Below are 448,305 nucleotides of genomic sequence, written 5' to 3'. Positions count from 1 at the left end.
CGGTGCTGGAGTTCTCCCGCCCGCATGTGATCTATGCAGGCGGATTGGAACTGGCCGCAGCCGCCGCGCCGCAGGAAAACCTGCGCCCGGCGGCCTGAGCCCTAAAGTCCCAGTTTGCGGAATACGGCGGGGATCTGCTCTGGCAGGTCCTCGGCGATCAGGCCGGGGCCAAATTCCAGCGCGCATTCGACGTGGATATAGGCGGCGGTCTCTGCTGCCTGCATCGGACCGAAACCGCGCGCCATCAGCCCGGTGATGAAGCCTGCCAGCACGTCGCCTGAACCAGCGGTGGCGAGCCAGGGCGCGGAGCGCTCGTAATGAGCGGAATTGACAGAACAGCGCCCGTCCGGCCCTGCGATCACTGTATCCGGCCCCTTGAACAGCACCACGCAGCCTGCGCGTTTGGCGGCCTCACGGGTGGCGTCGACCTTGGAATAGGCGGGGCCGGTGGTTGCGGGCGCGTTCAGTTTTTCTGCCAGATCCGGGAACAGCTTGGCAAATTCGCCGCCGTGCGGGGTGAGCACGCAGTTCTCGTGCAGCAGATCAAACAGCGCTTCCGGCTTCAGCTCAAACCTTGTGAGAGCGTCGGCATCCAGCACGGTGGCGCGTTTTTCCTTCAGGACCGCCATCACCACCGCCTGGGTGTCGGCGCCGCGCCCCAGGCCGGGGCCGAGGCAGACCGCGTTGAAACGCCTGTCTTCCAGCAATTCACTGACCCCATGCGCCCCGTCGATCTGCTGCAGCATGATCGCGGTCAGATTGGCGGCATTCTCAAACATCGCTGAGCGCGGCGAGCCGACGGTGACCAGCCCTGCCCCGATCCGCAACGCACCGCGGGCTGCTAGACGCGCCGCGCCGGTTTTGCCGTGGCCGCCGGAGAGGACGAGAGCGTGGCCTTCGTTGTACTTGTGCCCTGCGCCTGATTTCTCGAGCATAGGGTGAGGAAATCCCGGCGTTTTCAAAGGACGCCAGCAAAACCGGGGTTCAATCAACCGGACTCGTTCAACATCCGCGTCCTGCGCACAGGCCACGGTTCTTTCCATGGCGTCGCCTCGGAGCCCTATGTCAACGACTTTGACACTAGCTCCATTGCAGAATGGATTTCCGGAATAGTGGCCAATTTTCGGACTGTGAAACGTCACTGTGAGTTCAGTTTCCAAGACGAAAGACGCCCATGAAACCCACGTGCTGCCAGCAGTCTTCTCGTTCTCGACCCTTTCTTGAGACAGAAGCGCCAAACCGGAATCGGAACACAGACCAGAAGGCAAATCTACCGAAACTCTTCTGAGTTTCACCCCACCTCTCTCGCCGTTCACTTCGGGTTTCCACCCACACCGCCAATCATAGAGACCGCTAACAACGCTGCGTACCAATTCTGGAAGCGGCCTAGAAAGGCCGGTACCGAACAATGCGTCTACCAGAAGAACCGGCTGACGTACCGAGGATCGAAAATCTTCAGATAGCGGCTTTGCCTCACCCAACTCACCCCACCGCTCATAATTCACCTTCGCATCCGGCGGCAGCTTGTCCGGGTCTCCATACAGAAACACCTCCACCTCCCAGCCGCGCGCCTTCAAGAGCCGCGCCACCACAAAGCCGTCGCCGCCGTTGTTACCCGGCCCGCACAGCACCACCGCACGGCGCGCTCCTTCATCTTGCTCCAAATACTCCGGGGAGCGCGAGGAGCTGGCCCCTCGCCCAGCTTCAACAGGCTCCGCTAATTCCGGCCACTCTTCGAAGATGGCCTCGACCACCCCCTGCCCGGCTCGCTCCATCAGCTCCAGCCCGGTCACCTCGCCGGACGCGATGGCGGCCTGCTCAATCGCCCGCATCTGGGCTGCGGTCAGCAGTTCGGTCATATTTTGCCCTTCCCCGATTCAATTCTGCGCATTTTTCGGGCGCAGTGCTTAATTTTTAGGCAGACCCGATCAAATCCTGCCCGCAATTGCCGCAGCCGCAGCCTCCTGCATTGCTGCCTTCATTTAGAAGTGAAATGACACCCCCAACAAGCTTGCGAGGAGCCCAGGCATGAAAAAGATCGAAGCCATCATCAAGCCTTTTAAACTGGATGAGGTGAAGGAAGCGTTGCAGGACGTCGGCGTCCAGGGTCTTTCCGTTATCGAGGTCAAGGGCTTCGGCCGCCAGAAGGGCCATACCGAGCTCTACCGCGGCGCCGAATATGTGGTCGACTTCCTGCCCAAGGTGAAGGTCGAGGTGGTGCTGGACGACGATCAGGTCGACCAGGCAATCGAGGCCATTGTCGATGCCGCCAAGACCGACAAGATCGGCGACGGCAAGATCTTTGTCTCGCCCGTCGAGCAAGCGATCCGCATCCGTACCGGCGAGACCGGCCCGGACGCGCTGTAAACGAATTCAACGAATATCCTGACATCTAAATCAGAAGGACCGAGGGAATGAGCGCAGACGCAGTTCTCAAGCAACTCAAAGACGAAGACATCGCCTATGTCGACATCCGTTTCACCGACGTGCGCGGCAAGCTGCAACACGTGACCGTGGACGTGGACCTGGTGGACGAAGACTTCCTGGAAGAAGGCTTCATGTTCGACGGCTCCTCGATCGCCGGCTGGAAGTCGATCGAAAACTCCGACATGAAACTGATGCCGGACACCACCTCGGCCTACATCGATCCGTTCTACGCCGAGAAGACCCTCTGCATCCATTGCTCCATCGTTGAGCCCGACACCGGCGAGAGCTACGAGCGCGATCCGCGCGGCACCGCCCAGAAGGCGGAAGCCTATCTGAAGTCCTCCGGCATCGGCGATGTGGCCTACATGGGTCCGGAAGCGGAATTCTTCCTGTTCGACGACGTGCGCTACTCCAACACCATCAACAAGGTGTCCTACGAGGTTGACGCAACCGACGGCTCCTGGAACACCGACGCTGAGTTCGAAATGGGCAACATGGGCCACCGCCCGGGCCTGAAGGGCGGCTACTTCCCGGTGAACCCGACCGACGAAGCGCAGGACCTGCGTTCCGAGATGCTGTCGACCATGAAGCGTCTGGGCATGAAGGTCGACAAGCACCACCACGAAGTGGCGTCCTGCCAGCACGAGCTGGGCCTGATCTTTGACTCCCTGACCAAACAGGCGGACGAGCTGCAGAAGTACAAATACGTGATCCACAACGTGGCGCACGCCTATGGCAAGTCGGCAACCTTCATGCCGAAGCCGATCTATGGCGACAACGGCTCCGGCATGCACGTCAACATGTCGATCTGGAAAGACGGCAAGCCTCTGTTTGCAGGCGACAAATACGCCGACCTGTCCCAGGAAGCCCTGTATTTCATCGGCGGCATCCTGAAGCATTCCAAGACCCTGAATGCCTTCACCAACCCGTCCACCAACTCCTACAAGCGCCTGATCCCGGGCTTTGAAGCACCGGTTCTGCGCGCTTACTCCGCCCGCAACCGTTCGGGCTGCGTGCGTATTCCGTGGACCGAAAGCCCGAAAGCCAAGCGCGTCGAGGCCCGCTTCCCCGATCCGGCGGCGAACCCCTACCTGTGCTTTGCCGCGCTGCTGATGGCCGGCCTGGACGGCATCAAGAACAAGATCGATCCGGGCGAAGCCATGGACAAGAACCTGTACGATCTGCCGGCCGAAGAGCTGGAAGGCATCCCGACCGTCTGCGGCTCCCTGCGTGAAGCCATGGACGCGCTGGCGGCCGACCACGACTTCCTGCTGCAGGGCGACGTGTTCACCAAGGACCAGATCGACGGTTACATCGAGCTGAAGATGGAAGAGGTCCACAAGTACGAGCACACCCCGCACCCGGTGGAGTTCGGCATGTACTACAGCTGCTAAGCTGCTGCAGACCAGACACGGAAAGGGCGTCCCTCAGGGGCGCCCTTTTCAATTGCCGGCCTTGCTCTTGGGGCAGGCATTCCCTATCCAGCGCGGCTCAGCTTGGCAGACAGGAGCCTTCACATGACCGCCCCGAACACCCTTGGCATCGACTTTGGCACCTCCAATTCCGCCGCCGGCATTGCGGTTGCGGGCCGCCCCTGGCTGGTGGAGATGGAGCCGGGCGAGCAGACGCTGCCCACCGCGGTGTTCTTTGAGGAGGGCAGCCGCACTATGCGGATCGGCCACAGCGCCACGCGGGCGCTGATCAATGGCGACGAGGGCCGCTTCATGCGGGCGCTGAAAAGCCTGCTGGGCACGCCGCTGCTGCAAGAAGAGCGGCGGCTGGGCGGCGAGCGGCTGAGCTTTGCCACCCTGATCGCGCGGTTTCTGGCGGAGATGAAGCGGCGGGCCGAAGCAGCAACGCATATGGAGTTCACCCACGCGCTGTCGGGGCGGCCGGTGCGGTTTCATTCCAAGGATGAAGACCGCAACGTGCAGGCAGAAAAGGACCTGCGCGCCTGCTATCTGGCAGCCGGATTTCAGGATGTTCTGTTCATGCATGAGCCCGAGGCAGCGCTGCGCGCCGCTGCACCGGCGCCGGGTCTGGGGCTGATTGTTGATATCGGTGGCGGCACCTCCGACTTCACCGCGTTTGAACAGGGGAAAGATGGGGCAACCCGCATCCTCGCCTCGCACGGGGTCCGGCTGGGGGGCACAGATTTCGACCGGCAGCTGAGCATTCGCCATGTGATGCCTCTGCTGGGCCGGGGCAGCCAGATCCGCAATGCATTCGGCGGCGGTACATTGCCCGCGCCGAACCGGCTGTTCAACGATCTGGCGACCTGGCAAATGATCCCCTTTCTCTATGCTCCGGAGAGCCGCCGCGCAGCAAAGGATCTGGCCGCCAATGCGGTGGAGCCGGAGAAACTGGCACGGCTGGTGGACGTTCTGGAGGATGAGCTGGGCCACGAGCTGGCCTTTGCCGTTGAGCACGGCAAGATCCGGGCCAATGGCACTGATGCGGCGGCCCATATTGACCTGAAGCTGCTGGAGCGCGGGTTGTCTGTGCCGCTGGATGCCGCTGGAATGACCCAGACGCTGATGGAACAGACCGCCGCCATTGGCATCTGCGCGGCTGAGACCCTGGCACAGGCCGAGATTGAAGCGAAGAACGTGGAGCGGATTGTTCTGGTCGGCGGCTCTTCGCTGTTGGCCGCGGTGCAGGCGGAAATGCGCGGGCTATGCCCAAATGCCCGGCTGGAAACGGGAAATGCGATGACCGCGGTTGCGGACGGGCTGGCTCTGGCCGCGGGAACGGCCTTTGCCTAGGCAACTGGGAAGCAATCACGGCTTTTCCCGTTAGACATGCGCTGCCGGCGCGTTAGGCTGCAAGTCACGAGTCACATTTCGAGAGATTACTTCATGCGCCGTCTGCTGGCCCCTGCCCTGATTTCCGTCCTGCTTGCTTCCCCTGCTATTGCCGCCACCTGCGGCAATACCTCTGCCGGGTTTGATGCCTGGAAACAGGCGTTCAGCGCCGAGGCCCAGCGGGCGGGCGTGCGCAAGGCGGGACTGCAGGCGCTAGCCAATGCGCAATATGCGCGACGCACCATTTCGGCTGACCGCAATCAAAAGAGCTTCAAATACTCGCTGGAAAAATTCATGCAGATCCGCGGCTCCGCCACCATCGTGGCGCAGGGCCGCAAGCGCAAGGCGCGCAATCGGGATTTCTATGCCGCGCTTGAACGCAAATACGGTGTGCCGGCAGGTGTGCTGATTGCCATCCACGGAATGGAAACCGCCTTTGGCAATTACATGGGTGACAGCCAGGTGGTGTCCGCCATCGTCACGCTGACCTATGACTGCCGCCGCTCCGATTTCTTCCGCCCGCACGCATTGGGGGCGCTGAAGCTGGTGGATCAGGGTGCCATCACGCCGGGCACGCTGGGCGCCAAACACGGCGAACTGGGCCATACACAGTTCCTGCCCGGCAATGCGCTGCAGTATGGGGTCGACTGGGACGGCAACGGCAGGGTCGATTTCTACAACATGGGCGACGCGCTGGCCTCCACCGCCAACTACCTGCGCCAGAAGGGCTGGAAACCCGGCAAGGGCTACCAGCAGGGCGAGCCGAACTACCGGGTACTGAAGGAGTGGAATGCCGCCACCGTGTACCAGCAGTCGCTGGCGATCATGGGGCGCCAGATCGACGGCTGAGCACACCTGGCCAGCAACGGTTGTAAGTTTCAGCGCCCGCCCTCTGGCGGGCGCTGGGCGTTTCCGTCCCAAGGGTGAAAAACAGTCGGTGCGATTCCCGCGTCATTGTAGGCCTTGGGGCATCAATGTGACCGCAAGCCGCCACAGTTGAGCCGCAATCCAGCCACCGGACACGGGGAATTTCCAAATTATTTGTTTAAATTCAGCGCGATACATCCTGCCGCAATTCAACGCGGTCCGGCGCGCCCGGGCTCAGAATATTGTCCAGGCCCGCCCCACTTTTAACTAGTTCAAATTTTATTGTTTCTCTGACGGCACCCTGAATGGAGGATCCGGACAGTGGCAGAGAATGTGCAATATACAGGACGGCTTGGGCTGGAAAGCCGCGACAGCAAAACCCTTTCGGATGCGGTGACAGCAGTTGTCGACACGCTGGATGACTTCGGCCACCCGGCAGAAACGATTGAGGCCCGTGCGGAAAACACCGCGAGGCTGCAAAGCGATCACTACCTGGTGACCGTGCGCCTGCGCCGGGTGCCCCTGCGCCGGACAGCCAAGCTGCCAGGCAGCGTCATGCAACCCTCGGCGCTGCTGGAATTGTCGCTGTCCCCGGTTTACCCCGGCTACTGCGATCAGGAGATTTCTGAACTGCTCTTGGCAGAAACATTGCGGCGCCTCCTGGATAGGGTAGAGGCTGCTTTTGTCGAATGGCTCGACACCGAAGTTGCCCTGACCTGCGAACAGTTTCTGAGCGCCTTTGATCCCCAATCCCGCAGCGCTGAGCAGCCTGTTGCCGCGGTGCCGGCTGCCGCGTCCGATGCAGCTGCGTCGGTTCCGCAGATGGCCCGGAGCGTGCAGCCCCGGCCCCGCGGCAGAGACTGCTTTACCCCGGTGGACCAGACAGCGCGCGCGCTGGATGCCCATTGCGACCTTGCCTTTCAGGAAGCGAGAATGCGCAAGGCAGCTCATGCTGTTGCGGCGGCATCCGGCAAGTCCTGGGCAGGTTTGCGCGCCTCTGTTTCGGCCTCGGGCCTGCGCAGCAACTGGGGGCGCCAGCTGCAGGCCTCGGCCTTGGCAGCGCTGTCGCTGACCGGCCCGCGCCGCCTGCGTTTCATCAGCCACCTGCTGCTTCTGACCGCCCTGTTCCTGTTCTTGGAGAGCGCCGGAATGGTGCAGGCCGCCCGGCCGCTGGTGCCGTAGGACCTGAGCAGCCGCTTAGCTGACAAAGGCCCGTTGCGGTCCGCGTCCCCCCTTGTTTGGTCAGAAACGACGGTTGAATCCGTCGCTTTCAGCGGCGAATCCGCCCTGCCCCTTGCTGCACATTGTACAGGACTGTGCAGCAAGGACTTCCCGGCATGAACGAGCATTACCGCGACATCCGCAAGATCGACCCGACCCGCGGCGCCAAATTGGGCGACAACACCCCGAACGACAATGACCGGGTGGAGATCGGCCCGACTCAGCTGGCTTTTGGCGAATGGGCCGAAGCCGGGCTGCAGCTGCCCGACCTGCAGGCGCTGCGCAGTTTCCGCTGGGAGCGGCTGACGCGTTTCATCAATGACCGCGGCTATGGCGGCCTCCTGGTGTTCGATCCACTGAACATCCGCTACGCCACAGACAGCACCAACATGCAGCTGTGGAACACCCACAACCCGTTCCGGGCTCTCCTGATCTGCGCTGACGGCTATATGGTGCTGTGGGATTACAAGCAGTCGCCGTTCCTCAGCGAGTTCAACCCGCTGGTGCGCGAACAGCGTGCGGGCGCCGATCTGTTCTACTTCGACCGCGGCGACAAGATCGACGTGGCCGCCGACAAGTTCTCCAACGAAGTGCGCATCCTGATAGAAGAGCACAGCGGCAGCAACAAGCGGCTGGCGGTGGACAAGGTGATGCTGCACGGACTGCGCGCACTTGAGGCGCAGGGCCTGGAGATCTTCCCCGGCGAGGAGCTGACTGAGAAATGCCGCGCGGTGAAAGGCCCGGACGAGATCCTGGCGATGCGCTGCGCCCATCACGCCTGCGAAACCGCGGTGGCCGCAATGGAAAAATTCGCGCGTGAACAAGTGCCTGGCGGCAATATCTCAGAGGATGACGTCTGGGCGGTGCTGCACGCGGAAAACATCCGCCGCGGCGGTGAATGGATTGAGACCCGGCTGCTGGCATCCGGCCCGCGCACCAACCCGTGGTTCCAGGAATGCGGCCCCCGCATCATCCAGAACAACGAGATGATCAGCTTTGACACCGATCTGGTCGGCTCTTACGGCATCTGTATCGACATCTCCCGCAGCTGGTGGATTGGTGATGAAAAGCCGCGGCCCGACATGATCTATGCCATGCAGCACGGGCTGGAGCATATCCGCCACAACATGGAGATGCTGAAGCCCGGTGTGAACATTCAGGAGCTGTCGCGCGGCTGCCACCCCTTGGACGACCAGTTCCAGAAGCAGAAATACGGCTGCATGATGCACGGCGTCGGCCTGTGCGATGAATGGCCTCTGGTGGCCTATCCGGACCAGATGGTCGAGGGCGCCTTTGACTATGAGCTGGAACCGGGCATGGTGCTGTGTGTCGAGGCGCTGGTCTCGCCTGAGGGCGGCGATTTCTCCATCAAACTGGAAGACCAGGTTCTGATCACCGAAGACGGCTATGAGAACCTGACCAGCTATCCCTTCGACAAGGCGCTGCTGGGGGAGGTTTGAACAAAACAGCCGGTCCCTCCCGCAAGGAGGGGCCGGGACAGCCTGCGGCGCCGTCAGGCGCCTCCTTTCAGCAGTACGCGGAGAGGAAAGGCTCCAGCTTGTCCCGCAGCACCAGAACGCCGGGCGAATCTGTGACTTCTTCCAGCTGGCTGAGCGGCACCCAGGCCAGAGCGTGGGATTCTCCGCTGGCTGCAATCTCTCCCGCCTCAGCGTGAAACAGGTAACGCACATCGTAGTGCAAATGCGCGCATTCATTTGCGTTCTGAGGGATTTCGTGAATATCGACGTCGAACACCTGCGCCGATAGCGGCCTGATGCGCACAAGCCCGCTTTCCTCATAAGCTTCCTTCAGCGCTACAAACGGCACGTCGGCGATGCCGTCGCAATGGCCGCCCAGCTGGAACCATCGGTTGAGCTTCCTGTGATGGGTCAGAAGTACGCTGCTTCTGTCCGCTGACAGCACAAAGGCCGAACCGGTCACGTGCCCGGTTTCCGGATTGCGGTCAAAGGCTTGCGGCTCGCCCGTGCAGAAATCCGTCAGGCGCTGCCACATGCTGCGGTCGCGCGCGGTTTGCGGGCTGTAACATCCGATACCTGAGAGGACGCTGCTGCTCATCTGCCTTCACCTTCCCGTGACGTTCCGGCCTGTCGCCTTGTTAGTGGCCATCCAAGCGCTCAATCTATGCGGAACACCTAACAAAGGCCACGCCCATGCCCACGGAACGGATCACCTTCACCGGCCACGCCGGAAACACCCTTACTGCCCGCCTCGACCTGCCTGAGGGGCCGGTGCTGGCGACTGCGCTCTTTGCCCATTGCTTCACCTGTTCCAAGGACATTCCGGCAGCGCGGCGCATTGCCGGACGGCTGGCGGCGATGGGGATTGCGGTCTTGCGGTTTGATTTCACCGGGCTGGGGCATTCCGAGGGCGAGTTTGAAAACACCACCTTCAGCTCCAACGTGGCGGACCTGATCAAGGCGGCGCAGTACCTGGCCGCGCGCAGCATGGCGCCGGCGCTGCTGATCGGCCATTCGCTGGGCGGTGCTGCAGTGCTGCGGGCGCGGGCAGGCATCCCCTCGGTCAAGGGGGTGGTAACGCTGGGGGCGCCGTTTGATCCGGGCCATGTCTCGCACCATTTCGATGCCGCCCTGCCGGAAATCGAGGCCAAGGGCCGCGCCGAGGTCTGCCTGGGCGGGCGGCCGTTTGTGATCGGCAAGGAGTTTGTCGACGATATCCACGCTGAGGCGCTGGCGCCTGCAATTGCGGAGCTGAAGGCCGCGCTGCTGGTTCTGCATGCGCCGCGGGATGAGACCGTAAGCATCGACAATGCCGCATCGATCTTCACCGCCGCGAAACATCCCAAGAGTTTTGTCACCCTGGATGACGCCGACCACTTGATCTCCCGCGCGGCGGACGCCGAATACGCCGCCGAAGTCATTGCTGCCTGGGCCGGGCGCTATGTCAAAATGGCGCCGCCCGCGCCGCCGCCCGGTGCGCCGGAGGGCATCCTGAGGGTGACAGAGGCGGACCCGGAGGGTTTCCTGCAGGATGTGCAATCCGGCCCCTACCACCATGCCTTCGCCGATGAGCCGCTGGCCTATGGCGGCACCAACCGCGGCATGTCTCCGTACGGGTTTGTCGCTGCGGGCCTGGGCGCCTGCACCTCGATGACCCTTCGCATGTATGCCCGCCGCAAGGGCTGGCCGCTGGAAGGGATCAGCGTCGATGTGAGCCATGACAAGGTGCATGCTCAGGACGCGCTGCCTTCGGGGCCTGCCAAGATCGACCAGTTCACCCGGGTGGTGCGCCTTTGCGGCCCTCTAAGCGACGACCAGCGCGCGCGGCTGCTGGAAATCGCCGACAAATGCCCTGTGCACCGGACGCTGGAAAGCGGCGCCAAGGTGGTGACACGGCTAGAGGCCGCAGAGCAGCCCGCGATCTGACATACCGGACCGCCGGCGGGCCTCCCGCGCCCGAACGGTGCAGGAAACCTGCCCCATCAGCGGCCTTGGGCCCGGCACCGCGCCATGCGCGGTGCCGGGCCCAACTGCGGCAGCTCTTCGCACGAAGACCGCAGCGCAGGCGGGAGAGCCTCGCTGCTTCTGAATTTGCGCCACATCAAAGTTCCGCCCCGCGTTCCCCTTCATGCTGTGTCCACCCTGGCCGCTGCCGGGCATGGGAGGAGATACATGGGACTTTTTGCAAAACTCGGGCGCAGCAGTGATCTGGTGCAGGGCATGGCCAGCCGGCTGGGCATCGACTACGGTGAAATGGTTGCTGGCGATCCGCAGGTGCAAGGCCAAAAATACATGCGCGCGGTCCTGCGCTGCAGCACCTGCCGCAATCAGGACGGCTGCAGTGACTTGCAGCGGGAGACAACAGAGCTGGCGGAGGCGCCATCCTACTGCCGCAACGCGCAGTTGCTGGCGCATTTACGGGGCAGCTAATCCCTTCTATACGGCTGCTCGCATCCGCTGTGTACTATCCGGTTTGCAGCGTGCGGATCAGCGCGCTGGCTCACTCTGCAGTCTCAGCGTACCGTCCGGTGGTGATGTCACCGCCTTCCCCAACAAACCGAATGGCCTCGCCGTCACTTTCCAGCGCATAACAGGCCCACAGGTCCGAGGGCGGCCAGGTGGAGCAGTATTTGCCGTCCCGCACACCCCAGTAGCCCCAGCTGTCATGGCCCGCATTATAAAGCGTCCGGCCCGAGACGTGGAATTCCTGCCAGGCGCCGCTGCCATAGACCAGCCTGCGGCCTTCCAGCGCCGCCTGCACCTCCGCCCCGTTCAGCACCCGCCATTCTCCGCCCCAAACCGGCGAAACCGCAGATGATAACGCAATCATCAGGGCAATCTGCCTCATGTCCCTCTCCCAGCCTTGCTGTCCTGCCTTTGCTGATCTAAGAGGCCGGGCATCTGCTGCGCAATCACATAAAGGTGCCTCCGCCCATGATCCCCCGCTATTCCCGCCCCGAGATGGTCGCAATCTGGTCGCCCGAGACCAAATTCAAGATCTGGTACGAGATCGAGGCGCATGCCTGCGAAGCCATGGCCAACCTTGGCGTGATCCCGCGCGAGAACGCCGACGCGGTGTGGAAAGCCAAGGACGTGGAATTCGACGTCGCCCGCATCGACGAGATCGAGGCCGTCACCAAGCATGACGTCATCGCCTTCCTGACCCATCTGGCGGAGCATGTCGGTTCTGAGGAAGCGCGCTTCGTGCACCAGGGCATGACGTCGTCGGACGTTCTGGACACCTGCCTGAACGTGCAGCTGGTGCGCGCCGCCGATATTCTGCTGGAGGGCATGGACAAGGTGCTGGCGGCGCTGAAAAAACGCGCGCTGGAGCACAAGAACACCGTGCGTGTTGGCCGCAGCCACGGCATTCACGCAGAGCCGACCACCATGGGCCTGACCTTTGCCCGCTTCTATGCGGAAATGGACCGCAACAAGAACCGCCTGGAAAAGGCCCGCTGGGAAGTTGCCACCGGCGCGATCTCCGGCGCGGTGGGCACCTTCGCCAACATCGACCCGGCGGTTGAAGAGCACGTCTGCGAGCAGCTGGGCCTGCGCCCTGAGCCGATTTCCACCCAGGTGATCCCGCGCGACCGCCACGCGATGTTCTTTGCCACCCTCGGCGTGATTGCCTCCTCGATCGAGAACGTCGCTGTTGAAATCCGCCACATGCAGCGCACCGAGGTGCTGGAAGGCGCGGAATTCTTCTCGATGGGCCAGAAGGGCTCCTCGGCGATGCCGCACAAGAAGAACCCGGTACTGACCGAGAACCTGACCGGCCTTGCGCGTCTGGTGCGCATGGCGGTGATCCCGGCGATGGAGAACGTGGCGCTGTGGCATGAGCGCGATATCTCGCACTCCTCCGTCGAGCGCGGCATCGGTCCGGATGCAACCATCACCCTCGACTTCGCCCTGCACCGTCTGGCCGGTGTTGTCGACAAGATGCTGGTGTTCCCGGAGAACATGCTGGACAACATGAACAAATTCCCGGGCCTGGTGATGTCGCAGCGGGTGCTGCTGGCGCTGACCCAAGCCGGCGTCAGCCGCGAGGATGCCTATGCCATGGTGCAGCGCAACGCCCTGAAGGTCTGGGAAGAGCGCGTCGACTTCCGCGAGCTGCTGCTGGCAGACGCCGATGTGGTTGCGGCGCTTGGCGAAGAGGCGATCAACGAGAAATTCGACATGGGCTATCACACCAAACATGTCGACACGATCTTCAAGCGCGTCTTCGGCGAATAAGACGTTTTGACCTGAAAACTCCAGACGCCCCGCCTTTCCGGCGGGGCGTTTTTGTTCCGCGGACACAAACGCCTTTGTGAACAAAAATACAGATCCAAACCCGGGTTCTGCGGCTAAACTGGGCCAAACTTTGCATTTGGAGCACGAGACATGCGTATTTTCGCCCTGGCCGCCGCCCTGACCCTGCCGGTTGCAGCCCTTGCCGCCAGCGGCAACGACTGGAACCCTCCGAAACCTTCCGAGACCACCAAGACCTGCAAGGGCAAACGCGTCTGGGATGAGGAGAAGAAACGCTGTGTACGGCCGCGGAAGTCGTCGCTGAACCAGGAAGGGCTGCTGGGTGCGGCGCGCGAGCTTGCCTATGCCGGCCGTCAGGAAGATGCCCAGGCAGTGCTGAGCGCGATGGCCGATCAGACCGACAGCATGGTGCTGACCTACTGGGGCTTCACCCACCGCAAACTTGGCAACCTGGATCTGGCGCAGGCCTATTATGATCAGGCCTTGGCGCAGGACCCGGACAATATCCTGGCACGTTCCTACATGGGCCAAGGCTTTGTCGTACAGGGAAAATACGGCGCAGCTCTTGCACAGTGGAAGGAAATCCGCGCCCGCGGCGGTGACGGCAGCTGGGCTGAGGCCTCCTTGCGCAGCGCGCTGGAGACGGGCACCTCTTACAGCTACTAGGCTTCAGTCTTTCTTTACGGCTTGCGGCCTATCCTGCCCACAACGATTGAGAAGAATCTTTTGTTAGGGTGCGAGAATGCCTCAAGACGATATGCTGGCGCTTCCGATGGATCTGGGCGGGGGCGACATGGGCGGAATGGGCGGCCTGGACATGGGCGATTTCGCCGCGCCCGCCCCGATGGGCGGCCTGGATGCAGGCGGCCTCAGCGGCGGCATGGGTGGTGGAATGGGCGGCGGCGCGGTCGCAAACCCGGCCGCGGCTGCCAGCCTCAGCGGCAAGGCCAAGGCTGCCATCATCGTCCGGCTGCTGCTGAATGAAGGCGCCGAGATCCCGCTGGAAGAACTGCCCGACGACCTGCAGCTGGAGCTGACCCAACAGATGGGCCGGATGCGTATTGTCGACCGCGAAACGCTGAATGCGGTGGCGGGCGAGTTTGCCGATCTGCTGGACAATGTCGGCCTGCATTTCCCCAACGGCCTGGCTGGCGCATTGAACGCGATGGAAGGCAAGATCAGCCGCCACACCCACAGCCGCCTGCGCCGCGAAGCCGGGGTGCGCCAGTTCGGCGACCCCTGGGAGCGGCTGAAACAGCTGCCGCCCGAAGATCTGGCCGGGCTGGCAGAGGCCGAAAGCACCGAGGTGGCTGCAGTTCTGCTGTCCAAACTCGACACTGCCAAGGCCGCGCAGATGCTGATCCACCTGCCCGGACCGGTGGCCCGCCGCATCACCTATGCGGTCAGCCAAACCGCCAATGTAACGCCGGACACCGTGGACCGCATCGGCCTGTCGCTGGCCGCCCAGGTCGAGGCACGGCCTGATCTCGCCTTTGACCAAACCCCTGGCCAGCGCCTGGGCGCTGTCCTGACCGAAGCCGCCGCCGCCAAGCGCGACGAGGTGCTGACCGCGCTGGACGAAGAGGACGAGGATTTCGCTGTCTCGGTGCGCAAGGCTATCTTTACCTATGCGCTGATTGCCGAACGGATGAAGCCGCTGGACGTGCCAAAGCTGATCCGGGTGCTGTCGCAGCCCGATCTGGTGACCGCAATCGCCTTTGCTACCGACGAGGAAGACGTGGCCACCTCGGAATTCCTGCTCAAGAACATGTCGAGCAGGATGGCAGACAACATCCGCGAGGAAGTTGCAGAGCGCGGCAGGGTCAAGCGCAGCGACGGCGAAGCCGCCTTCAGCCTGATAATCGGTGCCATGCGCGATCTGGTCGCGACGGGAGAGATCGAGCTGAAATCGGTGGAAGAAGACGAGGAAGACAACGGCTGACACCTCGCACAGCTACAGCTTTGCAAGCCGGCCTTGGCAGTTGCGCAGCCTTTCAGCCCGCTGGAGCTGCTTGTGCCTGCCGGCGCCACTGCGTATGATGCAGGCTTCCAGGCGCAGTTCCGCGCCGCAGCCATCCAGACGCCATGCCCGCAGATCCTTCCGAGCTCTCCACCTGGAGCCATGTCAAATATTTTGGCAGCAACCTGTTTCTGCGCGGCCTTCTGCTGGGCGCCGGGCTGGTGCCCTACCGGTTTCGGGTGCCGATGATGGGCCGGCTGGTCACCGCCATGGGGCGTGCCGCCGGATTTCACAAAAGGGTGCGCGACAATCTGAAACTGGTCAGCCCGGAACTGTCAGAACTGGACGCAGACCAGTTGTACAGGGACGTCAGCAACAATGCCGGGCGCATGATTGCAGAGCTTTACGCTGGCAAGGAATTCTTTGAGCGTGCCCGCAAGGCGCCGATCACCGGGCCGGGCCTGAAGGCGCTGGAAGACGCCCGCGCAGCAGGCCGCCCGGTGCTGCTGGCGACCGCTCATTTCGGCAATTACGATGCCGCCCGCGCGGCCCTGGTCGCCCGCGGCCACGAGATGGGGTCGCTTTACCGGCGCATGGCCAACCCCTATTTCAACGAACATTATGTCGAAGCCATGAAGGCCAATCACGACCTGATGTTCGAACAGGGCAAGCGCGGCATGGTGGAGCTGGTCCGGCATCTGAAGAAGGGCGGCATTGCCGCCATCGTCACCGACCTGCACGCCCAGGGCGGCGAACTGATCGACTTTTTCGGCAAGCCTGCCGTCACCTCCACCGTGCCTGCGGAACTGGCACTGAAATTCGGCGCGGCGCTGATCCCGGTCTATGCGGTGCGGCAGGAAAACGGTCTGGACTTCGAGATCGTGATGAATGCCGAAGTGCCGCCTTCTGACCCGCTGACGATGAGCAAGGCGCTGAGCGCGGATCTGGAAGCGATTGTGCGCAAGCATACCGGCCAGTGGTTCTGGATCCACCGCCGCTGGAAACCTTATGTGCCTGTAGGTAAAGCCGCCAGGCAGACCGGCTCTGCTGCGGACTGACGCGGAACGTCAGTCCACTCGCGCCGCCGCGATGACCGGGCCAAACGGAGCAGCCTGCACCAGAACCGCAGCTGGCTTGCCGACGGGCGCAGGGACCGCGACCTCAAGGCCGCCTGCCCCGTCCCACTCTGCCACGACCTGCCAGTCTTCGACCACATTGGCATAGCTGAGCGTCCGCCCGGCCAGCTCTCCACGCTTGATGCTGACGGTCCGCTTCGGTGTGTAGCGCACCAGTTGCACCAGCAGGCGGCCTTCGGGCATCTGCACCTTTGGCTGCAGCCTGATCACCACGTCCCCGCCGCTGCGGGCCACAGTCAGCGCAACGGGCCGCGGCTGTTTCTGGTGGCGGGTGATTGCATCCTCCACCTTCATCGCGTCGGCGCCGACCACATCGTCCTGCCCCATGATGATCATCTGGGGCGTATAGATCATCCGGCGGCCGCCCTGGTGGGCATAGCCTTTCTGCCGTTTTGTGTGGGAGGGTTTTGCGAATTCGTCCTTCCAGCCGATGTAATCCCAGTAATCCACATGCAGCGCCAGCGGCAGCACATCTTCGCGTGCGGCAAGCTCATGCAGCAGCGCATCGGCGGGCGGGCAGGAAGAACAGCCTTGCGAGGTGTACAGCTCAACCACCACAGGCTCATCTGCGGATTGGCCGTAAACGGGCAAGGCAAGTGCAACTACAGCCGCGATCGGCGCCAGGAATCTCATGAATCGCTTTCTCTGTTTGGTAGGCTTCAGGTCTAAAGATGTGCCGGCAAACAGGCCAATCAATCATTTTTGAGCGTGGCGCGAGGCAGCTTAAATCAAAAAATGTGTACTATTGCATACAAAAGTGCCACCTGCGGCGTTTGGGCTATTGAATGCTTCACCTTCCTCATGCATTTAGCAGGCAGCGAATTCCCCGGTTACAAATTCTTGAGGGAGGCCAATCATGCCTATCACCGTCGGACAGGACAATGCCAAGGCGCGCAAAACGCTCAGCGTCAATGGCAAGTCGATCTCCTATTACTCCATTCCCGCCGCCACCGAGGCCGGCTTTGGCGACTTTTCCAAGCTGCCTGCCGCGCTGAAAGTGGTGCTGGAAAACATGCTGCGGTTCGAGGACGGCGGTTTCTCCGTCTCCACCGACGACATCAAGGCCTTTGCCGAATGGGGCGCCAACGGCGGCAAGAACCCGCGTGAGATCGCCTACCGCCCTGCCCGCGTGCTGATGCAGGATTTCACCGGCGTTCCCGCCGTTGTCGACCTGGCCGCCATGCGCGACGGCATCGTCGGCCTGAAGGGCTCTGCCGCCAAGATCAACCCGCTGGTCCCGGTTGACCTGGTCATCGACCATTCGGTGATGATCGACGAGTTTGGCAACCCGCGCGCGTTCCAGATGAACGTGGACCGCGAGTATGAGCGCAACATGGAGCGTTACCAGTTCCTGAAGTGGGGCCAGAACGCGTTCAACAACTTCCGCGTTGTGCCGCCGGGCACCGGCATCTGCCACCAGGTGAACCTGGAATACCTGGCGCAGACCGTCTGGACCGACGTGGACCAGAACGGTGAAGAAGTCGCCTATCCGGATACCCTGGTCGGCACCGACAGCCACACCACCATGGTCAACGGCGCTGCGGTTCTGGGCTGGGGCGTTGGCGGCATCGAGGCCGAAGCGGCCATGCTGGGCCAGCCGATCTCCATGCTGATCCCCGAGGTCATCGGCTTTGAGCTGACCGGCCAGATGGTCGAAGGTACCACCGGCACCGACCTGGTTCTGAAGGTCGTCGAAATGCTGCGCGCCAAGGGCGTGGTCGGTAAATTCGTCGAATTCTACGGCGAGGGCCTGGACCGTCTGCCGCTGGCAGACCGTGCGACCATCGCCAACATGGCGCCGGAATACGGCGCCACCTGCGGCTTCTTCCCGATCGACGACGAAACCCTGCGCTACCTGCGCAACACCGGCCGCGACGAAGACCGCATCGCACTGGTCGAAGCCTACGCCAAGGAAAACGGTTTCTGGCGCGGCGCCGATTATGCGCCGGTCTACACCGACACCCTGTCGCTGGACATGAGCAGCATCGTTCCGGCCATCTCCGGCCCGAAACGCCCTCAGGACTATGTGCCGCTGACCAACGCCAAGGCCGCTTTCCGCCAGGAGATGGAAGAGACCTTCAAGCGTCCGATGGGCAAGGAAGTCGCCGTCAAGGGCGAAGACTACACCATGGAATCGGGCAAGGTCGTGATCGCCTCGATCACCTCCTGCACCAACACCTCCAACCCCTATGTGATGATCGGCGCCGGACTGGTCGCGCGCAAAGCGGCCGCCCTGGGCCTCGACCGCAAGCCCTGGGTCAAGACCTCGCTGGCACCGGGTTCGCAGGTGGTGTCCGCCTATCTGGAGGCCGCAGGCCTGCAGGAGGATCTGGACAAGGTCGGCTTCAACCTGGTGGGCTACGGCTGCACCACTTGTATCGGCAACTCCGGCCCGATCCAGCAGGAGATTTCCGAGGCGATTGCCGAGGGTGATCTGGTGGCGACCTCTGTGCTGTCGGGCAACCGCAACTTCGAAGGCCGCATTTCGCCGGACGTCCGCGCCAACTACCTGGCCTCGCCGCCGCTGGTGGTCGCTTATGCGCTTGCCGGCACCATGGACATCGACCTGGCAACCGACGTGATCGCACAGGACAAGGACGGCAACGATGTCTACCTGAAAGACATCTGGCCCTCGACCCAGGAAGTTGCGGATCTGGTGGCCTCCACCGTCACCCGCGAGGCGTTCCAGTCGAAATACGCCGACGTCTTCAAGGGCGACGAGAAGTGGCAGGCGGTTGAGACCACCGACGCGGAAACCTATGACTGGCCCGCGACCTCGACCTACATTCAGAACCCGCCCTACTTCCAGGGCATGGGGCATGAACCGGGCACTATCTCGAACATCGAGAACGCCAAGGTTCTGGCGGTTCTGGGCGACATGGTCACCACCGACCACATTTCCCCCGCCGGCTCCTTTGCCACCACCACGCCTGCAGGCCAGTACCTGCTGGAGCGCCAGGTGCAGCCGCGTGAGTTCAACTCTTACGGCTCCCGCCGCGGCAACCACGAGATCATGATGCGCGGCACCTTCGCCAACATCCGCATCAAGAACGAGATGCTGGACGGCGTCGAGGGCGGCTACACCAAAGGCCCAGACGGCGAGCAGACCTCGATCTACGAAGCCTCGATGGCGCATCAGGCCAACGGCACCCCGCTGGTGGTGTTCGGCGGCGAACAGTATGGCGCGGGCTCCTCGCGCGACTGGGCGGCCAAGGGCACCGCGCTGCTGGGCGTCAAGGCGGTGATCGCCGAGTCGTTTGAACGTATCCACCGCTCCAACCTGGTTGGCATGGGTGTAATCCCGTTCGAGTTCACCGCAGGCGATACCCGCAAGTCGCTGGGTCTGACCGGCGAGGAAACTGTTTCGATCAGCGGCCTGGACACCATCCAGCCGCTGCAGGAAGTGCCTTGCTCGATCACCTTTGCCGACGGCTCGGTGAAGGAGATCACCCTGAAGTGCCGCATCGATACCGCTCCGGAGATCGAATACATCGAACACGGCGGCGTTCTGCACTACGTGCTGCGCAATCTGGCCAAGTCGTAAGACCTGCCAGACCCGAGCTTTTGAACATGCACCCCGCGGGGTGCATGTTTTTTTGTGCCATAGACTGCCGGAAAACTCGTTTGCGATGACAGGTTTCCGGCTTGCGGAATCCAGTATCCCGGATACAATCTTAACGTGAGATCAGCAGGATCTTTACTGGTTGTGTGGCCGTGCTTGCTTGTGCAAACCTATATTTTAAATACATGTTTAAACAAAACGCAGGCGAGGAAAGGCTGATGCCCCGAGAATGAAAGAGGCCGCTTTCCTAGTCGTCTATCCGGACATAGACACTTTTGATGACCATGCAGCAGCTGTCCTGGCAATGCTGCCGGGCACCCGGGAATATCCCGGCTGCATAGAAGCCTATGCCGGCATCAACCGGGACCGCTTCGAAATCGCGGTGTTCCATTTATGGGAAACATCGGAGCATCTGGAGCGTTACCTCAACTGGCGCGCCGAGCGGGGTGATTTGGACGCTCGCAGCGCCACCATGCGCCGGGAACAGGACTTCCGCACCTACTCTGTTCCATAGCTGACTGCTGCACAGACATTGTTCGGATACACCGCATTGCCAGCGGTGCAAATCACTGGAAAATTGCAGCTATGAAACAGACAAACAGCATCACTGGTTACCACGCCCACATCTATTTTGACGCTGCCACAGTGGATCAGGCCCGCCGCCTGTGCCAGCAAGCTGAAGACGAGTTTGGCGTGCAAATGGGCCGCGTGCATGAGAAGACCGTTGGCCCGCATCCGATGTGGTCCTGCCAGCTGGCGGCAACGCCGGAGCAATTCAGCGTGTTGCTGCCGTGGCTGGCGCTGAACCGGGATGGGCTGATCGTCTTTGCCCACCCGGAAACCGGCGACGACCTGGCCGATCACCGCGATCACGGCATATGGCTGGGCACTGGATTGGACCTGAATTTCAGCATCTTCGCCTGAGCTGATTCCGTAAATTTACCAAAAATTTCCAAGTTGCTGGGACCATTCCGGCACTCACAAACACCGGAGGCTTCAATGACTGAAGCGGTAATCATTGGATTGCACCCCCGGTCCGGTAAATTCGAAGAGCTGGCTGCGCTTGTTCAACAGATGGTGGAACAAGTCCGCAGGCACGCGGGATGCTTGCAGGCCGAGATCCTGCTGGCTCAGGACCGGAACGAAATCGCAATCTTCCAAAAATGGAAAGATAACGACTCTTTCAGCGACTACCTGATTTGGCGGTCCAAGCAGGAGCAGCTGGATCGGGTCTATGAAATGTGCGCCATTGAGCCTGAACTGAGCAGTTTCACCTTGGCCGCCCCTGTTGAAAGCCCGCAGACCGCTTACTGAGCTGCGGCCTTCTCCATCGCGGGGCGCAGGGTGCTGTCGATCACCCGCTGGGTGATCGGGCCTGCAAAGCGCAAGACGATCTTGCCGTTGCCGTCCACCACATAGGTCTCCGGCACGCCGTAGAGGCCCCAGTCAATTGCCATCCGGCCCTTTTCGTCCCGGCCGATCGCGGTGTAGGGGTCGCCCAGTTCGTTCAGGAAAGCCTCGGCATTGGCCAGCTGGTCCTTGTAGTTGATGCCGTAGACCGGGATGCCCTCCTTGGACAGTGCTTCGAGGTTAGGATGCTCTGCCCGGCAGGGTGCACACCAGCTGGCCCAGTAGTTCACCAGTTTCACGGTGCCGTCGCGCAGGGTTTCGTCGCTGAACATTTCCTTGCCGGGAAATTCGTCCAGCACCACCGGTGGCGCGGGCTGGCCTTCGCGGGCAGACGGCAGGCTGTTCGGATCCTCGCGGAACATGCCCACCAGTGCCAGGCCGACGAAACCTGCAAACACCACTCCGGGAACCGCCATCAGCGGTGAAATCTTAGCCATTGCGCTTCATCCGGGTTTCCAGGTTTTCCATCTCCCGGCGGACCTTGCGGCCGCGCAGGATCGTCAGCACCACCAGCGCCGCCAGCAGCACCAGCGAGGCGCCATAGGCCGATAGCACCGTGTCGGCGTATTTTCCAAGATCAGGCATCACGCCTCCAGCCGTTCGCGCGCCATCAAAGCCTTGATGCGGCGGGCGCGGATTTCAGTTCCGGTGCGGTAAAGCACCAGCGCAAGGAACAAGAGCACAAAGCCCGCCATGCAGACATAGAGCGGCGAGGAGAAGGCATCATGCACATTCTCTTTTTCATCAAGCGACAGCGACGCGCCCTGATGCAGCCCCTGGTTCCAGAAGTTCACCGCATAGCGGCTGAGCACGGCAAAGACCGAGCCCACCAGGCACAGGATCGAGGTCAAATCCGCGGCGGTGTCCGGGTTGTCGATCGCCTCCCACAGGGCGATATAGCCGAGGTAGAACAGGAACAGCACCAGGAAGGAAGTCAGCCGCGGGTCCCAGGCCCACCAGGTGCCCCACATCGGCTGCCCCCAGATTGCGCCGGTGATCAGTGCAATCACGGTCATTACCACGCCAATGGGGGCTGCCGCGCGGGCAGCCAATGCGCTGACATGGTGCCGGCGGATCACCCAGACCAGCGAAGCGACCAGCATCATGAACCAGGCATTGATCGCCATCAGCGCCGAGGGCACATGCAGGAAGATGATCTTGACGGTGGAGCCCTGCCGGTAGTCATCCGGCGTAAAGAAGAAACCCCAGACAAGGCCAACGGTGATCAGCACCGCTGAGCTGACCCAGAGGGCCGGCATCACCTTCTCGGAGGTGGCCAGAAACTTCTTCGGGTTGGCGTATTCCCAGATCGACATGGTGGCTATTTAGCTCTTGTTCTCGGGTTTCTCAATTCACGGGTCCGGCAAATGTCCTAGCGCAAATTGACGCGCAGGACAGCAGCGCTGGCAAAGGGCAGCAGGGCGATGGAGGCGGCGGAGATGCCGGCCAGAAGCAACAGCGGCGTCTGCACTGCCATGCCCTCCGCACCGCGGCGGGCGACCTCGGAGCCGAAGATCAGCGTCGGCACGTAGAGCGGCATCACCAGCAAGGACATCAGCAGGCCGCCGCGCTTCAGCCCCACGGTCAGTGCGGCGCCAAAGGTGCCGATAACAGAAAGCGCAGGCGTACCCAGCAGCAGGGAGATCACCAGCCACTGGAAGCCCTGCACCGGCAGGTTCAGCAGCACGCCAAGCACAGGTGCGGCCAGCACCAGCGGCAGGCCGGTGGTGATCCAATGGGCCAGAGCCTTGATGGTGACGGTGCTTTCCAGCGGCAGCGGCGCGGTGGCCAGCAGGTCGAGCGAGCCGTCCTCCCAATCCAGCGCCAGCAGGCGGTCGAGCGACAGAAGGCAGGCCAGCAGCGCGCCCAGCCACAAAACGCCGGGGGCGATGCGGGCCAGCAGCTCTGATTGCGGCCCGACAGAGAACGGCACCATCACGGTCACGATCAGAAAGAACGCAAGGCCAAGGCCAAAACCGCCGCCCGCCCGGAAGGCGAGCTTAAGATCCCGCAGGAGAAGCGCAATCACAGGAAGCCTCCGTCAAAATCGTCAATCTCAGGCGGCTTGGCCTTGTAGGGGCCAACGTCCAGCACCTCTGCCTCCAGCCCAAGGTCGATATGGGTGGCAATCAGGGCCGACCCTCCCTGCCCCAGATGCGCCCGCACGGCGTCTGCGAACATGGCAACGGAGTTTACATCAAGGCTCACTGTCGGCTCATCCATGATCCAGATGGGGCGGCCGGTGACCAGCATCCGGCTGAGGCCGAGACGGCGTTTTTGGCCGGCAGACAGCGCCCCAGCCTGCCGGTCGCGCAAGCCTTGCAGATCAAACCCGTCCAGCGCCTGTTCTATACCATTGCGGCCAAAGACGCTGGCCCAGAAGGTCAGGTTTTCTGCCACACTCAGCGTTGGTTTCAGCCCGTCGGAATGGGCGGCATAGGCAATCTGGTCCTCAGCCCCCTCAACCCGGCCCTTCAGCGGCGGCTGCAGGCCTGCGACGGTGCGCAGCAGCGTGGTCTTGCCGATGCCATTGGGTCCGCGCAGGATCAGCGCCTTGCCGGGCTCCAGCGCAAAGCTCAGGCCCTCCAGCACCGGGATGCCGCCGCGGGCCACGCCCAGATCCGTCACAGTCAATGTCATGAAGTTCGCTTATCCCATTGCTCCGGCGCATGAAAAGACTATTCAGCAAATGCCCGCTTTGCGGCAGGTCAAATACATCGGAAATTCATCTTCAGACCGGCAATGCGGCCAAGGCAATCCTCCGCCCCTCGGATAACAGCACATTGTAGGTGCGGCAGGCGGCCGGTGAATTCATTGCTTCAACGCCCAGCCCTGCATCCTCCAGCGCCTTGCGCAGGTCTGCAGGGATATGGGCGATCTCAGGCCCGGTGCCGATGAACAGCACATCAATTTCTCCGGCAAGCGCCAGCAGAGGCGCAGCGTCCCCCATGCCGTCCCAGCCCGCAGTACCAGCAGCCGAAGTCAGCACGCCGCCCTGATGCACCTTGCCGCCGATGCGGAAGAACCCCTCGCCATAGCCGTCTATGGGCTGCGCATCGGAATAGCTCACTTCATTCAGGCGCATGGGCGGTCCTTTCAGTCAAATACCGGGAGGCTGGATAACACGGCCAGCGCGATCACGGAATAGGAGGCAAAGCGGTAGAGCTTCTCGAGCTTGGGATCAAACAGCGCTTTACCGGTCAGCGTGGTGACTATGTAGGGGATGCCGAGAAGGCAGGCCAGAATGACGGCCTTGAGGCTGGCCATGCCACCGAAGATCAGGTTGGCCGCGATCACCACATCCAGTGCAGCTAGGAACACGATGGTGTTGGCCCGGACCCGCGCGACATCACGCACGTTGGCGAGGTAGAAAACGATGACCACCGGCCCGGTGAGGCCGGTCATGCCGCCCACGATACCAGCCGCCCCGCCGATGGCGAACCGCCCCGGCCAGCCAAGTTTGCCCTGCCAGCGCCAGCCGGAGACCACAGCGGCCAGTGTCACTCCGATCACCCCGGCGGCCACCCAGCGCAGCGTCAGCGGGTCCATCTGCGACATGATCCACAGGCCCGCAGGCACGGTTACCGCAGCGGCCATGGACAGGGCCCCGACCTCTGCCCTGTCCGCCTTGCTCCAGGCCTGCGGAAACAGGGTGATGGTGGAAAACACCCCCATCAGCACCATCAGGAACACAACATCCGCCGAGGGCAGGAATTGCGCCCCGACGGGAACGAAGATCATCGCGGTGCCAAAACCAGTGAAGCCGCGGACAAGACCCGCGGCTCCAATGGTTATCAGCAGCCAGACCAGCCCCGGCGTCTGCAGGGCTGCCTGAAACGCCTCAGGCATCGATGTTGCCGAACTGGTTGCCGGTGGTGTTGGCCTGCTTCGACCAGTCGCGCTTCACCCCCAGTTTCAACAGGATGGTGGAGGCGACGAAGACCGAGGAGTAGGTCCCGACAATAACGCCCCAGATCATCGCAAACACGAAGCCGCGGATCACGTCGCCGCCCAGTACATAGAGCGAGATCAGCGCCAGAAGCGTGGTGACGGAGGTCATCATCGTCCGGCTCAGCGTCTCGTTGATCGAGATGTTCAGAACCTCAGAGAGGTCCTTCTTCTTGTAACGGCGCAGGTTCTCCCGCACCCGGTCGAAAACAACCACGGTATCGTTCAGCGAGTAGCCGACGATGGTCAGCAGCGCTGCAATGATCGCCAGGTCGAACCGGATCTGCAATTCCGAGAACACACCGATGGTCAGCACCACGTCATGCACCAGCGCCGCCACCGCGCCGAGGGCGAACTGCCATTCGAACCGCAGCCAGATGTAAACCAGAACCGCGGCAATCGCCAAGGCGACCGCAATAATGGCGGTGGTGATCAGCTCGCCCGAGACCTTGGGGCCAACGGACTCGACCGAGACGAATTTGATGCCCGGCGCCACCGCGTCCAGGGAGGCCTTCAGCGTCTCGATCATCTCACCGGAGATCGCCTCGCCGTCGTCCTGTGCCTGAATGCGGATCATGGCGACGTGCTGGTCTTCTTCGAAGGCCGGATCGAACACCTCGGTGATCGACACGTCACCCAGGCCGTGCACCGCCAGTGCATCGCGGTATGCGCCAACGTCCACAGTCTCCGACGCTTCGGTGCGGATGGTGGTGCCGCCGCGGAAGTCGATGCCGAAGTTCAGCCCCTGAAACAGGAAGGAGGCAAAGCCCACCACCATCATCAAGGCTGAGATGCCCAGCCACAGCTTGGCGCGTTTGAAGAAATCGAATGAGGTTTCCTGGGGAACAAGTCTCAGCCGCATATCACACCTCAATCGTTTTCGGACGGCGCCGTTCAAACCACATGACGATCATCAGGCGGGTCACAAAGATCGCGGTAAACACCGAGGTCAGAATGCCCAAGCCCAGGGTAATCGCGAAGCCGCGCACCGGGCCGGAGCCCATGGCGAACAGGATCACCGCAGTGATGAAGGTGGTGATATTGGCGTCGAGAATGGCGCTGAGCGCCTTGGAGTAGCCTTCGTCGATGGCCTTGGCCGGGCCGCGGCCCGCCTTCAGCTCTTCCCGGATACGCTCAAAGATCAGCACATTGGCGTCCACCGCCATACCAACCGTCAGAACGATACCGGCAATGCCCGGCAGGGTCAGCGTGCCGCCAATCAGGCTCAGCATGCCGAAGATCAGCGCTATGTTCAGGATCAGCGCCACGTTGGCGAAAAGACCGAACAAGCCATAGCTGAGGCCCATGAACACCAGCACCGCGACAAAGGCCACGATGGTGGCAATCTTGCCCGCGTCGATGCTGTCCTGGCCCAATTCGGGGCCGATGGTCCGCTCTTCCAGGAAGTCCAGCCCGGCAGGCAGCGCGCCAGCGCGCAGCAGCACGGCAAGGTTGGTGCTTTCCTCAACGGTGAAGTTGCCGGTGATGATGCCGGAGCCGCCCGGGATGTGCGACTGGATCACCGGAGCGGAGACCACCTCGTCATCCAGCACGATGGCGAAGGGCGAGCCGATGTTTTCGGCCGTGTAGTCGCCGAACCGGCGTGCGCCGGAGGTGTTGAAGCGGAAGGTCACAGCCGGTCGGCCGTTCTGGTCGAACGACGGCTGCGCATCCACCAGGTCCTCGCCGGTGACAACCGCGGCGGCCTCGATGGTGTAATAGAATCCCTCTTCGTCCAGCGACGGCACAACCTTGTTGCCGATGCCCGGTGCTGCGTCCGCGTCGCTGCCGCGGCCCACTACCGGGTTGAAGGTCAGCTGTGCGGTGGTGCCGATGATCGCCTTCAGTTCAGAAGCGGAACCGATGCCCGGCACCTGGATCAGGATCCGGTCGGCCCCCTGGCGCTGGATGGTCGGCTCACGGGTGCCGACCTCGTCGATCCGGCGGCGCACGATTTCCAGCGACTGGCGCACGGTCCGGTCGTCAGAGGCCAGCTTTTCCGCCTCGCTCAGCTGCACCACAAGGATGTCGCCTTCGGCAGCAACCTCAATGTCAGTTGCTCCGGCGCCGGTCAGGCTGGTGACCGGGCTAGCCAGGCCGCGCACCACTTCCAGCGCGCGGGCCATGCCGTCCGGTTTGGAAATCTTCAGGCGAATCTGATCCACCGGGCCAGGCTGGCGCCGGAAGGTGCCGACAGTGGAGCGCTCGGGCCGCAGTGCATCGCGCACCTCCGGCCACAGCGCATCCATCCGCGCCTCATAGACATCCTCGACCTGCACTTCGGCCAGCAGATGCGCGCCGCCCCGCAGATCGAGGCCAAGGTTCACCAGACCCGACGGCAGGAAAGACGGCCACTGGCCTGCTGTTTCCAGCCGTTCCGGCGTTTCACCCTTGGCGATGATATCGGCGGCCGCGTCGTTGGCCTGTTCGACGCGGGTATAAAAACCGTTTGGCAGGGCAAGCATGATGCCAGCTGCACAAACCAGCCAGATCAGCACCCTCTTCCAGAGATCAATTTGCAGCATTGCCCTGCCTTTTCAGATGGTTGCGAAGGGTGCTTAAGCTGCCGGCTCGGTTTTGCTCAGAACCTGGGCAATGGTCGCCTTGACCACGCGCACCTTGACGCCATCCGCGATCTCGACCTCGATCTCGCCGTCTTCCTTGACCTTGGCCACCTTGCCGATCACACCGCCCTGTGTGACTACTTGGTCACCGCGGCGCAGGCCGTCCACCATCGCCTGATGCTGTTTCATCTTCTTCTGCTGCGGGCGGATCAGCAGGAAGTACATGATCGCGAAGATCAGGATAAGCGGGAGAAATTGGCCGATTGCGCCAGCGTCCATGGGATATTCCTTCTGTCAAAGCGGCATGGTTTTCATGCCGGAAATTTGCAGCGGAACCTATGCGCTGGACAGGGGGTTTGCAAGGGAACCCTGCAGTCCCAAAGGGGCGGATTTCAGGCCGTAGCCAGTTGCCAGGCAGCCAGCAGTGAAAGAAAGTGCAAACACGACCTGCAGGCGTGCGGAAACTGATTGCAAAACAGTGCGATTCGGCGCTTTGCTTTCCCTTGCGCAAGCCGCCAGGCGCGGGGCCTTTGCCCCCTCTTTCCGGTCCGGATGGCGGCCCGGCCATTCCTGAAAGAAGGAACAGGCGCATGATGATGGTGCGCTGCTATCTCGCCCCCTCGGCTATCGAAGGGCTGGGCGTTTTTTGCCACGACAACATCACCAAAGGCGACATTGTCTGGCGCTATGACAGAATGCTCGACACCACCTTCCCGGAGAGCAAGCTGGACAATGTTGAACCCCACATGAAGGAGTTTCTGGAGCGCTACAGCTTTCCGGATCCCTGCCGCCCAGGCTACATGATCCTGCAATGCGACGAAGGGCGGTTTCTGAACCACTCCATGTATCCGAACCTCGATTTTTCCGACGGGGCCTGGGGCCGGGCGTTGACCAGCATACCGGCAGGCACGGAGCTCACCTTTGACTATGCCGACTTCCTGACCGGCGAGATCCGCATGCAGCCACCGCGGCATCAGGTGCACATAATGTCAATGGCCGCGGAATGAACCAAAACAGGCCGGGCGCAACACCCGGCCTATTTCTTTTCACACTGTCAGGCGCTGAGGTGCCCGCCCCCTTCCCCTTTGTTCACCCTTGCGTCATAGGATGGGCCTACTGATTCAAACACCATTCAACGCTAGGAGAGACTCTCATGCATGACATCCGCGCTATCCGCGAAAACCCTGCCGCATTCGACGCCGCTGTGGCGCGGCGCGGGGATGCGGGCGTGTCATCCGAGATCCTGGCACTGGATGAGGCACGCCGGGCCAAGATCCTGGCGGCCGAAACCGCTCAGGCTGAGCAGAACAAGGCCTCCAAGGAAGTTGGCGCCGCCAAGGGCCGCGGCGATGAGGCCGAGTTTGAGCGCCTGCGCGCGCTGGTGGCCGAGAAGAAGGCTGAAGTGGCGGCAATGAATGCCGAGGCCAAGGAACTGGACCAGCAGCTGACCGACATGCTGATGTCGATCGACAATCTGCCGTTTGACGATGTTCCCGATGGCGAGGATGAGGACGACAACGTCGAAATCCGCCGCTGGGGTGAGCCGAAGACGCTCGATTTCGAAGCCAAGGAGCATTTCGAGATCCAAGGTGTGAAGCCCGGCATGGATTTCGAGACCGCAGCCAAGCTCTCGGGCAGCCGCTTTGTGGTGCTGTCCGGTGCGGTTGCCCGCATCCACCGGGCGCTGGCGCAGTTCATGATCAACACCCATGTGGACGAGAACGGCCTCACGGAAACCTGGACCCCGGTGCTGGTGCGCGAAGAGATGATGTATGGCACCGGCAACCTGCCCAAGTTCGGCGAGGACAGCTATAAAACCACCAACGGCTGGTGGCTGGTGCCAACAGCTGAGGTGACGCTGACCAATATCGTCAATGGCATGACGGTTGAGGAAGGCTACCTGCCGCGCCGCTATGTGGCGCACACCCAGTGCTTCCGCTCGGAGGCCGGCAGCGCGGGCAAGGACACCGCCGGCATGCTGCGCCAGCACCAGTTCGAAAAGGTCGAGATGGTCTCGGTTACCCATCCGGACAAAAGCCTGGACGAGCATGAGCGCATGACCCGCTGCGCGGAGGACATCCTGGAGCGTCTGGGCCTGCCCTACCGCACCATCGTGCTGTGCACCGGCGACATGGGCTTTGGCGCCCGCAAGACCCACGACATCGAGGTCTGGGTGCCCGGCCAGAAGACATACCGCGAGATTTCCTCGGTCTCGGTCTGCGGCGATTTCCAGGCCCGCCGGATGAACGCGCGGTTCAAGCCTGCTGACGGCGGCAAACCGCAGTTCGTGCACACGCTGAACGGCTCCGGCCTGGCGGTGGGCCGCTGCCTGATTGCGGTCCTGGAAAACGGCCAGCAGGCGGATGGCTCGGTTAAGCTGCCCGAGGTGCTTGCCCCTTATCTGGGCGGCAAACTGACCCTGACAGCAGAGGGTGAGCTGGTCTGATCCAGACCGCGTCCCGAAGACAGAAATCGGCGCCCTTGGCGCCGGTTTTCTTTTGAAGCAATGGCTTGAAGCTATTTCTTCGACTTCTTCTTTTTCTTCTCTGTGACGTTGCCTTCCAGAATGGCCTTGGCCTTGGCCTTTTCCTTCTCGATGGCCTTTTTTGCCTTGGCCTTCACTTTCTTGGCCTTCTTCTTGGCCTTTTCCTTGGCCTCGGCAAATTCCTCCATCAATTGCGCAGCTTGACGTTTGGCCTTCTTTGCCTTGGCCTGAGCCTTGGCGGCCTTCTCCTCAGCCGCCTGAAGCGCAGATTCCGCGGCGGCCAGCCGGGTGCTCAGATCCGCGCCGTCCACCTCTGCGGCCCCATTGTGCGCCCGGGCGGCATCCTGCAGTAGGCCCGCCCGGCTGGCGCCAATCCCGGGAATGCTGCGCAGCTGCTGCTCCTCCATCCCGGCCAGCGCCTCGACGGACTTAATCCCGTTTTCCTGAAGGATCCGTTCCAGTGCCGGACCCACACCTTTTAGTTCTGAAATCGACGTCATGCCGCTGTCAGCCTCCCCCTCTAATTCACTAGGCTCCCCGGCAACCTTCGCAGGAAATGCTCACTCAGGAAAGGGCACCAGGCATTTCTTCTCTTCATCCCAAAGCTTTAGCGTCAGCGCCCGGACCGCTTCCGGGAACTTGATCCGGCGCAGCCCCAGTTCAGGCGGCAGGCTGTAATGGCACTGGCGCAGCCGGTAGGAGGGGATCCGGGCGTTGTAGTGGTGGATGTCATGCAGGGTGATATTTGCCACTGCCATGTCGAAGAACCAGCCGAAATCCAGGCAAGACGATCCCTGCAACGCCGCCACCTGCGGGTTCAGGTCCGGGCGGCGGTCCCAGTAGGTGTCCTCGAAATTATGCTGCAGATAGACCAGAAACACGCCGATCATGCCGCCGAGGAAAGAGAACGCCAGCCAGATCAGAATGCCGGTCACCCCTGCAACCCAATAGAGCAGTCCCAGCATGGCTACGATCACCAGATTGTGCAGGATCACCCCGGCAGCGCCGAACCGCGCCGTGTTCTTGGGCCAGCGGTAGCGGATGAAATAAGTGAAGGCCGAACCCAGCGGCACCAGCACAAACGGATTGCGGTAGAGCCGGTAGCCCAGCCGCTCCCAGAAACCGGCCGCTTTCCATTCCCGCAGAGTCATGGTGTGGATCTCTCCGGTCTCGCGGTGCTCTAGATTGCCGATATTGGAATGATGCAGGTTGTGGTTCTGCTTCATCACCTCAAAGGGCGCAAAGGTGAAGGGCGACAGCACATGGCCCGCGATCTCGTTCTGCAGGCGGGTCTCGAACAGCGAATGGTGGCCGGTGTCATGCTGCAGCACGTAGAGGCGTACCGCAGCAAAGGAAAAGACCACCCCTGCGGGCAGCATCACATACCAGCGGTCGGCATGGGTGATGGCCAGATAGAGCGACAGGAAATAGAACGCAAATGTCCCGAAATAGCTGAGCGATGCCAGCCGGTTATCCTTTTCTGTGAACTTGCGCGTGTGTGCCCTCAGATCCATGAATTCTTCCATAAATGCGCGATGTGACAGGCATGCGAAATGGGCGCAGCCCGCCCAAGATAAACCTCAGATAATTCCAGCTTTGCCAAAGGCAAGTCGGCTGAGGCAAAGCGCCTCAACCCAAGGGATATCACCGCGCCACTCTGGATGGAATAGCCGGGTGCTGGCCAAGTCAGTACGGCGGATGCCTGCCGAAGGTACAACAGACCTCCGTTGCAGAACGCGAAAACGCCGCCCCGTGGGGCGGCGCCGGGCCAAACGGGCCAAGGTATTCTTTGAATGCCGCGAAGCCGGGCGGGAGCGCTCGCCGCCGGAGATCAGCTGCCGCGTTTCTTCAGGTGCTTTTCCAGCGCGCCTGCGTTCTTTGCCCGCTTGCCTCTATAGGGGTTCTTGTCGCCCTGCCCGCGCATATACAGGCGGATCGGGGTGCCGGGCATGTCGAAATCCTCGCGCAACCCGTTCACCAGATAGCGGGTATAGCTTTCCGGTAGCTTGTCAGGGTGCGAGCACATCACCACGAACCCCGGCGGGCGGCTCTTGGCCTGGGTCATGTAGCGCAGCTTGATCCGCTTGCCCTGCGGCGCGGGCGGCGGGTGCTGCTCCAGCATGCCGACCAGCCAGCGGTTCAGCGCTGCGGTCGGCACCCGCCGGTTCCAGGTGCCATAGGCCCGCATGATCGCCTCATGCAGCCGGTCCAGCCCCTTGCCGGTCTTGGCCGAAACGGTGACCAGCGGCGCGCCGCGCAGTTGCGGCAGCAACCGCCCGAAGGCTTCCTTGAGGTCGCGCAGCTTTTCTTGCTTGTGCTCTTCGGCGTCCCATTTGTTGACCGCAACCACAACCGCACGCCCCTCGCGCTCGGCCAGGTCAGCAATCCGCAGGTCCTGCTGCTCAAACGGGATGCTGGCGTCCAGCAGCACCACCACAACCTCGGCAAATTTCACCGCGCGCAGGCCGTCGGAGACCGAAAGCTTCTCCAGCTTCTCCTGCACCTTTGCCTTTTTGCGCATGCCGGCGGTGTCAAACACCCGCATAGGCGTGTCTTTCCAGTTGATCTTGAGCGAGATCGCATCGCGGGTGATCCCGGCCTCGGGCCCTGTCAGCAGCCGGTCCTCGCCCAGGATCTTGTTGATCAGTGTCGACTTGCCCGCATTGGGACGGCCCACCACGGCAACCTGCAGGGGCTTGGCGTCGGTCGGAACCGGGATGACCTCTTCTTCGTCCTCGCCGATCTCTTCATAAAGTTCGACATCGGTGACCGGGGCATGCTCTTCGGCCTGGGCCTCGAACTTCTCGGCCAGCGGCTGCAGGATGCCGTAAAGGTCCGGCATCCCTTCGCCATGCTCGCCCGACAGCCGCAGCGGCTCACCTAGGCCTAGGCCGTAGGCTTCCAGCACACCGGCCTCGGCGGCATTGCCCTCAGCCTTGTTGGCGGCGAGGATCACATGCGCGGACCTTCGGCGCAGGATATCGGCAAAGATCTCGTCGGTCGGGGTAACGCCGGTGCGGGCGTCGATCATGAACAGGCAGATGTCGGCCATGTCCACCGCCCGCTCGGTCAGCCGGCGCATTCGGCCTTCCAGCGAGTTGTCGGTGGCGTCTTCCAGACCCGCAGTGTCAATCACCGTGAAGCGCAGGTCGCCCAGCCGTGCCGCGCCTTCGCGCAGGTCACGCGTCACGCCCGGCTGGTCGTCGACCAAGGCCAGCTTCTTGCCCACAAGGCGGTTGAACAGGGTGGACTTGCCCACATTGGGACGGCCCACGATGGCGAGGGTAAAGGACATCAGACCAGCTTTCTGCGATTCAGACGCGGCTCATAGCGCATCCGCGCGGCTTGTGCCACCCGGAAACACTGTCAGCGGTATGCCAGCAAATCGCCCTTGGTGGAAACTACATACAGCGTGCGCCCGGCGACAACCGGTGCCGTGGTGGCGCCGCCAGGCACTTCCGCGGTGCGAGACAAGCTGCCGTCGACGGGGTTGAAGAAACGAAGCAACCCGTCGTTGGAGGCAAGAACCACCTGACCGCCCGCCACAACGGGGCCGTGATGCACATGGATCTGGCCCCGCTTGCGCGGCTTGTCTTTCAGGTATCCGGGCAGGTCCACGGCCCAGATCACTTCGCCGCTGCTTGCATCCAGCCGCAGCAGCTGGTTCAGGTCGCTGACCTGGAACAGGCTACCGCCCGCAGGCCAGGCGGTGCCGGATGCGCCTTCACGCGCAGTCCAAAGACGGTCGCCGGTTTCGAGATCGATGGCCACGGTCCGGCCGGAGTTGTTACCGGCATAAAGACGGTTGCCGGACACCACCGGCGCGCCGGTCACATCGCTGATCCGCGACAAGGTCTGGCCGGTGCGCTTGCCCGCAACGGAGGCGCTCCAGCGGCGCAGACCACCGCGGCGGAAGGTTGCAATCAGATCGCCGGAGCCGAAGGCAAATACTGCAAGGTCATTTGTTACAACCGGCGCCGGGGCGCCCAGGACATTTGCCGGAGACGGCGCAGCATCAATTTGCCAGGCGATGCGGCCGTCCTTGGTGTTCACAGCCCAGCCGGTGTCGTCGCCTGCCACCAGATAGACCAGCCCGCCGCTGACCCGCGGCTGGCCGGACCCTGTGGCATCCAATTCCTGCCGCCAGATCAGGTTGCCGTCCGCTGCGTTCAGTGCGGTCAGCACACCAAAGCCGGAGGACACATACAGCACGCCATCAGCAAAGGCCAAACCGCCGCCTGTGGCCTGACCCTCGTCATCGGCGGCCGGAATCAGTTCGCTTTGCCAAAGGAGCTGGCCTTGCGGAGATACCGCAGAGACCCGCGCGGCGCTGTCCAGGGTGTAGATACGGCCGCCGCCCACAACCGGGGTTGCGGTGATGCGCTGGCGGCGGCTGTCGCCGGAGCCGATCGAGGCGGACCAGATGCGCTGCGGCGCGGCAGCAAGTGCCGGATGCGCGGTGCGCCCGGCCTCAGCGCCGTGGCCCTGTTCCCAGCTGGCATTGGCCGCCTGCTGCGGAAGGGAAATGGCGCGGGACTGATTGATGATCTCTACTGCGGCATCGGGGCGGATGTCCTCGCGCTCGCCGCGCAGGATAACCTCTTCCTCCGAGCAGGCCGCCAGAAGAGCCGCAACAGCGGTTGTGCAAAGAAGAACCCGTGCCCGGGAGATTGATTTGATTATTGCCATTGCCCTGCCCTGTCTGCCGTTCTTGTTCCGCAAGTTCCGATCCGCGGAGCGCCTTACCCCTCAGGCGCGGCGTCCCCGTTGACCGAGCCGCCAAGCGCCACAATCACCTGAGACGCGCGGTCTTTCAAGTCTGCAGTGACAGTCGCATCCACAACAATTTCCCGCAGGCGGCTGATGGCAGCCTCTGTATTGCCTTCCTCCACATCCAGCAGAGCCAGCTGTTCTGCCGCCAGCAATGCCAGCGGCGCGCCGGGCTGGGCCAGCGCCTCGTATTGCACACGGCGGTCCGCGGCGCTCAACGTTCCGGCCTGCAGCGCCAGCGCCTTGAAGCTGGCGACGTGCCGGTAGATCAGCGGCAGATCGCCATCCACGGCCACCGCCTCAAGCTGCGCCACTGCTTCGGCAGTCTTGCCGGCCTCTGACAGCGCCGCAGCTTCAAGCATGTTCAGAATGGCTGCACCGCCGGCGCTCTCTGCCGGCACGGCAGCCAATGCCTCTGCCTGTTTTTCACTGCCGTCGATTTTCAGCGCCGCGGTAATATCGTCCCCCAGCGTTTCAGCTGCTGCCTGTTCCTTGGCCTTGTTGTATTCGCGGAACGCGGCACCGCCGACGATCAGCACCACGGCTGCGCCGCCGATCCAGCCATAGCGTTTCAGCATCAGGAAAAGCCGGTCACGGCGGACCTCTTCTGTCACTTCGTCGATAAAGCTGTCGGTGTCGCTCATGAAAAGCCCCTGATATGCGCGGCCCGGGCTGGCGCCCGCACCTGTATTGAATGCGTTGCGCCCCTCTTACCCCGGCTCAAAGGCCAAGCCAAGTGGCCCGTTTGCACCAGAAACTTCGGCAAATGGGCCAGAAAAGCAAGAAATGTGAACTAAACCACTTAGTTTAGAATGGACATCTCCTATATCAGCCCTATCACATACGCGCGACTCCCCTGTGAACCGGCCCTGCCGTCCGACGGACATAGGTAAGGTGCACGTGGAAGAAGACAGAGAATAGGAAAGGCCCGACATGCGCATTGTACCGATACTGACTGCAGTGGCGGTATCCGCCAGCCTCTATCTGGTGGTTTTCGAGCGTGACGATCTGATGGCCTTTGCCCGCGGGGAAGACGCAAATGAGGCGGCCGGGGCCGAAACTGCCGCCGAAGGCCAGAAGCTGACGGAGGCGGAAGATTCGCGCGTCGGCGTTGTCGCCATCCAAAGCAAAGCACGGACCATTGGCAACGCAGTGATCCTGCGCGGCCAGACCCAGGCTATCCGCCAGGTGGAAGTTCGGGCCGAAACCACCTCCACCGTGATTTCTGAGCCGCTGCGCAAGGGCGCCCATGTCAAGAAGGGCGATCTGTTGTGCGAGCTGGATCCCGGCACACGGCCCGCATCGCTGCTGCAGGCGCAGGCGCAGCTAAAGGAAGCCAAGATTAACCTGACCGCCGCCGCCAAACTGTCAGAGGGCGGCTATGCCTCTGAAACCCGTCTGGCCTCAGCTGAGGCTGCGGAGCGGTCCGCGCAGGCCGCAGTGGCCGCGGCAGAGCGGGAAATCGGTCACCTGACCATCACCGCGCCCTTTGACGGCCTGCTCGAAAGCGACACCGCGGAACTGGGCAGCCTGCTGCAACCCGGCAGCCTGTGCAGCACGGTGATCCAGCTCGATACCATCAAACTGGTTGGCTATGTGCCGGAAGCGGAAGTCAACAAAGTGGAACTGGGCGCCATTGCGGGCGCGGAACTCTCCACCGGCCAGCAGGTCCAGGGCGAGGTCACCTTCCTCAGCCGCTCTGCCGATCCGACCACCCGCACCTTTGAGGTCGAGATTACGGTGCCGAACCCGGACTTGAGCATCCGTGACGGCCAGACCGCAGATATCGCAATTTCCTCAGCCGGCTCGCTGGCGCACAAGCTGCCGCAATCGGCACTGACGCTGAACAACGAAGGCCAGCTGGGTGTGCGCGTTGTCGGACCCGACAGCACCGTGGTATTCTACCCCGTGCAGCTTCTGCGGGATGAGGCGGATGGCGTCTGGCTTGGCGGCCTGCCTGAGAACGCGGATGTGATCGTTGTGGGACAGGATTTCGTAACCGAAGGCGTCGCAGTGGCGGCCACCTACCGGGAGACTGAACAGTGATTGGCATCGTCGATTGGGCCGCCGGCCGCGCCCGGATGGTCCTAGCGTTCATCGCAATCTCTCTGCTTGTCGGCGGATTTGCCTATTCGATGCTGCCCAAGGAGGGCGAGCCGGACATCGAAATTCCGGCACTGTTCATCTCCGTCCCCTTCCCCGGCATCTCTGCCGAGGACGCCGAATCCCTGATGGTCAAGGTGATGGAGACCGAGCTTGCCGACCTTGACGGGCTCGACAAGATGACCTCCACCGCGGCCGAGGGCTATGCCGGGGTGGCGCTGGAGTTCGAATTCGGCTGGGACAAGACCGCCATCATGGCCGACGTCCGCGACGCAATGGACAAGGCCGAGGCGGAATTCCCGGAAGGCGCCGAGAAATACTCGATCACAGAGATCAACTTCTCCGAATTCCCGATTGTCATCGTGAACCTGACCGGCGCGGTGCCGGAACGCACGATGGCGCGTATCGCCAAAGACTTGCAGGACGACCTTGAGGCACTGGATGCGGTGCTGGAGGCCGGGATCGCCGGCAACCGCGACGAGATGGTCGAGGTACTGATCGACCCGCTGCGGCTGGAAGCCTATAACGTCACCGCGCTGGAGCTGATCAATGTTGTGCAAAACAACAACCAGCTGATTGCGGCCGGTGAGGTCGAAACCAGCCAGGGCGCGTTCTCAGTCAAAATCCCCTCTTCCTTTGACGATGTGAAGGACATCTATCAGCTGCCGGTCAAGACCAACGGCGACCGGGTGGTCAAGCTGGGCGAGCTGGCGCAGATCAACTTCACCTTCGAGGACCGCGAAGGCACCGCCCGCTTCAACGGCGAGGACACGGTTGCCCTCCAGGTGGTTAAGCGCAAGGGCTACAACCTGATCGACACCGTGAACCTGGTGAAGGAAACCATTGAGGTCTCCAAATCCAAATGGCCGCCGGAACTGCAGGCCGCAGTTGAGGTCGGCACCTCCAACGACCAGAGCCGCGTGGTCGGCTCCATGGTCAGCCAGCTGGAAGGCTCGGTGCTGACCGCCATCGCGCTTGTGATGATCGTGGTGCTGTCGGCGCTTGGCAGCCGGGCCGCGCTGCTCGTTGGTTTTGCGATCCCGACATCCTTCCTCTTGTGCTTTGCGCTGCTGGCGCTGATGGGCATCTCTATCTCCAATATCGTGATGTTCGGCCTGATCCTCGCCGTGGGGATGCTGGTTGATGGCGCCATCGTGGTGGTGGAATACGCCGACAAGCGGATCAAGGAAGGCACCGGCCCGATGCACGCCTATGTCGAGGCGGCACAGCGGATGTTCTGGCCGATCGTGTCCTCCACCGCGACCACGCTTTGCGCCTTCCTGCCGATGCTGTTCTGGCCTGGCGTGCCGGGGGAGTTCATGGGCATGCTTCCGGTTACCCTGATCTTCGTTCTGTCTGCCTCGCTGGTGGTGGCACTGATCTACCTGCCCGTCATGGGCGGCGTCACCGGCCGCATCAGCCGCACGTTTGAGGGCGCTTCGCGCGCGCTGCGGATGGTTGCGCCCTGGTGGCTGCGTGCGGTGCTGGTGCCGGTCGCCATGTGGGGCATGTTTGCGGGCGCCATGCAGATGCTGAACCCCTCCTACCTGCTGGGTGAGGACACCGGACCGATGGCCGGCGTCCTGTTCGGCGGGCTGGTTTTCACCCTTGCATCTTTTGCGGCCTCGATCACGCTTAGCTCAGTCAAGGTAGAGCGCGAGGAGCAGGAAGTTGCCCCTGGCTACCATCACACCCCCTTCGGCCATGTGATCAAATTCATAGCGGGCAACCCGGTGATGCCGGTGGTGACCATCGCCGCCGTGGGCTTTGCCATCATGACCGTCTTCTCAACCTTCAGCGAGAACAATTACGGCGTTGAATTCTTCGTTGACTCGGAACCGGAACAGGCCACCGCCTATATCCGCGCCCGCGGCAACATCTCTCTGCATGAAAAGGACGAGATGGTGCGCGCGGCCGAGGAGGTCATTCTGGACCACCACGCAGTGATCAACGTGTTCTCCTTTGCTGGCGACGGCGGCCTCAACACCGACAGTTCCGGCGCCCAGCTGCCGCCGGACACGATCGGCCAGGTTCAGTTTGAGATCATCCCCTGGGAGGAACGCCCCACCGAGAGCGAGCCGCTGGACGGCTGGTTCGGCGGACTGCTGAGCAAATACCTGGGCTTTGAGAAAAAGGTGATCGCCGAGGAATACGACGGCAACACCGTGATCGACGAGCTGAATGCCATTCTCGGCAAACTGCCCGGCTTTGAGGTGGAAGTCCGCGCACTAGCGCAGGGCCCCGCCTCCGGCAAGCCGGTGCATCTGCGCCTGCGCGGCGATGGCTGGGAAGACCTGACCGCAGCAGCGTTGACCGCACGGGAGCAGTTCGAGAACACCCCCGGCCTGATCCTGATCGAGGACAGCCTGCCCCTGCCCGGCATCGACTGGCAGATCGACGTGGACGTCGAGAAGGCCGGCCGCTACGGCGCCGATGTGGCGACCGTGGGCGCGATGGTGCAGCTGGTCACCCGCGGCATCCTGCTGGATACCATGCGGGTCGACAGCTCCGACGAGGAGATCGAGATCCGCGTCCGTCTGCCGGAACAGGACCGGGTGCTGTCAACGCTCGACAACCTCAAGGTCCGCACCTCGGACGGGCTGGTGCCGCTGTCGAACTTCGTGACCCGCCAACCTGTGCCGAAGCTCGCCCAGATCAACCGCATCGGCCAGGAACGGTTCTATGACGTCAAGGCAGACGTGGAACCGGGACTGAACAAGGTGGTAATCGAGGATGCGGGCAGCGGTGAACTGACTCGCCTGGCAGTCCTGAAGGAACTGCCGGAAGGTGCCGCCGCAACTGGTGAAACGTTGATTGCGCCCAATGGCAAGACCATGCAGCTGCTGCAGCTGACGGGTGCTGAGAGCTTTGACGCGGTGCTGGCTGCGCTGGACGACGGCGCCAAGATCAGCCCGGTGAACCCGAACGAGCGGATCGCCATCCTCACCGAATGGCTGGAAAGTGACCCGCTGCCGCGCAGCATCGGCTGGGAGTGGACCGGCGACCAGGAGGAGCAGGAGGAATCCGGTGCCTTCCTGTCCAAGGCCTTTGCCGGCGCGCTGGCGCTGATGTTCGTGATCCTGCTGGCCCAGTTCAACAGCTTCTACAACTCGGTGCTGGTGCTGCTGGCCGTCGTGCTGTCCACCACCGGCGTGCTGATCGGCATGATGGTGATGCAGCAGCCGTTCTCGATCATCATGACCGGCACCGGCATCGTCGCTTTGGCGGGCATCGTGGTGAACAACAACATCGTGCTGATCGACACTTATCAGGAGTTCAGCCAGCAGATGCCGCGGATCGAGGCGATCATCCGCACCGCCGAGGCGCGCATCCGTCCGGTTCTCTTGACCACCATCACCACGATGGCCGGCCTTACCCCGATGATGTTCGGCGTCAGCCTGGACTTCATCAACGGCGGCTACTCCATCGACAGCCCCACCGCCCTGTGGTGGAAGCAGCTGGCAACCGCCGTGGTCTTTGGCCTGGGCATCGCCACCGTGCTGACCCTGGTGGTCACGCCGTCACTGCTGTCGATCCGGGTGTGGTTCTCCACCTATATGCATGCGCTTGGCCGGATGCTGTCGCGGATCACCCGCGGCCGCTCCAGCCGCATCGCGCAGGACTCCAAGCTGTTCAAGAAGGCGCGTCAGCTGCCGACCACCGAGATCCAATGGGTGGAAGATGCAGCGCCTGAGACAAGCGAAGGCCAAGCGGATACCGAAGAGGACGAACCGCAGCCGCCTGCCCCGCGCGGCCGCCTGCGCGCAGCGGAATAACAAGACAAACAAAAAGCCCCGCTCCGGCGGGGCTTTTCAATTCTGCGTGCCGCCGTTTCAGACGCTCCGCAAGGATCAGTCGGTAAAGGTGTACTCACCCAGATCACACAGATCGAGGCCATAATCCTCTGCCTCGGAGCCATCAGCGAAACTGCCGCGGATGTCGTAGACGCAGGTGGTTGCGCCATCGGCAATCAGCACGCCGATCTCATAGCCCGGCGCCAGATAGCCGCCTTCCATCAGGTTGCCTTCCCAATCGTCGGAAGACGCGGGCGACACATTGAACTCCACCAGATCAGCACTGCTGTCGTTTACCAGCAGGAACTCAAGGTCTTCAGCATGGGCGGGCGCCTGAAAGGCAAGCAGGGCAGCCGCGGAGGCTGCGGTCAGAAAGGTCTTCATCTACATGTCCTTGTATGCGGGCAGGCAGTCGTTGGTGCTGCCTCAGCCCGAAGTGCGCGAACATTAAGCCAGCAGTAACATCGGTCAACGGGAAATGAGTCACAACGCTCCCCTTCGGGGCCTCAGTTGCGGGCGTTTCAGTCAACTGCTTTGCAGGGTTCATTGCAAAAGCAAGAAAACCCTCTGGGGCAGACGGCCAGTAAGATTGAATTTTAGATAGTCTTACGCGGCGGCAATGCAGCAATGGAAAATCATCGCAAATTATTGTTATTGCTACATTTTTCACACGGCAACTTGATTATTTCCAATCAAAATCATGCATAGAAGGCGCATATTTTTGGGCAAATGCGTCACGAGCAGCCGGACCTTGCCGCATGTAGCGGATGGCTCGGCCGCCCGGTCAAATTTTCTCAAGACTGTCCATTTGTTCCATTCACAAACCGTTATTCTTTACATGCTTATCAGCAATAGCAACGGGACTTTTCCCGCTTAGCGTGTTTTTTGTTTAAGGAAGAAGACGATGTCACTACGCGCGCAAATCCTGGCGCTGATCACGGTCCCCTTCATCGCCCTGGCAGCGATTGGCGGACTAAAGGCTGCCGCAGACTGGGAGCGCTTTCAAAACGCGCGGGCAACGCAGGCCGAAACCCGAAGCTCTGTCGCGCTGATGGAAGCTATCCACCATCTGCAGGTTGAACGAGGCCTGTCAGCTGCCTTCCTGTCCTCCGGCGGCAATTCCGCCGCTGCCGGGCTGAACGAAACCCGGATCAAAGTGGACGCCGCCATGCAGAGGGTACCGGACACTGCGGGCGCCTCACTGCAGCATCTGTCCGAGCTGACCAGCCTTCGGCAGGCAGTCAGCGATCTGGCTCTCGAACCCGGCCAGATGGGCGCGCGCTACTCCGCAATGATCGGCGCTTTGCTAAAGGACGCCAGCCGGCAGTTGCTGCACCAGAAGGATGCCCGCCTTGCACAGCTCGGCGCCGGGCTTGTCAGTCTTGCCTACGCCAAGGAGGCCGCAGGCCAGCAGCGGGCGGCAGGCGCAGCCGGGTTCGGCCTGGGCAGCTTCAACCTGACCCTCTACCGCTGGTTCACCCGTACCGGCGCAGTGGAACACCAGTTGCTGGATATTGCGGGCCTTGCCTTACGAGAAGTGCTGGCTGGCCAGGACCTGCGCGCCGGGCTCGCGCCTGCGGGTCTGCCCGGCATACGCGACGAGGTGCTGGAAGCGGGCCCAGGCGCACTGGCGCCGGGCTATGCCGCCAAGGAGTGGTTTGACCGGGCAACCCAATGGGTCGGTTCGCTTCGCGACTCGGAAATGACCGTAACGGATCAAATGATTGCAATCTCCGCGTTTGAGGCCGCCCAATCCCGGCAGGCCCTTATTGTGACGCTGGCAGCGGTCGCCGCTTCGCTGATTGTCAGCGGTGCCATCGGCCTGCGCCTGATCACCGCCTTCACCCGCCAGTTCGGCGCGCTGCAGACGGACCTGGACCGGCTGGCCCGCAAGGAATTCGATTTCGAACCGGCACATCTGGAGGCGAAAACGGAAATCGGCAAGCTCAGCCGCGCGATGGAGAAAACCCGCACCGCTCTGGCAGCCGCTGACGAGAAGCTCGCGAATATCGAGGCGAGCCGGATCGCCGACCGCGGAGCGGTTGTAGGCAAGCTGGACGACCACCTCGCCCGACTGTCCGGCCGCGATCTGGAATGCACCATTGATGAGGCCTTTCCGGAGGAATACGAGCAGCTCCGGCAAAGCTTCAACACCACGGTGGCAACCCTGAAGGAAACCATTGAACAGGTGATTTCCGCGGCCAGCAGCATCCACAACGGCGCAACCGAAATCAGCACCGCCTCCGACGACCTGTCGAGCCGAACCGAAAGCCAGGCTGCCACCCTTGAGGAGACCGCCGCTGCGCTTGAGCAGCTGACGGCATCAGTCAAATCTTCTGCAGACGGCGCCCGCGGTGTGGAGCAGACGATGCAGGAAGCCCGCAGCGAGGCCGAGGCCAGCGGCGAGGTTGTCCGCAAAGCGGTGACCGCGATGAATGAGATTGAGCAATCTTCGGTCAGGATCTCGCAGATCATCTCCGTGATTGACGACATCGCCTTTCAGACCAACCTGCTGGCGCTCAACGCCGGAGTGGAAGCTGCGCGGGCCGGAGAAGCCGGCAAGGGATTCGCCGTGGTTGCCAGCGAAGTGCGGGCGCTGGCGCAGCGTTCTGCCGACGCCGCAACCGAGATCAAGGCGCTGATTGGCGACAGCTCCAAACATGTGAAGCAGGGTGTCGATCTGGTCGGTGAAACAGGCGAGGCGCTGACCAGTATCGTCGGCAGGGTCAACGACATCTCGCAGCTGGTTTCCAGCATCGCCGAAGGCGCCGCGGAGCAGTCCACCGGCCTGACCGAGATCAATACCGGTGTCGGCCAGCTGGATCAGGTCACCCAGCAAAACGCTGCCATGGTGGAGGAAGCCACAGCCGCAGGCCACATGCTGCACAGCGATGCAGGCAAACTGGCAGAGCTGATGGCCAAATTCAAAATCTCAGGTTCCGCCGGGAGCGCCGTCCCCAGCAAACCTGCGGCGGCCGCTGCACCGGCCTCTGCCACCGCCCACAGCGTTGACATAGACTTTGGCGACGTGGTTCCGGTTCCTGCCAAAGCGGCCAACGGTGGGTGGGAAAACTTCTGAAGCCGCACCCTTTTACAATTGGAAAAGGCCAGTTCTACGAACTGGCCTTTTCTGCTGGGAAGCCCGCCGCAACCTTGGCGTCTGCTGTCAGGCTGCGTCCTGATCCGCCTGCTGGCGTTGCCACAACCGGGCGTAACGGCCATCCTGCGCCAGCAGATCCTCATGGGTGCCGGTCTCCGCAATCTCACCCTGCTCCAGCACCACGATCCTGTCAGCCTCGGCGATGGTCGACAGACGGTGGGCAATGGTGATCACCGTGCGCCCCTGCCCGGCCCGTGCCAGCGCCTCTTTGATCTCCTGCTCGGTGTCAGTGTCCAGCGCCGAAGTTGCCTCATCCAGCAAGAGCACCGGCGGGTTCTTCAACAGTGTCCGCGCAATCCCCACCCGCTGCTTTTCACCGCCCGACAGCTTCAGCCCGCGCTCGCCGACCTGGGTGTCATAGCCCTCCGGCAGCGCCATGATGAAGTCGTGGATCTGTGCGTCCCGCGCCGCCTGTTCGACATCCTCCTGGGTGGCCCCGTCGCGGCCATAGGCGATGTTGTAGCGGATGGTGTCGTTGAACAGCACAGTGTCCTGCGGCACTACGCCGATGGCGTGATGCAGACTTTGCTGAGTCACCTCCCGCACGTCCTGACCGTCGATCTTCAGCGCTCCGCCGGTCACATCATAAAAACGAAACAGCAGCCGGCCGATGGTCGATTTCCCCGAGCCGGTGGAGCCGACAATCGCCACGGTCTGGCCCGGCTCCGCCTCCAGCGAGATGCCCTTCAGGATCTCGCGCCCGGCATCGTATGAAAACTGCACATTCTCGAGCGTGATGCGCCCGCCATTGACCTTCAGCTCGCCGGCGCCCGGCCTGTCGCTCACATCAGCGGGCTGTTCGAGAAGGTCGAACATCTCTCCCATGTCCACCAGGCTCTGGCGGATTTCTCGGTAGACGGTGCCAAGGAAGTTCAACGGCACAGTGATCTGAATCATGTAAGCGTTGACCATGACAAAATCGCCCACGGTTAGGTTGCCCTGCTCCACCCCGATGGCGGCCATCACCATCACCCCGACCAGACCTGCGGTGATGATCACGCTCTGGCCGAAATTCAGCGCCGCCAGCGAATAGGCCGTCTTGAGCGCCGCCTGGGCATACCCCCGCATGGCGCCGTCATAACGTTCTGCCTCGCGTTCCTCGGCAACGAAATACTTGACGGTTTCAAAGTTCAGCAGGCTGTCAATGGCCTTCTGGTTGGCGTCGGTGTCCTGCTTGTTCATCTCCCGGCGCAGCTTCACCCGCCATTCTGTGACTGCGAAGGTGAACCAGACATAAAGCCCGATGGTGACGGCCACGACGACCAGGTACCAGGCGTCGAACAGCACCGTCAGGATCACCGCGACCAGGGTCAGCTCCAGGATCAGCGGGCCGATGGAAAACAGCATGAAGCGCAAGAGGAACTCGACGCCCTTCACCCCGCGCTCGATGATCCGGCTGAGGCCGCCGGTCTTGCGGGTGATGTGATAGCGCATCGACAGGCGGTGAATGTGGGTGAAAGTCTCCAGCGCCAGCCGCCGCAGGGCGCGTTGCCCCACAGGCGCAAAGACCGCATCCCGCAGCTGCTGGAAGCCGATGGTCAGGATCCGCGCCATACCATAGGCCACCGTCAGTCCCACAGCCCCAAGCGCCAGCGGCGGCACGCCTTCGCCCGCCAGGCTGTCCACCGCGCCCTTGTAGAGCATCGGGGTATAGACCGCGATAAATTTGGCCAAAACCAGAACTGCCAGAGCCAGCACCACCCGCACTTTCACCGCGCGATTGCCCTCGGGCCACAGATACGGGCCCACCTTGCGCAAAGTGCGCAGGCCGGAGCGGCGTTCGTCCTGTGCGATGTCTGCTTGTGGCGGCGCGGCGGCCTGATCAGTCTGGGTCATGGCTGTTCCTGGCTAGACACCTCCAGATATTCACCTGTTCACGGTTTTGCGAGAGGCGTGCTGAAAAAACGCGCCGCAAGGGCGCGTTTCCCAGGGTTATTCGGGGATGGTGAAGACTTGCCCCGGGTAGATCAGATCCGGGTTGCGGATCGCGTCCTTGTTGGCCTCGAAAAGCCTCACATAGAGGAAACCACTGCCATATTTCTCTTGCGAGATGGCCCAAAGCGTATCGCCCTTCTGGATCGTCACTGCGCGCACAAGCGGCGCTGGCAGGTCCGGGTCCGCATCGCGCTCCGGCTGCGGCAGCACCTCCGGCGATTCCCGTTTGAAGGGGGTTTCCAGACGGCTCATGACCTTGCCTGAGGAGGTTTCGATCTCATCCAGGCGCAGGGTGTAGACACCCGGTGCCACATCCGCCAGCCGACCGTTCCAGCGGCCGTCCTGGGCTGCATCCAGTTCCGCGACCACCTGATTGTCCACATAAACCCTGACCCGCGACTTCGGGCGCGCGCGCCCGGACAGTTCAACCCCGCCAGTGCCATTGTAGCTGATGGCGTCCAGCGCCACTTCCTTGTTCAGGTCCGGATCGGCGGGAACTGCGGGCTGCACCACTTCTACCCCGTCCTGATCGGCACGCAGCACGGCCACAGCCTGCCCTTGCGGCTGAGGCGGCTCGGGTTCGGCCGCAGGAACTGTCTCTGCCGGAACAGGTTCCGCTGCCGCGGTCTCAACAGTGTTTTGACCACCTTGCCCGGTTGCCGCAGTGCTTTCCGCGTCCTGGCCGCCCTGCTCAACCGCTGCCGGCTCAGCCGCGGCCTCAGTTTCATCTGCTTGTCCAGTCAGCTGCTCGTCTGCAGCCGGTTCGTCTGGAACCAGTGACGCTACCTGCTCTTCAGTTTGCTCAACCGCACGCTCCGTTGCAGTTTCCGCAGGGGCGACTGGCGCCAGAATAAAGGACGCGCCAGAGGCGCTTTGCGCGCCCTCATGTTCTGCCAACAACGACACAACTCGGGCCTCCGAACTCGACGCAATGGAGGTTAGTGCAACAAACTCGCCACCCGCCGGCACCTCCAGCTGTTCCAGCACCACGCCGTCCAGCAGCACCGAAACCTGCACGCCTTCCTGTGCCCGGCCGGCAATCACCGCGGCCCCGTCGCTATCCACACGCACCAGATCCAGCTCCGGCGCCTGCAGGACAAAGACATCTTCTTTGGATGTTTCGGGTGCCGGTTGGGATTGCTCCGCAATCCCCTCAGGCTCGGACAGCGCTGCCAATTCGGTGGTCTGATCTGATGCTTCCTCTGCACCTTCACCGGTGCCAGTCTCCGCAACGGCGGCTGCCTCTACAGAAGTTTCTGTATCAGGCGCGCCAGTTGCGGCTGCAACCTGATCTGAAACCTCCGGTTCCGCACCGCTGGCATCTTCCGCAATCAAGTCCTCCGGCTGCTGAACACCGTCAACAGCTTCAACCGCTTCAACCTGATTGCCCGCAGCCTCCTCAATGGCCCGGTTCTGCAGCGGCTGTCCCGATTCCTGACCCTCGCCGGAAAACGCGCCGCCGCCGTCAGCAGCCTGCCCGGCCGCCTGTTCGCTCACCACCGCGCCATCGGGCGCAACCGTGCCAAACATCCCAAGCTGGTACAGCACCACGCCGCCTACGACCACAACCGTGCCGGCAATACCGCCAAGTGTGAGGGCCCCCAGACCCCCGCTTCCAGATGCATCCGCCATGTCTTTCCCTTCGGCAATTGCGGAATGTGACCTTCCGCTTAGTTGAGGGAATCTAACAACCCCGCTATCACGGGTCAAAACACCAATTGGTTTTCACCTTGATATTCCACGGAAAGGCTGGCCGATGAGCATCAAATCCGTCTGTGTCTACTGCGGATCGCGCGCGGGTGTTCTGCCCGCCTACGCCGAGGCTGCCCGCGCATTCGGCACCGCGCTGGCCGATAACGGCATGCGGCTGGTCTATGGCGCCGGCGATGTCGGCCTGATGGGCGAAGTGGCGCGCGCAGCGCAAAAGGCCGGCGGCAAAACCTTCGGGGTTATCCCCGGCCACCTGGAACGGCGCGAGGTGGGGAAATCAGACCTCACAACCTATGTTGTCACCGAGACCATGCACGAGCGCAAAAAGGTGATGCTGTGGAACGCCGATGCGGTGGTTGTGCTGCCCGGCGGAGCGGGATCGCTTGACGAACTTTTCGAAGCCCTCACCTGGCGCCAGCTGGGCCTGCATTCCAAGCCGATTGTGATCCTCAATACCGAAGGCTACTGGGACAAGCTGCGCGATCTGCTGGAGCAAGTGGTCAGCCAGGGATTTGCCGGTCGGGAAACCGCAGATCACCTGATTTGGGCCGACACCCCGGTGGCTGCAATCGCCGCCCTGCGCGACGCCCGTTCCTGACGCAGCGCCGAGACCGAAAACACCGCCACCGCGCTCCAGATCAGCGCAAAGGCGGTGCCATGCCAGGGGGTGAACGGCTCGGCAAAGACCAGCACCGCGACCAGGAATTGCAGCGTCGGGTTCAGGTATTGCAGTACCCCGACTGTTCCCAGCCGCACCCGGCGGGCCGCATAGGCAAACAGGATCAGCGGCAGCCCGGTCAGGATGCCGGAGAACATCAGCATCAGCGCATCCTGGAACCCTCCCAGAAAACCAGCCCCACCGGTCATCCAGATGATCGCCAACGCAACCGGCAACAGCAGAGCAACTTCCGCAGTGACAGATACCACCGGCCCCAATGGCAGTTGTTTCTTAACAACACCATACAGGGCAAAGCTGAAGCTCAGCGCCAGCGGAATCCAGGGCGCGGCCCCCAGCCCGAACGACAGCACCGCCACAGCCAGCGCCGCCAGCCCTACCGCGGCGCCTTGGGCCCGCGTCAGCTGCTCACCGAAGGCAAGCCTCCCCAGCAGAACGCTCAGCAGCGGAAAAATGTAATAGCCAAGGCTCGCTTCGGTCGCATAGCCCACCTGCACCGCAGTGATGAAGATAAACCAATTCAATGAAATCATTGCCGAGGCAAACACCAGCAGCAAGGCACTACGGCGGGTGGACAACGCCGTCCCCAGCGCGCTGATACGCCCCTGACACAGCAGCACGATGGCAAAAAACACAAACGACCACAGCGCCCGGTGCGACAGCACCTGCTCCGGCGGCACATGCGACAATGCCTTGTAGTAAATACCGGAAAGCCCCCAAACGGTGCAGGAGGCACAGAGTGCCAGAACCCCTTTTTGTGCCTCTCCCATGACATGCTCCCGCCCGGCTGCCGTTTCACAGACACCGGGCAGAAGCGCGGGTCAACCCTGCTCAGCTGTTACGCAGCGCATCTTTCACCAATTCTTCGATCCTGGTGATCTCATGTCCGGTCAGGTTCTTGCTGATCTCCCCGATCACGCGGTCGGAAACTTCCTTGTGCAGGGTCTTGCGCAGTTCGCCCAGGACTTCCGGTGCGGCGACCAGAACCAGCTTCGCGAATTCACCGCGGTGGGCCATCTCATACAGCTTGTCCGACAGATCCTTTGCAAACCGCTCCTTGGCCAATTGGTGCCAATCGGTGTCGTCCACGGCAGAGCGGTGGACGCTAGGGCCGTCGTTGAACCGTCCCGGACGGTTGGCGGATTGCTCCCGGTCCGGCGGGTTTTCCTGCTCATCCTTGCGGCGCACCTGCAGGAAGGGGTCGTCACCATCGACGGTGTTTTCCAGGAACAGCGCCTTCTCACTGTCAGCCACCAGGACATAGGTGCCGTAGGAAAGCCGGGTCATTACTTCTCCTCCTGCTCATTGGACTTACGCACCCGTGTCGCCCCTGCCGGACGCTCCTTGGCGCGCTTTTCCTCGTCTTCGCTGCCAATTTCCCGGGCCAGCCGCCCGCCGGTGCGCCCGCCATGAGAGACGCTGCCCTTTTCGCCCAGTATGCCTTTGGTTTCCTGGTGTCCGTCCATGGACCTCTTGCGTTCAGCCATAATGGTCCTCCTTTCGTACACCGGACCAACGCACGAAACCCCGCCCGCGTTCCGGGCAAAAAACGCGTCGAAGCCACACGAAAAAGCCCGCCGGAGATCTCCGGCGGGCCTGAATAAGCCAATATGCGGCATGTGCCTTACATGCGCGAGGCGACGTTTTCCCAGTTCACCAGGTTGTCGAGGAAGTTCGACAGATAAGCCGGGCGCTTGTTGCGGAAATCGATGTAGTAGGAGTGCTCCCACACATCGCAGCCCAGCAGCGCGGTCTGGTTGAAGCACAGCGGGTTGACGCCGTTTTCGGTCTTGGTCACCGCCAGCGAGCCGTCAGCGTTCTTGACCAGCCAGGCCCAGCCGGAGCCGAACTGGCCCGCGCCAGCGGCGGAGAACTGCGATTTGAACTCATCGACCGAGCCGAAGGATTCAACCAAAGCTTTCTCCAGTTCACCCGGCATTTTGCTTTCACCCGGGCCCATCATTTCCCAGAACTGGTTGTGGTTCCACAGCTGGGAGATGTTGTTGAAGATGCCGTTCTGGGCAACCGCGCCGGCGTCATAAGTGCCTTTGATGATCTCTTCCATCGACTTGCCGTCCCACTCAGTGCCGGCAATCAGCTTGTTGCCGTTGTCGACATAGGCCTTGTGGTGCAGATCGTGGTGGTATTCCAGGGTTTCCGCCGACATGCCTTTGGCGGCCAGGGCGTCGTGTGCATAAGGAAGATCGGGAAGTTCAAAAGCCATTTTGGCCCCCTGTGAAATAAGTTTGCGTTCCTGCGCAGATACATGCTGTGTGCGCGCTATCAGGTCAAGGGGCCTAGGCGTGAAAACACCGCAGGACCCATGTGCAAAAAACTAGTGGTTACCAAGAATTCCAGGTCTCAATGCTGAACAGTCTTCAAGCAGCAACAGACCTTGTTAGCGCGCATATTGTCCACCAAAGGATGAGCTCGCATTGCCGTGCGACATTATCCGCGGACCTTGCAACTCTGGTTCCGAACTGTTTAGCCCTTCTTGACCTTGCACTTACCCCGCCCGCGCGGCAGGTTTTCGTAGCCGGTGATCACGCCACGGATCGACAGGGTGTTCTGCTTCATATTGAGAACCCCGGTGTACAAACCATCCACTTTGGTTCTGGCGTTGCCGACCGGGATATCATTTACACGCCAGTCCAAGTTGTAGGAAATCTCATTGCGCCGTTCAACGCGTGCCTCAAGAGGCTCACCAACAAGTTCGTGAATGAAACCATCATAAATCTTTGCCGACTCATCCTCATCGTTCCACATCACGATGACCCTAGGTGCAATCCAGCCATTGTTGGTGAAGGCTTTGATCTCACAATCATAAACCGTCTCGGCAAAGGCCACCTGCCCCGCGAAGCTGACGGAAGCTGCTATCCCGGAAAGTGCAAAACGTAGCATCTGTTTTTCTCCAAATTCATCCCGGGGTTGTTTGCAGCCGAAGAAAAGAAAGGCAAGCAAATTCCAACGTCAAAAGAACACGTTTTCTACTACTGCGATTTCAATGCGACGCAATACATGCGTGCCAGCTAAGCCAGCAGGTCAGCCTTCGTTCTGAGCCAGCAAAGACAGGCTGCGGAGCATTTCGCAATGACCCTGTCCACGTGGCAGTACCCCATCCTGACCGCTGCGCTCTGCCTTGATGCTCATTTTGTGGTTCGCAGTGTTCAAAATCGCCCGGAATCGAGGCTTGGGCCGTCCAGCGTCTCCACCGACAGCCAGTTTCGGCAACGCCCAATTCAGCATATAAGAGGTTTCACTGTGCTGCATCACCCTGGCATTGACCGTCACGCCAAAGACCATATCGGTGATCACAGCGCCGCTGAAGTCATCCGCGAACTTCAGGCTGAAACGGCTGGGAATCCACTCTGTTCCGGAAATCGGTTTCAGGCTGCAGCGAAAGCCGGGCCCCGCGATAGCCGCGGCACCTCCAAGCGTTAGTACAAGTGCAAAGAACCCGCAAAACCGCAGACCCATGGGCAGCCCCCCGAAACATCGTCACGCAGCCACCTCCCCCCAAGGAAACAGCCAGAATTCAACCGCTTGCAAAATGCGCAAATGGAAACCTTCCGGGAACGGGCACAAAAAAGGTGCCCTGGAAAGTCTCCAGGGCACCGTAAATGACGCGCAAAGGCGTCACAAGCAGAAAGCGAGTGATAATTTTAGTAAACACCCACTTTACTTTGCGGATGCGCCCCTGCGCTCAGCAGTTTGAACACATATTCACCAACCGAGCGGAAGCAGACGATGTAGAAGCTGCCGTCGTCGTTCAACCAGAAGGCGCCAGCCACCTGAGCCAGGCGCGAGCGGCGGAACTGGCCGGGCTTGAAGGCCGCAGCGTCAAAGTCCACCGGGCTCACCTTGCCCAGAACCTCGCGCGCACCCTCGCCCGACAGGCGGAAGAAGGCACGGGCGTCGGAGACGTTTACAGCCAGAGCATGCTCGCCTTTCAGCGCCTCGGCCACTTCCGCGGTCTTGGCAACTGCATCCTCGTAAGGCACCAGCAGCAGCAGCTCGTCCGGGGACATCCACGCAGCGGCGCCGTTTTCGGCAACCGAGATGGAGCCCTGCGCCGGAACCTCGGCGCCGGTGGCGGCTTTGACAGCCGCCTTCAGCGCCTTGGATCCCAGATCGCCGCGCAGGGTGATCATACCCTGCAGACCGGCATCCTCGACGGTGGCCAGACCCGAGAAACGGGCGCCGCTCAGTACGGAAACAGCCTTAGACATTCTGCTTCTCTCCATCCTTATCGTAGAAGACCGGATCAACGATCTTGGCTTTGTAGGTCTTGCCGTCAGTGCCGGGGAACTCGATTACTTCGCCCATCCGCTTGGGACCATGCTTGACCAGGCCCATGGCGATGCCGCGGCCCAGGGTCGCGGAGTGATAGGTCGAGGTGACCCGGCCGATCATGTTACGCTGGCCGTTGGCGTTGACGCCTTCACCCAGGGCATAGGCGCCGTCAGGCAGCACCGAACCGTCGACGGTTTCCAGGCCAACCAGCTGCCAGCGGTCCGGATCAACCATGTGCGAACGCTGCTGCGCGCGTTTGCCCAGGTAGTCTTCCTTCTTCTTCGACAGCGCCCAGTGCAGCCCCAGATCCTGAGGGATCACGGTGCCATCGGTCTCGTCGCCGATCATGATGAAGCCTTTTTCGGCACGCAGGATGTGCAGGGTCTCGGTGCCATAAGGCATGACGCCGAATTCCTTGCCCGCTTCCATCAGCGCATCCCAGAACGCCTGGCCTTCGGAGGCTGCAACCGCGATCTCATAGGACAGTTCGCCCGAGAAGGAGATCCGGTAAGCACGGGCGTCGAACTCGCCGATCTTGCCGTCACGCCATTCCATGAACGGCAGCGCCTCTTTCGAGACATCCATGCCGCCGCCCGCTGCCGCATTCAGCTTCTCCAGCACCTTGCGGGCGTTGGGGCCGACCACAGCGATCTGGGCGTACTGTTCGGTCACGTTGGCGACATAGACCTTCATGTCCCACCATTCGGTCTGCAGCCACTCTTCCATCCAGCCGTGGATGCGCTCGGCGCCGCCGGTGGTGGTGTGGCACAGGAAGGTGTCCTCGTCGATGCGGGCAACCACACCGTCGTCCATCAGGAAACCGTTTTCGGTGCACATCAGGCCATAGCGGCATTTGCCCGGCTTCAGCGTCGACATCATGTTGGTGTACAGCATGTCCAGAAACTTGCCTGCGTCGGGGCCTTTGACCACCAGCTTGCCCAGCGTCGAGGCGTCCAGCAGGCCGAGGTTCTCGCGGGTGTTCTTCACCTCGCGGTTCACCGCTGCATGACGGTCCTCGCCCGGCTTGTTGATGGAGAACGGGCGGCGCCACTGGCCAACCGGTTCCCAATCCGCGCCGTTCTTGTCGAACCAGTCGTAGATCGGCGTCTTGCGCACCGGCTGGAAGATCTCGGCCCGTGCTTCACCCGCAATCGCACCCAAAGAGATCGGGTGGTACGGCGGACGGAAGGTGGTGGTGCCCACCTGCGGGATTTCCGAGTTCAGGCTGTCGGCCAGAATGGCCAGGCCGTTGATGTTGGACAGTTTGCCCTGATCGGTTGCCATGCCCAGCGTGGTGTAACGCTTGGTGTGCTCGACGCTCTCATAGCCTTCGCGGGCCGCCAGCTGCACGTCCGACACTTTCACGTCGTTCTGATAGTCCAGCCAGGATTTCATGCGCAGCTTGATGTCTGCCTTGGCAGGCATCAGCCACACTGCTTCCATCTGCGCTTCCGCTTCGGACTCGCCCTTGGCAGCCGCCACGGATTTCGCCGGGAATCCGGCCGCTTCAGCTGCTTTCGCGCCAGCCGCAGCTGCATCTTCCAGCAGCGCGCCCAGGCCGAACTCGCCGTTTGCGGCACCAGCAGGCACCACAAAGCCGTTGCCGTCGTGGCCCAGCGGCGGACGGGAGGCATCGGGGCGGAAATTGGCGTTCACCTCGTCCCAGATTAGCTTGCCGCCGCAATGGGACCACAGGTGGACCACCGGCGACCAGCCACCGGACATGGCAACTGCATCGGCTTGCACGGTCTCGCGCGCGCCGCCTTCGCCGTTCTGGGCGCAGATGGCGACCTCAGTCACGCATTTGCCGTCCTTCACCTTGGCGATGGCACGGCCCAGTTCGACCCGGATGCCCTTTTCGCGGACAGCTTCCATCAGCGCGCCGCCGCCGGTTTCGCGGGTGTCGACCACGCGGACCACTTCGACGCCGGCGTCATGCAGCACCAGCGCGGTGCGGTAGGCGTCGTCGTTGTTGGTGGCAACCACCACCTTCTGGCCCGGGTTGATGCCCCAGTTCACCACATAGTCGCGCATTGAGGCCGCCAGCATCACGCCGGGAACATCGTTGCCGGCAAAGGACAGCGGACGCTCGATCGCACCGGTTGCGGTGACGATCTGAGAGGCGCGGATCCGCCACAGACGGTGGCGCGGGCCGCCCTGGCCCGGTGCGTGGTCGGTCAGGCGCTCATAGCCCAGGGCATAGCCGTGGTCATAGACGCCGGAACCCATGCAGCGGTCGCGGAGCGTAACGTTGTCCATGCCGCGCAGCTCTTCCAGGGTCTTTTCGATCCAGACCTCGGGCGCTTCGCCGTCGATGGTGCCGCCGTCAACCGGCGCACGGCCGCCCCAGTAGCTGTTCTGCTCCAGCACCAGAACCTTGGCGCCGGAGGCCGCAGCCGCCTTGGCCGCCTGCAGGCCGGCAACGCCGCCGCCGATGACCAGCACATCTGCAAAGAAGTAGAAGTGCTCGTAAGTGTCGGCGTCTTTCAGTTCCTTGTCTGGGGCTGCGCCCAGGCCTGCGGACTTGCGGATGATCGGCTCATAGACGTGTTTCCACAGCGGACGCGGATGGATGAACATCTTGTAGTAGAAGCCGGCGGTCAGGAAACGTGACAGCTTGTTGTTCACCGCCAGAACGTCGAACTCCAGGCTCGGCCAGTGGTTCTGCGACTGCGCGGTCAGGCCCGAGAACAGCTCGGTGGTGGTGGCGCGCTGGTTCGGCTCGTAACGGTCGCCCACACCCAGCTGCATCAGCGCATTGGGCTCTTCCGAGCCGGATGCGACAACGCCGCGCGGGCGGTGGTATTTGAACGAGCGGCCCATCATCACCTGGCCGTTGGCCAGCAGTGCGGACGCCAGGGTATCGCCGGCAAAACCCTGCATGGATTTGCCGTTGAAGGTGAAGGCGATCTGTTTGGAGCGGTCGATCAGCCGGCCGTGTTTGGCAAGACGCGTGCTCATGGGCGCAGACCTTTCAAGAGAAAAGCGGGTGTTTCAATCAGGCGGAGGTTCATTTCTTGCCGTCCGCAAATTCGCGCCAGGTCCAGCCCGGGCGTTTGGCAGCGATCTTGTCCAGGATCTCCTGCGTCGGAACGCTGGTCTGTGCGGTATAGGTGCCAAAGACCTCCAGCGTCATGGTGCAGCGGGCGGCGTGAAACCACTTGCCGCAGCCGTTGGCATGGCGCCAGCGTTCAAAATGAACGCCTTTGGGGTTTTCGCGCATGAACAGGTAGTCATGGAACTCATCATCCGAGGAACCGGGGCCAAAGCGCTTCAGGTGCGCTTCGCCGCCCGCGGCCAGTTCGGTTTCTTCGGCTTTGACGCCGCAATAGGGGCATTCAAGGATCAGCATTGTGCTTGCTCCACAGTATTGAATTTTGCGGCGTTAGTGCGCCACACCGGCGGCGACGCTCTCGTCGATGAACTTGCCTTCTTTGAAGCGGTTGATCGAGAACTCCTCGGTCAGCGGCGAGTGGCCGGTGGCCATCAGCTCTGCCATCGCCCAGCCCGAGCCCGGGATCGACTTAAAGCCGCCGGTGCCCCAGCCGCAGTTGATGAAGCAGTTCTGAACCGGGGTCTTGGAGATGATCGGCGAGCGGTCGCCGGTCACATCCACGATGCCGCCCCACTGGCGCAGCATCTTCAGGCGGCTGACCATCGGGAAGGTTTCGACCAGGGCGCGCACGGTTTCCTCGATATGGTGGAACGAACCGCGCTGGGTGTAGTTGTTGAACCCGTCGGTGCCGCCGCCGATGACCATCTCGCCCTTGTCGGACTGGGACATGTAGCCGTGCACGGTGTTGGCCATCACAACCACGTCCATGCAGGGTTTGATCGGCTCGGACACCATCGCCTGCAGGGCCACGGATTCCATCGGCAGACGGAAGCCCGCCATTTCCGACAGAACAGAGGCGTTGCCGGCAACGATCATGCCGATCTTGTCGCAGTCGATCGGGCCTTTGGTTGTATCGACACCCACGGTACGGCCATTTTCAACGCGCACGCCGGTGACTTCACACTTCTGGATGATATCCATGCCCATGTCGGAGCACGCACGCGCATAACCCCAGGCCACAGCGTCGTGGCGGGCGGTGCCGCCGCGTTCCTGATAGAGACCGCCCAGCACGGGGTAACGGGGCCCATGCAGGTTGATGATCGGCACGATCTCCTTGACGCGTTCGGGGCTGATCCACTCGGTCTGCACACCCTGCTGCTGGTTGGCATGCGCGGTACGCTTGTAGCCGCGGATCTCATGCTCGGTCTGGGCAAGCATGATCACGCCGCGCGGGCTGAACATCACGTTGTAGTTCAGGTCCTGCGACATGGTCTCATACAGGCTGCGCGCCTTTTCATAGATCGCAGCCGAGGGATCCTGCAGGTAGTTCGAGCGGATGATGGTGGTGTTCCGGCCCGTATTGCCGCCACCCAGCCAGCCTTTCTCGATGATTGCGACATTGGTAATGCCGAAGTTTTTACCCAGGTAGTAGGCAGTGGCGAGGCCATGCCCGCCCGCGCCCACGATGACGACATCGTAGTGGCGTTTGGGTTCCGGCGAGCGCCAGGCGCGCTCCCATCCGGTGTGATAGCGCAGGGCTTCCCGCGCAACAGCAAAGACTGAATAGCGTTTCATGAGCGAATCCGATGGTTCGTGTCTGATAGCGGGTATGCCCGAAACGCATGGCTGACCAGTGCCGTTTATCGCCCTGTTTCTGCGTTATTGCGACATATCGAAATGACGCATTGCAGCATCCCGCGGCAGATTGGCTCTTTTGTTCGCCCCGCCCCGCATATAGATGAAAACCAAACTTCGGAGACGGCATGATTTTCTGGACAGTCACCGCCCTCATCGCCTTTGCGGCCGCGCTGCTGCTGGCAATGATCATCATTCGCGCCCGTGAGCAAGGCGAACCTGCCGCGGCTTACGACCTGCGTGTCTACCGCCAGCAATTGCGCGAGGTTGACAAGGATCTGGCCCGCGGCGTCATCGCCGAAAGCGACGCAGAGCGCATCCGCACCGAGATATCGCGCCGCATTCTGGCCGCTGACACGCAGCTGCAAAAGCGCAAGTCCGGCCCCGCCCAGCCCCGCGCCCTGTCGCTGGGCTTTGCCATCGCCACAGCACTGCTGATCACCGGCGGCACCCTGGGCCTTTACTGGCAGCTGGGCGCGCCGGGCTACGCTGACCTCGGCCTGCAGGACCGTATCCGTCTGGCAGGCGAGCGCGCCGAAAACCGCCCCTCGCAGGCTGAGGCGGAGGCCGATGTGCCGGCAATCGAGCGCCCTGAAGTGGAAGAGGGTTACCTCAAGCTGGTCGAACAGCTGCGCAAAACCGCAGGCGAGCGCGAAGATGACGCCCGCGGCCAGGCCCTGCTGGCCCAGCACGAGGCCAACCTCGGCAACTTCAAGGCTGCTTACGAGGCCAAGACCAACTATATCCGCCTGGCCGAAGGCAAGGTAAACGCCCGCGACTTCACCGAGCTAGCCGAATTGAAGATCATGGCGGCCGGCGGCTACGTCTCGCCCGAGGCGCAGACCGACCTGCAAAAAGCCCGCGCCATCGACCCAAGCCACGGCCCGGCCCGCTACTACTGGGGCCTGATGCTGGGCCAGATCGGCCGCCCGGACCTTGCCTACCGCGAATGGGCCGCAACCCTGCGCGACGGACCTGCAGATGCCCTGTGGGTCAAGGGCATTCAGGGCCAGATCGAGGAAATGGCCTTCCGCGCCGGTGTCGAATACCGGCCCATCACCCCCGGCGGCGGCACCGCCCCTGCCCTGCCCGGCCCCAGCGCTGAGGACATGGCTGGCGCCAGCGAACTTTCTGCCGAAGAACAGCAGGAAATGATCCGCGGCATGGTCACCCGCCTGTCGGACCGGCTGGCAACCGAAGGCGGCAGTGCCGAGGAATGGGCCCGCCTGATCGGCGCCCTGTCGGTGCTGGGCGAAACCGAGCGCGCCCGCACCGTCTATGACGAGGCCCGCGGCGCCTTTGAGGCCGACGCAGAGGCGCTGGCGCTCTTGGAAACCATCGCCGCCCAGGCAGGACTGACAGAATGATCCACGACGCCTTTGAAGATTTTGCCGCCGCCCTGCCGCCGATGCACGCGCTGATGGGGCTTGATCTGGGCACCAAGACCATCGGCGTCGCGGTCTCCGACCGCATCGGCGCGGTGGCAACACCTTTGGAAACCGTGAAGCGCAAGAAGTTCTCAACAGACGCTGCCCGCCTGCTGGAAATCATCAAAGAACGCGACATCAGCGGCATCCTTTTGGGCTTGCCCCGCAACATGGACGGGTCTGAGGGCCCCCGCTGCCAATCCACCCGCGCCTTTGCCCGCAATCTGGGCCAACTCACCGATCTGCCAATCTCCTTCTGGGATGAGCGCCTCAGCACCGTAGCAGCAGAAAAAGCGCTTCTTGAAGCAGATACGACACGCAAACGCCGCGCAGAGGTTATCGACCACGTCGCGGCCTCCTATATCCTGCAAGGCGCATTGGACCGGATGCGGCATTTGAAGAACGGGTGAACTGATGACTGACGACGTTTGGAAACGGGACGAGATCCAAAGCCCCTGCATCAAGATCTGCGTCGTCCACCCGGAGGCGCGCATTTGCACCGGCTGCTACCGCTCCATCGACGAAATCCGCGACTGGTCAAAAATGACCAACGAGGAGCGCGCCGGCATCATGAACGACCTCCCCGCCCGCGCCAGCAAACTGGTCAAGCGCCGTGGCGGCCGTGGCGCGAGGTTAAAGCGCAGCTAACGCGGCGCGCGGTGAGGTAACCGCTTGTCAATCATGCGGAATAAGCACTGACCCAATGTTTCGCGCGCGAAACATTTAGGCAGAACTGCTGACCTTTCTTTCAAAGATGCACTTCTCAACGTTTGGCAACTTCTGTGGAAGGACCTGCAAAAGGCTCCTATCCAATCAAGCAGCCTGCATAATCAAAGAAAAACATAACGCCGGCTTCCTTCGCAAAATTCAATTGGGGTTTCACAAACACTCTTAGTGCCAACGCAAACTCATCAGGTGCCCCAGACCGGTACGGAGGCTGTCGATTGTCTTCGTATTCCCAGCCCCTCGCTTTAGAAGCCTCGACCAAGGCATCCTTAGTAAGGCAACTGAGAACCGACGCGTCCTTCAACAGACCACTGTAAGAACTATGAAAATTTCGGACGTTTCGAACATCCCACGCTATCAAAGATTGGTATGCGAGGAGCACAACAGCCACAAAAAACAAGAATGGAAGAACTACCCTCTTCATTCGAAATGCATTCCTTAGAATTGACGTTTAACACATTGAAAAGACCAGCTACCCCTCCGCCAGCCACCCCTTGGTCCAATCCGCCAGCTCCGGGCGGAAATAGGCGATCATCCGGCCTTCTTCCGGCGCGCTTGCCCCCTCGCTCCAGGGCGCAACCCCATGCAGACACAGCCGATGCATCAGATAGGACTCGCCGGGCTTGGCGTGCACAGTGATCCGCGGGCAGGTCTCGAACACTTCGGCGCGGGCGGCCGTGTAGGCATCGGTCACATCCACCTCCGCCCAATCCTGCGGCGGCACGCCTTCAAACGCGGCAGCAAAGGCGCGGCGCATGATCCTATGGCTGCCTTCCCAGATCACCAGCGGCGAAGCATCGGGGCTGCTTTCGTTCAGCGGAATGCCCAGCACCCAGGCATGCGGCTCCTCCACCTTGCGGCGGCGGTGCTCGCCATACATCTTCACCCCGTCCACATGCGCCGCATCGCGTTTGACGCGGTAGCGGAAGGCGGCCTCGCCCTCACCGGGGCGCGGGCGCGGATAACCGGGAAAGACCGAGGACACCTGCGCCCGGTGCAACTCGGGGATCGGGCCAAGGTTCTGCGTGATGAACTCCACCGGCGCCCCCGCCAGCGGCGGCCCGTCCGGCAAACGCCCGGCGGCATTATTGGGCAGCGCATCGACGCCGATGAACCAAGTGCGCTCGCACTGAAACCACTCGGCGCAGGCCGGGTCATCCAGAGACCGGATGCCGTGACGCAACGCATCCGCCGCCCACGCGGCGACCTGCGAGTCATGGGAAAAGCGCACCCAGCCCTTGTCCTGAAACTGTTCGAACTGCTCATTCATTGTCTTAGTACCCGAAAGCCTTGCGCAGCATGTTCAGTGCCACCAGCACCAGAAACGCCCCGAACACCCGCTTCAGCGGCTTGGGGTCCATCGCATGGGCCAGTTTCACGCCCCACGGCGCTGTAATCAGCGTCATGGCGATAACGATGAAGAACGCCACCAGATTGACCGCGCCGATGGTGAAGGGCGGCTTGGTTGCAGGGTCGACGTTCAGCAGCAGAAAGCCCGCCACAGAAGGTACCGCGATGATCACGCCAAAGCCGGCGGCGGTCGCCACCGCCCGGTGCACGGCAACCCCGTGCAGGGTCATCAGCGGCACCCCGAAGCTGCCGCCGCCAATCCCCATCAGCACCGAAAGGAACCCGACCGCAGGAGATAGCGCCGCGCGCTTGCCGCCCTTTGGCATGGCTTCGGCCAGTCTCCATTCCGAACGCCCCAGGCCAAGGTAGCAGCCAATCACCAGCGCCAGCCCACCGAACACGCCTTGCAGCACCGTGGAGCGCAGCGCGGAAGCAGCCAGCACCCCCACAACAGCGCCCAGAGCAATGCCAATCCCCCAAGTGCGCAGGATCTCCCAATCCACCGCGCCCTTCTTGTTGTGGCTCATGACAGAGCGCAGTGAGGTCACGATGATGGTCGCCAGCGAGGTCGCCAGGCAAATCTGCATCAGCTGGTCGCCGCCATAACCAAGGGTCTGGAAGGCATAGAAAAACGCAGGCACCAGCACGATGCCGCCGCCAACCCCCAGAAGGCCAGCCAGCACGCCCGCAAAGGCGCCAATCACCACCAGAAGCCCTGCCATTTGCATCAGCAGCGCAGGCTCCGCCAGCAAGGCAGCGGTCACGGCAGGATCGTTCATCTGGGGCACCTCGGGCTTTTGCGTCTGCGGCAAAGGGTTAGCCGCCGCAGCCCGCTTGCACAAGACACTCGCGCATGAGGCGCCGCGTCACGCCGCCGCGCGGTTCTCCACCTGCGCCAGCGCGTCCAGGACCAGTTCCGGCCCGGCACCCGCCCGGCAGGCGCCCTCGGACAGCATCCGCCGCCACTGCCGTGCCCCGGGCTTGCCAGCAAACAGCCCCAGCATGTGCCGGGTGATCTGGTTCAGCTTGGCGCCTTCACTCAGCCGCGCCTCGATATAGGGCGGCATCTGCCGCACCGCCGCTCCCGGATCGCTTACTGCACCGGTGCCGTAAATCTCAGGATCCGCCGCGCACAATACATCCGCAGGCTGGTGATAGGCCGCCCGGCCCACCATCACCCCGTCAAGCCCGCGCTCCAAATGCGTCTTAGCCTCCGCCAGCGTGGCAATGCCGCCGTTGATCGAGACATGCAGGTCCGGAAACGCCGCCTTCATCCGGTGGACCAGATCATAATCGAGCGGCGGGATGTCCCGGTTCTCCTTGGGCGACAGCCCCTGCAACCAGGCCTTGCGGGCATGGATGGTGACCCGCTTGCAGCCAGCCGCGCGGATCTTCTCCAGGAAATCCGGCAGCACCTGTTCCGGCTCCTGCTCATCCACGCCAATACGGCATTTGACGGTGACTTCCACATCCACCGCTTCGCGCATGGCAGCCACACAATCGGCCACCAGTTCCGGCGTCTGCATCAGCACCGCACCAAAGGCCCCGGATTGCACCCGGTCGCTAGGGCAGCCGCAGTTGAGGTTGATTTCGTCATACCCCGCATCAGCCCCCAGCCGCGCCGCCTCTGCCAGTTCCTGCGGATCGGAGCCGCCCAGCTGCAGCGCCACAGGATGCTCCTCAGCGTTGAACTCCAGCAAATGCAGCGCCTGGCCCCGGACCAGCGCCGGCGCCGTAACCATCTCGGTATACAGCAGCGTCTCCCGGCTCAGCAGCCGGTGCAGATAACGACAGTGCCGGTCGGTCCAGTCCATCATGGGTGCCACGCTCAAACGCGCTGCTTTTTGTGCGTTATTTTTCAACACGTTAACTCCATATGACCTTTTTTTGGCCCCGTAGCACTATTCCCCCGATTTCGCCGGTTTTCCGCGAATTTTCGGGAGTTCTCGATTCGAGCGTGCTACGGTGTAGCACATCCGAGGCTTACAAACAGCGGCGCCAATGCAGCTGGTTCCTGGCCCGGGCACCTCCGGTTCCATCTTCCGTGTTTCCTTCGGAATTCGGCTATCAAACCCCAAAAACTTTTCGTGCGCGCGAACCGAATTCCTTATCATCGAAATCAAGATGGGATGAATTCCATGACCAGTAACAAGAACAGCTCGATGGATGTGCTCGCCTTTGTTGCAGAACTTGCCCAATGGCAGGAGCTATAAGATAAGGACGGACAACCCGTACAACACCGGTCTGCCCCCCCCGCAAACTATCAGCCGCTGACGCCGCTGACCTTCCTGGAATGCGCCGCCAGCGCCTTTCCGGACCGCACGGCGATTGTGCATGAGTCCCTGCGGCGCAGCTACGCGGAGTTTTTTGCGCGGTCGCGGCGGCTGGCCTCGGCCTTGGCCAAGAACGGCATCCGCCGCGGCGAAACCGTGTCGGCGGTGCTACCTAATACCCCGGCGATGCTTGAGTGCCATTACGGCGTGCCTATGTGCGGCGCGGTGCTGCATTCGATCAACACAAGGCTGGATGCAGCGGTGATTGCGTTCCAGCTCGACCACGCGATGTCGAAATTGGTAATCGTGGACCGGGAATTCATGCCGCTGATGCAAGAGGCGCTGGCGCTTGCCACAGTCTCGCCGGTTCTGATCCAGTATGATGACCCAGAGTATGACGGTGTGCCGGCAGATTCGGAGGCCGCCGACTACGAGGTGTTTCTGACCCGCGGCAACCCGGAATTCGCCTGGCTGATGCCGGAGGACAAATGGGATGCGATCTCGATCAACTACACCTCCGGCACCACCGGCGACCCCAAGGGCGTGGTTTCGCACCACCGGGGCGCCTATCTGCTGGCGCAGGGCAACGCGCTGACCACGTCGATGCAGAAACACGCGGTCTATCTCTGGACCCTGCCGATGTTCCACTGCAACGGCTGGTGCTTCCCATGGACACTGTCCGCCATCGCAGGCCCCCATGTGTGCTTGCGGCAGGTGCGGGCCGAACCGATCTGGAACGCCCTGGCGGACGAGGGCGTGACCCACCTGTGCGGCGCCCCCATCGTGATGTCGCTGCTGATCTCGGCACCCGCAGAAGCCAAGCGTGAACTTTCCCAGCCGGTGCAGTTCTTTACCGCCGCCGCGCCGCCGCCGGAAAGCCTGCTGGCGGACATGAAGGCCGCAGGCTTTGAGGTGACCCACCTTTATGGCCGACGGAAACCTACGGTCCTGCGGTGGTCAATGACTGGCACCACAGCTGGTCGGACCTGCCGCCTGCCGAACAGGCCGCGCTGAAAGCGCGCCAGGGCGTGCGCTACCTGCCGCTGGAGCAGCTGGACGTGCTGGACCCGGAGACCATGCAGCCGGTGCCGCGCGACGGCCAGACCATGGGTGAGGTCATGTTCCGCGGCAACGTCGTGATGAAGGGCTATTTCCGCAACCCCAAGGCCACCGAGGAAGCCTTTGCCGGCGGCTGGTTCCACTCCGGCGATCTGGGTGTCATGCACCCTGACGGCTACATCCAGCTCAAGGATAGGTCGAAAGACATCATTATCTCGGGTGGTGAGAACATCTCCTCGATCGAGGTCGAAGAGGCGCTTTACCGCCACCCGGCTGTTGTGGAGGCTGCCGTGGTGGCAATGCCGCACAAAAAATGGGGCGAAACTCCCTGCGCCTTTGTCGAACTGGTTCAGGGCCAGGAGGCCGACGCGGAGGTCCCGCGCAGCTGGTGCCGCGGCCGTCTGGCCCCCTACAAGGTTCCGGGAAGGTTCGTGTTCATGGATATTCCAAGAACCTCGACCGGCAAGATCCAGAAATTTGCGCTGCGCGAGCAGGCAAGGGAAATCACGACCTGACCACTCAAGCACGGGGCGTCTGCATTCGATACGCTACAGAGGTGCGGCTTCCACTTACGCCGCCTTCTTGCTCCACATTTCGGTTCAGGGATCGATGCAGCTTCCGTCCCAAGCGAAGCAGTGTCCGCTCTGCGATGGCGTCAGAGTCTGGACTACAGCCATCATCCGGGAAACCGAGTATTGCGGTGAAAAGCGCTTGTCCGGGGCAACGTTGCGCAGAAACGGCTGGGACAGGCCGCTTTCCACCGTGCCGGGATGCAGCCCGACGGCAATGGCCTCTGGATTGCGGCGGCGGATTTCTATCGCGGCATTGCGGATGAACATGTTCAGGGCCGCCTTGGACGCCCGGTAGGAATACCAGCCGCCCAGATGATTGTCGGAGATGCTGCCGACGCGGGCGGACAGAGCGGCAAAGACCCCGCGCCTGTCACGCGGCAGCAAGGGCAGAAAGTGCTTTGCGGTCAGGGCCGGGGCCACCGTGTTGGCCGAGAAGAGCTCCAGGAGTTTCTCGGCGCTCAGCTCTCTCAGGGATTTCTCCGGCGTGATATCCCCTTGGTGCAGGATCCCGCCGGCCAAGATTATCAGGTCAACTGCGCCTTTCCCCGCGGCCTGCCCCGCTGCGGCTTGCAGGCTGTCTTCATCCAGGTAGTCCACCTGCAAAGTCTGCACGCCGGGCGGCGCTGAGGCTTTCGGGCGACGGGACAGGCTGTGAATGCTGGCCTGCGGGTATTTCCGGGCCAGTTCGTTGAGGAAGGCCGACCCGATCGCTCCGGACCCGCCGCTGACAACTACATTGCGCATCGCTGAACACTTTCTTGCAGAAGGTTTCATGTGTTACGCCGCGCAGCCGGAGGCGGATCAGGTCTTGGTGCCCTGGCCGCCCATCGGGGTTTCCGGGCGTGCAAAAATTGCGGCGGCCCATGATCCAACTTCCACACCAGTCCGTATCCGGACTATGCTGACACTAAACTTGGACAGGCCGCCCGATAATTTCACCGTGCTTCGGGCTTCCCCTGAGGGCAAAGCAGTAGTGTCAAACGAGCAAACCTATTCGCAGCTCACCGTCTGGCTGCTGGCGGTGCGTGATCACCGTGACCGCGCGGCGTTCGGTGACATGTTTGACTACCTGGCACCGCGCCTGAAAGGCTTCGTCATCCGCTGCGGCGCGCGGCCGGCGCTGGCTGAAGAGATTGTTCAGGACGTCATGCTGACGATCTGGCGCAAGGCGGGGATGTTCGATCCGCACAAAGCGCAGGCGTCGGCCTGGATTTACCAGATCGCCCGCAACCGCCATATCGATATCGTCCGCAAGGAAAACCGGCCCGTCCCCGATGAATTGGGCGAGGACCCCGGAACGGAACCCGATGCCAGCCAGATCCTGGCCCTGGAGCAGGAAACCCTGCAATTGAAACAGGCCATCGAGCAACTGCACCCCGATCAGAAAGAAATGATCGAGAAGGCCTATATCGGGGATTTGACCCATCAAGAGATCAGCACCCAGACAGGCTTGCCGCTGGGTACAGTAAAGTCACGTATCCGCCTTGGCCTCGGGCGGCTGCGCAAGGAACTAAAAGGATTGCGTTGAATGCCTGCAATCACACATCACATCCCCGCCCCGATGATCGCGGCCTATGCCTCGGGCAGCCTGCCGCACGCCTTTTCCATGGTTGTTGCAAGCCACCTGTCGCTGTGCCACGACTGCCAGGCAGCGCTTGGCGCGCATCAAGCCGTCGGCGGTGCGCTTCTGGAAGAGGCTGCTTGCGTGGCGGTGTCGCAGGACGCGAAATCAAACCTCATGGCGCAGCTGGATGAGCCTGCCGCGCCGGAGCCGCTCTATGACGCCAAGGGGATCTACCCGGGGCCGGTGATGCAGTCCCTGAAGGGGCAGCCGCTACGCTGGAAAACGCTGGGCATGGGGGTCAAGCAGAACATTCTGTTCGAGGGTCAGGGCGGATCTGCCCGGCTGCTGTATATCCCTGCGGGCCAGGCGGTGCCGGATCACAGCCACAACGGGCTGGAGCTGACGCTGGTGCTGCAGGGCAGTTTCAGCGACGAGACCGGGCGGTTTGGTGTCGGGGATGTCGAAATCGGCGATGAAACCCTGGAGCACACGCCAGTTGCGGATGCCGGCGATCCCTGCATTTGCCTGGCCGCCACCGATGCGCCGCTGCGTTTCAAGGCGTTCATGCCGCGTCTGCTGCAGCCCTTGTTCCGGATTTGAAGCATGCGGCCGAGGGCTGCCAGCCTCACTTGCCGCGGTAAACCAGCCAGTCGGGCAAAAGGTTGAACGCCTTGATTGCGTAAGAAAAAGGCCGGGGGAAGTCCGTTCTGAACCGGCGCGATTGCATGGCGGCCACCACATGTCCGGCGGCGTCCTCCGGTTCCATCAGCTGCGGCATCTTGAAACTGTTCTTGTCCGTCAGCCGGGTTTTGATGAAACCCGGGTTGACCACGCGCACGGTGACGCCGCTGTCCTTCAGATCATGCCGCATGGTTTCCGCAAGGCTGATCAGCGCAGATTTGCTGGCGCCATAGCCGATGGAGGCGGGCAGCCCCCGGTATCCGGCCAAGGAGCCGACCAGCGTGATATCGCCCCAGCCCGCCTTCACAAATTCAGGCACCACTTGTCCCAGAACCCGCAGCGCGCCTGTGAAATTCACATCGCTCATCCCCAGCACAGCCTCGCTATCCCAGTCCTGAGTGCGCATCGGCTCATAGGCGCCTGCGTTGTAGATGACGCCATCCAGCGGCGCGGCAAGACGGGCAGCCTTTCTGACCGAGTGCATATCGGTCACATCCACAGGCACCGGCTTTGCCCGGCACAGCTCATGTGCCAGCGTCTCCAGCGCATCCTCTGACCGCGCCGAAAGGATCAGCCGGGCGCCGGCCCGGTCCAGTTGCCGGGCAATCTCGCGCCCCAGCCCGTGGCTCGCCCCGACCAGCCAGAAGGTCTTGCCTTCAAACTGCGTCACGCCTTGCCGCCCGAGAAGGTCGAGCTGTCGGAGATCAGCGGCTCCGGCGGCTCCGGCTTCTTCAGAAACGGCGCGCGCTTTACCCAAAGCTTAAGCGCCTGCCAGTAGATCAACGCCACCACACGGGCAGCTCCCAGCGGCCTGCGCAGGGCGGCGCGCAGCAGCCCGCCGGTGGTCACCGGACGGCGCAGGCCATTCAGCGTCGCCAGCACGCCCTCGCGTCCATTGGTGTAGGAAATCCGGATGTTGAACGCCCGCTCCGTCATCTCGAAATTGAACCGGTAGCGCCCCGCCACCTGTTGAAACGGCGAGACATGCATCAGCTTCTCCGCTTCGATCACCTCGCTGCGCTGGATCGGACGGAAATCAGGATGGGCCGCAAAATAACAATGGCGGTCGCCGAAGGTGTTGTTCACCTCGGCAATAAAGGCCCGCGGGCTGCCATCCTTGACCGCGATCCAGAAGCTGACAGGGTTGAAATGAAACCACAGGAAACTCGGCTGGGTCAGCAGCAGCAGCTGAGCGCCTTGCAAGGGAAACCCGCGCCGCTCCAGCTCCTCTCGGAACCAGGCGGCGCCGCGCCCGTTGCCGAGGGGGCCGCCGTGGCGGCGGTCGTGGATCGAGAACAGGTTGAAGCAGTTGCGCGACAGCAGCGGCGGCGCGCCATCAGTCATGTCGGTCAGAATGAAGTCCACGCCGTAGCGGAAGGCATTCTTCAAGCGGCCCCGGCGCGCATGAAAGGTCTGTGCTGCAACATGTTCGATCATGCAGTGGTTACGCAGCCGCTGCCGCCCCGGATCACCCGCAAGCACAGTTTTATCGGGAAAGAAGTGATCCGCATTCTTGCTCCCGGCGTATCAGGTCCAAACATCAGCAAGGGAAAACCGACGCATGCTGGATCAAACTCAGGGACCGCGCCGCAAGATCGCCATCGTGGGAGGCGGTATTTCCGGGCTGTCCGCGGCGTATTACCTGTCTGAAAGACATGACGTTACCTTGTTTGAGGCCGCCCCCCGACTGGGCGGCCACGCGCGCACCGTGCTGGCGGGCAAGAATGGCGATCAGCCGGTGGATACCGGCTTCATCGTGTTCAACTATGCCACCTACCCCTACCTGACCCGGCTGTTCCGCGAGCTGGATGTGCCGGTGATCAAAAGCGAGATGAGCTTTTGCGCCAGCATCGACGACGGCCGTCTGGAATACGGGCTGAACAATCTGCGGATGCTGGCGGCACAGAAACGCAATCTGGTGCGGCCGCAGTTTCACAAGATGGTCGCCGATATCGTGCGCTTCGGCAAACGGGCCGAGGCCGCCGCCACCGACGACAACAAGACCATCGGCGAGCTGGTGGAGGAGCTGGGTCTGGGCAGTTGGTTCCGCAACCATTACCTGATGCCAATGTGCGGCGCGATCTGGTCGACCCCGGTCACCGACGTCGACGCTTTTCCGGCCAAATCGCTGGTCCGCTTCTTCCGCAACCACGCACTGCTGGCCGGGACGGGCAAACACCAGTGGTGGACCGTCAAGGGCGGCAGCATCGAATATGTCCGCCGCCTGGAAGCCGCTCTGGTTGCGCGGGGCTGTGAGATCCGCACCGGCAGTCCGGTCGAGCAAGTCACCCGTCAGGCGGGCAGTGTTTCGGTGCAGGCGCAGGGCGCGGACCCGCGCCTGTTCGATGACATCATCCTTGCCTGCCATTCCGATCAGGCGCTTGCCATCCTGGGGGCTGATGCCACCCCGGCCGAGGCCGCGGCGCTTGGGGCAATCCGCTATCAGCCCAACACCGCGGTTCTGCATTGCGACAGCGGGCAGATGCCCAAGCGGCGCAGCTGCTGGTCCAGCTGGGCCTACCGCAGCCAGGACGGCGGCGTCGGCGTTACTTACTGGATGAACCGCCTGCAAAGCATTCCGGAAAGCGATCCGCTGTTCGTGACCCTGAACCCCACCCGGCCTATTCCTGTGGGTAAGGTTTATGACACGGTGGAATTCTCCCACCCCGTTTTCGACAAGGCAGCCCTGCGCGCCCAGCGACAGATCCGGACGATACAGGGGCAGAACAACACCTGGTTTGCAGGCGCCTACAACCGCCACGGCTTTCACGAAGATGGCATCGCCAGCGCCATGCGGATTGTCCGCATAATGAATTCTCTCACCCCTTACCTGGCCAAAGGAACAGATCATGGCATTCACGGACAAAGCCCTTCAGTCGGAATTTCTGACGGTCTGCGCGCGACTGCGTGAGGGCCGGCTGACGCTGCGCACCCCGGATGGCGCGCGCTATGAATTCGGCGACCGCGGCCCCGAGGCGGAAATGCAGATCAATGACTGGGCCGCGGTTTCCGCGATGGCGGCGCACGGCCAGGTCGGGCTGGGCGAGGCCTATGTGCAGGGCCTGTGGGACACGCCGTCAGTGGACGGCCTTATGCAGCTGGCAATGCGCAACCGCGAGCATCTGGGCAGCTACGATCAGGCCAGCCCCCTGAATCGCGCCAAGTTCCGCGTTGTCGACACCCTGCTGCGGGCGAATTCCAAACGCGGAGCGCGCAAAAACATCCGCGCCCATTACGATGTAGGCAATGAGTTCTACCAGCTGTGGCTGGATGACGGCATGACCTATTCCTCCGGGTTGTTCGAGGCGGAGGGCGATGATCTGGCGCAGGCGCAGACCCGCAAGAACGCCCGCATCCTTTCGCGGCTGGGCGGTGGCGAACGGGTGCTGGAGATCGGTTGCGGCTGGGGCGGCTTCGCCGAACAGGCCAGTGCCGCGGGCCGCGACGTGACCGGTGTCACCATCTCGCGCAACCAGCACAGCTATGCCGAAAGCCGCCTGGACGGGCGCGCCGACATCCAGCTGCGCGACTACCGCGATATCGAGGGCAAGTTCTCCAGCATCGTCTCCATCGAGATGATCGAGGCCGTGGGCGAGCGGTATTGGCCCAGCTACTTCGCCAAGCTCAAAAGCAGCCTTGCCGAAGGCGGACGGGTGCTGCTGCAGGCGATCACGGTGCGGGATGACTTCTTCCCGACCTACCGGACCTCCTCCGACTACATACGCCAATATGTCTTTCCCGGCGGTATGCTGCTGTCTGACCAGGTGATTGCGCAGCAGGCAAAATCGGCCGGTCTGCAGGTCGCGGACAGTTTCGCTTTCGGCCAGGATTATTCCCGCACCTGCCGGATCTGGGCGCGTCGTCTGGCCGCGCAAAAGCGCCGGATCATGGATCTGGGATACGGCGAGGGCTTCTTCCGCAACTGGCAGTATTACCTGGAGATCTGCGCCGCCTCCTTTGCCATCGGCCACACCAATGTTGTGCAGGTGGAGCTCGCCCATGCGTAAGCTGCTCCTGACCCTCTGCCTGCTAGCGGTCCCAGCGGTCGGCTTTGCCTCTCCGGTTCAATCCCTGCTGCCGGGGGCCGAACAGCGTGGCGCGGCGACGTTCCGGCTGCTTGGCCTGCCAGTTTACCAGGCCCGGCTCTTCACCAAGCGTGCCGCGCCTTTGGACTGGTCGCAGGATTTCGGAATCGAACTGACCTATCAGCGAAAACTGAGCCAGGATGACTTGGTCGACGCAACGCTGCGCGAGATGCGGCGCCTTGGGTATTCCGCGCCCGGCCGCACCCGGTTCGAGGCCTGTTTCAAAGGCGTCTCCCCCGGCGACCGTTATCTGGCCGTGAGCCAGGGTCCGGACCGGGTCAGGTTTCTGCGCAATGGACGCACCGCCTGCACGCTGAACCAAGCGGGTATCAAACGCAGCTTCATGTCGATTTTTGTGGGCGAAAACACCCGCTCCGCCCGATTCACCCGCGCGCTTCTGGGCTAATGATGCTGTATCCCCGGGTCAGCCTCTATGCGATGATGCTCGCCTCTGCGGGGATCCCTCTCTACATCCACCTGCCGCAGTTTGCGTCGGTGAACCTGGAGATCGGCCTGGGGGCGCTTGGCGGCATCCTGTTGGGGATCCGCCTGTTTGATCTTGTCCAGGACCCGCTGATCGGCTGGGCCATCGACCGATGGCCGCAGGCGCAGCTATTGTTTGCGCTTCTGGCAGCCGGAGGTCTGGCACTCGGATTCCCTCTGCTGTTCAGCCTGGCGGCAGGTCCCCAGGTGGTGCCTAAGCTGGTGCTGGTCCTGCTGATGCTGTTCTCTGCCTACAGCCTGGGCATGATCCTGCTCTATGGCCGCAGCGCCACCTTGGCCAAACAATCCACCCCGCGCGAACTGATGACGCTGGCCGCCTTCCGCGAGGCGGGCATGCTGAGCGGTGTGATCTTTGCCGCCATCGCACCGGCGGTTCTGGTGGCCCTTGGGGCTGCGGGCCAGGGCTATGCCGCCTTTGGCCTGGTCCTGGGGGGCTTTGCCCTGCTGACCGCGGCGGCCACCTTTCGGCTGTGGAGGCGCCCGGCGGTCACCGGACAGCCGCTGTCGGCGATGGCCCTGGCGCAGGCCGGCGCGGTGCGCCTGCTGGCGCTGGCGGTGCTCAACAGCCTGCCGGTGGCGCTGACCTCCACCCTGTTCCTGTTCTTTGTCGAAGACCGGCTGAACCTGCCCGCGTATGCAGGGCCGCTGCTGGTGCTGTTCTTCCTCTGCGCCGGGCTCAGCGTGCCGCTGTGGGCGCGCCTCAGCCAGCGGATCGGAGCGAAACAGACGCTGCTGATCGCCATGCCACTGGCCATCGCCAGCTTTGCGGGCGCTGCTGTCCTGGGGCCGGGCAGCCTGCTGGGCTTTGCGGTGATCTGCGCGGTGTCGGGCGTCACGCTGGGCGCAGACATGGTTCTGCTGCCCGCCATGTTCAGCATCGCGCTGACCCGCGCGGGCCTCAACGCCTCTGCGGCCTTTGGCATCTGGTCCTTTGCCGGCAAGCTGGCGCTGGCCCTGGCCGCCGCCCTGGCGCTGCCGCTGCTGGAGCAGCAGGGCTTCCGGCCCGGAACGGACAACAGCCCGCAAGCGCTTAGCGCCCTTGCTGTGTCCTATGCAGTCCTGCCCTGCGTCCTGAAAACCGCCGCCTTCGCCTTTGCCCTGACCCTGCCATCAGAAAGAGCAACAGCATGAAACTCCTGACCCTCTGCCTCGCGATCGCTCTTCTTGCGATGATCGCGAAAACCTACCTGTTCAGCTTTCGGTTCCAGTCGCCGCCGGATTATGCGGACACAGGCCCGCACTTCATCCTGACCGAACACCTGTCCGGTGAAATCCTGTCTGAAGGGGTGATCTTTGGCCCCACCGGTAAGATGGCCAACAGCTTTACCGCCAAAATGGTTGGCGAATGGGACGGCAGAACCGGCACGCTGAGCGAAGAGTTCACTTATTCCAACGGCGTCACCCAAAGCCGCAAGTGGTTCCTGACCCTTGGCCCCGGCAACACCTTCACCGCCACAGCCGATGACTTGGTGGGAGAGGCTCAGGGCATCGTGTCCGGCTCAACGGTGCAGCTCCAATATGAAATCACCCTGCCCGAAAGCGCCGGCGGGTACACCCTGAAAGCCACCGATTGGCTGTACCTGACCGCTGACGGGGTGATCATGAACCGGGCCGAGATGCGCAAGTTCGGCGTCAAGGTTGCCGAGCTGGTTGCCACCATGCGGCCCGCACCATGACCCGTCCTGGCGGCGCGGCATGACCGCAGAACGCGATCCGGCTGCAGCTGGAAATCTCATACTCATTCTAGGCGATCAGCTCAGCCGCAGCCTTTCCTCGCTGCGGGACGCGGACCCGTCCCGCGACATCCTGCTGATGGCGGAGGTTGCAGAAGAGGCGTCCTATGTCCGGCACCACAAGAAGAAAATCGCCTTTGTGTTTTCGGCCATGCGCCACTTCGCCAAGGAGCTGGAGGCCGACGGCTGGCAGCTGCGCTTTGTGCGGCTGGACGATCCCGAGAACACTGGCAGTCTGACGGGCGAGATCGACCGGCTGCGCGCGGACCATCCGGAGGCGCGGGTGGTGGTCACGGAGCCCGGAGAATACAGGCTGAAGTCCGCGCTGCTGGACTGGGCTGAACAGGCGGGCTCCGCCTTGGACATGCGGCAGGACAGCCGCTTTCTCTGCTCCCATCAGCGGTTCCGCAAATGGGCCGAGGGGCGCAAGCAGCTGCGGATGGAGTATTTCTACCGCGACATGCGCCGCGATACCGGGCTGCTGATGGACGGCGATAAGCCGGAGGGCGGCAAGTGGAATTTCGACCACGAGAACCGCAAACCCGCCGGGGGCGGATTGTTCCTGCCACGCCCGCCGCAAACCCCGCCCGACGGTATCACGGAGGATGTTCTGGACCTGGTCGACGCCCGGTTCGGCGGCCATTTCGGTTCTCTGCGCCCGTTCTGGTTTGCGGTCACCCGGGACGGCGCGCTGGAGGCGCTTGAAAGCTTCGTTGAACAGGCGCTGCCGGATTTCGGCGACTATCAGGACGCCATGCTGGAGGGGGAGCGGTTCCTCTACCATTCGGTCCTGTCGCATTACATCAATGCGGGCCTTCTGGAACCGCTTGAGGTCTGCCGCCGGGTCGAGCGCGCCTATTACGAGGGCCTCGCGCCGCTAAACGCGGCCGAGGGGTTCATCCGCCAGATCATCGGCTGGCGCGAATACATGCGCGGAATCTACTGGCTCAACATGCCAGGCTATACAGAGCGGAATTTTCTGGAGGCCACCCGCCCCCTGCCCGGCTTCTACTGGACAGGCGAGACAGACATGGCCTGCCTGTCTGCCGCCATCACCCAGACCCGCGACGAAGCCTATGCGCATCACATTCAGCGGCTGATGGTAACGGGGAATTTCACCATGCTGGCGGGCGTTGACCCGCATCAGGTACACGAATGGTACCTTGCGGTTTACGCCGACGCCTATGAATGGGTCGAGGCGCCGAATGTGATCGGCATGAGCCAGTTTGCCGACGGCGGCCTGCTGGGATCAAAACCCTATGCCGCCAGCGGCAACTACATCAACAAGATGTCGGACCACTGCTCCAGCTGCCGTTACGATGTGAAGCACAAGTCCGGCGCGGGGGCCTGTCCGTTCAACCCGCTCTACTGGGACTTCCTTTCGCGCAATGCGGACAAACTGCGCGGTAACCCCCGCCTGCGTCAGGTCTACAGCATCTGGGACAGGATGAGTGCCGGACAGCAAGACGAATATCTGGAAACTGCCCGGCAGGTACTGGAGCGGTATTGTGACGAATAACCTTGCCTTATGTAATTTTGCCTGTCCGTCCACAAGCGCCGGATCGCGTTCCTATCGACAACTCAGAAAGTACTGGGGAATTCACCTTGTAGCTTGCATGCCATTAGTCGAAATATCCGCGTCTTGGATGCTGACACATACGAGGGTGGTTTTATTACCTGATCTACTCGTCACTTCGCACTCGCAAGGAACGGCTTTTCTATGTTGTTGCACCGCGGCATCCAGCCAAGAAAACGAATGCCCGAATTGGGCCGAGGCTGTGTTGAAACTCCCAGAGACTGCAAACTGCAGACGGGCATCGGCAAGTATTCTTGGCATATTTGATTGAGGGCGTGAACTGGATGACATACCACCAGAAAAACGGGCCCGCTGCTCAGCTTGCCTCAAACTAAGACAAGAAAAGACAGAGCTGCTGGCAAACGGAAGAAATTTAGCGCCGATCACATCACCACTCTCCTTCATGTAACGTTGCGGACCCAGCTTGGAAATCCCATGCGGTCAAGGGCAGTCACTTCATCAAAGTCATCCTAAGACAACGTTGATTGCCAGGCTCACATTGCACCCCCATTGAACAATTTTCCTGAGCTTGCGGTCGCAGGTGTTTTTCGAGATTTCGGTATTAACCCCAAAAAACGCCCTATCCCGGAATGAACTGAGAGAAAGCAGCCTCTCAAAACGAAAACCGCGCAGTCGAAAGGAAAAACAGCCGCTCTTGAGGCCGTCAGCAACCCCGCCGCGGCGCTGCACAGGAGAACACCATGTTCGACCTTAGTCATGACACATTGAAAGAGCAGCGTGATTTCATGTCCTCACACGACGAGGCGCTTCAAAATGCGTCCGTCCTCCTAGGTGGCCAACCCGCTCTGCGCCGGACCCAGGCGCTTCTCGACGAAATCAAGTTGGCCCAAAGGCTAACACGAAGATTGAACGCACCGTTCACAAGATGACGGTGGAAGCGATCATCTTGGGCCGGTTGCTCGCAGAAGAATGGCTCGAAGGAAGTCTGGTTACAAAAGGATCGACCCGGCTGATCATCTTGGAAGCCTTACGGTCTCGCCGGGAGCGTGGGGGCCTCGTGTGCATCGACCAAGATCTGATCGAGCTCATGGGAGAGCAAATCCGCTATACGCAGAATGAAATCCGCTACGGCAAAGGCGATGCCGCGATTTCGCAAGATGTGGATGTGGATTGGGAACAGGATCAAAAGGTCATCGACTACGTGAACTGGCCTACCGCTGGAAACAATTCAAAGCCGCCAAGATCGCACTGGATGACAAACTGGCCGCCATCCGCGACGCAGATGTCCTTCTGGCCAAGATCCTGTGAGATGTCAGCGGAATGGCCAGGACATTTCGCGCTGTCCTGGCACATTCATTTGGAGACCAAACAGAAAGGATGCATCCTCGAACAAATAAGGCCCGGCTTCACGATCAGGAAGGGACGGCTGCTACGTATGTGCTACACGCAAAATTCAGAACTGAAAAACCACGCAAAATCAAACCACTACGCTCAGTCGCACAAATCCGTCATCGGCGCCACGCTCAAACGCGCGGCCTGGTGCAGGGGGGGGAAAATCTCTGATGCCGCACCATATAGGCCCTGCACCGCCCGCTGCCAAGCCGCAGCGCAAAGCTCCCCGCTGCTAGCCCGCCAGGGACGGAAGGTAGAGAACAATCCCGGGGAAGGCGACCAGCAAGGCAATCGTCACTGCATCGGCGATGAAGAACGGCGTGACGCCGCGGAACACATCCTGCACGCTCAGATCCTCGCGCACGCCGGCCACCACGAAACAGTTCAACCCGATGGGCGGGGTGATCAGGCAGAACTCGGCCATCTTCACCACCAGAATGCCGAACCAGATCGCGCACATGGTGCCGCTCATGCCGAATGCGCTGTCTGCCGCGGCGACGCTTTCGCCGCCATTCAGCGCCATCACTGCCGGGTAGACCACCGGCAGGGTCAACAAGAGCATCCCGATAGCATCCATGAACATCCCCAGCACCGCGTAGGCCAAGAGGATGCAGATCAGGATCAGCATCGGCGACATCTCCAGCGAGGTGATCCAGTCTGAGAACGCCCCCGGCAGATCCGCAAAGCCGAGGAACCTCACATAAATCAGGACACCCCAGATGATGGTGAAGATCATCACTGTCAGCTTGGCGGTCTCCAAAAGCGCCGACTTCAGCTCCGCCCATTTCATGCCCTCCTTCAACGCATAGAGGAAGACGATGAAGGCCCCGATGGCGCCGCCTTCGGTTGGGGTGCCCCAGGCATCGCCGCCAAAGGGGTTGTAGACAAAGCAGATGATGATCACGACCACCAGCACGATCGGCAGCGCGCCCGGCAGCGCTGCGAACCGCTGGCCCCAGGTGAAACCCTTGACCGGTGGGCCGACGGTCTTGAAGACCACTGCAATGCCCACAATCAACAGGCCATAAATCACTGCGGAAAAGGCCCCCGGAATGAACCCTGCCAGCAGCAGCTTGCCCACATCCTGCTCGACGATGATTGCGTAAATGACCAGAATGGCGGAGGGCGGGATCAGCGAGGCCAGGGTGCCGCCCGCTGCCACCACACCGGCGGCAAAGCGTTTGTCATAGCCGATTGCCAGCATCTCCGGGATGGCGATGCGGGCAAAGACGGCGGAGGTCGCCACGGAGGCGCCCGACACGGCAGCAAACCCAGCTGTGGCAAAGACGGTGGAGACCGCCAGCCCGCCCGGCAGCCAGGCGATCCAGCGTTTGGCGGCCACAAACAGCGCGCGGGTCAGACCTGCGTAATACGCGAGATATCCGATCAGGATGAAGGTCGGAATAAGGCTCAGTGCCTGGCTGGACACCTTGGAGTGCGGCACCTGACCTGCGGTCTTGACCGCGATGGTCAGCGCTTTGCCAAAGCGCGCCGGGTCATAGCCGAACTTGGCCCAGAAGATCCAGATGAGACCCGCAAGCCCCGCCATGCCGGCAGCAAAGGCCACCCGCATCCCCAAAACCACCATGGCCAGCAGGCCGCCCGTGACCCACAGGCCGATTTCAATCGGTTCCATCTGCCTTACCCCTGCCCGCTGCCATTTGTGTCATGGCCCTGCATCTGGTCTGCTTCAGCCGCCGCCTGCTCTGCCGCGGTCTGGATCAGCGGCACCGCCACCGGCGCCTCCAGCCCCAGCACCAGCGCCCGCCCGTAGCCCCAGACCTGCAGCAGCAGCCGCAGGGCCAGCACCCCAAAGGCCACCGGCGCCAGCAGCTTAGCGGGCCAGATTGGCAACCCGATGTCGATGGAACTGTCGCGGCTCCACAGCGGCGCGGCGAAATCGAAGGAGCGCAGGAAATGCGACCAGCTGCCCCAGACCAGCGCCAGGATCAGCAGCAGGATCAGCACAACCGAGACCAGCTCGAACAGCCACAGTGCACGTCCCCTCAGTGCGCCGATAAAGATATCCATGCGGATGTGGCCGCCCTGACGCTGCACATAGGCAATGCCCATGAATGCAATCAGCGGCATGATCTGCTCGATCCAGTCGACATAGCCGGGCAGCGGCGCATTGGCCGCGTTGCGCCCGCCGACCGAAACCACCGCCAGGATCATCAGGGAGAACACCGCCAAGCCGCTCAGCAGTGCCAGCAACTGCTCTGCTTTCAGCAATCTTCGGTCCAGCCTGCTGATCAGGCTGCCATCCTCCAGCACCGCCGCGCTGCCTGCCATGCCCTGCCCCCATCATTTCCGTAGTATCAAAGACAAAGGGGCCGGTGCTGTCCTGCCCGGCCCCTTTTTATTGCGTCAGGCTTAGCTGCCCGAGCGCACGTCGCTCAAGGTTTTCTGCACCAGGTCATAGAGCTCCTGCGCCGGCAGGCCTTGCGCGCTCATATCCTCGATCCACTTGGCACGGATCGGGTCGGCGGCCACCTTGCGGAACTCGGCCAGTTGATCATCAGAGATCATCACCTTCTCGACGCCCTTCTCTTCCAGAACGCCGTCCCACTTGGTCAGCAGCGCGCCGTAGTTTTCCAGGTAGTGGGCAATCGCCTCCTCCACTGAACTGTCCAGTGCCTCGCGTTCGGCGTCGCTCAGGGCGTCATAGGCATCGGTGTTCACCACCACCGGGCAGTTCACGGTGCCAGGGTTCAGGTTTGCGGTCCACCAGTCGGCCTTGTTGATGGTGCCAAAGCTGAGATGCGCGTGCTGGGCAAAGGCGACAGTGTCGACAACGCCGGATTCCATGGCGTTATAGGCTTCCGTTGCGGTCACCGAAGTGGGAACCGCACCCACGGCAGAGAACGCCTGGCCGATACCGCCGGTGGCGCGCACCCGCATGTCCTTGAACTCTGCCAGCTCGTCGCGCGGTTCTCCGGTGCCGACGATGTTGTACTGCGGCATCGGCGAGGTCATCAGCAGCTTGGCGTTCCAGCGCGCCAGATCGGCCTGCACCGCCGGGTGGCCATAGACCGCGTGGCTGACAGCGACCTCTTCTTCCAGCGTGTTCACGCCCAGGAACGGCAGTTCCAGCACGGTGATGGTCGGGTTCTTGTCGCGGTGGTATCCGGCGCAGAACTGCGCCATCTCAAAGGCGCCAATGGAGATGCCGTCGAGGTTTTCCTTGTTCTTGGACAGCCCGCCATAGCTGATATTCAGGGTGAACTCGCCGCCGGTTTTCTCGGAGACCAGCTCCGCCAGCTTCTCCACATGTTCAGTGAAGGCGCGGCGCTTGCCCCACAGGGACACGTTCCACTCGGTGGCCGCGGCCTCGCCAGCGATGGCAAAACCCGCAGCAGCCGCCACGGCGGCAGTCAGAAATCTGTTCATGATGTAACTCTCCCGAATTGCGCCCTTGTGACTGCCGGCAAAAGGAAATCCGGCCTGGACGCTTGGCTGTCAGGCTAGCGGCAGGGATGCGCCCTGCCAAGCCCCCCGGCGGCAAAGGTGACGCAGCGACTCGCGCCGGGCATCTGGCGCCCGTTCCGCCCCGCCGGCACAATTTGCCGCAGGCTTCAGGCCGTCCCAGCCTGCGGCAGGACGCCGCTGCCGGGGCAATAGCGGCCCCGCAGGCAACTATCAGCGTGCCCAGGACTTTACAGAAAAGGCCTTTAAAACAAGCGCTGGTATGCGCCGGCATGCAAATTACTTTTCAAACCCATCCTAAACCTTGAAATTCGTTTACAGATAAATCCTTTGATACCGGCATTTTATTCACAAATTTTCAGACTGCGGTATTATCTGGCCTCAGGAGGAAACGGTTTGACAGCCACGGCACAGCGTTGTCGTTTGTCTTGCCAATAAAATTCTGGGAGGAAACCGAATGAACGCGCTGCACGCAGACGCTGTCTATCCGCCGTCCGACGAAACCGTTGCCCGCGCGCATGTGAATGCCGCCAAGTATCAGGAGATGTATGAAGCCTCGCTGTCCGATCCCGAAGGGTTCTGGGGCGAACAGGGCAAGCGCATCGACTGGATCAAGCCCTTCACCCAGGTGAAGGACGTGAACTACAACTTCGGCAATGTCTCGATCAACTGGTATGCCGACGGCACCCTGAACGTCTCCGCCAACTGCATCGACCGCCACCTGGCGGCCCGCGGCGATCAGACCGCGATCATCTGGGAACCGGACAGCCCCGAAGAAGACGCACAGCACATTACCTACAGCGAACTGCACCGCCGCACTTGCCGGATGGCCAACATCCTGGAGTCGATGGGCGTGCGCAAAGGCGACCGGGTGGTAATCTACCTGCCGATGATCCCCGAAGCGGCCTATGCCATGCTGGCCTGCGCCCGCATCGGCGCCATTCATTCCATCGTCTTTGCCGGCTTCTCCCCCGACGCACTGGCCGCCCGCATCAACGGCTGCGACGCCAAGGTGATCATCACCGCCGACGAAGCGCCCCGCGGCGGCCGCAAGACCCCGCTCAAGTCGAACGCCGATGCCGCCCTGCTGCATACCAAGGACAGCGTGAAATGCCTGGTGGTCAAGCGCACCGGCGGCCAGACCACCTGGGTTGACGGCCGCGACTACGACTACAACGAGATGGCGCTGGAAGCGGATGACTACTGCGCGCCCGCCGAGATGAACGCCGAAGACCCGCTGTTCATCCTTTACACCTCCGGCTCCACCGGCCAGCCCAAGGGCGTTGTGCACACCTCCGGCGGCTACCTCACCTATGCCGCGATGACCCACGAGATCACCTTTGATTACCACGACGGCGACATCTACTGGTGCACCGCGGACGTGGGCTGGGTCACCGGCCACAGCTATATCGTCTATGGCCCGCTGGCCAATGGCGCCACCACCCTGATGTTCGAAGGCGTGCCGACCTACCCCGATGCCTCCCGCTTCTGGCAGGTCTGCGAAAAACACAAGGTGAACCAGTTCTACACCGCCCCCACCGCCCTGCGGGCGCTGATGGGCCAGGGCAACGAATGGGTCGAAAGATGCGACCTGAGCGACCTCAAGGTGCTGGGCACCGTAGGTGAGCCGATCAACCCGGAAGCCTGGAACTGGTACAATGAGGTTGTCGGCAAGGGCAAATGCCCGATCGTCGACACCTGGTGGCAGACCGAGACCGGCGGCCACCTGATGACCCCGCTGCCGGGTGCCCATGCGATGAAGCCGGGCGCAGCGATGAAACCTTTCTTCGGCATTCAGCCGGTGGTCCTGGACCCGCAGTCCGGCGCCGAGATCGAAGGCAATGGCGTCGAAGGCGTGCTGTGCATCAAGGACAGCTGGCCGGGCCAGATGCGCACCGTCTGGGGTGATCATGAGCGCTTCGAGAAGACTTATTTCTCCGACTACAAGGGCTATTACTTCACCGGCGACGGCTGCCGCCGCGACGAGGATGGCGATTACTGGATCACCGGCCGCGTCGATGATGTGATCAACGTCTCCGGCCACCGCATGGGCACCGCCGAGGTCGAAAGCGCGCTGGTGGCCCATGCTGCCGTGGCTGAGGCCGCCGTGGTCGGCTACCCGCATGAGATCAAGGGCCAGGGCATCTACTGCTACGTGACCCTGATGAACGACCGCGAGCCGTCGGATGAGCTGCTGAAGGAGCTGCGCACCTGGGTTCGCACCGAGATCGGCCCGATCGCCTCTCCGGATGTAATCCAATGGGCGCCGGGCCTGCCGAAAACCCGCTCCGGCAAGATCATGCGCCGCATCCTGCGCAAGATCGCCGAGAACGACTTCGGCTCCCTCGGCGACACTTCGACCCTCGCCGATCCTTCGGTGGTCGAAGACCTGATCGAAAACCGTGCGAACAAGGGGTGATTGAACAATGAATATGGCAGTCATGACCCGTCCCGCCGTTCTGATCCTGCTGGGGCCTCCGGGCGCCGGCAAGGGCACCCAGGCGCGGATGCTTGAGGAAAAATTCGGCTATGTGCAGCTGTCGACCGGCGACCTCCTGCGCGAGGCGGTTGCCGCCGGCACGCCCGCCGGCCTTGCCGCCAAGGCGGTGATGGAGGCAGGCCAGCTGGTCAGCGACGAGATCGTGATCAACATCCTGCGCGACCGTCTGGCAGAGCCCGATTGCACCAAGGGCGTGATCCTCGACGGCTTTCCCCGCACCACCGTTCAGGCCGAGGCGCTGGACGGTCTGCTGGCGGAAACGAACCAGAAGATCAACGCCGCGATCAGCCTGGAGGTGGACGACGCCGCCATGGTCGAGCGGATTTCAGGCCGCTACACCTGCGGAGGCTGCGGCGAAGGCTATCACGACAGCTTCAAACAGCCCGCGGAAGCCGGCAAATGCGACAAATGCGGCGGCACCGAGATGAAGCGCCGCGCCGATGACAATGCAGAAACCGTTGCCAGCCGGCTGGAGGCCTATCACGCGCAGACCGCGCCGCTGATCGCCTACTACGGCGGAAAGGATGTTCTGAAAACCACAGATGCCATGGGCGGTATCGACGACATCGCCCAGGACATGGCGGCCATCGTGACCAAGGCCACCAGCTAACAACCAAGAAACGGGGCCTGCCCTGACCCGGCAGGACCCCGTCCCCGGACATTGGAATACCCGTCGGACCCGCCTTGGCGGACCGGAGGAGTCATGTCTGCGCGCCCGTGAATCCGGCGGCAGGCAAACAGAGGAGGTCTGCCCTGCGCTCCCGCACGGCAGGCATGGAGGAAGAAGGAGGAGCCGCCATGGCGGATCAAACCACAAACGCGGACAAAGCCGCCGAAGCCGACAAGGGCTATTGGGCGGCAAATGTGCGCATCATCATCGTCAGCCTGATCATCTGGGCTGTTGTTTCATTCGGCTTCGGCATTCTGCTGCGCCCGATGCTTGCGGGCATCAAGGTCGGCGGCAGCGATCTGGGCTTCTGGTTCGCCCAGCAAGGCTCGATCCTGGTGTTCCTCGGGCTGATCTTTTTCTACGCGTTCCGGATGAACAAGCTGGACCGCGAATACGGCGTGGAGGAAGAATAAGATGGACCAGTTTACCATCAACCTGCTGTTTGTGGGCGCTTCTTTCGCGCTCTACATCGGCATCGCGATCTGGGCCCGTGCGGGCTCCACATCTGAATTCTATGCCGCCGGCCGGGGTGTGCACCCCGTCACCAACGGCATGGCCACTGCGGCCGACTGGATGTCGGCGGCGTCATTTATCTCGATGGCGGGCCTCATTGCCTTTACCGGCTATGACAACTCCACCTTCCTGATGGGCTGGACCGGCGGCTACGTTCTGCTGGCACTGCTGCTGGCGCCCTACCTGCGCAAGTTCGGCAAATTCACCGTCTCCGAATTCATCGGCGACCGGTTCTATTCGCCCACCGCGCGTGTGGTGGCGGTGATCTGCCTGATCGTTGCCTCGACCACTTACGTGATCGGCCAGATGACCGGCGTCGGCGTGGCCTTCGGCCGCTTCCTGGAGGTTTCCAACACCGCAGGCCTGCTGATTGGCGCCTGTGTGGTCTTCGCCTACGCCGTGTTCGGCGGCATGAAGGGCGTGACCTACACCCAGGTGGCCCAGTACTGCGTCCTGATCATGGCCTACACCATCCCGGCCATCTTCATCTCGCTGCAGCTGACCGGCAACCCGATCCCGGCGCTCGGCCTGTTCGGCGATCACGCCGCAAGCGGCGAGCCGCTGCTGTCCAAACTGGACGCCATCGTGACCGAGCTTGGCTTCAACGAGTACACCGCGCATCACGCCGACACCTTCAACATGGTGCTCTTCACCCTGTCGCTGATGATCGGCACCGCGGGCCTGCCCCACGTGATCATGCGCTTCTTCACTGTGCCGAAAGTAGCTGATGCCCGCTGGTCGGCCGGCTGGGCGCTGGTGTTCATCGCGCTCCTGTACCTGACCGCTCCGGCAGTCGGCGCCATGGCCCGCCTGAACATCACTGAGATGATGTGGCCGAACGGCGGCATCGAAGGCGGCGCCGTCACCGTGCAGCAGATCGAAGAAGATCCCAAGTACGACTGGATGGCGACCTGGCAGCAAACCGGCCTCCTGGGCTGGGAAGACAAGAACGGCGACGGTGCGATCCAGTACTACAACGACAAGAACGCCGATCTGCAGGCCACTGCCGAAGCCAACGGCTGGGCCGGCAATGAGCTGACCAACTTCAACCGCGACATCCTGGTTCTGGCCAATCCTGAGATTGCCAACCTGCCGGGCTGGGTGATCGGTCTGGTGGCCGCAGGCGGCCTGGCGGCTGCTCTTTCCACCGCTGCGGGCCTCTTGCTGGCGATCTCTTCGGCAGTCTCCCACGACCTGATCAAGGGCTCAATCAATCCGAACATCTCGGAAAAAGGCGAGCTGCTGTCGGCCCGTATCGCCATGGCCGTAGCCATTGCTGTGGCGACCTACCTGGGTCTGAACCCGCCGGGCTTTGCCGCACAGACCGTGGCGCTGGCTTTCGGCCTGGCCGCCGCCTCGATCTTCCCTGCGCTGATGATGGGCATCTTCACCAAGGTGAACAACAAGGGCGCCGTGGCCGGCATGCTGGCAGGCCTGATCGTGACCCTGGTCTACATCTTCCTGCACAAGGGCTGGCTGTTCATCCCGGACACCAACTCCTTCACCGATGCAGATCCGCTGCTGGGCACCATCAAATCCACCTCCTTCGGTGCGGTTGGCGCAATGGTGAACTTCGCGGTGGCCTTCATCGTCTCCAAATCGACCGAGGCCATCCCGGCCGAGATCGAAGAGCTGGTGGAAAGCGTCCGCATCCCGCGCGGCGCAGGCGCTGCACAGGACCACTGACCTCCCCTGGGCGGGCTGACCTCCCGGCGGCCCGCCTCTTCCCTCATGGTCCCGTCCGGTGTTTCACTGGCGGGGCCATTTTTTCCTGAAGACGCCCAGGTATTCCCATGCCCTTATCTGACGCTGCCCTGCTCCGCTTCCTGTCCTCGGTCCACCCCTACGACAGCCTGGAACCCGCACTGCTGCAGGACCTGGCACCCAAGTTCCGCCAGATCGAAGCAAGCGCAGGCAGCCCCGTCTATGCCCTGAACGAAGATCTGGACGGCCTCTACCTGGTCCACACCGGCGAGGTGGAAGTGACCGACGAAAACGGCATCCCCGTCTCCATCCTCGGTCCCCGCAATTCCTTTGGCGAACGCGGCCTGACCCGCACTGGACGCGCAGTAACCTCGGCCCGAACCACCACGGACACAATCCTGCTGCTGCTGCCCAAGGCGGACTTCCACGCCCTGATGGCAAGCCAGCCCAAAGTGGCCAAGTTCTTCGACCGCCGCCGCCCCGGAAGCCGGGACAGCACCAGCCTTGCCACCACCCGCGTGGCAACCATCATGGCGCGCGACCCGGTCACCTGCTCCAGCGGCCTCACCTGCCAGGGTGCGGCGCAACTGATGCGCGACCGCCGCATCTCCTCCATCTGCGTAACCGACGGGGACAGACTGCAAGGCATCCTCACCACCCGCGACCTCACGGCAAAAATCCTCGCCGCCGGCAAACCCATCTCGACCCCGGTCAGCACGGTAATGACCCCGGATCCGCTGACCCTGGCGCCTTCCGCCATCGGGTCGGACGTGCTGCACATGATGATGGAGCATGGCATCGGCCACATCCCGGTGGTTGAGGCAGGCAGGCTCGCGGGCATCGTGACCCAAACCGACCTCACCCGGTTCCAGGCCGTCAGCTCAGGCGAGATGGTCTCCAGCATCACCCGCGCAGGTTCCGCTGAGGAGATGGCCAAGGTCACCGCTGAAATTCCCCGTCTGCTGGTGCAACTGGTAGCTGGAGGCAACCGGCATGAGGTTGTGACACGGCTGATCACCGACATCGCCGACACCGCCACCCGCCGCCTGCTGGCGCTGGCCGAGGAGCAACTGGGCGCCCCGCCGGTGCCCTACCTGTGGCTGGCCTGCGGCTCGCAAGGCAGGCGCGAGCAAACCGGCGTCTCCGACCAGGACAACTGCCTGATCCTGTCCGATGACCTGAAGCCGGAAGACAACGCCTATTTCGAACAGCTTGCCAAGTTTGTCTGCGACGGGCTGGATACCTGCGGCTACGTCTATTGCCCCGGCGACATGATGGCCTCCAACCCGCGCTGGCGGCAGCCGCTGCACGTCTGGCGCGACTATTTCCGCGGCTGGATCGCCAAGCCGAATCCTGAGGCGCAGATGCTGGCCTCGGTGATGTTCGACCTGCGCCCGATCGGCGGCGACGCCGCGCTGTTTGCGGATCTGCACCACGAAACCCTGAAGGCCGCCAGCGCCAATTCGATCTTCACCGCCCATATGACCGCCAACTCGCTGAAGCACACGCCGCCCTTGGGCCTGTTGCGCGGGCTGGCCACCATCCGTTCGGGCGAGCACCGCAACACGCTGGACATGAAGCACAACGGGGTGGTGCCGGTCGTGGACCTGGGCCGCATCTACGCGCTGCAGGGCCAGCTGGCCGAGGTGAACACCCGCGCCCGGCTGGAGACGGCGGAGGCCGCGGGTGTGCTCAGCCCTTCGGGCGCGCGCGACCTCATGGACGCCTACGACCTGATCGCCCAGACCCGGCTGGAGCATCAGGCCGCACAAATCCGCAGCAGCCAGGCGCCCGACAACTATCTGGCGCCTTCGGATCTGTCGGATTTTGAGCGAAGTCATCTGCGCGACGCATTTGTTGTCGTAAAGACAATGCAATCGGCAGCCGGGCACGGCAAAGGCATGTTAAGCTGACAGCAGCGCCAGCCGGCAGTGCGGGAGCCTCCGGCGGGAGTATTTTGAGAAAAATGAAAAGGCCTGGGGCCTACGGGGAGATCGGATGTTTCTGGAACTGATTGCGGTGATCTTTGCGGGCGTTGCCGCCGCGGGTGTGGTGATGCTCCTGAACCGGACGCTCAAGGGCCGGCTTCCGCGCTGGATGGCGCCGGTGGCGGCGGGGCTGGCGATGATCGGGGTGACCGTCGCGTCCGAGTACGGCTGGTACAGCCGCACCAAAGCCGCCCTGCCCGAAGGGCTGGCGGTGGCGGAAACCATCGAGAACCGCAGCCTCTACCGCCCCTGGACGCAGGTGGTGCCGTATGTGGACCGCTTCGCCGCGGTGGATACCGCCACGATGAAAAGCCACGCCGCGCACCCGCAGGTTTTCCTGGCGGATCTCTATTTCTTCGGCCGCTGGGCGCCGGTCAGCAAGCAGGCCGCGGTGCTGGACTGCGGTAAGTGGCAGCGTGCGCTGGCCGGTGGCACAGTGGCCTTTTCCGGCGACGGGCTGCCCAAGGGGCTGGACTGGATCGCAGCCGAGGCCGATGATGCCATTCTGACGACTGCCTGCGGAGGGTAGCCATGCACAAACGCCTGTCACTTCGGCTGCGGATTTTCCTGTTCTTCTGCCTGCTGGCATTTGGCGGCATCGCCGTCACCACAGGCGCGCTTTGGGCCGGCTACAGCCGGACAGAGCAGCCAGAGCTGTCAGATGCCTTCATTTTCTCCGGCCTTCTCAGCACCTTTGCCATTCTCGGCCTCTGCGCCGGGGTCTGGCTGCTGTTCGATGAAAACGTCGCCAAGCCGATCGAACGCCTGGCTGCGGGTATGCGCGCCCGCGCCCATGCGGGCGTTAGCAAAGAGCTGGATACCCACGGCGCCCGCTACCTGGGCGATCTTGCCGCAGCGGCCCAGGGGCTGGCGGGCCAGCTCGGCGCCTCTGCCATGAACGCCGCTGAGGCCATCGCCCGAGAAACGGAGCATCTGGAAGCCGAGAAAACCCGGCTGGCCGCGCTCCTGACCGACATTCCCATCGCCACCGTGATGGCCAGCCCCGCCCATCAGATCGTGCTCTACGACGGCCAGGCCGCGGCGGTGCTGGCGGAGGAGGCGCCACCGCGCCTGAATGCACCGCTGTCCGATTACCTGGACCTCACCGGGCTGGAGGCGGCCTATGGCCGGCTGGTGCGCAGCGGCATGGAGGTTCAGGCAGAAGTCAAAAGCGCCAGCGGCGCTCAGGTGTTCGACCTGCGCCTGAAACCGCTGGGCGGCGCGCCGGGCTATATCATCCTGTTTGAGGGCGCCCATGCGGGCCTTGCGCCAGAAGACTCCCGCCCGCTGGTTTATGACTTTGGTCTGCTGGAGAGCGAGCATGCGGAATTGAACGGGCGCAAGCTCAGCAACCTGAGCTATGTGGTGTTCGACACCGAGACCACCGGCCTCTTGCCCCACAAGGATGAGATCGTGCAGATCGGCGCCCTGCGGGTGGTGCGCGGGCGGATCATCGAAAGCGAAGCCTTTGAAACCCTGGTGAACCCGGGCTGCCCCATTCCGGCCTCCTCAACCAAGGTGCATGGCATCACCGATACCATGGTTCGGGGGCGGCCCGGCATCGCCAGCGCCGCGCGGCATTTCCACCGCTTTGCCTCTGACGCGGTGATTATCGCCCACAATGCGCCCTTCGACATGGCCTTCCTGCACCGCCATGCCAAACGCACCGGTGTCACATGGGACCAGCCGGTGCTGGACACGGTGCTGCTGAGCGCGGTCCTGTTCGGTGCCTCCCAGAACCACACGCTCGACGCCTTGTGCGACCGGCTTGATGTCACCATCCCATCTGCCCTGCGCCACACCGCCATGGGGGACGCCCGCGCCACAGCTGAGGTCTTCTGCAAGATGCTGCCGATGCTGGAGGCGCGCGGGCTCATGACCTTTGGCGCCATTTTGGAGGAGACCCGCAAACACGGCCGCCTCATTGAGGACTTGAACTAGGTAGACAATCCGGGCCATGCGTGGCAGGTCACTGCCCGGAACGAACAAAAGGCGCGCGAGATGGCCGACACCAGCTTTATTCCCGGGCCGGAAACCGCCCGGGCCTACCGCGATGCGCTCGGCTGCTTTGGCACCGGGGTGACGGTTGTCACCACCCAGACGCCCCGCGGCCCGCTGGCCATTACCGTCAACAGCTTCACTTCAGTCTCGCTGGAGCCGCCGCTGATGCTATGGTGCCCGGCCAAGGCCTCCTTGCGCCACGATGCCTTTGTCGCGGCTGAGAACTTTGCGATTCACGTGATGGCAGAGGACCAGCTGCCGCTGGCCAAGCATTTCGCCGCTTTCGGCGAGGATTTCAGCGCCGCAGCCTGGCAGCCCAACGATCTGGGCGCGCCGGCGCTGGAGGGGGTGATCGCCCGTTTCGACTGCCGCCGCTATGCCGCCCATCCGGCAGGCGACCACACCATTGTCATCGGTGAAGTGGCCCGCGTCACCACCCGCCCGGGCAAGGGTCTGATCTTCAAGCGCGGTCTGTATGGCGGGTTTCTGGAACAGGGATAACCGGCAGCTCCGCAACAGGCAGATCCGTCCCGGCTTCATGGCGGGCTACAGGGGTGGATGCTCCAGCGGCCTTCCCCTCCGCCTCCGTCAGCAAATGCGGCAGCACCGCATAGGCGGTCAGATCCATACCCGGTGTCATGCTCAGCGCCCGCTGCGGGCAAATGGAGACGCACAGCCCGCATTGGGTGCACAGCGATTCCACAAAATTCAGTGCTCCGGCGTTTTCAGTCAGGCTGAGCGCATCCGAGGGGCAGACCCAGACGCAGCTGTTGCAATTGTTGCACAGGTCCTCCTGCAGGCTGACAGTGCCATAGGGTGCCTGCTCCGGCAGCGCCGCATGGCCGGTGCTGGCCGGCAGCAGCGCGGCGGCACTGGCCCGCGCGGTGTCCCTGCGGCTGCCCACCGCCAGCACCTCGGGCTCAACTGAGGGAAACGGCAGCAGCCGTGCCGCCAGACGCCGGTCCACGGCAGCGGCGCCGTTGAACAGCACAATCCGGCCCAATCCCCCCAGGGCCCGCACCAGGTCCACTTCCAGCCTCTGCGGCTCGCGCCCCTGCGGCGCTTTGCACGCCTGCAAGTAGACAACGTCGAACCCGCAGGCCAGCGCATGCAGCAGATCAGCATGGGTGATCTTTTCAAGGCGGCACACCGCGACCGGCACTACATCGCTGTGCCCTACGCTGGCCTCTTCCAGCCCCGCCGGCTCCAACTCATACAGCACCAGGATCTGTGCCCGGCCGGTAGCCAGCTTGCGGCCATGGGCAGCCTGGCACAGCGGCATCAGCGGCAAGGCGCTGCTTCGGCTCCCCACATCCAGCAGGGCGGACCGTCCTTTGACCGCATACCTTGACCGGCATTCGGCAACTTCCGCCTGAGAGCAAAGGCATAAATGCTGCGGCCCATTGCCAGCAGGTTCATGCCGTTCAGAGATATGTCCGCACACCTCTCCCATAAGGGAAGGTTAACACAAATTTAAACAACCTGAGGATGTTTTTCCTTCAGGCCGGAATTTTGTTGCAATTTTAACCAATCCTCGGACATTTCACGCAAAACCCCGCCGGACAGGATCCGGCGGGGCTGCAAGGCTTGTTGCTGGTCCGAAGCCTTACTTCAGCGCCGCATCAGTGATGGCATGGGTCCAGGCGCCTTCCGGCTCCTTGGTGATCACCGGATCAGAGCCGCCGCCCATCAGGGTCGACACGGTGCGCTGGTAGTCCGCTTCGTCCAGCGCGCCATTGCTGCCCGCAGTCAGCTTGGCAATCTCACCCATCATACGCTTCTGGTGGGTCTCGGTCTGGGCACCGGAGGCGTCATTGTCCAGCACGATCTCCGCCGCTTCGTCCGGGTTTTCCTCGGCGTATTTCCAGCCCTTCATCGACGCGCGCACAAACCGCTCCATCTTGCCGGCAAAGGCCTCATCGCTCAGGTTCTCCTCCAGCACATACAGACCATCTTCCAGCGTCGCCACGCCCTGGTCCTCATACTTGAAGGTAATCAGCTCATCCGGCGACACCCCTGCGTCAATGACCTGCCAGTATTCATTATAGGTCATGGTCGAGATACAGTCCGCCTGACGCTGCAGCAGCGGATCGACGTTGAAACCCTGCTTCAAAACTTCCACACCGTTTTCGCTCTTACCCTCGGTGGAGATGCCCAGCTGGCTCATCCAGCTCATGAAAGGGAACTCATTGCCGAAGAACCAGACACCCAGGGTGCGGTTGGCCAAATCGGCGGGTTCAGCAATGCCGGTGTCTTTCCAGCAAGTCAGCATCATGCCGGAGGATTTGAACGGCTGGGCGATATTGACAAGCGGCAGGCCCTTTTCCCGCGCGGCCAGAGCGGCAGGCATCCATTCCACCGTCACATCGGCGCCGCCGCCGGCAATCACCTGGGTCGGCGCGATATCCGGGCCGCCCGGCAGGATGGTGACATTCAGGTCCTCTTCCTCATAGAACCCCTTATCCAGCGCCACATAATAGCCCGCGAACTGCGCCTGGGTCACCCACTTCAGCTGCAGCGTCACGTCATCCGCCGCCTGCGCCGCCCCCGCGGCCCCCATCATCAGCGCTGCCGCCGTCATCAGATGTTTCATGTCTCGTTCTCCCTATTGATTATGATGTGAAGCTTGCCCGGGTTTGACCATTCGTTCAAAGTTTTTTCTTTATGAGGCCGGCCTTTGACGGCACCCCGCGCAAGATTTCCGCAAAAACCGCCCCGCAGCCGGCGGGACGGTTCAACTTTCAGCCCCGCTGTGATGGGTGCCAGAAGGTAAAGCTTTTCTCGATCAGCGCCACCAGCCCGTAGAAGGCAGACCCCGCCAGCGCCGCCACCACGATCTCCGCCCAGACCATATCCAGCGCCAGCTGGCCGACGCTGGTGGAAATGCGGAACCCCATGCCGACGGTGGGCGAACCAAAGAACTCCGCCACAATCGCGCCGATCAGCGCCAGCGTGGTTGAGATCTTGAGCCCGTTGAACACAAACGGCAGCGCCGCCGGCAGCCGCAGCTTGAAAAACGCCTGCCAATAAGTGGCCGCATAGGTTTGCATCAGATCCCGTTGCATGGCCGAGGTCTCGCGCAGCCCCGCCACGGTGTTCACCAGCATCGGAAAGAACACCATGACCACGACCACCGCCGCCTTGGAATGCCAGTCAAAGCCAAACCACATCACCAGGATCGGCGCGGTGCCGACAATCGGCAGCGCCGCCACGAAGTTCCCGACCGGCAATAGGCCCCGGCGCAGAAAATCGCTGCGGTCCACCAGGATCGCGGTCAGAAACGCCGCGCCGCAGCCGATCACATAGCCGCCAAGCGCGCCTTTCAGGATAGTCTGGGCAAAGTCCTCCCACAGGATCGGCAGGCTGGAGGCAAAGCGCGCCGCAATGACCGTTGGCGCCGGCAGGATCACCAGCGACACCGCCAGCCCTCTGACCAGCAGCTCCCAGACAACCAGCACGGTGATGCCGAAGATGGCCGGCACCAGCAGCTGCACCGCGCGGGTTTTCGAGGCCGGGCTGTTCGCCAGACGGCTGTTCAGCCACCAGCCCAGACACCAGACAAGGATTGCAAGGATCACCAGTATCATGCCCGCACCCCCATCCGGTTCAAGACAACCTTCTCGATCAGGCCCAGAAGCGCCACCAGCGCCGCCGCCAGGATCGCCGCGGCAAACAGCGCCGACCAGATCTGCACGGTCTGCCCGTAGTAGCTGCCCGCCAGCAGCCGCGCGCCAAGACCCGCAACCGCACCGGTCGGCAGCTCACCCACGATGGCCCCGACCAGCGAGGCGGCGATGCCGATCTTCAGCGAGGCAAAGAGGTATGGCATGGAGGACGGCAGCCGCAGCTTCCAGAACCCCTGGTTCGTGTTGGCGTTGTAGGTTTTCAGCAGATCCAGCTGCATCGCATCCGGCGCCCGAAGCCCCTTCACCATGCCGACAACCACCGGGAAGAAGCTCAGGTAAGCTGAAATCACCGCCTTGGGGATGATCCCCTGCACCCCGATGGAATAGAGCACCACGATAATCATCGGCGCCAGCGCGATGATCGGGATGGTCTGGCTGACAATCGCCCAGGGCATCACCGACATATCCATGACGCGGGAATGCACGATGCCCACCGCCAGCAGAATGCCAAGCCCGGTGCCGATGGCAAACCCCAGCAGCGTTGCACTCAGCGTCACCTGCGCGTGATAGATCAGGCTGCGCTTGGAGGTGATTTTCTTCTCCACCGTGGTCTCCCACAGCTCCACCGCCACCTGATGCGGCGCGGGCAGCCGCGGGCGCTCCTGTACCCAGGTGTCATTGATGGCAAAAGTGTTCTGCGCCACCAGAACAATTTCACTCATGCCCCGGCGTTCCCTGGCGGTGGCGGGGGCGACCTCGGACCCGGCCCGCTCTGCCTGATCCAGCACGCCTTTGATGTTCATCGGCACGCAGGCCGCGTACCAAAAGGCGATGATGGCGGCGAGCACGGTGAGGACGGCAACAAGGCTTTTCATGGTTGTGTTTCCTTCCGCCACTCGATCACCGTTCGCGCCGAACGATAAAGGTACACGACACCGAGCAACCCGAAGACCAGAGCACCAAAGTACTCTCCATCTGCCAACCGGGTTGTTACAAGGAATATTGAGCCTGCAATGAGGAGCCCCCAAAAGAGTAGGCTCCAAATTCTTTTTTGGCGCTCCAGCTTGGTCTGCGCTCCTGCCCAAGCCTCAGGTTCACCCCCCGGCGCATTTTGATTTTTCTCATCCATCTGCAACTGCCTCCCTTATCCGGCAGCTGCCCGGTGCACAGGGGGTGTACAGGCGGTGCACGCATGTCACGCCCCAATTCCGGCGGGACCGGCTGGCGAACTCAGTCATCGCCATGCCCCGCCCGCAGCCCCTCGCGCACCCGGTGGGCGATCTCGATGAACTCCGGGCTGTCGCGGATATCGAGCGGCCGTTCCTTGGGCAAAGTGCTGTCAATCACGTCATGGATCCGCCCCGGCCGCGGTGACATCACCACGATTTTGGTGGACAGATACACTGCCTCCGGGATCGAGTGGGTGACAAAGCCGATGGTCTTGTTGGTCCGCGCCCACAGCTTCAGCAGCTGCTCGTTCAAATGGTCGCGCACGATCTCGTCCAGCGCCCCGAAAGGCTCGTCCATCAGCAGGATGTCAGCATCAAACGCCAGCGCCCGCGCGATACTGGCCCGCTGTTGCATGCCGCCTGACAGTTGCCACGGGAACTTGCCGCCAAATCCTGACAATTCAACAAGTTCCAGGACCTGATTAACGCGCTTTTCCTGCTCCGCCTTGGAATATCCCATGATTTCCAGCGGCAGCTTGATGTTCTTGGCGATGGTGCGCCAGGGGTAAAGCCCAGCCGCCTGAAACACATAGCCATAAGCCCGGTTACGACGCGCCTCATCCGGGGTCATGCCATTCACGGACAGACTGCCGCCGGTTGGAGTTTCCAGCGCTGCGATACAGCGCAGAAAGGTGGTCTTGCCGCAGCCCGACGGGCCAATGAAAGAGACAAAATCACCCTTGTTGATCTCCAGGCTCACATCTTTCAGCGCGTGCACCGGGCCATCGTTGGTCTGGAAGGTCAGGTCCAGGTTCCGGGCCTCGATCACACAGTTCGCGGGGGCTGGTGCGGAAGCGGCGGCCTCGGGTCGGATTGCCTGGGTGGTCGGTTCCATATTCATATCTTCGCCTTGATTTCACACAGGAAAACGGGCCGCCGTTACCGGCAGCCCGCTCCTGATTTACACGCCTGTTGCCGGGATGCCGGTGCGTTCCACCGGGCGCGGCGCGGTCAACTCTTTCCAGGTCGACAGCGCCTTGTTCACCGTGGTGTTGGGCTCCCGGGAAACGAACTTGCCATGGCCTTCCTGGCAGCGGATTTCGCCATCATGCACCGCCACATGGCCGCGGGTCAGGGTAAAGCGCGGCAGGCCCTTCACCTCGTGCCCCTCGAACACGTTGTAATCAATCGCGGACTGCTGGCTGCCGGCCGAAATCGTCTTGGTCTTGGCCGGATCCCAAACCACCAGATCAGCATCGGCGCCAACCAGAACGGCACCCTTTTTCGGATAACAATTCAAGATCTTGGCGATGTTTGTTGAGGTCACGGCGACAAACTCGTTCGGGGTCAAACGGCCGGTTTCCACACCGTGGGTCCACAGCATCGGCATCCGGTCCTCCAGGCCGCCGGTGCCATTCGGGATCTTGGTGAAATCGCCAACGCCCGTGCGCTTCTGTTCGGTGGTAAAGGCGCAATGGTCCGTCGCCACCACCGACAACGAGCCGGACTGCAGACCGGCCCAGAGGCTGTCCTGATGCTGTTTATTACGGAACGGGGGCGACATCACCCGGCGGGCGGCGTGGTCCCAATCCTTGTTGAAGTATTCGCTCTCATCCAGGGTCAGATGCTGGATCAGCGGCTCGCCCCAGACCCGCTTGCCCTGCATGCGGGCGCGGCGGATGGCCTCGTGGCTGTCCTCGCAGGAGGTATGCACAACATAAAGCGGTACGCCCGCCATGTCGGCGATCATAATGGCCCGGTTGGTCGCTTCACCCTCCACCTGCGGCGGCCGGGAATAGGCATGCGCCTCGGGTCCATTATTGCCTTGTGCCAAGAGCTTAGCGGACAGTTCTGCCACCACATCGCCGTTTTCAGCATGCACCATGGCGATGCCGCCCAGTTCCGCCAGCCGCTGGAACGACGCATAAAGCTCGTCGTCATTCACCATCAGCGCGCCCTTGTAGGCCATGAAGTGCTTGAAGGTGTTGATGCCCCGTTCTTGAATCACGGTCTTGATGTCGTCAAAGACCTGCTCCCCCCACCAGGTGACAGCCATATGGAAGGAATAATCGCAGTTGGCGCGGGTGGATTTATTGTCCCAGCGCTTCAGAGCGTCCAGCAGGCTCTCACCCGGGTTGGGCAGAGCAAAGTCCACAACCATGGTGGTGCCGCCCGCCAGGCCGGCTCGGGTGCCGCTCTCGAAATCATCCGAGCTGTAGGTGCCCATAAAGGGCATCTCCAAATGCGTATGGGGGTCGATCCCGCCCGGCATCACATAACAGCCGGAGGCGTCCAGTTCTTCATCGCCTTTCAGGTTCGGGCCGATCTGGGTGATCACCCCGTTCTCGATCAGAACATCGGCCTTATAGGTCAGATCGGCGGTCACGATGGTGCCGTTCCGGATGACTTTACTCATGGTTACAACTCCCTGAATCGGGGCGCATTTTAACGCCTCCATTTGTCTCGTTGCTGTCTTTCGCAGCTTTTTTCATCTTTCCCGAAGTACTCCGGGGGAGCGGCCCAAAAGGCCGCGGGGGCAGCGCCCCCTACTCAACGATCTCCGCTGTCTCGACCACCGCGTGGAACAGCACGTTGGCGCCAGCCTCGGCCCAATCCTTGCTGATCTCCTCAGCCTCGTTGTGGCTAAGGCCATCGACACAGGGGCACATCACCATCGCGGTCGGCGCCACCCGGTTGATCCAGCAGGCGTCGTGACCCGCGCCAGAAATGATATTGAGATGGGAATAGCCCAGCCGTTCCGCCGCGCTGCGCACCGCGCTGACACAGCCCTCGTCAAAGGCCACGGGGTCAAAGCCGCCTACCTTTTCGAATTCGATTTCCACTCCCATCGTCTCGGCAATCTGGGTGCCCTTTTCGCGCAGACGGTTTTCCATGTCGGTGATCACGTCCAGTTCCGGGCTGCGGAAATCGACGGTGAAGACCACCTTGCCCGGGATCACGTTGCGCGAGTTCGGGTAGACGTCGATGTGGCCCGCGGCCCCCACGGCATGGGGCGCGTGACTCCAGGCGATCTCGTCTACCGCTTCCAGTACCCGCGCCATCGCCAAGCCAGCATTGCGGCGCATGGGCATCGGGGTAGAACCGGTATGGGCGTCCTTGCCGGTGATCGTCACCTGCGTCCAGCTGAGGCCCTGGCCGTGGGTCACCACGCCGATGTCCTTGCCTTCCGCCTCCAGGATCGGGCCCTGCTCGATGTGCAGCTCAAAGAACGCGTGCATCTTGCGGACACCGGTCTCCTCCTCGCCGCGCCATCCGATGCGCTTCAGCTCATCGCCGAATTTCTTTCCCTCGGCGTCCTCACGTTCATAGGCCCAATCCTGGGTGTGCACGCCGGCAAACACGCCCGATGACAGCATAGCCGGCGCATAGCGGGTGCCTTCCTCGTTGGTGAAGTTGGTGGCCACAATCGGGTGCTTGGTCTTGATGTTCATGTCGTTGAGCGAGCGGATCAGCTCCAGTCCCGCCAGCACCCCCAGCACGCCATCGTATTTGCCGCCGGTCGGCTGGGTATCCAGATGCGAACCAACATAAACCGGCAGCGCATCCGGGTCGGTGCCTGCGCGTACCGCAAACATGTTGCCCATCTGATCGAGCCCCATCGTACAGCCCGCGGCCTCGCACCATTTCTGGAAAAGCGCGCGGCCCTCGCCATCTTCATCGGTCAGCGTCTGGCGGTTGTTGCCGCCCGCAACGCCGGGGCCGATCTTGGCCATCTCCATCAGGCTGTCCCACAGCCTGTCGCCGTCAATTTTCAGATTCTGTCCAAGCGACGTCATCAAGAGCTTCCTTCCCTGTGCGCCTATCTTTGCAGGCTTTCCGGCTTGGCGCCGTGTTAGGTGGCTTTGAGTGCCGGTCCCATCAAAGCTGAGGATTGTGCCCCTGTCTTTGATTTGACCAACTGGTCAAACTCACGCTATCACGGGTTCACCACCAGTCAAGAAATTGCCGCGTGGCTCTTGAAAAAATCGGTGCTTTTGCCGGAAATAGGTGAAATTCCGCGCTTCCGCTGGCGGCTGCGGCAAAATCAGACAAGGACGGACATGCCCGCAGACCGCGCGCCTACCCGCATTCAGAAAAAGAATCGCGCCGCTATCTTGGAGGCCGCGCTGGATGTCTTTTCCAGCCACGGTTTCCGCGGCTCCACCGTGGACCAGATCGCCAAGGCGGCAGGGCTCAGCAAGCCGAACTTGCTTTATTACTTTCCCTCCAAGGAAGCGATCTTCAATGAGCTGATGGCGGGGCTTCTGGACACCTGGCTGGACCCTCTCAGGGCGCTGGACCCGGAAGGGGAGCCACTGGAGGAGATCCTCGCCTATGTGCAGCGCAAGCTGCAGATGAGCCGCGATTTCCCCCGTGAAAGCCGGCTTTACGCTAATGAAATCGTGCAGGGCGCGCCGCGTCTGCATGACGTGATCGCGGCGGATCTTAATGTGCTGGTCGAGGAAAAGGCGCAGCTGCTGCAGGGATGGATGAATGCCGGCAGGATCAACCGCGCACACCCCAAGCATCTGTTGTTTTCAATCTGGTCGCTGACCCAGCATTATGCGGATTTTGACGCCCAGGTACGGACCTTGATGGGGGACGAAGACCCTTTTGACGCCGCGCCGCAGTACCTGGAAACCCTGTACCGTCGTATGCTTACGCCGAAAAGCTGAAGCAGCCGACCGCAGCAACTCCGCTGGCCAGCCTAGCTGCCTGCACCGGAACCAAATCCAACAAAAAAAGCCCCGGCCAAAAAGCCGGGGCGCAAAGTCAACGGGGAGACCGCGCGCCCGCTTGGGCGCGTTTCAGTTATTCCGCAGCTGTTGCCGACGGATTATTCGGATGCGTGGTCCAGTTCGCATAGTCGCCTGAAACCACCTCACCAGTGCGCTCGTCGATCTGGCCTGCGGGAACCTCGACCATTGTGATGCAGTTTTCGACCGGGCAGACGTTCACACAGAGATTGCAGGCGACGCATTCGTCGTCCTTCACCGTGAACACGCGGTCCTCGCTCATCGCGATCGCTTGGTGCGAAGTGTCCTCGCACGCTGCATAGCAGCGGCCGCATTTGATGCAGTCATCCTGGCTGATCTTCGCCTTGGTCACATAGTTCAGGTCCAGATACTGCCAGTCGGTCACATTCGGGACCGCCATGCCGATGAAATCCTGGGTGGAGGTATAACCCTTCTCGTCCATCCAAGTAGACAGGCCGGAAATCATCTCCTTCACCACGTTGAAGCCATAGGTCATTGCGGCGGTGCAGACCTGCACGTTGCCCGCGCCCAGTGCCATGAATTCAGCCGCGTCGCGCCAGGTGGTGACACCGCCGATAGCAGAGATCGGCAACCCGTGGGTCTGCGGGTCGCGGGCGATTTCGGCGACCATGTTCAGCGCAATCGGCTTCACCGCCGGTCCGCAATAGCCGCCGTGGGTGCCCTTGCCGCCGATGGTCGGTTCCGGCGCCATGCTGTCGAGGTCCACCGAAGTGATGGAGTTGATGGTGTTGATCAGGCTGACCGCATCCGCATTGCCCGCATTTGCTGCTCGGGCCGGGTTGCGGATGTCAGTGATATTCGGCGTCAGCTTCACGATCACCGGCTTGGAGTAGTATTTCTTGCACCACTCGGTGACCATCTGGATGTATTCCGGCACCTGCCCCACGGCGGAGCCCATGCCGCGCTCGGCCATGCCGTGCGGGCAGCCGAAGTTCAGCTCTATCCCGTCAGCGCCGGTGGCTTCCACCTGCGGCAGAATGTCTTTCCAGGCCTGCTCCTCGCAGGGCACCATGATCGAGACGATCACGGCGCGGTCCGGATAGTCCTTCTTGACCCGGGTGATCTCCTCCAGGTTGGTCTGCAGCGGCCGGTCGGTGATCAGCTCGATATTGTTGAGGCCCAAGAGACGGCGGTCGGCGCCCCAGATCGCGCCATAGCGCGGGCCGTTCACATTGACCACCGGCGGGCCTTCGGCACCCAGCGTTTTCCAGACCACGCCGCCCCAGCCGGCCTCGAAGGCGCGGCGGACGTTGTATTCCTTGTCGGTCGGCGGCGCGGAGGCCAGCCAGAACGGGTTGGGGGATTTAATACCCAGAAATTCTGTTGTCAGATCAGCCATTTGATCTCTCCTCTTAAGGCTAGCTTGGGTGCAGTGGAACTGCTCCCGAGCTGGCTCAGCCCATCAGGCTGGAGTGAATGTCCATTGCAGCGTCACGGCCCTCGGCCACGGCGGTCACGGTGAGGTCCTCGCCGCCAGAAGCGCAATCGCCCCCGGCCCAGACACCAGCCATCGAGGTGCGGCCCGTGTCACTGACCTTGATCTTGCGCCCCTCAAGCTCCAGCGCATCCGGCTGGCCCTCCAAGGTTTGGCCGATGGCCTTGAACACCTGATCCGCGGCCAAACGCACGGTCTCGCCGGTGCCGGACACCTTGCCGTCGGTGACGTCAGTATACTCCAATTCGATCTCAGCTGCTGCGCCATTGCCAAGTACCGCCTTGGGCATGACGTTGAACATCAGCTTGACACCCTTGGAGGCTGCCAGATCCTGTTCAAAGCGGCTGGCGCCCATGTCCTCGCGGCCACGACGGTAGGCGATGGTGACGTTTTCGGCGCCCAGCAGCTTGGACTGCACCGCGGCGTCTACCGCGGTCATGCCGCCGCCGATCACCACCACATTGCGGCCCACCGGCAGCGCGGTCAGATCTTCGGCCTGGCGCAGTTCCGCAATGAACTCCACCGCGTCGCGCACGCCGTCCTTGTCCTCGCCCGGCGAACGCAGAGCGTTTACGCCGGCCAGACCGATCGACAGAAAAACCGCGTCATAGCCGGAGGTCAGCCCGTCCAGCGACAGTTCCTCGCCCAGCTTCTTGCCGTAATCCATTGTAATGCCGCCGATTTGCAGCAGCCAGTCGACCTCGCGCGCGGCGAAGTCATTGGTGGATTTATAGGCCGCGATGCCAAACTCGTTGAGCCCGCCCGCCTTGGTCTTGGCATCGTAAACCACCACGTCGTGGCCCAGCATCGCCAGCCGGTGGGCAGCAGCCAGGCCCGCGGGGCCGGCGCCAACCACGGCGATCTTCTTGCCGGTGGTAGCCGCGCGGGTGAAGGGATGCCCCCCCTTCTCCATCAGCGTGTCGGTGGCATAGCGTTGCAGGCGGCCAATCTCGACCGGCTTGCCCTCGGCGGTTTCGCGCACGCAAACCTCTTCACACAGGGTTTCCGTCGGACAAACACGGGCGCACATACCGCCGAGGATATTCTGCTCCAAAATGGTCTTGGCCGCGCTTTCCGGGTGGCCTGCCTGGATCTCCCGGATGAACTGGGGAATGTCGATGCTGGTCGGACAGGCGGTCATGCAGGGCGCGTCATAGCAAAAGTAGCAGCGGTCCGCCGCCACGGCTGCTTCATGCGCGTCATAGGCTGGGTGCAGGTCCGAGAAATTCTCGGCAATGCCGGCAGCGTCAAGCCGCGCTGCCTGAATGCCGGATGCCTGATGGCTGGTCGCCATTGGGTGTCTCCCTGATTTTCTGTTGTTCTTGATATCAGAGTGCCACAGTCTGATTTTTTATCAACTGGTAAAATTTTTTCGCGGGCAAAAAAATTGCCGCCCCTGGAGGAACGGCCTGCAACAGATTGGAAAAGCGTGTTTTTGCCTGGAAGTAATTCGGCCAAATTGCGCCTGAAGCCTCCCCCAGACATGCCGAAACTGCGGTTTCCCCCCTCAAAAGCGCCTTTGGTCAGGCCTTACGGCAGCCATTCAGACCCTTGAAAGCATCGCTCCGGCACCCCGCGAAATCTCATGATGGCAAAACTGCGGTGGCTTCGATTTCCACTTTGGCCTCATCCTCAACCAGGGCAGAGACCACCACCATGGTCATCGCCGGGAAGTGATAGCCCATCACCGCGCGGTAGGCTTTCCCGACCTCCGACTGGTGGGCCAAGTACTCCGCCTTGTCCGTCACATACCAAGTGAGCCGGGTGATATCCCCGGCAGTGCCGCCCGCGGCTTCAACCACCTCCAGGATGTTGCGCAGGGCCTGGCTCATCTGGCCGATGAAGTCCTCCGCCTCGAACACCTGATCTGCGGTCCAGCCGATCTGGCCGCCGACGAACAGCTGCCGACCCTCCGCCACCATGCCGTTGGCATAGCCTTTTGCGGGCTTCCACCCTTCGGGATGCACGCTGATGGCCGGCATGGCGGTACTCCTTTGCTGATCATTGCCTGGGCCGACCATAGCGCCGCCGCGGCATTTATTTCAAGCTTAAAATTTCTTAGAGCCAACACCGCAAAAACAAAAACCGCGCAGGTCCGGGACCTGCGCGGCTTGGCATTTCAACGTGGCAGCGCGGCTTACATGCCGAGTGCTTCCTTATACATTTCCAGCACCGCCTCTTCTTCGGCGATGTCGTTCTCGTCGCGCTTGCGCAGGGCGATGATCTTGCGCATCACTTTGGTGTCGTAGCCGCGGCCCTTGGCCTCGGCCATCACCTCTTTCTGCTGCTCGGCAATGGTTTTCTTCTCTTCGTCGAGCCGCTCGAACCGCTCAATGAACTGGCGCAGTTCGCCAGCGGTCACGCGGTAGTTTTCGCTCTTTTCGTCTTCTGTGATGTCCATCTGCGGCTCCGTCGGCAAAGGCTGTCAGTTGCTGTCGGAGCAAGGGGATAGCGCCCTGCCTGCCGCGCCGCAAGACGGGAAAGCGGCGGAGGCTCACTGAGCGGCGAAAACCGGCAACGGTCCCGTGCGATCAGGGCTGAAACGCTTGCACGTGCAATGCGGATCGGCTAGCCGCGTCGCATCAAGACCTCTGCAGGAGCACCCAAATGTTCGATTTGATCGTCTGGACCGGAGCCGCCGTATCTGTTGCCGGCCTGCTGGGGCTGATCTGGTGCATCATCAAGGTCGCACAAGCCCGCCGCCAGAAACTGGACGACGAGGCGCTGCGCGCCGTGGTGCAATCGGTGCTGCCCTACAATCTGGGCGCCCTGCTTCTGTCCGTGCTGGGGCTGATGCTGGTGATGGTGGGCATCTTCCTAGGCTGACGCCCTCTGCCGCCCGCACCTGGCTTGTGTTCAAACCGGCACGTTGTCGAACATCTCCTCAACTGCTTCTTCGCACAGGGTCGCTTCCAGACGGCGCAGGCGTCCGGGAACCTCGGCACCAGTCTTGCGCATGTAGTCCAGCAGACGGATGAATTCCGGCCGCATGGCCAGCCTAGCAGCACCGCTTTCCTTGCGGATCCGGGTCTCCAGGCTCTCGACGGTGCTGAGCAGATCTTCACGTGTCATAGCAGTCCTCCCTGTGTCATGATGAGGTTATCCCGGTATTTCACAACAGGCATATGAATACCCGAGCCATTTGAGCGTGCTGCCGCTTATTTACGCAGATTTACCGGTCCTCTGGTGATTTTTGCGGCCTCCCGGCAGCGCAGAAAGCCTACCGCAGCGCAGCATTCCGGCGCCTTGACTTAAATCAGATGGAAGTGATGATTCAGCAGCCTTTCAATCCCGCCAACTGGCAGGCTTGAAACACATTCTTAAATTGTTATATGAATTGCGAACCCAAGGGAGAGCACCTCATGACCCCCGCCGTCAAAGCCTTTTTCGACGAAACAACCAATACCGTTTCCTACGTGGTGCGCGAACCCGAAGGGTCCGCCTGCGCGATCATTGATTCGGTCCTGGATTACGACCAGGCGGCGGGGCGCACCTGTACTGCATCAGCGGACGCAGTCATTGACTGGATTAAATCCGAAAACCTGCGCGTCGAATGGATTCTGGAAAGCCATGTCCACGCCGATCACCTGTCCGCGGCGCCCTATTTGCAGGACCAGCTTGGCGGCAAGATCGGTATCGGCGACCAGATCACGGTGATTCAGGACACTTTTGGCAAAGTGTTCAACGAAGGCACTGAATTCCAGCGCGATGGCAGCCAATTCGACAAGCTGTTCCGCGAGGGCGACAGCTTTATGATCGGGCAAATGCGCGGCGAGGTGCTGCATACGCCAGGCCACACGCCGGCCTGCCTCACCTATGTGATCGGCGACGCGGCCTTTGTCGGCGATACGCTGTTCATGCCGGACTTTGGCACGGCCCGTTGCGATTTTCCTGGGGGGTCCTCTGCCGATCTCTACAACTCGATCCAGAAGATCCTGGCCCTGCCGGACAGCACCCGCGTGTTTGTCGGCCACGACTACAAGGCCCCTGGGCGGGATGACTATGCCTGGGAGACCACGGTGGGCGAGCAGAAGGCGCTGAACGTGCATATCGGGGCCGGCCGCAGCATCAAGGAGTTTGTCGAGATGCGCGACGCCCGTGACGCAACGCTGGGCATGCCGCGCCTGATCCTGCCGTCGCTGCAAGTCAACATGCGCGCAGGCCAGATGCCGGAGCCGGATGAACAGGGCGACGTGTTCCTGAAGATCCCGGTCAACAAGATTTAGGCAGGCAAGCAGGAGCAAACGGATGGAAGCGGATTGGATCTGGGGACTGGGCGGCGGGCTGCTGATTGGCCTCGGCGGCGCGGTGTTCCTGCTGGGCAACGGACGTATCATGGGCGCCAGCGGCATCCTGGGCGGGCTTCTGGATGGCAGCGGCCGCTCCAACGCAGCTGAGCGTATCGCCTTCATCGGCGGCGTCGTGCTGGTGCCGTTTCTGATCGCACTTTCTACCGGACATGCACCGGATACCCGCGTCACAAGCAATGCTGCCGTGCTGATTGGCGCGGGGCTGCTAGTGGGCATCGGGACACGCATTGCCAATGGCTGCACCTCCGGCCACGGGGTTTGCGGTATCTCCCGTCTGTCTCTGCGCGGAATCGCGGCAACCGCTGTTTTCATGCTGGCAGGCATTTTGACACTGGCGGTTCTGCGCCAAATCCTGGGGGTGATCTGATGCTGCGTATTCTTCTGGCGCTCTTTGCTGGCGGGCTGTTCGGCACCGGGCTTATGCTCTCAGGGATGACCGACACCGCCAAAGTGCAGGGCTGGCTGGATATATTTGGCAACTGGGATCCCACGCTGGCATTCGTGATGGGCGGCGCACTGCTGCCGATGGCCTTGGCCTGGCGGCTGACACAGGGGCGCCGGCCCGCGGCTGGTGGCAGCTTCCCTGCCGCGCCGCACACCGAACTGGACAGGCGGCTGGTGCTGGGCTCCGTGCTGTTTGGAGCGGGTTGGGGACTGGCAGGCCTTTGCCCCGGCCCCGCCATGGCTTCGCTCAGCTACAACGGATGGCAGGGGATGCTGTTCTTTGCAGCCATGGCCTGCGGCATGTTGGCCGCGCCCAGGCTCAGCCGGCATCTGGACCGTGCGGTTGCAAACGCGTAAAGACTAAGGCCATGGATGCACGCGTAATCACCCCCCGATATTCAGTCTCGCCGCAGATCTCTGCCGAGGACATGCCTGCCATTGCAGATGCCGGCTACAAGACGGTGATCTGCAACCGCCCGGACGAGGAAGTGCCGCCCAGCCACCAGGCCGAGGCGATCCGTGCCGCCGCTGAGGCCGCAGGGCTGCGGTTCGAGGTGCTGCCGCTGACCCATCAGACCATGACTCCGGATAATGTTGCGCTGCAGAGGGAACTGTACGAGGGCTGCGAAGGCCCTGTGCTGGCCTATTGCGCCTCCGGCACGCGCTGTTCGGTGGTCTGGGCGCTGAGCCAGGCCTGCGACATGGCTGCCGACGACATCCTGCAGAAAACCCAGGCTGCGGGGTATCAGCTGGATGGGCTGCGTCCGGCGCTGGAATCACTTGCAAGCAACTGAGCGCGGGCAGCTGATCTGCTCCAAGACGCACTGCAGCCTGCCCGGCGGGGCAACTGATTGGACATGCATCGAAGGCAGCAGTTCAAGCAGCGCAAAGGAAGTGAATCCTGAGACACTAAACAAGGCGCTGCCACGCTGTTTCAGCCAGGTTCACAAACCCGCTTGATCCCGCAAGCCGTTGATGGCCGGGGGAAAACTGGTATCGCAGGCGCCCAATTTTTCGGCTGTTCCAAACAAGGGGCTGGCCGCTGCCTGCAGCGCCTCAGCTTTCAGGCAGAGCGCCATCGAAGCCGGCGAGCTGGGAAATTTCATCCATATCCCCGGCCGCGAAATCGCCAAGATCACCGGCGGGGAAATCTGGCAGTTCGGGAAGATCAGGCAAATCGGTCAAGCCGCCGTCAAGCCCGTCCATGCTCATCGCGCCTTCACCTTCGAGCATGGGCATGCCCATCGGATCGGCCTCACCATCGAGGCCGCTGCCCAGATCACCGCCAAGCCCCCCGCCGAAACCTGCGTCCAGACCGTCACCAGCGCCTGCGTCCAGCGCTGAACCCTCCAGCCCCGGCCCAGCATCAAGCGCGGGCAGGCCCATGTCATCCATCGGATCCTGCAGCCCTTGGGCAGCAATCCCCATATCCATTTCCAGTGCTGGCGCCGGTTCCGGCATCGTTTCCATGCCGCCGCCTTCGGAAAATGCGGCCGCTTCAGCGCCGCCGTTACGCGGCTGGCTGTTTCTGGGCGGGTTCAGACGCACAGCCCGCGAGCCGTTCATCTGGCCAAGACGCCCCTGTGCAACCGGTTTGCCGCCAATGGTCAGCAGATCCGTTTCATAGAGAAAGGCCGAATCCAACGGGATGCTATCACCAATCTTGAGGCTGGCAAACTGCTGCACCGGCACGCGCATCTTGCACAGCACAGCTGTCAGCTCCGCACGAATCGAATCAAGGCTGGCGCCAAGCGACGGGCCATTGGCGCTGCCCTGGCCGTCTTGCAGTTCTTCCGCAGTTGGTTCTGGCAGGATCAGCTTCATCACGCCCTGCATGGCACCGCAGGCGAGATCCAGGTTCAGTTCGATTACCCGGTAGTCATCGGCCTCCATCCCCAGTACCAGGCTGCGAACGTTTTCGACCTGGGCACCGAAGCGGTAGCCGGAAAACAGGGACTGGTCCGTCTGACCGTCCAGCATAGCCACAACTTTGGCAAAGCTGCGCTCCAGGAAATCGGCCGTCATTGCCGCGTCGGTCGGTGTGTAGTGACGTTCAGACGGTGCCTTGCCGATCACCGCCCCGATGGTCTGCTGCTGGATCAGCGCCGTAACAGTAGCCGCATCCATGCTGGCAGCCCCCAGCCGCCCCTGCGGGCAGTCCAGCACCACCAGCAAATCCTTGTCGGATAGCTGATCGGCCAGGTCCTCGGACATCCGGTTGGACTGGCGCGCGGCCAGCACCGCCATCGGCAGATTGCAGAGATCCGCAGCCGCGCGCGCAACCGAACGGCGCAACGCCTTCAGGGTCAGGGAACTGGAGAGTCCCCCGGCGCCTTCCTTGGTCGCCGCCAGCTTACGTGCAAGCACACTTTGCCTGCCGCTGCCTGCCTCTGCTGCTTCTGTCTCAGACATAGGCTGTTTAACCTGCCCCTTGCGCGTCCCGTTTCCCCGGTTTTAACCGAAAGGGGGTTAACAACTTCTGTATTCCGGCGCTGGTTATGCAGCCTTTTCACCTGCAGCGGGCAGAGAAACCCGGAAAGCGCCGCCGCCGTGTCCAGGCAGATAGGAGACATCGCCGCCCAGCCGCTGCATGACCTCGCGGCAGATCGCCAAGCCCAGGCCGGCACCGCCTGCCCGTTCCGGGCTGACCCGCGCAAATTTCTCGAAAATCATCTGCTGGGCGTCCGCTGGCACACCACTTCCATTGTCAAAGAAATCAACATGAAGCCGCCCGCCGGACATCGAGGCGGAGACAGACAGCTCCGGCTGCTCCGCGTCGCAATACTTCTGGGCATTGGCAATCAGATTGATGAACACCTGCGCCAGCCTGTCTAGATCGGAGGTCAGGCGAAACCCTTCCGCCTCCGGGCGGCGGCGGACCCGCAGCGGCTGATCCGACCCTGCCAGAGCGGCAGCAACAGCATGATCCAGCACTTCGGACAGGGTGCCGACGGTAATGTTTAGGCTGACCTGCCCGCTTTCGAGCACACTAAGATCGAGCAGGTCATTCAAGAGCCGCGTCAGACGCAGTGTTTCATCATGAATGATTCCCGCATAGCGGCGCTGCTCCTGCGCATCGAGCTGCCCGGCATCCCGCAGGATCTCGGAGAATGCCCGGATTGAAGTCATGGGCGTGCGCAACTCATGGCTTACCTGGCTCAGGAAGGCATCCTTCTGTTCTGAAATCTGAGTAAGCTTCTCGTTTGTTTCCCTAAGCTTACGCGCTGTTGCCGACAATTCCGCCGATTGCGCCTCTAGACGGCTGGAATATTCCAGCATCTGCGCCGTTTCATCCGCCACGGCCAGCAAATCCGCTACCGACACCGATGATCCACCGGCAATCTGCCCGATCATCGCATGGGCCGCAGCCGCCCCGATGGAGGCACTGAGTTCCCGTTCCAGCCGTTCCAGAAAGGCAGGCGTCGGTTCCGGCAGCGGGCCGCGGCCGCCTTGGCGCATCCGCTCGCGCTGGAAAAATGCCTGCGCTTCCGTCGCCCCCAGGATCCGCTGCGACATGATCATCAGATCCTCGCATTGCGCCACCGAACCGGTCCAGCCGCGCGGACCCGCGGAATGGTCGAATACATTGACGAACTGCGCCCCCTGCAGCCGCTCCAGCGGGCTGGGGAAGCTCATCAGCGAGACCAGGCAGAACACCATTGCATTGAGGCTCATCGACCACATCACCGCATGCACTGTGGGATCAAGGCCCTCGATCCCGAACAGCGCCTCGGGACGCAGCCAACTGAGACCGAACAAGCCGTATCGCAAAATGTGCTCCGGCAGCAGCCCGCCGCCCAAGGCCGGCAGCAGCATGGTATACAGCCAGATTGCAAACCCCACCGTCAGCCCCGCAAGCGCACCGCTGCGGGTGGCGCCGCGCCAGAACAGGCCGCCCACCAGCGCGGGCAGCAACTGCGCCACCCCTGCAAAGGAAATGAGGCCAATGGCCGCCAGCGCCGCGGCGCCCCCGGAGAGGTGGTAATAGAAATACCCCAGCGCCATGATCGCCGCGATCGACACCCGCCGCGACAGCAGCACCACATCGCGCACATCGCCCGATACGGACGCCTGCCGGTTTTGCAGCCGCAGCCAGACCGGCATCACGATGTGGTTCGACACCATCGTCGACAGCGCCATTGCCGCCACAATCACCATCGACGTGGCCGAGGAAAACCCGCCCAGGAAGGACAGCATCGCCAGCCCCTGCTGGCCTTGCTGCAACGGTACCGTAAGGACAAACATGTCGGGGTTCGACCCGGCAGGCAAAAGGTCCAGCCCGACAACGGCAATCGGCACCACGAACATCGAGATCAGCAGCAGGTACAGCGGAAAGGCCCAGGACGCGATGCGCAGGTGGCGCTCATCCTCATTCTCCACCACCATCACCTGGAACATCCGCGGCAGGCAGATGAAGGCCGCAGCAGCCAGGAAGGTGATCGTGGCCCAGCGGCTGCCATCGACATTCCACTGCCCGATCTGGGAGGCGTCGATGCGCGCCAGCGTTTCGCCGATGCCGCCGGCAATGCCCCAGACAACAAAGACCCCCACCGCCAGCAGCGCGGCCAGTTTGACAATCGCCTCCAGCGCGACCGCGGTTACCACACCGTGGTGGCGCTCATTGGCATTGAGGTTGCGGGTGCCGAACAGGATCGCAAACACCGCCAGCCCCGCAGCAACCCAGAACACGATGGAGGTTTCGTTATACCCCCGCAGCGGGTCGGCCTCTGCAAAGATTGCAAAGGACAAGGTAACGGATTGCAATTGCAGTGAAATATACGGGGTGACGCCAATCACCGCCAGTATGGTCACCCCGGCGGCCAGCAGGTTCGACTTGCCATAGCGCGAGGACAGGAGGTCAGCGATTGAGGTGATCCGCTGGCTGCGCCCGATCCGCACCAGCTTGCGCAACCCCCACCACCAGCAGATCATCACCAGGGACGGGCCCAGGTAGATGGTCACGAACTCCAGCCCGGACCGCGCCGCATAGCCAACTGCGCCGTAAAAAGTCCAGGCAGTGCAGTAGATTGACAGCGACAGCGTGTAGATCAGCGGCGAACGCATCCAGGCCGCGCTCTTGCCCCGCGTTGCCATGCGGTCCGCCCAAAAAGCGATGAAGAACAGAAAGGCCACATAGGCCAGGCAGACAAAGGCAAGAACGTTGAGGGAGGCCATTAGCTGCCTGCCTCTCTGCCAGCGGGCTGCTCTGGGGAGCTTGTCCCATCCGGTCCGCCGCCGGTCCAGTGGTCGGCCCACCGCTGCACCGCCAGGCTGAATACGAAACAGGCGGCGATCAGCCCGATCCAGACCGCAAAGATATAGATAATGGCCGACGACATGCTGACCCCGCCACGCGCCGCTGGATGGGCCGAAGCCTCGGGCCACAGCAGCGGCAGCGCCAGCAACAGGGCGCCGATCAGCGGCAGCAGCCGGGAGATGTCCATCAGCCGGCGGCGGCGGTAGGTCTGGCGCTCTGTCCGGGTCCCCGCCTGTTCTTCGCCGCTTCCCAGCGCCATGGCGCCCTTATCCCTGCCCGGCCTGGGCATGCAGGTCGCGGACCGCAGTTAGAACCTCGGCGTTGGAGAACGGTTTGGTCATAAAGCGGGTGACGCCTGCCTTTTCTGCCATTTCGCGGTCGCGCATCTGGCCGCGGGCGGTCAGCATCAGGACCGGCAAGGCCTGCATGCCCTCTAACGCGCGCAGTTCGCGCACGATTTCCAGCCCGCTTTTGCCCGGCAGCATCAGATCCAGTATCACCAGGTCCGGACCCGCATCCCGGATCACCTCGACCGCGGTTGCACCATCGGTGTGCGCATCCACGCTCCAGCCGTCGCGCATCAGCAGAAACCGGATCGCCTCGGTGATGTTCGGTTCGTCTTCAATCAGAACAACATGCCTGCCCATCAGCAGAATTTCCTCCCGGCGCGGTCCTGCGGCCTGCTCGGCCCGGACACGCGGTTATTTTTCCGCAGGTTAGCCCCCTGCCCGCATGAGTGTCAAAACTCTTCCTTCAGGATCGACGGTTCGCGCCGCGCCGGGCAGGCCTGGCGCGGACAGATCCGGCAGCTGGCTCCCACCGGCTGCGGATCCTCGGCGTCCTTGGCCCCGGGCAGGATCAGCATCACCGCGCGGTACAGGGGGTCCTCACCAAAGTCCGGCTGTTTCTGCATCCAGGCCGTGGCCATGCAATCAAACGCCGCGGCATTGCGCCCGTGCTGCACCACATTGCGCCGGACCGGCACATTGGGGTTCACCAAAGCAGTATAAAGCGGCCAAAGCGGGCATGAAGCACCGAAGCGCGGCATCGCAAAGCCGGTCACCGGCTTGCGGAACAACAGCGTGCCGGAGGCATCGCAGATCACCAGCCCGGCCTCCTGGCTAAGCACCTCCTCCGGCAGCGCCGCGAGGCGGCGCAACACCACAGGCAGCCCGCAATTGAACCGGCCCGCCAAAGCAACCGGGTTTATGCCGCTTGCGGAAATCTCTTGTTCCAGAGCTTGCAGCGGCATTGCACGCGCGTCGGACTGGTATTGCGCTAGCGCTGCCTGGGCGAGGCTGCGGGCCGCCTCGCCGGTCAGGTCCGGCTCGTCCCGCACCAAATCCTCGGGCGTGGCAGAGCCGTCTTCAAGGGCTGGGAAATGAAAACCGCTGTTCTGAAAAAACGCCTCGGCCTCCTCCTGCGGCATGCCGCGCCGGTCCGCGCCGCTGCCGTCCTCATCGAGAAAGCTGACCAGCGCCCGGCTGCTTTCGGACAGGCGCAGCGAGTCCTGGTTGAGGTTTTTATGGAACCGGTCCCGCCATTCCGGTTCCAGCTCACCTGTTTCCGCAAGGATCGAAGCAGTGGAGCGGATCGCAGCAGCGGTCGACAGCACCTCATGCACCGAGGCTGCCAGGTTGGGGTCATGTGTCAGCCGGTCAGACAGGGTTTCCACCGTGCGCTCCAGCGTGGCGATGCGGCGGTGGCCCGCCGCCAGAACCTCTGCCCAGCCCGGAAAGCGGCCCGCAAATTCATCGACCCGGTCCAGTTCTGCTACCGGCACCCCGCTGTCTGCCGCCGCCTCCCGCAGGGTGGAGATCAGCGCCGCTTCCGCCCCCTCGCTCAGCATCGAGGGCTCGACTCCCAGCACACCTGCAATCCCGACCAGCAGCTTGCCGCCGATTCTGCGCCGGTTGTGCTCAATCAGGTTGAGGTATGAGGCCGAGATCCCCGCCTCCCGCGCCAGTTCGGCCTGGCGCATGCCCAGGATCAGCCTGCGCTCGCGGATCCGGCTGCCGGTCAGGGTATCGCGTGCCATGATGGCGGGCCTCCCAAAACACTTCCATTTCAACGGCTTTCTGCAACGCAAAATAACTTTGTTTACAGATGGCCGAAACTTATTGTTCAGTTCTTTACAGAATTTTCAAGCAGTAAAAGGGTTTTATTGCCTGAGTTTACATGTGCCTCTCATACTGATTTTGCACGCAAAGTGCTGGTACCGCGCAGAAGTGAGGAGCTGCAAGGCACCAATCATATCAGGGAGGAATACATGTCTAAATTTGACGCATCGCGCCGCAGAGTCCTTAAGACCGGCGCAATTGCAGGCGCCGGCGTGGCGCTGCCAACGATCTTTACCGCCTCTTCCGCCGCGGCATTCACCAACGAGCCGACCGGCGGAACTGTTACTCTTGGCTTCAACGTGCCCCAGACCGGCCCGTATGCCGACGAAGGCGCTGACGAACTGCGCGCTTATGAGCTTGCGGTTGAGCACCTGAACGGCGGCGGCGACGGCGGCATGATGAACACCTTCAGCTCCAAGGCGCTGCAGGGCAACGGCATCCTGGGCAAGAAGGTCGAGTATGTCACCGGCGACACCCAGACCAAGTCCGACGCTGCCCGCGCCTCTGCCAAGTCGATGATCGAGAAGGACGGCGCGGTGATGATCACCGGCGGTTCTTCCTCCGGTGTGGCGATTGCTGTTCAGGGCCTCTGCCAGGAGGCAGGCGTTATCTTCATGGCTGGCCTGACCCATTCCAACGACACCACCGGCAAGGACAAGAAGGCCAACGGTTTCCGCCATTTCTTCAACGGCTACATGTCCGGCGCGGCACTGGCACCGGTGCTGAAGAACCTCTATGGCACCGACCGCACCGCCTATCACCTGACCGCAGACTACACCTGGGGCTGGACTCAGGAGGAATCGATTGCAGCCGCCACCGAGGCGCTGGGATGGCAGACTGTGAACAAGGTCCGCACCCCGCTGGCTGCAACTGACTTCTCCTCCTACATCGCCCCGGTGCTGAACTCCGGCGCCGACGTGCTGGTGCTGAACCACTACGGCGGCAACATGGTGAACTCGCTGACCAATGCGGTGCAATTCGGCCTGCGCGACAAGGTGGTGAACGGCAAGAACTTTGAAATCGTGGTGCCGCTTTACTCACGTCTGATGGCCAAGGGTGCCGGCGAGAACGTTAAGGGCATCCACGGCTCCACCAACTGGCACTGGACGCTGCAAGATGAAGGCTCCAAAGCTTTTGTGAAATCCTTCGGCACCAAATACGGCTTCCCGCCGAGCCAGGCCGCGCACACCTGTTATGTGCAGACCCTGCTTTATGCGGATGCAGTGGAGCGCGCCGGCAGCTTCAACCCCTGCGCAGTTGCCGAAGCCCTGGAAGGCTTTGAGTTCGACGGCATGGGCAACGGCCCGACCCTCTACCGCGCCGAAGACCATCAGTGCTTCAAGGATGTTCTGGTGGTGCGCGGCAAGGAAAACCCGACCTCGGAATTCGACCTTCTGGAAGTGGTCGAAGTCACCCCGCGGGCACAGGTGGAATACGCACCGGATCACCCGATGTTCGCCGGCGGCAACCTGGGCGCCTGCAACCCGGGCGCATAAGCCAGCCACAGGGCACCGGAACTCAACGGAGTTTCCGGGCCGGTGTCTGCATTGGACTCCGGCAGCCCCAACCGGCCCGTCCGCTCCCCCGCCGGACGGGCCTTCCCCAACCTGACGCACGGTGGGACCCATGGACGCCATTCTCCTGCAAATCCTGAACGGGCTCGACAAAGGCTCGGCCTATGCGCTGATCGCGCTGGGTTTGACACTCATCTTCGGCACGCTGGGCGTGGTGAACTTTGCCCATGGGGCGCTGTTCATGATCGGCGCCTTCTGCGCCGTCACCCTGCAGCGCATCCTGAACCTCAGCTTCGAACTCGTAGACGAAACCCAAACGGACTTTCTGGGCAACCCGCTCAAAGTGAAAACCCCCTATGTGGAGGCCTGGTTCGGCCCCGACATCGGCGGCAGCATCATCGACTGGGCGGTACCTTTGGCGATCCTCTTTGCGATCCCGATCATGATCGGCGTCGGCTATGTGATGGAGCGCGGGCTGATCAAACATTTCTACAAGCGCCCCCACGCCGACCAGATCCTGGTGACCTTTGGCCTCGCCATCGTGCTGCAGGAAGTGGTGAAGTACTTCTACGGCGCCAACCCGATCCAGACCCCGGCCCCGGATGCCCTGAACGGCGTTGTGAACCTGGGAGCCGCCATTGGCATGGACATCGTCTATCCGGTCTGGCGCGTGGTCTATTTCTTCTTTGCGGTGCTGATCATCGGCGGCATCTTCAGCTTCCTGCAGTTCACCACCTTCGGCATGGTGGTGCGGGCCGGCATGGCAGACCGCGAAACCGTGGGCCTCTTGGGCATCAATATTGACCGCCGCTTCACCATCATGTTCGGCATCGCCGCCGCTGTCGCCGGCCTCGCGGGCGTCATGTACACGCCAATCAATTCCCCCAACTACCACATGGGCATGGACTTCCTGGTCCTCAGCTTCGTGGTCGTGGTTGTCGGCGGCATGGGCTCGCTGCCCGGCGCGGTGCTGGCGGGTTTCCTGCTGGGCGTGCTCGAAAGCTTTGCCTCGATGAACGAGGTCAAATCGCTGCTGCCCGGCATCGATCAGATCATCATCTATGTGGTCGCAATCATCATTCTGCTGACCCGGCCGCGGGGCCTGATGGGCCGCAAAGGCGTGATGGAGGAATAAGACATGTTCGGACTCGACAAAAAAGACACATCAAAGCTGATCATCGTCGCCTGCCTCGCGCTGCTTGCGCCCTTCATCCTGAACCCGTTCCCAACGGACAGCGCCCTGGCGCAGTTCAACGCGGGCTATCCGGACCTGATGCAGCGTTTCGTGATCTTCGGGATTTTCGCCATCGGCTTCAACATCCTCTTCGGCCTCACCGGCTACCTGTCCTTCGGCCACGCGGCCTTCCTGGGTGTCGGCTCCTACTCCGCCGTCTGGATGTTCAAGCTGATCGGCATGAACGTGATCCCGGCGATCGTGCTGTCGGTGATTGTCGCGGGCCTGTTTGCGCTGCTGATCGGCTTTGTCAGCTTGAGACGCTCAGGCATCTACTTCTCGATCCTGACGCTGGCCTTTGCGCAGATGTCCTTCAACCTCGCCTATTCAGTGCTGACCCCGATCACCAACGGCGAAACCGGCCTGCAGCTGACGCTGGAAGACCCCCGCATCCTGGGCGTTTCTGCTACCGCGGACGGCTCGATCCCGGTGACCAACCTGTTCGGCCTTGAAATGCGCTCCACCTTCGAGATGGCGGTCGGCCCCTGGGCCTTCCAGTTCAACGCCGGCTACTACCTCTGCGCGCTGATCATGCTGGCCGCCTTCTACCTGTCGATCCGCATCTTCCGCTCGCCCTTCGGCATGATGCTGCGGGCGGTGAAGTCGAACCAGCAACGGATGAATTACACCGGCCTCAACACCCGTCCCTACACCCTGGCCGCCTTTGTGATCTCCGGCATGTATGCAGGTCTTGCAGGCGGGCTGATGGCCTCGATGGATCCGCTGGCAGGCGCGGAGCGGATGCAGTGGACCGCCTCCGGCGAGGTGGTGCTGATGACCATCCTCGGCGGCGCCGGCACGCTGATCGGCCCGGTGCTGGGCGCGGGCTTCATCAAGTACTTCGAGAACATCTTCTCCAAGATCAACGACAACGTGCTGCACACCTGGTTCAGCTTCCTGCCGGACGGGATGGAGGACGCGGTGGTGTTCATCATCCACCCCTTCATCGGCAAGGGCTGGCATCTGACCCTCGGCATCCTGTTTATGCTGGTGGTGATCTTCCTGCCCGGCGGCCTGGTTGAGGGCGGCCAGCGGATCAAAGGCTGGCTCAGCCGCCGCAAGGCCAAAGACGGCGGCAAGGCTGCCGGCGAAACCAACCCCGCGGAATGAGGAGACAAAACAATGGGTATCCTTGAAGTCAAAGACGTGGGGAAACGGTTCGGCGGCCTGCAGGCGCTCTCGAACGTGAACCTCAGCGTTCAGGAAAACTCGGTCCACGCAATAATCGGGCCGAACGGCGCCGGCAAGTCCACGCTGCTGAATTGCCTGGTGGGCAAACTGATCCCCGACACCGGTTCCGTCATGTTCGACGGTCAGTCGGTGCTGGGCCGGGCGCCCTATGAAATCAACCAGATGGGCATTTCCCGCGTGTTCCAGACGCCAGAGATTTTCGGCGACCTGACAGTGCTGGAAAACATGATGATCCCCTGCTTCGCCAAGCGGGACGGCGCGTTTGAGCTGAACGCCCTCTCCGCGGTGCTGAAACAAAAGGACATTCTGCAAAAGGCTGAGCATATGCTGGAAGAGATGAACATGGCGGACAAGCGGCACATGCACGCCGCCGCCATGTCCCGCGGCGACAAGCGACGGCTGGAGATCGGCATGTGCCTCAGCCAAGAGCCACGCCTTTTGCTGCTGGATGAGCCGACGGCCGGCATGGCCCGGGCCGACACCAACAACACAATCGACCTGCTGAAGCAGATCAGCGACGAGCGCGACATCACCATCGCCATCATCGAGCACGACATGCATGTGGTGTTCAGCCTCGCCAACCGGATCACCGTGCTGGCCCAGGGCACACCCCTGGTCGAGGACGATCCGCAGAACATCCGCGGCAACCCCAAGGTGCGCGAAGCATACCTGGGCGAGTCGGCGTAAGGAGGAACCAAGATGAACGTCAAACCCGATTTCTCCAAGAATGCCAACGTCGCCACCACCGCACCGGCTTTCCTGTCGGTCTGGGATGTGCACGCCTATTACGGCGAGAGCTACATCGTGCAAGGCATCAGCTTCAACGTCCATGAGGGCGAGATCCTGGCGCTGCTGGGCCGGAATGGCGCGGGCAAGACCTCGACCCTGCGGTCCATCGCCCGCACCGGCTCCCCCATGGTGACCCGCGGCGAAATCTGGCTGGACCATAAGCCGCTGCACAAGATGGCCTCGCACGAAGCCGCCGCTGCGGGCTTGGGCTTGGTACCCGAAGACCGTCGTATCATCCCTGGCCTGACAGTAGAGGAAAACCTGCAGCTGGCCCAGATCGCGCCACCCATCGGCTGGTCGCTGGAGCGTCTCTATGACCTGTTCCCGCGCCTTGGCGAACGCCGCAAGCAGGAAGGCGTGACGCTTTCGGGCGGCGAGCAGCAGATGCTGGCGATTGCCCGGGCACTGGCCCGCGACATCAAGGTGCTGTTGCTGGACGAACCCTACGAAGGCCTCGCTCCGGTGATCGTCGACGAGATTGAAAAGACCCTCATCCACATCAAGGAACAGGGCATGACAACCATCATTGTCGAGCAGAACGCGGTCCGCGCCCTGGAACTGGCGGACCGCGCGGTGATCCTCGATACCGGCGGCATCGTCTTTGACGGCACCGCCGCCGAGGTTCTGGAAAACGAGGAACTGCGCGCCGAATACCTAGCGATCTGAACCGCATCCAAAACATCATCTCCGCCGTGCCGGCCACCCGCGTGCCGGCACAGGGTGACTGAGGCCGGCTCTGTTCAGGGCTGGCCTCTTTTTTGCGTGGCCTGCGAAACTGACTTCGAAGCCACAATTTGCTAGGATGTATGAGAAGGCTCGCAGCGGCACGGCGCGGCCTCGCCGCCTAACTCTTCACTTCCCGGCACCCCGTGCCCCGGACCCGCTGCGCGAATTGCCGTCATCGAGGGCTGACCATGAGACCACAGACACAATACGCCAAGAGCGGCGATGTTCATATCGCCTATCAAACCTTTGGCAGCGGACCGCGCAACCTGGTGTTCGTGCCGGGCTTCATCTCGCAGATCGAAACCTATTGGGACGAGCCAGGTTTTGCCCGCTGGCTGGAGCGGATCGGCCATTTCACCCGGGTGGCAGTGTTTGACAAGCGCGGCACCGGCCTGTCGGACCGCGGCGTGGCGACCCCGGACATGGACAAGCGGATGGATGACATCCGCGCTGTGATGGATGCAGCCGGCTTTGACACCGCATCAGTCATGGGAATTTCTGAGGGTGGCTCCCTTGCTGCAGTATTTGCTGCCTACCACGCGCGCCGCTGCGAGCATCTGGTCCTTTACGGTGCGTTTGCCAGCTTCACCTCCTGGTTCCCGACGCAGGAGGCGCTGCAGGAGCTGTTCGACTATGCCGAGTCTGCTTGGGGAACCGGAACCAGCCTGCCGCTGTTCTGCCCCTCCACGGCGGGGGATCTTCAGGTCCAGGACTGGTGGGGCAAATACGAGCGCACCGGCGCCTCGCCCCGGGACGTGATTGAAATCATGAAAGTGAATAGCCAAATCGACATCACCGCCATCCTGCCTGCGATCAAAGCGCCTGCGCTGGTGCTGCACAAGACAGAGGATGCACTGATCGATATCGAGGGCGGACGCACCCTGGCCGCCGGAATTCCCAATGCCCGGCTCATAGAGTTGTCCGGAACCGATCACTTTCCTTTCATCGGGCCGGAGGCCGGGCAGATTGTTGCAGAGATCGAGGAGTTTGTGACCGGCTCCAAGGCTGATCCGGTGGTGGACCGGGTGCTGGCCGCCATCGTGTTCACCGACATCGCTGGCTCCACTGCCCGCGCCGAGGCAATGGGGGACAGCGCCTGGCGCAGCCTGAAGGACGCCCATGATGCACGGGTGCGCCAGGAACTGCAGCAGTATGACGGGCGGGAAATCAAATCGCTGGGCGACGGGTTTCTCGCCACGTTTGACGGCCCCGGCCGGGCCATCCAATGCGCAGGTGCCATCCGTGACGCCATTTCCAGGCTTGGACTTGATATCCGCGTGGCGGTCCATACCGGCGAGGTCGAGGTCACCGAGGACGATGTGCGCGGGCTGGCTGTGCACATCGCTTCACGGATTGCGGACCTGGCGCAGCCAGGCGACATCGTTGTCTCGCGCACGGTCAAGGATCTGGTAGCAGGGTCCGGCTTCTGCTTCGAATCCCTGGGCTCGCACGAACTGAAGGGGCTGCCGGACAGGTGGCAGGTCTACAAAACCGCCGCCTGAGTTCCGGTTGCCGTCACCTGCCTTCCGCAAGCCGCTTGCGCAGCTCGGTTTTCAAAACCTTGCCATAGTTGTTCTTGGGCAAGGCTTCGATACGCAAATACGCCTTGGGGCGTTTGAACCGCGCGATCCGGCTATTGCACAGGTCATCCAATTCCGCATCTGGCGCATCGCCCACGACAAAGGCCACCACTTCCTCGCCCCAATCCGCGTGGGGGCGGCCCACCACAGAGACTTCACGCACCTGAGGATGCAGCAGCAAGACCTCCTCCACCTCGCGCGGATAAACGTTGGAGCCGCCGGTGATGATCATGTCTTTGGAACGGTCCTGCAAGGTCAGATAGCCGTCCTCGTCCAGCACCCCCATGTCGCCGGTCATCAGCCAGCCGTTGACCAGCGTCTTGGCGGTGGCTTCGGGGTTGTCCCAGTACCCGGGCATCACCGCATCGCCGCGCACCATGATCTCACCATGGCTTCCGGCTGGCAGGAACTCTCCCTCAGGCGTGCCGATCCGAACCTCCACCACGCTCTGCGCCCGGCCAACACTGGCCAGCCGCTCTTTCCAGCGCGGATGCGCGCGGTCCTGCACGTCGTGGCGCGGCAGCGCGGTGATCGCCATCGGGCATTCGCCCTGCCCGTAGACCTGCACAAAGACCGGACCGAAATGCTCCACCGCTTCCATGATGTCAGCGACATACATCGGGCCGCCGGCATAGACGACCGTGCGCAGCCCTTCACCGTTGCGACCCAGACGTTTCGCTTCAGCCGTCATCCGCGTGACCATCGTGGGTGCCGCGAACATATGGACCCGCCCGAAATGCGCCGCCAGATCGAAAATCTCCGCCTCGTCAAAGCCGCCGGACACCGGGCAGACATGCCGTGCACCCGCCAGAACATGCTGGATGGCATAGATTCCCGCACCGTGGCTCATCGGCGCTGCGTACAGCGCGTAATCCTCCGCGCTCACCTGATCGACATCCGCGAAATAGGCAATCGCCATGTTCATCAGCATCCGGTGCGTGATCATCACCCCCTTGGGCCGACCGGTGGTGCCGGAGGTATAAAACAGCCAAGCCAGGTCTTCCGGCAGGCGCTGCGCGGGTTCCGCCACGGGAACCGCCTGCAACGCGGCGGCATAGTCCGCGCCGGTGATATCCACGCAGCGCACCTCGGCCTCGGTGCCTTCGACAGCCTCCGTCAGGCCCGGCGAGGTGAACACCAGCCGGGCGCCGGAGTTCTGCAGGATGAACTCCGCCTCCTTGCCATGCAGCTTGGCATTGATAGGTACCGCCGCCGCGCCGGCATACCAGATGCCATAAAGCGCGATCAGGTAGTCTGGGCAGTTCTTCATGAAAATGCCAACCCGGTCACCGGGCGCGATGTCCTGCGCCCGCAGCCAGCCCGCAAGTGAGGCCGCGCGCGTATGGAACCCGGCGTAATCTGCAACCAATTGCTGCCCCAGATACAGCGCCGGCCGCGCCCCCTCTGCCGCGGCCATCCTCGCCAGCCACACTGCAATGTTCATCCCAATCGCCTCCCCGGCTTGCCGTTGCGGCCGGAAACTGGCACGCACAAGCAAAGCCCTTCAATTCCGCAAAAATACCTGCGTAAGAATACCATATGAGCGATCTTGCCTTTGAACATGCCCCTGTAGGCCTTGCGGTTCTGGAACGCCGCGTCATCACCCGGTGCAACCTGCAATTCGCGGCGACCTTCGGCGGCGCGCCCGGCGACTACACCGGAATGCTGGTTGCTGAGCTTTATCCCAGCCAGGAAGACTTCAACCGCATCGGCGCCCTTCTGCAGCAGCCCGAGGCGCAAAGCGGCAGCTACAGCGACGAGCGCATCATGCGCCGCCGGTCGGGCGGCTTGTTCTGGTGCCGGGTGCGGGGCCGGTCAGTGACGCCGGAGGCGCCGTTTCAGACCGGCATCTGGTCCTTTGCCGATATTTCCGACGACCGCCCTGTCGTTTCCCTCACCCCGCGGGAACGCGAGGTGGCGATCCTTACCTGCAAGGGGCTGTCAGCCAAGGAGATCGGCAAGCAGCTGGACCTGTCCTACCGCACGGTGGAAAGCCACCGGGCGCATCTGTTGCAGAAATTCGGCGCCCGCAAGCTGCCGGAGCTGGTGGCCAAACTGACCGGGATGCCTCTTTGACCAGGAATTTCCTGCCGGCAATTGCGAATCCGCGCCATAGCCCTCATGTTACAGCCCAGTTCAGGAGTGCTTTCCTTGCGGTAATCCTTGCCCTATAAGCGCCCTAATTTCCTGCCCGCCCCTCCGGCGGGCCTGTCGGAATTGGCTGAGGACAATATGACCAACAAATCTCACGAAGCTGACGTGGCATTCATCAAGGCGCTGGCGGAGCTGCTGCGCGAAAACGACCTGACCGAGCTGCAGGTCAAACGCGACTATGGCGACGACGACAGTCTGAACGTGCGTGTGTCGCGCCAGACTGCAATGGCAGCTGCACCGGTGCAGGTACAGGTTCCTGCCGCAGCTGCCCCCGCACCGGTTGCTGCCGCAGCCGCGCCTGCCGCCGCTGCCGCTCCTGCAGCCGCAAACGACGATCCGGCCAGCCATCCCGGCGCCGTGACCTCGCCGATGGTCGGCACCGTCTACCTGCAGCCGGAACCCGGCTCGCCCTCCTTCATTTCGGTTGGCGCGCAGGTCAGCGAAGGCGACACCCTGCTGATCGTCGAAGCGATGAAGACCATGAACCACATCCCGGCCCCGAAATCCGGCACCGTGAAGCGCATCCTGGTCGAAGACGGCGCCGCTGTTGAATTCGGGTCTCCCCTGGTCATCATCGAATAAGGGTCTGCCATGTTTGACAAGATCCTGATTGCCAACCGCGGCGAGATCGCCCTGCGCGTGATCCGCGCCTGCCGGGAGATGGGCATCAAGTCCGTCGCGGTGCACTCCACCGCAGATGCCGACGCGATGCACGTCCGCATGGCCGATGAATCGGTCTGCATCGGGCCGCCCTCCGGCACCCAAAGCTACCTGTCGATCCCGGCCATTATCTCCGCTTGCGAGATCACCGGCGCCCAGGCGATCCACCCGGGCTACGGCTTCCTGTCGGAGAACGCCAACTTCGTGCAGATCATCGAAGACCACGGCCTTACCTTCATCGGCCCGTCGGCGGCGCATATCCGCATCATGGGCGACAAGATCACCGCCAAGGAAACCGCCAAGAACCTCGGCATCCCGGTGGTGCCCGGCTCCGACGGCGGCGTGCCTGATATTGGCGCAGCCAAGAAGGCCGCCGCGGACATGGGCTACCCGGTGATCATCAAGGCGACCGCCGGCGGCGGCGGCCGCGGCATGAAGGTCGCCAAGGACGAGAAAGAGCTGGTTTCGGCCTTCTCCACCGCCCGTTCCGAGGCCAAGGCCGCTTTTGGCAATGACGAAGTTTACATGGAGAAATACCTCCAGAAGCCGCGTCATATCGAAGTTCAGGTCTTTGGCGACGGCAAAGGCACCGGCATCCATCTGGCGGAACGCGACTGCTCGCTGCAGCGCCGCCACCAGAAGGTGTTCGAGGAGGCCCCCGGCCCCTGCATCACCCCGGAAGAGCGTGCCCGCATCGGCAAGATCTGCGCCGACGCCATCGGCAAGATGGGCTATTCCGGTGCCGGCACCGTCGAGTTCCTCTATGAGGACGGCGAGTTCTACTTCATCGAGATGAACACCCGCTTGCAGGTGGAGCACCCGGTGACCGAGGCCATCTTCGGCGTCGACCTGGTGCGCGAGCAGATCCGGGTGGCCGAAGGCCTGCCGATGTCCTTCACCCAGGAAGACCTGGAGATCAACGGCCACGCCATCGAAGTGCGGATCAACGCGGAGAAACTGCCGAACTTCTCGCCCTGCCCGGGCAAGATCACCCAGTACCACGCCCCCGGCGGCCTGGGTGTGCGGATGGATTCGGCGCTTTATGACGGCTATTCGATCCCGCCTTACTATGACTCGCTGATTGGTAAGCTGATCGTGCACGGCCGCGACCGGACCGAGGCGCTGGCGCGCCTGAACCGGGCCCTGGGCGAGCTGATCATCGACGGTATCGACACCACCGTGCCGCTGTTCCACGCGCTCCTGCAGGAGCAGGACATCCACACCGGCGATTACGGCATCCACTGGCTGGAACGCTGGCTGGAAGAGAACACACCGGGTTAAAATCCTGCGGGGCGCACCATCCGGATGCGCCCCGTTTTACATTTCCCTGCCTTTCCACTTTATACTGGCGGCATCATGAGCCTGACTGCCGATCTTTTGCTGCACGCCTATTCCGCCGGTGTTTTCCCGATGGCCGAACACCGCGACGATCCCGAAGTGTTCTGGGTCGACCCCAAGCGGCGCGGGATCCTGCCGCTGGACGGATTCCGCATCTCCCGCTCTCTCGCCAAGCGCATCCGCAACGGCGGCTTCGAGATCACCGTGAACCGGGATTTCGCAGGTGTCGTGGACGGTTGCGCCGACCGGGCAGAAACTTGGATCAACAGTGAAATCCGCGACCGCTACCTGGAACTGCATCTGATGGGCAACGCCCACTCGCTCGAGGTCTGGCACCAGGGCGAACTGGCAGGCGGCACATACGGCGTGTCTCTGGGTGGCGCGTTCTTCGGTGAAAGCATGTTCTCCCGCCGCCGGGATGCGTCAAAGGTGGCACTTGCCTATCTGACCGACCGGCTGGTGCAGGCTGGTTTCACCCTATGCGACACCCAGTTCCTGACCCCGCATCTGGCCTCCCTTGGCGGCGTCGAAGTGACACGCGCACGCTACCGCGCGCTGCTGCGCGAGGCTTTGGACAAGGATGCGGATTTCATGCGGCCGGCAGTTCCGGATCCTCAGCTGCTTTTGCAGCGGATGACCCAGACGTCGTAACGGTTGTGGTCCAGCGCGTTCAGCGCCGGGCTGGAGGCAATCATCCAGCCCTGAAAATGCTCTGCCCCGTTTTTGGGGTCCTGAACCGACAAATAGGCAAAGGCATCGCCCGTCGGGTTTTCCGCCGGATAGCGGCAATCCCGCACAGTCACCAGAAGGCCGAACATCTCTGCGCTGGCGCCAATGGCGACCTCAGCATCGACGGAATGCCCGTTCACCTTGTCAAGCGCGCGCAGCACCGCAGCGGTGCCTTGTGCGGCCTGCTCCTGCCCCCAGGCGGGCATAGCCAGCACCACCGCCGTAAGCGCTGCGGTCAGCCGCTTCACGACTCTTCCTCACCGCCGCCAGCCACGAATTTCACCAGCAGCGAAATCAGGCTGACCGCGCCTTGGGTATCTTCAATCTCGTCACCCGCCTCAAAGGCAAAGGGCGATCCGCCCGGCATGATCTCAACGAAATTGCCGCCCAGCAGGCCTTCGGAGGAAATCACCACGGCGCTGTCGTCGGGGATCTCGATACCATCTTTAACCGAAAAAACGGTATCGGCGCGGAAGGTTTCCGGGTTCAGGCCCACACCGGTCACGGTGCCGATCTTGACCCCGGCCAGCCGCACGTCGGTGCCGACGCTGACGCCTTCCAAAGAGCGGAAAGACGCATTCAAATCATAAGTGGAGCCGGCACGCGACAGGCCAGCCGCCTGTCCTGCATAAACGGCAAAGCCGATGGCCGCCGCCAGCACGATGCCGCCGGCAAAAACTTCAGTAGGATTATGGGACATGAAATCAGCCTTTTGGCAGATGTGTTTACTCGGGCACCCAGGCCTCGTAATCGCGGCGCTCTTTCGGCTCGCCGCCCGCGCGGATCGACCCGGCCGGCGCATAGGCCATGATGGTGCCGGTCAGGTTTTCCTGATGCGGCTTTTCCCAGGCCTTGTGATTCAGCGGCTTTTCGCTCGGCACCTCGTCAAAGGTGCGGTGCAGCCAGCCGTGCCAGTCGGGGCTGATGCGGGAGGCTTCCACTTCGCCGTTGAACATCACCCAGCGCTTGCTGTCATCCGCGTTGCGGTAGAACACGTTGCCCTGGTCATCTTCACCCACCTTGATGCCCTTGCGGGCGGTGAAGATCCGGGTGTTCAGGGTGGAGCCGTTCCACCAGGTCACAGCGCGCAGAAGTGTGTTCAGGATTCCCATGGGTGCCTCCGGATTTTTCCGACTTCGATATGGCCCAATTTCCCGCCAAGGTCCAGTGGCTTGCGCCACGGGCAGCCTGTGACTTGGCGGGATTTGGCAGATTTGCCTCAGCGGCCTCTGTGCCGCTGGCGGGGTCAGCCCTCAGCGGGCGCCAGCGCGGTCAATTCGATCTCGATCCGGAATTTGGGGTCAATCAGATTGCATTCCACCATGGTGGCCGCCGGCGGGTTGGCGCCAAAGGTTTCCGCCAGAATGGGCCAGCAGGGTTCGAACTCCGCTGCATCCGGCAGGTAATAGTTCACCCGCACTGCGTCGGCAAAGCTGGCGCCTGCCTTCTCCAGTGCCGCACCTATGGTGTCCAGCGCCGAGCGGCACTGGGCCACCACGTCGTCGCCCTGCCCTACGGTTCCAGCAACATGCACGAAACCGCCGGCGACCACAGCGCGGCAATAGCCGATCTTGGCCTCGAACTCGCCGCCCGAAGAAATCCGCTTGATCATGTTTCTCTCCTCAACATGAAAGCGGCGCGGAAATGACCGCGCCGCTCTATCAGAAACTTTCGCCTGTCAGCCCGCTGACGCCGGCTCCTTCTCGGCATCCGCGTGGATCATCAGCGGCTGCGCGTCAGAGGTCACGGCCTCCTCGTTCACAACCACCTTGGTGACGCTGTCCATGCCCGGCAGGTCGAACATGGTATCCAAGAGGATGTCTTCCATGATCGAGCGCAGGCCGCGGGCGCCGGTCTTGCGTTCGATTGCCTTCTTGGCAATCGCGCTCAGCGCCTCGTCGGTGAAGTCCAGCTCTGTGTCTTCCAGCTCGAACAGGCGCTGGTACTGCTTGACCAGAGCGTTCTTCGGCAGGGTCAGAATGGTGACCAGCGCATCCTCGTCCAGATCTTCGAGTGTTGCCAGCACCGGCAGACGGCCGACGAATTCCGGGATCAGGCCGAATTTCAGCAGGTCTTCCGGCTCCAGATCCTTGAAGATCTCGCCAACGCCGCGCTCGTCATTGTCGCGCACATCAGCCCCAAAGCCCATCGCCGAGCCCTTGCCGCGCTGCGCGATGATCTTGTCGAGACCGGCAAAGGCGCCGCCGCAGATGAACAGGATGTTGGTGGTGTCCACCTGCAGGAATTCCTGCTGCGGATGCTTGCGCCCGCCTTGCGGCGGCACAGAGGCGACGGTGCCTTCCATCAACTTCAGCAGCGCCTGCTGCACGCCCTCTCCCGACACGTCGCGGGTGATCGAGGGGTTTTCCGACTTGCGGGTAATCTTGTCGACCTCGTCGATGTAGACGATGCCGCGCTGCGCGCGCTCAACGTTGTATTCCGAGGCCTGCAAGAGCTTCAGGATGATGTTCTCGACATCCTCCCCCACGTAACCGGCCTCGGTAAGCGTGGTGGCATCCGCCATAGTGAAGGGCACATCCAGGATCCGCGCCAGCGTCTGCGCCAGCAGCGTCTTGCCGCAGCCGGTGGGACCGATCAGCAGGATGTTGGATTTCGCCAGTTCGATGTCAGAACCCGCCTTCTGGGCGTGGTTCAGACGCTTGTAGTGGTTGTGCACCGCAACCGACAGCACGCGCTTGGCGGTGGCCTGGCCGATCACGTAATCATCCAGCACCTGGCAAATATCCTTGGGCGTCGGCACGCCGTCGGTCGCCTTCAGGCCGGAGGCCTTGGTCTCTTCACGGATGATATCCATGCACAGTTCAACGCATTCATCGCAAATGAATACGGTGGGGCCAGCGATCAGCTTGCGCACTTCATGCTGGCTCTTGCCGCAGAAGCTGCAATAGAGGGTGTTCTTGCTGTCGCCGCCTGAATTCGTCGCCATGGTCTACCTTTCAGTCCGCCCGGTCCGCTGCGCCCGCGCTGCGGGGCAATTCATCTTTTGGCCAGCTTAAGCCAGTGCTTAGGCCGCCACAATGTGAAAGTGCGCCCCATCTGAAACGCGGGGCACACGGCTGTTCACAAGCGCAGGCGTCAGGCCTGCTCGTCGTCGCCCTTGGCGCGGTTCTCGACGATCTCGTCGATCAGACCGAATTCCTTGGCCTCTTCCGGAGACATGAAGTTGTCGCGCTCCAGCGCATTGACGATGGTGTCGTAATCCTGACTGGTGTGCTTGACGTAAATCTCGTTCAGGCGCTTTTTCAGCTTCAGGGTTTCCTCGGCGTGAATCATGATGTCGGTCGCCTGACCCTGGAAGCCGCCTGAGGGCTGGTGCACCATCACGCGGGAATTCGGCAGGCTAAAGCGCATGCCCGGCTCGCCGGCGGTCAGCAGCAGCGAACCCATCGAGGCCGCTTGGCCGATCACCAGGGTCGAGACCTTGGGCTTGATGTACTGCATGGTGTCATAGATCGACAGGCCGGAGGTCACAACGCCGCCGGGGCTGTTGATATACATGGAGATTTCCTTGGACGGGTTTTCTGCCTCAAGGTGCAGCAGCTGGGCCACGATCAGCGAGCTCATCCCGTCATGCACCGGACCGTTCAGGAAGATGATCCGCTCCTTCAGCAGGCGGGAAAAGATGTCATAGGCCCGCTCGCCCCGGCTGGTCTGCTCAACCACCATCGGGACCAGGGTGTTCATGTATGTTTCTCTGGGATCAATCATTGCAACCTGCCTGCGTTGTTTATGTCCGGCACCATACCCGACAGTGTGTTACCCGAGTCTTAGTATCGCCCCTTTTGACCTGCAAGAGGCGGCAGGCATTTTCCCAATGACGCAAACCTGCATGTGGTGTCGCAATCCGCTGGAACGCTGTCGCTATTCTCGGGCTGCGCGCGGCACCAGCGCCTTAGGAAGCAAAATCAAGTCCGAATTCCGCCCGGTGTCTTTCACCGGGTGCTGCGCTGGGGTCCCGCTATGTCCGATGACAGCTTCGTTCAGAAAGGCGCCGCCGCCAATCTCGCCATTCCGTTCGAGGGCGAGCCTCAGGATTTCTATTTCCTGCTGCTGCCCAAGGCGACGATGCTGCCGGTGGCCGCCGCCATTGAACCCCTGCGCATTGCCAACCAGGTGACCGGCACCCGGCTCTACCGCTGGTACATCATGACGGAGGACGGCCAGCCGGTGCGCTGCTCCAACGGCATGGTGGTAACCCCGGACACCCAGTTGCAGCCGCTGCCCTCGGATTCGATGGGTTTTGTCTGCGCAGGCGTTGAACCGCACGCGGCCGCCAGCGAAGTCACCTTGAACTGGCTGCGCCGCGAAAGCCGCTTTGGCCGCTCCATTGGCGGTATCTGCACCGGTGCCTTTGCGCTGGCCCAGGCCGGTCTGATCAAGAACCACAAGTTCACCCTGCACTGGGAAAACCAGCCGGGCTTCCTGGAAAGCTATCCCAGCCTGGAGCCCTCCCCAAACATCTTCGAAATCTCGGGGCCCTTGATGACCTGCGGCGGCGGCAATGCCGCCACCGACATGATGCTGCACCTGATCGAGGAGCGCCACGGCAAGCAACTGGCGATCATCGTCGCCGATATGTGCCTGCATGTGCGCTCCGGCGGCCAGGCGGCGCCGCAGAAGTCGAACTATGCGGTGGCCATCGGCAGCCGCAACCAGCGCCTGCTGAACGCGCTGCAGCTTATGCAGGAATCGATCGAGGAACCGTTGTCGATCGGCGAGTTGTGCGACCGGCTCGACATCTCCCGCCGCCAGCTGGAGCGGCTGTTCTCGCGCTATCTGAACCAAAGCCCGATGCATGTCTATTTTGACATGCGCCTCAGCCACGCCTTTGCGCTGATGAACGAAACCTCAATGTCTGTCACCGAGATCGCGCTGGCCTCGGGCTTCAATTCGGCCACCCACTTCTCACGCCAGTTCAAGCGAAAATTCGGCGCTTCGCCGCACTTCTTCCGCAAGGGCTGGAGCTGAGAAAGGCGGCTTGAACACCCGCCCTATCTTTGGTCCTGCGCCTAGAGCGGGCGGAAAGGCGCTACCTTTACAAAAACCAAAATTGGCAGCTTTTCTTTTGGCCGCGCCGTTCAACTCTGGTAACAGCTCCTACATATTATGTTGTTAGTACGCAGAAATTACGCCAAGTATTCGCCAGCACGGATTTCAAAAAGGAGTAAGGCGCCCCGGTGCCACCAGGAGACACAGAGATGCCACTGCCCGAGTTTTCAGCTGATATGGATCCGGAAGAAAAGGAGCAAATGGTTGCAAACGCGGCCAAGGCTTCCAACTTTCTCAAGGCCATCAGCCATCAGGGGCGGCTGATGATCCTGTGCCATCTGGTCTCCGGCGAAAAATCCGTGACGGAACTGGAACAACTTCTGTCGGCCCGCCAGGCTGCCGTCTCCCAGCAGCTTTCCCGGCTGCGTCTTGAGGGCCTGGTTGTCCCGCGCCGCGACGGCAAGGCGATCTATTACAGCCTTGCGGACGACAAGCCCCGCAAGGTTCTGGAAGTGGTTTACGAAATTTTCTGCAACGACGGCGATTGACGCCATCGGGCTGCGCAATACTCTGCGTTCCGGCAAAACCGCGCAAGCCGCCCCCATGCGGGACGCCAACCGGAGCACAGCATTGAACCGCAGGCAGATCATCAATGACCCGCAGACCGGCAACAAGGCGGAAGCTTTTGAAGCCGCTGATGATTGCCCCGCCAACCCGATCCGTCACCGCACCATCGGAGATGTAATCACCGCCCGCCATGGCCGCCGCGCGGTGCTTCAGGGAATGCTTGGCACCTCTGCCTCTGCTGCCCTTTTTGGCGCGACGGCTCTCACTCAGCCGCACCGGGCCGCCGCGGCTGTCTCAAGTGCTCAAAGCCGTTACGCCTTTGACGAACTGGCATGGGGCAACGACGAAACCCACCATGTCGCACCGGGCTATGACGCGGACATCCTGCTGCGCTGGGGGGACCCCATCACCGCGGACGCGCCGGATTTCGACGTGATGAACCAGAGCGCCGCAGCACAGCTTCAGCAGTTCGGCTACAACAACGACTATGTTGGGTTCCTGCCCCTCAACGCAGAAGGCACCCGCGGGCTTTTGTGCGTGAACCATGAGTACACAAATGAAGAGGTGATGTTCCCCGGCCTTGGCCGCCAGGACAAGGCAGAGTTTGCTGGCATGACGCGGGAACTGGCGGAAATCGAAATGGCCGCCCACGGCGGCTCCGTGGTGGAAATTGCCCGCAACCCGGAGGGAAAATGGGCCGTTGTCCGTGACAGCGAGTTGAACCGCCGCATTTCCCCGCTGAACACGGTGATGGCCATTGATGGCCCCGCCGCGGGCCACCCGCGGATGCAGACCGGCGCTGATCCTACCGGGCGCGAGGTCATTGGCACCCTGAACAACTGCGCCGGCGGCATGACCCCCTGGGGCACCTGGCTGATGGCTGAGGAGAACTTTCACGGCTATTTCTGGACCGATCAACTGGACGCCGAGGGCGAACCCGATCTCACAGGCCAGCCGGAGGCCGCACAGATGGCCCGCTACAACGTGCCCGCCATGTGGTACGCTTGGGGCAAATACCATGACCGCTTCAACATCGACAAAACTCCCAATGAAGTGAACCGCTTCGGCTGGGTTGTTGAAGTTGATCCGCTGGATCCGCATTCCACGCCGGTAAAGCACACAGCGCTTGGCCGCTTTGCGCATGAGGGCGCGGAAACCACCCTGTCCGCCGACGGCCGCCTGGTGGTCTACATGGGCGACGATGCCCGGTTCGAATACCTTTACAAATACGTGTCCCGCGGATCAGTTTCGCAGGACCGCGCCACCAACTCCCGCCTGCTCAGCGACGGCACGCTCTATGCGGCCCGGTTTGATCCGGACGGCACCCTGCACTGGCTGCCGCTGGTGCAAGGCCACGGGCCGCTCACGGCGGACAACGGCTTTGCCAGCCAGGCAGACGTGCTGATTGACGCCCGCCTGGCCGCGGATGTTCTGGGCGCAACCCCGATGGACCGCCCCGAAGATGTCTCGCCGCGCGGCGACGGCACTGCTTTCGTGATGCTGACCAACAACTCCAAGCGTGAGCCGGGCCAGACCAACGCCGCCAATCCGCGGCCTGAGTCTGATTTCGGCCATATCATCGAACTCAAGGAGGACGGCGGCGACCACGCTGCCACCCGCGGCAGCTGGTCCATCCTGGTGCAATGCGGAAACCCCGCAATTGCCGCCGTAGGAGCGCAATGGAACCTGGAAACCACAGAAAACGGCTGGTTCGGCTCCCCGGACAATTGCGCCATCGACGCCGAGGGACGCCTCTGGGTCGCCACCGACCAGGGCCGCAAGTGGGACAAGACAGGCAAATCCGACGGGCTATATGGCGTGGAGACCGAAGGGGGTCTGCGCGGCCACTCCAAACTGTTCTTCCGTTGTCCCGTGGGGGCAGAGCTTTGCGGCCCCTACTTCACCCCGGACATTGAAACTCTGTTCCTGGCAGTGCAGCACCCCGGCACCGACGGAACCAAAAACCTGAAAGGCTTTGAACGCGAATCCACTTTCGATGACCCGGCCACCCGCTGGCCGGATTTCGACCCGGCGATGCCGCCGCGCCCCTCGGTAGTCGTGATCACCAAACAGGGTGGCGGCAAGATCGCAACCTGACCGGGCGCCTCAGCCCCACTAAATTGTGAGCCGCAGCTCCCCGGTTATGCCCTAGATGTTTCAAGCACGCCTTGGAGAAGCCCCATGTCTTTCATCCGTCTGACCGCCGCCTTGATCCTGACAGCTTCAACAGCCGCCGCTGGCAGCATCTCCCCGCGTGACGGCTGGGCGGTGCATGAGACCTCCAAACCCTTCGAGCAGCTGATTGCAGATGTCAAAGCCGCAGCCAAAACCCAAGGCCTGGGCGTCGTCACCCAGGCAGGCCCCACCGGCGCTGCCGCCGCCCGCGGCATCACCATCCCCGGCAATCGGGTTATTGGCCTCTTCAACAATGATTTCGCAGTGAAGATCCTGGCACTTTCCACCGCTGCGATGATCGAAGCCCCTGTGCGGATGTATGTGACAGAGGAAGCTGACGGCACCGCCACGCTGTCTTACAAGCTGCCCACTCATGTCTTTGCCCCATACGCGGATGAGGGCGGCGCAGGCCTTGCAGCTCTGGCCGGCCAACTCGACCGCCGCTTCGCGTTAATCGCTGAACAGGCCCAAAAGTAGCTGCAGCTTCTTTCTGGTCACAAATACCCAAATCCCCTCGTTTGCGCCAAAAACCGCCGCAGCATTTCTCACACTGGCGTGAGAGGGCTTGCGCGCGGGCACAGGCTCGGCATTCTGGCGGTAAATCAACGGATTGGACGAACAAGATGACAGAACCCTCACGCGCAGCCGATGTTCTGGCCCGGCGGCTCTATGAGGCAGGCTGCCGCCATGCCTTCGGGATGCCCGGCGGCGAGGTGCTGACCCTGGTCGATGCGCTGACACGCGCGGGTATCGCCTTTCACCTGGCCAAGCATGAGAACTGCGCCGGCTTCATGGGCGAAGGCGTGCATCATGCGGACGGCGCGCCGGTCATCCTGGTCGCCACCCTCGGCCCTGGTGCGCTGAACGGCATCAACGTGGTGGCCAACGCCCATCAGGACCGGGTGCCGATGCTGGTGCTGACCGGCTGCGTCGATGCAGCGGAGGAACAAAGCTATACCCATCAAGTTCTTGACCACCGCGCAGTGTTCACCCCTATCACCAAGGCGACCTTCCGGCTGGACGCCGAAGCTGCGGACCTGATCGCAGACAAGGCGGTCGCCATCGCAACTGAACCCCGAAACGGGCCGGTGCATATTGACGTGCCGATCTCGGTGGCAGATGCGCCGGCAAAGGACCGCGGCGTCCGCCGCGCGCCTGCAAGTGCCAGCGCGCCAAGCGGAGAGGCACTGGCGCAGGCGCGGTCCTGGCTGGCTGCAGCTGAACGTCCGGTGGCGGTCATTGGTCTTGATGCGCTGCAGGAAAACGCAGGCACTGCCCTTCGCAGTTTTCTTGAGAGACACCAGATCCCTTTCGTCACAACCTACAAGGCCAAGGGTATCCTGCCTGAGAACCACCCCCTCTGCCTGGGCGGTGCGGGCCTGTCACCGCTGGCGGACAAACACCTGCTGCCGCTGGTGCGCGAGGCCGATCTGGTGCTCTCCATCGGCTATGACCCGATTGAGATGCGCCCCGGCTGGCGCAATGTCTGGGATCTTGACACCCAGAACGTCATTGACGTCGCGCCAGAGGCCAACACCCATTACATGCATCAGGCAGGCCTGAACTTCCTGACCGCAGTTGCCCCCACGCTGGAAGTTCTCTCTGCCGATACACCTGCACGCGAAACCTGGGCAAACAACCGCCCGGCAGCTGTCAAATCCGCACTGGCCGAAGCCTTCCCACAGGATGAGGCCTGGGGCCCTGCCGGCGTCATCGCTGAATGCCGCGCCACGCTGCCGCCGGAAACCCTTGCCACCGCCGACAGCGGCGCCCACCGGATTCTGCTCAGCCAGATGTGGGAGTGTTCCGAACCGCGCGGGCTGATCCAGTCCTCCGGCCTCTGCACCATGGGCTGCGCCGTTCCTATGGCAATCGGGCGCAAGCTGGCGCAGCCGGACCGCCCGGTGGTCAGTTTCTCCGGTGACGCGGGCTTTCTGATGGTCGCAGGCGAGCTCGCCACAGCTGCCGAACTTGGCGTGGCTCCCATCTTCGTGGTTTTTGCGGACGCCAGCCTTGCCTTGATTGAGCTGAAACAGCGCCAGCGCCAGCTTGCCAATGGCGGCGTGGATTTTGCTGAACACGACTTTGCGGCGATGGGCCGGGCATTCGGCGGCAAAGGCGTCACCGTCACCAGCCGCGCCGACCTGCGCGCCGCCCTGCAGGACGCAATGAAATCAGACAACTTCACCGTCATCTCGGCTGTGATCGACCGCGGAGGCTACGATGGCCGCATCTGACCTGCTGCCCCACGGCGCCCTCAAAGGCGTCAAGGTTCTCGACCTCTCCCGCATCCTGGCAGGCCCGACCTGCACCCAGCTCCTGGGCGACCTCGGCGCCACGGTGATCAAGGTGGAAAACCCCAAGACCGGCGGCGACGACACCCGGCAATGGGGGCCGCCCTATGTTACAGATGCGGACGGGCAGCAATCCGATCTCTCCGCCTACTTCATGGCGGCCAACCGCAATAAACGCTCGGTCGCCATTGATATTGCAACGGAAGACGGCCAGCAAATGATCCGCAGCCTGGCAGCAGAAGCCGACATCCTGATCGAGAATTTCAAACCCGGCGGGCTGGCGAAATACGGGCTGGACTATGCCAGCCTCAAGGACGATCTGCCCGGCCTGATCTACTGCTCGATCTCCGGCTATGGCCAAACCGGCCCCAACAGCCACAAGCCCGGCTATGACATCATGGCCCAAGGGTTCGGCGGCATCATGTCGCTGACTGGGGAGCCAGACGGCCAGCCGATGAAGGCAGGCGTCGGCATCGCCGATGTGATGTGCGGCATGTACGCCTGCATCGGCATCCTTTCTGCCCTGCACCACCGCGAGAAAACCGGCGAAGGCCAGCAGATCGACCTGGCCCTGGTGGATGCCCAGATCGCCTGGCTGATCAACGAGGGCGTCGCCTATCTGAACACAGGCCAGAACCCCAAGCGCCGCGGCAACGAACACCCCAGCATCATGCCTTATGGCGTTTATGAGACTTCGGACGGCCATGTGATCCTGGCGGTGGGCAACGACAGCCAGTTCAGCCGTTTCATGGAGTTTTTGAAGCTCGAAGGCCTGGCAGAGGATCCCCGTTTCGCCACCAACCCGGCCCGGCTGCAGAACCGCGATGCGCTGAATGCCATCCTGATCCCCTCCGTGCAGCGCTTCACCACCGATGCGGTGCTGGCAGCGATGGAAGCCCGCAAGGTGCCAGCCGGCCCGGTGCAGAACCTTGAAACCCTGTTCGCCACCGATCAGGTCGAAGCACGGCAAATGGCCATCGGCATGGACACCGCGGCAGGCCCGGTCAGGCTGCTGGGCAACCCGCTGAATTTCTCGCGCACGCCAGTCACATACCGGCACGCGCCGCCCCGATGCGGCGAAGGCACAGAAGAGATTCTGGGCTCGGGTTCCCCCTTCGGAACGCCCTGACCGCCCAAATCCGCGGCAGCATTCCGCCAAGTGTTACAGTTTCCGGCAAAACACCGCCAAACCGGCGGTGTTTTTGCAATCAATTGCCACGGCCCCTTGCAGAATTTTCCGGGGAAATCCTACACATCCGGCGAAATTCACATTTGCAGGCACACAGCCCATCACCAAACCGAGAGCGGGGTTCGCCCGGGTCAATCCGATGTTCTACTCTACATTACTGGAACACACGGAAACCGCGCAGAGTTCAAAAAAGAGATTGGAATCCCATGACGCATGACATTTTCGGCCAAGACAGCAGCCTGACTGACGCAGCCGCGCTGCAGGATTGGAACGCCGTGCAGCTGGGGGTTCTGGCCCACGCCGCCGTCACCGCCGACCACTTGGGCGCGGTGCTGAAAGCGGTACCGGAGTTTGCCCTGGCCCATGCGATCAAGGGGCTGTCGCTGCTAATGCTTGGCCGCTCCGAATTGCTGCCGACCGCCCGCGAGGCGCTGCGCGACGCCAAGGCGTTTTATGAAGGCGCCCTGCCCCGCGAACGCAAGTATGTCGACGCGTTGGAGAACTGGCTGTCGGGCCATCCCAGCCAGGCCATCCAGCGGATGGAGGAGGTGCTGGACATCTTCCCGCAGGACACGCTGGCGATGAAACTCAGCCACGGCATCCGCTTTATCATGGGCGATCCCGCTGGCATGCGCGCCTCGATTGAAAGGGTGCTGCCCTCCTACGATCCCGACCACGCAGGCCGCGGCTACCTCTTGGGCTGCCACTCCTTCTCGCTGGAGGAAACCGGCGAGTACGAACGCGCAGCCAACGCAGGGCGCCAGGCGCTGTGGATGGCACCGGACGATGCCTGGGGCTTGCACGCGGTCGCCCACGTTCACGACATGACCGGCAACGCGAAATCGGGGCTGGAATGGCTTGAGGGGCGCGAGGACGCCTGGGCCCATTGCAACAACTTCCGCTATCACGTCTGGTGGCACAAGGCGCTGATGCATCTGGACCTGGGCCAGATGGACGAAGCCATCGCCCTCTATGACACAGAGGTCCGCAAGGACAAAACCGACGACTACCGCGACATCTCCAACGCCACCTCGCTCTTGATGCGGCTGGAACTGGAAGGCGTCAATGTTGGCCCCCGCTGGGAGGAACTGGCGAATCTCTGTGCCAGCCGGACCGAGGATGGAAGCCTGATTTTCGCCGACTTGCACTACCTCCTGGCCCTCACCGGCCACCGAAAGGAGGAGGCGCACCGGCTGGTTCAGCGGATTCACGCCGATGCTGATGCGGGCGGCAGCGAGGCGAAGGAGCGGATGGCCGCCCCCGGATGCGCCGCCGCCGACGGTTTGGAGGCCTTCGGAGACGGTAATTACAAGGCCGCTTTCGCAAATTTATCCACAGCCCGCGCCACCATGCAGCTGGCCGGCGGCAGCCACGCGCAACGCGATGTTTTCGAACGGATAACCATAGACGCCGGCCTGCGTGCAGGACAGCTTGACGAAGTCGAAGCAATACTGGATGACCGCTGCGTCAAGCGCGGCGGCACAGAGGACAATTACGCCCTGGCCCGCCGCGCTCTGATCGCCCAGGGCCGGAACTCACCCGACGCTGCAAGCGTTCCCGCCGAATAAGACCTTCAAGGACCAGAAACGACCGATGTCCAGCGTTGCGCCCTTCCCCGGGCCTCAGAAAGACCCCAATGCTGCCAACCGTGCAGCGCCCCCGCTGCAGGCGGCCCAGCCCCGTGTGCGCGACCCGCGGCTCGACTTCTACCGCGGTATAGCGATGTTCATCATCCTGGTGGCGCATATCCCGGGCAACCGCTGGGCCAGCTGGATCCCGGCCCGGTTCGGCTTTTCCGATGCAACAGAGATCTTCGTCTTCTGCTCCGGCATGGCCTCGGCCATTGCCTTCGGCAGCTCCTATGCCAAGCAAGGCTGGTGGCTCGGCACCGCCCGCGTGGTGTTCCGCTGCTGGCAGGTTTACTGGGCCCATATCGGCCTGTTCTTCTTCCTCGCCGCCTCGATGGCGCTGCTCGACCTATACGGCGGCTTCGACAAGAGCTATATCGGCTCATTGAACCTGCACTGGTTCTTCACCAACACGGTGCAGCAGCTGACCGGGCTGTTCACCCTGACTTACGTGCCGAACTACTTTGACATCCTGCCGATGTACCTGGTGGTTCTTCTGCTGATGCCGCTGATGATGGGGCTGGAGAAGGCAGGTCTGTGGACTGTGGCCACCGCCAGCATCCTGATCTGGCTCACCGCCAACCCCTACATGATCGGCCTCGGCCCGGACGGTATCTCCTTCATGGCGGAGCCCTGGTCCGAGCGGGAATGGTTCTTCAACCCGCTCGGCTGGCAGCTGCTGTTCTTCACCGGTTTTGCCTTCATGAAAGGCTGGCTGCCTGCGCCGCCGGTCTCCAAGGCGCTGGTGATTCTGGCCGCCGCATTCCTGGTCCTGTCGGCGCCCTTCGGCTCATGGAAGGTGTTCCTGTGGGTGGAAGCCGCGAACAAGGACCTGGCCAGCCTGATCCGCCCGACCTGGGAAATCACCGCCGAATGGCGCGAGAAAACAGACTTCGGCCTGCTGCGTTATGCCCACTTCCTGTCGCTGGCCTATCTGGGCTGGGTAGCGGCCGGCACTGGCGGCAAGCGGCTCATCGCCTCCGGCCAGTCTCTGGCGGCCCGCACCTGGGCGGTTTTGCTGAAACTGATCACCAAGGTCGGTCAGCAATCGCTTGCGGTGTTTGTTTTCTCCATGGCTCTGGCGCGGTTCATCGGCTTTGCGCTTGACCAGACCGACCGCGCGGTTATGACCACGGCATTCGCCAACCTGGTTGGCTTTTTCCTAATCATTGTCTGCGCTTACTCCGCAGCCTGGTTCAAGTCGCAACCTTGGAGAGCCAAGCGATGAGCACTTTGACCCGCCGCACATTCATGGCTGCCGCACTTGGCAGCACCGCCCTTGCCGCATTGCCCGGCATGGCCAGCGAAGCCGTGCCGTTCACCCGCGATGTCGTGATCGCCAAGGCCCGCGCCCTGGCCGCGAAGGATTATGCCGAGCGCCCGATGGTGCCGCAAGACTGGCTGGAGCAGTCCTATGACGACTACAAGGCCCGCTGGTTCCGCACCAAGGACGCGCTGTGGTCCAGCACGGACCGCAGCTACAACGTTGATTTCTTCCTTCCCGGCCTCTATTTCCCGCGCGCCATCCAGATCAATACGGTGACGGACGGGCTGTCCAGCCGCGTGCCCTTTGACCTCTCGCTGTTCGACAAAAACGAAAAGGCGCCGGACCTCACCACCGAGGGCGACCTGGGCTATTCAGGCCTGCGCCTGCGCACCGATCTGAACGACCCCACCAAGAAGACCGAGTTCTGCGTCTTCCAGGGCGCCAGCTATTTCCGCGCCATCGGCATCGGCAATGCCTACGGCCTGTCTGCCCGCGGCCTGGCTCTGAAAACCGCTGACCCCGAAGGCGAGGAATTCCCCGAGTTCATCGAATTCTGGCTTGAGGCCCCCGCCCCCGGCCAGCGCCACATGGTGGTGCATGCGCTGATGGACTCGCCGTCGGTCACCGGCGCCTACCGCTTCACCGTCACCCCGGGCAGCAGCGCCGTGATGGATGTGGAGGCAACGCTGTTTGCCCGCGAGGAGCTGAGCCATGCAGGCCTTGCGCCGCTCACCTCGATGTTCCTGTTCGATGCCACCAACCGCCACCGGTTCGACGATTTCCGCCCGGCGGTGCACGACAGCGACGGGCTGCTGGTACTGAACGGCAATGGCGAAACCCTGTGGCGGCCACTGGCCAACCCGAAACGCCTGCAAGTGTCCTCCTTCGTGGACGACAACCCGCGCGGCTTCGGTCTGATGCAGCGGTCGCGCAAGTTGTCGGATTTCAACGACCTCGAGGCCTTCTATCACAACCGCCCCTGCCTGTGGGTGGAACCCAAGGAAGACTGGGGCAAAGGCGCTGTCACGCTGGTGGAAATCCCGGCGGACAAGGAAATCTACGACAACATCGTCGCCTACTGGCGCCCGCGCGAACCCTATGCCGCCGGATCCGAGGTCAGCCTCAATTACCGCCTCACCTGGGGCGGCGAGCCGGTGCTGCCGATGCCGCGGGTGACCGACACCGCCGAAGGTGCCCGCATCTTTGGCGGTCCGGGCCGGATCATGACCATCGACTTTGCCGCGCACCCGTTGCTCGAAGGCGAACCGGACACCCTTGACGTCCACATCCACTCTCCCCATGTGGCGACCAGCGAAGGCGTGCTGCAGCGCAATCCGGAAACCGGCGGCCTGCGGCTCGCCTTCTACTTTGATCCGGGCGACCGGGACCACGTCGAACTTCGCGCCCAGCTCAGGAAAGACGGCAGCCCCGCCTCTGAGGTCTGGCTTTACAGGTGGACCGCATGACCATGTGTGATCTGATGCCTCCGGAACAGCCTCTGGCGATGCCGGAGCAAGATTTCAGCAAGGATTTTCGCGATGCGGAAGCCCCCGGCGGTGCCGCGCCGCGCCAGGTGGCGCTGTGGCGCCTGCTGGCGTTTTCGCCCGCGATGGCCGCAACCGGTGTTCTGACCTGGGTCATGGCCGGCTGGTTCACCGATGGCGGCTTCTCGGTGCTGGAGATGATCCTGCTGGCGCTGATCGCCTTCAACTTCTTCTGGATCGCCTTCACCGTCTCCACTGTACTGCTCGGCCTTTACGGGCTGTCGCGCCGCGAGCGCACCGCCGCCCGCGGTGCTGCCCGCCCGATGAAGGTGGCGCTCTTGATGCCGGTCTACAACGAGGTGCCCTGGTACGTGCTGGGCAACGCTCAGACCATGCTGCAGGAGCTTCACGGCCGCGGCGGCCTGCATGAATACGCGATGTTCATCCTGTCGGATACCCGCGACGACGCCATTGCCGCGCAGGAGCGCGCCAGCGTCGAGGCGCTGCGCACCATGCTGCCCGAGGGCACTGAGCTCTACTACCGCCGCCGCGACGACAACGAAGGCCGCAAGGTCGGCAATATCTCCGACTGGGTGCGCCGCTGGGGCGCGGGCTATGAGGCGATGCTGGTGCTGGACGCCGACAGCCTGATGACCGGCCGCGCCATTGCCCGCCTTGCCGATGCACTGGCGCGCGACCCCGGCGCTGGTCTGATCCAAAGCTATCCTCAGCTAATTGGCGCCCAGTCCGTCTTTGGACGCATGCAACAGTTTGCCAACGGCGTCTATGGCCTCGCCCTGGCCGAGGGCCTGGCACGCTGGGCCGGGCACGAAGGCAACTACTGGGGCCACAACGCCATCATCCGCACCCGCGCCTTTGCCGCCTGTGCCGGCTTGCCGCTGCTGCGTTCCCGCTTTGGCGGCGGCGAGAAGCTGATCATGAGCCATGATTTCGTCGAGGCAGGCCTGTTGCGCCGGGCCGGCTGGTCGGTGCGCTTCCTGCCCCGCATCCGTGGATCCTACGAGGAAACACCGGCCACCCTGATCGATCACATCCTGCGCGACCGCCGCTGGTGCCAGGGCAACCTGCAGCACCTCAACCTGCTGCACGCCAAAGGCTTCCGCGCAATCTCCCGCTTCCACCTGTTTGCAGGCGCGATCGGCTACCTGATGGCGCCGGTCTGGTTTGCACTGCTGGTCCTTTGGGCCGTGATCGGCCGCAGCGAAGAGGCGTCCGTCATCAGCTACTTCAGCGAAGCCAACCCCTTCCGCCCCAGCTGGCCCGACATGTCCGAGCCCAAGCATGTGCTGGTGATCATCCTGATCTACGCCATGCTTCTGGCGCCCAAGATGCTGGCCGCAGCAGCGCTGCCGCTCACAGGCAACCGGTTTTCCGAATACGGCGGCCCGGTGCATTTCGCACTGTCTTTCGTGTCCGAGGTGGTGCTGGCCATCCTCTATGCGCCGATCCTGATGGTGCAACAGATGATCGCGGTGTTCCGCACCGCCCTTGGCCTGCAGCGCGGCTGGGCACCGCAGGCGCGTGACGGCGGCAGCTACTCCCTGCGTACCCTTGTGACCTGCCACGCGCTGGAAACCGTCAGCGGTGTTGCGCTCTGGGCCGGCATCCTGACCGGAACCGTGTCGCTGTGGCTGGCGCCCATCGCGCTGTCGCTGGTGCTGGCGGTGCCGCTGTCTGCGCTCTCCGGCGTCAAGACCGTGAACCGCATCCGCCACTGGATGGCCACGCGGGAGGAATTCACCGAACCCCAGATCACCCGCGCCGCCCGTGCCGCCCGCGCTGACCTGAAGGCGCTGCTGGACGGTACCACCGCCCGCGGCACCCCGGCAGAGTAACCGCCGCAAACAAGGAACTCCCGCGCCCGCAGGATGCCCCGGCTCACGCCGGATCACCTTGGCGGCCTTGGGCCCGGCGCCGCGCAGACGCGCGGCGAGGCCCGCGGCAAACGCTACCGCAGCGCGCCCGCACGGGAGCGCTGCCCGGCCCAACGCTTTGGCCTGCAAATCTTTAATTTTCAGGCCAAAGGGGCGGGAGCCCGCCGCCCTTTTCCAGACGCTCCGGCGGCTCTAGACGTTCCGGCGGCGTCAGCGCACCGCCGGCTGGTTCTCGAACCACTCCGCCATCAGCTCCGCCCAGCTCTTGGGCAGCGTATGGCCGCCATCAAACAGCACTAGCTCAATATCCGCACCCGGCCCGCAGTCCCAGCGGCGGCGCATCAGGCCATCTGCGCTCCACGCCCTGTCCGGCGCATGAGAGGTGCAAGCGTTGGCCTCCCGCCAAACCTCCAGCGCGGCAAAGACATCGCCCTGCTCAAACCGCCCGCCACCCAGAATTCGGCCCTCCAGCGGCACCACCTCGTCGCGCCAGCCATGCACCTGCAACAGCCGCACGGGGCCATTGCAGCGTTCCGGCTGCGGCCGCCAAAAGGCGCCGGACACCGGCGCATAAGCCGCAAAGGCGGCAGGGTCGCGGCAGGCCAGGTAATGCACCATGAAGGCACCGGCCGAGAACCCGGCCAGCACCGTCTGCGACCGGGAGGTTCCGAATTGCTCTGCCGCATCCGCCAGCACCGCGGCAAAAAACGCGCCCTCGTCACGCCCCCCGGTAAACGGGCCGAACCCCCAGGATTGCGGTCCGCTGCCATCCCGGCGCAGCCCCTCGGGCGCAATCACCGCATAGCCGCGCTGCGTCAGCCCCGCCACCAGCGTCCGGTTGCGCAGCACACTGCTGCCGCTGCCGCCATAACCGTGAAGGAACATCACCACCGGCACTGCGCCCTCTGCCCCCGCAGGATCCGGCAGGACAATTTGATACTGTCCCTCTTCAATGCTGCAGGCACCTGCCTCTGCGCCGCACTCTGCCATGGCCGCACTGCCGAAGACCGCAGCCAGAGCCGCGGCAGCCGCCGCCTTTCTCAACCCCTGCATCATCCCTGCCACCGCGCCACCGGCAGGTTGCCGGCGATCCAACCCGGCCCGGCTGCAGACCCCAGCATCCCTTCCGGCACGTCAATCACATGGGTATAACCCGCCTCCGACAGCATCAGCGTCACCCGTGCAGAGCGCACACCGCGGGCGCAGATCAGCGCCACAGGCACAGAGCGGTCAGGCCCCGCCACAGCCTGCAGGGCCTTGATGAAGTCTTCCCGCCGCATGTCGATCTGATGACTGCCCACTGGGACACCCGACGCCCGCCATTCCTGCGGCGTGCGGATGTCTACCAGGGTAATCTCGCCGGCCTGCGCCTGCGCATAGGCCTCCGCCACGGTCAGCCGCGGATGATCGTGGTCCGGTGGCTGGCGGCGCTGCCACCAGATGCCGGCCCCCGCTGCGGCAGCAGCGCCGCCCAGCAGCACCAGCCGCCGCGTAAGCGTCGGGTTTATTGCGTCTGCCCCAGCCATCGTTCCTCCGCTGCCGCTTTTGCCCCTATGGTCTAGCAGGCCACAGGCCCTCAATCACCAGAAACAGGCCGATTCCATCGGTCAAGTTCTTGTTATTGCGCGCCTGCTGCCCAATTATGCCCGTAACGAGCGTATTCACTCTGCCTTTGGCTGCGGCATTACCGCCGCAATCCGGGCGGCGGGGGTGGTTCTGAGCAACAAAATTGCTTAGCACTGGCCTAAAAACGACGCGCCAACCCGACAGGAGACTTGCACGTGTCCCTTTTCCTGATTGCGGCCCTGCCCTTTATCGGAGCCGTCTTTCCCGCGCTATTGATCCGCGCCGGACGCAATGCGGCTGCCTCTGCCGCCGGGCTGACCACGCTGCTCGCCTTCATCGGCCTGATGCTGCACATCCCCGCCGTGTTCCGCGGCGAGACGGTCTATGCCGCGGTGGACTGGCTGCCCGCCCTTGGCCTCAACGCGCATTTCTTCCTTGATGGCCTTGGCTTCCTGTTTGCGGCGATGATCCTGGGCATCGGCCTCCTGATCATCCTTTACGCCCGCTACTACCTGTCGCGCGAAGACCCCATGGGCCAGTTCTACAGCTACCTTCTGCTGTTCCAGGGCGCGATGGTCGGCATCGTTCTCTCGGACAACATCCTGCTGCTGCTGGTGTTCTGGGAGCTCACCTCGCTCAGCTCCTTCCTGCTGATCGGCTACTGGAAACACCTGCCCGAGGGCCGCCAGGGCGCGCGCATGGCGCTGACGGTGACCGGCTCCGGCGGGCTGGCGATGATTGCCGGCATGCTGATGCTGGGCCAAATCGCTGGTTCCTATGACCTCAGCGTGATCCTGCAGAACAAGGAAGCGATCCAATCCTCGGATCTCTACCTGCCCGCACTGATCCTGATCCTGCTGGGCGCCTTCACCAAATCGGCGCAGTTCCCGTTCCATTTCTGGCTGCCGCACGCGATGGCCGCGCCAACGCCTGTCTCGGCCTATCTGCACTCCGCCACAATGGTGAAGGCCGGCCTCTTTCTGATGGCGCGCCTCTGGCCGGTTCTGGCCGGCACGCCGGAGTGGTTCTACATCGTTGCCACCACCGGCCTTGTCACCATGCTGGTCGGCGCGGTGATTGCCCTCTTCAAGGACGACCTCAAGGCGCTCCTGGCGTTCTCCACCGTCAGCCACCTGGGCCTGATCACCATGCTCCTGGGCTTTGGCACCAAGATCGCAGCGGTGGCCGCCGTCTTCCACATCATCAACCACGCCACGTTCAAGGCGGCGCTGTTCATGACTGCGGGCATTGTCGACCATGAGGCCGGCACCCGCGACATCAAGCGCCTCGGCGGCCTGCGCCATCTGATGCCGATCACTTTCACCATCGGTACGGTCGCGGCGCTGTCGATGGCGGGCATTCCGCCCCTCAACGGCTTCCTCTCCAAGGAGATGATGCTGGAGGAAACCGCCCATACCATCTGGAACGGCTCGCACCTGATCGTGCCCGCCCTGGCCACTCTGGCGGCACTCTTCTCAGCCGCCTATTCCTTCCGCTTCATCGTGCACGTCTTCCTCGGGCAAAAGCGTGACGACTACCCCGGCCACCCGCATGACCCGAACACCGGCATGTGGATCGGCCCGGCGTTTCTGGTCGTGCTGGTGGTGCTGATCGGCCTTGCCTCGGCCAAACTCGCAGGACCGATGGTCGCCACCGCAGCAGGCGCAGTCATCGGCGGCGGCGAGCTGCCCTACTATTCACTCAAGCTCTGGCACGGTCTGACCCCGGCGCTTTACATGTCCATCGCAGCCACCATCGGCGGCCTGACCCTGCTGGCGCTGCACAAGCCCCTTCAGCGGGCCTGGAACGCCCTGCCCCGGCCTGAAGCCAAGACCATTTTCGAGGCCCTGATCGGCGCCTTCACCCGCCTCAGCCAGTTCGTGACCGAAGGCTTGCACAACGGCGTTCTCACCCGTTACGCGGCGATCATGGTCACCTTTACCGTGGCCATCAGCTATTTCGCCTACCGCGGAGGAACCCTGGGCGTTGAAACCCGCCAGATGCAGGAACCGGGCGCCCTGCCGGTTGTTGGCTGGTTCGCCCTGGTGGTGGCAACCCTGTTCATCGTCGCCAAGCACCGCAACCGCCTGCTGTCGCTGGTGCTGATCGGCGTGGTGGGCCTCGTGGTCTCGATGTCCTTCAACTACCTCTCTGCCCCCGACCTGGCGCTGACCCAGATCTCGGTTGAGGTGGTGACCATCATCCTGCTGCTGCTGGCCTTGAATTTCATGCCCAAGGAAACCCCGGTCGAGACCCCGGCCCTCACCCGCCTCCGCGACGGCGCGATTGCAGCGGTGTCGGGCCTGGGGGCGGGCGGGCTGATCTATGCCCTCCTGATGCGCGACTTCGCCTTCCCGACCATCTCGGACTTCTATCTCGCCAATTCCTACAAGGGCGGCGGCGGCACCAATGTGGTAAACGTGATCCTGGTCGACTTCCGCGGCTATGACACCTTTGGCGAGATCATCGTGCTGGGCATCGCCGCCATGGTGATCTTTGCCCTGACCGAGGCCGTGCTCGGATCCAAGGTCCGTGCCTATCTGCTGAACCGCAAGCCCGACCTGCCGCAGGCCGGCGACGCCCACCCGCTGATGATGGTGGTGGCAACCCGGGTGATGATGCCGCTGGCACTGATGGTCGCCGCCTATATCTTCTTCCGCGGCCACAACCTGCCGGGCGGTGGCTTTATCGCCGGCCTGGTCGCCGCCATCGCCATCATCATGCAGTACATGGCCTCCGGCTTTGCCTGGGCGACAGAGCGGCAGCGCTATCCCTACCACGCCATCATCGGCTCCGGCGTGCTGATCGCCGCCGCCACCGGCATGGGCGCCTGGTTCAACGGCAAGCCGTTCCTCACCAGCGATTTCGGCTACCTGCACTGGCCGCCGCTGGAGGAGTTCGAATGGGCCACCGCCGCCCTCTTTGACCTCGGCGTCTTCCTGGCCGTGGTCGGTGCGGTGCTGCTGGCGCTGGAAAGCCTGTCGCGTTTTGCCTGGCAGCCGGGCATTAGCTCCGAACACGCAATGGACATCAACCCGGCACGCGACGCAGCGGCCAAGACCGGGACGGAGGGATAACCATGGAACTTCTCGTTGCCTCTGCCGTGGGCATTCTGACAGCGGCAGGTGTCTACCTGATCCTGCGCCGCCGCAGCTTCCCGGTGATCCTGGGCCTGTCGCTGCTGACCTATGCGGTCAACGTGTTCCTGTTTGCCACAGGCAGGCTGGTCACCGGCGCGCCGCCGATCCTCAACAAGTATGAGGAGGTCGCCTATACCGACCCGCTGCCGCAGGCGCTGGTGCTCACCGCCATCGTGATCTCCTTCGGCATGACTGCTGTTGTGGTGATGATCGCGCTGGGGGCCTATCTCTCGTCCCGCGATGACGGCACCGCCATGCCGGTTGAGGCAGACGGCGCAGAGGAGGACGCATAATGGAGCATCTTCTGATCGCGCCGGTGGTTCTGCCCGCCCTCGTTGCGCCCTTCATCATCATGGTGCTGCGCCACCATCTGGACCTGCAGCGGATCTTCTCGCTGGCCAGTGCGGTGCTGCTGGCAGGCATCACACTGGCGCTGGCCGCGCAGTCCGCCGATGGCACGGTAAAGGTCTACGAGCTCGGCGACTGGCCCGCACCCTTTGGGATCGTGCTGGTGCTGGACCGGCTGTCGGCGATGATGATCGTGCTGACGTCGCTCTTGGCTCTACCGGTGCTGCTTTACGCCATCGGCTCCAACTGGGACACCCGCGGCGCCAACTTCCATGCGCTGTTCCAGTTCCAGCTGATGGGCATCATGGGCGCCTTCCTGACCGGCGACGCCTTCAACCTGTTCGTTTTCTTCGAGGTGCTGCTGATCGCCTCCTATGGGCTGATGATCCATTCCGGCGGCACCCGCCGGTTCCAGGCCGGGGTGCAGTATGTGGTGTTCAACCTCCTCGGCTCCACCCTGTTCCTGTTTGCACTCGGCACGCTCTACTCCGTGACCGGCACCCTCAACATGGCCGACCTGGCGGTGAAGGTCGCCCAGATTCCGGCAGAGGACACCGCCCTTCTGCGCGTGGGCGCGGTGATGCTCCTCTTGGTCTTCGCGATCAAGGCATCGCTCCTGCCGCTGCACTTCTGGCTGCCCTCGGCCTATGCCAACGCGCCGATGCCGGTGGCGGCACTGTTTGCAATCATGACCAAGGTCGGCGCCTATTCGATCCTGCGCATCTACACGCTGGTCTTTGGCCCCGAGGTTGAGGCCACCGCAGGCCTGACCGAAAGCTGGCTGCTGCCCGCCGCCATGCTGACTCTTGGCGCCGGCGCCATCGGCGTCCTCGGCTCCAAGAAGCTGGGCCGCCTCGCCGCCTTCGGCGCCATCGCCTCCATGGGCACGCTCTTGATCGCAATCTCTTTGTTCACCCAGACCGCCGCCGCAGCTGCGCTCTACTACCTAGTACACTCGACACTGGCCGCGGCGCTGCTGTTCCTGGTCGCTGACCTGGTGATGGAACGCCAGGGCCAGTGGATCCTGCCCCAGTTGCCGATGCCGCAGACCGGGCTGATCTCAGCGCTGTTCTTTGCCGCGGCCATCGCGCTGGCGGGGATGCCGCCGCTTTCGGGCTTCCTGGGCAAGCTGCTGGTCCTTGATGCCACCCGCGGCGCCGATCTCGCCCCCTGGATCTGGGGTGTGATCCTGCTCGGCTCGCTCATCACCATCATCGGCATGGCCCGCGCAGGTTCGCTCCTGTTCTGGAAGGGCCACGGCCTGCCTCAACGCGCTGCAGAGGAACCCGGCTACACCGCTGCTGAAACCGCACCGCCGCCTGCACTGGCCTTCGTGGCCTGCTTCGGCCTCCTGGCCGGGCTGGTGGCGCTCACCGTTTTTGCAGGCCCCGCCACCCGCTATGCCGAGGCAACGGCGGCGCAGCTCTACGCGCCCTCGGCCTATATCGACACCGTGCTTGGGAGGACGGCTGAATGAAACTGGTCTGGCGGCTTTTTCCGCACCCCTTGCTCACGCTCCTGCTGACCCTCACCTGGCTTTTGATGGTGAACCGCTGGTCGCTGAACTCATTGGTCTTCGGCTTCCTGCTGGGGGTGGTGATCCCCTTCGTGACCCAGCCCTTCTGGCCCAACCGGCCCAACCTTCGCCGCCCGTTCAAGATCGCGGAATACATCCTGGTTGTGCTGCTGGACATCGTGCAGGCCAACATCATCGTCGCCCGCATCGTGCTGTTCAAACCCAACGCCGACCGGCGCCCCAACTGGATCACCATCCCGCTGGACCTGAAAACGCCGGAGGCAATCACCGCCCTTGCCGGCACCATCACCATGACCCCCGGCACCCTGTCAGCGGACGTCTCGGATGAGGGCCACGCCCTGCTGGTCCACTGCCTCGATGCCCCCAACCCCGACGCGGTGCGGGATGAAATCAAACAGCGCTACGAGCGCCGGCTGATGGAGATTTTCGAATGATCGAAAGCGCTGCCACCTTCGCCTTCGCCTGTTTCGCGCTCGCCATGCTGATGAACCTCTGGAAGGTCGTCACCGCCCCCGATGTGGCCGACCGCATCCTGGCGCTCGACACCATGTTCATCAACGCCATCGCCCTGATGGTGCTCTACGGCATGGCGCTGGGAACCGAGATCTTCTTTGAGGCCGCAATGATCATCGCGATGCTCGGATTTGTCTCCACCGTGGCCTACGCGCGCTTCATCCTGCGCGGCAACATCATCGAGTAAGGGGCAGAAAGATGGAAACCCTGTTTGAATTCCTCGTCGCCGCCTTCCTGGTAACCGCCGGCATCTTCGGCATTGTCGGCTCCTACGGGCTGATCAAGCTGAACGACCAGATGTCACGGCTGCACGCTCCGACCAAGGCCACCACCCTCGGCGTCGGCGGGGTGCTGCTGGCCTCCATGCTGCACGCCGCCGCGTTTGAGAAGTACTTCTCCTACCATGAGCTGATGATCACCCTGTTCCTGTTCCTGACCGCGCCCATCACGGCAAATTTCATTGCCAAGGTGCATATCCACCGGCAGGAAACCCGCGATACCATGCCAAAGGCCGGCGGCGACGATCACTGGGCCACCCATGACACGCCCGAGGATGAGGAACGCCGCAGCGCGGAACAGACGCCGCCCGCCGAAGACTGAACGCACAGCACTCAGGAAGGCCTGACCCGTGATCGACACCTCCCGCCTGCCGCTGACCCGTGACCTGGTTCTGGTGGGCGGCGGCCACACCCACGCGCTGGTCTTGCGCAAATGGGGGATGAAGCCCCTGCCCGGCGCCCGGCTGACGGTGATCAATCCCGGCCCCACTGCACCTTATTCCGGTATGCTGCCCGGCTTTGTGGCAGGCCATTACCAGCGGGATGAGCTGGACATCGACCTCGTCCGCCTCGCCCGTTTTGCCGGCGCCCGCGTGGTGCTAGGCGCGGCAGAACATATCGACACGGCTTCCCAGCTGGTGCATGTGCCCGGCCGCCCGCCGATTGCCTATGACGTGGCGTCCGTCGACATCGGCATCACCTCCGCCATGCCGGACCTGCCGGGCTTTGCCGAGCACGGCATCCCGGCCAAGCCACTGGGCCGCTTCGCCGCCCGCTGGGCTGGCTTTCGCGACGGCGATAGCCCCGCCCATGTCGCGGTGATCGGCGGCGGCGTCGCCGGGGTGGAGCTGATCCTCGCGATGGCCTATGCCCTCAAGTCACGCGGCCGCCTCGCTCAGGCAACGCTGATCGATAGCGACCAGGCTTTACGCGCAATCGGCGAAAGGGCCCGCCAGACCCTGCGGCGCGCCCTGGTGGAACACGGCGTGCGGCTGGAGGAGAACGCCGACATAGAACGAATCGAAGACGGCTACATCACGCTGCAGGACGGGCGCGAAATCCTCTCGGATTTCACCACCGGCGCCGCCGGCGCCCGTCCCTATGGCTGGCTCGCGGACAGCGGATTAGACCTGAACGACGGCTTCATCCGCGCCAGTGAAACCCTGCAAAGCTCTGATCCGCAGGTCTTTGCCGCCGGCGACTGCGCCCATATGGAGTTCGCCCCGCGCCCCAAGGCAGGCGTCTACGCCGTGCGCCAGGCCCCGGTGCTCTACCACAACCTGCGCGCCCTGATGACCGGCGACCCGCTGCGCAAATACAAACCGCAGAAGGACTACCTGAAACTGATCTCCATGGGCTCCAGGGAAGCGCTCGGCGAACGCTTCGGCACCACCCTGTCCGGCCCGCTGATGTGGACCTGGAAGGATCGCATCGACCAGGCCTTCATGGAAAAGTTCCGCGATCTGCCCACCATGGAGGCCTCGCCGCTGCCTGCCGAACACACCCTCGATATGGAGCAGGCACTTGGAGACAAGCCCATGTGCGGCGGCTGCGGCGCCAAGGTCGGGCGCAACGCGCTGCTCGGCACTCTTGCGGGCTTAGGGACTGAGGTCCGCGACGACATTACGCCGCTGCCCGGCGACGACGCGGCGCTGCTGACAACCGGCGGCGTCAAACAGGTGATCAGCACCGACCACCTGCGCAGCTTCACCAATGACCCGGTGCTGATGACCCGCATCACCGCCGTGCATGCGCTTGGCGATATCTGGGCGATGGGGGCAGAGCCTCAGGCCGCCACCGCCAACCTGATCCTGCCGCGCATGTCCCCGGCCCTGCAGGCCCGCACCCTGCAGGAAATCATGACCGCCGCCGCAGAGGTCATGCAGGCAGCAGGTGCTGCCATCATCGGCGGCCACACTTCGCTGGGGGATGAGCTGACCATCGGCTTCACCGTCACTGGCCTCTGCCGCCGCCCCGCCATCACCCTCGCAGGTGCGCAACCAGGCGATGCGCTGATCCTGACCAAGCCCCTCGGCTCCGGCGTTCTGATGGCCGCAGAGATGGCGGGCGAAGCCAAGGGCGAATGGGTTGCCGCAGCTCTGGAACAGATGAGCCAGCCGCAGGGCGCCGCCGCCCGCATCCTGCAGGACACCCATGCAATGACTGACGTCACTGGCTTCGGCCTCCTCGGCCATCTGCTTGGTATCTGCGAAGCGTCCCGCACCGGGGCAGATCTCTACACCGGCCGGATCCCCCTGATGCAAGGCGCCGCCGAACTGGCAGACCGCGGCATCCGCTCCTCGCTGTTCCCCGCCAATCAGGCCGCCCTGCCGAAGCTGAAGACCACCGGCTGGCAGGACCTGCTGTTTGATCCGCAAACCGCAGGCGGCCTGCTGGCCGCGGTTGCCCCGGATCAGGCCGGAAATCTGCTGGAGCAGTTGCAGGCCGCCGGCTATCCGGCAGCCCTCATCGGCAAGGTCACAGAAGACACCGGGGCCATCACCCTCAGTGCCTAGCGCTGATACTGACAAGGGGCCAGCCCCTCTTGGCCCTAGGGGGCCAATTCACCCCGGGGTATTTCAGACCAGAAAGAAGCCCAACAACTGCTGCTTCTTTCTGGTCGAAAATACCCAGTCCCGCTGCGCCGCGGCGCAGCGCCACGCCAAACGGGCGCGGGGCATCGCAGATGTCCCGGCGACGGGCGGGAGAGCTCCGGTCAGAGACCGGACATAACCGCTGCCACCTGCGCTGCAGCCGCTTCCAGTCCCGCCTCATCCAGCGCTTCGGCCCCGACCGTAGCAGCGACCTCTGCGCCAATGGCCGTGCGGGACTTGCGGTAGGCGGGGTCGTAATGCTCCACCATCAGCGCTTCGGTCAGGCCAGACTTGTCACCCGCCTCGATGCTGGCAAACCAGCCGTCGACAACAGCGCCGGACCGGTGGGCGCGCAGCGGGCCCAGCTTCTCGCGCAGCCGCTCCGCATCTGACAGGATGTCATCGTAAGCCTGCACCAAGTAGCGGCAGCGTGCGGCCACCGGCACTTGCAGCTCAATCCTCGGCGCCTGCTTCATCGCGTCCCAGACCGCAGGCGGGATGATCCGCTGGCCAATCTTGCTCGATTCCGCCTCCACCAGCACCGGGCGGGCCGGGTCCAGCCTCATCAGCGCACCCGCCAAAGCGGACTCAAACCCCTTCTGGGAGGGCTGCGGCGTTGGCATATCCCCCAGCAAGGAACCCCGGTGATTGGCCAGCCCCTCCAGGTCCAGCACCTGCACCCCCAGATCTCCGGCGCGCTTCAGAACCTCGGTCTTGGCAGACCCGGTATAGCCGTCCAGCGCCACCAGCCGGTGCGGCAGTGCGGATTGATAGAGCGCCGCATTCACCAGCCGCCGGTAGCTCTGATAGCCGCCCTCCACCACCTCGGCGCGCCAGCCGATCTGCTGCAGCATCCAGGTAAAGGACCCGGACCGCTGGCCGCCGCGCCAGCAGTAGACCAGCGGCTTCCAGCCGCCCTCGTGGTGGCTCAGGCTTTGCTCGATGTGATTGGCGGCATTGCGGAACACCAGCGCCGCGCCCAGCTTGCGCGCCTTGAAGGGGCTGTCCTGCACGTAAATCGTGCCGACCTCAGCCCGTTCCTCATTGTTCAGCACCGGCAGGCTGATTGCGCCCGGCACGTGATCCTCGGCAAATTCCGCCGGGCTGCGCACGTCGATCACGGTGTCGAACCCGTGGGCATAGAACTCTTGCAATGAGGTGAATTTCAGCGCCATGGCCCATGCCTACCGCGCCCCATGCGCAAGGAAAAGCCGCAATTGCTGCTGCCGCGGCGATAAGTCTTGCGCGCATTGCGCACAGGGCGCTATGGCAAGTCTCGCGAACAGATCACACCCGCGCGGATTGCCGCGAACCAGACCGCCAAGGACCAAAAGGCCATGACCACTGACCCGTTGGACATCCACACCCTGCCCGGCCACCTGATCCGGCGGCTGCACCAGATTTCCGTGGCCCAGTTCATGGACCGCATGGCGGGTGAAGGCATTGACCTCACACCAGTGCAGTTTGCCGCAATGGCCGCCATCCACCGCCATCCCGGCATCGACCAGGCTTCGGTTGCCGGGCTTATCGCCTATGACCGCGCCACCCTGGGCAAGGTGGTGGACCGGCTGGCGGACAAGGGACTGGTGGAACGCCGCGTTTCCCGGGCCGACCGCCGCGCCCGAGAGGTCAGCCTGACCCGAGACGGAACCGCGCTTCTGGAGCACATCCTGCCCATCGTGCGGGCCTCGCAGCCCGGCATCCTGACCGGCCTCACCGAGGCGGAACAGGACACCTTCGTGGCGCTGCTGCAAAAGGCGACCCTTGCAGGCAATGACCTCAGCCGCGCGCCGCAGCGCGACCTGCCCGCCCGCCACGCTGCCGAGTAGCGCTCAGATCAGCTGCCCGCGCGGGATATCCTCCTCCCCGAAGGGTTCGATCAGCTCCGGCCCCTCGGCACGGTTGGAGTTCACCGCCGGATCAACCCGGTGGAAGTCCAGCACGCCCTCCGCTCCCGGCTGCATCAGCCGGGCGGCGCCATGGCCCTCCTCCCCCAGCCATTTGCCCCAGTCGCCGGCCTCCAGGATCAGCGGCATCCGGTGGTGGATAGGTGAAAGCCCTTCGTTAGCGGCCGTGGTGACAATCGCGCAGGTCTTGACCGGATCGTCAGCCCCCCAGCTCTGCCAAACGGCAGCAAAGGCAATCGGCGCGCCGTCGTTGCGGCGGATGTACCAGGGCAGCCGGGCGCCCTCCTCCGACTTGGTCCATTCATAAAACCCGGTGGCCGGGATCAGGCAGCGCCGCTCCCTGGCAGCGGCGGCAAAGGCCGGCTTTTCCGCAATCGTCTCCGCCCGGGCGTTGATCAGCAGCGGCCCGGCAGTCTCGCTTTTGTACCAATGCGGCAGAAAGCCCCAGCGCATCGCAACCAGCTGCCGTCCTGCCTCCCCTGCCTGCACCACATTCACCGGGTTGGTCGGGCAGACGTTGTAATTGGGCACCGTGGGCAAATCATTTGCCGGCTGCGCCGCAAACAGCTGCGCCATTGCATCCGTGGGCAGGGTTATGGCAAATCGTCCGCACATGCTGATTTCTAACCCGGCCCGCGGCGCGTTTGCAAAACCTTCCGCGGCACAGGATTTTCAGCCGCCCTGACAGGATGATAGATAGGCCTCATGACTCTTCAGAACGATCTCCAGTCCGCCTTGGGCTTTCTCAACCAGGGTAAGTTCAAACAGGCGCTGAAACAGTCCAAGGGCGGCATGAAGCGGCACAAGAGCCACCCGGATTTCCCCAATATCGCGGGCATCTCCCTGTCCGGCCTGGGCAAGCACCGCGACGCTGTCCCCTATTTCAAGAAGGCGCTGGCGCTGGCCCCAGGCTTTCACGACGCCCGCAAGAACCTGGCGCAGACGCTGCTGTTCATGCAGCAGGGTGAACCGGCGATGAAACTGCTGGAGCGGGTACTGAAGGACCAGCCCGGCGATCAGGCCGCGCTTTATTTGCAGGCGCAGGCGCATCTGGTGATGAATGACGCCGAGGCCGCAATTGAAGCCGCCACCGCCGCGCTGGCCCGCGATCCGCGCCAGCCGCGGATGCTGCGACTGCGCGCCACTGCCTGGAACACGCTGGGCGATGAAAAGGCCACGCTGGCGGATTATCAGGCCGCGCTCAAGGTGAACCCCAATGACGCCGACGCGCTGCAGAACGCCAGCCTGCTGCTGGCCCGCCTGATGCGCCAGGACGAGGCCACCGAAGCCGCACAAAAAGCCGTCGCCGTGGCGCCCCAGAACGCCGAGGCCCGCCGCCGCCTCGCCAGCCAGCTGATCTCCAACGGCGAAAGCGCTGCAGCGCGCGAGCAGTGCCTGGCGCTGATGGAGCTGGATCCCAAGGACACCCAGGTGCTGGAAATGCTGGCCCGCATCAGCAGCCGAGAGCAGAACGCGGAGCTGCTGCCCGTCGCGCAAAAGGCGCTGAAAGCCGCCGCGCCCCGCTCGCTTGACCGTGCCAACGTCAGCTTTGCCCTCGCCCGGATCGCCGATCAGGCGGGCGACAAGGCGGCTTTTGCCGCCCATAATGACGAGGCCAACGCCTGTATGGCCGCGCAGACGCCCTACGACTACGAGGAAAGCGAGCGTCAGTTCAGCCGCATCATGGCGGCCTTCCCGGACCAGATCGCCCCGGCAGAGACCGCCCCCGAAGGGCCGCGCCCGATCTATGTGGTGGGGATGCCGCGCTCCGGCACCACGCTCACCGAAACCGTGATCGGCCTCCACCCCGATGTCTTTCCGCTGGGCGAACGCGGCGTGCCGGCCTTCCTGCTGCACCCCTATCTGGACAAGGATCAGGACTTCACCCCCGAGGCCGCCCGCACTTTCGTGGCCGAGGACATCAGCCGCCTGCCCACAATGCCCGAGGGCACTGCAGCCTATGTCGACAAGATGCCGGACAACTACCGCCTGCTGGGCCACCTTGCCACCGCCTACCCGGATGCACGCTTTGTTCATCTTTGCCGCGATCCGCGCGATGTGGCGCTGTCGATCTGGCGCGGCTATTTCTCCGGCAGCTCGCTCACTTATGCTTACGACCTCAAGGCGATGGCGCACCGTTTCAACCTCTACGGCCGGCTGATGCAGCACTGGCGGCAGGTGATGCCGGGGCGGATCTATGATCTGCGCTATGAAGACTTCGTGGCCGATATCGAGGGCGAAAGCCGCAAGTTGGCGGACTTTTGCGGGCTGAACTGGGTTGAGGATATGGCCCACCCGGAACGCCACGAGGGCCAGGTGCTGACACTGTCGAACACCCAGGTCCGCCAGACAGCGCACACTCGCTCAATCGGCAAGTGGGAGAAATACGCCGATGTCCTGGCACCCTTCATCGATGGGCTGGACCCGAAAATATGGCCTGAAATCAAAGGGTAACAGGGCCTACTTGGTGTAGGCCTTGCGCGCGATTTCGATCCGCGCGTCCATCATCGACATCTCTTTCAGGATCTCCTGTCGGCGGCTGCGGTCGCCGGCCTCGCGCAGTTCGGCCCTCAGGCGCTGCAGCTCGCGCGACAGGCTCACGAACTCCGGCACCCCGCCGCTTTCGCGCACCAGCCGGTTGACCAGCTCATTCTCCGGGTCGTCGCATTCCGGCAGCGGCTTGCCGGCGCCTTGCAAGTTGTCAAAGGCGCCGTCCTTCTCGGCGGCTTCGATGCGGGCGTTGATGAGGTCGATCAGCGGGTGGTCCATGGCGGCATTCTGCCATGCGCGCCGGCTGCGGGAAAGCCCCCGCCACCCCGTTAACTAACGGGTGGCGAAGGTTAAGGATGCCTAAAGATAATGCGGCAGCCCTCCTGCCCGAATGTTTCGCGCGCGAAACATTGGGTCCGGTCCGGACCTATCTACTGCTGCCTATTTCACCTGCGAAATCCTCCCGTCGGTGTAGGGCGTATAGGGGCCCTGCGCCGCCAGATACTCCGCTAGCACATCCGCCAGGTCGGGGCCGAAATCATAGGCGTTCTTGTCGTCTCCTTCGAACATCGCATAGCCGTCGCCGCCGTTGCGGACATAGTCATTGGTGACCACCACATAGGTCTTGGCCGGATCAACCGGCACAAAACCGTCGCCCTCCGCCACCAGCACCTCGGTGACTCGGCCCGCGTTCGGCGCGGCGGAGCTGTCCCAGCTGAATTTCAGCCCGGCCACCTGCGGGAAGCGGCCCTTGACGTCCTCCACCTGGCTGACGCCGTTCTCCAGCGCCGCGACCAAAGTCGCGCCGTCGATCTGGAAGGTCGACAGCGTGTTCTGGAATGGCAGGATGGTCAGCACCTCCCCCATGGTGACCTCCCCCGCATCCAGGCTGGCCCGGATACCACCGGAGTTGGCAATGGCAATGGTCACGCCCTGATCCTTCACCCGGTCCAGCATCGCATCAGCCACCAAGTTGCCCATCGGGCACTCCTGCACCCGGCAGACATCCCGGCTGCCTTCAACGGGTTCTGCCGCCTCTGCCACTACCTTGTTGCGGATTTCATCCAACGGCTCGGCCAGCTCCGCAATCCGGTCCAGCGTGTCCGCATCCTCTCTGACAGCCGCATCCATGATCAGTGGCTCGCCGGTGGCACTGACCACCTTGCCCGCATCATCAAAGGTCACGTTCAGCTCGCCCAGAAACTTGCCATAGGCATAGGCCTGCACGATCTGCACCCCGTTCACCACGGTCGGATACGGCCCGGCGGCCTTCTCGGAAGTGTTGGACAGGTAGGTGTTGCTGTGTCCGCCAACGATTACATCTACGCCGGAGGTCTCTGCCGCCACCCGCTGGTCCACACCATAGCCGGAATGGCTGAGCACCACGATCTTGTTCACGCCTTCTGCCGTCAGCCTGTCCACCTCTGCCTGCACCGCCGCCACGGGATCGGAGAAATGCACGTTCTTGCCGGGGCTTGCCAGCTCATGGGTATCCTCCGGCGTCAGGCCGATCAGGCCGATCCTCTCGCCGCCGCGCTCGATCACCGTGGATTTCTTCAGCACATCCGCCAGCGCCGGTTCACCCGACACATCCGCATTCGACATCAGCACCGGAAAGCCCACCGCATCCATGAAACCGCGCAGCACTTCCGGCCCGTCGTCGAATTCATGATTGCCGACGGTCATCCCGTCATAGCCCAGCTTGGTCATGAACTCCGCCGCGGCCTTGCCCTTGTAATAGGTGTAGAACAGCGAACCCTGGAACTGGTCGCCACCATCCACCAGGATCGAATTCTCCGCCCGTCCCCGTGCGTCCGCGATGGCCGTCACCAGCCGCGCGGTGCCGCCGAAACATTTGCCCTCAGCCTGATCTTCGGCGTCGCAGGTGCTGTCGTATTTGTTGATCGGCTCGAACCGCGAGTGGAAATCATTGGTATGCAGGATGGTCAGCTTGTACTCCGCCGCTGCCGCTCCGGCAGTCAGGGCCAGGGCTGCAACCGATGTGAGAATGCGTGCAATCATGAGGAGCGCTCCCGTTGTTCTGTTTTTGGGAATCCTGCGCCCAATCCCCGCGCTGGTCAAAGGGGAAAAGCCGTGGTGCTGCCTCCCCTTGCGTCAGCTTGACCGGCGGCTTGCCCCCAATCCCCCTTGATTCCTTTGCAAACGCAGGGCATCAGGCCGCTATGCTGATTTACAAGATTTTCCGGGCGGACGAATGGGCCGCACTGCAGGCCGCGGGCGAGACGCCGGGCGCGCCGATCGATGTTGCGGACGGCTATGTCCATTTCTCCACCGCAACCCAGGCGGCGGAAACCGCAGCCAAGCATTTTGCCGGCGCCGAGGGGCTGACCCTGCTGGCCTGCGATGCGGATGCGATGGGCGCGGACCTGAAGTGGGAAGTGTCCCGCGGCGGCGCCGAGTTCCCGCATCTCTACCGCAATATCCGCATGTCGGATGTGGTCTGGGCCAAGCAGCTTCCGCTGGTGGAGGGCACCCATCAGTTCCCGGAGGAAATGGCATGAAGCTGACAGAGAAGCTGGCCCTTGCCGCGATGCACCGGATCGACCCGGAGGCCGCGCACGGGCTGTCGGTGAAGGCACTGACGATGGGACTGGCCCCAGCTCCCGGCCCGGTCACCTCTGCCCGGCTCAAGACCACGCTGGCCGGGATTGACCTGCCGAACCCGGTTGGTTTGGCGGCTGGCTATGACAAGAACGCCGAGGCACTGGCACCGCTGTCAAAATCCGGCTTCGGCTTTATCGAGGTCGGCGCGGCGACGCCCCGCCCGCAGCCGGGCAATCCCAAGCCGCGATTGTTCCGCCTGACGGAGGACAAGGCGGCCATCAACCGCTTCGGCTTCAACAATGAGGGCATGGCGGCCATCGGAGCGCGTCTGGCGCAGCGCCCGCGCGATGCGGTCATTGGCCTGAACCTCGGCGCCAACAAGGACAGCGAAGACCGCGCCGCGGATTTTGCCAAGGTGCTGGCCCACTGCGGCGCGCATCTGGATTTTGCGACCGTCAACGTGTCCTCGCCCAATACCGAAAAACTGCGCGACCTGCAGGGCAAGGCGGCGCTGTCAGCGCTGCTGGCCGGTGTGATCGAGACCCGCGAGGGCCTTAGCCGCCGGGTGCCGGTGTTCCTGAAGATCGCGCCGGATCTGGACCGTGCGGGTATCGAGGATATTGCCGCCGTCGCTCTGGAAAGTGGCATCGACGCGGTGATTGCCACCAACACCACCCTGTCGCGCGACGGTCTGCAAAGCGCCCACAAAGGCGAAGCCGGCGGTCTGTCCGGCGCGCCGCTGTTTGAAAAGTCCACCCGGGTTCTGGCACAATTGTCGGAGCTTTTGGATGGCAAGGTGCCGCTGGTCGGCGTCGGCGGCATCAGCACGGCGGAACAGGCCTATGCCAAGATCTGCGCCGGGGCCTCTGCGGTGCAATTCTACACAGCAATGGTCTATGGCGGGCTGTCGCTGGCCGGGGACATTGCCCGCGGCCTGGATGAATTGCTGGCCCGCGACGGGTTCGAAAACGTCGCGCAAGCGGTTGGAACCAAACGGAAGGATTGGCTGTGATCACCTATTGGCATTACCCGAAATGCTCCAAATCCCGCGCGGGCCTTGCGCTGATCGAGGAGCGCGGTGCAGAGGTGCAAACACGCGCGTACTTGGAGGATGCACCCTCGGTTGAGGAACTGAAGGCGGTGCAGACCGCTCTTGGCGTCTCCGCGGTGGAGATGATGCGGACCGGCGAGAAGGTCTTCAAGGAACTGGGCCTTTCCAAGGACAGCGCCGAGGAGGAACTGCTGGCGGCAATGGCCGCGCATCCGATCCTGATCGAGCGCCCGATTGCCATCAAGGACGGCAAGGCGGTGATCGGCCGCCCGACCGAGGCGATCGAAACCCTGCTCTGACCGTTTCCCGGCGCGGGAAACGGCCAAAAATCCTGCGAGGATTTTTTTAGCGCTCCATTAGCGGCGGAGCGCCAGTTTTCCGCGCCGGAAAATTGGCCGGAAATCTCGCAGAATGCCGGCTTGCTTAGACGCCCACCTGCGCCTCCAGCCGCGGGTAGCGCAGGCCCAGCGTGACGCCGCGGGCGAGGTTCAGGACGATCAGCGCAGCCCAAAGGCCATGGTTGCCAAAGGCCGGCACCAGCAGCAGCAGTGCCGCCACATAGATGGCCACCGATTGCAGCATCGCCCAACGCATGTCGCGGGTCCAGGTGGCGCCGATATAGATGCCGTCGAACATGTAGCTGGCAACGCTCAAGACCGGCAGCACCGCCGCCCAGACCAGGAATACACGGCCTGCTTCGCGCACCTCCGGCGACGTTGACATCAGGTCAATGAGCCATGGCCCGCCAACAGCAAAGGCGATGCCCAGCAGCACTGCACCGCCCACGCCCCATTGCGAGGTGATCACCGACGCGCGGCGCACGCGGGCCCGCGCCTTGGCGCCGACCGCGCCGCCCACCAGCGCCTCAGCGGAGAAGGCAAAGCCGTCCAGTGCAAAGGCGGTGATCTCGACAAATTGCAGCAGGATCTGATTGGCGGCGAGGTTCACGTCGCCGATGCCGGAGCCGATGAACAGGAAGGTGGTGAAGGACCCAGTGAGCAGCACCGATCGCACCATGATGTCGCCGTTCACCTGCATCATCCGTTTCAGTCGCGCCGGGTCGAACACCCGCGCCCAATCGCGCCACTGATCGCCCGCAAAGGCATCGCGGCAGAGGTAGAGCCCCAGCGCCAGACCGCTCCATTCGGCGATCAGCGTGGCGATGGCGACGCCCTCCACCCCCCAGCCGAGGCCAAGCACGAACCACAGGTCCAAGGCGATGTTCAGCCCGTTCATCCAGACCTGCAGCAGGAATACGCCGCGGGTGCGCTCCACCGCGATCAGCCAGCCGGTGACGGCATAAAGCGCGATGGTGGCCGGTGCGCCCCAGATGCGGATCTGCAGGTAGTCACGGGCCAGGCTTTCGACCTCGGCACTGGCGGGTGCCAGTGCGAAGGCGCCCCAGAAAACGGCGCTTTGCGCGATGATAAAGACGGCTCCGGCAGCAAAGGCCAGGAGCAGCCCGCGCATCAGAAGCGCGCCGGTTTCCCCCCAGTCCCCGGCCCCGCGCGCCTGCGCTGCGAGACCTGTGGTGCCCATGCGCAGGAAGCCGAAGATCCAGTAGATCGTCGCCAGGATGACCGCACCGATGCCCACCGCGCCAATCGGTGCAGCCTCGCCCATCTGGCCGACCACGCCGGTATCGACGGCGCCCAGAATGGGAACCGTGGCGTTCGACAGCACAATCGGCAATGCGATGCTGAGCACCCGTTTATGGGTGATCTCCGTGTCCGCGCTGGTCATCCGGTCAGCCTTCGCCGTTCTGGTCCTGCGGCATCAGGAAATGGCCGGTGGCCTGGGCAAACAGCTTGTCCTTGTGATCCTGCCAGGCCTCCACATGCACCGAGGCATAGCGGCGGCCGGAACGGTTCACCCGGGCGCGGGCATAGGCATCGCGCGGCAAGCCGGAACGCAGGTAGTCGACGGTGAAGTCGATGGTCTTGGGCTGCCGCGGCAGGTAGCCCTTGGCCATTTCCGCCGGGTCCAGATCACCGCTTTCGATGCGCTGCCAAAGGTGCGACCAGTTGAGCGTGATCATCGCGGTGATTTCCAGGAAGGCCGCCGTCACCCCGCCGTGGATCGCCGGCAGGAAGGGGTTGCCGATCAGCTTGTCATCGAAATTCAGCACCGCAGTCAGCTCATCACCGCGGCGCTCGAAGGTCACGTTCAGGAAGCGGATGTAGGGCACCGAGTCGACCAGCGCCGACAGGGCTGCATCGCGGCGCTGCTTGACCACCTGGATCGGTTCGGGACGGGGGCGGCTCAAAACTTCTTCTCCACGGTAAAGGCGCCTGAGGCGGTGGCGACGGGGCGGTCCGTGTCCTCGTCCATTGCCACGGCGCGGACAAAGGCGACGGTGCGGGTGATGTGGTGGCAGGTGGCGCGGGTGGTAATGGCCTGCCCCGGTGTGGCGGGGCGCATGTAATCAATGCGCAAGTCGATGGTGGCGGTGCCGCCCGGGGCGGACGGGTGGCTCATCACCGCTGCGCCGCAGCATGTGTCCATCAGGGCTGAGACCGCGCCGCCGTGAATGACGCCGGTGGCGGGATCGCCGATCAGCTTTTCGTCATAGGCCATGCGGATCTCGGCGGTGCCGTCGCCGATCTCTGTCAGCTTCATTCCCAATTGCTTGGCGTGCGGAATCGCTTCGATGAACTGGCGCGCGAGGTCGGTCTTGTCGGCCATGGGAGTGTCCTTTGGATTCTCTCCCTCATCTTTGGCCCTGCCCCGGCAAAAGCGCAAGTGTGCCGCCGCGGAGGTTGCACTGTTCGCTGCAAGTGCATAGGTTCCCGGCAAGGGAGACGACGGATGACCGACAAAAGATTGTCATTCAAGGAAATGTGCGCAGAGTTCGAGGTCACGCCGCGGACGCTGCGCTACTATGAATACATCGAATTGCTGCAGCCGGACCGCGAAGGCCGGTCGCGGTTCTACGGAGCGCGGGAGCGCGCCCGGATGAAACTGATCCTGCGCGGGCGCAAGTTCGGCTTTCAGCTGGAAGAGATCCGCCAGTGGCTGCTGATCTATGAGAAAGAGGGCAACGACGCCCAGAACCATGCGTTCATGGAAATGGCCGACCGGCAACTGGTGGAGCTGGAAAACCAGCGTGAGCAGATCAATGAGGCCATCGAAGAGCTGAGCGAGCTGCGCGAAAGCACGCGGGCGCTGCTGAAATAAGCCCAGCACATCTTTCCGGTAATTGAACCCCGTCCTTTTGGCGGGGTTTTTCTTTTGCAGATTCCGCTGCCGGATTCGCCAGGTTTCTGGCCAGGTGCATTGGCGAAACCCGCCTGCAGACAGCCAGTCAGCCCGTAACGTTACGTCACTTTATGTTCGTTTTGCGAACCAGTAACGCCCCGCAAAGTGACGCAACGTACAACTTACGTAAACGTAAAGTCAGTCTTGATCGAAATCCGAACTGCGCACAGCTTGGGCCTGCACCAAGCCGTAAGAGTGACGATGATGACCGAAGAAACCATGACCATCCGCGAGATGTGCGAGGCCTTTGACGTGACGCCCCGCACGCTCCGGTTCTACGAAGCCAAGGAACTGCTGTTCCCGATCCGCGACGGCCAGAAGCGGCTGTTCACCAAACGCGACCGCGCCCGGCTGAAGCTGATCCTGCGCGGCAAGCGGTTCGGGTTCAGCCTGGAGGAAATCCGCCAGCTGCTGGAGCTGTACCATGTCGGCGACCAGCAGGTGACCCAGCTCACCAAGACCTATGAGGTCGCGCGTGACCGGCTCGCCGATATGGAGCGCCAGCGCGAGGAGCTGACCGAGGCAATCGAGGACCTGAAGGACCAGCTGGCCTGGGGCGAGAAGATGATCGCTTCGATGAAGGCCAAGCAGGAGGCTGCCCAATAAGCAGCCGCACCGCCCTTTCCCGCCGGCCTGCCCGGCACTGACCACGATCACCAAGACCCTGAAGAGGACCGCAATGCCTTCCTATCGAGCCCCCGCCAAAGACGCCCAGTTCATCCTGCACGACGTGTTGAAGGTCTCCGGCCAGGACATCCCCGGATACAATGAGCTGGAACCGGATTTCACCGGCGCCGTGCTGGAAGAGGCAGGCAAGATCGCCAGCGAAGTGCTGCACCCGCTGAACACGGTGGGCGACCAGGAGGGCTGCCGCCTGGAAAACGGCGTGGTCTACACCCCCAAGGGATTCCTGGAAGCCTTCGAGCAGATGAAGGAAGGCGGCTGGACCGGGCTCGACATGCCGGAAGAATTCGGCGGCCAGAACATGCCCTATGTGATGGGCACCGCGGTAGGCGAGTTCTTCTCCGCCGCCAACCAGGCCTTCACCATGTACCAGGGCCTGACCCATGGCGCGGCCTCCGCCATTCTGGCGCATGGCACTGAGGAGCAGAAGGCGGCCTATCTGCCCAATATGATCAGCTGCCAGTGGACCGGCACCATGAACCTGACCGAACCGCATTGCGGCACCGATCTGGGCCTGATGCGCACCAAGGCGGAACCGCAGTCTGACGGCAGCTTCAAGATTTCCGGGCAGAAGATCTTCATCTCCTCCGGCGATCACGACATGGCAGAGAACATCGTGCATCTGGTGCTGGCCAAGATCCCCGGCGGCCCCGAGGGCATCAAAGGCGTCAGCCTGTTCATCGTGCCCAAGTTCCTGGTGAACGAAGACGGCAGCCTGGGTGAGCGCAACGGTGTCTCGGTCGGCAAGATCGAGGAGAAGATGGGCATCCACGGCAACTCCACCTGTGTGATGAACTATGACGGCGCGACCGGCTGGCTGCTGGGCGAAGAGCACAAGGGCATGCGCGCCATGTTCACCATGATGAACGAGGCCCGCCTGGGTGTCGGCATGCAGGGCCTGGCGCAGGCCGAGGCCGCCTATCAGAACGCGCTGGAATACGCCAAGGACCGGCTGCAGGGCCGCGATGTGACCGGCACCAAGAACCCGGACGGCCCGGCGGATCCGCTGATCGTGCATCCGGATATCCGGCGCTCGCTGATGGACCAAAAAAGCTTTGCCGAGGGCGCCCGCGCGTTCCTTCTGTGGGGCGCCACCCTGATCGACCAGGCCCACCGCGCAGGCGACAAGGACGCGGACGGGCTGATCTCTTTGATGACGCCGGTGATCAAGGGTTTCCTGACCGATCAGGGCTATGACATGACGGTGCAGGCGCAGCAGGTTTATGGCGGCCATGGCTACATCGAGGAATGGGGCATGTCGCAATACACCCGCGACGCCCGTATCGCGATGATCTACGAGGGCGCCAACGGCGTTCAGGCGCTGGACCTGGTGGGCCGCAAGCTGGGTCAGCACGGCGGCAAATACGTCCTCGCCTTCTTTGATATGGTCAAGACCTTCTGCCAGGAAAACAAAGAGATTTCAGAGGCTTTTACCAAAGATTTCATCAAGCCGCTGCAGGCTGCCTCCAAGGATCTGCAGGCGGCTGGCATGTTCTTCATGCAAAGCGGCATGAAGAACCCGAACCACGCGCTGGCGGGGTCTTATGACTTCATGCATTTGTTCGGCCAGGTCTGCCTGGGCCTGATGTGGGCGCGGATGGGCAAGGCGGCGCAGGAAGCGCTTGACGCCGGGACGCAAGACGCGGCGTTCTATGAGACGAAACTCGCAACCGGCCGGTATTACATGGCACGGCGGCTGCCCGCGACCAAGCTGCACCTGGCCCGCATCGAAAGCGGCGCCGACACGGTGATGGCGCTGGACGCGGACGCCTTCTGATGCCTGCGGGCGTCCCCTTGCGGGGCGCCCGGTTCTGCCCCGGCCGGTGCTTTGACACGCAAAGGACCGCAAGATGCCAAAACGTTTCCGCCTGACCCGCCGCCTGCCGATCGCGATGACCGAGGACGGCTACCGCAGGCTGAAGAAGTTCGCCCAGGAGGCGGGGCTGGATGAAGGCGAAGCGCTGTCATTCCTGTTCGAGAATTTCGACAGCGTGACAGACTACGAGAACCTGAGCCACCGGCTGCGGCTGTTCAACGCCGAGCTGGAGGCGCGAAAGCGCTAGAAAAGCGCAGCAAAGGGAGAGAGATGACCGAGACGCATTCCGCATGGATGACGGATGAGCACCAGATGCTTGGGGAGATGACGGCCCAGTTCATCAGCAATGAATGGGCCCCCAAGTTCGAGACCTGGCGCAAGCAGGGCCTGATGGACCGGGAGACCTGGACCCAGGCCGGTGAATTGGGTCTTCTCCTGCCCTCGATCCCCGAGGAATACGGCGGCGCCGGTGGTGATTTCGGCCATGAGGCAGTGATCCTGATGGAAGGCAGCCGCGCCAACCTGGCCAGCTGGGGCCATGGCATCCATTCCGGCATCGTCGGCCACTACATCCTGGCCTATGGCACCGAGGAGCAGAAAGCGCGCTGGCTGCCGAAGATGGTGACCGGCGAGCTGGTTGGCGCGCTAGCGATGACAGAGCCCTCCACCGGGTCGGACGTGCAGGCGATCAAAACCAAGGCAGTGAAGGACGGCAATGCCTACCGGCTGTCGGGGCAAAAGACTTTCATCACCAACGGCCAGCACGCCAACCTGATCCTGGTGGCGGCCAAAACCGACCCGTCCCAAGGCGCCAAGGGCGTGTCGCTGGTGGCGGTTGAAACGGATGGCGCCGAGGGCTTCAGCCGCGGCCGCAACCTCGACAAGATCGGCTGCCATGCGGCGGACACGTCGGAACTGTTCTTCAGCGATGTGGAAATCCCGCCGGAGAACATCCTGGGCGGCGTCGAGGGCCAGGGGTTCTATCAGATGATGCAGCAGCTGCCGCAGGAGCGGCTGATCATCGCCTGCGGCGCGGTCGGCGCGATGGAAGGCGCGGTGGAACGCACGGCGGCCTACTGCAAGGAGCGCGAAGCCTTTGGCGGGCCGCTGACACAGTTTCAGAACACCCGCTTCAAGCTGGCCGAATGCCTGACCAAGACCAAGGTCGCGCGCGCTTTCCTGGATGAATGCATCAGTGAGCATCTGCAGGGCAAGCTGACCGTCGAGAAGGCCGCAATGGCCAAGTATTGGATCACCGACACCCAAGGCGAGGTGCTGGACGAATGCCTGCAGCTGCATGGCGGCTACGGCTACATGCAGGAATACGCCGTGGGCGAAATGTGGGCAGATGCGCGGGTGCAGCGGATCTACGGCGGCACCAACGAGATCATGAAGGAGCTGATTGCGCGGTCGCTGTAGCCGCAGGGGCCGCGGCGGGATCGCGGGAGGCTGGTGATGGATTTTGAGTATTTGGGGAAAGATGAAGCCAAAGCAGTGTCCCTGCCCCTAGCTTTCGCCAATTGGGCAGGGACGTCTTCACCTTTCACGGCCATCGGCTCTCCAGCCTGTACCGCAAGCCCAAGGTAACAAACGGAGCGATGAGGCGGGTTAATGCCCCATCATCTTTCCAAAAATACTCCACGGGGGTGCGGGGGTGTGAAACCCCCGCTCCGCCATCCGAAACAGGGAGCAACAAATGACAATCAAACTGCATTGCTTTGGCGAAAGCGGCAACTCCTACAAAGCCGCGCTGGCGCTGGAGCTGGCCGGGCTGGACTGGGAACCGGTCTTTGTCGACTTCTTCGGCGGGGCGGCCCGCACGCCGGAGTTCCGGGAATTCTCTGCCATGGCCGAAGCTCCGGTTCTGGTAGACGGGGATGTAACGCTCAGCCAGTCGGGCGCGATCCAGCAGTACATCACCGACAAGACCGGCAAGTTTGGCGGCCGCCCTGAGGACAAATACGAAGTGCTGCGCTGGGTGCTGTGGGACAATCACAAGATGTCCAGCCAGGCCGGCATGACCCGGTTTCTGATCAACTTCCTGCCGGAACAGCACCGCTCGCAAGAAGTGATCAACTTCATGCAAGGCCGCCTGAAGGCCGCCTATGCCACGCTGGAACACCATCTGGAGGGCCGCGAGTGGATTGTTGGCGACAGCCTCACCAATGCCGACATCAGCTGCTGCAGCTACCTCTACTACCCCGAACCCTTCGGCTTTGACCGGGCCGAATGGCCGCATATCGACGCCTGGCTGGACCGCATCAGCGCCCTGCCCGGCTGGAAACACCCCTATGATTTGATGCCCGGCAACCCGTCGGACCGGGCCTGAGGAGAGCACAATGACAGACGCATATATCTATGACGCGCTGCGCACCCCGCGCGGCAAGGGACGCAAGGACGGCTCCCTGCATGAGGTGACCTCGGTCCGCCTCTCTGCCCTGACGCTGAACGCGATCAAGGAGCGCAACAACCTGGAGGGACACGCGGTCGAGGATGTGATCTGGGGCAACGTCACCCAGGTGATGGAACAAGGCGGCTGCCTGGCGCGCTCCGCTGTTCTCGCCTCTGACCTGGATGAGCGCATCCCGGGTCTCGCCATCAACCGCTTCTGCGCCTCCGGCATGGAAGCGGTGAACCTGGCGGCCAACCAGGTGAAGGGCGGCGCGGGCGATGCCTATATCGCAGGCGGCGTCGAGATGATGGGCCGGGTGGCCATGGGCAGCGACGGTGCGGCGATTGCGGTGGACCCGAGCCTCGCGATGGAGACCTATTTCGTGCCGCAGGGCATCTCGGCCGATATCATCGCGACCGAATACGGCTTTACCCGCGATCAGGCCGATGCGCTGGCGATGGAATCCCAGCGCCGGGCCGCCAAGGCCTGGGAAGAGAAGCGGTTCGAGAAGTCGGTGATTACTGTCACCGACCAGAACGGCCTGCCGATCCTCGCCCATGACGAATACATGCGCCCCGGAACAGACATGCAGGCGCTGGGGTCGCTGAACCCGGCGTTCCAGATGATGGGCGAGCAGATGCCGGGCTTTGATAAAGTCGCAATGCTGAAATACCCGCATCTGGAACGGATCAACCACATCCACCACGCGGGCAACTCCTCTGGCATCGTGGATGGCGCTGCGGCGCTGCTGATCGGCAACAAGGAGTTTGGTGAACGCCATGGCCTGAAGCCGCGCGCGCGCATCAAGGCCACCGCCAAGATCGGCACCGATCCGACCATCATGCTGACCGGCCCGGTGCCGGTGACCGAAAAGATTCTGGCCGACAACGGCATGAAAATCGGCGACCTGGACCTGTTCGAGGTGAACGAGGCCTTTGCCTCTGTCGTAATGCGCTTCCAGCAGGCGTTTGACGTCGACCCGGAGCTGGTGAACGTCAACGGCGGCTCCATCGCCATGGGCCACCCGCTGGGCGCCACCGGCGCGATCATCATCGGCACCCTGCTGGATGAGCTGGAGCGGCAGGACAAAGAATGCGGCCTCGCCACCCTGTGCATTGCATCGGGCATGGGCGCCGCAACCATCATCGAGCGCGTCTGATGCCGAAGCTGGACCTATCCCAACTGCCCTGGCGGACCGGATCGGGCTACCCCGGCAAGCTGGCCGAAGCCTGTGCGGGCCGCAGCGTGCAGCCGCTGGGCGATCCCGGCGGGCTCAGCCAGTTCGGTGTCAACATCGTACGGCTGGAGCCTGGCGCGGCCTCCTCCCTGCGCCATTACCATATGGAGCAGGACGAGTTCGTGATGGTGACAGAGGGCATCTGCACCCTGATCGACGATCAGGGCGCGCATGAGATGATGCCCGGCGACTGCGCCGCCTTTCCGGCGGGCGAGGAGAACGGCCACCATCTGGTGAACCGTTCGGACAAGCCTGCCGCCTTTCTGGTGGTGGGCACCCGCACCGCAACTGAGACCGGCTATTACAGCGATTTGGACATGATGGTGAAATTCGCAAGCGGCGAGTTCACCTTTACCCGCAAGGACGGCAGCCCGCTGACGGCTGACCAGACCGGAGAAGACACATGAGCGATTTCAAATACGACGTGGACGCAGACGGCGTCGCAATCATCACCTGGGATGCCGAAGGAAAGTCCATGAACGTCCTCACCCGCGAGGCCTTTGGCCTGGTGGAGGAATACGTGGACCGGGCGCTGGAGGACGACGCCGTCAAGGGCATCGTGATCACCAGCGGCAAGAAAGACTTTGCCGGCGGCATGGACCTCAATGTTCTGGCGACCATCCGTGAGGAGTCGGGGGAGAACCCGGCCCAAGGCCTCTTTGACTTCACCATGGGCGGCCACCGCATCCTGCGCAAGCTGGAGTTAGCGGGCATGGATCCCAAGACCAAGAAGGGCGGCAAGCCGGTGGCCTGTGCCATCAACGGCACCTGCGCCGGCATCGGCACCGAGATTGCGCTGGCCTGCCATCACCGGGTGATGACCTCCAATCCCAAGGCCAAGATCGGCCTGCCGGAGATCATGATCGGCATCTTCCCCGGCGGCGGCGGCACCACCCGGTATTCCCGCATGGTGGGCGCAATGGCCGCCGCTCCGGTCCTGCTGGAAGGCAAGATGATGGACCCGAAAAAGGCCAAGGCGGTGAGCTTGATTGACGAAGTCGTCGACCCAGATCATCTGATTGCTCGCGCAAAAGAGTGGGTTTTGGCCACCTCTGGCGCCATCCCGAACGAAGTTCTGGAATACTATGATCCAGTTGTTGATCTGGCTAAAGCCGCTGGCGAAGACGTTGAAACTCACCGGGAGCATCTAAACCGCTCCACACCGGCTGGCGCTCCTGCACCTAAGATTATTCGCAAAGGCAGCGAAACCATCGTGAAACCCTGGGACGCCAAGGGCTACAAGATGCCGGGCGGCGCACCGTATCACCCCGCGGGCTTCATGACCTTTGTCGGTGCCTCGGCGATGGTGCACGGTAAGACCCAGGGCGCCTTCCCGGCGGCCAAGGCACTGCTGTCGTCGATCTATGAGGGCGCGCTGGTCGATTTCGACACCGCGCTGAAGATCGAGGCGCGCTGGTTCACCAATGTGCTGATGAACCCGTCGTCCTCCGCGATGATCCGCAGCCTGTTCCTGAACAAGCAGGCGCTGGAAAAAGGCGCCGTGCGGCCCAAGGACGTGCCGGACCAGTCGGTCAAGAAAATCGGCGTGCTGGGTGCGGGCATGATGGGCGCGGGCATCGCGCTGGTGTCGGCTCAGGCCGGCATGGAGGTTGTGCTGCTCGACCGTGACCAGGACGCCGCCGATAAGGGCAAGGCCTATTCCGCCGCCTACATGGACAAGGGCATCAAGCGCGGCAAGGCGACCGAGGAGAAGAAAGAAGCGCTGCTGGCGCAGATCACCGCCACCCCGGATCTGGACGCACTGAAGGGCTGCGACCTGATCATTGAGGCCGTGTTCGAAGACCCGGGTGTCAAGGCCGAGATGACCCAAAAGGTCGAGGCGATCATTCCCGAGGACTGCATCTTTGCCTCCAACACCTCCACCCTGCCGATCACCGAGCTGGCCAAAGCATCGAGCCGGCCGGACCAGTTCATCGGCATCCATTTCTTCTCGCCGGTCGAGAAGATGTTCCTGGTGGAGATCATCAAGGGCAAGGAGACCGGCGACCGCGCGGTGGCCAAGGCGCTGGATTATGTGCGCCAGATCCGCAAAACGCCGATTGTGGTCAACGACGCGCGCTTCTTCTACGCCAACCGCTGCATCCTGCCCTATATCAACGAGGGCCTGCGGATGATCACCGAGGGCGTCAGCCCGGTGCTGATCGACAACGCTGCGCGCCAGCTGGGCTTCCCGGTGGGTCCGGTGCAGTTGACCGATGAGACCTCGATTGATCTCGGCGCCAAGATTGCCCGTGCCACCAAGGCGGCGATGGGTGATGCCTACCCGGAAAGCCCGGCGGATGACCTGATCTTCTGGATGGAAGAACTGGGCCGTCTGGGCCGGAAGTCGAACGCGGGCTTCTTCGAGTATGACGACAAAGGCAAGCGCGCCGGATACTGGACCGGCCTGCAGGAGAAGTACCCGCTGGCATCCGAACAGCCCGACCTGATCGAGGTGCAGGAACGTCTGATGTTCGCACAGGTTCTTGAGGCGGTGCGGGCGCTGGAGGAAGGCGTGCTGATGGATATCCGCGAGGGCGACGTCGGCGCCATCCTGGCCTGGGGCTTTGCGCCGTGGTCCGGCGGCCCGCTCAGCTGGCTGGACATCCTGGGCACGCCTTATGCGGCGGAGCGCTGCGACAGCCTGACCGAACAATTCGGCGAGCGTTTCGCCTGCCCGGCACTGCTGCGCGAGATGGCGGAGAAGGGCCAGAGCTTCTACACCCGCTTTGCGCCGGAAACTTCTGCGGCGGCCTGAAGGCAAACATAAAACGAGGAAAGGCCAGCGCCCATGCGCTGGCCTTTTTTATGCCTTATCAGCAAGTTGAATGCCGAAACTGATCTTACATTCTGACCTCAGGCTGCAAAGTGCCGGCAGCGGCGCCTGCGGGCCAGTATTCTTCCTCAGCCATCATCGACAGAACCAGGCCGCGGGCCTCATCCGGGTCCAGCACGCGGTAGGCGCCTTGCTCCGCAAAAACCCGCCCGCACATAAGGTTTGCCGGCGCCGCGGAATACCCCAGCATCCCGGCTTCCAGATAGATCACCTGGTCCTCCGCAAATCGCGGCATCACCAGTTCCAACTGGGCGCCCGGATGCATCCGGCGGATACCGCGGTAGCCTTCCAGGGCGCAGGCCGGAACGATGGCAAAGGGATCACCCTGGGCGTCTTCCACCAGTTCGCTTTCCAGCAGCACGCCTTGATCCGGCATCAGCCACATCGGCACCCGGTTCATCAGCGCATCGCGCGGCACAAACAGCGGACAGCGGGCAGGTTCCAGATCGCCCTCTGCCGGGATCATGACCTCGCGCTGCAGCTCCACCACGGTTTGCATGCCGTGATCAAAAGTCAGCACCTTGTCACCGGGCGTCAGCGCCTCCACCGGGCGCCAGCCCAGATTGGAAGCTACATGAGTGCCCGCCAGGAAACCGCCCTGGTCAACTGAGACCAGGGGAAAGCCGCTGTTCATGACCCCGCCAGCCGGGGTGCTCGTGCGTTTCAGAAGCCAGTCCAGCATCCGCTTTCCTTTCCTGAGGCTGCGGAGAACCCCCAACAGCCAGCCCGATAATTTTCTTTGATCCTTGCCGCTTATGGGACAGAACTAAGGCAAAAACCGGGCATTGTTCACGTTTCTGCGCCGATCTGCCAAACCTTTGCCGGATTAGGCTCCGGCCAGGCGCATTCAGCGCGCTTCACGCTATCTGGATAGAAGAAAATCGTTAAAAGAGTATTCAAATTGCGCGATATCCTGCGCGCAGGCGCCGGCCACCGCCTCAGCCGCGGTATCGTCGTAGTAGAGGCGCCAGTCGCGCTGGCGGCCGCTTTCGTTGACCACCGGCAGTTCAAGGGAAAACCCGAGGTGATCAAACAGCGGCTGCGCATCCTTATGAAAATGCTCCAGCCGGATATAGAGCTGGCACTGCTCGCTCCCGTCCGCATGGCGCATGTAGGAAGACGCCGGGCTGCCGCGGAAGGCCGCGATGACCTCCGGGTTCTGCACAAAGTCGCGGAACTCCAGGGATTGAGCCAGGCCAATGGCCGGGTGCGCAAAGCTCTGCTCGCGCAGCCAGTGGTAATAGCTGACAGCGCGGTCCCAGGGATTGCGCACCAGGGTAAAGGCAAAGAGGCCTTTCAAAGTGTCCTCAGGAACCAGCCCTTCGATGTCTGCCAGGGTGGAATGCTTCCACAGCCGCCCGCGTGCCTCAGCGTCCTTCAGGCGGCGGCGGCGCTTCAGGGCCTTTGGCGTATCCCCCAGCATCATGTCATCGGCCATGGCACGCGCCTCCAGCGCCAGCGCCAATGCGGTGCCGCCGGTCTTGGGGATATGGATGAAAACGTACCGGCGGCCTTGGGACAGGATCATGCCCCGACCCTAGGATATTGATCTGGGTAAGGAAACGATGGATTTACGCCTGCTGTGGAGCGCCTCGCAGACCCATTCACCTTTGCACAAATACTCCGGGGTGAAGTGGCCCCGTGGGGCCAAAGAGGGGCAGCGCCCCTTCCCTTCACTTCGAACGCAGCGCGATGGTGGTGCCGGCCGTGATGATCAGACCGATCCCCAGCATTTGCCAGAGGTTCAGCGCCTGCCCCCAATAGGCCCAGGCAACCCCCGGCCCGACGATCATCACCGAGTATTCGAACACAGCGACATAAGAGGCCTCACCCAGCTGGTAGGCCTTGGTGATCAGGAACACGCCACCCACTGCTGCGCAGCCCTGCAGCAGGATCAGGTGCGGGATCTCCCACAGCGGCCAGACCCAGCCGCGGGTGACAAAACCGTCCGCTCCCGCGGGCACGTCCTGCGGCCAGATCTCCAGCCCCGCCAGCAGCATCGCCCCCAGCACACCCTGCACCAGCAAGTAGACGAACAGCATCGCCACCGTGCTTTCGCCCTGGCAGTAAAGCCCGGTTGCCAATGAGCCGAGCGCATAAAATAGTCCGCCCGCCACTGGCACCAGGATCAGCCAGCTAAAGGCCGCGGGGTCAGGCTGCAGCACCATCATGACACCCGCAAAACCGCCGAGCACCGCGCCGACACGGATCCAGCCGATCCGCATCTTCAGGAACAGGACGGAAATCACCACGATCAGGATCGGCGAGGTGAACAGCCCGGCCAGCGCCTGGGCAATCGGCATCAGCGCCACGGCGGAGAAGTAGAAAACCATCGACACCGCCACCAGCACCGCACGCAGCAGTACAGCGCCGAAGTTGCGGCAGCGCAGCCCGCCCAGTCCGGCGCGCGCCATCAGCCACAGGAACGGCAGTGCGACAAATGTGCGCAACAGGTAGAACTGGCCGAGCCCGATGGTCTCCGCCATCAGCGGCACTGCGTTGTCGGTGATGCCGATAATCAGCATTGCCGCCAGCATGGCCTGTGCGGCTGCGGTCTGGCTGGTGCCCGGGGCGGAGAGTGCGGCTGTTTGTTTCATACCCTTCCCATTGCCCGCAACTTTCCGCAATATCTGTCCTCTAAGCGACACCAAAGTGATTCAGGGGAGGAAACTGATGGGGTGGATGGCGGATGAAACCGGTCTGGAGAAGACCGCCGCGAATTATGTGCCGCTGTCGCCGCTCAGCCATCTGCAGCGGGCGGCGCAGGTGTTTCCGGACCGTTTGGCGGTCAGCTATGGCAAGCACCGCAAGAGTTATGCGGAATACCATGAGCGCTGCACCCGTCTGGCCTCCGGCCTGGTCAAGCTGGGGGTGAAGCCCGGCGATGTGGTGGCGACCTTGCTGCCGAACATCCCCGCCCAGGCAGAGGCGCATTTCGGCGTGCCCGCCTGCGGCGCGGTGCTGAACACCATCAACACCCGTCTGGATGTGGGCACTGTTGCCTATATCTTTGAGCATGGCGAGGCCAAGGCGGTGCTGGTTGATCCGCAGTTCATTGAGCTGGCAGAGGCCGCCGTCGAAGAGATGGAAGGCCCCGCCCCGGTCCTGATCGAGGTGGCCGACGATCAGGCGAGCTGGCACGCCACCGGCCGTCACATGGAATACGAGGCGCTGCTGGCCAGCGGCGACCCGGACTTCCAGTGGATCATGCCCGAGGATGAGTGGGAAAGCCTGGCGCTGAACTATACTTCCGGCACCACCGGACGCCCCAAGGGCGTGGTCTATCACCATCGCGGCGCCTATCTGATGACCATGGGCACGGTGGTGTCCTGGCGGATGGTGCTGCACCCGGTTTATCTGACCATCGTGCCGCTGTTCCACTGCAACGGCTGGAACCACACCTGGATGATGCCGCTGGTTGGCGGCACCCTGGTCTGCTGCCGCGATATCAGCGCGCAGAACATCTACAACGCCATCCACTACGAGGGCGTCACCCATTTCGGCGGCGCCCCGATCGTACTGAACATGATCGTCAACGCGCTGGACGAGGAGCGCCGCACCTTTGACCACACGGTCGAGGTCTTCACCGCCGGCGCCCCGCCTGCCCCTGCGACCTTGTCGAAGATCGAAAACCTCGGCTTCAACATCACCCATGTCTACGGGCTGACCGAGACCTTCGGCCATGTCACCGAATGCTATTGGAAGGCAGAGGACTGGGACGCGCTGGACAAGGCGGGCATCGCCGCCAAGAAATCGCGCCAGGGCGTCGCGATGCCGATGCTGGAGCCGGTGGTGGTGCGCGACAGCGAGCACAACGTGCTGCCGATGGACGGCCAGGCCCAAGGCGAGATTGCCCTGCGCGGCAATGTGGTGATGAAAGGGTATCTGAAGAACCCCGAAGCCACGGCGGAGGCCTTCAAGAACGGTTACTTCAACTCCGGCGACCTCGCCGTCCAGCACCCCGACGGCTACATCCAGATCGCTGACCGGGCCAAGGACATCATCATTTCCGGCGGCGAGAACATCTCCTCAGTCGAAGTGGAGGGCGTGCTGATGGCGCACCCGGATGTGCTGCTGGCCGCCGTTGCCGCAATGCCGGATGAGAAATGGGGCGAAGTGCCCTGCGCCTTTGTCGAGCTGAAAGCCGGTGCCAAGGAAGACGCCGCGGCGCTGATCGCCTTCACTCGCGAGACGCTCGCAGGCTTTAAGGCGCCCAAGAAAGTGGTGTTCCAGGAGTTGCCCAAGACCTCCACCGGCAAGATCCAGAAGTTCGAGCTGAGAAAAATCGCCAAGTCCCTGTGATTTTTCACAGCGAAACGGCACTAAGGGGCGGCAAAGCAAATTGCCGCCCCTGTTTTATGTGCTTATTCTGGCGGCAACGAGACGGATGGGGACCGGGCAAGCTGCATGACGGCATTGAAGGAATTTGAGCGGCTGGAGGCTGCGGGCCTGTGGCGCGCTGATCCTGAGGCCCAGCGGCGGGATGTGATCATCTCGCTGGGCGATGCAACGCTGACCATTGCCAGCATGAACGACCAGCCGCTGGCGCATTGGTCGCTGGCCGCAGTGGAACGTGCCAATCCCGGTGAGTTCCCGGCCCTGTTCCACCCCGACGGCGACCCCGGCGAAACGCTGGAGCTAGCGGAAGACGAAACCGCGATGCTGGAGGCCATTGCCCGGGTGCAGAATGCGATTGGGCGGTCGCGTGCACGGCCGGGGCGGCTGCGGGCGGTCAGTATCCTGGGCACACTGGCGCTGGTGCTGGCGCTGCTGGTTCTGTGGCTGCCGGGTGCCGTGACCCGCCATGCGGTCAGCGTCGTGCCTGATATCAAACGCAAGGCCATCGGACAGGCGCTCTTGGGGCGGATCGAGCGGGTCTCCGGCCCGGCCTGCGCCACCCCGGAGGCGGCACCGATCCTGAAGAACCTGGCGCAGCGCACCGGCGTGCGGCAACTGGCGGTCCTGCGCTCCGGCATTCCCGGCAGCCTGCATCTGCCCGGCGGCATCGTTCTTTTGAACCGCTCGTTCGTCGAGGATTTCGAGGATCCGGCGGTTGCTGCGGGGGCCATCCTGGCAGAACGCGCCCGGGCAGAGGCCAGCGACCCGATGCAGGAGCTGCTGGAGGCCGGCGGCTTCGTCTCCACCTTCAAGCTGCTGACCACCGGCGAGCTGGACCGCGCCGCGCTGGATGCCTACTCCGAGGCCACCCTGTCCAGCCCCCGCCCGCAGCTGCCCGACGAGGTGCTGCTGTCGGAGTTTGCCCGCGCTGCCCTGCCCTCCTCCCCCTATGCCTATGCGCTGGACATCACCGGCGAAACGGTGCTGGGGCTGATCGAAGCCGACCCGATGGCCGGCCGCGAGCTGGAGCCGGTTCTGAACGACCGCGACTGGGTGCAGCTGCAGAACATCTGCGGCTGACCTCACTTTCTACTCCCTTGTCCCCTGCCAATCGCGAAAATGCGCCGGATCTGCTAGGATCGTCAAATCTGCGCAAACGCACGATCAGGGGGGACGTGAGCCATGCCGGACAACTCAGCCAGTTTCACCGGGGATATTCCCAGTCACTATGACAGCGGCCTGGGGCCGGTGATTTTCTACAACTATGCAGATGATCTGGCCGCCCGATGCCGCAACCTGGCGCCGCAAAACGTTCTGGAGCTGGCAGCAGGCACCGGCATTGTCTCGCAGCGGCTGCGGCGCAGGCTGTCGCCGGGCTGCACGCTGACGGTCACCGATCTGAACGAGCCGATGCTGCAGCTGGCAATGGCAAAACTGTCCGATACAACAAATGTCACCTTCCAGCCCGCCGACGCGATGGCGCTGCCCTTTGAGGATGGCAGCTTTGATTTGATTGCCTGCCAGTTCGGGGTGATGTTCTTCCCGGACAAGGCGGCAGCTTTCCGGGAAGCCGCACGGGTGCTGAAACCTGGCGGGCACTATGTCTTCAATGTCTGGGCACCGATGGCAAAGAACCCGTTTGCGGAAATCGCCGACTTGGCCGCGGCACAGTTCTTTCCTGCGGATCCGCCGGGATTTTACAAGGTGCCGTTCCACTATGGCGATCCCGAAGCCGTGAAAGGCGATCTGAATGATGACGACTGGTCCGGCATCCGCCATGAAACGGTCCGGCAGGACAAGACCATTGACGACCCGGAGAAATTCGCCGAGGCGCTGGTTTACGGCAACCCGATGATTGATGAAATCCGGTCCAGGGGTGGTGTCGACCCGGACGAGGTTGCCAGCGCCATTCTGGACGCCCTTCGCGGCCGTTTCGGACCGCCGCCTTTGAGGATGCCGCTGGAGGCCGTGGTCTTTACCTGCCGCCGGCACTAGCCATTGAGTGCCGGGCCGCATCTGTCCTGGTGCCGAAAAGGCCGGGCAGACGCCCGGCCTGTGAAATTTAGGGTTCGAAGTCTTACTTGCTAAGCCGGGCGCCGCTGAAACCGGCGCGCTGCACCTTGGCCAGTGCTGCGGCTGCCTGTGCTTCACCCTGGTAGGGTCCCGCCAGAACCACCTTGTAAGGCTGCCCCTTGCGGCTGACGGTACCAAGACGCACTGTCAGGCCGGCGGACGCCAGTTTGCGGGCGGCTGCCTTGGCCTGTGCTGGTTCGGCATAGGTCGCTGCACGGACATAGCGGCTGGCCGGTGCAAGCTGATCCGGTGCCGCAGCGCCGGGAGCCGAGCGGGTCGACAGGCGCAAGCCTTTGGGCTGTGCCTCTGCCGGGCTGAGCCGCGCACCGCGCGGCAGTTTGACTGCGGGCCGGTCCAGCGGCAGCTGAACCAGCTTGCGGGGCACGCCGCCGGTCCAGATCTGCGCCATCTGCGCATCGCCTTCCGGGGTGCGCACGCCGCGCATCGGGTTCATCCGCCCGTCTTCGCGTGCCACTGTCTCATATCCTGCAGGGGCCTGGGCAAAACTGGTCACCACTGCGGGCCGCACGGTGCGTTCCGCCCGCTGCGGATTCAGCCGCCCGTCGGTCCAGACCGGGCGGTAGCCCTCCGGCACCGTGAAACTGTTGCTGAGACGGCGGTCCTGGTAGATGTGGGTCTGCACCACGCGGGTATTCGGGGTGAGCCGCACTGAACTCTGCGGCCCGATTTCCTGACTGCCATAGGTCACTGGCGCAGCATCCTGAGGGCCGCAGCGCACGCCAGAGGAACCCGCGTACTGACGGCTGATATCGGAAAGGCCCGCGCAGGAGGTATTGCCTGCAGGCTTCGCCGCCGGAACCGGAGCGGGTGCTGGTTTGGGCGCGACGCGCACGACCTTCTTGGCCGCGGGCTTGGGCGCTGCAGGCGCCGTGGCAACTGCGGCCGGCCGGACACTGGTCGTTTGCGGGGTGCGGCGCGGCTTGGCGGTGGTGACAGACTGCGGCGGCGTGCTTGAGGCTGCCGGCTTGGGCTGCACAGCGGCAGGTTTGGCCGGAGCCGGGGCCGGCTTAGCCGCGGCGGTTTGCGCAGGCTGCTGGCTGGGCTCGAGGGTGATCAGCTCAGGCGCTGCGCTCCGCTGCTGCTGCCGGGTTGCGCCGGCGACCTTAGTGGGCGCATAGCCGCATAACTGCTTGCGGGAGCGGGAAACCCGCGGAACCCAGCTGACATTGCCGTCGATGCCTGCACGGATGTAGATACAGCCGCGGCTGTCGACATACTGCTTGCCCTTGTAAGATGCGGGCGGATACTCAGCGGGCGGACGGGTTTCACGCAGGGTTTGTGCCTGTATCCCTGCGGCGCCAGCAGCCCCCGCGATGATGGCCAGTGCAATAATTCTAGTTATTTTCATTCCTGAGCCCCACAAAATATGGCTGCAGGATGCCCGAAACTGGCCTGTGAGTAAAGATTCTGCGGCAACAATAAGGCCGCACTCCGGCAATTTTTGCGCGAATTGCAACTAATTCACACCGCGTGGCTGCCAAGGCGGATTTGCTCCGCCCTGGCGCCGGCGGATCACTTGGTGCCGAACATCCGGTCGCCGGCATCGCCAAGACCGGGCAGGATATAGCCCTTCTTGTTCAGCTCCCGGTCCAGCGAGGCGGTGACAATCGGCACATCCGGGTGCGCCTGTTTCATCCGCTCAACGCCTTCGGGCGAGGCCAACAGGCAGAGGAAGCGGATGTTGTTTGCACCAGCTTCTTTCAGCAGGTCAATGGCGGCGGCGGAGCTGTTGCCGGTGGCCAGCATCGGATCCACGGCAATCACCAGCCGGTCCTTCAGACCCTCAGGCGCCTTGAAGTAATACTGCACCGGCTCCAGCGTTTCCTCGTCACGGTAAAGGCCGACAAAGCCGACACGGGCCGAGGGGATCAGTTCCAGCACGCCGTCCAGCATGCCGTTGCCAGCGCGCAGGATCGAAACCAGCGCCAGTTTCTTGCCGGCCAGGATCGGCGCGTCCATTTCCTCCATCGGGGTTTCGATGTTGGTGGTGGTCAGCGGCATTTCGCGGGTGATTTCATAGGCCAGCAGCTGGGTGATCTCGCGCAGCAGCCGGCGGAACCCCGCGGTGGAGGTGCCCTTGTCCCGCATCAGGGTCAGCTTGTGCTGCACAAGCGGGTGATCAACAACGGTCAGGTGGTCGGTCATGGGGCACTCCTAAAGTTTGCTTTTCCGCGCTTTTACGGGCTTGGCCGCGGCAGGCAAGCGTGTTTTGACCACGAGGTCAAAGAAAGCTTTTGCCGGGGCCTTGGGCAGGCACGTCCAGATGGGCCGCGATGGAGGCACCCACATCGGCGAATTTGACCTGCCCGATGGGCCCTGCGTCAAGCCCGGCGATCAAAACCGGCACCTGTTCGCGGGTGTGGTCGGAGCCGGGCCAGCTGGGATCATTGCCGTGATCGGCGGTCAGCACCAGCATGTCACCCTTGCGCAAGCGCGGCAGCAGGCGGCCCAGTTCGGCGTCAAACCACTCCAGCGCCCTTGCATAGCCGGAGATGTCGCGGGTGTGGCCGTACAGGGTGTCGAACTCGACGAAATTGGCGAAGGTCAGGCTGCCGTCCTCTGCCGTTTCCACCGCGTCAAACAGGTGCTGCATCAGCTGGGCATCGGCGCCTTTTTTCAGGGTATCGATACCGGACATGGTGAAGATGTCGCCGATTTTGCCGATGGCATGGACCTTGCCGCCCGCATCCTGCACCCAGTTGGTCAGTACCGGAGCCGGCGGGGTAATCGCGAAATCGCGGCGGTTGGTGGTGCGGGTGAAGCCTGTTTCCGCCGAGCCAAGGAAGGGGCGCGCAATGACCCGGCCCACTTTCATTGCGTGCAGGCGCGGTGCGACGGCCTCGCAGAGGCTCAGCAGCTGGTCGAGGCCAAAGGTCTCCTCATGCGCAGCAATCTGGAACACGCTGTCGGCGGAAGTGTAGCAGATCGGTTTGCCGGTCCGCATGTGCTCGGCGCCCAGATCATCAAGGATCACCGTGCCAGAGGCGTGGCAATTGCCAAGGATACCATCGGTGCCCGCCTGCTCTGCCACAAAGGCAGAAAGGTCTTCGGGGAACGACGGCGCCTGATCGGGGAAGTAGTGCCAGTCCCAGGGCACCGGCAGCCCTGCCAGCTCCCAATGGCCCGACGGTGTGTCCTTGCCACGGCTGAGTTCGGCGGCGCAGCCCCAGCGGCCTTGCGGCGCTGCGTCCAGGCCGGGAAACGGCACCGAGGACGCCAGCCGCATCACCGCGCCGAGACCAAGGCGTTCCATGTTCGGCACGTTGAGCGGGCCGCTGCGGCCATCCTCTGCCTGACCGTCAGCGCAAGCCTGCACGATATGGGCCAGCGTGTTGGCGCCGAGGTCCGGCAGGTCGCCGTTGAAGAAGGTCCCGGCATCGGGCGCGCCACCGATGCCAACGGAATCCATCACCACAAGGAAGGTACGGGGCATCAGGAGATCCTTTCGTGAATCAGCGGCAGGCTGTCCGGCGCATCACCGATGGCGATGGCAGCAAGGAACGCTGCCTCTGCCATCTCTGCCGCATCATCGCTGGCGGCGTGGATGCGGGCAAGCCTGTCCCCTGCTCCGACGGGCTGGCCCAGGCGGACAATGTCCGAGATGCCGACACCGGGGTGAATGCGGTCGCTCTCCACCATGCGGCCGCCGCCGAGGGCGACAACCGCCAGGCCAAGCGCTTCGCCGTTCATGGCGGAGACATGCCCGGCAGCGGGCGCCTTGATCGCGCGCACCACTTCCGCGCCGGGCAGATGATCCTGCCATTTCGCGGCAAAGTCCGCGGGTCCGCCCATGGCGGCAATCATCTTGGCAAAACGCTCCGCCGCGCGGCCGTCAGTGAGGGTTTCGGTTATCTGAGCTGCACCTTCATCTGCATCCGCTGCGAGGCCTGCGAGAACCAGCAGTTCGCCGCCCAGAATGGCCGAAATCTCAGCCAGCGGGCCGGATGCGCTGCCGGTCAGCACCCGCATCACCTCCGCCACCTCCAGCGCGTTGCCGAGCGCCGGCGCCAGCGGCTGGTTCATGTCGGTGATCAGCGCCGAGGTCTTGCAGCCCGCCGCATTGGCGGTATCGCACAGCGACTGCGCCAGCGCGCGGGCATCATCTGCGGTTTTCATAAACGCGCCGGAGCCGATCTTGACGTCCAGCACCAGCGCGTCCGGGCTGGCTGCCAGTTTTTTGGAGAGGATCGAGGCGGTGATCAGGTCGAGGCTTTCCACCGTTGCGGTCACATCGCGGATCGCATAGAGCCGCTTGTCCGCGGGTGCGATCTGCGCGGTGGCGCCAACGATGGCGCAGCCCACGTCCTGCATCATGTTCCGCAGGTGATCTTCGCTGACGCTGGTGGAGACGCCGGGGATCGCCTCAAGCTTGTCCAGCGTGCCGCCGGTGTGGCCGAGCCCGCGGCCCGAAATCATCGGCACATAAGCCCCGCAGGCCGCGAGCGCAGGCGCCAGCAGCAGCGAAACACAATCGCCCACACCACCGGTGGAATGCTTGTCCAGCACAGGACCGTCCAGATCCCACGCCAGCACATCGCCAGTGTCGCGCATCGCCAGCGTCAGGGCGCGGCGGCCCTCAACACTCAGGCCCTGCAGGCAGACCGCCATGGCAAAGGCCCCGGCCTGCGCGTCCGAGACCGCACCGCTGGCCAGACCCTCGGCAAACCAGCGCAGCGCGTCCTCGCCGGGTGTTTCACCGCGGCGCAGGCAGGCGTTGATGGCGCGGGCGTCCATCAGCTGCGCTCCATATGGTCCGCGTCAAAGGCGCCGGGCAGCAGGTCGCCGATGGTCGTCTCCTGCTCCTCGCCGTCGGTGGTGGCCATGATAACCTTCACATCACCGCTGGCAAATTCCTTGATCTTCTGGCGGCAGCCGCCGCAGGGCGTGATCGGGGTCGGGCAATCGGCGATCACATAGACCTCTGCCAGTTCGGTCTCCCCCGCAGCCACCATCGCGGCAATCGCACCGGCCTCGGCACAGGTGCCCTCGGGGTAGGCCACGTTTTCGACGTTGCAGCCCACATAGATCTGGCCGGAGGCAGAGCGGACAGCGGCGCCGACCTTGAAGTTGGAATAGGGCGCGTGGGCGTTTTCACGGACAGCGGCGGCGGCGGCTTTGAGGCTCATGGCGATTCCCCGATTTTTGATCATTTGGTCAAGATGCCGCAGGATAGCTGAATTGATCCGGGAAGCGGAAGCCCCCGGATGCAGTTCTTTGCGCCGCCCTAGGTTCAGGCCAGCGAGGTGTTGAACACCCCGGGCAGCGTCACCTCCAACAGCTCCACATCATCCGACGGCGCGCTGAGGCGGGTCTTCATGCCCGGCGGAACAACAAAGGCGTCGCCCTGCTCCAGTTGGTAAGGCTCGCGGCCTTCCCCTTCCAGCGTCACTTCGCCGTTCATCACGAAGGTAAAGTGGATGTCGGTGTCATGCGCCGCCCATTGCGGATCGCCCTCGCCCCGGCGCACAACCTGCACGCCCGCGACGCCCTTGGTGTTTTCGGCAATCGTGGTGTCGCGGCAGATATAGCCCGGCAGGCGGAACGGACCCCACGCGGCACCTTCCGCCTTGTTGTAGACAAAGCGCTGTCCCTGCCATTCCCGTTCGGGACGGTAGTGCGGCGTCGGCAGTGTCATCTCGTGGTCGATCTCGGTCACATGCTCCGCAGGGACGCCGATCTCGATCACCTGCACGTTGTCGCTGGCCTCCAGCACCCGGTGGCGGATTTCCGGCGGCTGGATGAAACAGTCGCCTGCCGTCAGACGCATCTTCTCGCCCTGGTCCTCGTAGACCACATCGACCCAGCCGTGGATGCAGAAGATCAGCTGGAAGCCGACCCGGTGGAAATGCACCATGTCCGGCACCGGGCCGCCGTCGGGAATGCGGATGTGGCTGGCGATGATCGACCCGCCCAGCCGGTCCGGCACCAGGTCGCGGTAATGCATGCCTGCGCGGCCAATGATCCAGGGCGCCTGATCTTTCAGGCGGCGGACCACGAAGCTGTGCACCGTTTCCGGCATCACCATCGGCGGGTGGCGCTCCTCGATCTCAATTTTCGTTCCGTTGGGCGCTGTCAGGCGGCGCTGTCCTTCGGCAAATCCATCAGGATCTTCAGTCAGAATGCGGATAGTGCCGGGGGATTCCTCTGCGCCTTTCTCAACCCGCAGCCGCAGCCCGTGGCCGGAAAACACCGCGGTGCGCGGATCATCCGCCGGATAGATCATGTCCATCTTCATACCCAACACCTTGGTAAAAAACGGAATATCGTTGCGCAGCTCATCCGTCGGCAGGCGGATCTCGGCGATTGTTTCGCTCATTTTTCACTCCCTGATCTGTTGGCAGGACAGTGACCCTGCGGCATGGTTTATGCAAGAACCCGCCGTCCGTACTGCCGCCGCGTCCGTTTGCGTCAGTTTGGGCTATGTTTCCGGCAGAAAAAATGGTTTAACGCTAAACAATACCCTTTCCGAGGAGCGCCAGATGTCCGATTCACAGAGCACGCGGCAAGCCGCACTCAACTATCACGAGTTTCCCCGCCCCGGTAAGCTGGAGATCCGCGCGACCAAGCCGATGGCCAACGGCCGCGACCTGTCCCGCGCCTATTCGCCCGGCGTGGCGGAGGCCTGCGTGGAGATCAAAGCGGATGAGGCCAATGCTGCCCGTTATACCTCCCGCGGCAATCTGGTGGCGGTTGTGTCAAACGGATCGGCGGTTCTGGGGCTCGGCAACATCGGCGCGCTTGCCTCCAAGCCGGTGATGGAGGGCAAGGCGGTCCTGTTCAAAAACTTCGCCGGCATCGACTGTTTCGACATCGAAGTGAACGAAAGCGATCCGGAGAAGCTGGCGGACATCGTCTGCTCGCTGGAGCCGACCTTCGGCGCCATCAACCTCGAAGACATCAAGGCGCCGGACTGCTTTGTCGTCGAGAAACTGTGCCGCGAGCGGATGAATATCCCGGTCTTCCATGACGACCAGCACGGCACCGCGATTGTGGTCGGCGCCGCGGCCAAGAACGCGCTGCATGTGGCGGGCAAATCGTTTGAAGACATCAAGATCGTCTCCACCGGCGGCGGCGCGGCGGGGATTGCCTGCCTCAACATGCTGGTGAAGCTGGGCGTGAAACGCGAGAACATCTGGCTCTGCGATATTCACGGGCTGGTCTATGAGGGCCGTGAAGAGGACATGAACCCGCAGAAGGCGGCCTTCGCCCAGGCTTCGGACCTGCGGACGCTGGACGAGGTGATGGACGGTGCCGACATGTTCCTGGGCCTCTCTGGCCCCAACGTGCTGAAGCCGGAAATGGTCGCCAAGATGACCAAGCGTCCGATCATCTTTGCGCTGGCCAACCCGACGCCGGAGATCATGCCCGATCAGGCGCGCAAGGTGGCGCCGGATGCGATCATCGCCACCGGGCGCAGCGATTTTCCCAATCAGGTCAACAACGTGCTGTGCTTCCCCTTTATTTTCCGGGGCGCGCTGGACGTGGGTGCAACCGAGATCAACGACGAGATGCAGATTGCCTGCGTCGACGGCATTGCCGAACTGGCCCGCGCCACCACCTCGGCTGAGGCGGCAGCGGCCTACAAAGGCGAACAGCTGACCTTTGGCGCTGACTACCTGATCCCGAAACCGTTCGATCCGCGGCTGGTGGCCGTTGTGTCCTCTGCCGTGGCCAAGGCGGCGATGGAAAGCGGCGTGGCAACCCGGCCGATCGAGGACATCACCGCCTATAAGCAGAAACTGAACCAGACGGTGTTCAAATCTGCCCTGCTGATGCGCCCGGTGTTCGAGGCCGCCCGCGCCGCCGCCCGCCGCATAGTGTTCAGCGAAGGCGAGGATGAGCGGGTGCTGCGCGCAGCTCAGGCCATTCTGGAAGAAACCACCGAGACCCCGATCCTGATCGGCCGCCCCGAAGTGATCGAACGGCGCTGCGAGCGGCTGGGGCTGGACGTGCGTCCGGGACGCGATTTCCAGCTGGTGAACCCGGAAAACGACCCGCGCTACCGCGACTACTGGAACAGCTACCACAAGGTGATGCAGCGCCGCGGCGTCACGCCGGATCTGGCCAAGGCAATCATGCGCACCAACACCACAGCCATCGGTGCCATCATGGTGCACCGAGGCGAGGCGGACAGCCTGATCTGTGGCACCTTCGGCGAATACCGCTGGCACCTGAACTACGTGCAGCAGGTGCTGGGCGGCGGCACCTACTCGCCGCACGGCGCGCTGTCGATGATGATCCTGGAAGACGGCCCGCTGTTCATTGCCGACACCCATGTGCATGTGGAGCCGACACCGGAACAGATCGCCGAAACCGTGATTGGTGCTGCCCGCCACGTGCGCCGTTTCGGTCTGGAGCCGAAGATTGCCATGTGCTCGCAATCGCAGTTCGGCAATATCTCCTGCGACACCGGCAGCCGCCTGCGCGCCGCCATCGAAATTCTCGACGATAAGCGCCGCGATTTCGTCTATGAGGGCGAGATGAACATCGACACCGCACTGGACCCGGAACTGCGCGAGCGGATCTTCCCCAATTCGCGGCTGGACGGCGCCGCCAATGTGCTGATCTTCGCCCATGCCGACGCGGCTTCCGGCGTGCGCAACATCCTCAAGATGCGGGCCGGCGGGCTGGAAGTGGGGCCGATCCTGATGGGCATGGGAAACCGCGCCCATATCGTCTCCCCCTCGATCACCGCGCGGGGCCTTCTGAACATGGCCGCCATTGCCGGCACCCCGGTCGCGCACTACGGTTAACAGCGCGGCCATGCATTACCGCCGGCCGCCCAATCAGGGAGGCCGGATATGAGAGGGCATTGCCACTGCGGCGCAGTGCATTGGGATAGCCGGGCCGAGGCGGCCTGGAGCTGCTACTGCCACTGCGCCGACTGCCGCCGCAACTGCGCGGCACCTGTCACCGCATTTTTCGGGCTGCCGCATGAGGCGGTCGAATGGTCCGGCACGGAACCCAAGGTCTATAATTCATCGGAAGGCGTCGAGCGGCTGTTCTGCGAAACCTGCGGCACCCAGATGGCCTATCGCACCGCGCGCGATCCGGTGAACATACACCTCTATACCGCGACGCTGGAAAGCCCCAGCCAGATGCCGCCCAGGTTTCACGTGTTCCACTCCGACCATGTGAGCTGGCTGGAACTGAAAGACAGCCTGCCCCGCTTCGCAAAATCCTCAGGCGGGTGATTCCCGGTGGCAAGGCCGGGTGCGCTGCGCCCGAATTTGCAAGTTTGCAAAATTTTCGGGCTTTTCCCGAATATTCTGCAGCAAACACCACTTTGCAAAGCGGGTAGAGTGCAAACCCGTCCGGCCTTGTAAATCCGGTAAATCATCTGCGCAAATCCGGCCAAAACCTGTAAATTCCTTGACGAACCTTGCGTGAAGACGCGGCAAAACTTGCCCGGCCGCCGCTTTGTCGCCTACGCAATTGGCAGGAGGAGATGAACACCATGGGATATCAGGATATTTACGCCGCCTGGAAACAGGATCCGGAAGGTTTCTGGATGGAGGCCGCCCAGTCGATCAGCTGGGACGAGGCCCCAAAGCAGGCGCTGTTTGACAAGGGCGAAGGCCTTTACGAGTGGTTTGCCGATGCCAAGGTGAACACCTGCTACAACGCCGTCGACCGTCATGTGGAACAGGGCCGCGGCGAGCAGACCGCGATCATCTATGACAGCCCGGTTACCCATACCAAGCGTGAAATCTCCTATGTCGAATTGCGCAACCGTGTCGCCAATCTGGCCGGGGCGCTGCGCGCCAAGGGCGTGGAAAAAGGCGACCGAGTCATCATCTACATGCCGATGATCCCCGAAGCGCTGGAGGCGATGCTGGCCTGTGCCCGCATCGGCGCGGTGCATTCGGTGGTGTTCGGCGGCTTTGCCTCTAACGAGCTGGCGGTGCGGATCGACGACGCCAAGCCCAAGGCGATCATCGCCGCCTCCTGCGGCATCGAGCCGGGCCGGATCGTGCATTACAAGCCGCTGCTGGACGGCGCTATCGACCTGGCCGCGCACAAGCCTGACTTCTGCGTGATCTTTCAGCGCGAGCAGGAAGTGGCGGAGCTGATCCCGGGCCGCGACGTGAACTGGCACGGTTTTCAGTACGGCGTGGAGCCTGCCGAATGTGTGCCGGTCGAGGGCAACCATCCTTCCTATATCCTCTATACCTCCGGCACCACCGGCCAGCCCAAGGGGGTGATCCGCCACACCGCGGGCCAGCTGGTGGCGCTCAATTGGACCATGAAGAACATCTACAACGTCGATCCCGGCGATGTGTTCTGGGCTGCGTCGGACGTGGGCTGGGTCGTCGGCCACAGCTACATCTGCTATGCGCCGCTCATCCACGGCAACACCACCATCGTGTTTGAGGGCAAGCCGGTGGGCACCCCGGATGCGGGCACCTTCTGGCGGGTGATTTCCGAGCATAAAGTAAAGAGCTTCTTCACCGCGCCGACTGCTTTCCGGGCAGTGAAGCGGGAGGACCCCAAGGGCGAATACGTCAAGAAATACGACCTGAGCTGCCTGAACCAGGTCTATCTGGCCGGTGAGCGTGCGGACCCCGACACCATCACCTGGGCGCAGGAGCAGCTGAAGGTGCCGGTGGTCGACCACTGGTGGCAGACCGAAACCGGCTGGTCGATTGCCGCCAACCCGCTGGGGATCGAGGAGCTGCCGACCAAACTCGGTTCGCCTGCGGTGCCGATGCCGGGCTATGAGGTCGACATTCTGGACGAAGGCGGCAACCCGGTTGCGGCGGGCGAGCTGGGCGCGATTGCAGTGAAACTGCCGCTGCCGCCGGGCACCCTGCCGACCCTGTGGAACGCCGAGGACCGGTTCAAGAAGAGCTACCTCAACACCTTCCCCGGCTACTACGAGACCGGCGATGCCGGCATGAAGGACGAGGACGGCTACCTCTACATCATGGCGCGCACTGATGACGTGATCAACGTGGCCGGGCATCGCCTCTCGACCGGCGGCATGGAGGAAGTGCTGGCAGGCCACCCGGATGTCGCGGAATGCGCGGTCATTGGCGTCGCCGACAGCCTCAAGGGGCAGATGCCGGTGGGTTTCCTTTGCCTCAATGCAGGTGCCGATCGCGACAACGCAGAAGTTGTCTCCGAGGTGGTGAAGCTGGTGCGCGAGAAGATCGGCCCTGTTGCCGCCTTCAAGCTGGCGGTTGTGGTCGACCGCCTGCCCAAGACCCGCTCCGGCAAGATCCTGCGCGGCACCATGGTCAACATCGCCGATGGCACCCCGTGGAAAATGCCGGCCACCATCGACGATCCAGCCATTCTGGACGAGATCACCACGGCGCTGCAAACCATCGGCTACGCCAAGTAACCTCCCTCGTTTCCAAGTTCTGGAAACGGCCAAAGATCCTTCAAGGATTTTTGTAGGCTCCGCCCGCAGGCGGAGCCTGTTTGCCGTCCGGTTTTGCTTGCAACGCCGCCCTGCCCGCCTAGGCTGCGGCTTGGGAGGCCTGAGCATGACAAAAGCGGACATCTGGCAACTGAGCGCCACAGAACTGACGAAGCTCACTCGCACCGGGGATCTGAGCGCGGAAGCGGCCGTACAGGCCTCCATCGACCGTATGAAGGCGGTGAACCCGTCCTTGAATGCGGTGGTGGTGGATCTCAGCAGCGAGGCGCTGGAGCGCGCCCGTGCCCTGGACAAGGCGCGCGAGAGCGGCGCGGCATCCGGCCCGCTGCACGGGGTGCCGGTCACCATCAAGATCAATATCGACCAGAAAGGCCACGCCACCTCCAACGGCGTCACCGCGCTGAAGGACCTGATAGCCCCGGCAGACGCCCCGGTGGTGGAGAACCTGCACAAGGCCGGCGCGGTGGTGATCGGGCGCACCAACACGCCGGAGTTCTCCTTCCGCGCCGATACCGACAACCCGCTGCACGGACGCACTCACAACCCCTGGGGCCGGCATATCTCTCCCGGCGGCTCCTCCGGCGGCGCGGGGGCTGCGGTGATGGCCGGGATCGGCGCGCTGGCCCATGGCAATGACATCGGCGGCTCCCTGCGTTTCCCGGCGGCGGCCAATGGCGCGGTGACGGTCAAGCCAGGTCTTGGCCGGGTGCCCGCCTGGAACCCCAGCCAGACGGTTGAGCGCGGACTGCTGGCGCAGCTGATGTCGGTGCAGGGGCTGATCACCCGCAGCACCGAGGACCTGCACCTGTCGATGCCCGCGCTGATTGCCGCCGATCCCCGAGACCCCTTCCATGTGCCAATGCCCTGGCGCGGCGAGCCGCTGGAGGGGCCCATCAAGGTCGCCTTGACCAAGAACACCCATGGCTATGACCTGCACCCCGAGGTCGAGGCGGCACTGGATTTCGCCCGCGATGCTTTGACCGATGCGGGCTACCAAGTCGAAGAAGTGGAGCCGCCTAACGTGTTCGATGCCGGGCGGACCGGCTACCGCGCACTGATGGGTGAGATCTTTGCGCTGATGAAACATGATGTGGACGCGGCCGGCTCCCGGACCGTGCGCGATATCTTTGCGGTCTATTTCCAGGAGTTCCCGCCCTTTGCCGGCGATGAGCTGCTGCGGATGATGGCCAAGCGCACCCACTACGCGCGGCAATGGTCGCTGTTCATGGAGGACTACCCGCTGGTGCTCTCGCCCTTCCTGCCGCAGCCCTTCTTCAAGCCCGACCGCGACACCGAAGGCGCGGCAGGTGTGCATGAGGTGCTGGGCTGTGCGGTTTATTCCTATGCGATGAATTTTCTGGGCCTGCCCGCCGCCTCGGTCCCGGCCCGGCTGGCGCAGCTGGCGAAGGGTCCACAGCCTGTCAACGTGCAGATCGCTGCCCGCCGCTGGCGCGAGGACCTGGCGGTGGACGCCTGCGCCGCGATTGAAGCCCGCGCGGGCCGCATGTGCCTGCCCCTGTGGGAGAAGATGGCAGCAGAAGGCTGAGTATAGCGCCCGCCCCGCGCCGTGCTTGTTCGCACCGGAACAGCTTCCTAAGGGCTGCAAAGAAAAGAAACGCTTTGCGAACATCCCGGGAGCGGGGCCAGCCGCCCCCGGGAGTCTTCCTGACCCAAACCACTCACTACCAACGCTGCATCGTCCGCCCGCAAACAATGCTACGGGCGTGCCGGACCAGACCGGCGGGAAACACAAAACTGGAACACCTAAAAACCGCCGGTCAGGCACATCGGCTCTGCAGCCTCAGGCAGTGCCAACAGCATCAGCCTGTGGATAAATCCTCGCACGGAATGGTTACCGGGACGTTCACAGCCTCGTAAAGCCCGCGTTAAACACTCAGGTAAACTGTTCGGAAATCAGCCGCTCCTCCAGCCCATGGCCGGAGTCAAAAAGGATTTTATGGCGGATTTGCGTATCGGTCCGGATTTCCACCCAGTCGATATCCGCAACCGAAATCGAGTCGGCGTCGGCCATTACCGGACGCTTGTCCGCCTCCAGCACATCAAAGCGCACCATCGCATTGCTGGGCAAAAGCGCCCCGCGCCAGCGCCGCGGGCGGAAAGCGGCAATGGCGGTCAGCGCCAGAACATCGGAGCCGATCGGCAGGATCGGGCCATGGGCGGAGTAATTATAGGCGGTGGAGCCCGCCGGGGTGGAAACCAGCGCGCCGTCGCAGACCAGCTCCTCCATCCGCACCCTGCCGTCCACCGAGATCCGGAGCCGCGCCGCCTGCGGGCCAGCACGTAAGAGCGAGACCTCATTGATCGCCAGCGCCTTGTGCACCTCACCGCGCCGGTCCATTGCGGTCATCGACAGCGGGTTGATAATCTCCTGCACCGCTTCCTCAAGCCGCTCGATCAGCCCGTCCTCGCGGTACTCATTCATCAGGAAGCCGACGGTGCCGCGGTTCATGCCGTAGACCGGCGCCGGGTGATCGATCATGGTATGAAGGGTCCGCAGCATGAAGCCGTCGCCGCCGAGCGCCACGATCACCTGGGCCTGATCTGGCGGCACATGGCCGTAGCGGCGGCTCAGCTCCGCCAGCGCATCCTGTGCCACCTCAACGTCACTGGCCAGAAAGGCGATTCTCAAACTCATGAAATCTGTTTCCGGTATTAGGCATCTGGTTCCGAAACAATCACAGCTTTCCGCCGATGACCATAGTTGCCGTTCTGTCGCAGGGAAATGTCGCTTTACAGGCTTCCGGCGCAAGGATGTTTCCTATAGGAAATCGCTCAAATCTGATCCCTACTCCAACGGAGCCACCATGACTGAAGCGACCCGTGACACCGGCTTTTTCACCCAAGCGCTGTCTGAGCGCGATCCTGAACTGTTTGGCGCGATCACCGCTGAGCTGGGCCGCCAGCGCGACGAGATCGAGCTGATTGCGTCTGAGAACATCGTCTCCGCCGCGGTGATGGAAGCGCAAGGCTCGGTGCTGACCAACAAGTACGCCGAAGGCTACCCGGGGCGCCGCTACTATGGCGGCTGCCAGTATGTCGACGTCGCCGAGAACCTGGCGATCGACCGCGCCAAGGCGCTGTTCGGCTGCGAGTTCGCCAACGTGCAGCCGAACTCCGGCTCCCAGGCCAACCAGGGCGTGTTCCAGGCGCTGATCCAGCCCGGCGACACCATCCTCGGCATGGACCTGGCCTCCGGCGGCCACCTGACCCATGGCGCCGCGCCGAACCAGTCGGGCAAGTGGTTCAACGCAGTGCATTACGGTGTGCGCCAGAGCGACAACCTGATCGACTACGATCAGATCCAGGCGCTGGCCAACGAGCACCAGCCGAAACTGATCATCGCCGGCGGCTCCGCCATCCCGCGCCAGATCGACTTTGCGAAGTTCCGTGAAATCGCCGACAGCGTCGGCGCCTATTTCATGGTCGACATGGCCCATATCGCAGGCCTGATCGCGGCCGGTGAGCACCCCTCGCCGTTCCCGCACGCGCATGTCGCCACCACCACCACCCACAAGACCCTGCGCGGCCCCCGCGGCGGCATGATCGTGACCAACGACGAAGCCATCGCCAAGAAGGTGAACTCGGCGATCTTCCCGGGCATCCAGGGCGGCCCGCTGATGCATGTGATCGCAGGCAAGGCGGCGGCCTTCGGCGAGGCGCTGAAGCCGGAGTTCAAGGCCTACCAAAAGCAGGTCAAGGCGAACGCGGCAGCGCTGGCGGACCAGCTGATCCAGGGCGGCCTGGACATCGTCACCGGCGGCACCGACACCCACGTGATGCTGGTCGACCTGCGCCCCAAGGGCGTCACCGGCAACATCGCCGACAAGGCGCTGGGCCGTGCCCATATCACCACCAACAAGAACGGCATCCCGTTCGACCCGGAAAAGCCCACCGTGACCTCCGGCCTGCGCCTGGGCACTCCGGCCGGCACCACCCGCGGCTTCGGCGAGGCGGAGTTCCGCCAGATCGCCGACCTGATCATCGAGGTGATCGACGGGCTGGCGGCCAACGGTGAAGAGGGCAATGCAGACGTGGAAGCGGCAGTTCGCGCCAAGGTCGCCGACCTCTGCGCCAAGTTCCCGCTCTATCCGAACCTGTAAGCTCCGGCTTATCAGACAAAAAGAAACCGCCGCGGCCCCAAAGCCGCGGCGGTTTTCTTTTGGCTGCAAAGAAAACGCCCGCCTGGTCAGGCGGGCGTGGTTCCAATCATCAGGCCAACTCAGATGTCCTGCTTGGCGTCCATCAGCGCGTCTTCCAGCAGCTTTTCATTGCGGGCGTCCTCGATCTTGCGGATACGGTCTTCGCTGGAGCGGTGGTCGAAGCGGTATTTAACAACGTTGATGAGGCTCAGTGTCAGCAGGAGCACGGCCATGCCCCAGTAGCCCTTGGTCGCCAGCGGCACCTCGGTCGAGAGCCACAGGGAAATCCCCAGCATGCCATAGGCAATGGCAACGCCTGCGGTGTTCAGTAGAATGATCAGCTTGTTGTCAGTGTTGTCGGTATACATGTTGTTTCTCCAGTAAATTCAGTGAGCCCGGACGGGCGGGCTGCGTGGAATAAGAAAGGTCGGGTCAGTCCTTGGGTTTCAGACGGCTCAGCACATCCGCGGCGGTGCTGCGGCTGCGGGGGCCGAAGCCGGCGTCCGCCAGATCGTCGGCAATGGTGGTGTTGTTCAGCTCACCGTCGATCTCGCGCAGGATCTCGCCCTGCTCGAACGGGTCGTCGCGCTGCAGCACGTCGCGGATCAGTGCCTCGGCCTCCTCTGCCGGGCTGTCGCCACCTGTGTGGCGGTGCAGACGGCGCTGGAGGTCCTGCTCGCGCCGGGTGGCCCGGGCGGCAATCGCGCCCTGCTTGAGGTCGGTGATGCGGCGGCTGGCGGTTTCCACCGACTGACGCAGCTGCAGGATACGGGTGTCGAGCCGGTCCAGGGTCTGGCGGCGAACCACCAGCTCGTTTTCCATATCCGCCACCGCCTGGGCGGCGCTTTGCGCGAGATCCTCGCGCCCCGCCTCCAGCGCCTCGCCTGCCCGGGCCATCAGGTCGCGGACGCGCTCCTCCAGGGTCTCCACCTGGCGCTGCTCTGCCCGCTGGCGCTGGATCAGGCTGGCCAGCGTCAGCTTGGCCGCCTTCAGGTTGGTGTCCGCCTCGCGGATCTTCTGGGTGATCAGCTCGATCGAGTAGGTCTCGCGCAGCTGCTCTTCTGCCCGGGCATTGGCGCCGGTGATCAGGGTCTTCAGAGTATTGAACATTGCTTCCTCCGCAAACATGAACATCGTTCACGAAGAATCGTGTAACAAAATTTTGAACGTCGTTCAAGAAAAATCATGAACGACGTTCAAAAACTATCTGCCGCCGATTTGCTCCAGCACCTGGGCGATCATCTGCTCAATGCGTTCCGGCGGAACGCCGGAGATGCGCTGCTCCAGCCCCAGGAGCACGATGCCGTGGACGGCAGAGAACAGCGCCCGCACCATCAGAGCCGCCTCGCCTGCGTCCTTGTCCGGGAACAGTTCCCCCACCGGGCGGGCGATATTGGCAAAGAGGCTGTCCAGCGCGGTCAGGTACCACTCCGGCACCGCATCTCCCGCGGCCATCCGCAGGTCGAACATCGCCCGCCACAGGTTGGTGTTTTGCACCGCGAAATGCAGGTAAGCGTTGCTCATCAGGATCAGGCGGCGGGTCGGCGGTTCCGCCTCTGCGCCCGCGACCGAGGCCTCAACCGCAGCGCCGAGTTGCTGGAAGGTGCGCCCGTTCACCGCCATGATGATGGCGGTCAGATCGTCGAAAGCGTTGTAGATCGCCCCGACCGCACAGCCCGCATCATGCGCCAGGTCGCGGGCCCGCAGCGCCCCTGCCCCGTCGCGCGCGATGCGGATCTCCGCCGCTTCCACCAGTTTCTGCCGCAGCGCGGCCTTGCGCGCTTCCACCTTGCCTGCCATGGCACCCTGCCTTTTCTTGAACTGCGTTCAAAATACAGTCGGCAGACACGGGGTAAAGCGGGAAATCAGATCAGGCCGCGCCAGCGCAACACCACCACCAGCAGGATCAGCACGCAGAGGATGGAAAACGCCATGCTGCCAAGGACGCCGAGCCAGAAGCCCTTGCGGCGGTCGGCGAGGTCGATCTTGTGCAGATGCGCCTTCACCTCGCGGGCGGCGCCCTGCAGCGGCTTTTCGTCCACCGTCATCCGCAGCTTCGGGTGCTCCAGCAGCGGCAGCGCAGCGGCGAGCTTCATGCCCTGTTTGTAGATCCGGCGGGGGATGCGGCGGCGGACGAGCTTCAGCGCAGCGGCCAAGTCGCCCGATGCGTGCTCGCGCTCCTTCAGGAGGGTGCGGATGTCTTCGATATCCTGATCCAGGCTGGCGGCCATTCTGGCACTCTCCCCTTGCTGCGCTGCGGGACTACCCTAGCCTGCAGCTGCGGCTGCCTCAATGGGGGTGGCAAGCCTCCGCCTGCACGGCTATCAAGTGCTCATGCTGAACACGATCACTCATGGCTCCGCCACCTCGAACACCCCGCTCCTGATTGCCCACGGGCTTTATGGGTCTGCCCGCAACTGGGGCGTCATCGCCAAGCGCCTGTCGGATGAGAGGCAGGTGGTTGCGGTGGACATGCGCAACCACGGTGACAGCCCGCGCGCGGACAGCCACACCTATCCGGAGCTGGCGGAGGATCTGGCCGGGGTGATCGCGGCCCATGGCGGCCAGATGGATGTGATTGGCCATTCAATGGGCGGCAAGGCCGCGATGATGCTGGCGCTGAACCACCCCGAGGCGGTGCGCAAACTGGTGGTCGCCGACATCGCGCCGGTCGCCTATGGCCACACGCAGATCCAGTATATCCACGCCATGAAATCGCTGGATCTGGAGACCATCGAGCGCCGCCCCGAGGCTGCCGCAAAACTGGCCGAAGCCGGGGTGGAGCCTGCGCTGCAGAGTTTCTTCACCCAGTCGCTGGATCTGGCGAACAAGCGCTGGAAGCTGAACCTGGACGCGCTGGCCGATCAGATGCCGAACATCATGTCGTTTCCCCAGACGGACGCTGTTTGGGACGGCCCTGCGCTGTTTCTGTCCGGGTCGGAGTCGGATTACGTGCTGCCGGAACACCGCGAGGAGATCCGCGCGCGTTTCCCCAATGCCCGTTTCGCCAAGCTGCCCGGCGCGGGCCATTGGCTGCACGCCGAGAAGCCGCGGGAATTTGAAGCCGCCGCGCGGGTGTTCTTGAACGCCTGACGCGCCTCAGGCGCCGCGGGCGTAAAGCTGTTTCGCCACCAGCCAGGCCACTGGCAGTGCCAGCACCGCCCCCGCTGCAGCGGCGCCTATGATGGCCTGTGTTGTGACAAGCCCGGCCGCCAGAACCACAATCACCGCCGCCCCTGCCAGGCTGCTGCCGATCAGCGAATAGAGAATGGATGCAAGGCGCAACATGGGCTTTCTCCTATGCCTTTGACTGTTCTGCGGTCAGGCATAGGGATTCGCGAATATATACGCCTTGATCCTGATCAGTTTCCGAAACCCTCAATTCTAGCGAGTGTACATCTGCTTCTTAAAGGCCCGCGTCCGTTCTGTCGCTGCGGCGGAGCCGTCGTGGTAGGTGCCGAACCACTTGTCGAAGGGAATTTCCGAGGTGCCGTAGTTGCATTCGAAATAGCGGTGGTGCAGCTGGTGGAAGAAATCCCCAGCCTTGGCGGCCTCGGTTTCCTTGGCGATCACCCGCTCGAAGCCGGAATGGGACAGAACCGGGCTGATCTGCTGGAACATCGCATGGAAGGCCAGGTGCAGCGGGTGCGACGGCACGATCAGGTGAATGAAATAGGTGGTGAAATAGAGCAGGTTTTCATACCAGTGGTTTGAAATCCCCGACCACGGGCCGATGTTGACGTTGCGGTGGTGCACCGCGTGCACGTGTTTGTAGAGTTTTGGGTGGTGCTCCAGCCGGTGCACCCAGTAGAAATGCAGGCCGGACCACATCGGGATGAACAGCATCCAGACCACGCACCAGACCGGGGCTTCGGCGAAAGTCACCACCGGCACCCAGCCGTTGGCCATCAGCCAGTAGATGCCCCATTGATAGACGGTGGCCACGGTGATGGCGCTGCCGAGCGTCCACCAGATGTTGTCCAGAACCTGGTTCTTGAAGGTGAAGGTGCCGTTGCCGCGTGAGAGGTCGCGCTTGTCGAACTTCTTTTGCATGCCCTGGCCCTTGCGCATGTAGAGCCACCAGTGCAGGCCCCCGGCCACCGCGGCCTGCGGCAGCAGGTTGGCGAGCCAGACCTGCAGCATCCAGCCTGGACGGAATTCACCCATTTCTGCCAGCGGCGGCAGCATCCAGGCATAGACCGCCAGCGCCAGCAGGAAGCAGAGCGTCAGCGATGTGATCTCCATCCAGGCGCCGCGGTACCAGCTGAGGACCGCCGCCGGGCGCGGCGGCCAGCTGAACAGCGGGTTGAGCGGCACCGGCCCCTTGGGGTGGTAATGCCAGCGTTCGGCTTCCCGGTCGCGTTCCGGGGAGTGCAAAGTTCCGTCCATTGTGCCGCCTCCCTTGCTGGCGCTCAGCTTGCGTAGTTGGAGCCTTCGTCGTCGAGAATCGCCTTCAGCTCCACCAGATGGCGCTCGGCCTGATCCGGGTAATCCTCCAGCTCCTGCGCGGTTTTCTCGGCAATCTCGTCGCTCAGCACCCGCAGCTTCTGGCCGGTTTGCAGGGCGCGGATATAGGTCTCCGCGGCGCGTTCGAAATAGTAGAGCCGGTTGAAGGTGTCTGCGACGCTGTCGCCGATCACCAGCACCCCGTGGTTGCCCATGATCATCACCTTGACCTTCGGGTCGGTCAGCATCGAAGCGCAGCGGGCGCCCTCGTCCTCAAACGCCAGGCCGCCGAAATCGCCATCCACCACATAGCGGTTGTAGAAGGTGGCTGTGTTCTGGTCGATCGGCGGCAGGGTGCTGTCGGCGAGACAGGCCAGAACGGTGGCGTGGATCGAATGCACATGCATCACGCAGCGCGCATGCGGGCACAGGCGGTGGATAGAGCCGTGCAGGCCCCAGGCGGTCGGGTCCGGCGCGTCGGGGCGGTCCATGGTCTTGGGGTCATTGGCATCCAGCAGCAGCAGGTCCGAGGCTTTAATGCGCCGGAAATGCGCCTGGTTGGGGTTCATCAGGAACTGGGTGCCGTCGTCGTTCACTGCCAGGCTGAAGTGGTTTGCGACACCTTCGTGCATGTCCAGCCGCTCGGTCCAACGGAAGGCCGCGGCCATGTCGACGCGCTCCTGCCAATGGGTGAGGTTCGGGCTCAGTTCCGCTTGCTTGTTCATCTTGGGCCTCCAAATCCGCTTTTCTTAGTGGTGCCAGTCGAAATTCCTGCTGACAAACGATTGATTCAGCCGCTATGCATTAATTGAACTAATGCATAGGTCTTGCATTCATGCCGTCTCCCGGATCGCCTTCCTCCTCCCTGCCCCCGCTCACCTGGCTGCGCGCCTTTGAGGCCAGCGCCCGGCACCTGTCCTTCACCCGCGCCGCGGCGGAGCTGAACCTGACCCAATCGGCGATCAGCCAGCATGTGCGCAGCCTGGAGAACTTCCTGGGCCGGGAGCTGTTCATCCGCAAAACCCGGGCGCTGGAACTCAGTGAGGCCGGGGCGAATTACATGCCGATTGTGCGCGAGGCCTTTGACCTCATTGCTGCGGGCACCCAGGCCTTCACCGGCGGCGATCAGGGGCGGCATCTGGTCTTGCAGTGCAATATGGCGTTCTCGGTCTTCTGGCTGTCGCCGCGTCTGCCGCGGCTTTACGAGAGGTTCCCCTGGCTGGTGCTGAACATCGTGACCCCGATCTGGGATCCGGAACGGCACGCCAGTTCCGCCGGGACCGAAATCCGCTTTGGCCGCCCGAATGATATGTCCGCCGCCGCGATCCGGCTGACCCGGGACCGGTTCTTTCCGGTTTGCGCGCCGGGCTATCAGGACGGCAAGGTGGACTTCAGCACCGCCACGCTGCTGGATTGTGCCGGCGTAACAGGGTCCTGGGGGGCGTGGTTCAAGTCGCAGGATCTGCCGTTTGAGCGCAACCATGAGGTCAATCTGGCCTCCACCTACGTGATTGCCATGACCGCTGCGGTGAATGGGGCCGGGATCTCTATTTCCCATGACATTCTTGCGGGCGATCTGCTGGAGAGCGGCCAGCTGGTCCGGGCCAGCGATCACTCGGCGGAACTGCTGGAGAACTATTTTCTGATGCCGCCGCCCAGCCATGCCAGCACCCCGGCATCGCGGGCGTTTCTGGAGTGGCTGGTGGGGGAACTGCCGCCCGTTTAGGAAGCCGGCCCGGCTGATAGCCACTTTCAAGTTTTTCCAACAAGTCCTGAAGAATGTGCGCAATCCGCCCGCGACTTGCGCCATTCCCGCCATGCTGCTAAACGCGCGACACCGGTCGCAGCCTACCCGGTCACCAAAACAAGGGTTCAAAAATGAAAACTATCGTTATCTGCTCGGGCGGGCTGGATTCCGTTTCGCTTGCCCATATGGTCGCTGAAGAACATCAGCTGACCCGTCTTGTCTCCTTTGACTACGGCCAGCGCCACAAGAAGGAGCTCGACTATGCCGCCGCCGCAGCCAAACGGCTGGGTGTGCCGCATGACATCATCGACATGAGGGGTATCGGCGCCGCGCTTTCCGGCTCGGCGCTCACCGATGACATCGACGTGCCGGACGGCCACTACGAAGAAGAGACCATGAAGGTCACCGTGGTGCCGAACCGCAACGCGATCATGCTGACCATCGCCTATGGCATTGCCGCTGCAAACGGCGACGAGGCCGTGGCAACGGCGGTGCATGGCGGGGATCACTTCATCTATCCGGACTGCCGCCCGGCCTTTACCGAGGCGTTTGACGCCATGCAGCGCGCGGCGCTGGACGGCTATGCCGACGTGCGGCTTTACACCCCGTTTGTGCACCGCACCAAGGGCGACATCGTGACTGCGGGCGCCAAGCACAACACGCCCTTTGCCGAGACCTGGTCCTGCTACAAAGGCGGCGACAAGCATTGCGGGCGCTGCGGCACCTGCGTGGAACGGCGAGAGGCCTTCCATCTGGCCGGTGTCGAGGATCCGACGGACTATGCCGACCCGGAGTTCTGGAAAGCGGCAATTGCTGGCAAGGACGGCGCCTGATGTTCCGGATCACCAAGGAGTTCCATTTCTCCGCATCGCACCAGCTGACCCATCTGCCTTCCGATCACCAGTGTGCCCGGCTGCACGGCCATAACTATGTCGTGGTGGTGGAACTGGCGGCGAAGGAGCTGAACAGTGACGGCTTTGTGCGCGACTATCACGAGTTGAAGCCGCTGAAGGACTACATCGACGGGACGTTCGATCACCGGCACCTGAACGATGTGCTAGACGGGCATTCGACTGCGGAGAACATGGCCAGGCATTTCTACGACTGGTGCCACGCGCGCTGGCCGGAAGTATCTGCTGTGAAGGTTTCCGAAACCCCGAAAACCTGGGCAGAGTACCGGCCATGACGACTTTGCGCATCGCGGAAATCTTCGGCCCCACGATCCAGGGCGAAGGCGCCCTGATCGGGGAGCCCACGGTATTTGTGCGCGCTGGCGGCTGCGACTACCGCTGTTCCTGGTGCGACAGCATGCATGCAGTGGACAGCGCGTACCGGCATGACTGGGCGGTGATGGCGCCCGCAGAAGTCATGGCTGAAGTGCGCCGCCTGTCCGGCGGCAAGCCGCTGACAGTGTCGATTTCCGGCGGCAACCCGGCGATCCAGGATTTCGCGCCGGTGATTGCCTTTGGCAAGGCCGAGGGCTACCGGTTCGCCTGCGAGACCCAAGGATCGGTCAGCAAACCCTGGTTTGCAGACCTTGATACGCTGGTGCTCAGCCCCAAGCCGCCCTCCAGCGGCGAAACCGTGGACTGGAAAGCCTTTGACCAATGCCTGGAGGCGGCACAGGGCTGCGGTCAGGCGGTGATGAAGATCGTGATCTTCGACGACAAGGATTACGCCTGGGCCAAGGCCGCGGCTGAGCGCCATCCGGAATTGCCGCTGTACCTGCAGCCCGGCAACCCGGAGGTCGACCCGGAACAGCCCGTCGATCTGAACCAGGCCACCGAACGCCTTTTGTGGCTGATTGAAAAAGTGACCGGCGACGGCTGGTTCACCCCCCGCGTCCTCCCGCAGCTGCATGTGCTGGTCTGGGGCAACAAGCGCGGCGTCTGAACATAGGAACCCTGATATGTCTGATAGCATCTACAGTAATCTGAAACAGCTGGGCGGCGACACCATCGTGCCGCAAAGCCCAGAACAGGCGGAACTGGAGCGGGTGCAGAACCCGCAAGCAGACGTGGCCTACAACGTGCGCTTCACCGCGCCGGAGTTCACTTCGCTCTGCCCGATGACCGGCCAGCCGGACTTTGCCCATCTGGTGATCGACTATGTGCCGGGCGAGTGGCTGGTGGAGAGCAAGTCGCTGAAGCTGTTCCTCACCTCTTTCCGCAACCACGGCGCCTTTCATGAGGATTGCACGGTCTCCATCGCCCGCCGCCTGGCCGATTTCCTGGAGCCTAAGTGGCTGCGTATCGGCGGCTACTGGTACCCGCGCGGCGGCATCCCGATTGATGTTTTCTGGCAGACCGGCCCGATGCCCGAGGGCGTCTGGATTCCCGACCAGGGCGTGCCACCCTACCGCGGCCGCGGCTGACACAACCTTGAGACCTCATCGCACGGATCAGCCCGACAGAAGCACTGCCGGGCTTTTTCTTTGAAAACAATCCCTACTGCCGCTTGCCTACGGCATTTCGCAAAACATCACCCTCGCCCAGAAGTAAACAAATAACCGCAAAAGTGGTTAAGATTTTAATCAAATCGCACTCTGTAGCGGTGTCAGCGGGCAATCCGGGATATCCCGGAATGTACTATTTGTGACGGGGGAACTTCATGAACGCACTTGATTTGGGGAAAACGCTGTCGGTTTATTTGCAGGCGCTTTCGCAGGCCGGGCTGCAGGTTGAAATGTTCACGGATTTCGAGAAGGTTCCGGAAGCCGCCGCCACAACGGGACGCCAATTCCAGATGCCGGGCTTTGCCATCGAACGGGCTGACCACACCGAAAACTCTGCTTTCTGGCTGTTTCTGAAGGACGGCGACAGCTACATCGGCGGTGCGGCGTCGATGCTGCAGGATCTAGGCCGGGAGACATTGGCAGAGTATTTGCTGCGCACCTCGCGGCACCAGTTTCCCAACGATGCCGGCGGCGGCGTCGAAAGCGTGGCAGAGCCGCTGGCGCGCGAAGTGCGTGGGCGGCTGGCCTATGTGGGTGAGCTGACCTTTCTGCCCGGCCACCGCGGACGGCGGGCGGAACGGCTGGCGCCGTTCATGCGGATCTTTCTGATACTGGCAATCCAGAAATGGGATGTGGACTGGATTTACGCCTTCATCCCCGACCGCCACATGCAGGCGCGGCTGGACCTTGTCTATGGCTTCACCCGGGCGATCCCCCGGGCGCAAAAGTGGCGCGACCCGGAACCGGAGGTGCGCAGCAGCACCGAATGGTTCGTCGGCGCGCCCCGGCTGGAGATGGAGCATATGCTGCAGAGCGACCTAGCCGGTTTTGATGTCCTGTGAAAAGTTAACCACCAGCAGCTTGCCGTCAGGCAGGTAGACCGGCGCCAGCACCCGGCGGTACTGGCGGGTAAAGCGGCGCCCGTTCAGCAGTTTCACATCCAGCGAGGGATGGGTAATCACCGGCTCACCCCGGCTGATGGCTTCGCTGTGGGCCATCACCAGATCGGCGTTCACCTTGTCGCTGAAGCCATTGAGTGTGCTGCGCAGCTGGTTGCTGTCGGAAACTTCAAAGCAGATCGAGGCGAGGCTGGCTGGACCGGAGCGGATCGGCTGTATCCGGTTTTGTTCCGCATCCGGCGGGTCGAACATGTCGACCGCATGCTGCAACCGGTCAAACCCTTCCAGGCGGCCGCTGTTGGCGAACCACCAGTCCAGGAAATCCTGCAGCGACACATCGCAGCCGCTGTATTGGCGGGTTCTCGCGGCGGCCTGCAGCCGGGTATTGAGAATCTCAAACGCCTTCACGGCAGCCGCGTCAGCGCGGATATCCGGCAGCAGTTCCAGCCCCGAGGTCTCGGAAGAGAAGTAGTGGAACGACACCCCAAGCCCGCGCGCCAGCGCATCCAGCGTGCTCCAGCCGATCTCGCGCTCATGCTTCAGCGCGCTGTTGAAGGTGCCATAGGGGATGCCGCACTTCAGCGCCGCCTGCCGGTTGGACAGGTTCATATCCTCCAGTAGGGCCGAAATTTTCTCGTGGATGAGCGCCATATGTGCCGGATCTTTCACATTCCGCGAAACATCTTGCATAAAATCATCGTCACAGCAACGCAAAGTCAGCGCGAGCAGGCGATACGCCGCGAAATGGCTGGCAGTCCTCCGCGTTGCGCGGGGACGTGCCGAAGGTGCCCTCAGGACATCGCCGCAATCTAGTTGAGAGAGCTGGTGCGGACGGCGGGACTCGAACCCGCACGGCCATACGGCCAGGAGATTTTAAGTCTCCGGTGTCTACCATTCCACCACGTCCGCACACAGGCGCCGGATCGCGGCACCTTGGACGCAGGTCTAGCCTCCTGATTTCACGCGGACAATGTGTTTTCGGTCAGACCGGCAAAAATTTCGCGCAGAGCGGGCAGTGCTACAACTCCACATCTTCCGCCCCTAGCGGCGCCAGCGGCCCGCCGGGCTCTGCCAGATAGCGTTCCGGCAGCCAGGGATTGAGCTTCAGCGCTGCCGCCAGGGCTTCGCGCGCTTCCTCCAGCCGGGACAGACCATAAAGCGATAGCGCCCGCCCGCTCATGGCGGCGATATGGCGTGGCGACAGGTCCAAGGCCCGGTCCAGATCCGTCAGGGCCGCGGCGAAATCCCTGCGCAGGTAATGCACAAAGGCGCGCTGGTTGTAGCCCTCGGCATAGTCCGGGCAATAGGAAATCAGCTGGTCGAAGTCCGCAAGCGCGCCGAGGAAATCGAAGGCGGAGCGCTTGGTCATGCCGCGGTCGAGCATGGCCTGCGCCTGCGCATTTGGCGCATCAGCCCAATATTCCCACATCCGGTTGGCGATTTCCCGCGCCTGGGTTTCACTTTCTGCGTCCTGCACCTCTTCCATCAGCGCCTCCAGCGGGGTGCTGTGGTCAGGCGCATCAGGGCAGTCCGATGCCTGCGCCGGAAAAGCCGCGGCGGTGAGAGCCGCGGCAAGTGCAAACGGTGGGCGAAACAAGACAAGAAACATGCCCCATGCTCGCACAATTGCAGTTTCAATCAAGTCAACTGGCCGTGCGATCCTGCCCCGACCCTACAACGGCCCCAGCGCGCCGTCTTCCTTGACTGCCTGCATCGCCACATAGGTGGAGGTAGATGCCACATGCGGCAGCGAAGAGATCTTCTCTCCCAGCACCGCACGGTAATCCGTCATGGAGCGGGTGCGGACCTTCAGCAGGTAGTCGAAATGCGAAGCCATCATATGCGCCTGCTCGATCTCCGGCTGCCGAGCCACCGCGGCATTGAACTTGGCCAATGCCGCCTCGCGGGTGTCGTCCAGCTTGACCTCAACAAAGGCCACATGATCGAGCCCCAGCCGGATCGGGTCGACCAGGGCGCGGTAGCCGGTGATGATCCCCTCCGCCTCCAGCCGCTTGAGCCGGGTCTGGGTCGGGGTTTTCGACAGTCCGATCCGGCGCGCAAGATCGGCGATGGAGATGCGGCCATCCTCGCTCAGGACGTTCAGAATCGCCCGGTCGTAGCGGTCAAGATCAAAGGAGTTCATTTGGACTTTCCAGAGTTAACTTTTCACTCATTAGACCTGCAGATATCACATCTTCAGGCGATTGTCCTTTCAGAAAGGGTGTACTCTTAACAAAAGCCCTGCACACCTTTTGTGGAGTTCCCTTCATGACCGCTCAAACCAAGCTGCGCTACCGGATCGACGCCGGCACCTATGCCGATCAAACCGCAATGCGCGACCAGCTGGTGGCCCAGGCCGCCCTCACCGACGCAGACCGCGAAAAAATCTGTGCCAACGCCGCTGCGCTGGTGCGTGATATCCGCGGCCATTCGGCACCGGGGCTGATGGAAGTGTTCCTGGCCGAATACGGGTTGTCGACCGATGAGGGCGTGGCGCTGATGTGCCTGGCAGAAGCCCTGCTGCGGGTACCGGATGCCGACACCATTGACGCGCTGATCGAAGACAAGATCGCACCGTCTGACTGGGGCAAGCACCTGGGCAAATCGACCTCCTCGCTGGTCAACGCCTCTACCTGGGCGCTGATGCTGACAGGCAAGGTGCTGGACGAGGAACGCAGCCCGATCGGCGCCCTGCGCGGTGCCATCAAACGCCTGGGCGAGCCGGTGATCCGCACTGCCGTCAGCCGCGCGATGAAGGAAATGGGCCGCCAGTTTGTGCTGGGCGAAACCATCGAGAGTGCGATGAACCGCGCCGCGGGGATGGAGGCCAAGGGCTACACCTACTCCTACGACATGCTGGGCGAGGCCGCTCGCACCGAGGCCGACGCGTCGCGCTATCACCTGGCCTATTCCAAGGCGATTTCCGCCATTGCGGCTGCCTGCAACAGCGACGACATCCGCAAGAACCCCGGCATCTCGGTGAAGCTGTCGGCGCTGCACCCGCGCTATGAGCTGGCGCATGAGCACAGCGTGATGGAAGCGCTGGTGCCGCGCCTGAAGGCGCTGGCGCTGCTGGCGAAGGCGGCCAAGATGGGCCTGAATGTCGATGCCGAAGAAGCAGACCGCCTGTCGCTGTCGCTGGAAGTGATCGAGGCCGTGGTCTCTGACCCGACGCTGGCCGGCTGGGACGGCTTTGGCGTGGTGGTGCAGGCCTATGGCCCGCGCACCGGGCTGGCGATTGATGCGCTGCATGAAATGGCCGAGAAATACGACCGCCGCTTCATGGTGCGGCTGGTCAAGGGCGCCTATTGGGACACCGAGATCAAGCGTGCCCAGGTCGAGGGTGTGGATGGCTTCCCGGTCTTCACCTCCAAGCCGCTGACCGATGTGTCCTACATCTCCAACGCCCGCAAGCTCTTGGGCATGACGGACCGGATCTATCCGCAGTTCGCCACCCACAACGCCCATACAGTCGCCGCCATCCTGCATATGGCCGAAGGGGTCGGCAATGAGCGGTATGAGTTCCAGCGCCTGCATGGCATGGGTGAGACCCTGCACCAGATGGTGCTGGAGCAGAACAAGACCAACTGCCGGATCTACGCCCCCGTCGGCGCCCACCGCGACCTCTTGGCCTATCTGGTGCGCCGCCTGCTGGAAAACGGTGCCAACTCCTCCTTTGTGAACCAGATTGTCGACGACAACGTGCCGCCGGAGGTGGTGGCCGCGGACCCGTTTGAGGCCATCGCAGATGTGACCCGCAAGATCCCGACCGGACCGGAGCTGTACGCGCCGGAACGCCCGAACTCCAAAGGGTTCGATCTGGGCCACGCCCCGACGCTGGTAAAGATCGAAGAGGCCCGCGCGCCCTGGCGCAGCCACCAGTGGGAAGCCGCGCCGCTGCTGGCAGGCGATGCCCAGCCGGAGGCCGCCAAGGATGTGACCAGCCCAACCGACCACAGCGTGGTTGGCACCGTCAGCCAGTGCAGCCAGGACGATATCGAACTGGCGCTGGCGCTGGCCGATCCCTGGGACGCCCCAGCTGCGGAGCGTGCCGCGATCCTGAACAAGGCCGCCGACCTCTATGAAGAGAACTTTGGCGAGCTGTTTGCCATCCTCGCCCGCGAGGCCGGCAAGACCATCCCGGATGCGGTTGCCGAACTGCGCGAGGCGGTGGATTTCCTGCGATACTATGCGGCGCGCAATTCCGATGCGCCGCCTGCCGGCATCTTCTCCTGCATCTCGCCGTGGAACTTCCCGCTGGCGATCTTCACCGGCCAGGTCTCGGCCGCGCTGTCCGCTGGCAACGCCGTGCTGGCCAAACCCGCCGACCAGACGCCGCTGATTGCCCACCGCGCCGTGCAGCTGATGCATGAGGCCGGCGTGCCGCGCAGCGCCCTGCAGCTGGTGCCGGGCCGCGGCAGCGTGGTCGGCGCTGCCATCACCTCTGATGCGCGCGTCAATGGCGTTGCCTTCACCGGCTCCACCGCCACCGCCCTGCGCATCCGCAAGGCGATGGCTGACAACCTGCAGCCGGGCGCACCGCTGATTGCGGAAACCGGCGGCCTGAACGCGATGATCGTCGACTCCACCGCACTGCCGGAACAGGCGGTACAGGCGGTGATCGAAAGCGCTTTCCAGTCGGCCGGCCAGCGCTGTTCGGCGCTGCGCTGCCTGTATCTGCAGGACGACATTGCCGACAACGTGTTGAAAATGCTGAAGGGCGCGATGGACTGCCTGCAGCTGGATGATCCCTGGAACCTGTCCACCGACAGCGGCCCGGTGATCGACGAGGGCGCCCGCGCAGGCATCCTGGCGCATGTCGGCAAAGCCCGCGCCGAGGGCCGCGTGCTGAAGGAAATGCGCGCGCCGCAGGCCGGCACCTTTGTTGCGCCGACCATGATCGAGGTTTCCGGCATCAGTGATCTGAAGGAAGAGATCTTTGGCCCGGTCCTGCATGTGGCGCGGTTCAAATCGCAGCAGCTGGACCAGGTGATTTCCGACATCAACGCCACCGGCTATGGCCTCACCTTCGGGCTCCACACCCGGATCGACGACCGGGTGCAGCATGTCTGCGACCGGGTGCATGCCGGCAACATCTATGTGAACCGCAACCAGATCGGCGCCATCGTCGGCAGCCAGCCGTTCGGCGGCGAGGGGTTGTCAGGCACCGGTCCCAAGGCTGGCGGCCCGCTTTACCTCAGCCGGTTCTGCGCGCCGGACCGCCAGTCCAGCGCAAACAGCTGGGACAGCAACATCACCGATCTGAAGGCGCCAAGCGGCGTGCCCTCGCAGCCGGTCACAACCTCCCTGCCCGGCCCGACCGGTGAATCGAACCGCCTGACAGTCTCTGCCCGCCCGCCGCTCTTGTGCATGGGTCCGGGGGCGGAGGCCGCGGCGGCCCAGGCCAAAGAAGTGATCAGCCTCGGCGGCACCGCGATTGAGGCGCACGGGCTGCTGGATATGCGCCAGCTGGAAAGCATCGAGGGCATCGCCGGGGTGCTGTGGTGGGGCGACGAAGCTACAGGCCGCGAAATCGAACAGAGCCTGGCCAAGCGAGAAGGCGCAATTGTGCCGCTGATCCCGGGCAAGCCAGACCGCGCCCGGGTGCTGGCCGAGCGCCACGTCTGCGTCGACACCACCGCCTCCGGCGGCAACGCGCAGCTCTTGGGCGGCATGGCCTGAGCTTTCCGCGCTAAGCACTTGACGCTGGGCCGTTTCCGGCCCAGCGTTCCCCCATGTTTCCGATCCGCGACCACAACCCGTCCGGCCGCAGGCCCTATGTCGTCTACGCGCTGATTGCCGCAAATATCCTGGCCTATTTCTACTACACCGCCAGCTACGCCTCGCCCCGGGCGCTTGCCTATTTCTATGACGCCTATGCCGTTGTCCCGGCCGAGATCAGCCACGGCTACGGGTACGGGACTCTGTTCACCTCCCTGTTCATCCACGGCGGGCTGATGCATCTGGGCGGCAACATGCTGTTCCTGTGGATCTTCGGCGACAATCTGGAGGAGGAGATGGGTCACCTGCCCTTCCTCGCCTTCTATCTCGCCAGCGGTATTGGTGCCGGGCTGATCCATGTGCTGTCGGCGCCGGGGTCCATGGTGCCCACGGTCGGCGCCTCCGGTGCCATCGCAGGCGTCATGGGCGGCTATCTTCTGATGTTCCCAAAGGCCCGCGTCGATATCCTCTTGGTGCTGATCATCTATTTCCGCATCTTCACAATCCCCGCTTTTGTGATGCTGGGCCTGTGGCTGGCAATGCAGTTTTTCGGAGGCCTCGGCTCCGATCCTAATCAGGGCGGCGTCGCCTACTGGGCCCATGCCGGCGGTTTTGCAGTGGGGCTGGTCCTCTGCCTGCCCCTGTGGCTGCGCCGCGGCGGCCGGGCGTTCTGGGACCGGACACATGGGACACCGCCGCATCCGGAGAATGAGTACGAATACTCCGCCAGCCGCATCCCCAAGCTGCCGCGCAAAAAGCGCAATCCGGGGCCTTGGGGGAAGTAAGCAGCGGCCGTATGAACCTCTAAGATTTTAGATTATTTCATTTATAGAAGGATTGGCGCAATGAGCGGTGAAGAGATTTTGGCACTCAAGGAGACTATCGAAACTCTGAAAGAAGAAGTTGAAACTATTAGAGTGATGGCACTCACCGATCGTCTTGTCTTGCATGCGCTGAGAAACCAGCTTGAACGGCAAAGAGTGATAAGCTGGAAAGATTTTGACCAGCTATTGTTGGGAATGACCAACCAGCTTTCAAGTGACTGGCCCGAAGGCCGCGTGCATGCTGTGCAAGAAAGTCTAAGACGTAGTTTGCACGGCCCGTTACCTAATGCAGAGGTTGTTTCACTTAAAGACCCAAACTCCTAAAGCAACGAGCAATCTAAGTAAGAATCTGCCGATGCCCTACCTGAAAGCCACCTGCCACTGCGGCGCCGTTGAGATCGAGGCGGAGTTTCCCGAAGGCCTCGCCTCTGCCGCGCGCTGCGACTGTTCCTTTTGCCTGCGGCGCGGAGCGGCTGCCGTCACCGCACTGACCGCCAGCCTCAAGGTGCTGAAAGGGGCTGAAAACCTCAGCCTCTACACCTGGGGCACCCATACGGCGAAGCACTATTTCTGCAAGACCTGCGGCATCTATACCCACCACCAGCGCCGCTCAGATTCCAAGGAATGCGGTGTCAACCTGGGCTGTATCGAGGGTGCCAATCCGCGGTCTCATCCGGAGACCTATGGCGAGATCCCCTGGAACGACGGGGTGAACCATCCGTCGGATCAGCAATAACCTTCTGCCCGGCTGAAAGCCGGGCTGCGCCCGAGCCCGGGAGGGCGCAGCCCTCATCCCATCACACGAAACAAAAAAACGCGGCTCAATGGCCGCGTTTCATATTCTCAGTCTTACCGCCGGTTCAGCCTCGGATCACCTTAGCGAAGTTCTCGAAGATCGGCTCGTTCGAGCAAACCACCGACCCGCTGTCGATGATGCCCGCTTCCGGGTCGATTGCCTCAGCCAACCCGCCAGCCTCTTTCACGATGATGATGCCCGCGGCCAGATCCCAGGGGTTCAGGCGGCGCTCCCAGAAGCCCTCGTAGCGGCCTGCGGCCACATAGGCCATGTCCAGCGCGGCAGAGCCCCAGCGGCGCACGCCGGCGCAGGCGGGCATCAGGCGGGCCAGGTCCTGCAGCGTCAGCGGCAGGTCGGCGCGGCCGCCGAACGGCACGCCGGTGGCAAAAATGGACTCGATCATCCGGTGACGGCCCGACACGCGGATGCGGGTGTCGTTCATCCAGGCGCCTGCGCCCTTCTCGGCAAAGAACATCTCGTCCTTGGCAGCGTCATAGACCACGCCGGCGACGATCTTGCCCTTGTGCTCCAGCGCGATGGAAATCGCCCAGTGCGGCAGCCCGTGCAGGAAGTTGGTGGTGCCGTCCAGCGGATCGACAATCCAACGGCGGGTGGGGTCTTCACCCTCGATCTCGCCGCCCTCTTCAGCAATCCAGCCATAGGTCGGGCGGGCGTTGCGCAGCTCTTCCTTGATGATCTTCTCGGCGGCGATATCGGCTTTGGAGACGAAGTCGCCCGCGCCTTTCATCGACACCTGCAGGTTTTCCACCTCGCGGAAGTCCTTTACCAGGGAGCGGCCAGCCTTGCGGGCGGCCTTGATCATCACATTGAGGTTTGCGCTGCCAATCATGTCTGCAGAATCCTGTCACGTCGGGGAGATGCCGGGTCAATGCGTGCCTATACGCGCCCTGCCCCCGAATGCCAAGGGGTTATGCCGCAAACTGCACATCCCGCCTGACGCCGCGGCGCCGCGCGCGCCAGCGGTTGAAATCCGCCGCTGGCGCGCCCAGAGTTTGGGGCAAACAGAACAAGGAGTGCCCCCATGCCCGACCAGATGCAGCGTATCGTGCTGGCCAGCCGCCCCGATGGCCAGGCCAGCGAGGAAAACTTCCGCCTCGAGACTGCGGACCTGCCCCAGCCCGGAGATGGTGAAGTGGTTGTTAAGGTTCACTATATGTCGCTGGACCCCTACATGCGCGGGCGCATGAATGCCGGCAAATCCTATGCCCCGCCAGTGGAGATCGGGGAGACTATGACCGCAGGCGGCGTCGGGAAAGTGATTGCCTCGGGGCACCCTGATTTCCAGCCCGGCGACTTTGCCTTGGGCATGTTCGGCTGGGCCAGCCACGCCTGCGCCAAGGCCTCCGAATTGCGCAAGCTTGACCCGGATATGGCACCGCTCACCACTGCGCTTGGCGTTCTGGGCATGCCGGGGTTTACCGCATGGCATGGCTTGGACGCCTATGGCCGCCCGCAGGCCGGCGAGACCCTGGTGGTTGCCGCGGCCACCGGCCCGGTCGGGTCCATGGTGGGGCAGCTGGCCAAGCAGAAGGGCCTGCGCGTCGTCGGCATCGCGGGCGGCGCGGACAAATGCAAGCTGGCGGTGGAGACCTTCGGCTTTGACGCCTGCCTCGACCACCGCGCCTATGACAGTGGCGAAGCGCTGAGTGAGGCGCTGGCCGCGGAATGTCCGAAAGGCATCGACATCTACTACGAAAACGTCGGCGGCAAGGTGCTGGAGGCGGTGCTGCCCCTGATGAACAATTTCGGCCGCATCCCTGTCTGCGGCATGATTGCCTGGTACAGCAGCGCCGAAACAGATCTGACGGCCCCGGCCATCTGGCGCGCGGTGCTGACAAAGTTCCTGTCGGTCAACGGCTTCATCATCTTCAACCACTACGACCGCTATAGCGACTTCCTGCAGGAGGTCGCACCCAAGATCGCCAGCGGGGACATGAACTTCCTGGAAGACATCGCCGAGGGGCTTGAAAACGCCCCCAAGACCTTCCTGGCGATGATGCACGGCGGCAATACCGGCAAGCAGATCGTCAAACTGGTCTGAACCAGGCGCCGGCCTATGCCGGTGCACGCAACCCCGCGGAGCGGGAACCGGCCCCGGAACGGCGCAGGCCGCTCCGCACCTCTCCCGGAGCAGGATTTATTGATGCTGCAGCTTGCGCGCCTCGACCTTGGCCAGGCGGATCAATTCCTGCATGAAAGGTTTCTCGCGGTCCTCCGTGCGGATTGCCGCATAGAGGCTGCGGGTGATGCCGGATTTGGTCAGCGGCCGGGTCACATAGTCTGAGGAATATTTTACCTCCCGCACCACCCAGTCCGGCAGTACCGAGACCCCGCGGTTAGAGGCAACCAGAAGAAGGATCACCGCCGTCAGTTCCACCTGCCGGATCGAGGCAGGTTCCACCCCGGCAGGAATCAGCAGCTGGCTGAACACATCCAGCCGGACCTTGTCCACCGGGTAGGTGATCAGGTTCTGGCCGATGAAATCCTCTGCTTCCACATAGGGTTTTTCTGCCAGGGGATGCTGTGCCGAAGCAACGAAGACGGCGTTGTAGTCAAACAGCTCGATGAAATCGACGCCGTTGATGTCTTCCGGATCAGAGGAGACCACCAGATCCACCTCTTCTTTCAGCAACGCGGGCAGAGCGTCAAAGGCGAGGCCCGGACGGATGTCCACGTCCACATCACCCCAGTTTTTGCGGAATCCTTCCAACACAGGGAACAGCCACTCAAAGCAGGCATGGCATTCGATGGCGATATGCATGCGCCCCGTATTACCGTCCCGCAGTGACGAAAATTCTGCTTGTGCCGCCTCGACTTGCGGCAAGACCTGCTCTGCCAGCCGCAAGAGCCGCAAGCCGGCGGGCGACAGCTTCATCGGCTTGGAGCGGCGGATAAACAGCTCAACACCTGCTTGGTCCTCCAGCCCCTTCACCTGATGGCTCAGTGCGCTTTGGGTGATGTTCAGCTGCTCTGCAGCGCGGGCCAGACCGCCGGCCTCATGGATAGCCTTGATGGTGCGGAGGTGGCGGAATTCGATATGCATCCTATCAGATCGCTCATGTTAATCTTGAGTATTATGAAATTGTCTCACATTGCTGCGCATGCAACAAGAGCTGACATCAACCTAGCGAGAGACCCCGAGCATGACGACGCCCAAGATTTCCTTTGAATTCTTCCCGCCGCAAAACCTCGAAGCCTCCTTCCGGCTTTGGGACACCGTGCAGGTCCTCGCTCCGATGGATCCGCGCTTTGTATCGGTGACCTATGGTGCCGGTGGCACCACCCGCACCCTGACCCGCGACGCGGTGTCGACGCTGCACAAGTCCTCCGGCCTGAACGTGGCCGCGCATTTGACCTGCGTGAACGCCTCCAAAGCAGAAACGCTGGAGATCGCCGACCAGTTTGCCGCAGCAGGAGTGACCGAGATCGTGGCCCTGCGCGGCGACCCGCCGAAGGGCGAAGGCAAGTTCATCCCGCACCCGGACGGGTTTGCGAATTCGGTTGAGCTGATCAAGGGCCTGAAGGCACGCGGCAATTTCAACATCAAGGTCGGCGCTTACCCGGACCGCCACCCGGACGCCGCCGATCAAGCAGCGGATGTGGAATGGCTGAAGCGCAAGCTGGATGCCGGTGCGGATGAGGCGCTGACCCAATTCTTCTTCGAGGCCGAGACCTTCTTCCGCTTCCGCGACGCCTGCGAAAAGGCCGGGATCGATGGCAGCAAACTGACGCCGGGCATCCTGCCGATCGAGAATTGGAAGGGCGCGCGCAACTTTGCCAAGCGCTGCGGCACCATCATCCCTGATTGGGTCGAAAATGCCTTTGAAAAAGCCCTGCGCGACGACCGCGAGGAACTGCTGGCCACCGCGCTGTGCACCGAGCTGTGCTCTGACCTGCTGGAGGGCGGCGTCAACAAGCTGCACTTCTACACGCTGAACCGGCCAGAGCTGACCCGCGACGTTTGCTTCGCCTTGGGTGTCACCCCCAAAGTGTCACTGCAGAACGTCGCGTAAGCGTTGCACAAGACGGCGCGCGGTTTCTAATGGCCGGGACTTCCCGCCAAGGATCCGCGCGCCATGTTTTATGCCAAACAGCCCTCCGACCTGCTGACGATTGACCAAATCAGCCGGATATCCGGTCTCGACTTCATGCAGAGTATCCTGGACGGCCGCCTGCCCGGCCCGCCGATCGCCGAAACGCTGGGCTATCATCTGCACAGTGTCGAGGACGGCCAGGTGGTGTTCCGCGGCACGCCGGAATTTCACGTCTGCAATCCGATGGGAACCGTGCATGGCGGCTGGTACGGTACGCTTCTGGACAGCGCCATGGCCTGCGCGGTGATGACCAAGGTGCCGCTTGGCGCCGTTTACACAACGCTGGAATACAAGATCAACATCCTGCGGCCGATCCCGTTGGGCACCACCATCGACTGCACCGGCAGCATCGACCATGTGGGCCGCTCGACCGGTGTGGCCCATGGCGAGATCCGCGGGCTGGCGGACGGCAAGCTCTACGCCACCGGCTCCACCACCTGCATTGTGATGCAAATCGCGCCGCAGTAACCAATGCGGTGCAGCCTGCAGCCTTGCCTGCTGCGGATTCCCACCTAAGTATCTGCAAGCAGATTAGAAACCGCAGAAAGGCTGGCCATGCCGCCAAACAGCCTCGCCCGTGCCGCGACCGCCCGCATTCAGGTTCTGGCACCCGCCAAGGAGCTTGATTTCCTCGACACGCAATCGCTGGTTTTGCCGGTTCAAGTCACCCCGCTGGAGGCCTGGAACATCATGCAGGAGCGGCCCCTGCCCGGCATGAAGCTGGCCTTCTGGCTGCGCGACACGATATCCGCATGCTTTGGCGTCAGACGGACCGGCGGCTTTTCGGGAAGACGGCACACCAATACGGCGGTCGGGGACAAGCTGGACTTTTTTCTGGTCGAAGCGGTGTCAGACCGCATTCTGACCCTCACCGTGCGGGACCGGCATCTGGACGTCATGACCTGCGTTTCCAGCAATAGCGGCGTGCTGAGCATCACCTCATCTGTGAAGACACACAACCTGTTCGGCCGCATTTATATGCTGCCGGTCGGGCCGGCTCACAAGCTAATCGTGAAATCGTCCCTGAAACGCCTGCAAAAAGAGCTGGAGCAGCGCAGGACTGGCGGCAGGTAGCCTGCCGGCTTCAGCGCCGCGGCGCCCGAATTCAGGCATGGCCGGCTGGCCCCCGCGGCTCACGCCTCGGGAATGCCTTTGCGCCGTTTCAGCTTTATGTCTTGGAAAACATCGCCATCCAGCCGCCGGCAGCGGCGTCCTGCCTGCCCGCGTCCACGCTGCTGTGCAATCGTTCGCTGGCATCCAGCCCGACCCGGCGGCGGCTGCGCAAGAGGAAGATCTTGGCCCAGCCCTGCCAGGTGCCAACCGAAGGCGCCTTGGGATCAACCGGAAAGCGCATGCGCCAGTCGCTCGGCAGCGGCAGGCCGCGTTCCTCAGCCTTCTCCAGCATCCAGATCAAGGAAACATTGGCCAGCGGCCGCGCGTCCTCGAACCCGCCAAGCTGGCCGCCCACGTCGCCATGCGCGCCGCGGAACCAGACCTGTTCGACATGCCCGCTCCAGCCCTTGGGGCAGTCCCACAGCACGGGTTTGAAGACATCGCGTGTCTCGTCCAGCGCCAGCGCGTGATAGCCAGTTTTGATATGCGGACCCAGGGTGTGATTGTGGAAGTTATGCTGCCGTTCCGCCCAGCGCCACAGCAGCGGCAGGCGCAGGCCCAGCGCCTTGACGGTATCCCAGACGCCGACCATCTCAATCTCGACCTCATCGTGGCAATGGGCGGCGGTGAAGGCAGCGCCGGTCTTGGAGCGACCGTTCAGCCGGTAGTGCCGGTACGCGGTGCGGATATGGCGGACGGTGGCATGTTCGGGCTTCAGCAGTCCGATCCGGTCAATCACGCCCGCCAGCGAACGCACCGCATAGGCACCGCGGGAGTAGCCGAACAAGTAGATCTTGTCGCCAGGACGGTAGCGGGAGGCGAGGTAGCCGTAGGCGCGGCGGATCTGCCGGTTGATGCCGCGCCCCATCATCACGTCCGGAGCGCTGCCCCAGCCTTTCCACTGCACACCGGATTCGTAAAAGACCGACACCTGGCCGCCCATTTCCCGGCACAGGCGGTAAAGCTGGCCTGGATGGGTTTCATGGCCCCGTTCCAGCGTCGACATGGTGCCGTCGAGAATAATCACATGGGCCTGGGGGCCGCGCAGCTTGGTTTCGCCGGAATGCTCCGAGCGCAGCGGCCGTCCAAGCCACCCTAAAACCCTTCTACTCAGCTGCCTCAGAAACATCTCTAAGCACTTCCCAAATCCTCAGCGGGGTGAACGGCATGTCCACTTGCCGCACGCCGCGGTCCCAGACCGCGTCCTGCACCGCGTTTGCAACCGCTGCCAGCGCACCGACGGTGCCCGCCTCGCCGCAGCCCTTCATCCCCATCGGGTTCTGTGTCGAAGGCACCGGCTCGGAGGTGAATCCAATCATGGGGACGCCGCTGGCCCGCGGCAAGGCATAGTCCATGAACGAAGCCGTGAGCAGCTGCCCGTCCTCATCGTAGACAACCCGCTCCAGCATGGCCTGTCCCAGCCCCTGCGCCACCCCGCCATGCACTTGGCCTTCGGCCAGCATCGGGTTGATCAGATTACCGAAATCGTCAACTACAGTGTAGCGCTCCACGTCGGCTTGCCCAGTCTCCGGATCGATAACAATTTCGGCAATATGTGCGCCGTTCGGAAACGAGCGTCCCGGCAGCCGGGCCCGCGCCGCGTGACGCTGCAGATCGGTGCGGCCTTGCGCGCGGGCCATCTCTGCCGCTTCCAGCATGGTGGGGGTCAAATTGGAGCCGGGCGCCCGGAAGGTATCGCCATCGAACTCCACCACTTCCGCTTCCACGCCCATTTCTTCTGCTAGGAAGGAGATAAAGGCGGCAATCATCGTCTCCACGGCTGCCAGTGTCGCGTTGGCCTGGGTGGTGACGGAACGCGACCCGCCGGTGCCGCCGCCCTGGGCGATGCGGTCACTGTCGCCTTGGATCACCTGGATCATTTCCGCCGGAATTCCGCTCTGGTCGGCAAGGAACTGGGCATAGACGGTCTCATGCCCCTGGCCGTTGCTTTGCGTGCCGACATAGATGTTCACCCGGCCATCCTCCAGAAACTCCACTTCTGCGCCTTCTGAAGGGTCGCCCAAAATGCTTTCGATATAGTAACAGACCCCAACGCCCCGGTACTTGCCGCGTTTACCATTTTCCGCGCGGCGGGCCGCGAATCCCTTCAGATCCGCCTCTTCGGCGGCGCGGTTCAGAATCTTATCGAAGTCGCCCACGTCATATGTTTCCCCGGTCACGGTGCCATAGGGAAAGGCCGGAGGCTTGATGAAGTTCCGCCGCCTCAGCTCCAGCGGATCAACCCCCAGCTCGCGCGCGGCGCGGTCCATCACCCGTTCCAGCACATAGATCGCCTCAGGCCGCCCGGCGCCGCGGTAGGCGTCCACCTGGGTGGTGTTCGTATAGATCCCCTCTACCTGCAGCCAGGCGGTCTGGATGTCATAGACGCCGGCCAGCACCCGGCTGAACAGCTGCGTTTGGATCGGCTGCCCGAAATGGGCGTTGTAAGCGCCAAGATTGCAGCGGGTCGACACCCTGTAGGCGGTGATCTTCAGGTTCTCGTCAAAAGCCAGTTCAGCCAGCGACGTCAGATCCCGTCCGCCATTGTCGCTCAGCATCGCCTCGGACCGGTCTGACATCCAGAACACCGGACGGCTCAGGACCGTGGCGGCATGGGCAACGGCAAAATACTCAGGGTAGGCAAAGGCCTTCATGCCGAAGCCGCCGCCGACATCCGGTGTGGTGACCTTGATGTCGTCTTCATTGAGTCCCAGCTTGGAAGCCAGCTGGGACTTCATGCCCCAAACCCCCTGACCGCCAAAGGTGAAATGCAGCCGCCCCTGCTGCCATTCGGCAAAACAGCCGCGCGGCTCCATGGTGCTGACCATGATCCGGTTGTCCTCAACCTGCAGAGCGACGGTATGGGCGGCAGTGCGGAAGGCCTCTGCCGTTGCCGCCTCATCCCCCATGCCCCAGTCGAAGGCCTTGTTATCGGGTACGCTGCCATGCAGGGCCTCGCCGCCTGGGTGAAGGTCCAGCTTGACCGGCAGGTCGTCGATCTCCAGTTCGATCAGTTCACCCGCATCACGGGCCTGGTCCAGCGTTTCAGCCACGACAACGGCCACCGGCTCCCCGACATAGCGGACCTTGTTGCGGGCCAGCATCGGGCGTTCCGGCGAGGCGCCGTCCGTGCCATCCCGGTTTTTCACCGTGGTGCCATCCATTGAGACGTTGATGCCAGCAGCCTCAAGGTCCGCCAGGGTGATCACCGCATGGACGCCTTCGGCCTCCAGCGCATCTTCCGTGTGCAGCGCCGTGATCACCCCATGCGCCACCGGGCTGCGCAGCACCCAGGCGCGCAAGGCATCTGCCGGGGCGGCATCTTCGACGTAGTTGCCCTGCCCGGTCAGGAACCTTACATCCTCGACCCGTTTTACCGGCTGGCTTTTCCCGAATTTGTCCATGCTCGCCCCCTGTCCGCGCTGACTGGCTGTCCGGGGGCGAGAGTACCCTTAGCTGGCCGGTTGTCCAGCCAGCTCAATCACCGTCGCCACGTCACTGAGGCCATAGCCGTTGAACTGCGTGCTCATGGCAGAGGAATAGGCGCCTAGCCCCGGAAACAGGACATAGTCGCCGGTGGCGGCATCACAGGGCAGCGGCAGCCCGTCCGGCAGCCTGTCCAGACTATCGCAGGTGGGGCCGAACACCACCCGCGGCTTGCGCTCGCCCCCGCGATGCTTACCGTCAATACCGACGACCTCTACCCGGCCCGGCAGACCCATGTCGCGGATATCAACCAGCCCGCCGTAGATGCCATCGTTGAGAAAGACCACCTCGCCTGCCTTGCGCATCCCCTTGATCCGCGCCGCCAGGGTAAAGCTTTCCGAGACCATCGCCCGGCCCGGTTCGCAAATCAGCTTGGGCTTGTCTGCGCCAAAGGCTGCATCCGCAGCCTCTCCGATCGCGGCAAAGACCTTCTCCAGATCCGGTGCCACGCCATCGCGGTTGGCGGCAAAGCCGCCGCCAACGTTCAGGCGGGTGATGTGCACGCCTGCTTCGTCAATGATCCGCTTGGCGGCATGGACATATTCGACCCAGGCGCTTTCATCCTCGCATTGGGTGCCGGGGTGGAAACACAGCGCAGGAGTCCAGCCGCGGGCGGCCACCTGCTTCAGCAGTTCGACGGCCTCTTCGGGGGCAGCACCGAACTTGCTGCCGAAATCATAAGCCGCGCCTGCAACCGGCAGCGCGAAACGCACAGCGATTTCGCAGGAGCGCGGCACCGCGTCCAGCTTCTCAAGCTCGCTCAGCTCATCCACCGACCAGCTCGCGACGCCGTGCTCGATGCCTGCTGCAACCTCCGCCTCAGAACGCATCGGGTTGTTGTAATGCATGACTGCGTCGGGGCTGGCGGCGCGCACCGCCTCCATTTCCGCGGGCGAGGCCACGTCAAACGCCGTGATCCCAGCAGCCACCAGATTGGACAGAACCGCCGGGTGCGGGTTTGCCTTGACCGCATAAGTCACCAGGCCCGGAAACCCCTCCCGGAACCGCCGCGCCACCTCATGCAGGACCCGCGGCGAGAAATACAGGATCGGGTGATCCGGCGTGCTGCGGGCCAGGTGGGACTCAGGCGAAAGCCATAGCGGGGGAATCTGCTGCATCGGGTAATCCTCATTCGTTTTGCATATTTTGCGTGAATTGATCGTCGATTCCGGTTGGCACTTTGCCTATAGTGACGAAAACATCCGTCATATCGCAGGCAATCCATGCAAACCGACGACACCGATCAGCGCCTTGTCACCCTATTGCGGGAGAACGCCCGCCGCCCGGTGGCTGAGCTTGCCCGCCATCTGGGTCTCGCCCGCACCACGGTGCAGGCCCGGATCGAGCGGCTGGAAAGCACCGGCGTTATATCCGGATACACGCTGAAAACTTCTGCTGCCGCCCGCCCGCCACTGCAGGCCACGGTGCTGATGTCGATTGAACCGCGGTCAGGGCCAGAGGTGCTGGCCCGCCTGCGCAGCCTGCCGGGGGTGGAGGTGGTGCACACGACCTCAGGCCGGTTCGACTTGCTGGCGCAGGTGGTGGCGCAAAGCACGGCTGAGCTGGACGAAACCATAGACCACATCGCAGAGGCGCGGGGCGTGCGGTCCTCCGAAAGCCTGATCCACCTGGCCACCAAACTGGACCGGAAAGGGCAATAGAGGTCAGGCGCTCCTCACGTAATCCAGAAGCCAGTCGCGGAACAGTTTTGCCGCGGGACGCATGGCGCCGCGGTCGGGATAGATCAAGTGGTAGGCCTCCTGCCCCGGCACGTCGACGTCCGGAAGGCAACGCACCAGTCCGCTGGCCCTGACCACCGCATCCGACGCAGGTGCCCGAGCCAATGCAATCCCCATGCCCTGCGCCGACAGTTCCGCCGCCATCAGCGAGTTGTCGGCAAAGAAATAGCGCGCTTGCCCATGGGACAGGCGCAGGTTCTCAAACAGCTGCACCCAGCTGGCCCGGTGGGTCGAGACTTCGATCAGGGGAAAGCGGAAGAGGTCCTGCGGAGACTGGATTTGCGCGGCGATCTCTGGCCGGGCCACCGGATAGAGCACCTCCCGCAACAACTCATCCCCTTCGGTGCCGAACAGCGAAGGGTTGCCAAAGACGATCTGCAAATCTGTAAACTGGTTGGCGAAGTCCGCCGCCATATTGCCGGTGCTGAGCGCCAGGCTGACCTGCGGATGCGCGGCTTGGAACTGCGGCAGCCCGCGCGCCAGCACCCCATGGGCAAACAGCAGCACAGATTGCACAAACAGCCGCTGCTCGCGGCTTTCGCCGAACAGGCCGGTGGTTGCGGTTTCCAGCATCAGAAGCGACTGCTGCACAGAGGGCAGATAAGCCCGCCCGGCCTCTGTCAGCGTCACCGCATGGGCGTGGCGCTGAAACAGCGGCGTGCCCAGCTGGGTTTCCAGTGCCTTCACTTGCTGGCTGACGGCAGCGGCCGACATGTTCAACTGCCCGGCCGCGCGGGCAAAGCTTTCGGTGCGCGCCGCGGCTTCAAACACGCGCAGCCAGTTCAGGGAGGGGATCCGGGTCGCCATGAAAGGAGGCTAAGCAAAACTTAGCCTAACCGGCAAGACATACCGTGCTGGAATTCCGTGCCCCTCGCCTAGGGTTCATGACAGCGAACACCCCGCTGCAACAGCGGCAACCTTACCAGCCAGATGAGAGACGTGACATGACAGGTCCCGCCAACTCGCCGCGCCCCAAGCGCAAGATTTGGAACTTCACCCCCCAGTTGCCGATCCAGACCTCCCCCTATTGGAACTGGCCGATGAAGCCACTGGCCTCGATCAAATACCTGCTGCAAAGCTGGAACCCTTTGACGCTTCGGGCGCTGCTGCTGGGTTTTGCCATTATCACCTGGACCTTCTTCACTCCCTCCCTGGACCGCGTCGCCACATTCAGCTGGGACTGGGTGTTCGAGATCTGGTTCCGCAACTTCTGCATCCTGGTGGTGGTGGCCGGCGGGCTGCATCTGGCGCTTTGGAAGTACCGGACGCAGGCGGACGAATACCGCTACGACATGCGCCCGATGATGAAGGGCGCCAAGGTCTTCACCTTCAAGAACCAGGTCTGGGACAACATGTTCTGGACTCTTGGTCCGGCGCTCACCTTCTGGACCTTCTGGGAAAGCCTCATCCTTTACGCCTATGCCAACGGCTGGGTCACCATGATCACGCTGGACGGCAATCCGGTCACCTTCCTCCTGATGACCATCTTCATCCCGATCTGGGCGGGCTTCCACTTCTACTGGCTGCACCGGCTGCTGCATGTTGGCGTGCTCTATACCAAGGTGCACGCCTGGCATCACCGCAACATCAACACCGGCCCCTGGTCCGGCCTGGCCATGCACCCGGTGGAAAGCTTCTTTCTGATGTTCGACACGATGATCTTCTTCCTGCTGCCGGGGCATCCGGTGCTGGCAATCTTCCTCTTGTTCCATCACGGCATCGGCGCCCCGACCTCGCACGCAGGGTTCGAGCATCTGAAATTCGGCAACAAGGCCAAGTTCCTGGTCGGCGATTTCTTCCACCAGCTGCACCACCGTTTTTTCGACTGCAACTACGGCACCTGGGAAACGCCTTGGGATGAGTGGTTCAACACCTTCCATGACGGCACCGACGAGGGCAACGAAATGGTCAAGGAACGCCGCCGCAAAATTTGGAACACGGGCTGATCCCCGCGGCGCCATGCCTGCCACAAGCTCGATGCATCGGGTATTTTCAACCAGAAAGAAGCCGCAAGGTTTTGTTAACCAGAATCGCTTCACTCTCCTTGTGCGGTACAGGCTGGGGAGCCGATGACCGCACCAGGAAGAAGCTGCCCCCTGTTCCTGGCATTGCGTATTCCCTGGCGAATGGACGGCCGGATTCAGGGGGCGCTTCGGACCTGCTTCTTTCTGGTCTGAAGTACCCACAGCGCTGCCGCCGGCGCCGCGCGGCCCGCCTGAGGTAAAGATTTCCCCATATCCGCCTTCCCCTTCCTGCCGCCATTGGGTAATTGATCGCCCAACTGCATGAGGGATCAAGACGCATGGCGATGGAAAAGACGTTCAACGCGGCCGAAGCCGAGAGCCGCCTTTACAAGGCCTGGGAAGAGGCCGGCTGTTTCAAGGCTGGCGCCAACGCCAAGCCGGAGGCCTCCACCTACTGCATCATGATCCCGCCGCCCAACGTCACCGGCGTGCTGCATATGGGCCATGCCTTCAACAACACATTGCAGGACATCCTGATCCGCTGGAAGCGGATGCAGGGCTTTGACACCCTGTGGCAACCCGGCACCGACCATGCAGGGATCGCTACTCAGATGGTGGTGGAGCGTGAGCTGGCCAACACCCAGCAGCCATCCCGCCGCGAGCTGGGCCGTGAGAAATTCCTGGAGAAGGTCTGGGAGTGGAAAGAGAAATCCGGCGGCACCATTGTTGAGCAGTTGAAACGCCTCGGCGCCTCCTGCGATTTCTCCCGCACCGCCTTCACCATGGCAGGCGCGCAGGGCGACACCCGCACCGGTCACGAGAACTCCCCCAACTTCCACGACGCCGTGATCAAGGTGTTTGTGGAGATGTACAACAAGGGGCTGATCTACCGCGGCAAGCGGCTGGTCAACTGGGACCCGCATTTCGAGACCGCGATTTCCGACCTTGAGGTCGAGAACATCGAGGTCGCAGGCCACATGTGGCACTTCAAATACCCGCTGGCGGGCGGCGCCACCTACACTTACGTGGAGAAGGACGAGGACGGCAACGTCATCCTCGAGGAGGAGCGCGACTATATCTCCATCGCCACCACACGGCCCGAGACCATGCTGGGCGACGGCGCGGTGGCTGTGCACCCCTCGGATGAGCGGTACGCCCCCATCGTGGGCAAGCTGTGTGAAATCCCGGTCGGCCCCAAGGAGCACCGCCGCCTGATCCCGATCATCACCGATGAGTACCCGGACAAGGACTTCGGTTCCGGCGCGGTGAAGATCACCGGCGCCCATGATTTCAACGACTACCAGGTTGCCAAGCGCGGCGGCATCCCGATGTACCGCCTGATGGACATGCGCGGCCAGATGCGGGCCGACGGCGCGCCTTATGCAGAGGCCGCAGGCATTGCCATGGCCGTGGCCAAGGGCGAGCAGACCCTGACTGAGAACGAGGCTGATGCCGTCAACCTGGTGCCGGATGACCTGCGCGGGCTGGACCGGTTTGAGGCGCGCAAACTGGTGGTTGAGCAGATCACCAGCGAAGGCCTGGCGGTGATGCACACCGTCATCAAGACCGATCCTGAGACCGGCGAGGAGGTCCAGGTACAGGAGCCCTACGTCGAGAACAAGCCGATCATGCAGCCCTTTGGCGACCGCTCCAAGGTTGTGATCGAGCCGATGCTGACCGACCAGTGGTTTGTGGACGCCGAAAAAGTTGTCGGCCCGGCGCTGGATGCCGTGCGCAACGGCGATGTGAAGATCCTGCCGGAAAGCGGCGAGAAGACCTATTACCACTGGCTGGAGAACATCGAGCCCTGGTGCATCTCGCGCCAGCTGTGGTGGGGGCATCAGATCCCGGTTTGGTATGGGCCGAGCGTTGTTGCCGTCGATCCAAAAACAATAGACTTAAATGGCACCGCCTACAAAACCAGCGGAGGCGCTGGGCTTGACTACTCCAACCTCAAAGCATTCTGTGCTGCAGATCTTGATGAGATTGTCGCCCAAGCCGCTACGTACTACGGGGATCTAGCACCAAACGGCATTGTTGAAGTCGAGAACGAAACCGCCCATCGCAAAATTGACCAAGCCCAAAATTTGCTTGGCAAGATTGGCCTTTGGCGCGACCCCGACGTTCTGGACACCTGGTTCTCCTCCGGCCTCTGGCCGATCGGCACGCTGGGCTGGCCGGAAGACACTGCCGAGATGCAGAAATACTTCCCGACCTCGACCCTGGTCACCGGTCAGGACATTCTGTTCTTCTGGGTTGCCCGGATGATGATGATGCAACTGGCAGTGCTGGACGAAAACCTGCCGGTCAAGGAGCGCATCCCCTTCGACACCGTCTACCTGCATGGCCTGGTGCGCGACGCCAAAGGCAAGAAGATGTCGAAATCCACCGGCAACGTGGTTGATCCGCTGGAGATCATCGAGGAATTCGGCGCCGACGCGCTGCGCTTTTCCTCCGCCGCGATGGCGGCGCTGGGCGGTGTGCTGAAGCTGGATATGGAACGCCTCAAGGGTTACCGGAACTTTGGCACCAAGCTGTGGAATGCGGTGAACTTTGCCCATTTCAACAACGTCTATGACGAAACCGTCCCGGCCTTTGCCTGCCCGGATGCCAAGGCTGCCGTGAACCAGTGGATCATCGGTGAAACCGCAAAGGTGCGGGTGGAAGTGGACGCGGCACTGGAAGCCTACCGGTTCAACGACGCGGCCAATGCGCTTTACGCCTTTGTCTGGGGCAAGGTCTGCGACTGGTACATCGAGCTGTCGAAACCGCTGTTCGGCTCCGAGGATGAGGCGGTGATCGCCGAGACCCGCCAGACGCTGGGCTGGGTGCTGGATCAATGCATGATCCTGCTGCATCCGATCATGCCCTTCATCACCGAGGAACTTTGGGGCAATACAGCTAAGCGTGAGAAGATGCTGGTGCATGCCGAGTGGCCCACTTACGGCACCGAGCTGGTCAACGCCGAGGCCGACGCCGAGATGAACTGGGTGATCACCGCCATCGAAAATATCCGCTCCACCCGCGCGCAGATGCATGTGCCTGCGGGAGCCAAAATCCCGATGGTCGTCACCGAGTTCTCCGATCAGGCCCGCACGGCCTGGGAAAAGAACGAGGCGATGATCCAGAAACTGGCCCGCATCACCTCGCTGGAGCAGGTGGAGAGCTTCCCCAAAGGCTGCGCCAGCGTGGCTGCGCCCGGTGCGTCCTTCGGTCTGCCACTGGCGGACGTGATCGACGTGGATGCGGAAAAGGCGCGTCTGGAGAAGACACTGGGCAAGCTGGCCAAGGAACTGGGCGGTCTGCGCGGACGGTTGAACAACCCGAAATTCGCGGCCTCCGCGCCGGAAGAGGTTGTGGCGGAAGCCCGCGAGAACCTGGCGGCACGCGAGGAAGAGGAAGCCAAGGTCAAGGAAGCGCTGGCACGTCTTGCCGAGATCGGCTGATCCCGCTGAAAAACACCTTCGAAACGCCCGCCCCTTCGGCGGGCGTTTTGCTGTTCGCTGCAGCGTGTTGAAACCATTCTGATTTTCATCAGTACGGGGAAATTCCTGGTAACCGCCCCATTGTCTTTGCGGCGGTTTTGTATCAGCCTGCCGTCAACCATAAGAACAAGGGAGGCTGCAGCCATGCCCAATGAAACCACCCCTAAGGGATACTGGGTGGCCCATGTGGATGTGAACGACATGGAGCGCTATCAAGCCTATATCAAGGCAGCGCGGCCGGTGCTGGAGGAGTACGAAGCCAAGTTCCTGATCCGCGGCGGCGAGCGGGAAGTGCGTGAAGGCGCGTTCAAGGCCCGCACCGTTGTCCTTGAATTCAAGGATTTCGAAACCGCTAAAGCCTGCTATGATTCCGTGGCTTATCAGAACGCCAAGGCCTTTCGCGATCTGGTCTCGACGGGTGATATGCACATCATCGAAGGGTACGGCGGCTGAAGCCGTCTGCCCTGCTGCTCTGCCAGAGGTCTGCCGATGCCCTTGCTCAAGAAATTCTTTCAAGCGTTCCGCCCGTCTGAGCCGCCCGCCCTTCCCGACCCGGATGCCGAACTGGCGCTGGGGGCGCTTTTGGTGCGGGTGGCGCAATCAGACCGTGACTACAAGCTGGAGGAGATCAGCCTGATCGACCGGATCCTGGCGCGGCTTTACCAGCACAACGCGATTGAGGCCGCCAAGGTGCGCGCCACTTGCGAAAAACTGCACGCAGCAGCGCCCGAAACAGACACTTTCGGCCGGCTGATCCGCGAGACCACCGGGCTGGAGGAACGCCTGGCGGCGCTGGATGCCCTGTGGGAGGTGGTGCTGGCAGACGGCAACGAGCACGAGGGCGAAATCACCATTATTGAGGACGCGCGCAAGGCTATGGGCCTGTCCTATGCCGACAGTGAAAAGGCCCGCGCCCGAGCGGTTGAGAAATTCAGCGGCACAGCGGGGGAGAGCTGATGTTCAAGGAACTGCTGAACCGGCTGCTGGAGCCCGCCCCTGCGCAGCTGGATGACGAAGGCGCAAAACTGGCGCTGACGGCGCTGCTGGTGCGAATAGCCCGCTCCGACCACAATTATTCCGAAGTGGAGAAGGACCGCATCGACCGGATCCTGACTGCCCGCTACGGGCTGGACACCGGCGGCACGCTGATCCTGCGCGAACAGGCGGAGGCCATGGAGGCTGAGGCACCTGATACCGTCCGCTTCACCCGCGCCATCAAGGACGCGGTGGCCTATGAAGACCGCACCGGCGTGGTCGAGGCGCTGTGGCAAGTTGCGCTGGCCGACGGGCACCGGGACGCCAATGAGGACGCGCTTCTGCGGCTGTCCTCCAGCCTCTTGGGGGTTTCCGATGTGGACAGCGCCATGGCGCGCAAACGGGCAGAGGCTGCGAAATGATTGCACATCTAGGCATGTACGACCGCCCGGAAACCGCAGCGGCAAACGACAGGTTCTGGACGGAGATACGCAAACACCTCAGCGGCGGGCCAGAAACGCTGACCCGCGGTGCGGATTTCTGGCAGGTTTGGAAATCCCCGGATCTGCTGCTCTCGCAAACCTGCGGTTGCCCCTACCGCACCCGGCTTTACGGAGAGGTGGAGCTGGTGGGCACTCCCGACTACGGCCTTCCCGGCTGCGAACCCGGCTATTACAACAGCGTGTTTATTGCCCGCAAAGAAGACGCAGGCCAGCCGCTGTCCGCCTTAGCTGGACGCCGCTTTGCCTATAACGAATCCCTGTCGCAATCGGGCTGGGCCGCGGCGATGGTGCACCTGCACGACCGCAGTATCCTGCCCGGCGCGCTGGTGGAAACCGGCGGCCACCGGCTGTCTGCCGAAGCGGTCGCGGAAGGCCGCGCCGATTTTGCCTCCCTAGATGCGCTGACCTGGGAGTTGATCCGGGAACACGACACCTTTGCCGCCGGCCTGGCCGAGATTGAGCGCACAGTGCCGACGCCCACCCTGCCCTATATCACAGCCCTGGGCCGGGATGCGGATGAGCTGTTCACCGCCATTGAAACGGCCATCAGCGAATTGGATGCAGACACCAAGGCATGCTTGCATCTGAAGGGGCTGGTGCGGTTCACCCCCAGCGACTATCTCGCGGTGCCGACCCCGCCCGGCCCGGTGCTGACCGAACAGCGCATCCGTGCAGCGGAGCTGACGTAGCCGCCGCCTCCGAAATGGGCCGCCAAACCCGCCGTTTTGACAACTCAGACAGCAGCTTGTGCGGTTTGAACGTTGCATTCGGTCTTTTTTTCGGTCCAATAAGAACGAATTTCCACTCACAGGGACAACGACACCTTGACCGATACAACGCCCGTTCTGCAAATCCGCGGCCTGCATAAATCCTATGGCGAGCTGGAAGTGATCAAAGGCGTCGACATCACCGCCAAGAAAGGCGACGTGGTGTCGCTGATCGGGTCTTCGGGGTCTGGCAAATCCACTTTGCTGCGCTGCTGCAACCTGCTGGAGGACAGCCAGCAGGGTGAAATCCTGTTCAAGGGCGAACCGATCACCTGGACCGGCCAGGGGCTGGCGCGCCGCCCGGCTGATGCCAAGCAGGTGCTGCGCATCCGCACCAACCTGTCGATGGTGTTCCAGCAGTTCAACCTGTGGGCCCATATGACCATCCTTCAGAATGTGATGGAGGCGCCTGTCACCGTTCTGGGCCGCGACAAAGCTGAAGTCGAGGAAAAGGCCCGTCACTACCTGGCAAAAGTCGGCATCGGCGACAAATGCGACGTCTACCCGGCGCAGCTGTCCGGCGGTCAGCAGCAGCGGGCGGCGATTGCCCGCGGCCTGTGCATGGAACCGGAGGCGCTCCTGTTCGACGAGCCGACCTCTGCTCTGGATCCGGAGCTGGAGCAGGAAGTGGTCAAGGTGATCAAGGATCTGGCCGCCGAAGGCCGCACCATGCTGATTGTGACCCACGACATGAAAATGGCGGCCGATGTGTCCAGCCATGTGGTGTTCCTGCACCAGGGCCTTATTGAGGAAGAAGGTTCACCGGACGAAGTCTTTGGCGGCACCCGCTCCGAACGGTTGCGGGCGTTCTTGTCATCGACCCGCCATGAGCAATAATAACGAAATCAATAACCAACCAAAAATGGGAGTAACTTGATGAAATCTTTGATCCTTGGCACCGCCGCCCTGGCGCTGACCGCGGGCATGGGCCTGGCGGACACCGTGCGCCTGGGCACCGAGGGCGCCTATGCGCCGTGGAACTTCGTCAACGACGCCGGTGAGATCGACGGCTTCGAGCGCGAACTGGGCGATGAGCTGTGCAAGCGCGCCGAACTGACCTGCGAGTGGGTCAAGAACGACTGGGATTCGATCATTCCGAACCTGGTTTCCGGCAACTACGACACCATCATCGCCGGCATGTCGATCACCGACGAGCGCGACGAAGTCATCGACTTCACCCAGCCCTACACGCCGCCGGATCCGTCCGCATATGTGGCGCAGTCGGCTGACGTCGATCTGGCAGGCGGCGTGATCGCGGCCCAGGCCACCACCATCCAGGCGGCCTTCATCGCCGAGCAGGGCTGGACCCTGGTCGAATTCGCAACCCCGGAAGAAACCGTCGCAGCCGTGCGCAACGGCGAAGCTGACGCGGTTCTGGCCGACAAGAGCTTCCTGGACACTGTGGTCGGCGACGACCTGGTGATGCTGGAGAAATCCGAATCCCTGGGCGGCGGCGTTGGCATGGGCTTCCGCGAGTCGGATGCAGACCTGCGCGGCAAGTTCGACGCGGCAATCCAGTCGATGAAAGACGACGGCTCGCTGAACGAACTGATCGCCAAGTGGGAAGTGTCCTCACAGTGGTAATCTGATCCTGTTTCAGGATCTTGCAGGCCCGCGAGCCGCGGCACGCGGGCCTCATTCATTCGCTTCCGGCACCAAGCGTGCCGGGCGTGAGCACAGAAAGACAGGGTACATATGTTTTCCTATTGCACGGACCCATCCACGCTTGAGGGGCTGAGCTGGCTCAGCTGCTATCTGACCACCGGCAAGCATGTGAACCTCTACATCTCGGTCTTTGTGGTGCTGACACTGCTGGCGATCACCGCCCCGACAGCCCTGCTGTTCGGTTTCGGCGCTGCCAGTGCCGCCCGCTCGAAATTCCTGCCTCTGCGCTGGTTCGGCAAAGGCTACACCAGCATTGTACGCGGCGTGCCGGACATTGCCTTCTTCCTGTTCTTCGTCATCGCGCTTGACCAGGCGTTTGAGTGGATGCGCCACAAGGTGAAATGCCCGGACTGGGACCAGCCGATCCGCCAGGGCATCGACTTTGTGGTCTGCGACGCGGCCAAGCTGCCGCTCTCGACCTCGCCGCAGTGGGTGCATGAAACCTATGGCTTTTTCCTGGCCGTCCTGACCTTCTCCATCGTCTTTGGCGCCTTTGCGGCCAACGTCCTTTACGGGGCGATGCGCGCCGTGCCGCGCGCCCAGATTGAAACGGCTGAGGCCTATGGCATGACGCACCGCCAGGCATTCTGGCGCATCCTGGTGCCGCAGATGTGGGTCTATGCACTGCCCGGCCTGTCGAACCTGTGGATGGTGCTGATCAAGTCCACGCCGCTGCTGTTCCTGCTGGGCGTTGAAGACATCGTCTATTGGGCCAAGGAACTCGGCGGCACCAAGACCGCGCGCTTCACCGACTACCCGCACCCGAACTGGCATGTTGAATACTTCTTCGCGCTGCTGGTGTTCTACCTCTGCTTCACCAAAGTCTCCGAAGTGGTTCTGGACCGCATCATGATCCGCCTGACCAAGGGCCAGGCCACCGCAGCAGGTGAAGCACAAAGAAAGGCAGCGGCATGAGTTGCGTTGAAACCATCCAGGCCTATGCCTTCCGTTCCCTGGGCTTTGGCGAACGGCTGCTGCCGCGCGGTGAATATACCCTATGCGAACATTTCACCCTGATCGGCTCCGGCCTGATCTGGAACGTCTACTTCGGCACGCTTGCACTGATGACCGGTTTCTTCCTGGCGGTCGCGCTGGCAGTGGGCAAATCCAGCCCCAACCCGCTGTGGCGCAAGCCCGCAGAGTGGTTCATCTTCGTGTTCCGCGGCAGCCCGCTGTTCATCCAGTTCTTCTTTGCCTACGCCTGCTTTCTCAGCCTCAAGGGCGTGTCCAGCTTCTTTGATCCGTTCACATCGGCCTGGCTCGGGGCGCTGGTTGTACTGTTCTGCAATACCGCAGCCTACTCGGGCGAGATCTTCTATGGCGCACTGCTGTCGATACCAAAGGGCGACATCGAGGCCGCCGATGCCTATGGCATGACCGGCTGGAACCGCTTCCGCCGCATCACATTCCCGACCATGCTGCGGCTGGCCTGGCCTGCCTACACCAACGAGGCGATCTTCCTGTTCCATGCCACCACACTGGTGTTCTTCTCCGGCTTCCCGGCCTGGCGGCAGCAGGGCGATGCACTCTATTACGCCAGCTATTTCGCGGACAAGACCTTCAACCCGTTTGTCCCCTACCCGATCCTGGCCTTCTACTTCATCCTGCTGACGCTGGTGATTATCAGCCTGTTCGGCTTTGTGAACCGGCGGCTGAACAAGCATCTGCCGCAGGAGCGGCGGGCCAAGCCCAGACTGAGGATCAGCCTGATCCGCTAACAACAAAATGGCTCCCTCGGGAGCCATTTTTGCTTTTAACGGAGGCCCAGACAGCTTCTCTGCATGGCCAGATGCGCCCGCCTGCACCGGCAATCTACCAGCTGCACGGCTATCACATCAAACTTTTGATCAAATTATCTTGGCGAATGGATTTCCATAGGCTAGGGTTGGCGCAACGCATTCATGGAGCCCCAAATGGACCTGCCCGGACTGAAGACAATCCGCATTGCCGCCTGTGATATGAACGGCCAGATGCGTGGCAAGCGGCTGCCCGCAAGCCAGGCCGGAAAGCTGGAAAGCGGCGGTGCCCGGATGCCGGTTTCCGCCCTCAACGTCGACCTGTGGGGCCGCGACGTCGAAGACAGCCCGCTGGTTTTTGAAACCGGCGACGCTGATGGCGTGATGCTGCCCACCAACCGCGGTCCGGTGCCGATGCCCTGGCTCAAGAGTGCCTCGGCGCTGGTGCCCATGGCGATGTACTGGGAGGATGGCTCCCCTTTCCTGGGCGACCCCCGCCATGTACTGGCAGATGTGCTGTCGCGCTACAGCGCACGCGGCTGGACCGTTGTCGCCGCGACCGAGATGGAGTTCAGCCTTCTGGATGACAGCGGTGCCCGCCCGGCCCCGCCGATTGACCCGCTGACGGGCCGCGAGCTGGATCAGCAATCGGTGCTGTCGATTGCCGAACTGGACGCCTTTGACGAGTTCTTCTCCGATCTCTACGACGGCGCAGAGGCGATGGGCATTCCCGCCCAGGACGCCATCTCCGAGGCCGGCCTCGGGCAGTTCGAAATCAACCTCCTCCACCAGGACGCCATGCGCGCCGCCGATGATGCGTGGCTATTCAAGGCTTTGGTCAAAGGGCTTGCGCGCAAACACGGATTTGCCGCGACCTTCATGGCCAAACCCTATGCCGAGGAAGCCGGCAACGGCATGCATGTGCATTTCTCGGTCGAGGATCAGGACGGCAACAACATCTTTGACGACGGCAGCGACAAAGGGTCTGATCTGCTGATGCACGCGGTGGCAGGCTGTCTGGCAGCGATGCCCGCCAGCTCACTGATCTTTGCCCCGCACGGCAACTCCTATGACCGGCTGGTGCCCGGCGCCCACGCCCCGGTCAGCGCCGCTTGGGCGTATGAAAACCGCACCGCCGCCATCCGTATTCCCGGCGGCAGCCCCAAGGCACGCCGGATCGAACACCGGGTCGCAGGCGGCGACATCAACCCCTACCTAATGCTGGCTACGGTGCTGGGTGCAGCATTGGCCGGGATCGAGGACAAGATGCAGCCTCCAGTGCCTTCCGAGGGCAACATTTATGAGATTGAGGGCCTGCCGCAGCTTGCCGCCGACTGGGAGACCGCGATCAACTGGTTTGACACCGACCCGCTGATTGCACGCATCCTTCCGGACCTCGCCATCCGCAATCTTGTGATGACCAAGCGGCAGGAGCTCATTGGCTTTGCGGAACGCCCCAAGGAGAGCCATTGGCTGTCTTGGCTGGAGGCGGTATAAACCCGCTTTGCCTGCGGCGCCCGGGAAGCCCCTTGCCCGCCCCGGCATCCTCGGCTAGGCTCAATTTGATCAAATTTGGTGACTCATGAAAATCGGCATCCTGCAAACCGGCCACTCCCCCGAAGACCTGTTCGGAGACTTCGGCGATTACGACGCCATGTTCCGCGAAATGCTGGACGGCAACGGATTTGAGTTTCAGACTTGGGCGGTGGTGGACGGCATTCTGCCGGACGGCCCTCAGGACGCCGACGCCTGGCTGATCACCGGCTCCAAGCATGGCGCCTATGAGGACCACGCGTGGATCCCGCCGCTGGAGGATCTGATCCGTGCCATCCATGCGCGCAAGCAGCCGCTGGCGGGCATCTGCTTCGGCCATCAGATCATCGCCCAGGCGCTTGGCGGCAAGGTCGAGAAGTTCGAGGGCGGCTGGGCCGTCGGCCCGGTCACCTATCAGGTGGACGGCAAGGACCTGACCCTGAACGCCTGGCATCAGGACCAGGTGGTGAAGCGGCCCGAAGACGCGCGGGTGCTGGGCGGCAATGAGTTCTGCCGCAATGGCATCCTTGCCTATGGCGATCACATCATCTCCTGGCAGCCCCACCCCGAATTCCCCAACGCCTTCGTTGGCGGCCTGATTGATAAACGCGGCCGCGGCGTGGTGCCTGACGACCTTCTGGATCGTGCAGCCGCCGAGCTGGACACCCCCGTAGACAACCAAGATATCGCAACCCTCCTCGCAGATTTTTACAGGAAAGAGAGGACCTAATGTCAGCCTGGCTCGACACCCTTCCCGAAGCAGCAAAAGCCTATCTGGAGGGGCGTCGTCTCGACGAAGTCGAATGCGTTATCTCGGACCTTCCCGGTATCGCCCGTGGCAAGGCGGTACCGGCATCGAAGTTCGCAAAGACCGACTATTTCCATCTGCCCGACAGCATCTTTTACCAGACCATCACCGGGGACTGGGCGGATGCCGCGGACGAGGACGGCTGGATCGAAAAGGACATGACCCTGAGGCCGGATATGTCCACGGCCACAGCTGCGCCCTGGACCGGCGACTGGACCCTGCAGGTGATCCACGACGCCTACGACCGGCATGATCAGCCGATCCCCTACAGCCCGCGCAACGTGCTCAAGCGCGTGGTGCAGCTTTACCGCGATAAGGGCTGGAAGCCGGTTGTGGCACCTGAGATGGAATTTTTCCTGGTCGCCCGCAACATCGACCCGGCCAAGGAGATCGAGCCGATGATGGGCCGCTCCGGCCGCCCGGCTGCGGCGCGTCAGGCCTATTCGATGACTGCAGTGGACGAGTTTGGCCCGGTGATCGACGACATCTATGACTTCGCCGAGCATCAGGGCTTTGAGATCGACGGTATCACCCAGGAGGGCGGCGCCGGCCAACTGGAAATCAACCTGCGCCACGGCGACCCGGTGAAGCTGGCGGACGAGGTGTTCTACTTCAAACGGCTGATCCGCGAGGCTGCGCTGCGCCACGACTGCTTTGCCACCTTCATGGCCAAGCCGATCGAGAATGAGCCCGGTTCTGCCATGCATATCCACCATTCGATCCTGGATGTGGAGACCGGCCAGAACATCTTCTCCGGCCCGCAGGGCGGCGAGACGGACGCGTTCTACAACTTCATCGCCGGGCTGCAAAACCATCTGCCTGCAGGCATTGCCGTGATGGCGCCCTATGTGAATTCCTACCGCCGCTACGTGAAAGACCACGCCGCGCCGATCAATCTGGAATGGGCGCGCGACAACCGCACCACCGGCATCCGCGTGCCGCTGTCGGGGCCGGAAGCGCGGCGGGTGGAAAACCGCATCGCCGGCATGGACTGCAACCCCTACCTGGGCATCGCCCTGTCGCTGGCCTGCGGCTATCTCGGCCTGGTCAACGAGGAACGCCCGCGCAAGCAGTTCAAGGGCGACGCCTATGAGGGCGAAGGCGATATCCCTCAGGTGATGGGTCAGGCGCTTGACCTGTTCGACGAGGCCAAGGAGCTGCACGAGGTGCTGGGCCCGGACTTTGCCCGCGTCTACTCCATCGTGAAGCGCGCGGAGTATGAGGAGTTCCTGCAGGTCATCTCCCCCTGGGAGCGCGAGCATCTGCTGATGAACGTCTGAAGCCGCAGGCGCTGCACCGCGGTGCAGCGCCTGTGCAATTGAGTATTTGGGGAAAGAAGAACAGCGGGATCCCTTCCGGGAAATCCCGCCAACAGGTGAGGTGCGGGATGGCGATGAACCTGCTCTATTCCAATGACCGCAAAGGCGAGTATCCAAGCAGCTGGTATGCGGCCACCGCCGCGCCGCTGGAGCGCTTTCCCGCGCTGGACAGCGATGTAAAGGCGGACGTCTGTATCGTCGGCGGCGGCTACACGGGCCTGTCAGCAGCCCTGCATCTGGCAGAGGCCGGCCTGTCCGTTGTTCTGCTGGAAGCGCAGCGGGTGGGCTTTGGCGCTTCGGGCCGCAACGGCGGCCAGCTCGGCAGCGGCCAGCGGATGGAGCAGGACGGGCTGGAAAAGCTGGTCGGTTTGGATGATGCCCGCAAGCTCTGGGATCTGGCCGAAGGTGCCAAGGATCTGGTGAAGGATCTGGTGGCCCGCCACGGCATCGACTGCCACCTGAAGCCCGGCGTCGCGCACGCCTGTTTCTCCAATGGCGAAACGGCGCATGAGCACGCCTACGCGGAACATCTGCAAAACCGCTACGGGTATGATCAGATCGAACTGCTGGACCGCGACGCGATGCAGGCGCTCTGCCCGTCACCCGCCTACGTTGGCGGCTCTCTCGATATGGGTGCGGGCCATCTGCACCCGCTGGCCTACGTTCTGGGTCTTGCCCGCGCAGCCGCAACTGCAGGAGCTGTCATCCACGAAGGCAGCGAAGTTCTGGACATTCAGGAAGGCAGCCAGCTGCGCATCCGCACCGTGGGCGGCACTGTGACAGCAGATCACCTGATCCTGGCCTGCAACGGTTATCTCGGCGGGCTAAACGGCCAGGTCGCTGCACGGGTTATGCCGATCAACAACTTCGTGGTGGCGACCGAACCGCTGGGCGATGACGCCGCCCGTGTTCTGGCCCGCGACGTGGCGGTCGCTGACACCAAGTTCGTGGTGAACTACTTCCGCCTCAGCCATGACAAGCGGCTGCTGTTCGGCGGCGGCGAAAGCTATGGCTACCGGTTCCCGGCAGACATCTCCGCCACCGTCCGCAAGCCGATGGCGGAGATCTTCCCGCATCTGAAGGATGTGCAGATCGACTATGCCTGGGGCGGCACCCTGGGCATCACCATGAAGCGGATGCCTTATCTGGCACGGCTGGCGCCCAATGTGCTGACAGCCTCCGGCTACTCGGGCCACGGTGTCGGCACCGCCACCCATGCGGGCCAGTTGATGGCACAGGCGATTCAGGGACAGGCCGAAGGGTTTGATACCCTGGCCCGCGTCCCTGCCCCGCGCTTCCCCGGCGGGCCGCGGATGCGCTCGCCGCTGCTGGTGCTGGCGATGACCTGGTTTGCCATGCGCGACCGGCTGGGCGTCTGAACAGCGGCCTGAGCCGGATTCCGCGCAACTCCGCAACAATTCTGTGAAATTTTGCCGGGCGCAGCAGATTCCGCTGCGTCCGGCCTTGGCTTCCCGGAAAGTTAGTTTTAGATTTCCCAAAGAAGCAATTCAGGATTTTGAAATATGGCTCTGCCGCCCAACGTTCATGACGCTGAACCCATTCCCGCAGCCGCCCGCGACGCCATCGATGCCCTGATGCAATCAGGCGACCTGTTCCGCTACACCGCGCCCCAGGATGCGCCGGTCACGCTGCTGGAACAGGAATATGCGGATCTTCTGGGCTGCAAATATGCGCTGGCGGTGTCTTCCTGTTCGGCGGCTCTGTTCTTGTCTTTGAAGGCGCTTGGCCTGCCCCGCGACGCCCGCGTTCTGATTCCAGCCTTCACCTTTGCTGCCGTGCCCTCCTCCGTCGTGCATGCCGACTGCGTGCCGGTGCTGTGTGAAGTGGCTGACAACTACCGAATCGACATGGCCGATTTCGAGGCCAAGCTGGACAGCGTGCAGGCGGTGATCATCAGCCATATGCGCGGCCATACCTCCGACATGGATGCGATCATGGCGCTATGCGATGCCCGCGGCATACCGGTGGTCGAGGACGCCGCCCATTCGCTGGGCACCACTTGGAACGGCCGGAACATAGGCACCATCGGCAAGGTGGGCTGCTTCTCCTTCCAGTCCTACAAGATGGTCAACGCCGGCGAAGGCGGCATCCTGATCACCGACGACGCCGACCTGGTTGCCCGCGCCGTGATCATGTCCGGTGCTTATGAGCACAACTGGAAAAAGCACAAAGGCCCGCACGGCGAAAACACCCCGGACCTGGAACAAGCCTTTGCCAAGTGGCAAAACCAGCTGCCGCTCTATAACCTGCGGATGAGCAACCTCTCTGCCGCAGTGATCCGCCCGCAGCTGCCGGAACTGGCCCGCCGGGTGCGCGACGGCCTCGCCAACCACGACTACGTGGCGGAGCGGTTGAACGCCTCCCCCTTCTTTGACGTGCCCGCACCGCTGGGGCCGGAGCGCCGGGCGCCGGATTCAATCCAGTTCAACCTGGTGGATCTCAGCGAGGCACAGACCCGCGCCTTTGCCGCCGCAGCAGAGGCCAAGGGCGTCAAGGTCCAGGTCTTCGGCCTGTCCTCCGACAACGCCCGCGCCTTCTGGAACTGGCAGTTCCTGGGCAATGTCCCTGAGCTGCCCCAGACCCGTGACATGCTGATGAAGGCCTGCGACGTGCGCCTGCCGGTGCGGCTGACCCGGGCGGAGCTGGACGTGATTGCCGGCATCCTGCTGGCCGCCGCAGAAGAGACCATGGGCAAGGCTGCCGCCTGAGAATATCAGTGCTTTAGCGAATACCAGCCCCGGCCTCCGCGCCGGGGCTTTTCGCGATTGCAATCCAGGCTTGTGCCGTCCACGGTGCCGCTCATGAAAGGCCCATTGAAATTCAAACGGCGCCCGGCCACCGCGCTGGTGGCGATGGCAAACTCCCTGAGCATGGGCGATGCAGTCCCCGGTGATGAGCTGCGCCAGATCATTGGCGCGGTTGTATCGGACCGCGCGGAACGGGCGGCGCTGCTCGCCGCGCTCCGTGCGTCCAACGACCCGGACTGCGGCCTGGCCGTGGCCGACCTGCTGACCGCCTTTGCCACCGAGGCGGCAGAGGCGGAAGCCCAGGCCCGCGACGCGGATCAGGTTATCGGCCAATGGGCGCAGCGTCTGGCCGCCGGCGCGCTGCTGGCAAGCTTTGGCGCCACGATTGCAGACACGGTGACCGGCGGGCTGGCCTTTGGCCTCACCCTGCTGTCTTTTTCAGGATTTGTTTTTGCCACCGCCTCCCGCATCGGAGGAAGGGTGAAAATGCGCCGCCGAGCGCAGGAGCGGGAAAGCGCCGAGACCCTGGCCCGCCACGTGCTGGAAGCAGGCAAACTGAAGAAGGAGGGGAAGTGATATGGAATTTTCAGCTTTCCTGCCCTATATTGGCAGTGCAAACGGAGAAACGCATGTTTGAAGCCATGGGACTTGAGACTGTCATCGTCAGCACGATCGTCGGCGCCTGCGCCCTGTCTTTTGGTGCCAGCGCCTATCTTTTCATGCGCGCGCGCCCCGCAGCGGAGGCAAAGGACCTGGACAAGATCGTCCAGAACGCTCCCTATCACCGGTTGCACAACGTGCTGAAGGTCGAGGCCGGCTCCTGATCCGCACTCGCATGTACCTGTCCGTTGAAAAAGCCCCCGCCGAACCGGACAGGGGGCTTATCTTTAGGCTGTGCTTTCAGCGCTGGGCGCTGCGCCTCATTTCATCTTCGACAGTTTATCCTGCAGCGCTGCCAGCTGTTTCTTGATGTCGTCCAGATCTTCGCCGCTGCTGTCGGACTTCTCTTCCTCAGCACCGCCGGTCCAGCCCGCAGCACCGAAACCGCCGGTCATTGCCTTCAGGAACGCCTCCTGCTGCGCCTTCATCGCCTCGAACCCGGGCATCTTGGACATCGGGTTCATCGCGGTCATGTTCTCCACCATTTTCGACTGGCTTTCTCGCAGCATGTCAAAGGAGGTCTGCAGGAACTGCGGCATCACCCCGCCGCCCGGCACCATGTAGCTGCGCACCAGGTCGTTGAGCACATTGACCGGCAGAACATTCTCGCCGCGGCTTTCATGCTCGGCGATGATCTGCAGGAGATACTGGCGAGTCAGGTCATCGCCAGTCTTCAGATCGACGATCTGCACTTCGCGGCCTTCCCGGATGAACCCCGCGATATCCTCCAGCGTGACGTAATCGCTGGTCTCGGTGTTATAGAGCCGCCGGCTCGCATACCGTTTGATCAGCAAGGGTTTGTCCTGTTCTGCCATGTGATCCCTCCCCGGTCATGACGCATTGCAGCGAAGCCTATGCCAGCGCAGAACAAAAGGGAAGCCTTGGCGTGTTTTCCGCAACAATTGTTCTGTACAGCCCTGCTGCAGCTGCATTCAAAGCGCTTGACCTGAACCTGGCTTGAGCTTTTATGAGTGATCCCGCACCAGAATCCGAAGCGGGAGAGAATACAGAAATGAAAGTCCTGATCCTCGGCGGCACGGGATCCATAGGCACCGCCGTTACCCAAGAACTGATCCGCCACGGTCATGATGTGACCGGTCTCAGCCGGTCGGAGCTGTCGGACCGCAAACTGGAAAGGATGGGCGCCCGCCCCCTGCGCGGCGACCTGCGCACCCCTGGCGCCTGGGTCCGCGAGGCGGCCCGCACCGACGGGCTGATCCAGCTGGCCGCCACCTTCGACGAAGACATGGGCCAGGCCGATACAGCCGCCATCAACGCAATCCTGCGGCAAGCCGCCTTGCGCCCGCAGCCGCTGCGGATGATCTACACCGGCGGCTGCTGGCTTTATGGCGCCACAGGCAGTCAGATCGCGGATGAGACCAGCCCAATGCGCCCGATTAAACCCTTTGCCTGGATGCAAGAGAACGCCCGCCTGGTGCTGACCTCCCCGGACGTCTCAGCCGCGGTGATCCATCCGGCGCTGGTCTATCACGAGGACGGCGGCGCATTCTCCCGCTACCTGGAGGCCGCCAGCACAGCCAAGCCGTTCGAGATCTGGGGCAGCATCTCCACCCGCTGGCCACTGATCCAACGCGAGGACCTTGCCCGCGCCTACCGGCTGCTGCTGGAAAACCCGGACCTCAGCGGTCACTTCAACGCCAGTGCCCAGGATGGCGTTCCGGTTGCCGAGATCACCCGTGAAATCGCCCGCCGCCGCGGCCATGATGGCGGTTATGTGGTACGCAGTCTGAAACATGTCCTGTGCAAATACGGCAGCTGGGCGGAAGGCCCCACGCTGGACCAGCAGATGGGATCCGAAAAGCTGCGCCGCCTGACCGGCTGGCAGCCCCGGTATTCCAGCTTCCACACTGCGCAGTTTTGAAGACAGGCCGGAACCCATTGAAGAAATATCATATTATTTGCATCTAAATTCCCGCAAAAAACTCTCAATATGATATAATAAAGGTCAGGTCTTTGAGTCTGTGGTGGCGGGGAATATGGCTGACCAAGGGGACAGACAGAGACAAGCTGCCATACTGATCGCTGACGTGGCCGGTTTTTCCGCGATGGTGGAAACCGGAGAAACCGAGGCCGTTTCCGCGGTGCGTAAACTGGCCGACAAGGTCATCGTGCCCGCAGCGCTTCAGTATTCGGGCCAGCTTGTCAAAACACTGGGGGACGGCTTTCTGCTGGAGTTCCCTTCCTCCTTGCAAGCCGTGAAGGCTGCCTTGTTGATCTCCAAGAAAACCGCAAGCCAGGGCACCAGCCTTGGGCATCCGCGTCTAGCCTTGCGGATGGGGATCCACACCGGGAATGTCATCTCTGCCGGTGACGACCTGTTCGGAAACTGCGTCAATATTGCAGCCCGGCTTGAAAGCCTTGCAGGTCCTGGCGAAATCTGCGTTTCGGGCACTGTGCAAGAACAGGTCCGCGGCCGGATCAACGCTGCCTTCGACGATCTTGGCCTGCAGGTCATCCGCAATATCTCCGATCCGGTGCGGATCTTCCGCATTGCCGAAAACACCATGCCGCAGCTGGATCCCGAAGGCCCGGCCTATGAAATCTCCGTTGCGGTGCTGCCGTTTGCCGGCAAACCCGCTGCCGCAGACAGCGCCAGCAGCCTGGCGGACTCGCTGACCGAAGATATCACAATCGGCCTTTCCAGGTTCCGCGAACTGCGGGTGATCTCCCGCACTACCGCTCTGCGTTGTGCCAGCAGTGCCTCGGAGACCTCCCTCGCCGCTGTTGAACTGGGCGTGCGCTATCTGGCTGAGGGCACCGTGCGGCAGCTTCCTGGCAAACTGCGGGTTGCGGTCTCGCTGGCGGATGGCATCAGCGGCAGCACTCTGCTCAGCGAACAATACCACTTGGCAGCTGGTGCGGATATCACCCAGCAGGACGCGCTGGCCCGGCAGATCACCCAAACTCTTGCCGGACAGCTGCAGGCCACCGCAAAGCGGAGGTCGGCTGCAATTGCCGCAGCAAGCACTCCCCTGACCGCGCGGGAGCTTGTTCTCAGAGCCAAGGCGCTGATCCTGGATACCCGCGATGCGCTGATGCAGTGCCGCAGCCTGTATCAGCAGGCCAGCGACTCCGATCCCGGAAATGCCACAGCCTGTTCAGGGCTCGCTCTGACCTATCTGGTGGAATGGATGAGCGGCTGGGGTAAGTCACCCGCGGAAACCCTCGACCGGGCCTTCCCGCTGCTGCGCCGTGCAGCGCGCATCGACCCGCTGGACAGCGTTGCCCAGCGGCGTCTCGCGGTCATGCACCTGTTCAAGGGTGAGTTTTCACTGGCAGAGGATCATTTCCAGCGTGCGCTGGCGCTTAATCCGAATGACACCGACGCCATGGCCTTCCGCGGTTTGTCCCTGGTTTATCAGGGCATGCCGGAAAAGGCGCTTGCCGAGCTGGATGAAGCCACAGCACGCAACCCGTTCCATCCGACCTATTTTCATTGGTTCAAAGGGCTGGCGCTATACATGTGCCGGGAATACCAGCCGGGCATCTCAGAGGTGAACAAGGCGGTCGGCCTGTTTCCGGGGTTCCCGGCACCGCGCCGCCATCTGGCAGCCTGTTACGGCCAGCTGGGTGACCGTACCGCCGCAGCCCAGGAATGCGGGCGCATCCTGCAGCTGGAGCCCGGGTTCTCTGTCAGCCGCATCCGCAGCACGCTGCCCTTTGCCAAGGAAGAAGACCTGGAGCATTACTGCGACGGGCTGCGCCGCGCCGGGCTGCCGGACTGACCTCCCCTAAAACGCAAAAGGACAGGCCTTGCGGCCTGCCCTTCTTCACAATCCGGCTCCGTCAGGGAGGAGAGCGAGGGCCGGATCGTGGTCGTTCTTACTTGGCAGCTGCCGAAGCTTTCTTCGCTGCAGAGGTCACCTCTTCGGTGGCCTTTTTCACGGCAGCGGTTGCTTCTTCGGTTGCGTCTTTGCCGGCCGCCATCATCAGTTCGACGGTGTCCATCTGGACTTTCTTTGCAACTTCAGCAAAGGCAGCCATGTTTTCGGCAGCCACTTCAGCGGAAGCGGACGCGAAATCGGTTGCGGCCTTGGCATAGTCTGCCGGGTCAGCCTGAACCTTGGAAACGTCGCTCAGCTTGGCGATGGTTTCTTTGGTCCACTTGTTGGAGATCTCGGCGGATTTGCCGGCGGCGTCCAGTGCAACAGCGGACAGCTTCTCGTTCAGAGCTGCGGTGTTCTTGAATGCGTCTTCCATCGCTTTGGTGTCGACCGGGAAGGCGCCCATGAAGTCTTTCATCATCGCGGTGAAGTCTTGGGTCTTTGCCATAGTTCTAATTCCTCAGAAAGCTGCAGCAGGACCATCCTGCGCTCTTAGCATGAGGGGAATATGCGTGCCGCACCGCAGCATTTCAAGAGATTTTTGCTGCGGTGCAGAAAAAAGTTTTCTGCACCTGCAAAATCAACGGTTTGCTTTCACCTTCACATAGGATCCCGGGGCCGGCATCAAAGAAGGGAAGCCCGAATCCCCCACCTCGCGGGCGGGAACCTGCTTGCCTGCGCGCTTCTTGAGCCAATCGTTCCAGCGCGGCCACCAGGAGCCCTCGTGGTAATCCGCGCCTTCCATCCAGGCCTCCTGATCCCCCTTCAGATCGTCATTGGTGTAGTGGCCGTATTTCTTCTTGCTGGGCGGATTGACGATGCCAGCGATATGGCCGGACTCCGACACGATGAAATTCTTGCTGCGCGACCCCATCAGCTGCACGCCGGCATAGCAGTCCTTCCAGCGGGCGATGTGGTCGGTTTCGCAGGTGATCGCCATCAGCGGCACATCCACGTCCTTGATATGCAGTTTGTGGCCCATCAGCTCGAACCCGTCGCCAACAAACTCGTTGTTCTGGCAGAGGCCCCGCAGATACTGCACCGCCATCCGGCCCGGCAGATTGGCACCGTCGCCGTTCCAGTAAAGCAGATCGAATGCAGGCGGCGTCTCGCCCATCATGTAGCTTTTCACAGCCGGGCCGTAGATCAGGTCCTTGGAACGCAGGAACGACATGGTGCGCGCAATCACCCAGGACCGCAGCAGCCCTTCTTCCTCCACCTGCGCCTCGATCCCGTCGACGAAATCGTTCTGCAGGAACGGCGTGAACTCGCCCTGATCGCCGAAGTCCGTCAGCGTGGTAAAGAAGGTGGCCGATTTCACCGACTTGTCACCGCGCTGCTTCAAGAGCGACAGCGTCAGGCTCAGCGTGGTGCCGGCAATGCAATAGCCCACTGCATTGACCTGATCGGTCTTACAGATCTCCTTGGCGGTCTCGATTGCGGTCAGGAAGCCCTCCTGAATGTAATCCTCCATCCCCACGTCGGCATGACTGGCGTCGGCATTGACCCAGGAGACCACAAACAGGGTGTAGCCCTGCTCCGTCACCCATTTGATCAGGCTGTTCTGCGCCTTGAGGTCGAGGATATAGAACTTGTTGATCCAGGGCGGGAACAAAACGATCGGCGTCTCATGCACGGTCTCGGTCACCGGCTTGTACTGGATCAGCTCCATCATCCGGTTGCGGTAGACCACGTCGCCCGGCGTGGTGGCGATGTTGCCGCCCAGCTCAAAGGCGCTCTCATCCGCCAGCCGCACCACCAGCTCGCCATTATTGGCTTCCAGATCGGTGACCAGGTTCTCCAGCCCGTCGATCAGCGACTGGCCTTCGGTTTCCACCGCCTTTTCCAGCGCGTCCGGGTTGGTGGGCAGGAAATTGGTTGGCGCCATCATCTCGATGATCTGATCGGCGAAATAGGTCAGCCGCTGCTTGTCCTTGCGGTCCAGGTCCACCGCATCCTGCACCGCCTTGCGGATCGCATCTGCGTTGGTCATGTACTGCTGCTTCACGAAACTGAAGTACGGGCTGCTCTCCCACAGCGGGTTCGAAAAACGGCGGTCCTTCGGGCCGCCGTCATCCGTGCTCTCCGGTTTTCCAGCCAGGGCTTTCTGCGCTTCGGCGAAATTCAGCACAGACTTGCTCCAGTATTCGACCTGCTGCTCAAGGATCTTGGCCGGGTTCTGCATGGCTTCGGCCCAATAGGCAGTTGCTGCACGCGCATAAAGCTCTTGATTCGGACCGTCCAAAGCCGGGTTATGCGGCACCTTCCGGGACATGACATCGGCCAGACGCTTGCTCAGCTCCTCCACACGGGTCATGTTTTCCTTAAGCTTTTCAATACTCTCAGAATTGGCCGCTGCGGATAATTCGTCACTAGTTGTCATATAAAAGAATCCCTCATAGGCTTTCTGCTATGCAGAATACTCTTCTGCATTTTTCAGGGCAAAGCGGCGATTGGTCCGATAGTCCGGATTTGATGGTCCGATGACGCAGGGGCAAAGCCCGAAGGAGACGCGCATGCGATACATGATGACCTACGACCTGATGGAGACCGTCCGGAACACCAACCAATGGTTGGGCGCCACGGCCCTCTCCATGGCATCTTACCCGGTCTTTTCCGCCTTGCCAAACCCTGCCCTCAGCTGGATGGCCGCCTGGGGCGAAGTGACGGAACGTACTTACCAGCGCATGGTGGTGAAACCTGACTGGGGCATTCCCTCCTTCACCTGCGAAGACGGCAAGGACCATGTGGTTGAAATTGCCAATGTGGTGGAGCGCCCCTTTGGCGACCTCATCCATTTCAAGGTCAGCGGACGCGATGAACAGCCCCGCAAGGTGCTGCTTGTTGCCCCGATGTCCGGCCATTACGCCACCCTCCTCCGCTCTACCGTGCAAAGTCTGATCAGAAACTGTGAAGTCTATGTGACGGACTGGCACAACGCCCGCGACATCCCTGTTTCCGCGGGGAAATTCGACGTCGAGGATTACACGCTCTACCTCGTTGATTTCATGCGCGAACTGGGCCCCGACATCCATGTTGTTGCGGTCTGCCAGCCGGTGCCGCTGACCCTGGCCGCCACCGCCTACCTGGCAGAGCAGGACCCCAAGGCGCAGCCCTCCTCGCTGACGCTGATCGGCGGCCCGGTGGACCCGGACGCCACCCCGACCGAAGTCACCGACTTTGGCCGCCGTGTCACCATGGGCCAGCTGGAGGAAACCATGATCCAGCGCGTCGGCTTCAAATACCCCGGCGTGGGCCGCAAGGTCTATCCCGGCCTCTTGCAGCTTGCCTCCTTCATGTCGATGAACGGTGAACGCCACTCCAAGGCCTTCATGGACCAGATCCAGCGGGTGTCCCGCGGCGAAGCATCCGACCACGATGCCCACAACCGGTTTTATGACGAATATCTCGCCGTGATGGACATGACGGCGGAATTCTACCTGTCCACCGTCGAACGCATCTTCAAGAACCGTGAGATCGCCCGCAATGAATTCGTGGTGAACGGCCACAAGGTTGATTTCTCCAAGATCACCGATGTGGCGGTGAAAACCGTCGAAGGCGCCAAGGACGACATCTCCGCTCCCGGCCAATGCATCGCCGCGCTGGATCTCTGTACCGGTCTGCCGGAAGAGAAGAAGGCCAGCCATGTGGAACCGGGCGCAGGCCACTATGGCATCTTTGCCGGCCGCAGCTGGCGCAACAATATCCGCCCGCTGGTCATCGACTTCATGAATGCCAACAGCCGCAAGAAGCCGGCAGCTCACAAACCCGCCAACAAGAACACGGCTGCCTGAATATATGGCGGAGGGGCTGGCGTTTTCCTGCAATTGCGGGGCCTTGCGCGGTGAAGTCGCGGCGCAAGGCATCAAGACCGGCACCCGGGTTGTCTGCTACTGCGCCGACTGCCGCGCCAATGAGCTGTACCACGGCCAGCCCGACCCGGCCCCGGACCCGGTCGACCTCTTTCAGCTCGCCCCTGATACCATCACCATCACCCAAGGCGCGGATCATCTGAAGGCGCTCCGCCTCGGCCCCCGCGGGCCGTTGCGCTGGTTTGCCTCCTGCTGCGGCACGCCCTTTGCCAATACGCTGGCCAAACCCGGCCTGCCCTTTGCCGGCATGCGCTCTGATCTGTTCCAGGACAAATCCGCTCTGGGCAAGATCCGGGCCAGGGCCTTCATCCCCGCCCCCGGCAAGCAAGCCCGCACCAAGGGCGGAGGTGCCATGGCCTGGGGCATCCTCAGCCGGATGATCACCGCGCGGCTGTCCGGCCGGTGGAAGGAGACGCCGTTCTTTGATGCGGAGACCGGAAAACCGGTGGCGGAGCCGCAGCTGATCAGCAAAACAGAGCGCGCGAAACTTTATCCCTGAGCGTAAAGAGCGGGTTCCGCAGCGGGTTCGGCAACCGGTTCTGCCAGCCAGTGCAGCAATGCCCGGTTCACGGCGTCCGGCTGCTCCAGCACCGGAAAATGTCCGGCATCCGGCAGGATTTCCAGCCGCGCCTCCGGGATCAGCTGTGCCAGCAGGTCCAGCTTGGCCGGGGGTACGATCGTGTCATGCTCTCCGCCGAGAACAAGCGTAGGCACATGCACCCGCCGCATTGCGGCCTGCTGGTCCGGCCTCCGCTGCAATGCGCGTGCCTGCGCCACATACATCTCCGGCCCCAGCTCCATCCCCATCCGGCAGAACAGCTTGTGCACCTCCAGCCGCAAGGGGCCCGGGGCAAGCGCTTCCGCCGGCAATGTCTCGCGCAGCACATCCTCCAGCCGTCCGGCGCGCGCCGCGACGATCTGCGGTTCCCGGCTGGCGGCCTGGTCCGGTGTCTCGGCCAGCGGACTGGCCCCGATGATGCACAGCCGGCTGATCCGTTCCGGGGCCCGGCGCACCAGTTCCATCGCCAGAATGCCGCCCATGGAAAACCCCGCCAGCGCAAAGCGCGGCGGCAGATGGCTCAGCATCCGAGCGGCGATCTTCTCTACCGTGTCACCGCCAGCCAGCGGCAGCACCATCACCGGCATGCTGCCGGAAAATGTCCTGACCTGAGCGTAAAAGATCCGGCCGTCGCACATCATACCCGGCAGCAAAACCAGGGGTTCGCGGCACGGTTGCTGATCATAAGGCATGTCCTGCCCTCGCGGTTTGCCTCCCACCCGTTTGTCAACTCTGTGGACGGCAAACCCTTAGATCAAGAAAAACCTCGGGGCGGCGGCAATTTACAGAAAAGCTGCCGCCACCCTGCCACGCTCAGTAACCGTTCCAGCGGAACGCACCATCCTCCGCCAGCGGCGAAAACGGGTTGAAGGCGATTTCCCAGACATGCCCGTCCGGGCTGCGGAAATACCCGTGATGGCCGCCCCAGAACACATCCTGCGCAGGCTTCAGCACCTCCGCACCGGCGTCCTCTGCCGCTGCCAATAGCTGTGCCACCTCTTCCTTGCTGCGGGTGTTGTGGCTCAGCGTCATGGCACCAGTTCCCAGAGCCTCAGGCGGCAGGCCGATATCTTCCGCCAGCGCCACCAGCGGATAGAGACCCAGTGTCTGCGAAATCAGATCAAATGCAATGACGCCATCCGGGCTTTCGGCCCGTTTCCAACCCAGAGCCTCGTAAAAGGCGGCGGCCTTCTCCATGTCCGGCACGCCCAGCGTAATCAGGCTCACCCTTTGTTCCATTACTCAAATCCTTTTGTGTTCAACCAACTTAATATCCCATCCACCGTTGCCTGCGTCTGGCTGGGCGATACGATGTCTCCGGCCAGAATATGGCCGTGCACATCGTCTGCAGCCCCCGGCGGCACCAGATTCACCGCAACCGGACCACCCCAGGCTGCGGCAACCTCCGCAGTGATGTCAGGCCGCACCACCTTATCGCCATCTGAATACCAGAACAATGCAGGAACATCCGTTTGACTGAAGTCCAGTTTGCTGACCGTTTTCAGCATTGCCGCCATCGGAAGCACGGCCTGCGACGGGTACCGCGTGGTCCAGAACCGCCCATAGGCTTCGCTGCGCACCGGCAGCTCTACCTCGCGCCCGGCCAGCGGCGGCAGCCAGAAGCGTGAAGCGGGCCAGGTCAGCAGAGGAGCAAAAACCGTGTTCAACCCGTAGTTCGGCGACATCAGTACCATTGCATCAATGCTCTGCGACAACTCCGCATCCAACACCGCCACCGTGGCGAGGGTTGCACCCGTGGAATTGGCGATAACCACGACCCGCTTCCCCACCTGTGCCGCCGCCGCCAGCGCCTCTGCCGTGTCCTGCATCCAGGCCTTGGGCGTGGCCTCCAGCATTGCAGCCCCGGAACGCCCGTGGCCGGTCAGCCGGGTAAACACCAGATTGGCGCCCAAGGCTTCAGCCACCCGGTCCGGCACCGGGCGGATTTCCTCGGAGGTCGCGGAAAACCCATGGATGTAGAGGACCGAGACCGGCGTCCGTGTCTCTGCCTGCCCAGCCCAAACCACGCGCTTTTCCGCACCCGGCGTAATGTCGCCGTAGCGGCTCTCGACGCTTTCAAAGTAGACCTGAACGCCTTCACCAAACTTGCGCGCATCAAAACTGGCAGTGAGGTCCACGTCCTCATAGGGGCCAAAGGCCCACAGCGCCGCAACGGGCACCGCCAGGGCCAGCAGCCCCCGCCCCAAGGCGCGCCCGAACCTGCGCATCAGGCGGCGCCCAGAACGTCCAGTACAGCATCCTCAATCATCTTCAGGCAGGCCTCATCCGAGAAGCGGTGATCGGCATCTTTCACCAGGTTCAGCCGCATGTCCGGGCAGGTTGCATGATCCATCAACCGCAGCGCGGTCTCCGTGGACACCGCCGTATCCGCCGTTCCCTGCAGGCAGCGCACCTTGAAGGGCAGGAACAGCGGCGTGCGCAGCAGCAGCCGCTTGCGCCCGTCCTCAATCATCCGTTTCGAGATGTGATAGGGCTCCATATAATCGCTCGGGAGCTCCACATAACCGCGGCTCTCGAGTTCCGCCTTTTGCGCCTCCGAGAAATTTGCCCAATAGCCGTCCTCGGTGAAGTCCGGCGCTGCGGCGATAGTCACCAGGCCCTTGATCCGCTCCGGCATCTCGCGCGCCAGCAAGAGCGCCTGCCAACCACCCATCGAAGACCCTACAGGAACGATCTCCCCCTCAGTCAGCTGCGCCACCGCCTCCAGCGTGTCCTCGTGCCAGTCGCCGATGCAACCTTCCTCGAACGTGCCGGAGCTTTCGCCATGGCCGGAATAGTCGAACCGCAGAAACGCCTGCCCGCGTGCCTTGGCCCAGGCCTCCAGATGCACCGCTTTGGTGCCCTCCATGTCCGACTTCAGCCCGCCCAGGAACACCACGCACGGCCCCTGCCCCTCGCTCTTGTGATAGGCAATCCGGCGGCCCTGGGCGGTCTCGAGGTACGATGCGGCTGGCATGTCTTTGCTCTCCTGTGCTTTTCCCAAGATGTGGCACGGCTCCGCCCGCCCCGCAAGCGGCAGCACTGCCTGCTTGCAACTCCCCCGCTGCCTTCCTTATGGTCCGCAAAATTTTTTTTGAAGGACCGTGGGGGCATGTTCAGACTCATCAAGGGCGTTTTCACTGGCGCCGCCATCCTTGCGGTGGCCCTGGCGACAGTTTGGGCGGTTATGGCCCTGTGGTACCGTCTGCCGTTTGAAGCTCTGGGCCGGGGTGCGCTGGCGGGCGGCATTGCCCTCTTGGGTCTTGCCGTCATTGCCGGGCTGTTCCGCCGCCGCGCCTTGCGCGCGCTCACTACTTTCGTTCTGGCACTGGCTGCGGTGATCCTGTGGTGGTCCACCCTCACCCCGCCCGCAGACCGCAACTGGTCGCCCGATGTGGCCCGCCAGGTGACCGGCACGCTCGAGGGCGACATCCTCACCCTAAGCGGCGTTCGCAATTTCACCTGGGACACACCGGAAAACTTCACCGAGGCCTGGGAATCCCGCAGTTACGATCTGACCAAGCTGCAATCCACCGACCTGTTCATGTCCTACTGGGCCGGGCCGCAGATGGCGCATATGATCGTCAGCTTCGGCTTTGAGGGCGGCGAGCATATCGCCTGGTCGGTTGAGGTGCGGCGCCAGCTGGGCGGCGGTTTCTCCCCCATCGCCGATCTGTTCAAATCCAACACGCTGGTTCTGATCGCCGCGGATGAACGCGATCTGGTCGGGACCCGCACCAATGCCCGCGGCGAAGACGTGCAGCTTTTCCGCATCGGCGTCAGCCCCGACACCGGCCGGGAACTGCTGCTGAAATACGTCGAGACCGCCAACAGCCTGGCAGCACAGCCCCAGTGGTACAACTCGCTGACCACCAACTGCACCACGGTAGTGATGACCCTGATCCGCAGCTTCGCGGAGGACGTGCCGCTGGACTGGCGGGTGCTGGCGAATGGCTACCTGCCGGAATTTGCCTGGGAACAGGGCGTTCTGGATCAAAGCCGCAGCGTCGAAGACCTGCGCGCGCTTGGCAGCATCACCCCGATCGCGCAGGCGCATGGGGTCGGTCCCGACTACTCCGCCATGATCCGCGAAGGCGTGCCGGCGCCCGCACAGGACTGACCGGCATCTTTATGGTTTAAAATACCCCGGGGAGCGCGAGGGGCTGGCCCCTCGCTTGCTTGACGGCTGATCAGGACAGACTAGCGGCAGGTGTCCCGTCGGCCTTCTGAACCTGCAAGCGGCTCAACAGGTTCCGGATCCGGCTCAGCATCTCCCCGGTCTGCACGGCCTTCTCCGCGTTTGCCCCGCCTTCGATCTGCGCGCCATGCTCATAAGACAGATGGCGGTGCGACAGGATCTTTTGTGACTGGCACAGCGCGGTTTCAATCAGATCCACATCTTCAACCGTCAGGTCAAAGTTCGGGTTCGGGCGGGTCATCGGAACACTCCTGGTATGTCCTTGGGTCTCAGGTTTCGGTCACCCTGCCCTAGCGCCGCGTCCATGACAACAGTTTTTTTGTTATTTTTCAATTGCTTACCTGTATACATATATGTGCAATCGCATGCACAGGCACACAAACGGAAATTCCTGCGCAATTACAACCGCATGCAAAGCCGCCTTGACTTGCCTCTGTATTGGCAGCAAAACGCGCAGACCAAACACATACCCGCAACCGGGCGTTCTGTGGGCGCCAAACCGACGAGGAGCAGCCAGATCATGGCCCAAATCTCTCTCACTTTCCCCGATGGCAATGCACGATCCTATGACGCAGGCGTAACCCCTGCGCAGGTGGCCGCTGACATCTCGACCTCGCTGGCCAAGAAGGCCATCTCCGCCACCGTCAACGATCAGCACTGGGACCTGCAGTGGCCTATTGATGCCGACGCGACCATCGCTATTCACACCATGAAGGACGAGGTCCAGGCCAATGAGCTGATCCGCCACGACCTCGCCCATGTGATGGCGCGCGCAGTGCAAGAAATCTGGCCCGATACCAAGGTCACCATCGGCCCGGTCATTGAAAACGGCTGGTACTACGACTTCGACCGCGCAGACCCCTTCACCCCCGAAGACCTCGGCGCCATCGAGAAAAAGATGAAGGAAATCATCAACAAGCGTGATGAGGTCCGCACCGAGGTATGGGAACGCGACCGCGCGATCCAGCATTACACCGACAACAACGAGCCTTATAAGGTCGAGCTGATCGAGAGCATCCCGGGCGATGAGCCGCTGCGCATGTACTGGCACGGTGACTGGCAGGACCTCTGCCGCGGCCCGCACCTGCAGCACACCGGCCAACTGCCGGGCGATGCGTTCAAGCTGATGTCGATTGCCGGCGCCTACTGGCGCGGCGACAGCTCCCGCGCGATGCTGCAGCGCATCTACGGCGTTGCCTTCACCGGCAAGGAAAAGCTGAAGGCGCACCTCCACATGCTGGAAGAGGCCGCCAAGCGCGACCACCGCAAGCTGGGCCGCGAGATGGACCTGTTTCACATGCAGGAAGAGGCACCGGGGCAGATCTTCTGGCACCCGAACGGTTGGACCGTCTACACCCAGCTGCAGGACTACATGCGCCGCCAGCAGCGCAAGGGCGGCTATGTCGAAGTGAACACCCCGCAGGTCGTGGACCGCAAACTGTGGGAGGCCTCGGGCCACTGGGACAAGTACCAGGAGAACATGTTCATCGTCGAAGTGGACGAGGAACACGCCCGCGAGAAGGCTGTGAACGCTCTGAAGCCGATGAACTGCCCCTGCCACGTGCAGATCTTCAACCAGGGCCTCAAGTCCTACCGCGACCTCCCGCTGCGCATGGCCGAGTTTGGCTCCTGCAACCGGTATGAGCCCTCGGGCGCACTGCACGGCATCATGCGGGTGCGCGGCTTCACCCAGGACGACGGCCACATCTTCTGCGCCGAGGATCAGATCGAATCCGAAACCGCGGAATTCATCGACTTCCTGTCGAAGATCTACAAGGATCTGGGGTTCGAGAAGTTCTCGGTCAAATTCTCCGACCGCCCGGACACACGCGCCGGGTCCGATGAAGTCTGGGACAAGGCAGAGGCCGCGCTTCTGTCCGCCACCCGCGCCGCCGGGATCGAACCGGAACTGAACCCGGGCGAAGGCGCCTTTTATGGCCCCAAGCTGGAGTTTGTGCTGACCGATGCCATCGGCCGTGACTGGCAGTGCGGCACCCACCAGGTGGACTTCGTGCTGCCGGAACGCCTGGACGCCACCTATATCGGCGCCGACGGTGCCAAGCACCGCCCGGTCATGCTGCACCGCGCCACCCTCGGCTCTTTCGAGCGTTTCATCGGCATCCTGATCGAGGAACACGCAGGCAAGCTGCCGTTCTGGCTGGCGCCGCGCCAGGTTGTGGTCGCCTCGATCACCTCCGACGCCGATGACTACGTGCAAGAGGTCGTGGCCGAGCTGAAGAAGGCCGGCGTGCGCGCCGAGGCTGACATCCGCAACGAGAAGATCAACTACAAAGTCCGCGAGCATTCCGTGGGCAAGGTTCCGGTCATTCTCGCCGTCGGCCACCGCGAGGTGGAGGAGCGCACCGTCTCTGTCCGCCGCCTTGGCGAAAAGCAGACCAAGGTGGAAAGCCTCGAAAATGTTACAAAGTCGCTGGCGGTGGAGGCCACCCCGCCGGACCTTCTGTAACATTCCGTCCCGAAAACAGCATCAGCGGCCCCCATCCGGGGGCCGTTTTGTTTCAAAATCCGGTAAAACCCCGCGATTTCAGCTCTTTGCGCTGCAATCCTGTCTCACATACGCTGACGCAGACGTGAGACACGGCCTCGTGACTTAATTTCCTGAAAGCCCCGGGTTAGTGTTTTCCTGTCAACACGACACCGCATGTTAAACCGAAAGGAATTCACGAGATGTCGACCACCGCAAAATCCCTGGCCGTTGCCAGCGCCGTTGCCGCCGCTCTGACCGCAGCTTCGACCATCCCCGCTGCTGCTGCCACCAAGGAAAAATGCTACGGCGTTTCGCTGGCAGGCCAGAACGACTGCGCCGCCGGCCCCGGCACCACCTGCGCAGGCACCTCGACCACCGACTACCAGGGCAACGCCTGGACTCTGGTGGATGCCGGCACCTGCGAAGGCATGGAACTGCCGGCGATGGCAGACGGCACTGAGCGCAAGGGCTCGCTGGAGCCGCTGGAACGCGATCTGCCGGCATAAGAACGGCCTGATTTCCGGGGCGGGAGTGTCAATTCCCGCCCCTTTTGCACCCGGACTACAGGACCCGCCATGCTTGACACTGCTGCACATGACAGGCTGCCCGCCGCCCCAGGCGTTGGCTACAAGCCGCAGCATTTCGCCCAGATCACCGCCGAACCGGGCAGCGTCAAATGGCTGGAAATACACGCCGAGAACTACATGGGCGACGGCGGACGTCCAATTGCGCAGCTGCGCCACCTGTCCGAACGCTTTGCTATGTCAGTTCACGGCGTCGGCCTGTCGATCGGCGGCGAGGGCGCCCTGGATGCGGACCACCTCGCCCGGCTCAAGCATCTGGTTGGCTGGCTGAACCCTGCCAGCTTCTCCGAGCATCTGGCCTGGTCCACCCACGACAGTCACTTCTACAACGACCTGCTTCCGCTGCCTTACACGGATGCCAGCCTGCAGCGGATCTGTGATCATATCGACGAACTGCAGGACACCATTGGCCGCAGGATGCTGCTGGAAAACCCTTCCAGCTACCTCGCCTTTGCCGAGAGCACCTGGTCCGAGCCTGAATTCCTGGCCGAAATCTCCCGCCGCACCGGCTGCGGGCTGCTTCTGGACGTGAACAACGTCTTTGTGTCCGCCACCAACCTCGATTTCTCGCCCCAGGGCTACATCGACGCCTTCCCGCTGGACAAGGTCGGTGAGATTCACCTTGGCGGTCACGACGAGGATGAGGACGACCACGGCCGCCCGCTGCTGATCGACAGCCACGGGCGCGAAGTGGTGGATCCGGTCTGGGTGCTCTTGGATTACACGCTGGCAAAATCCGGCCCCAAGCCGGTGCTGATTGAATGGGACAACGACGTACCGGACTGGCCCGTGCTGGAAGCCGAGGCCGCCCGCGCCGCAACCGCGTTGGAGCGCGTTCCGGCATGAGTGTGACCCAGACAGAATTCACCCGCGCCATGATGGATGCGGGCCAGCCGGTGCCGGACGGTCTGATCGACCATCAGGCCCAGCCCGCCGGGCGCCGCTTCAGCGTCTACCGCAACAATGTGGCCGTCTCCCTGACCGATGCCATGCACAGCGCCTTTCCGGTGATTGCCAAGCTTCTGGGAAAGCAGAACATGGACGGGCTGGCAGGCATCTACCTGCGCCAGCATCCCCCTTCCTCACCGCTAATGATGTTCTACGGCGAACATTTCCCTGCGTTCCTCGAAGGCATGCAGCAGCTCAAGCACCTCGGCTACCTTGGCGATGTCGCCCGGCTGGAATTGGCCCTGCGCCGCGCCTACCATGCTGCCGATGCCGCGCCCATTACCCCTGACGCGCTTGGAGCCCTTCCGGCAGACCAGCTGATGAACACTTGGCTGACGCTTGCGCCCGCAGTGCAGGTCATCTGTTCGCCTTGGCCCGTCCACGCCATCTGGCGCTACAACACCGAAGACGGCGCGCCCAAGCCTGAGCCGCAGGCCCAGGACGTGCTGGTCACCCGTCCTGAATTCGACCCCATTCCCCAGGCTCTGCCCCTCGGCGGGGCCCTCTGGATCCGCGCCCTGATGAAGGGCGCCACCATCGGCGAAGCGCTGGAACAGGCCGCCGCCGCAGACGAAACCTTCGACCTGGGTGCCACGCTGGCCCTGCTGTTGCAGGGCCACGCGATCACCGGATTGGACAGCAAAGGGTAAATCCATGCACGCACTTGTCTCCATTCACGACGCCGTCTTCCGCCAGGTGGAAAGGGGCGGCAACTGGCTGCTGCCGCTGGCAGCGCGCTTTGTTTTCGCCTCCACCCTGCTGCTCTACTTCTGGAACTCCGGCCTGACCAAGCTGGGCGACGGCATCCTCGGCCTGTTCAGCCCTTCGATCGGCGCCTACAGCCAAATCTTCCCGAAACAGCTGGAGGCGGTCGGCTATGACGTCTCCCAGTTCGGGCTATTCCAGAAACTGGTTGTGCTGGCCGGCACCTACGCCGAGTTCATCTTGCCGCTGCTGATCGTGATCGGCCTTCTGACCCGCCTCGCTTCGCTTGGCATGATCGGCTTTGTCATCGTGCAATCGCTGACCGACATCTACGGCCACGGTGCAACCGACGACAAAACCCTTGGCGCGCTGTTCGACCGCTTCCCTGACGCGGTGATCCTGGACCAGCGGCTGTTCTGGGTCTTCTTGCTGGCGGTCCTGGTGGTCAAAGGCGCCGGAGCGCTCTCTGTGGACGCCCTGCTGCGCAACCGGATGGAACCGGCCATCGCCTGACACTGAACAATTGGCAAAAACAAAAGGCGCCCTGCCCCCGGCAGCGGCGCCTTTTTCATGCGGTTCCGCTAAGGATTAGAAATGCGCCTTGGGCTCATCCGGCTTGCCCGCCGCAAGCGCCATCAAGCCGCCCACCGCAGCAAAGCTAAGCGGGAAGATGGTGAAGACATTGAGGCCAAAGCCCGCATACATCCCCGCCGCCGATCCCAACAGCAGGACACCGCCCCACAAGGCCCGCGCCCGCGCCATCGCGCCGCCGGCAATCGCCAGCAGCGGCGACAACACAGCCAGCAGCCGCAATTTCTCGACGTTCTCGACCTGCTCGGCGAGCCCCTCAACCTCACCGAAATGCTCCACCGCAGCGGTGTAGCCGTAGCCGAAGAACCCCACCACCATGCCGAAAATCCCGGCGATGATCCCCAGAACAAGGGCTGCATTCCGCATTATACGTCTCCTGAAATCTACCGTAACGACATATGCGCCGCCTTAGGCCGCGCCAAGGGCCGCCTTCGTGTTCTGATCCCACCCCAGGAATAATTCCCCGTTACGCTCAATCAGTGGCCGCTTCATCAGTGCCGGATGCGCGCGCAGCAGGTCCAGCGGCTCCCCCGCACGTTCTTCTTCGCTTAACCCCCGCCAAGTGGTGGAGCGGGTATTGACCAGCTTGACCCCGAACTGAGCATGGGCTGCTTCCAGCAGGCCGTCCGGCATCCCGTCCGTGCGGATATCAACCAGACTCGAATCCGGAAGCGCTTTCAACGCCTTACGGCAGGTATCGCAGTTCTTGAGTCCATAGATTTTCATGTTGCCTTCACTCTCCCCAGCCGGAATTCACACAATTTATGGTGGAATTATCCGGTTTCTCTTGATTTTCGGCCAACCCGTGTAAAACTCTAGGTTGTCCAGCTTCACCTTGCCCCTCGCGGTCAGGGTACAGGCCGGATGCCCCGGGATGCCCCTGGGCGACGCGCAAAGTAGAAGGAGACACGGGAAATGCCAAGCGGCACCGTGAAGTGGTTCAACACCACCAAAGGGTACGGGTTTATTGAACCCGATGAAGGCGGCAAAGATGTGTTTGTGCACATTTCAGCGGTGGAGCGGTCGGGCATGACCGGCCTCGCCGACAATATGAAAATCGCCTATGAGCTGTCCGAAGGCCGCGATGGCCGGCAAATGGCAGCAGAGCTTAAGGCTGTATAGCCTATCAATTCTGCACTGCGCCCGGGTGCTGACCGGGCGCAGGCACTGCCAACGGCCTCAGGACCGCCGCAGGTATTCCACCATCACACAGGCCGGATCGCTGTCGCGAAGCACTGTTTCTCCGGCCTTGAACCACTTATCTGCCTGAAACTCCGGGAAATAGGCATCTGCATCCTCGATGGTCAGATCGACCTCGGTGACCAGCAGCCGGTCCGCCATGTCCAGCATCCCGCGATAGATCCCCTCGCCGCCGATGCCATAGACGCGCCGGTAGCCTTGCGCATAGGATGCTTCCACCGCCGCCTCGATCGACGGCAGCACAATCTCTGCCGCCTGCGGGTTGGAGGACACCACCAGATTGAGCCGGTTCTTCAGCGGCTTCACCGGCAGGCTGTCCCAGGTGTTGCGGCCCATGATGATGGCGCCACCCAGGGTCTCGCGCTGAAACGCCTTCAAATCCTCCGGCGCAAACCAGGGGATATCATTGTCCTTGCCGATGGCACCGTTGCGCGCCCGCGCAGCGATCAGGGTAATCATGCCTGTTGTCCTTGCCCGTGTTACTTGCCTGTCAGACCGCCACCGGCGCCTTGATCACTGGGTCGGGGTCATAGTTCTGGATTTCAAAGTCATCAAAGGTGAAGTCGAAAATCGAATTCACCTGCCGTTTGATCCGCAGCTGCGGCAGCGGCTTGGGGGTGCGCGAGAGCTGCAGCTGCACCTGCTCCATGTGGTTGGAGTAAATATGCGCGTCGCCCATCGTGTGCACGAAATCCCCAGCCTCGTAACCGGTCACATGCGCCAGCATGGCCAGCAGCAGCGAATAGGAGGCAATATTGAACGGCACGCCCAGGAACATGTCGGCGGAGCGCTGATAGAGCTGCATGTGCATCTTGCCGCCTGCAACCCGCACCTGCCACAGCGTATGGCAGGGCGGCAGCGCCATGTCCGGCACATCCGCGGGGTTCCAGGCCGACACGATCAGGCGGCGGCTGTCCGGGCTTTTGCGGATCATCTCCACCAGATCCGAAATCTGGTCGACACTGCCCGCACGGTACAGCGGCTCATCCCCCAGGGTTCCTTCAGCCAGTTCCAGCTTGGGAAAACGGCGCCACTGGTGGCCGTAAACCGGGCCCAAGTCGCCGTTCTCATCCGCCCACTCGTCCCAGATCGACACCCCGTTTTCCTTCAAGTAGCGGATGTTGGTGTCGCCGGACAAGAACCACAGCAGCTCATGAATGATGGAGCGCAGATGCAGCTTCTTGGTGGTCACCAGCGGAAAGCCCTCCGCCAGGGAATAGCGCGCCTGCATCCCGAAACAGGACAGCGTTCCGGTGCCGGTCCGGTCGTCCGACGGCACCCCGTGATCCAGAATGAATTGTAGCTGATCGTGATACTGCTGCATTTCCGCCCCCTGCCGCTGCCCGGAATATCACCCCGGCATACTCAATGGCACGCCGCACGCCAAGTCAGAAAATACCCCCTTTGGCACCCCGCCACCCTACCATATCTGCCACTCAGCGCGATACAGGAAACTACATGCAGGTAGCGCATCCGCCACGGTTGCGCCCAAAACCGCGCTGTTCAATTGACAAGCGCAGCGCTGCAGCCGAAGGTAGCGCAAAACGATAAAACATATTGAGGTAGAGGCAGATGAGGCGCTTTTGGCTAGGGCTCGCGGCAGCGTCCGTGGTGTCCGCATGCGGCGGGGGGAATCCCTTCACCACAACGACTGATGACGATACGGACACCGGCACGGATACCGAGTCGGCGATTCCTGCGTCGATTGCTAACGATCTTGACAGCGTAAGCTATGACCCGACTAATCAGACGCTAACCGTAACCGGTGTCGGGCTGGACGAGACCCCCTTCACCTCGACATATGTACGCAAGCCTGCGCTCGACCGTGCCGGGTATGAAGCTTATACGGTTCAGGACAACGAGCTAACTGAACACTCCACGGCCTACGTGCGCCAATCCGGACGCGGCTATGCTGCCGTGGTCGTTACTGGCGGGCAATTTGGATATTTTCAGGGTGGTGCCACATATGCCAGAACCGGCTCCTTTACCGAACCGGACACAGAATCTGGTCCTGGCGGCATTGTCAGCTATGCCGGCAATTATGTGGGTCTCCTGAATGTCAATGGCGACACAGGCGATCTGATTATTCCGTCTGGCAGCCCCGAAACTATCCTTCTGCCCGGGCAGGCTGCTGAGGTCACCGGAGACGTCTTCATCAATGCCGACTTCTCAGACCGGGCGATCAAGGGCACGATCTACAACCGCGAAATTACCGATGCCCCCGGGACTTCGGTTGAAAACCTGATACTTGTTCCGACAGAGATTGCCGCTGATGGCACTTTTGACGGCACCCTAAATGTCGATGGCACCGGCGTCGGCACCTACGGTGGCACCTTCGCTGGCACTGATGCAGAGGTGGTAGCCGGAGGTGTGCATGCGACAAGCCATATAGACGCACTTAGTGGCGGCACAAACCCGATTGAAGAATACGGCGTCTTCGTGCTGGACTCTTGTGACAGCGCCAACGCCGATCCGGTCTGCCCGTAAGCCATGCGCATGGCCGCCGCGGCAGCGCTGGCGCTGGGCCTAGCGACAGCCCAGCCGCACGCTCAGGAACAGGTGCAGCCCAAGGTACACCTGTCCCTGAACCAAGGGCATGTGCTCGCCACCCATGCGCTCAAGTCTGGCAATCCGCAGCTGGCCTTGCGGGTGTCTGACGCGCTGCTGCAAGCCAATCGCAAGAACCACGTTGCCTGGCAGCTGCAAGCGGTGGCCTATGCCCAAGCCGGTCAGCACGCCAAAGGCCGCAAGGCCGCCGCCCGTGCTTTTCGCTTTGCTCCCGACAGCGCCGCCAAGTTTCAGATTGGCCAGCTTGCCTCGCGCCTGGCCTTTCAGAGCGGCAGCCCGGTGCTGTCGCAATATTGGCTGCGCCGGACGGCAGTTCATTCCCCGGACAGCAAATCCGACGCGCTGATTGCCAAGGACTACCAGGCCCTGCGCCGGATCAGCCCCTGGTCCTTCCGCCTCAGCGGCGGGGTGAAACCGTCGAACAACGTGAACAACGGCTCTGACGCGGCGACTCAGGAAATCGACGGGCTCAGCTCTCACCAGAACAGATTCGGCCCGCGCGCCATTGCCCTTTCCGGTCTTATCGGAACCCTGGACAGCAGCCTCGGCCGCCGCCTGCGGCAAAGCGAAACCAGCCTGACGTCTCTCAGCGGGCGCCTCTACGTCCAGCGCGTCGCCCTGTCGTCCAGCGCCAAGGAAGAAGCCGCCGCGCTGGCTGCGCAGACCGGCACCAGCGTGCCCCGCAATTCCGAATTCGGCTCCACCTACGGCGAAATCACTCTGAGTCACGCCTTTGCCGCAGGCCCCAAGGAAAGCGCTGGCAGTGCCCGTGTCGCCCTGACCGGTGCAACCTCCTGGTATGGCGGCAGGCGCAACTACAATCTGGTAAAGCTGTCAGGCGCCCGCAGCTGGGCCCTCTCCAGCCAGAACCGGCTCACCATCAACGGCAGCGCCGAACACCGGATTGATCCGCGCCTGAGCTTGCTGAGGGCCGACGTGTTCGGCCTCGGCGCCTCGCTGTCGCGAAAGCTGGAAAACGGCAACAGCCTCAGCTTCTCCCTTGGATTGCGCGACACCCACACCAGCAATGTCAACTCCGCAGGAACTACGGCAACCCTGCGCATCGGCTACGCTATTGCAGAGGCCATCGGCCCGGCCAAAGTCAGCACAGGACTGATTTTGGGAGCCGCCGACTATCCCGATCACATTTTCCACAACGGTTTTGGCTGGCAAACCATACCCGGCGGCCGCCAGGATCAGTCGCTTTATGCGGATTTGAACGTATTCTTTGAAGATTATGATTACGCAGGGTTTGCCCCCATGCTGCGGGTCCGCGCGGGCAAGCGCAGTTCCAATCACAGCCGCTTTGACAGCTCGGAATTTTCCGTTTCTCTGGGCATTGAATCAAAGTTCTGACCCCGTATCTGTTCAGCACGGGCCTGCACGGTGAATATACCAGGGCCGCAAACCCAAACAGGAGACCGCCAATGCCCCTCACCTATCTGCACACCATGGTCCGGGTGAAAGACCTGGAGAAATCCATGGCCTTCTTTGCGCTGCTGGGCCTCAAGGAGACCCGCCGCTGGGACAACGAGCAGGGCCGGTTCACCCTGGTGTTCATGGCGCCCCCGGGTCAGGAGGACGCCCCGGTCGAGCTCACTTGGAACTGGGACGGGGACGACGCGCTGCCCAGCGACAGCCGCCATTTCGGCCACCTTGCCTATGGGGTGGACGACATTTATGCCGTTTGTCAGCACCTGATGGACAACGGCGTCACCATCAACCGTCCGCCGCGCGACGGGCACATGGCTTTTGTGCGCTCGCCCGACAATATTTCCATCGAACTGCTGCAAAATGGCGGGTCCCTGCCCCCGGCAGAGCCTTGGGCCAGCATGGAAAATACCGGCCACTGGTAAGGCTGGCCTTTGGCGACGGGACAAACGGCGGCTCATGCCATTGGAAAGGCTGCCTGGCCTGCCGGTGGCGGGCCGCAGAGCCTGGCATCAGATACAGCGGGAAGCGGCACGCAGCGCGCCCGGAAGTCAGGCGCAGGCTTAACCGCGGCCAACAGCAGCGCTGAGCCGCCGTGAAAACCAGGCTGCAAGGCCAGCAAGCCCCCCGGCCGGAACAGGCGCCAAAGGCCGAACGGCCAAGGCCAGCTTGCCACCCGGCCAGGATAAGAGCCTTTTGCAACTCCAAAAACCGGCGCAGCCCCCAATGGGGGCTGCCGGTGCCGTCTGATCGTCTCTTACAGACTTCGATCCCGGAAAAAGGGCGGCGCTTCTGCGGCCTTCTGCCGTGACCCCGGCCGGGGCCCGGCGCTTTCCCTTTGCTTTCGGTCAGAGCATGGTTTCCCCTCATGCCCTGTCAGCGGCCTGCCGGTGTTCCCCGGCTCTGCGGCCTCTTGCCTGCTGGTCTGTTTCCCAGTCTGGCTTCAGTAAATGTAGCGGATCTGATCCGACCAGTAGCGCTCCATCCGCTTCAGCGAGGCGGTAATGTCCTCGATCCCTTCGGAGGAAATCACGTTCTTGCCTTCCAGCCCTTCGGCATGGCGGGAGAACAGCGCTGACACGATGTCGCGGATCTCGCGGCCGCGCGGGGTCAGACGCACCCGGACGGAACGGCGGTCGATCTCGCAACGCTGATGGTGCATATAGCCCATTTCGACCAGCTTCTTGAGGTTGTAGCTGACGTTGCTGCCCTGATAGTAGCCGCGGGTTTTCAGTTCCCCGGCAGTCACCTCATTGTCACCGATGTTGAACAGCAAAAGCGCCTGGACCGCATTGATCTCCAGCACGCCGACGCGCTCAAACTCATCCTTGATGACATCCAGCAGCAGGCGGTGAAGGCGCTCAAGCAGACCCAGCGCCTCCAGATAGCCAGTCATGAAACCTTTGCGGTCCGTCTGGCCAATTGGCAATTCCATACTCATTCGCATCTCCGACTCGAATTTGCTTCTAAGACAAGATGCCAACAATTCCCGAAAAATCAGTTAAGCCGGAATTTTATTATTTTTGATGGGTTTGTGCTATGTCCGCCACGAGGGCGCGGAACCGCTCCTGCGGTTCCGCCTGACCGGTCACCCACTGGTACAGATCCTGGTCGTTTTCGTGCAGCAGTTGATCGTACAGATCCAGCTGCGCCGTATCCATCTGCTCCAGGCTTGCGGCTGCATAGGCTGACAGCAGGATATCCATTTCCTTGATACCCCGGCGCATCGAGCGCATCTGCAGCCGCTTCAGGCGGGTGGCACGGTCTTCTTGCATCATCAGGCCTCAGGCAGTTTCCGCTGCCGGCGCCTCGTTCACCTGCAACAGGCTCCGCAATTTCTTCTCCAGCCGCGCAGCACGCTCCGCGTTCTGGCGCATTTCGCTGCGCAGCGAGCGCAACTCGTTCAGGACGCTAGCAAAATCGCCTGCTTCCAGTTCCAGCGGCGCCGGTTCGGACATGCCTTCACCCTCGCCGGTCAGCAGCCAGGACATCGACACGTTCAACAGGCCCGCCAGCATGGTCAGCTTGTTGGCGCGCGGCTCGGACAGGTCCCGCTCCCAGGCGCTGAGGGTCGATTTCTTGACGCCGATACGGCGTGCCAGCTGGCCCTGGGTCATCCCGCCCGCTTCGCGCGCCGCTGCAACGCGGTCGCCGAAAGTTGCTGCATCCGGGCCATACCAGTCTGTGTTCTGCTCAGTCATTGTCAGTTCTCCTAACTCAAAGTGCCAATGCAGCTTGATCGCTGTTTGGCGGCAACCTATGACAGTTCCGCACAACATACAAACCGGGGCACCGCCAATGTCTTTCCTGTCTGAGACCTTATCCCGCGTCAAACCGTCGCCGACCATAGCGATGACCGCAAAAGCGGCAGAGCTGAAGGCGGCGGGACGTGACGTCATTGGCCTGTCGGCGGGCGAGCCGGATTTCGACACGCCGCAGAACATCAAGGATGCGGCGGTTGCCGCCATTGCCGCGGGCAAGACCAAATACACTGCTCCCGACGGCATCCCGGAGCTGAAACAGGCCGTCTGCGCCAAGATGAAGCGCGACCATGGTCTCGACTACACGCCCGCGCAGGTCTCTGTCGGCACCGGCGGCAAGCAGACGCTGTACAATGCCCTGATGGCCACACTGAACGAGGGCGATGAGGTGGTGATTCCCGCCCCCTATTGGGTCAGCTACCCCGATATGGTGCTGCTGGCCGGCGGCACCCCGGTGATTGCCGAAACCTCGCTGCAAACCAATTTCAAGCTGACCGCGGATCAGCTCGAAGCCGCGATCACCCCCAAGACCAAGTGGTTCATCTTCAACTCGCCCTCCAACCCCACGGGCGCGGGCTACAGCCGGGCAGAGCTGAAAGAGCTGACCGACGTGCTGATGCGCCACCCCCACGTCTGGGTGATGACCGACGACATGTACGAGCATCTCGCCTATGACGGGTTTGAATTCTGCACCCCGGCGCAGGTGGAACCCGCTCTTTATGAGCGCACCCTCACCTGCAACGGTGTCTCCAAGGCCTATGCGATGACCGGCTGGCGCATCGGCTATGCCGCAGGCCCCGAAAAGCTGATCGCCGCCATGCGCAAGGTGCAGTCGCAGTCCACCTCCAACCCCTGCTCGGTCAGCCAATGGGCCGCGGTGGAGGCTCTGAACGGCACGCAAGCCTTCCTGGCGCCCAACAACGAAAAATTCGTCCGCCGCCGCGACCTGGTGGTCTCCATGCTGTCAGAGATCGAGGGCATCTCCTGCCCCGTGCCTGAGGGTGCGTTCTACGTCTACCCGTCCATTGCCGGGCTGATCGGCAAAACCACCCCTGCGGGCAAGGTGATTGAAACGGATGAGGATTTCGCCACCGCCCTGCTGGAGGAGGCAGACGTCGCTGTGGTCTTTGGTGCCGCCTTCGGCCTGTCGCCGAACTTCCGCGTCAGCTACGCGACCTCCGACGAAGCGCTGGAAGAGGCCTGCCGCCGCATCCAGACCTTCTGCGCCGCGCTGACCTGACAGGAGACACGAGCATGAGCGCCGATCTGCCGGAGTATTACTTCCGCGTCCGTGAGAACGGCGCCTTTGTCTTCCGTGTCGATACCGAGAACCGCAACCGGCGGATCGAGATGGACCAGATCGCCGTTGTGAACATCCGCAACGGCGAGATCAAACCGCACGGCCAGCGCCAGCTGACCGGTCAGGACCTCGCCGAGATCAAATCCTGGATGGCGGCCCGTGCCGCCACCCTGGCAGCCCGCGACGTGGACGACATCCACCGCGCCATCGACCATTTGAACCTCACCGCTCAGTGGGCCAACAGCCGCGCAACGGAGGAGCAGCTGGAGGACGTGACCGACGCGCTCTTGCTGGCGATGCACGACCTGCGCAGCGTGCTGGTGCGCAAAAAGGCCGACCGGCTAATGAAAGAGCGCAGCGGGGAATAAGCCTGCCGCGTCAGCCGCAGTACAGCGACCGCACGGAATATGACCGGAACCTGTTTTGAAACCGCGTCAGCTGGGGCGGGCTGAGAAATTGCGGCATGTGCCTCGGCAGATCCGGATTTCCCAGCACAAACAGGCTGCGCTGCCACAGCGCATCCGGCGTGCCCGGCTCCACTCCGGTCAGGCCCAGGCGCCACCTCAGATGCAGAACAGCCCTTGCATGCATATTGCCGCCCAGGATGAACCTGCGGGGCGGCTCCGCCTGAATCCGGGACGGCTCCGCCCCCTCCAGGCTGGCAATCTGGCAAACGAATTGCCCTTTGACCTCGGCCCGCAACCCGACGCTCAAAGACTCCCGTGTCAGCGTCACCAGATGACCGGCCTTAAGGCCCGCACCGCGGACTGCAAACTCCAGCACCTGCGGCAGTTCAAACACCACGGTGTCCGGCCCGAACAGCCGCTCTTCATCCTTCCAGTCCCTGCCGCTGGCAAAGCGCAGCTTAAAGCGCCCCGGCGGCACCAGTACCTTAAAGAAGGCACCGCCCCGAAAATAGGCCGCCAGTGCGTCACCACCGCTGCCGGACAGCACCAGATAGTAATCAGCGCCTGCAGGCGATTTGACTTGCAGGGGAAACACTGCGGGCAGCCCCGTGCGGTTCCACATCAGCCCGGAACGGGGAGCCGCCTGCCGGTCCGCCTGTTCTGCCAGCGCCGCGGGCAGGCACAGAAACAGTCCGGCCAGTACCCCAGCCGCCAGCCGGCGCCAGGCCAGCCCTGCGAAGTCCTGCACCATGGCCTTCTGCTCCCGCCTGTCACAGACAGCGTAAGCCTAGCACAGCTGCAGGCCTTCCCAAACACAAGGCGCCCTTCCCAGGCAAAAGCCCGGGCCGCAGCGCCCGGCGTGATGTGAATGCTACGGCCCGGTTTCAATCACAGGCAGAAACCCCGATACTGCTGGCCGGCGCTCAAGATCCCGGTCTAAATCACAGCATAACAACAAAAGATGAGGGCCGGAGCACCATCCGCTCCGGCAGAGCAGATGCTTGAAGCGCAAAGACTTTGGCCCTACCGCCCGCGGCTGTTCGCCAAGGCGTTCCGCTACCAGTACGTGGTGTCGCGGCAAGTGGAACAGATCCATTCCTTTGCCCGCCGCACCTGCGGCCAATGGCATATTCATTCCGGCAAGGACTTGCCCGCCTGCACCCTGCATGATGCACAGGGCCGCCAATTCGGCGTCCTCCTAGGCATCGCAGTCGGCCCGGCGGGCCTCCTGTCCGGACCGCAGCAGCACCTGCCGCTGGACAGCACAGCTGCGGATTTCTGGAACCATCTTGAAGCCTTCATCACGGACACCGCAGGCCGTTTTGCCATCATCGCCGAAAGCGGCGGCCAAGCACGGTTTTACACCGATCCGGTCGCCATGATCGGCGCCGTCTATGACCCGCTGGCACGCCGTGTTGCCGCCTCTCCGCTGCTGGCGCTGGACCGCCCGGTGGTGCCCAATCCCAAGGTCGACCTGGATACCGTCGAGAACCACGGCGGCAAGATTTCCCTGTTCCATACAGCTGACAAGCATGTCCGGCGCCTCAATCCGAATTGTTACCTGGATCTGCGCACCTTCCGCGAGCACCGCTTCTGGCCCCGCGAGGATGACAGCCTGGACGCCCCGGCAGACCCGGTAGAGATCTACGACCGGATCTATGCCCAGGCCAGTTTCAACATCGGTGCCATTGCTGCTGCCCACCCAACGGCGCTGCCGGTGACCGGCGGCCAGGACAGCCGCCTGCTCATGACGTTTGCCAAGCCCCATGCGGGCCGCATCCGGCATTATTTCTCCCATATCAACAACTACGCAACACGGCGCGACGCCGCCATCGGCGGCATCCTGTGCCAGCGCCTGAACCTGCGCCATGAACCGCTGGACAAACGCGATTTTTCCCTGCCGGAAGCCGAAGTCGAAAAGCGGCGCAGCATCTATCACCTGACAACCGGCGCCCCGATGCCGCCGCCGCTTGAGCATCTGAACGGCACTGCCAACGGCCTGCCCGAAAACACCGTCATTCTGCGCGGCCATCAAACCGACCTTTTGCGTGCCGTCTTTGTGACGAGGCCGCAAGGGCTGTGGGATGTGATCAACTGGCAGATCAGAAAGCTGCTGATTGTGCCCAGCAATATGTTCGGGCCTGAAACGGCCGCGCTTTTCCGGGACGATTTCACTGCCTGGCAGCAGTCGCTGAACACACCCGCCCGCAGCAAAGCAGTCGATTTCCTGTTTCTTGAGGTCTACTACAGCTCCACCATCGGTGCCGTGTTTCCGGGCCTGTGGCAGCATTTCTACATGTCGCCCTTCAACAGCCGCAAACTGATCGCCTTGTCGCTCAGCTTTGCGGACAAGCACCGGGTAGAGTCGGAGCCGGTCTTCGACATCATTGAACGCTTTGCCCCGCAGCTATCGGATGTGCCCTTCGATTTCGAGGCCCCCGCGGACCTGGATGCGCTGCACGGCTGCGAGGGCAGTTACGGCCCCATGACCCGTGCACGCCGATTGGCCGCAATCAAGCGTCTGACCCGCGCGCTGCCGGACCAGGCCAGCCAGACCCGGCCAGAGGAAGAGCAGCCTGCAGCCGCAGCCGGAACGGCCTGACGGCCTCTCTGGAAGCGGAACAGCGCCCCCGCCGCTGCATTGGCAAAGCTTTGCCGCTACCGGCAGGGCTGCACCGCCGCCGCTGGACCCAGGCACCGCTCCGTGGTTGAGGTTGTGCTGTTTCCGCCGGGTCTCTGCCCGGCCCCTGGCAGAATACGAGACCGCTCATGCGCCCCGCTTTCCTCCTCCGCAGCTTACCGTTTCTCTGCGCCTTGGCCCTGCCGCATCCCGCTCTGGCCGGCGGGCCCTCGATCAAGGTTCAGGACAAGGGCAACCAGTACAAATACGAGTACAAGGATCATCGCTGCCAGTTCAAATACCACCTGAAATACGGCAAGGGGGACGCCAAGACCTCTTCCAAGGGCGACTGCTCCCATATTGCCCATTTCCCGCAATTTGCGCCGCCCGCTGCCTATGCGCGCGGCAGCAGCCGTCCGGCACCGCAGCCCGCGCCCTGGCCTTCTTGCAGCTCGAAAGCCCTGGGCCGCTTGCTGGGCGGCGCGGCTGGGGCAGCGGCAGGGTCCCGGGCCGGCGACGGCGACCCCGTCACGATTGCGGCCGGAACCGTGCTGGGCGCCCTGCTGGGCGGTGAAATCGGCCGCCGCCTGGGCGCGGACGACCGCCGCTGCATCGGCTCAGCGCTGGAATACGCAGGCAACAGCCAGGTCTTCGACTTCAGCAGCCCCCAGACCGGCCACGCCTATGCGCTGCGCCCGCTGGCGCGCAGCAGCCATAACGGCACGCCCTGCCGCAGCTTCGATGCCCGGTTCGACGGCGGTTCCTGGCGCCGCGGCCTGGCCTGCCGCGAAGGCGGCGAATGGCGGATCGTCAGCCTGGACTGACGGCCCGCCTAGGATATCAGGACGCCTTGGCGGCGGCGGCCTCCTTCATCGCATCGACACCCTTCTTCCACAGGTTGCCCTGCCACAGCTCTTCCAGGCCGGTCTCGCCGCTGGCCCCCTTGGTGGTCAGGTAATCGTAGTAAGACGTCGGCTTGTGCCCGGTGATGTTGTAGAAATCCGGGCTGCAGCGGGTGTAGAAGCCATTGGTCAGATACTCAAAGAATTCCGCCCGCGTGGCGCCGAAGTCTGCCTCAAACTGCTCCATGGATTGCGGGCGGTATTCGATCTCCCGGCCCATCGCGCGGCCTAGATCGACGGCAATTTCCGCCATCGACTGCGGCGCCGGGCCGGTGATGTCGTAGAACTTGTTGCCGTGCCGCTCCGAACCCTCCGCCAGCACCACTGCCGCCGCCTCGGCAATGTCGCGTGTGGCGACAAAGGAATTGCGCATGGCTCCCAGCGGGTTGGAGAACCAGCCTTCGTTTTCAATGGTTTCGCAGTCGGTCTTCAACAGGTGATTCATGAAGAAGTTGTTGCGTAGCGCGGTGACAGTCAGGCCCGCATCAATCAGCGCCTTCTCGCCCCACCAGTAGTGCTGCAGCATCAGCGGTATGCCTGCGCCCGCGCGTGACGCATGGGAATCCGCATCATAGTCAGCGGTATTGGTATCCGCCCCCATGCAGCTGACGCGCACAACATGTTTGATCTGCGCCTTGCGCGCCCCCAGCGCCTTGCAGAAGTTCAGATGCCCCTCCAGCATCGGGTCCAGCGAGGCGGAATAAACCGCCGATACGCCCTCCAGCGCCGCGTCCCAGGTGGCCGGATCCGACAGGTCGAATTTCACGACCTCATCGGCTCCCAGCGCCTTCAGCTGTTCCGCCTTGGCTTCGCTGAAGTAGCAGGCGCGCACGGTGAACTGCTGCCCTTGCGCCAGCCGCGCCACCAGCTCGCGGCCGATGCGGCCTGTGGCTGAGGTGATGAGAACAATCGGTTTGGACATGGCAGAGCCTCCTGACGGCGCGGGCCGCTGCCCGGCGCACGGGGTTTCAAATCTGCGCAGACCCTACAGGCAAGCCGCCAGCTGCAGCCCCCGAAACCCGACGGGAAATGCACCGCATCCGCCACCCGCCGGACATGCAAAAAAGGCCCCGCAACCCGCGGGGCCTTTTCTGCGCTGTGCCGCCGCCTGCGCGGCTGGAAGGGACTATGCGCCTCCCCCCGAAAGGCAAGAGGGGTGCAGATGACGGCACACTGGCGGTTCAGCCCGGGATTAGCCCGCGTTGGCCAGAACGCCGGCTTCCATCGCCGCAGTGACCTCTTCCGCGTCGGCTTCGCCATCCGCATTGGCATCAATGGTGGCAAAGGTTTCCGCGGTCAGCTCCGGGAACGCCAGCTGAAGCTCTTCCAGCGAGAAAGTACCGTTGCCATCTGCGTCCAGCTCTGCAGCCAGGTCCTTTGCAGCCAGCGGCGAAGCGGTCAGAGCAGCAACGGCGGCGGCGGTCAGGGCAAACTTTTTCATGTGAGACACTCCAGTCATCATTTGGTTTGTTGCAGCCCGCGGTGTGTCCCGCGAGCCGTGGCAAACAGCTAGGACGTGCCCGGTCGCGGCACCATCCCCCAACCGCATCCGGCCAAAACCCCGGCGCAACAGCGCCGTTTTTCCCGTTTCAAATAAGCAGGTTACCGCCCTCACAGCCGGGTCGGCCTTTGTCCGCGCAGGCCCGGCAGGCGTTCCTGCGGCTTTCCGCCCGCCCCGCGGAAAATGCACCGGAGCCGGGAACCAAACCGCACTCAGCAATTCGCGTTTTGCCGCAACGCAACCGAGGTTAAGGCCAGCTCGCAGGATTATTGCTAGACTCCGCACCTAGCCTCATCTTCCCGTGAGCCGCCGTTGCGGTACTGCCATGAAACCGAAAATCGAGAAACTGAACACGCTGGGGTCCCGCTATGCGGAGGCCATGGCGATGTGCGGCCTGGCCGATGATCTGCTCGATCCCGACCTGCTGGACGCCCGCCCCTTCCGCTTTGCAGAAGGCGAGCATCTCTGCTCCCGCGGCGATCCGGCGACCTGCCTCTGGATCGTGGTTGAGGGCTCCGTTGCGATCCGGGAAGACGGCCACACGCTGTTTGTCCGCCGCCGCAACGAGGTGGTCGGAGAGCAGCATCTGGTCGGCAACGGCTACCAGCGGATCTATGACCTGGTGGCCAATGAGACCAGCGTCGAGGTGCTGGTGGTCGACAAGGCCAAGATTGAACAGCATCCGGAAGCCGGGAAGATCTGGCGCAACATCGCCAAGATCATCTCGATCAAGCTGCGAAGCGCCAGCCGCCGCACAGCCTCGCTCAGCCAGCAGCTGGCCGATGACACCCGCATTCTGCACGCCTACACCAACGAATACGCGCTCAGCCGCCGAATGCAGGCCGGCGCGGGCCAGCAGACCGGTTACGCGGTCGACCGGGCGGTGATCTGGTTCTCGGACGTTGTCAACTTCAGCGGCTACACCACCAGAACGCCGCCGGAGCGGATCGCCGACATCGTGCAGCGGTTCTTCAATGCCCAGACCCAGCCGATCCAGCAGCATGGCGGCCATATCGACAAGTTCATCGGCGACGGGCTGATGGCCTTCTGGGTGCTCGGAACCGCTGACGGCTCCGCCCGCAGCATCTGCACCTCCGCGCTGCGCGCCGCCGAGGAAGCGGTGGCCGCAGTGGCGGACATCTCCATCGGACAGCAGCCGCTCGGCCTGCGCATCGGCCTGCACGCCGGTTACGTTCTCAGCGGCGATTTCGGCTCCGCCACCCGCCACCAGTTCACCCTGATCGGCCCGGAGGTGAACAAGGCCGCCCGGCTGGAACAGGCGCATCAGGAAGACGTGATGGAGGGCGGGCAAATCGGGCCGGTCCGCATCAGCGCGGAGCTACGCAATGAACTGGGCGGGATCGACCAGAAGCACTACGGAAGCAAATTCGCCGTCCGTGCCAAGAACATCGGCACGCTGGAGTTTTTCACCAGCTGACAGACGGGGGCAGGCCTATTCGGCGATATCCTCGGACCACAGCTCCGGCTTTTCGCGAATGAACCGCTCCATCAGCGCGATGCAGTCCGGGTCCTCGGCAATCACCACCTCAACGCCCTTGGAGCGCAGGAAGTCCTCGTTGCCGCCAAAGTTCTGCGTATCGCCAATCACCACCCGCGGAATGCCGAACTGCACGATGGTGCCGCTGCACATCATGCAGGGCGACAGCGAGGTATAAAGCACCGTGTCCCGGTAGGTCTTTTGCCGCCCGGCCTTGCGCAGCGCATCCATTTCGCCATGGGCAATGGGGTCGCCCTTCTGCACCCGCTGATTGCGCCCCTGCGCCACCACCTGGCCGCCCCGCGCCAGCACTGAGCCGATCGGGCAGCCGCCCTCGTCGAATCCCGCCTTGGCTTCCTCATAGGCGATGCGCAGCAGGAGCTTGTCGTCATCTGTCATCATTTTGAAACTGCCCTTTCCGATTGTTGTTTGTGTTTCCGCCCAGCCTTCCAGCCCGCTTCCGGGCGGTCAAGACGTCACCGATGCACCTTCGATCAGTGGCCGCAGCGGTTTCAGGCGTTCGGCAATGAAATCCGCCACCGCCCGCACCCGCGCCATCTGCCGCAGATCCTTGTGCACCAGCAGCCACAGATCCAGGTCCGGCTTCACCTCTGCGCCCGGCAGCCGCTGCAGCCCTTCGTGGCTGTCCCCCAGAAAACACGGAAGCACCCCAACCCCCAGCCCCGCCTTCAGCAGTTCCGCCATCGCCAGGATACTGTTGGCCTGGATGTGTGTGTCTGCAGTGCCTTCCAATGTCCGCGCGGGCCCGTAGTCCAGCCCGATCCAGCGGTCCGGCTCCGGCCGCACCTCCAGATAGGCAGGCGCCGCATAGACACACAGCGGGCTATGCGCAATGCGGCGCCCATAGGCGGTCTCCGGCGGGCTGGCAGTCAGCCGCAGCGCCAGATCGCTCTCCCGCCCCGCCAGGTTCACCAAACGGTCCGATAGCAAGAGCCGCAGCGTGATCTTGGGGTAGAGCATCCGCAGCTCCGGCAACAGCGGCGCAATCAGCACCGTTGCCACCGCCTCCGGCAGCGCCAGGCTCACCGGGCCGCTCAGCTTGGCATCTATCGACAGCACTTGCCGCTCCAGATCCCGGATGCTGCTCTGCGCCTCCAGCGCCTTGGGCAGCACCGCCCGCCCCGCCTCGCTCAGCTGATGGCCGGCCGGGCTGCGCTCGAACAATGTGGCCCCGATCCGCGCCTCCAGCGCCCGGATGCGCCGGGTCACCGTCACATGGGTCACGCCCAGCTGCTCCGCTGCGCCACGGATTGTGCCGCCCTCGGCCAGCGCCAGAAAGATGCGGATATCGTCCCAATTCTCCATTGGTACAAATTTGTTCCAAAGCGGTTCCAATCTGGTAGATATTCTAACGACTCCGTCCGCGATAGCAATTCCCCATCACAGCAACGGAGACACCGAAATGACCTATCAGCTCACCCTGAAATCCGCCGATGTGCCAGACGTGATGACCGGCAGCCTCAGCCTTGGCATCCAGTATCAGAACGCGGAGGCCGCCAGCATCGACGTCACCTGGACCCAGGAGCATTTCACCGCCCGCTTCAACGGCTTCGCGCCGGGGATGCCGGTGCCTGCGCATCCCTTGGCATTTGTCAAAGGCGCCATGGATGCACTTAACGCCGCCAAGGCCGCCCCGGATGAACCTGCCGCCAGCGTCTTCGGCCGCGGCCCTGTCAGCTTTGAAGTTTAAGGAGACGCAGATGAAGCCCCTCGCTTTCGCCGCCGCCCTTTCCACAGCAACGCCTGCACTGGCCGAGACCGGCCTGTTCCTTGCTTGGCCCGCACAGCCCGCAGCAGCCCTCACCCATTGGGATCAAGCCGCCGCCCCGCTCCTCCAGGACGCAGGGTGCAGCCTGCACCGCTCCGGCACGATCTCCGGCAGCCTCGGCCCGCTGGACTGGCCGCAAATGAAGGGCTTCCGCCTTTACCGCTGCGCCAGCCCGGTCCTGGGTGCGCTCTCTGCCTCTGGCGCCAGCGCGCTGCTGGCCCGCCACGGCCAGCAGCCGGTGCTGTTCGAGGGCAGCCTGACGCTCTTTCCAGCTGATGCACCAGATGCGGAGGCCGAATACATCGTGAAGCTTTCGCATTACAACAATCTGGACACGGAACAGCGCGCTGCCGATCTCACCACCCTTGGCAGCGTCACCTCAGATCTCGAAAACGTCTGGCAGACAGAGGCTGTGCTGACCCCGGCCACAGCCCTGGGCACTCTGCGCCCGGATGACATCACTTTCCTCTACTACAGCACTGGCGCAGAGGCCGAGGCCTTCCGCGCTGCCAATCCCGGCGTGCTGGAACAGGTGGGCCAGTTCAACAAGGCACATCTGACGGCCTTCACTTATCTCGGAGCAACGGTCCTGTCCCAGCCGGTGAACTGAGCCATGCGGCGCCTGCCCTCCATGGGGCAGGCGCATATCTCAAGCGGCGGCGCCCACCGCCTTGATTGAACGGCGCCAGAACCGCAGCATCAGAAACAGCCCGGCGCAGGTCAGCCCGGCAACCAGCCCCATCCAGACGCCAACGCCGCCCCAACCCAGCAGGAAGCCAAAGACATAGGAAGCCGGAATGCCCACCGCCCAATAGCTGAGCGCTGCAATCACCATCGGCACGCCGGTGTCCTGCACCCCGCGCAGCAGGCCCAGCGCCACCGCCTGCATCCCGTCCATCAGCTGAAACAGCGCCGCCGCCGCCAGCAGGCCGCCGCCAATCAGCAGGATAGCCTCCTTCTGCGGATCCGCACTGTCCAGGAACAGCGACATCAGCGGGCCCGGTATGGTCAGGAAAAGCACAATCGCCACCGCCGACACCAGCAGCGACATCACCGTCACCACCTTGCCGCCGCGCGCCAGATGTTCCCGGTCGCCGCGGCCAAAGGCATTGCCGGCCCGGATGGTCGCGGCATTGGACAGGCCCAGATGCACCATGAACGTCAGCCCGCCGAGCGAGATCGCAATGCCGTGTGCGGCCAGCGGCACCGTGCCCAGCCAGCCCATCATCATGGCTGAGGCCGCAAACAGGCTGGCCTCCGCCAGGGTCGTCAGTCCGATCGGGGTACCCATGCGGAACACCTTGCCCAGCATCTCCCAGTCCGGCCGGTGGAAGTTCTTCAGCAGTTCATGCTGCGGCAGCACCTTCAGCGCATAAGCCAGCACCAGCACAAAGGACACGCCATTTGTCACCAAGGAAGCAATCGCCGCCCCGGCAATCCCCAGTTCCGGCGCCCCCCAGTTGCCAAATATCAGCGCATAGTTCACCAGCGCATTGATCACCGCCGCAAAAACCGACAGCCACAGCACGATCTGAGTGCGCTCCAGCGCCGCCAGATAGGATTTCGCCACCATATACAACAGCGCCGGAAACAGCGCCCAGCCGGCAATCCGCAGGTACTCCGCCGCGTCATGCGCCACTTTCGCCTCCTGCCCCAACGCCAGCAGGATCGCCTCCGACCACCACAAGAGCGGCATCGCCGCCACGCCGTACGCCAGCGACAGCCACAGCCCCATCCGGGTCGAACGGCGGATCTGCCGCTCCTCCCCGGCACCAGCCGCCGCTGCCACCATCGGCATCACCGCAAAGGCAAAGCCGGAACCCAGCAAGAAGATTGAGAAGAAATAGGACGAGCCCAGCGTCACCGCCGCCAGTTCCTCCACCCCGTACCACCCCAGCATGACGGTATCCGTCAGGCCGATGGCAAACTGCGCCACATGGCCGCCGATCAGCGGCAGGCCCAGAACGGCAATCGCCCGCGCGTGTCCGCGCAGGGGCATCTCGGAAGGTTTGGTCGCTAACGTGCTCATCCTGCCAGCCTTAGGCGCCCCCGAACGCCCCGGCAAGGGAAGAGTTTCCTTGCCTGCGCACAGGCTCATGGTGGTATTCTGCACAGGAAACCCTTAGCAGGAGCCTTTTTTGAATGACCGACGCCTTTGCCCAGCTGATCCCTGACGCCCGTGCCTTTCTGGCGGAGCTTGCGCAGAACAACAGCCGGGACTGGTTCACCGCGCACAAGGACCAGTACGAGGCGCAGCTGAAATCCCCCGCGCTCCTGCTGATGGACGAGGTGGCGCAGGCGATCTCACGCCGCAGCGGCACGCAAGTCACCGCCAAGCTATTCCGCCCGCAGCGCGACGTCAGATTTTCCAAGGACAAGACGCCGTACAACACTCACCTGCACATGATGTGGACCCTGAACGGCGCAGGCTGCGCGCTGTTCTTCGGCATCGCACCGGACTATTGCACCGCTGGCGGCGGCATCATGGGCTTCAGCAAGGCGCAGATGCCGCGCTGGCGGCAGGCCATCGACGGCGCCTTCGGCGATGAAACCGCGGCACTGGTGGACATCCTCGCGCTCAAAGGGTTTGCAGCCAGGGACCCGGAGCTGAAACGCGTCCTCGCCCCTTATGGCAAGGCCCATCCTCATGGGGCACTGCTGCAGCGCAAGTCGCTAACGGTCTGGCACGAGATGACAGAACGGGAACAAGCCGCCCCGATGGGTGCGCTGATGTCGGCCTACCTGACGCAGGAGCCGATGTTTGCGATGCTGGACAGTGCTTTGGCTGATTGAGGCCTACAAGGCCCGCAGCATGATCTGGCTGGCCAGCACAGCCACCACGGCACCGGCAAGGATCTCCAGCACTGCCGCAGCACGCAGTGCGCCCGTGCCTTGCATCTGTGCCAGCGCGCCCTTGCGCATTGTGACGGCTGCAACCGCCACTGCGACCGTCACCGTGGCGGTGCCCAGCCCCATGGCAAAGGCACCGGCAATCCCGGCCCACAGCACCCCCATCCGCCAGGTCAGCAGCAGCAGGAACACCGCGCCAGTGCAGGGCCGCAGCGCCACCGCGCCGATGATCGCCAGCGCATCGCGCAGCGAGTGCACATTGGCGGCTTCCTCCACCGTCGGCCCGTGCCGGTGCCCGCAGGAGGCGCAGACCCCGTCATCGTGATCGTGATGATGATGGTCATGGCCGTGCCCATGGTGATGGTGTCCGGCATGGCCTGCCGCCTGAACGGTGCGGCTGCGCAGCAGCCGCCGCAGGCCGCGCACCAGCAGCCACAGGCCCACCAGCGCAATCAGCCCGTATGACAGCGGTGCCAGCACATCCTCTGCCGCACTGGTCAGCTGCTCGCGCCCCCAGTCCAGCAGCAGCAGCCCGCCCGCCACCAGCAAGACCGCAGTACCCGCCTGCGCCAGCGAGGACGCCAGCGCCAGCCCCGCCAGCCGCATGAGCGGCACCGGCTTGCCCATGCCATAGCCGCCAATGACCAGCTTGCCATGGCCCGGCCCGGCGGCATGAAAGAACCCGTAAGCAAAGCATAAGGACAACAGCGCCATCAGCGCCCCCGGCTCCCCGGCGCGCAACGCCCGCAGCCCCCGCGCCATCGCATTCTGCGCCTCGCGCTGGCCCTCGGCCGCCCAAACGGACACCATCCCGGCACCGCCAAAGCCCCAAAGCCACACAGCCAGCGCCGCCACGCCCAGCGTCGCAATTGTTAAGAAAATCTTCACCTTACGCGCCACAGCTCAAGCGCACGGTGTCGGCAAAGGCTTCCCCCACCTCAGGGTATGCCTCTTCTGCCTGATTTGCAGGCATCGCATAGAGCAGCTCTTCCACCAGGGTATAGGCCTGATCCAGGTTGGGCGGGGTGATGCTGGCCTGGCAGCCGCCGCTGACCTCCAGCCCCTGGTTCACCGTATAGGCCGTGTAATAGGTCGGATCATAAGCCTTGATCACCACGCCGTCCGCGGCCTGCGGCTGTGTCAGAACCCGCCGGTGCCGGGTGGTGATCCGCCCGTCCTTCACCTCGGTCGACAGATGCTCCGGCGCGCCCAGGCCCAGCGCCCCGCCGCCAAGGGTCAGATAGGTGTCGCCCTGGAACCCCTCGCTCCAGGCCAGATCAAAGCCTTGCAGCTGCGCCAGTTCCTCTGCCGTCAGGCTGCCGTCAAAATCGCTGTCCAGCCCCTTATCCTCGAAGATCAGCAGCGAATAGAACTCATCATAGGCCCAGGTGATCTCCACCGCCTGCAATTGCCCGCCGTCCGAGACCACCAGTTTCATTCCGGTGTCGACAAAGATATGCGGATGCGCCCCGGCGCCCGCAGGGGCCAGCAGCGCAAGTGCCAGAAGTGGAGCAAGATGTTTCATGCCCAAAGACTTAAGCCCAGTTCCGCGGCCCCGCAAGCGCCGGGCCGCACCGCAAGCGGGGATCAGCGCGTCCGTGATTCAGGATGCAGCGCCTTGCCCAGGATGTGATCGGACTGGTGGATCACATGATGCGCCTGGCCGACAATCAGCGGATCCGGTGCCCGCGCGATCTCCGGATCCTTGCCCGGATAGTCCAGCGAGGCCAGGAAATGCCGCATGCAGTTGATCCGCGCGCGCTTCTTGCAGTTCGACTTGATCACCGTCCAGGGCGCATCCGCGGTGTCCGTATAAAAGAACATCGCCTCCTTGGCCTCGGTGTAATCGTCCCATTTGCCAAGCGACGCCTTGTCGATCGGCGACAGCTTCCACTGCTTCAGCGGATCGGTCTCACGCGAATTGAACCGCCGCTTCTGTTCGGCCTGGGTGACCGAGAACCAGTATTTGTACAGCCGGATACCCGATCGCGCCAGCATCCGCTCAAACTCCGGCGCCTGACGCATGAACTCCAGGTATTCGTTCGGCTCGCAGAAACTCATTACCCGCTCGACGCCCGCGCGGTTGTACCAGGACCGGTCATAAAACACGATCTCACCGCTGGTCGGCAGATGCCGCACGTAGCGCTGGAAATACCACTGGCCGCGCTCCTCGTCCGAGGGCTTGTTCAAGGCGACCACCCGGGCAGAGCGCGGGTTCAAATGCTCGGTAAACCGCTTGATGGTGCCGCCCTTGCCCGCAGCATCGCGGCCCTCGAACAGCAAAACAAACTTCTCGCCGGTCTCCTGCGCCCACAGCTGCACCTTCAGCAACTCTGCCTGCAGACGCGCCTTCTCCGCCTCATAGGCCTTGCGCTGCATCTTCTTGGGATACGGGTACTTGCCGCTCTCAAACGCCCGACGGATGTCCTCGGCACTGGGCCCCCGGGCCTCGGCCGAGGCGCTGGCGGGGGGCTGAACCGGCACTGGGCTTGCGGTTTTACCGGCACTCTTTTTCACTGCGGCGTCCATCAAAAACTCCCTCTTTCAATCTGCGCCGCAACCCTAATACCGCCACCGTTCCCCCGCCCTGACCTGCATCAAAAGATTAGCCGTCTGCACAACAAATAAGACGGCCGTAACGGGCCGCCTGCTTCTTTCTGGTCTCAAATACTCCGGGGTGAGGCCCAAAGGGGCCGAGGGGCAGCGCCCCTATTTATGCCCCCAATCGTCCGGGTTCTCCGAATTGTTCGGGCTCAGCCCCAGCACATCCCCTTTGGTGGAGCACCCCAGCCCCAGCACCGTCCGGTTGGCATAGGAGAAATAGGCGGTTACCTGATTGATCTCCAGGATCTCGCCATCCTCGAACCCGGCTTCCCGCAGGGCTTCGATATCCGCTTCTGTCACGCTGGACGGCTCCTCCGTCAGCATCCTCGCATAACCCATTGCCAGCACTTGTGCAGGCTCCAGCGGGGTCGCTTCCGGCTCCCGCGCCTCGATCGCGGCCCGGATCGCCAGACCGCGTTCCGTATCGCCCAAGAGCCGCTGCAGCCCGGCAAAGTGGTGTTCAACGCAATAGGCGCAATCATTCAGCGACGATACCCAGACCCCCAGCACCTCCAGGAACCACTTGGGGATCTTGTTGCCGGTGTGGTGCAGCACATTCTTGTAGAGCGCCATATGGCCTTCCATCGAATGCGGCCGCAGGGAGTGCACCATCATGATGTTGTCGACATTGCCCCCCGGCCCGGTCACCCGCTCATAGAGCTTCTTCAGCTTGCCGGTTGCCTCTTCAAACGGAACGGTCCTGATCCAGGCCATGTCTCTCTCCCTGACTATCTGGCCCGGAGAGTAGCGGGTTCAGATCATACGGAAAGATGAAACCGAACGTCACAGATTCTCAGCCTGGCGGCACCACCGCCCCGCTCTACTTCGCCGCCTCCCGCGCCACCGCTGCAATCGCTGCCCGAACATCTGCCTCGCGGCTTCGGTGATTGGTGATCGCGGCGCGCAGCATCACGCGGCCCTCCGCACGGGTGGTCGAGAACACGGCCTCGCCGCTTTCCTGCAGGGCCTGGGCGATATGGGCGTTCAGTGCCGACTGCGCCTCAGGGTCCAGATCGCTGCGCGCGGTGAACACGCAGACGTTCGACACCACCGGCGCCCCCAGCGCCATATGGGGCTGCGCCTCAACCTCCGCCGCCATGAAACCCGCCAATTCGCAATTGCCGGTGATCGCCTCTGAGAACGCCGCCTCGCCATAGGTCTCCAGCGCCGTCCAGACCTTCAGCGCCCGGTTGCCGCGGCTCAGGTCAATGCCGTAATCGCAGAACCATGGCTCGCCGCCCGCCAGCCCGCGCTCGGCCCCTTCCAGATACGCAGGCCGCGCCGCAAAGGCCGCCCGGTGCTCGTCCTCGTTCCTCAGCAGCGCCATGCCGCAGTCATAGCCCACGTACATCCATTTGTGGAAATCCAGCGCAATACTGTCCGCCCGCCCGATGCCATCAGACAGCGACCGGTAGGGTTCATCCGCAATCCGCGTCCAGGCGCCAAAGGCCCCGTCCACATGCAGCCACAGCCCCAGCTCCGCAGCCGCATCCGCCAGCGCATTCAGATCGTCAAACAGCCCCAGATCCACGGTGCCCGCATTGCCGACCACCAGAAAGGGCACCGCGCCCGCGGCTTTGTCCTCTGCCACCATCCGGGCCAAGGCTGCGCAGTCCAGCTTGCCATCTGCCAACGGCACCTTGCGCAGGTTGTCTGAGCCGATGCCCAGCAGTTCCACCGCCTTCAGCGTCGCATTGTGCACGCCCTCGCCCGCATAGGCGGTCAGCCGCACCGCGCCCTGCCCGGATTTGCGCAGGTCCTTCAGCACCCGCAGCCGCGCCGCCTGAAAAGCTATCACCGTCGCCTGCGAGGTGCCGGTCACCAGAATACCGCTGGCACTTTCCGGCATGCCCATCCTGGCCCGCGTCCAGTCCACCACCGCGCGCTCCATATAGTTCGCGCCGTGATCGCGCCCGCCCATATTGGCATTGACCGCCGCCACCGCGAGGGAGCTGATCAGGTCCGAGGCCAGCCCCGACCCCTGCACCCAGCCCCAGAACCGCGGATGAATGTTGCCGCCGTGATAGGGCAGCACGTCCCCGATGATCCGGTCCACGGTCTCCCGCGGTCCGCGCGCCTCCGCCGTCACCGCATAGCGCGCATCGATATCCTCCGGCACCGGCTGCCACGGGCGCTCTGCCGCCTGCTGCATCTGGTCCAGCGCCGCCTCCAGCATCCGCTGCGCCTCGGCCCGGAATGCCGTCCAGTCCTGCGTCCTGATCCCCTTCTCAGCCACCGCGCACCCTCCTCCTGCCTGCCGCTGGCGGCAGGTTTAGCCCGCAAATGCTGCAGATGCAGCAGTATTCTCGGAACTGCGGCAATCTGAAAACTGTGGTTCGGGATTTTGCGAGCCGCCTTGATTGTTCACCTGCGGAACGCCGGCAACACAAACTGCAAAAATGCCTTCCCGCATAACGGCAGCGCTGGCGCACCCGGCTCAACACAGGGTAATACTCCCGTGTTTAAGACAGGAAATTCACATGTTCAGAGATTCCGCCCTCTTCGAATTCCGCGGCCCCTTTGGCATTCCGGTACAGATCGGCAGCAGCATCATCTTCCTGGCGTTCCTGTTTCTGTCCGTGGGCGGAGACCCAGCCTATATTGCCTATGACATCGTCTTCCTTCTGATCCTGATCCTGTCCATCTTCCTGCATGAGCTGGGACATGCCTGGGGCTGCCGGGTGCAGGGCGTCAGTGTGCGCAGGATCATGATCTACGGCGGCGGCGGATTTTGCGAACACGACCCCGCCACCCGCAGCGAAGACGAGCTGATCGTCGCCATGGGGCCGATCGTTAACCTCGCGCTCTGGGCCATCTGCAGCCTGCTGGCCCCCTATGCCGCAAACCCGGACCTCTCCTGGGCGCTGGAAGCCGCGGCCGACGTCAATATCATCCTCGCCGTTCTCAACATGCTGCCAGTCATGCCGCTGGATGGCGGCCAGCTGTTCCAGCTGGCCCTGATGCGCATCCTGCCTGCGCCGCTTGCCACCCGGATTTGCGGCGGTGTCGGCCTGCTGATTGCTCTTGCCTGGATTCCGATGATGATCGCCTGCATGTATTACTTCGGCTTCTTTTTGCTGTTCTTTCCGCCAATTGCCCTGCACTGGCAGATGCTGCGGCTGGAGCGCTGAGCTGCCAGCCCCGGGGCTTATCCACAGCCCCTTGCGTCCCTCTTCCACCCGGCCCCAACACCTGCCATAATGGGCGCCAATCAACACCAAGGAAGAGCAGCTCCCGCACATGGCCGACGACCTCCTCAGCACGCCTGCATCGGAAACCTATGACGCGTCCTCCATCGAGGTCCTGGAGGGCCTCGAACCGGTCCGCCAGCGCCCCGGCATGTATATCGGCGGCACCGATGAACGCGCGCTGCACCACATGGTGGCGGAAATCCTCGACAACTCCATGGACGAGGCCGTCGCCGGCCACGCCAACCGGATCGAGGTGACGCTCCATTCCGATTACGCCGTCACCATCTCCGACAACGGCCGCGGCATCCCGATCGACCCGCACCCCAAGTTCCCGGACAAATCCGCGCTTGAGGTGATCCTCTGCACCCTGCACGCAGGCGGCAAATTCTCCGGCAAGGCCTATCAGACCTCCGGCGGCCTGCACGGCGTCGGCTCCTCGGTGGTGAACGCGCTCTCGGATTCCATGGTCGTGCAAGTCGCCAAGAACAAGGAACTGTTCGAACAGCGGTTCTCCCGCGGCCTGCCCTTGGGCCCGGTTGAAAAAATCGGCGCCGCCCCCAACAAGCGCGGCACCTTCGTGACCTTCCACGCGGATGAGGAAATCTTCGGCCACCACCGCTTCAAGCCCAAGCGCCTGTTCACCCTGGTGCGCTCCAAGGCCTACCTGTTCTCCGGCGTCGAAATCCGCTGGAAGTCTGAGATCGACGACGGCGAAACCCCGACCGAGGCCACCTTCCACTTCCCCGGCGGCCTCAAGGACTACCTGACCGAAGTCCTTGGCAAATCCTCCGTCTACGCAGACCAGCCCTTTGCCGGCAAAGTGGAATTCCGCGAGAAATTCGGCGAGCCGGGCTATGTCGAATGGGCGATCAACTGGACCCCCTCGCGCGACGGCTTCACCCAGTCCTACTGTAACACCGTCCCGACGCCCGAGGGCGGCACCCATGTCACCGGCTTCTGGGCCGCGATCCTCAAGGGGATCAAGGCCTACGGCGAACTGGTCAGCAACAAGAAAGCCGCCCAGATCACCCGCGACGACCTGATGGCAGGCGGCTGCGCGCTGGTCTCCTGCTTCATCGCCGACCCGGCCTTTGTCGGCCAGACCAAGGACCGCCTGTCGACTGAGGCCGCCTCCAAGATGGTGGAAAACTCGGTCCGCGACCATTTCGACAACTGGCTGGCCGCCGACACCAAATCCGCCGGCGCCATCCTCGACTTCCTGATCCTGCGCGCCGAGGAACGCCTGCGCCGCAAGCAGGAGAAAGAGACCCAGCGCAAGTCCGCCACCAAGAAGCTGCGCCTGCCCGGCAAGCTCACCGATTGCACCTCCAAGGACCGCTCCGGCACCGAGCTGTTCATCGTCGAGGGCGACTCGGCGGGCGGTTCCGGCAAGGGCGCGCGCAACCGGGTGAACCAGGCACTACTGCCGCTCAAAGGTAAAATCCTCAACGTCCTGGGCGCCGCCTCCAACAAGCTCGGCTCAAACGCCGAGATCAACGACCTCTGCGAGGCGCTTGGCGTCGGCCTTGGCACCAAGTTCAACCTCGACGATCTGCGCTATGACAAGATCATCATCATGACCGACGCGGACGTCGACGGCGCCCATATCGCCTCGCTGCTGATGACCTTCTTCTTCACCCAGATGCGCCCGCTGATCGACGGCGGCCACCTCTACCTCGCCTGCCCGCCGCTGTTCCGCCTGACCCAAGGCGCCAAGCGCGTCTACTGCCTGGACGAGGGTGAACGCGACAAATGGCTGGAGAAGGGCCTGGGCGGCAAGGGCAAGATCGACGTGAGCCGCTTCAAGGGTCTTGGCGAAATGGACGCCAAGGACCTGAAAGAGACCACCATGGACCCCGCCACCCGCAAGCTGATCCGCGTCACCATCGACGAGGACGAGCCCGGCGAGACCGGCGACCTGGTCGAGCGCCTGATGGGCAAGAAACCCGAGCTCCGCTTCCAGTATATCCAGGAAAACGCGAAGTTCGTGGAGGAGCTGGATGTTTGAGGCATGTGCGCTTGCCATTTCACTAGAGGAGTTCTCAAAGACTTTCTTTCAACTTGAAACCAAAAGTCAAAAATGGAAAGTACTTGAAACGTCATTTACCGACGTCATTATTGCAGCTTTCAAACATCACAACTTGATTTCTGTATTTAGTGATGGAAGTGTTGAGGCTCTTACAGGCGCAGACATTGAGATACTGGTTATTCCTCAACACGGCATTCCGGTAGTATTTGTTATTCAAGCCAAACGCTCAGAAAGATCGAGCTCTACCTCTGAGAACTATAGCTTTAAGCACATTTTTCACCGCGCTACCAAGTCAAGCCCTTTTCAAGTCGAGCAATTAGAAGATTATTGCAACAAACAAAACAACGGTAGTTTTCCAGCCGGACTTCTACTCGGGGCCGTCCATATACCTCTATATGCATTTTATCATAGCAGTGATGCAGCGGATAGCCTTGGGTGCAGCGGTATAATGCTTAACGGGATACAAACCGTCAAAAGCCAAGTGGAAGCTAAACCGCCGAAAAAACAGAAAGTCAGACTATGCGCCACACATCAGGTTGGTGCGTTTCCCTTTCATAAAATTTTCTGCCCGAGCCCTACATTCTACACGCAACAGACTTTAGCCAAACGGTTTTCAATTTCAGAATTTCCCGAGATGCCAAAAGAAGGGATAGAACCTGATTTTGAAGAATGGGAAACCACCCCGTCCTTTTCCTCTCGCAGGGAACGAGCAAGAGAATTCGCTTTCTCCTGGCTTCACTTCGAGGAAAGAGGTCAATCTGGGTCGGCATCTCACATGCGAGCAACCTTCATCCAGGAGCGATTTGCCACCACCTAAAAAACAAATTAGGGGGAGAAGTTCGAGAGTTTTCCAAACACAGAAATCGCTAAGACCTGGCAACGACGCAAGCCGCCCCCCTCTCCTCAACACCTTCCCAAATACTCCCGCCGAAGGCATCCCACTGCTAGGTCTGCGGCTGCCTGGGCGGGCGCGAATGCGCCTGCCGGGGGGGCAGGCAGGCGCAGACCGGGCCGCAAGCGACCCGGTCAGGGAACGAACCGCAACCGTCACTATCCCAAACTGAGAAAGGTGCAGGCGGCGGGGCCTCGCACCCGGCAAAGCCGGAAACCCCGCATGGCGCTCCGGCCCGAACGGGCCGTGCTACGGCCGCGAGAATATCACCGTGTCACGCCTGCCGTTCCTCCCTAGGCCGCGCCGGGCTGCGCATCAAGGGTGTTGCGCCACCCCCCTATCCACCGCACGCCCCGCTTGCGCGCCCTTAACCCCGGCCTGCCATACTCCAATGCGTCGCGACACCGGTGCGGACTGACACCCCGCACCACCAGGAGATACGGGAGCCCCCAAGACCACCTTTTCATCGGGTGCAGGGGTTCTCCGCAGAACGGAAGCTTTCGAGCGGACATGGGGGCTTGCGATCCCCTGCCCGGCCCTCCGCCTCCGGCCCCTCCGGGCCCTTGGCGGCGCCGCCACCTCTTACCCGGCCAGCATGAAACGGCCACACAAGCAAAACGGCCCAACGGCCCCAGACAAGCAGACGGCCAGACAGACAGACAGCCACCGGACAGGGACCCCCTCCCGCCCGGCCAAACCCGCGCATCCGGTGACAGCTTCGTGAGGGCTGTTGCCTGAAACCGCTTTCCCTTCTTATGGTTAGGCCAGCCAATCACAGAACGGGGACAGCCATGGCCTTCATCGCGGACAACCAGCTGCCCCTGCTCCTGATGTTCTTCTTTGCGGGCCTCATCGGCACTGCCTTCCTGTTCCGCAAACCGGCAGGCCACCGGGCCTGGAAGCTGGCCGATCTGGTCTGGGTCGTCCTCGGCGGCTTCGGCGCGCTGGTGGCGGTGATCTCCGGCATCTATGCTGCCGACTCATCCCGGCTCGAACGCCAGATCGACATCGCCTATGCCGCCACCGCCGCCTTTGACCGCGACGCCGCCCGCTTCCGCCTGCGCTTTTGCGACCCCGCCTATGACGCCGACATCGCGGTCCTGTGTGAAAAGGTCGAGTTTCTTTCCGCCTCCACCGCAGGCAACGCCGAACTGCCGCTGTTCATCGCGGTGACGGATGAGGTGGCACCCCTGCAGGGCCTCAGCTTCCTGTTCGGCGGAGGCCGCGCTGAGATGGACGAGATGAAGGACATGGAGGCCAAGGCCAGCGCCTTCGACCCGGAGGCTTTCCTGGTCTTTACCGCGCTTGACACCCCAACACAGGCCGCCGTCGACACCATGCGCCGCAAGGTGCCTGCCATTGCCGGCGATTTCCTGATCATCGCCCGCGCCTATGACGATCTCATCGACCATGTGTCGAAACTGAAAGAGGAATGGGAATACCTGCAGGACAACGCCCATATCCTGGTGCTGCAGATCATCGCGCTGTGCCTCGTCAGCTTCGCCGCCCCCTTCCGCCTCGGCAAATCCATTGTCGAGCTGCGCGCGCGCCGCTAACCTGACCAGACTCCAACAGGACCCGCCCATGCGCAGCTTTGACGAGATCTACGCCATTTCCGCAGACCGCCACGGCGGAGTGCAGGCGCTGGAGGAGAAACTCTCCAGACCCGACCCCAAGGTGACGGACCTGCCGGAGGACCGCTGGCTGGCCACCATGACCAAATGCATCTTCCAGGCGGGCTTCAACTGGAAAGTGATCGAGGCGAAATGGCAGGGTTTCGAGGAGGTCTTCCACGGCTTCGACCCCGGCCCCTGCGCCTTCATGCCGGAGGATGAATTCGACCGGATCCTCAGCGACACCCGCGTGGTCCGGAACGGCGCCAAACTGGCAACAGTGCGCGCCAACGCCGCCTTCCTGATGGAGCTGCGCGACGAGGGCGGCGCAGGCGAGATACTGGGCGGCTGGCCCTCATCCGACTACATCGGGCTGCTGGAGATGCTCAAGAAACGCGGCGCCCGCCTGGGCGGCAACACCGGCCAATACGCCATGCGCTTTGCCGGCCGGGACAGCTTCATCCTCAGCCAGGACGTCACCGCGCGCCTCATCGCCGAAGGCGTGATCGACAAACCCGCCACCTCCAAGACCGCCCTGAAAGCAGTGCAATCCGCCTTCAACACCTGGATGGACCAATCCGGCCGCTCCCTCACCGAAATCAGCCGCGTTCTGGCGATGAGCTGCTGAGGCAAAGCCGCATATGATCCGCTGCCTGCTCCTCGCCCTGCTGTTTCTCTCTGCCTGCGGACGCCCGCTGACGGAAACCGAACGCGCCTATCTGGACACCCTGCACGGCACCAGCCTCAACGCAAACAAGGTCCGCATCGTCGAGGGCGCACCGCTCGGCGCCGTCACCTTCCGCCGCATGCCGCGCCCGCGCGTCACCTGCCGCGAACGCATCCTGCCGCCGGTGAAGGAAGAGATCGTCACCTCCAAACCCGCCGCCGTGGCGCTGTTCAACCGCATCTTCTTCACCCGCGACTGGTACGTGGATAACTACCTGCCGGAGTACCCGGACCGGCTGCACCTGGTGGAGGCGATGCTGCTGGCGCATGAGGTCACCCATGTGTGGCAATGGCAGAATCGCCGCCAGACCGGCTATTCCCCCCTGCGCGCCGCGGCGGAGCACGGCCAGGACCGCGATCCCTATCTGTTCGACCTGGAGGGCGACCCGGACTTCGGCACCTACGGGTTTGAACAGCAGGGCGCCATTGTCGAGGAATACGTCTGCTGCCGTGCCCTCGCGCCGCAGGCCGCCCGCACCAGGCGCCTGCACGACATGCTGGCCGCCGCAATGCCGGTCAGCCCGCTGCCGCAAAGCCGCGAAAGCGCGGTCTACCTGCCTTGGAAGGACGCCGAACTGAACGGCATCTGCGACTGACCTGCTGAACCGCGGTGATAGATCGATTTTTCAGGGCGGGAAATCGCGCCGGATTCCGATGCTGCGCCGCAACGTAGGGGTTGTCTTCGTAGAGAGTTTCCGGCCACAAATCCGCCAAGCAAACTGCAGGAGCCGCGCCATGACCCAATACGCCCTCATCATGCTGGCCGCGGGCCTTGGCATTCCGGTGCTGGCGGCTCTGAACGCGGCACTCGGCAAGCTGATCGGCTCCCCCGCCTCTGCCGCCGTGGTGCTGTTCCTGATCGCGCTGATTGCCACCAGCCTCTACGCGCTGATCGCCGGCCCGCAGGCGCTGGCGCGCATTCCATCGGCCCCCAAGCACCTGCTGCTGGCGGGCGTTCTGGTCGCCTTCTACGTCCTGTCGATCACCTACGTCGCGCCGCATTTCGGGGTCGGCAACGCGGTGTTCTTCGTGCTGATCGGCCAGCTGATCTCTGCCGCCGCCATCGACCATTTCGGCTTGTTCGGCGCCCAGGTCAGCCCGCTGACCCTGACCCGCGCGGCCGGCATTTCGGTGATGGCGCTGGGAGTCTGGATCACCCAGATGGCTTAACCGGAAACCTTCTTCACAAACTGCGACTTCAACCCGATCGGCCCGACGCCGGGCACCTTACAGTCGATGTCGTGATCGCCGTCCACCAGCCGGATGCCGCGCACCTTGGTGCCGACCTTGATCACCGATGACGTGCCCTTCAGCTTCAGGTCCTTGATCACCGTCACCGTGTCGCCGTCCTGCAAGACGTTGCCGACACTGTCGCGCACCTCCTTGGCGTCGCCCGCGGCCTCCCCCGCAATCCATTCATGGGCGCATTCGGGGCAGATCAGCAGAGCATCCACCTGATAGGTGTAGGCAGAGGCGCATTCGGGGCACGGCGGCAGGGTATCAGTCATACACCGCCAATAGCCGGGAACCCCGCGCAACACCAGAGACAGATCCGCCGCCCGGCTCCCTTTGTGCTATACTTCTTTGCACCAGCGAAAGGCGGGATCATGACCGGCAAGGTGGAAACACACTACGGCGGCAGCAGCAATCTGGCAGAGCAGATCGCCAATGACCTGCGCGCCAAGGGGCTGGAGCCCGCGGAGCTCACCCCCGCCGATTTCGAGGCGCTGGATGAATTCCACTTCCGCGGCCGCGCCGCAACGCTGGAGCTGGCCGCGCAGATGCGGCTGACTGCGCAATCCAAGGTGCTCGACATCGGCTCCGGCCTTGGCGGTGTCTCCCGCACCCTTGCGGAGACCGCGGGTTGCCATGTCACCGGCCTCGACCTGACGCCGGAACTATGCGCCGCGGCGGCAGAGATTTCCGCCTGGCTGGGCCTCGCGGGCAAAACAGACTTCCAGCAAGGCGATGCCACAGAGCTGCCCTATGCGGACAACAGCTTTGACGCCGCAATCACCGTGCATGTGTCGATGAACATCCCCGCCAAACACCGGATGTATGCCGAAGCCCGCCGCGTGCTGCGGCCCGGCGGGGTGTTTGCCGTCTATGACATTCTTCAGGGTGAAGGCGGGGATATGATCTTCCCGGCGCCTTGGGCAGCCGAACCATCAATCAGCCATCTGGCCACGCCGAAGGAGATGGAGACCCTGTTGCGCGGCGCCGGCTTCAAGCTGCTGGACAGCATTGAATCCACCGCCGAAAGCCTGCGCTGGCTGGAGGAGCGCACCGCCAGCACCGGACCGCCGCCGCCAGTGCCGATCACCACCCGGCTGCTGTTCGGCGACGGGTTCAGGGAGATGGTGCAGAACCAGCTGCGCGCCCTGCGCGAGCGCCGCATGCTGACCTGGAGTTTTCTCTGCGAGGCTTAATCCGTTTTGCCGCTGACCTTGATATTGCCCTGCAGCTGGGCGCCGTTCTCAGTCGACATGGTCTGCGCAGAGACATCCGCCTGCACCCGCGAACTGGCCGCCAGCCGCAGGTCCTCGCATTGAATCTTGCCGCTGTAGGCGCCTTCGACCGTGACCGATTTCGCGCTCAGCGCGCCATCCACGGTACCGCCTTCCAGCACTGTCACCGCCTGCGCGGAGACATCGCCGACAACCCGGCCGCGGACCTCGACGCTGCCTTTGCTGGAGGTGACATTGCCTTCAACCGTCACGTCTTTCTCGATTACCGAATTCACCACGTCTCAGCCCTTTCTGCGCATCCCCGGACAGCCTAGCCCGCCCGGTCAAATTTGAACAGTTGTTAGCAAACAGCCGCCCCGGGGCAAAAGCCGCAGCTGTTCGGGTGGCAAGGTTCCGCCTGCCCGCCTATTCCACCTGCGGGAACGGTGCCGGCAAAGGTGCGGCGCCGTACTGGAACAGCGACCCCCAGAATCCGCCCGGACTGGGCTGCCAGGGTGCGGTGTTCATGTCCAGCGCCACGCAAGCTGAGGAACTTGTGGCCGGGTTCTCCTTGGCCCGCTCGCAGCGCTCCGGCGTGGTGTGGCAGGCCACCAGATAGGCTTGCGGCCCGGTCTTGCCGCTGTCCTCCTGGTAGCAATAGCGGATGATCTCTTCCTGCAGCTGGGCACGGGCCTGTTCGACCAGCTGCTGATTACCCGCCACCGTCTTGCTGGCTGCCTCCAGCGCCGAGGCTGCGTCCTGCTGCACCAGCTCTGCGGCGCGCTGCAACTCGCCCGTACCGCCCTCCGCCGCCTGCAGCGCCTCCGTCAGCCGGGCGTTTACCTTCTGAACCTCTGCCAGCGCGGTCTGCAGCTCCGCCACGGTGGCGTCGTATTCGACCAGCTTGGACTTCCACTTGAAGCCGGCAAAACTGCCCTCCTCGAACCCGGCGCTGACCAGAATGCCGTTCAGTTTCTGCGGAAACAGCAGGAAGACCGCAAACAGCGCAATCACCGAAACATCGCGCAACAGCACCACCAGATCTTTCAGGAGTGAGACCGTCTTCTGCATCTGAACCCGCCGTCACTGGAACCGTACTGGGACAGAGTGGCCTGGCGCAGGGGTTCAGGTCAAACGGCGGGCGAGCGCAAAGCCCGGAACAAGGCGCGCAGCGCCGCCGGGCAGAGCCCGTCCGCCCCCTCGGGCGGGCTCTTTGGCCACGGTGCGAACCTGTCAGCACTTCTACGGAACAGGCCGGATAAACTGCCATACAAACCAGTCAGCGCCGCCCACCCGCGGACGGGCCCTGCCCGGCCTCAAACGGTGGGCTAAACCGGCACCAGCAGACCGTCCTGCAGCTTCACCTGCCGGTCCATCCGCGCTGCCAGTTCCAGGTTGTGGGTGGCAATCAGAGCCGACAGGCCGGTGCCGCGCACCAGCTCCATCAGCGCCGCAAACACTTGATCCGATGTGCCGGGGTCCAGATTCCCGGTCGGCTCATCCGCCAGCAGCACCCGCGGGGCATTGGCCAGCGCCCGGCAGAAGGCGACCCGCTGCTGCTCGCCGCCCGACAGCGCCGCCGGGCGGTGATCGGCGCGGCCTGCAAGGCCCACGGTGCCCAACAGCTGCGCCGCCCGCGCCACCGCCGCCTTCTGCGAAGCGCCATTGGCCAGCTGCGGCAGCACGATGTTTTCCAGCGCCGAAAACTCCGGCAGCAGGTGGTGGAACTGATAGACAAACCCCACTTCCTGACGGCGCACACGGGTGCGGCGGCGGTCGCCCTTGCGGGTCACGTCCTCACCCGCGACCCGCACTTCGCCTGCGTCCGGCGTGTCCAGCAGCCCTGCAATGTGCAGCAGCGTCGACTTGCCCGCGCCTGAGGGCGCCACCAGCGCCACCACTTCGCCCGCCTGCAGGGTCAGGTCGGCGCCGCGCAGCACGTCCACCTGCCCGGGCGTACCTTTCAGATAGGACTTGGTGATCCCCTTCAGCTCCAGCGTGATCTCACTCATAGCGCAGCGCCTCCACCGGGTTGAGGCGCGCCGCGCGGCGGGCCGGGAAAATGGTCACAAAGAACGACAGCCCCAAGGACAGCGCGGTGGCCGAGAGCACATCCGCCAGCTGCAGCTCAGCGGGCAGCGCATAGATGCCGCGGATCGACGGGTCCCAGACGCCGCCGCCCATGACGTAGTTCACGAAGGAGAAGATCGGATCGATATAAAGCGCAAACAGGCAGCCCAGCACCACGCCGCAAATGGTGCCGAGGACGCCGGTGAAGGCACCGCAGATAAAGAACACCCGCATCACCGAGCCTTCGCTGAGGCCAATGGTGCGCAGGATACCGATATCGCGGCCCTTGTTCTTGACCAGCATAATCAGGCCGGAGACGATGTTCATCGCCGCGATCAGCACCAGGATCGACAGGATGATGAACATCACGTTGTCCTCGACCTCCAAAGCCCGCAGGAAGCCGCCGGAGGCATCGCGCCAGGTCCAGACGCCAGCAACGCCGCCCGCCGCGGTCAGGATCGGCAGGGCGATTTGATCCACGTTTTCAGGGTCTTCCACCATGACTTCAATCTCATCCGCGACGCCCTCGCGGTTGAAGAACCCCTGCGCCTCACCAAAGGGCAGATAGACCCGGGTGCGGTCGATGTCCCAGCGCCCGGCGGTAAAGACATAGACCACCTCATAGGCATTCACCCGCGGGCTGGTGCCAAAGGCGGTCTTGACGCCATTGGGGGAGATCAGCTTGATCTTGTCCCCCACAGTGACCCCCAGCTCCCGCGCCACGCCGGAGCCGATGGCGATCCCCTCCTCAAACCGCGCAAGGTCGCCAATGGCCTCCTCGCTTTGGGCGACGCCGGGGATGCCCTGAATGTCAGCGGCAGAAATACCGAATACTTCGACGCCTGCATTGCGGTCTCGCAGGTTGGCCATTACCTGCCCTTTGACCAGCGGTGCGGCGCGGGTGACGCCGGGTACCGCGGCGACTTTCTCTGCCAGCGCCTCATAATCCTTGAGGGAACGGTCCAGCACCCCGGCCTCATTCACCTCACCATAGGAATAAACGGTGACATGCGCGTTGGCGCCCAGGATGGTGCCGACAAACTCTGAGCGGAAGCCGGAGCGCACCGCCAGCGTGGCAATCAGCGCAAACACCGCCAGGGTGATGCCGATGAGGCTGATCCAGGTCATCACGCTGACCCCGCCCTCGGCCTTGCGGGCGCGCAAGTAGCGCCAGGCGATAATCCATTCGAAACGCGAAAACGGCGGTGGTGTCGTGGCCATAAGGGGTCCTGCCCGGAAATTTTGCCTGCAAACTGTGCTGCCTTACGCCCGGGGTCAAGGTGCGGTTGCAGAACTGGCCGATAATCCGCCGGCCGCTGCAGGCTTCTGGCGTGCGCTGGTCTGTGCAATCGTTGGAAGCGCACAGCAGGAACACGGGAGGCCACAATGCCATTGATTGACATTCACGTTCTGGAAGGGGTGTTTACCGAAGAGGAAAAGCACCAGCTGATCCGGGAAACAGCAAAGGCCTTTGGCACCGTTGCCGGTCAGGTCATGCAGGACAATACTTCGGTCCGCATACACGAGGTGAGAAGCGGCCATTGGGGCGGCGCGGACACCGTCTGGACCACCGAAAAGGCGCTTGCCCTCAAGCATGGCGGCTGACCCACGCCGCCTGGCGTCACCGCATCGTGACCTGCCGCATATGCCCATTGCCTTGCATTTGCCCGGTGCTAGGGCTTTATCAGGCGGGTTCCGGTTTTAATGGGTGAGAACGATGGACAGATACTTCAAACGCGCGCTGCCGCATCCTTCGCTGCGCACGGTGATCATGGCCGGGCTCGGCGCGTTTCTGGCCATTGCGGCACTGTCGCTGATGACCACCCACGCCAATCTCCTGCTGCTGATCGCCCCCTTCGGTGCCAGCTGCGTGCTGTTGTTCTCGGTTCCCGCTAGCCCGCTGTCGCAGCCCGCGCATGTGGTCGGCGGCCATGTGCTGGCCACCGCGGTTGCGCTGGCGCTGAACGCGCTGCTGCCCGACACCTGGTGGGCGCTGGCGCTGGCCGTTGGCCTTTCTATTGCCCTGATGGCAGCACTGCGCCTGACCCATCCGCCCGCAGGCGCCGACCCGCTGGTGGTCTTTGCCACCGATCCCGGTGTCTCCTTCCTGCTGTTCCCGGTGCTGACCGGGGCCGTGGCGCTGGTGGCGATTGCCGCCCTGTTCCACCGGTTCTCAGGCCACGAATACCCGCTGAAACACGGCTGATCGGAACTTGCGTCAGAGCGCCAGCATCGCCGCCACCGGCAGCCGCAGCGCCTGGCCAAGGGCACGTGAATCCGCCGCCTCCAGATGGTAGCCATCCGCGGCTGAGGCCCGCGCCACCTGGCCTGCATCAAAAAAGCCGCAGCCAAGCCGGTCTGCCAGCGCCTCGATCACGTCTGCCAGCATCTCTGACTGTTCGACCATCGCCGGGGTCACATCCGAGGTCTCGCACAGCGTCACTGGCGGCGGCGAGACCAGCAGCACCTGCGGCGCTGTTGCTCCGGGCATCCGCCAGGGGTGGTGGCGGATGATCTCCACCAGCCGCTCCAGCCCGTCGCGGATCAGATGGTTGGGGCGGGTCTCGTAGATCTCATTGGTGCCCAGCATGATCACCGCCAGGTCCAGCGGCGCGTGGCTGTGCAGCAGCATCGGCAGCACTGCATCGCCGCGCATATCCGCACAGGCCGAGTTGCGCGCGTGAACCGTGGTGCGCCCGCGCAAGCCTTCGGCAAAGACGGCGGCTTTCGTCAGCCCTTCGCCCAGCGCCACCGGCCAGCGGTCGTCATAGGGGTGCCGCCCGCCGGTGTGCGGGTCGCTGCCCCAGGTCAGGCTGTCGCCAAAAGCCAGGATCTGTTTCATGCCGTATCCTCCTGTTTCCGGCACCCTGCGGCGGGCGGCGGGCGGCGGGTTCGGGCAAGGGAAAACACCGCCCCTGCACGCCGGGGTTTACAGGCCCGGTCCCGGCGCGGGGACTACGTTCCGCGCACAGCCTTTGCCATTGCAGCATAGGAGCCTTTCAGCTCTGCCGCCGTGGGCCTCGGCTCCGGTGTTTCTGCCGGTGCCGCCAGCCCGGCTGCCCTGACAATGGTGTTGATGAAACTGAACACGCCGCAGACCTCCACCACCTCATAAAGCGCCGCCTCGCTCCAGCCCGTGCTGGTGGCGGCCTTGAAGGCCTGCGAGATGCCCTCCGCCTCTCCTTCGAGCAAGGCGCCGGCATAGTCCAGCAGGGGCCGGATCCGGTCCTGCGTCGCCGCAACCGGGCCGCAGAAAACCTCAGAAAACAAGCTGTGGAAATGGACGCAATAGGCCACGCCGTTCAGGCCGGAGACATGCGCGGCAATCGCCTCGCGCTCGCCCCGTGTCAGCGCTCCGCCGCTGCACATGATGCGGTCCAGCAAGCACAGCAGCTGTTCGGAGTTCTGCGGAAAGGAGGACAGCACATGGGTCAGCCCGCTGTCTGCTGCGATACCGCTGAAATTGGCCATGCTTGCCCCGCCCCTGTTCCGGTTCAGGGCGAGGCTAGCATCCGGGCCGCCCTCTGTCAGCGCCCTGCACGGCAAAGGAAAACCCCGCCAGCTTTCGCCAGCGGGGCTGTTCGCTTCAAACTTGCGGCCTGGCTCAGAAGCCGCGCCCTGTGGGGTGCGCCTTGTAGACCTCGACCACTTTCTTGACCGCCTCTTCCGGTGACAGCTCCTCGCTCTCGCCAGTGCGGCGGGAGGTCAGTTCCACCACGCCGTTTTTCAGCCCGCGCGGGCCGACGGTGATGCGCCAGGGCAGGCCGATCAGGTCCATGGTGGCGAACTTGCCGCCCGCACGTTCGTTGCGGTCATCATAGAGCGGGTCCAGACCGGCGGCGGTCAGCGCCGCATAAAGCTGGTTGCAGGCCGCATCCGCCTCGTCGTCGCCCTGCTTGAGGTTGACGATGCCGCAGTGGAACGGGGTCACGCCCTCGGGCCAGATGATGCCCTTGTCGTCGTGGCTGGCCTCGATGATCGCGCCCAGGAGGCGCGAGACGCCAATGCCGTGGGAGCCCATGTGGACCGGCACGTTCTTGCCGTCGGGGCCCTGCACAGTGGCGCCCATTGCGTCGGAGTACTTGGTGCCGAAATAGAAGATCTGGCCGACCTCGATACCGCGGGCCACCCGGCGGCGCTCCTCTGGGATCTGGTTGAACAGCGCCTCGTCATGGGTCTCGTCGGTGCGGGCGTATTTGGAGGTGAACTCCTCCAGCACGCTCTGGCACTGCTCGACGCTGTCATAGTCGATCTCGCGGTCGCCGAAGGTCAGATCGGTGACGGCGCTGTCATAGAAGACCTCGGACTCGCCGGTGTCCGCCAGCACCAGGAATTCATGGGTGTCATCGCCGCCAATGGGGCCGCTATCGGCGCGCATCGGGATCGCCTGCAGCCCCATGCGCTCATAGGTGCGCAGGTAGCTGACCAGGTGGCGGTTGTAGGCGTGCAGCGCGTCTTCCTTGGTCAGGTCGAAGTTGTAGCCGTCCTTCATGTAGAATTCGCGGCCGCGCATCACGCCGAAACGCGGGCGGATCTCGTCGCGGAATTTCCACTGGATCTGGTACATGGTCAGCGGCAGGTCCTTGTAGCTGCTGACATGGGCGCGGAAGATGTCGGTGATCAGCTCTTCGGCGGTCGGGGTGAACAGCATGTCGCGGTCATGCCGGTCCTTCACCCGCAGCATTTCCTGGCCGTAAGCCTCATAGCGGCCCGACTCGCGCCACAGGTCGGCGGACTGCATGGTCGGCATCTGCATCGGGATATGGCCCGCGCGGATCTGCTCGTCATGCACGATGCTTTCGATCTTCTTCAGCACCTTGAAGCCCAAAGGCAGCCAGGAATAGATCCCGGCGGCGGATTGCTTGATCATCCCGGCGCGCAGCATCAGCCGGTGGCTGACGATCTGGGCTTCCGAGGGGTTCTCTTTCAGAACCGGCAGAAAATAGCGGGACAGGCGCATCTTGGCTCCATCGGTGATGTGGGTTCGAGTTCCCGCCCGGTTTAGTGGGTGTGAGGGGTGCGGGCAAGGGCGGAGGTGGCCCTGCTGTTCCTGGTGCGCAACACAGGGCCCGGGCCTGACCTTGGGCTGGCGCAGATGCGCCTGACCGGGGGGAAGGTCAGGCGCGGGCCGTGCGGCTGGCGCCCCACGTCCCAAAAGAATGCCGCGGGCGCCGGAACGCCCGCAGCATTTTCAGTAAGCTGACTGAAACGGCCTACATCTTCGCCCGCTCGGCCCGCAGCGCCAGCCACAGGCAGTAGCACATCATCAGCACCACCAGGGTGAACGGGATGCCGGTCGAGACCGCTGCGCCCTGCAGCGCCGACAAACCGCCGCCAAGCAGCAGTGCAATCGCAACCAGACCCTCCAGCGTGCACCAGAACACCCGCTGGATCACCGGCGCGTCCATCTTGCCGCCTGCGGTGATCGTGTCGATCACCAGCGAGCCGGAGTCCGATGAGGTCACGAAGAAGATCACGATCAGTACCAAGGAAATCGGTGCCACGATGGAATAGAGTGGCAGCTCCTTCAGGAAGCCGAACAGCGCGCCCTCGGGCTTGTAGCTGTCGATCACTGTCGCTTTGACGCCCTCTGCGCCGCCGGCGTTCAGCATGTCGATGGCACCGCCGCCAAAGGTCGACATCCACAGCGCGCAAACCGCCGTGGGTGCGATCAATGCACAGAGCACGAACTCGCGCACCGTGCGGCCCTTGGAAATGCGGGCGATGAACATGCCGACAAAGGGCGACCAGGCAATCCACCAGGCCCAGTAGAAGGTGGTCCAGCCGTGGAAGTAGCTGGTGTCCTCGCGCCCGAAGGGATTGGAGAGCGCCGGAAGCAGTTGAACATAGTCCACCATCACGTTGAAATAGCGTGCAATTGCAGTGCCGATGCCAGTGACCAGAAGAACGAAGATGAACAGTGCCACCGCCATCACCATGTTGATTTCCGACAGGCGTTTGACGCCTGCGTCCATGCCCATCAGCACCGAGCCCAGCGCAATCGCGGTGATGCCGATGATCAAGAGCACGACAACCGTCGGGCTGGGTTCGATCCCGAACACCTCATAAAGGCCGGCCGCAACCTGCTGCGCGCCAAGGCCTAAGGAGGTGGTCAGCCCGAACAGCGTGGCAAAGACCGCCAGCGTATCAATGGCGTGGCCCCACCAGCCCCAGACCCGCTCGCCCAGGATCGGGTAAAACGCCGAGCGCAGGGTCAGCGGCAGATCGAGGTTGTAGCAGAAGATCGCCAGCGACAGGCCGACAGCGGCATAAACCGCCCAGCCCTCCAGCCCCCAGTGGTGTATGGTGCCGACAATGCCGATGTACTCATTGCCCGGCTCGTTGATGTCGATCCCCAGCGGCCGCGCCGCGCCGCCTTCTGAGAAGTTGTAGTAGACCGGCTCAAGCACGCCGAAGAACAAGAGGCCGATACCAATGCCGGCCGCGAACATCATCGCAATCCACCCGGCATAGGAATAATCCGGCTTGGCATCCTTGCCGCCGATCCGGACAGAGCCGACCGGCAGGACGATCAGCGCCAGGCAGAACAGGGTGATGGCGTCCACCGACAGGACCAGAAACCAGTCGAAGGTGCTGGTCAGCCAGGGCCGCAGCCAGCCGAAGAAGGCCGCCGCCGCCTCCTGGTTGGCAAGCGCAATCAGCACAAATGCCGCGATCAGGATACTGGAAATCAGGAAGACAGGATTATGGATGTCCAGGCCGAACGGCCGGATGTTGTCCTGTCCCAGCTCATACTCTGTCTCGAAGTCCCAGACCCTCGGGTCGGGATCGAGCATTTTCTTTGTTTCAGGCATGACGCCTCCCCTTGTACTCGTTAACTCTCCTGCAAGTGTCGCATTAAATTCGGAAATCTCCTAATTTGCGCCGCAAACCCTCCCTGGGGCCGGTATGCGCCCTGCTCTCAGCATGATGTCGCTTTTGCCGCATTCTGGCGCAAAGGAACTTGAATCGCCGTTCAAGATTCGAAAGTGTTAGCGGAAACGCCAAACAGGGCGGCACGACTTAGGGAGAGAGACGTGGCCAAAACCATTACTGAGCCGGCACGGGAAATTCCGGTCATCCATGAAACCGAAGTGCTGGTGGTTGGCTCCGGCCCCGGCGGGCTGGCAGCAGCGCTGGCCGCAGCGCGGGCGGGCGTCGAGGTCACGCTCATGGACCGTTTCGGCTGTTTCGGCGGCAACATCACCACCGTGGGCGTCGAGGGCTTTGCCTGGTACCGGCACGAAGAGACGGTGGAGGCCCATGGCATCGGCTGGGAGTTCGAGGAGCGCGCCAAGGCAATGGGCGCCGCGGTGCCCGAAAGCCAGTCTTTGTCTTATGAGCTGGACAGCGAAGGCTTCAAGCTGGTGGCGGACAAGCTGGTCGAGGAGGCCGGCATCCACCCGATGCTGCACCGGGTGTTTGTGGCGCCGATCCGCGAGGGCAGCCGGATCACCGGTGTGATTGTCGAGAGCAAGGCTGGCCGCGAGGCAGTGCTGGCGAAACGGGTGATCGACGCGACGGGGGATGCGGACATTGCCCATATGATGGGGGCGCCGACCCTCAAGACCCCGGTGGAGCAGATGCAGGCAGCCAGCGTGATGTTCAACATCGCCGGCGTCGACAAGCAGAAGTTCATGGAAGGTGTGAAGGCCGATCCGCAGACCTATGCCAATTGGTCGACCGGCGAATGGCAGGTGGAGACCTCAGGGAAAGAGGATGAGATGTTCTCCCCCTTCCTGGCCAAACCGTTTTCACAGGCCATCCGCGACGGAGTGATCCCGGCGCATCTGAACACCATCGGCGGCACCTGGGGCGCGGTGCATGACAGCGGCGAGATGACCTATATGAACCTGGTCCATCTGGCGGGCATCGACGGCACCGACCCCGACAGCATGACCAAGGGCGAGATCGAGGGCCGCAAACAGGCGATGCACGCAATTGATGCGCTGCGCGCCTATACTCCGGGCTGCGCGGGCGCGCGTCTGCGGAACTTCGGCATGACCATCGGCATCCGCGACACCCGCAAGATCGACGCGCATCACAACATCACCGAAGACGAGACGCGGCACCAGGGCCGGTTCGACGACACCATCGGCATCTACCCGGAGTTCATCGACGGCTACGGCGTGCTGATCCTGCCCACCACCGGGCGATACATGCAGATCCCCTACCGCTCGATGCTGCCCAAGGGGGTTCAGGGCCTGCTGGTGACCGGCCGCGCCATCGGCGGCGACAAGATTGCCCATGCGGCCACCCGCAACATGGCTTGCTGCGCTGTCGCCGGTCAGGGCGCGGGCATCGCCGCGGCGCTGTCAGTCAAAGCAGGCTGCGAGTTCGACGCGGTGGATATCTCCGCGGTGCAGGCAGAGCTGAAACGCCAGGGGGTGCGGATCCATTGACGCAAGCCATCCCCACCATCGACATCACGCCGCTGCGGGAGGGGGACCACCCGCAGCACCAGCAAACCGTCGACGCCATTCTGGCCGCGGCTGAGGACATCGGCTTTCTGTCGATCACCGGCACCGGCGTGGCGCAGGAAACGGTGGAGGCGGTGCGGAACGCGGTGCGCGCGATCTTTGCTGTGGAGGAAAAGTCCAAGTGGGATCAGGCAATTACGCGGGAAAATTACCGCGGCTATGTCCCGATGGGGCTCTTCACGCCAAACGATGGCAGCGGCACGGCGGATAAATACGAGGGCTACAAGCTGCACCATGAGGTGGCGGCGGATGATCCCATCCGTGAGGCCTGCGTGCTTTACGGCCCCAACCGCTGGCCGCTTGAGGTGCCGGAAGCGCGCGAGGTGATCCTGGGCTACTGGTCCCAGCTGGACGGTGTCTTTCACCTGCTGCTGGGCGCGCTGGCAGAGGGGCTGGGGCTGGACCCGGCGGCGTTTCAGGACCCGTTTGAGAAACCGCTCACCAACATGAGCCTGCTGCATTACCCGCCACAGGCGCCGGAGGAGGAAGGCTTTGGCATCCACCCGCACAAGGACACCGACGCGCTGACCATCATCGCGCCGGACCCGGTGGGCGGTCTGGAGGTACAGACAAGGGACGGCGGCTGGATCACCCCCGACTGCCCGCCCGGCGGCTTTGTGGTGAACATCGGCGACATGCTGGAGCTGTGGTCCGGCGGGCGGCTGGTCTCCACCCCGCACCGGGTGGTGAACAAAAGCGGGAGGGAGCGCTACTCCTTCCCCTATTTCGCGGTGCCGCGCCATGACGTGGTGGTGCAGCCGCTGCTGCCGCCGGTTGAAGGCTTCGACCGGCCTTCGGTGCATTGCGGCCATTGGTCGGCGGAGATCTGGCGCACCAACTGGCCGGATGAGAACGCGGGCGAAGACACGCCTGAGCTGGGCACGATCCACAGCTGAAGGAACGCCCCGCCCCACAGGGGGCGGAGCGCCCGCCCACACTGAGAGGGCGGGCGCTGCCCAGCCTGCGGCCGGGCGCAACATTTCCTTAACTTGCCCCCGGCCTTTTCCGCCTTATCCCCGCCTTGCCCACAGGGGAATCGCCCTGCCCCCTTGCAAGCCCCTGCCCCATCAGGAAAGACTGGCGCCAGGAACCTGATGCAAACGGACCAGAGGCGGCACGCGGACCATGGCCTTACCGGCAAAACAGCAGCTGAAATACTGGGGCATTGCCGCCATCGTCTTTGCGGTGGTGATGTGGGCGCTTGGCAATGTGCTGATGCCCTTCATCCTCGGCGCCGCCATCGCCTATATGATTGACCCGGTTGCCGACCGGCTGGAGGCCTGGGGCATGAGCCGCACTGGCGCCACCGCCACGATCACGGTGGGCACGCTGCTGATCTTCCTGCTGCTGCTGGTGGTCGTGGTGCCGACGCTGATTGCGCAGATGATCGACCTGGCCCAGGTGCTGCCGCAGCTGGTGCGCGACGCACGCACCTTTGCGATTGAGCATTTCCCCTCGATCTTCGAGGAGAACAGCCGCATTCACCAAGCGGTGACCTCCTTTGCGCAGACGCTGCAATCACGCGCGGTGGAGGTACTGCAATCGGTGCTGGGCGGGGCGGCGTCCTTCCTCAACATCGTGATCCTGCTGGTGATCGTGCCGGTAGTGGCGGTCTATCTGCTCTTGGACTGGGACCGGATGGTCGCCCGCATTGATGAGCTGCTGCCGCGTGACCACCAGCCGGTGATCCGCCGCATCGCCGGCGAGATCGACGCGGTGCTGGCGTCCTTCATCCGCGGCATGGGCACCGTCTGCCTGATCCTTGGCACCTATTACGCGGTGGCGCTGATGCTGGTGGGGCTGAACTTTGGCCTTGCCGTCGGCTTCATCGCCGGGCTGGTCACCTTTATCCCCTATCTCGGCGCCCTCATTGGCGGCGCGCTGGCCATTGGCCTGGCGCTGTTCCAGTTCTGGGGCGACTGGGTGTCGATCGGGCTGGTTGCCGCGGTCTTTGCCATCGGCCAGGTGGCAGAGGGCAACTTCCTGACCCCCAAGCTGGTGGGCGGCTCTGTCGGCCTGCACCCGGTGTGGCTGCTGCTGGCATTGTCGGTGTTCGGGGCGCTGTTCGGCTTTGTCGGCATGCTGGTTGCCGTGCCCGTGGCCGCGGCGCTGGGGGTGATCGCCCGCTTCCTGACCGAACAGTACCTGGACAGCCGCCTGTATCAGGGCCAGAGCCATCCCACTGCTGTCAAGCGGGACGCGGGCGCGGAGTAAACCGATGGCACAGCAGCTGAGCTTTGATCTCCCGGCGAAACCGGCGCTGGGGCGGGAGGATTTCTTTGTCGCGCCTTCCAATGCGATGGCGGTGGCGCTCTTGGACCCGCAGTTCGCCTGGCCCAGCGGCAAGCTGGTGCTGACCGGCCCCAAGGGCGCGGGCAAGACCCATCTGGCGCATGTCTGGGCCAGCCAGACCGGCGCCCGCATCCTCCCCGCCGCAGGCCTGAGCGAACAGATGGTGCCGGAGCTGGCGCAAGGCCCGGTGGTGGTCGAGGACGTCCCGCAGATCGCGGATGATCCAGAGCAGCAGAACGCCCTGTTCCATCTGCATAATCTGGTGCTGGCGCAGGGCCTTTCGCTGGTGATGACCGGGCGCGGCGCGCCGAACCTCTGGGGGCTGACGCTGCCCGACCTGCAAAGCCGGGTGCAAGCCGCCACCCATGCCGAACTGCAGCCGCCCGACGACCAGCTGCTGGCAGTGGTGCTGGCCAAGCTGTTCAACGACCGCCAGATCACCCCGAAACCGGATGTGATTCCCTATCTGGTGGCGCATATGGACCGCTCCTTTGCCGCCGCGGCGCAGATCGTGCGGCGGCTGGACCAGCTGTCGCTGGCGGAAAAACGCAGCCTGACCCGCCCCCTGGCGGTGCGGGCGCTGTCTGAAGTGCGCGAAGAGGCCGCAGAAAATGACGCATCCGCAAGCGGTTGACCGCTGCCCGCCCATGCCCCATCCTGACCGCGGATCGCAAGACGGAGCCCTCATGAACCTGTCCCAGGACCCCGCCGCCGCTGCCACCGCCGCCGCAACTGATTGGGGCCCCTTCGGGCGTCCGATCTTTGATGACCCCAAGGCCCGGGCGCTGTCCCGGGTGGGAGTGGTCGATGTCGGCTCCAACTCGGTCCGCCTGGTGGTGTTTGACGGCGCCGCCCGCAGCCCGGCCTATTTCTACAACGAGAAGATCATGTGCGCGCTGGGGGCCGGCCTGTCCGAAAGCGGCCGGCTGAACCCCGAGGGCCGCGCCCGCGCCCTGTCAGCGCTGCGCCGGTTCCAGCATCTGGCCCAGGGCATGGGGCTGCCGCCGCTGTCAGCCATTGCCACAGCGGCGGTGCGCGAAGCGGAAGACGGGCCGGAGTTCTGCGACGAGGTGCTGCGCGAGACCGGGCTGAAAATCCACATCATTGACGGCCGCGAAGAGGCGCGTCTGTCGGCACAGGGCGTGCTTCTGGGCTGGCCCGGCGCCTATGGGCTGGTCTGCGACATCGGCGGGTCGTCAATGGAGCTGGCTGAGATCCAGGAGAACTCCGTCGGCCGCCGGGTGACGTCCTCGCTTGGACCCTTGAAACTGCGCGACGTCAAGGGCGGGCGCAGGGGCCGCAAGGAACACATCAAGGAAGTGATCGAACGGCTGAAGGGCGAAATGGGCCCGCAGCGCGACCGTCTGTTCCTGGTCGGCGGCAGCTGGCGGGCGATTGCCCGCATCGACATGCACCGGCGCGGCTACCCCTTGAAGGTGCTGCATGAATACCGGATGTCCGCCAAGGATGTGCGCGAAACCGCCCGCTTTATCGAGACCAGCGATCTGGACAAGCTGCGCGGCGCCTGCGGGGTTTCCTCCAGCCGGATGTCGCTGGTGCCCTATGCGATCGACGTGCTGACCCGGCTCGTGAAGACCTTCAAACCCAAGGATATTGCAGTCTCCAGTTATGGCATCCGCGAGGGCCTGCTGTACGAACAGATGCCGCAGCGGCTGCGCGCCCGCGACCCGCTGGTCGAGGCCTCCCGTTTTGCCGAGATGAAGGACGCGCGCGTCCCTGGCTTCGGCAAGACGCTTTATGATTTCGTAAGCCCGATCTTCAGCGGCGCGAGGCACAGCAAGCGGCGGCTGGTCAAGGCGGCCTGCCTGCTGCATGACGTCAGCTGGCGGGCGCATCCCGACTACCGCGCCGAGGTCTGTTTCGACAACGCCACCCGCGCCAACCTGGGCGGGCTCAAACATTCCGAAAGGGTGTTCCTGGGCCTGGCGCTCTTGCACCGCTACAGCAACAAGCGGCACGGCAGCTCTTTCGAGTATCTCTATGATCTGTTGGACGAAAAGGGCCAGCACGAGGCGGAGGTGCTGGGCAAGGCGATGCGGTTCGGCGCCATGCTGATGGTGACCGGCAACGGCGACATCGGGTCTTTGCGCTGGCAGCCGCGCAAGCGGGTGCTGCATGTGGATCTGCCGGACACCGCACGGCCGCTGTACGGCGAGGTGGCGGAGTCGCGGCTGAAGTCGCTGGCCAAGGCGCTGGATGCGGAGATTGACCTGCGCTTTGTCAAACCCGCACCGGAACCCGAGCCGGAACAGGCGCAAGAATAATCAGCGCGGGCGTCAGATTTCGGTGACGCCCTCGTCTTCACCCTTGTCTTCCTTGGCGGGCGCGTTGTCCTTGGGCTTTTTGCGGATGATGATGTCGCCGTTGGGCAGGATTTCCGGCAGCTCATAAGCGCTCCAGTCCTCCACTTCCTTGGCGATCTCCGCCAGTGCAGGCCCCATCTCTGCCAGGAAGGCACCCATCGAGGGGCCAATCTCCTCCATCATGCCCTGCAGGTCCTCAAGCGCCGGCGCCATTTCCTGGCGCAGCCCTTCCCAGAACAGCTCCGCTCCGCGCTCCATCAGCGAGGGGCCGGTCCCCTCCTCTTCCGCTTCCTGGGCGGAAAGCGGCGCGGACATCAGGGCAAGGAGGGCGGCAGGCAGGATGAGGTGTTTCATGGGGCTAATATAGGGGCCTGATGCGGGGTGTAACAGGGGAAGACTGCAGGATTGGCGGCAACTTAACTGTTGCCTGCCGGCCGGGGTGGCAACTACCCTGTTTGACGCAAACCTCTGCCGGGGATCGTCAGATCAGGAGGCAAGTAACGATGGGAGCTCCAAAAACCGAAGACAAGGCCGCGGACAAGAAAGACGATACCAAGAAGCTGACCGATGAGCTGGCCAAAACCGTGCGTGAACGGGCCGGCAAACTGGTTCCGAAACTGAACGCAGCCTTCACCAAAGCCCGGAAGGAAGCGGTCAAGCAGGCCAAGGCCGAGCTGGAAAAGAAGGCCAAGAAGGAGGCCAAAGGCGGCAAGCCGGACGCCAAGGAACTGGCCAATAAGAAAGCCGAGCTGGAAAAGCGCATTCCCAGCTTCAGCGCGGCGATCAGCGACAATGTCGAAAGCAGCGGGCTCAGAACCGCCAATGAACAGGCCTATTACGCGATCAAGGGCTGGTCCAGCACCTGCTCCTCCGCCCATATGCGGCGCGCTGCGATCCATGTTCCGGTCACTGCGACACGGGCCGGGAAGTCGAAAACCGTCCCGCACAAGAAGACCAACCTGCTCAAATTTTTCCCAGCGAAATATTCCCACGCCGATCATCTCGACGAGAAGAAGGAGGTCTGGGGGATCATGTCCTATTCGGACTTTGCCAAGGAATGGGCCGATGCGGTCAAAAGCGCCAAACTGGCAAACTGGGCCGGAACCAAGCCGAACCTGGCGCCGGATGATCCCTGGCATGTGGAATTGCCCCGCAAGGCAGTGAAGGGGGGCGTCGGCAAGGGCGACGTCGTCAAAAAAACCCGCCCCGGGCGCAGCGATACAGAGGTCAAGGCCTGCGTGGAGAATTACGCGAACTACGTCGCCCTGACAGAGGGCCTGGCCAAGGGCAAGAAGCTGAAGCGGAACTCTGAAATCGAGTCGAACTACAAATCCCTGTTCGACAAGAAGTTCAAGGCGGCCAAGGCCAAGGTCGATGAAGAACGCAAGAAGGCCAAGGAGCAGGCCGAAAAGGATGCCAAGGCCGAAGCCAAGGACAAGAAACCCGACAAGAAAGCCATTAAGGCCAAGACCGATGAAGCAACCAAGAAGCTGGACGCGGATCTGGAAAAACGGGCGAAGAAGCTGGTCAACAAGATCAACCCAGACCCAAGCCGCTTCAAGCTGGAGAAGTAAGGCCGGCGCGCATTTGGCACCGGCCTTCTGTGGAACGCAGTTGGGGCACTCCGCCGTTTTGCAGCGGATGAGGCCCCGCAGCGTTCAGATGCAGGGCTTCTGCGCTTAGCCGTACGCGGAGGTGTCCCACATCGCGGGCTGCATGAACTCAGGGATCGCCTTTGTCCTGCCGCTCAGCTTTGCGACTGTTCCGGCGGTCAGCTCCAGCGCCATCCAGGATTCCGGCATGGTCAGCAGATCCGGGTACGGTGTCTGCTTGTCCGTCGGGACAAAGCCGTAGCGGGGATAGAATGCGGGGACGCCCAGCACGAACACTGCGTCAAAGCCCGCGGACTTTAGGTGCGCGATGCTGGTTTCCATCAGCTCCTTGCCGACGCCATGGCCCTGAAACTCCGGCAATACGCCGCAGGGCGCGAGCAGGCAGCATTTTGCGTCCGGGTGGTCCTCAAAAACGAAGGGCGTGAACAGCACGTTGCCCGCGGTCTTGCCATCGCGGCTGACACTGATTGAGATGGTGTCCGGGTGATCAAGGAAGATTTCTGCAAGCTTTGCGATCTCCGGCCCTTCGTCCGGGCCGAAAGCACGGCGGTGAACGTTGATGATGTTTTCTTTTTCCATGTTGTCCATTTCTGGTCTCCTTTGGATGAATGGTGTGGCCGCCCCGCGCAAGGGACGGCCTGTTGAATGGTGGTCAGGCACCGGGCATCGCCATCTTCCGGCTCACCTGTCCGGAGGGTTCGTGCAGCCCCTCCCCGGCAAATTCGAAGCCGTAGCGTTCGTAGAACGGCCGCCCGATGGTGTTGTCTCGAAAGACCTCGACCTTCAGCGGCCCTTTCAAAGCCACCGCATGATCAACCAGCGCCCTGCCGTATCCCCGGCCGTGTCTGGACGGCTCCAGAAACAGGCCGCCGATTTCATTGCCAAGCAATGCAATGAAACCGATGACGGTGCCTGCTTCCTCCAGCACCCAGGTTTCCGCGTTTGGCAGATAGATGCTGCGCATGGCCTGCTGCACTTCTGCCACGAAGTCCGGGCTGAGGAACGGATGCGCGAGCGCGTTGGCCCTTTGCCAGACGGCAATCACCGCATCCGTGTCATCGGCATGATAGGGGCGGATAGAGAACGTGTTATCTGTCATCTTCCTCTGTCCTATCGCTGGTTCATTTGGGCGCGCACGGATTGGTTCCCTAAATGCGTGATGCGATAGGGGCTGCCGTTCTTCGATTTGATGAAGCGCTTGTCCTTGAGGCGCTTGAACACGTCCATCGTGCAAGCGGAGAGGACAAAGCCGTCGCGTGTAAAACACTGGACGGAGTGCACTTTGCCGTTGTCGCCGCGCGCGTATTTAATCTCGCCGCCCAGGGCGAGTTCATGCAAAACACGTTGCTCGTGCTTTGAGATGTTCATTGGGATGTCTCGATTTTATGAAAGCACAGAAACAGGATCACTCAGCGTCAGCGCGTGAGTGTGCCTATCTTTGCGGGTGTTCCTGTGAGTTTCGCCAGGAACGGGCGTTAGGCCCGGGGCTCTTTCATAAAATCTCCATCGCAAGAGGCATCATGCCCTCGTGCATGGGCCATTTAAGCAGCGGTCTGCAAACTGTCAAGGCCATGAACAGCAGGCATACTCTATGCCTGCCTCACCCCAGCTCGATATCCAGCGTCACCGGGAAATGGTCAGAGGCATCCAGCAGCGCCTGTCGCATCTCTGCGTCGGCGTAGCATTCGCCGTCCTCAAACGGGTGCCAGATGCGCCATTGGGGGCGCAGGCCCATCAGGCTTTGCGAGATCATCACATAGTCCAAGAGCGCCCGGGTGAAGCGTTTGGTTTCCGCATTATAGAACCGCGAGGTGCTGGGCGGGATGTCCGGGCGCGGCTGAAGCAGGCTTTGCGCGTGAGGGTCGTGCAGCAGATCGCCCATCACGATCTCCACCGAGGACTGGCCGAACAGCTGTTCGTACTGGTCGAGACCGGGGCCGTCGTTGAGATCGCCCAGCACCATCACATGCTCACCTGCGGCGGCGTGCTCCTCGACCCGGCGGTGCAGCCAGATCGCCTGCGCCAGCTGCTTGCGGCGGTTGGCGATGGCGGCGGCAGTGATAGCCTCCGGCGTTCTGGCCCCATGCGGCGCCTTGGATTTCAGATGCGCGCCGATCAGCCGCAGGGCAGTTCCGCCCTTGGTAGTCACCGCCAGTTCCAGCGGCGGTTTGGAGAACGCAACCTGGTCCAGCCGCTCATCCACGTCGAGGTCGATCTCGAACACCCCGTCAAACCGCGGTGCGGCGGGGCTGGAGCGCGCATCATGCACCGCGTCCAGCACATCCGGATCATAAAGCAGCGCAATTTCCTGATGGGTGTCATTCGGAAAGCCGCTGACCGCTTCGCGCGCCCTGAGGCCTGCCTCAGCGGCGAAGTTTTCCAGGGCGCGGGTGGTGCGCTGGCTGCGGCCGGTGTTGGGCGCCTCGACCACCATGATGGCATCGGCGTCGATGCGCTGCAGCACATGGGCGATGGCGCGGCCTTGGGTGTAGCGGTCGACGCCATGCACGCCCGAGGGCTTGGCGTCCAGCATCAGCTTGTCGTCCTTATCGAACAGATAGGCGAACCATTCGATGTTATACGTGGCCAGCCGCATTGCCGCCGCATCCGCTGATTTCATCCCAGGCGCGGTTGATGTCGATCATCCGCTTCTCCGCCAGCCGCACCGCCTCTTCCGGCACCCCGCGGGCGATCATTGCATCCGGGTGGGTGTCGCGCACCAGCTGGCGCCAGTGCTTGCGGATCTCCTCGCGGGTCATCTCAGGCGAGACGCCCAGCACGGTGTAGGGGTCCTTGGGCGCATCCGGCACGAAGCGCGCGCGCAGGGCCTGGAACTGCTGCGGAGTCTGGCCGAAGATGCGGCTCACCTCCTCCAGGAACTCGTTTTCGCCCGGGTGGTAGAAGCCATCCGCCATGGCGATGTGAAACAGCCCCTCCATCAAGTCACACAGCGTGGTGGGGTCGTTGCCGAACATCCGCTGGATGCGGCGGGCGTATTCCTGGTAACCGGCCACATCGGTGCGCGCCATGTTAAAGACGCGGGCGGCGCCGGCCTCGTCATCCCGTGCGATCTGGAACACCTCGCGGAAGGCGGTGACCTCATCGCGGGTGACTTGGCCGTCGGCCTTGGCCATCTTGGCGCCAAGCGCGATGACGGCAATGGCAAAGGCCACGGTGCGTTCAGGCGGCGCGCGCAGCTTGTCAAAGACGTCGGTGAGGCTTTCACCTGCGGCAAGCGCGGCCAGCGCGTCGGATATGCGGGTCCAGAGTGACATGGGGCGAGCCTATCCGGGATTGGCGGCACTGTCAGGGGCGGGAATACCCGGTGTCAGGATTTTCTGCATGAAAACAGTGTCGAGCCAGAGGTTGTTCTTGCAGCCAAGCTCCGGCATCCGGGCGGTTTCCACGTAGCCGAGGGCGGCGTGAAAGGCGATGGCTGCGGGGTTGGCACTGCTGACGCTGGCGATCAGGACGTGGATGCCCGCCTCCTTGGCCTTATTCTCCAATGCATGCATCAGGCGGCGGCCGGTGCCCTGCCCCTGCGCCGCGGGCAGCAGATGGATGGTGTGCTCAGCGGTGAAGCGGTAGCCGGGGCCCGGGCGGAACGGGAAGAAATGCGCGTGGCCGAGGATTTCCCCGTCCTGTTCCGCCACCAGATAGGCGCCGTTGCTCGCCGTGATCTGCTCCCTCACCTGTTCCGGGGTCTTTTCAATGGAGTTGAACGTCGCCAGCGTGTCGCGGATCACCCAGTTGGCGATGGCGCAGACGGCTTCGGCATCAGCCTCGGTTGCGGAGCGGATGATCATCGGAGCACCCGCGGCCCATGCGGCGTGTCAAATTCCGCCATCATTGCCGGCGCGCCCTGTTCGACCTTCAGGCGCGGGTCGTTGAGGATGGTGTCAAGCGCGGTCTGTAAATCAGAGGCCTCCGGGTGGCTGAGGATCAGGCGGGTCAGGCGGCAGTTCGATTGCGGCAGTTTCGCAGCGGGCGGGTCGGCCTGCCACTGCAGGACTGCGGGAAAGAAGTTATCATAAGGTAGCAGGCCGTCCGCGGGCACCGTCATCAGCCAGCGCAAGTCCCCGCGCTGCATTTGCACGTGGCGCTGCGCATGGGGCGGCAGCACGGGTTTCTCCGCTTCCAGATCTTCGCTGCGCAGGATCCAGTTATTGAGCCGCGCGGGGCCTGCGAAGCGGTCCAGGTTGAACCAGCGCGGCTGCTCCAGCGGCTGGGTATCCGGGTCGATGGCGATGGCCTCCAGATAGAGCCCGTCCTCCAGCCCGGTCAGCCGGTTATGGGTGCCATAGCGGGCATGAGAGCCGCCGGGGCCGAGGGCGATGCCGAGCGCCTCTTCGGTATGGGCAACGGCCTCTTCCAGCGTTGCGCCGGCCACTGCCAGGTGATCGAGTATCATGTCTGCCCTCCCCTTTTGCGCGTGAGACTAGCCGGGTTGCGGCGGGGTGCAAGGCGGGACCTGGGGGAATGCCGCGGTTTGGTATGCTATCCGGCCACTGCCAGTTCCTGCCCCAGCCATTGAAGATAGTCGCGGATCACAGCCTCATCCCGCTGGCAGTATGACCATTTCTGGTGTTTGCGAACGGTGATGAACCCCGCCTGCCGCAGAATATCCAAATGCCGGCTTGCCGTGGGCTGCGACACTTCCAAGGCCTCAGCAATCAGCGTCATGCAAACCCCGAACTCCACCGGGTCAGCGGACCATTGGCTGCCGAAGCGCTTGCCCGGCTCCGCAAGCAGGCGCAGAACCTCCATTCTGGTGCTGCTTGCCAGCGCCTTGATTTGTGTTGACCTGTCCATGCATCCATTCATTTCGTCATTTAGCTAATTTACAATGTGAGAATCGCCATGCTGCAGTTGAAACACACGAGCGAAATTGAGGGGAACACCATACGCTGGGGCAAAGAAGGCACCGGGCCGGCGCTTGTTGCCCTGCATGGCACCCCGTTTTCCTCGCAGGTCTGGCGCAGGATCGTGCCGCATCTGAAACACCGCTGGACGGTCTATTTCTTTGACATGGCCGGTTATGGGCAGTCTGAAATGCACGACGGGCAAGATGTATCGCTAGGCGTGCAAAACCGGATACTCGCGGCGCTGTTCAAGGAGTGGGGGCTGGAGCGGCCGCATGTGCTGGCCCATGATTTCGGCGGAGCAACTGCGCTGCGGGGGTATTTCCTGAACGGGCTGCGCTATGCCTCGCTGACGATTTTCGACGCGGTGGCGCTGCAGCCCTGGGGCTCTCCCCTTGTGCAGCATGTGAAGAAACACGAGGCTGCCTTTGCCGGGATGCCGGACTATATGCATCAGGCCCTTCTGCGCGCCTATCTGCAAACAGCGGCCCATCAGACGCTCAGCGAAGAGGCGCTGGACATCTATGCGTCGCCCTGGACGGGAGAGACCGGTCAGGCGGCCTTTTACCGGCAGATTGCGCAGATGGATCAGGCGTTTACTGACGAGATCGAGCCGCAGTACCGGTTGCTGGACTGCCCGGTCAAGGTGCTGTGGGGGGAAGAGGATCAATGGATCCCGATTGCCAAGGGGCATGAGCTGGCCGGTTTGATCGCCGACACGCCGTGCCAGCCGGTTCCTCGCGCCGGGCACCTGCTTCAAGAAGACTGCCCGGAGGCCATTGTGGCGGCGATGCTTGGGCAGGCTGGTACCGGCTAACGCCCTGCGGACTGTTCCGGCCCGCCCTTCACATCCAAACCGCCAGCGCCCAGATCCCGGCAATCACCGTCGGGTAAAACGTCCCGGCAAAGCCTAGCCCCCGCAAAGGCGGCGACAGGTGGTAGCCGCCCCAGAACAACAGCCGCATGACGGCGAAGGAAAGGCCGAGGGCGATGGCTACGGCGCCGCCCAGGGTGACGGCGGCAAAGGGCCAGATGGCAAGTGCCAGCACCAGCTGCTCGATGCTGTTGGTCAGCACGCGCTGGTCGATCTCGGCCGGGGAGCCGGGGGCGAAGGGCTCTCCGTCGATGATGGCGTCATCGAAGAACCGCCGCTGCGCCAGGCGGCCGATGATCAGCACCAGCACCAGCCCCGGCGCGAGGAAGGCGCCGGGCAATGCGATGGGGGCCGGGATATAGGGCAGGCCCAGCCATTGCGGCAGGCCAACAACTAGCAGGCCCCAGAGGGCGCCGATGGCCATGCCGATAAGGATCCGGGGGCGTTTGCTGCGCTGCATGGCGCCACTCAATCACCGCCGCTACGGTTTGCCAAGGCATGGCGTATCAGACCCGGCGGAAAGCTGCGGCAAGCGGCACCATGTTTCTAAAGCAACGGGCACTCCCGCCCGGCGCTTGACTGAGCCAAAGGCCCATCCGCGCCGGTTGGGCGCGGCATCGCGCCTGTGCGCGATGCAGGCAGCCCGCCCCATCGGGGCGGGCTGCCGGACCCAAAGCCGCCAAGGGGGCGGCCCGAAGGGCGGGCACCTGCGGGTGCGGGAGGACCTCCCCTGCCCCGCAGATGCAGTGTTTGCTTACGCGCGGGCCTCGCGGATCAGGCGCAGGATGTCCTGGGCGGCCTCGGGGATGTTGGTGCCGGGGCCGAAGATCGCCTTGACGCCTTTGGAGTAGAGGAACTCGTAATCCTGCTGCGGAATGACGCCGCCGCAGATCACGATGATGTCGCCTGCGCCTTCGGCTTTCAGCGCCTCGACCAACTGCGGCGCCAGTGTCTTGTGGCCTGCCGCCTGGGAGGAGATGCCGATCACGTGGACGTCGTTGTCGATGGCGTCCTGGGCGGCCTCTTCCGGGGTCTGGAACAGCGGGCCCACGTCGACGTCAAAGCCAATATCGGCAAAGGCGGTGGCGATCACCTTGGCGCCGCGGTCGTGGCCGTCCTGGCCCATCTTGACCACCAGCAGACGCGGGCGGCGGCCTTCTTCCTCGGCGAACTCCTCGATCGATTTCTGGATCGCGGCAAAGCCCTCGTCGCCCTCATACGCCGCGCCATAGACGCCGGCCAGGGTTTTGACTTCCGCGCGGTGGCGGCCGAATTCCTTTTCCATTGCCATGGAGATCTCTCCGACTGAGGCCCGCGCGCGGGCGGCTTCGACTGCGGCTTCCAGAAGGTTGCCCTCGCCTGATGCGGCGCGGCGGGTCAGTTCATCGAGCGCCGCCTGGCAGGCAGCCTCGTCGCGGGTCTCGCGCATCTTCTGCAGGCGGGCGATCTGGGCGTCGCGCACCGCGTGGTTGTCGACATCCAGAATGTCGATCGGGTCTTCCTTGTCCTTGCGGTACTTGTTGACGCCAACCACAACCTCGTCGCCGCGGTCGATCATCGCCTGGCGGCGGGCGGCCGATTCCTCGATGCGCAGCTTGGGCATGCCGCTCTCGACGGCCTTGGTCATGCCGCCCATCTCCTCGACCTCTTCCATCAGCGCCCAGGCCTTCTCCACCAGTTCCGCCGTGAGGCTTTCGATGTAGTAGGAGCCGGCCAGCGGATCGACCACATTTGTGACGCCGGTTTCCTCCTGCAGCACCAGCTGGGTGTTGCGGGCGATGCGGGCGGAGAAATCGGTGGGCAGCGCGATGGCTTCGTCCAGCGCGTTGGTGTGCAGCGACTGGGTGCCGCCGAGAACCGCCGACATCGCCTCATAGGCGGTGCGGATCACGTTGTTGTAGGGGTCCTGCTCCTGCAGCGACACGCCCGAGGTCTGGCAGTGGGTGCGCAGCATCTTGGAGCGTTCGGACTTGGCGCCGAACTCGGTCATCACCCTGTGCCACAGGGTGCGGGCGGCGCGCAGCTTGGCGATTTCCATGAAGAAGTTCATGCCGATCGCAAAGAAGAACGACAGGCGGCCTGCGAATTTGTCCACGTCCATGCCGGCATCCAGTGCGGCGCGCACGTATTCGCGGCCGTCGGCGATGGTATAGGCCAGCTCCTGCACCAGGTTCGCGCCGGCCTCCTGCATGTGGTAGCCGGAGATCGAGATGGAGTTGAACTTGGGCATCTCGTTCGAGGTGTACTCAATAATGTCCGAGATGATCCGCATCGAGGGTTTCGGCGGATAGATATATGTGTTGCGGACCATGAACTCCTTGAGGATGTCGTTCTGGATGGTGCCCGCCAGCAGGCTCTTGTCGTGGCCCTGCTCCTCGCCCGCGACAATGAAAGACGCCAGAACCGGGATCACCGCGCCGTTCATGGTCATCGAGACCGAGACCTTGTCGAGCGGGATGCCGTCGAACAGGATTTTCATGTCCTCAACTGAATCGATGGCCACGCCGGCCTTGCCGACATCGCCGACCACGCGCGGGTGGTCGCTGTCATAGCCGCGGTGGGTGGCGAGGTCGAAGGCGACCGAGACGCCCTGCTGGCCCGCGGCCAGGTTGCGGCGGTAGAAGGCGTTGGATTCTTCGGCGGTGGAGAAGCCCGCGTACTGGCGGATGGTCCAGGGGCGGCCTGCATACATGGTGGCCTTCACCCCGCGGGTGAAGGGGCCAAAACCGGGGAGCGTGCCCATGTGGGGCAGATCCCTGGTATCGTCTTCGGTATAGAGCGGCTTGACTTCGATGCCTTCCAGCGTCTGCCAGTTGAGGTCGTCGACCGCCCGTCCGCGCAGCTCTTTCTCAGCCAGAGCCCGCCATTCGTCTTTGTTTGTCATCAGGTCTTCCTCTTGTCAGTGCGATACGGGGCGGGTTCGTGCCCGCCGCCTGTTTTTCCGGGTCCTGTGCCAGTGATGCGAGGCCGTCCGCCCCGCCCGCCAGCCACATGATGTCGTCGGCGTAAGCCTCGCGCAGATATGCGGTCTGCGCGTCGTCGAAGGGGCGCCAGCGGCCTGCGCCATCAGGCAGGCCGGCCGCCACCCGGGACGGCAGGCTGGCGCGCAGGTCCTGCAGGCAGAGCGAGGCATTGAGGCGCACCCGCGCGTGGGTGCGCGGCGCCTCGATGCCGGTGAGCGCTTGCAGTGCGGCCTCAGGCCGGGTGCCGAAGGTTTCAAACGGCAGCACATGCAGGTTTACATCCGGCATCGCGGCAGCAATGTCGGTGATCACGTCGCGCCAGCTGCGCGGCGACTGCGCCAGCCGGTCCAGCGTGGCCGCGGAGGGCAGCTTGTGGCCGCGGGCCACTGCGTAGGCCAGCGCCGAAGTCCAGTAGCTGTCGAGGCTGCGGATCGAGAGCGCCACATCGGTGACTGCGGCGCCGAATGCCTGGGAGAAGCGTGCCATGCGTTCGCCCACACCGCCGTAGAGATCGCCGAGCCGCAGGTTCTGGCGCACCGAGCCGATCATGTTTTCCTCGCTCACCAGCAGCTGACGGGTGCCCTTGCCGCTGCTGTCTGCCATCTGGATTTTCAGACGGCCCTGGGCGCGCTGCACCAGGTTGCGGCCGGACACCGGCGCGGGCCCCGGCTGGATGCCGTGGAACAGCCCGTTGCGGGTGCGGTACGGCCCCCAGAAACCGATACCCTGTTTTTCGAGGGCTTGCGCATTGTGGCGCATGTATTCCTGGAACGAGGTGGTTGCGCAGCGGTGCGCGCCGGTGTGCAGGATCACTTTCATAGCGTTACGGGGCCTCTGATGGAGGGCCGCAGGCCGCAGCCCGGTCAAGGGGAATGGCACGATCATGGCCGGCAACCCCTCATTATCCCGTTAACGTTTATGTTTTTTCGCCAAGCTGCGGATTTCACAGTCGCATTTGCCGCCGGCACACATATATTCAACACAACAGGAGAGATTATGAGAGCAATCCTTAGCGTTGTTTTGGCAGGGTTCCTGCCGCTGGCGGCTGCGGCGGCGGATGGCAGTGCGCCTGAATTGATACAGCCCGGGTATGATGTGGAGCTGGAGGAATTCCAGTGGACGCACCGCCCGGTGGTGGTGTTTGCCGACAGCCCCGAGGACCCGCGGTTCCATGAGCAGATGGAGCGGCTGATGGAGGGCATCGAGGCGCTGAAGACGCGCGATGTGGTGGTGCTGACCGATACCGATCCGGCTGCCAAGTCGGCCCTGCGCAAGAAGCTGCGGCCGCGCGGGTTCATGCTGGTGCTGGTGGGCAAGGACGGCGGCGTCAAGCTGAGGAAGCCGCATCCCTGGACGGTGCGCGAGCTGTCCCGCACCATCGACAAGTTCCCGGAACGGCTGCGCGAAGTGGAAGAACGGCGCGGCGGCTGAGCCTGCCGGGCGGTTCCGGTCAGCCGTTGCCGCGGACGTAGATCAGCGCCATCGCCTGTTTGTCCAGGACCACCATCGCGCCGGTTTCCGGCACGAAGACCAGGCTGGAGCCCGGATTGCGGATCGCCTGATAGTAGACGGATTTGACCAGATCGGTCATGCAGCTGACCCCTGCCAGCCCGGAGTTCAGCACCCCCAGCCCCTGCGGCAGGTCGCGGGACATGATGTCCTCTGTCACCGCGTTGGGGGATTTGCCCGAAACCGCAAACATCACCGGCTTGCCGGCCTCCAGCATCTTCATGCCGGTGTTGAGGGACCGCGCGCGGTCCACCAGCGAGGTGATGCGCGGATTTTCCGCGGTGTGAAACACCGCTGCGGTGCAGCTCATCGAGCTTTGGAAAAAGAACGTCTCCCCCAGCTCCACCCAGGCGGAGAGCTGGGCGCGCAGCGCCTCCTCCTTGTCCAGCGCGCAGGCGGACAGGACGGCCAGAACGGTCAAAAGACAGGTCAGGAGACGGGTCATGCGGCACCTTGGAGTGGTCAAACGCCCGCAGTGTCGCAGAAAAAACTGAAGATTTGGTGCATGGCACCGTATTTTGCGGGGCAGGCACACCTGCGGGGGCGGGAAAACCCGCCTGCCCGCGTGCATATGTGCCTGCCCCAAGGTGCATTATTCGAATTCCATGATCACATCATCAACCGCCAGGCTGTCGCCAGCGGATGCGTTGATCTTGGACACCACGCCCTTGCGCTCGGCGCGCAGGATGTTTTCCATCTTCATGGCTTCGACAGTGCAGAGCGCCTGGCCCTCCTGGACCTCCTGCCCCACTTCGACGTCGACCTTCACGATAAGGCCAGGCATCGGGCAGAGCAGCATCTTGGAGGTATCGGGCGCGACCTTTTCCGGCATCAGTTCTGCCAATTCGGCCTGGCGCGGCGTGCGCACCTTGACGGCCAGGTCAGCGCCGCGGGAACGGACGCGGAAGCCTTGGGTTACCTTGCCGGTTTTCAGAACCAGGGTTTCGCCGTTCACCTGCAGGGTGGCCAGCTGGTCGCCCGGGGTCCAGTCAGAGGTCACACGGTAGCTGCCGCCGCCCTCAAAATTGACGGTGGCACCGTCGCGGTCGGCGTCGATCACCACGTTGAAGGACTGGCCCTGCAGGCTGACGACCCAGTCGGTGCCGACCTTGCGCTCGTGGTTGTCCATCCGGCCCGACACGCGGGTGCGGCGGATTTCGGCAACCCGGTGCATGGCGGCGCAGGCGGCAGCGATCTTGCGCAGGTCGTCGCTGTGCAGCTCCACGCCCTCAAAGCCGTCGGGATACTGTTCCTCGATGAAAGCGGTGGTCATGGAGCCGTCGATAAAGATCGGGTGGTCCATCACCGCGCTGAGGAACGGCAGGTTGTGGCCGATGCCCTCCACCTCGAAGCTGTCGAGCGCGGTGCGCATCGCGCCGATGGCCTCCTCGCGGGTCGGCGCCCAGGTGCAGAGCTTGGCGATCATCGGGTCGTAGTACATCGAGATCTCGCCGCCCTCATAGACGCCGGTGTCGTTGCGCACGGCGGTCTCGCCAGCAGGCGCATCACCCTGCCATTTGCCGTTGACCAGCATCGGGCCAGCCGCGGTTTCCGCCGGCGGGCGGTAGCGGGTCAGGCGGCCGATGGAGGGCAGGAAGCCGCGGTAGGGATCTTCGGCATAAAGACGGTTTTCAATCGCCCAGCCGGTGAGTTTCACATCTTCCTGGCGCATCGGCAGTTCGGCCCCGTCAGCGACGCGGATCATCTGCTCCACCAGGTCGACGCCGGTGATCAGCTCAGTCACCGGATGTTCCACCTGCAGGCGGGTGTTCATTTCCAGGAAGTAGAAGTTCTTGTCGCCGTCGACGATGAATTCCACGGTGCCGGCAGAGGAGTAACCAACGGCCTTGGCCAGTGCCACGGCCTGCTCGCCCATCGCCTTGCGGGTTTCCTCATCAAGGAAGGGCGACGGGGCTTCTTCCACCACTTTCTGGTTGCGGCGCTGGATCGAGCATTCGCGCTCCCCCAGGTAGATGCCGTTGCCATGCTTGTCGCAGAGCACCTGGATTTCGATGTGGCGCGGCTGGGTGACGAATTTTTCGATGAAGATCCGGTCGTCGCCGAAGGAGTTCGCGGCCTCGTTCTTGGAGGACTGGAAGCCTTCGCGGGCTTCCGCGTCGTTCCAGGCGATCCGCATGCCCTTGCCGCCGCCGCCGGCAGAGGCCTTGATCATCACCGGGTAGCCGATCTCATTCGAAATCTTCACCGCCTCGTCGGCATCGGCAATCAGACCCATGTAGCCGGGCACGGTGGAGACGCCGGCCTCCTGGGCGATTTTCTTGGAGGTGATCTTGTCGCCCATCGCCTCTATCGCGCCCTTGGGGGGGCCGACAAAGGCAACGCCTTCGGCCTCGAGCGCCTCGGCGAACTTGGAGTTCTCGGAGAGGAAGCCATAGCCCGGATGCACCGCCTGCGCGCCGGTTGCGCGGATTGCCTCCATCACCTTGTCGATGACGATATAGGACTGGTTGGCCGGCGGCGGGCCGATGTGGACGGCCTCGTCGGCCATTTGCACATGCAGGGCCTGCTTGTCGGCGTCAGAGTAGATGGCAACGGTCTTGATACCCATCTTGCGCGCGGTTTTGATCACACGGCAGGCGATCTCGCCCCGGTTGGCGATCAGGATCTTATCAAACATAGGCAGTCCCTTGTTCCTTGGTATTCCGGAATGCAAAACGCCGCGCCCGGGGAGAGCCCGGACGCGGCGTTTGCGCGATTTCAGTAGCCGCCCGCGAGGGGCAGCTGTTCAGTGCTGCGGCAGCACCCTCAGCATTTGCGGGGGTTTTGCTCGCAGTAAACGAGGTTTGCGGCCACGCCGACGGCTGCGCCGGTGACCAGGTTGGCATCCAGCACTGCAGCGCCAAGCGCGCCGGCGCCGCCGCCGTAGATGATCCGTTCGCCGGTGGTGTCGCCACAGGCTGCCACAAGGCCGCAGAGCGACAGCGCCGCGATGAGAGATTTTGCCCGCATGTCCATGTTCCTTCTTCCGGGGACGTCAGTGTCCCTGCGGAATTTGCAGGCTGGCAAGCCGGGCGCAACGCTGCTCGGATCCGGGGTGTCTGATGGGCGGAGGCTTGCCGCACCGGGGGGGAGATGCGGCAAGCTTCCGCCAATGCCTGAAGGGGATAAAAGACGGGCAGGCCGCGGATGGGGGCGCGTACCTGCCCGTTCAGGCGAAGGGGCCGGAACAGATGCTCGGCACAGCAGCGTGGCTGCGCTGCTTGACCCACGATGCACCGGGCGGCAGCAGCTGTAAGCCCCTGAAATTCAACACCCCCGAATTTGGCAGATTCCTGCTGAACTGGAAGGGCCGTGTGCAAATTCACGCCGAAATTGCGGCGCCCCGGACGCCGGGACAGGCTGCGCGCAAGGGACCGCGCCGCCAAGCCCGAGATATGCGTCCGGGTGCGCGCCATCAGTCGAACGCCTCCGGGAAGGACGCGCGCGCAACCGCCTCATTGATAACCAGCAGCGCCTCATAGCTTGCGGGATCAAAGGGATCTTCGGCCGGGATCACCTCGCGGCCGAACAGCCAGCTGAGACGGCCTGCATCGAGGTTGCCGCGCTCAAACGGCTGGTCGCCGAAATGCTCCCACAGGGACTGCATGAACATCAGGTCGACGCGTTTGTCGACGTTCTTGCGGTCGCGGAAGCGCTCGCGCCGGGTCAGCGGCGTCACCCCTTTGGGGTTGGGGCGGCGGATGGTGAATTGGAAATCTGTGCCGGGCATACGGCCCGGGAACCCGCGGTGTTTCAGCATTTGGGTGCCTCCGGTCCGGCACCCCACGGGGCGGCGGGGGCCGGCCGCAGGGCCGGACCCCTGTAGTGTTTAGTTGTACTTGCCGGTGAAAACCGGTTCTTCGGTGACCGGCTCAACAACGACGAATTCTTCTTCCTGCTGGGCGCAGGCGGTGACGGCGGCCAGCAGGCCTGCCAGGGCGAAAAGCTTGATGCTCTTGGACATTTCTGTCTCCTGATAAAATGTGTGAAACCTGCGGCGGCTGTGCCGTCCGCGTGCCTCAACCTCAATGCGAAGGCAGCCTTATGACTGCCCGCGGCGAGGATAACCGGGTTTGCGGCCAAGTCACATGCAAATCGCGGCAATTGACGGGGCTGTGGCTGCAAAGCCGCAAGATTCCGCCGGTTCTGCCCAAGGCCCGCAAGATATTGTGGAACCATCAGAAAGCCTCCCACATGCAGGCGGCGCCGTCGGGGCGGTAGGCCTCGAAGAACTGGGTCGCGTCCGGGTCCTGGGCGCCAAAGGGCACCATCCGGTCGGAGAGCGAAATCACCACCCGCGCCGCGGTCAGGCCATGTTCGGCCAGATAGGGCAGCGCGATGCTGCCGCAAAGGTGGTCCATGTCGGGGGCGGCGGCCTCATAGCTGACTGTTCCGCTTTCACGGGCGATCTGCGGTGCGAGGAAGCGGAACCGCGCCCAGGTTTCGCCGGACTGGCCAGGGGCCTCGTCCAGAAGCACTTCTGCCAGCGTCACCGGCTGGCCCGAGGGCACGGAGACGGCATCTGCCGCCGCGGCGGTCAGGGCACAGAAGGCAAAGGGGATTGCCGCCAGATATCCGCAGCCCCGGCCCCCGGTTGCCCGGGCTCCTCCGGCCGGAGCTGCAGGCGCTGCGCAAGTGGCGCGCGCTGTCTGATATCGGCTGGCGCGGATCATGACGCTGATTCGGCCTCCATGTCAATTTTTGCCGCGAATCTATGCGAATCCTTCGCATCTGCCGGGGAATCGGGCAGCGAGGCGTCCCGGCCCCTGCTGGCATGGCGGATCCAGCGGGCGCGGCGGGCGGGGTTATCCAGAACCTCTGCTATCAGCGCGGCGGCATTGGCAGGCACCCGGCCCGTCACCTGGCCGCCTGCACGCACCCGCAGCCCCTGCCCTTCGGCGGTGATCTCCACCACAGGGGAGAAGCCGCGCAGGGACTGCAGCTTGCGCCACATGTCCTGACGGATCTGATGCGCCAGCCGCAGGGGATCAGCGGCAGGCAGCACCGTTTCCGCCACCACGTCGAAGCGGGCAGGCAGGCGGCGCGACAGCGTCAGGCTGCTGTCCGTGCGGGTGATATGCCAGGGGGTGCGGGTCATCTATCCCAATCTTTAACAATGGAAGAAGGATTTACGGCCTTTCCAGGAGTACACGTTCTGCTACTCCCCAATCCCGTGCAGGTGTATTTGACCGCACTGATGAGCTTGATTTGGAGCTGGTTTACAGCGTCCCCGTATTTGCTCCTTAGGAGCGTCCTTGCGGTCTGTATCGCTTGTTTTTGAGACTGCCCTTTTTCCGGGATCACAAAAACTGTTCCGGGTTCAGAATTTAATGCGTAAGTGACGCCTTCAGGGACAACTGGATTGTGGTCCAGTGCATCAATTCCAAAAGTTCCGGACGTGAGAACATATTGCCCGCCAGCCTTGTGCTTCACATTGTCAAACAGGGCGTAGGGAAGTCCCTCTTCCCGGTTCAATGGAAACCAGGTGGATTTCAGGTCCCAACGATAATTTCCGAAAAGGTAACCTCCAGTTTTCTTACGGCAGTCCTGAACCGAACCTTCCTTGACCGGACAAAATATGGCTCCGGTAAAAGGGGCATCCTGACGACGGCTATACAGCATCATTAGGTAGACGTCTTTTTTGGAAATCTTGACGTCTTTCCCTGCATCCGCCTCAGACACCCACCCCAAAATGGAGGCAGCAGCCACAACTGAGGCAAAAAGTGTTTTTTTAATTGCGAACAATTCTGACTCCTTGATTTCGCGGACCTCTCGCAGAGCAAACAGGCTCAGCGAGAGGCCTTGCTGAAAAACTCCCGCCGTGTCCTTACAGCGGAATGTTGTCGTGCTTTTTCCACGGGTTTTTCAGCTGCTTGCCCCGCAGCGAGGCAAAGGCGCGGCTGACCCGTTTGCGGGTGGACTGGGGCATGATCACTTCGTCGATGAAGCCGCGTTCCGCCGCCACGAAGGGGTTGGCAAAGCGGTCTTCGTAGTCCGCCGTGTGGGCCGCGATCTTGTCCGCATCGCCAAGGTCGGCGCGGTGGATGATCTCGGTTGCGCCCTTGGCGCCCATCACCGCGATCTCAGCCGTCGGCCAGGCATAGTTGAAGTCGCCGCGCAGATGCTTGGAGGCCATCACGTCATAGGCGCCGCCATAGGCCTTGCGGGTGATCACGGTGACCTTCGGCACGGTGGCTTCGCCATAGGCAAACAGCAGCTTGGCGCCGTGCTTGATGACGCCGCCGTATTCCTGGCTGGTGCCCGGCAGGAAGCCCGGCACGTCGACAAAGGTCAGGATCGGGATCTCGAAACAGTCGCAGAAGCGCACGAAGCGGGCGGCCTTGCGGCTGGAGTCGATGTCGAGGCAGCCGGCCAGCACCATCGGCTGGTTGGCGACGACGCCCACGGTTTGGCCCTCAAGGCGGATGAAGCCGGTGATGATGTTCTTGGCGAAATCCTCCTGGATCTCGTAGAAGTCGCCCTCATCCGCGACCTTGGTGATCAGCTCCTTCATGTCGTAGGGGCTGTTGGGGTTTTCCGGGATCAGGGTGTCCAGGCTTTCCTCGATCCGGCCCGGCTGGTCAAAGAACGGGCGCACCGGGGGCTTTTCACGGTTGTTCAGCGGCAGGAAGTCGACCAGGCGGCGGACCTCGGCCAGGGCTTCCACATCGTTTTCAAAGGCGCCGTCGGCGACGGAGGACTTGCGGGTATGGGTGGAGGCGCCGCCCAGTTCCTCGGCCGTCACCACCTCGTTGGTCACGGTTTTCACCACGTCCGGGCCAGTCACGAACATGTAGGAGGTGTCCTTGACCATGAAGATGAAGTCGGTCATCGCGGGGCTGTAGACCGCGCCGCCGGCGCAGGGGCCCATGATGACGGAGATCTGCGGGATCACGCCGGAGGCCATGATGTTGCGCTGGAAAATTTCGGCGTAGCCGGCCAGTGCGTCGACGCCTTCCTGGATGCGGGCACCGCCTGAGTCGTTGATGCCAATGACCGGCGCGCCGTTCTGCACCGCCATATCCATGATCTTGCAGATCTTCTGCGCGTGGGTGGCAGAGACAGAGCCGCCCAGCACGGTGAAGTCCTGGGAGAACACATAGACCTGGCGGCCGTTGATGGTGCCCCAGCCCGTGACCACGCCGTCACCGGCCGGCTTGTTGTTTTCCATGCCGAAATCGGTGCAGCGGTGGGCGATGAACATGTCGAACTCTTCGAAGCTGTCCTCGTCCAGCAGCAGCTCGATCCGTTCGCGGGCCGTCAGCTTGCCGCGCCCGTGCTGTGCGTCGATGCGGCGCTGGCCGCCGCCCAGCCGCGCGTCCTGGCGGCGGTCTTCCAGCTCGGAAAGAATGTCTTTCATGGCTCATGTCCCCTGTCAGTTTCAGCGCGACCATATATTGCGCTGCGGCGAAGCCAAAGGACATTATCGCAAATTTGCAAACCGTTTGCATACGCGAGCCGCAAAGTTGAAAATCAGCAAACTCAACCAGCCGCAACCGCAGCCCCGCAGTGCACATAAAGGTCTCCCGGAATGCGCGATAGACAAGGGCCGCGGGCCGCTATAAGGCAGATGGTATGTCCACATATGATACCAGGGCCTCTGGCCAGCGGACGCCCCCGCGCATTTTCACCCTGATCCTGCTGGCAGGCCTGTCGGCGCTTGGCATGAACCTGCATCTGCCGTCGCTGGCGGGAATGGCAGAGTATTATGCGGTGGATTACCGGGTAATGCAGCTGTCGGTGGCGCTGTATCTGGCAGGCAATGCGGTGGTGCAGATCTTTGTCGGGCCGATTTCCGACCAGATGGGGCGGCGTCCGGTCATTCTGATCAGCATCGTTCTGTTCCTGCTGGCCACACTGGGCTGCATCTATGCGCCGACGGCGGAGCTGTTCCTGCTGTTCCGGGTGGCGCAGACAGTGGTGGCGGCGACCATGGTGCTGAGCCGCGCCGCAGTGCGCGACATGTATGACACCAACGAGGCCGCCAGCATGATCGGCTATGTCACCATGGGCATGGCGGTGGTGCCAATGATCGGCCCCGCCATTGGCGGCTTCCTGGACCAGTGGATGGGGTGGAAAGCCAATTTCTGGCTGCTCTTTTTGGTGGGCGCCGCAACGTGGGCTATCACCTTCAGCGATTTCGGCGAAACTGCCAGCAAGAGCGGCAAGACACTAACGGCGCAGTTCCGCGAATATCCGGAGTTGCTGCTCTCACCGCGGTTCTGGGGGTATTCACTGTCGTCCGGTCTCGCGTCGGGGGCTTTCTTTGCCTACCTTGGCGGCGCTTCATTTGTTGGGATCGAAATCTACGGCCTCAGCACGGCTGAACTGGGGGTCTATTCAGCTGCACCTGCTGTGGGGTATTTCGCCGGTAACTACCTTTCCGGGAGGTTTTCAATCCGGTTGGGGATGAACCGGATGGTGCTGTGGGGCTGCGTGGTTAACAGCGGCGGGGTGCTGCTGTCGCTACTGATTGCAATGGCAGGCACAGATACTGTTTGGACCTTTTTTGGCCTCATGTGCTTTGTCGGGCTGGGCAACGGCATGTCGATCCCCAATGCCACCGCCGGTGCAATCTCTGTGCGGCCGCATCTGGCGGGCACCGCCTCGGGCCTCAGCGGCGCCATCATGATCGGTGCGGGCGCGGCGCTCAGCGCCTTTGCAGGGATGCTTCTGGTGCCGGGGTCAAGCGCCGTGCCGCTGCTGGCGATCATGTTCGGCACCGCCATGTGCGGGCTGGTTGCGATCCTGCTGGTGGTTCTGCGGGAGCGGCAGATCGGCGCATAAGCCATCCGGCGGACTTGCAGCCAGAAATTTGCAATTATACCATTCGCAGGAATTGAATTTGCAAAGGCGCGTCTCATGGCCACCCAGAAACTATATGCAGGCGCCAAGCTGCGCGAGATGCGGCAGCGGCTGGAGCTGACGCAGAAGGATTTCGCCGCCAAACTGGGCGTCTCCCTGCCCTATCTGAACCAGATGGAGAACAACAACCGCCCGGTGTCGACCACGGTGGTGCTGGCGCTGGCGCAGGAATTCGGCATGGATGTGACCGAATTGTCAGCTGGAGACAGCGAGCGGCTGGTCAGCGACATGCGCGAGGCGATGGCGGATCCGGTGTTTGCCGATGACGCGCCACCACTGGCGGACCTGCGGCTGACCGCCTCAAACGCCCCTGCCCTGGCGCGGGCCTTTCTGGCGCTGCACCGGGCTTACCGGCAGACCCATGAACGGCTTGCCTCATTGGATGAGGCGCTGGGGCGGGAGGACGCCCGCATTCAGGCCAGCCCATGGGAAGAGGTGCGCGATTTCTTCCACTATTGCGACAACTACATCGACGCGGTGGACCACGCGGCGGAGCGGTTTGCCGCCACCAGCGACATCCGCGCGGCGGCCATTGCCGAGCTGGAACGCGGCGGCATCAAGGTGCGCCAAACCGAGATGGAGGGCTTGCGCCATTACGACGCCGAAGCGCAGGTACTGCATCTGTCGAACCGCTCCGCGCCGCAGACGCAGCTGTTCCAGATGCTGCTGCAGGTGGCGCTCCTGCGGCAGAACACCCTGCTGGAGGCGACCCTCGATTTTGCAAAGTTTCAAAGCGAGGAGGCCCGCGCCATCGCCAAGATAGGCCTCGCCAACTATTTCGCCGGCGCGGCGCTGATGCCCTATGGCCGCTTTCTGGAAGCTGCACAGGCCTGCCGGCATGACCTGGAGCTGCTGGCGATCCGCTTTGGTGCTTCAATTGAGCAGATTGCGCACCGGCTCTCGACCATGCAGCGGCCCGGCGCCAAGGGCGTGCCGTTCTTCTTTGTGCGGGTGGATCAGGCGGGCACCATCACCAAGCGGCACTCGGCCACGCGGCTGCAATTTGCCCGCTTTGGCGGCGCTTGCCCCCTGTGGAACGTGCACCGGGCGTTTGAAACCCCGGGCCGGTTCCTGCGTCAGCTGGCGGAGACGCCGGATGGGGTGCGCTATATCTCGCTGGCCCGGGATGTGTCGAAACCGGGCGGCTCGTTCGGCGCGCCGGTACGCCGCTATGCAATTGCGCTGGGGTGCGAGGTGCGCCACGCCGATGCGCTGGTCTATGCCGACGGGCTGGATGTAAGCCAGGACAGCGCCTATGAGCCGATCGGCATCTCCTGCCGGATCTGCGAGCGCAAAGATTGCCATCAGCGGTCCGTTCCGCCGCTGGAGCGGCGGCTGACCATCAACACCGACCAGCGCGGTGTTCTGCCTTATGAGGTAAGTTGAGAGGGTGCGTGCGGCGGCAATTTTCTTCGAAGAAAATTGCCAAGGATTTTTAAAATCCTTGGGTGCACGGCAGCTTGCAGCGCGGTGTGGTCAGCCGCGCAGGCGGTCCAGCAGGCGGGCCATCAGTGCGCGTTCTGCCCTGGCGGCTGCTTGCGGCGATTGCTTGGGCTGAACGGCTTCTGCTGGCTGCCACTGGCTCACGCGGTTTGGCGCAGGCTCCTGCGGCTGCGTACGGACCGCGGTTTCCGCCTGGACCAGATTGCGAACCCTGGCGAGAATCTCCGCATCGGACGCCTCTTCCGGCACGCCCTCGATCTCCTGCCAGCCCCCCGGCTGATAGACCTGTCCCATTGGGTTACTCCCTTGCACACTACACTGCAGCCTCAGGCCCGCGGACCCATTCCGGCTGCAGTCTGAAGATAGTGCAGCCGGTCACAATTTTGACGAATTTGCCTTAAATTCATCTAAATTGACCTTTTCCGGGAGAGAAACACTCAACACTAACACGGGCAGCGCGGCACTGTTTCCGGCCCAGGATCAATCCAGCCGCTACGAATCTTCTGGCAATCACGGCGCGGGCCAACGCCCTACTCCAGCCCTTTCCAGAAGTGCTTGCGGTACTCTGCCTCGGTGATCACCTCTCCTGACTTCCGCGCGGCCTCGCGGTCCTTGGGCGGCAGCTGTTCCTGAAGGTAATCCACCCGCTTCCACTCCGGCACCGGCGTTTCGGCACCGTCAGCAGGCACATATTCAGAGCGGCCGGTACGATGGTAGCTGTGAATATACCGCGGGCAGTTGGTGAAGATGGCCTCAAGCTCCACCTGGACCAGCATCAGGGCCTCCGGGACGTCTGCCAGCTGCGCCTCGTCTGTCACAAGGCTGGCGGTGCCCTGCAGCCGCAGGCGGCGTGGCTGAGTGAAATCAATGAACAGCAGACCAACCTTGCTGGTGCCGGCGATATTGCCCGCCGACAGGAACATGCCGTTGCCGTCATAGACCGGAAAGCGGAGGGTGCGATCGTCGGGCATTTGCACGAACCCCGGGAAACCGCCCTTGTAGGACACCGTCGGATAGCCGCAGCGATCCACGGTGGAGAGGAAAAAGAAATCGCTTGCAGCGATGAATTTCCGGTCCATCGGGGCCAGGGCCTGCCGCAGGACGTTGCCGTGCAGAGCGTCCGCCAGCCCCCGCGTGCCGAAGGCATCCTGCAGCTGGCGCTGCTCTGCGGAATAGAAATCAGCCATCAGTCGCACCTCCGCATTGCCGCAGGAGAGAGCATAGCACACGGCTTTCGATCCTGCGTCCCGGCTGTGCAGGTCCCAGTGCAAATACGGGGGGCCTGGAGATACCCCCGCAGGATAACCAGCTGAACTTACTCAACATTCACCCATTCTTTGCCAAAGCAGCCCGTAGCGGGGTTTCACCGTTGACTTGATGGTTGATCTGGAACAAAACAAGAACAGTATTGACTTGAGAAGGATAGTTTCATGGACGGTAAAAGCAGTATTTCCAGGGATTTCGATTTTGAGTTCGGCAGCTGGGTTGTGCGCCACCGCAGGCTGAAGGAGCGATTGACCGGCTGTGATGAATGGGAAGAATTCGAAGGCACATCAGAAACCCGGCCTGTTCTGGGCGGGAATGGCAATGTCGAAGACAACCTTCTTGAATTCCCAAACGGTGCCTACCGGGCTATTGCGCTGCGGTCTTTTGATCCTGCCAGCCAGAAGTGGGCCATTTGGTGGCTTGCAGCCACCGATCCGCACCAGTTGGATGTGCCTGTGGTTGGCAGCTTCGAAGATGGCGTCGGAGCATTCTATGCAGAAGACACCCTACGCAGCGAACCCGTGTCGGTCAGGTTTCTCTGGCTGCATACCGGCACGGAGACGCCCCGCTGGGAACAGGCGATGTCCAGCGACGGCGGCAAGACCTGGGAAACAAATTGGACCATGGATTTCAGGCGCGCATAACAGGCGCGGCTGTTCCGTTGCCTGGGAGACCGCACAGCGGGGCACGACATAAATAAAGGGGCACCATTGGCGCCCCTTGCTTTGACTTCCGGTGCTCTGGTCTTACGCCTTCGACAAGATCCCCCAGATCTCGTCCTTCAGCGCGGCGCGCTGCTTGCGCAGATCGGTTTCGGCCTGGGCGCTCACCGGCTCCACATTGGTTTCCGCCCGGTGCACGGCGCGGTTCACTTCGTGATATTCATCGGACAGTTTGGCGAAATGCGCATCCGACTGTTTCAGCTGGCTCATCAGCGCCGCTTTTTCCGGGAATTCTTCGGCCAGTTCATGGGGAGTATTGGACACCTGCTCGCTCCTTTTTCCTAGGGTCGCTTGCAGATTATTTCCTCCCCTGCCCGGCCACTTTGACGCGGATCAAAAGATGCCTGCGGCACGCGGATTTTCGGGAAATTTCCGGTAATAAAAAGCCGCCCGCACAAAGGGGAGGTGGCGGGCGGCTTGCTGGCAGTGCAACAGGATCAGCGTTGCGCTTCGCGCCAGTTCGGGTTGAACCACGGCTCTGCGTTGGAGGACGGCAGGCGGCGGCCCAGGATGTGGTCGGAGGCCTTCTCGCCGGTCATGATCGAGGGGCCGTTGAGGTTGCCATTGGTGATCCGCGGGAAGATCGAGCTGTCGGCAACGCGCAGGCCTTCGACACCGATGACACGGCATTCCGGGTCGACCACCGACATCGGATCATCCGCCGCGCCCATCTTGCAGGTGCCGCAGGGGTGATAGGCGCTTTCCACATGCTCGCGCAGGAAGCCGTCGATTTCGTCGTCCGTCTGCAGATCGGTGCCGGGCTGGATCTCGTGCTTGAGGAAAGGCTTCATTGCGTCCTGGGCAAAAATCTCCCGCGTCAGGCGCACGCATTTGCGGAAGTCGATCCAGTCCTGCTCGGTCGACATGTAGTTGAACAGGATGTTCGGCGCGTCCTTGGGATCGCTCGACGCCAGCGTGACCTCGCCGCGCGAGGGGGAGCGCATCGGGCCGACGTGGGCCTGGAAGCCGTGGCCTTCTGCCGCCGCCTGGCCGTCATATCGGACCGCGATCGGCAGGAAGTGGTACTGGATGTCCGGGTAGTCGACGCCCTTGTCGGAGCGGATGAAGGCGGCGCTTTCGAACTGGTTCGAGGCGCCCAGGCCGGTCTTGGTGAACATCCACTGGGCCCCGACCAGGCCCTTGCCCAGCAGGTTCCAGTATTTGAACAGGGTGATCGGTTGCTTGCAGGCGAACTGGAAGTAGAATTCCAGGTGGTCCTGCAGGTTCTGGCCGACGCCGGGGCGGTCGGCAACCACGTCGATGCCGTGTTCGGCCAGGTGCTTGGCCGGGCCGATGCCGGAGAGCATCAGCATCTTGGGGGAGTTCAGCGAGGAGGCGGCCAGGATCACCTCGGCGTTGGCTCGGATCACCTCAACCTTGCCGCCGCGTTCGATCTCGACACCCACGGCGCGGCCGTCCTCGATCACCACCTTGCGGGCGAAGGCACGGATAAGGTCGCAGTTTTCACGCTTGAGCGCGGGCTTCAGGTAGGCGTTGGCGGCGGACCAGCGGCGGCCCTTGTAGACCGTCATTTCCATCGGGCCGAAGCCCTCCTGCTGTTCGCCGTTGTAGTCGGAGGTGACCGGATAGCCCGCCTGCTCGCCCGCCTTGACGAAGGCGTCATGCAGCGGGTTGTCGCGGGGGCCGCGGGTCACGTGCAGCGGGCCGTCCTTGCCGCGCCAGTCCGGGTCGCCGCCGTGGCCGCGGTCGTTCCAGGTTTCCATGCGCTTGAAGTACGGGAGCACGTCGGCATAGGACCAGCCCGCCGCTCCGCTTTCGGCCCAGTGGTTATAGTCGCCTGCGTGGCCGCGCACGTACACCATGCCGTTGATCGAGGAGGAGCCGCCGATCACCTTGCCGCGCGGGCAAACCAGCTCGCGGCCGCCCAGATGCGGTTCGGGCTGGGATTTATAGCCCCAGTCATAAAGCGGCATGTTCATCGGGTAGCTGAGCGCGCCCGGCATCTGGATAAACGGCCCGGCATCGGTGCCGCCGTGTTCGATCACCAGAACCTTCTTGCCGGCCTCGCTGAGCCGGTAGGCCATGGCACAGCCGGCAGAGCCGGCCCCGACAATCACATAATCCGCGTTCATTTCCATTCTCCATCCGGCAGCGGGAAAATTTGGTCTGCTGCCGCTTTCGTTTGATTGGGCGGGCGCGCGGGGCGCCCTGCCCGGCCGTTGCTTTCAGGCAGCGCCGATCAGAACGCCGCTTCGACGTCGCCCATGCGGACGTAGACCGACTTCACCTGGCTGAAGTGCTTGATCGCCTCTTTCGAGTTTTCGCGGCCAACACCCGATGCCTTCACGCCGCCGAACGGTGCCTCAACCGGCGCGTCGTTGTAGGAGTTGATGAAGCAGCTGCCCGCCTCCAGCTGGCCGATCACCCGGTGGGCGCGGCTGAAGTCGTTGGTGAAAACGCCGGCGGACAGACCGAATTCGGTGTCATTGGCGCGGGCGATCACCTCTTCCTCTGTGTCGAAGTCGAGAACGGACATGACGGGTCCGAAGATTTCCTCACGCGCGATGGTCATGTCGTCGGTCACATCGGCAAAGACCGTGGGCTGGATGTAGTAGCCGGGCATGTCCGCACGCGCGCCGCCGCAGACAACGCGGGCGCCCTCTTCTTTGCCCTTTTCAATGTAGCCCAGCACGATGTTCATCTGGTTTTCAGTGACCATCGGGCCGAAGCTGGTGGCCTCATCCATCGGGTCGCCCAGGATGGCGTTGCCGGTGCGCTCCGCCAGGCGGGCCAGGAATTTCTCCTTGATGCCCTTCTGGACAAACACACGGGTGCCGTTGGAGCAGACCTGGCCGGAGGAGTAGAAGTTGCCGTTGATGGCGCCGCCGACGGCGTTGTCGATGTCGGCGTCATCAAAGATGATCAGCGGCGACTTGCCGCCCAGCTCCATGGTGACGTGCTTCATGCCTTCGGCGGCGGCGGCATAGACTTTCTTGCCGGTCGGCACCGAGCCGGTCAGCGAGACCTTGTCCACGCGCGGGTCGGTGACCAGCGCGCCGCCGACCTCGCCCATGCCCTGGATGACGTTGTAGATGCCTGCGGGGGCGCCTGCCTCGTGCAGGATCTCGGCCACCTTCAGGGCGCAGAGCGGGGTGGTCTCGGAGGGTTTGAACACCATAGAGTTGCCGCAGGCCAGCGCCGGTGCGCCTTTCCAGCAGGCGATCTGGGTCGGGTAGTTCCAGGCGCCGATGCCCACACACAAGCCCAGCGCTTCGCGCACGGTGTAGACCCAGTCCTCGCCCATCGGGATGTGCTCGCCGGTCAGGGAGCCTGCCAGGCCGCCGAAGTATTCCAGCGCGTCGGCACCGGAGGTGGCGTCGGCCACCAGGGTTTCCTGCAGCGGTTTGCCGGTGTCGTAGGTTTCCAGAACCGACAGTTCGTGGTTGCGCTCGCGCATGATGTCGGCGGCACGGCGCAGGATGCGGCCGCGTTCGGTGCCGGTCATCTTGGCCCATGCCTTCTGGGCTTCCTTGGCGGTGGACAGCGCCTGCTCCACGATGGCCGGGGTGGCGGCGTAGACGGTGGCGATCTGTTCGCCGGTCGCGGCGTAGATCACCGGGATCGGGGTGCCTGCGGTGTCTTCGACGTATTCGCCGTTGATGAAGTGGCTGGCCTTGGGCTGTGCGGGATGTGTCATCTTGTGTGTCTCCAGCGGGGGTCTTCAGCAGGGGAGATGCTGAGTGGTTGCTATGGTTATTCGCCGCGGGGAAAGCGTTTGCTTTCCTCGAGGTTGTCGAGGTTCATGTGATTGCGCATGTAGCGCTCGGAGGCCTTTTGCAGCGGCTGGTAATCCCAGGGGTAGTAGCCGCCCTGGCGCAAGGCCTCGTAGACGACCCAGCGGCGGGCCTGGCTGGCGCGTACCTCTGCGTCGAAGGTTTCCAGGTTCCAGCGCGCCTCCGACTTGGCACGCAGGGTTTCCAGAGTGCCAGCATGGGCCGGATCGTCCGCAAGGTTGTTGAGCTCGTGCGGGTCGGATTCCAGATCAAACAGCTGATCAGGGTCGAGGCTGCAGCGGTTGTATTTCCACTTGCCATAACGGAGCGACACCAGCGGCGCATATGACGCTTCCGCGGCGTATTCCACGGCGACCGGCTCAGTGCGTTCCGTTCCATTGGCCAGCGGCACCAGGTTCTGGCCGTCGGTCCAGGGTTCGATTTCCGCCATATCGACACCGGCCAGCGCGCCCAGCGTCGGGGTTACGTCCAGTGTTGAAACCGGGGTTTCAATGAGGCCCGCGGGCAGGTCCGGCGCCGAGATCATCAGCGGCACGCGGGAGGAGCCCTCGTAGAAGCTCATCTTGAACCACAGGCCGCGTTCGCCCAGCATGTCGCCGTGGTCGGAGACGAACAGAATGATCGCCTCCTGCCTTGTGGTTTCCAGCACGTTCAGGATCTCGCCGATCTTGTCGTCCAGGTAGGAGATATTGGCGAAGTACGCGCGGCGGGAGCGTTTGATGTTCTCCTCGGTGATGTCAAAGCTGCGCCAGTCGTTGGCGTCAAAGATCCGCTTGGCGTGGGGGTCGTGGTCCTCGTAGTCCATGGCGGGGACTTCGGGCAGCAGGTGCTCGCAGTCCTCGTAAAGATCCCAGTACTTGCGGCGTGCCACATAGGGGTCGTGCGGGTGGGTGAAGGAGACGGTCACGCACCAGGGGCGGTCGTCGAGGCCGCGCGACAGCTCATAGAGCTTGGCGGTGGCGTTGTAGGCGACCTCGTCATCGTATTCCATCTGGTTGGAGGTCTCTGCCACCCCTGCCCCGGTGACGGAGCCCATGTTGTGGTACCACCAGTCGATCCGCTCGCCCGGTTTGCGGTAGTCCGGGGTCCAGCCGAAGTCGGCCGGGTAGATGTCGGTGGTCAGGCGGTCCTCGAACCCGTGCAGCTGGTCGGGGCCGACAAAATGCATCTTGCCCGAGAGGCAGGTGTAGTAACCGGCGCGGCGCAGGTGGTGGGCATAAGTCGGGATGTCGCTGCGGAATTCCGCCGCGTTGTCATAGACGCCAGTACGCGAGGGCAGCTGGCCGGACATGAAGGAGGCGCGGCCCGGCGCGCAGAGCGGCGACGCGGTATAGGCGTTTTTGAAGCGGGTGGAGCGTTCCGCCAGTTTCTTCAGGTTCGGCGCATGCAGCCATTCGGCGGGGCCGTCCGGGAAAAGCGTCCCATTCAACTGGTCAACCATCAGGATCAGGATATTCGGGGCACTCATCGCGGACCTCCCAAGTATTGGCGATGCTTTGCAAAGGCGCCTGGCAGGCCCGAAAGCGCTGCCAGGCAGTTAAAGGCTGGTCCCCTCATTCGGGGAAACTTGGGGGCCAGCCGGGAGACCGCCCTTAGTGGGCTGTCTTGATCTTTTCGAAGTCGAGCGTGTTTTCCTCAGGCGAGGCGTCGATGCTCATGACTTCGCTGCGCTTGAACAGCACGATGTAAGCCAGGCAGGCCACATAGATGCCGATGACCACGGTGCCGATCCACTGGATCTGCAGCCACTGGCTCTGGAAGGCCAGGGTCAGGCCGAAGAGCACAACAGCGTTGCCGACAACGTATGGAATGGTGCCGAAACGCTTGGCCGACAGGTTCAGGTTGTCGGTGTAGAGGCGGATCAGCGAGTCAAACGAGTTGACCACGAAGATGATGCCAACAGCGACCATGGAGACGTTGATCAGCAGCGTCGTTTCAATGCTGTTCAGGTGGTAGTAGTAGAGCACCGAGAACCAGATCCCCAGCGGGATCGACGGGAAGATCAGCAGCGCCGCCAGAACCTGCCAGGTACGCAGGCCGCCGACAAAGCGGGAAGTGAACTGGCCGATCATGATCGACCATGCGAACCACCAGAACAGGTAGAACTCATGGTAGTCGGTCAGCGGCAGGATGAACTTGTGGATGTTGGCAAAGTAGCCGCCGATGTTCGACGCGGTGTCGGCAAAGGCGCCCAGGCCCATGCCCGCATAGGCCCACATGCCCAGGATCAGCGCCAAGAACAGCGCGGTGGAGCCGACCGACAGAATACGCACGTATTTGATGTCGGTGGAGGAGAAGGCGGCAAACAGGATCACCAGGAAGGTGATGACATAGAAGGCCGGGATCACGGTTTCGCCGTCGCCCATGAAGGTGGCGTAATACGGCAGGTAGATCAGGAACAGCGCGCCGGTGAAGGCGCAGGTGCCGATGATCACGATGTTGTTGATCCATTTCACCAGCGGGATCTCGAAGAACTTCACACGCGGCTCGATCACGCAGAAATAGAAGGTCGTCAGGAAGTAGAAGCCCCAGATCAGGAAGCCCCAGAAGCCGAACTCCAGCGCCAGCGGGTTGGTGAAGCCATAGGCCGGTTCCGCCGCGGTGTCCGCGTAAAGCGGGAAGTCCCAAGCCAGCGGGAACATGATCAGGCCCACGTCCAGACCGGAGGTGAACAGGATGGCGATGAAGGTGAAAAGGTGAACGGGGGTCACGCCGACGTTGCGGACGTTCCACCACTTGATCACGCAGAACGCCACCAGCGCAAAGGCCAGCAGAATCCCGAACGAGATGATTGAAGTCATATGTCCCTCCCATTTCCGGGCGGTTTCCGCCCTCAGACATGGAACGGGTACATATCACAGCCGGCTGAAGCGCCAAACAGTTTTTTAAATGGTCATTCAAGTTTCGAATTCACGCGAACAACAGTTGAAACGCTGGCCCAATTGCCGCACAACTTAATCATGAGCAGGAAACGCATCCGGGACATCCGCAACGAAGAGCTGATCGAAGCCACCATCGTTGCCGTGCACAAGCGCGGCTACGGTGTTGTTACGATGGCGGAAATCGCGCGCGAGGCCGGAGCATCAGCGGCCTCGATCAACTACTATTTCGGCTCCAAGGAAGGGCTGATGGAAGCCACCATGCTGCATCTTCTGGGCAAGCTGCGCCGCGCGATGAGCGAGGGGTATGCAACCGCGCGCACCCCGCGCGAGCGGCTCTATGCGGTGATGGATGCGAACTTTGCCGACGGTTTGTTCACCGTTCCCCAGTGCAGCATCTGGATGCAGTTCTGGGCAAATGCCCCCTATTCGCCGCGCCTGAGCCGGTTGCACCGAATCAACCGGGCCCGGGTGCGGAGCCATTTCCTGGCCGAGTTGCGGGCGCTGCTGCCTGCGGACCGGGTGGAGACCGCCCGTCAAGCGCTGCAGTGCTACATGGATGGGGTCTGGCTGCAGGCAGCGCAATCGGAAGAGGCGCTGGACCCGGATGAGGCCCGCGCCGCCGCGCACCGGGTGGTGGACCTGGTGATCCCCTGACCCGGGCAGCGGGCCTCGTGATCGCCGGCCCCTATTGCACCCGCCGGTAGTCCAGCCGGATACCGCGCGGCATATAGGTCAGCGTCATCCGGTCTTGTGTCAGCGCGTCGATCCGGTAGCACAGGCTGCTGCCGCGCAGGCTGTCCCAGGCCAGCAGGAAATCCGCCCCCTTGCCCCCCTGGCAGCTGTCTTGCACTGAGAGGAATTCCGGCGTCATCCGGCGTCCGCCGTAGCTTACCCGGCGCATCGCGCCTGAAATGGAAAACCTGTCCAGCGGGCTGCGCTCTGACAGCCACACGCCTTGCATCTTCTGCAGCAGCCCATCGTAGCGGTCCGGCACCCGCGGTGTCACACTGTGCAGGTCCAGCTCACCGAAAGAGCCGAAGCTGGAGATCATCTCCCCGTCGATTTCCAGGGGTGCTCCGCGCAGCAGCCCAAGCAAGTAAGTAAAGACCGGGTCTTCGACCTGCAGGCGGCCTTCGGACCCGATTTCCATGCCGTGGCCGACAAATTTGCAGGTGACGGTTTCCTCCGCGGTGTTCAGCCTGCAGCCCTGAAAGACCACCTCAGCCGTATAGTGCAGCCCGTCTTCTGCTATGTGATGCTGATCCTGCAGGCTGTCCGCGGCACCTTCGCCGCTGTGTGAACGGGTGCTGAGGAGCACGGGCTGGTTCAGGGACGCCTTGGCAAACCGCCGCCATGCCTGCCCCTGTCCGGTGCAATCGCCCCCGCGCGGGATGCGGAACTGGCCGGGTGCGGTACAGAACTGCACGCTGTCATCATGGAAGCGGTGGCCGGGGCTTTCGGCGCGGTAATAGAGAAACTTGCCCGGATACCCCCGCGGCACCGGATCCGCGCAATCGCCCGGATGCAGATGCTGCCAGCCCTGGGCCACCCAACTGCCGCCGTCGCGCAGGACCACTGCCAGGTGATGCAGGGCATCCGTATCGTTGCAGAAACGGGTCCCGGCCTGAGTGGCCGTCAGATCAAGGAGTGCTGCCAGTAGCAAGGCTGGCAGCCATAGGCATTTCATCGTCCACGGACCCCGGCGAATGTTCATAAATGCAGGATGTTATCCCAGCCATGTAACATCCATAAGACGATCAAACGCCAGCAACATTACCGGAGGATGAAAGGCTCTTCTTTTTTATCCTGGCTTCACGCCAGGAGATGAAGCTGACCGCACCCAGGATCAAGCCGCCGCCGGAGAGCACCCAGACATCAGCGGGCTCACCGAAGGCCAGCGCACCCAGCAGGGTGGCCCAGACCAGCTGCAGGAAGGTGACCGGCTGGGTAACCGCCACTGGCGCCGCTGCAAAGGCCATGGTCATGGTGTAGTGGCCCGCGGTGGCAAAACAGGCGACACCAAACAGGATTGCAACCTCTGCCAGTGTCGGCGTCACCCAGACCGCGAGAGCAAAGGGGGCAAGGCCAAGGGTGACGAACACCGAAAGCATCCCCACCACAACCGCCGGACTGTTGCTGCCAACGGTGAACTTGGCGATCAGATAGGAGGCACCGAAGGAGACCGCGGTGAACAGCATGGCGATATGGCCAGGGGAAACCTCTCGGAAGCCGGGGCGCAGGATGATCATCGCGCCGATCAAGGCGACGGCGATGGCGGTGATGCGGCGGAAGGCCAGCTTCTCGCCCAGGAACAGCGCCGCACCAAGGGTGACATAGACCGGCGACAGGTAGTTCATTGCCGTGACCTCTGCCAGCGGGATCTGGGTCATAGCGTAGAACCACAGGATCACCCCCGCCGTATGCACCACGCCGCGGCCGGCAAACAACGCCCAGAGCCGCGGTGTCAGATGCGCCCTGCGCAGCGCGCCAGCCATCGGGATCAGAAACACCAGCCCCAGAAGATACCGCAAGAAGGCGCTTTCGGCGGGCGGGATGCGGGTGCCAAGCGATTTGACCAGCGCTGTCACCGCCACAAAGCAGAGACCGGTCACAACCATCCAGAACACGCCCCTGAGAGGGTTCTGTGTGTGCTGAACAGGGGCGGCGGATTGGCTCATGGGCTGACAGAACACCCGTTCGGGCGGCGGCGCAAGACTTCACATGTGAATTATTTCCGGTTCTCGGGCAGCGGAATGAATTCCTGATCGTCTCCGGGCGGCAGCTTAAAGCGGCCATGCTGCCAGTCGCCAGCGGCCCAGGACACTTTGGCCGCTTCGATCCGGCCGCGGGAGGAGGCGACGAAATTCCACCAGATATAGCGCGGACCGTTCAGCGTCGCTCCGCCCAGCGCCATCAGCCGGGCGCCCTCAGCACCGGCGGTCACGGTGATCTCATCGCCGGGGCGGAACACCATCATGCGGCCCGCCTCAAAGGTGTCACCCGCAATTTCCACCGAGCCTTGCGTGACATAAAGCCCGCGGTCCTCGTGGTCGGTGGGCAGCGGCAGCTTGGCGCCCGGGTGCAGCACCACATCGGCATAAAAGGTTTCGGAATAGAGGGTTGCCGGGGCTTTCTCGCCCCAGGCATTGCCAAGGATCAGGCGCACGGTCTTGCCCTCGCCCTCCAGCACCGGCAGCGCCTCCTTGCCGTGGTGTTCAAAAGCAGCAGGCACATCCTCGTGGCTTTCGGGCAGCGCAATCCAGGTTTGGATGCCAAACAGGCTGCTTTTTCCCTGACGGGTGGCGGCAGAGGTGCGCTCGGAGTGGGTGACGCCCTGGCCTGCCACCATCCAGTTCACCTCGCCCGGATAGATCATCTGGTGGGTGCCCAGCGAGTCCCGGTGCTCGAACTCGCCCTGATAGAGGTAGGTGACGGTCCCGAGGCCGATATGCGGATGCGGGCGCACGTCGATGCCCTGGCCGGTCAAAAACTCGGCAGGCCCGGCCTGATCGAAGAAGATGAAGGGCCCGACCATCTGGCGGCGCGGCGCGGGCAGCGCGCGGCGGACCTCAAATCCGCCAATATCGCGGGCACGCGGGATGATCACCGTCTCAATCGCATCAAGGCTGCCCGCATCTGGGCATTGCGGTTCCAGTGCCGGATTCCAGCTCATCCTTCCCTCCTGTCTGCTGTCATGGGGAAAGGTAGGGCATTTCTGCGCAGGCGTTAGGCCCGCCTGCGCACAAGTGCTGTTCGTCACATCAAAAGGAGCTTGGCGGCAATCGCCCACATGGTGAGGCCGACAATGGCATCCAGCACCTGCCAGGCCCGCGGGCGGGCAAAGACCGGGGCCAGCAAGCTGGCGCCGTAACCCAGCGTGAAGAAGAAGGTGAAGCTGGCGATGGCGGCCCCAGCGGCAAAGATCAGCGGATCGGGATATTGGGCGGAGATTGAGCCGAGCAGAACCACCGTGTCCAGGTAGACATGCGGATTCAGCCAGGTGAGTGCCAGCACGGTGGCCAGCACCGGCAACAAGGCTGCGCCAGCACCCTCCTGCGCTGCCTCCAGCGTTTCGCCGCCCTGCCAGGCAGCGCGCAAAGCACGGGCGCCGTACCAGATCAAGAAGGCCGCACCGCCCCAGCGCATCGCCTGCTCGAACCAGGGCACGGCCACTGCCAGGGTGCCGAAGCCAAGAACACCCGCGGTGATCAGCAGAGCGTCGGACCCCGCGCAGGTGAGGCAGATCCAGAACACATGCTGGCGCCGCAGCCCCTGGCGCAGGACAAAGGCGTTTTGGGCGCCAATCGCCATGATCAGGCTGAGGCCCAGGGCAAATCCGGCAATCAGGCTGGGGGGCATGTGTGTCTCCATCGTTGTGCTGGGATTTGACTACTGCTCGCCCACTCATTAATCCAGTTAAAGAGATTTAAGTCAGATTAGAGTTGCTAATGCAGATGGATCCCAGCCAGCTGGCAGCACTGAGCGCTGTGCTGCGTCTCGGCACATTCGAGGCGGCGGCACATGCGTTGAACGTGACGCCCTCAGCCGTTTCACAGCGGATTAAGGCGCTGGAGGACCGCATTGGCGCGGCTTTGGTGCTGCGCGGGTCGCCCTGCACCGGTACGGCAGCGGGCCTTCGGATTGCCAAACACGCCGAGGACATCGGCCTGCTGGAGGCGCAGCTGGCGCGGGAACTGGCACTGGAGGCGGATCACGGCCCGGTACGGCTGCGGATTGCGGTCAATGCCGACAGTCTGGCGAGCTGGTTCATCGATGCGATGGCGGAGGTGGACGGCGTGCTGTTCGACCTGCTGGTCGATGATCAGGACCACAGCGCGGAGTGGCTGAGACGCGGCGAAGTTTCCGCGGCGGTCACTGCCAGTTCCAAGCCGGTAACCGGGTTTGACGCCTACCCGCTGGGCGCGCCGGAGTATGTGGCAACCACAAGCCCGGGTTTTATGGAACGCTGGTTTCCCGGCGGGGTGACGCCGGAGGCTGCCGCAAAGGCGCCCTGCCTGATCTTCAACGCCAAGGACAACCTGCAGCGGCTGTGGCTGGAACGCAATGTGGCCTCCGGGCTTGCGCCGCCTGCGCATTACCTGCCCTCGACCCAGGCCTTCATTGATGCGGCGGCTGCGGGCCTGGGCTGGGGCATGAACCCGCTGGCAATGGTTGAGCAAGACATCCGGTCCGAACGCCTGGTGCCGCTGATCCCGGACACCACGCTGCCGGTGCCCCTGACCTGGCAAGTGGCGCGGGTGATGGCCCCGGCCCTTGCCGAGGTGACCCGCGCCGTGCAGAAATCGGCGAAACAGTATTTGATGCAAAGCCAATCCGGAAAGACCGCCCATGTTCTCCAAAGACACGCTCAGCTATGAACCGCTGCCCCTGCCCGACCGGGCGGAGTATTCCGAGGCGGAGATGCAGGAAAAGGCAGCCGCGTTCCTTGCGCATATGCAGCGCCGGCATACTGTGCGGGACTTTACGGATCAGCCGGTGCCGCGCGCAGTGATCGAGGATTGCATCCGCGCTGCTGGCACCGCGCCCTCGGGCGCCAATCACCAGCCCTGGTTCTTTGCCGCGATCTCCAACCCGGCGCTGAAGGCGCAGATCCGCGAAGAGGCCGAAGAGGAAGAGCGCCGGTTCTATGCAGGCGGCGCGGGTGATGAATGGATCAAGGCATTGGAGCCGATCGGCACCAATGCAGACAAACCGCATCTGACCACCGCGCCCTGGCTGATCGTCGTCTTTGCCCAGCGCTGGGGCGAGTTCGCGGACGGCACCCGGTACAAGAACTACTACGTGCCGGAAAGCGTGAACATCGCCACCGGCGTGCTGCTGACGGCGCTGCATACAGCGGGTCTGTGCACGCTAACCCATACTCCGAACCCGATGAAATTCCTGAACGGCGCTTTGGGCCGCCCTTCGTCAGAGAAACCGACGATGATCATCGCCGTGGGCCACCCGGCAGACGATGCGATGGTGCCGTCGGTTGCCAAGATGAAAAAACCTCTGGAGCAAATCTGCCAGGTGTTTGAATGAAACCGCCTGCCGGATGACAGGCAGCCCGGCCTCCCTGCCCCGCAGCCTGTTGCTGCAAGTGGTTCTGCCGCGGGGGGTGGTGCTGCTGGTGTGGCTGGTGCTCAACCATGTGATCCGGCTGCCGGTGCCGCTGGCCTTTGCGCTGATCGCGGCGGACGGGGTATTCTTGCTTTGGCAGGCGCGCGCGTTTTTACGCAGCGCCGATGCCCATGTCCGAAGCACCGGCGCAATGGCTCCGGTCTGGGGCGGTTATCTGCTGCTGCTGTTTGCGGGGTTTGCGGCGCTGACCCAGTGGTGGGATGCGCTGCTGATTGCCCGGGCGGTGGAGGAACCTGCCTATGCCGAACAGCGGCGGCTGGAGCGTGAAGCGCTCTATAGCCTGTCGGTTTCCGGTGACGGGACAACGCTGGTGTTTGACGGGGAGATCACCTTTGGCCTGACCAAACGAATGCGGCAAATGGCTGGGGAAAACCCCGGCGTGGCTCAGGTGTCGCTGGCGGGGTCAGGCGGGCTGATTGCGGAGGCGCGCGGCGTTGCCCGGCTGATCCGGCAGCAAGGCTGGGACACCCGTGCGGACGGGCTGTGCGCCTCTGCCTGCACGCTGGTGTTTGCCGCGGGCCGCGGGCGCACCCTTGGGCCGGAGGGGCAGCTTGGCTTTCACAGCTATACCCTGCTGTTTGAAAGCGGGCTGCCGCAGATTGATTTGCAGAGGGAACAGGAGAAAGACCGCGCCTTTCTGCTGGAACAGGGGGTGAGCGCAGAATTTGCAGGCAGGATTTTTGCGGTGCCGGGCTCGGAGCTGTGGCGGCCCAGCAGGGCAGAGCTGACCAGTGCCGGGTTGATTGGGCCAGACCAGCAGTGAGGGGGGCGCTGCCCCCTCGGCCCCTTGGACCTCCCCCCGGGGTACTTGCACCCAGAAAGAAGCGCGGCAGTTTTTGAGGGCCCCGCATGGGCTTTGCATCAGAAAAAGCAAAAGGCCCGCCGGATTGGCGGGCCTTTGAATTCATTTCAGGCGCTGGCTCAGAGCTGCGCCATGACTTCGTCGGTGGCCTCAAAATTGGTGGTGACGCGCTGAACGTCGTCGTCGTCTTCCAGCGCATCGACCAGCTTCATCAGCTTCTGCATGCCTTCCAGGTCCAGCTCGGTGGTGGTGGTGGGCTTCCAGACCAGCTTGGTCGACTCGGATTCGCCCAGTTCGGTCTCAAGCGCGTTGGAGACATCGTTCAGGTCGCTGTCGGCGCAATAGATGATGTGGCCGTCCTCGGAGCTTTCGACGTCTTCTGCACCGGCTTCGATCGCGGCCATCATCACGGTGTCGGCGTCGCCCACGGAGACCGGGTAAGTGACTTCACCCTTGCGTTCGAACATGAAGCCGACAGAGCCGGTTTCGCCCAGATTGCCGCCGTTCTTGGAGAAGGTGGAGCGCACGTTGGAGGCGGTGCGGTTCTTGTTGTCGGTCATCGCCTCGACGATCACCGCAACGCCATTGGGGCCATAGCCCTCGTAGCGGATTTCGTCATAGTTCTCGGCGTCGCCGCCGATGGCCTTCTTGATCGCGCGTTCGATCACGTCCTTGGGGACGGATTGGCTCTTGGCCTCTTTAACGGCCAGGCGCAGGCGCGGGTTCTTGTCGGGATCGGGGTCGCCCATCTTGGCGGCCACGGTGATCTCCTTGGCCAGCTTGGAAAACAGTTTTGACCGCGCCGCGTCCTGACGGCCCTTGCGGTGCTGAATGTTAGCCCATTTTGAATGGCCTGCCATGGTGCATCCTTGCTGCTGTATATCTGAATTGGCGCTCATATAGCCTTGGGATGCGCCGGCTTTCAAGCGCCCCTGCCCCGCTTTGCCCTTGTTCCGCGGGGTTTCGGGGATAAGCTGGCGCCATGACATATGATCAAGCTGTTTTGTTTGCGTTATTTGCTGCTGTCTTTGCCCTGCTGTTGTGGGGGCGTTTCAGGTACGATCTGGTGGCCTTTGCCGCGCTGATGGCGGGCGTGGTGCTGGGGGTTGTGCCAGCCAAAGACGCCTTTGCCGGCTTCGGGCACCCTGCGACGCTGGTAGTGGCGCTGGTGCTGATCGTCTCTGCCGGGCTGGTGCGGTCGGGCGCAGTGTTCCTGATCACCCGAACGCTGGTGGACAGTGCGCGGGGCCTGGGCGGCCATATCGCACTGATGGGCGGGGTTGGCGCGGTGCTGTCGGCCTTCATGAACAATGTGGCAGCGCTGGCGCTCTTGATGCCGGTGGACATTCAGACCGCTAGGAAGGCAGGCCGTGCGCCGGGACTGAGCCTGATGCCGCTGTCCTTTGCAACCATCCTGGGCGGTATGGTCACGCTGATCGGCACCCCGCCCAACATCATCATCGCCGCGATCCGCGGCGAGACGCTGGGGGAGCCGTTCAAGATGTTCGATTTCGCCCCGGTCGGCGGGATTGCCGCGCTGGCGGGGCTTGCCTTTGTGGCCCTCATTGGCTGGCGGCTGATCCCAGCGCGGGAGAATGCGGCCGGCGCGTCCGAAGCGCAGCTGGCGCCCTATATCGCCGAGCTGACGGTGGGCAGCGGATCTGAGCTGATTGGCAAGCGGCTGGGGGAACTGGACGAAGAAGCCGAGAAGGCCGATGTGGCGATCCTGGGCCTGATCCGGGACGGCAAGCGGCGCTATGGGCGCTCCGCCGCGGCGACGCTGCGCGAAGGCGACACGCTGGTGATCGAGGCGGAACCCGAGGCGCTGGATGAGTTCCGCAGCGCGCTCAAGCTGGAGTTTGCCGATGCCGCACGGTCCGAAAAGCTGACGGCGGCGGGTGAAGGGCTGGAGCTGACGGAACTGGTGGTGCCGGAGACCGCCCGCATCCGGGGGCGAACGGCGCAGTCCGTCGGGCTGGCCTGGCGGCAGAGCGCAGTGCTGCTGGGGATTTCCCGACAGGGCACGCGGATCACCCGCCATATCCGTCAGACCGAGGTGCAGGCCGGCGATATCTTGCTGCTGTTGTCCCCGCGCGGGCGCAGCGCCGATGTGGCCGACTGGCTGGGCTGCCTGCCATTGGCGGCGCGCGGCCTGTCGGTCACAGCGAACGACAAGACCTGGGCCGCCATCGGGCTGTTTGCCGCAGCGGTGCTCGCAGCCTCTGTCGGGCTGTTGTACCTGCCTGTGGCGCTGGGGCTGGTGGCCATCGGCTATGTTCTGCTGAAGATCCTGCCGGTGGCAGAGATCTATGACCACGTGGAATGGCCGGTGGTGGTGCTGCTGGGATCAATGATCCCGCTGGGGGCGGCGCTGGACACCTCCGGCGGCACGGCGCTGATTGCCAATGCGCTGACCGGGCTGACCGCGGGCCTGCCCGCCTGGGCAGTGCTGACGGTGCTGATGGTGGTCACCATGACCCTGTCGGATGTGCTGAACAACACTGCCACGGCGATTGTGGCAGCGCCTGTTGGCATCCAGATGGCGGAAACGCTGAGTGTCTCCCCCGACCCCTTCCTGATGGCGGTGGCAGTTGCCGCGTCTGCCGCTTTCCTGACGCCGATCGGGCACAAGAACAACACGCTGGTGCTGGGGCCTGGCGGTTACCATTTCGGGGATTATTGGCGGATGGGACTGCCGCTGGAGGCGCTGGTCATCGCGGTGTCCATTCCGGCGATTCTGGTGTTCTGGCCCCTTTGAGGACCACGCACCGGCTGCCGCTTATTGCGATTGTTCCTGCTGAACCGGATGCGCGCGGGCGGCGCCGCTGGTCTGGGCTTGCGACACCAGCGCAATTGCGGTGGAGCCGGCGAGGACGACAAACAAAAACACTTTTCTGAAACTCATGGTCTTGGACCTTATGAAGACACTGCTCCTCTCCATATGGGCAATAGTTTAACAGTTTCATGTAACCGGGGTCACAGAAGGCGGCTTTTCGCCGCCTTTTTCTGTACTCGGAGGGCTCAGAGCGGCCAGAAGAACGGGATGAGCAGCGAGGCCACCATACCGACGGTCAGGTTCAGCGGGATACCGACGCGCAGGAAATCGGTGAACTTGTATCCGCCCGGGCCGTAGACCAGCGTGTTGGTCTGATAGCCGATCGGGGTTGCGAAAGAGGCCGAGGCCGCCACCATCACCGCCACCACCAGAGGGCGCGGATCGACGCCCATGGCCTGTGCCAGCCCAATTGCAATCGGGGTGACGACCACGGCAACTGCATTGTTGGACACCAGCTCCGTCAGCACTGAGGTCAGGAGATAGACGGCCCAAACCAGCAGGAACGGCGGCAGCATCGACAAGGCTGGCGCAATGGCGTTGACAATCAGGGCCACCGCGCCGGAGCTTTCCAGCGCGGCACCGATGGCCAGCATCGAGAAGATCAGCGCCAGCAGACGCCCGTCGACAAAAGAAAATGCCTCATCCGCGTCGATGCAGCGGGTGATAAAGACCAGCGAAACCATCAGCAGCGACAGCATCAGGATCGGTGCGACGCCAAAGGCGGCCAGCAGCACGATGCCCAGGAGCGCAACAACAGCGATTGGTGCGTGGCTGCGGCGGTAGGCCCGCTGGGTCGGCTGCGAGACATCGGCCAGGTCCATGTCAGCCGCCAAGCGCTGGATATCGGCAGGCGCGCCCTCCAGCAGAAGGGTATCGCCGATCCGCACGACCAGATCGTCCAGCTGCACGCCGATGTTCTGGTTCCGCCGGTGCACCGCCAGCGTATAGACGCCATAGCGCCGGCGCAGGCGCAGGGCGCCCAGGCTGCGGCCCACCATCCGGCAGCCCGGGGTAATCAGCACTTCGACGGTCTGGGTCTCGATGGCGGACACCTGATCGACCCGTTTCAGTTCCTTGTTTGATTGCAGGCTCAGCAGCTCTGTCATCCGGGTCCGCAGCACTACCCGGTCGCCGACCTGCAGCTCCACCCCCTGAAGATTGCGGCGCAGAGAGGCGTCGCCGCGGATCACGTCGATGAGGCGCACGCCGGGGCGCTTGAACAGCTGCACGCCGGTGACTTCGCGGCCAATGAGGTTGCTTTCGGGCGGGATCACCGCCTCGGTGAAGAATTTCATCTTCGATTTGTCGCTGAGCAGCTCTGCCATGCTGTCGCGCGCAGGCAGCAGGCGCGGCGCGATGAAGCGCAGGTAGACCATGCCGTAGGCGACGAGGATCAGGCCCAGCGGGGTGACCTCAAAAATGGTGAAGGGCTTCAGCCCCTGCGCCCGCGCCACACCGTCCACCAGCAGGTTGGTCGAGGTGCCGATCAGCGTCAGGGTGCCGCCCAGGATCGCCGCATAGCTGAGCGGGATCAGCATCTTGGACGCAGAGACGTTGAGGGTGCGGGCGATCTGGATGAAGACCGGGATCATCACCACCACCACCGGCGTGTTGGACACAACGGCGGAGGCGGTGACGACAAACGCCATCAGCAGAGCGACGGCCAGTTTCGGGTTTACTTCTGCCTGCTTCTTGGCGATCTGGGTGAAGGCGTCGAGTGCACCAGTGCGCACCAGAGCGCCCATGATGATGAACATCGCGGCAATGGTCCAGGGTGCCGGGTTGGACAGAACCGGCAGCGCCTCGCCATAGGGCAAAACGCCGGTGGCCAGCATCGCAGCAACGCCGGTCAGCGCCACCACTTCGGTTGGATAGGTTTCCCGGAGAAACGCCACGAACATCGCCAGGACAATTGCAAGCGCCAGAAATGCGCTGCCGGTGTCACCAAGTTGGAAGTACTGCATAAACCGTGACTTTGCCCATGTTGTTAAAGGCGGGGTTTACGCCCCGCCATCGCGCAGTTTCCCCGAAACCAGAGGGCTGAGCAAGAATTTCCGGCAAAGCAGATGCCCAGCGGCGCGGAAAGGGCATTTTGCCCGGAAATCCGCGGCTTTAGCGTCAATTCTCCCGTCTGCTGGTGCTTGCAGCGGCGGCGGGTCCCGTTCAGGGGGCCGCTGGCTCGAGCAGCCCGCCGTTGCGCACCATGCGAATCTTCTTGGCGGCCCCGGTGCGGTCGTCGGTCTCGACAAACACGCCGGACAGCGTCGCCTCGCCATTTGCCGGGGTAAAGCGGGCCTTGGGCATGCCGGTCAGGAAGCGGCGCATCGGTTCGGCCTTGTCCATGCCAATGACGGAATTGTAGTCGCCGCACATGCCGGCGTCGGTCAGATACCCGGTGCCTTCGGAGAGGATCTGCGCATCCGCTGTCGGCACATGGGTATGGGTGCCCACCACCAGCGAGGCGCGGCCGTTGCAGAAGTGGCCCATCGCCATCTTCTCCGAGGTTGCCTCGCAGTGCATGTCGACGATGACCGCCTGCGCCAGCCCGCCGCGCGGGTGCGACTTCAGCACCGCCTCTACTGCGCCGAAGGGGTCATCGAAGGCGCGTTTCATGAACACCTGCCCCAGCGCCTGCACCACCAGCACCTTGCGTCCGCCCGGCGCGTTGAAGAGTCTGTAGCCGCGGCCCGGCGCGCCCTTGGCAAAGTTCAGAGGCCGGATGATGCGCTGCTCTTTCTCGATGAACTGCAGCATGTCTTTCTGGTCGAAGGCATGATCGCCCAGCGTCAGGCAGTCGACGCCCGCATCCAGCAGCAGCTTGGCGTGCTCGCCGCTCAGCCCCATGCCGTTGGAGGCGTTTTCGCCGTTCACCACCACAAAATCGAGCCGCCACTCCTGCCGCAGACGCGGCAGGGTTTCGGTGATGGCACGGCGCCCGGCGCGGCCCATCACATCGCCAAGGAAAAGAATACGCATGCCCGGCTGGTAGGCAACACGGCGCCAAAGAGCAAGGCCCCGCAGTGCGTTTTCGCATCGGTGTGGCGCCCGGCTCAGCTGTAGGCGCCCGCCGAATACGTCAGTTCGTAGCCGTGCGAATAAATTTCGAACACGTTGCCGAACGGGTCTTCGACATAGACCATGCGATAGGGCTTTTCGCCCGGATAATACTCCCGCACCGGCATCCGCTGCTTGCCGCCGGCCGCGACGATCCTTTGCGCCAGGCCCTCGACGTCGGGGTCCTGTACACAGAAATGGAAGAGGCCGTGACGGCGGTAGTCCAGATTGTCGGACGGCGCGTAATTTCCATCGAATTCGAACAATTCGATGCCGACGCGGTCGGCGGTGGACAGGTGGGCGATGCGCAGCCGCGACCAGCCGGCCCCAAACACATCCGTGCACATACGGCCAATGTCACTGTCGTCCTCCACCACTTCGGTTGGGTTCATAATGACGTAGAAGCCCATGACTTCTGCATAGAATTTCATTGCGGCGTCCAGGTCCGGAACAGACAGGCCGATGTGGGAAAAACTGCGCGGGGCGGTCAGCATCATAGTCTCCTTGGATGGTGTTTTGCTTGTTGCCACCCGGAGATAGGGTTGCAGGAGAAGAAAGAAAAATTATCATTCATTATGCGACCCATAACAAAATGAGCCAAAGATGCTGAATGCCACCTGGCTGGAAACCTTCACTGTGCTGAGCAGACTGGACAGTTTCACACGCACCGCAGCGCGGCTGAACATGACCCAGCCCGGGGTCACCCAGCACATCAAGAAACTGGAGCAGCAGGTGGGCACACCGCTGCTGGTCCGCCACGGCAAAAGCTTCAGCCTGACGGACGCAGGCGTTGCGGTGGCCGCTCTAGGCCGCAGGCGCCAGGCTGAAGAAGACGCGCTGCGCCAGGATCTGGGACAGGATGATCCCGGCCGCGGCCATGTGCGCATCGCCTGCCCCGGCGGGCTGGCGGTTCTGATCTACGCCGAGGTGGAGGCGCATCTGGCGCGCTGGCCGGAACTGACGCTGTCGCTGCAGGCGGCACCGCAAGCCTCCATCGAAGCGCTACTGCTGTCCGGGGAGCTGGATCTGGGCATCCTGCACCGAAAGCTGGATGCGCCGCGGCTGATGGCGGAGCGGCTGGGGCGCGACCGGCTGAACCTGATCCTGCCGTCAGATGGGGCAGACAGGCCTGAGTTTGAAACGCTGCAGAAACTGGGGCTGGTTGACCACCCTGACGCCGCCGCCCTGGCAGACCGGCTGCTGGCGGCAAACTATCCTGACTATCGCGGCTCCGCCGGGTTGCGCAGGCGCGCCTTCCTCAACCAGATCGGCCAAATCCTGAGCCCGGTATCTGCCGGGGCCGGTTACACCATCCTGCCGCAAAGCGCTGTTCTGGCGCAGCAGGGCCAAGGAACCTTCCGTACCGCGGCACTGAAGGCGCCGCTGGAGGATGACCTGTGGCTGGTCCGGCAGAAGCAGGAGGCGCCGCCGGCGCGCCTCGCCTTCTTCGAAGCCGCGATCCGCAGAACCTGCGCCCGGCTAGCGGATTAGAACTGCAGAATGCGGCTTTCGGTGACGATCATGTCGAGCGGCTGGTCGGTGGGCTCCAGCGGCAGATCTTCGGCCTCCTGCGCATCGAAGGCAAAGCCGATGGCCAAAGTGCCCCGCTTGCTGCGCAGCAGCTCCAGCGTGCGGTCGTAGAACCCGCCGCCATAGCCCAGCCGCCCGCCCTTGGTGTCAAAGGCAACCAGCGGCACCACTAGGATTTCCGGTTCAAAGAAGTCATCCACCTCAGGCACCATGGCACCGAAAGGTCCCTCGCGCAGCGCACCTTCGGGCTGCCAGCGGCTGAATTTCAAAGGCTGCCCCTGCCCCAAGATCACCGGCACGCCAACAGGGCCGTGCGCCGCGGCTTCGGCCATCGCGGGAACCGGGTCGATCTCGGTGCGGATCGGCATGTAGCCCGACAGCGGCACGCCGCGGTAGCCCGCCAGCACCTCTGACAGGTGGCCTGCGGCGCCGGGAATGTTGCGGGCATGGGCCTCCTTGCGGCGGGCAAAGGCGGCTTTGCGGGCGGCGGCCTTGATTTCAGTCAGATCCGTCATGGCGGTCTCCTAGAGCAAAAGTACGGCCGCAAGGCCCAGGAAGGCGAAAAAGCCCACCACATCGGTCACGGTGGTCACAAAGGCACCAGAGGCCAGCGCCGGGTCAATTCCGGTTTTCTCCAATAGTACCGGGATCACCGTTCCCGCCAGCCCCGCCACGACCAGATTGACCACCATAGCGACGGCAATCACCACGCCCAGCATCGGCGAGCCGAACCAGGCCAGCCCCACCAGGCCCATGACAATGGCAAAGATCACCCCGTTGACCAGCCCCACCAGCACTTCCCGCCGGATCACCCGCCAGACGTTGGAACCGGTGAGGTCGCGGGTGGCGATGGCGCGCACGGCAACCGTCAGCGACTGGGTGCCCGCATTGCCGCCCATCGAGGCAACAATCGGCATCAGCACCGCCAGCGCCACGATCTGGGCAATTGCCGCCTCAAACTGGGCAATCACCAGCGAGGCCAGCACCGCCGTCACCAGGTTCACCGCCAGCCAGGGAAAACGCCGCTTGGTGGTTTCGATCACCCGGTCGGCAAGCGAGCTTTCCTCGCCAACACCGGCGAGGCGGAGGATGTCCTCCTCGTGCTCCTCGTCCAGCACGATCATGGCATCGTCGATGGTGATGACGCCAACCAGCCGCCCCTCGTCATCGACCACCGGGGCCGAGATCAGGTGGTACTGGTTGAAGGCATAGGCCACGTCTTCCTCGTCCTGATCGGCGGGAATGACCTGAAAGGTGTCCTCGACCAGGTCGGTCAGCGTCACATGGCGCTTGGCGCCCATGATCCGGCCCAGGGTCACGTTGCCAACCGGATGCAGGCGCGGATCGACCAAAACAACATGGTAGAATTGCTCTGGCAAATCGTCGGAGTTGCGCATGAAATCAATGGCCTGCCCGACGTTCCAGTGCTCGGGCGCCATTACCACTTCGCGCTGCATCAGGCGGCCGGCGGAGTTTTCCGGAAAGCTCATCGACTGTTCGACGGCGACCCGGTCGGCGTCTTCCAGCGCGTCGAGGATGGCTTCCTGTTGCGGCACCTCCAGGTCTTCCAGCAGGTCGACAACGTCATCGCTGTCCAGTTCCCGCACCGCATCCGCCAGAACCATCGGGTTCAGGATCGAGATCACCTCTTCGCGGATGCTCTCGTCCAGCTCCGACAGGATCTCGCCGTCGAATTCCCGGTCATAAAGCCGGATCAGGCTGATCCGGTCATCGGAATCGATCTGTTCCAGAAGGTCGGCGATGTCGGCTGCGTGAAGGTCTTCCAGAAGTTCCGTCAGAGCCTTCTGATCGCCCTGCTCTACCGCCTCCAGAACCTGCGAGACCATCTTGCGGTCGAGGTCATAGGCATCTTCCTGAGACTGGTCGCCGGTGATGTTGTCGCCGCTGCTCATCTGATGCCCCCCGAATTTATTGGTCTTTGCGTGCAAAATAGAAGAGGCCGCCACCGGAAAACAATGGCAATGCTGCAATTTACCCGCGCCCTTCCGGCGGGTATCCTGCGCGGAGCCATTTTGCAAGGAAAGGGTTCAGCGCATGGGCAACGGCTACATCCTGAAGGGGCAGGTACTTGCCTTTTCCGCGTCTCCCTTTGCAGGCGAGCGCCCAGAGGACGCGGCCCGGCTGCTGGACGCGGTGGCAGTGCAGGACGGGCGAATTGCAGGGGTCGGAACGCTGGCAGAGATGCAGGCGCTGCTGCCGGAGGCGGAGACCGTGGATCATTCCGGCAAGCTGATCATGGCGGGGTTCGTCGATGCCCATGTGCATTACCCGCAGACCGCAATCATCGCCAGCTGGGGCAAGCGGCTGATCGACTGGCTGAACAGCTACACCTTCCCGGAGGAAATGCGTTTCGGCGACCGCGCCTATGCAGATGAAATCGCCAACCGCTATTTGGATCTGACCACGGCGCACGGCACCACCACGGTCTGCAGCTACTGCACCATTCACCCGGAGAGCGTGGATGCATTCTTTGCTGCGGCGCAGGCGCGCGGGCAGCGAGTGGTTGCGGGCAAGACCTGCATGGACCGCAATGCGCCGGAAGGGCTGCGGGACACGGCGCAATCGGCCTATGACGATAGTGACGCGCTGATCGGGCGCTGGCACGGGGTGGACCGGCTGGAATACGCCATCACACCACGGTTCTCCCCAACCTCGACCCCGGAACAGCTGGAGGCAATGGGCGCGCTCTGGGCCAAGCACCCGGAATGCCTGATGCAGACGCATCTGAGCGAGCAGACCGATGAGATCGAGTGGGTGAAATCGCTGTTCCCGCAGGCCCGCGATTATCTGGACACCTATGAGGAGTTCGGCCTCTTGGGCGCCAAGGGGCTTTACGGCCACGCCATCCACCTGGAGGAACGCGAGCGGCACCGGCTGCGGGACTACGGCGCGGCGCTGATCCATTGCCCGACGTCGAACACCTTCATCGGCTCCGGCCTTTTTGACATGGCCGGGCTGATGGCCGAAGGCCAGCGGATCGGCCTTGCCACCGACACCGGCGGCGGGTCGAGTTTCTCGATGCTGCGCACGATGGCAGCGGCCTATGAGATTGGCCAGTTGCGCGGCACCCCGCTGCACGCGGCGCAGCTGTTGTGGCTGGCGACGCAAGGCTCGGCCACAGCGCTGCGGATGGAAGGCAAGACCGGCAACATCGCGGCAGGCATGGAAGCGGATCTGGTGGTGCTGGACCTCGCCTCCACTCCGGCCATCGCCCAGCGGTCAGCGCGGGCCGATGACATTTGGGAAGCGGTGTTCCCGACCATAATGATGGGCGATGACCGGGCGATTGCCGAGGTCTGGATCGGCGGCCGGCAGGTTTAGGAGAGGCGCTGATGCGCCTCTGCCTGCTGCGGGGATACTTTCAGCCAGATGAAGGCCGGATCTCTCACTGCATTAGCTGTTGCGCCAGCTGGCCGTGGCGTTCGATCAACTGCGGCAAGTCCAGGGTGGTCAGCTCGCCGCTGCGGATGATCTGCTTGCCCTCGACAAACAGATGCTTGACCTGGGTTGGGCCGGCCAACAGCAGCGCCGCCGCGTCCCAGCTTCCGCTGGAGGCCACACACCTGGTGTCCCATATGGCGATGTCGGCGCGCTTGCCCGGCTCCAAGCGGCCGCAATCAGGGCGGCCCAGCACGTCAGCGCCGCCGCGGGTGGCGATCTCCAGCGCTTCATAAGCGCTCATCGCGTCAGCCCCGTTTGCAACCCGCTGCAAGAGCATGGCCTGGCGAGCCTCCGCTGAGAGGCTGGCCATGTCGTTGCTGGCGGAGCCGTCCACGCCCAGCCCCACCGGCACGCCTGCATCCCGCATCGCGCGCACCGGCGCTATGCCGCTGCCAAGGCGGCAATTGGAACAGGGGCAATGGGCGACGCCGGTGCGGGTTCTGGCAAAGAGATCAATCTCTTGCGCGTCAAGTTTCACGCAATGGGCATGCCAAACATCATCGCCGGTCCAGCCCAGCTCCTCTGCGTACTGGCCGGGGCGGCAGCCGAATTTCTCCTCGGAATAGGCGATGTCCTCGTCATTTTCGGCCAGATGTGTGTGCAGCATAACGCCCTTGTCACGGGCCAGCAGCGCGGCGTCGCGCATCAGCTCGCGGCTAACTGAAAACGGCGAGCACGGCGCCAGACCGACGCGGCACATGGAGCCTTCGGACGGATCATTAAAAGCATCCACTACCCGGATCATGTCGTCGAGGATGGCGCGCTCTTCCTCGACCAGGCTGTCTGGAGGCAGTCCGCCGTCGCTTTCACCGATGCTCATGGCGCCGCGAGTCGGATGGAACCGCACACCGATGTCGCGGGCGGCATGGATGGTGTCCTCCAGCCGGGCGCCATTGGGATAGAGGTACAGGTGGTCGGAGCTGAGGGTGCAGCCAGACAGCGCCAGTTCGGCAAGGCCCAACTGAGCGGAGATGAACATTTCGTCCGGGCCAAAGCGCGACCAGATCGGGTACAGCGTTTGCAGCCAGCCGAACAGCAGCGCGTCCTGTCCGCCCGGCACCGCGCGGGTCAGGTTCTGGTACAGGTGGTGGTGGGTGTTCACCAGCCCGGGGGTGACCACGCAGCCGCGGCCGGAGACGACCTCTCCGCTCGTCTGCAGCCCCTGTCCCACAGCGGCAATCGCGCCGCCGCGGATCAGCACATCGGCGCCATGCAGAACACGGCGGGAATCGTCCATGGTCAGGACGGTATCAGCGTTTTGAATCAGGATCTCTGTCATATCCACACACTCCAATAGACAGCCCGCTTCATGGGAATGTGTGATCGGCCGATGGAAAACGGGCGAAGAACCGGCCTGCCGGGAGACTATAGACCGGGGCCGCCGGTTTCAACCCGTCTGCGTCTGGCGCAGCAGTTCCAGCGCGGCGGCGTGGATTTTCGCATTGGCCGCTGCCAGGGCGCGGCCGCCATTGTGCGCCGGGTTGCCCTGCCAGTCGGTGACAATGCCGCCCGCCGCCTGGATCACCGCAATCGGCGCCTGAATGTCATAAGCGTTGAGGCCCGCCTCGATCACCAGATCCGCCTGCCCTGCCGCCACCAGCGCATAGGCGTAGCAATCCATGCCATAGCGGGTCAGCTTGGCTTGCGCCGCCACGCGTTCAAAGCCTGCACGCTCTTCCGCGGTTCCGACCTCAGGGAAGGTGGTGAACAGGATTGCATCCGACAGCGCCGCTGTGCCGCGGGTCCGCAAAGGCATTTCACCCAGCGGACCGGTCATCGAGGCAATCTCCGCCCTGCCACAGAAACGCTCGCCGGTGTAGGGCTGGTCGATCACGCCGAGGAAGGGGCCGTTGTCATCCGACAGCGCAATCAGCACGCCCCAGGTCGGCGTGCCACTGATGAAGCCGCGGGTGCCGTCGATCGGGTCCAGCACCCAGGTGCGGCCGGAGCTGCCTGCTTCTGCTCCGAATTCCTCGCCCAGAATACCATCGTCCGGACGCAGATCTGCCAAAACCGCCCGCATCGCCTGCTCGGCGGCACGGTCGGCTACGGTCACCGGATCAAACCCGCCCTCGAGCTTGTTCTCGGCATTCAAGGAGGGGGTTCTGAAATGCGGCAGGATGGCAGCGCGTGCCGCGTCTGCCATCCTGTTCGCTACGTCGAGGTCCGTGAGTGATGCCTGTGTCATACCCGAACGGGTGCCACCCAGGCGCTATCATTGCAAGCGCAAACCCTGCCACTCACCGGTTTTGCGCTGCAAATTCCTGTCAGGCCCGGGTTGTGATCCGGGCCCTGCCCCGTCTCAGGCAACGTCGCTCAGCACGCGGGCCAGTTCAAACAGGCGGCGGCGCTGGTTTTCCGGGATTGAGTAATAGGAACGCACCAGGTCCAGCGCTTCCTTGTCCCCCATCAGGTCCTCAGGCACGGAGGCTTTCTCAGCCGGGGCCTTGCCCTCTTCCTGCAAGCCTTCGAAGAAGAAGCTCACCGGAACTTCCAGCGCATCGGAAATATCCCAAAGACGGGAGGCGCTGACCCGGTTGGCACCGGTTTCATATTTCTGGATCTGCTGGAACTTGATGCCGACCTGCTCGGCAAGCTGCTGCTGTGTCATACCGATCAGCCACCGGCGGTGGCGAATGCGCTTTCCCACGTGCACGTCTACGGGATGAGCCATGCGTTTCTCCTAACTGTCAATTTGGCCAAATTCCGGACCGCTCTACCAATAAAGTGCTCTGGCAGCTTCGTATGCCTGCCGGAAGCACGATCCCCATCAGCACGATCAGTCTTCAACCTCTGAGCAAAAGTGTACAACCCTTGCGGTTGATTGCAAGGCTGCCGTCGCCCTTGACGGGGACTTGCAACCCAAGATCATGATTTCACGCAGCATTTTTCCAAACGTTTTATTGCCAAGCGGCTGCGGATCGCGTACCTCCCCAGAAATAGCGAGGTGTAAGCTGCAGCGGCACACCGGCAGTGTGCCCCGGCGAATCAAGCCGATTCCCGCAAAAGGTGAGGAGAACACATGCAGGCTTTCCAAGTCTCCGCTGTTGACAGACCAGCAACCCTGACGGAAACGCAATGCCCGGCACCCGGTCCAGGCGAGGCCGCTGTTGCGCTGCGTGCCTGCGGGCTGAACTTTGCCGATCTTCTGATGATGAAGGGCACCTATCAGGACACCCCTGCGCCTCCCTTTACCCTGGGGCTGGAATCGGCCGGGGTGGTGACGGCGCTTGGTGATGGCACGGAAGGCTTTGAAATTGGCGACCGGGTCGCAGTGTTCAGCGGCGCCGGCGGGCTGGCGGAGGCAGGTGTCTTTGATGCCGCCCGGCTGATCCGGATTCCGGATGCGATGAGTTTCGAACATGCCGCGGCGATGCAGATTGCCTATGGCACCAGCCATATGGCGCTGGATCACTGTGCCCGCCTGCAACCCGGCGAGACCCTGCTGGTAACCGGTGCCGCGGGCGGAGTCGGGCTGACGGCGGTGGAAATCGGCAAGCTGATGGGGGCAACGGTGATTGCCCAGGCCCGCGGCCGGGACAAGCTGGATGTCGCCGCTGCTGCCGGCGCCGATCATTTGATCGACGCCGGTGAGGACCTGCGCGATGCGGTCAAGGCGCTTGGGGGCGCTGATGTGGTTTATGATGCGGTGGGCGGCGATGTGTGGAAAGCCGCCTTCCGGTCCGCCAACCCCGGTGCGCGGCTGCTGCCGGTGGGCTTTGCCGGCGGCGAGGTGCCGCAAATTCCGGCCAACCACCTGCTAGTGAAGAACCTGACGGTGATCGGCTTCTATCTGGGCGGCTACATGAAGTTCCGGCCCGATGAGGTGCGCAAGTCGTTTGAGACACTGTTCGCCTGGCATGGCGAAGGCCGCATCAAGCCGCATATCAGCCACACGCTGCCGCTGGCGCAGGCCGCCGAAGGGCTGGAACTGCTGCGCAGCCGCAAATCCACCGGCAAGGTGGTGATCACCATGGACGGCAGCTGACAGGCCCAGCGGCAGCAGTCAGGGCTCCCGCCCGCAGACAGAGCATTTCTGCAAAATGCACCGCAGCGGTTGGGCCAGGCTCAGCGCCTGCGGCGCTGAGCCTGGCCCAAGGCCGTCAAGGATGCACTGGCGAAGCTAGGGCAGCCTGCGGGCGCGGGAGCTCTCCCTTGCTTGCGGCTCAGCTGGCGGCGCGCAGCGGCGTGGACCATAGTCCCTGGAACCCCTGCCGGATGAACTCCGCCAGTTCCTCGACATAGGGCGCATGCACGCGTTCTGCCCCGTAAAGGTTGATATGCTGCATCGGCAGCTCCGGCAGGCCGCAGCCCGGGCCGATCAGTTCCTGATAAGACGGCTGGGTGCCTTCCATCAGTACCCCAACCGCCAGGTCGGCGCTGATTGTCGCCTCAACCGTGCGGTCGGAATCGCTGTCCAGCGCCATTTCCCATTCGATGCCTGCCTCATCCAGCGCCGCCGTGGCGACCGGGCGGAAGCTGCAGTTGCGGCAGAAGCCAAGCCGCAGGGGCCGCTGCCGCCAGACCGATCCGTCCGGCGCGCCGGCCCAGCGCAGCGGCATGCTGTGGATCTTCTCTGCCCCCTCACCCGCACCGGTCTCAGTAGTCAGGATCAGGTCGAAGGCACCGCGTGCAAACTCGGTCTTCAGATCGCGGGTGTTGGAGGTGCAGAGGTTCACATTAACCCGTGGATAGCTGAGGCTGAACCGCTTCAGTACCTGGGGAATGACCGGATGCACCACATCATGCGGTACCCCCAAAAGCACCTCGCCCTCAAAGGCCTGATCGGTCAGCCGGCTGATCACCTCATCGTTCAGCGCCACCATCTTGCGGGCATAACCCAGCATCTGCTCGCCTTCTGCTGTCAAGGCAATGGTACGGCCGGACCGGTCCAGCAGCTCCAGCCCCAGCAGTTCCTCCAGCCGCTTCATCTGCATCGAGACCGCCGACTGGGTCAGATGCAGGAAACCGGCGGCGCGGGTCACCCCGCCGTATTCCGCCACCGCCACAAAGGAGCGGAGCGTGGTGATATCGAGATTTCTTACCATCACAGAACCTGATTCATTGGATCAAAAACATTCGTTTTAAAAATATGCCACAGAGGCCCATATTCATCAACACAATTGATCACCCAGAAGGGATGCATCACAATCTCAACTGAAGGACCAAGCCCATGACCCTCGCAACCTCTGCCTGCACCACCTCTTGCCACCGCGTGAAACCGCAGCTTTCCCTGACCGCACGCCTGCGGCTGCATCTGGCTGCCTGGCGCCAGCGCCGCCAGCTGTCCCGGCTGGATGACCGCGCGCTGGAGGACATCGGCGTGACCCGCGCCCAGGCGGACGCGGAGGCCCGCGGCGGGTTCTGGAAGGCGCCGGATCACTGGAGTTTCTGAGTAAGCTCCGACTTTACCGTGCGCACCTTTGCAGACGGGCCGCTTCAACGCGGCCCGTTTTGTTGTTTTTCATGTATTTCTTTGTCCGAAATACTTGAACCGAACTCCGCTTCACCCGATATTTGGCAGGAAAGCTGCGGCCCGCGGTCCTGTTCGTGTGCCGGCAGCGAGGGAGTAGATTACGGAGACCATTCCAAATGGCACAATTCGATACCATCCGCTCTGCCGCCGGCGCCCGCGCCCAGCAGATTGATGAGGGCCTCCGCGCCCATATGAACAAAGTCTATGCCACCATGTCGGCAGGCACGTTCATCACCTTCCTGGCCGCCTGGGCGATTGCCGGGCTGGCTGTTACTTCTGACCCGGCCAACGCCGTGGCCCAGCTGAGCGCTGACAAATACCTGACCAACATCGGCTATGCGCTTTATGCCTCGCCGCTGAAGTGGGTGATCATGTTTGCCCCGCTGGCCTTCATCTTCGGCATCGGTGCCGCCGCCAACCGTATGTCCGCGGCCGGCGTGCAGCTGCTGTTCTATGTCTTTGCCACCGTGATGGGCCTGTCGATCAGCTCGATCTTCCTGGTCTTCACCGGCGAAAGCATCGTGCAGGTGTTCCTGATCACCTCCATCGCCTTTGCGGGCCTGTCGCTGGTGGGTTACACCACCAAGAAGGACCTTAGCGGCATGGGTTCCTTCCTGATCATGGGCCTGATCGGCCTGATCGTGGCCTCGATCGTCAACATCTTCCTGGCGTCCTCCGCCATGGCGTTTGCTATCTCGGTGATCGGCGTGCTGATCTTTGCGGGCCTGACCGCATATGACACCCAGCGCATCAAGAACGACTACCTGCAAATGGCCCATGCCGGCGACCAGGAGTGGCTGGCAAAGTCCGCGATCATGGGCGCGCTGAGCCTGTATCTGGACTTCATCAACATGTTCATGATGCTGCTCCAGCTGCTTGGCAACCGCGAATAACCGCAGGCCACATTCCAAACAGCGAGGGGCGGATCTCAACGATCCGCCCCTTTTCATTTGAACAACAATAACAAGGGGAACACCCATGAAAATCATTGAGATCCCGGCGTCCGAGGCAGGCCGTTTGCTGCCATTGTTGCAGGGCTTGCACGCACTGCACGCGGAACATCAGCCGGAGAGGCATGTACCGGCCCCTGGCAGCGACGATCTGGCTGCCTGGCTGCAGGACTGGCTGCAGGAGGACAACGTCCATGCACTAGCTGCTGAGAGCCCGCAGGGGGCGCTGCTGGGCTACCTGATTTATGAACTGCAGGACCGCCCCGCCCTGCCCATCAGGGCGGCGGAGAAACGCGCCATGCTGCACCATATCTCCGTCACCGAAGCCTGGCGCCGGATGGGTGTTGGCAAGGCGCTGGTGGAAGCCATGAGGACGCGGGCGCTGGCGGAAGGCGCGACCGTGGTTGCGGCCACCTATGCGCCGTTCAACAGCGCCTCCGCCGCGCTGATGCAGGGCATGGGGATGGAACCTGTGCTGACCGTGGCAGAGTGGCGCGCCTGAGGTCAGCCCCCGGAACAGTCGAGGCCGGCGGAGATGGCAACAATGCCCTGGCGGCCCGCAAGCTCACTGAGGCCGCCGTACACGCGGCAGCCTGAGACGCTGCGGATCAAGTTCAGCAATTGCACCTCGGCAATCTCAGGCAATACAGGCACCGCACTGGTTCCGGCTGCGCTCAGCACCGCAATACCGGCGCTGCCCTCGCGCATCACACTGAGGGCCAGCCTGCGTCCGTTGATGCCGACGCTATGCTCGGCAACCACCTGACGGGCTGTCCCGCCCTCCCCGGCAGTTCCAGCTGCGGGCAAAGGCTCAACGCTGACCGCCGGGGGCAGCGGCACCGCCGCCTTGGTCTCAAAGAAACTGGAAACCGGTGCCCCGGCCACTGACATTACCGCTGCCAAGAAGAAAACCCGCACTGCACATCCACCCGTCACTTGTTCACCCTGGCGTCAGGCTAGGCGTAAAATGGGGCGAGAAGGTGCCGGGGCGCGGGATAATGCGCGCAGTATTTTCCGACAATTGAAGGCAGCAGGCCCGCGGACAACATGCCCCAAAAGAAAACGGGCCGCGCAGCGCGACCCGTTTCCGGAAATCAGTCAGTAAGGAAGGCTTACTTGATTTTGCCTTCTTTGTACTCGACGTGCTTGCGCACAACCGGGTCATACTTACGCACAACCATTTTCTCGGTCATGGTGCGTGCGTTTTTCTTGGTCACATAGAAGTGGCCGGTGCCCGCGCTCGAGTTCAGGCGGATCTTGATGGTGGTCGGCTTCGCCATGGTGCTTCTCCTGCGTCCGAAAAGGCAGGGGCCTCTCGGTAAATTCCTATCTGAAGCCCGGCTTTTACCCGCCCTGTGCCCCAAGTCAACAGCCAAATCGCCCGGAAGCCGCCGCGGAAGGCCAAATCTGCCGCCCCAGACGGCAGAACCGGGATTTTAGGCTGCTTCCCCCAGCAAGGACACGGTGAAACATGGCCTTAACAGCTGTTTGCCCCATTTCATTGGCATAACCCGCCGCGCCACATACCGAAAGCCCTGCTGATGCCTGAGCAAGGGGACCCCCGCCAGACAGATCCGCAACCGAATCTTCTGGTGCGCGCTGTGGCCCGCTTGAAGGTCTCGTTGCGGTACAAACTTCTGGCGGCCTTTCTGACCGGAACCGGGCTGGTGATTGCTCTCGCAGTGCTTGGGCTGCAAACACTGCAGCAGGCGAATGAGCGGACCCGGCAGCTGATCAGGGACCAGCAGCAAATCGCGGCCTACAACCGGTTTTACCAAAGCGCGGGCGACTCGCTGGCCTTTGCCTTGGCCAGCATTTCAGAGACGCCGGGCCGCATGGGTCTGCCCGTGGCACAGGCCTTGAATGAAGCCAATGACCTGACGGTCATTGTCGCCCGTTATGTCCGGCAAGTGGAACGGCAAAATCTGCCGAGGGATCCCCGGCTTTCTGCTCTGCAGCGGACTGTGCAGCGCCTGCCGCCGGTCGCATCGGCGCTCGCACAGGCGCGGCAGTCCGGCGGCACCGCAGGAGTTGCCGAACTGGTCGAGAAGCAGTTTACCCCGATTGCACTGAGCATTCAGCGCGACGCCTATACAATCGCAAAGGACATAGAGGCCCGGATGAACCTGCGTGCGCAGGAAACGGCCCGCGCCTATGTGCGTGCCCGCGCCCTGGTTATCGGGGCGTGCGTGGCCGCGGTGCTGCTGTCGCTGCTGGCGGGCTATGCAATTTCCTCCTCGGTGCTGTGGCCGGTGGAGCAGATCGGCCGCACTCTCGGTGCTGTCGCCTCCGGAAACTTCACCGCCCGGGCCAAAATTTCAAACCAGGATGAATTCGGCGGGCTTGCACGTAACGTCAACAGCATGAGCCGGGAGCTGGGCGCGCTGTATGAGGAAGTCAATGCGCAGAAGGAAGAACTGCAATCCTGGAACAGCCAGCTGGAGCGCAAGGTGGCGCAGCAGGTCGCAGAACTGGAACGGACCAACAGGCTGCGCCGCTTCCTGCCGGAGCCAGTGGCGGCGATGATCGTGAACGCGGGCGGCGGCAGCACCCTGCTGAACAGCCAGCGCCGCACCGTGACGGTTCTGTTTGCCGACCTGCGTGGCTTTACCGCCTTTGCCAGTGCGGTGCCCCCTGAGCAGGTGATCGCCGCGCTCAACGCCTTCCATCAGGCCTCTGGCCCGCTGATCGAGGAGGCCGGCGGCACTCTGGAGCGGTTTCTGGGTGACGGCCTGCTGGTCCTGTTCAACGCGCCATTGCCCTGCGAGGATCCGGCCAAGCGGGCGCTGACACTAGCGCAGCAGATGCAGGCAGCCTTTCCGGATGCCGTGAAACCGTTCCAAACCGGCAGCAGCCTGATCGGCTTGGGGATCGGGATTGCCACTGGCGAGGCAACACTGGGGCAAATCGGTTTCGAAGGGCGGCTGGACTATGCCGCCATTGGCGCAGCGCCCAATCTGGCAGCCAGGCTGTGCGACAAGGCAGACAGCGGAAAGATCCTGCTGTGCGAGACAACAGCCCAGGCCATAGGTGCGGGTTTGCAAGAGGCCGGAGAGTTCGATTTGAAGGGCATTCCCGGGCCGGCCATCGTCTATGAGCCGATTAAACGCGCAGAAGGCCTGTAAGCCGGATCCTGTCCCCCCTGCCCCGTAAGGCAGGGATCGATGGCCATTCATCTAGGCGGCGCATTGCTGCGCCGCTCAAGCTGCCAACCCGGTCCCTCTCGGCTGAAGCGAACCTAGCGGCGGTTTTCCGGCGGACCGGAACCTGCCCGCGCGGGGACCCTATTTGGCATTGCTCCCGGTGGGGCTTGCCGTGCCGCCCCTGTTGCCAGGGGCGCGGTGGGCTCTTACCCCACCGTTTCACCCTTACCAGCCCGGAGGCTGGCGGTCTGTTTTCTGTGGCGCTTTCCGTCGGGTTTCCCCGCCCGGGCATTACCCGGCACCGCTGCTTCATGGAGTCCGGACTTTCCTCGCGGAGCGGACGCTCCCCGCGGCCATCCAGCCTTCTGCGCGGGGTGAGGCGTAGGAACAACGGCGCGCGGCGTCAAGCGGATAGTTCGGCGGCAGGGGCATTGCCCCTCTTGGCCCCGGGGCCAATTCACCCCTGGGTATTGCAAACCAGAAAGAAGCCCGCCGGTCTCTTAGGCAAGCGGCAGGAAATCTTCAGCAGAGAGCGGGCCGCGCGCCCAGGGGCGGAACCGGAGGCGCACGGCGGCCAGCAGCGTTTCATCATCGGAAGGCGCCGTGAAACCGGCGGTGGCGGCGGCGGCGCGGAAGTGCGCGAAGGTCACCGTCTGCGGCAGAGGTGCGCCCCCGCCATCCGCAGCCAGGCCCTGCCGGGCCAGGCGCGCCCAGTCAAAGCGGGGACCCGGGTCGCATTTGCGCCCCGGCGCCATGCAGGAATGGCCGATCACGCCCGCAGGCGGGATATTCCAGCGTTGCATGATGCCCCGCATCAAATCTTCCAGCCCCGCCATCTGCAGCGCGCTGAAAGGATGGGTACCGAGGTTGTCGAGCTCAATGCCGATGGAACGGGAGTTGATATCCTCCTGCCCGGCCCACTCGCCTGCCCCCGCGTGCCAGGCCCGGCTGTCCTCGGCCACCATCTGCCAGAGGGTCCCATCCGCGCCGATCAGGTAGTGGGCGGAGACCTCTGCTGCCGGATCGCAAAGCCGCTCCAGCGCCGCACGCGCACTTTCCATAGCGGTGTAGTGCAAAACAATCAGGGACGGTGTCAGACCGTCCCTGCGCGGCCCGAAGTTCGGGCTGGGATGCCAAATGGCGCCTGGCTGATCAGCCCTGCCCATATCAGGCGTCATCAGTTCTGGACGGCCAGCCGGTACGGGGCCGGATCCCAGCCGCAGGCAAAGCCGTCTCCGTCCGGGTCCAGCACCTTGCGGTCCCGCTGAGGGCCGCCGCTTTCGAGGAACGCGATCTGGGCCTGATCCGGCGACGCAAACTCGGCGCAGTTGCGCGCGCTGCGGGCCTTCAGGTTGATGCCTGCGCGGGTATAAAGACGCACACCCTTGGGGTTGGAGGTGCTGAGCGCGTATTTGACGATGTTCGGCCCGGTATCGCCGGCCCGCTGCGGCACGGCAGTGGGCTGCACCTGCTGGTACTGCGACCGCTGGCGCTCAAGCCGGGCGGCATCGCTTTCGATCGACTGGCGGGAGGCAACCGCCTCAAAGTCATTCTCGTCCGAAATACTGGCGTTGCCGATCAGCGCCGGCGCCGGGTTGGAGGGGCTCGCATCCAGCGGTGCAGTGCCGGTGCTGGAACTGCTGCGCGAGGCGGCCAGGGCTGCCTCTGTCTGGCGGGCGATATCGGCATCGCTGGACGCCGCCGCAGCGGTGCTGAAGGTACCGGCCGAAGTGGTGGCGGCAGCGCTGCGTGGCGCCGCCCCTGACGGGGACGGCACCGACTCGGTGGATACCCGCGCCGGCGGCACCAGCGGATCGCCATTGATGGTGGTGCCTGCGGCCGGCGGCGGCGCAAACGGGTCGCCGTCGATGCCAACGCCCGCGGCGCTGTCCGGAACCTGGGGGGAACAGGCAGCCATAACCAGAAGGCTGCCTGCGGCGGCGTAAGATGCGAATGCGCGCATGGGGTACCTGTCAGCTCTGCTCAATTGCTTGCGCAGAGGTTTACCACCATTGCTGCGGTTTGGCTACAAAGCCGGCCGCATTCTCCAGCGCATAGGCAGTGTTCAGCAGATCACCCTCTTCCCAGGGCTTGCCGATCAGCTGCAGACCCAGCGGCAGGCCCTGGCTGTCCAGCCCTGCGGGCACCGCGACACCCGGCAGGCCCGCCAGGTTCACGGTGACGGTGAACACGTCGTTCAGGTACATCTGCACCGGATCCGCTTCGATCATCTCACCCAGGCCAAAGGCCGCGGAGGGGGTGGCCGGGGTCAGGATTGCGTCGACACCGGCAGCAAAAGCGTCCTCGAAGTCCTTCTTGATCAGGGTGCGGACACGGCGGGCGCGATTGTAGTAGGCGTCGTAGAAGCCGGCCGACAGCACGTAGGTGCCGACCATCACGCGGCGCTGCACTTCGTGGCCGAAGCCCTCGGCGCGGGTCTTCTCGTACATCTCGGTGATGCCGTCGCCTGCTTCCAGCGTGGCGCGGCGGCCATAGCGGACGCCATCGTAACGGGCGAGGTTCGAGGAGGCCTCGGCCGGGGCAATCACGTAATAGGCGGGCAGCGCGTACTTAGTATGCGGCAGCGAGATGTCGACGATCTCGGCGCCTGCTGCTTTCAGCATCTCGGCACCATCGGACCACAGTTTCTCGATTTCACCCGGCATGCCGTCCATGCGGTATTCCTTGGGGATACCGATCTTCTTGCCGCGGATGTCGCCGGTCAGCATCGCCTCGAAATCCGGAACCGCCAGTTCGGCAGAGGTCGAATCCTTCGGGTCGTGGCCGCACATGGTTTCCAGCATGATGGCAGCGTCGCGCACCGACTTGGTCATCGGGCCGGCCTGATCCAGCGAGGAGGCAAAGGCAACGATGCCCCAGCGCGAGCAGCGGCCGTAGGTCGGCTTGATGCCGACAGTGCCGGTGAAGGCCGCAGGCTGGCGGATCGAGCCGCCGGTGTCGGTGCCGGTGGCCGCCAGGCAGAGGTCGGCGGCAACGGCTGAGGCGGAACCGCCGGAGGAGCCGCCCGGGGTCAGCTGGGCCTCGTCATTGCCGCGGCGCCATGGGCTGACGGCATTGCCGTAGACGGAGGTTTCGTTGGAGGAGCCCATGGCGAATTCGTCCATGTTCAGCTTGCCCAGCATGACGGAGCCGGCATCGGCCAGTTTCTGGCTGACGGTGGATTCATACTCCGGCTTGAAGCCTTCGAGAATCTTGGAAGCCGCCTGCGAGGGCACGCCCTTGGTGCAGAACAGATCCTTGATGCCGATCGGCAGGCCGCACATTGAGGGGGCATCGCCCGCCTTGATGCGCTCGTCCGCAGCCTTGGCGCGTTCCATTGCCAGCTCAGGCGTCTTGTGCACGAAGGCATTGAGCGCATCAGCCGCGTCGATTGCCTTGAGGCAGGCCTCGGTCAGTTCAACGGAGGTGGTATCGCCCTTGCGCAGCGCATCGCGGGCCTCTGCCAGGCCCAGTTTGTTCAGATCGCTCATGTCTCTTACTCCACGACTTTGGGCACTGCGAAGAAGCCTTCGCGGGCGTCCGGCGCATTGGCCAGCACCTTATCCTGCTGGCTGCCGTCGGTGACTTCATCCACCCGGCGCTTCAGGCGCTGCGGGGTGACGGAGGTCATCGGCTCGACGCCCTCGACATCCACCTCGTTCAGCTGCTCGATGAAGCCCAGGATGTTGTTGAACTCGTCTGCCAGCGCCGGCAGAGCGTCGTCCTCGACCTTGATCCGGGCCAGTTTGGCCACCTTGGCGGCGGTGCTTTGGTCAATCGACATGGAAACCCTCATCTGGTGTTGGGTAGGCATTTACCGCCGTGCCGCCTGCGCTGCAAGCCTGCAACGGGTGGCCGGGCGGCAATCAGACCCGCAGGCATAATTTCCGGCACGTCCGCATTCCTTTTCGCCCGCAGCCTGTTAGGCTGCCGCCAACGACAACAGCAAGGCCAACGGGAGGAAAAACCGATGAAGATCATTTGGCTGGGCCACGGCTCATTCCGTATCGAAACAAGCGGCCTGGTGCTGCTGGTGGACCCCTGGCTGAGCGGCAACCCGGTCTTGCCCGAAGAAAGCCACGATGCGGCGGTTGCAGGTGCCACTCATATCCTGCTGACCCACGTGCATTTCGACCATGTGGTGGACGTGCTGCCCTTGGCGAAGCGGCTTGAGGTGCCGGTGGTGGGGCAATACGACCTGATGGGTCTCTGGGGCGAGACCGAGGGCGTGCAGACTACCGGGTTCAACAAGGGCGGCACGGTGGACCTCGGCGGCGTCAAGGTTGCGATGGTTCCGGCCTCCCACAGCTCCACCTTCAACACCCAGGACGGGCTGCGCACCGGCGGTTCGGAAGTGGGCTACATGCTGATGGCGGAGGGCAAGACGGTCTACCTGTCCGGCGACACCGCGATCATGGCCGACATGGAGTGGATGGGCAATTACTACAAGCCGGACGTTGGCATCCTGTCGGCAGGCGGCCATTTCACCATGGACATGAAACAAGCCGCCTATGCGGCGAAGCGTTATTTCAATTTCAAAACGGTGATTCCCTGCCACTACAAGAGCTTCCCGGTCCTGGAGCAGGACGCCAAGGACCTGACCGAAGGGCTGCCCGGCGTCGATGTCATTGAGCCGGAAGTGATGAAGGCAATCGAAGTCTGAGCCGCGCGGTGTAAAGGCACTCTCCCGCCCGTCGCCGGATCTGTCAGGCAGATCCGCTCCCGTTGGGCGTGGCGCCGGGCCTGCGGCCCGGCGCGGACGCGTTTCAAGCCGCCGGTTTCGTCTGCGGCACGGTGAACGCCTCGCGCGCTGCAGCCGCCCTTTCCCGGCAGATGCAGCCACGGGCGTGGTCGTTGATCAGCCCCATCGCCTGCATGAAGGCAAAGGCGGTAGTGGGGCCGACAAATTTCCAGCCGCGTTTCTTGAGCGCCTTCGACAGCGCCACGGATTCAGGACTGGTGGAGACGGTCTGCGGCTCCAGCAAGTCTTCCGCCTTCGGCTCGAAACTCCAGAAAAACGCTGCCAGCGAGCCCGCCTCCGCCACCAGCTCCTGGGCGCGCGCAGCATTGTTGATCACCGCTTCGATCTTGCCGCGGTGGCGGATGATGCCTTTGTCCTGCAGCAGCCGTTCCACATCCGCTACGCCGAATTTCGCCATCTCGTTGAAATCAAACCCGGCAAAAGCGGCGCGGAAGTTCTCGCGCTTGTCCAGAATGGTCCGCCAACTGAGACCGGACTGGAAGCTTTCCAGGCACACCTTCTCGAACAGGCGGATATCCTCGCCCACCGGATAGCCCCATTCCTCGTCGTGGTACCGCAGGAAATCCGGCGCCGAGTCAGCCCAGGCACAGCGGGGATGGCCATCGGCGGCTGTGAAAATGCGGCTCATTCGCCGCCCCGCAGGAAATCCAGCCGGGGATCCATCATGGTCGGCGCCACGCCGATGATCTCCGGCTCCACCACGCCGCCGGTCACAAAAGGATCCTGCGCGACACGGGCGAACAGGTCCTCCTCGCTTTCGCCCACGGCGAGGATCGCGCCGCCCTCGCCATCGGTCATGGAGCCGGCAGCAAGAAAAACCCCGTCCTCGAACCCCTGCTGCAGCCAGGCTTTGTGGCCATCCAGAAACTCGGCCAGGCGGCCCTTCTGCTCTGCAAATGTCAGCAAAATGAAATACATGTTTGTCTCCTGTGATGCGTATTAACGGGGATAATCCTGTGGCAGCTGACCGCGTAGCCAGTCCTGCATCAGCGCCACTTCGCGGTTGATGAAATCCACATCGCCAAAAGCCTGAGCCAGCGTTGCAGCCCCCTGACTGCGTGCCAGCAGGTGCATGGCCAGGGCATCCGATTCCGTGCCGCAGCCCAGCTCCTCGAACTGGCAGCAGAGCCACGTCCGGAACAGGGTAAAAACCGCATTTGCCTGATCCTGCGCCGCATGGTTCAGCTTGCCAAGCTCCGCAACCAGCGTGCCGACCGGACAGCCGTACAGGGTGATCTTGGCCTGGTTGGCGATCAGGATGCGAATGAAGCAGATGATCCGCTGCTCCGGGCCGGCGCCTTCCGCCTGCCAGGTGTTCAACATGGTGCGGGTCGAAGCCAAGCGGCGCGCGATCACCGCTTCAAGGATCTCGTCCTTGGTTTTGAAATGATAATAGAAATTGCCGCGCGAGATGCCGACCGCCGCGGCGATATCCGCAAACGACGTCGCCTCGAACCCGCGTTCATAGAACAGCTGGTCCGCGGCCTCAGCGATCCTGTCTTTGGTTGCTGGCTGTGGCATCTCCACCCCTAGGATGTTTGACCTAAATGCAAACTAGGACATTTGACCTACAGGTACAACCGGCCAGCGAAGCGACGGCACGTCACATGCTCCATGATCAGCGTTTGCCGGCAAAGAACTCCTTGAGCAGCGCGCTGGCCTCGCCTTCGGCAATCCCGTCATAGACCTCAGGCGCGTGATGCGCCTGCGGATGGGAGAACACACAGGCGCCATGCGCCACGCCGCCGGACTTGGGATCAGCGGCGCCGTAGTACACCCGGCGGATGCGTGCGGCGGCGATGGCCGCGGCGCACATCGCGCAGGGCTCCAGCGTCACATAGAGGTCGTAGCCCGTGAGCCGCTCGCTGCCCAAGGCGGCACAGGCCGCGCGGATGGTCAGAATCTCGGCGTGGGCGGTGGGATCGTTCAGTTCGCGGGTGCGGTTGCCTGCCAGCGCCGCCACCTGCCCGTCCGGCGCGATCAGCGCGGCACCCACGGGAACCTCGCCGCGTTCTGCCGCCGCCCGCGCCTCAGCCAGCGCCTTATCCATATGCGATTTGAATGCCATACGCTCCGCTCAGCTTGAATGCAGCAAGGCTATACACTTAGAAAAGTTTCGGCCCGGCGGCAACGCCGGGCAGCGCCCGTCCGCCCCCATGGGCGGGCGCTTCGTTTCCCGCCCGCGGCCGGGCTCTGCCCTCACCACACTTTGCCCGCCCTCGATTGCCCGCTTTCGCAAGGCGGCGGAATGCTCTATGGCACGGGCATGAGCAAAACACCCGCATCCCCCAAGGGCAAACCGGCCCCGAAATCCCAGCCCCGCAAAGCGCCTTCCAAACCCGAAGGCGCCGCGCCTGAGGGCGACCGCATCGCCAAGGTCCTGTCGCGCGCCGGCGTTGCCTCGCGCCGCGAAGCCGAGCGCATGATTGCGGAGGGCCGCGTTTCGGTGAACGGCAAGAAGATCGACAGCCCGGCGCTGAACGTGACCGCGGCAGACCGGATCAGTGTCGACGGCCAGCCGCTTCCGGAGGCCGAGGCGCCGCGGATGTGGCTGTATTACAAGCCCACCGGCCTGGTGACGTCGAACAGCGACGAAAAAGGCCGCAAGACGATCTTTGACGAGCTGCCGGAGGATATGCCGCGGGTCATGACGGTCGGCCGGCTCGACCTCAACTCCGAAGGTCTCTTGCTGCTGACCAACGACGGCGGCATCAAGCGCAAGCTGGAGCTGCCCGCCACCGGCTGGCTGCGCCGCTACCGGGTGCGGATCAACGGCCGCCCCAAAGACGAGGATTTTGCCCCGTTGCGCAAGGGCCTAGTGATTGAGGGGGAGAAGTTCCAGCCGATGACCGTGTCGCTGGACCGCCAGCAGGGCGCAAATGCCTGGCTGACCGTGGGCCTGCGCGAGGGCAAGAACCGTGAAATCCGCCGCGCGATGGAGGATATCGGCTATACCGTGAACCGGCTGCTGCGGGTGTCCTACGGGCCGTTCCAGTTGGGCGACTTGAAACCGGGCGACGTGGAAGAACTGCGTCCGCGTGTGGTGCGCGATCAGCTGGGGCTTGAACCGGAAGAGGAAAAGCCGGTCGGCCGCCCCACCCGGTCCCGCGGCGGCAAGCCTGCTGGCCGGCCTATGGGTAAGCCAGGCGGCAAACCGGCTGGCAAGGCACCGGCGAAAACCGGCAAACCGGGCGGCAAGCCTGCAGCACCGCGCAGCGACCGCCCCACCCAGCGCGGCGGCGGCAAGCGTCCGATCGGCAAGAATCCCCGCCGCTGAGCCAATTCCCGCAGACTTCCCCCTAGCAACACCGCCTGCTATCCCCTAGATTTCCAATCAGTTAGTCTTCGCTGGCGGTCTGGGGGGCCTTTCGCGTGCAGAAACTTGCCTATGCTGCCCTGTTGATCCTGATGTTCGGCCTCAGCACCGGCTGGATCGTGGGGGGCTGACCGCATGGCACAGCGTTACGGCGGCAAGTTCAGCCCGGATGGGAAGCCCGCAGATCAGGACACACCTCCGCAGCAATCCTTCCGCAACGCCCAGGTGGACCCGGTTGGCATGCGCGCCAACCTGATGTTCCTGCCGCCCGCCATCCTGACATTGCTTTCCCTGAACGACGGCGCCACCGGACTTGCGCTGGGGCTGATCGGCGCGGGGCTTTGGACCGGCGGCGCCTTCCTGCTGCGCGAGGGGCTGAAGGCCGAAGCCGCCTACGGCGCCCGCAAGGTTGCACGCAAACCCGCCCTGCCCCGCAAGATCCTGGCGGCGCTACTAACGGGCGGCGGCGCGGCGCTGGCGGCCTGGAAGGCCGAACCCGGCATTCTGATTGCCGCCATCTATGGCACCGCAGCAGCGGGGCTGCACGTCACCGCCTTTGGCATCGACCCGCTGCACGACAAGGGCGTGGAAGGTGTCGACGATTTCCAGCAGTCCCGGGTCGCCCGCGCGGTGGATGAGGCGGAGCAGAGCCTGGCCGCGATGAAGGACGCTGCCCTGCGCGCCCGCGACCGCGGGGTCGAAGCGCGGGTGGAACAGTTCCAGTCCGTCGCCCGCGAGCTGTTCCGCACGGTGGAGGAAGACCCGCGCGACCTGACCGCCGCCCGCAAGTACCTGACCGTCTATTTGCAGGGCGCCCGCGATGCGACGGTGAAATTCGCCGATATCTATGCCCGCAGCCAGGACGCCCAGGCCCGCGCCGATTACCTGGCACTGCTGGACGATCTGGAACAAAACTTTGCCGCGCGCACCCGCAAAATGCTGGTGGAGGACCGCACGGACCTGACCATTGAAATTGATGTGCTGCGCGACCGGTTGCAGCGTGAAGGGGTCCATCTGGACCAGAACTGATTAAGGGGAGCCATTCATGTCTGAAGCCGTTCAACAAAAGGCCGCCCAGGCCGAAGCCTTGGTCACCGAAGTCACCGCCATCGAACTGCCCGAACCCGTGGCAGAGGTTCAGCCCCTGGAACAGGCCGATGAACCGACCAGTGAGGCGATCCGGCAGCGGATGGACCAGATCGACATGGACGACACCAACTCGATCATCCATTTCGGCTCTGCCGCACAGGCTGAACTGCAGACCATCAGCCAGGCAATGCTGTCTGACGTCCGCAACAAGGACGTGGGGCCTGCGGGGGACTCCTTACGCAATATCGTGGCCACGATCCGCGGCTTTTCGGTCTCCGAACTGGACGTGCGCCGCAAGGCGACCTTCTGGGAGCGGCTTCTGGGCAAGGCGACGCCCTTCGTGAAATTCACCGCGCGCTATGAAACCGTGCAGGGGCAGATCGACCGGATCACCGACGACCTCCTGGGCCACGAGCACACCCTGCTGAAAGACATCAAATCGCTCGATCTTCTCTATGAAAAGACGCTGCAATTCTATGATGAGCTGGCACTCTATATTGCCGCAGGCGAAGCCAAGCTGGCAGAACTGGACGGCACCGCCATCCCGGCCAAGGAAGCCGAGGTGCAGGCAGCCCCCGAAGGCGATCAGGTGATGAAGGCGCAGGAGCTGCGCGACTTGCGTGCCGCCCGCGATGACTTGGAGCGGCGGGTGCATGACCTGAAGCTGACCCGCCAGGTCACCATGCAGTCGCTGCCCTCGATCCGGCTGGTGCAGGAAAACGACAAGTCGCTGGTGACCAAGATCAACTCCACCCTGGTGAACACCGTGCCGCTGTGGGAAACTCAGCTGGCGCAGGCCCTGACCATCCAGCGTTCGGCCCAGGCCGCGGCGGCAGTGCGCGATGCCAATGACCTGACCAATGAACTCCTGACCTCCAACGCCGCCAACCTGCGCCAATCGAACGAGATGATCCGCAAGGAAATGGAGCGCGGAGTGTTTGATATCGAAGCGGTGAAACAGGCCAATGCGGATCTGATCGGCACCATTCAGGACAGTCTCAAGATCGCCGACGAGGGCAAGGCCAAACGCGCTGCCGCCGAGGAAGATCTGCAGAAAATGGAAGCGGAGTTGCGCGATACGCTGGCCGCTGCCAAGGCGCGGCGCGACGGGGTTGGCGACAACGCCGGCACCGCTGTGCCGGGTTAAGAAAGGCAGCGGGAGTGCAGGCAATCCATACACTTTGGAAGAGCGCAGCGGCCTTTGCCGTGCTGGCCGCTTTAAGCGCATGCCTGCCCTTTGACCAGGCAGAATCTCTAGTGCCGCAGGCCCGGCCTGCAGTGCCCCAGCCTGCGGTCTACAAACCCTCTGCCGACAGCGCCCAGCTGGCCTACTACTACAACGCATTGGAGCGGGACCTGCTGACCCGCGGCCTTTTGCGCACTGACGGCGGCGGGCCGGACACACCGTTTGACGCCGAGGATCTGGCGGCAAGCTTCGAGCAACTGGCTTTCTATGATGAATACGGCGGGTCCGGCATTTCCGGGGGGCTCGGCCGCTGGTCCGGCCCGGTCCGGATCGCAGCGGAGTTCGGTCCCTCGGTGCAAGCGGGCCAGCGGGTGCAGGACCGGGAAACACTGGCCGAATACGCCGCGCGGCTGGCGCGGATCACCGGCCATTCCATCAGCACCGTCAGCGGCAGGGCCAATTTCCACGTGATCTTTGCCAGCCTCGACGACAGCGCGTATGTCGCTGAACGGGTGCGCGAACTGCTGCCCGCGATCAGCGCTCGCGACCTGTCGCTGCTGGCTGCGCCGCCGCGCAGCTATTACTGCCTTGTGGTGGCAGGCGGCCCGCAGGGCGATCCGCTGTCCTACACCCGCGGCGTCGCGCTGATCCGGGCCGAGCATCCCGACCTGGTGCGCAAAAGCTGCGTGCACGAGGAAGTGGCGCAAGGCCTGGGCCTCAGGAACGACAGCCCGCGCGCGCGCCCCTCGATCTTCAACGATGACGACGAATTTGCGCTGCTGACCAGCTTTGACGAAAAGCTGCTGCAGATGCTGTATGATCCAAGACTGAAGGTGGGGATGAGCCTGGAAGAGGCCCGCCCCCTGATCCGCATTCTCGCCCGCGAGGCGATGGGCCAGGAACTTTAGGCCGCCACAGGAAGAGGACCTGAAACATGGGTATTTTCGATTTTCTCAAAGGCGAATTCATTGATGTCATTCATTGGGTGGATGACACCCATGACACCATGGTCTGGCGGTTCGAACGCGAAGGCCATGAAATCAAATACGGCGCCAAGCTGACGGTGCGCGAGGGCCAGGCGGCGGTGTTCGTGCACGAGGGTCAGCTGGCGGATGTGTTCACCCCCGGTCTCTACATGCTTGAGACCAACAACATGCCGGTCATGACCACGCTGCAGCACTGGGACCACGCCTTCCAGTCGCCGTTCAAGTCTGAGGTCTACTTTGTCGACACCACCCGTTTCAGCGACCTGAAATGGGGCACCAAGAACCCGATCATCTGCCGCGACCCGGAATTCGGGCCCGTCCGGCTGCGCGCCTATGGCACCTATACGATCAAGGTCGCCGACCCGGCCCGTTTCCTGAGCGAAATCGTCGGCACCGATGGCGAGTTCACCATGGACGAGATCTCGTACCAGATCCGCAATATCATCGTGCAGGAGTTCTCCCGCGTCATTGCCGGCTCTGGCATTCCGGTACTGGACATGGCGGCAAATACGGCTGACCTGGGCAAGCTGGTCGCGGCGGAGATTTCCGGCACCCTGGCCGACTACGGCCTGATGATGCCGGAGCTGTACATTGAGAACATCTCGCTGCCGCCTGCGGTGGAGGAAGCCATGGACAAGCGCACCCAGATGGGCGTGCTGGGCGATCTGGGCCGCTACACTCAGTTTTCGGCAGCTGAGGCGATGACCGCCGCCGCCAAGACCCCGAACAGCGGCATGGGTGCCGGCATGGGAATGGGCATGGGTATGGCGATGGCGCAGCAGATGGGCCAGGCTCTGCAGGGAGGCGCCGCCTCTCAGCCAGCGGGTCAGCCGTCCGGGCCATGGGGGGCGCGTCCCGAACCCGCTGCGCCGCAGCCGGCAGCGCCCGTGGCGCCGCCTCCGCCGCCGGTGGAGCACGTCTGGCACATTGCGGTGGACGGGCAGACCTCCGGTCCGTTCTCCAAGGCGCGGATGGGGCGGATGGCGCAGGACGGCACCCTGACACGCGAGACCCACGTCTGGACCCCGGGCCAGGACGGCTGGAAACGCGCAGGCGAAGTGATGGAGCTTGCGCAGCTGTTCACCATCCTGCCGCCGCCTCCCCCGCCGTCGGCGCCGCCAGCCGGGTAATACCACTCCAGGGCGGCCAAGACTGCCCTCCCCCTTCCCTGACTGACAATGCCCGACAGGTTGCCTCCCCGTGACGATGCCCCCGCCGCCGCCCGCTGAAACCGTGCCTGCCCCCGACGATGAGACCCACCGCTTCCCGTGCGAGCAGTGCGGTGCCGATTACACCTATGACCCGGCCAAAGGCACGCTGACCTGCGGCCATTGCGGCCACACCGAAAGCATCCGCAGCGGACCCTGGAAGGGATCCGCCCTGCAGGAGTTGGATTTCCGCGCTGCCGTGGCCGATCAGCTGCCCGAGGCAGAGATCGAAGTGACGAGGGTCTCCACCTGCCCCAACTGCGCCGCGCAGGTGGAATTCGATCCGGACACCCACGCCAAGGAATGCCCGTTCTGCGCAACGCCTGTGGTGACCGGCACCGGTGAGAACCGGCACATCAAACCCAAAGGCGTGCTGCCTTTTGCGGTAGAAGAACGCGCCGCGCACAAAGCTATGACAGATTGGCTGGGCGGCCTGTGGTTTGCCCCGAACGGCCTCAGGGAATACGCCCGCAAGGGGCGGCGGATGCAGGGCATCTATGTGCCTTACTGGACCTATGATGCCCAGACCCGCAGCAGCTACACCGGCCAGCGCGGCACCGTTTATTATGTGACCGAAACCTTCCAGCACGAAGGCAAGACCCGCTCCCGGCAGGTCGCCAAGGTACGCTGGACGCCCGCCTCGGGCCGGGTGCAGCGGTTTTTCGATGATGTGCTGGTGCTGGCCTCAAAAAGCCTGCCCAAAAAATACACTGAGGGGCTGGAGCCCTGGGACCTGGCGCAGCTGGAACCTTACCAGCCGCAGTATCTGGCAGGCTTCCGGGCTGAAGCCTACACCGTGGATCTGGAGGCTGGTTTTGCCGAGGCCGGGCAGAAGATGGACCGGGTGATCGAGCGTGACGTGCGCTTTGACATCGGCGGCGACCGCCAGCGGATTGCCCATATCGACACCAAAGTGTCTGAGGTAACCTTCAAGCACATCCTGCTGCCGGTCTGGCTCGCCGCCTACAAATACCGCGGCAAGACCTATCGCTTTGTGGTCAACGGCCAGTCCGGCCGGGTGCAGGGCGAGCGGCCTTATTCAGCCTGGAAAATTGCCTTTGCGGTGCTGCTGGCCCTTCTGATCGGTGCCGGGATCGCCCTGGTCGCCAGCCAGCAGTAACCCTGCAAAAACGGAAGGGGACGCTGCCGCCCCCTTCCTGAACCGGCCGGTTCCTTTCCCCGGGTTCTGAGCCGGAACCCTTGGCCGGCCTCCCTGTCAGCCCTTGCTGATCTTGATCCTGCGGGCGGTCTCCGGCTGCTCCAGCGCCTTCTTCGGCACAGCTATATGCAGCACGCCGTCCTCCATCCGGGCCGAGGCCCCCTGCCCGTCCGCGTCCTCCGGCAAACGGAACGACCGCCGGAAGGCGCCATACTGGCGCTCGCTGAAATACCAGGTGTCGCCCTTCTTCTCGGACTGTGTCTTCTTCTCGCCGCGGATCGTCAGCACGCCGTTGTCCACGGTCAGCTCGACATCCTCCAGCGAAACACCCGGAAGCTCCATGGCAATGTCATAGGCCTCCTTGCCCGAGGACGCCTCGGTTGCGGGAGTGAGCCAGTCGGCCAGCCGCGCACCAAAGCTGCGGAAGGGGTCATAAAGCGACGGCCAGAAGCCGCCATGTTCGGTTTTTTCCACCATTTTTCAGCCTCCTGTCTTGTTGAATCCCATTGTACCGCCTGCCCCGCCGCACCGCCTTGATCCGGCGCAAAGGCAAAGCCTGAGCCGGAAGTTTTCAGGCCGCGGCCTCGCCAGTGCCCGGCAAAGGAGATAGAGCTGTTGCGGACAATCCGGCAGCCGCCTGCCGGACAGCACTATTCAAGGACGGGAGCAGACATGCGCGCACTTATCCAACGGGTCAGCGAGGCCTCTGTGACAGTCGATGGCGAGGTTATCGGCGAAACCGGTCCCGGGCTGCTGGTGCTGGTCTGCGCCATGGCCGGTGACAGCGAGGCGCAGGCGGACCAGCTGGCCGCCAAGATTTCCAAGATGCGGATCTTCAAGGACGACGCCGGCAAAATGAACCGTTCGGTGCTGGATACCGGCGGCGGTGTGCTGGTGGTCAGCCAGTTCACCCTGGCGGCCGACACAAAGCGCGGCAACCGGCCCGGCTTTTCCACTGCCGCAGCCCCGGCTGAGGGCGAACGGCTCTATGAATATTTTGCGAACCAGCTGTCTGCGCTGGGTTTGGAAACTGCAAAAGGCCGGTTCGGCGCCGACATGAAGGTGCGCCTGCTGAATGACGGTCCGGTGACCATCTGGATGGATACTGAACACCCCTGATCCGCCCCTTGGAGCCCAGCCTGCCAGCGCGCCGCATTGCCGCTGCCCGTTGTGGTCCAACCGCCATACCGGGCAGGTCAGTTGGCGGCGTAGAGGGCGTTTTTAGACCGGAAAGCACCGATTCTGTCCCTTGGGCGGCCTGTCGGCCTTGCCCGCCGGGCAGATTCGCAAAAAATCCGCAATTTCTCCGCATCAATATTTCCTGTCGTATTCCAGCGCTTTTTTTGCTTTACACAGGACAGAGACCGCAAAAACGGCACCTTACTTGAGAAAGGCGACACCCGCTGTTTGTGCCGCACGAAACCGTGCAGATGGCTTCCCCGGCGTAGCGCTAATAACGCTTGCGAGTTAGCGGTAAATACGCAAATCTTAAATCGCCAATCAAAAAAACAGGTGCCTCAGCACCGCAACCAATCGGGAGAACTCAATGAACCGACATATGCAGTATCTGGCCAGCCAGGCCGCGGCAGGCAAACTGTCACGCCGTGATTTCCTGGGCAAAGCCGCCGCACTGGGCTTCACCGCCGTATCCGCGAACCTGCTGCTGTCTACCGCCGCCAAGGCGGCAGGCCCGCAGAAGGGCGGCACCATCCGCCTCGGCCTGCAGGGCGGCTCCACCACCGACAGCCTGGACCCGGCGCTGGTCACCAACACCGTTGGCCTGATGGTCACCCGTCTGTGGGGTGAAACCCTGGTCGAGCTGGCCGACGACGGCGGCATCGAGGGCAAGCTGGCCGAAAGCTATGAAGCCTCTGCCGACGCCAAGACCTGGACCTTCAAGCTGCGCTCCGGCGTGACCTACTCCAACGGCCAGAGCGTCACGGTTGACGACGTGGTCAAAACCATGGAGCGCCACAGCGGTGAAGACACCAAGTCCGGCGCGCTTGGCATCATGCGCGGCATCAAGGACGTGCGCGCAGAGGGCGACAGTGTCGTCTTCGAACTGGACAGCCCGAACGCCGACCTGCCCTACCTGCTGGCCGACTACCACCTGATCATCCAGCCGAACGGCGGCAATGACGATCCGGCAGCCGCCATCGGCACCGGCCCCTACATCATGAAGTCCTCCGACATGGGCGTGCGCTTCGTGGCCGAGAAGAACCCGAACTACTGGGGTGATCTGGGCAACGCGGACACCGTGGAAATCATCGTCATCAACGACGACACCGCCCGCGTCGCAGCGCTGCAGTCCGGCCAGGTGGACGTGATCGACCGGGTGCCCCCGCGCACCGCAAAACTGGTCGACCGCGCACCGAACATCACCGTGCACTCGACCTCCGCGGCGGGCCACTATGTGTTCATCATGCACTGCAACACCGCACCGTTTGACAACAACGACGTGCGCATGGCGCTGAAATACGGCATCAACCGCCAGGAAATGGTCGACAAGATCCTGAACGGCTACGGCACTGTCGGCAACGACACCCCGATCAACGCCTCCTATCCGATGTACACCGAGCTGGAACAGCGCCAGTTCGACCCGGACAAGGCGATGCACCACCTGAAGAAGGCGGGCCACGACGGCTCTATCCTGCTGCGCACCTCGGACAACTCCTTCCCGGGCGCACCCGATGCCTCCGCGCTGTTCCAGCAGTCGCTGTCCAGCGCCGGCATCCAGCTGGACGTCAAGCGCGAGCCGAACGACGGCTACTGGTCGGAAGTCTGGAACGCCAAGCCGTTCTGCACCAGCTACTGGGGCGGCCGTCCGACCCAGGACCAGATGTTCACCACCGCCTATCTGTCCACCGCGGACTGGAACGACACCCGCTTCAACAACGAGCAGTTCGACCAGATGCTGGTGGCAGCGCGCGGCGAACTGGACGTTGCCAAGCGGACGCAGATGTATGCCGACATGTCGACCATCCTGCGGGACGAAGGCGGCCTGATCTGCCCGATGTTCAACGACTTCGTCGAAGCGACCACCGACAATGTCGACGGCTGGGTCGAAGGCATCCCGGGCCAGGTTCTGATGAACGGCTATGCAGCCAGCAAGCTGTGGGTCAAAGCCTAATATGTCTCCGATCGTAAAACTCCTGGCTCAGCGCATTGCGCTGAGCCTCCTTCTTTTGTTGCTCATCTCAATCGTGATCTTCGCCGGCACCATCGTTCTGCCGGGCGACGTTGCGCAATCGATCCTGGGTCAGTCGGCAACACCGGAGGCACTGGCCAACCTGCGGGCTGAGCTGGGTGTGAACGATCCTCCCGTACAACGCTATTTTGCCTGGCTCTTCGGCGCCATGCAGGGCGATCTTGGCACCGCGCTGACCAGCGGCCAGGACATTGCCCAGGCTCTCAGCAGCCGTTTCTGGAATACCCTGTTCCTCGCCTTCTGGGCTGCCGTGGTTGCGGTTCCGCTGGCGATCTTCCTCGGCCTGCTGGCCGTCCGTTTCAAGGACCGCTGGCCCGACAAGATGATCTCCGCCGTCACCCTGGCCTCGATCTCGATCCCCGAGTTCCTGATAGGCTACGTGCTGATGTATTTCATCGCGGTGCAGCTGCGCTGGTTCCCGTCAGTGGCCATGGTCAACGACAACATGAGCCTGTTCGAGAAGCTGAACGCCATCGCCCTGCCGATTGCCGTTCTGACGCTGGTTGTTCTGGCGCACATGATGCGGATGACCCGCGCTGCGATCCTGAACGTGATGCAATCGGCCTATATCGAAACCGCGGAACTCAAGGGCCTCAACGCTTTTCAGGTGATCTACCGCCATGCCTTCCCCAACGCGATTGCACCGATCGTCAACGTTGTGATGCTGAACCTCGCCTATCTGGTGGTTGGCGTCGTGGTGATCGAGGTGGTCTTCGTCTACCCCGGCATGGGCCAGTATCTGGTCGACCACGTGTCCAAGCGTGACGTGCCTGTTGTGCAGGCCTGCGGCCTGATCTTTGCCGCCGTCTATATCGGTCTCAACATGATTGCCGATATCGTCGCCATCCTGAGCAACCCGCGCCTGAGGCATCCGAAATGAAGAATATCCCCATTTCCGCACTCATCGGGCTGTTCTTCACTGCCCTCTACTTCCTTGGTGCCATCTTTGCACCGCTGCTGGCCCCCTATGGCGTCGGCGAAGTGGTCGGCGATGTGTGGGAGCCCTCCAGCGCAGACTACCTGCTTGGCACCGACAACATCGGCCGCGACCTTCTCAGCCGGATGATCTATGGCGGCCGCACCACTATCTTCATCGCAACCGCCGCGACCGTCCTGTCCTTCACCCTGGGCTCCGTCCTCGGCTTCTTTGCCGCGGTGATGGGCGGCTGGATCGACCAGGCACTGTCGCGCTTCGTCGACCTCGTGATGTCGATCCCGACGCTGATCTTCGCCCTGGTGGTGCTGTCGGTCGCACCGGTCACCATTCCGATGCTGATCCTGGTGATGGGCCTTCTGGACGCCACCCGCGTCTACCGCCTGGCCCGGGCCGTCGCGGTCGATATCGAGGTGATGGACTACGTCGAAGCAGCCCGCCTGCGCGGCGAGAAAACCGCCTGGATTATCTTCCGCGAGATTCTGCCCAACGCACTGTCCCCGCTGATCGCGGAGATGGGCCTGCGCTTCATCTTTGCGGTCCTGTTTGTCTCCACCCTGTCCTTCCTGGGCCTGGGCGTGCAGCCGCCAGAAGCTGACTGGGGCGGCATTGTGAAGGAGAACAAGGAAGGCATCGTCTACGGCATTCCTGCGGCCCTGATCCCGGCCTTTGCCATCGCCACCCTGGCGATCTCGGTCAATCTGGTGGCTGACTGGGTGCTGAACCGGACCACATCGCTGAAAGGAGGCCGCGGATGAGCGATACCCTGTTGAAAGTCCGCGACCTGAAGATCGGCGCGACCATCTACCCGCCGGGTGAACGTCCCCGCGACATCGAGATCGTGCACGGGGTCAGCTTTGACCTCGCGCCCGGCAAAGTTCTGGGGCTGATCGGTGAATCCGGTGCCGGCAAATCCACCATCGGTCTTGCGTCCATGGCCTATGGCCGCGGCGGCGTGAAGATCACCGGCGGCGAGGTCTGGGTCAACGGCCGCGATATCCTGAAGGGCAGCCACAAGGACATCCGCAAACTGCGCGGTGCCGAGGTGACCTATGTGTCGCAATCAGCGGCAGCCTCCTTCAACCCGGCCAAGAAGATCATGGATCAGGTGGTCGAGGCCGCGGTGGAACAGAAGAAGTTCTCCCGCAAGGAGGCCGAGGCCCGTGCCCGGGTTCTGTTTGCCAAACTGGGCCTGCCGGATCCGGACAACATCGGCGAACGCTACCCGCACCAAGTGTCGGGCGGCCAGCTGCAGCGCTGCATGACCGCGCTGGCGCTGTGCCCGGAGCCGGATCTGGTGGTGTTCGACGAGCCGACAACCGCGCTCGACGTGACCACCCAGATCGACGTTTTGATGGCGATCAAGGAGGCGATCCGCGACACCGGCGTTGCCGCGCTCTACATCACCCACGACCTGGCGGTTGTGGCACAGGTGAGCGACGACATCATGGTTCTGCGGATGGGCAACACCGTCGAATACGGCAACGTTGACCAGATCATCAATGATCCGCAGGAGGAGTACACCAAGGCGCTGGTCTCGGTCCGCTCCATCGAGCATGAGGAAAAGGCCCCGACCGAGGAGCCGGTGCTGAGCGTGCGCAATATCACCGCGCGCTACAAGGGCACCCAATTCGACGTGCTGCACAATGTGAACGTCGATCTGTATCCCGGCCAGACGCTGGCCGTGGTGGGTGAATCCGGCTCCGGCAAATCCACCCTCGCCCGCGTGATCACAGGCCTGTTGCCGCCGCGCGAGGGCGAGATCGAGTTTGCCGGCCGCAAGCTCTCACCGGACCTCAAGGGCCGCAGCCGCGAGGACCTGCGCGAGCTGCAGATGATCTACCAGATGGCAGACGTGGCAATGAACCCGCGCCAGACCGTCGGCACCATCATCGGCCGCCCGCTGGAGTTCTACTTCGGCATGCGCGGCGCCGAGAAGAAGAAGCGGATCATCGAACTGCTGGACGAGATCGAGCTGGGCGAAAAGTTCATGGACCGCTATCCGGCGGAGCTTTCGGGCGGCCAGAAGCAGCGTGTCTGCATCGCCCGCTCGCTGGCAGCCAAGCCTAAGATGATCATCTGCGACGAGGTCACCTCGGCACTCGACCCGCTGGTGGCAGACGGCATCCTGAAGCTGCTGCTGGACCTGCAGAAGATCGAAGATGTGGCCTATCTCTTCATCACCCACGATCTGGCAACGGTGCGCGCGATCTCGGACAACATCGCGGTAATGTATCAGGGCAAAGTGCAGCGCTACGGCGGCAAGTCCAAGGTGCTGAGCCCGCCGTTCGACGATTACACCGATCTGCTGCTCAGTTCGGTGCCGGAGATGAAGCTCGGCTGGCTGGAAGAGGTGATTGCCCACCGCAAGATGGAAAGCGCCGGCAACTGATTCCACCAAAGGATGCAAAGCCCCCGCTGATTGCCAGCGGGGGCTTTTTCTTTTTAAATTTACACGGATTTGTGATATTTTATTGAGACAGGGAGAATGCAGCGGGACCGGCTGCAAACAATAGAAAAAGCACTGAGCGCGGCTGAACTGTGAGGCAAGCCAACCCGATTTACCGGGCAGTTTCGTTTTGACTGCAGCAATGGGGAGAAACTGCCATGACAGATTGGGCAATTCACGGATTTGAGATCGCCAATTGCAACTGCGTGCCCGGCTGCCCTTGCCAATTTTCGCAGCTTCCAAATGACGGCACCTGCGAAGCAATGCTGACTTTCCGCATCGATAAAGGCCACTACGGGGACACAAAGCTGGACGGGCTGCACGCCGCGGCTATCTACAAATGGCCCGGCCCCATTCACGAGGGCAACGGCGAGATGCAAATCATCATCGACGAAAGCGCCACAGCAGAGCAGAAGGCGGCCCTCGAGGCGATCATGACCGGCCAGGACACCGATGAATTTGCCACCATGTTCTTCGTCTTCAACGCTATGTGCACCACCAGGCATGAGACACTCAGCGCACCCGTGTCGCTGAGTTTTGATGCCGAAACAGGTATTGGCCATGGCAAGGCGGACGGCATTGGCGAAACCAAAGTCGAACCGATTGCACACATCGTGTCCGGTGCACCGCATTCGGTCCAGATCAAATTGCCGAACGGGTTTGAATACTCCGAGGCTTCCGTCTGCCAGGGCACGACACGGACCCCTGGATCTGCCATCAGCCTTGAAAAGAACAGCGGAACCCACGCCCATGTTGCCGAGCTGCACCTGACCGGCAAGGGCGTTGAGCGCGCGGCTTGATCCGCCATGGGCCGGGCGCCGCACATAACCGGCACAGCTGAACGGCTGGCCCGCAACGACCGGATCGTGGTTCTGGGCGCTGTGGCCTTCATCGTGCTGCTGAGCGGGCTTTACACCGTGTTTGGTGTCGGCATGAACATGACCGCGGCCGAGATGACCCGGATGGCCCGCCCGATCGGCGAACCGATGGCGATGGGCACCGGACCGGTTTGGACTGCAGGCTATGCCGTGCTGATCTTTCTGATGTGGTGGGTGATGATGATCGCCATGATGACACCCAGCGCGGCCCCGGTTCTGCTGCTGTTCACCGCCATCAAGAAGGCAGGCTCTCTGCCCGGCCGGGCGCCGGTGCTGGGGCTGCTGTTCCTCAGCGGATACCTTCTTGCCTGGGCCTTGTTCTCTGCAATTGCCACCGCGCTGCAATGGTGGCTCGAAACCATGGGCCTCTCAAACGGCCCGATGATGTCGCTCAGCAGCCGCACCCTTGGCGGTGCATTGCTGCTGGCGGCGGGCGCCTATCAGTTTACCCCCTACAAGCACGCCTGCCTCTCCCATTGCCGTATGCCGGTTCATTTTTTGACCGAGCATAACCGCACAGGCTTGGCTGGTGCTGTACTGATGGGCGCCCACCACGGCACCTATTGCCTCGGCTGCTGCTGGGCGCTGATGCTGCTGCTGTTTGCCGGCGGGATCATGAACCTTTACTGGATAGCCGGGCTGGCGCTGTTCGTGCTGGCCGAAAAGACCTTGCCTTACCCAAGGCTCTTTGCCACGGGTGCCGGGGCTCTGCTGCTTCTGGCAGGCAGCTATGTTCTCGTTACCGCGCTTTGAAAGCGCAGGCGCTGACCGGCAATTCTGCAACGTCCCTGCGAAAATGCCCGTTTGCGGCCGTTCCGCCGTTTTTTGAATGGCAATTCAAGAAACGGACGCAATGATACCCTCCCGAAGCCATCGCAAGGCAAAGGGATTCGGCAAATGGACAACAAGCTTCTTCTCATCATTCTGGACGGCGTGCCCTGGCGCAATTTCCGCCGCCTGTTCGGCAACCTCGAAGGCTGGGTCGACAGCGGCGATGCCCGCGTCTGGAAACTGCGCGCGGTGCTGCCGTCGATTTCGGCCAGCTGCTATGCCTCGATCCACACCGGCGTTGCACCCGCCATCCACGGCTGCACCGGCAACGCCAATGTGTTCCGGCTCAAGGAAAAAGACGTGTTCAGCCAGGTCCGCGAAGCCGGCGGCGTCACCGGCGCCGTGGCGCACAGCTACTGGTCGTCTTTCTTCAACCGCCACCCGTTCGATTACGTGCGCGATATCGAATACGACGAGCCGGAAAGCAAGACCATCAACCACGGCCGGTTCCACACCATGACCGGCTATGGCAAGGACAACCAGATGACGCCGTCGGACGTCGATCTGTTCGCCACGCTGACCAATCTCTGCCTGCGCTTCGGGCTGGACTACGGCATGCTGCACGCCTGCACCCTGGACAGCATGGGCCACCGCTTTTTCCATGACTGCCAGGAAATGGACCACGCCTGTTTTGTAATGGATGAGATGCTGGCCCCCTTTATCACCCGCTGGCGCGATCTGGGCTATGAGGTGATCGTCACCGCCGACCACGGCCAGGACGAGCGCGGCCACCACGGCGGTCGCAGTCCGCTGCAGCAGGAAACCGCGCTCTACTACTTTGGCGAGGCCGAAGGTCCGGATCATGGCGACGTGATCGACCAGCGCCAGCTGGCCCCCACCATCCTTAAACGGCTGGGCGCGCCGATTGCGGACACCATGAAGGCAGAGCCGTTCCTGAAATGACCTGAAACAGCGGCTGTGTGCTAGGATGGTCCTCAGCCGCCGTTTTCAGATGTCAGGACTTTGCCATGAAATCCCTTACCGCCGTATTTTCCCTGCTGGCCGCCCCGGCGCTGGCCAGCGATGCCTGCCACGACCTGTGGTTCACTCGCAACGCGGTGATTGACCGGGCCGGTTACTGCTTCGGCTCCCCTTTGGGGCAGGCCGTGTTCAACAACGGGGATTGCACCGGCAAGTCTGTCTCTCTGCCGCCGCAGTCAGAACGCCTGGTTGCTGAAGTGAAACAGATGGAGGCCCGCTTCGGCTGCCGGGTCAACAACAAGCAGACCCATCTGGACATGGATGACCTGTTCCTGCGCTACCAGCTATGGGATCTGCCGGTGCGGGATGAGTTCGAAAGCGCCTGCCTGGGCTGGCTGGGGCCGGTTATGGGGCTGCGGGCGGGCCACAGGCCGGATGCTCCCCTGGTCGGGCAGATAGACCCCGGCGACTACGTCAATTACTCGCATATCCCGGTGGGCAGCTGGACCTATGTGACCACCTCCGGCCCGGACTGGCAGGTCACGAGCGGTGGCTGGCTGAACACGTCGCTGTTCCAGGAGCAATGCCAGGACTATGCCGGGTAGTCCGGGCTACTCGTCATAGGGCCAGATCCCCTGCCCCAGCGCCTCGACCGCAACTGAAATCCGCTCAAAACTGTCACGTGCCCGGCCCACGCTGTGGCGCGCACGCAAATAGCCGTGGATCAGTCCCGGCTCATTGATCCAATACGCCTTGCCACCAGCCGCCAAAATGCGGTCGCGGTAGTCGCGTGAATCGTCCCGCACCGGATCGCAATCCGCCGTTACCAGCACCGTCGGCGGCAAGTCCGAGAAATCGCTGTCAGACAGAGGCGCAAAAAGCGGATCATCCTTGGGCGGCTCCCCTTCGGTGCGAATATCCATGTAATACAGCACGTCCTCGCGCGTCAGCATGGGCGCCTGCGCGTGCTCCAGGTAAGAGCCCTGGTTCACATCACCGCCGAACGCGCCATAGATCAGCACCTGGCCCAGAATCGACTCGCAGCGGCCGCGCGCATGATGCGCCACCGCAGCACAAATGTTGGCTCCGGCGCTGTCGCCCATCAGGACAATGCCCTTGCCATACCCGGCCTCGACCCAGCCCAGCACCACCCAGGCGTCCTCAAAGGCGGCGGGGTGCTTGTGCTCCGGTGCCAGCCGGTAGTCCACCGCCACCACCCGGTAGCCGGTCTGGGCGCAGATCTCGGCGCAAACATCATCGTGGCTGTCCAGACCCCCTACGACAAAGCCGCCGCCGTGGCAGAACAGCACCGTCCGGGTCGGATCGCCCGCGGTATAGACCCGCACCGGCACGCCGTTGGCGGACAATTCCTCGACCGACACCACATCCGGCCGCGGCACCCGGAATTCCCGCGCCATCGCGTTATAGATACGGCGCTGCTCCTCGATGCTCATGTCAACGGCGTCATCAGGATAAAGCTCCCCGGTCTTCTGGATGAAGTCCCAGGTCTCCTCGTCGATCAGCCGTTCGTAATCCATCTGCGAGCCTCCCTGCACGCCGTCGTCCCCGAGAGCCTAGGCACAGTTTCCCGCAAATGGAATGCCTGAAAGAAAAAGCGCCCCGAAGGGCGCTCCTTATCCCACACTGTCCAGCGGGGTCACGCAGCCGCGGCAGGCTCCCATGGCCGGGTGAAATTGTTCAGCACGCCGTCGATGTCAGCCTCCGGGCTGCCGTTGGCCGCCACCTGCGCCACCAGCCCGCGTTTCTTGTCGTCGGTCACGCTGACAACGCGCGCCGCCACCCCGGCCTGCTCCAGCGCGCCATTGTATACGCGGGTGATCGCCATCTTGCGCAGATCGGGCTTGAACACCTTGCCCACCGCGGTTTTCGGCAGCTCGTCCAGCACCGTCAGATGCTTGGGGATCGCCGCCCGCTCATGCACATGGACTTTGCAGTATTCCAGCAGTTCCGCCTCGCTGACACTGGCGCCGTCGACCAGCTCGACAAACGCGCAAGGCAGCTCGCCCGAATGCGCGTCCGGCTGGCCGATGGCACCGGCAAAGGCCACCGCATCATGGCCCAGCAGTGCCTCTTCGATCTCTGCCGGGTCGATATTGTGGCCGCCGCGGATGATCAGATCCTTGGCGCGGCCGGTGATCCACAAATAGCCATCCTCGTCGATCCGGCCCAGATCGCCGGTGCGCAGGTATTTCTCCTGGTAATAGAGGTCCACGTTCTTGTCGGCCTCGGTATAGGTGTTGCCCGCAAAAACCCCCGGATTCGACACGCAGATCTCCCCCACTTCGTCGCGTCCGCATTCCAGCGCCCCGTCATTGGTCTGCTTAACGATCCGCACATCCGTATAGGGGAACGGGATGCCCACCGATCCCACCTTCTTCTCGCCGCCCGGCGGGTTGCAAGAGACGAGGCAGGTCGCCTCGGTCAACCCGTAGCCCTCGACGATGGCGACGCCGCAGGCGCTTTCAAACCGCTTGAACAGCTCCATCGGCATCGGCGCCGAGCCGGAGAACGCCGTTTTCACGGATGAGATATCCGCATCCACCGGCCGCTGCATCAGCGCCGAAACGGCGGTGGGCACAGTGATGATAAAGGTGATCTTCCAGCGCTCGATCAGCTTCCAGAAATTGTCGAACACGCCCTCGCCCCGGTACCCCTGCGGCGTCGGGAACACCACATGCGCGCCAGAGGCGATGGCCGCCATCATGATCACATGCACCGCAAAGACATGGAACAGCGGCAGTGGGCACATGATATTGTCTTCTTCGGTGAACAACAGCGTGCTGCCCAGCCAGCCGTTGTAGACCAGCCCCGAATACTTGTGCTGCGCCACCTTGGGCATGCCGGTGGTGCCGCCGGTATGGAAATAGCACGCCACACGGTCACCGGCACTGTCGGCAAAATTCAGCGTCTTGGGCTGCTTCGCCATCTCCTTGGAGAAGTTCAGGTAGTCCGCATGGCTGGGCCGGCCGTCCATCTTGGGACGGATCAGCGGCACGATCCAGGATTTCGGTGGCGTAAGGTAGCGGTTCAGGTCCACTTCCAGCACCGTGTTCACGCCCGGCGCATGGCGCACCGCCTCTGCCACTTTTTGGGCTACATCTGTTTTCGGGAAGGGCCGCAGGGTGACAACAACCTTGGCCTTGGTCTCCCGCAGGATGGAGGCGATCTGCTCCGGCTCCAACAGCGGGTTAATCGGGTTCACGATCCCTGCCACCGCGCCGCCCAGCATGGTGACCAGTGTCTCGTTGCAGTTGGGCAGCACATAGGCCACCACATCCGTTTCGCCCACCCCCAGCGCACGGAACATATTGGCGGCCTGGCTCACCTGCTCCTTCAGCGTGCGCCAGGTCAGCGTCTCCGCCTTGTCCTGGGCGCCAGAGAATATCTGATAGCTGACCGCCTTGCTGTTCGGGTACTTGTCCGCGGTGCGCGACAGCAGCCCGTACAAAGTGGCCGGCAGATCCCGCGCCTCATACGGCATTTCATTCTGCAGCGCATCGCGGTCCGCGATTCCGGAAAAACCCATAATTCTCCTCCCCGTTCCACCCGGTGCACAGCCGGTGTACGGGCGGTGCACGGAAGGTGTCTCTGTTTTTTGCCCAGATTATTGCAATCGCCTGATTGCGCAAGCGCCGCGGCAGGGTCACGCCAAGGCAGCTTTGGCGGTGACGTCGCGCCATTTCCCTGCATTGGGCGGTTTTCAACAAAAAACGCCCCGGATCGGCTCCGGGGCGCTTGCCGTGTTAATCTGCTCGCCGCTTATTCAGCTGCCAGCCCTTCTGTGAACTGCAGCTTGGCCAGACGCGCATAAAGCCCGCCCTGTGCCACCAGCTCATCATGGGTGCCGGTGGCGACGATCCGCCCCTGCTCCATCACCACGATGCGGTCGGCCTTCTTCACCGTTGCCAGCCGGTGCGCCACGATAAGCGTGGTGCGGCCCTGGCTCAGCTCATCCACCGCCGCCTGCACCAGGCGTTCGCTTTCCGCATCCAGCGCCGAGGTCGCCTCATCCAGCAGCAGCACCGGCGCATCGCGCAGGATGGCGCGGGCAATGGCAATCCGCTGCTTCTGGCCGCCCGACAGCATCACGCCGCGCTCACCGACAAAGCTGTCATAGCCGTCCGGCAGCTTGGAAATGAAGTCATGCGCCGCTGCCGCTGCAGCAGCAGCCTCGACCTCAGCATCGGTGGCCTCCGGCCGGCCGAACCGGATGTTCTCGCGCGCGGAGGCGGCAAAGATCACCGGATCCTGCGGCACCAGTGCGATATGGCGGCGGAATTCATCCCGCTGCAGCTGGGTCAGTGCCACGCCGTCCAGCTTCACCGCGCCCTGATTGGGATCATAGAAGCGCTGCAGCATCTGGATGATGGTGGTCTTGCCTGCACCTGACGGGCCGACAAAAGCCACAGTCTCCCCCGGGTTCACTGTCAGCGAAACCTCATCCAGCGCCGACACATCCGGGCGCGACGGGTAGCGGAAAGACACGTTGTCGAACGCGATCTCGCCCTTGACCGGCGCGGGCAGCACCTGAGCCGCAACCGGATCCAGGACGGTATCCTCGGCATTCAGCAGCTCCACCAGCCGTTCGGTTGCCCCGGCGGCGCGCTGCAGCTCGCTCCAAATCTCCGACAGCGCCGCAACGGATCCAGCCACCAGCACTGCATAGATCACAAACTGGATCAGCGTGCCCTCAGACATCACGCCTGCGCGCACATCATTGGCGCCCATCCACAGAACGCCCACGATCCCGGAAAAAACCAGGAAGATCACAATTACCGTCAGATAGGCACGGGTCTGGATACGGCGGCGCGACACGTCATAGGAGGTCTCGGTCAGTTCAGAAAACTTCTCGCGGCTGGCAGCCTCATGCGTGAAGGCCTGCACCGTCTGCACCGCACCCAGCGCCTCGCCCGCATTGCCCGAGGACGCCGCGATCCAATCCTGGTTTTCCTTGCTGATCGCGCGCAAGCGGCGGCCCAGCACCAGGATCGGCACGATCACCGCCGGCACGATCAGCAGAACCATCATGGTGAGCTTCGCCGAGGTCAGCAGCATCAGCACCATGCCGCCAAGGAAAATCAGCAGGTTGCGCAGCGCAATCGACACCGACGAGCCCAGCACCGACTGGATCAGTGTGGTGTCGGTGGTGATCCGGCTCAGCACCTCGCCGGTCATGATGCGTTCATAGAACTCCGGGCTCATGCCGATCACCCGGTCGAACACCGCCTTGCGGATGTCAGCCACCACCCGCTCGCCCAGCCGTGTCACCAGTGCATAGCGCACGCCGGTGCCCACCGCCAGCAGAGCGGCAATCACCAGCGCACCGCTGAAATAGAGGTTCAGAAGCTCGGAATCAGAGACCCGGAAGTTGTCCACGACGCGGCGCACTGCCAATGGCAGCGTCAGCGACAGCCCCGCCGTCAGCACCAGCGCGCAGGTGGCGGCCAGCATGAGCAGGCGGTAGGGGCGCATGAACGGCCAAAGCGCCGACAGCACGCCAATCTTCCGGGATTTCTCCCGCTCTTGCTCCGCATTCGGGGCCGCTTGTCTCCGCGCCATTCCGGATCCTTCTGCACTTTGGTCTGGCGGGTCTTGCACCCGCATAGTCGCCAAGGTTCATGGCCCCGCACGCCCGGCGCGTCAAGCGTTGAGCAGCTTCAAAACACACCTGAAAACAGCTGCGCACTGCGTCATGGGGTATCAATCAGGCGGATTGGGAAGGTCTGGAGCGGGTAGCGGGAATCGAACCCGCACCTTAAGCTTGGAAGGCTCTTATGATACCATTTCACCATACCCGCTCAGGACATTTGCTGATTTAGGTGAAGCGCCGGGGAAGGTCAACCACCTTGTTTTCGTTTACCTTTGCGGTGGCGGAAATTTCAACGTGCCTCTTGCGAAAGCCCCGCCAAGCCCCCCAAATAAAAGCAAAACCCAGCCACCCCGCCGCCCGTGCATAACACCGGAAAACCGCCGTGACCCAAGATCCGCAAACCGCAGTCATCACCGCCCACGGCCAGCCCTCCGCCCCGGCCCCGGCAGAAGCGGATCTGGCGGCGACGGCGGCAGCGATTGCCGCGCATTTGCCGCACTGGAATGTCCGCTCAGCCACGCTCGCCGCACCGGGCCGCCTGGAGGGGGTGATGCAGGACGGCGCAGTGGTCTATCCGTTTTTCATGTCGCGCGGGTATTTCACCAGCAAGGTGCTGCCGGGGCGCCTGCAGGGCCGGGCTTACCGGATGGCCACGCCGTTCGGGCTGGACAGCGGCCTGCCGGATCTTGCTGCAAGCGCCGTGCAACAGGCAGCATCAGAAAGGCACTGGCCGCTGGACAGGCTGAACCTGCTGCTGGCCGCCCACGGCTCTGCCCGCGGCCCGCGCGCCGCAGAGGCCGCCGAGGATTTCGCCGCCCGGCTCAGCCCGCTGCTGCCGGGCTGCTCCGTGTCGCAGGGCTACATTGAGCAGGACCCGCGGCTAGCATCTGCTGCCGCCTCCCTGCCCGTGCGGTCCATCTGCCTGCCGTTTTTTGCGCAGGCAGGCGATCACGTGAAAGAGGATCTTCCCGAAGCCCTGGACGCCGCAGGCTTTGGCGGCACGGTGCTGCCGGTGGCCGGCGCCCTGCCCGGAGCCCCGGCCCTGATTGCTGCAGCCATCCGCCGCGCAAGCCTTGACCCAAGCGCGTCTGAGTGAAATTCTAGCCTTCCGGAAAGAAAAGCAATTTTTGGCTCAAGCAAAGGCAATTGGCCTCTTGCACCGGCGCCGGGCATGTGATTAATCACGGCTTACACCACGGATGGCGAGTTGGCGGAGTGGTGACGCAGCGGATTGCAAATCCGTGTACACCGGTTCGATTCCGGTACTCGCCTCCACCTTATCCCAGCAGTTAATCCATGTCATGTCAAAGGCTTAGATACAGCGCTGCAGCGCGTAGCGCAGGCCAGAACGCATGTCTCCAAGGTCTGGCGGCCATGCAGCCGCCAGCCTGATCCCGCGCGGGCAGCCGGAACAATCAGCCCTTCAACCTGAACCGCTGGATCTTGCCGGTCTCGGTTTTCGGCAGCGCCTGGGCGAACACCACGGACCGCGGATACTTGTAGGGCGCAATTGTTGCCTTCACATGGTTCTGCAGCAGCTTGGCCAATTCCTCTGACGCCGCCTGCCCTTCGGCCAGCACCACATGCGCCTGCACGATCTCGCCGCGCGCCTCGTCCGGAACCCCGACCACCGCGCATTCCGCCACCGCCTCATGTGCCAGCAGCGCGGCCTCCACTTCCGGCCCTGCTATGTTGTAGCCGGAGGAGACGATCATGTCGTCATTGCGGGCTGCAAAATGCAGGTAGCCGTCTTCGTCCCGGATGAAGCTGTCGCCAGTGATGTTCCAGCCGTCCCGCACATATTCGCCTTGCCGCTCATCCGCCAGATAACGGCAGCCAGTCGGACCTTTGACCGCCAGCCGCCCGGCCTCGCCGCGGGGCGCCTCAAAGCCATCACCGTCCAGCACCTTCACCTGATAGCCGCCCACCGGCTTGCCGGTGCAGGCGGGCCGGTGATCGCTGAACCGGTTGGTGATGAAGATATGCAAAAGCTCCGTCGCGCCGATCCCGTCCAGCATCGGCTTGCCGGTCTTGTCCATCCATTCCTGATAGACCGGCGCAGGCAGGGTCTCTCCCGCTGAAACTGCCGCCCGGAGCGAGGACAGATCCGCCCCCTCCTCCATCGCCCGCAGCATCACCCGGTAGGCAGTCGGGGCTGTGAAGCAAACGGTGGCCTTGTATTTCTCAATGATCTCGATGAGGTTCGGCGGTGTGGCGTTTTCCAAAAGCGTCGCCGCCGCCCCGAACCGCAGCGGGAAGATCGCCAGCCCGCCCAGACCGAAGGTAAAGGCCAGCGGCGGCGAACCGACAAACACATCCTCCGGCTGCACATCCAGCACTTCGCGCGCATAGCCGTCGGCGATGATCAGCAGGTCGCGGTGGAAGTGCATCGTCGCTTTGGGCGATCCGGTGGTGCCGGAAGTGAAGCCCAATAGCGCCACATCATCCCTGCCTGTCTTCACCGCCTCGTAGGCCACCGGCTTTTCCAGCGCCAGCCGGTCCAGCTCCGCATCATGGTTGGAGGTGCCGTCAAAGCCCACAACTGTCTTCAGGAACTTCGACTCCTTGGCGCAGGCGACCAGCTCATCCTTCAGCCTTGTGTCGCAAAGCGCATGGGAAATCTCGGCCTTGTCCACGATCTTGGCCAGCTCCCCCTTGCGCAACAGCGGCATGGTGTTGACCACCACTGCGCCTGCCTTGGTTGCCGCCAGCCAGCAGGCCACCATCGCCGGGTTGTTGGCAGAGCGGATCAGCACCCTGTTGCCGGGCTTCACGCCCAGGTCCTCGGTCAGCACATGCGCCAGCCGGTTGGTCCAGTCCGCCAGCTCCTTGTAGGTGCGGTAGCGCCCGTTGCCGATCAGCGCCGTATGGTCGCCAAAGCCCTTCTCTACCATCGCATCAGTCAGTTCGACCGCGGCGTTCAGGTATTCAGGGTAGTCAAACCCCTCCAGCAAAAACTCCGGCCAATGGTCCATGGGCGGCAGGTTGTCCCGGGCGAATGTGTCCACATGCGCAGTTGGTCCCAGCATCTCAATTCCCTCCCTGAAAGGCGCCGAGCGCCTGACGCGCGATCACCACCCGCTGCACATCCGAAGCGCCCTCGTAAATGCGCAAGGCCCGGATATCACGGTAAAGCTCCTCCACCTTCTGACCCCGGCGCACGCCGTCGCCGCCATGCAGCTGCACCGCCTTGTCGATGACCTGTTGCGCCTGGTCGGTGGAGAACAGCTTGGCCATCGCAGCCTCGCGGGTGACCCGCTCAGCCCCTGAATCCTTAGCCCAGGCGGCGCGGTAGACCAGCAGTGCCGATGCATCCACATCCAGCGCCATATCGGCGATATGGCCCTGCACCATCTGCAGATCGAACAGCGGCGCCCCCTGCACCTGCCGCGCGGTGACCCGCGCCAGTGACTCGTCCAGCGCCCGGCGGGCAAAGCCCAGCGCCGCGGCAGCCACGGTGGAGCGGAACACATCCAGCACCGACATCGCAATTTTGAAGCCCCCGCCCGGCTGACCCAGCAGCGCCGATTTCGGGATGCGGCAATCTGTGAACCGCAGGGTCGCCAGCGGATGCGGCGCGATGGTCTCCAGCCGCTCCACAACCTCAAACCCCGGCAGGCCCGCAGGCACCGCAAAGGCGCTCAGCCCCTTTGCCCCCGGTCCCTCGCCAGTGCGGGCAAACAGCGTATAGACATCGGCAATGCCGCCGTTGGAGATCCAGGTCTTCTCGCCATTCAAAACGTAATGGTCGCCGTCCAGCGCCGCGGTCATGGTGGAGTTCGCCACATCCGACCCCGACTGCGGCTCAGTCAGGGCAAAGGCTGAAATCGCCTTACCCGCGCGCGTCAGCGGCAGCCATTCCTGCTGCTGCGCTTCGGTGCCGAACAGCGATATCGCCCCGGTGCCCAGCCCCTGCATGGCAAAGGCAAAATCCGCAAGCCCGTCATGGCGCGCCAGCGTCTCGCGGATTAGGCACAGGCTGCGCACATCCAGCTGCTCGCCCGCCATCGCGCCGGAATGCTGCGTCCAGCCGCCCTCGCCCAGTGCTGTGACCAGCGCCCGGCAGGCGGCATCGGTGTCGGAATGATCGATGCCCGCCAGCTGCGCCGCGGCCCAGGCTTCCAGTTCTTCGGCCAGCTTCCGGTGCCGGTCCTCGAAAAACGGCCAGTTCAGAAACGTCCTGTCCGCCATCGCGCGGCCCTCCCAGTTTCATCTTTCCCAAAATACTCCCGTCCCGCTGCCCGGCAGGCGGCTTTGCCGCCGAGAGGGGAGGCTCCCGCGCCCTCCTCCAGCGCGGGCTCCAGCGGTGTCACACCTCAGTCGCCCTCGAACAGCGGTTTTTCCTTGTTCACAAAGGCATGGTAGGCGCGTTCGAAATCCGCGGTCTGCATGCAGATCGCCTGCGCCTGCGCCTCGGCCTCGATCGCCTGCTCGATCGACATCGACCATTCCTGCGCCAGCATGGTCTTAGTCATCATGTGGCCAAAGTTCGGACCCGAAGCGATCCGCGCGGCCCAGCTTTGCGCCTCCGCTTCCAGCTCGTCCGCCGCAACCAGCTTGTTGTGAAAGCCCCATGCGTGGCCCTCTTCGGCGCTCATCGACCGGCCCGTGTACAAGAGCTCCGCCGCCCGGCCTTGGCCGATGATCCGCGGCAGGATTGCACAGGCGCCCATGTCGCAGCCCGCCAGCCCTACCCGGGTGAATAGAAACGCGGTCTTGGCCTCCGGCGTGGCTATGCGGATGTCGGCGGCCATGGCGATGATCGCCCCCGCGCCCACGCAAATGCCGTCAATCGCCGCAATCACCGGCTTGCCGCAATTTACCATCGCCTTGACCAGATCGCCGGTCATACGGGTGAAGGCCAACAGCTCCTTCATGCTCATGCCAACCAGCGGCCCGATGATGTCATGCACATCGCCGCCGGAACAGAAATTGCCGCCGTTAGATGCAAAGACCACCGCCTTGATGCTGTCGTCGTAGTGCAGATCGCGAAACCAGTCGCGCAGCTCTGCGTAGCTGTCGAAGGTCAGCGGGTTCTTCCGCTCCGGCCGGTCCAAGGAAACCGTGGCAATGCCATCCTCGATCCGGCACAGGAAATGCCTGGGGTCCCGGTTCACCTTCATGCCTTGCCTCCCTCATCCAGCCGCCGCGCCACCGCGTCCAGGCTCTCGGCTATCCCTTGCGCCTCATCCGCGGTCAGCCCGTCAAAGGCCGCGTTGATCCAGCCCTCATGCGCTTCCGCCTGGCGGGAAAACTCCACCCGGCCAGCATCTGTCAGCCGCACCAGATTGGCGCGGCGGTCGCCCTCAACCTTCTCGCGCTGCACATGGCCGTCCTCGACCAGCCGCTCGACAATGCCGGTCACATTGCCGTTGGAGACTTTCAGAACCCCCGACAACTCGCTCATCTTGAGGCCTTTTTCATGCTGCATCAGCGCCGCCATCACGTCAAACCGCGGCAGCGTGGTTGCAAACTCCCGCCGCAGGTTCTCGCGCACTTCGCTCTCCACTGCCTTGGTGGCCTTCAGCACTTTCAGCCACAGCCGCAGCCGGTCTTTTGATGTCGTGCTCAAATTTCCCCTCCCGACACGCTCATTGCGTGCCCATTGACCGAAGCCGCGCCCTCAGACGCCAGAAACACCGCCGTGGCCGCCACTTCCTCCGGCGCGATCAGCCGCTGCATCGGGTTGCCGCCAACCACCATCTTCAGCGCCTTCTCGCGCGGTATGCCATGCCGGGCCATCAGCCCAGTGATGGCGCTCTCCGCCATCTCGGTATCCACAAATCCGGGGCAGATCGCATTGCAGGTAATGCCACGCTTGGCCACGCTCTGCGCAACCGAGCGCACCAGCCCCAGCACCCCGTGCTTGGAGGCCGCATAGGCCGGGATCTGCGCCCCGCCTTGCAAGGACGCAGTGGAGGCGATGGCAATCAGCCGCCCGCCCGGCTCCATGCCTGCCCGCAAGGCCGCCCGGAAGGTCAGGAAGGTGCCGGTCATGTTGACCATCAGCGTGCGCTGCCACTCCTCAAGCTCAACATCCTCGATCCGCGCCGCAACGCCGGTTCCGGCATTGGCAACAACAACATCGTAGGACGTGGCGAACAAAGCCTCCACCTGCGCCTCATCCGTCACATCCGCCACGCGGATCTCCAGCCCCAGCCCCTCAGCCGCCGCCTCCAGCGGTTCCCGGCGGCGTCCGGCGATGGTGACATGGCAGCCGTCCGCAGCAAAAGCATGGGCAATCGCCTTGCCAATCCCCGTGCCGCCGCCAGTGACAAGTACCCTGCGTGTCATGCCCGGATCACCTCCGCCTCACGGTCCGCCAGGCGCCAAGCCTGATCGCGGCCCGCATGATAGGGCAGCGGCCAATCGCCGTGGCGGTCGCCGATCCGCGCGGCCTCATGCAGCGTCCAATAGGGATCGGCCAGATGCGGCCGGCCCACGCAGACCAGATCGGCCCGCCCTGCCATCAGGATCGAATTCGCATGATCGGCCTCATAGATGTTGCCCACTGCCATGGTGGCAATCCCGGCCTCGTTGCGGATGCGGTCGGAGAACGGCGTCTGGAACATGCGGCCGTAGACCGGCTGCGCGTCCGTTGAGGTCTGCCCGGCGGAGACATCGATTATATCGGCCCCGGCAGCGGTGAAGGCCCTGGCGATTTCCACCGCCTCCTCCGGCGTGACACCTTCGTTGCCGACCCAGTCATTGGCAGAGATCCGGACCGACATCGGTTTGCCTTCGGACCAGACCGCGCGCATGGCCCGGAACACCTCCAGCGGATAGCGCAGGCGGTTTTCCAGGCTGCCGCCGTACTCATCGCCCCGAATGTTCGATTTTGGCGATATGAAGGACGAAATCAGGTACCCATGCGCCGCATGAAGTTCGATCATGTCAAACCCGGCGCGCTCCGCCATTTGCGCCGATGCAACAAATTCGTCGCGAATTTGATCCATTTCCGCCCGCGTGATTTCCCGCGGCGCCGGGTTGTTTGCCGACCAAGGGATCGCGGAGGCCGAGACCGTCTCCCAGTTCCCGTCTGGCAAGGGCGCATCCATGACTTCCCAGCCCAACTGGGTTGAGCCCTTGCGGCCCGAATGGCCGATCTGGCAGCAAATCTTGGCGCTGGTTTCGCCATGCACGAAATCCGTCAGCCGCTTCCACGCCGCCTCATGCTCCGGCGCATACAGGCCCGGACAGCCCAGCGAGATCCGGCCCTCTGCAGACACACAGGTCATCTCGGTATAGACCAGCCCGGCCCCGCCCTTGGCACGCTCGCCATAGTGGATCAGATGCCAGTCAGTCGGGCAGCCCTCCACCGCCTTGTATTGCGCCATGGGGGAGACCACGATGCGGTTCTTCAGCTCCATTCCGCGCAAGCGGAACGGAGCAAACATCGGCGGCCGCACCGGCGCATCCGCGGGCGCGCCGGCCTTGTCCTGAAACCACTTTTCGGCGCTTTGCAGCCACTCGGCATCGCGCAGGCGCAGGTTCTCGTGGGAAATCCGCTGCGAGCGTGTCAGCAGCGAGTAGTTGAACTGCACCGGATCCATATCCAGGTAACGCTCGACCTCCTCGAACCACTCCAGCGAGTTGCGCGCCGCCGATTGCAGCCGCAGCACATCCAGCCGCCGCTCCTCCTGGTAGCGTTCAAACGCAAGTTCCAGCGTCGGCTCTGTGCTGACCAGCTCTGCCAGCGCAATGGCACTGTCAAACGCCAGCCGCGACCCCGACCCGATGGAGAAATGCGCAGTGGCGGAGGCATCGCCCAGCAGCACGACGTTCTCATGGTGCCACTTCTCGCACAGCACCCGCGGGAAATTGATCCACACTGCCGCCCCGCGCAGGTGCGCCGCATTCGACATCAGCGCATGGCCATCCAGATGATCGGCAAAGATCTCCTCGCAGGTGCGGATGATCTCCTCCTTGCTCATGCCCTCGAAACCCCAGTTTCCCCAGGTCTCAGCAGAGCATTCGACGATCACCGTCGCGGTGCCGGCGTCGAACTGATAGGCGTGGATCCACATCCAGCCGTGCTTGGTCTTCTCGAAGATGAAGGTGAAAGCATCATCAAATTTCTGATGCGTGCCCAGCCAGATGAACTTGCAGGGCCGCACGTCGATTTCCGGTTTAAAATGTTCCGCGAACTCATTGCGAACACTGGAATTCAGCCCGTCGCAGCCGACCACCAGATCATAGTCTTTCTGGTACTCTGACGCGGGCTTGGCAACGGTTTCGAACTGCAGATCCACCCCCAGCTCCCGCGCCCGGTCCTGCAGCAGCAGCAGCATCTGCTTGCGCCCGATCCCGGCAAATCCGTGCCCGCCCGACACCGTGCGGGTGCCGTCATGCACGACAGCGATGTCATCCCAATAGGCAAAGTTCTCGCGGATCAACTCGGCACTTTTGGGGTCATTGGCGCTCAGGTTCTCCAGCGCGTCATCCGACAGCACCACACCCCAGCCAAAGGTATCGTCAGGCTTGTTGCGCTCCACCACCGTGACTTCGGCCTCCGGCTGGCGCAGCTTCATCGAGATGGCAAAGTAGAGGCCCGCAGGTCCTCCTCCCAGACAGACGACTTTCATGATCATCCCTTCCCGCTCAGCGCACGTCTCTGAGGTTCAGGATAAGCAGGTCCTGAAAAACTTCAAGCATAAAGTTTTAAGCTTGAAGTAATTGCATGAGCAAGGCGGCACCGCCCCGGTCACAGAACCGGGGTATAACCGCCCGCCTGAAAACGCGGATCACAGCCCTCGCAAGTATTCCATCACCGCCGGGCGCACCGCCTGATCGCCGCGGTGGCGGGCGTCGGAGATGATCTTGCGCAGTTCGCCCAGATCCACCCGCAGCAGCAGCGACTTCACCGGCCCGATGGAAGCCGGGCGCATCGACAGCGTGCGGATGCCCATTGCCGCGAGGCAAACCGCCTCGACCGGGCGGCCCGCATCCTCGCCGCAGAAGCTTAGCGGCGTGCCGGAGATCGCGCAGCGCTCCACGATCCGTTCGATGAAGCTCAGGAAGCTCACGTTCAGCGTATCATAGCGCCGCCGCACCCGCTCATTCTCGCGGTCGGCCGCAAAGAAGAACTGCTTGAGGTCATTGCCGCCGATCGAGATAAAGGCCACCTCGTCAAAAAACTTCTGCGGCGCATAGGCCAGCGAGGGTGTCTCCAGCATCGCGCCGATCTTCAGGTCAGCGGGCAGCACATGGCCCAGGATGCGCTCGCGCTCGATGGTCTTTTCCACTTCCGCCCGGGCGGCGCGGTATTCCTCGAACTGGGCAACGAAGGGAAACATGATCGACAGCGGCCGCCCCTCGGCAGAGCGCAGCAGCGCCTGCAGCTGCATCCGCATCACGCCCGGCTTGTCCAAACCCACTCGGATCGCCCGCCAGCCCAGCGCCGGGTTCGGCTCATCGGTGGGCTTCATGTAGGGCAGCACCTTGTCGGAGCCGATATCCAGCGTGCGGAACACCACCGGCTTGCCGTGGGCGGCATCCAGCACCCGCTTATAAAGCGCCACCAGCTCCGACCGTTTCGGCATCTGGTTGCGGACCAGGAACTGCAGCTCGGTCCGGAACAGCCCCACGCCCTCGGCACCGGAACCGTCCAGCGACGGCAGGTCCGCCATAAGGCCCGCGTTCATCACCATATTGATGCGCTGCCCGTCGGTGGTGACCGCGGGCTTGTCGCGGATCGAGGCATAACGCTCCTGCGCCTTGGTGTGCATCGCGATCTTGTCGCGGAAAGCGCCGACAACGGTGTCGTCCGGGCGCAGATGCACCACGCCCTGATCGCCGTCCACCATGATGTGGTCGCCGTTCAGCGCCTCCGTGGTGACCCGCTTGGCATTCACCACCAGGGGAATCGCCAGCGCCCGCGCAACAATCGCGGCGTGAGAGCCGACAGAGCCTTCCTCCAGCACGATCCCGCGCAAGCTGCGGCCGTATTCCAGCAGGTCGCCGGGGCCGATGTTGCGGGCAATCAGGATCGGGTTCTCCGGCAGCTCAGCACCCGTGTTGGCGCCCTGCCCGGTCAGGATCCGCAGCAGCCGGTTCGAAAGATCATCCAGATCGCTCAGGCGTTCGCGCAAATACGCATCCTGCACCTGGCTCATCCGGGTGCGGGCCTGGGACTGTTCCTTCTCCACCGCAGCCTCGGCGCTCAGACCGCGGGCGATGTCCTCTTCCATCCGCCGCATCCAGCCCTTGGAATTGGCAAACATCCGGTATGCCTCAAGGACTTGCAGCTGTTCCTTGTCGCCGTTGCGGGAGACTTCCAGCATTTTGTCGACACCGACCCGCAGCTCCTCCACCGCATCGTTCAGCCGCTCGAGTTCGCGCTGGGGATCATCGGCAATCGGATTGGTCACGATCACCCGCGGCTCATGCAGCCACACGTGGCCCTCCGCCGCGCCCTCCTGGGCTGACGTGCCGTGGATCAGAACCGCCTGCTGGTGCAGCGGCGACAGCGCCGCCCCCTCGCCGACAAAGGCGCCCAGTTCGGTCATCTCGGCAATCACCATCGCCACCACTTCCAGCGCATAGACAGCGTCGGCGGAAAACTCGCGCGCTTCCTTGGACTGCACCACCAGAACGCCCAGCATCTCGCCCAGCCGCTGCACCGGAACCCCCAGGAAGGAGGAGAACCGCTCCTCCCCGGTTTCCGGCATGTAGCGGAAGCCCTTGGCATTGGGCGCATCCGGCGTGTTCACCACCTTGCCGTATCTGGCGACGCGGCCCACCAGGCCTTCACCGATCCGCATCCGGGTCTGGTGCACCGATTCGCGGTTCAGGCCTTCGGTTGCGCACAGCTCCAGCGTCTCATCATCGCGGAACAGATAAACCGAGCACACCTCGGTCCCCATGCTGTCGGCGATCAGATGGGTGATCTTGTCGAGCCGCGCCTGGCCGGCATCATCACCCGCCATCGCCTCGCGCAAGCGAACCAGAAGCTTCCTGCTTTCAGATTCCGTGGTATCGGCCATTCTCACCCTCTCCCGAGGTCATTTCCCTGCACACTGCCGCCCAGATTGCTCCCTGGAAACGGACACCGCCCAGAGTAGTACGCCAGTGCTCTCTCCTCCACCCACTTGTCCCACCCCGGCGGAAAAAGTCCAAGAGTTTTTGCAGCATTGCCTGCAATCGGTGCAGCCTGCTGCAGCTGCAGGCAGAACGCCGCCCGCCACGGGGATCACACAACAAAGGCGCCTGAACGGCGCCTCTGCAGATATCAAAAATCTTTTTCGGAATAAGCGCTTAGCGGGCTTTTTCCAGTTCGAACGCATCATGCAGCGCCTGCACCGCCAGCTCCATGTACTTGCGGTCGATCAGCACCGAGATTTTGATCTCGGAGGTGGTGATCACCTTGATGTTGATGCCCTCGTCCGACAGCACCTTGAACATCTTGGCCGCGACACCCGACTGCGAGCGCATACCGATGCCAACCACCGACACCTTGGCCACATCCTGATCGGCCAGCAGCTCGGCATAGTTCAGCTCGCCCTGCTCCTTGATTGCCAGCAGCGCCTTTTCGGCACGCGCAACCTGATCAGTCGGGCAAGAGAAGGTCATGTCGGTGCGGCCGTCCTCAGAGACGTCCTGCACGATCATGTCGACGTTCACACCCGCGTCGCTGAGGGTGGTGAAGATGGTCGCCGCGATGCCCGGACGGTCGGCCACCGACTGCACAGTCAGCTTGGCCTCATCGCGGGAGTAGGCAACGCCGTTTACAACATTGGATTCCATGATTTCCTCCTCGTCGCAGACCAGGGTTCCGGCCTCGTCGGACTGTTCTTCAAAGCTAGACAGCACGCGCAGCTTCACCTTATAGCGCATTGCCAGTTCAACCGAGCGTGTTTGCAGCACCTTGGCCCCCAGCGAGGCCAGTTCCAGCATTTCCTCAAACGCAATCTTGTCCAGCTTGCGCGCCTTGCCGCAGATCCGCGGGTCGGTGGTATAGACGCCATCCACATCGGTGTAGATATCGCAGCGCTCCGCCTCAAACGCGGCGGCAAAGGCCACTGCCGTGGTGTCGGACCCGCCGCGGCCCAGGGTGGTGATGCGGCCTTCGGGGCTGATGCCCTGGAAGCCCGCCACTACCGCCACCTTCATGCCTTCGGCAAACTTGGCGTTGATGTTCTCCGGCGGGATCTCTTCGATCCGGGCTTGGCTGTGCGCAGAGGTGGTCATCAGCGGCACCTGCCAGCCCTGCCAGCTGCGCGCCGGGATATCCATCTCCTGCAGAGTCAGCGCCATCAGGCCCGCGGTCACGTTCTCGCCAGAGGACACAACGGCATCATATTCCCGCGCGTCGTACAGCGGCGAGGTCTCACCGACCCAGCCCACCAGCTCATTGGTCTTGCCGGACATTGCCGACACAATGACGATCACGTCATAACCCTTGGCCACCTCAACGCCGACGCGTTTGGCGGCGCGGCGGATGCGGTCCAGGTTGGCGACAGACGTGCCGCCGAATTTCATCACAAGTACGGGCATATGGAACGGGTCTCCCTGCGCTTGCGGGTTTCGGTCCCGTGCCTCATATGCGAGCGGTCCCCCAAGGGCAAGAGCATGCAGGCCATCCGGGCAAGGAAGCTGCGGCCCGCCCCCGGATTTCAGCGCGGCAAAGCGCCACAAGGCTTTGACTGCGCAATTTCTGCCAAACCCGCTGCATCCCGTCCCGGGTTATCCGGCTGCTCTGTGTCAGGCGCGCCAGAACCGCACTGTCAGGATTGCGTAAACCGCCATGAGTTCCAGCCGCCCGATCAGCATCGCCACGCTCAGGATCCACTTGGCCGGATCGTTCAGGGTCGAGAAGTTGCCCGCAGGCCCGATGGTGTCCCCCAGACCGGGTCCGATATTGGCCACCGCCGTTGCAGCGCCGGACACCGCGGTCACGAAATCCAGCCCGGTGAGCGCCAGCATCCAGGCAATGATGCCCAGCGTCACCACGAAGAACATGAAGAAGGAAATCACCGAGCTCAGCACATCGGCATCCACCGGGCGCCCCTCATAGCGGGTCAGGAACACCCCGTGCGGCGACCGGATGCGCTGGATCTGCACCTTGATCGAGGCAAACAGAAGCTGGTAGCGGAAGATTTTCACCGAACAGGCAGTGGAGCCCGCGCAGCCGCCAATCAGCCCGGTGAAGAAGAAGATCATCACCAGGAAGCTGCCCCACTGCATGTAGTCCGCGCTCGCATAGCCGGTGCCGGACATGATCGAGGTGATGTTAAACAGGGCTGAACGCAGCGCTTCCTCGCCGCCATGCGGGCGGGCGTAGTACAGCACCCCTGCCGCCACCGCGACCAGCAGCCCCAGCGTCATCATGAAGCCCCGGATCTGGCTGTCGCGCAGCAGCGGGGTGCCGTGCCCGTTAATCAGCTGCACATAGCGCACAAACGGCAGCGCCGCCAAAATCATAAAGACAGAGGCTGCGTATTCCACCGGTCCGGCAAAGGCCCCGAAAGAGGCATCGTAATTGGCAAACCCGCCGGTGGCGATGGTGGTCATCGAATGCACCAGCGCATCGAACGGCCCCATGCCCATCATCATGTAGACCAGCATGCAGGCCATCGTCAGCGACACGTAGATCAGTGAGATCTGCTTGGCGATCGCCTGCGCCCGCGGCAGGATTTTCCCAAAGGTGTCAAAGCTTTCGGATTTAAAGATCTGCATGCCGCCAACCCGCAGTTCGGGCAGGAACACCATTGCCACAACGATGATGCCGATGCCGCCCAGCCACTGCAGGATGCCGCGCCACAACAGAAGACCGCGCGGCAGATCATCCAGCCCGGAGATCACGGTGGACCCGGTGGTGGTCAGGCCGGACATTGCCTCGAAAAACGCATCGACAAAGCGCAGTTCGGTCGCCCCCAGCATCAGGGGCACCGCCCCGAACAGCGGCAGCGCCACCCACACCAGCGTGGTCAGAAGGAAGGTCTGGCGGATGCTCAGCCCCTCCTTCACCCCGTTGGCACAGCTCAGGGACAATAGCCCGCCCACCAGAATGGTGAAGATGGCGCTTTCCAGGAACACATGCCATTCGCCCCGGCCGTCCAGCAGGTCGACCAGCAGCGGGAATACCATCATGGCTCCCAGAATGACGACCAGCAGGCCGATGACATACCCAACCGGGCGGAGATCCAACATGCGGCGCAGCGTTGGCTCCCCGCGCGGCCGGTGTCAAGTGGGCGGCGTCAGTCGCCGCTGCCACTGGTGCCGGCAGCGTTGCGCTGCGGCATCTGCGGCGGGGTGGAAGGCTTGCGCGGACGCTTGGACGGCTCGCCTTCCGGCGCTTGTGCATTGGCGGCAGCAGCAGGTTCTGCCGCGGGGGGCTTGGGCGCAGCGGCAGCGGCTGCCGGGGCCTTTACGCTGCTTGCTGCAGGCTGAGCCCCGCCGCGGCGGGCAGAGGAACTGCGGAACATTGCAGGTTTATCCTCTGCCTTCTCCCCGGCCGTTGTACTGTTCTGATTTTCAGGCTTAACCGCAGTGGGCGCCGCAGCCTGAGCCGCCTTTGCAGCTTCCTTGTTTGGTTCCGGCTTAGCCGGCTCTGCCTTTACAGGTTCCGGCTTGACCGGCACCGCCTTGGCAGCTGCCTGCGGGGCGGCTTCGGTCTTGGCTGCCGAAGTCGCTGCCGGCTTGGCAGCTGCCGGTTTGGCAGCAGCGGTTTTGCGCGCAGGCGCCTTGCGGACCGCTGCCTTGCGGCCAGCGGTCTTGCGCGCCGCAGGCTTGCGGGCCGCGGGCTTTTTGGTTTTGGCCTCTGCTTCGGCCGGCGCCGCCGTTGCAGCCTTCGCTTCTGGTGCCGCCGGTGCAGCCTCTGCTTTCGGCGCCGCCGGTGCAGCCTCTGCTTTCGGCGCCGCCGGTGCAGCCTCTGCTTTCGTTGCCGCCGGTGCGGCCTTCGCCTCCGGTGCCGCTTTGGGGGCCTCACCAGCATCCCCTGCCATTGCCGGCACGCCTGCCTGCAGCAGGCGCCGCTGGGCTTCCATCATCGAATGGGCCAGCTGCATCTGTGCCAGCGGCGCCTGCAGCGCGGCCTCTGCTGCCTGGCGCCACAGTTTCATCTGCAGCCCGGCTGCATAGCCCGCCCATTCATGCGTCTTGACCGTCAGGCCGGGGATCTTGTGAAAGCTCGTCATTTGTTACTCCTAAAGTCCTGCACTGCACTTGCTCCGGGACAGCACAGCGATGTCCGGGCAAAGAAAACAGGGAGCAGGCGCCGGGTGCATCCCGGGCCTGTTGCAGCGGAAAACGGGCCGTCAGTTGCAGACACCAGCGCGCAAGCTCCCCTCGCCCCCGGCAGGACGGCCGGGGGGATTCGATTTGACGCTAGCATGAACTTCTGCACTGCGGCATAAAAAATGCGGCAACGCAGAAATTACCTCGGGCCATTTTGATTGACCCAGCGGAAACCCGCCTGAAAATCAGGCAGGCCGGTCCCCGTTATCCCTGGTGAATCAGGGTGGAGAACAGTTTCGGGTCCAGGCTCATCGCCTTGAACAGCGGCCCTTGAGTCAGCACGCTGACCGCATCATGGCTGTGCAGGCTTTCCTGGTGGCTCGCGACCACCCGGAAATCGCCGATCCGGTCATCACTTTGCAACGCCTCGCAGAACAGCCGCGCCGCATCTTCGACAAAGATCGGATTGGCGGCATTGAGCTCGGCAAAGGCCTGCTCGTCCTCGCGTTTCACCATCACCTGGGTCTCGGTCGGCACCGCCTTGCGGCACAGCTCAATCAGGTCTTCGAACCACAGGCACTCGCTGCCGGGCACCGACTGCACCGAAATACGTGCCACCGAGCGCTGCGAATGCGGTGTCGCCAGCTGGCCGCGCGCCTGGCGGGCGTGCTCCGACAGCTCCAAGGAGCACGGGCAGGTCGAGGAATAGACATAGTCCAGATGCATGATCTTCTCGCGCACCCCGTCATGGTCCACCAGCTCCAGCGCAAAGTCGTAATACTGGTAGCCGCTGAGACCGGAGCGCAGGCTGTTCACCCGCGCCGGAAAGGAGAACCGCATCTGGATGCGCGCATCCGGGCTGTCCAAGTCGCTCAGGTAATCATCCAGCGCATTCGCCATCACTTCAAAGCTGAAGGTGCGCTCCGCGTGCTTGTAGAAGGTGCGCATGATCCGGGACATGTTGATGCCCTTCTTGCCCGCGTCCAAGCTGACGGTGCCGGTCACGCTGGTTTCCAGCGTCAGGTCGCCATCGTCGCGGGTATGAAACCGGATCGGCAGGCGGAAGTTCGAGATCCCCACATGCTGGATCTGCTCCTTAGCGCCGCGGATCAGGCTGGTCGGCCCGTTCTGCAGGTCAGGCAGCGTCGCGCGGTAGGCGTCGTCGGATTTGAAATCCTCGGGGTAGGTCCGCGACAGCTCCGGGTAGTTGCCGACCTCACGGCCAGGCAGCAGCCGCGCCACCGCGGGGTCCAGCTCGGCAATTTCGGTCTCGGTCACGGTGCCGGCCCAGGCCCGCAGCACATCCAGCGCGGCGGCAGCTGCCTCGCGGTCCGGCGCCTCGGCAGCGTCGCGGTTGTGAATGTTCATCGGCGTTTCCCCCAGTGATACGGGCCCCATATAGGGTGCGGCAGGCCACCCTCATATACTGTTACGCGGCAATTTTCAAAACGGATCCGCCATTTGCGGCAGAACCGGCGCCTTATCGGACCCCCAGCACCTCTGCAAGGGTCCGCAAGCGGCGCGAGCGCGACTTATAATGCGCCGTCACCAGCACATAGGGCCGCGGCATCTCCAGCGCCGGGCCGTCCAGGCGGTGCAGCCTGCCCGCGCGGACTTCGCCGCCTACAACCTGTTCCGGCAGCAGCGCAATCCCCAGCCCCGCCTGCACCAGCGCCACCACCGAGGGCACCGACTGCCCGATAACCGCCGAGGCCAATTCCGCCCGCTCAATTGCGTGCTGCACAAAATACTGCCGCCAGCCCGGCACCGAGGAAATGGTCTCGCCCCAGCTGACCTCCACCAGCGGCGCCGTCCGGATGTCCATGTGCTGGTCCCTGCCAACCGGCACCAGCCGGTCCGTGAACAGGGGCTGCGTCCGGTGCTCCGGATGTTCGCCGCCATATGTCAGCCGCGCATCAATCCCCTCCGCCTCCAGGTCGATCCGGTCGTCCTCGATCCTGAGCCGCACCGGCACATCCGGCCGCACCTCCGCAAAGCTCTTCAGCCGCTCCGGCAGCCACAGCTGCGCCAATGCGGGCGTGGCTGAGATCACCAGCGGCCGGCGGGTGCCGCCTTCGGTCAGCGCCTCGGTGAAGCTGGCAATCTCCGCCAGCGACATCGCCGCCTTCTGGTAATAATCCCGCCCGGCATCGGTCAGCCGCACCTGGTTGGCGCGGCGGGTGAACAGCTTCAGCCCCAGCCAGTCCTCCAGGTTCTTCACCTGCATCGACACCGCGGCAGAACTGACGCCCAGCTCAGCCCCGGCAGCCGAAAAGCTCCCGGTCCGGGCGGCGCATTCAAAGGCGCGCAAAGCGTTCAAAGGCGGCAGCTTCATGGCCGCACAGTGCAAGAAAATCTTATGCTCGCCAAGATATTTTGTAGTGGTCAGATCGCCGCCCGGCGCGCAGGCTTGGGAAAAGCCTGAAAGACCCCAAGGAACACCCCATGCGCGATATTCTCGATCTCGACCGTTACCCGCTCGACCGCCCCGGCACCCCGGAATGGCAGGCCTTGGTCGACCGCTGCCGCGCCGAGCTGGTGGCGGACGGCATGTTCAGCCTCGAAGGCCTGATGAAACCGGAGGTCGCCCAGAGTGCTGCCGACGCGCTGACGGGCAAGTTCGAGACCGAAAGCTTCCACCACAAGCGCTGGCACAACATCTATTTCAAGGACGCCGTCGACGGCCTGGCCCCGGACCACCCTGCGCTGCAAAAGGTCGAGACCTCGAACTTCACCCTCTGCGCCGACCAGTTCCCGGGCTCGCCCGTGCTGCGCCTTTATGACTGGCCGCCGTTTGCGGAATTCCTCGCCGCCACCATGGACAAGCCCGCGCTTTACACCATGGACGACCCGCTGGCGCGGCTGAACATCATGTCCTACGGCGCAAGCCAGGCGCTGAACTGGCATTTCGACCGCTCCGAATTTACTACCACCATGCTGCTGCAAGCGCCCGAGGAAGGCGGCGAATTCATCTACAGCCCGGAACTGCGCACGGATGACGACCCGAACTACGAAGGCGTCGAACGGCTGCTGGCGGGCGATGACCCCAACATGCGCACAATCACCCTTGATCCCGGCACGCTGAACATTTTCCGCGGCAAGAACTCGCCCCACCGGGTCGGCACGGTGAAAGGGGACAAGACACGGGTGATCGCCGTTTTCACCTTCTACGAAAACCCGGGCGTGCGGTTCACTGACGAGGAGAACATCGGCTTCTACGGTCGCGCCTCATGACGGAGCTGGCTGTTTTCAAGGACGAGCGCAAACGTACCTTCCTGAACGCTGAAGGTTCGGACATGCCGCTGAAATCACCGCTGGGCCAGGACGTTCTGGACCGCGCCCGCGCCTACCGCCTGCAACGCTTGCGCGATGAGATGACGCGGCAGGACGTGGCGGGTCTCCTGCTCTATGACCCAGTCAACATCCGCTATGCCTTTGACTGCTCCAACATGTCTATCTGGACCGCCCACAACCCGATCCGCTATGCGCTGATCCTGAACGGCGGGCCGGGCATCATGTTCGAATTCAAGGGCTGCGAGCATCTGAACGACGGGCTGCCCGGCATCGACGAAGTCAGGAACGCCATTGGCTGGATGTTCATGTGCGCAGGCGACAAGGCCACGGACCGGCTGACGCCCTGGGCGGCGGAGATCGCTGATCTGGTCAGACAATACTGCGGCGGCAACCTGCGGCTGGGCGTCGACCGGATGGAGCCCGAGGGCGTGCACGCCCTGTCAGAACACGGCCTCCAGATCATCGACGGCGGCCAAATCACGGAAACCGCCCGCGCCATCAAATCCGCGGATGAAATCGAACTGATGCGCTGGACCATCCGCGTCTGCGAGGCAGGCATGGCCCGGATTTATGACCACTCAGTACCCGGCGTGACCGAGCAGGAACTCTGGGCGCATCTGCATTTCGAAAACGCCCGCTCCGGCGGCGAATGGCTGGAAACCAAGCTCCTCACCTGCGGCCCCAACACCAACCCCTGGTACAAGGAATGCTCAGCCCGCGAATGCCGCGCGGGTGAAATGATCTCCTTCGACACCGACATGATCGGCCCCTACGGCTATTGCGCCGACCTCTCACGCAGCTGGACCTGCGGCTATGCGCCGATGAGCGACACACAAAAGCGGCTGTATGCGGCGGCGCGGGCGCAGATTGAACACAACATGGCGCTCTTGCAGCCGGGCCTCAGCTTTGCCGAGTTCAACGCCAAGAGCTGGCAAATCCCCACCCCCTATCAGCCCTACCGCTACTCGCTGGCCGCGCATGGCGTCGGCATGGCAGACGAATGGCCGGTGGTGCCGCTGCATGTGGACTTCGCCGGTGCCCATGGCGGATGCTTCGAGGAGAACATGGTGATCTGCATCGAAAGCCTGATCGGCGAGGACCGTTCCGAGTCGGTCAAGCTGGAAACCCAGGTGCTGGTCACCGCGGACGGGCCGCTGCGGCTCGACAGCTTCCCCTGGGAGATGTGACCCGGTTAAAAAAGAGAGGGGGCTGTCTGCCCCCTCTTGAGCCTGCGGCTCAATTCACCCCCGAGAGTATTTCAAGAAAGATGAAATCCCGCCGGGTCTTTGGTATCAAGCTTGCGAGGACTCCAGCGCTGCCTTCAGGTCGGCGATCAGGTCATCCGCATCCTCAAGGCCCACCGAGAAACGCACCAGGCCCGGGGTAATGCCCAGCTCGTCTTTCAGCTCGTCGGTCAGCCGCTGGTGGGTGGTGGTCGCCGGGTGGGTAGCGATGGATTTTGCGTCGCCCAGGTTGTTGGAGATCACCGGGATGGTCATCGCGTTCAGGAACTTGAACGCAGCCTCCTTGCCGCCCTTCAGGTCCAGCGACAGGACGGTGCCGCCCTTGCCGCCCAGCTGGGTCTGCACCAGCGCGTTCTGCGCGTGGTCCTTCAGCCCCGGGTAAATTGTGCGTTCCAGCGCCGGGTGGCCGCTCAGCGCTTCCGCGATTTTCAGCGCGGTCTCCGCCTGGGCGTTCACACGCAGCGACAGGGTCTCCAGCCCCTTCAGCATCACCCAGGCATTGAACGGGCTGAGCGAACCGCCGGTGTGCTTCATATAGGGTTCCAGCGTGCCGCGGATGTAGTCCTTGGTGCCCAGCACCACCCCGCCCAGCGCCCGGCCCTGGCCGTCGATATGCTTGGTCGCGGAATAGATCACCACATCGGCGCCTTGTTCGATCGCCTTGGAGAACACCGGCGTCGAGAACACGTTGTCCACCACCACGGTGGCACCAACAGAATGCGCAATCTCCGCCACGCCCGCGATGTCGATCACCTCCAGTGTCGGGTTCGACATGCTCTCGAAAAACACGGCCCTGGTGTCCGGGCGCACGGCGGCCTTCCAGGCCTCCAGGTCGGTGCCGTCGATGAACGTCACCTCGACCCCGAAGCGGCCCAGCACATCGGCCAGGATATAGTTGCAGGAGCCGAACAGCGCCTTGGCCGACACGATGTGGTCGCCCGCCTTCACCAGCGAGGTCAGCGCGCCGTTCACGGCCGCCATGCCCGACGCGGTGGCAAAAGCATCCTCTGCCCCTTCCAGCGCCGCGATGCGCTTCTCGAACATGTCGACGGTCGGGTTGCCGTAACGGGCATAGATGAACTCGTCCGGGCCGGTCTCGATGAACCGCGCCTCGGCCTGCTCGGCGCTGTCGTAGACGAACCCTTGCGTCAGGAAAATCGCCTCGCTCACCTCGTTGTACTGGCTGCGGCGGGTGCCGCCATGCACCAGCTTGGTGCGCTTGTTCCAGTTGTCGCTCATCTCTTCTGTCTCCTCGCGCCCATAGCGCACAAAAAACCCCCAATCGGCCAAGCGAAAGGGGGTCCTTCACGTCCTGACCTCTTTAGCGGGATTGTTTAACGTGGCCCGCAATCCGGTAACAAATCGCCACGATGTGATGCTTGGGCTTTACGCATCTTGCGGGATTCGGTCAAGCGGCAGCATGTCCGGCTTTCACAGGGATGTGAGCCGCCCTGCCCCTTGCCCGCCCCCCGCGCCCCGTGCTCCTGTGGCCGGGCACACTGACGGAGGCACGCGATGCAGGACCCGATCCAGCTCTATTACTGGCCCACGCCGAACGGCTGGAAAATCTCCATCGCGCTGGAGGAAATGGGCCTGCCCTACGAGGTCACCCTGATCGACATCGGCAAGGGAGACCAATTCGCGCCGGAGTTCCTGAAGATCTCTCCCAACAACCGGATGCCTGCGATCATCGACCCGGACGGGCCGGACGGCGCGCCGGTCTCGCTGTTCGAAAGCGGTGCCATCCTGCAATACCTCGCCCGCAAGACCGGGCAGTTCTACGGCGCGGACGAGCGTGCCCGCCTGACTGTGGATCAATGGCTGATGTGGCAGATGGGCGGCGTCGGACCAATGGCGGGACAGGCGCATCATTTTCTGAAATACGCCCCCGAGGATCTGCCCTATGCCAAGGACCGCTACCGTTCTGAAGTCGCCCGCCTCTACGGCGTGCTTGACCGGCGGCTGGCGGAGAATGAGTATGTGGCGGGCGCAGACTATACAATTGCCGACATCGCGGTCTGGCCCTGGGCCTCGCTCTGGGAGGGCCAGCAGCAGACACTCGAGGACAAGCCGCATCTTGCCCGCTGGCTTGATCTGATGTGGTCCCGCCCCGGTGTGGTGGCCGGCCGGGCGCTGCATGCGGACCTGCGGGCGGACAGGTCCGACAGCAAGGCGCAGCAGGTGATTTTCGGCCAGGGCCGCTAAGCCGCGCAGCCGCAGCGCACCGCCCGGCCAAAGGCTTCAAGCATCATCTTTGATGACGCGCGAAGACGCGGGAGCCCGCCGCTGTCCCCGGTTACTCGGCCGGGCCGGCTTCTTCCTCGATCCCGTATGTCTGCAGCAGCCGCCCCTGAAACATGAAAAAGGCAAACATCGCCACCGGCAGCCCGAAGGTCTTGAAATAGACCCAGGTCTCGGTGCTCTGGGTGCGCCAGATCAGCTCATTCGCCACCGCCAGGCCAAAGAAGAATGCGCAAAGCCGCCGGGTCAGGATCATCCAGCCCTCCTGCTTCAAGGGCATCAGCTCCTCCATCACCACCTTGAGCCAGCTTTGGCCGCGCAGGAGGCCGATGCCCAGCAGCCCGCCGAACAGCAGATACAGCATCGTCGGCTTCATCTTGATGAAACGGTCGTCGTTGAACCACACCGACATGCCGCCGAACAGCACCACCAGGATGAGCGTGGCAAACTGCATCCGCGACAGATGGCCGGTCAGCTTCCACAACGCCAGTGTGGACGCCACCATCAGCGGGATGAAGGCCGCGGTGATGACGATGAAGCCCTTGTATTCACTGCCGCCGATCAGAAACACCTCATCCTTCAGCTTCAGATAGCCGATGAAAAACAGGACAACGGGGCCAAGCTCCAGTACCATCTTCAGGGTCGGGTTGATCTTACTCGCGGCCATGGGGCCTCCTGTCAGTTCTGCACGCGGGCTTTAACCGCCCATTTCCACTATCACGGCGCCCAACGCGATCAAAGCCATCAAGGCAATCCGCCGCGGCCCCACCGTTTCCTTCAGCACCAGCCAGCCGATGAGGGCGGCAAACACGGTGGAGGTCTCGCGCAGCACCGCCGCCTCCCCCACCTTGTCGAGCCGGGTCGCCAGCATGATGGCGCCAAAGGACGCAAACGCCACCAGCCCGCCAAAGAAGCCCCGCACCATCAGCGGCCCCGGTTCGGGCGGCGCAGGCATGGTCCGCCAGTGGGCAAAGGCGATCACCGGAAACACCAGCCCGTCGATCATGAAAAACCACGCCAGGAAGGTGAACGGATCCGCCGTCGCCCGGATGCCATAGGCGTCATATGTGGTGTAGGCGGCCACAAACAACCCGGTCACCACCGCCAGCCCCAGAGCAATTCCCAAGGTGTCCCGGTTAACCGTCAGGTAGCGGTAGTTGTACCCTGCAAGGCCGAAGATCCCCGCCAGCAGCACCGCCACCCCCAACCATTGCACCGGGGTGAACACCTCGCCGAACAGGAAGAAAGAGCCGATCACCGTGAACAGCGGCCCGGTGCCGCGCACCACCGGGTAAACCACCGTGTAGCTGCCCTTGGTATAGGCCAGTGCCTGGAACAGCTTGTAGAAAACATGGATCACCCAGGCGACGAAGAAGATCAGCCACATATGCGGCTCCGGCCAGGGCACCACAAACAGCGCAAAAGGCGCCGCCATCACACAGTAGGAAAAGTCGATCGCCCCGCGCGACAGCCAGGGATCATGGCGCCCCTTCTGCAGCGCGCCGAAAACCGCGTGCAGGAAGGCCGCCCAGATGGCCAGAAACAGCGCTGCCTGATGCCCGGCCTCGGTGCCTTCCAGGGAGATCAGCCAATCGCTCAAATCAAATGCCTTTGCGCCGGGTGAGGGCACCGGGGGCCAGCCCCCGGACCCCCGGGATATTTTCAGTCAGAAGAATGACGGATCAGGATTTCTCCAGTCCCGTCAGCGCCGCGGCAAATTCCTCGGGATCAAACGGCGCCAGGTCGTCGATCTGCTCACCCACACCGATGGCGTGGATCGGCAGGCCGAACTTGTCCGCCAGCGCCACAAGAACGCCGCCCTTGGCAGTGCCGTCCAGCTTGGTCATCACCAGGCCCGACACATCCGCCAGCTGCTGGAAGGTGCCGACCTGGCTCAGCGCGTTCTGGCCGGTGGTGGCATCCAGCACCAGAAGCGTGTTGTGCGGCGCGGTCTCGTCCTTCTTGCGGATGACGCGGACGATCTTGGCCAGCTCCTCCATCAGGTCTGCCCGGTTCTGCAGCCGCCCGGCGGTATCGATCATCAGGAGGTCAGCACCGTCTTCCTGGGCCTTGGTCATGGCATCAAACGCCAAGGAGGCCGGGTCGGATCCTTCGGGCGCTGTCAGCACCGGCACGCCTGCCCGGTCGCCCCAGACCTGCAGCTGTTCGACAGCGGCGGCGCGGAAGGTGTCACCCGCGGCAATCACCACCTTCTTGCCTGCGCCCTTGAACTGGCTGGCCAGCTTGCCGATGGTGGTGGTCTTGCCGGAGCCGTTCACGCCCACAACCAGCACCACCTGCGGGCGCTTTGCGTAGATCGGCAAGGGCTTCGCCACCGGCTCCATGATGCGCGCCACTTCCTGCGCCAGCAATTCCTTGATCTCGCGGCTGGAAACCTTCTTGCCCATCCGCCCCTCAGCCAGGTTGGCAGTCACCCGCAGTGCGGTGTCCACCCCCATGTCGGCGGCAATCAGCAGCTCTTCCAGCTGCTCCAGCATGTCGTCATCCAGCGCCCGGCGCGGTTCAGCCGCCGTGGTGCGCCCTATCAGGCGGCCCAGCAGGCCCGGCGATTTCTTCTCAGGCTCCGGCGCAGGCTGCGGTGCCGGTGCGGGCTTGGGTTCCGCAACGGGCTGCGGTGCCGGCGCGGGTTCGGGCGCAGGCTCCGGCTCGGCAACAGGTTCCGGCTGCGGAACCGGCGCAGGCGCGGGCTGTTCCGGGGTTACCGCAGGGGACTCTGCCAGGGCCTCCACAGCCTCAGCCGCGCTGCTGTCCGCGCCCTCCTCGACAATCGCATCGAGCCCCTGCTCGAGCTTGGAGGAGGATTTGAACAGCCGCTCCTTGAGCTTTGAGAAAAACGCCATCTTGGTCTCCGCAAAAGGGTCTGCACCCCACCTAATGCGGATTGGGCCGGAGTGCAAAGCGCTAGGCGCCGCGAAACTCAGGAAAATGCCGCCAGAAAGCCCGCTTGCGCCCCCCAATAAAGCGGCCAGACCGCAAAGGGCGTGATCCGGCGCAGCGCATGATCGTCCGGCAGCACGAAGGTCTCCGCCGCCAGCACCATGTCCGACAGCATGAAGGCGCAGGCCGCGGCAAAAACCCAATAGCCGAACGGCAGCGTCAGCGCCGCCGCCCCCATGCCAAGGATGATCGGGATATAGGCCAGCACAGGCCCCTTCAACGCGCCTGCCCGGGGTGCCAGGATGCGCGCCATGACCAGTCCCAGCACCAGGAGAGCCGCTGCGATGGCAATCCCCGGCATCTGCAAAAGCTGCACCGGATCACTATCCCCCCGGGTCAGGAACAGCACCGCATAGGCCAGGTGGCCGGCGGCAAAGGCGCCGACACCGGCCATGAACGCCCCCTCCCCGTCGCGCGACAGGAACAGATCGCCCAGCGCGCAGAGACCCAGCGCCACGGCCAGCAGCCAGGGTGCACCCAGCAGCAGCGCCGCCAGCGCCAGCAACGCAACAGAGGCGGTTTTCAACAGGCTGCGCAGCACCCCCGGCGGCTGCGCAGCCAACAGCAGGTAGATCAGCGCACAGGCTGCAGCCCCCGCCCAAAGCACCATTTCCGCCGTCATGCCCTGCTTCCCCTTTGATTTTCCGCCACTCTGTCCGCGCAAGCTGCCTTCGGTCAAAGGTGACCCCGCGGGAGCCTGTTCAGAAAACGCAAGGCTTGGAGCATCCGCTGCTCCTGAGGCACAATGCCCTCATGCGCTTCGTGATGATTCTCCTGCTCGCTGCCCTGCCCGCCCCGCTGGCGGCGGGGGAGCCGTTGAGTGCGGGCGAGTTTGACCGCTACACCCAGGGCCGCACGCTGTTCTACGGCTTTGGCGGCGCCATGTACGGGGTCGAGCGCTATCTGCCGGGCCGCAGGGTGATCTGGTCCTTTCTGGACGGCAAATGCCAGGAAGGCAGCTGGTACGAGGAAGCAGGTCAGATCTGCTTTGTCTACGAGAACCGCGACGATCCGCAGTGCTGGACCTTTGAGTTGACACCGCGCGGGCTGACGGCGCGGTTCGAGGACGACCCGGCCTCAACAGAACTTTATGAGGCCGAGGATATCGGCGAGAAGATGCTGTGCTACGGCCCCGACGTCGGCACCTGAGGCAAGCCGCGGTGCAGCGGGTATTTGAAACCAGAAAGAAGCCGGAGCCGGCCCCTAGAACAGCGAGCCCTGGCCGCCCCCGGGCGGTTTTGGCGTGCCCTTTTTCGGCGCCTGTGCTGCTCCGCCCTCCAGATCCAACGTGCCATCGGCAAATTCGATCTGCAGCGCGTCTGCCCTGGCGGCAGCGGCCTTGGTTGTCAGGATTTCATCGCCGGAGCGCACCACCGCATAGCCGCGTTCCAGGGTTGCCTTGTAGCTCAGGATCTCCAGCTGCCGCCCCGTGGCCGTCAGCGCCTGGCGCTGGCGGTCGATGCGCGCGGCCTGCGCCGCATCCAGCCGCTGCGCCAGCCGCCCCAGCGAGTCTTTCTGCGCTGCCATTTCCCGCTGGATAGGCCGCAGGCTGAGGCGCGAGGCAAGGTTTTGCAGCCGGTCGCGCCGTCCCCCAACCAGCTGCCGCAGGGTGGCAGGGCGCAAGCTGGCCGCGGTCTCGCTTAGATGCAGCCGGCGCCGCTGCACGCCATTGATCAGCGCACCGGGCAACCGGTCTGAAATCCGGTCCAGCCGCTGGCGCGGGGTTTCCAGCAGGGTGTCTGGCTTGGGCAGAGCCCGGGCCAGATCATTAAGCCGCTGGCGCCTGAGTTGCACCGCCTGCCCGGCAGCACGGGTCAGCCGCGCGCCCTGGTTCTCACTCCAGGCCATCAGTTCCAGCCGCACCGGCACCGCCAGCTCCGCCGCCGCGGTCGGGGTCGGCGCCCGGCGGTCGGAAACAAAGTCGATGAGCGTGGTATCTGTCTCATGCCCCACCGCAGAAATCAGCGGGATCTGCGAGGCCGCCGCAGCGCGCGCCACGATCTCTTCATTGAAGCCCCAAAGATCCTCGATCGAGCCGCCGCCACGGGCGACGATGATCAGATCGGGCCGCGGCAGCGCGCCGCCCGGCGTCAGGCGGTTGAAGCCTTCGATGGCGCGGGCTACCTCGGGCGCGCAATTCTGCCCCTGCACAGCAACCGGCCAGACCAGCACCTTACGCGGGAACCGGTCGCGCAGCCGGTGCAGGATATCGCGGATCACCGCGCCCGAGGGCGACGTAACCACCCCGATGATCTGCGGCAGATAGGGCAGAGGTTTCTTGCGCTCCGGCGCAAACAGGCCCTCCGCCTCCAGCTGCTTCTTGCGCTTTTCCAGCAGCGCCATCAGCGCGCCCTGCCCGGCAACCGCAACCTCATCGACGTTCATGTTGTACTTGGACTGCGCGCCAAAGGCTGTCAGCCGGCCGGTGACCACCACTTCCAGCCCTTCCTCCGGCACCACCGACAAGCCGCTGATCTGCCCCTTCCAGGTGGTGCAGGCCAGCACCGAACGGTCGTCCTTGATGTCATAATAAAGATGCCCGGAGCGCGCCTTGAACACACGGCCCACCTCGCCCTTCACCCGAATACGGCCAAAGGTGCCCTCCAGCGTGCGCTTCACCTCGCCGGAAATCTCCGAAACGGTGAATTCCGGGGCGTTCTGTCCCGGCTGCGGGTCGTCAAACAGGTCGGACATCGGGGGCTGCTCTCCTGCGGCCTTTGGCCGGTCTTGTTTTGAAGTCGCGCGCAGCATAGAACGCGCGGCAAGCAAGGCAAGCCCCGGGATGCGGCCCGCGGCGCCACAGGGCTCAGGCAGATCGGAGAATGCGCCAATGAACATCCTTATCCTCGGCAGCGGCGGGCGTGAACATGCACTGGCCTGGGCTGTGATGCAGAACCCCAAATGCGACAAGCTGATCGTGGCGCCGGGCAACGCAGGCATCGCCCGGATCGCCGATTGCGCGGCCTTTGACATCGAGGACGGCGGCACGGTTGTGAGTTTTGCCGAGGAAAACGCCATCGACTTCGTGATTGTCGGCCCCGAGGCCCCACTGGCTGCGGGCGTCGCCGACCGGCTGCGCGAGGCTGGCATCCTGGTGTTCGGTCCTTCCGAGGCGGCCGCGCGACTGGAAGCCTCCAAAAGCTTCACCAAGGAAATCTGCGACGCGGCAAATGCCCCCACCGCAGGTTACGGCCATTTCACCGATGCCGAGGCCGCCAAGGCGCATGTGCGTGCCAACGGCGTGCCCACCGTGGTCAAAGCGGACGGCCTGGCCGCAGGCAAGGGCGTGATCATCGCCATGACTGAGGACGAGGCCATGGCGGCCATCGACGATATGTTCGGCGGCGTCTTCGGCGGGGCCGGCGCCGAGGTGGTGATCGAAGAATTCATGGAAGGCGAAGAGGCCTCCCTGTTTGTGCTGGTCGACGGCGAGGACGTGCTGGCAATCGGCTCCGCCCAGGACCACAAGCGCGTCGGCGAGGGCGACACCGGCCTCAACACCGGCGGCATGGGCGCCTACTCCCCCGCACCGGTCCTGTCGGCTGAGGTCGAGGCCCGCGCGATGGAAGAGATCGTGAAGCCCACAATGCGAGTGATGGCAGAGCGCGGCATGCCCTATCAGGGCGTGCTCTATGCGGGCCTGATGATCAAGGACGGGCAGCCGCGGCTGGTGGAATACAACGTCCGCTTCGGTGATCCGGAATGCCAGGTGCTGATGATGCGCCTCGGCGCCCAGGCGCAGGACCTGATGCACGCCGCGGCTGAGGGCCGCCTGGGCGAAGCGCAGGTGAACTGGGCCGATGACCATGCGATCACCGTGGTGATGGCGACCGAGGGCTACCCGGGGTCTTACGAGAAGTTTTCCGAGATCAAGGGCCTGGACGCGCTGCCCGAGGACAGCAGCAACATGGTGTTCCACGCGGGCACCAAGGCGCAGGACGGTAAGGTGCTGGCGGTTGGCGGCCGGGTGCTGAACGTGACCGCCCGCGGTGAAACCCTGCAGGAGGCCCGTGACCGCGCCTATGCGATGGTGAACGCGGTGGACTGGCCGCAGGGCTTCTTCCGCCGCGACATCGGCTGGCGCGCGCTGAAGTAATCAGGCCCAGCCCACGGGGTTCCGGCAAGCGCTCCCGCCTGCTCCGGACCAATCACAGATTGATCCTCACAGTTGGGCGTGGCCGGGCGCTGCCGCGCCCGGCCAGAGGCGCCCTGAAAGGCTGTGGCGCGGATCAGTCTCCGCCGTTTGCCGGCTCCGCCTCAGAAGGCTATCCTGCGGCGCAGGGAGGAAAACACATGCTGCACCTGCCCCCCATTTGCCGCCTGCACCGGTCCCGGATGCCTGCCCAAAGACCGGCTCAATGACCGCGCCCCGGCGGCTCTCTCCCGATGATCCCAGCCTGAGGGATGTGCTGGACCTGATCCAGCGCAGCTTTGCCTTTATGGAGGGGCGCATCGACCCGCCGTCCTCCATGCACCGCTTGACGCTGGCCGCCCTGCAGGACCAATGCCGCGATGGTGAAATCTGGGGCATCGGCACCCCGCCCGCGGCCTGCATCTTCCTGACGCCCAGACCCGATTGCCTCTATCTGGGCAAGCTGGCGGTGGACGAAACCCATCGCGGTACCGGGCTCGCCCGCACGCTGGTGGAGCTGGCCGCAACCCGCGCTGCGGCACTTGGCTTGCCGGTACTGCGGTTGCAGACCCGGGTCGAGCTGACAAAAAACCACGCGGCCTTTGCCCGCATGGGCTTCCGCAAAACCGGCGAAACCGCGCATCCCGGGTTTGACAGGCCGACCTCGGTGACCATGGAGAAACCCGTGCCAGGCACCCCCGCCCGCGTCTGAACCGCAGGCTGCGCTGCCCGGGCAGAAAGCGCCAAACCTGCTGCCAAATCTCCGCCTGGCTGTGTGTCGAGGCAAGGGGAACCGCGATCAGCCTTGTTCCGCCAGCCTGAACGCACCGGGTAAGCGTTCAATCATTGCCACGGATACAGGCCGCCCGTGCCGGGCAGCCGCGCAGGCCCTCCGGGACGCTTTGGAAACCTGCAGATCATGCGCCCGCGGCCCAAGCTCCTACGCTTGCTGCCCTAGAACCCGCCGATATCCGTCATCAGCAGGAACCGCCTGCGGAACTGGTCGAGCATGTCCGGCTCCAGCAGATCCGCGGGATGGGTGACCCCGAAGGCCGCCTGTGTGCGGTCCTTCATCTCACCCAGCTGGCGCTCGATATCCAGCTGGCCAAAACCGGAGGGCAGCACCAGCGCCGTCTCAAACACGGTGCGCAGCGGCGGCGAGCCCATGATGTTGTACCAATGGGCGTTCTCGCTGCCGCCCTCATCCACCACCGCCTGCAGTTCGCGCTCAAACGCCAGCGCCAGCCGCATGTTGGGATCGGATTCGCCGATGGCAATCTCGAATTGCCGGGTGGTGTAGAGATCGGCAATCTCATCTGCAAAGCCGTCCGGGTATACCTGCGCCTCTGTGCCCTTGTTGAAGGAGAAGGCGTAAGCCATTGCTTTCATGTTGTTGTCATGGTGCAGATTGGCATAGGAAATCTCCGAGGACAGATCCGAATCCAGCGTCTTGATCATGACGTTGAAATCGCTGTCCCGGTGGCTTAGCCCGAAGATGTCCAGCGACGCCTCGAACAGGCTCAGGTCGAACACCAGCTCGGTGGCGGAGGACAGGCTGTCCAGCTTGTCGGTGATCTCGTCAGAAAACACCTGCATCTTGCTGACATGCTCCGGCCAGGTGTTCTGGAACGCATCGGCAAAATCGTAATAGGCGATGTTCTCCGGCTGGTTCACAAAGGAATTCGGATCGCTAAGGTCCGATTCCAGCACCTGGCGCAGGAAGGTCTCGCCCCGGTCGCTGACGTTGAACTGGTCCAGCGCATCCGCCAGCAGCTCCGGGTTCTGCAGCAGCTCATCCGGGTCGGTCATCGCGTTGATGTCCGGATAGCCGAAGCCGAACGCGCGGGAGACGTTCAGATAGCGCGTGTCCTCCAGCTGGTTCACAAAGGAATCCGGATCGGTGGTGTCCGAATTCAGCACCCGCCGCAGGAAATCCTTGTTGGTGCGCTCCAGGTCGAAGGTCTCGATCACCGCCTGCAGCAGGTCTTCATCCTCCAAGAGGTCATCGGCGCTGGCCAGCCCTTCGGTATGCTGGTTGAACTCCGACACCAGCGCCTGGATGCTGTTGCCGTATTCCGGCGGCTTGCCGAACTCGAACTGCTTGGCGAAATCGGCAAAGCGGGTATCGGTCAGCTTGTTGGCAAAGGAGTCCGGATCGCTCAGGTCCGACTCCAGCACCTTCTGCAGGAAGAACTGGTTGTTCTCCATCCCCTTCAGGCCCACGTTGTCCAGCGCCTTTTTCAGCAGCGTCTGGTTGGACAGAAGGTCATCGGCGGTGGTGATGCCGGCAAATTCACTGCCGCCCTTGGCACTGGGCAGCTGCGGGCCATCCGGGCTGTTGAAGCCAAAGGTCTGCGCCAGCGCCAGGTAGCGGCTGTCATTGAGGCGGTTCACGAAGGACTTGGAATCACTCAGGTCCGAATCCAGCACCTTCTGGATGAAAGCCCGGTTGCCGATGTCCTCATCCAGGCCAAAAGCACCCAGTGTCACCTGCAGGAGATTGTAGTCGTCCAGCAGCTGGTCCGAGTTCTGGATGCTGGTGATGCGCTGCGTGAAATCCTGCACCCGGCGGTCCAGAATGGGCGATTTTTCAAACACTTCCTGCTGCTGGGCCTGGGTCCGCTGCAGGAAGGTCCAGCCGGCGATACCGGTGCCGAACACATAGGGTGTAAAACTCACGCGCGTGTCTCCTGTGAAAACATGCCCCAGCCGGCGCCGCCGGGCATTTCCCGTTTGCCGCAGGCTAGCTGAAGGGAATGAATATTTCGGAAACACCCGCGCGGCAGCGCGTTGAAGCATCCGCCCGCCGCAGGCCCTTGGGCAACAGTCAGCGCAGCTCTCCCGCCTGTTTCAGCCCATCCGGGGATGGGCCGCACCGTTGGGCCGCGCGCCGCGCAAGGCGCGGCGCGGACAGTTTGCCCCTGCTGCGCTCAGCGGCAGGCCAACCCGTCCGCCAGCCTGGTGTCAGGATCAAAGGGACCGATCTCCCGGGCAGTGATTTCACCATCCTGCAGCCGCGCGGCAATGATCCGGCGCCAGTCGCCGCTCACCATCACCAGTTCCGCGCCCTGCCCGCAGTCGCGGATGCCGGAGGTGATGAAATCCTCGCCAATGCGGTGATTGGTCAGGCCCGCCTTGCTTGCCACCTCATGCAATGCGCCGTCCCGGAAGCGCCAAATGCGCAGGGTTTTCGCCAGATGCGGCCGGTCGATATAGGCGATTTCCACATGCCCGTCGCCATCCAGATCCGCCGCACCGATGGGCGCCAGCCAGCGGTGGCTTGTGCCAATATGAGGGGTTTCGGCGATCTTGCCTTCCGCGCCGTAGAGCGCCAGCGCCGCGCCAAGGTTCATATCGGTCTCGACCACCAGCACCTCGGGGCTGCCGTCGCCGTCCACATCCGCCAGCCGCGGCGCGATGTCCTCGAACACATGGTCCTGCGGCAGGCGGATCAGGATTTCGGAGGTCTTGTAGTCCGCCGCCAGGGAAGCCCCGCTTCCCCCCGTGCTTGCAACCGTCAGCACCAGCGACCCGTATTCCACATCATCGCCCAGCACTGCATGGCCGTAGCGGGTGGTGGGATCGCCGTATTCCGCGCCGATCACCCCGGCGCCGGCCTCCTGCGCCAAAGGGCCGGCCAGGGCCAGCCCCAAACACAACGCCCGCAATACGCGGCGGGCAAAACGGGGCCGGACGCGCAACGGAAGACGCCGCGCTGCCGCCCCCGCAGCCATCAGATCTGCTTTTCGGGCATGTGCACCACGAGGCCGTCCAGATCGTCACTCACCTTGATCTGGCAGGTCAGGCGCGAGCGGGCCGGATCGGGCTCATAGGCGAAGTCCAGCATGTCCTCTTCCATGTCATCCTTGGCGGGCAGCTTCTCGACCCAGTCCGGCGCGATGTAGACATGGCAGGTGGAGCATGCGCAGGCGCCGCCGCAATCGGCCTCGATGCCCGGAATGTTGTTGTCGCGCGCGCCTTCCATCACGGTCAGCCCGTTGGCCACATCCACCACGTGCTGGGTGCCGTTGTGCTCGATATAAGTGATCTTTGCCATTCGTCAGCTCTCTTCCCTTTTCCGGTACTTGCGCGACTGTGTAGCCAAGCGCCCGCGCCGGTGCCACCCCCAATTGCGACGCCGCCCTGCCGCTGCTGGACTTTACCGCCTAATGTTCTATATTTGTTCACACTCAAATATTCTCAACCCCAGGGGGGATTTCCTCATGCCAGCCCCCGCGCGCCCTCCCGTGCCGGCCCGCTCCGATTTGCAAACCGGCCTGCAAACCGGACCGCGAACCGGCCAGCCCCGCTGGCCGCGCCCGCCCCATTGCCTGCCCGCCGCCCGGCTGCAGGAGCCGCCGGAAAACGCCCGCATCACCGTCGCGGGCCTGGTGATCCTGCGCCAGCGCCCCGGCACCGCCAAGGGGGTCATCTTCGTCACGCTCGAGGATGAGACCGGCATCGTCAACGTGATCGTCTGGCGCAAGATTTACGAAGCCTTCCGCCGCGCGGTGATCTCCGGGCGGATGCTGCGGGTCACCGGGCGGCTGCAGCGGGCGCATTCCGTCACCCATGTGATCGCCGAAGATGTGGAGGACATCTCGCCGATGCTCGACCTCCTGCTGGCAGATCAGGGCCGGACAGGCGATCCGGCCTTTGCGGATGGCGGCGAACTCGGCTAGGCTGCCGCCAAAGCAACGGCGCCAGCCCCCCGGGGACAGACAGAGGCGCCGGCATGAGGCACCCGGGCATGACGCCACCGATCTTTCTCCCCAGCCGGCGCCTGGCGCCTGCCCTGCTGCTGGCCATGCTTGCGGCCCTGACCGCCTGCGTCCAGCCGCACCCCGGCAACGAAACCTCCCGCGCCGGCCGCTACGCGCCGCCCGGCGCGCCCCCCGGCACCTGCTGGAGCACCCACACCTCCCCCGCCGTCATTGAAACCGTCACCAGCCAGGTGCTGGCCGAACCGGCGCAGCTGGACGCCAGCGGCCAGGTGATCCGCCCCGCCACCTTCCGCACCGAGACCCGGCAGGAAATCGTGCAGCCGCGGCAGGAGCAGTGGATCGAAATCCCCTGCCCCGAAATGATGACCCCGGACTTCATCCGCACCATCCAGCGGGCCCTGACGGCGCGCGGCCTCTACCGCGGCCCCGTGCATGGCCAGATGGACGCCGCCACCCGCAAGGCCGTGCAGCGCTTCCAGGCGCCGCTGGGGCTGGACAGCGGCACCCTGACGCTGGCCTCCGCCCGCAAGCTGGGCCTGATCGCCGTCGCGGGCTGAACCGCGCGGTTCAGCTCCCCGGTTCCCAGCTGGCAAAGCCTCTGCTAAGGTCCGCCCACCGGGCCAAAGACATAACATGAGACAAACACCATGCTGACCACCCGCCTGCCGGACACCGGCTTTCTCTCCGGTGCCTCCGGCCCGCTGCGCCGGATGCTGGAGAGCCAGGCCACCGAGGTGCGCCTGCGCCAGGGCGAGGTGCTGTTCGAGCAGGGCGACGCCGGTGATGCGCTTTATGCAATTGCCGAAGGCGCGCTGGAGTTCTCGGTGCTCTCCGCCTCAGGCCGCAAGCTGTCGCTCGACATGATGCGCCCCGGTGCGGTGTTCGGCGAGATCACCCTGTTTGACCCGGGCGAGCGCACCGCCACCGCCATCGCCGCTGAACCTAGCCGGGTCCTGCGCCTGCGCAGCGGCGACGTGCTGGCGCAGATCCGCCAGTACCCGGACCTGGCCGCCGACCTGTTGCGGCTGGCGGGCCAGCGGATGCGCTGGATGAACACCCAGCTCAATGAACAGGTGTTCCTGCCGATGCCGGTGCGGCTCGCGCGCAAGCTCTTGTACCTCGCACCCGAAAGCAGCGACGGCCGCGTGGCTCTGTCGCAGGCGGAGCTGGCGGAATTTGTCGGCGCCACCCGCGAAGCGGTCTCCAAGACGCTCGCCGCCTGGAAGCGCAGCGGCCTCGTTGGCATCAGCCGCGGCGGCGTGCAGATCCTCGACCGCAGCGAACTGGCGGTGCTGGCGGAGCCGGATTCAATCTGACCCCGCCGCCGGATGCAGATTTCTGCAACAAAATCCGCCCTCTGTAATCCCGGTCACAGAACACGGCCCCGTACCGCGCCATAACGGCTTCATAGACGGCCATTATCCGTTCCATCCCAATGGCCGCCTGTCCAACAAGAGCCATGTGCCCGCCAGCGCATGGCTCTTCCCCTTTTTGCGCATCAGTTGTGCCGCCTGCCCCGGAATTCTGCGAGAATTCCGGCTCGGAAAACACGAGTTTTCCGGGCCGTTTCCCGCGCTGGGAAGCGGCTGCCCGCTGCCATCTCTCTTGTTCAAGAATTATTCACTTAGCCATTGCCAGACCCGGCCGCTACGGTGCCTCACATGGCTTATGACTACGACAAACTCTACCGTGACACCCCGGATGCGCTTGGGGCACCGTCCCCCGCCTTCACCGCCTTTTTTGAGGAGCTGGGCACACAGGCCCAGGACGTTCTGGATGCAGGCTGCGGCCAGGGCCGCGATGCGCTGTTCATTGCCCGGCTGGGCCACCGTGTCACCGGCATCGACATTTCCCCGCATGGCATCCGGGACATGCTGGCCGCAGCGCAGCGGGAAAACCTCGACGTGACCGGCATCGCCGCTGATCTCACCACATGGGCGCCGGACAAGGACTATGGTGTCCTGCTGTTTGACCGCACCCTGCATATGCTGGCCGCGCCGCAGCGGCGGGAGCTGCTGACCCGGTGCCTGCCGCACGTGCGTCCGGGCGGCTGGGTGCTGATCTCGGATGAAAGGCGCAACCTGGAAGATTTCCGCCAGATCTTTGCCGAACAGCCCGGCAGCTGGCGCACGGCAAAGGACAGCCGCGGCCTCCTTTTCATGCAGCTGACCCGACCCTGAGCCAACGAAAAAGGCCGGGCATTTGCCCGGCCTTCCCTGATTTCTCAGCGGTTTCTAACCCCGGATCACTCCGACAGGTTCAGCGCCACAAAGCGCGGCTCGCCGCCGCGGCGCACCAGCAGCAGCAGCGACTTGCGCCCCGCCTCCTTGGCTTCGTTGACACGCGCTTCCAGATCGCTGATCGAGGCCACCTTCTGCTGGCCTGCCTCGGTGATCACATCACCCGCACGCAAGCCCTTCTCCCAGGCTTCCGAAGTCTCATCCACCGACAGGACGGCCAGGCCCTCGACATCCTCAGCCACATTCAGCTCAGCACGCATCTGGTCGGTCAGCACGCCGACCGACAGGCCCAGCAGCTCCTTCTCGCTGCTGCCCGGCGCGTCGCCGCTGCCGCTCTCGCTGGAGGGGCCGCGCTCGGCGTCTTCACGGCGGCCCAGGGTAATCCGCAGCGTCTCAGTCTTGCCTTCGCGGTAGACCACCACACGCACAGTCTTGCCAACCTCGGCATTGCCGACCTGACGCACCAGGCCGCGGGTGTCCTTCACATCGGCGCCATCAAAGCTGACGATCACGTCACCGGCCAGCACGCCACCGTCCTTGGCGGGGCCTTCCGGCACGTCGGTGACCAGCGCGCCGCGGGCTTTTTCCAGGCCCATCGCCTCAGCCAGATCCGAATCCACATCCTGGATCTTCACACCCAGCCAGCCGCGCCGCGTCTCGCCGAATTCCTTCAGCTGCGCCACAACCTTGACCACAACGTTGGAGGCCATCGAGAACCCGATGCCGATGGAGCCGCCATTGGGCGACAGGATCGCGGTGTTCACGCCGACAACATCGCCGTCCATGTTGAACAGCGGCCCGCCGGAGTTGCCCCGGTTGATCGCCGCGTCGGTCTGGATGTAGTCGTCATAAGAGCCCGAAAGCTCGCGGTTGCGGGCCGACACGATGCCCGCGGAAACAGAGAACCCCTGCCCCAGCGGGTTGCCCATCGCGACCACCCAGTCGCCGACACGGGCAGTGTCGCTGTCGCCGAACTTGACGTATTTCAGCGCCGACGGCGCCTCCACCTTCAACAGCGCGATATCGGTGTTGGGATCGGTGCCGATCACCTTGGCCGGCAGCAGCTCCTTGGGCTGGCCTTCGCCGGGGAAGAACTCGATCTCAATCTCGTCGGCCCCGTCGATCACGTGGTTGTTGGTGACGATATAACCGTCCTCGGAAATCACAAAGCCAGAGCCCAGCGCCGAGGAGCGGCGCGGCCGGGTGCCATTGCCGTTGCGGTCCTGGAACTCGCGGAAGAAATCCTCGAACGGCGAACCTTCCGGCACGATCCCCTGCGGGCCGGTACGGCCCTCGACAACGGTGCTGGTGGTGATGTTGACGACCGCGGGGCTGACCTTGTCGGCCAGCGGCGCCAGGCTCTCGGGGCGGGCCATTGCGGTGACCGCCTGCATCAGCAGGACTGCCATGCTCAGCACCAGAAGCCAGGCCAGCCGGATCATCGCGCCGCTGCCGCCTGTCCGGCCGGAAATTGCAATTGCCTGTGGCTGCACGGATCTACTCCTTGTCATTTTCAATTCTTCTCCCCTGCCCGGACAGGCGCAAACGCCGCATATGCCGGGCAAAGTCTTATGGACCCAATGTAGGAACTCTCCCCTGTCCCGCAACAAATGTTGCACGGAATAAAGCCGCTGTGATCCGGTTTTTGCCCTGTAACAGCGGGGGAGGCCCTGCTGAGGCTATCCTAGCAGGGAAAGATTACGGTTTCGCTGAAAAATTGGGGGGAAAGCGCCGCTTTAAATCCCCAGCCGGAAAGCCAGCCAGACCAGGATCAGACCCAGCGCCAGCGCCGCCAGCCCGGCATTGCGGCGCTGCTCCTCTGTCAGGGCGCGCAGCATCTCCAAGAGCCGCTCCACAAGCGAAGGGGCCAGTGCGTACACCAGCCCCTCTGCAATCAGTACCAGCCCGAGAGCCAGGAGGATGAACCCCATTACTGGACAGCCTTGCCGCCCGAGGACTTCAGGTAATTGAAGAACTCGTTGTCAGGCGACAGCACCAGCGAGGAATTGCCCGCCAGCAGCGAATTCGCGTAGGCGTTCAGCGAGCGGTAGAACTCGAAGAACTCCGCGTCGCGGCCATAGGCCGACGCAAAGATCGCGTTGCGCTCGGCATCCGCTTCACCGCGGATCACCTCGGCTTCGCGCTCGGCTTCCGACACCAGTTCAACCTCGGTCCGGTCGGCCTGCGCGCGCACGCGCTGCGCCGCCTCTTCACCGCGGGCAATCTCGTCCGCCGCTTCCCGTTCCCGCTCAGCGCGCATCCGGGCAAAGGTGGCTTCCAGGTTGGCCTGCGGCAGGTCGGTGCGCTTCAGCCGCACGTCGATCACCTCAAGGCCCAGCTGGCGCGCCTGGGTGATGGCGCCATTGCGGATCCGCAGCATCAGCGCGAAACGGTCCGAGGACAGGATGTCGTTGGAGCTGACGGAACCCAGCACCTCACGGGTCTGTGCCCGCATGATCTTGTCCAAACGCAGTTCCGCGGCACCAATGCCGCCGCCGCCGACGGCCTGACGGAAGGTATCCACATTGGCAATCCGGTAGCGCGAGAACGCATCCACGATCAGGCGGCGGTCATCCAGCGGGGTGACTTCCAGCGGACCGACTTCCAGGCTCAGGATGCGGTCGTCATAGCGCACCACATTGTCGATGACCGGCAGCTTGAACGCCAGGCCCGGGGCTTCCTTGATGTCCACCACCCGGCCAAAGCGAAGAACCAGCGCCTTTTCCCGCTCGTCCACGATGAAGATCGAGGACAGCACAGCAATCGCCGCGACCACCAGGACGGGCAGAAGAAGAGTAGATTTCCGCATCAGTTGCCCTCCTGCGATTTGCGCAGTTCATTGAGCGGCAGATAGGGCACGACGCCCTGGCCTTCGCCGCCTGCAGTGTCATCCAGGATGATCTTGTCGACCCGGCCCAGCACCTCTTCCATGGTTTCCAGGTACAGGCGCTTGCGGGTCACTTCCGGCGCTTTCTGGTATTCCTCCAGAACCGCGGTAAAGCGGCTCGCCTCACCCTGCGCCTCGTTCACTACCTGCGCACGGTAGGCCTCGGCCTCTTCCAGCGTCTGCGCGGCCTGGCCGCGGGCGCCTGCCAGCTTGCGGTTGGCATAGGCATCGGCCTGCTTTTCCAGCCGGTCGCGTTCCTGGCCTGCGGATTGCACTTCGCGGAAGGCGTCCTTCACCGGCTCTGGCGGGTCGGCGCCGTCAAAGTTCACACGCACGATGTTCACGCCGCTGTCGTAGCTGTCCAGCGTCGATTGGATCAGCTCTTCCAGACGGGCGGTGATGGCACCACGGTCGCGGTTCAGGATCGGCGCCAGCTCAGACTGGGCGATGATCTCGCGCATCGCAGATTCCGACACCGCGTTGATGGTCGAGCGCGGGTCGCGCAGGTTGAACAGGAACCGCGCCGGGTCAGAGATGTTCCACACCACCTGGAAATCCACGTCGATGATGTTCTCGTCGCCGGTCAGCATCAGCCCGGCGTCAGAGCCGCGCGCGCCGGAGCCGATGTTCTCGGTCTGCTCCACCCGCACGGGGATCACTTCCTTGGTGACCAGCGGCCAGGGCGCAAAGTTCAGGCCCGGCTGCCCGGTCGAGGAATACTCGCCCAGGAACAGCTCCACCGACTGCTCTTCCGGCTTGACGGTATAGATGCTGGCAAAGCCCCACAGCACCGCGCCGGCAATGACCGCCAGCCCCAGGGTGCCCTTGGTGAACAGCGGCGCGCCGCCGCCTCCGCCGCCGCTGCGTCCGCCGCGGCCGCCGCCGGATCCGCCGCGCCCGCCCATCAGCACGCGCAGCTGCTCCTGGCCTTTCTTCACCAGCTCATCGATTTCGGGGATCTGGGGATCTTCCGGCTTACGGCCACCGCCGTTATTGCCGCCGTTGTTGCCCCGGTTGCCTCCTCCGCCGCCGGAGGAGCCACCGCCCCCCCATGGGCCACCGCTATTGCCCGCCATTTGTCTCCTATCCGTTTGCTGCCGCCCGCAAGGTACCGAATTGGGCCGCATGAGTTCTCATTCTTGCCGGTTTGCCCGTTCAGGTCGAGCGCACCGGAGTTTTCAAAGTTACCAACTCTTCCGACATTGTCGGGTGCACCGCAACCGTGCGGTCGAAATCTTCTTTGGTTGCACCCATTTTTACCGCTATTCCGGCCAGCTGGATCATCTCGCCCGCACCAGGTGCGACGATATGGCAGCCCAGCACCTTGCGGGTGGCCTTGGAAACGATCAGTTTCATCAGCACCCGCTGCGCCCGGCCGGCAAAGGCCTGCTGCATCGGTTTGAACGAGGTCGCATAAACCTCAACCGGCTCCTGCTCGCGCGCTTCTTCCTCGCTGAGGCCAATGGTGCCCATCTCCGGCTGGGTGAAGATCGCGGTCGGGATCAGCGCGTGGTCGGGGCTGGTCGGATTGCCCTTGAACACGGTCTCGACAAAAGCCATCGCCTCGCGGATAGCCACCGGCGTCAGCGCCACCCGGTCGGTCACATCGCCGATCGCATAGACCGACGGCACTGAGGTCTGGCTGTATTCATCGACGATGATCTCACCCTTGCGGCCGCGCTGCACGCCGATCTCCTCAAGGCCCAGGTTATCGGCATTGGGATGGCGGCCGGTGGCATACATCACCTTGTCGAACAGCCGCTCCTGGCCATTCGTTGATTTCACCCGGATCTTATCGCCTTCCTTGCGCATCTCCAGCACATTGGTGCCCAAATGCACGTCGATGCCGGCCTGGCACATCTCCTCGCTGATCAGCCCGCGCGCCTCGTCGTCGAAACCGCGCAGGATCTGCGCGCCGCGGTAGAACTGCGTGGTCTTGACGCCCAACCCGTTCATGATGCCCGCAAACTCGCTGGCGATATAGCCGCCGCCGACAATCAGCAGGCTCTCCGGCAGCTTGTCCAGATGGAACATCTCGTTCGAGGTGATCGCCAGTTCCGAGCCCGGGAACTCCGGCACCGTCGGCCAGCCGCCGGTGGCAATCAGGATATGTTTGGCGGTCTTGCGGGTGCCGTCGGCCAGCTCTACCGTGTGGGCATCGGCCAGCTTGGCACGGCTGTCAAAGCTCTCAACGCCGTTGTTCTTCAGGATATTACGGTAGATGCCTTCCAGCCGGTCCAGCTCGCTATGCAGCTTGCCCTTGAAGGCATCCCAGTCAAAGGCACCGGCCTTGATGTCCCAGCCATAGGCCTGCGCGTCCTCGACCATGCTGGAGTATTCAGACGCGAACACCATCAGCTTCTTCGGCACGCAGCCGCGGATCACGCAGGTGCCGCCATAGCGGTCCTCTTCCGCCAGCGCCACCTTGGCGCCTTCCTGCGCCGCCACCCGTGCCGCCCGCACCCCGCCGGAGCCGCCGCCGATGACAAACAGATCGTAATCAAAGCTCATGAAGTTCCGCCCTTTGCATTTCTTGATCAGGTGTATCCCATAACGGACCACCAAACGCCATATGCCCAAGTGGGCGTTCCCGCGCCGCATTCAACCTTTTGCATTGAATTTGCACAGGGTTGTGAGGCGGAATTCCGGTTTTCCGCCCCCCCATGGGCAGTGCATCCGAAGAAAACGGAATTCGGCGCGAATTCCGTCCTGAAATCCTGCGAGGATTTCAGACCCGTCTCCGCCGCCAGCTTTTAGAAGCCCTGCCCCCGGTTTCCGCGCCGGAAACCGGGCCGGATTCCTCGCAGGAATCCGGTTTGCAAAACGCGGAACGCAGCCGCACTCAATCCATCAAATCGGTGAACAGGTTGTCGGTTTCGACAAAATCCAGCTTGTCCTTCTCGACGGTGCCTTCGTTGATGTCGCGCACCTCAACACGGCCGTCGCCATAGCCGATCACCACCGTGTCGCAGATGTCAATGAACAGCCCGTTCTCGATCACCCCGGGGATCTGGTTCAAGACCAGCGCCAGCTGACGGGCATTGCCGATCCGTTTCAGATGCAGGTCCAGCAGGTAATTGCCCTCATCCGTCACAAATGGCGCCCCGCCGTTCATCCGCAGGGTGGAGCTGCGCCCCATCACATCCATCGACACCAGCGTCTCTTCGATCAGCGCCTGGCTGCTCTGCCAGCCGAACGGAAGCACCTCCACCGGCAGCGGGAAGGCGCCCAGGGTCTCCACCATCTTGCTGGCATCGGCAATCACCACCATCTGGTCAGAGGCCGTGGCGACAATCTTCTCCTGCAGATGCGCGCCGCCGCCGCCCTTGATCAGGTTCAGGTCCGGATCAAACTCATCGGCGCCATCAATGGTCACATCCAGCCACTTGGCCTCATCCAAAGAGACCACAGGGATGCCCACGTCCCGCGCCAGCGCCGCGGTGCGGCTGGAGGTCGGCACCGCGGTGATCCGCAAACCCTCCTTCTGCACCAGATCGCCCAGGCAGCGCACCAGCCAAGCCGCAGTTGACCCGGTGCCAAGCCCCACCCGCATACCATCTTCGACCATCTCCGCCGCCCGCTTGGCCGCAACGAATTTCGCCTTGTCGATGGGGGACAGCTCTCCGGTCATCGCGGATCTCCATGCAAACGCTTTCCCCGCCGTTATAGGCGGTTAGCCGATTCCGCGCGAGGGGGCTTTTGCGCCCCGCCCGCCGCCCGGCTGGAAATCCCGCCCGTTCGCCCTAGTCCTCTTATGCGGGCGGATGCGGACGGAGGGACAGGAATGCTGCAATTCGACAAGGAAACCACCCGCGTGCTGGAGGATGCCTACCAGGGTGCCGACATTTCCCGGCGGCGGCGCGCCAGCTTCGACGCGCTGGCACCGGCACCGGGCGACCGCATCCTGGACCTCGGCTGCGGCAACGGGCTGCTGACAGAGGAACTCGCCCGCGCGGTCGGCCCCGCGGGCCATGTGACCGGGCTGGACGCCAGCCCCGACATGCTCGCCGCCGCCCGCCAGCGATTGCAGGAACGGGAAAACACCACCCTCACCGAAAGCGATGCAGCGACCCTGCCGTTTGAGCCGGAAAGCTTTGACAAGGCGGTCTCGGTGCAGGTGTTCGAATACATCACCAGCCGCCGCCCGGTGCTGCGCGCGGTGCACCATGTGCTGAAACCGAACGGCCGCCTGGTGATCGGCGACATCCACTTTGACACCTTCGCCTGGCACAGCGACAACCGCGCCCGGATGCAGCGGTTCCTGGATATCTGGGACAACCATCTGGCCGACCGCACCGTGCCCGCCCGCCTGCCGGAAGAACTGCGCGACAGCGGCTTCACGCTCGAAACGATGCACCCCGTGACCATCTGCGACACCAGCCTGCGCCCGGACGGCTTGGCCGCCATGATGATCCGCCTGATCCGCGCCTATGCCGTTCAGACTGAAGCCACCGATGAGGACGACGCCGCCGCCTGGGCGCAGGAACAGGAGGAACTGGCGGCGGAGGGGCGGTTCTTCTTCTCGCTCACCCATTTCGTCTGCACCGCCCGGCGGATCTGAACGGGCAGCTGTCCTCCGCGCAAGGGGCAGGAACTCCTGTCTCGAACCGGCTGTTTTGTGCGGCAATTCAGAACGCACGCTGAGCGGACGAAGCGGACTTTCAAGTTACTGAACCTTACAGTTAAACAGAGCGCAAAGAAGCATTCCCCAGAATGAACTCTAACATCGCATCAGCCAACAGGTCTGGCCTTTGAACAGGGCCGCCATGACTTACGCCCGGTACTTTTCTTAGTATTGCGTTGTCGATGCTGTTGCTCGTGTGCTCAGCCATTAAACGGTACTGATCAAGTGAGTTTTCTCCGTACAAGATTAAGGTCGGGCATTTAATTTGAGCAAATTCCTCAGGTGACAGTGGTTTGGCAGGCTCTGCATTAAGATCAGGCATCATCGTATGGCAATTTTCCAAATGAACCTTTTGAAAGTCTGGATGCAACTCAAGAAAACCACCTGCTGGCATGCTATAGACAGCCTCAAGACCTACCCGCATACCTGTCTCAAGATCGCCCTTCTCCGCCAATTCATAGGCTGGCTCTAATCGGTCCCACGCAATTTCGCGAGCATGCGTTAGTGGGCCATTTTCTTTTGGCGGTTCGCACTCAAACGATGGCTCAAAGATACTTAGCGAAAGCACTTGTTTGGGTATTGTCGCCGCCGTGCGTAACAGAATTCCGCCTGCATAAGACCACCCAGCGAGATGGACCGGCTCCTCCAATTTTTCCAATATGTCGATCAGGTCTTCTGTATGGACACGGCGCGCGAAAGGTTTGTCGTTTGGCCAGTGCCAGTCCCCAAAATGCCGCTGAGTGTAAGCCATGAACTTAGCTCGGCGGGAAACGGGTTTCCAAAGACCGCACCAGATACGATGATCGGCCCATGCTCCATGAACAAACAGAACAGGTGATCCGCTTCCTTCAACTACCATCGGGAAACTGATTTCTTTGACTGCAAATGCCAACGGGGCTGGCATCCCGGCCAAATCGATTTCGCTCAATTCTCGGCTCATTACAGCGAGACTAAATCAAGCAGCATTTTGAGGCAATTTGAACTTGGCGGGCAATCACAACGCGCGCCCCTTCGGCGTCCGCTTCGGGCTCAAAACAGAGCTGCGCAACGCATGACCCGCTCGGCGTCCTTCCGCCGCTTCGGGGCCTCTTGACCAAACATATATCACAAAGGCGGGTTTCCTATTGGAAACGCCGGAAACGGACACATATTCTGCCGGTCCGAGTTATAATGTTGCGCTATGAAACCCGAATACCGCCTGCACTACGCCCCTGACAACGCCTCACTGGTCATCCGGCTGGTGCTGGAGGAGCTTGGCCTGCCCTATGAAACGGTCCTGGTCGACCGCCGGGCAGAGGCGCAGAACAGCCCCGAATACCGGGCGCTGAACCCGGGCGGTCTGATCCCGGTGCTGGAAACCCCGGACGGGCCGCTGTTTGAAACCGCCGCGATCCTGCTGTGGCTCTCCGAGCGCCACGCCGCGATGGCACCGCAGCCCGGCAGCGCGGACCGCGCCGCCTTCCTGAAATGGCTGTTCTTCGCTTCCAACACCCTGCACGCCGACCTGCGGATGCTGTTCTACCCGGACAAATACATCGGTGCGGAGAAGGCAGATCAGCAGCAGCTGCAAAAGGTCCTGCGCCAGCGCCTGCATGTGCATCTGACCAGCCTCAACCAGGCCGCCGCCGCGCGTCCCGCCTGGCTCGGCGCGCCGCAGCCGTCGGTGCTGGACTATTACCTTGCCTGCCAGATCCGCTGGATGGCGCTTTATCCTGCGCAGGCCGACAAAACCTGGTTCACCCTGGCCCATTACCCCAGCCTGCAGCGTATCTGCGCCGCGCTGGAAAGCCGCCCCGCCGTTAATGTGGCACGCGAGGCCGAGGGTCTCGGCGCCACCCCGTTCACATCCCCGGCCTACGCCAATCCCCCAGAAGGATCAGCCACCTAATGTTCCTCTCCGTTTTCGACATGTTCAAAGTGGGCATCGGCCCGTCGTCCTCCCACACCATGGGTCCGATGGTCGCCGCCGCGCGCTTCCTCGACATGATGCGCGCCTCGCCGTTCGAATTCCACGGCCTGCGCGCCTCGCTGCACGGCTCGCTTGCCTTCACCGGCGTCGGCCACGCCACCGACCGCGCCACCATCCTCGGCCTCGGCGGCTTTGTCGCCCACGACTACGACGACGCCAAGGCCGAGGCCTTCCTGGCGGAGCTGGACAAGACCCATACCATGCACCCCGAGGGGCTGGGAGAACTGCACTTCGACCCCAAGGCGGACATGATCTTTGACTATGATCACGCGCTGCCGGGCCACGCCAACGGCATGATCCTGATGGCAACGGATGCCCAGGGCGACGTGATCCTCAAGCAGGTGTTCTACTCGATCGGCGGCGGCTTTGTCGTCACCGAGGAGGAACTGGCCGCGGGCAAGGCCACCGACGAAGGCGACCCGGTCCCCTTCCCGTTCAAATCCGCGGCAGAGATGCTGGAGATGGCCAAGGCCAGCGGCAAGTCGATTGCCGAGATGAAGCGCGCCAACGAGATCTCCCGCGGCTGCTCCGACAGCCTCGCCAAGGGCACCGCCCGCATCTGGCAGGTGATGAACGACTGCATCAACCGCGGGCTGGAGCGCGACGGCATCCTGCCCGGCGGCCTCAAGGTCCGCCGCCGTGCCAAGGGCATCTATGACGCACTGATGGCCGAACGCGGCATGAACCTGACCGCGCCGCACACCATCAACGACTGGATGAGCGTCTATGCGATGGCGGTGAACGAGGAAAACGCGGCTGGCGGCCAGGTTGTGACCGCGCCGACCAACGGCGCCGCAGGCACCCTGCCGGCGGTGATCCGCTACTATCTCGACCATGTGCCGGGCGCGTCCGAAGCCCATGTCGAGGATTTCCTGCTGACCGCCGCCGCGATTGCCGGCCTGGTGAAATACAACGCGTCGATCTCCGGCGCCGAGGCAGGCTGCCAGGCTGAGGTCGGCTCCGCGTCGGCAATGTCCGCCGCCGGCCTCTGCGCCGTCATGGGCGGCACCCCCGAACAGGTGGAAAACGCCGCCGAGATCGCACTGGAGCATCATCTGGGCATGACCTGCGACCCGGTGAAGGGCCTGGTGCAGGTCCCCTGCATCGAGCGCAACGGCCTCGCGGCAATCAAGGCGGTCTCCGCCGCGTCCCTCGCCCTGCGCGGCGACGGCCAGCACTTCGTGCCGCTGGACGCCTGCATCGAGACCATGCGCCAAACCGGCGCCGACATGCACGACAAGTACAAGGAAACCTCGCTCGGCGGCCTCGCGGTCAACGTGCCGAACTGCTGAGTTTCATGTCTCAGTCTGCCGCTGCCGGAGCAACCAAACACAGGTTAGCGCCCGGCACCGAGGGTGGGCGTTTCGCGCCTGCGTCATGCTGAAAGCATGCCTCCGGCATGACGGGGCGGGGACGGGCGCGAACCGGGCCGCAAGCGGCCCGGGGTCTATCTCCGCAATCCGTCCCGCCTTCAACCGCACCTTGTAAGTTTCCCCCACCCCGCCTAGCCTGCCGCCATGACACAGGACCGGCCCCTCCTCGGCATCGCCCTGATGCTGGGCTTCTGCATGGTGATCCCGCTGGGCGACGCCATCGCCAAACTGCTGACGGACCGGGTGCCGGTCGCGCAGATCGTCTTCATCCGCTTTGCCGCCCAGGCCGCAATCCTGCTGCCGCTGGCCCTGGCCCTGCGGCTGCCGCTCAGCCTGTCGCGCCGGGTGGCACCGCTCCTGTTCCTGCGCACGCTGTTGCAGATGGGCGGCATCGGCGCGATGTTCACCGCCTTCCGCTACCTGCCCTTGGCCGACGCGGTGGCCATAGCCTTCGTGATGCCCTTCCTGATGCTGCTGCTGGGCAAATACGTCCTGCACGAACAGGTTGGCCTGCGCCGCCTCGGCGCCTGCGTCGTCGGCTTTGCCGGCACCTTGCTGGTCATTCAACCCAGCTTTGCCGCCGTCGGCTGGAACGCGCTCTGGCCGCTCTTGGTGGCTGTGATCTTTGCCTTGTTCATGCTGATCACCCGCAAAATCGCCAAGGAGACCGATCCCATCGCGGTTCAGGCAGTGGCGGGCGTCATGGGCACTGCACTGCTGGCGCCGGTGTTCCTGATCGGCAATGCCATTAGCCTGCCCGCCCTCTCCACCGCCCTGCCGCCGCAGGACACCTGGTCCCTCTTGGCCGCAGCCGGCGCGCTTGGCACCGTCGCCCACCTCCTGATGACTTGGAGCCTGCGCTTTGCCCCCACCTCCACCCTTGCCTCAATGCAATACCTGGAAATCCCGGTGGCAGTGTTCTTCGGCTGGCTGATCTTCTCGGAACTCCCGAACGCCCTCGCGGCTTTCGGCATCCTCCTGACCATCAGCGCAGGGCTTTACGCGGTGATGCGCGAGCGCAAGGCGTCAGAAACCGAAGAGCGCATCAACCCCGCCTAGCGGTCCAGCCGGACCGCCCCCAGCACATCCGCCAGCAACCGCCGCGGCACAATCGCCAACAGCCCCGGCCCCTCCGCCTCCAGCCGCACCGGACCCGTCGCCCGGTTCGAGGTGCCGATCCGCCCCATCGGCGACATCGTCAGCCCGTCAATGGGCCACTCCAGCCCCTCGGAGTGCCCCTGCACCTCCTGCATCGGAAACAGCGAAATCACTTCACCCGCCTCCGCGGGCAGTTCCACCGCCCGGGTCAGGTGAAAGATCACCTCCGTCTCCCCCACCAGCACAACCGGCACGTCATGCCCCTGCACCAGGGTGCTGAACGCCGCCAGCTGGTGATCCACCCGCGCGCCCAGGAACCCCACCGCCAGCACCGCCGGCGCCGCTATCATCCTCAGCGCCTTGTCAAAATCGGTGCTGTCCTGCTCCGCCACCGGGTGCAGGCTGTCCGGCGGCAGCTGCCCCCGCACGTCATCGCTCAGCGAGTCAAAATCCCCGATCACCGCCCGCGGCACCCGCCCCGCCGCCAGCGCCGCCGCAGCGCCGCCATCCGCCGCCACCAGCACCGGCGCCAGCGCCAGCGCCGCCTCCAGATCGCCAGAGGCCAGCTCACCGCCGCCTACCAGCGTGATTGGTTCCGGAACGTCTACAATCTTAGTATTCATGCGGTGAATTCCCGCCTATTTTGGAAACAAGACACATTGTGAACACAAAATGATACGATCAATTGCACGGATTCGAGCAAAATTGGTCCTTCCAGCCTTTATGGTGAATGACAACCTATGTGACGAAGACGAGCGAGCTGATGGTACATAACAACAAAGTCTTGACCGTATCCTATGGAACCTTTTCCTGCACATTGGAAGGGTTCGAGGATTCCTTCGGCACAATGAAGGCCATTGCCGAGTATTTCCGCGACCTTGCCGCGGATGACCGCTACTTTGGCGCCGAACCGCCGCAGCCCGATGCCGATATGCTGGCCCGCATCGCCCAGCGCGAAATCGCCCGCCAGGTCGAGGCCCGCACCAGCGAGGGCGGCATCCACCTGCGTGCCGCCACCCCGGCGCTTGGCGCCGCCGCTGCCGAAGCTGCCGCACCGGCTCCCACCGCTGCACCTGCCCCGGCGCCGGCGCCTGCCGCAGAACCGGTTGCCGAACAGCCCGCGCCCGCCCCGGCGGAAGCTGAAGTTCCGGCCGCCGAAGCGGAAGCCGTGGCTGAAACCGAAGAATCCGTGGCCGAAACCGAAGAAGCTGCCGCAGACGTGATCGCCGCCGAAGCCTCCGAAGCCGCCGCCGAGGCGGTTGCAGAAGAAGCCCAGGCCGCCGCTGCCGAAATCGAGGACGCCGCGGAAGAGGCCGAAGCAGAAGAAGCCGCAGAAATCACCGCCGAAGCCGAAGCCGAAGCCGAAGCCGAAGCCGAAGCCGAAGCCGAAGCCGAAGCCGAAGCCGAAGCCGAAGCCGAAGCCGAAGCCGAAGCCGAAGCCGAAGAAGCCATCGCCGCTGTGCTCGGCACCGCAAGCGAAGAAGAGCCTGCCCCTGCCGTCGAACTGCTGGAAGTGACCGAAGCCGAGGCAGATTTCACCGAAGCGGCAGTAGAGGCGGAAGAGCCGCAGGCAGAGGCCGAAGAGGTCGAGACTGCGGCCCCGGCAGCCGCCTCCGCCGCCGACAGCATCGCCGCCAAGCTGCAACGCATCCGCGCCGTGGTCGCCCAGACCCCCGAAGAGGATTTCAGCGAAGACGAGCACGCCGATGACGTGCTGGATGGCGCCGCTGAGGACATCTCCGCGGCCCTGCTGGAAGATGACGGCGCACCGGATTTCGATGACGAGGCCGACGACGAGATCGCCCGCGCCCTGGACCGCCTGGACCTGAACAGCGCCGCTGCCGAAGCAGCCCAAGCAGAAGACGCGGACACCGAGGAAGCCTCCGCAGGCGATGACAGCGGCGAAGCCGAAGCGGAAGCCGAAGACGGTCTCTTCGCAGGCCTTGATGAGGACAGCACAGAGGACAGCTCCAGCCGGCCGGCCGGGGAAGAAGAAGAAGCCCCGGCACCGAAGCCGGCCCGCGTCCGCATCACCAAGATCAAGCGCGCGGTCCTCGACCAGGCCGTTGCCTCCGGCCAGCTGCAAGAGACAGAAGACACCCCGGCTCCGGCAGACGCAGAGCCCGAACAGCCCATCCTCTCCGACGAGGACGAGGCCGACCTGATGCGGGAACTGGCCGAGGTGGAGGCTGAGATCCTGGCCGCGTCCGAACAGCCTGCTGCCGAAGACTCCGCTGAAGCTTCCCTTGAGGATGATGCCGATGCGGCAGAGGCGGCGGATCCGGTGGCTGCGCCCGGCCTGGCCGACAGCGACGTCTCCCGGCTGATGGCCGCCGCCGACGAAAAGCTGGAAGACCCGGAAACCGCCTCCTCGCTTGAGGCCTACAGCCAGCTGCGCGGCGCCGTCGCCGCCACCAAGGCTGACGGCCCGGACGCCGGCAGCGCCAGCGACGAGGCCAAGCCTTACCGCGACGACCTCGCCAGCGTGGTGCGCCCGCGCCGCCCCGAAGCCCGGCCCGAAGCCCGCCAGGGCGTCTCGGCGCGTCCGGCCAGCCCGGCCGCGCGCCCGGCGCCGCTGAAACTGGTGGCCGAGCAGCGCATCGACGAAGGTGCAGCCGCGGCCCCTGCCGCTGCGGCCCCCCAGCCGGTGCGCCCGCGCCGGGTGTCAGCCGCGGTTCTGGGCAATGACGCAGAAACCGGCGGCAGCGGTTTTGCCGCCTATGCCGAAGAACGCGGCGCGGCTGAGCTGCATGAACTGCTGGAGGCCGCCGCCGCCTACATGAGCTTTGTCGAAGGCCGCGACCACTTCTCGCGCCCGCAACTGATGAACAAGGTGCGCAGCGCCGGCAGCAGCGACTTCAACCGCGAGGACGGGCTGCGCTCCTTCGGCCAGCTCCTGCGCGACGGCAAGATCGAACGCTCCGGCAACGGCCAGTTCACCGCCTCCGGCGACATCGGCTTCAAACCCAAGCGCGCCGCGGGCTGATCCCCGGACAGCAGAAACAGAAAAGGCGGCCCCGCGGGCCGCCTTTTTCAGTTTCAGACCAAGGGCCTGTTTCTTCTTTGCAGAAATACTCCGGGGTGAATTGACCTTCAGGTCAAGAGGGGCAGCGCCCCTCCCCTTATTTCTCCGGGTCAGTCTTCCCGGCGTCCGGGTCTTCCTTGCCGACGCCGCGGAACACGAACTTGAACGGCAGCACCCAGACGATGCCCAGCGCCACATAGACGATCAGCTCCAGCCACAGGGGCGGCCGGTCGAGCCAGTTCATCACCGTGACTGCGGCCACGATGTAAACCGGCATCCCCACCAGCAGGATGACCAGGGCCCAGCGCCGCCGGGCCTTGTAGCTCAGGCCTTGCTTGTCAGCCATCAGTCGGCAAACGGGTCGGTGACCAGGATGGTGTCGTCCCGCTCCGGGCTGGTGGACAGCAGCGCCACCGGGCAGTCGATCAGCTCTTCCACGCGCTTCACATACTTGATCGCGTTGGCGGGCAGATCGTTCCAGCTGCGCGCGCCCTCGGTCGACTCGCTCCAGCCCGGCATCTCTTCATAGACCGGCTTGCAGCGGGCCTGCTGATCGGCAGCGGTCGGCAGGTAGTCCAGACGCGCGCCGTCCAGCTCGTAGCCGGTGCAGATCTTCAGGGTCTCGAACCCGTCCAGCACGTCCAGCTTGGTCAGCGAAATGCCGTTGATGCCGGAGGTGGCGCAGGTCTGGCGCACCAGGCAGGCGTCGAACCAGCCGCAGCGGCGCTGGCGGCCGGTGGTGGTGCCGAACTCATGGCCGCGGGTGCCCAGGCGCTCGCCATCGGCATCCGGCTTGCCTTCCGCGTTCAGCAGCTCGGTCGGGAACGGGCCTTCGCCGACGCGGGTGGTATAGGCCTTCACAATGCCCAGCACGTAATCGATCGAGCCCGGGCCGATTCCGACACCGGTCGCCGCCTGGCCTGCAATCACGTTCGAGGAGGTCACAAACGGGTAAGTGCCGAAATCAATGTCCAGCAGTGCGCCCTGCGCGCCTTCGAACAGGATCCGCTTGCCGGATTTGCGCTTCTCGTTCAGCACCTTCCAGACCGGGGCCGCAAAGGGCAGGATCTGCGGCGCGATTTCCTTCAGTTGGGCAATCAGCGCGTCGCGGTCGACCGGGTCTACACCCAGGCCCTTGCGCAGCGGATCATGGTGCTGCAGCGCCCGGTCAACGCGGGCGATCAGGGTCGCCTCGTCGGCCAGGTCGGCAACGCGGATCGCACGGCGGCCCACCTTGTCCTCATAGGCCGGGCCGATGCCGCGGCCGGTGGTGCCGATCTTGGTGCCCTTGGAGGCCGCTTCCTCGCGCGCCCGGTCCAGCTCGCCGTGCAGCGGCAGGATCAGCGGCGTATTCTCGGCGATCATCAGGGTTTCCGGGGTGATTTCCACGCCCTGTTCCTGAACCGTCGCGATTTCCTTCATCAGGTGCCAGGGGTCCAGCACCACGCCATTGCCGATAACCGACAGCTTGCCGCCGCGCACCACGCCCGAAGGCAGCGCGTGCAGCTTGTAGACCTTGCCGTCAATGACCAGCGTGTGGCCGGCGTTATGGCCGCCCTGGAAGCGGGCGATCACGTCAGCGCGCTCGCTCAGCCAGTCCACGATCTTGCCTTTCCCTTCGTCGCCCCACTGGGCGCCGACTACGACGACATTGGCCATATCCGGTCCTTTACAGTCTGGTTCAAACCCACGCTCATATAGCGATGCTGCGCAGGCAGTGGAACCGCAAATTCGCCGCAGTTGGCGCTAATTCATGGGGCACAGCACCTTCCCCGCCCGGAATCAAGCCGCAGGCGCCGGGCCAGCGCCTGCCCGCCCGCACGGGCTGGCGCTTTCGCAGGTGCAGTACTCCATTGCAAACTCGTACGGGCGCAGCAGGAATAAACTGCCATACACAGCCGTTGCAGCGCCACCCCGCAGGCAGGCGCCCGCCCTCAGCGTCACGAAAAAATCGCGGCAAACAGCGGGGTGTTGCATACCCAGCGTACGGTGCCTTCACGCGATCCTCATTTCCCTATGCCACACTGCAATCAGATCGCGATCCCCCAGCCATGGTTCCCGCGCGCGGGGCCATGATACGAGGCCCAGGCATCTGTGCGGCTGAATGGGCAACACCCGGAGACCGGCCCTGATAAAAAGGGGGTCGTCCAAGCGAGCTTGTCCGAGCAGGCCCCCTGCGGGGTCTGTCCACCTCCACCCCGGCGGCGCCGCCCCCTTAATTGGGACACAGCGCAACAACGGAAACGAAACAACAGAAACGGCAAAGGCAAAACCGCCCCGGCCCGCAAGCGGCCCCGGCGGCCACAGCTGCGCGCGCTCAGCCGCGCAGATGCACCGGCGCGCCATGCGGCGTGCTGAGGTAGGCCTCTTCCCAGCGGCTGCGCATCACCTCCGCCTCTGCGCGCGACGCCGCGCCGTCCTCGGCCAGAAACATCTCCAGCGTTTCCAGCCAGGCGCGGAAGTAATCCTCACCGCCATCCAATTCACGGCTCAACCCATGGCGCTTGAGCGTCGCGGAAAACCGCTCCACCCAGTCGGCCCAGCTGAACCGCCCGGCCTCATTCAGATGCACCGTCAGCGCAAAGACCTGCGCATGCCAGGGTTCGGCAAAGACAGGCTCCGGTGCTGCAACCTCAGGACAGGTACTCATAGCGGCTCCAGATAGCTCTGCCACAGATCCAGCACCACTTCGTCCTCGGGGTGTTCTGCATGCGCCCACAAGGAACTGGCATGAAAGCGCACCGCATAAAGCGGCTCCGGCGCCTCGCCCAGCCCATGGGCGCTGCTGTCGGGCAAGACATGGGTGCCATGCAGCCGCAGGATATAGCCCTGCGCCCCGGCAGCGTATTGCGGCAGCCGGGTGTGGCCGCCATCGACCAGCGCGTTATCCGCAGGGATTCGCGCCCGTACCGCCTGGCCGGGGGTGAACAGCGGCGCCGGCCCGCCCTCCCGGTCCGCAGGCCCGCCCTTGGCCAGCGCTGCGGCGACGTTCTCCGCCTTAAGCGCCCGCTCCGCCAGCGCGTGCAGCCCGGCAGCCCCCTTGCCCTGCAGGTCGTCCCGCGTCAGCACACCCTTCTCGACCAGGAGGTCCGCCAACGCCGAAATCCATTTCTCGTAATAGGAAAAGCGCGTGTAGTCCTTGGGCGACAGCCGCTCCCGCGCGTGGCGCGAGGTGTCGATGTTCCACTGCCCCAGCGCCCCGCAAGCCAGCGTCACCGCCAGCGCACGGGCATGCCAGTCCTCGGCAAAGACCGGTGCGCCTTCGGCCTCAGACTTAACCGGCCCGTCACCGAACCGCCCGCCCATGTCATGCACCCGGGTCATGACGGCAACTCCCCCGGCATTTTTGCCAATCCAGTGCCGATCATGCTGTCACGGGTGACCAGCGCAGCCAATTCGTCCTCGCTCAGCCCCTCAGTGCCGCCGGGCCGCATCGGCAGCACCAGATAGCGGACCTCTGCCGTCGAATCCCAGACCCGCACCGCGGCCTCCGGTGGCAGCGTCACCCCGAACTCCGCCAGCACCTTGCGCGGCTCGCGCACCGCGCGGGCGCGGTAGGCATCGGATTTATACCAGCCCGGCGGAATGCCCAGCAGCGGCCACGGGTAGCAGCTGCATAAGGTACACACGACCATATTGTGCTGTTGGGGCGTATTCTCCACCACCACCATATGCTCACCCTGGCGGCCGTAATATCCCAGCTCCGCCAGCACCGGATCGGCATCCGCCAGCAGCGCCGCCTTGAACTCCGGCTCACTCCAGGCGCGGGCCACCACCCTGGCACCGTTCTGCGGGCCGATCCTGTTCTGATAGGTGTCGATGATCTCCTCCAGCGCGGCGGGGTCGATCAGGCCCTTTTCGGTGAGAATCGTCTCCAGCGCCTTCACCCGCAGGGCAGGATCAGGCGGCAAAAGGGCGTGCGGGTGGTCGTGATGATCATGAGGCATACCCCATGCTGCGCCCGCGCGGGGGCTGCTGTCCAGTCACGTTTCCTGATGCAAACAATCACGTTGCGTGACGTCGCATTCCATCCGGGACAACAGGTTCGCGCCCGGCACCGGGGGTGGGCGCAGTGCTGCATGGCGGAACGTCCGGACACCCAGCAAGCCTCGCATCTCTCTGAAACGGTACAGTATTTCGCGCCCGCCCTGGGGGGCGGGGCCGGGCGCGAACCGGATCGCAAAGCGATCCGGAGTTTCAAAGCCCCATGCAAGCAACTGCTCCGGCCGCAAACTCTCCGAAACCGGCAAACTCCGCCCTTGCCCCCCCGGGCAATCTTGCCTATTTACCGCCCGGTACTTAGCCAACCGCCGCAGGGACCCATGGAAAACGTTGTTCTGATCATCCATCTTCTTCTGGCTCTCGGCCTGATCGCCGTGGTTCTGCTGCAGCGCTCCGAAGGCGGCGGCCTTGGCATGGGCGGCGGCGGCGGCGGCGCGATCTCCGGCCGCGCGGCGGCAACCGCGCTCAGCAAGGTGACCTGGCTGCTGGCCATCGCCTTCATCTGCACCTCGATCACCCTGACCATCATGGCGGCGCAAAAGTCCGCGGGCTCCTCTGTTGCGGACCGCATCGGTGTGCCGCAAACCGAAGAAGGCGGCGAGGCGCCTGCAGTT

446 protein-coding genes, 3 tRNA genes, 1 other RNA gene, 3 pseudogenes and 1 riboswitch (2 of these 454 cut by a window edge) are annotated in these 448,305 nt (G+C 63.2%); of the genes and pseudogenes, 222 read left to right on the top strand and 231 right to left on the bottom strand.

Going from position 1 to position 448,305, the window contains the following annotated elements; genetic code table 11:
- Positions 1–98, top strand: the final stretch of a protein-coding gene (locus tag RA25_RS02770; RefSeq protein WP_039169950.1) for a Hint domain-containing protein. Its footprint begins 430 nt before the window's first position; the window shows 98 of its 528 coding nt (coding positions 431–528); its start codon lies beyond the left edge, outside the window; it ends in the stop codon at positions 96–98.
- Positions 99–101: 3 nt separating this feature from the next.
- On the opposite strand, the gene RA25_RS02765 is transcribed toward RA25_RS02770, so the two are convergent.
- Positions 102–1,859: an NAD(P)H-hydrate dehydratase gene (locus RA25_RS02765; RefSeq protein WP_039169947.1), complete on the bottom strand. Its 1,758-nt coding sequence runs from the start codon at positions 1,857–1,859 to the stop codon at positions 102–104.
- A gap of 169 nt (positions 1,860–2,028) precedes the next feature.
- Here RA25_RS02765 and RA25_RS02760 point away from each other — a divergent pair, with 169 nt between their 5' ends.
- From RA25_RS02760 to dddP, 6 genes are all read left to right on the top strand, one after another.
- Complete coding sequence (locus RA25_RS02760) at positions 2,029–2,367, top strand: P-II family nitrogen regulator (RefSeq protein WP_008554830.1); 339 nt, start codon at positions 2,029–2,031, stop codon at positions 2,365–2,367.
- A 47-nt stretch (positions 2,368–2,414) separates the two neighbouring features.
- On the top strand, positions 2,415–3,821 hold the full coding sequence (gene glnA / locus RA25_RS02755) for a type I glutamate--ammonia ligase (protein WP_019295476.1): 1,407 nt from the start codon (positions 2,415–2,417) through the stop codon (positions 3,819–3,821).
- Positions 3,822–3,944: 123 nt separating this feature from the next.
- The gene (locus RA25_RS02750) at positions 3,945–5,192 is read left to right on the top strand and encodes an Hsp70 family protein (protein WP_039169945.1); all 1,248 of its coding nucleotides are present in this window, start codon (positions 3,945–3,947) and stop codon (positions 5,190–5,192) included.
- A 93-nt stretch (positions 5,193–5,285) separates the two neighbouring features.
- The gene (locus RA25_RS02745) at positions 5,286–6,080 is read left to right on the top strand and encodes a lytic murein transglycosylase (protein ID WP_019295474.1); all 795 of its coding nucleotides are present in this window, start codon (positions 5,286–5,288) and stop codon (positions 6,078–6,080) included.
- A 351-nt stretch (positions 6,081–6,431) separates the two neighbouring features.
- Positions 6,432–7,280: a hypothetical protein gene (locus RA25_RS02740; protein ID WP_152612410.1), complete on the top strand. Its 849-nt coding sequence runs from the start codon at positions 6,432–6,434 to the stop codon at positions 7,278–7,280.
- Positions 7,281–7,435: 155 nt separating this feature from the next.
- Positions 7,436–8,779 carry a dimethylsulfonioproprionate lyase DddP gene (dddP, locus tag RA25_RS02735; protein ID WP_039169941.1) on the top strand — a complete coding sequence of 448 codons (1,344 nt, stop codon included), beginning with the start codon at positions 7,436–7,438 and terminating at the stop codon, positions 8,777–8,779.
- Between the two features lie 67 nt (positions 8,780–8,846).
- Here dddP and RA25_RS02730 read toward each other — a convergent pair whose 3' ends face one another.
- Positions 8,847–9,395, bottom strand: a complete 549-nt coding sequence (locus RA25_RS02730) for an NUDIX hydrolase (protein WP_039169939.1) — start codon at positions 9,393–9,395, stop codon at positions 8,847–8,849.
- A gap of 95 nt (positions 9,396–9,490) precedes the next feature.
- On the opposite strand from RA25_RS02730, the gene RA25_RS02725 reads away from it, so the two are divergent.
- Positions 9,491–10,723, top strand: coding sequence for a bifunctional alpha/beta hydrolase/OsmC family protein (locus RA25_RS02725; protein ID WP_039169935.1), 1,233 nt, complete (start codon positions 9,491–9,493; stop codon positions 10,721–10,723).
- Between the two features lie 246 nt (positions 10,724–10,969).
- Positions 10,970–11,227: a DUF6455 family protein gene (locus RA25_RS02720; RefSeq protein WP_019295469.1), complete on the top strand. Its 258-nt coding sequence runs from the start codon at positions 10,970–10,972 to the stop codon at positions 11,225–11,227.
- 70 nt (positions 11,228–11,297) lie between these two features.
- Here RA25_RS02720 and RA25_RS02715 read toward each other — a convergent pair whose 3' ends face one another.
- The gene (locus RA25_RS02715; protein WP_039169934.1) at positions 11,298–11,645 is read right to left on the bottom strand and encodes a hypothetical protein; all 348 of its coding nucleotides are present in this window, start codon (positions 11,643–11,645) and stop codon (positions 11,298–11,300) included.
- Positions 11,646–11,731: 86 nt separating this feature from the next.
- On the opposite strand from RA25_RS02715, the gene purB reads away from it, so the two are divergent.
- The 4 genes from purB (at position 11,732) to RA25_RS02695 (ending at position 16,072) form a co-directional block, all read left to right on the top strand.
- On the top strand, positions 11,732–13,036 hold the full coding sequence (purB, locus tag RA25_RS02710) for an adenylosuccinate lyase (RefSeq protein WP_019295467.1): 1,305 nt from the start codon (positions 11,732–11,734) through the stop codon (positions 13,034–13,036).
- A 150-nt stretch (positions 13,037–13,186) separates the two neighbouring features.
- Positions 13,187–13,720 carry a tetratricopeptide repeat protein gene (locus RA25_RS02705; RefSeq protein ID WP_019295466.1) on the top strand — a complete coding sequence of 178 codons (534 nt, stop codon included), beginning with the start codon at positions 13,187–13,189 and terminating at the stop codon, positions 13,718–13,720.
- A 76-nt stretch (positions 13,721–13,796) separates the two neighbouring features.
- Positions 13,797–14,996, top strand: a complete 1,200-nt coding sequence (locus RA25_RS02700; protein ID WP_039169932.1) for a flagellar motor switch protein FliG — start codon at positions 13,797–13,799, stop codon at positions 14,994–14,996.
- Positions 14,997–15,139: 143 nt separating this feature from the next.
- Positions 15,140–16,072 (top strand): lysophospholipid acyltransferase family protein, encoded by a 933-nt coding sequence (locus RA25_RS02695; RefSeq protein WP_039169930.1) that lies wholly within the window; start codon positions 15,140–15,142, stop codon positions 16,070–16,072.
- 9 nt (positions 16,073–16,081) lie between these two features.
- Here the strand turns inward: RA25_RS02695 and RA25_RS02690 are convergent, their stop codons facing one another.
- Positions 16,082–16,783 (bottom strand): DUF1223 domain-containing protein, encoded by a 702-nt coding sequence (locus tag RA25_RS02690; RefSeq protein ID WP_039169929.1) that lies wholly within the window; start codon positions 16,781–16,783, stop codon positions 16,082–16,084.
- 223 nt (positions 16,784–17,006) lie between these two features.
- On the opposite strand from RA25_RS02690, the gene acnA reads away from it, so the two are divergent.
- The 4 genes from acnA (at position 17,007) to RA25_RS02670 (ending at position 21,026) form a co-directional block, all read left to right on the top strand.
- Positions 17,007–19,694 carry an aconitate hydratase AcnA gene (acnA, locus tag RA25_RS02685; protein WP_039169926.1) on the top strand — a complete coding sequence of 896 codons (2,688 nt, stop codon included), beginning with the start codon at positions 17,007–17,009 and terminating at the stop codon, positions 19,692–19,694.
- 247 nt (positions 19,695–19,941) lie between these two features.
- Positions 19,942–20,226 carry an antibiotic biosynthesis monooxygenase gene (locus RA25_RS02680; protein WP_039146330.1) on the top strand — a complete coding sequence of 95 codons (285 nt, stop codon included), beginning with the start codon at positions 19,942–19,944 and terminating at the stop codon, positions 20,224–20,226.
- A 71-nt stretch (positions 20,227–20,297) separates the two neighbouring features.
- Positions 20,298–20,636, top strand: a complete 339-nt coding sequence (locus RA25_RS02675) for a DOPA 4,5-dioxygenase family protein (RefSeq protein WP_039169923.1) — start codon at positions 20,298–20,300, stop codon at positions 20,634–20,636.
- Positions 20,637–20,669: 33 nt separating this feature from the next.
- On the top strand, positions 20,670–21,026 hold the full coding sequence (locus RA25_RS02670; protein ID WP_241477347.1) for an antibiotic biosynthesis monooxygenase family protein: 357 nt from the start codon (positions 20,670–20,672) through the stop codon (positions 21,024–21,026).
- Here RA25_RS02670 and RA25_RS02665 read toward each other — a convergent pair.
- The 10 genes from RA25_RS02665 to yajC all read right to left on the bottom strand — a co-directional run bounded on the left by RA25_RS02665 (position 21,020) and on the right by yajC (position 27,913).
- A complete protein-coding gene (locus RA25_RS02665; protein WP_039169917.1) occupies positions 21,020–21,559 on the bottom strand; it encodes a DsbE family thiol:disulfide interchange protein in 540 nt (179 codons plus the stop codon). The two genes, RA25_RS02670 and RA25_RS02665, sit on opposite strands and share 7 nt — an antisense overlap.
- Positions 21,552–21,707, bottom strand: a complete 156-nt coding sequence (gene ccmD / locus RA25_RS02660) for a heme exporter protein CcmD (protein WP_039169914.1) — start codon at positions 21,705–21,707, stop codon at positions 21,552–21,554. The genes RA25_RS02665 and ccmD overlap by 8 nt, the downstream gene beginning before the upstream one ends.
- Entirely contained in the window at positions 21,707–22,438 is a 732-nt protein-coding gene (locus tag RA25_RS02655) for a heme ABC transporter permease (RefSeq protein WP_039146341.1), read from the bottom strand. The genes ccmD and RA25_RS02655 overlap by 1 nt, the downstream gene beginning before the upstream one ends.
- A 56-nt stretch (positions 22,439–22,494) precedes the next feature.
- Complete coding sequence (gene ccmB / locus RA25_RS02650) at positions 22,495–23,151, bottom strand: heme exporter protein CcmB (protein WP_039169910.1); 657 nt, start codon at positions 23,149–23,151, stop codon at positions 22,495–22,497.
- A complete protein-coding gene (gene ccmA / locus RA25_RS02645; protein ID WP_039169907.1) occupies positions 23,148–23,762 on the bottom strand; it encodes a heme ABC exporter ATP-binding protein CcmA in 615 nt (204 codons plus the stop codon). The genes ccmB and ccmA overlap by 4 nt, the downstream gene beginning before the upstream one ends.
- A gap of 91 nt (positions 23,763–23,853) precedes the next feature.
- Positions 23,854–24,207 carry an Mth938-like domain-containing protein gene (locus RA25_RS02640; protein ID WP_019295453.1) on the bottom strand — a complete coding sequence of 118 codons (354 nt, stop codon included), beginning with the start codon at positions 24,205–24,207 and terminating at the stop codon, positions 23,854–23,856.
- Positions 24,208–24,218: 11 nt separating this feature from the next.
- A complete protein-coding gene (locus RA25_RS02635; RefSeq protein WP_039169905.1) occupies positions 24,219–24,971 on the bottom strand; it encodes a TSUP family transporter in 753 nt (250 codons plus the stop codon).
- Positions 24,964–25,932, bottom strand: coding sequence for a protein translocase subunit SecF (secF, locus tag RA25_RS02630; protein ID WP_019295451.1), 969 nt, complete (start codon positions 25,930–25,932; stop codon positions 24,964–24,966). The genes RA25_RS02635 and secF overlap by 8 nt, the downstream gene beginning before the upstream one ends.
- A gap of 1 nt (position 25,933) precedes the next feature.
- The gene (gene secD / locus RA25_RS02625; protein WP_039169903.1) at positions 25,934–27,595 is read right to left on the bottom strand and encodes a protein translocase subunit SecD; all 1,662 of its coding nucleotides are present in this window, start codon (positions 27,593–27,595) and stop codon (positions 25,934–25,936) included.
- A 33-nt stretch (positions 27,596–27,628) separates the two neighbouring features.
- Positions 27,629–27,913, bottom strand: a complete 285-nt coding sequence (yajC, locus tag RA25_RS02620; RefSeq protein WP_019295449.1) for a preprotein translocase subunit YajC — start codon at positions 27,911–27,913, stop codon at positions 27,629–27,631.
- A gap of 311 nt (positions 27,914–28,224) precedes the next feature.
- On the opposite strand from yajC, the gene RA25_RS02615 reads away from it, so the two are divergent.
- Together RA25_RS02615 and serS are read left to right on the top strand one after the other, a co-directional pair.
- Positions 28,225–28,641 carry an SET domain-containing protein gene (locus RA25_RS02615; protein ID WP_039169900.1) on the top strand — a complete coding sequence of 139 codons (417 nt, stop codon included), beginning with the start codon at positions 28,225–28,227 and terminating at the stop codon, positions 28,639–28,641.
- Between the two features lie 146 nt (positions 28,642–28,787).
- Positions 28,788–30,080 carry a serine--tRNA ligase gene (gene serS / locus RA25_RS02610; protein WP_039146358.1) on the top strand — a complete coding sequence of 431 codons (1,293 nt, stop codon included), beginning with the start codon at positions 28,788–28,790 and terminating at the stop codon, positions 30,078–30,080.
- A 71-nt stretch (positions 30,081–30,151) separates the two neighbouring features.
- Here serS and RA25_RS02605 read toward each other — a convergent pair whose 3' ends face one another.
- From RA25_RS02605 to RA25_RS02585, 5 genes are all read right to left on the bottom strand, one after another.
- Positions 30,152–30,619 (bottom strand): helix-hairpin-helix domain-containing protein, encoded by a 468-nt coding sequence (locus RA25_RS02605; protein WP_039169897.1) that lies wholly within the window; start codon positions 30,617–30,619, stop codon positions 30,152–30,154.
- A 60-nt stretch (positions 30,620–30,679) separates the two neighbouring features.
- On the bottom strand, positions 30,680–31,633 hold the full coding sequence (locus RA25_RS02600; RefSeq protein WP_039169895.1) for a fatty acid desaturase: 954 nt from the start codon (positions 31,631–31,633) through the stop codon (positions 30,680–30,682).
- A gap of 317 nt (positions 31,634–31,950) precedes the next feature.
- Complete coding sequence (gene der, locus RA25_RS02595) at positions 31,951–33,414, bottom strand: ribosome biogenesis GTPase Der (protein ID WP_019295444.1); 1,464 nt, start codon at positions 33,412–33,414, stop codon at positions 31,951–31,953.
- A gap of 71 nt (positions 33,415–33,485) precedes the next feature.
- Complete coding sequence (locus RA25_RS02590; RefSeq protein WP_039169893.1) at positions 33,486–34,808, bottom strand: PQQ-like beta-propeller repeat protein; 1,323 nt, start codon at positions 34,806–34,808, stop codon at positions 33,486–33,488.
- 53 nt (positions 34,809–34,861) lie between these two features.
- Complete coding sequence (locus tag RA25_RS02585; protein WP_039169890.1) at positions 34,862–35,533, bottom strand: hypothetical protein; 672 nt, start codon at positions 35,531–35,533, stop codon at positions 34,862–34,864.
- 289 nt (positions 35,534–35,822) lie between these two features.
- Between RA25_RS02585 and RA25_RS02580 the strand changes: the two genes are divergently transcribed.
- Complete coding sequence (locus RA25_RS02580) at positions 35,823–36,935, top strand: efflux RND transporter periplasmic adaptor subunit (RefSeq protein WP_039169888.1); 1,113 nt, start codon at positions 35,823–35,825, stop codon at positions 36,933–36,935.
- The gene (locus RA25_RS02575; protein WP_019295440.1) at positions 36,932–40,768 is read left to right on the top strand and encodes an efflux RND transporter permease subunit; all 3,837 of its coding nucleotides are present in this window, start codon (positions 36,932–36,934) and stop codon (positions 40,766–40,768) included. Before RA25_RS02580 ends, RA25_RS02575 begins: the two co-directional genes overlap by 4 nt.
- 75 nt (positions 40,769–40,843) lie before the next feature.
- Here RA25_RS02575 and RA25_RS02570 read toward each other — a convergent pair whose 3' ends face one another.
- Complete coding sequence (locus tag RA25_RS02570) at positions 40,844–41,170, bottom strand: hypothetical protein (RefSeq protein WP_019295439.1); 327 nt, start codon at positions 41,168–41,170, stop codon at positions 40,844–40,846.
- Positions 41,171–41,690: 520 nt separating this feature from the next.
- Here RA25_RS02570 and RA25_RS02565 point away from each other — a divergent pair.
- On the top strand, positions 41,691–43,865 hold the full coding sequence (locus tag RA25_RS02565) for a methyl-accepting chemotaxis protein (protein ID WP_039169884.1): 2,175 nt from the start codon (positions 41,691–41,693) through the stop codon (positions 43,863–43,865).
- Between the two features lie 87 nt (positions 43,866–43,952).
- Here the strand turns inward: RA25_RS02565 and RA25_RS02560 are convergent, their stop codons facing one another.
- Both RA25_RS02560 and RA25_RS02555 read right to left on the bottom strand, forming a co-directional pair.
- Positions 43,953–45,782 (bottom strand): ABCB family ABC transporter ATP-binding protein/permease, encoded by a 1,830-nt coding sequence (locus tag RA25_RS02560; protein WP_039146376.1) that lies wholly within the window; start codon positions 45,780–45,782, stop codon positions 43,953–43,955.
- Positions 45,783–45,878: 96 nt separating this feature from the next.
- Positions 45,879–47,513 carry a LysM peptidoglycan-binding domain-containing protein gene (locus RA25_RS02555; RefSeq protein WP_039169883.1) on the bottom strand — a complete coding sequence of 545 codons (1,635 nt, stop codon included), beginning with the start codon at positions 47,511–47,513 and terminating at the stop codon, positions 45,879–45,881.
- A gap of 124 nt (positions 47,514–47,637) precedes the next feature.
- On the opposite strand from RA25_RS02555, the gene RA25_RS02550 reads away from it, so the two are divergent.
- Positions 47,638–48,189, top strand: a complete 552-nt coding sequence (locus tag RA25_RS02550; RefSeq protein WP_039169879.1) for an LOG family protein — start codon at positions 47,638–47,640, stop codon at positions 48,187–48,189.
- Here the strand turns inward: RA25_RS02550 and rarD are convergent.
- From rarD to RA25_RS02500, 10 genes are all read right to left on the bottom strand, one after another.
- Positions 48,126–49,037 (bottom strand): EamA family transporter RarD, encoded by a 912-nt coding sequence (gene rarD, locus RA25_RS02545; RefSeq protein ID WP_039146384.1) that lies wholly within the window; start codon positions 49,035–49,037, stop codon positions 48,126–48,128. The genes RA25_RS02550 and rarD overlap by 64 nt on opposite strands.
- Positions 49,038–49,098: 61 nt before the next feature.
- A complete protein-coding gene (locus RA25_RS02540) occupies positions 49,099–49,554 on the bottom strand; it encodes a host attachment family protein (RefSeq protein WP_039169878.1) in 456 nt (151 codons plus the stop codon).
- The gene (locus RA25_RS02535; protein WP_039169875.1) at positions 49,554–49,754 is read right to left on the bottom strand and encodes a hypothetical protein; all 201 of its coding nucleotides are present in this window, start codon (positions 49,752–49,754) and stop codon (positions 49,554–49,556) included. The genes RA25_RS02540 and RA25_RS02535 overlap by 1 nt, the downstream gene beginning before the upstream one ends.
- Before the next feature lie 137 nt (positions 49,755–49,891).
- Positions 49,892–50,491 (bottom strand): superoxide dismutase, encoded by a 600-nt coding sequence (locus RA25_RS02530; RefSeq protein WP_019295431.1) that lies wholly within the window; start codon positions 50,489–50,491, stop codon positions 49,892–49,894.
- A gap of 260 nt (positions 50,492–50,751) precedes the next feature.
- Positions 50,752–51,228, bottom strand: a complete 477-nt coding sequence (locus tag RA25_RS02525) for a hypothetical protein (RefSeq protein WP_039151773.1) — start codon at positions 51,226–51,228, stop codon at positions 50,752–50,754.
- An 81-nt stretch (positions 51,229–51,309) separates the two neighbouring features.
- Positions 51,310–51,744: a hypothetical protein gene (locus tag RA25_RS02520; protein ID WP_019295429.1), complete on the bottom strand. Its 435-nt coding sequence runs from the start codon at positions 51,742–51,744 to the stop codon at positions 51,310–51,312.
- Between the two features lie 185 nt (positions 51,745–51,929).
- Positions 51,930–52,496, bottom strand: coding sequence for a sarcosine oxidase subunit gamma (locus RA25_RS02515; RefSeq protein ID WP_039169872.1), 567 nt, complete (start codon positions 52,494–52,496; stop codon positions 51,930–51,932).
- Positions 52,489–55,521 (bottom strand): sarcosine oxidase subunit alpha family protein, encoded by a 3,033-nt coding sequence (locus RA25_RS02510; protein ID WP_039169869.1) that lies wholly within the window; start codon positions 55,519–55,521, stop codon positions 52,489–52,491. The genes RA25_RS02515 and RA25_RS02510 overlap by 8 nt, the downstream gene beginning before the upstream one ends.
- 49 nt (positions 55,522–55,570) lie before the next feature.
- The gene (locus tag RA25_RS02505) at positions 55,571–55,912 is read right to left on the bottom strand and encodes a sarcosine oxidase subunit delta (protein WP_039169867.1); all 342 of its coding nucleotides are present in this window, start codon (positions 55,910–55,912) and stop codon (positions 55,571–55,573) included.
- A gap of 33 nt (positions 55,913–55,945) precedes the next feature.
- On the bottom strand, positions 55,946–57,190 hold the full coding sequence (locus RA25_RS02500; RefSeq protein ID WP_039151781.1) for a sarcosine oxidase subunit beta family protein: 1,245 nt from the start codon (positions 57,188–57,190) through the stop codon (positions 55,946–55,948).
- 188 nt (positions 57,191–57,378) lie between these two features.
- Between RA25_RS02500 and ccmI the strand changes: the two genes are divergently transcribed.
- The 3 genes from ccmI to RA25_RS02485 are packed head-to-tail and all read left to right on the top strand — an operon-like array spanning position 57,379 to position 59,325.
- A complete protein-coding gene (ccmI, locus tag RA25_RS02495; RefSeq protein ID WP_039169865.1) occupies positions 57,379–58,617 on the top strand; it encodes a c-type cytochrome biogenesis protein CcmI in 1,239 nt (412 codons plus the stop codon).
- On the top strand, positions 58,614–59,087 hold the full coding sequence (gene ruvX, locus RA25_RS02490) for a Holliday junction resolvase RuvX (protein ID WP_039169863.1): 474 nt from the start codon (positions 58,614–58,616) through the stop codon (positions 59,085–59,087). The genes ccmI and ruvX overlap by 4 nt, the downstream gene beginning before the upstream one ends.
- 4 nt (positions 59,088–59,091) lie before the next feature.
- Positions 59,092–59,325 carry a DUF1289 domain-containing protein gene (locus RA25_RS02485; protein WP_039169861.1) on the top strand — a complete coding sequence of 78 codons (234 nt, stop codon included), beginning with the start codon at positions 59,092–59,094 and terminating at the stop codon, positions 59,323–59,325.
- Between the two features lie 550 nt (positions 59,326–59,875).
- On the opposite strand, the gene RA25_RS02480 is transcribed toward RA25_RS02485, so the two are convergent.
- From RA25_RS02480 to dusA, 3 genes are all read right to left on the bottom strand, one after another.
- The gene (locus RA25_RS02480; protein WP_039169858.1) at positions 59,876–60,673 is read right to left on the bottom strand and encodes a hypothetical protein; all 798 of its coding nucleotides are present in this window, start codon (positions 60,671–60,673) and stop codon (positions 59,876–59,878) included.
- A 4-nt stretch (positions 60,674–60,677) separates the two neighbouring features.
- Positions 60,678–61,532, bottom strand: coding sequence for a sulfite exporter TauE/SafE family protein (locus RA25_RS02475; protein WP_039169856.1), 855 nt, complete (start codon positions 61,530–61,532; stop codon positions 60,678–60,680).
- A gap of 87 nt (positions 61,533–61,619) precedes the next feature.
- A complete protein-coding gene (gene dusA / locus RA25_RS02470; RefSeq protein WP_446720359.1) occupies positions 61,620–62,615 on the bottom strand; it encodes a tRNA dihydrouridine(20/20a) synthase DusA in 996 nt (331 codons plus the stop codon).
- Between the two features lie 304 nt (positions 62,616–62,919).
- On the opposite strand from dusA, the pseudogene RA25_RS02465 reads away from it, so the two are divergent.
- Positions 62,920–64,600 (top strand): annotated as a pseudogene (locus RA25_RS02465) (acyl-CoA synthetase).
- Between the two features lie 84 nt (positions 64,601–64,684).
- Here the strand turns inward: RA25_RS02465 and RA25_RS02460 are convergent.
- On the bottom strand, positions 64,685–65,401 hold the full coding sequence (locus tag RA25_RS02460; RefSeq protein ID WP_039169851.1) for an SDR family NAD(P)-dependent oxidoreductase: 717 nt from the start codon (positions 65,399–65,401) through the stop codon (positions 64,685–64,687).
- 229 nt (positions 65,402–65,630) lie between these two features.
- On the opposite strand from RA25_RS02460, the gene RA25_RS02455 reads away from it, so the two are divergent.
- A complete protein-coding gene (locus tag RA25_RS02455; protein WP_039151864.1) occupies positions 65,631–66,185 on the top strand; it encodes a sigma-70 family RNA polymerase sigma factor in 555 nt (184 codons plus the stop codon).
- Entirely contained in the window at positions 66,186–66,821 is a 636-nt protein-coding gene (locus RA25_RS02450; protein ID WP_019295415.1) for a ChrR family anti-sigma-E factor, read from the top strand. It begins immediately after the preceding gene.
- 25 nt (positions 66,822–66,846) lie between these two features.
- Here RA25_RS02450 and RA25_RS02445 read toward each other — a convergent pair whose 3' ends face one another.
- Both RA25_RS02445 and RA25_RS02440 read right to left on the bottom strand, forming a co-directional pair.
- Positions 66,847–67,572, bottom strand: a complete 726-nt coding sequence (locus RA25_RS02445; protein WP_019295414.1) for an SDR family NAD(P)-dependent oxidoreductase — start codon at positions 67,570–67,572, stop codon at positions 66,847–66,849.
- Positions 67,569–68,339 (bottom strand): DUF1365 domain-containing protein, encoded by a 771-nt coding sequence (locus tag RA25_RS02440; RefSeq protein ID WP_039151798.1) that lies wholly within the window; start codon positions 68,337–68,339, stop codon positions 67,569–67,571. The genes RA25_RS02445 and RA25_RS02440 overlap by 4 nt, the downstream gene beginning before the upstream one ends.
- 124 nt (positions 68,340–68,463) lie before the next feature.
- On the opposite strand from RA25_RS02440, the gene RA25_RS02435 reads away from it, so the two are divergent.
- The 7 genes from RA25_RS02435 (at position 68,464) to RA25_RS22925 (ending at position 76,069) form a co-directional block, all read left to right on the top strand.
- Positions 68,464–69,813 (top strand): NAD(P)/FAD-dependent oxidoreductase, encoded by a 1,350-nt coding sequence (locus tag RA25_RS02435; protein WP_039169848.1) that lies wholly within the window; start codon positions 68,464–68,466, stop codon positions 69,811–69,813.
- Positions 69,752–70,909 (top strand): SAM-dependent methyltransferase, encoded by a 1,158-nt coding sequence (locus RA25_RS02430; RefSeq protein WP_039169845.1) that lies wholly within the window; start codon positions 69,752–69,754, stop codon positions 70,907–70,909. The genes RA25_RS02435 and RA25_RS02430 overlap by 62 nt, the downstream gene beginning before the upstream one ends.
- A complete protein-coding gene (locus tag RA25_RS02425; RefSeq protein WP_039169841.1) occupies positions 70,902–71,393 on the top strand; it encodes a hypothetical protein in 492 nt (163 codons plus the stop codon). The genes RA25_RS02430 and RA25_RS02425 overlap by 8 nt, the downstream gene beginning before the upstream one ends.
- 2 nt (positions 71,394–71,395) lie before the next feature.
- Positions 71,396–72,622 (top strand): MFS transporter, encoded by a 1,227-nt coding sequence (locus tag RA25_RS02420; RefSeq protein ID WP_039170317.1) that lies wholly within the window; start codon positions 71,396–71,398, stop codon positions 72,620–72,622.
- A complete protein-coding gene (locus RA25_RS02415; RefSeq protein WP_039151803.1) occupies positions 72,619–73,167 on the top strand; it encodes a DUF3833 family protein in 549 nt (182 codons plus the stop codon). Before RA25_RS02420 ends, RA25_RS02415 begins: the two co-directional genes overlap by 4 nt.
- Before the next feature lie 19 nt (positions 73,168–73,186).
- Positions 73,187–74,743 (top strand): cryptochrome/photolyase family protein, encoded by a 1,557-nt coding sequence (locus RA25_RS02410; protein ID WP_039169840.1) that lies wholly within the window; start codon positions 73,187–73,189, stop codon positions 74,741–74,743.
- A gap of 1,188 nt (positions 74,744–75,931) precedes the next feature.
- The gene (locus RA25_RS22925) at positions 75,932–76,069 is read left to right on the top strand and encodes a hypothetical protein (protein WP_193747956.1); all 138 of its coding nucleotides are present in this window, start codon (positions 75,932–75,934) and stop codon (positions 76,067–76,069) included.
- Between the two features lie 316 nt (positions 76,070–76,385).
- Here the strand turns inward: RA25_RS22925 and RA25_RS02400 are convergent, their stop codons facing one another.
- The 3 genes from RA25_RS02400 to RA25_RS02390 all read right to left on the bottom strand — a co-directional run bounded on the left by RA25_RS02400 (position 76,386) and on the right by RA25_RS02390 (position 79,543).
- Positions 76,386–77,789 (bottom strand): TRAP transporter large permease, encoded by a 1,404-nt coding sequence (locus RA25_RS02400; RefSeq protein ID WP_039136568.1) that lies wholly within the window; start codon positions 77,787–77,789, stop codon positions 76,386–76,388.
- Between the two features lie 5 nt (positions 77,790–77,794).
- Positions 77,795–78,445: a TRAP transporter small permease subunit gene (locus RA25_RS02395; RefSeq protein WP_039151812.1), complete on the bottom strand. Its 651-nt coding sequence runs from the start codon at positions 78,443–78,445 to the stop codon at positions 77,795–77,797.
- 81 nt (positions 78,446–78,526) lie between these two features.
- Entirely contained in the window at positions 78,527–79,543 is a 1,017-nt protein-coding gene (locus tag RA25_RS02390; protein ID WP_039169836.1) for a C4-dicarboxylate TRAP transporter substrate-binding protein, read from the bottom strand.
- Positions 79,544–80,036: 493 nt separating this feature from the next.
- Between RA25_RS02390 and acs the strand changes: the two genes are divergently transcribed.
- The 8 genes from acs to RA25_RS02350 all read left to right on the top strand — a co-directional run bounded on the left by acs (position 80,037) and on the right by RA25_RS02350 (position 89,456).
- Entirely contained in the window at positions 80,037–81,998 is a 1,962-nt protein-coding gene (acs, locus tag RA25_RS02385) for an acetate--CoA ligase (protein ID WP_039169833.1), read from the top strand.
- A 7-nt stretch (positions 81,999–82,005) separates the two neighbouring features.
- Positions 82,006–82,689 carry an adenylate kinase gene (locus tag RA25_RS02380; RefSeq protein WP_019295879.1) on the top strand — a complete coding sequence of 228 codons (684 nt, stop codon included), beginning with the start codon at positions 82,006–82,008 and terminating at the stop codon, positions 82,687–82,689.
- Between the two features lie 188 nt (positions 82,690–82,877).
- Complete coding sequence (locus RA25_RS02375) at positions 82,878–83,162, top strand: DUF4212 domain-containing protein (RefSeq protein ID WP_019295878.1); 285 nt, start codon at positions 82,878–82,880, stop codon at positions 83,160–83,162.
- A gap of 1 nt (position 83,163) precedes the next feature.
- Complete coding sequence (locus tag RA25_RS02370) at positions 83,164–84,948, top strand: sodium:solute symporter family protein (protein WP_019295877.1); 1,785 nt, start codon at positions 83,164–83,166, stop codon at positions 84,946–84,948.
- A gap of 107 nt (positions 84,949–85,055) precedes the next feature.
- Entirely contained in the window at positions 85,056–86,879 is a 1,824-nt protein-coding gene (locus tag RA25_RS02365; RefSeq protein WP_039169830.1) for a DUF294 nucleotidyltransferase-like domain-containing protein, read from the top strand.
- A gap of 85 nt (positions 86,880–86,964) precedes the next feature.
- Positions 86,965–87,483 (top strand): hypothetical protein, encoded by a 519-nt coding sequence (locus RA25_RS02360; RefSeq protein ID WP_039169828.1) that lies wholly within the window; start codon positions 86,965–86,967, stop codon positions 87,481–87,483.
- A 2-nt stretch (positions 87,484–87,485) separates the two neighbouring features.
- Positions 87,486–88,895, top strand: a complete 1,410-nt coding sequence (locus RA25_RS02355) for a 3'-5' exonuclease (RefSeq protein ID WP_039169825.1) — start codon at positions 87,486–87,488, stop codon at positions 88,893–88,895.
- 60 nt (positions 88,896–88,955) lie between these two features.
- On the top strand, positions 88,956–89,456 hold the full coding sequence (locus tag RA25_RS02350) for a flavin reductase family protein (RefSeq protein WP_019295873.1): 501 nt from the start codon (positions 88,956–88,958) through the stop codon (positions 89,454–89,456).
- Here the strand turns inward: RA25_RS02350 and RA25_RS02345 are convergent.
- From RA25_RS02345 to RA25_RS02310, 8 genes are all read right to left on the bottom strand, one after another.
- The gene (locus RA25_RS02345; protein WP_237754561.1) at positions 89,416–90,237 is read right to left on the bottom strand and encodes an ATP-binding protein; all 822 of its coding nucleotides are present in this window, start codon (positions 90,235–90,237) and stop codon (positions 89,416–89,418) included. The genes RA25_RS02350 and RA25_RS02345 overlap by 41 nt on opposite strands.
- A 324-nt stretch (positions 90,238–90,561) precedes the next feature.
- Positions 90,562–91,548 (bottom strand): ABC transporter substrate-binding protein, encoded by a 987-nt coding sequence (locus RA25_RS02340; protein ID WP_019295871.1) that lies wholly within the window; start codon positions 91,546–91,548, stop codon positions 90,562–90,564.
- 148 nt (positions 91,549–91,696) lie between these two features.
- Positions 91,697–92,542, bottom strand: coding sequence for an ABC transporter permease (locus tag RA25_RS02335; RefSeq protein ID WP_039169824.1), 846 nt, complete (start codon positions 92,540–92,542; stop codon positions 91,697–91,699).
- A complete protein-coding gene (locus tag RA25_RS02330; protein WP_039169822.1) occupies positions 92,539–93,456 on the bottom strand; it encodes an ABC transporter permease in 918 nt (305 codons plus the stop codon). Before RA25_RS02330 ends, RA25_RS02335 begins: the two co-directional genes overlap by 4 nt.
- Positions 93,453–93,710, bottom strand: coding sequence for a hypothetical protein (locus RA25_RS02325; protein ID WP_039169821.1), 258 nt, complete (start codon positions 93,708–93,710; stop codon positions 93,453–93,455). The genes RA25_RS02330 and RA25_RS02325 overlap by 4 nt, the downstream gene beginning before the upstream one ends.
- Before the next feature lie 101 nt (positions 93,711–93,811).
- Positions 93,812–94,651 (bottom strand): ABC transporter ATP-binding protein, encoded by an 840-nt coding sequence (locus tag RA25_RS02320; protein ID WP_019295868.1) that lies wholly within the window; start codon positions 94,649–94,651, stop codon positions 93,812–93,814.
- Between the two features lie 60 nt (positions 94,652–94,711).
- Complete coding sequence (gene hydA / locus RA25_RS02315) at positions 94,712–96,166, bottom strand: dihydropyrimidinase (protein ID WP_039169818.1); 1,455 nt, start codon at positions 96,164–96,166, stop codon at positions 94,712–94,714.
- Positions 96,167–96,296: 130 nt separating this feature from the next.
- Positions 96,297–97,547: a Zn-dependent hydrolase gene (locus RA25_RS02310; RefSeq protein WP_039169815.1), complete on the bottom strand. Its 1,251-nt coding sequence runs from the start codon at positions 97,545–97,547 to the stop codon at positions 96,297–96,299.
- 264 nt (positions 97,548–97,811) lie between these two features.
- Between RA25_RS02310 and RA25_RS02305 the strand changes: the two genes are divergently transcribed.
- Positions 97,812–98,426, top strand: a complete 615-nt coding sequence (locus RA25_RS02305) for a TetR family transcriptional regulator C-terminal domain-containing protein (protein ID WP_039170314.1) — start codon at positions 97,812–97,814, stop codon at positions 98,424–98,426.
- 136 nt (positions 98,427–98,562) lie between these two features.
- On the opposite strand, the gene preA is transcribed toward RA25_RS02305, so the two are convergent.
- From preA to RA25_RS02285, 4 genes are all read right to left on the bottom strand, one after another.
- On the bottom strand, positions 98,563–99,867 hold the full coding sequence (gene preA, locus RA25_RS02300) for an NAD-dependent dihydropyrimidine dehydrogenase subunit PreA (protein WP_019295864.1): 1,305 nt from the start codon (positions 99,865–99,867) through the stop codon (positions 98,563–98,565).
- 55 nt (positions 99,868–99,922) lie between these two features.
- Complete coding sequence (locus RA25_RS02295) at positions 99,923–101,257, bottom strand: NAD(P)-dependent oxidoreductase (RefSeq protein ID WP_039169812.1); 1,335 nt, start codon at positions 101,255–101,257, stop codon at positions 99,923–99,925.
- A 289-nt stretch (positions 101,258–101,546) separates the two neighbouring features.
- Positions 101,547–101,945, bottom strand: a complete 399-nt coding sequence (locus RA25_RS02290; protein WP_039169809.1) for a RidA family protein — start codon at positions 101,943–101,945, stop codon at positions 101,547–101,549.
- A 155-nt stretch (positions 101,946–102,100) separates the two neighbouring features.
- A complete protein-coding gene (locus tag RA25_RS02285; protein WP_008553759.1) occupies positions 102,101–102,364 on the bottom strand; it encodes a DUF2312 domain-containing protein in 264 nt (87 codons plus the stop codon).
- Between the two features lie 206 nt (positions 102,365–102,570).
- Here RA25_RS02285 and RA25_RS02280 point away from each other — a divergent pair, with 206 nt between their 5' ends.
- Complete coding sequence (locus RA25_RS02280) at positions 102,571–102,789, top strand: hypothetical protein (protein WP_019295861.1); 219 nt, start codon at positions 102,571–102,573, stop codon at positions 102,787–102,789.
- Between the two features lie 30 nt (positions 102,790–102,819).
- On the opposite strand, the gene RA25_RS02275 is transcribed toward RA25_RS02280, so the two are convergent.
- Positions 102,820–103,035, bottom strand: a complete 216-nt coding sequence (locus RA25_RS02275; protein ID WP_019295860.1) for a hypothetical protein — start codon at positions 103,033–103,035, stop codon at positions 102,820–102,822.
- Positions 103,036–103,325: 290 nt separating this feature from the next.
- Between RA25_RS02275 and RA25_RS02270 the strand changes: the two genes are divergently transcribed.
- From RA25_RS02270 to RA25_RS02255, 4 genes are read left to right on the top strand one after another with little or no spacing between them, the layout of a single operon-like run.
- Positions 103,326–104,189, top strand: coding sequence for an MBL fold metallo-hydrolase (locus RA25_RS02270; RefSeq protein WP_039169806.1), 864 nt, complete (start codon positions 103,326–103,328; stop codon positions 104,187–104,189).
- Between the two features lie 22 nt (positions 104,190–104,211).
- Positions 104,212–104,640: a YeeE/YedE family protein gene (locus RA25_RS02265; RefSeq protein WP_019295858.1), complete on the top strand. Its 429-nt coding sequence runs from the start codon at positions 104,212–104,214 to the stop codon at positions 104,638–104,640.
- Positions 104,640–105,074, top strand: coding sequence for a DUF6691 family protein (locus RA25_RS02260; protein ID WP_193747955.1), 435 nt, complete (start codon positions 104,640–104,642; stop codon positions 105,072–105,074). Before RA25_RS02265 ends, RA25_RS02260 begins: the two co-directional genes overlap by 1 nt.
- 11 nt (positions 105,075–105,085) lie before the next feature.
- Positions 105,086–105,511, top strand: a complete 426-nt coding sequence (locus RA25_RS02255) for a TIGR01244 family sulfur transferase (RefSeq protein WP_019295856.1) — start codon at positions 105,086–105,088, stop codon at positions 105,509–105,511.
- 262 nt (positions 105,512–105,773) lie between these two features.
- Here the strand turns inward: RA25_RS02255 and RA25_RS02250 are convergent, their stop codons facing one another.
- The 5 genes from RA25_RS02250 to RA25_RS02230 all read right to left on the bottom strand — a co-directional run bounded on the left by RA25_RS02250 (position 105,774) and on the right by RA25_RS02230 (position 112,012).
- Entirely contained in the window at positions 105,774–107,129 is a 1,356-nt protein-coding gene (locus tag RA25_RS02250) for a FliM/FliN family flagellar motor C-terminal domain-containing protein (protein WP_039169803.1), read from the bottom strand.
- Between the two features lie 84 nt (positions 107,130–107,213).
- Entirely contained in the window at positions 107,214–109,892 is a 2,679-nt protein-coding gene (locus RA25_RS02245; protein WP_039169800.1) for an ATP-binding protein, read from the bottom strand.
- On the bottom strand, positions 109,892–110,233 hold the full coding sequence (locus RA25_RS02240) for a hypothetical protein (RefSeq protein ID WP_019295852.1): 342 nt from the start codon (positions 110,231–110,233) through the stop codon (positions 109,892–109,894). The genes RA25_RS02245 and RA25_RS02240 overlap by 1 nt, the downstream gene beginning before the upstream one ends.
- A 7-nt stretch (positions 110,234–110,240) precedes the next feature.
- Positions 110,241–110,621, bottom strand: a complete 381-nt coding sequence (locus tag RA25_RS02235) for a response regulator transcription factor (protein ID WP_019295851.1) — start codon at positions 110,619–110,621, stop codon at positions 110,241–110,243.
- Positions 110,622–110,713: 92 nt separating this feature from the next.
- Complete coding sequence (locus RA25_RS02230) at positions 110,714–112,012, bottom strand: helix-turn-helix domain-containing protein (RefSeq protein WP_039169798.1); 1,299 nt, start codon at positions 112,010–112,012, stop codon at positions 110,714–110,716.
- A gap of 231 nt (positions 112,013–112,243) precedes the next feature.
- Here RA25_RS02230 and RA25_RS02225 point away from each other — a divergent pair, with 231 nt between their 5' ends.
- The 6 genes from RA25_RS02225 (at position 112,244) to RA25_RS02200 (ending at position 119,050) form a co-directional block, all read left to right on the top strand.
- Positions 112,244–113,590: a substrate-binding protein gene (locus tag RA25_RS02225; protein WP_019295849.1), complete on the top strand. Its 1,347-nt coding sequence runs from the start codon at positions 112,244–112,246 to the stop codon at positions 113,588–113,590.
- A gap of 130 nt (positions 113,591–113,720) precedes the next feature.
- On the top strand, positions 113,721–114,743 hold the full coding sequence (locus tag RA25_RS02220) for a branched-chain amino acid ABC transporter permease (RefSeq protein ID WP_019295848.1): 1,023 nt from the start codon (positions 113,721–113,723) through the stop codon (positions 114,741–114,743).
- Positions 114,744–114,746: 3 nt separating this feature from the next.
- Positions 114,747–115,952 (top strand): branched-chain amino acid ABC transporter permease, encoded by a 1,206-nt coding sequence (locus RA25_RS02215; RefSeq protein ID WP_019295847.1) that lies wholly within the window; start codon positions 114,747–114,749, stop codon positions 115,950–115,952.
- Between the two features lie 12 nt (positions 115,953–115,964).
- Positions 115,965–116,720 carry an ABC transporter ATP-binding protein gene (locus tag RA25_RS02210; protein WP_008557057.1) on the top strand — a complete coding sequence of 252 codons (756 nt, stop codon included), beginning with the start codon at positions 115,965–115,967 and terminating at the stop codon, positions 116,718–116,720.
- 12 nt (positions 116,721–116,732) lie between these two features.
- Entirely contained in the window at positions 116,733–117,488 is a 756-nt protein-coding gene (locus RA25_RS02205; RefSeq protein ID WP_039151840.1) for an ABC transporter ATP-binding protein, read from the top strand.
- A gap of 248 nt (positions 117,489–117,736) precedes the next feature.
- Positions 117,737–119,050: an adenylate/guanylate cyclase domain-containing protein gene (locus RA25_RS02200; protein ID WP_039169795.1), complete on the top strand. Its 1,314-nt coding sequence runs from the start codon at positions 117,737–117,739 to the stop codon at positions 119,048–119,050.
- 13 nt (positions 119,051–119,063) lie between these two features.
- Here RA25_RS02200 and RA25_RS02195 read toward each other — a convergent pair whose 3' ends face one another.
- Positions 119,064–120,572, bottom strand: a complete 1,509-nt coding sequence (locus tag RA25_RS02195; protein ID WP_039169791.1) for a class I adenylate-forming enzyme family protein — start codon at positions 120,570–120,572, stop codon at positions 119,064–119,066.
- A gap of 95 nt (positions 120,573–120,667) precedes the next feature.
- On the opposite strand from RA25_RS02195, the gene RA25_RS02190 reads away from it, so the two are divergent.
- The 4 genes from RA25_RS02190 (at position 120,668) to aat (ending at position 123,931) form a co-directional block, all read left to right on the top strand.
- Positions 120,668–121,204: a PAS and helix-turn-helix domain-containing protein gene (locus tag RA25_RS02190; protein WP_019295840.1), complete on the top strand. Its 537-nt coding sequence runs from the start codon at positions 120,668–120,670 to the stop codon at positions 121,202–121,204.
- Positions 121,205–121,360: 156 nt separating this feature from the next.
- A complete protein-coding gene (gene accB, locus RA25_RS02185; protein WP_039151875.1) occupies positions 121,361–121,864 on the top strand; it encodes an acetyl-CoA carboxylase biotin carboxyl carrier protein in 504 nt (167 codons plus the stop codon).
- Between the two features lie 9 nt (positions 121,865–121,873).
- On the top strand, positions 121,874–123,223 hold the full coding sequence (accC, locus tag RA25_RS02180; RefSeq protein WP_039151847.1) for an acetyl-CoA carboxylase biotin carboxylase subunit: 1,350 nt from the start codon (positions 121,874–121,876) through the stop codon (positions 123,221–123,223).
- A gap of 75 nt (positions 123,224–123,298) precedes the next feature.
- Complete coding sequence (gene aat, locus RA25_RS02175) at positions 123,299–123,931, top strand: leucyl/phenylalanyl-tRNA--protein transferase (RefSeq protein WP_019295837.1); 633 nt, start codon at positions 123,299–123,301, stop codon at positions 123,929–123,931.
- Here the strand turns inward: aat and RA25_RS02170 are convergent.
- The 6 genes from RA25_RS02170 to RA25_RS02145 all read right to left on the bottom strand — a co-directional run bounded on the left by RA25_RS02170 (position 123,895) and on the right by RA25_RS02145 (position 127,738).
- Entirely contained in the window at positions 123,895–124,257 is a 363-nt protein-coding gene (locus tag RA25_RS02170) for a DUF2155 domain-containing protein (protein WP_019295836.1), read from the bottom strand. The two genes, aat and RA25_RS02170, sit on opposite strands and share 37 nt — an antisense overlap.
- Positions 124,254–124,709 (bottom strand): outer membrane lipid asymmetry maintenance protein MlaD, encoded by a 456-nt coding sequence (gene mlaD, locus RA25_RS02165; protein WP_019295835.1) that lies wholly within the window; start codon positions 124,707–124,709, stop codon positions 124,254–124,256. Before mlaD ends, RA25_RS02170 begins: the two co-directional genes overlap by 4 nt.
- Before the next feature lie 25 nt (positions 124,710–124,734).
- Positions 124,735–125,121, bottom strand: a complete 387-nt coding sequence (locus tag RA25_RS02160) for an NADH:ubiquinone oxidoreductase subunit NDUFA12 (protein WP_039169788.1) — start codon at positions 125,119–125,121, stop codon at positions 124,735–124,737.
- 134 nt (positions 125,122–125,255) lie between these two features.
- Positions 125,256–125,621, bottom strand: coding sequence for a RidA family protein (locus RA25_RS02155; RefSeq protein WP_019295833.1), 366 nt, complete (start codon positions 125,619–125,621; stop codon positions 125,256–125,258).
- Between the two features lie 66 nt (positions 125,622–125,687).
- Positions 125,688–126,956 (bottom strand): ATP-dependent Clp protease ATP-binding subunit ClpX, encoded by a 1,269-nt coding sequence (gene clpX / locus RA25_RS02150; protein WP_019295832.1) that lies wholly within the window; start codon positions 126,954–126,956, stop codon positions 125,688–125,690.
- A gap of 149 nt (positions 126,957–127,105) precedes the next feature.
- Positions 127,106–127,738 carry an ATP-dependent Clp protease proteolytic subunit gene (locus RA25_RS02145; RefSeq protein ID WP_019295831.1) on the bottom strand — a complete coding sequence of 211 codons (633 nt, stop codon included), beginning with the start codon at positions 127,736–127,738 and terminating at the stop codon, positions 127,106–127,108.
- A 252-nt stretch (positions 127,739–127,990) separates the two neighbouring features.
- On the opposite strand from RA25_RS02145, the gene RA25_RS02140 reads away from it, so the two are divergent.
- The 10 genes from RA25_RS02140 (at position 127,991) to mdoH (ending at position 141,479) form a co-directional block, all read left to right on the top strand.
- The gene (locus tag RA25_RS02140; protein ID WP_039151854.1) at positions 127,991–128,998 is read left to right on the top strand and encodes a GlxA family transcriptional regulator; all 1,008 of its coding nucleotides are present in this window, start codon (positions 127,991–127,993) and stop codon (positions 128,996–128,998) included.
- Between the two features lie 230 nt (positions 128,999–129,228).
- Positions 129,229–129,567, top strand: a complete 339-nt coding sequence (locus RA25_RS02135; RefSeq protein WP_039169785.1) for an ArsR/SmtB family transcription factor — start codon at positions 129,229–129,231, stop codon at positions 129,565–129,567.
- An 82-nt stretch (positions 129,568–129,649) separates the two neighbouring features.
- Positions 129,650–131,683: a PhoX family protein gene (locus RA25_RS02130; RefSeq protein ID WP_039170308.1), complete on the top strand. Its 2,034-nt coding sequence runs from the start codon at positions 129,650–129,652 to the stop codon at positions 131,681–131,683.
- Positions 131,684–131,767: 84 nt separating this feature from the next.
- Positions 131,768–132,238, top strand: coding sequence for a DUF302 domain-containing protein (locus tag RA25_RS02125; protein WP_019295827.1), 471 nt, complete (start codon positions 131,768–131,770; stop codon positions 132,236–132,238).
- A gap of 146 nt (positions 132,239–132,384) precedes the next feature.
- Positions 132,385–133,998 (top strand): thiamine pyrophosphate-binding protein, encoded by a 1,614-nt coding sequence (locus RA25_RS02120; RefSeq protein WP_039169783.1) that lies wholly within the window; start codon positions 132,385–132,387, stop codon positions 133,996–133,998.
- A complete protein-coding gene (locus tag RA25_RS02115) occupies positions 133,985–135,184 on the top strand; it encodes a CaiB/BaiF CoA transferase family protein (RefSeq protein ID WP_039169780.1) in 1,200 nt (399 codons plus the stop codon). The genes RA25_RS02120 and RA25_RS02115 overlap by 14 nt, the downstream gene beginning before the upstream one ends.
- Before the next feature lie 266 nt (positions 135,185–135,450).
- Positions 135,451–136,812: a tetratricopeptide repeat protein gene (locus tag RA25_RS02110; protein ID WP_039169778.1), complete on the top strand. Its 1,362-nt coding sequence runs from the start codon at positions 135,451–135,453 to the stop codon at positions 136,810–136,812.
- Positions 136,813–136,837: 25 nt separating this feature from the next.
- Positions 136,838–138,100 carry an OpgC family protein gene (locus RA25_RS02105; protein WP_039169777.1) on the top strand — a complete coding sequence of 421 codons (1,263 nt, stop codon included), beginning with the start codon at positions 136,838–136,840 and terminating at the stop codon, positions 138,098–138,100.
- Positions 138,097–139,605 (top strand): glucan biosynthesis protein, encoded by a 1,509-nt coding sequence (locus RA25_RS02100; protein WP_039169775.1) that lies wholly within the window; start codon positions 138,097–138,099, stop codon positions 139,603–139,605. The genes RA25_RS02105 and RA25_RS02100 overlap by 4 nt, the downstream gene beginning before the upstream one ends.
- Positions 139,602–141,479, top strand: a complete 1,878-nt coding sequence (mdoH, locus tag RA25_RS02095) for a glucans biosynthesis glucosyltransferase MdoH (protein ID WP_039170305.1) — start codon at positions 139,602–139,604, stop codon at positions 141,477–141,479. The genes RA25_RS02100 and mdoH overlap by 4 nt, the downstream gene beginning before the upstream one ends.
- 249 nt (positions 141,480–141,728) lie before the next feature.
- Here the strand turns inward: mdoH and RA25_RS02090 are convergent, their stop codons facing one another.
- Together RA25_RS02090 and RA25_RS02085 are read right to left on the bottom strand one after the other, a co-directional pair.
- A complete protein-coding gene (locus RA25_RS02090) occupies positions 141,729–142,574 on the bottom strand; it encodes a CocE/NonD family hydrolase (protein ID WP_152612157.1) in 846 nt (281 codons plus the stop codon).
- Positions 142,571–143,044, bottom strand: a complete 474-nt coding sequence (locus tag RA25_RS02085; protein ID WP_052254138.1) for a rhodanese-like domain-containing protein — start codon at positions 143,042–143,044, stop codon at positions 142,571–142,573. The genes RA25_RS02090 and RA25_RS02085 overlap by 4 nt, the downstream gene beginning before the upstream one ends.
- A 255-nt stretch (positions 143,045–143,299) precedes the next feature.
- Between RA25_RS02085 and RA25_RS02080 the strand changes: the two genes are divergently transcribed.
- Genes RA25_RS02080 through selD form a run of 7 tightly spaced genes read left to right on the top strand, consistent with a single transcriptional unit; the run spans position 143,300 to position 151,416 of the window.
- The gene (locus tag RA25_RS02080) at positions 143,300–146,161 is read left to right on the top strand and encodes a monovalent cation/H+ antiporter subunit A (RefSeq protein WP_039169772.1); all 2,862 of its coding nucleotides are present in this window, start codon (positions 143,300–143,302) and stop codon (positions 146,159–146,161) included.
- Between the two features lie 2 nt (positions 146,162–146,163).
- On the top strand, positions 146,164–146,517 hold the full coding sequence (locus RA25_RS02075; RefSeq protein ID WP_019295817.1) for a Na+/H+ antiporter subunit C: 354 nt from the start codon (positions 146,164–146,166) through the stop codon (positions 146,515–146,517).
- On the top strand, positions 146,517–148,049 hold the full coding sequence (locus tag RA25_RS02070; protein ID WP_039169769.1) for a monovalent cation/H+ antiporter subunit D: 1,533 nt from the start codon (positions 146,517–146,519) through the stop codon (positions 148,047–148,049). Before RA25_RS02075 ends, RA25_RS02070 begins: the two co-directional genes overlap by 1 nt.
- On the top strand, positions 148,046–148,543 hold the full coding sequence (locus tag RA25_RS02065) for a Na+/H+ antiporter subunit E (RefSeq protein WP_019295815.1): 498 nt from the start codon (positions 148,046–148,048) through the stop codon (positions 148,541–148,543). Before RA25_RS02070 ends, RA25_RS02065 begins: the two co-directional genes overlap by 4 nt.
- Positions 148,540–148,809, top strand: coding sequence for a K+/H+ antiporter subunit F (locus tag RA25_RS02060; protein WP_019295814.1), 270 nt, complete (start codon positions 148,540–148,542; stop codon positions 148,807–148,809). The genes RA25_RS02065 and RA25_RS02060 overlap by 4 nt, the downstream gene beginning before the upstream one ends.
- A gap of 11 nt (positions 148,810–148,820) precedes the next feature.
- Positions 148,821–149,222 carry a Na+/H+ antiporter subunit G gene (locus RA25_RS02055; protein ID WP_039169767.1) on the top strand — a complete coding sequence of 134 codons (402 nt, stop codon included), beginning with the start codon at positions 148,821–148,823 and terminating at the stop codon, positions 149,220–149,222.
- A gap of 31 nt (positions 149,223–149,253) precedes the next feature.
- Positions 149,254–151,416 carry a selenide, water dikinase SelD gene (gene selD / locus RA25_RS02050; protein ID WP_039170298.1) on the top strand — a complete coding sequence of 721 codons (2,163 nt, stop codon included), beginning with the start codon at positions 149,254–149,256 and terminating at the stop codon, positions 151,414–151,416.
- 200 nt (positions 151,417–151,616) lie between these two features.
- Here selD and mnmH read toward each other — a convergent pair whose 3' ends face one another.
- Complete coding sequence (mnmH, locus tag RA25_RS02045) at positions 151,617–152,669, bottom strand: tRNA 2-selenouridine(34) synthase MnmH (protein ID WP_039169764.1); 1,053 nt, start codon at positions 152,667–152,669, stop codon at positions 151,617–151,619.
- A 162-nt stretch (positions 152,670–152,831) separates the two neighbouring features.
- Between mnmH and RA25_RS02040 the strand changes: the two genes are divergently transcribed.
- A complete protein-coding gene (locus RA25_RS02040) occupies positions 152,832–153,323 on the top strand; it encodes a MarR family winged helix-turn-helix transcriptional regulator (RefSeq protein WP_019295810.1) in 492 nt (163 codons plus the stop codon).
- 3 nt (positions 153,324–153,326) lie between these two features.
- Here the strand turns inward: RA25_RS02040 and RA25_RS02035 are convergent, their stop codons facing one another.
- Positions 153,327–154,016: an SOS response-associated peptidase gene (locus RA25_RS02035; protein ID WP_039169763.1), complete on the bottom strand. Its 690-nt coding sequence runs from the start codon at positions 154,014–154,016 to the stop codon at positions 153,327–153,329.
- Positions 154,017–154,106: 90 nt separating this feature from the next.
- Between RA25_RS02035 and RA25_RS02030 the strand changes: the two genes are divergently transcribed.
- The gene (locus RA25_RS02030; protein ID WP_039169761.1) at positions 154,107–155,855 is read left to right on the top strand and encodes a tetratricopeptide repeat-containing sulfotransferase family protein; all 1,749 of its coding nucleotides are present in this window, start codon (positions 154,107–154,109) and stop codon (positions 155,853–155,855) included.
- Between the two features lie 6 nt (positions 155,856–155,861).
- On the opposite strand, the gene RA25_RS02025 is transcribed toward RA25_RS02030, so the two are convergent.
- Together RA25_RS02025 and RA25_RS02020 are read right to left on the bottom strand one after the other, a co-directional pair.
- Positions 155,862–156,170: a DnaJ family domain-containing protein gene (locus tag RA25_RS02025; protein WP_039169759.1), complete on the bottom strand. Its 309-nt coding sequence runs from the start codon at positions 156,168–156,170 to the stop codon at positions 155,862–155,864.
- A 162-nt stretch (positions 156,171–156,332) separates the two neighbouring features.
- Positions 156,333–157,913, bottom strand: coding sequence for a bifunctional metallophosphatase/5'-nucleotidase (locus RA25_RS02020; RefSeq protein WP_039169756.1), 1,581 nt, complete (start codon positions 157,911–157,913; stop codon positions 156,333–156,335).
- A gap of 161 nt (positions 157,914–158,074) precedes the next feature.
- Here RA25_RS02020 and RA25_RS02015 point away from each other — a divergent pair, with 161 nt between their 5' ends.
- Genes RA25_RS02015 through arsC form a run of 3 tightly spaced genes read left to right on the top strand, consistent with a single transcriptional unit; the run spans position 158,075 to position 159,806 of the window.
- Positions 158,075–158,413, top strand: a complete 339-nt coding sequence (locus RA25_RS02015; RefSeq protein ID WP_039169755.1) for a DUF952 domain-containing protein — start codon at positions 158,075–158,077, stop codon at positions 158,411–158,413.
- On the top strand, positions 158,410–159,468 hold the full coding sequence (locus RA25_RS02010) for a quinone-dependent dihydroorotate dehydrogenase (RefSeq protein WP_039169752.1): 1,059 nt from the start codon (positions 158,410–158,412) through the stop codon (positions 159,466–159,468). The genes RA25_RS02015 and RA25_RS02010 overlap by 4 nt, the downstream gene beginning before the upstream one ends.
- Positions 159,465–159,806 (top strand): arsenate reductase (glutaredoxin), encoded by a 342-nt coding sequence (gene arsC / locus RA25_RS02005; RefSeq protein WP_039152050.1) that lies wholly within the window; start codon positions 159,465–159,467, stop codon positions 159,804–159,806. The genes RA25_RS02010 and arsC overlap by 4 nt, the downstream gene beginning before the upstream one ends.
- Before the next feature lie 124 nt (positions 159,807–159,930).
- Here the strand turns inward: arsC and RA25_RS02000 are convergent, their stop codons facing one another.
- From RA25_RS02000 to RA25_RS01990, 3 genes are read right to left on the bottom strand one after another with little or no spacing between them, the layout of a single operon-like run.
- On the bottom strand, positions 159,931–161,250 hold the full coding sequence (locus RA25_RS02000) for an MATE family efflux transporter (RefSeq protein ID WP_039169750.1): 1,320 nt from the start codon (positions 161,248–161,250) through the stop codon (positions 159,931–159,933).
- Between the two features lie 4 nt (positions 161,251–161,254).
- Positions 161,255–161,773, bottom strand: a complete 519-nt coding sequence (locus tag RA25_RS01995; protein ID WP_039169747.1) for a PaaI family thioesterase — start codon at positions 161,771–161,773, stop codon at positions 161,255–161,257.
- Positions 161,770–162,192 carry a PaaI family thioesterase gene (locus RA25_RS01990; protein WP_019295800.1) on the bottom strand — a complete coding sequence of 141 codons (423 nt, stop codon included), beginning with the start codon at positions 162,190–162,192 and terminating at the stop codon, positions 161,770–161,772. The genes RA25_RS01995 and RA25_RS01990 overlap by 4 nt, the downstream gene beginning before the upstream one ends.
- Before the next feature lie 123 nt (positions 162,193–162,315).
- On the opposite strand from RA25_RS01990, the gene RA25_RS01985 reads away from it, so the two are divergent.
- The 9 genes from RA25_RS01985 to RA25_RS01945 all read left to right on the top strand — a co-directional run bounded on the left by RA25_RS01985 (position 162,316) and on the right by RA25_RS01945 (position 171,652).
- Positions 162,316–162,684 (top strand): MerR family transcriptional regulator, encoded by a 369-nt coding sequence (locus tag RA25_RS01985; protein WP_039169745.1) that lies wholly within the window; start codon positions 162,316–162,318, stop codon positions 162,682–162,684.
- Between the two features lie 285 nt (positions 162,685–162,969).
- Positions 162,970–163,371, top strand: a complete 402-nt coding sequence (locus RA25_RS01980; RefSeq protein ID WP_039170295.1) for a MerR family transcriptional regulator — start codon at positions 162,970–162,972, stop codon at positions 163,369–163,371.
- A 73-nt stretch (positions 163,372–163,444) separates the two neighbouring features.
- Entirely contained in the window at positions 163,445–165,226 is a 1,782-nt protein-coding gene (locus tag RA25_RS01975) for an acyl-CoA dehydrogenase C-terminal domain-containing protein (protein WP_039169743.1), read from the top strand.
- 73 nt (positions 165,227–165,299) lie between these two features.
- Positions 165,300–165,512: a hypothetical protein gene (locus tag RA25_RS01970; protein ID WP_019295796.1), complete on the top strand. Its 213-nt coding sequence runs from the start codon at positions 165,300–165,302 to the stop codon at positions 165,510–165,512.
- A gap of 23 nt (positions 165,513–165,535) precedes the next feature.
- Positions 165,536–166,684 (top strand): acyl-CoA dehydrogenase family protein, encoded by a 1,149-nt coding sequence (locus RA25_RS01965; protein ID WP_039169740.1) that lies wholly within the window; start codon positions 165,536–165,538, stop codon positions 166,682–166,684.
- A 277-nt stretch (positions 166,685–166,961) separates the two neighbouring features.
- A complete protein-coding gene (locus tag RA25_RS01960) occupies positions 166,962–167,594 on the top strand; it encodes a glutathione S-transferase family protein (protein WP_019295794.1) in 633 nt (210 codons plus the stop codon).
- A gap of 10 nt (positions 167,595–167,604) precedes the next feature.
- On the top strand, positions 167,605–168,816 hold the full coding sequence (locus tag RA25_RS01955; protein WP_039152000.1) for an acetyl-CoA C-acetyltransferase: 1,212 nt from the start codon (positions 167,605–167,607) through the stop codon (positions 168,814–168,816).
- The gene (locus RA25_RS01950) at positions 168,816–169,301 is read left to right on the top strand and encodes a cupin domain-containing protein (RefSeq protein WP_039169738.1); all 486 of its coding nucleotides are present in this window, start codon (positions 168,816–168,818) and stop codon (positions 169,299–169,301) included. The genes RA25_RS01955 and RA25_RS01950 overlap by 1 nt, the downstream gene beginning before the upstream one ends.
- Positions 169,298–171,652 (top strand): 3-hydroxyacyl-CoA dehydrogenase NAD-binding domain-containing protein, encoded by a 2,355-nt coding sequence (locus RA25_RS01945; protein ID WP_039169734.1) that lies wholly within the window; start codon positions 169,298–169,300, stop codon positions 171,650–171,652. Before RA25_RS01950 ends, RA25_RS01945 begins: the two co-directional genes overlap by 4 nt.
- A gap of 85 nt (positions 171,653–171,737) precedes the next feature.
- Here the strand turns inward: RA25_RS01945 and RA25_RS01940 are convergent, their stop codons facing one another.
- From RA25_RS01940 to RA25_RS01930, 3 genes are all read right to left on the bottom strand, one after another.
- Positions 171,738–172,412: a Hint domain-containing protein gene (locus RA25_RS01940; protein WP_039169731.1), complete on the bottom strand. Its 675-nt coding sequence runs from the start codon at positions 172,410–172,412 to the stop codon at positions 171,738–171,740.
- Between the two features lie 180 nt (positions 172,413–172,592).
- Positions 172,593–173,258: a sulfotransferase family 2 domain-containing protein gene (locus tag RA25_RS01935; RefSeq protein WP_039169728.1), complete on the bottom strand. Its 666-nt coding sequence runs from the start codon at positions 173,256–173,258 to the stop codon at positions 172,593–172,595.
- Between the two features lie 145 nt (positions 173,259–173,403).
- Positions 173,404–174,327, bottom strand: a complete 924-nt coding sequence (locus RA25_RS01930) for a DMT family transporter (protein ID WP_019295788.1) — start codon at positions 174,325–174,327, stop codon at positions 173,404–173,406.
- A gap of 76 nt (positions 174,328–174,403) precedes the next feature.
- Between RA25_RS01930 and RA25_RS01925 the strand changes: the two genes are divergently transcribed.
- From RA25_RS01925 to RA25_RS01915, 3 genes are all read left to right on the top strand, one after another.
- Complete coding sequence (locus RA25_RS01925; protein WP_039169725.1) at positions 174,404–176,032, top strand: AMP-binding protein; 1,629 nt, start codon at positions 174,404–174,406, stop codon at positions 176,030–176,032.
- 105 nt (positions 176,033–176,137) lie between these two features.
- A complete protein-coding gene (locus RA25_RS01920; protein WP_039169721.1) occupies positions 176,138–177,148 on the top strand; it encodes a hypothetical protein in 1,011 nt (336 codons plus the stop codon).
- 102 nt (positions 177,149–177,250) lie between these two features.
- The gene (locus tag RA25_RS01915) at positions 177,251–178,063 is read left to right on the top strand and encodes a class I SAM-dependent methyltransferase (protein WP_039169720.1); all 813 of its coding nucleotides are present in this window, start codon (positions 177,251–177,253) and stop codon (positions 178,061–178,063) included.
- 82 nt (positions 178,064–178,145) lie between these two features.
- Here the strand turns inward: RA25_RS01915 and RA25_RS01910 are convergent, their stop codons facing one another.
- The 6 genes from RA25_RS01910 to RA25_RS01885 all read right to left on the bottom strand — a co-directional run bounded on the left by RA25_RS01910 (position 178,146) and on the right by RA25_RS01885 (position 184,478).
- Positions 178,146–179,510 carry an SPOR domain-containing protein gene (locus tag RA25_RS01910; protein ID WP_019295784.1) on the bottom strand — a complete coding sequence of 455 codons (1,365 nt, stop codon included), beginning with the start codon at positions 179,508–179,510 and terminating at the stop codon, positions 178,146–178,148.
- 164 nt (positions 179,511–179,674) lie between these two features.
- Positions 179,675–180,307: a uracil phosphoribosyltransferase gene (gene upp, locus RA25_RS01905; RefSeq protein WP_039169716.1), complete on the bottom strand. Its 633-nt coding sequence runs from the start codon at positions 180,305–180,307 to the stop codon at positions 179,675–179,677.
- Positions 180,308–180,383: 76 nt separating this feature from the next.
- Positions 180,384–181,595 carry a phosphopentomutase gene (locus RA25_RS01900; protein WP_039169714.1) on the bottom strand — a complete coding sequence of 404 codons (1,212 nt, stop codon included), beginning with the start codon at positions 181,593–181,595 and terminating at the stop codon, positions 180,384–180,386.
- Positions 181,595–182,896 (bottom strand): thymidine phosphorylase, encoded by a 1,302-nt coding sequence (locus tag RA25_RS01895; RefSeq protein ID WP_039169710.1) that lies wholly within the window; start codon positions 182,894–182,896, stop codon positions 181,595–181,597. The genes RA25_RS01900 and RA25_RS01895 overlap by 1 nt, the downstream gene beginning before the upstream one ends.
- Complete coding sequence (locus RA25_RS01890; protein WP_272946429.1) at positions 182,896–183,330, bottom strand: cytidine deaminase; 435 nt, start codon at positions 183,328–183,330, stop codon at positions 182,896–182,898. The genes RA25_RS01895 and RA25_RS01890 overlap by 1 nt, the downstream gene beginning before the upstream one ends.
- 62 nt (positions 183,331–183,392) lie before the next feature.
- The gene (locus tag RA25_RS01885; protein WP_039169708.1) at positions 183,393–184,478 is read right to left on the bottom strand and encodes a cupin domain-containing protein; all 1,086 of its coding nucleotides are present in this window, start codon (positions 184,476–184,478) and stop codon (positions 183,393–183,395) included.
- 163 nt (positions 184,479–184,641) lie between these two features.
- On the opposite strand from RA25_RS01885, the gene RA25_RS01880 reads away from it, so the two are divergent.
- The 4 genes from RA25_RS01880 to RA25_RS01865 all read left to right on the top strand — a co-directional run bounded on the left by RA25_RS01880 (position 184,642) and on the right by RA25_RS01865 (position 191,094).
- Complete coding sequence (locus RA25_RS01880) at positions 184,642–186,915, top strand: NADP-dependent malic enzyme (RefSeq protein ID WP_039169705.1); 2,274 nt, start codon at positions 184,642–184,644, stop codon at positions 186,913–186,915.
- Between the two features lie 48 nt (positions 186,916–186,963).
- Positions 186,964–187,356 carry a GFA family protein gene (locus tag RA25_RS01875; RefSeq protein WP_039169701.1) on the top strand — a complete coding sequence of 131 codons (393 nt, stop codon included), beginning with the start codon at positions 186,964–186,966 and terminating at the stop codon, positions 187,354–187,356.
- A 263-nt stretch (positions 187,357–187,619) separates the two neighbouring features.
- Positions 187,620–189,509, top strand: coding sequence for a propionate-CoA ligase PrpE (prpE, locus tag RA25_RS01870; RefSeq protein ID WP_039170292.1), 1,890 nt, complete (start codon positions 187,620–187,622; stop codon positions 189,507–189,509).
- Between the two features lie 145 nt (positions 189,510–189,654).
- A complete protein-coding gene (locus RA25_RS01865) occupies positions 189,655–191,094 on the top strand; it encodes an amidase family protein (protein ID WP_039169698.1) in 1,440 nt (479 codons plus the stop codon).
- Between the two features lie 348 nt (positions 191,095–191,442).
- On the opposite strand, the gene RA25_RS01860 is transcribed toward RA25_RS01865, so the two are convergent.
- The gene (locus tag RA25_RS01860; RefSeq protein ID WP_039169697.1) at positions 191,443–192,204 is read right to left on the bottom strand and encodes an NAD kinase; all 762 of its coding nucleotides are present in this window, start codon (positions 192,202–192,204) and stop codon (positions 191,443–191,445) included.
- 169 nt (positions 192,205–192,373) lie between these two features.
- Here RA25_RS01860 and glyA point away from each other — a divergent pair, with 169 nt between their 5' ends.
- Positions 192,374–193,669: a serine hydroxymethyltransferase gene (glyA, locus tag RA25_RS01855; RefSeq protein ID WP_039169693.1), complete on the top strand. Its 1,296-nt coding sequence runs from the start codon at positions 192,374–192,376 to the stop codon at positions 193,667–193,669.
- 119 nt (positions 193,670–193,788) lie between these two features.
- Here glyA and RA25_RS01850 read toward each other — a convergent pair whose 3' ends face one another.
- The 4 genes from RA25_RS01850 to RA25_RS01835 all read right to left on the bottom strand — a co-directional run bounded on the left by RA25_RS01850 (position 193,789) and on the right by RA25_RS01835 (position 195,939).
- The gene (locus tag RA25_RS01850; protein ID WP_039169688.1) at positions 193,789–194,076 is read right to left on the bottom strand and encodes a hypothetical protein; all 288 of its coding nucleotides are present in this window, start codon (positions 194,074–194,076) and stop codon (positions 193,789–193,791) included.
- 64 nt (positions 194,077–194,140) lie between these two features.
- Positions 194,141–194,818 (bottom strand): PspA/IM30 family protein, encoded by a 678-nt coding sequence (locus RA25_RS01845; RefSeq protein ID WP_039170289.1) that lies wholly within the window; start codon positions 194,816–194,818, stop codon positions 194,141–194,143.
- A gap of 93 nt (positions 194,819–194,911) precedes the next feature.
- Positions 194,912–195,508: a TetR/AcrR family transcriptional regulator gene (locus tag RA25_RS01840; RefSeq protein ID WP_039169686.1), complete on the bottom strand. Its 597-nt coding sequence runs from the start codon at positions 195,506–195,508 to the stop codon at positions 194,912–194,914.
- A gap of 65 nt (positions 195,509–195,573) precedes the next feature.
- Positions 195,574–195,939 carry a hypothetical protein gene (locus tag RA25_RS01835; protein WP_039169684.1) on the bottom strand — a complete coding sequence of 122 codons (366 nt, stop codon included), beginning with the start codon at positions 195,937–195,939 and terminating at the stop codon, positions 195,574–195,576.
- A 61-nt stretch (positions 195,940–196,000) separates the two neighbouring features.
- Here RA25_RS01835 and RA25_RS01830 point away from each other — a divergent pair, with 61 nt between their 5' ends.
- Positions 196,001–196,801 carry an alpha/beta fold hydrolase gene (locus tag RA25_RS01830; RefSeq protein ID WP_039169681.1) on the top strand — a complete coding sequence of 267 codons (801 nt, stop codon included), beginning with the start codon at positions 196,001–196,003 and terminating at the stop codon, positions 196,799–196,801.
- 6 nt (positions 196,802–196,807) lie between these two features.
- Here RA25_RS01830 and RA25_RS01825 read toward each other — a convergent pair whose 3' ends face one another.
- The 3 genes from RA25_RS01825 to RA25_RS01815 form a co-directional block, all read right to left on the bottom strand.
- A complete protein-coding gene (locus RA25_RS01825; RefSeq protein WP_039148715.1) occupies positions 196,808–196,996 on the bottom strand; it encodes a hypothetical protein in 189 nt (62 codons plus the stop codon).
- A gap of 96 nt (positions 196,997–197,092) precedes the next feature.
- Positions 197,093–198,097 (bottom strand): sterol desaturase family protein, encoded by a 1,005-nt coding sequence (locus RA25_RS01820; protein WP_039169678.1) that lies wholly within the window; start codon positions 198,095–198,097, stop codon positions 197,093–197,095.
- Between the two features lie 23 nt (positions 198,098–198,120).
- Entirely contained in the window at positions 198,121–198,879 is a 759-nt protein-coding gene (locus RA25_RS01815; RefSeq protein WP_039169676.1) for a class II aldolase and adducin N-terminal domain-containing protein, read from the bottom strand.
- A 110-nt stretch (positions 198,880–198,989) separates the two neighbouring features.
- On the opposite strand from RA25_RS01815, the gene RA25_RS01810 reads away from it, so the two are divergent.
- From RA25_RS01810 to RA25_RS01785, 6 genes are all read left to right on the top strand, one after another.
- Positions 198,990–199,880 carry a LysR family transcriptional regulator gene (locus RA25_RS01810; protein ID WP_039169674.1) on the top strand — a complete coding sequence of 297 codons (891 nt, stop codon included), beginning with the start codon at positions 198,990–198,992 and terminating at the stop codon, positions 199,878–199,880.
- A gap of 152 nt (positions 199,881–200,032) precedes the next feature.
- Positions 200,033–200,734 carry a 7-cyano-7-deazaguanine synthase QueC gene (gene queC, locus RA25_RS01805; protein ID WP_039148723.1) on the top strand — a complete coding sequence of 234 codons (702 nt, stop codon included), beginning with the start codon at positions 200,033–200,035 and terminating at the stop codon, positions 200,732–200,734.
- Entirely contained in the window at positions 200,734–201,087 is a 354-nt protein-coding gene (gene queD, locus RA25_RS01800) for a 6-carboxytetrahydropterin synthase QueD (protein WP_019295558.1), read from the top strand. The genes queC and queD overlap by 1 nt, the downstream gene beginning before the upstream one ends.
- A complete protein-coding gene (queE, locus tag RA25_RS01795; protein WP_039148724.1) occupies positions 201,084–201,794 on the top strand; it encodes a 7-carboxy-7-deazaguanine synthase QueE in 711 nt (236 codons plus the stop codon). The genes queD and queE overlap by 4 nt, the downstream gene beginning before the upstream one ends.
- A 16-nt stretch (positions 201,795–201,810) precedes the next feature.
- Complete coding sequence (queF, locus tag RA25_RS01790) at positions 201,811–202,275, top strand: preQ(1) synthase (RefSeq protein WP_019295560.1); 465 nt, start codon at positions 201,811–201,813, stop codon at positions 202,273–202,275.
- A 236-nt stretch (positions 202,276–202,511) separates the two neighbouring features.
- Complete coding sequence (locus RA25_RS01785) at positions 202,512–203,198, top strand: hypothetical protein (RefSeq protein ID WP_019295561.1); 687 nt, start codon at positions 202,512–202,514, stop codon at positions 203,196–203,198.
- Here RA25_RS01785 and RA25_RS01780 read toward each other — a convergent pair.
- The 4 genes from RA25_RS01780 to RA25_RS01765 form a co-directional block, all read right to left on the bottom strand.
- Entirely contained in the window at positions 203,175–203,924 is a 750-nt protein-coding gene (locus tag RA25_RS01780) for a helix-turn-helix domain-containing protein (protein WP_241477345.1), read from the bottom strand. The genes RA25_RS01785 and RA25_RS01780 overlap by 24 nt on opposite strands.
- Before the next feature lie 154 nt (positions 203,925–204,078).
- Positions 204,079–204,164 (bottom strand) — tRNA-Leu (locus RA25_RS01775).
- A gap of 109 nt (positions 204,165–204,273) precedes the next feature.
- On the bottom strand, positions 204,274–204,864 hold the full coding sequence (locus tag RA25_RS01770) for a tetratricopeptide repeat protein (RefSeq protein WP_019295563.1): 591 nt from the start codon (positions 204,862–204,864) through the stop codon (positions 204,274–204,276).
- A 63-nt stretch (positions 204,865–204,927) separates the two neighbouring features.
- Positions 204,928–205,398 carry an Lrp/AsnC family transcriptional regulator gene (locus RA25_RS01765; RefSeq protein ID WP_039169672.1) on the bottom strand — a complete coding sequence of 157 codons (471 nt, stop codon included), beginning with the start codon at positions 205,396–205,398 and terminating at the stop codon, positions 204,928–204,930.
- Between the two features lie 125 nt (positions 205,399–205,523).
- On the opposite strand from RA25_RS01765, the gene putA reads away from it, so the two are divergent.
- The 4 genes from putA to RA25_RS01750 are packed head-to-tail and all read left to right on the top strand — an operon-like array spanning position 205,524 to position 210,536.
- The gene (gene putA, locus RA25_RS01760) at positions 205,524–208,937 is read left to right on the top strand and encodes a bifunctional proline dehydrogenase/L-glutamate gamma-semialdehyde dehydrogenase PutA (protein ID WP_039169669.1); all 3,414 of its coding nucleotides are present in this window, start codon (positions 205,524–205,526) and stop codon (positions 208,935–208,937) included.
- Between the two features lie 53 nt (positions 208,938–208,990).
- On the top strand, positions 208,991–209,761 hold the full coding sequence (locus RA25_RS01755; protein WP_039169667.1) for a rhomboid family intramembrane serine protease: 771 nt from the start codon (positions 208,991–208,993) through the stop codon (positions 209,759–209,761).
- A gap of 60 nt (positions 209,762–209,821) precedes the next feature.
- On the top strand, positions 209,822–210,124 hold the full coding sequence (locus RA25_RS22575) for a hypothetical protein (RefSeq protein ID WP_152612144.1): 303 nt from the start codon (positions 209,822–209,824) through the stop codon (positions 210,122–210,124).
- A gap of 31 nt (positions 210,125–210,155) precedes the next feature.
- Complete coding sequence (locus tag RA25_RS01750) at positions 210,156–210,536, top strand: GFA family protein (RefSeq protein ID WP_039169665.1); 381 nt, start codon at positions 210,156–210,158, stop codon at positions 210,534–210,536.
- Between the two features lie 124 nt (positions 210,537–210,660).
- Here RA25_RS01750 and RA25_RS01745 read toward each other — a convergent pair whose 3' ends face one another.
- The gene (locus RA25_RS01745; RefSeq protein ID WP_019295568.1) at positions 210,661–211,446 is read right to left on the bottom strand and encodes an inositol monophosphatase family protein; all 786 of its coding nucleotides are present in this window, start codon (positions 211,444–211,446) and stop codon (positions 210,661–210,663) included.
- 192 nt (positions 211,447–211,638) lie between these two features.
- Here RA25_RS01745 and RA25_RS01740 point away from each other — a divergent pair, with 192 nt between their 5' ends.
- On the top strand, positions 211,639–212,658 hold the full coding sequence (locus RA25_RS01740) for an NADP-dependent oxidoreductase (RefSeq protein WP_039169663.1): 1,020 nt from the start codon (positions 211,639–211,641) through the stop codon (positions 212,656–212,658).
- A 96-nt stretch (positions 212,659–212,754) separates the two neighbouring features.
- On the opposite strand, the gene RA25_RS01735 is transcribed toward RA25_RS01740, so the two are convergent.
- Complete coding sequence (locus tag RA25_RS01735) at positions 212,755–213,660, bottom strand: LysR family transcriptional regulator (protein ID WP_019295570.1); 906 nt, start codon at positions 213,658–213,660, stop codon at positions 212,755–212,757.
- Between the two features lie 100 nt (positions 213,661–213,760).
- Here RA25_RS01735 and metF point away from each other — a divergent pair, with 100 nt between their 5' ends.
- The 3 genes from metF (at position 213,761) to RA25_RS01720 (ending at position 215,785) form a co-directional block, all read left to right on the top strand.
- On the top strand, positions 213,761–214,630 hold the full coding sequence (gene metF / locus RA25_RS01730) for a methylenetetrahydrofolate reductase [NAD(P)H] (protein WP_039169661.1): 870 nt from the start codon (positions 213,761–213,763) through the stop codon (positions 214,628–214,630).
- A gap of 63 nt (positions 214,631–214,693) precedes the next feature.
- On the top strand, positions 214,694–215,179 hold the full coding sequence (locus RA25_RS01725) for a PaaI family thioesterase (protein WP_039169659.1): 486 nt from the start codon (positions 214,694–214,696) through the stop codon (positions 215,177–215,179).
- A gap of 87 nt (positions 215,180–215,266) precedes the next feature.
- Positions 215,267–215,785, top strand: coding sequence for a DUF2867 domain-containing protein (locus tag RA25_RS01720; protein ID WP_052254137.1), 519 nt, complete (start codon positions 215,267–215,269; stop codon positions 215,783–215,785).
- A 94-nt stretch (positions 215,786–215,879) separates the two neighbouring features.
- Here RA25_RS01720 and RA25_RS01715 read toward each other — a convergent pair whose 3' ends face one another.
- The 3 genes from RA25_RS01715 to RA25_RS01705 are packed head-to-tail and all read right to left on the bottom strand — an operon-like array spanning position 215,880 to position 220,428.
- On the bottom strand, positions 215,880–216,953 hold the full coding sequence (locus tag RA25_RS01715; RefSeq protein WP_019295574.1) for a DUF2235 domain-containing protein: 1,074 nt from the start codon (positions 216,951–216,953) through the stop codon (positions 215,880–215,882).
- Positions 216,931–219,228, bottom strand: coding sequence for a xanthine dehydrogenase family protein molybdopterin-binding subunit (locus RA25_RS01710; RefSeq protein WP_039169657.1), 2,298 nt, complete (start codon positions 219,226–219,228; stop codon positions 216,931–216,933). The genes RA25_RS01715 and RA25_RS01710 overlap by 23 nt, the downstream gene beginning before the upstream one ends.
- A gap of 48 nt (positions 219,229–219,276) precedes the next feature.
- Complete coding sequence (locus tag RA25_RS01705; protein ID WP_039169655.1) at positions 219,277–220,428, bottom strand: type III PLP-dependent enzyme; 1,152 nt, start codon at positions 220,426–220,428, stop codon at positions 219,277–219,279.
- Between the two features lie 105 nt (positions 220,429–220,533).
- Here RA25_RS01705 and RA25_RS01700 point away from each other — a divergent pair, with 105 nt between their 5' ends.
- Entirely contained in the window at positions 220,534–220,971 is a 438-nt protein-coding gene (locus RA25_RS01700; RefSeq protein WP_019295577.1) for an Lrp/AsnC family transcriptional regulator, read from the top strand.
- Positions 220,972–220,974: 3 nt separating this feature from the next.
- Here RA25_RS01700 and RA25_RS01695 read toward each other — a convergent pair whose 3' ends face one another.
- Positions 220,975–221,856: a LysR substrate-binding domain-containing protein gene (locus RA25_RS01695; RefSeq protein WP_039169652.1), complete on the bottom strand. Its 882-nt coding sequence runs from the start codon at positions 221,854–221,856 to the stop codon at positions 220,975–220,977.
- A gap of 137 nt (positions 221,857–221,993) precedes the next feature.
- On the opposite strand from RA25_RS01695, the gene RA25_RS01690 reads away from it, so the two are divergent.
- The 17 genes from RA25_RS01690 to RA25_RS01610 all read left to right on the top strand — a co-directional run bounded on the left by RA25_RS01690 (position 221,994) and on the right by RA25_RS01610 (position 239,396).
- A complete protein-coding gene (locus RA25_RS01690) occupies positions 221,994–222,995 on the top strand; it encodes a sterol desaturase family protein (RefSeq protein WP_039169650.1) in 1,002 nt (333 codons plus the stop codon).
- Between the two features lie 356 nt (positions 222,996–223,351).
- Complete coding sequence (locus tag RA25_RS01685) at positions 223,352–226,459, top strand: valine--tRNA ligase (protein ID WP_039169647.1); 3,108 nt, start codon at positions 223,352–223,354, stop codon at positions 226,457–226,459.
- A 183-nt stretch (positions 226,460–226,642) separates the two neighbouring features.
- The gene (locus RA25_RS01680) at positions 226,643–226,951 is read left to right on the top strand and encodes a DUF1330 domain-containing protein (protein ID WP_019295581.1); all 309 of its coding nucleotides are present in this window, start codon (positions 226,643–226,645) and stop codon (positions 226,949–226,951) included.
- A 42-nt stretch (positions 226,952–226,993) separates the two neighbouring features.
- Positions 226,994–227,455, top strand: a complete 462-nt coding sequence (locus tag RA25_RS01675) for a tellurite resistance TerB family protein (RefSeq protein WP_036761872.1) — start codon at positions 226,994–226,996, stop codon at positions 227,453–227,455.
- Positions 227,455–227,895, top strand: coding sequence for a tellurite resistance TerB family protein (locus tag RA25_RS01670; protein WP_019295583.1), 441 nt, complete (start codon positions 227,455–227,457; stop codon positions 227,893–227,895). Before RA25_RS01675 ends, RA25_RS01670 begins: the two co-directional genes overlap by 1 nt.
- A complete protein-coding gene (locus tag RA25_RS01665; RefSeq protein ID WP_019295584.1) occupies positions 227,892–228,665 on the top strand; it encodes a phosphate/phosphite/phosphonate ABC transporter substrate-binding protein in 774 nt (257 codons plus the stop codon). Before RA25_RS01670 ends, RA25_RS01665 begins: the two co-directional genes overlap by 4 nt.
- A 135-nt stretch (positions 228,666–228,800) precedes the next feature.
- On the top strand, positions 228,801–229,580 hold the full coding sequence (locus RA25_RS01660) for an ABC transporter ATP-binding protein (RefSeq protein ID WP_039148764.1): 780 nt from the start codon (positions 228,801–228,803) through the stop codon (positions 229,578–229,580).
- Between the two features lie 39 nt (positions 229,581–229,619).
- Positions 229,620–230,327, top strand: a complete 708-nt coding sequence (locus RA25_RS01655) for a transporter substrate-binding domain-containing protein (RefSeq protein ID WP_019295586.1) — start codon at positions 229,620–229,622, stop codon at positions 230,325–230,327.
- Between the two features lie 111 nt (positions 230,328–230,438).
- The gene (locus tag RA25_RS01650) at positions 230,439–231,323 is read left to right on the top strand and encodes an ABC transporter permease (protein ID WP_039169643.1); all 885 of its coding nucleotides are present in this window, start codon (positions 230,439–230,441) and stop codon (positions 231,321–231,323) included.
- A complete protein-coding gene (locus RA25_RS01645) occupies positions 231,320–232,126 on the top strand; it encodes an ABC transporter permease (protein ID WP_039169640.1) in 807 nt (268 codons plus the stop codon). Before RA25_RS01650 ends, RA25_RS01645 begins: the two co-directional genes overlap by 4 nt.
- Positions 232,127–232,321: 195 nt before the next feature.
- Positions 232,322–233,641 carry a glutamine synthetase family protein gene (locus RA25_RS01640; RefSeq protein WP_039169636.1) on the top strand — a complete coding sequence of 440 codons (1,320 nt, stop codon included), beginning with the start codon at positions 232,322–232,324 and terminating at the stop codon, positions 233,639–233,641.
- A gap of 85 nt (positions 233,642–233,726) precedes the next feature.
- Positions 233,727–234,407, top strand: a complete 681-nt coding sequence (locus RA25_RS01635) for a type 1 glutamine amidotransferase (RefSeq protein WP_039169632.1) — start codon at positions 233,727–233,729, stop codon at positions 234,405–234,407.
- The gene (locus tag RA25_RS01630; protein WP_039169629.1) at positions 234,407–235,765 is read left to right on the top strand and encodes a glutamine synthetase family protein; all 1,359 of its coding nucleotides are present in this window, start codon (positions 234,407–234,409) and stop codon (positions 235,763–235,765) included. The genes RA25_RS01635 and RA25_RS01630 overlap by 1 nt, the downstream gene beginning before the upstream one ends.
- A 107-nt stretch (positions 235,766–235,872) precedes the next feature.
- Positions 235,873–237,183: an NAD(P)/FAD-dependent oxidoreductase gene (locus tag RA25_RS01625; protein ID WP_193747954.1), complete on the top strand. Its 1,311-nt coding sequence runs from the start codon at positions 235,873–235,875 to the stop codon at positions 237,181–237,183.
- Between the two features lie 144 nt (positions 237,184–237,327).
- Complete coding sequence (locus RA25_RS01620; RefSeq protein WP_039169626.1) at positions 237,328–238,533, top strand: DegT/DnrJ/EryC1/StrS family aminotransferase; 1,206 nt, start codon at positions 237,328–237,330, stop codon at positions 238,531–238,533.
- A gap of 93 nt (positions 238,534–238,626) precedes the next feature.
- A complete protein-coding gene (locus RA25_RS01615; protein ID WP_241477344.1) occupies positions 238,627–239,148 on the top strand; it encodes a hypothetical protein in 522 nt (173 codons plus the stop codon).
- Between the two features lie 65 nt (positions 239,149–239,213).
- Entirely contained in the window at positions 239,214–239,396 is a 183-nt protein-coding gene (locus RA25_RS01610) for a hypothetical protein (protein WP_241477343.1), read from the top strand.
- 96 nt (positions 239,397–239,492) lie between these two features.
- Here RA25_RS01610 and phaR read toward each other — a convergent pair whose 3' ends face one another.
- Positions 239,493–240,047: a polyhydroxyalkanoate synthesis repressor PhaR gene (phaR, locus tag RA25_RS01605; protein ID WP_039148783.1), complete on the bottom strand. Its 555-nt coding sequence runs from the start codon at positions 240,045–240,047 to the stop codon at positions 239,493–239,495.
- Positions 240,048–240,244: 197 nt separating this feature from the next.
- On the opposite strand from phaR, the gene RA25_RS01600 reads away from it, so the two are divergent.
- Both RA25_RS01600 and RA25_RS01595 read left to right on the top strand, forming a co-directional pair.
- Positions 240,245–241,114, top strand: coding sequence for an NAD-dependent epimerase/dehydratase family protein (locus RA25_RS01600; protein WP_019295598.1), 870 nt, complete (start codon positions 240,245–240,247; stop codon positions 241,112–241,114).
- Between the two features lie 115 nt (positions 241,115–241,229).
- Positions 241,230–242,978, top strand: coding sequence for an adenylate/guanylate cyclase domain-containing protein (locus RA25_RS01595; protein ID WP_082023019.1), 1,749 nt, complete (start codon positions 241,230–241,232; stop codon positions 242,976–242,978).
- A gap of 97 nt (positions 242,979–243,075) precedes the next feature.
- Here the strand turns inward: RA25_RS01595 and RA25_RS01590 are convergent, their stop codons facing one another.
- Together RA25_RS01590 and RA25_RS01585 are read right to left on the bottom strand one after the other, a co-directional pair.
- Positions 243,076–243,525 carry a phasin family protein gene (locus RA25_RS01590; protein ID WP_019295600.1) on the bottom strand — a complete coding sequence of 150 codons (450 nt, stop codon included), beginning with the start codon at positions 243,523–243,525 and terminating at the stop codon, positions 243,076–243,078.
- Positions 243,526–243,657: 132 nt separating this feature from the next.
- The gene (locus RA25_RS01585) at positions 243,658–245,460 is read right to left on the bottom strand and encodes a PHA/PHB synthase family protein (protein ID WP_039169623.1); all 1,803 of its coding nucleotides are present in this window, start codon (positions 245,458–245,460) and stop codon (positions 243,658–243,660) included.
- A 133-nt stretch (positions 245,461–245,593) separates the two neighbouring features.
- On the opposite strand from RA25_RS01585, the gene phaZ reads away from it, so the two are divergent.
- Both phaZ and RA25_RS01575 read left to right on the top strand, forming a co-directional pair.
- Positions 245,594–246,871 carry a polyhydroxyalkanoate depolymerase gene (gene phaZ, locus RA25_RS01580; protein ID WP_019295602.1) on the top strand — a complete coding sequence of 426 codons (1,278 nt, stop codon included), beginning with the start codon at positions 245,594–245,596 and terminating at the stop codon, positions 246,869–246,871.
- Between the two features lie 4 nt (positions 246,872–246,875).
- Positions 246,876–247,448, top strand: a complete 573-nt coding sequence (locus RA25_RS01575; RefSeq protein WP_039169621.1) for a DUF6151 family protein — start codon at positions 246,876–246,878, stop codon at positions 247,446–247,448.
- Here the strand turns inward: RA25_RS01575 and RA25_RS01570 are convergent.
- The 4 genes from RA25_RS01570 to RA25_RS01555 form a co-directional block, all read right to left on the bottom strand.
- The gene (locus RA25_RS01570; protein WP_039169619.1) at positions 247,439–248,200 is read right to left on the bottom strand and encodes an alpha/beta fold hydrolase; all 762 of its coding nucleotides are present in this window, start codon (positions 248,198–248,200) and stop codon (positions 247,439–247,441) included. The genes RA25_RS01575 and RA25_RS01570 overlap by 10 nt on opposite strands.
- 121 nt (positions 248,201–248,321) lie before the next feature.
- Entirely contained in the window at positions 248,322–248,747 is a 426-nt protein-coding gene (locus tag RA25_RS01565) for a VOC family protein (RefSeq protein ID WP_039169616.1), read from the bottom strand.
- Positions 248,747–249,736, bottom strand: coding sequence for an alpha/beta hydrolase (locus RA25_RS01560; protein WP_039169614.1), 990 nt, complete (start codon positions 249,734–249,736; stop codon positions 248,747–248,749). The genes RA25_RS01565 and RA25_RS01560 overlap by 1 nt, the downstream gene beginning before the upstream one ends.
- The gene (locus tag RA25_RS01555; protein WP_039169612.1) at positions 249,736–250,485 is read right to left on the bottom strand and encodes an alpha/beta hydrolase; all 750 of its coding nucleotides are present in this window, start codon (positions 250,483–250,485) and stop codon (positions 249,736–249,738) included. Before RA25_RS01555 ends, RA25_RS01560 begins: the two co-directional genes overlap by 1 nt.
- 135 nt (positions 250,486–250,620) lie before the next feature.
- Here RA25_RS01555 and RA25_RS01550 point away from each other — a divergent pair, with 135 nt between their 5' ends.
- Positions 250,621–251,628: an Lnb N-terminal periplasmic domain-containing protein gene (locus RA25_RS01550; RefSeq protein WP_039169609.1), complete on the top strand. Its 1,008-nt coding sequence runs from the start codon at positions 250,621–250,623 to the stop codon at positions 251,626–251,628.
- A gap of 70 nt (positions 251,629–251,698) precedes the next feature.
- On the opposite strand, the gene RA25_RS01545 is transcribed toward RA25_RS01550, so the two are convergent.
- Positions 251,699–251,947 (bottom strand): hypothetical protein, encoded by a 249-nt coding sequence (locus tag RA25_RS01545; protein WP_039148803.1) that lies wholly within the window; start codon positions 251,945–251,947, stop codon positions 251,699–251,701.
- A 279-nt stretch (positions 251,948–252,226) separates the two neighbouring features.
- Between RA25_RS01545 and thrS the strand changes: the two genes are divergently transcribed.
- The 5 genes from thrS to RA25_RS01520 all read left to right on the top strand — a co-directional run bounded on the left by thrS (position 252,227) and on the right by RA25_RS01520 (position 256,944).
- A complete protein-coding gene (thrS, locus tag RA25_RS01540) occupies positions 252,227–254,173 on the top strand; it encodes a threonine--tRNA ligase (RefSeq protein WP_039169607.1) in 1,947 nt (648 codons plus the stop codon).
- A gap of 221 nt (positions 254,174–254,394) precedes the next feature.
- Positions 254,395–254,700: a BufA1 family periplasmic bufferin-type metallophore gene (locus tag RA25_RS01535; RefSeq protein WP_019295611.1), complete on the top strand. Its 306-nt coding sequence runs from the start codon at positions 254,395–254,397 to the stop codon at positions 254,698–254,700.
- A gap of 69 nt (positions 254,701–254,769) precedes the next feature.
- Positions 254,770–255,624 (top strand): MNIO family bufferin maturase, encoded by an 855-nt coding sequence (gene bufB, locus RA25_RS01530; protein WP_039169605.1) that lies wholly within the window; start codon positions 254,770–254,772, stop codon positions 255,622–255,624.
- Complete coding sequence (locus tag RA25_RS01525) at positions 255,621–256,376, top strand: HvfC/BufC N-terminal domain-containing protein (protein ID WP_039169603.1); 756 nt, start codon at positions 255,621–255,623, stop codon at positions 256,374–256,376. The genes bufB and RA25_RS01525 overlap by 4 nt, the downstream gene beginning before the upstream one ends.
- 4 nt (positions 256,377–256,380) lie before the next feature.
- Entirely contained in the window at positions 256,381–256,944 is a 564-nt protein-coding gene (locus RA25_RS01520) for a DoxX family protein (RefSeq protein ID WP_019295614.1), read from the top strand.
- 75 nt (positions 256,945–257,019) lie between these two features.
- Here RA25_RS01520 and RA25_RS01515 read toward each other — a convergent pair whose 3' ends face one another.
- Positions 257,020–257,388, bottom strand: coding sequence for a hypothetical protein (locus RA25_RS01515; RefSeq protein ID WP_039169600.1), 369 nt, complete (start codon positions 257,386–257,388; stop codon positions 257,020–257,022).
- Positions 257,389–257,430: 42 nt separating this feature from the next.
- Positions 257,431–257,748, bottom strand: coding sequence for an arsenate reductase family protein (locus RA25_RS01510; RefSeq protein WP_019295616.1), 318 nt, complete (start codon positions 257,746–257,748; stop codon positions 257,431–257,433).
- A gap of 189 nt (positions 257,749–257,937) precedes the next feature.
- Here RA25_RS01510 and RA25_RS01505 point away from each other — a divergent pair, with 189 nt between their 5' ends.
- Positions 257,938–258,144, top strand: coding sequence for a cold-shock protein (locus RA25_RS01505; RefSeq protein ID WP_019295617.1), 207 nt, complete (start codon positions 257,938–257,940; stop codon positions 258,142–258,144).
- 57 nt (positions 258,145–258,201) lie between these two features.
- On the opposite strand, the gene RA25_RS01500 is transcribed toward RA25_RS01505, so the two are convergent.
- Both RA25_RS01500 and RA25_RS01495 read right to left on the bottom strand, forming a co-directional pair.
- Positions 258,202–258,681, bottom strand: a complete 480-nt coding sequence (locus RA25_RS01500; RefSeq protein WP_039169597.1) for a dihydrofolate reductase — start codon at positions 258,679–258,681, stop codon at positions 258,202–258,204.
- 31 nt (positions 258,682–258,712) lie between these two features.
- Positions 258,713–259,546: a thymidylate synthase gene (locus tag RA25_RS01495; protein WP_039169594.1), complete on the bottom strand. Its 834-nt coding sequence runs from the start codon at positions 259,544–259,546 to the stop codon at positions 258,713–258,715.
- Between the two features lie 248 nt (positions 259,547–259,794).
- Here RA25_RS01495 and RA25_RS01490 point away from each other — a divergent pair, with 248 nt between their 5' ends.
- The 3 genes from RA25_RS01490 (at position 259,795) to RA25_RS01480 (ending at position 262,646) form a co-directional block, all read left to right on the top strand.
- Complete coding sequence (locus RA25_RS01490) at positions 259,795–260,709, top strand: hypothetical protein (protein ID WP_039169592.1); 915 nt, start codon at positions 259,795–259,797, stop codon at positions 260,707–260,709.
- 3 nt (positions 260,710–260,712) lie between these two features.
- Positions 260,713–262,146 carry a hypothetical protein gene (locus RA25_RS01485; protein WP_039169590.1) on the top strand — a complete coding sequence of 478 codons (1,434 nt, stop codon included), beginning with the start codon at positions 260,713–260,715 and terminating at the stop codon, positions 262,144–262,146.
- A gap of 71 nt (positions 262,147–262,217) precedes the next feature.
- Positions 262,218–262,646 carry a VOC family protein gene (locus RA25_RS01480; protein ID WP_019295622.1) on the top strand — a complete coding sequence of 143 codons (429 nt, stop codon included), beginning with the start codon at positions 262,218–262,220 and terminating at the stop codon, positions 262,644–262,646.
- A 518-nt stretch (positions 262,647–263,164) separates the two neighbouring features.
- Here the strand turns inward: RA25_RS01480 and RA25_RS01475 are convergent.
- The 3 genes from RA25_RS01475 to RA25_RS01465 form a co-directional block, all read right to left on the bottom strand.
- On the bottom strand, positions 263,165–263,662 hold the full coding sequence (locus tag RA25_RS01475; RefSeq protein ID WP_193386808.1) for a MarR family winged helix-turn-helix transcriptional regulator: 498 nt from the start codon (positions 263,660–263,662) through the stop codon (positions 263,165–263,167).
- Between the two features lie 76 nt (positions 263,663–263,738).
- On the bottom strand, positions 263,739–263,996 hold the full coding sequence (locus RA25_RS01470) for a succinate dehydrogenase assembly factor 2 (RefSeq protein WP_029204757.1): 258 nt from the start codon (positions 263,994–263,996) through the stop codon (positions 263,739–263,741).
- Positions 263,997–264,005: 9 nt separating this feature from the next.
- Positions 264,006–264,422 (bottom strand): helix-turn-helix domain-containing protein, encoded by a 417-nt coding sequence (locus tag RA25_RS01465; RefSeq protein ID WP_039148823.1) that lies wholly within the window; start codon positions 264,420–264,422, stop codon positions 264,006–264,008.
- A gap of 97 nt (positions 264,423–264,519) precedes the next feature.
- Between RA25_RS01465 and RA25_RS01460 the strand changes: the two genes are divergently transcribed.
- The gene (locus tag RA25_RS01460) at positions 264,520–265,722 is read left to right on the top strand and encodes a pyridoxal phosphate-dependent aminotransferase (RefSeq protein WP_039169589.1); all 1,203 of its coding nucleotides are present in this window, start codon (positions 264,520–264,522) and stop codon (positions 265,720–265,722) included.
- A 14-nt stretch (positions 265,723–265,736) separates the two neighbouring features.
- Positions 265,737–266,150, top strand: a complete 414-nt coding sequence (locus RA25_RS01455) for a hypothetical protein (RefSeq protein WP_019295627.1) — start codon at positions 265,737–265,739, stop codon at positions 266,148–266,150.
- A 10-nt stretch (positions 266,151–266,160) separates the two neighbouring features.
- Here RA25_RS01455 and RA25_RS01450 read toward each other — a convergent pair whose 3' ends face one another.
- The gene (locus RA25_RS01450; protein ID WP_039169587.1) at positions 266,161–266,940 is read right to left on the bottom strand and encodes a hypothetical protein; all 780 of its coding nucleotides are present in this window, start codon (positions 266,938–266,940) and stop codon (positions 266,161–266,163) included.
- Positions 266,941–267,186: 246 nt separating this feature from the next.
- Here RA25_RS01450 and RA25_RS01445 point away from each other — a divergent pair, with 246 nt between their 5' ends.
- Both RA25_RS01445 and RA25_RS22055 read left to right on the top strand, forming a co-directional pair.
- A complete protein-coding gene (locus RA25_RS01445) occupies positions 267,187–268,791 on the top strand; it encodes a hypothetical protein (protein WP_039169586.1) in 1,605 nt (534 codons plus the stop codon).
- A 167-nt stretch (positions 268,792–268,958) separates the two neighbouring features.
- The gene (locus RA25_RS22055; protein ID WP_052254136.1) at positions 268,959–269,633 is read left to right on the top strand and encodes an RT0821/Lpp0805 family surface protein; all 675 of its coding nucleotides are present in this window, start codon (positions 268,959–268,961) and stop codon (positions 269,631–269,633) included.
- A 16-nt stretch (positions 269,634–269,649) separates the two neighbouring features.
- On the opposite strand, the gene RA25_RS01435 is transcribed toward RA25_RS22055, so the two are convergent.
- Both RA25_RS01435 and RA25_RS01430 read right to left on the bottom strand, forming a co-directional pair.
- Complete coding sequence (locus tag RA25_RS01435; protein WP_039169585.1) at positions 269,650–270,633, bottom strand: NAD(P)H-binding protein; 984 nt, start codon at positions 270,631–270,633, stop codon at positions 269,650–269,652.
- A gap of 270 nt (positions 270,634–270,903) precedes the next feature.
- Positions 270,904–271,152: a calcium-binding protein gene (locus tag RA25_RS01430; protein ID WP_019295632.1), complete on the bottom strand. Its 249-nt coding sequence runs from the start codon at positions 271,150–271,152 to the stop codon at positions 270,904–270,906.
- A gap of 385 nt (positions 271,153–271,537) precedes the next feature.
- On the opposite strand from RA25_RS01430, the gene RA25_RS22050 reads away from it, so the two are divergent.
- On the top strand, positions 271,538–272,650 hold the full coding sequence (locus RA25_RS22050) for an adenylate/guanylate cyclase domain-containing protein (protein WP_019295633.1): 1,113 nt from the start codon (positions 271,538–271,540) through the stop codon (positions 272,648–272,650).
- Positions 272,651–272,665: 15 nt separating this feature from the next.
- On the opposite strand, the gene RA25_RS01420 is transcribed toward RA25_RS22050, so the two are convergent.
- Complete coding sequence (locus tag RA25_RS01420) at positions 272,666–273,109, bottom strand: nucleoside deaminase (protein ID WP_039170282.1); 444 nt, start codon at positions 273,107–273,109, stop codon at positions 272,666–272,668.
- A 69-nt stretch (positions 273,110–273,178) separates the two neighbouring features.
- Entirely contained in the window at positions 273,179–274,036 is an 858-nt protein-coding gene (locus RA25_RS01415) for a LysR family transcriptional regulator (RefSeq protein WP_052254135.1), read from the bottom strand.
- A gap of 97 nt (positions 274,037–274,133) precedes the next feature.
- Between RA25_RS01415 and RA25_RS01410 the strand changes: the two genes are divergently transcribed.
- Positions 274,134–274,421, top strand: a complete 288-nt coding sequence (locus tag RA25_RS01410) for a hypothetical protein (protein ID WP_019295636.1) — start codon at positions 274,134–274,136, stop codon at positions 274,419–274,421.
- 10 nt (positions 274,422–274,431) lie between these two features.
- On the top strand, positions 274,432–275,109 hold the full coding sequence (locus tag RA25_RS01405; protein ID WP_039169584.1) for a hypothetical protein: 678 nt from the start codon (positions 274,432–274,434) through the stop codon (positions 275,107–275,109).
- A 39-nt stretch (positions 275,110–275,148) separates the two neighbouring features.
- Here RA25_RS01405 and RA25_RS01400 read toward each other — a convergent pair whose 3' ends face one another.
- Positions 275,149–276,528: an MATE family efflux transporter gene (locus RA25_RS01400; protein ID WP_039169582.1), complete on the bottom strand. Its 1,380-nt coding sequence runs from the start codon at positions 276,526–276,528 to the stop codon at positions 275,149–275,151.
- A 113-nt stretch (positions 276,529–276,641) separates the two neighbouring features.
- Here RA25_RS01400 and RA25_RS01395 point away from each other — a divergent pair, with 113 nt between their 5' ends.
- A complete protein-coding gene (locus RA25_RS01395; RefSeq protein WP_039169581.1) occupies positions 276,642–277,292 on the top strand; it encodes a TIGR02453 family protein in 651 nt (216 codons plus the stop codon).
- Positions 277,293–277,295: 3 nt separating this feature from the next.
- Here the strand turns inward: RA25_RS01395 and RA25_RS01390 are convergent, their stop codons facing one another.
- The 5 genes from RA25_RS01390 to RA25_RS01370 form a co-directional block, all read right to left on the bottom strand.
- On the bottom strand, positions 277,296–278,237 hold the full coding sequence (locus RA25_RS01390) for a nickel/cobalt transporter (protein ID WP_039170278.1): 942 nt from the start codon (positions 278,235–278,237) through the stop codon (positions 277,296–277,298).
- A 1-nt stretch (position 278,238) separates the two neighbouring features.
- A complete protein-coding gene (locus tag RA25_RS01385; RefSeq protein ID WP_039136634.1) occupies positions 278,239–278,874 on the bottom strand; it encodes a DUF1007 family protein in 636 nt (211 codons plus the stop codon).
- Between the two features lie 62 nt (positions 278,875–278,936).
- Positions 278,937–279,878: a polyphosphate kinase 2 gene (gene ppk2, locus RA25_RS01380; protein ID WP_039148848.1), complete on the bottom strand. Its 942-nt coding sequence runs from the start codon at positions 279,876–279,878 to the stop codon at positions 278,937–278,939.
- 180 nt (positions 279,879–280,058) lie between these two features.
- Positions 280,059–280,667 (bottom strand): carboxymuconolactone decarboxylase family protein, encoded by a 609-nt coding sequence (locus RA25_RS01375; RefSeq protein ID WP_039169579.1) that lies wholly within the window; start codon positions 280,665–280,667, stop codon positions 280,059–280,061.
- 106 nt (positions 280,668–280,773) lie between these two features.
- Positions 280,774–282,189, bottom strand: coding sequence for a pyridoxal phosphate-dependent decarboxylase family protein (locus tag RA25_RS01370; protein WP_039169577.1), 1,416 nt, complete (start codon positions 282,187–282,189; stop codon positions 280,774–280,776).
- A 244-nt stretch (positions 282,190–282,433) separates the two neighbouring features.
- Between RA25_RS01370 and RA25_RS01365 the strand changes: the two genes are divergently transcribed.
- The 7 genes from RA25_RS01365 (at position 282,434) to RA25_RS01340 (ending at position 289,574) form a co-directional block, all read left to right on the top strand.
- Positions 282,434–283,084, top strand: coding sequence for a site-2 protease family protein (locus RA25_RS01365; protein WP_039148857.1), 651 nt, complete (start codon positions 282,434–282,436; stop codon positions 283,082–283,084).
- Positions 283,085–283,193: 109 nt separating this feature from the next.
- Positions 283,194–285,152 carry a DNA topoisomerase IV subunit B gene (parE, locus tag RA25_RS01360; protein WP_039169575.1) on the top strand — a complete coding sequence of 653 codons (1,959 nt, stop codon included), beginning with the start codon at positions 283,194–283,196 and terminating at the stop codon, positions 285,150–285,152.
- The gene (locus tag RA25_RS22570; RefSeq protein ID WP_152612143.1) at positions 285,145–285,990 is read left to right on the top strand and encodes a DUF6615 family protein; all 846 of its coding nucleotides are present in this window, start codon (positions 285,145–285,147) and stop codon (positions 285,988–285,990) included. The genes parE and RA25_RS22570 overlap by 8 nt, the downstream gene beginning before the upstream one ends.
- Positions 285,991–286,856: 866 nt before the next feature.
- Positions 286,857–287,621, top strand: coding sequence for a hypothetical protein (locus RA25_RS01355; RefSeq protein WP_039169574.1), 765 nt, complete (start codon positions 286,857–286,859; stop codon positions 287,619–287,621).
- Positions 287,622–287,649: 28 nt separating this feature from the next.
- Positions 287,650–288,306: a DNA-3-methyladenine glycosylase I gene (locus RA25_RS01350; protein ID WP_039169572.1), complete on the top strand. Its 657-nt coding sequence runs from the start codon at positions 287,650–287,652 to the stop codon at positions 288,304–288,306.
- A gap of 13 nt (positions 288,307–288,319) precedes the next feature.
- Positions 288,320–289,000, top strand: coding sequence for a hypothetical protein (locus RA25_RS01345; protein WP_039169570.1), 681 nt, complete (start codon positions 288,320–288,322; stop codon positions 288,998–289,000).
- A 139-nt stretch (positions 289,001–289,139) separates the two neighbouring features.
- Positions 289,140–289,574 (top strand): DMT family transporter, encoded by a 435-nt coding sequence (locus tag RA25_RS01340; RefSeq protein WP_019295651.1) that lies wholly within the window; start codon positions 289,140–289,142, stop codon positions 289,572–289,574.
- On the opposite strand, the gene RA25_RS01335 is transcribed toward RA25_RS01340, so the two are convergent.
- On the bottom strand, positions 289,571–289,912 hold the full coding sequence (locus RA25_RS01335) for a zinc ribbon domain-containing protein YjdM (protein ID WP_039169569.1): 342 nt from the start codon (positions 289,910–289,912) through the stop codon (positions 289,571–289,573). The two genes, RA25_RS01340 and RA25_RS01335, sit on opposite strands and share 4 nt — an antisense overlap.
- 99 nt (positions 289,913–290,011) lie before the next feature.
- Here RA25_RS01335 and RA25_RS01330 point away from each other — a divergent pair, with 99 nt between their 5' ends.
- Positions 290,012–290,833 (top strand): class I SAM-dependent methyltransferase, encoded by an 822-nt coding sequence (locus RA25_RS01330; protein ID WP_039169567.1) that lies wholly within the window; start codon positions 290,012–290,014, stop codon positions 290,831–290,833.
- Here RA25_RS01330 and RA25_RS01325 read toward each other — a convergent pair.
- From RA25_RS01325 to RA25_RS01310, 4 genes are all read right to left on the bottom strand, one after another.
- A complete protein-coding gene (locus RA25_RS01325) occupies positions 290,830–291,150 on the bottom strand; it encodes a bactofilin family protein (RefSeq protein ID WP_019295654.1) in 321 nt (106 codons plus the stop codon). The two genes, RA25_RS01330 and RA25_RS01325, sit on opposite strands and share 4 nt — an antisense overlap.
- Positions 291,151–291,277: 127 nt before the next feature.
- On the bottom strand, positions 291,278–291,922 hold the full coding sequence (locus tag RA25_RS01320) for a hypothetical protein (RefSeq protein ID WP_039169565.1): 645 nt from the start codon (positions 291,920–291,922) through the stop codon (positions 291,278–291,280).
- 257 nt (positions 291,923–292,179) lie between these two features.
- Positions 292,180–292,863: an ABC transporter ATP-binding protein gene (locus RA25_RS01315; protein ID WP_039169563.1), complete on the bottom strand. Its 684-nt coding sequence runs from the start codon at positions 292,861–292,863 to the stop codon at positions 292,180–292,182.
- On the bottom strand, positions 292,856–294,142 hold the full coding sequence (locus RA25_RS01310; protein WP_039169561.1) for a lipoprotein-releasing ABC transporter permease subunit: 1,287 nt from the start codon (positions 294,140–294,142) through the stop codon (positions 292,856–292,858). Before RA25_RS01310 ends, RA25_RS01315 begins: the two co-directional genes overlap by 8 nt.
- Before the next feature lie 165 nt (positions 294,143–294,307).
- On the opposite strand from RA25_RS01310, the gene RA25_RS01305 reads away from it, so the two are divergent.
- Positions 294,308–294,526, top strand: coding sequence for a tautomerase family protein (locus RA25_RS01305; protein WP_019295658.1), 219 nt, complete (start codon positions 294,308–294,310; stop codon positions 294,524–294,526).
- A gap of 112 nt (positions 294,527–294,638) precedes the next feature.
- On the top strand, positions 294,639–295,127 hold the full coding sequence (locus tag RA25_RS01300) for an HPP family protein (protein WP_039148894.1): 489 nt from the start codon (positions 294,639–294,641) through the stop codon (positions 295,125–295,127).
- A gap of 12 nt (positions 295,128–295,139) precedes the next feature.
- Here RA25_RS01300 and RA25_RS01295 read toward each other — a convergent pair whose 3' ends face one another.
- The 4 genes from RA25_RS01295 to RA25_RS01280 form a co-directional block, all read right to left on the bottom strand.
- Positions 295,140–295,763, bottom strand: coding sequence for a GDSL-type esterase/lipase family protein (locus RA25_RS01295; protein ID WP_039169560.1), 624 nt, complete (start codon positions 295,761–295,763; stop codon positions 295,140–295,142).
- 113 nt (positions 295,764–295,876) lie between these two features.
- The gene (locus RA25_RS01290) at positions 295,877–296,392 is read right to left on the bottom strand and encodes a carboxymuconolactone decarboxylase family protein (protein WP_039169558.1); all 516 of its coding nucleotides are present in this window, start codon (positions 296,390–296,392) and stop codon (positions 295,877–295,879) included.
- 133 nt (positions 296,393–296,525) lie between these two features.
- Positions 296,526–297,881, bottom strand: coding sequence for a proline--tRNA ligase (gene proS / locus RA25_RS01285; protein ID WP_039148897.1), 1,356 nt, complete (start codon positions 297,879–297,881; stop codon positions 296,526–296,528).
- Positions 297,882–298,134: 253 nt separating this feature from the next.
- Entirely contained in the window at positions 298,135–299,736 is a 1,602-nt protein-coding gene (locus RA25_RS01280; RefSeq protein WP_039169556.1) for a BCCT family transporter, read from the bottom strand.
- Between the two features lie 222 nt (positions 299,737–299,958).
- Here RA25_RS01280 and RA25_RS01275 point away from each other — a divergent pair, with 222 nt between their 5' ends.
- From RA25_RS01275 to RA25_RS01255, 5 genes are all read left to right on the top strand, one after another.
- Positions 299,959–301,323: an FAD-dependent oxidoreductase gene (locus tag RA25_RS01275; protein WP_039169554.1), complete on the top strand. Its 1,365-nt coding sequence runs from the start codon at positions 299,959–299,961 to the stop codon at positions 301,321–301,323.
- On the top strand, positions 301,320–302,297 hold the full coding sequence (locus RA25_RS01270; RefSeq protein ID WP_039169552.1) for an isopenicillin N synthase family dioxygenase: 978 nt from the start codon (positions 301,320–301,322) through the stop codon (positions 302,295–302,297). Before RA25_RS01275 ends, RA25_RS01270 begins: the two co-directional genes overlap by 4 nt.
- A 229-nt stretch (positions 302,298–302,526) precedes the next feature.
- Positions 302,527–303,615, top strand: coding sequence for an AI-2E family transporter (locus tag RA25_RS01265; RefSeq protein WP_019295667.1), 1,089 nt, complete (start codon positions 302,527–302,529; stop codon positions 303,613–303,615).
- A 4-nt stretch (positions 303,616–303,619) separates the two neighbouring features.
- Entirely contained in the window at positions 303,620–304,327 is a 708-nt protein-coding gene (locus tag RA25_RS01260; RefSeq protein WP_039169551.1) for an HdaA/DnaA family protein, read from the top strand.
- Between the two features lie 52 nt (positions 304,328–304,379).
- Positions 304,380–305,978, top strand: coding sequence for a Ppx/GppA family phosphatase (locus RA25_RS01255; protein ID WP_019295669.1), 1,599 nt, complete (start codon positions 304,380–304,382; stop codon positions 305,976–305,978).
- Between the two features lie 12 nt (positions 305,979–305,990).
- Here the strand turns inward: RA25_RS01255 and RA25_RS01250 are convergent, their stop codons facing one another.
- Complete coding sequence (locus RA25_RS01250) at positions 305,991–306,371, bottom strand: hypothetical protein (RefSeq protein WP_019295670.1); 381 nt, start codon at positions 306,369–306,371, stop codon at positions 305,991–305,993.
- Between the two features lie 149 nt (positions 306,372–306,520).
- On the opposite strand from RA25_RS01250, the gene RA25_RS01245 reads away from it, so the two are divergent.
- Entirely contained in the window at positions 306,521–307,591 is a 1,071-nt protein-coding gene (locus RA25_RS01245; RefSeq protein ID WP_039169549.1) for a hypothetical protein, read from the top strand.
- Between the two features lie 105 nt (positions 307,592–307,696).
- Here the strand turns inward: RA25_RS01245 and RA25_RS01240 are convergent, their stop codons facing one another.
- The 8 genes from RA25_RS01240 to RA25_RS01205 all read right to left on the bottom strand — a co-directional run bounded on the left by RA25_RS01240 (position 307,697) and on the right by RA25_RS01205 (position 312,442).
- Positions 307,697–308,218: a GNAT family N-acetyltransferase gene (locus RA25_RS01240; protein ID WP_052254134.1), complete on the bottom strand. Its 522-nt coding sequence runs from the start codon at positions 308,216–308,218 to the stop codon at positions 307,697–307,699.
- A 64-nt stretch (positions 308,219–308,282) separates the two neighbouring features.
- Positions 308,283–308,729 carry a GNAT family N-acetyltransferase gene (locus tag RA25_RS01235; protein WP_039169548.1) on the bottom strand — a complete coding sequence of 149 codons (447 nt, stop codon included), beginning with the start codon at positions 308,727–308,729 and terminating at the stop codon, positions 308,283–308,285.
- An 11-nt stretch (positions 308,730–308,740) separates the two neighbouring features.
- On the bottom strand, positions 308,741–308,998 hold the full coding sequence (locus RA25_RS01230) for a YjhX family toxin (RefSeq protein WP_039169547.1): 258 nt from the start codon (positions 308,996–308,998) through the stop codon (positions 308,741–308,743).
- Positions 308,999–309,230: 232 nt separating this feature from the next.
- Positions 309,231–310,226: an endonuclease/exonuclease/phosphatase family protein gene (locus tag RA25_RS01225; protein ID WP_039170273.1), complete on the bottom strand. Its 996-nt coding sequence runs from the start codon at positions 310,224–310,226 to the stop codon at positions 309,231–309,233.
- On the bottom strand, positions 310,207–310,905 hold the full coding sequence (locus RA25_RS01220) for a molecular chaperone DjiA (RefSeq protein ID WP_039148923.1): 699 nt from the start codon (positions 310,903–310,905) through the stop codon (positions 310,207–310,209). The genes RA25_RS01225 and RA25_RS01220 overlap by 20 nt, the downstream gene beginning before the upstream one ends.
- 9 nt (positions 310,906–310,914) lie before the next feature.
- Positions 310,915–311,436 carry a GNAT family N-acetyltransferase gene (locus RA25_RS01215; RefSeq protein ID WP_039169545.1) on the bottom strand — a complete coding sequence of 174 codons (522 nt, stop codon included), beginning with the start codon at positions 311,434–311,436 and terminating at the stop codon, positions 310,915–310,917.
- Positions 311,433–312,041 (bottom strand): VOC family protein, encoded by a 609-nt coding sequence (locus tag RA25_RS01210; RefSeq protein ID WP_039169542.1) that lies wholly within the window; start codon positions 312,039–312,041, stop codon positions 311,433–311,435. Before RA25_RS01210 ends, RA25_RS01215 begins: the two co-directional genes overlap by 4 nt.
- A gap of 86 nt (positions 312,042–312,127) precedes the next feature.
- A complete protein-coding gene (locus tag RA25_RS01205; protein ID WP_039170270.1) occupies positions 312,128–312,442 on the bottom strand; it encodes an ArsR/SmtB family transcription factor in 315 nt (104 codons plus the stop codon).
- A 48-nt stretch (positions 312,443–312,490) separates the two neighbouring features.
- Between RA25_RS01205 and RA25_RS01200 the strand changes: the two genes are divergently transcribed.
- Entirely contained in the window at positions 312,491–313,309 is an 819-nt protein-coding gene (locus RA25_RS01200) for an alpha/beta fold hydrolase (protein WP_039169541.1), read from the top strand.
- A 28-nt stretch (positions 313,310–313,337) separates the two neighbouring features.
- Here the strand turns inward: RA25_RS01200 and RA25_RS01195 are convergent, their stop codons facing one another.
- The 3 genes from RA25_RS01195 to RA25_RS01185 form a co-directional block, all read right to left on the bottom strand.
- The gene (locus tag RA25_RS01195; RefSeq protein ID WP_039169539.1) at positions 313,338–313,826 is read right to left on the bottom strand and encodes an MAPEG family protein; all 489 of its coding nucleotides are present in this window, start codon (positions 313,824–313,826) and stop codon (positions 313,338–313,340) included.
- Positions 313,827–314,120: 294 nt separating this feature from the next.
- On the bottom strand, positions 314,121–316,250 hold the full coding sequence (gene scpA / locus RA25_RS01190; RefSeq protein WP_039148934.1) for a methylmalonyl-CoA mutase: 2,130 nt from the start codon (positions 316,248–316,250) through the stop codon (positions 314,121–314,123).
- A complete protein-coding gene (locus tag RA25_RS01185; RefSeq protein ID WP_039169537.1) occupies positions 316,216–317,148 on the bottom strand; it encodes a hypothetical protein in 933 nt (310 codons plus the stop codon). Before RA25_RS01185 ends, scpA begins: the two co-directional genes overlap by 35 nt.
- A gap of 177 nt (positions 317,149–317,325) precedes the next feature.
- Between RA25_RS01185 and RA25_RS01180 the strand changes: the two genes are divergently transcribed.
- On the top strand, positions 317,326–317,760 hold the full coding sequence (locus tag RA25_RS01180) for a DUF4174 domain-containing protein (protein ID WP_039148939.1): 435 nt from the start codon (positions 317,326–317,328) through the stop codon (positions 317,758–317,760).
- A gap of 19 nt (positions 317,761–317,779) precedes the next feature.
- On the opposite strand, the gene RA25_RS01175 is transcribed toward RA25_RS01180, so the two are convergent.
- The 9 genes from RA25_RS01175 to RA25_RS01145 all read right to left on the bottom strand — a co-directional run bounded on the left by RA25_RS01175 (position 317,780) and on the right by RA25_RS01145 (position 325,198).
- Positions 317,780–318,283: a hypothetical protein gene (locus RA25_RS01175; protein ID WP_039148943.1), complete on the bottom strand. Its 504-nt coding sequence runs from the start codon at positions 318,281–318,283 to the stop codon at positions 317,780–317,782.
- 147 nt (positions 318,284–318,430) lie between these two features.
- Positions 318,431–320,476 carry an acetyl-CoA carboxylase biotin carboxylase subunit gene (locus RA25_RS01170; RefSeq protein WP_039169535.1) on the bottom strand — a complete coding sequence of 682 codons (2,046 nt, stop codon included), beginning with the start codon at positions 320,474–320,476 and terminating at the stop codon, positions 318,431–318,433.
- 128 nt (positions 320,477–320,604) lie between these two features.
- On the bottom strand, positions 320,605–320,808 hold the full coding sequence (locus RA25_RS01165) for a hypothetical protein (protein ID WP_029204763.1): 204 nt from the start codon (positions 320,806–320,808) through the stop codon (positions 320,605–320,607).
- A 445-nt stretch (positions 320,809–321,253) separates the two neighbouring features.
- Positions 321,254–321,598: a hypothetical protein gene (locus RA25_RS01160; RefSeq protein WP_039148948.1), complete on the bottom strand. Its 345-nt coding sequence runs from the start codon at positions 321,596–321,598 to the stop codon at positions 321,254–321,256.
- A 69-nt stretch (positions 321,599–321,667) separates the two neighbouring features.
- A complete protein-coding gene (locus tag RA25_RS23395) occupies positions 321,668–321,802 on the bottom strand; it encodes a hypothetical protein (RefSeq protein WP_019295689.1) in 135 nt (44 codons plus the stop codon).
- 214 nt (positions 321,803–322,016) lie between these two features.
- Entirely contained in the window at positions 322,017–322,511 is a 495-nt protein-coding gene (locus RA25_RS01155; RefSeq protein ID WP_039148951.1) for a DUF6497 family protein, read from the bottom strand.
- Positions 322,508–322,936 carry a hypothetical protein gene (locus RA25_RS01150; protein WP_039148954.1) on the bottom strand — a complete coding sequence of 143 codons (429 nt, stop codon included), beginning with the start codon at positions 322,934–322,936 and terminating at the stop codon, positions 322,508–322,510. The genes RA25_RS01155 and RA25_RS01150 overlap by 4 nt, the downstream gene beginning before the upstream one ends.
- A complete protein-coding gene (locus RA25_RS22565) occupies positions 322,933–323,583 on the bottom strand; it encodes a hypothetical protein (protein WP_152610536.1) in 651 nt (216 codons plus the stop codon). Before RA25_RS22565 ends, RA25_RS01150 begins: the two co-directional genes overlap by 4 nt.
- An 82-nt stretch (positions 323,584–323,665) precedes the next feature.
- Positions 323,666–325,198 (bottom strand): acyl-CoA carboxylase subunit beta, encoded by a 1,533-nt coding sequence (locus RA25_RS01145; protein WP_039148956.1) that lies wholly within the window; start codon positions 325,196–325,198, stop codon positions 323,666–323,668.
- Between the two features lie 215 nt (positions 325,199–325,413).
- Between RA25_RS01145 and RA25_RS01140 the strand changes: the two genes are divergently transcribed.
- Entirely contained in the window at positions 325,414–326,625 is a 1,212-nt protein-coding gene (locus tag RA25_RS01140; RefSeq protein WP_039169534.1) for a multidrug effflux MFS transporter, read from the top strand.
- Between the two features lie 75 nt (positions 326,626–326,700).
- Complete coding sequence (locus RA25_RS01135) at positions 326,701–328,089, top strand: helix-turn-helix domain-containing protein (RefSeq protein WP_039148959.1); 1,389 nt, start codon at positions 326,701–326,703, stop codon at positions 328,087–328,089.
- 90 nt (positions 328,090–328,179) lie between these two features.
- On the opposite strand, the gene RA25_RS01130 is transcribed toward RA25_RS01135, so the two are convergent.
- Positions 328,180–328,440 carry a hypothetical protein gene (locus RA25_RS01130; protein WP_039169533.1) on the bottom strand — a complete coding sequence of 87 codons (261 nt, stop codon included), beginning with the start codon at positions 328,438–328,440 and terminating at the stop codon, positions 328,180–328,182.
- A 236-nt stretch (positions 328,441–328,676) separates the two neighbouring features.
- Positions 328,677–329,333, bottom strand: a complete 657-nt coding sequence (locus RA25_RS01125) for a pyridoxamine 5'-phosphate oxidase family protein (protein ID WP_039170267.1) — start codon at positions 329,331–329,333, stop codon at positions 328,677–328,679.
- Positions 329,334–329,576: 243 nt separating this feature from the next.
- Between RA25_RS01125 and RA25_RS01120 the strand changes: the two genes are divergently transcribed.
- On the top strand, positions 329,577–330,056 hold the full coding sequence (locus RA25_RS01120; protein WP_039169532.1) for a hypothetical protein: 480 nt from the start codon (positions 329,577–329,579) through the stop codon (positions 330,054–330,056).
- Positions 330,057–330,158: 102 nt separating this feature from the next.
- Here the strand turns inward: RA25_RS01120 and RA25_RS01115 are convergent, their stop codons facing one another.
- From RA25_RS01115 to RA25_RS01095, 5 genes are all read right to left on the bottom strand, one after another.
- Positions 330,159–330,398 carry a YdcH family protein gene (locus RA25_RS01115; protein WP_019295698.1) on the bottom strand — a complete coding sequence of 80 codons (240 nt, stop codon included), beginning with the start codon at positions 330,396–330,398 and terminating at the stop codon, positions 330,159–330,161.
- Positions 330,399–330,571: 173 nt separating this feature from the next.
- Complete coding sequence (betA, locus tag RA25_RS01110) at positions 330,572–332,227, bottom strand: choline dehydrogenase (RefSeq protein WP_039169531.1); 1,656 nt, start codon at positions 332,225–332,227, stop codon at positions 330,572–330,574.
- Positions 332,228–332,334: 107 nt separating this feature from the next.
- Positions 332,335–333,792 (bottom strand): betaine-aldehyde dehydrogenase, encoded by a 1,458-nt coding sequence (gene betB / locus RA25_RS01105; RefSeq protein WP_039169529.1) that lies wholly within the window; start codon positions 333,790–333,792, stop codon positions 332,335–332,337.
- 56 nt (positions 333,793–333,848) lie between these two features.
- A complete protein-coding gene (betC, locus tag RA25_RS01100) occupies positions 333,849–335,357 on the bottom strand; it encodes a choline-sulfatase (RefSeq protein WP_039169528.1) in 1,509 nt (502 codons plus the stop codon).
- A gap of 124 nt (positions 335,358–335,481) precedes the next feature.
- Positions 335,482–336,690, bottom strand: coding sequence for a choline transporter (locus tag RA25_RS01095; RefSeq protein ID WP_039169526.1), 1,209 nt, complete (start codon positions 336,688–336,690; stop codon positions 335,482–335,484).
- 159 nt (positions 336,691–336,849) lie between these two features.
- Between RA25_RS01095 and betI the strand changes: the two genes are divergently transcribed.
- A complete protein-coding gene (gene betI / locus RA25_RS01090) occupies positions 336,850–337,425 on the top strand; it encodes a choline-binding transcriptional repressor BetI (protein ID WP_019295703.1) in 576 nt (191 codons plus the stop codon).
- Positions 337,426–337,456: 31 nt separating this feature from the next.
- Here betI and RA25_RS01085 read toward each other — a convergent pair whose 3' ends face one another.
- The 4 genes from RA25_RS01085 to RA25_RS01070 form a co-directional block, all read right to left on the bottom strand.
- Positions 337,457–338,458 carry a DUF1036 domain-containing protein gene (locus RA25_RS01085; protein WP_039169525.1) on the bottom strand — a complete coding sequence of 334 codons (1,002 nt, stop codon included), beginning with the start codon at positions 338,456–338,458 and terminating at the stop codon, positions 337,457–337,459.
- A 70-nt stretch (positions 338,459–338,528) separates the two neighbouring features.
- Positions 338,529–339,449: a DMT family transporter gene (locus RA25_RS01080; RefSeq protein WP_052254132.1), complete on the bottom strand. Its 921-nt coding sequence runs from the start codon at positions 339,447–339,449 to the stop codon at positions 338,529–338,531.
- A gap of 50 nt (positions 339,450–339,499) precedes the next feature.
- A complete protein-coding gene (locus RA25_RS01075) occupies positions 339,500–340,444 on the bottom strand; it encodes a pirin family protein (protein ID WP_039169519.1) in 945 nt (314 codons plus the stop codon).
- An 83-nt stretch (positions 340,445–340,527) separates the two neighbouring features.
- Complete coding sequence (locus RA25_RS01070) at positions 340,528–341,130, bottom strand: LysE/ArgO family amino acid transporter (protein ID WP_019295707.1); 603 nt, start codon at positions 341,128–341,130, stop codon at positions 340,528–340,530.
- A gap of 89 nt (positions 341,131–341,219) precedes the next feature.
- Between RA25_RS01070 and RA25_RS01065 the strand changes: the two genes are divergently transcribed.
- Genes RA25_RS01065 through RA25_RS01055 form a run of 3 tightly spaced genes read left to right on the top strand, consistent with a single transcriptional unit; the run spans position 341,220 to position 343,675 of the window.
- The gene (locus RA25_RS01065; RefSeq protein WP_052254131.1) at positions 341,220–342,149 is read left to right on the top strand and encodes a LysR family transcriptional regulator ArgP; all 930 of its coding nucleotides are present in this window, start codon (positions 341,220–341,222) and stop codon (positions 342,147–342,149) included.
- Positions 342,121–342,813 carry a nitroreductase family protein gene (locus RA25_RS01060; protein WP_039169518.1) on the top strand — a complete coding sequence of 231 codons (693 nt, stop codon included), beginning with the start codon at positions 342,121–342,123 and terminating at the stop codon, positions 342,811–342,813. Before RA25_RS01065 ends, RA25_RS01060 begins: the two co-directional genes overlap by 29 nt.
- 13 nt (positions 342,814–342,826) lie before the next feature.
- Positions 342,827–343,675 (top strand): COG3904 family protein, encoded by an 849-nt coding sequence (locus RA25_RS01055; protein WP_039170260.1) that lies wholly within the window; start codon positions 342,827–342,829, stop codon positions 343,673–343,675.
- Positions 343,676–343,833: 158 nt separating this feature from the next.
- Here the strand turns inward: RA25_RS01055 and RA25_RS01050 are convergent, their stop codons facing one another.
- Positions 343,834–344,574 (bottom strand): YebC/PmpR family DNA-binding transcriptional regulator, encoded by a 741-nt coding sequence (locus RA25_RS01050; RefSeq protein WP_039170257.1) that lies wholly within the window; start codon positions 344,572–344,574, stop codon positions 343,834–343,836.
- Between the two features lie 122 nt (positions 344,575–344,696).
- Here RA25_RS01050 and RA25_RS01045 point away from each other — a divergent pair, with 122 nt between their 5' ends.
- Complete coding sequence (locus RA25_RS01045; RefSeq protein WP_039169516.1) at positions 344,697–346,472, top strand: SLC13 family permease; 1,776 nt, start codon at positions 344,697–344,699, stop codon at positions 346,470–346,472.
- Positions 346,473–346,493: 21 nt separating this feature from the next.
- Here the strand turns inward: RA25_RS01045 and RA25_RS23390 are convergent, their stop codons facing one another.
- From RA25_RS23390 to RA25_RS01030, 4 genes are all read right to left on the bottom strand, one after another.
- On the bottom strand, positions 346,494–346,619 hold the full coding sequence (locus tag RA25_RS23390) for a hypothetical protein (protein WP_275041657.1): 126 nt from the start codon (positions 346,617–346,619) through the stop codon (positions 346,494–346,496).
- 116 nt (positions 346,620–346,735) lie between these two features.
- Positions 346,736–348,514, bottom strand: coding sequence for an SLC13 family permease (locus RA25_RS01040; RefSeq protein ID WP_019295714.1), 1,779 nt, complete (start codon positions 348,512–348,514; stop codon positions 346,736–346,738).
- Between the two features lie 199 nt (positions 348,515–348,713).
- Entirely contained in the window at positions 348,714–349,526 is an 813-nt protein-coding gene (locus RA25_RS01035; RefSeq protein ID WP_019295715.1) for a TIGR00282 family metallophosphoesterase, read from the bottom strand.
- Between the two features lie 74 nt (positions 349,527–349,600).
- On the bottom strand, positions 349,601–350,098 hold the full coding sequence (locus tag RA25_RS01030; RefSeq protein ID WP_039149133.1) for a lactoylglutathione lyase family protein: 498 nt from the start codon (positions 350,096–350,098) through the stop codon (positions 349,601–349,603).
- A gap of 109 nt (positions 350,099–350,207) precedes the next feature.
- On the opposite strand from RA25_RS01030, the gene RA25_RS01025 reads away from it, so the two are divergent.
- On the top strand, positions 350,208–351,095 hold the full coding sequence (locus RA25_RS01025; RefSeq protein ID WP_039169514.1) for a LysR family transcriptional regulator: 888 nt from the start codon (positions 350,208–350,210) through the stop codon (positions 351,093–351,095).
- Here RA25_RS01025 and RA25_RS01020 read toward each other — a convergent pair.
- Positions 351,092–351,649 carry a 5-formyltetrahydrofolate cyclo-ligase gene (locus tag RA25_RS01020; protein WP_039169512.1) on the bottom strand — a complete coding sequence of 186 codons (558 nt, stop codon included), beginning with the start codon at positions 351,647–351,649 and terminating at the stop codon, positions 351,092–351,094. The genes RA25_RS01025 and RA25_RS01020 overlap by 4 nt on opposite strands.
- A 9-nt stretch (positions 351,650–351,658) precedes the next feature.
- The gene (mgtE, locus tag RA25_RS01015) at positions 351,659–353,047 is read right to left on the bottom strand and encodes a magnesium transporter (RefSeq protein WP_039169511.1); all 1,389 of its coding nucleotides are present in this window, start codon (positions 353,045–353,047) and stop codon (positions 351,659–351,661) included.
- 142 nt (positions 353,048–353,189) lie between these two features.
- On the opposite strand from mgtE, the gene guaD reads away from it, so the two are divergent.
- Positions 353,190–354,476, top strand: coding sequence for a guanine deaminase (gene guaD / locus RA25_RS01010; protein ID WP_039169509.1), 1,287 nt, complete (start codon positions 353,190–353,192; stop codon positions 354,474–354,476).
- A gap of 64 nt (positions 354,477–354,540) precedes the next feature.
- On the opposite strand, the gene RA25_RS01005 is transcribed toward guaD, so the two are convergent.
- The 3 genes from RA25_RS01005 to RA25_RS00995 form a co-directional block, all read right to left on the bottom strand.
- Positions 354,541–355,875: an 8-oxoguanine deaminase gene (locus tag RA25_RS01005; protein ID WP_039169508.1), complete on the bottom strand. Its 1,335-nt coding sequence runs from the start codon at positions 355,873–355,875 to the stop codon at positions 354,541–354,543.
- Positions 355,876–355,983: 108 nt separating this feature from the next.
- A complete protein-coding gene (gene hisN, locus RA25_RS01000; RefSeq protein ID WP_039169505.1) occupies positions 355,984–356,784 on the bottom strand; it encodes a histidinol-phosphatase in 801 nt (266 codons plus the stop codon).
- Between the two features lie 114 nt (positions 356,785–356,898).
- Positions 356,899–357,270, bottom strand: a complete 372-nt coding sequence (locus RA25_RS00995) for a helix-turn-helix domain-containing protein (RefSeq protein ID WP_019295723.1) — start codon at positions 357,268–357,270, stop codon at positions 356,899–356,901.
- 348 nt (positions 357,271–357,618) lie between these two features.
- Here RA25_RS00995 and RA25_RS00990 point away from each other — a divergent pair, with 348 nt between their 5' ends.
- Positions 357,619–358,584 (top strand): NADPH:quinone oxidoreductase family protein, encoded by a 966-nt coding sequence (locus RA25_RS00990; protein ID WP_039169503.1) that lies wholly within the window; start codon positions 357,619–357,621, stop codon positions 358,582–358,584.
- 178 nt (positions 358,585–358,762) lie between these two features.
- Here the strand turns inward: RA25_RS00990 and RA25_RS00985 are convergent, their stop codons facing one another.
- Positions 358,763–359,644 carry a LysR family transcriptional regulator gene (locus tag RA25_RS00985; protein ID WP_019295725.1) on the bottom strand — a complete coding sequence of 294 codons (882 nt, stop codon included), beginning with the start codon at positions 359,642–359,644 and terminating at the stop codon, positions 358,763–358,765.
- Positions 359,645–359,769: 125 nt separating this feature from the next.
- On the opposite strand from RA25_RS00985, the gene RA25_RS00980 reads away from it, so the two are divergent.
- From RA25_RS00980 to RA25_RS00970, 3 genes are all read left to right on the top strand, one after another.
- Positions 359,770–359,991 carry a DUF1127 domain-containing protein gene (locus RA25_RS00980; protein WP_039169502.1) on the top strand — a complete coding sequence of 74 codons (222 nt, stop codon included), beginning with the start codon at positions 359,770–359,772 and terminating at the stop codon, positions 359,989–359,991.
- 197 nt (positions 359,992–360,188) lie between these two features.
- The gene (locus RA25_RS00975; RefSeq protein WP_019295727.1) at positions 360,189–360,965 is read left to right on the top strand and encodes a Bax inhibitor-1/YccA family protein; all 777 of its coding nucleotides are present in this window, start codon (positions 360,189–360,191) and stop codon (positions 360,963–360,965) included.
- A gap of 85 nt (positions 360,966–361,050) precedes the next feature.
- Positions 361,051–361,524, top strand: a complete 474-nt coding sequence (locus RA25_RS00970) for a GNAT family N-acetyltransferase (RefSeq protein WP_039169500.1) — start codon at positions 361,051–361,053, stop codon at positions 361,522–361,524.
- A 2-nt stretch (positions 361,525–361,526) separates the two neighbouring features.
- On the opposite strand, the gene RA25_RS00965 is transcribed toward RA25_RS00970, so the two are convergent.
- On the bottom strand, positions 361,527–361,913 hold the full coding sequence (locus RA25_RS00965) for a hypothetical protein (RefSeq protein WP_019295729.1): 387 nt from the start codon (positions 361,911–361,913) through the stop codon (positions 361,527–361,529).
- 221 nt (positions 361,914–362,134) lie between these two features.
- Entirely contained in the window at positions 362,135–362,302 is a 168-nt protein-coding gene (gene rpmG, locus RA25_RS00960; protein ID WP_008554190.1) for a 50S ribosomal protein L33, read from the bottom strand.
- Positions 362,303–362,563: 261 nt separating this feature from the next.
- Here rpmG and RA25_RS23485 point away from each other — a divergent pair.
- Positions 362,564–363,340: pseudogene (locus RA25_RS23485) on the top strand (hypothetical protein); the annotation flags it as partial.
- On the opposite strand, the gene RA25_RS23170 reads toward RA25_RS23485, so the two are convergent.
- Positions 363,341–363,691, bottom strand: a complete 351-nt coding sequence (locus RA25_RS23170; RefSeq protein WP_082023015.1) for a hypothetical protein — start codon at positions 363,689–363,691, stop codon at positions 363,341–363,343. It abuts the pseudogene before it with no gap.
- Between RA25_RS23170 and RA25_RS23480 the strand changes: the two are divergent.
- A pseudogene (locus RA25_RS23480) lies at positions 363,599–364,042 on the top strand (adenylate/guanylate cyclase domain-containing protein); the annotation flags it as partial. The gene RA25_RS23170 and the pseudogene RA25_RS23480 overlap by 93 nt on opposite strands.
- Positions 364,043–364,128: 86 nt before the next feature.
- Here the strand turns inward: RA25_RS23480 and rnpB are convergent.
- From rnpB to gatC, 5 genes are all read right to left on the bottom strand, one after another.
- Positions 364,129–364,534, bottom strand: an RNA gene (gene rnpB / locus RA25_RS22065) — RNase P RNA component class A.
- 131 nt (positions 364,535–364,665) lie between these two features.
- On the bottom strand, positions 364,666–365,343 hold the full coding sequence (locus RA25_RS00950; protein ID WP_039169498.1) for an N-acetylmuramoyl-L-alanine amidase: 678 nt from the start codon (positions 365,341–365,343) through the stop codon (positions 364,666–364,668).
- On the bottom strand, positions 365,343–366,128 hold the full coding sequence (locus tag RA25_RS00945; protein WP_039169496.1) for a hypothetical protein: 786 nt from the start codon (positions 366,126–366,128) through the stop codon (positions 365,343–365,345). Before RA25_RS00945 ends, RA25_RS00950 begins: the two co-directional genes overlap by 1 nt.
- A 40-nt stretch (positions 366,129–366,168) precedes the next feature.
- On the bottom strand, positions 366,169–367,656 hold the full coding sequence (gene gatA / locus RA25_RS00940; RefSeq protein WP_039169494.1) for an Asp-tRNA(Asn)/Glu-tRNA(Gln) amidotransferase subunit GatA: 1,488 nt from the start codon (positions 367,654–367,656) through the stop codon (positions 366,169–366,171).
- 5 nt (positions 367,657–367,661) lie between these two features.
- On the bottom strand, positions 367,662–367,949 hold the full coding sequence (gene gatC / locus RA25_RS00935; RefSeq protein WP_039149048.1) for an Asp-tRNA(Asn)/Glu-tRNA(Gln) amidotransferase subunit GatC: 288 nt from the start codon (positions 367,947–367,949) through the stop codon (positions 367,662–367,664).
- 186 nt (positions 367,950–368,135) lie between these two features.
- Here gatC and RA25_RS00930 point away from each other — a divergent pair, with 186 nt between their 5' ends.
- The gene (locus RA25_RS00930; protein ID WP_039169492.1) at positions 368,136–368,828 is read left to right on the top strand and encodes a metal-dependent hydrolase; all 693 of its coding nucleotides are present in this window, start codon (positions 368,136–368,138) and stop codon (positions 368,826–368,828) included.
- Positions 368,829–368,931: 103 nt separating this feature from the next.
- On the opposite strand, the gene RA25_RS00925 is transcribed toward RA25_RS00930, so the two are convergent.
- From RA25_RS00925 to RA25_RS00910, 4 genes are all read right to left on the bottom strand, one after another.
- On the bottom strand, positions 368,932–369,555 hold the full coding sequence (locus tag RA25_RS00925; RefSeq protein WP_039169490.1) for a DNA-3-methyladenine glycosylase I: 624 nt from the start codon (positions 369,553–369,555) through the stop codon (positions 368,932–368,934).
- Positions 369,552–369,845 (bottom strand): YciI family protein, encoded by a 294-nt coding sequence (locus RA25_RS00920; protein WP_019295737.1) that lies wholly within the window; start codon positions 369,843–369,845, stop codon positions 369,552–369,554. Before RA25_RS00920 ends, RA25_RS00925 begins: the two co-directional genes overlap by 4 nt.
- Before the next feature lie 21 nt (positions 369,846–369,866).
- Positions 369,867–370,448, bottom strand: coding sequence for a TetR/AcrR family transcriptional regulator (locus tag RA25_RS00915; RefSeq protein WP_039169488.1), 582 nt, complete (start codon positions 370,446–370,448; stop codon positions 369,867–369,869).
- A 97-nt stretch (positions 370,449–370,545) separates the two neighbouring features.
- The gene (locus RA25_RS00910; protein WP_039149059.1) at positions 370,546–370,995 is read right to left on the bottom strand and encodes a nucleoside deaminase; all 450 of its coding nucleotides are present in this window, start codon (positions 370,993–370,995) and stop codon (positions 370,546–370,548) included.
- Positions 370,996–371,193: 198 nt separating this feature from the next.
- Between RA25_RS00910 and RA25_RS00905 the strand changes: the two genes are divergently transcribed.
- The 6 genes from RA25_RS00905 (at position 371,194) to RA25_RS00880 (ending at position 377,832) form a co-directional block, all read left to right on the top strand.
- Entirely contained in the window at positions 371,194–372,204 is a 1,011-nt protein-coding gene (locus RA25_RS00905) for a pseudouridine synthase (protein WP_039170250.1), read from the top strand.
- Positions 372,205–372,378: 174 nt separating this feature from the next.
- The gene (locus RA25_RS00900) at positions 372,379–373,272 is read left to right on the top strand and encodes a 5-bromo-4-chloroindolyl phosphate hydrolysis family protein (protein ID WP_039169487.1); all 894 of its coding nucleotides are present in this window, start codon (positions 372,379–372,381) and stop codon (positions 373,270–373,272) included.
- Positions 373,273–373,288: 16 nt separating this feature from the next.
- Positions 373,289–374,479: a toxic anion resistance protein gene (locus RA25_RS00895; RefSeq protein ID WP_039149064.1), complete on the top strand. Its 1,191-nt coding sequence runs from the start codon at positions 373,289–373,291 to the stop codon at positions 374,477–374,479.
- A 59-nt stretch (positions 374,480–374,538) separates the two neighbouring features.
- Complete coding sequence (locus RA25_RS00890; RefSeq protein WP_082008937.1) at positions 374,539–375,426, top strand: DUF2927 domain-containing protein; 888 nt, start codon at positions 374,539–374,541, stop codon at positions 375,424–375,426.
- A gap of 26 nt (positions 375,427–375,452) precedes the next feature.
- Entirely contained in the window at positions 375,453–376,634 is a 1,182-nt protein-coding gene (locus RA25_RS00885) for an SPFH domain-containing protein (protein WP_039169485.1), read from the top strand.
- Positions 376,635–376,710: 76 nt separating this feature from the next.
- Positions 376,711–377,832: a TFIIB-type zinc finger domain-containing protein gene (locus RA25_RS00880; RefSeq protein ID WP_052254129.1), complete on the top strand. Its 1,122-nt coding sequence runs from the start codon at positions 376,711–376,713 to the stop codon at positions 377,830–377,832.
- A gap of 96 nt (positions 377,833–377,928) precedes the next feature.
- Here the strand turns inward: RA25_RS00880 and RA25_RS00875 are convergent, their stop codons facing one another.
- Entirely contained in the window at positions 377,929–378,348 is a 420-nt protein-coding gene (locus RA25_RS00875) for an Hsp20/alpha crystallin family protein (protein WP_039169483.1), read from the bottom strand.
- 195 nt (positions 378,349–378,543) lie between these two features.
- Between RA25_RS00875 and dtd the strand changes: the two genes are divergently transcribed.
- The 9 genes from dtd to RA25_RS00830 all read left to right on the top strand — a co-directional run bounded on the left by dtd (position 378,544) and on the right by RA25_RS00830 (position 387,697).
- Positions 378,544–378,990 carry a D-aminoacyl-tRNA deacylase gene (gene dtd, locus RA25_RS00870; protein ID WP_039169482.1) on the top strand — a complete coding sequence of 149 codons (447 nt, stop codon included), beginning with the start codon at positions 378,544–378,546 and terminating at the stop codon, positions 378,988–378,990.
- Positions 378,991–379,417: 427 nt separating this feature from the next.
- Positions 379,418–381,001: an ABC transporter substrate-binding protein gene (locus tag RA25_RS00865; RefSeq protein ID WP_039169480.1), complete on the top strand. Its 1,584-nt coding sequence runs from the start codon at positions 379,418–379,420 to the stop codon at positions 380,999–381,001.
- 1 nt (position 381,002) lies between these two features.
- Positions 381,003–381,959, top strand: a complete 957-nt coding sequence (locus RA25_RS00860) for an ABC transporter permease (protein ID WP_019295749.1) — start codon at positions 381,003–381,005, stop codon at positions 381,957–381,959.
- Positions 381,956–382,771, top strand: coding sequence for an ABC transporter permease (locus RA25_RS00855; RefSeq protein WP_019295750.1), 816 nt, complete (start codon positions 381,956–381,958; stop codon positions 382,769–382,771). Before RA25_RS00860 ends, RA25_RS00855 begins: the two co-directional genes overlap by 4 nt.
- The gene (locus RA25_RS00850) at positions 382,768–384,405 is read left to right on the top strand and encodes an ABC transporter ATP-binding protein (protein ID WP_039169477.1); all 1,638 of its coding nucleotides are present in this window, start codon (positions 382,768–382,770) and stop codon (positions 384,403–384,405) included. Before RA25_RS00855 ends, RA25_RS00850 begins: the two co-directional genes overlap by 4 nt.
- A 215-nt stretch (positions 384,406–384,620) precedes the next feature.
- Entirely contained in the window at positions 384,621–385,262 is a 642-nt protein-coding gene (locus tag RA25_RS00845; protein WP_039169476.1) for a DUF1326 domain-containing protein, read from the top strand.
- 6 nt (positions 385,263–385,268) lie between these two features.
- Positions 385,269–386,093, top strand: a complete 825-nt coding sequence (locus tag RA25_RS00840; protein ID WP_019295753.1) for a DUF2182 domain-containing protein — start codon at positions 385,269–385,271, stop codon at positions 386,091–386,093.
- 144 nt (positions 386,094–386,237) lie between these two features.
- Positions 386,238–387,074, top strand: coding sequence for an alkaline phosphatase family protein (locus RA25_RS00835; protein WP_039149084.1), 837 nt, complete (start codon positions 386,238–386,240; stop codon positions 387,072–387,074).
- 65 nt (positions 387,075–387,139) lie between these two features.
- Complete coding sequence (locus RA25_RS00830) at positions 387,140–387,697, top strand: DUF4453 domain-containing protein (RefSeq protein WP_039169474.1); 558 nt, start codon at positions 387,140–387,142, stop codon at positions 387,695–387,697.
- 6 nt (positions 387,698–387,703) lie between these two features.
- Here RA25_RS00830 and RA25_RS00825 read toward each other — a convergent pair whose 3' ends face one another.
- From RA25_RS00825 to RA25_RS00810, 4 genes are all read right to left on the bottom strand, one after another.
- On the bottom strand, positions 387,704–388,630 hold the full coding sequence (locus tag RA25_RS00825; protein ID WP_039169472.1) for an alpha/beta hydrolase: 927 nt from the start codon (positions 388,628–388,630) through the stop codon (positions 387,704–387,706).
- A gap of 119 nt (positions 388,631–388,749) precedes the next feature.
- Positions 388,750–390,639, bottom strand: coding sequence for an acyl-CoA synthetase (locus RA25_RS00820; protein WP_019295757.1), 1,890 nt, complete (start codon positions 390,637–390,639; stop codon positions 388,750–388,752).
- Positions 390,640–390,872: 233 nt separating this feature from the next.
- Positions 390,873–392,672 carry an ABC transporter transmembrane domain-containing protein gene (locus RA25_RS00815; protein WP_039169471.1) on the bottom strand — a complete coding sequence of 600 codons (1,800 nt, stop codon included), beginning with the start codon at positions 392,670–392,672 and terminating at the stop codon, positions 390,873–390,875.
- Positions 392,673–392,837: 165 nt separating this feature from the next.
- Positions 392,838–392,911: transfer RNA gene (locus RA25_RS00810), tRNA-Gly, on the bottom strand.
- Between the two features lie 174 nt (positions 392,912–393,085).
- On the opposite strand from RA25_RS00810, the gene RA25_RS00805 reads away from it, so the two are divergent.
- Both RA25_RS00805 and RA25_RS00800 read left to right on the top strand, forming a co-directional pair.
- The gene (locus RA25_RS00805; protein WP_039169470.1) at positions 393,086–393,799 is read left to right on the top strand and encodes a CbiX/SirB N-terminal domain-containing protein; all 714 of its coding nucleotides are present in this window, start codon (positions 393,086–393,088) and stop codon (positions 393,797–393,799) included.
- A gap of 105 nt (positions 393,800–393,904) precedes the next feature.
- A tRNA-Cys gene (locus RA25_RS00800) sits at positions 393,905–393,978 on the top strand.
- Positions 393,979–394,118: 140 nt separating this feature from the next.
- Here RA25_RS00800 and RA25_RS00795 read toward each other — a convergent pair.
- The 12 genes from RA25_RS00795 to RA25_RS00740 all read right to left on the bottom strand — a co-directional run bounded on the left by RA25_RS00795 (position 394,119) and on the right by RA25_RS00740 (position 410,215).
- Entirely contained in the window at positions 394,119–395,732 is a 1,614-nt protein-coding gene (locus tag RA25_RS00795) for an AMP-binding protein (protein WP_039169469.1), read from the bottom strand.
- A gap of 1 nt (position 395,733) precedes the next feature.
- A complete protein-coding gene (locus RA25_RS00790) occupies positions 395,734–396,894 on the bottom strand; it encodes an acyl-CoA dehydrogenase family protein (protein ID WP_039169468.1) in 1,161 nt (386 codons plus the stop codon).
- A gap of 125 nt (positions 396,895–397,019) precedes the next feature.
- Positions 397,020–397,826, bottom strand: coding sequence for an enoyl-CoA hydratase family protein (locus RA25_RS00785; RefSeq protein ID WP_039169467.1), 807 nt, complete (start codon positions 397,824–397,826; stop codon positions 397,020–397,022).
- Entirely contained in the window at positions 397,823–398,275 is a 453-nt protein-coding gene (locus tag RA25_RS00780; protein WP_039169466.1) for a MarR family winged helix-turn-helix transcriptional regulator, read from the bottom strand. Before RA25_RS00780 ends, RA25_RS00785 begins: the two co-directional genes overlap by 4 nt.
- Positions 398,272–398,997 carry an SDR family NAD(P)-dependent oxidoreductase gene (locus tag RA25_RS00775; RefSeq protein ID WP_019295764.1) on the bottom strand — a complete coding sequence of 242 codons (726 nt, stop codon included), beginning with the start codon at positions 398,995–398,997 and terminating at the stop codon, positions 398,272–398,274. The genes RA25_RS00780 and RA25_RS00775 overlap by 4 nt, the downstream gene beginning before the upstream one ends.
- The gene (locus tag RA25_RS00770) at positions 398,994–401,288 is read right to left on the bottom strand and encodes a bifunctional salicylyl-CoA 5-hydroxylase/oxidoreductase (RefSeq protein WP_039170246.1); all 2,295 of its coding nucleotides are present in this window, start codon (positions 401,286–401,288) and stop codon (positions 398,994–398,996) included. The genes RA25_RS00775 and RA25_RS00770 overlap by 4 nt, the downstream gene beginning before the upstream one ends.
- Positions 401,289–401,447: 159 nt before the next feature.
- Positions 401,448–403,688: a phosphoenolpyruvate--protein phosphotransferase gene (gene ptsP / locus RA25_RS00765; protein ID WP_019295766.1), complete on the bottom strand. Its 2,241-nt coding sequence runs from the start codon at positions 403,686–403,688 to the stop codon at positions 401,448–401,450.
- 271 nt (positions 403,689–403,959) lie between these two features.
- Positions 403,960–405,198, bottom strand: coding sequence for an aspartate kinase (locus tag RA25_RS00760; protein ID WP_019295767.1), 1,239 nt, complete (start codon positions 405,196–405,198; stop codon positions 403,960–403,962).
- A gap of 207 nt (positions 405,199–405,405) precedes the next feature.
- Positions 405,406–406,854: a TrkH family potassium uptake protein gene (locus RA25_RS00755; protein WP_019295768.1), complete on the bottom strand. Its 1,449-nt coding sequence runs from the start codon at positions 406,852–406,854 to the stop codon at positions 405,406–405,408.
- A 47-nt stretch (positions 406,855–406,901) separates the two neighbouring features.
- On the bottom strand, positions 406,902–407,840 hold the full coding sequence (locus tag RA25_RS00750; protein ID WP_052254128.1) for a hypothetical protein: 939 nt from the start codon (positions 407,838–407,840) through the stop codon (positions 406,902–406,904).
- Positions 407,841–408,144: 304 nt separating this feature from the next.
- Entirely contained in the window at positions 408,145–409,248 is a 1,104-nt protein-coding gene (folE2, locus tag RA25_RS00745) for a GTP cyclohydrolase FolE2 (protein WP_019295770.1), read from the bottom strand.
- A 112-nt stretch (positions 409,249–409,360) separates the two neighbouring features.
- Complete coding sequence (locus RA25_RS00740; protein WP_039169464.1) at positions 409,361–410,215, bottom strand: LysR family transcriptional regulator; 855 nt, start codon at positions 410,213–410,215, stop codon at positions 409,361–409,363.
- A gap of 110 nt (positions 410,216–410,325) precedes the next feature.
- Here RA25_RS00740 and RA25_RS00735 point away from each other — a divergent pair, with 110 nt between their 5' ends.
- Positions 410,326–411,114, top strand: coding sequence for a HalD/BesD family halogenase (locus tag RA25_RS00735; RefSeq protein ID WP_039169463.1), 789 nt, complete (start codon positions 410,326–410,328; stop codon positions 411,112–411,114).
- Entirely contained in the window at positions 411,111–412,361 is a 1,251-nt protein-coding gene (locus RA25_RS00730) for a M24 family metallopeptidase (protein ID WP_039169461.1), read from the top strand. The genes RA25_RS00735 and RA25_RS00730 overlap by 4 nt, the downstream gene beginning before the upstream one ends.
- A gap of 105 nt (positions 412,362–412,466) precedes the next feature.
- Here RA25_RS00730 and metZ read toward each other — a convergent pair whose 3' ends face one another.
- Entirely contained in the window at positions 412,467–413,657 is a 1,191-nt protein-coding gene (gene metZ, locus RA25_RS00725) for an O-succinylhomoserine sulfhydrylase (protein WP_039170244.1), read from the bottom strand.
- A gap of 61 nt (positions 413,658–413,718) precedes the next feature.
- Positions 413,719–413,797, bottom strand: a riboswitch (SAM riboswitch).
- A gap of 136 nt (positions 413,798–413,933) precedes the next feature.
- On the opposite strand from metZ, the gene RA25_RS00720 reads away from it, so the two are divergent.
- The gene (locus RA25_RS00720) at positions 413,934–414,623 is read left to right on the top strand and encodes a glutathione S-transferase N-terminal domain-containing protein (protein WP_039169459.1); all 690 of its coding nucleotides are present in this window, start codon (positions 413,934–413,936) and stop codon (positions 414,621–414,623) included.
- 91 nt (positions 414,624–414,714) lie between these two features.
- Here the strand turns inward: RA25_RS00720 and RA25_RS00715 are convergent, their stop codons facing one another.
- The 4 genes from RA25_RS00715 to RA25_RS00700 all read right to left on the bottom strand — a co-directional run bounded on the left by RA25_RS00715 (position 414,715) and on the right by RA25_RS00700 (position 418,239).
- On the bottom strand, positions 414,715–415,326 hold the full coding sequence (locus tag RA25_RS00715) for an inner membrane-spanning protein YciB (RefSeq protein ID WP_039169457.1): 612 nt from the start codon (positions 415,324–415,326) through the stop codon (positions 414,715–414,717).
- A 30-nt stretch (positions 415,327–415,356) separates the two neighbouring features.
- Positions 415,357–416,259 (bottom strand): DMT family transporter, encoded by a 903-nt coding sequence (locus RA25_RS00710; protein ID WP_039149767.1) that lies wholly within the window; start codon positions 416,257–416,259, stop codon positions 415,357–415,359.
- Positions 416,260–416,341: 82 nt separating this feature from the next.
- On the bottom strand, positions 416,342–417,520 hold the full coding sequence (gene ftsY, locus RA25_RS00705) for a signal recognition particle-docking protein FtsY (RefSeq protein WP_039149764.1): 1,179 nt from the start codon (positions 417,518–417,520) through the stop codon (positions 416,342–416,344).
- 77 nt (positions 417,521–417,597) lie between these two features.
- On the bottom strand, positions 417,598–418,239 hold the full coding sequence (locus RA25_RS00700) for a lysoplasmalogenase (RefSeq protein WP_019296821.1): 642 nt from the start codon (positions 418,237–418,239) through the stop codon (positions 417,598–417,600).
- A 131-nt stretch (positions 418,240–418,370) separates the two neighbouring features.
- On the opposite strand from RA25_RS00700, the gene RA25_RS00695 reads away from it, so the two are divergent.
- On the top strand, positions 418,371–418,766 hold the full coding sequence (locus RA25_RS00695) for a hypothetical protein (protein ID WP_039169455.1): 396 nt from the start codon (positions 418,371–418,373) through the stop codon (positions 418,764–418,766).
- Between the two features lie 54 nt (positions 418,767–418,820).
- On the opposite strand, the gene xseA is transcribed toward RA25_RS00695, so the two are convergent.
- Positions 418,821–420,311 carry an exodeoxyribonuclease VII large subunit gene (gene xseA / locus RA25_RS00690; RefSeq protein WP_039169454.1) on the bottom strand — a complete coding sequence of 497 codons (1,491 nt, stop codon included), beginning with the start codon at positions 420,309–420,311 and terminating at the stop codon, positions 418,821–418,823.
- 136 nt (positions 420,312–420,447) lie between these two features.
- Here xseA and purD point away from each other — a divergent pair, with 136 nt between their 5' ends.
- Both purD and RA25_RS00680 read left to right on the top strand, forming a co-directional pair.
- Entirely contained in the window at positions 420,448–421,713 is a 1,266-nt protein-coding gene (gene purD / locus RA25_RS00685) for a phosphoribosylamine--glycine ligase (protein ID WP_039169452.1), read from the top strand.
- A 262-nt stretch (positions 421,714–421,975) separates the two neighbouring features.
- Positions 421,976–422,461 carry a GNAT family N-acetyltransferase gene (locus RA25_RS00680; protein ID WP_052254147.1) on the top strand — a complete coding sequence of 162 codons (486 nt, stop codon included), beginning with the start codon at positions 421,976–421,978 and terminating at the stop codon, positions 422,459–422,461.
- Positions 422,462–422,703: 242 nt separating this feature from the next.
- Here RA25_RS00680 and RA25_RS00675 read toward each other — a convergent pair whose 3' ends face one another.
- The 3 genes from RA25_RS00675 to RA25_RS00665 form a co-directional block, all read right to left on the bottom strand.
- A complete protein-coding gene (locus RA25_RS00675) occupies positions 422,704–424,428 on the bottom strand; it encodes a DUF1217 domain-containing protein (RefSeq protein ID WP_039169450.1) in 1,725 nt (574 codons plus the stop codon).
- A 251-nt stretch (positions 424,429–424,679) separates the two neighbouring features.
- Entirely contained in the window at positions 424,680–425,402 is a 723-nt protein-coding gene (locus RA25_RS00670; protein WP_039169448.1) for an FG-GAP repeat domain-containing protein, read from the bottom strand.
- 80 nt (positions 425,403–425,482) lie between these two features.
- Positions 425,483–425,806, bottom strand: a complete 324-nt coding sequence (locus tag RA25_RS00665) for a 2Fe-2S iron-sulfur cluster-binding protein (protein WP_019296814.1) — start codon at positions 425,804–425,806, stop codon at positions 425,483–425,485.
- A 166-nt stretch (positions 425,807–425,972) separates the two neighbouring features.
- Here RA25_RS00665 and RA25_RS00660 point away from each other — a divergent pair, with 166 nt between their 5' ends.
- From RA25_RS00660 to RA25_RS00645, 4 genes are all read left to right on the top strand, one after another.
- A complete protein-coding gene (locus RA25_RS00660; protein ID WP_152610547.1) occupies positions 425,973–426,431 on the top strand; it encodes an OB-fold nucleic acid binding domain-containing protein in 459 nt (152 codons plus the stop codon).
- A 68-nt stretch (positions 426,432–426,499) separates the two neighbouring features.
- On the top strand, positions 426,500–427,030 hold the full coding sequence (locus RA25_RS00655; RefSeq protein ID WP_039149754.1) for a peptidoglycan-binding domain-containing protein: 531 nt from the start codon (positions 426,500–426,502) through the stop codon (positions 427,028–427,030).
- Positions 427,031–427,120: 90 nt separating this feature from the next.
- Positions 427,121–427,789, top strand: a complete 669-nt coding sequence (locus tag RA25_RS00650; protein ID WP_019296811.1) for a Crp/Fnr family transcriptional regulator — start codon at positions 427,121–427,123, stop codon at positions 427,787–427,789.
- A 345-nt stretch (positions 427,790–428,134) separates the two neighbouring features.
- Positions 428,135–428,653, top strand: coding sequence for a class I SAM-dependent methyltransferase (locus RA25_RS00645; RefSeq protein WP_052254127.1), 519 nt, complete (start codon positions 428,135–428,137; stop codon positions 428,651–428,653).
- Positions 428,654–428,718: 65 nt separating this feature from the next.
- Here RA25_RS00645 and RA25_RS00640 read toward each other — a convergent pair whose 3' ends face one another.
- From RA25_RS00640 to rpiA, 6 genes are all read right to left on the bottom strand, one after another.
- Positions 428,719–430,206: a Do family serine endopeptidase gene (locus tag RA25_RS00640; protein ID WP_052254126.1), complete on the bottom strand. Its 1,488-nt coding sequence runs from the start codon at positions 430,204–430,206 to the stop codon at positions 428,719–428,721.
- Positions 430,207–430,449: 243 nt separating this feature from the next.
- Positions 430,450–430,644, bottom strand: coding sequence for a DUF2065 family protein (locus RA25_RS00635; protein WP_039169444.1), 195 nt, complete (start codon positions 430,642–430,644; stop codon positions 430,450–430,452).
- Entirely contained in the window at positions 430,644–431,522 is an 879-nt protein-coding gene (gene hflC / locus RA25_RS00630; RefSeq protein WP_019296806.1) for a protease modulator HflC, read from the bottom strand. The genes RA25_RS00635 and hflC overlap by 1 nt, the downstream gene beginning before the upstream one ends.
- Positions 431,522–432,676: an FtsH protease activity modulator HflK gene (hflK, locus tag RA25_RS00625; protein ID WP_039149745.1), complete on the bottom strand. Its 1,155-nt coding sequence runs from the start codon at positions 432,674–432,676 to the stop codon at positions 431,522–431,524. Before hflK ends, hflC begins: the two co-directional genes overlap by 1 nt.
- A gap of 79 nt (positions 432,677–432,755) precedes the next feature.
- Positions 432,756–434,111, bottom strand: a complete 1,356-nt coding sequence (gene gor / locus RA25_RS00620) for a glutathione-disulfide reductase (RefSeq protein WP_039170236.1) — start codon at positions 434,109–434,111, stop codon at positions 432,756–432,758.
- Positions 434,112–434,442: 331 nt separating this feature from the next.
- The gene (gene rpiA, locus RA25_RS00615) at positions 434,443–435,231 is read right to left on the bottom strand and encodes a ribose-5-phosphate isomerase RpiA (protein WP_019296803.1); all 789 of its coding nucleotides are present in this window, start codon (positions 435,229–435,231) and stop codon (positions 434,443–434,445) included.
- A gap of 153 nt (positions 435,232–435,384) precedes the next feature.
- Here rpiA and RA25_RS00610 point away from each other — a divergent pair, with 153 nt between their 5' ends.
- Positions 435,385–436,161 (top strand): methyltransferase domain-containing protein, encoded by a 777-nt coding sequence (locus tag RA25_RS00610; RefSeq protein WP_039169441.1) that lies wholly within the window; start codon positions 435,385–435,387, stop codon positions 436,159–436,161.
- A gap of 121 nt (positions 436,162–436,282) precedes the next feature.
- Here RA25_RS00610 and RA25_RS22285 read toward each other — a convergent pair whose 3' ends face one another.
- Positions 436,283–437,164: an alpha/beta fold hydrolase gene (locus RA25_RS22285; protein ID WP_082008948.1), complete on the bottom strand. Its 882-nt coding sequence runs from the start codon at positions 437,162–437,164 to the stop codon at positions 436,283–436,285.
- 240 nt (positions 437,165–437,404) lie between these two features.
- Here RA25_RS22285 and RA25_RS00605 point away from each other — a divergent pair, with 240 nt between their 5' ends.
- The 3 genes from RA25_RS00605 (at position 437,405) to RA25_RS00595 (ending at position 440,625) form a co-directional block, all read left to right on the top strand.
- Positions 437,405–438,112, top strand: coding sequence for a glutathione S-transferase family protein (locus RA25_RS00605; protein WP_039169440.1), 708 nt, complete (start codon positions 437,405–437,407; stop codon positions 438,110–438,112).
- Complete coding sequence (locus RA25_RS00600; protein WP_019296799.1) at positions 438,112–439,485, top strand: L-serine ammonia-lyase; 1,374 nt, start codon at positions 438,112–438,114, stop codon at positions 439,483–439,485. The genes RA25_RS00605 and RA25_RS00600 overlap by 1 nt, the downstream gene beginning before the upstream one ends.
- Positions 439,486–439,710: 225 nt before the next feature.
- Complete coding sequence (locus tag RA25_RS00595; protein ID WP_039169438.1) at positions 439,711–440,625, top strand: DMT family transporter; 915 nt, start codon at positions 439,711–439,713, stop codon at positions 440,623–440,625.
- Here the strand turns inward: RA25_RS00595 and RA25_RS00590 are convergent.
- On the bottom strand, positions 440,622–441,287 hold the full coding sequence (locus RA25_RS00590) for a thiamine diphosphokinase (protein ID WP_039169435.1): 666 nt from the start codon (positions 441,285–441,287) through the stop codon (positions 440,622–440,624). The genes RA25_RS00595 and RA25_RS00590 overlap by 4 nt on opposite strands.
- A gap of 140 nt (positions 441,288–441,427) precedes the next feature.
- Here RA25_RS00590 and RA25_RS22915 point away from each other — a divergent pair, with 140 nt between their 5' ends.
- Positions 441,428–443,650, top strand: coding sequence for a hypothetical protein (locus tag RA25_RS22915; RefSeq protein ID WP_039170232.1), 2,223 nt, complete (start codon positions 441,428–441,430; stop codon positions 443,648–443,650).
- Between the two features lie 136 nt (positions 443,651–443,786).
- On the opposite strand, the gene RA25_RS00580 is transcribed toward RA25_RS22915, so the two are convergent.
- From RA25_RS00580 to nthA, 5 genes are all read right to left on the bottom strand, one after another.
- Entirely contained in the window at positions 443,787–444,035 is a 249-nt protein-coding gene (locus RA25_RS00580) for a DUF2842 domain-containing protein (RefSeq protein WP_019296880.1), read from the bottom strand.
- Complete coding sequence (locus RA25_RS00575) at positions 444,035–445,348, bottom strand: adenylosuccinate synthase (protein ID WP_039169432.1); 1,314 nt, start codon at positions 445,346–445,348, stop codon at positions 444,035–444,037. Before RA25_RS00575 ends, RA25_RS00580 begins: the two co-directional genes overlap by 1 nt.
- A gap of 658 nt (positions 445,349–446,006) precedes the next feature.
- Entirely contained in the window at positions 446,007–446,339 is a 333-nt protein-coding gene (locus RA25_RS00570; RefSeq protein ID WP_039169428.1) for a nitrile hydratase accessory protein, read from the bottom strand.
- On the bottom strand, positions 446,336–447,013 hold the full coding sequence (gene nthB, locus RA25_RS00565; protein WP_019296143.1) for a nitrile hydratase subunit beta: 678 nt from the start codon (positions 447,011–447,013) through the stop codon (positions 446,336–446,338). The genes RA25_RS00570 and nthB overlap by 4 nt, the downstream gene beginning before the upstream one ends.
- Positions 447,010–447,636: a nitrile hydratase subunit alpha gene (nthA, locus tag RA25_RS00560; protein ID WP_039169426.1), complete on the bottom strand. Its 627-nt coding sequence runs from the start codon at positions 447,634–447,636 to the stop codon at positions 447,010–447,012. The genes nthB and nthA overlap by 4 nt, the downstream gene beginning before the upstream one ends.
- Before the next feature lie 375 nt (positions 447,637–448,011).
- Here nthA and secG point away from each other — a divergent pair, with 375 nt between their 5' ends.
- A protein-coding gene (gene secG / locus RA25_RS00555; RefSeq protein WP_039169424.1) for a preprotein translocase subunit SecG crosses the window boundary here: on the top strand, positions 448,012–448,305 show its 5' portion. The gene runs 72 nt beyond the window's last position; only the first 294 of its 366 coding nucleotides appear in the window; the start codon lies at positions 448,012–448,014; its stop codon lies beyond the right edge, outside the window.

Source organism: Leisingera sp. ANG-S5 (genome assembly GCF_000813925.1).
GTDB lineage: Bacteria > Pseudomonadota > Alphaproteobacteria > Rhodobacterales > Rhodobacteraceae > Leisingera.
The sequence above is the reverse complement of the archived record's forward strand: the minus strand, read 5'-3'. Positions and strand labels throughout refer to the sequence as shown.

Coding starts and splice junctions, on each gene's coding strand:
- RA25_RS02765 (WP_039169947.1), bottom strand. CDS start 1,859: ATGACCGAACTGCTGACCGCAGCCCAGATGCGGGCGATTGAGCAGGCC.
- RA25_RS02760 (WP_008554830.1), top strand. CDS start 2,029: ATGAAAAAGATCGAAGCCATCATCAAGCCTTTTAAACTGGATGAGGTG.
- glnA (WP_019295476.1), top strand. CDS start 2,415: ATGAGCGCAGACGCAGTTCTCAAGCAACTCAAAGACGAAGACATCGCC.
- RA25_RS02750 (WP_039169945.1), top strand. CDS start 3,945: ATGACCGCCCCGAACACCCTTGGCATCGACTTTGGCACCTCCAATTCC.
- RA25_RS02745 (WP_019295474.1), top strand. CDS start 5,286: ATGCGCCGTCTGCTGGCCCCTGCCCTGATTTCCGTCCTGCTTGCTTCC.
- dddP (WP_039169941.1), top strand. CDS start 7,436: ATGAACGAGCATTACCGCGACATCCGCAAGATCGACCCGACCCGCGGC.
- RA25_RS02730 (WP_039169939.1), bottom strand. CDS start 9,395: ATGAGCAGCAGCGTCCTCTCAGGTATCGGATGTTACAGCCCGCAAACC.
- RA25_RS02725 (WP_039169935.1), top strand. CDS start 9,491: ATGCCCACGGAACGGATCACCTTCACCGGCCACGCCGGAAACACCCTT.
- RA25_RS02720 (WP_019295469.1), top strand. CDS start 10,970: ATGGGACTTTTTGCAAAACTCGGGCGCAGCAGTGATCTGGTGCAGGGC.
- RA25_RS02715 (WP_039169934.1), bottom strand. CDS start 11,645: ATGAGGCAGATTGCCCTGATGATTGCGTTATCATCTGCGGTTTCGCCG.
- purB (WP_019295467.1), top strand. CDS start 11,732: ATGATCCCCCGCTATTCCCGCCCCGAGATGGTCGCAATCTGGTCGCCC.
- RA25_RS02705 (WP_019295466.1), top strand. CDS start 13,187: ATGCGTATTTTCGCCCTGGCCGCCGCCCTGACCCTGCCGGTTGCAGCC.
- RA25_RS02700 (WP_039169932.1), top strand. CDS start 13,797: ATGCCTCAAGACGATATGCTGGCGCTTCCGATGGATCTGGGCGGGGGC.
- RA25_RS02695 (WP_039169930.1), top strand. CDS start 15,140: ATGCCCGCAGATCCTTCCGAGCTCTCCACCTGGAGCCATGTCAAATAT.
- RA25_RS02690 (WP_039169929.1), bottom strand. CDS start 16,783: ATGAGATTCCTGGCGCCGATCGCGGCTGTAGTTGCACTTGCCTTGCCC.
- acnA (WP_039169926.1), top strand. CDS start 17,007: ATGCCTATCACCGTCGGACAGGACAATGCCAAGGCGCGCAAAACGCTC.
- RA25_RS02680 (WP_039146330.1), top strand. CDS start 19,942: ATGAAAGAGGCCGCTTTCCTAGTCGTCTATCCGGACATAGACACTTTT.
- RA25_RS02675 (WP_039169923.1), top strand. CDS start 20,298: ATGAAACAGACAAACAGCATCACTGGTTACCACGCCCACATCTATTTT.
- RA25_RS02665 (WP_039169917.1), bottom strand. CDS start 21,559: ATGGCTAAGATTTCACCGCTGATGGCGGTTCCCGGAGTGGTGTTTGCA.
- ccmD (WP_039169914.1), bottom strand. CDS start 21,707: ATGCCTGATCTTGGAAAATACGCCGACACGGTGCTATCGGCCTATGGC.
- RA25_RS02655 (WP_039146341.1), bottom strand. CDS start 22,438: ATGTCGATCTGGGAATACGCCAACCCGAAGAAGTTTCTGGCCACCTCC.
- ccmA (WP_039169907.1), bottom strand. CDS start 23,762: ATGACATTGACTGTGACGGATCTGGGCGTGGCCCGCGGCGGCATCCCG.
- RA25_RS02640 (WP_019295453.1), bottom strand. CDS start 24,207: ATGCGCCTGAATGAAGTGAGCTATTCCGATGCGCAGCCCATAGACGGC.
- RA25_RS02635 (WP_039169905.1), bottom strand. CDS start 24,971: ATGCCTGAGGCGTTTCAGGCAGCCCTGCAGACGCCGGGGCTGGTCTGG.
- secF (WP_019295451.1), bottom strand. CDS start 25,932: ATGCGGCTGAGACTTGTTCCCCAGGAAACCTCATTCGATTTCTTCAAA.
- secD (WP_039169903.1), bottom strand. CDS start 27,595: ATGCTGCAAATTGATCTCTGGAAGAGGGTGCTGATCTGGCTGGTTTGT.
- yajC (WP_019295449.1), bottom strand. CDS start 27,913: ATGGACGCTGGCGCAATCGGCCAATTTCTCCCGCTTATCCTGATCTTC.
- RA25_RS02615 (WP_039169900.1), top strand. CDS start 28,225: ATGATGATGGTGCGCTGCTATCTCGCCCCCTCGGCTATCGAAGGGCTG.
- serS (WP_039146358.1), top strand. CDS start 28,788: ATGCATGACATCCGCGCTATCCGCGAAAACCCTGCCGCATTCGACGCC.
- RA25_RS02605 (WP_039169897.1), bottom strand. CDS start 30,619: ATGACGTCGATTTCAGAACTAAAAGGTGTGGGTCCGGCACTGGAACGG.
- RA25_RS02600 (WP_039169895.1), bottom strand. CDS start 31,633: ATGGATCTGAGGGCACACACGCGCAAGTTCACAGAAAAGGATAACCGG.
- der (WP_019295444.1), bottom strand. CDS start 33,414: ATGTCCTTTACCCTCGCCATCGTGGGCCGTCCCAATGTGGGCAAGTCC.
- RA25_RS02590 (WP_039169893.1), bottom strand. CDS start 34,808: ATGGCAATAATCAAATCAATCTCCCGGGCACGGGTTCTTCTTTGCACA.
- RA25_RS02585 (WP_039169890.1), bottom strand. CDS start 35,533: ATGAGCGACACCGACAGCTTTATCGACGAAGTGACAGAAGAGGTCCGC.
- RA25_RS02580 (WP_039169888.1), top strand. CDS start 35,823: ATGCGCATTGTACCGATACTGACTGCAGTGGCGGTATCCGCCAGCCTC.
- RA25_RS02570 (WP_019295439.1), bottom strand. CDS start 41,170: ATGAAGACCTTTCTGACCGCAGCCTCCGCGGCTGCCCTGCTTGCCTTT.
- RA25_RS02565 (WP_039169884.1), top strand. CDS start 41,691: ATGTCACTACGCGCGCAAATCCTGGCGCTGATCACGGTCCCCTTCATC.
- RA25_RS02560 (WP_039146376.1), bottom strand. CDS start 45,782: ATGACCCAGACTGATCAGGCCGCCGCGCCGCCACAAGCAGACATCGCA.
- RA25_RS02555 (WP_039169883.1), bottom strand. CDS start 47,513: ATGGCGGATGCATCTGGAAGCGGGGGTCTGGGGGCCCTCACACTTGGC.
- RA25_RS02550 (WP_039169879.1), top strand. CDS start 47,638: ATGAGCATCAAATCCGTCTGTGTCTACTGCGGATCGCGCGCGGGTGTT.
- rarD (WP_039146384.1), bottom strand. CDS start 49,037: ATGGGAGAGGCACAAAAAGGGGTTCTGGCACTCTGTGCCTCCTGCACC.
- RA25_RS02540 (WP_039169878.1), bottom strand. CDS start 49,554: ATGACCCGGCTTTCCTACGGCACCTATGTCCTGGTGGCTGACAGTGAG.
- RA25_RS02535 (WP_039169875.1), bottom strand. CDS start 49,754: ATGGCTGAACGCAAGAGGTCCATGGACGGACACCAGGAAACCAAAGGC.
- RA25_RS02530 (WP_019295431.1), bottom strand. CDS start 50,491: ATGGCTTTTGAACTTCCCGATCTTCCTTATGCACACGACGCCCTGGCC.
- RA25_RS02520 (WP_019295429.1), bottom strand. CDS start 51,744: ATGGGTCTGCGGTTTTGCGGGTTCTTTGCACTTGTACTAACGCTTGGA.
- RA25_RS02515 (WP_039169872.1), bottom strand. CDS start 52,496: ATGTCTAAGGCTGTTTCCGTACTGAGCGGCGCCCGTTTCTCGGGTCTG.
- RA25_RS02510 (WP_039169869.1), bottom strand. CDS start 55,521: ATGAGCACGCGTCTTGCCAAACACGGCCGGCTGATCGACCGCTCCAAA.
- RA25_RS02505 (WP_039169867.1), bottom strand. CDS start 55,912: ATGCTGATCCTTGAATGCCCCTATTGCGGCGTCAAAGCCGAAGAAACC.
- RA25_RS02500 (WP_039151781.1), bottom strand. CDS start 57,190: ATGAAACGCTATTCAGTCTTTGCTGTTGCGCGGGAAGCCCTGCGCTAT.
- ccmI (WP_039169865.1), top strand. CDS start 57,379: ATGATTTTCTGGACAGTCACCGCCCTCATCGCCTTTGCGGCCGCGCTG.
- ruvX (WP_039169863.1), top strand. CDS start 58,614: ATGATCCACGACGCCTTTGAAGATTTTGCCGCCGCCCTGCCGCCGATG.
- RA25_RS02485 (WP_039169861.1), top strand. CDS start 59,092: ATGACTGACGACGTTTGGAAACGGGACGAGATCCAAAGCCCCTGCATC.
- RA25_RS02480 (WP_039169858.1), bottom strand. CDS start 60,673: ATGAATGAGCAGTTCGAACAGTTTCAGGACAAGGGCTGGGTGCGCTTT.
- RA25_RS02475 (WP_039169856.1), bottom strand. CDS start 61,532: ATGAACGATCCTGCCGTGACCGCTGCCTTGCTGGCGGAGCCTGCGCTG.
- RA25_RS02460 (WP_039169851.1), bottom strand. CDS start 65,401: ATGCGCAATGTAGTTGTCAGCGGCGGGTCCGGAGCGATCGGGTCGGCC.
- RA25_RS02450 (WP_019295415.1), top strand. CDS start 66,186: ATGCCTGCAATCACACATCACATCCCCGCCCCGATGATCGCGGCCTAT.
- RA25_RS02440 (WP_039151798.1), bottom strand. CDS start 68,339: ATGATCGAACATGTTGCAGCACAGACCTTTCATGCGCGCCGGGGCCGC.
- RA25_RS02435 (WP_039169848.1), top strand. CDS start 68,464: ATGCTGGATCAAACTCAGGGACCGCGCCGCAAGATCGCCATCGTGGGA.
- RA25_RS02430 (WP_039169845.1), top strand. CDS start 69,752: ATGGCATTCACGGACAAAGCCCTTCAGTCGGAATTTCTGACGGTCTGC.
- RA25_RS02425 (WP_039169841.1), top strand. CDS start 70,902: ATGCGTAAGCTGCTCCTGACCCTCTGCCTGCTAGCGGTCCCAGCGGTC.
- RA25_RS02420 (WP_039170317.1), top strand. CDS start 71,396: ATGCTGTATCCCCGGGTCAGCCTCTATGCGATGATGCTCGCCTCTGCG.
- RA25_RS02415 (WP_039151803.1), top strand. CDS start 72,619: ATGAAACTCCTGACCCTCTGCCTCGCGATCGCTCTTCTTGCGATGATC.
- RA25_RS02410 (WP_039169840.1), top strand. CDS start 73,187: ATGACCGCAGAACGCGATCCGGCTGCAGCTGGAAATCTCATACTCATT.
- RA25_RS02400 (WP_039136568.1), bottom strand. CDS start 77,789: ATGGAACCGATTGAAATCGGCCTGTGGGTCACGGGCGGCCTGCTGGCC.
- RA25_RS02395 (WP_039151812.1), bottom strand. CDS start 78,445: ATGGCAGGCAGCGCGGCGGTGCTGGAGGATGGCAGCCTGATCAGCAGG.
- RA25_RS02390 (WP_039169836.1), bottom strand. CDS start 79,543: ATGAACAGATTTCTGACTGCCGCCGTGGCGGCTGCTGCGGGTTTTGCC.
- acs (WP_039169833.1), top strand. CDS start 80,037: ATGAACGCGCTGCACGCAGACGCTGTCTATCCGCCGTCCGACGAAACC.
- RA25_RS02380 (WP_019295879.1), top strand. CDS start 82,006: ATGAATATGGCAGTCATGACCCGTCCCGCCGTTCTGATCCTGCTGGGG.
- RA25_RS02375 (WP_019295878.1), top strand. CDS start 82,878: ATGGCGGATCAAACCACAAACGCGGACAAAGCCGCCGAAGCCGACAAG.
- RA25_RS02370 (WP_019295877.1), top strand. CDS start 83,164: ATGGACCAGTTTACCATCAACCTGCTGTTTGTGGGCGCTTCTTTCGCG.
- RA25_RS02365 (WP_039169830.1), top strand. CDS start 85,056: ATGCCCTTATCTGACGCTGCCCTGCTCCGCTTCCTGTCCTCGGTCCAC.
- RA25_RS02360 (WP_039169828.1), top strand. CDS start 86,965: ATGTTTCTGGAACTGATTGCGGTGATCTTTGCGGGCGTTGCCGCCGCG.
- RA25_RS02355 (WP_039169825.1), top strand. CDS start 87,486: ATGCACAAACGCCTGTCACTTCGGCTGCGGATTTTCCTGTTCTTCTGC.
- RA25_RS02350 (WP_019295873.1), top strand. CDS start 88,956: ATGGCCGACACCAGCTTTATTCCCGGGCCGGAAACCGCCCGGGCCTAC.
- RA25_RS02345 (WP_237754561.1), bottom strand. CDS start 90,237: ATGCCGCTGTGCCAGGCTGCCCATGGCCGCAAGCTGGCTACCGGCCGG.
- RA25_RS02340 (WP_019295871.1), bottom strand. CDS start 91,548: ATGAAACATCTGATGACGGCGGCAGCGCTGATGATGGGGGCCGCGGGG.
- RA25_RS02335 (WP_039169824.1), bottom strand. CDS start 92,542: ATGATACTGGTGATCCTTGCAATCCTTGTCTGGTGTCTGGGCTGGTGG.
- RA25_RS02330 (WP_039169822.1), bottom strand. CDS start 93,456: ATGAAAAGCCTTGTTGCCGTCCTCACCGTGCTCGCCGCCATCATCGCC.
- RA25_RS02325 (WP_039169821.1), bottom strand. CDS start 93,710: ATGGATGAGAAAAATCAAAATGCGCCGGGGGGTGAACCTGAGGCTTGG.
- RA25_RS02320 (WP_019295868.1), bottom strand. CDS start 94,651: ATGAATATGGAACCGACCACCCAGGCAATCCGACCCGAGGCCGCCGCT.
- hydA (WP_039169818.1), bottom strand. CDS start 96,166: ATGAGTAAAGTCATCCGGAACGGCACCATCGTGACCGCCGATCTGACC.
- RA25_RS02310 (WP_039169815.1), bottom strand. CDS start 97,547: ATGACGTCGCTTGGACAGAATCTGAAAATTGACGGCGACAGGCTGTGG.
- RA25_RS02305 (WP_039170314.1), top strand. CDS start 97,812: ATGCCCGCAGACCGCGCGCCTACCCGCATTCAGAAAAAGAATCGCGCC.
- preA (WP_019295864.1), bottom strand. CDS start 99,867: ATGGCTGATCTGACAACAGAATTTCTGGGTATTAAATCCCCCAACCCG.
- RA25_RS02295 (WP_039169812.1), bottom strand. CDS start 101,257: ATGGCGACCAGCCATCAGGCATCCGGCATTCAGGCAGCGCGGCTTGAC.
- RA25_RS02290 (WP_039169809.1), bottom strand. CDS start 101,945: ATGCCGGCCATCAGCGTGCATCCCGAAGGGTGGAAGCCCGCAAAAGGC.
- RA25_RS02285 (WP_008553759.1), bottom strand. CDS start 102,364: ATGGACATCACAGAAGACGAAAAGAGCGAAAACTACCGCGTGACCGCT.
- RA25_RS02280 (WP_019295861.1), top strand. CDS start 102,571: ATGTTCGATTTGATCGTCTGGACCGGAGCCGCCGTATCTGTTGCCGGC.
- RA25_RS02275 (WP_019295860.1), bottom strand. CDS start 103,035: ATGACACGTGAAGATCTGCTCAGCACCGTCGAGAGCCTGGAGACCCGG.
- RA25_RS02270 (WP_039169806.1), top strand. CDS start 103,326: ATGACCCCCGCCGTCAAAGCCTTTTTCGACGAAACAACCAATACCGTT.
- RA25_RS02265 (WP_019295858.1), top strand. CDS start 104,212: ATGGAAGCGGATTGGATCTGGGGACTGGGCGGCGGGCTGCTGATTGGC.
- RA25_RS02260 (WP_193747955.1), top strand. CDS start 104,640: ATGCTGCGTATTCTTCTGGCGCTCTTTGCTGGCGGGCTGTTCGGCACC.
- RA25_RS02255 (WP_019295856.1), top strand. CDS start 105,086: ATGGATGCACGCGTAATCACCCCCCGATATTCAGTCTCGCCGCAGATC.
- RA25_RS02250 (WP_039169803.1), bottom strand. CDS start 107,129: ATGTCTGAGACAGAAGCAGCAGAGGCAGGCAGCGGCAGGCAAAGTGTG.
- RA25_RS02245 (WP_039169800.1), bottom strand. CDS start 109,892: ATGGCCTCCCTCAACGTTCTTGCCTTTGTCTGCCTGGCCTATGTGGCC.
- RA25_RS02240 (WP_019295852.1), bottom strand. CDS start 110,233: ATGGCGCTGGGAAGCGGCGAAGAACAGGCGGGGACCCGGACAGAGCGC.
- RA25_RS02235 (WP_019295851.1), bottom strand. CDS start 110,621: ATGGGCAGGCATGTTGTTCTGATTGAAGACGAACCGAACATCACCGAG.
- RA25_RS02230 (WP_039169798.1), bottom strand. CDS start 112,012: ATGGCACGCGATACCCTGACCGGCAGCCGGATCCGCGAGCGCAGGCTG.
- RA25_RS02225 (WP_019295849.1), top strand. CDS start 112,244: ATGTCTAAATTTGACGCATCGCGCCGCAGAGTCCTTAAGACCGGCGCA.
- RA25_RS02220 (WP_019295848.1), top strand. CDS start 113,721: ATGGACGCCATTCTCCTGCAAATCCTGAACGGGCTCGACAAAGGCTCG.
- RA25_RS02215 (WP_019295847.1), top strand. CDS start 114,747: ATGTTCGGACTCGACAAAAAAGACACATCAAAGCTGATCATCGTCGCC.
- RA25_RS02210 (WP_008557057.1), top strand. CDS start 115,965: ATGGGTATCCTTGAAGTCAAAGACGTGGGGAAACGGTTCGGCGGCCTG.
- RA25_RS02205 (WP_039151840.1), top strand. CDS start 116,733: ATGAACGTCAAACCCGATTTCTCCAAGAATGCCAACGTCGCCACCACC.
- RA25_RS02200 (WP_039169795.1), top strand. CDS start 117,737: ATGAGACCACAGACACAATACGCCAAGAGCGGCGATGTTCATATCGCC.
- RA25_RS02195 (WP_039169791.1), bottom strand. CDS start 120,572: ATGAACATTGCAGTGTGGCTGGCGAGGATGGCCGCGGCAGAGGGGGCG.
- RA25_RS02190 (WP_019295840.1), top strand. CDS start 120,668: ATGAGCGATCTTGCCTTTGAACATGCCCCTGTAGGCCTTGCGGTTCTG.
- accB (WP_039151875.1), top strand. CDS start 121,361: ATGACCAACAAATCTCACGAAGCTGACGTGGCATTCATCAAGGCGCTG.
- accC (WP_039151847.1), top strand. CDS start 121,874: ATGTTTGACAAGATCCTGATTGCCAACCGCGGCGAGATCGCCCTGCGC.
- aat (WP_019295837.1), top strand. CDS start 123,299: ATGAGCCTGACTGCCGATCTTTTGCTGCACGCCTATTCCGCCGGTGTT.
- mlaD (WP_019295835.1), bottom strand. CDS start 124,709: ATGTCCCATAATCCTACTGAAGTTTTTGCCGGCGGCATCGTGCTGGCG.
- RA25_RS02160 (WP_039169788.1), bottom strand. CDS start 125,121: ATGGGAATCCTGAACACACTTCTGCGCGCTGTGACCTGGTGGAACGGC.
- RA25_RS02155 (WP_019295833.1), bottom strand. CDS start 125,621: ATGATCAAGCGGATTTCTTCGGGCGGCGAGTTCGAGGCCAAGATCGGC.
- clpX (WP_019295832.1), bottom strand. CDS start 126,956: ATGGCGACGAATTCAGGCGGCGACAGCAAGAACACCCTCTATTGCAGC.
- RA25_RS02145 (WP_019295831.1), bottom strand. CDS start 127,738: ATGATTGATCCCAGAGAAACATACATGAACACCCTGGTCCCGATGGTG.
- RA25_RS02140 (WP_039151854.1), top strand. CDS start 127,991: ATGTCCGATGACAGCTTCGTTCAGAAAGGCGCCGCCGCCAATCTCGCC.
- RA25_RS02135 (WP_039169785.1), top strand. CDS start 129,229: ATGCCACTGCCCGAGTTTTCAGCTGATATGGATCCGGAAGAAAAGGAG.
- RA25_RS02125 (WP_019295827.1), top strand. CDS start 131,768: ATGTCTTTCATCCGTCTGACCGCCGCCTTGATCCTGACAGCTTCAACA.
- RA25_RS02120 (WP_039169783.1), top strand. CDS start 132,385: ATGACAGAACCCTCACGCGCAGCCGATGTTCTGGCCCGGCGGCTCTAT.
- RA25_RS02115 (WP_039169780.1), top strand. CDS start 133,985: ATGGCCGCATCTGACCTGCTGCCCCACGGCGCCCTCAAAGGCGTCAAG.
- RA25_RS02110 (WP_039169778.1), top strand. CDS start 135,451: ATGACGCATGACATTTTCGGCCAAGACAGCAGCCTGACTGACGCAGCC.
- RA25_RS02105 (WP_039169777.1), top strand. CDS start 136,838: ATGTCCAGCGTTGCGCCCTTCCCCGGGCCTCAGAAAGACCCCAATGCT.
- RA25_RS02100 (WP_039169775.1), top strand. CDS start 138,097: ATGAGCACTTTGACCCGCCGCACATTCATGGCTGCCGCACTTGGCAGC.
- mdoH (WP_039170305.1), top strand. CDS start 139,602: ATGACCATGTGTGATCTGATGCCTCCGGAACAGCCTCTGGCGATGCCG.
- RA25_RS02090 (WP_152612157.1), bottom strand. CDS start 142,574: ATGATGCAGGGGTTGAGAAAGGCGGCGGCTGCCGCGGCTCTGGCTGCG.
- RA25_RS02085 (WP_052254138.1), bottom strand. CDS start 143,044: ATGGCTGGGGCAGACGCAATAAACCCGACGCTTACGCGGCGGCTGGTG.
- RA25_RS02075 (WP_019295817.1), top strand. CDS start 146,164: ATGGAACTTCTCGTTGCCTCTGCCGTGGGCATTCTGACAGCGGCAGGT.
- RA25_RS02070 (WP_039169769.1), top strand. CDS start 146,517: ATGGAGCATCTTCTGATCGCGCCGGTGGTTCTGCCCGCCCTCGTTGCG.
- RA25_RS02065 (WP_019295815.1), top strand. CDS start 148,046: ATGAAACTGGTCTGGCGGCTTTTTCCGCACCCCTTGCTCACGCTCCTG.
- RA25_RS02060 (WP_019295814.1), top strand. CDS start 148,540: ATGATCGAAAGCGCTGCCACCTTCGCCTTCGCCTGTTTCGCGCTCGCC.
- RA25_RS02055 (WP_039169767.1), top strand. CDS start 148,821: ATGGAAACCCTGTTTGAATTCCTCGTCGCCGCCTTCCTGGTAACCGCC.
- mnmH (WP_039169764.1), bottom strand. CDS start 152,669: ATGGCGCTGAAATTCACCTCATTGCAAGAGTTCTATGCCCACGGGTTC.
- RA25_RS02040 (WP_019295810.1), top strand. CDS start 152,832: ATGACCACTGACCCGTTGGACATCCACACCCTGCCCGGCCACCTGATC.
- RA25_RS02035 (WP_039169763.1), bottom strand. CDS start 154,016: ATGTGCGGACGATTTGCCATAACCCTGCCCACGGATGCAATGGCGCAG.
- RA25_RS02030 (WP_039169761.1), top strand. CDS start 154,107: ATGACTCTTCAGAACGATCTCCAGTCCGCCTTGGGCTTTCTCAACCAG.
- RA25_RS02025 (WP_039169759.1), bottom strand. CDS start 156,170: ATGGACCACCCGCTGATCGACCTCATCAACGCCCGCATCGAAGCCGCC.
- RA25_RS02020 (WP_039169756.1), bottom strand. CDS start 157,913: ATGATTGCACGCATTCTCACATCGGTTGCAGCCCTGGCCCTGACTGCC.
- RA25_RS02015 (WP_039169755.1), top strand. CDS start 158,075: ATGCTGATTTACAAGATTTTCCGGGCGGACGAATGGGCCGCACTGCAG.
- RA25_RS02010 (WP_039169752.1), top strand. CDS start 158,410: ATGAAGCTGACAGAGAAGCTGGCCCTTGCCGCGATGCACCGGATCGAC.
- RA25_RS02000 (WP_039169750.1), bottom strand. CDS start 161,250: ATGACCAGCGCGGACACGGAGATCACCCATAAACGGGTGCTCAGCATC.
- RA25_RS01990 (WP_019295800.1), bottom strand. CDS start 162,192: ATGGCCGACAAGACCGACCTCGCGCGCCAGTTCATCGAAGCGATTCCG.
- RA25_RS01985 (WP_039169745.1), top strand. CDS start 162,316: ATGACCGACAAAAGATTGTCATTCAAGGAAATGTGCGCAGAGTTCGAG.
- RA25_RS01980 (WP_039170295.1), top strand. CDS start 162,970: ATGACCGAAGAAACCATGACCATCCGCGAGATGTGCGAGGCCTTTGAC.
- RA25_RS01975 (WP_039169743.1), top strand. CDS start 163,445: ATGCCTTCCTATCGAGCCCCCGCCAAAGACGCCCAGTTCATCCTGCAC.
- RA25_RS01970 (WP_019295796.1), top strand. CDS start 165,300: ATGCCAAAACGTTTCCGCCTGACCCGCCGCCTGCCGATCGCGATGACC.
- RA25_RS01965 (WP_039169740.1), top strand. CDS start 165,536: ATGACCGAGACGCATTCCGCATGGATGACGGATGAGCACCAGATGCTT.
- RA25_RS01960 (WP_019295794.1), top strand. CDS start 166,962: ATGACAATCAAACTGCATTGCTTTGGCGAAAGCGGCAACTCCTACAAA.
- RA25_RS01955 (WP_039152000.1), top strand. CDS start 167,605: ATGACAGACGCATATATCTATGACGCGCTGCGCACCCCGCGCGGCAAG.
- RA25_RS01950 (WP_039169738.1), top strand. CDS start 168,816: ATGCCGAAGCTGGACCTATCCCAACTGCCCTGGCGGACCGGATCGGGC.
- RA25_RS01945 (WP_039169734.1), top strand. CDS start 169,298: ATGAGCGATTTCAAATACGACGTGGACGCAGACGGCGTCGCAATCATC.
- RA25_RS01940 (WP_039169731.1), bottom strand. CDS start 172,412: ATGCTGGACTGGCTTCTGAAACGCACGAGCACCCCGGCTGGCGGGGTC.
- RA25_RS01935 (WP_039169728.1), bottom strand. CDS start 173,258: ATGATCCTGTCCCAAGGCCGCCGGTACGTTTTCATCCATATCCCCAAG.
- RA25_RS01930 (WP_019295788.1), bottom strand. CDS start 174,327: ATGAAACAAACAGCCGCACTCTCCGCCCCGGGCACCAGCCAGACCGCA.
- RA25_RS01925 (WP_039169725.1), top strand. CDS start 174,404: ATGGGGTGGATGGCGGATGAAACCGGTCTGGAGAAGACCGCCGCGAAT.
- RA25_RS01920 (WP_039169721.1), top strand. CDS start 176,138: ATGACGGCATTGAAGGAATTTGAGCGGCTGGAGGCTGCGGGCCTGTGG.
- RA25_RS01915 (WP_039169720.1), top strand. CDS start 177,251: ATGCCGGACAACTCAGCCAGTTTCACCGGGGATATTCCCAGTCACTAT.
- RA25_RS01910 (WP_019295784.1), bottom strand. CDS start 179,510: ATGAAAATAACTAGAATTATTGCACTGGCCATCATCGCGGGGGCTGCT.
- upp (WP_039169716.1), bottom strand. CDS start 180,307: ATGACCGACCACCTGACCGTTGTTGATCACCCGCTTGTGCAGCACAAG.
- RA25_RS01900 (WP_039169714.1), bottom strand. CDS start 181,595: ATGCCCCGTACCTTCCTTGTGGTGATGGATTCCGTTGGCATCGGTGGC.
- RA25_RS01895 (WP_039169710.1), bottom strand. CDS start 182,896: ATGGACGCCCGCGCCATCAACGCCTGCCTGCGCCGCGGTGAAACACCC.
- RA25_RS01885 (WP_039169708.1), bottom strand. CDS start 184,478: ATGAGCGAAACAATCGCCGAGATCCGCCTGCCGACGGATGAGCTGCGC.
- RA25_RS01880 (WP_039169705.1), top strand. CDS start 184,642: ATGTCCGATTCACAGAGCACGCGGCAAGCCGCACTCAACTATCACGAG.
- RA25_RS01875 (WP_039169701.1), top strand. CDS start 186,964: ATGAGAGGGCATTGCCACTGCGGCGCAGTGCATTGGGATAGCCGGGCC.
- prpE (WP_039170292.1), top strand. CDS start 187,620: ATGGGATATCAGGATATTTACGCCGCCTGGAAACAGGATCCGGAAGGT.
- RA25_RS01865 (WP_039169698.1), top strand. CDS start 189,655: ATGACAAAAGCGGACATCTGGCAACTGAGCGCCACAGAACTGACGAAG.
- RA25_RS01860 (WP_039169697.1), bottom strand. CDS start 192,204: ATGAGTTTGAGAATCGCCTTTCTGGCCAGTGACGTTGAGGTGGCACAG.
- glyA (WP_039169693.1), top strand. CDS start 192,374: ATGACTGAAGCGACCCGTGACACCGGCTTTTTCACCCAAGCGCTGTCT.
- RA25_RS01850 (WP_039169688.1), bottom strand. CDS start 194,076: ATGTATACCGACAACACTGACAACAAGCTGATCATTCTACTGAACACC.
- RA25_RS01845 (WP_039170289.1), bottom strand. CDS start 194,818: ATGTTCAATACTCTGAAGACCCTGATCACCGGCGCCAATGCCCGGGCA.
- RA25_RS01840 (WP_039169686.1), bottom strand. CDS start 195,508: ATGGCAGGCAAGGTGGAAGCGCGCAAGGCCGCGCTGCGGCAGAAACTG.
- RA25_RS01835 (WP_039169684.1), bottom strand. CDS start 195,939: ATGGCCGCCAGCCTGGATCAGGATATCGAAGACATCCGCACCCTCCTG.
- RA25_RS01830 (WP_039169681.1), top strand. CDS start 196,001: ATGGGGGTGGCAAGCCTCCGCCTGCACGGCTATCAAGTGCTCATGCTG.
- RA25_RS01825 (WP_039148715.1), bottom strand. CDS start 196,996: ATGTTGCGCCTTGCATCCATTCTCTATTCGCTGATCGGCAGCAGCCTG.
- RA25_RS01820 (WP_039169678.1), bottom strand. CDS start 198,097: ATGGACGGAACTTTGCACTCCCCGGAACGCGACCGGGAAGCCGAACGC.
- RA25_RS01815 (WP_039169676.1), bottom strand. CDS start 198,879: ATGAACAAGCAAGCGGAACTGAGCCCGAACCTCACCCATTGGCAGGAG.
- RA25_RS01810 (WP_039169674.1), top strand. CDS start 198,990: ATGCCGTCTCCCGGATCGCCTTCCTCCTCCCTGCCCCCGCTCACCTGG.
- queC (WP_039148723.1), top strand. CDS start 200,033: ATGAAAACTATCGTTATCTGCTCGGGCGGGCTGGATTCCGTTTCGCTT.
- queD (WP_019295558.1), top strand. CDS start 200,734: ATGTTCCGGATCACCAAGGAGTTCCATTTCTCCGCATCGCACCAGCTG.
- queE (WP_039148724.1), top strand. CDS start 201,084: ATGACGACTTTGCGCATCGCGGAAATCTTCGGCCCCACGATCCAGGGC.
- queF (WP_019295560.1), top strand. CDS start 201,811: ATGTCTGATAGCATCTACAGTAATCTGAAACAGCTGGGCGGCGACACC.
- RA25_RS01785 (WP_019295561.1), top strand. CDS start 202,512: ATGAACGCACTTGATTTGGGGAAAACGCTGTCGGTTTATTTGCAGGCG.
- RA25_RS01770 (WP_019295563.1), bottom strand. CDS start 204,864: ATGTTTCTTGTCTTGTTTCGCCCACCGTTTGCACTTGCCGCGGCTCTC.
- RA25_RS01765 (WP_039169672.1), bottom strand. CDS start 205,398: ATGAACTCCTTTGATCTTGACCGCTACGACCGGGCGATTCTGAACGTC.
- putA (WP_039169669.1), top strand. CDS start 205,524: ATGACCGCTCAAACCAAGCTGCGCTACCGGATCGACGCCGGCACCTAT.
- RA25_RS01755 (WP_039169667.1), top strand. CDS start 208,991: ATGTTTCCGATCCGCGACCACAACCCGTCCGGCCGCAGGCCCTATGTC.
- RA25_RS22575 (WP_152612144.1), top strand. CDS start 209,822: ATGAGCGGTGAAGAGATTTTGGCACTCAAGGAGACTATCGAAACTCTG.
- RA25_RS01750 (WP_039169665.1), top strand. CDS start 210,156: ATGCCCTACCTGAAAGCCACCTGCCACTGCGGCGCCGTTGAGATCGAG.
- RA25_RS01745 (WP_019295568.1), bottom strand. CDS start 211,446: ATGATTGGCAGCGCAAACCTCAATGTGATGATCAAGGCCGCCCGCAAG.
- RA25_RS01740 (WP_039169663.1), top strand. CDS start 211,639: ATGCCCGACCAGATGCAGCGTATCGTGCTGGCCAGCCGCCCCGATGGC.
- RA25_RS01735 (WP_019295570.1), bottom strand. CDS start 213,660: ATGCATATCGAATTCCGCCACCTCCGCACCATCAAGGCTATCCATGAG.
- metF (WP_039169661.1), top strand. CDS start 213,761: ATGACGACGCCCAAGATTTCCTTTGAATTCTTCCCGCCGCAAAACCTC.
- RA25_RS01725 (WP_039169659.1), top strand. CDS start 214,694: ATGTTTTATGCCAAACAGCCCTCCGACCTGCTGACGATTGACCAAATC.
- RA25_RS01720 (WP_052254137.1), top strand. CDS start 215,267: ATGCCGCCAAACAGCCTCGCCCGTGCCGCGACCGCCCGCATTCAGGTT.
- RA25_RS01715 (WP_019295574.1), bottom strand. CDS start 216,953: ATGTTTCTGAGGCAGCTGAGTAGAAGGGTTTTAGGGTGGCTTGGACGG.
- RA25_RS01710 (WP_039169657.1), bottom strand. CDS start 219,228: ATGGACAAATTCGGGAAAAGCCAGCCGGTAAAACGGGTCGAGGATGTA.
- RA25_RS01705 (WP_039169655.1), bottom strand. CDS start 220,428: ATGCAGCAGATTCCCCCGCTATGGCTTTCGCCTGAGTCCCACCTGGCC.
- RA25_RS01700 (WP_019295577.1), top strand. CDS start 220,534: ATGCAAACCGACGACACCGATCAGCGCCTTGTCACCCTATTGCGGGAG.
- RA25_RS01695 (WP_039169652.1), bottom strand. CDS start 221,856: ATGGCGACCCGGATCCCCTCCCTGAACTGGCTGCGCGTGTTTGAAGCC.
- RA25_RS01690 (WP_039169650.1), top strand. CDS start 221,994: ATGACAGGTCCCGCCAACTCGCCGCGCCCCAAGCGCAAGATTTGGAAC.
- RA25_RS01685 (WP_039169647.1), top strand. CDS start 223,352: ATGGCGATGGAAAAGACGTTCAACGCGGCCGAAGCCGAGAGCCGCCTT.
- RA25_RS01680 (WP_019295581.1), top strand. CDS start 226,643: ATGCCCAATGAAACCACCCCTAAGGGATACTGGGTGGCCCATGTGGAT.
- RA25_RS01670 (WP_019295583.1), top strand. CDS start 227,455: ATGTTCAAGGAACTGCTGAACCGGCTGCTGGAGCCCGCCCCTGCGCAG.
- RA25_RS01665 (WP_019295584.1), top strand. CDS start 227,892: ATGATTGCACATCTAGGCATGTACGACCGCCCGGAAACCGCAGCGGCA.
- RA25_RS01655 (WP_019295586.1), top strand. CDS start 229,620: ATGAAATCTTTGATCCTTGGCACCGCCGCCCTGGCGCTGACCGCGGGC.
- RA25_RS01650 (WP_039169643.1), top strand. CDS start 230,439: ATGTTTTCCTATTGCACGGACCCATCCACGCTTGAGGGGCTGAGCTGG.
- RA25_RS01645 (WP_039169640.1), top strand. CDS start 231,320: ATGAGTTGCGTTGAAACCATCCAGGCCTATGCCTTCCGTTCCCTGGGC.
- RA25_RS01640 (WP_039169636.1), top strand. CDS start 232,322: ATGGACCTGCCCGGACTGAAGACAATCCGCATTGCCGCCTGTGATATG.
- RA25_RS01635 (WP_039169632.1), top strand. CDS start 233,727: ATGAAAATCGGCATCCTGCAAACCGGCCACTCCCCCGAAGACCTGTTC.
- RA25_RS01630 (WP_039169629.1), top strand. CDS start 234,407: ATGTCAGCCTGGCTCGACACCCTTCCCGAAGCAGCAAAAGCCTATCTG.
- RA25_RS01625 (WP_193747954.1), top strand. CDS start 235,873: ATGGCGATGAACCTGCTCTATTCCAATGACCGCAAAGGCGAGTATCCA.
- RA25_RS01620 (WP_039169626.1), top strand. CDS start 237,328: ATGGCTCTGCCGCCCAACGTTCATGACGCTGAACCCATTCCCGCAGCC.
- RA25_RS01615 (WP_241477344.1), top strand. CDS start 238,627: ATGAAAGGCCCATTGAAATTCAAACGGCGCCCGGCCACCGCGCTGGTG.
- RA25_RS01610 (WP_241477343.1), top strand. CDS start 239,214: ATGGGACTTGAGACTGTCATCGTCAGCACGATCGTCGGCGCCTGCGCC.
- phaR (WP_039148783.1), bottom strand. CDS start 240,047: ATGGCAGAACAGGACAAACCCTTGCTGATCAAACGGTATGCGAGCCGG.
- RA25_RS01600 (WP_019295598.1), top strand. CDS start 240,245: ATGAAAGTCCTGATCCTCGGCGGCACGGGATCCATAGGCACCGCCGTT.
- RA25_RS01595 (WP_082023019.1), top strand. CDS start 241,230: ATGGCTGACCAAGGGGACAGACAGAGACAAGCTGCCATACTGATCGCT.
- RA25_RS01590 (WP_019295600.1), bottom strand. CDS start 243,525: ATGGCAAAGACCCAAGACTTCACCGCGATGATGAAAGACTTCATGGGC.
- RA25_RS01585 (WP_039169623.1), bottom strand. CDS start 245,460: ATGACAACTAGTGACGAATTATCCGCAGCGGCCAATTCTGAGAGTATT.
- phaZ (WP_019295602.1), top strand. CDS start 245,594: ATGCGATACATGATGACCTACGACCTGATGGAGACCGTCCGGAACACC.
- RA25_RS01575 (WP_039169621.1), top strand. CDS start 246,876: ATGGCGGAGGGGCTGGCGTTTTCCTGCAATTGCGGGGCCTTGCGCGGT.
- RA25_RS01570 (WP_039169619.1), bottom strand. CDS start 248,200: ATGCCTTATGATCAGCAACCGTGCCGCGAACCCCTGGTTTTGCTGCCG.
- RA25_RS01565 (WP_039169616.1), bottom strand. CDS start 248,747: ATGGAACAAAGGGTGAGCCTGATTACGCTGGGCGTGCCGGACATGGAG.
- RA25_RS01560 (WP_039169614.1), bottom strand. CDS start 249,736: ATGCGCAGGTTCGGGCGCGCCTTGGGGCGGGGGCTGCTGGCCCTGGCG.
- RA25_RS01555 (WP_039169612.1), bottom strand. CDS start 250,485: ATGCCAGCCGCATCGTACCTCGAGACCGCCCAGGGCCGCCGGATTGCC.
- RA25_RS01550 (WP_039169609.1), top strand. CDS start 250,621: ATGTTCAGACTCATCAAGGGCGTTTTCACTGGCGCCGCCATCCTTGCG.
- RA25_RS01545 (WP_039148803.1), bottom strand. CDS start 251,947: ATGACCCGCCCGAACCCGAACTTTGACCTGACGGTTGAAGATGTGGAT.
- thrS (WP_039169607.1), top strand. CDS start 252,227: ATGGCCCAAATCTCTCTCACTTTCCCCGATGGCAATGCACGATCCTAT.
- RA25_RS01535 (WP_019295611.1), top strand. CDS start 254,395: ATGTCGACCACCGCAAAATCCCTGGCCGTTGCCAGCGCCGTTGCCGCC.
- bufB (WP_039169605.1), top strand. CDS start 254,770: ATGCTTGACACTGCTGCACATGACAGGCTGCCCGCCGCCCCAGGCGTT.
- RA25_RS01525 (WP_039169603.1), top strand. CDS start 255,621: ATGAGTGTGACCCAGACAGAATTCACCCGCGCCATGATGGATGCGGGC.
- RA25_RS01520 (WP_019295614.1), top strand. CDS start 256,381: ATGCACGCACTTGTCTCCATTCACGACGCCGTCTTCCGCCAGGTGGAA.
- RA25_RS01515 (WP_039169600.1), bottom strand. CDS start 257,388: ATGCGGAATGCAGCCCTTGTTCTGGGGATCATCGCCGGGATTTTCGGC.
- RA25_RS01510 (WP_019295616.1), bottom strand. CDS start 257,748: ATGAAAATCTATGGACTCAAGAACTGCGATACCTGCCGTAAGGCGTTG.
- RA25_RS01505 (WP_019295617.1), top strand. CDS start 257,938: ATGCCAAGCGGCACCGTGAAGTGGTTCAACACCACCAAAGGGTACGGG.
- RA25_RS01500 (WP_039169597.1), bottom strand. CDS start 258,681: ATGATTACCCTGATCGCTGCGCGGGCGCGCAACGGTGCCATCGGCAAG.
- RA25_RS01495 (WP_039169594.1), bottom strand. CDS start 259,546: ATGCAGCAGTATCACGATCAGCTACAATTCATTCTGGATCACGGGGTG.
- RA25_RS01490 (WP_039169592.1), top strand. CDS start 259,795: ATGAGGCGCTTTTGGCTAGGGCTCGCGGCAGCGTCCGTGGTGTCCGCA.
- RA25_RS01485 (WP_039169590.1), top strand. CDS start 260,713: ATGCGCATGGCCGCCGCGGCAGCGCTGGCGCTGGGCCTAGCGACAGCC.
- RA25_RS01480 (WP_019295622.1), top strand. CDS start 262,218: ATGCCCCTCACCTATCTGCACACCATGGTCCGGGTGAAAGACCTGGAG.
- RA25_RS01475 (WP_193386808.1), bottom strand. CDS start 263,662: ATGAGTATGGAATTGCCAATTGGCCAGACGGACCGCAAAGGTTTCATG.
- RA25_RS01470 (WP_029204757.1), bottom strand. CDS start 263,996: ATGCAAGAAGACCGTGCCACCCGCCTGAAGCGGCTGCAGATGCGCTCG.
- RA25_RS01465 (WP_039148823.1), bottom strand. CDS start 264,422: ATGACTGAGCAGAACACAGACTGGTATGGCCCGGATGCAGCAACTTTC.
- RA25_RS01460 (WP_039169589.1), top strand. CDS start 264,520: ATGTCTTTCCTGTCTGAGACCTTATCCCGCGTCAAACCGTCGCCGACC.
- RA25_RS01455 (WP_019295627.1), top strand. CDS start 265,737: ATGAGCGCCGATCTGCCGGAGTATTACTTCCGCGTCCGTGAGAACGGC.
- RA25_RS01450 (WP_039169587.1), bottom strand. CDS start 266,940: ATGGTGCAGGACTTCGCAGGGCTGGCCTGGCGCCGGCTGGCGGCTGGG.
- RA25_RS01445 (WP_039169586.1), top strand. CDS start 267,187: ATGCTTGAAGCGCAAAGACTTTGGCCCTACCGCCCGCGGCTGTTCGCC.
- RA25_RS22055 (WP_052254136.1), top strand. CDS start 268,959: ATGCGCCCCGCTTTCCTCCTCCGCAGCTTACCGTTTCTCTGCGCCTTG.
- RA25_RS01435 (WP_039169585.1), bottom strand. CDS start 270,633: ATGTCCAAACCGATTGTTCTCATCACCTCAGCCACAGGCCGCATCGGC.
- RA25_RS01430 (WP_019295632.1), bottom strand. CDS start 271,152: ATGAAAAAGTTTGCCCTGACCGCCGCCGCCGTTGCTGCTCTGACCGCT.
- RA25_RS22050 (WP_019295633.1), top strand. CDS start 271,538: ATGAAACCGAAAATCGAGAAACTGAACACGCTGGGGTCCCGCTATGCG.
- RA25_RS01420 (WP_039170282.1), bottom strand. CDS start 273,109: ATGACAGATGACGACAAGCTCCTGCTGCGCATCGCCTATGAGGAAGCC.
- RA25_RS01415 (WP_052254135.1), bottom strand. CDS start 274,036: ATGGAGAATTGGGACGATATCCGCATCTTTCTGGCGCTGGCCGAGGGC.
- RA25_RS01410 (WP_019295636.1), top strand. CDS start 274,134: ATGACCTATCAGCTCACCCTGAAATCCGCCGATGTGCCAGACGTGATG.
- RA25_RS01405 (WP_039169584.1), top strand. CDS start 274,432: ATGAAGCCCCTCGCTTTCGCCGCCGCCCTTTCCACAGCAACGCCTGCA.
- RA25_RS01400 (WP_039169582.1), bottom strand. CDS start 276,528: ATGAGCACGTTAGCGACCAAACCTTCCGAGATGCCCCTGCGCGGACAC.
- RA25_RS01395 (WP_039169581.1), top strand. CDS start 276,642: ATGACCGACGCCTTTGCCCAGCTGATCCCTGACGCCCGTGCCTTTCTG.
- RA25_RS01385 (WP_039136634.1), bottom strand. CDS start 278,874: ATGAAACATCTTGCTCCACTTCTGGCACTTGCGCTGCTGGCCCCTGCG.
- ppk2 (WP_039148848.1), bottom strand. CDS start 279,878: ATGGACGCCGCAGTGAAAAAGAGTGCCGGTAAAACCGCAAGCCCAGTG.
- RA25_RS01375 (WP_039169579.1), bottom strand. CDS start 280,667: ATGGCCTGGATCAGGACCGTTCCGTTTGAAGAGGCAACCGGCAAGCTG.
- RA25_RS01365 (WP_039148857.1), top strand. CDS start 282,434: ATGTTCAGAGATTCCGCCCTCTTCGAATTCCGCGGCCCCTTTGGCATT.
- parE (WP_039169575.1), top strand. CDS start 283,194: ATGGCCGACGACCTCCTCAGCACGCCTGCATCGGAAACCTATGACGCG.
- RA25_RS22570 (WP_152612143.1), top strand. CDS start 285,145: ATGTTTGAGGCATGTGCGCTTGCCATTTCACTAGAGGAGTTCTCAAAG.
- RA25_RS01355 (WP_039169574.1), top strand. CDS start 286,857: ATGGCCTTCATCGCGGACAACCAGCTGCCCCTGCTCCTGATGTTCTTC.
- RA25_RS01350 (WP_039169572.1), top strand. CDS start 287,650: ATGCGCAGCTTTGACGAGATCTACGCCATTTCCGCAGACCGCCACGGC.
- RA25_RS01345 (WP_039169570.1), top strand. CDS start 288,320: ATGATCCGCTGCCTGCTCCTCGCCCTGCTGTTTCTCTCTGCCTGCGGA.
- RA25_RS01340 (WP_019295651.1), top strand. CDS start 289,140: ATGACCCAATACGCCCTCATCATGCTGGCCGCGGGCCTTGGCATTCCG.
- RA25_RS01335 (WP_039169569.1), bottom strand. CDS start 289,912: ATGACTGATACCCTGCCGCCGTGCCCCGAATGCGCCTCTGCCTACACC.
- RA25_RS01330 (WP_039169567.1), top strand. CDS start 290,012: ATGACCGGCAAGGTGGAAACACACTACGGCGGCAGCAGCAATCTGGCA.
- RA25_RS01320 (WP_039169565.1), bottom strand. CDS start 291,922: ATGCAGAAGACGGTCTCACTCCTGAAAGATCTGGTGGTGCTGTTGCGC.
- RA25_RS01315 (WP_039169563.1), bottom strand. CDS start 292,863: ATGAGTGAGATCACGCTGGAGCTGAAGGGGATCACCAAGTCCTATCTG.
- RA25_RS01310 (WP_039169561.1), bottom strand. CDS start 294,142: ATGGCCACGACACCACCGCCGTTTTCGCGTTTCGAATGGATTATCGCC.
- RA25_RS01305 (WP_019295658.1), top strand. CDS start 294,308: ATGCCATTGATTGACATTCACGTTCTGGAAGGGGTGTTTACCGAAGAG.
- RA25_RS01300 (WP_039148894.1), top strand. CDS start 294,639: ATGGACAGATACTTCAAACGCGCGCTGCCGCATCCTTCGCTGCGCACG.
- RA25_RS01295 (WP_039169560.1), bottom strand. CDS start 295,763: ATGAAACAGATCCTGGCTTTTGGCGACAGCCTGACCTGGGGCAGCGAC.
- RA25_RS01290 (WP_039169558.1), bottom strand. CDS start 296,392: ATGGCCAATTTCAGCGGTATCGCAGCAGACAGCGGGCTGACCCATGTG.
- proS (WP_039148897.1), bottom strand. CDS start 297,881: ATGCGCCTGTCCCGCTATTTTCTGCCGGTTCTGAAAGAGAACCCCTCG.
- RA25_RS01280 (WP_039169556.1), bottom strand. CDS start 299,736: ATGCCTGAAACAAAGAAAATGCTCGATCCCGACCCGAGGGTCTGGGAC.
- RA25_RS01265 (WP_019295667.1), top strand. CDS start 302,527: ATGGCCTTACCGGCAAAACAGCAGCTGAAATACTGGGGCATTGCCGCC.
- RA25_RS01260 (WP_039169551.1), top strand. CDS start 303,620: ATGGCACAGCAGCTGAGCTTTGATCTCCCGGCGAAACCGGCGCTGGGG.
- RA25_RS01255 (WP_019295669.1), top strand. CDS start 304,380: ATGAACCTGTCCCAGGACCCCGCCGCCGCTGCCACCGCCGCCGCAACT.
- RA25_RS01250 (WP_019295670.1), bottom strand. CDS start 306,371: ATGAAACACCTCATCCTGCCTGCCGCCCTCCTTGCCCTGATGTCCGCG.
- RA25_RS01245 (WP_039169549.1), top strand. CDS start 306,521: ATGGGAGCTCCAAAAACCGAAGACAAGGCCGCGGACAAGAAAGACGAT.
- RA25_RS01240 (WP_052254134.1), bottom strand. CDS start 308,218: ATGGACAACATGGAAAAAGAAAACATCATCAACGTTCACCGCCGTGCT.
- RA25_RS01235 (WP_039169548.1), bottom strand. CDS start 308,729: ATGACAGATAACACGTTCTCTATCCGCCCCTATCATGCCGATGACACG.
- RA25_RS01230 (WP_039169547.1), bottom strand. CDS start 308,998: ATGAACATCTCAAAGCACGAGCAACGTGTTTTGCATGAACTCGCCCTG.
- RA25_RS01225 (WP_039170273.1), bottom strand. CDS start 310,226: ATGCGGCTGGCCACGTATAACATCGAATGGTTCGCCTATCTGTTCGAT.
- RA25_RS01220 (WP_039148923.1), bottom strand. CDS start 310,905: ATGTCACTCTGGACCCGCATATCCGACGCGCTGGCCGCGCTTGCCGCA.
- RA25_RS01215 (WP_039169545.1), bottom strand. CDS start 311,436: ATGATCATCCGCTCCGCAACCGAGGCTGATGCCGAAGCCGTCTGCGCC.
- RA25_RS01210 (WP_039169542.1), bottom strand. CDS start 312,041: ATGATACTCGATCACCTGGCAGTGGCCGGCGCAACGCTGGAAGAGGCC.
- RA25_RS01205 (WP_039170270.1), bottom strand. CDS start 312,442: ATGGACAGGTCAACACAAATCAAGGCGCTGGCAAGCAGCACCAGAATG.
- RA25_RS01200 (WP_039169541.1), top strand. CDS start 312,491: ATGCTGCAGTTGAAACACACGAGCGAAATTGAGGGGAACACCATACGC.
- RA25_RS01195 (WP_039169539.1), bottom strand. CDS start 313,826: ATGCAGCGCAGCAAACGCCCCCGGATCCTTATCGGCATGGCCATCGGC.
- scpA (WP_039148934.1), bottom strand. CDS start 316,250: ATGACAAACAAAGACGAATGGCGGGCTCTGGCTGAGAAAGAGCTGCGC.
- RA25_RS01185 (WP_039169537.1), bottom strand. CDS start 317,148: ATGAAAGTGATCCTGCACACCGGCGCGCACCGCTGCGCAACCACCTCG.
- RA25_RS01180 (WP_039148939.1), top strand. CDS start 317,326: ATGAGAGCAATCCTTAGCGTTGTTTTGGCAGGGTTCCTGCCGCTGGCG.
- RA25_RS01175 (WP_039148943.1), bottom strand. CDS start 318,283: ATGACCCGTCTCCTGACCTGTCTTTTGACCGTTCTGGCCGTCCTGTCC.
- RA25_RS01170 (WP_039169535.1), bottom strand. CDS start 320,476: ATGTTTGATAAGATCCTGATCGCCAACCGGGGCGAGATCGCCTGCCGT.
- RA25_RS01165 (WP_029204763.1), bottom strand. CDS start 320,808: ATGCGGGCAAAATCTCTCATCGCGGCGCTGTCGCTCTGCGGCCTTGTG.
- RA25_RS01160 (WP_039148948.1), bottom strand. CDS start 321,598: ATGCTGAAACACCGCGGGTTCCCGGGCCGTATGCCCGGCACAGATTTC.
- RA25_RS23395 (WP_019295689.1), bottom strand. CDS start 321,802: ATGTCCAAGAGCATCAAGCTTTTCGCCCTGGCAGGCCTGCTGGCCGCC.
- RA25_RS01155 (WP_039148951.1), bottom strand. CDS start 322,511: ATGATCCGCGCCAGCCGATATCAGACAGCGCGCGCCACTTGCGCAGCG.
- RA25_RS01150 (WP_039148954.1), bottom strand. CDS start 322,936: ATGACCCGCACCCCCTGGCATATCACCCGCACGGACAGCAGCCTGACG.
- RA25_RS01145 (WP_039148956.1), bottom strand. CDS start 325,198: ATGAAAGACATTCTTTCCGAGCTGGAAGACCGCCGCCAGGACGCGCGG.
- RA25_RS01140 (WP_039169534.1), top strand. CDS start 325,414: ATGTCCACATATGATACCAGGGCCTCTGGCCAGCGGACGCCCCCGCGC.
- RA25_RS01135 (WP_039148959.1), top strand. CDS start 326,701: ATGGCCACCCAGAAACTATATGCAGGCGCCAAGCTGCGCGAGATGCGG.
- RA25_RS01130 (WP_039169533.1), bottom strand. CDS start 328,440: ATGGGACAGGTCTATCAGCCGGGGGGCTGGCAGGAGATCGAGGGCGTG.
- RA25_RS01125 (WP_039170267.1), bottom strand. CDS start 329,333: ATGGCTGATTTCTATTCCGCAGAGCAGCGCCAGCTGCAGGATGCCTTC.
- RA25_RS01120 (WP_039169532.1), top strand. CDS start 329,577: ATGGACGGTAAAAGCAGTATTTCCAGGGATTTCGATTTTGAGTTCGGC.
- betA (WP_039169531.1), bottom strand. CDS start 332,227: ATGAACGCGGATTATGTGATTGTCGGGGCCGGCTCTGCCGGCTGTGCC.
- betB (WP_039169529.1), bottom strand. CDS start 333,792: ATGACACATCCCGCACAGCCCAAGGCCAGCCACTTCATCAACGGCGAA.
- betC (WP_039169528.1), bottom strand. CDS start 335,357: ATGAGTGCCCCGAATATCCTGATCCTGATGGTTGACCAGTTGAATGGG.
- RA25_RS01095 (WP_039169526.1), bottom strand. CDS start 336,690: ATGACTTCAATCATCTCGTTCGGGATTCTGCTGGCCTTTGCGCTGGTG.
- betI (WP_019295703.1), top strand. CDS start 336,850: ATGAGCAGGAAACGCATCCGGGACATCCGCAACGAAGAGCTGATCGAA.
- RA25_RS01085 (WP_039169525.1), bottom strand. CDS start 338,458: ATGAAATGCCTATGGCTGCCAGCCTTGCTACTGGCAGCACTCCTTGAT.
- RA25_RS01080 (WP_052254132.1), bottom strand. CDS start 339,449: ATGAGCCAATCCGCCGCCCCTGTTCAGCACACACAGAACCCTCTCAGG.
- RA25_RS01075 (WP_039169519.1), bottom strand. CDS start 340,444: ATGAGCTGGAATCCGGCACTGGAACCGCAATGCCCAGATGCGGGCAGC.
- RA25_RS01070 (WP_019295707.1), bottom strand. CDS start 341,130: ATGCCCCCCAGCCTGATTGCCGGATTTGCCCTGGGCCTCAGCCTGATC.
- RA25_RS01065 (WP_052254131.1), top strand. CDS start 341,220: ATGCAGATGGATCCCAGCCAGCTGGCAGCACTGAGCGCTGTGCTGCGT.
- RA25_RS01060 (WP_039169518.1), top strand. CDS start 342,121: ATGTTCTCCAAAGACACGCTCAGCTATGAACCGCTGCCCCTGCCCGAC.
- RA25_RS01055 (WP_039170260.1), top strand. CDS start 342,827: ATGACAGGCAGCCCGGCCTCCCTGCCCCGCAGCCTGTTGCTGCAAGTG.
- RA25_RS01050 (WP_039170257.1), bottom strand. CDS start 344,574: ATGGCAGGCCATTCAAAATGGGCTAACATTCAGCACCGCAAGGGCCGT.
- RA25_RS01045 (WP_039169516.1), top strand. CDS start 344,697: ATGACATATGATCAAGCTGTTTTGTTTGCGTTATTTGCTGCTGTCTTT.
- RA25_RS23390 (WP_275041657.1), bottom strand. CDS start 346,619: ATGAGTTTCAGAAAAGTGTTTTTGTTTGTCGTCCTCGCCGGCTCCACC.
- RA25_RS01040 (WP_019295714.1), bottom strand. CDS start 348,514: ATGCAGTACTTCCAACTTGGTGACACCGGCAGCGCATTTCTGGCGCTT.
- RA25_RS01035 (WP_019295715.1), bottom strand. CDS start 349,526: ATGCGTATTCTTTTCCTTGGCGATGTGATGGGCCGCGCCGGGCGCCGT.
- RA25_RS01030 (WP_039149133.1), bottom strand. CDS start 350,098: ATGCTGACCGCCCCGCGCAGTTTTTCCCACATCGGCCTGTCTGTTCCG.
- RA25_RS01025 (WP_039169514.1), top strand. CDS start 350,208: ATGCTGAATGCCACCTGGCTGGAAACCTTCACTGTGCTGAGCAGACTG.
- RA25_RS01020 (WP_039169512.1), bottom strand. CDS start 351,649: ATGACGGATCTGACTGAAATCAAGGCCGCCGCCCGCAAAGCCGCCTTT.
- mgtE (WP_039169511.1), bottom strand. CDS start 353,047: ATGAGCAGCGGCGACAACATCACCGGCGACCAGTCTCAGGAAGATGCC.
- guaD (WP_039169509.1), top strand. CDS start 353,190: ATGGGCAACGGCTACATCCTGAAGGGGCAGGTACTTGCCTTTTCCGCG.
- RA25_RS01005 (WP_039169508.1), bottom strand. CDS start 355,875: ATGACAGAGATCCTGATTCAAAACGCTGATACCGTCCTGACCATGGAC.
- hisN (WP_039169505.1), bottom strand. CDS start 356,784: ATGACACAGGCATCACTCACGGACCTCGACGTAGCGAACAGGATGGCA.
- RA25_RS00995 (WP_019295723.1), bottom strand. CDS start 357,270: ATGGCTCATCCCGTAGACGTGCACGTGGGAAAGCGCATTCGCCACCGC.
- RA25_RS00990 (WP_039169503.1), top strand. CDS start 357,619: ATGCAGGCTTTCCAAGTCTCCGCTGTTGACAGACCAGCAACCCTGACG.
- RA25_RS00985 (WP_019295725.1), bottom strand. CDS start 359,644: ATGGTAAGAAATCTCGATATCACCACGCTCCGCTCCTTTGTGGCGGTG.
- RA25_RS00980 (WP_039169502.1), top strand. CDS start 359,770: ATGACCCTCGCAACCTCTGCCTGCACCACCTCTTGCCACCGCGTGAAA.
- RA25_RS00975 (WP_019295727.1), top strand. CDS start 360,189: ATGGCACAATTCGATACCATCCGCTCTGCCGCCGGCGCCCGCGCCCAG.
- RA25_RS00970 (WP_039169500.1), top strand. CDS start 361,051: ATGAAAATCATTGAGATCCCGGCGTCCGAGGCAGGCCGTTTGCTGCCA.
- RA25_RS00965 (WP_019295729.1), bottom strand. CDS start 361,913: ATGTCAGTGGCCGGGGCACCGGTTTCCAGTTTCTTTGAGACCAAGGCG.
- rpmG (WP_008554190.1), bottom strand. CDS start 362,302: ATGGCGAAGCCGACCACCATCAAGATCCGCCTGAACTCGAGCGCGGGC.
- RA25_RS23170 (WP_082023015.1), bottom strand. CDS start 363,691: ATGGAAGGCGTTGAGCGCGGCGATCACCTGCTCAGGGGGCACCGCACT.
- RA25_RS00950 (WP_039169498.1), bottom strand. CDS start 365,343: ATGACGCCTGATATGGGCAGGGCTGATCAGCCAGGCGCCATTTGGCAT.
- RA25_RS00945 (WP_039169496.1), bottom strand. CDS start 366,128: ATGCGCGCATTCGCATCTTACGCCGCCGCAGGCAGCCTTCTGGTTATG.
- gatA (WP_039169494.1), bottom strand. CDS start 367,656: ATGAGCGATCTGAACAAACTGGGCCTGGCAGAGGCCCGCGATGCGCTG.
- gatC (WP_039149048.1), bottom strand. CDS start 367,949: ATGTCGATTGACCAAAGCACCGCCGCCAAGGTGGCCAAACTGGCCCGG.
- RA25_RS00930 (WP_039169492.1), top strand. CDS start 368,136: ATGAAGATCATTTGGCTGGGCCACGGCTCATTCCGTATCGAAACAAGC.
- RA25_RS00925 (WP_039169490.1), bottom strand. CDS start 369,555: ATGAGCCGCATTTTCACAGCCGCCGATGGCCATCCCCGCTGTGCCTGG.
- RA25_RS00920 (WP_019295737.1), bottom strand. CDS start 369,845: ATGTATTTCATTTTGCTGACATTTGCAGAGCAGAAGGGCCGCCTGGCC.
- RA25_RS00915 (WP_039169488.1), bottom strand. CDS start 370,448: ATGCCACAGCCAGCAACCAAAGACAGGATCGCTGAGGCCGCGGACCAG.
- RA25_RS00910 (WP_039149059.1), bottom strand. CDS start 370,995: ATGGCATTCAAATCGCATATGGATAAGGCGCTGGCTGAGGCGCGGGCG.
- RA25_RS00905 (WP_039170250.1), top strand. CDS start 371,194: ATGAGCAAAACACCCGCATCCCCCAAGGGCAAACCGGCCCCGAAATCC.
- RA25_RS00900 (WP_039169487.1), top strand. CDS start 372,379: ATGGCACAGCGTTACGGCGGCAAGTTCAGCCCGGATGGGAAGCCCGCA.
- RA25_RS00895 (WP_039149064.1), top strand. CDS start 373,289: ATGTCTGAAGCCGTTCAACAAAAGGCCGCCCAGGCCGAAGCCTTGGTC.
- RA25_RS00885 (WP_039169485.1), top strand. CDS start 375,453: ATGGGTATTTTCGATTTTCTCAAAGGCGAATTCATTGATGTCATTCAT.
- RA25_RS00880 (WP_052254129.1), top strand. CDS start 376,711: ATGCCCCCGCCGCCGCCCGCTGAAACCGTGCCTGCCCCCGACGATGAG.
- RA25_RS00875 (WP_039169483.1), bottom strand. CDS start 378,348: ATGGTGGAAAAAACCGAACATGGCGGCTTCTGGCCGTCGCTTTATGAC.
- dtd (WP_039169482.1), top strand. CDS start 378,544: ATGCGCGCACTTATCCAACGGGTCAGCGAGGCCTCTGTGACAGTCGAT.
- RA25_RS00865 (WP_039169480.1), top strand. CDS start 379,418: ATGAACCGACATATGCAGTATCTGGCCAGCCAGGCCGCGGCAGGCAAA.
- RA25_RS00860 (WP_019295749.1), top strand. CDS start 381,003: ATGTCTCCGATCGTAAAACTCCTGGCTCAGCGCATTGCGCTGAGCCTC.
- RA25_RS00855 (WP_019295750.1), top strand. CDS start 381,956: ATGAAGAATATCCCCATTTCCGCACTCATCGGGCTGTTCTTCACTGCC.
- RA25_RS00850 (WP_039169477.1), top strand. CDS start 382,768: ATGAGCGATACCCTGTTGAAAGTCCGCGACCTGAAGATCGGCGCGACC.
- RA25_RS00845 (WP_039169476.1), top strand. CDS start 384,621: ATGACAGATTGGGCAATTCACGGATTTGAGATCGCCAATTGCAACTGC.
- RA25_RS00840 (WP_019295753.1), top strand. CDS start 385,269: ATGGGCCGGGCGCCGCACATAACCGGCACAGCTGAACGGCTGGCCCGC.
- RA25_RS00835 (WP_039149084.1), top strand. CDS start 386,238: ATGGACAACAAGCTTCTTCTCATCATTCTGGACGGCGTGCCCTGGCGC.
- RA25_RS00830 (WP_039169474.1), top strand. CDS start 387,140: ATGAAATCCCTTACCGCCGTATTTTCCCTGCTGGCCGCCCCGGCGCTG.
- RA25_RS00825 (WP_039169472.1), bottom strand. CDS start 388,630: ATGGATTACGAACGGCTGATCGACGAGGAGACCTGGGACTTCATCCAG.
- RA25_RS00820 (WP_019295757.1), bottom strand. CDS start 390,639: ATGGGTTTTTCCGGAATCGCGGACCGCGATGCGCTGCAGAATGAAATG.
- RA25_RS00815 (WP_039169471.1), bottom strand. CDS start 392,672: ATGGCGCGGAGACAAGCGGCCCCGAATGCGGAGCAAGAGCGGGAGAAA.
- RA25_RS00795 (WP_039169469.1), bottom strand. CDS start 395,732: ATGCTGGGACCAACTGCGCATGTGGACACATTCGCCCGGGACAACCTG.
- RA25_RS00790 (WP_039169468.1), bottom strand. CDS start 396,894: ATGGCGGACAGGACGTTTCTGAACTGGCCGTTTTTCGAGGACCGGCAC.
- RA25_RS00785 (WP_039169467.1), bottom strand. CDS start 397,826: ATGAAGGTGAACCGGGACCCCAGGCATTTCCTGTGCCGGATCGAGGAT.
- RA25_RS00775 (WP_019295764.1), bottom strand. CDS start 398,997: ATGACACGCAGGGTACTTGTCACTGGCGGCGGCACGGGGATTGGCAAG.
- RA25_RS00770 (WP_039170246.1), bottom strand. CDS start 401,288: ATGAAAGTCGTCTGTCTGGGAGGAGGACCTGCGGGCCTCTACTTTGCC.
- ptsP (WP_019295766.1), bottom strand. CDS start 403,688: ATGGCCGATACCACGGAATCTGAAAGCAGGAAGCTTCTGGTTCGCTTG.
- RA25_RS00760 (WP_019295767.1), bottom strand. CDS start 405,198: ATGCCCGTACTTGTGATGAAATTCGGCGGCACGTCTGTCGCCAACCTG.
- RA25_RS00755 (WP_019295768.1), bottom strand. CDS start 406,854: ATGTTGGATCTCCGCCCGGTTGGGTATGTCATCGGCCTGCTGGTCGTC.
- RA25_RS00750 (WP_052254128.1), bottom strand. CDS start 407,840: ATGACGAGCTTTCACAAGATCCCCGGCCTGACGGTCAAGACGCATGAA.
- folE2 (WP_019295770.1), bottom strand. CDS start 409,248: ATGAACATTCACAACCGCGACGCTGCCGAGGCGCCGGACCGCGAGGCA.
- RA25_RS00740 (WP_039169464.1), bottom strand. CDS start 410,215: ATGAAGCTGCCGCCTTTGAACGCTTTGCGCGCCTTTGAATGCGCCGCC.
- RA25_RS00735 (WP_039169463.1), top strand. CDS start 410,326: ATGCGCGATATTCTCGATCTCGACCGTTACCCGCTCGACCGCCCCGGC.
- RA25_RS00730 (WP_039169461.1), top strand. CDS start 411,111: ATGACGGAGCTGGCTGTTTTCAAGGACGAGCGCAAACGTACCTTCCTG.
- metZ (WP_039170244.1), bottom strand. CDS start 413,657: ATGAGCGACAACTGGAACAAGCGCACCAAGCTGGTGCATGGCGGCACC.
- RA25_RS00720 (WP_039169459.1), top strand. CDS start 413,934: ATGCAGGACCCGATCCAGCTCTATTACTGGCCCACGCCGAACGGCTGG.
- RA25_RS00715 (WP_039169457.1), bottom strand. CDS start 415,326: ATGGCCGCGAGTAAGATCAACCCGACCCTGAAGATGGTACTGGAGCTT.
- ftsY (WP_039149764.1), bottom strand. CDS start 417,520: ATGGCGTTTTTCTCAAAGCTCAAGGAGCGGCTGTTCAAATCCTCCTCC.
- RA25_RS00700 (WP_019296821.1), bottom strand. CDS start 418,239: ATGACGGCGGAAATGGTGCTTTGGGCGGGGGCTGCAGCCTGTGCGCTG.
- RA25_RS00695 (WP_039169455.1), top strand. CDS start 418,371: ATGCGCTTCGTGATGATTCTCCTGCTCGCTGCCCTGCCCGCCCCGCTG.
- xseA (WP_039169454.1), bottom strand. CDS start 420,311: ATGTCCGACCTGTTTGACGACCCGCAGCCGGGACAGAACGCCCCGGAA.
- purD (WP_039169452.1), top strand. CDS start 420,448: ATGAACATCCTTATCCTCGGCAGCGGCGGGCGTGAACATGCACTGGCC.
- RA25_RS00680 (WP_052254147.1), top strand. CDS start 421,976: ATGACCGCGCCCCGGCGGCTCTCTCCCGATGATCCCAGCCTGAGGGAT.
- RA25_RS00665 (WP_019296814.1), bottom strand. CDS start 425,806: ATGGCAAAGATCACTTATATCGAGCACAACGGCACCCAGCACGTGGTG.
- RA25_RS00660 (WP_152610547.1), top strand. CDS start 425,973: ATGCCAGCCCCCGCGCGCCCTCCCGTGCCGGCCCGCTCCGATTTGCAA.
- RA25_RS00655 (WP_039149754.1), top strand. CDS start 426,500: ATGACGCCACCGATCTTTCTCCCCAGCCGGCGCCTGGCGCCTGCCCTG.
- RA25_RS00650 (WP_019296811.1), top strand. CDS start 427,121: ATGCTGACCACCCGCCTGCCGGACACCGGCTTTCTCTCCGGTGCCTCC.
- RA25_RS00645 (WP_052254127.1), top strand. CDS start 428,135: ATGGCTTATGACTACGACAAACTCTACCGTGACACCCCGGATGCGCTT.
- RA25_RS00635 (WP_039169444.1), bottom strand. CDS start 430,644: ATGGGGTTCATCCTCCTGGCTCTCGGGCTGGTACTGATTGCAGAGGGG.
- hflC (WP_019296806.1), bottom strand. CDS start 431,522: ATGCGGAAATCTACTCTTCTTCTGCCCGTCCTGGTGGTCGCGGCGATT.
- hflK (WP_039149745.1), bottom strand. CDS start 432,676: ATGGCGGGCAATAGCGGTGGCCCATGGGGGGGCGGTGGCTCCTCCGGC.
- gor (WP_039170236.1), bottom strand. CDS start 434,111: ATGAGCTTTGATTACGATCTGTTTGTCATCGGCGGCGGCTCCGGCGGG.
- rpiA (WP_019296803.1), bottom strand. CDS start 435,231: ATGACCGGAGAGCTGTCCCCCATCGACAAGGCGAAATTCGTTGCGGCC.
- RA25_RS00610 (WP_039169441.1), top strand. CDS start 435,385: ATGCTGCAATTCGACAAGGAAACCACCCGCGTGCTGGAGGATGCCTAC.
- RA25_RS22285 (WP_082008948.1), bottom strand. CDS start 437,164: ATGAGCCGAGAATTGAGCGAAATCGATTTGGCCGGGATGCCAGCCCCG.
- RA25_RS00605 (WP_039169440.1), top strand. CDS start 437,405: ATGAAACCCGAATACCGCCTGCACTACGCCCCTGACAACGCCTCACTG.
- RA25_RS00600 (WP_019296799.1), top strand. CDS start 438,112: ATGTTCCTCTCCGTTTTCGACATGTTCAAAGTGGGCATCGGCCCGTCG.
- RA25_RS00595 (WP_039169438.1), top strand. CDS start 439,711: ATGACACAGGACCGGCCCCTCCTCGGCATCGCCCTGATGCTGGGCTTC.
- RA25_RS00590 (WP_039169435.1), bottom strand. CDS start 441,287: ATGAATACTAAGATTGTAGACGTTCCGGAACCAATCACGCTGGTAGGC.
- RA25_RS22915 (WP_039170232.1), top strand. CDS start 441,428: ATGGTACATAACAACAAAGTCTTGACCGTATCCTATGGAACCTTTTCC.
- RA25_RS00580 (WP_019296880.1), bottom strand. CDS start 444,035: ATGGCTGACAAGCAAGGCCTGAGCTACAAGGCCCGGCGGCGCTGGGCC.
- RA25_RS00575 (WP_039169432.1), bottom strand. CDS start 445,348: ATGGCCAATGTCGTCGTAGTCGGCGCCCAGTGGGGCGACGAAGGGAAA.
- RA25_RS00570 (WP_039169428.1), bottom strand. CDS start 446,339: ATGAGTACCTGTCCTGAGGTTGCAGCACCGGAGCCTGTCTTTGCCGAA.
- nthB (WP_019296143.1), bottom strand. CDS start 447,013: ATGACCCGGGTGCATGACATGGGCGGGCGGTTCGGTGACGGGCCGGTT.
- nthA (WP_039169426.1), bottom strand. CDS start 447,636: ATGCCTCATGATCATCACGACCACCCGCACGCCCTTTTGCCGCCTGAT.